This is a genomic window from Streptomyces sp. NPDC111656, from assembly GCF_055656965.1.
The window spans coordinates 54,876-509,098 of sequence record NZ_JBVKCA010000005.1; the positions used below are offsets into that span (position 1 = coordinate 54,876).

Here is a 454,223-nt window from a genome sequence, read left to right on the forward strand (position 1 = left end):
GCCGAGGCGGCCGAACCCCTCGGCCTGACGGTCACGGAGGTCGACCTCAAGGTGACGGAGCTGGGGGACGTCTCCGCGCCGCCGACCGCCGTACGCCCCGCCGCCCCGCCTCCGGCCGCCGTACCGACGACCCCCGACGAGGCCCGGGCGGCCATCGCCGCCCTTTCCGTGCCGGGGGTACTCCACCTGACGGACGTCCTGGGCCGTCCGGTGCACATCGAGAACGTCCCCGGCAAGGATCCCGCCCTCGCCCGCCGCCACGTCCGCGTCGAACTGGCGGTCGCGGCAACGGAGCGAACGGTGGACGTGGCAAGAGCCGTCAGAGCGGCGGTCGCGGACGCCTTGCCGGACACCCCGTCAGTGACGGCCCTGGTGACGTCCGTCGAGTAGAGCGCCCCAGGGGCACGGGGAACCGCGCGACCAGCCCCCCACCGCCCCGGCAGCCGAAAGACGACCTCACTCCCCCAAGCCGGCGAGGTCCCGCAGCCGCCGGGCCTGAGCCGCGCGCTCGGCGACCCGCTGCTCCTCGTATGTGCGCTCCTGCGCCCCTCGCAGCAACGCCTTGGTCTCGACGACCGCGTCCCGAGGCGCGGCCAGCACCGCACCGGCGAGGTCCCGCACGGCATCCTCGAGCTGGTCGACGGGCACCGCGAGATTGGCGAGCCCCGTGCGCTCGGCCTCCTCGGCCGACACGAAGCGACCCGTGGCGCAGATCTCCAGCGCACGGGCGTATCCGACCAGGCTCACCAGCGGATGCGTTCCCGTCAGGTCGGGAACGAGCCCGAGGCTGGTCTCGCGCATGGCGAACTGCACGTCGTCCGCGACGACGCGCAGGTCACAGGCGAGCGCCAGCTGGAAACCCGCACCGATGGCGTGCCCCTGCACGGCGGCGATGGACACGACGTCGCTGCGCCGCCACCAGGTGAACGCCTCCTGGTACTCGGCGATGGTCGCGTCGAGCTCGGCGTCGGCCCCGCGCGCGAGGTCGATGAACGACGGCTCGCCGTCGAACCCCTCGGGCGTGAACGCCTTCCGGTCGAGCCCGGCCGAGAACGACTGGCCCTCGGCACGCAACACGACCACACGGACAGTGCCCGGCAGCGACCGCCCGGCCTCCGTCAACGCCCGCCACAGAGCAGGACTTTGGGCGTTGCGCTTGGCCGGATTGGTCAGCGTCACCGTGGCGATCGCGTCGTCGACGGTGAGCCGTACGCCGTCCTTGTCGAGTACGGGGTCAAGATCGTTGTCGAGCGAAGCCATGGGCTGCCTCCGATGGGTGCGGTCGGATCAGACGCGTACCTCGTGAAGGACACGAGGACACACCTAAGTGACTGCACAGTAACCACCCGGTCGATCACCCGACCGACCGGGTGGCCACCACCGAAGCCGATGGGGACGCCCGGCCTCAGGCCGAGGCGGCCTTCTTGCCCCGCGTCGCTCCGCCACGCCCTCGCAGCGTGACACCCGACTCGCTGAGCATCCGGTGCACGAAGCCATACGAACGGCCGGTTTCTTCGGCCAGCGCTCGAATGCTCGCACCGGAGTCGTACTTCTTCTTCAGGTCTGCCGCGAGCTTGTCGCGCGCGGCGCCGGTTACCCGGCTGCCCTTCTTCAGAGTCTCGGCCACCCGTGCCTCCTCGTGGGAAGTGCGCTCTGGACTTCTCATGATCACCCCTCAAGGGCTTCATGGCCACCCATTCGGCAAGGTCCGTGAGACACGGTTTTGACGACAGGAGCCCGTCCTCACAACTGGAATCACAGGGTCCGCACTGCTCTGTCCGTACGACCGAACGGGTTCTTCCGTGAAATGCCAGGTCAGCGACGCAAGACGGCCGAGCCCTTGGGAACAAAGGACTCGGCCGCGAAATGAATGTAGGACACACCTCGGTACGAGGAGATCTCACACAGATGATGGATCACGGATCGGCCGAATGATCCATACGCAGTGGATCAGTCATTCGATCACGTCGTGCTGACGGCGGCCCCGGGGCGGTCCGGGAGGCCGTACGAGGGCTCAGGCGAGGGCGACAAGGTCCGCGTAGTCGGAGCCCCACAGGTCCTCGACGCCGTCCGGCAGCAGAATGATCCGCTCGGGCTGGAGCGCCTCGACGGCGCCCTCGTCGTGGGTGACGAGGACGACGGCGCCCTTGTAGGTGCGCAGCGCGCCGAGGATCTCCTCGCGGCTGGCCGGGTCCAGGTTGTTCGTCGGCTCGTCGAGGAGGAGGACGTTCGCCGAGGAGACCACGAGGGTCGCGAGCGCGAGCCGGGTCTTCTCGCCACCGGAGAGAACGCCGGCCGGCTTGTCGACGTCGTCGCCGGAGAACAGGAACGAGCCGAGCGTCTTGCGGACCTCGACCAGATCCAGGTCGGGGGCGGCGGAACGCATGTTCTCCAGGACCGTGCGCTCGGGGTCGAGGGTCTCGTGCTCCTGCGCGTAGTACCCGAGCTTGAGGCCGTGGCCCTCTATGACCTCGCCGGTGTCGGGCTGCTCGGCGCCGCCGAGCAGCTTCAGCAGGGTCGTCTTGCCGGCGCCGTTGAGGCCCAGGATGACCACGCGCGAGCCCTTGTCGATGGCCAGGTCGACATCGGTGAAGATCTCCAGCGAGCCGTACGACTTCGACAGGCCCTCGGCCATCAGCGGGGTCTTGCCGCAGGGCGCGGGCTCCGGGAAGCGCAGCTTGGCGACCTTGTCGGAGACGCGGACCGCCTCGAGGCCGGCCAGCAGCTTGTCGGCGCGCTTGGCCATGTTCTGCGCGGCCACCGTCTTGGTGGCCTTGGCGCGCATCTTGTCCGCCTGCGAGTTCAGCGCGGCGGCCTTCTTCTCGGCGTTCTGCCGCTCGCGCTTGCGGCGCTTCTCGTCGGCCTCGCGCTGCTGCTGGTAGAGCTTCCAGCCCATGTTGTAGACATCGATCTGGGCGCGGTTGGCGTCCAGGTAGAAGACCTTGTTGACGACCGTCTCGACGAGGTCGACGTCGTGGGAGATCACGATGAAGCCGCCGCGGTAGGTCTTCAGATAGTCGCGCAGCCAGACGATCGAGTCGGCGTCGAGGTGGTTGGTCGGCTCGTCGAGCAGAAGCGTGTCGGCGTCCGAGAACAGAATGCGGGCCAGCTCGACACGGCGGCGCTGACCGCCGGAGAGCGTGTGCAGGGGCTGGCCGAGCACACGGTCGGGCAGGTTGAGCGCGGCGGCGATGGTGGCGGCCTCGGCCTCGGCGGAGTACCCGCCCTTGGTGAGGAACTCGGTCTCCTGGCGCTCGTACTGCCGCATGGCCTTCTCGCGGGTGGCGCCCGAGCCGTTGGCGATGCGCTGTTCGTTCTCCCGCATCTTGCGGATCAGGGTGTCCAGGCCGCGCGCGGAGAGGATGCGGTCGGTGGCGAGGACGTCGAGGTCACCGGTCCGGGGGTCCTGGGGCAGATAGCCGACCTCGCCGGAGCGGGCGACGGTGCCGGAGGCCGGGATGCCCTCGCCGGCCAGGACCTTCGTCAGGGTCGTCTTGCCCGCGCCGTTGCGGCCGACCAGGCCGATGCGGTCGCCCTTGGTGATGCGGAAGGTGGCGGACTCGATGAGGATGCGGGCGCCGGCGCGCAGCTCGATACCGGAGGCGGAGATCACGGACAGACTCCAGGGCAGGGTGGTTGGCGGGGTGGACGGCTGAGGACGTTCCCGCCGTCTAATGCGCGAGGAGAATGGCCATGGGCCCCAGTCTAACGGGGCCGTGCAACCACTTTCCCTGGGTGAACGTGTTCCGCACTGTGACGCTCGCCCTGCCACACGTCGCCCAGCGGTGTGCGGTGCGGGGTGACTCTGCCCAGGTCGTCGACGGCGACGAGCTCGGTGGTCCAGCTGTCGCCGGGGGCGCAGGGCTGCGCGATCAGGAGCGCCTCGCCGTGACGCAGCGCACGTTCGGGGGCGAAGGAGCAGCCGTACCGGGCGGGCAGCGTCCAGCGCAGGTCGCCGTCGGCGATGCGGTAGGCGGCGACGCGCCGCGGGGTGATGACGGCGAGCATGCGGGTGCCCAGGGGCCGCAGCACCCCGCGCGCCCCGTGGTCCGCGAGCCACCCGGCGGCCCCGGGAAGGGCCCGGTGCCAGCGCACGGCGCTGCCGTCGCCGCGCGCGGTGTCGGTGACCAGTCCGTCGTCCCACAGCGCGATCGCGTCCCCGCGCGCGGGGAGCACGGCCACCGGACGGCGGCCCTCGCGCGCGTAGGTCCAGCGGGGGTGGCCGGTCGTCCCGTCGTAGGCCTCGACGGCCGCCTTCGTGGCGCGCAGCGGGGGCTGTCGTGTCCCGTGCCCGTGCGCCACGCGCGTGTGGGCGATGAGACGGTCCCCGTAGGGCGCGGGACGCGCTTCGTGGGCCGCGGTGAGCAGCAGGGCGACGGCGACGGGGAGCAGGGTGCGGGCGGCGCGGCCGCAGGCGGCGGGGAGACGGAGCCGGGGGGCCGGGGGGTCCGTGGTCGCCGGGGCGGACTGTTCCGCCTCCGCCGCCTCGACCGGCACAGCCATCACCTCGCCCCCATCGGCACCACGCGCCGCCTCTAGGACCTGTCCGGCCGTCCAGGCGCACGGATCAGGCGCAGAGCGTAGGCGTGGGCGGTGGGAACACCCGTCGGGACACGGCGGGCGGCGGGGGCGTGTCGCCCGTTCGGCCCTCCGCCCGGCGCCGGACCCGTGCGGGCGTACGAGGATGGCGCCACGGAGCGACGTACGCCGAGGTGCGAAGCCGTACGCAGAGGGTGGTGTGCCCATGCAGTTCGACGACGACGCCGACCTGGACACCTCCGACGTGCAGGATGTGCGCGGCAGTCGGATCCCTGGGGGCAGGGCGACCGTCGGGGGTGGCATCGCGGGTCTGATCGCCCTGATCCTCGGACTGTTCTTCGGCGTCGGGCCCGATCAGCTCGGGCTGTCCTCCGGCAACGACCAGCCCGCGGTGACCACTTCCTCGCTCGACCAGATCAAGCAGACCTGCCGGAAGGGGCGGGACGCGAACGCCAGGGAGGACTGCCGGATGGTGGCGGTGGTCAACAGCGTGCAGGACTTCTGGGCGCAGGAGTTCGCGCGGCGCGGCGGTACGTACACGCGCTCGCCGACCGTCTTCTTCAGCGGGCGGGTGAACACCGCGTGCGGCACCGCGACCTCGGCGGTCGGGCCCTTCTACTGTCCCGGTGACCGCAAGGTCTATCTGGACCTGGGCTTCTTCGACGACCTGCGGACCAAGTTCGGCTCCAGCGGCGGGCCGTTCGCGCAGGCGTACGTGGTGGCGCACGAGTACGGGCACCACGTGCAGGACCTGATGGGGACGCTGGGCAGGGCCCAGAGCGGTGTCACGGGCGCGAACAGCAACTCGGTGAAGGTGGAGCTGCAGGCGGACTGCTACGCCGGGGTGTGGGCGCACCACGCGACGACGACGAAGGATCCGTCGACGGGCAGGCCGTTGATCAAGAACCTCACTCCGGCCGACATCCGGGACGGACTGGACGCGGCGGCCGCCGTCGGCGACGACCGGATCCAGCGGGAGTTCCAGGGCCGGGTGACCCCGGAGACGTGGACGCACGGCTCGTCCGCGCAGCGGCAGCAGTGGTTCTACCAGGGCTATCGCACCGGCGACATGGCGCAGTGCAACACCTTCCGCTGAGAGTTCGGACGGGGCGAAGAGAAGTCCGCGGATGCGGCGTGTTCCGGGCGGCGTCGGCTCTCCGGGGCGTTGTCAGTGGCCGGTGCAAGACTGGGCAGCGGGTGATATTCCGGCCCAGCAGGACGAGTTCCGGTGGGAGTGATCGGCATGGCAGGTACGGACGGCGGGCGCCCGAGCATCTACCCGACGCTGCTGTACGCGGACGCGAAGGCGGCGATCAGGCAGCTGACGGAGGCCTTCGGCTTCTCGGAGGCCTCGGTGTACGAGAGTGAGGACGGCACGGTGATGCACGCCGAGTTGGTCCAGGGCAACGGCGCGGTGATGCTCGGCTCCAAGGGCCGCGGTGGCGTCTTCGACGGCGCGATGAAGGACGCGGGCCCCGCGGGGGTGTACGTGGTCGTGGACGACGTCGACGCGCACCACCAGCGCGCCGTGGACCACGGCGCGGAGATCCTTATGCCCCCGACCGACCAGGACTACGGCTCGCGGGACTACCTGGCCCGGGACGCCGAGGGCAACATCTGGAGCTTCGGCACGTACGCCCCGGAGATACGGGGCTGACCCCGGAGGTGCGGGGTGCGGGGGTGCGGGGTGCGGGGTGCGGGGCTGATCCGCCGGACAGGGCCTAGCTGCCTCCGGTGTGGACCTGGAAGGCGGCGCGGCGTACGGCCTTGGCGAGGGCCGGGTCCGGGTGGGCGGCGGCGAGCGCGACCAGGACCTGGACGGTGCGGGGATGCCCGACGGCGCGCACCTCGTCGAGGAGCGTGGGCACGGTGGGCTGTACCGCGGATTCCAGATGGCGCACGAGAAGCGGCGCCTCACCGTGGTCGGCGACGGCGGCGGCGGTGTCGACCCAGAGCCAGGTGGACTCTTCGCGGGTGAGGACCTCGTGGGCGTCCTCCGGGTCGTGGCCGTCGTGCTCGGCGAGCCACAGCAGGGCGTAGGGGCGCAGCCAGGACTCGTCGGCCACGGCGCGTACGTCGGGCTCGGCGGGGGCGCCGACCACGCGCAGCGCCTCGAAGGCGAGGCCGCGGGTGAGGGCGTCCTCGCCGCGGGCGGCTTCGAGGAGTTCGGTGACGGCGCCGCCGACGGGGCGCGCGGCGAGCCAGGCGCGGTACTCGGCGCGGGCCGCGTTCGGGCGCAGCTGGGCGCAGCCGCGGAGCATGTCCGAGGCGGGCTGCTCGATGTTCCCGGCGGGGCTCTGCGCGGCGACGCAGATCTGCTCCAGCTTGACCCAGACCGCCCAGCTGCCGAGCGGGGTGAGCGTGGCCTGCCCGTCGGCGCAGGTGAGCGCGCCGACGGAGGCGAGCGCGTGCAGGGCCCAGTCGAGGAGGGGCTCGAGGGGGGTGTCCGCGATCTCGGCGGCCTCCGGGACGGGCTCCGGCTGGGGGCCGTAGGGGATCTCGCAGCGCTCGGTGCGCAGTTCGGTGACGCGCTGTTCGAGCAGGTCGAGGAGCTGCTCCATGGGGACGGGCCCGGCGGAGAGCTGGAGGAAGGAGAGCACTTGGGGCATCGCGGAGACGACCTCGGCGACGGCGGACGCCTCGCGGTCGGCCGGCTCGGGGTGGGCGAGCGACCAGGCGTCGAAGAGGGCGACCCAGCCGCGCAGGACGGCGCTGTCGTCGCGGTTCCAGGCGCGCAGTCGCCAGCCGGGGCGGGCGATGTCGCCGTGCACCTCGACGAGGCCGGCGAGGCGTGCGGTGTCCCAGTCCGCGCGGACCTGAGCCGGGGTCAGACCCAACTCCTCGGCGGCCCGTTCCGCGGTCGCGTCGGCGAGGGTGCCCTTGCCGTCGGGGGTCGCGCCGTCGCTCCCGGGGCCGAGCGAGGCGTCGGCCCAGCGGGCGACACGGGCCGCGGCGGCGAGGCCGGTCCGGGCCATGCGGGCCAGTTCCGCGGGGGGCGGGGTGCCCTCGGGGGGCCGGGGTGCGGGTCGGCGCGAGCTGCGCTGGGTCACCGCTCGGGGGGCGGAAGCCAGGGGGCGCGAGCGGACGAGTCGGAGCCTGGAGTCGCGCGGGTTACGGGACGTCACGGGTGCAGTCTTCCGGTTGACGGTCCGAAAACCCAAACGGAATGTCACAGCAGGCGACAGGGGTGGCCAATGGACGGGGTTCCGAGGGGGCTCGACACGTGTGAGCGAAGCCTTGCACGAGTTGACCGGGGCCCAACCGGAAGCCTTGGAGGACGGCTCCACCAGGGGGCTGTGCGGGGTGGCTCCGCCGGGGCGTGCGGGCCATGGTGGTGCGGGCGGGAGCGGTCTGGGTGGGGTCTCCGCGCGGAGGCGTCGTAGGGAGGGGTGGCTACATGAGAGGGGTGAGGAAGCGGCGTAGGGCCTCCTCGTAGTGGGGGGCGGCGTTCCACATGGCGCCGTGGGAGGCGTTCGGGACCGTGTGCAGGGTGACCAGGTCCGGGCGGCGCTCGGCGAGGCGGCGCGAGGGGCCCCAGGGGGCGATGGTGTCGTCCGGGCCGTGCACGATCAGGGTCGGGACCTTGAGCTGGCCGGGGTCGGCGGCCTCCTGGATGCGGTCGCCGTGCAGGCCGGTGCGGCCCTGCGCGGCACGGACCGCGAGGGGCAGCAGGGCGCTGGGCGTGTGGCGGGCCGAGGCGAGGGCGCGCAGCGTGGCTCCCCAGTCGAGGACGGGCGAGTCCAGGATCAGCCCGGAGATCCGCTCGCGCAGGGCGGAGTGCGCCGCGGTGCGCAGGGCCATGGTGGCGCCGATGGACCAGCCGTACAGGACGACCTGGTCGGCGCCGTAGCGCACGGCGTAGCGCACGGCGGCGTCCAGGTCGCGCCACTCGGTCTCGCCCAGGTGGCTGAGGCCGTCCGGGGAGCGGGGTGCGCCGAGGTCGCCGCGGTAGGCGAGGTCGAGCACGGGCAGCTGGTTGCGGTGCAGGAACTCCATCACGTTCATGGGGTGCTCGCGGGTGGTGCCGAGCCCGTGCGTCGTGATCACCCAGGTGTCGCGGGTGCCGGGCACGAACCAGGCGGGCAGCGGGCCGAGCTCGCCGGGGACGTCCACGTCGGCGTGGTCGAGGCCGAGGGCGCTGCTGGGGTTGCCGATGTACAGGTTCGGGGTGAGCCATGCCTTGTCACCGGGCTCCAGGGTGCCGTGGGTGACGCGTTCGAGGCGGCGTACGACCGTGTCGGCGGTGTGGTGTACGTCGTCCAGGACGGGACCGACGACCGCATGGGAGCCGTCGCCCGTGAGGCCGTACCGTCCCGGGCGCAGGGAGGCCAGGTCGCGGGTGAGCGTGATCCGGCCCGCGGCCGTGGAGTGCACGGTGAGCCGAGGCTCGGTGGGCAGCGGCCTGCCGGGCGGCGCCTTCAGAGCGGCGTCGCTGGCGAACCGGCCCGCCGCCACGGAGGCTGCGCCCGCGGCCAGGGCTACGGAGACGGCCGCAGCCGTCGCTTTGACAGTACGCACGGGTTCAGTCTCCCGGCGCGGCCCCCGGTCGGCCAGCCGGAGCGGGCGGTGGACTCCCGCCTTGGGGTGCGCGGGCTCGTTCTCAGGCGCTGCGCGCGCACCGGCACCGCCGGGTCGGTACAACCCGCACCGCCAGGTCCGGTGCCACCGGACCGCCAGGTCGGTACGCCGCGCCGCCAGGTCGGTACGCCGCGCCGCCAGGTCGGTACGCCGCGCCGGATCAGCGGGGCCCGGGCCCGCCGCCCTGCCCGTAGCGCCCCAGCCGTTCCCCCGCCTCGTCCACCTGTTCCGGCGAGAGCAGCGTCGGGGACAGGCCGGGCACGGACGACGCCAGGAGCCAGACGCGGGACATCCATTCCAGTTGGGCGGTGCGGTCGAACGCCTGGGACAGCGAGGCTCCGTAGGCGATGGTGCCGTGGTTCTGGAGGAGGCAGGCCGTGCGGCCGGTGAGGGCCCGGAGCATGTTCTCGGCCAACTCAGGGGTGCCGTAGGTCGCATAGGGGGCAACTCGGACCGGTCCGCCGAGGGCGCCCGCCATGTAGTGGATCAGGGGGAGTTCGGAGACGAGGGTCGATACGGCCGTCGCGTGCGCGGCGTGGGTGTGGACGACGGCCCGCGCGTCGGTGGCGCGGTGGATCGCGAGGTGCATCGGCAGTTCGCTCGTCGCGGCGAGCGAACCGAGCACCTGCCGGCCCTCGAGGTCCACACCGACGGCGTCTTCGGGCCTCAGCCGGTCGTAGGGCACTCCGGTCGGTGTGACCAGGACCATGTCGCCGACCCGGACGGAGACGTTGCCCGACGTACCGACGACCAGACCGTCGGCCACCGTCCGGCGGGCCGTCGCGACGAGCTCGCCCCACGCGGCCGCGACCTCCCGCTCGCGCGTGCCCGGCGCGCTCTCTCCCACGTCCCGCACTTCCCGTGCGTCCCGCCGCTGCTCAGCCATGTGGCGATCCTGCCAGGCAGGGACGTCAACCCATGGTCGGTGAGGGCACTTTAGGGCGGAAGGCAAGCGTCCGTAAGGGGACATAGCGGCACATATCTCCCCCTCGGGGTGATTGGCTGGCGCTCGACGGGCTTTCAACGATCTTCCAATAGCCTCTGGGGGATTTGTCACGCACGTCGCCATTCCGGGGGGACATATGGCCCGTGACCACAAACCACTTCTTCGCCGCGCCCGCGTCCTCGCGGCGACGGCCGCCGTGGCGGCGCTCACCGCCGCGGGGACCGTCGTCGCCGGGACCCCGGTCGCCGCGGCGGCCAAACCCAGAGGCCACGACGTCTCCTCGCACCAGAAGAACGTCGACTGGCAGAGCGCGAAGGCGAAGGGCGCCCGGTTCGTCTACGTGAAGGCGACCGAGTCCCACACGTACCGCAATCCGTACTTCGGCCGGCAGTACGACGGAGCGCGCGACGCGGGGATCCTCCGCGGCGCCTACCACTTCGCGGTGCCGGACAAGTCGTCCGGCGCCACCCAGGCCGCGTACTTCGTGCGCAACGGCGGCGCCTGGCGCGCGGACGGCCGGACGCTGCCGCCCGCGCTCGACATGGAGTACAACCCCTACGACAAGAAGCACAAGTGCTACGGCCTGAGCAAGGCCAGGATCGTGAGCTGGATCCGGGCGTTCAGCGACGAACTCGAACGGGAGACCGGCCGCCGTCCCGTCATCTACACGACCACCCACTGGTGGAACACCTGCACCGGCGGCAGCGACGCCTTCGCCACGAACCACGCCCTCTGGCTGGCCCGCTACGACTCCGCGGACACGGGCGCGTTGCCGGCCGGCTGGTCGACGTGGACGTTCTGGCAGTACGACAACAGCGGCACGCTCCCGGGTGACCAGAATCTCTTCAACGGATCCATGGCCCGGCTCAGGCAGTTCGCCGCGGGCTAGAAGCCCTCGAACACTGCCCCGGCGGAACCCGAAATTCCGCCTCCGTTCGAACATCTGGTGAAAAGTCAGGCCGCCCCTCCCGCACACTGGTCATTACAAACGGAGGGGCGGTCCACCGTTCGAGACACTCCAGCGCCCGCCCCAGTTCACTTTCCGTTCACTCAGGTTGCCTACGGTCCACCTGCCACTGACGTCAAACAGAAGCCTGGGTAAATGGAACACATCACGCTCCTCCTCGGAATCGTGATCGTCACCGCTCTCGTGTTCGATTTCACGAACGGTTTCCACGACACTGCCAACGCGATGGCGACCACCATCTCGACCGGCGCTCTGAAGCCCAAGACGGCGGTGGCCATGTCCGCCGTGCTGAACCTCGTCGGCGCGTTCCTCTCCGTCGAGGTCGCCAAGACGATCTCCGGCGGGATCATCAACGAAGAGGGCATACGCGTCCAAGTGATCTTCGCGGCGCTCGTCGGCGCCATCCTCTGGAATCTGCTGACCTGGCTTCTGGGTCTGCCCTCCAGTTCCTCCCACGCACTGTTCGGCGGTCTGATCGGCGCCGCGGTCATGTCGGCCGGCTGGTCGTCGGTGAACGGCTCGACCGTCGTCACCAAGGTGCTCATCCCCGCGGTCGCCGCGCCCATCGTGGCCGGACTCGCCGCGATGCTGGCCACCCGGCTGACCTACCGGATCGGCAACCGCGCCGACGAGAAGGCGACCGCCAAGGGCTACCGCGCCGGCCAGATCGCCTCCGCCGGCCTGGTCTCCCTGGCGCACGGCACGAACGACGCCCAGAAGACGATGGGCATCATCACCCTCGCCCTGGTCACCGGCGGCGTCATCGCCCCGGGCTCGAACCCCCCGCTGTGGGTCATCGTCTCGGCCGGTACGGCCATCGCGCTCGGCACCTACCTGGGCGGCTGGCGCATCATCCGCACCATGGGCAAGGGCCTCACGGACCTCGCGCCGCCGCAGGGCTTCGCCGCCCAGACCAGCGCCGCGACGGCCATCCTGGCCTCCTCGCACATCGGCTTCTCCCTCTCCACCACCCAGGTCTGCTCCGGCGCCGTGATGGGCTCGGGCCTCGGCCGCAAGGGCGGCGTGGTCCGCTGGTCGACCGCGACCCGGATGTTCGTCGCCTGGGGCCTGACCCTGCCGGCCGCCGGTCTGGCCGGTGCCTCCGCCGAGTTCCTCACCAAGCAGGGCACTTGGGGCATCGTCCTCACCGGCGCGCTGCTCGTCGCCGGGGCCGGCACCATCTGGAAGCTCTCCCGCCGCCAGCCGGTCACCGTCGACAACGTCAACGACGTCCACGACGCCGACGCCGAGCCCGCGGGCGTCGTCACCACCGCGATCGCCGCCGTCACCCCGCCGCCCGCGGGCCCCGTCACCGGCGACCTGTCCGGCGACCTGAAGACCACCATCCCGTCCCCGGACGCGGAGCCCACCCGCCCGGCCACGGTGTAAGGACAGAACAGCATGCACATCGACTGGGCAGCCCTCGGCTCCGTCTTCGGAGTCAGCCTCGTGACCACCGTCGGCCTCGTCGGCCTCTTCACCCTCGGCATCGTCGGCCTCTCCAAGCGCGAGTCCGCGTCCGCCCAGGGCGGCTCCGCGACCCTCGCGGTCACCGGCGCGTACGTCTGCTTCGCGGCGTGCGCCGCGGCGGTGGCGTACGGCATCTTCCTGATCGTCGGCAAGTAACCCAAAACGGGCAGCACTTCGCGTGGGGTGCGGGACGGATCACCGTCCCGCACCCCACCTGTATGTGGGCCTTCGCACACTCTCCCCGCGCAGGTCAACGGCAAGTTGACGGGTCTTCCAACCCGTGGTGGACTGCCGGAGCCAAGTACGGCGACAGAAGAGGAAGCCGGTGTGAATCCGGCGCGGTCCCGCCACTGTGACCGGGGAAGGAACTCCCCGGGAGCCAGGAACTCTCCCCGCCGGTCTCGTCGAACCAGGGCGCGGACACCCTGAGTGAGGACATAACGCCATGCGCGGCTGCCCAAGTGCCCTGCGAGCGACGGTTCCACCCGACCTGACGGTCGGCTGACCCCGTGCGTGCCGATCGCGTCTTCGCGTACGGCGCCGCCGCCGGCCTCCTCGGTGACCTGCTGCTCGGCGATCCCCGCCGGGGGCATCCGGTCGCCGCGTTCGGGCGGAGCGCGGCAGCCGTGGAGCGGGTGCTGTGGCGGGACCACCGCGGGTGGGGCGCGCTGCACACCGCCGTGTGCGTGGGAGGTGCCGCCGGACTCGCCGCCGTCGCTTCCCGTGCCGTACGCCCCTCACGTGCCGCGTCCCTCGCGCTGACGGCCGCCGCCACCTGGGCCGTCGTCGGGGGCACCACGCTCGGGCGGGAGGCCCGGGCGATCGGTGACGCCCTCGCGGACGGGGAGATCGAGACGGCCCGGGAGCGGCTGCCGCATCTGTGCGGGCGGGATCCCCAGGCCCTCGGCGCCGACGGCATCGCGCGCGCCGTCGTCGAGTCCGTCGCCGAGAACACCTCCGACGCCGTGGTGGGCGCCCTGGTGTGGGGTGCCGTGGGCGGAGCCCCGGGGCTCGTGGGCTTTCGGGCCGTCAACACCCTTGACGCCATGGTCGGTCACAGGTCGCCCAGGTACCGGCGGTACGGATGGGCCTCGGCCCGGCTCGACGACGTCGCCGGATGGCCGGGGGCTCGTCTCACCGCCGTGCTCGCCGCCCTCGCGGGTGACAGTCCACGAGGGGCCCTGCGAGCCTGGCGCGCCGACGCCGTCAAGCATCCGAGCCCCAACGCCGGGCCCGTGGAAGCCTCGTTCGCGGGGGCGCTCGGGGTGCGCCTGGGCGGCACCCTCTCCTACGGCGGGCGCGTCGAGCACCGGCCCGAACTCAACGGCGCCGGACGCGCCGTGCACGTCGACGACATCGAGCGGGCCGTACGGCTGTCACGGCGTGTCGGCTGGCTCGCCCTCGGCGTGAGCGCCGGCGGACGGCTGCTCGTACAGAGGCTTCTCAGGAAGGGGCGTACGTCATGAGCGGCGGGCTGCTCGTCGCCGGGACCACCTCCGACGCGGGCAAGAGCGTCGTGACCGCCGGGATCTGCCGGTGGCTGGTGCGCCACGGCGTCAAGGTCGCGCCCTTCAAGGCGCAGAACATGTCCCTGAACTCGTTCGTGACGCGCGAGGGCGCCGAGATCGGGCGCGCGCAGGCCATGCAGGCGCAGGCCGCCCGGGTGGAGCCGACCGCGCTCATGAACCCCGTGCTGCTCAAGCCGGGCAGCGACCGGAGCAGTCAGGTCGTCCTCATGGGAAAGCCCGTGGGCGAGATGACCGCCCGTGGCTACCACGGCGGGCGGCAGGAAGCCCTCCTCACCACGGTGCTGGACTGTCTCGCCGAGTTGCGGGGCACGTATGACGCGGTGATCTGTGAGGGGGCCGGCAGTCCTGCCGAGATCAATCTGCGGCGGACCGACATCGTGAACATGGGGATCGCGCGCAATGCGCGGCTGCCCGTGCTCGTCGTCGGCGACATCGACCGCGGGGGTGTGTTCGCCTCGTTCTTCGGGACGGTCGCGCTGCTGTCGCGGGAGGACCAGGAGTTCGTCGCCGGGTTCCTCGTCAACAAGTTCAGGGGGGACGTCTCCCTGCTGGAGCCGGGGCTCGACATGCTCCACGGCCTCACCGGGCGGCGTACGTACGGCGTCCTGCCCTTCCGACACGGCCTCGGCATCGACGAGGAGGACGGGCTGCGGGTGTCGTTGCGGGGAGCGGTCCGGGAGTCCCGAGTGACCTCCCCCGTCGGCGAGGACGTGCTGCGCGTCGCCGTCTGCGCGATCCCGCTGATGTCCAACTTCACGGACGTGGACGCGCTGGCCGCCGAGCCGGGTGTCGTCGTGCGGTTCGTGGACCGGGCCGAGGAGCTGGCCGACGCCGACCTCGTCGTCGTCCCCGGGACCCGGGGGACGGTGAAGGCGCTGGAGTGGCTGCGTGAGCGCGGACTCGCGGACGCCCTCCTGCGCAGAGCCGCCGAGGGGCGGCCCGTGCTGGGCATCTGCGGCGGTTTCCAGGTCCTCGGCGAGCACATCGAGGACGAGGTCGAGTCGCGCGCCGGTCGGGTCGAGGGGCTCGGACTCCTGCCGGTCCGGGTGCGGTTCGCACGCGAGAAGACCCTGACCCGGCCCGTCGGGGAGGCGCTCGGCGAGCACGTCGAGGGCTACGAGATCCATCACGGCGTCGCCGATGTGACGGGCGGTGAGCCCTTCTTGGACGGCTGCCGGGTCGGCGCCGTCTGGGGCACGCACTGGCACGGCTCGCTGGAGTCGGACGGCTTCCGGCGCGCCTTCCTGCGCGAGGTGGCGGCCGCCGCGGGCCGTCGTTTCGTGCCGGCCGCCGACACGTCGTTCGCGGCGCTGCGCGAGGAACAGCTCGACCGGCTCGGCGATCTGATCGAGGAACACGCGGACACGGACGCGCTGTTGCGGCTCATCGAGTCGGGCGCGCCGCAAGGACTGCCTTTCATTCCACCGGGAGCGCCCGCATGAGCACAGTGTTGTTGTTGTCGACCGCCGACACCGATCTGCTGGCGGCGCGTGCCTCCGGCGCCCCGTACCGGATCGGCAACCCCACCCGGGTGGATGTCGAGGGCGAACTGCCGTCCCTCGTCGAGGGTGCGGACATCGCCGTCGTACGACTCCTGGGCGGCAAGCGTGCCTGGGAGGAGGGCCTGCGGAAGCTGAAGGCCTCGGGCATCCCCACCGTGCTGCTCGGCGGGGAGTCCGTACCCGACGCCGAACTGATGGCGGAGTCGTCGGTGCCCGCCGGTGTCGTCGCCGAGGCGCTGCGCTACCTGGTCGAGGGCGGCCCGGACAACCTCACCGAGCTGGCCCGGTTCCTGTCCGACACCGTGCTGCTGACGGGTGAGGGCTTCGAGGAGCCGCGGAAGATGCCGGAGTACGGCGTCCACGGCGAGCGCGCGTCTCTCGAGGGCCGCCCGACCGTCGGCGTGCTCTTCTACCGGGCCCACCAGCTGTCCGGCAACACCGCGTTCGTGGACACGCTGTGCGACGCGATCGAGGCGCGCGGCGCCAACGCGCTCGCCGTGTACTGCGGTTCGCTGCGCGGCGCGGACGCGGGCCTGTACGAGATCCTCGGCACGGCGGACACGCTGGTCGCCACCGTGCTCGCGGCGGGCGGCACACACGCCTCGGAGGCGTCCGCGGGCGGCGACGAGGAGGCCTGGGACATCGGCGCGCTCGCCGACCTGAACGTGCCCGTGCTGCAAGGGCTCTGCCTGACCTCGTCCAGGAGTGCCTGGGACGCGTCGGACGCCGCCCTCTCCCCCATGGACGCGGCGATGCAGGTCGCGATCCCCGAGTTCGACGGCCGTCTGATCACCGTCCCCTTCTCCTTCAAGGAGCAGGGGCCCGACGAGGTGCCGGTCTACGTCGCCGACCCCGAGCGGGCCGCCCGCGTCGCCGGAATCGCCGTACGGCACGCCCGGCTGAAGCACAAGCCGAACGCCGACAAGAAGCTCGCGCTCGTCTTCACCGCCTATCCGACCAAGCACTCCCGCGTCGGCAACGCGGTCGGCCTCGACACGCCCGCCTCGGCGGTACGGGTGCTCGACGCGCTGCGGGACGCCGGGTACGTCGTCGAGGGACACCCCGACAACGGCGACGAGTTGATCCACCGGCTCATCAACGCCGGTGGCCACGACGTCGAGTGGCTCACGGAGGAGCAGCTGGCCGCCGCGCCCGCACGGGTGCCGCTGGCCGACTACCGGGCCTGGTTCGACAAGCTGGACCCGGAACTCAAGCGAGGCATGCTGGACGCGTGGGGCGAGCCGCCCGGTTCCCTCTACGTCGACGGCGACGACATCGTGCTCGCGTCCCTGCAGTTCGGGAACGTCGTCGTGATGATCCAGCCGCCGCGCGGCTTCGGCGAGAACCCGATCGCGATCTACCACGACCCGGACATGCCGCCGTCGCACCACTACATGGCGGCCTACCGCTGGCTCGAGAACAGCTTCGGCGCGGACGCCGTCGTGCACATGGGCAAGCACGGCACGATGGAGTGGCTGCCGGGCAAGGGCCTCGGGCTCAGCGGCGGCTGCGCGCCGGACGCCGTCCTCGGTGAACTCCCGCTCATCTACCCCTTCATCGTCAACGACCCCGGCGAGGGCACCCAGGCCAAGCGGCGCGGCCACGCCACGGTCGTCGATCACCTCGTACCGCCGATGGCCCGCGCCGACACCTACGGCGACCTGGCCAAGCTGGAGCAGCTCCTCGACGAGTACGCGCTCGTGTCCGACCTGGACCCGACGAAGGCCCCGGCCGTCCGCGCGCAGATCTGGACGCTGGTCAAGGCGGCCGAACTCCACCACGACCTGCATGTGGAGGACCAGCCGGACGACGCGGCGTTCGACGAGTTCGTCATGCACATCGACGGCTATCTGTGCGAGATCAAGGACGTGCAGATCCGCGACGGTCTGCACATCCTCGGCGGCGGCCCGGAGGCCGAGCCGCGCGTCAACCTCGTGCTGGCCGTGCTGCGTGCCTCCCAGGTGTGGGGCGGCACCGCGAACGCGCTGCCGGGGCTGCGGGCCTGCCTCGCCGAGTACTTCGGCCTGGTCGAGAAGGAACTGCTCGCCGAGCCGGGCGCGCCGGTGAAGGTGCCGGTCGAGCTGACGGACCTCGTCGAGGGCCCGGCGCGGACCGGAGCCGATGCCATCGACCTGCTGGAGCAGCTGTGCCGCCGGATGGCGGAGGGCATGGAGGAGCGCGGCTGGGTGACGTCCGAGAGCACCGCTCTCGTACGGGAAGTGCTGGGCGTCGAACTCCCCGACGCCGTCGCGGTGCTGGAGTTCGCCTGCCGTGAGGTCGTGCCGCGCCTGGCCCGGACGACGGACGAGATCACCCACATCCTGCGCGCCCTGGACGGCGGTTACGTCCCCGCGGGCCCGTCGGGCTCACCGACCCGCGGGCTGGTGAACGTCCTGCCGACCGGCCGCAACTTCTACTCCGTCGACCCCAAGGCGATCCCGTCCAGGCTTAGTTGGGAGGTCGGGCAGTCGCTCGCCGACTCCCTGGTGCAGCGGTACCTGCAGGACACGGGCGAGTACCCGAAGTCCGTCGGTCTGACGGTCTGGGGCACGTCCGCGATGCGCACCCAGGGCGACGACATCGCCGAGATCCTCGCGCTGCTCGGCTGCCGCCCGGTCTGGGACGACGCCTCGCGCCGCGTGACCGGTTTCGACGTGGTGGGCCTGGAGGAGCTGGGCCGGCCGCGCATCGACGTCACGGTCCGCATCTCCGGCTTCTTCCGGGACGCGTTCCCGCACGTCGTGGGCCTGATCGACGACGCGGTGCGCGCGGTGGCCGAGCTGGACGAGCCCGCCGACCGCAACTACGTGCGCGCGCACGCCGACGAGGACACCGCCGAGCACGGCGACCGGCGCCGGGCCACCTCCCGCATCTTCGGCTCCAAGCCGGGCGCGTACGGCGCCGGTCTCCTCCCCCTGATCGACGCCCGCAACTGGCGCTCCGACGCCGACCTCGCCGAGGTGTACGCGGTGTGGGGCGGCTACGCGTACGGGCGCGGGCTCGACGGGCGGGCGGCGCGCGGGGACATGGAGATCGCGTTCCGGCGCATCGCCGTCGCCGCGAAGAACGTCGACACCCGTGAGCACGACCTCGTCGACGCCGACGACTACTTCCAGTACCACGGCGGCATGGTCGCGATGGTCCGCCACCTGACGGGCGCGAGCCCGGAGGCGTACGTCGGCGACTCGGCCGTACCCGACCAGGTGAAGACCCGCACGCTGGGCGAGGAGACCCACCGCGTCTTCCGCGCCCGGGTCGTCAACCCGCGCTGGATGGCCGCCATGCGACGGCACGGCTACAAGGGCGCCTTCGAAATGGCGGCGACCGTCGACTACCTCTTCGGCTACGACGCCACGGCCGGGGTCGTGGACGACTGGATGTACGAGAAGCTCAGCGCGGAGTACGTCTTCGACGCGGAGAACCGGGACTTCATGAAGAAGTCCAACCCGTGGGCGCTGCGCGGCATCACGGAACGGCTCCTCGAGGCCGCCGACCGGGGGCTGTGGGCCGAGCCGGACGCGGACACGCTGGAGCGGCTGCGTGCCACCTATCTGGAGCTCGAAGGCGACTTGGAGGGCGACGACCAGTGAGTACCCCGTTCCCGTTCACGGCCGTGGTCGGCCAGGACGACCTGCGGCTCGCGCTGCTGCTGAACGCCGTGTCGCCCGCCGTGGGCGGTGTGCTCGTCCGCGGTGAGAAGGGCACGGCCAAGTCCACGGCCGTTCGTGCCCTGTCGGCGCTCATGCCGGGGGTGGATGTCGTCGCCGGGTGCCGGTTCTCGTGCGATCCGGCCGGGCCCGACCCGGCCTGTCCCGACGGTCCGCACGAGCCGGGCGCCTTCGAGACCCGGCCGGCCCGCATGGTCGAGCTGCCCGTCGGCGCGTCCGAGGACCGGCTCGTGGGCGCGCTCGACATCGAGCGGGCGCTCGCGGAGGGCGTGAAGGCCTTCGAGCCGGGGCTGCTGGCCGACGCGCACCGCGGGATCCTGTACGTCGACGAGGTCAACCTCCTCCACGACCACCTGGTCGACCTGCTGCTGGACGCCGCCGCCATGGGCGCCTCGTACGTCGAGCGCGAGGGTGTCTCCGTACGGCACGCGGCACGCTTCCTGCTCGTGGGGACCATGAACCCCGAAGAGGGCGAGCTGCGGCCGCAGTTGCTCGACCGGTTCGGGCTGACCGTCGAGGTGGCCGCCTCCCGGGAGCCCGATCAGCGGGTCGAGGTCGTGCGTCGCAGGCTCGCCTACGACGACGACCCGACGGGCTTCGCGGCGCGCTGGGCCGACGAGGAGTCCGCCGTACGGGCCCGGATCGTGGCGGCGCGGCAGCTGCTGCCGTCCGTGCGGCTCGGGGACCCGGCGCTGCGGCAGATCGCGGCGACCTGCGCGGCCTTCGAGGTGGACGGCATGCGGGCCGACATCGTCATGGCACGGACCGCGACCGCGCTCGCCGCGTGGGCGGGACGGACCGAAGTGCTGGCGGAGGACGTACGTCAGGCCGCGCTGCTCGCGCTGCCGCACCGGCGGCGGCGCAACCCCTTCGACGCGCCGGGGCTCGACGAGGACAAGCTCGACGAGACGCTGGAGGAGTTCGGGGGATCGGACGAGGGTTCTTCCGAGGAGGGTCCCTCCGACGACGACCCGGACGGGGACCCGGATCCGGACGGGCCCGGTGGGGGTGGGCAGCCGCCTCAGGACGGGCCGGACGGCGACTCCCCCGCCGGTGACGTCCCGGCGCAGGGCGAGCCCTCGGACGACGGGCGGACGCCGGTCGCACAGGGCGCCGGTGAGCAGTCCCCCGTACGGGCCGCCGAACCCTTTCGCACGAAGGTGCTGAGCGTGCCGGGGCTCGGCGAGGGCGCGGCCGGGCGGCGTTCGCGGGCGCGGACCGAGCACGGGCGGACCACCGGGTCGCGGCGGCCCCGAGGCGCGCTCACCAAGCTGCACCTGGCGGCGACCGTGCAGGCGGCGGCGCCCCACCAGCGGGCGCGGGGGCGGTCGGGGCGCGGTCTCGTCGTACGGCGGGACGATCTGCGCCAGGCCACCCGGGAGGGGCGTGAGGGCAACCTCGTGCTGTTCGTGGTGGACGCCTCCGGGTCGATGGCGGCGCGGCAGCGGATGAGTGCCGTCAAGGGCGCGGTGCTGTCACTGCTGCTCGACGCGTACCAGCGGCGGGACAAGGTGGGGCTCGTGACCTTCCGGGGGTCCTCGGCCGACGTGGCGTTGCCGCCCACCTCGTCCGTGGACGCGGCCGCCGCCCGCCTCGAATCGCTGCCCACGGGCGGGCGGACGCCGCTGGCGGCCGGGCTGCTGCGCGCGCACGACGTGCTGCGGGTCGAGCGGCTGCGGGACGCCGCCCGGCGGCCGTTGGTCGTCGTGGTGACCGACGGGCGGGCCACCGGCGGCCCCGAGCCCGTCGCGATCGCCGAACGGGCGGCGCGGCTGTTCGCGGCCGACCAGGTCGCCTCCGTGGTCGTCGACTGCGAGGCGGGGCCCGTGCGGCTCGGACTCGCGGGGCGACTCGCGGGTGAACTGGGCGGCACGGCGGTGACGTTGGACGAGTTGCGGGCCGACGCGATCGCCGGGCTCGTGCGCGATGTGCAGGGGACTTCGAGGAGGGCCGCGTAATGCCGCAGGGGCAGCCGAGTGTCGTACCGGAGGATGGGCTGACGACGCGTCAGCGCCGCAACCGGCCGCTGGTCGTGGTGCACACGGGGATCGGGAAGGGCAAGTCCACCGCCGCCTTCGGGCTGGCGCTGCGCGCCTGGAACCAGGGGTGGCCCATCGGGGTGTTCCAGTTCGTCAAGTCGGCGAAGTGGAAGGTCGGCGAGGAGAACGCGCTGCGTGTGCTCGGCGCCTGTGGCGAGGGCGGGTCCGTCGACTGGCACAAGATGGGCGAAGGGTGGTCGTGGGTGCAGCGCGACTCCCAGATGGACAACGAGGAGAAGGCCCGCGAGGGCTGGGAGCAGGTCAAGCGGGACCTCGCCGCCGAGACGTACAAGCTGTATGTGCTGGACGAGTTCGCCTACCCCATGCACTGGGGCTGGGTGGACGTCGACGAGGTCGTCGCCGTGCTGCGGGACCGGCCCGGGACCCAGCATGTCGTGATCACCGGGCGCAACGCTCCCGAGAAGCTCGTCGAGTTCGCGGATCTCGTGACGGACATGTCCAAGGTCAAGCATCCGATGGACGCCGGCCAGAAGGGCCAGAGGGGCATCGAGTGGTGATTTCCGTCCCTCGGCTGGTCATCGCCGCGCCCTCGTCCGGGAGCGGCAAGACCACCGTTGCCACGGGGTTGATGGCGGCCTTCGCCTCACGGGGGCTCGCCGTGTCCCCGCACAAGGTGGGGCCCGACTACATCGACCCCGGGTACCACGCGCTCGCCACCGGGCGCGTGGGGCGGAATCTCGACGCGTATCTGTGCGGTACGGAGTTGATCGCGCCGCTGTTCGCGCACGGGGCGCACGGGTGTGATCTCGCGGTCGTCGAAGGCGTGATGGGGCTGTACGACGGGGCCGCCGGGGAGGGTGAGCTCGCGTCCACGGCACAGGTGGCGAAGTTGCTGCGGGCGCCGGTGGTGCTGGTCGTCGACGCGTCGTCGCAGTCCCGGTCCGTGGCCGCGCTGGTGCACGGGTTCGCTTCCTGGGATCCCGAGGTGCGGGTCGCGGGGGTGATCCTCAACAAGGTGGGGTCGTCGCGGCATGAGGAGATGCTGCGGGAGGCTCTGGACGAGTCCGGGGTGCCGGTGCTGGGGTGCCTGCGGCGGGCCGCGCAGGTGGACACGCCCGCTCGGCATCTGGGGCTGGTTCCTGTCGCCGAGCGGCGCTCGGATGCCGTGGACGCCGTGGGGGCGATGGCCGAGCAGGTGCGGCACGGGTGTGATCTGGACGCGCTGTACGCGTTGGCGCGTGGTGCGGGTGAGTTGTCAGGTGCGGCTTGGGACGCGGCTGAGGTGGTCCCTTCTTCACCCCCCCGCCATCGGCCTGAACGGCCTCGTCCTCAAACGCCGGACGGGCTGAAAGATCGCGGGACCGGGCTGCGTGCGGCGCCCCGAATCGCCGTCGCCGGTGGGGCCGCCTTCACCTTCTCCTACGCCGAGCATGCCGAGTTGCTGACCGCCGCGGGAGCGGAAGTCGTCACCTTCGACCCCTTGCGGGACGAACAACTGCCGGACGGTACCGGCGGGTTGGTCATCGGTGGGGGGTTTCCCGAGGTGTACGCGCCCGAGCTGTCCGCCAACGAGCCGTTGCGCAAGGCCGTGGCCGAGCTGGCGTTCGGCGGGGCGCCCGTCGCCGCCGAGTGTGCCGGGCTGCTGTATCTCTCGCGCGAGCTCGACGGGCAGCCCATGTGCGGCGTGCTCGACGTCTCGGCCCGGATGAGCGAGCGGCTCACCCTGGGCTATCGGGACGCCGTGGCCGTGAGTGACAGCGCGCTCGCCGTCGCCGGGACGCGGATGCGGGGGCACGAGTTCCACCGGACCGTCGTCGAGCCGGGCGCCGGGGCGGCTCCCGCCTGGGGGGTGCGCGCCCCTGAGCGGCGCGTCGAAGGTTTCGTACAACAAGGTGTGCACGCGAGTTATCTGCACACGCACTGGGCGTCACAGCCCGGTGTCGCCCGTCGGTTCGTGGAGAGGTGCCGGACGTCATGAGCAGCAAGCTGATCGGAATCGGGGTCGGTCCCGGTGACCCGGAGCTGGTGACCGTCAAGGGCGTCAACGCGCTGCGTGCCGCCGAGGTCGTGGTCGTGCCGGTGATGGCCGCGCCCGATGGCAAGGACGGCGGAGAGCCGGGCCGCGCGGAGGCCACCGTCCTGCACTACGTGCCCGAGGAGAAGGTCCTCCGCGTCGTGTTCGCGCTCAACGAGCGGACCGACCGGGGGCGGCGCGAGGCCGCCTGGGACGCCGCGGGCACGCGGGTCGCGGAGCTGCTCCGGCGGCACGCGTCCGTCGCCTTCGCGACCATCGGCGATCCGAACGTGTACTCGACCTTCACCTATCTCGCGCAGACCATCGGGGAGCTGGTGCCCGGCACGGTCGTCGAGACCGTGCCCGGTATCACCGCCATGCAGGATCTGGCGGCGCGGTCCGGGGCCGTGCTCACGGAAGGGACCGAGCCGCTCACCCTCGTGCCGGTGACCGCCGGGGCCGCCGTGCTCAAGGACGCCCTCAACGGGCCCGGGACCGTCGTCGCGTACAAGTTCGGGCGGCAGGCGCACGAGGTCGCGGAGGCGCTGCGGGTGACGGGGCGGCTCGACGACGCCGTGTGGGGGTCCGCGCTCGGGCTTGAGGGCGAGTCCATCCGGCCCGCCGCCGACCTCGACGGCGAACCGCTGCCCTACCTGTCCACCCTCATCGCGCCCGCCCGACGCGACGGCACACGCGGCGGGAAACTGTGAGCCTCGGAAGATCACCCGCTTCCGGCGAGACCCACCACCAGCCAGATGAACCCCGCGCCCGCGATCGTGCACAGCAGGGTCGAGCGGGCCGGGTGCTCGTGGTGCGCCTCGGGGAGGATCTCGGCGGCGGCCAGGTACAGCAGTACGCCGCCGAAGAGGCCGAGATAGCAGCCGAGCGCTTTCTCCGGGATGGTGAAGAACAGGGTCGAGGCGGCACCGATCACCGGGGCCACCGCGTCCGCGCACAGCATCGTGATCGCCTTGCGGCGCGCGTTCCCGTACAGGCTCGTGATCGTGTACGTGTTGAAGCCGTCCGCGAAGTCGTGGGCGATCACCGCGAGCGCGACCGCAAGCCCCATACCGCCGCCGACCTGGAAGGCGGCGCCGATCGCGACGCCGTCCATGGCGCTGTGCCCGACCATCGCCGCGGCGGCCGTCAGGCCCACCTCGGGCGCGCGTCCGTCGTGCTCCTCGCCGCCGTGCGCGGCCTGCCGGGCGGCCAGCAGACGTTCCACCAAATGGGCCAACAGGAACCCGGCGACGAACAGCAGCAGGGCCGCCGGTACGCCGAACACCTCCTCACCCGCCGCGCTCAGCGCCTCCGGGAGCAGATCCAGGCCGACCACGCCGAGCATCAGCCCGCCCGCCAGGCCCAGCACCAGGTGGCGGCGGTCGGTGACCCGCTGTGCCGTCCAGCCGCCGGCCAGCGTCATCAGGAACGCGCCGAGCGCGACGAAGACCGCCATGAGCCCTTCGTATCCGATCGCACCCCGTTCGCGCACATCCAGCGACCACCTCGCGCCCACTGACGCGCCCACCGACTTCTCGCAGCACCCGATTCATCCGTAGGAGAGGACCGATTCCCATGGCCGATGCCCCCACCGGCAAGGTGACCATCGTCGGGGCAGGGCCCGGCGCCGCCGACCTGCTGACGTTCCGCGCCGCGCGCGCCATCGCCGAGGCCGACGTCGTGATCTGGGCGGCCAGCCTGGTGCAGGCCGAGGTCCTCGAGCACGCGCGCGAGGGGGCGGAGATCCTGGACTCGGCGACGATGTCCCTGGAGGACGTCGTGGCCGTGTACGAGCGGGCGGCGGCCGACGGGCTGAAGGTGGCCCGCATCCACTCCGGCGACCCGGCCCTGTGGGGCGGTACGCAGGAGCAGCTGGACCGGTGTGCGGACATCGGCGTCGAGACCGAGATCATTCCCGGCGTCTCCTCCTTCTCCGCCGTGGCCGCGCTCGCCCAGCGCGAGCTGACGATCCCCGAGGTCGCGCAGTCCGTGATCCTCACCCGGCTCGGCGGCGGCAAGACGCCCATGCCGCCCGGCGAGGAGGTGCGGGAGTTCGCGCGGCACGGCACGACCATGGCGCTGTTCCTGTCGGCCGCCCGCAGCGGACAGCTCGTACGAGAGCTGCTGGAGGGCGGCTATCCGACGTCCACGCCGGTCGTCGTCGCCTACCAGGCGACCTGGCCGGAGGAACTGATCGTGAAGTGCACCATCGAGACGCTGGAGGAGACCGTCAAGGAGCACAAACTCTGGAAGCACACCCTCTTCCTGGTCGGCCCCGCCCTCGACGCGAGCGGCACCCGCTCGCACCTCTACCACCCCGGTCACTTCCACGGCTTCCGCAGGGCCGATCCGCAGGCGCGCGCGGAGCTGCGCGCGGCCCGCAAGGGCAGTCCCTCGTGATCACCGTCTTCGGTACGGGGACGGGGGCACCCCTTTCCACGGACGCCTCGGACGCGCTGGCCGAGGCCGGGCTCGTCGTGGGCGCCCGCCGCCATCTGGCGGCCGCGCGGCTGCCGGACGCGGTGGAACGGATCGTCCTCGGGCCGCTCGCGCCCGCCCTCGACGCGATCGAGGGATGCCTGGAAAAGGAGCGGCACGTCGTCGTGCTCGCCTCCGGTGACCCCGGGTTCTTCGGGATCGTGCGGGCGCTGGCCGAGCGGTTCGGGGCCGAGCGGCTGGACGTGCGGCCCGGTGTCTCGTCCGTCGCGACCGCCTTCGCGCGGCTCGCACTGCCCTGGGACGACGCGGTGGTGGTGAGCGCCCACGGGCGCGCGCTGCGCACGGCCGTCCAGGTCTGCCGCTCCCACCCGAAGGTGGCGGTGCTGACCGGCCCCGGCTCCGGGCCCGCCGAACTGGGCGCCGCCCTCGCCCACCACTGCGCCGGGCGCGTCCTCGTCGTGGCGAGCGCCCTCGGCGACCCCGCACACGAGCGTGTCGAGCGGGTCACCCCGGCACAGGCCGCGGGCCGTGACTGGGGTACGGCGGTGAGTGTCGTCCTGTGCCTCGACGAGCCGCGGGCCCTCGCCCCCGTGCGGACGGTCGCCGGTCCCGCGGCCGGACCCGACCGGTGGGCCCTGGACGAGCGCGAGTTCGCCCACCGCGACTCGATGATCAGCAAGTTCGAGGTGCGGGCGCTGGCGCTGGCCCGGCTCGGGCCGCGCCTGGGCGAGCTGGTCTGGGACGTCGGCGCGGGCTCCGGGTCCGTCGCCGTCGAGTGCGCGCGGTTCGGGGCCGCCGTCACCGCGATCGAGACGACACCGGACGGCTGCGACCGGATCCTCGCCAACGCCGAGGCGCACGGCGTCGACGTCCGGGTGGTGCACGGGGCGGCGCCGACCGTGCTGTCCGACCTGGACGATCCGGACGCCGTGTTCATCGGCGGCGGGGGGCGCGAGCTGCCCGCCATCGTGACCGTCTGCGCACGGCGGGCCCGGCGGGCCGTCGTCGTCGCCATGGCCGCGCTCGACCGGGTGCCGGCGGCCCGGGAGGCGCTCACCGCCGCCGGGTTCGACTGCGACGGCGTACTGCTGCAGTCCTCCCGGCTCGCGCCGCTGCCGGGGAACGTCACCCGGCTCGCGGCCACCAACCCCGTTTTTCTGCTGTGGGGCGTCCGGCCTCCGGCGCGTACCGAAGGAGTCCTCCAGTGATCGGCCTGATTTCCGCCACGGCGGCGGGCGCGGCGGCCCGTGACCGGCTGGCCGCGGCCTGGCCCACCCGTACGCGGGTGTACGACGGGTCCGTCGGAGCCGAGTCCGTCGGGGACGCCGTGCGGCGGGCCTTCGCGGAGTGCGACCAGTTGGTGTGCTTCCTCGCCACGGGCGCGGTGGTGCGGCTGATCGCGCCGCTGCTGGGCGACAAGACGTCCGACCCGGGGGTCGTGTGCGTGGACGAGGGCGGCCGGTACGCCGTGTCGCTCGTCGGCGGTCACGGCGGCGGCGCCAATGAACTCGCCCGCGAGGTGGGCGAGTTGCTCGGGGCCGAGCCGGTGGTGACGACGGCGACGGACGCGGTCGGAATGCCGGGACTCGACACGCTCGGCTTCCCCGTGGAGGGGGAGGTCGCCGCGGTCACCCGGGCGCTGCTCGACGGCGAACCCGTCGCCCTGCGCGCCGACTTGGCGTGGCCGTTGCCGCCCCTGCCGGTCGCGACGGAGGGCGCCTACGGCATTCGGGTCACCGACCGGGCCGTGGCGCCCGGCGAGCGCGAGGTGCTGCTGCGTCCGCCCTCCCTCGTGGTGGGGGTCGGGGCGTCCAAGGGCGCTCCGGTGGCGGAGATCCTCGGCCTCGTCGAGGACGTACTCCGTGACGCCGGGCTGTCCGCGAAGTCCGTCGCGGAGCTGGCCACGGTCGACGCCAAGGCCGAGGAGCCCGGCATCGTCGAGGCCGCCGGACGGCTCGGCGTGCCCGTGGTGACGTACACCGCCGAGGAGTTGGCGGCGGTGGACGTGCCGAACCCCTCGGACGCACCGCTCACCGCTGTCGGCACCCCGTCCGTGGCGGAGGCCGCCGCCCTCGTGGGCGGCGGTGAACTCCTCGTACCCAAGCGGAAGTCGACGCGTGCGGACGGGCGGCCCGCGATGGCCACCTGTGCCGTCGTGCGCCGCGTGGCGCGCGGGCGGCTCGCGGTGGTCGGGCTCGGGCCCGGCGCCCGTGACCTGCTCACGCCGCGGGCGAAGGAGGAGCTGCGGCGGGCGTCCGTGCTCGTCGGGCTCGACCAGTACGTCGACCAGATCCGCGATCTGCTGCGGCCCGGCACCCGGATCCTGGAGTCCGGGCTCGGCGCCGAGGAGGAGCGGGCGCGCACCGCGGTCGCCGAGGCACGGCGCGGGCAGGCCGTCGCGCTGATCGGCAGCGGGGACGCGGGCGTGTACGCGATGGCGTCACCGGCGCTGGCCGAGGCGTCCGACGACATCGACGTGGTGGGGGTGCCGGGCGTGACCGCGGCGCTCGCGGCCGGGGCGATCCTGGGCGCGCCGCTGGGCCACGACCACGTGTCGATCAGCCTCTCCGACCTGCACACGCCGTGGGAGGTCATCGAGCGCCGGGTGCGGGCCGCCGCGGCGGCGGACATCGTCGTGACCTTCTACAACCCGCGAAGCCGGGGCCGCGACTGGCAGCTCCCGAAGGCGCTCGCGATCCTCGCCGAGCACCGGGAGCCGACGACGCCGGTCGGGGTCGTCCGCAACGCCTCCCGGCCGGACGAGTCGAGCCGGGTGACGTCGCTGGGGTCCCTGGATCCGGCGATCGTCGACATGATGACCGTCGTGACCGTGGGCAACACGGCGACGCGGGAGGTCGCGGGGCGCATGGTGACGCCCCGCGGCTACCGCTGGCAGGAGGACCCCAAATGAGCCTAGTGAGCCAGGTGTTCCCGGAGAACCGGGTCGTGCACCCCATCGAGCAGGAGTCCTTCCGGCGGCTGCGTGCCCGTCTGGACACCTCGCACTTCCCGCCGCTGACGCGGGCGGTCGTGGAGCGGGTCATCCACTCCGCGGCCGACCTCGACTACGCGGACGACCTCGTCACCGGCGAGGGCGCCCTGGCGAAGGCGCACGCGGCGCTGCACGCCGGGGCGCCGGTCGTGGTGGACGTGGAGATGGTCGCGGCGGGCATCACGCGCCGCGACACCGTCTGCCGCCTCAAGGACGCCAAGTCCGGCCCGGGGCTGACCCGTTCGGCCCACGCGATCCGGCTCGCGTACGAGGACGTCGGGCCCGGCGCGCTCTGGGTGATCGGCTGTGCGCCGACCGCCCTGGAGGAGCTGCTGACCCTCGACGCCGACCCGGCGCTCGTCATCGGTCTGCCCGTCGGCTTCGTCGGCGCTGCCGAGTCCAAGGCCGCGCTGCGCGACAGCGGACTGCCCGCCGTCAGCAACGTGTCCGAGAAGGGCGGCTCGGCGGTCGCCGCCGCCGCGCTCAACGCCCTGCTGTACCACCCCGCAACCAAGGAGTTCTCGTGACCACCCCGCCCCCCGCCCTGCTCATCGCCGGACACGGCACCCGGGACGCGGCCGGAGCCGAGGCCTTCCGCGATTTCGTACGGCAGTTGGGGCACCGTCACCCCGAACTGCCCGTCGCCGGAGGGTTCATCGAACTGTCGCCGCCGCCGCTGGGTGACGCCGTGACCGAACTGGTCGAGCAGGGGGTACGCCGGTTCGCCGCCGTGCCGCTCATGCTGGTGTCCGCCGGGCACGCCAAGGGGGACATCCCGGCGGCGCTGGCCCGCGAGAAGGAGCGGCACCCCGGGATCTCGTACACCTACGGGCGTCCGCTGGGCCCGCACCCGTCGCTGCTCGCGGTGCTCGAGCGGCGGCTGGACGAGGCGCTCGGCGGCACGGTCCGTACGCCGGAGGACCGGTCCGACGTCACCGTGCTGCTCGTCGGGCGCGGCTCCACCGACCCGGACGCCAACGCCGAGGTGCACAAGGCGGCGCGGCTGCTGTGGGAGGGGCGCGGGTACGCGGGCGTCGAGACGGCGTTCGTGTCGCTGGCGGCGCCGGACGTCCCGTCGGGCCTGGACCGCTGTGTGAAACTGGGCGCGCGCAGGATCGTCGTACTCCCCTACTTCCTCTTCACGGGCATCCTCCCGGACCGGGTGCGGCAGCAGACCGAGGGCTGGGCGGCCGCGCACCCGGACGTCGAGGTGCGGTCGGCCGCGGTCATCGGCCCCGAGCCGGAGCTGCTCGACCTGGTCATGGAGCGGTACCGGGAGGCCGTCAAGGGCGACCTGCGGATGAACTGCGACTCCTGCGTCTACCGCATCGCGCTGCCCGGCTTCGAGGACAAGGTGGGCCTCCCCCAGCAGCCGCACTTCCACCCGGACGACGACGGGCACCACCACGACGGACATCACCACGGGCACCACCACGGCGGGCACGCGCATGCGCACTGAGGGCGCGTACGGGGGCGACGCGCACGATCTGCGGCACCACGGGGACGCCGAGGTGCGGGACGATGGCTCGGCACTCACCGATCTCGCCGTGAACGTCCGTGCGGACACGCCTCCGGCGTGGTTGCGCGAGCACGTCGCCGCGTCGCTGAACGGCCTCGCGGCCTACCCGGACGGGCGGGCCGCGCGCGCCGCGGTGGCGGCGCGGCACGGGGTGCCGGTGGAGCGGGTGCTCCTGACGGCGGGCGCGGCGGAGGCGTTCGTACTTCTGGCCCGTGCCCTGAAGGTTCGTCAGCCGGTCGTGGTCCACCCGCAGTTCACGGAACCGGAGGCGGCGCTGCGGGACGCCGGCCACACGGTCGACCGGGTGCTGTTGCGTGAGTCGGACGGCTTTCGGCTGGACCCCGCGGCCGTGCCCGAGGACGCGGACCTCGTCGTGATCGGCAACCCGACCAATCCGACGTCCGTGCTGCACCCGGCGGCCTCGATCGCCGCGCTCGCGCGGCCCGGGCGGACGTTGGTGGTCGACGAGGCGTTCATGGACGCGGTGCCGGGTGAGCGGGAGGCGCTGGCCGGGCGGACGGACATCCCCGGGCTTGTCGTGCTGCGCAGCCTCACGAAGACGTGGGGGCTGGCGGGGTTGCGGATCGGGTACGTCCTGGCCGCGCCCGACACGGTCCGCGAGCTGGCCCGTGCGCAGCCGCTCTGGCCCGTCTCCACGCCCGCCCTCGCGGCGGCCGAGGTGTGCGTGTCGCCGCGGGCGCTCGCCGAGGCCGCCCACGCGGCTCGGCGGATCGCCTCCGACCGGGCCCATCTCGTCGCGGGGCTCCGGGAGTTCGAGCCCGACGGGTTGCGGGTCGTCGAACCCGCCGAGGGTCCGTTCGTGCTGATTCGGTTGCCTCGGGCGGTGGTGGTGCGGCGTCAGTTGCGGGGGCTGGGGTTCGCGGTGCGGCGTGGGGACACGTTTCCGGGGCTGGGGGACGACTGGCTCCGCCTGGCCGTACGCGACCGGGCCACCGTCAATGGATTCCTCCAAGCGTTGGATCGGGCGATGGTGGTCGCTGGGCGATGAGGGACGGGTGTGGCAAGGACCTCTCTCGCCCCCGCCGCCCCTACCCGCCCCATCCTCAACCTGGGGGCTCCGCCCCCAGACCCCCGGGTGGGTTCTTCGACTGCGGGTGGTGGGGGCTGGTCGCGCAGTTCCCCGCGCCCCTGAAGGCGCGCTGCGCGCATCTTCAGCCCGTCCGGCGTTTGAGGACGAGGCCGTTCAGGCCGATCGGGGGTTTGGGGGCGGAGCCCCCAAGTAGGGATGGGACGGGTAGGGGCGGCGGGGGCGAGAACAGGTCGGGGTCAGGAGCGGCGACGGCGCCCCAGGGCGACGGCCGCCCCGCCCGCCGCCAGGAGCACGACCGCCGCACCCACCACGAACGGAGTGGTCGACGTGCCGCCGGTCTCCGCGAGGCCCGACTCCGCCGGTGCCCCCTGGGGCTTGATGTCAGGGGCGGAAACTGAGGCAGGGGCAGAGACAGGCGCCGCAGCCGGGGTCTCGCAGGTGACGGACCCCAAGGTCAGGGTGCCTTCCACATCCGCCACGTTCAGCTTCAACGGGTTGACGGAGACCTTGAGTTCGAGCGCGGACGCGGCCGCCGTACGGGACGTGGTCCGCGTCCTGGAGAAGTCGATCCGGACCTCACCGACCCCCGGCACCTTCACCTCCGTCGGGCCGCCCACCGTCAACGTCACCTTCTTGCCGAGGACGGTCACCCCGCCCAGGAGGGTGGCGGAAGCCACGGGTTTGCGACCCGCCTCACAGGTCGCCTTCGAGGTCACCTGCCCTACCTCGATGAGGGACAGCAATGGCAGCCCGGGGACATGGATCCGCGCATGGGTGAGGTTCGTGGACGCCTCGGCCCCCGACGCGGACACCGTCGCCTTCGCGGAGGCGACATCCGCCCGCAACACACTGAACGGCTGCCCACCGTCGACCCCGTCCAGCCTCGCCGTCAGCGCGGTCCGCTCGGCGCTCTGCGGCGCCCGCACCTCGTTGAGGGAGACCGCGAGCGGGACGTTCACGGTCTTGTTGAGCAGGGACACGTCGAGCCCGGTGCGCAGCACGACGGCGCTCGCGCGACCATGGTCGGCGTCGGCGCTCGCGTGCGCGGAACCCGCACCGGCCAGCGCCACCGGGCCGGCGGCGAGGACCGTGGCAGCCGCGGTGGCGGTGAGACGGCGTGCGGGCATGCGGAAGTTGGTGTTGGCGTTCACGGGTGGGACCCCCAGGAGAGAACCGCTTGGGACCCGGCAAGAATTACGCACCGAGAGTGAACAGTCAGCAACCCGACGTGACTTCACTCCAACGTGGGGTTTCCGGGAGTTCGTTCGAATCTCCCGACATCGCTGGGCACGGATGTTCCCCGCCGTCACCCACTCAACAGCCCCGTCCCGAACACGCCGGTCGACGCTCCGGAGCGCGCACGGTGGTGCGTAACGAGGCGCCCGGCGAAAGCGTAACGCTCCGTCAACCGGACGATCTCTCCCCTGCTAGGCCCTGTCGTCACATTCCCGTCTGCCCCGCGACGCCATGCATGCGCCCCCAAGTTCGCGGCTTCGCTCGAGCAGGGGGGACCCCCATGACGCCGCGGGGCCCGCCCTCCGGGCGGACGACGGGAATGTGACGACAGGACCTAGCCCACGACCCGCCCGTCGAGCACCACCCGGCGCGGAGCCGCCAGCACCCGTACGTCCGCGCGCGGATCCCCCTCGTACACCACGAGGTCGGCGGGCGCGCCCTCGTCGAGTCCCGGCCGCCCGAGCCACCGCCGGGCGCCCCAGGTCGTCGCGGACAGCGCCTCGACCGGCGGGATGCCCGCGGTGACGAGTTCGGCGACCTCGCCGGCCACCAGTCCGTGGGCCAGCGAACCGCCCGCGTCGGTGCCGACGTAGACCGGGACTCCGGCGTCGTAGGCGGCGCGCACGGTGTCGTAGCGGCGTTCGTGCAGTGCCCGCATGTGCGCCGACCAGCGCGGGAACTTCGTCTCCCCCCCGGCGGCGAGCTGCGGGAAGGTGGCGATGTTGACGAGCGTGGGGACGATCGCGACCCCTCGGGAGGCGAAGAGGGGGATCGTCTCCTCGGTCAGGCCGGTCGCGTGCTCGACGCAGTCGATGCCTGCCTCGACCAGGTCCCTGAGCGAGTCCTCCGCGAAGCAGTGGGCGGTCACCCGTGCGCCGAGGCGGTGCGCCTCGGCGATCGCCGCCGCGGCGGCCTCACGCGGCCAGCAGGCGCCGAGGTCGCCTGTCTCGCGGTCGATCCAGTCGCCGACCAGTTTCACCCAGCCGTCGCCGCGCCGGGCCTCCTGGGCGACGTACGCGACCAGGTCCTCCGGTTCGATCTCGTGCGCGTAGTTGCGGATGTAGCGGCGGGTGCGGGCGATGTGCCGGCCCGCGCGGATGATCTTCGGGAGGTCCGCGCGGTCGTCGATCCAGCGGGTGTCGGAGGGCGAGCCCGCGTCCCGGATGAGCAGGGTGCCGGCCTCGCGGTCGGTGAGCGCCTGCTTCTCGGAGACGTCGTCGGGGACGGGCCCGTGGGCGTCGAGGCCGACGTGGCAGTGCGCGTCGACGAGACCGGGGAGAGCCCAGCCCTCGACGGTACGGATGTCACGGGCGCCGGGTCGCTCGTACGAGATCCGGCCGCCTACGACCCACAGTTCGTCCCGGACGTCGTCGGGCCCGACGAGCACCCGCCCCTTCACGTGCAGCACCGCGCGATCGCTCATGCACCGCACCTTAATTCGTGCCGCACGGCGAGGTGCTACAGCCCCTTTTCCCTCTCCTCCACGTCCTCCTCGACCTCCGCCATCGCCGGGTCAAGGAGCCGGGACAGGAAGTGGCGGGTGCGCTCGTGGCTCGGGTTGCCGATGACCTGCGCAGGGGCGCCGTCCTCGACGATCACGCCGCCGTCCATGAAGACGACCCGGTCGGCGACCTCGCGCGCGAAACTCATCTCGTGGGTGACGACCATCATCGTCATGCCCTCGTGGGCGAGCCTGCGCATGACGGCGAGCACGTCGCCGACGAGCTCCGGGTCGAGCGCCGAGGTCGGCTCGTCGAAGAGCATCACCTCGGGCCCCATGGCGAGCGCGCGGGCGATCGCGACGCGCTGCTGCTGGCCGCCGGAGAGGGAGGAGGGGTAGGCGTCCGCCTTCTCGGACAGGCCCACCCGCTCCAGGTTCTCGGCGGCGACCTTGGCCGCCTCCTCCTTGTCCCGCTTCAGCACCCGGCGCTGCGGGAGCGTGAGGTTCTCGGTCACCGACAGGTGCGGGAAGAGGTTGAACTGCTGGAAGACCATGCCGATCCGGCGGCGTACGGCGTCGATGTCGACGTCGGGGTGCGTGACCTCGGTACCGCCGACGAAGACCTGCCCCTTGGTGGGTTCCTCCAGGAGGTTCACGCAGCGGAGCAGGGTGGACTTGCCGGAGCCGGAGGGGCCGATGACGCAGACGACCTCGCCCTGTCCGATCCTCAGGTCGATACCGCGCAGGACGTCGTTGTCGCCGAAGGACTTGTGGAGGTCCCGGACGTCGATCTCGGGAGTGCCGGTGCTGGAACTACTGCTGTTGCTGGTGCTGGTCACTTGGTGGCCTCCCCGGCCTTGGCCTCCAGGCGGCGTACGACGAATCCGAGCGGCACGGTGACGAGCAGGTAGCACAGGCCCGCGACCAGGATCGGTGTGGAGTTGGCGGTCTGGCTCGCCAGGTCGCGCCCGAACTTGGTGAGTTCGCGTTCCTCCAGGGTGACCCCGAGGAACAGCACCAGCGAGGAGTCCTTGAAGAGGAGGACGAGCTCGTTGGTGAGCGGCGGGATCACGATGCGGAACGCCTGCGGGATGATGATCGAGACCATGGCCCGCGCGTGCGAGAAGCCCAGCGAGCGGGCCGCCTCCATCTGCCCCTTGGGCACCGCCTGGATGCCCGCGCGGATCGTCTCGGCCATGTACGCGGCCGAGACCAGGCCGAGCGCGAGCGCCACCTTGCCGTACGTACCGCCGGGGATCTCCGTGCCCGGGAACGCCAAGGGCACGGCGACACCCACGAAGACGAAGATCAGCAGGGCGGGCAGGCCGCGGAAGATCTCGATGTAGATACCGGCGAGCCAGCGGTAGGGGCCCACCGGGGACAGCCGCATCAGGGCGATGACCAGGCCGAGCACGAGACCGACGACGAAGCCGGACATCGTGTAGAGCACGGTGTTCTTCAGCGCCAGTGTGATGACGTCCGGGAACATCTGCTTGACCAGGTCCCACTGCGCGAACTGGTTCTTCAGACGTCCCCAGTCCGCCGCGACCGCGAAGGCGATCACGGCGGCGACGAAGACGACGTACTGCGCGCCGCGCGAGAGGGCGCGCTTCTGGCGCCGGGTCAGGCCGGACTTTCGGGGCTGGAGGGTTGCGTCGGCATCGCTCATGAGGCGGACGGGGAGGCGGTGGCCGCGGACGCCGAGTACGGGCCGATCCACTTCTCGTAGAGCTTCTTGTACGTGCCGTCGGCCTTGGCCTGCTTGATCGTCTTGTTGATCTCGGCGAGAAGCTTGGTGTTGCCCTTCTTGACCGTGAAGCCGTACTGCTCACCGGTGTTGAGGTTGTCGACCACCTTGAAGGCGTCGGCGTTGGCCTTGTCCTTCAGCCAGCCCTGGACGACCGGGTAGTCGATGATGACGGCCTGGACCTGGCCGGTGCGCAGGCCGTTCAGGACCGCGTCGGAGGACTCGAAGGAGACCGAGTCGAAGCCCTGCTTCGCCGCGTACTCCTCGCCCGTGGTCTGCGCCTGGGCGCCGAGCTTCTTGCCCTTGGCCTTGACGTCGGCGAGGGAGTTGACGCCGCTCTTCTTGTCGACCAGGACGGCCTGGGTGGCGTCGAAGTACGGGTCGGAGAAGTCGACGTTCTTCTTGCGTTCCGGGGTGATCGTCATGCCGGCCGCGGCGAGGTCGCACTGGCCGGAGTTGAGGAACGCGCCCGTCTTGAAGTTCTCGAAGGGCGTGTCGACGATGGCCTGCTTCACGCCGAGGTCTCCCGCGACCAGGTCGATCAGCGCGACGTCGAAGCCCTGCACCTTGCCGTTGATCTCCGACTGGAACGGCGGGTACGGAAGGTGGGTGCAGGTCGTGACCTGGCCCGCCTTGACCAGGGGAACGCCCTTGGCACTGCTCTGGCCGCCTCCGCCGCCCGAGGAACAGCCGGCCACGAGCAGCAGCCCGGCCGTGGCGGTGGTGGCGGCCAGAATGCGCGTCCGGCGTCCGAGGACCGAGTTCACGGAGACCTCCTGTGGGGGGAATGAAGGATTCCGATTATAAGGAAAGGTTTGACTCACTCAAATCAATCCGATGCCTGTTGCGCCGTTCGGCCTCGGAAGTCATGCCTCACGGGGCCGTCCGGCCCTACGACCTGGGGGTGTGCGCCCGTACGGCCGAGGATCGCCGCGGACGCGACAAGGACGCCGGATACGCTCGGGGCTGCGCATTGGAACCCGTGAGCGAAGAGAGCACCGCCGTGACCCATCCCTTCCTGGACCTCGCCCCGCTGAGCGCCGCACACTTCGCGGCGATCGAGGACCGCGTGGCGCGGCTGCTCTCCACCGAGCAGGACGTCGTGATCATGCAGGGCGAGGCGCTGCTGCCCCTGGAAGGTGCCATTCGCGCCACGGCCGGGCCCGGCACCACCGCGCTCAACGTGATCACCGGGCCGTACGGACAGACCTTCGGGGACTGGCTGCGGGACTGCGGGGCGACGGTGATCGATCTCGCGGTGCCGTTCCACACGGCGGTGACGGCCGCACAGGTACGTGACGCCTTTGCCGAACATCCGGCGATCGACTTCGTCTCGCTGGTGCACGCGGAGGCGGCGACGGGCAACACGAACCCCGTCGCGGAGATCGGCGAGGTGGTGCGTGCGCACGGCGCGCTGTTCTACCTCGACGCCGTCGCCTCGATCGGCGCGGAGCCGGTGCTGCCGGACGCGTGGGGAGTCGACCTGTGCGTGATCGGGGCGCAGAAGGCGATGGGCGGGCCGGCCGGGGTGTCGGCCGTGTCCGTGAGCGAGCGGGCGTGGGCGCGGATGGCCGCCAATCCCGGGGCGCCGCGTCGGTCCTATCTCTCCCTGCTGGACTGGAAGGAGCGGTGGGTCGACGGCGGGCGCAAGACGCTGCTGCACGCGCCGGCGCAGCTGGAGATGCTGGCGCTGGAGGCGTGTGTCGAGCGGATCGAGGCGGAGGGGCTCGACGCGGTGATGCGCCGCCATGCCCTGGCGGCGGCGGCCACGCGGGCGGGGGCGGTCGCTCTCGGGGGCGAGCTGGAGCCGTATGTGTACGAGGCGGGGGACGCGGCGCCGGTCGCCACGACGTTGCGGGCGCCGTCCGGGGTCGATGCGGGGGTGCTGGTCGCGAAGGCGTTGGCCGCGGATCCGGCGTTGCCGTTGGTCGCGGGTGGGGGTGCGCTGGCGAAGGAGATGATCCGGGTGAACCACTACGGTCCCGATGCGACGCCGGGGGTCGTGCATTCCTGCCTCGCGGCGCTGGGGGCGGCGATGGCCGAGTCCGGCCTCACGACCGACCTGGAAGCGGCACGCCGCGCGACGACGAAGGCGTGGTCCTAGCCCCGAACCTGGGGCTCCGCCCCGGACCTCGGGCGGGTGTGTCGGCTGCGGGCGGGTGGGGGCTGGTCGCGCAGTTCCCCGCGCCCCTAAAAGCCACCACCTCGTCCGGCGCGCGAGGACGAGGCCGATGGGGCGCCGAGGCGGAGCCCCGGCGTGTTCTCCCACGGACTTACCTGGGCCTAATCGTGCATCAATTGACGAGGCGCTCGCCATGCTTATTCTTGCATTAACTCGAAGATGAGCTTCCCGCATTCTCCTGCCCGCTTTCCCGGCCGCTAAACGCAAAGATTTCGCGAACGCCAACCGACGTAATTCGGGCACGTCTCGTGGCCATTACGTGTCTGTGACGCACTCCACAACGCGTCCAATTCCTCCCCTAATTTCCGGGCAAACCGTCCCTTTACACCACCCGCAGCACCCTGTGCTCACGGGCGCGTGATAACACAACGGCGCGTCGTACGTAACCCCGGACGACGATGCAATTTGAGATTTCCATCGGTAAATTCAATCCGCATGACCGCCGCACAAGCAGACCTGCAAGCGGAATTTCTGGAAATGCCGGAGGGCCTTCGGATCGACCGTCCGAAGGTGGCGGACGGAGCCGCGCTCTGGCATATCGCCAAGGACTCCGGAACCCTCGACCTGAACTCCTCGTACAGCTATCTGCTGTGGTGCCGTGACTTCGCCGGCACGTCGGCGGTGGCGCGCGACGCGGACGGCGTGCCCGTCGGCTTCGTCACCGGGTACGTCCGGCCCGAGCACCCGGGCACCCTGCTCGTGTGGCAGGTGGCCGTCGACGCCGCCCACCGCGGACGCGGACTGGCCGCGGCCCTGCTCGACGGGCTGACCGCGCGGGTCGCGGAGCAGCGGACGATCACCGCCGTCGAGACCACGATCACGCCCGGCAACACCGCCTCCGAGCGCCTGTTCACCTCGTACGCGCGACGCCACGGCGCGCGTGTCGAGCACGAAGTGCTGTTCGAGGCCGGTCAGTTCCCCGACGGACCGCACGACCCCGAAGTCCTCTACCGGATCGGTCCGCTCCCCGGCTGACCCCGGACCGGCCCCCGGCCGACCCGGACATCCCCCTGGCTTCCCCCCTGACTTCCTCTCCCCCCCCACGCACCGAGGAGCGATTCGCCGTGAGCATCATCCAGCCCGACCTGAGCGTCTTCGAGACCCTGGAGTCGGAGGTGCGCAGCTACTGCCGCAGCTGGCCCACCGTCTTCGACCGGGCCCGGGGCAGCCGGATGTTCGACGAGGACGGGCACGAGTACCTCGACTTCTTCGCCGGTGCGGGGTCCCTGAACTACGGGCACAACAACCCCGTACTCAAACGGGCCCTCATCGACTACCTGGAGCGCGACGGCGTCACCCACGGTCTCGACATGTCGACGACCGCCAAACGCGCCTTCCTGGAGGCCTTCCAGAACCTCGTCCTACGGCCGCGCGACCTGCCGTACAAGGTCATGTTCCCGGGCCCGACGGGCACCAACGCCGTCGAGTCCGCGCTGAAGCTGGCGCGGAAGGTGAAGGGGCGCGAGGCGATCGTGTCCTTCACCAACGCCTTCCACGGGATGTCGCTGGGCTCGCTGGCCGTGACCGGGAACGCCTTCAAGCGGGCCGGTGCCGGGATTCCGCTCGTGCACGGGACCCCGATGCCGTTCGACAACTACTTCGACGGCCAGGTACCGGACTTCCTCTGGTTCGAGCGGCTGCTCGAGGACCAGGGGTCGGGGCTCAACCAGCCCGCCGCGGTCATCGTCGAGACCGTGCAGGGCGAGGGCGGCATCAACGTCGCCCGGCCCGAGTGGCTGCGCGCTCTCGCCGACCTGTGCCGGCGGCGCGACATGCTGCTCATCGTCGACGACATCCAGATGGGCTGCGGGCGGACGGGAGCGTTCTTCTCCTTCGAGGAGGCGGGGATCGTGCCCGACATCGTGACCGTGTCCAAGTCCATCAGCGGGTACGGGCTGCCCATGTCACTGTGCCTGTTCAAGCCCGAACTGGACATCTGGGAGCCGGGCGAGCACAACGGCACGTTCCGCGGCAACAACCCCGCGTTCGTCACCGCCGCCGCGGCCCTGGAGACGTACTGGTCCGACGGGTCCGCCATGGAGAAGCAGACCCGTGCCCGCGGCGAGCAGATCGAGCAGGCCCTGATCTCCCTCACCGAGGAGAACCTCGCCGACGTGAAGGAGTACCGGGGGCGCGGTCTCGTCTGGGGCCTCGAGTTCAACGAGAAGGAGCGTGCGGGGCGCGTCGCGCAGCGCGCCTTCGAACTCGGGCTGCTCATCGAGACCTCGGGCCCGGAGAGCGAGGTCGTGAAGCTCCTCCCCGCGCTCACCATCACCCCCGACGAGCTCGACGAGGGTCTTCGCACCCTCGCCCGCGCCGTACGCGAAACCGTCTGACAGAAAGGCACGGCACCACCGTGATAGTCCGTTCGTTCAAGGACATCGAAGGCACCGACCGGCATGTGAAGGCCGCGACGGGTACCTGGGAGAGCAAGCGCATCGTCCTCGCCAAGGAGAAGGTCGGCTTCTCCCTCCACGAGACGGTCCTGTACGCGGGTACGGAGACGTCGATGTGGTACGCGAACCACATCGAGGCCGTGCTCTGCGTGGCGGGCGAGGCCGAGCTGACCAACGACGAGACCGGTGAGACGCACTGGATCACGCCGGGCACGATGTACCTGCTCGACGGCCACGAGCGCCACACCATGCGCCCCAAGACCGACTTCCGGTGCGTCTGCGTCTTCAATCCGCCCGTCACCGGACGGGAGGACCACGACGAGAACGGCGTCTACCCGCTGCTCACCGAACCCGAGGAGGTCTGAAGCCCCATGACCACGACCAGCACGACCACCGTCACCGATCTCTACCCCAGCCGCGGCGCCACCGAGGTGTCCGTCCCCCGCCAGGACCCGGTCGTCTGGGGCGCGCCCGGTACGCCGGGGCCGTTCTCCGTGCCCGACCTCCAGGCGTACGAGCGTGACGGCTTCCTCGCCCTCGAGGAGCTGATCGGCGAGGACGACGTCGCCCTCTACCGGGCCGAGTTGGAGCGGCTGGTCACCGATCCGGTGATCCGCGCCGACGAGCGCTCGATCGTCGAGCCCGCCACGCAGGAGATCCGGTCCGTCTTCGAGGTGCACCGGATCAGCGAGGTCTTCGCCGCGCTCGTACGCGACGAGCGGGTCGTCGGGCGGGCCCGGCAGATCCTCGGCTCGGACGTCTACGTCCACCAGTCGCGGATCAACGTCAAGCCGGGCTTCGGGGCCGGCGGGTTCTACTGGCACTCGGACTTCGAGACCTGGCACGCCGAGGACGGGCTTGCGAACATGCGGACCGTGTCCGTGTCGATCGCGCTGACCGAGAACCACGACACCAACGGCGGCCTCATGATCATGCCGGGGTCGCACAAGACGTTCCTCGGCTGTGCCGGGGCCACCCCGCGGGACAACTACAAGAAGTCGCTCCAGATGCAGGACGCGGGCACCCCGTCCGACGAGGCGCTGACCCGCTTCGCCGACCGGCACGGCATCAAGCTCTTCACGGGCCGGGCCGGTTCGGCGACCTGGTTCGACTGCAACTGCATGCACGGCTCCGGGGACAACATCACCCCGTTCCCGCGCAGCAACGTCTTCATCGTGTTCAACAGCGTGGAGAACGCGGCGGTGGAGCCGTTCGCCGCGCCGGTCCGCAGGCCCGAGTTCATCGGCGCCCGTGATTTCTCGCCCGTGAAGTGACCGCGGGCGTGAAGTGACCGCGCGCGTGACGTAGCCACGAGCGTGAAGGAGCCCCCGCCGGGGTCAGCCGGACAGGACGTCCAGCAGTCGGTCGACGTCGGCGGGGGTGTTGTACAGGTGGAAGGCCGCGCGCAGGTTGCCCGCCCGGTCGGAGACCTCCACCCCGGCCTCGCTCAGCTCCTGCTGCCGCCGGCCGAGTCCGGGCACGGACACGATCGGCGAGGCGGGGGCGGACACCGGTGCGTGGCCGAGCCCCTGGAGCCCGGCGCGGAAACGGTCGGCGAGGGCGAGGTCATGGGCGCGTACGTTCGCCACGCCCAGTTCCTCGACGAGCGCGAGCGAGTGCCGGGCGCCCGCGTACGAGAAGAGACTGGGGCTCTCGTCGAACCGCCGCGCCGAGTGGGCGAGTTCCGCCACCGGGCCGTAGCAGCTGTCCCAGGGCGCCTCACCCGCGACCCAGCCGGCGAACACCGGAGTGAGCCCGCCGAGGTCCTCCGGAACGACCAGGAAGGCCACGCCCCGAGGGCAGACGAGCCACTTGAAGGCGACCGAGGAGACGAAGTCGTACGCGTCGGCCTCCATCGGCAGCCAGCCGGCGGCCTGGGAGACATCGACGTACGTACGCGCCCCGTGCTCGCGCGCGGCCCGGGCGATGCCCGCCAGATCGACGATCCGCCCGTCCGCGGACTGCGCGGCGCTGACCGCGACGAGCGCGGTGCCGGGGCGTACGGACTCGGCGATCCGCTCCAGCGGTACGGCGCGCAGCTTGAGGTCGCCACGGACGTGGAAGGGGTTCACGACGGAGCTGAAGTCGTCCTCCGCGGTGAGGACTTCGGCGCCCGGCGGCAGCGAGGCGGCGATCAGTCCGCTGTAGACGGCGACCGAGGCCCCGGCCGCCACCCGGCCCGCGGGGACCCCGGCCAGCCGGGCGAAGGCGGCGCGGGACGCCTCCACGTCGTCGAACATGTCGGACGGCCGTCCGTCGGCGACGGACTCGACCGCGGCGCGCATGGCGTCGACCGTGCGCGCCGGCAGGAGTCCGCAGCTCGCGGTATTCAGATAGGTGTTCTTCGGGGCGAACTCGGCTCGTACGAGGCTCTCGAAGGTCTCCATGGGACCACTGTGCGGCCCCGAGCACCTCTCGTCCATTACGGAGTTCTGCGTGGTTCCGGTAAGGACTGCTTATACGTCCGCCCCGACCTGCGCTTTCACCGCCGGGCCGGACGGGCTCACGGCTGCGGTACGGCGCATCCGTCCGGGCCGCAGGCCTCCGCGTCGGCGGCACCGTCCTGGATCAGCTTCAGCGGCGGGCGCTCGCCCCACGCCTGGGTCAGGGCCTGCGCGAAGACCTCGGCGGGCTGGGCGCCGGAGACGCCGTACTTGCGGTCCAGGACGAAGAACGGCACACCGTTCGCGCCGAGCTCGGCGGCCTCGCGCTCGTCGGCGCGCACCTCGTCGGCGTACGCCTTCGGGTCGGCCAGCACCTCGCGGGACGCGTCGGCGTCGAGCCCGGCGGCGACGGCCAGCTCGACGAGTCGCTCGTCGTCGTTGAAGACGGTCCGCTCCTCGGCGAAGTTCGCCTTGTACAGCAGGCCTATCAGCTCGTCCTGGCGGCCCCGCTCCTTGGCGAAGTGCAGGAGGCGGTGCATGTCGAAGGTGTTGCCGTGGTCGCGGTCCCGGGTGCGGTAGGCCAGGCCCTCGGCGGCTGCCTGCGCGCCCAGGTTCTCCTCGCCGGCCTGCGCCTGTGCCTCGCTCATGCCGTACTTCTTGGTCAGCATCTTGAGCACGGGCTGGATGTCGCCCTTGGCCCGACCGGGGTCCAGCTCGAAGGAGCGGTGCACGACCTCGACCTCGTCACGGTGCGGGAAGGCGTCCAGCGCCTTCTCGAAGCGGGCCTTGCCCACGTAGCACCAGGGACAGGCGATATCCGACCAGATCTCGACGCGCATGTCTTCGGCTCTCTCCAGGTCGTACGAATACGGGCCCCTCCGGGGGCAGGAGTACGTGAACGTTCAAACGGCCGAGTTCATTCCCCGGTGACGGCGTAGCGCAGGAAGAGGTGGTGATCGTCTTCGGCGGGCGGGTTCTCCGGGTCCGGGACCCAGCCCTGGTGGGCGTAGAAGGCCTGGGCGCGGGCGTTGTCGACGTGCACGTCGAGGGTGGCCGTGTGCTTGCCGTCGGCCCGCCACTGTTCGAGGCAGGCCGTGTGCAGTGCCGTGCCGATGCCTTCGCGCCAGCGGTCGGGGGCGACGTGGAACTGGAAGAGCGTCACGGTGTCGGCGGGGGCGCCCTCCGCGGTACGGAAGGAGGCGATGCCCACGAGGCGCCCGTCGCGCACCGCGCACAGGACGTGGCCGTCGGGGCGCTCGATGGCACCGCGCCAGCGTTCGAGCCAGTCGAGGCCGTCTTCCGGCAGGCCGTCCGGGTAGTAGGACGCGCGGGCGCGGACGTGGAGGTCGGCGATGGTGGCGGCCTCGCTGGGCAACGCGGTTCTGATGACGAGGGGGCCCGTGGTGCGGGGTGTGCTGATCATGCAGCGGAGGACGTGCGGGAGGGGGGCCACGGTTCCCGCTGCGCGGCCGACCCCCCACCCACGGTCAGCTGCCGTCTCTCAGGTCCTTGGGCCAGTTCGGGCGGAACTCGATGCCGTCGTACGTCACCACGCACCCCTCCCCCATCGGCGACTGCGTCATGAAGCCGACGAGCGCGGCGGACGTCTCCTTCTCCTCACCCAGGGTGAAGAGCCGGATGAAGGTCCAGCGCTTGCCGTCGCGGGAGGCGTGGAAGGCGAAGGCCCGACCCGTGCGGCTGATCCGCAACCAGACGGAACTGCCGTCCACGGTGAAGGAGTTGGCGTCGTCGGAGTGCCCCCGGGTGACCACCGTGCAGACGGTGGGCACGTCCGGGGAGTACTCCAGGCAGAGCTTCGCCCAGGCCCGCTCCCCCACATGGACGTAGAGCACCCCCGCGTCGAAGGCCGCGCCGAAGCCGACCGTGACGCGGGCGATCAGCTGGAAGTCCCCCTCCGGCGCCCCGAGGAGGCGGGGCGCGTCGGAGGCGGGGTCCAGTGCCTCGTCGGTGGGCGGTACGAAACGGTCCTGGCGGGGGCCGGCCCAGCCGGTGAGGATCCCGTCCTCGTGCGACCAGTGCCCATCAGGCCCGTAGGTGCGGAGGGGAAAGGGAAGTTCGGGGAGTTCGACGTCCATTCACCCATCCTCTCAGGCCAAGTACCGCGCCCCCGAAGGGGCGCGGGGAACTGCGCGATCAACCACAGCGAACCCGCAGCCCGCGAACAACCACAACCCCGACGGCGCCACCCGCGGAGCGCTACCGCTCCAGGTGACCGTCGTAGCGTCGAGGCAGCCCCAGCGGGTTGTCGTCCCGCAGCTCCGGCGGCAGCAACGCCTCCGGCGCGTTCTGGTACGCCACCGGCCGCAGCCAGCGCTCGATCGCCGTACCGCCGACCGACGTCGAGGTCGACGTCGTCGCCGGGTAGGGACCGCCGTGGTGCTGGGCGGGGGCGACGGCGACACCGGTGGGCCAGCCGTTGACCAGGACGCGCCCGGCGAGCGGCGTCAGCTCGGCGAGGATCTCCGCGCCGCGGCCCTCGCCCGCCGCCTCCTCCGTCGACAACTGCACGGTCGCGGTGAGGTTGCCCGGAAGGCGGGAGAGGACCGCGCTGGCCTCGGACTCGTCCTCGTAGCGGGCGACGACCGTGAGCGGGCCGAAGCACTCCTCCAGGAGCAGGTCGTGCTCGCCCTCGGTGGCGAGCTTCTGCGCGGGCACGGTCAGGAAGCCGGGGCTCACGGTGTGCTCGCCGCCCGAGCCCGGGGTCACCGGGGTCTCGACGCCGGGGAGCCCGGCGCGCTCGGCGACACCCGCGATGAAGTTGTCGCGCATGCGGTGGTCCAGGAGGACGCCCGCGTCGGTGTCGCTGACGGCGTCGGTCAGGGACTTCACCAGGCGGTCGCCCGCCGCGCCCGCGGGCGCCAGGACCAGGCCCGGCTTCACGCAGAACTGGCCGACGCCCAGCGTCATCGAGCCCGCGAGCCCGGTGCCGATCTCCTCGGCGCGCTCGGCCGCCGCGGCCTCGGTGATCACGACGGGGTTGAGGGAGCCCAGCTCGCCGTGGAAGGGGATCGGCGCGGGACGCGCGGCCGCCGCGTCGAACAGGGCCCGGCCGCCGCGCACGGAGCCGGTGAACCCGGCCGCCGAGACCAGCGGGTGCTTGACGAGTTCGACGCCCGCCTCGAAGCCGTGCACGAGGCCGACGACACCGCGCGGGATGTCGTGCCGGGCGGCGGCCCGGCGCAGTACGGCCGCGACCAGCTCGGAGAGCGCCGGGTGGTCGGGGTGAGCCTTGACCACGACCGGGCAGCCGGCCGCCAGCGCGCTCGCGGTGTCGCCGCCGGCGACGGAGAAGGCGAAGGGGAAGTTGGAGGCGGAGTAGACGGCGACGACACCCAGCGGCACCTTGTAGCGGCGCAGGTCCGGGATCGGCGGGGTCGCCGTGCCGTCGGGGTGGTTGATGACGACGTCGAGGAAGGCGCCCTCGTCGACGATGCCGCCGAAGGCCCGCAGCTGGTAGCAGGTGCGGGCGAGTTCGCCGGTGAGCCGGACCGGGCCGAGCGCGGTCTCCGCGTCGGCGGCCTCGACGAGCTGTTCCCTGGCCGCTTCGAGCAGGTCGGCGGCGGTCCTCAGGAAGGCCGCGCGCACGGTGCGGTCGACGAGGGCTCCCCGGGCGGCGTGCGCGGCGCGGACGGCCTCGTCGACCTCCTGGGCCGTGGCCTCCACCGCAACCTGCTCGCGCTGCTTCCCGGTACGGGGGTCGACACTCCAGACTGGTGCTGCTGCCACCGCGGGTCCCTCCAGATGTAATGCCGCAGTTCTTGTCTCACCCACCAGCGGTGTTCGATATACTGAACGCTGTCTCTGATGGTGAATATGATGCGGAGACTATTTCCCGTCGAACGAGGGGGTCAAGGGCGATGTCGGCAGGCGAGACAGGCGGCGGAGCGCAGGTCAAGTCCGCGGTACGGACCGTGGAATTGCTCGAGTACTTCGCGGGCCGGCCCGGTATGCACTCCCTGGCCGCGGTCCAGGAGGCCGTCGGTTATCCGAAATCCAGCCTCTACATGCTGCTGCGCACCCTCGTGGAGCTCGGCTGGGTCGAGACGGACGCGACGGGCACGCGGTACGGCATCGGCGTACGGGCGCTGCTGGTCGGCACCTCGTACATCGACGGCGACGAGGTGGTCGCCGCGGCCCGCCCGACCCTGGACCGGCTCTCCGACGACACCACGGAGACCATCCACCTGGCGCGCCTGGACGGCACGAACGTCGTGTACCTGGCCACCCGCCAGTCGCAGCACTACCTGCGCCCCTTCACCCGGGTGGGCCGCCGGCTCCCCGCGCACTCGACCTCGCTCGGCAAGGCGCTGCTCGCCACCCACACCGACGAGCAGGTCCGCAAGATGCTGCCCGAGACGCTCCCCGCGCTGACCGAACACACGATCACCGACCGGGAGAAGCTCATCGAGGAGCTGCACCAGGTCCGGGAGCAGGGCTTCGCCGTGGACCGTGAGGAGAACACGCTGGGGCTGCGCTGCTTCGGCGTCGCGATCCCCTACCGCACCCCCGCCCGGGACGCGATCAGCTGCTCGGTCCCGGTGGCCCGGCTCACCCCCGCGCACGAGCAGATGGTCAAGGACGCCCTGTTCGACGCCCGCGACCGGCTGACGCTCGCCACTCGGAGGCTCTGAACCATGGAGATCGCACTCCGCCCGGTCCACGACAGCGATCTGCCGGTCTTCTACCGGCAGATGAACGACCCCGAGTCCCTCCGGATGGCCGCGTTCACCCCCAGGGACCCGGCCGACCGTGACGCCTTCGACGCCCACTGGAAGCGTGTCCGCGCCTCGTCCGCCGTACTGCGCACGATCCTCGCGGACGGCGATGTCGTGGGCAGCGCCGCGGTGTACGGGGAGCCCGGCGAACGCGAGGTCACCTACTGGATCGACCGGGCGTACTGGGGCCGGGGCATCGCGACGGCCGCGCTGCGGGACCTGCTGGCCGAGGTGCCCGAACGCCCGCTGCACGCGCGGGCGGCGGCCGACAACGCCGGGTCGCGGCGGGTCCTGGAGAAGTGCGGGTTCCGCGTCACCGCGAACGACCGGGGGTACGCGCACGCGCGCGGCGAGGACACGGACGAGGTCGTGCTCACCCTGAAGGGCTGAGCCGGACTTCATGTGAGCCCGACTTCATGAACAGCGCATGAGAAATACGGGCGGAAGGGAACGATTCACTCCCTTCCGCTCGTCCTTCTGAGCGGGATGAACAAGACGATCAGGCGTGCCGCCGTCTTCACTCTGCTGCTCGTGCTCTCCCTGCTGATCAGGGCGACCTGGGTGCAGTTCTACGACGGCAAGGCACTCGCGGACAACAAGAGCAACCGACGGAACGCGATCGAGCAGTACGCGAACCCGCTCGGGAACATCATCGTGGCCGGCCGGGCGATCACCGGCTCCGCGCAGACGAAGGGCAGCGATCTCAAGTACAAGCGGACGTACACGGACGGCAGCCTGTACGCGGCGGTCACGGGCTACAGCTCCCAGGTGTTCGGGGCGACCCAGCTGGAGGGCGTCTACAAGGGACTGCTCGACGGTACGGACAACCAGCTGAAGAACCCCCTCGACACGGTCACCAACAAGCGCGCCAACCCTGGTGACGTGATCACGACCATCGACCCGGACGTGCAGAAGGCGGCGTACGCGGCGCTCGGCAGCAAGAAGGGCGGGGCCGTCGCGATTGACTCGACGAACGGCAAGATCCTCGCGGTCGTCTCCACTCCGTCGTACGACCCCACACAGCTCACCACCGGTGACTCCGCCGCCTGGACGAAGCTGACGAAGGACGCGGACAAGCCGATGACCAACCGGGCGCTGCGCCAGCCGCTGCCCCCGGGGTCGACGTTCAAGCTGGTGGTCGCGGCGGCGGCGCTGGAGGACGGGCTGTACAAGAACGTGGACACCCGCACGGACAGCCCGAACCCGTACACGCTGCCGAACACGAAGACCGACCTGTCGAACGAGAGCGCCTCCGCGCCCTGCAAGGACGCCTCGATCCGGGTGGCGCTCCAGTACTCGTGCAACAACGTCTTCGCGAAGATGGCCGTCGACCTCGGGCAGGACAAGGTCAAGGCGATGGCGGAGAAGTTCGGCTTCAACGACAGCTCGCAGGACGTGCCGGTGCGGGCGTACCCGAGCGTCTATCCCTCGGACATGGACGAGTCGTCCACGGCGCTGACCGGCATCGGCCAGTTCGACGTCACCGCGACCCCGCTGCAGATGGCCATGGTGTCGGCCGCCATCGCCAACGGCGGCAAGCTGGTCTCGCCGCACATGGTGTCGCAGACCAGTGACGCGAGCGGCAATGTGGTGAAGGACTACGACGACAGCACCGAGACCAGGGAGATCGTCAGCTCGACCACCGCCGAGCAGCTCCAGTCCGCGATGCAGACGGTCGTCACCGAGGGCACGGGCACGAACGCGAAGATCTCCGGCGCGACCGTGGGCGGCAAGACGGGTACGGCCCAGCACGGCGAGAAGAACAGCAAGACGCCGTACGCCTGGTTCACGTCGTACGCGAAGTCCGACGCGAACGGCAAGGAGGTCGCCGTGGCGGTCATCGTCGAGCAGTCCGACGCGGCGAGGTCCGAGGTCAGCGGCAACGGCCTGGCGGCGCCCGTGGCCAAGGCCATGATGCGGGCGGCGCTGAAGAACTGACGCGCCGCGCACGACGGAGGGCCGCCCCGCACCCCTGGGGGCGGCCCTTCCTTCGTACGGTCACTTCACACCCGTACGGGTCACTTCACGCCGAACAGCTGCCTCACCGGATCGATCGCGAAGTACACCAGGAACAGCGCCGACACGGCCCACAGCAGCCAGTGGACCTCGCGGATCTTGCCGAGCACCGCCTTGATCACGACGTAGGCGACGAAGCCGGCCCCGATGCCGTTGGTGATCGAGTAGGTGAACGGCATCGCCGCGATGGTCAGGAACGCGGGGATCGCGATCTCGTAGCTGTCCCATTCGATGTGCTTGACCTGCGTCATCATCAAGAAGCCGACCGCGATCAGAGCGGGGGCCGCCGCCTGGAGCGGGACGATGGTGAGCAGCGGGGTGAGGAACAGGGCGAGGGCGAACATGCCGCCGGTGATCAGGTTCGAGAAGCCGGTGCGCGAGCCCTCGCCGACGCCGGCCGCGGACTCGATGTAGGCGGTGTTGGAGGAGGCGGAGGCCGCGCCGCCCGCGACGGCCGCGGCGCCGTCGATGAACAGCACCCGGCCGATGCCGGGCACCTTGCCCTCCTCGTCGAGAAGTCCGGCCTCGGCGCTGATGCCGACGATCGTGCCCATGGCGTCGAAGAAGTCCGACAGGATCAGGGTGAAGATCAGCAGGACGACGGTCAGGGCGCCGGTCTCGCCGAAGCCGCCGAACAGACTGAAGTGTCCGACGAGACCGAAGTCCGGGGTGGCCACCACGTCGGAGGGGATCTTCGGCGTGGTCAGGCCCCAACTCTTGACGTCGGCGGCCGAGTTGATGATCACGGCGACCACGGTCATCGTCACGATGCTGATCAGGATGGCGCCCTTGACCTTGCGTGCCATCAGTCCGATGGTGAGCAGCACGCCGAGACAGAAGACCAGCACGGGCCAGCCGGTCAGCGAACCGGTCGCGCCCAACTGCACCGGCACGGTGGTGTTCGCGACGTCCGGGATGCGGCTGACGAAACCGGCGTCCACGAAGCCGATGAAGGCGATGAAGAGTCCGATGCCCACACCGATGGCGTGCTTCAGCGGTTGCGGGATGGCGTTCATGACGGCTTCACGCAGTCCGGTGAGGACCAGTACGCAGATGATCACGCCTTCGATGACCACCAGGCCCATCGCGTCGGGCCAGCTCATCAGCGGGGCGATCTGGAAGGCGACGACGGCGTTCAGGCCGAGGCCCGCGGCGATCGCGAGGGGCAGATTGCCGCCCACGCCCATGATGACGGTCATCACCGCGGCCACCAGGGCGGTGGCCGTGACGAGTTGGCCGCTGTCGAGCTGGTGGCCGAACTTGTCCTTGGCGCTGCCGAGGATGATCGGGTTCAGGACAAGGATGTAGGCCATGGTGAAGAACGTGGCGAATCCGCCGCGTATCTCCTGGCCGAAGGTGGAGCCCCGTTCGGAGATTCTGAAGAACCGGTCGACGCTGTTCGCCGCTGGTGGCGCGGCACTTGGCCGGTCGGCCACCTGCTGGGTTTCGGACATGGCTGATACTCCTTGTGGCCTGCGTGCCGGGTGGGCGGATGCTGGCTGGATTGTTCCCGCGTTGAACCGCTTTCAGGTTTTCGCCGTGTTACGGAATCGAGTTCGGCCCGCCATACGCTGTTCGAAGCCCTGTACGCATCGCTGGTACGCTCACGCATCTCGCCCCACAGGGGCACCATTCCTTCACGGGTGGCGCACGGGGGCCGTATACGCACGCACCCGCACCGGTTGCTCACAAGCCGCAGCAAGGAGAGGTAGCCGTGGGCACTGTCGTCGACGACGCAGCCTCCGTGGAGTTCCACGCCTTCTTCGAGCGGCACCACGCCGAACTCGCCCGCTTCGCCCATCTGTTGACCGGCGAGGCGGACGCCGCCGACGATCTGGCGGCCGACGCGCTGCTCGCGCTGTGGCACCGCTGGGACCGGGTGCGCGCGGCCGACCACCCGGTGGCGTACGCCCGCGGTGTCGTCGCGAACCTGGCCCGCACCCGGATCCGCAGCGCGGTGCGCGAGCGCAGACGGATCACACTGTTCTGGTCGCAGCGCGAGGACAAGACCGAGAACCCCGACATAGCGGGGAAGATCGACGTCCAGGAGGCGCTGCGCCGACTGCCGTTCCGTAAGCGCGCATGTGTCGTGCTTCGGCACGCTTTCGACCTCTCGGAGAAGGACACGGCGCTCGCCCTCGGTGTTTCCGTGGGTACGGTTAAGTCCCAGACGTCGAAGGGCATGGCCGAACTGAAGCGGCTCCTCGGCACCGAAGAGGCCCCGATGCGGGTGCACGCAGGTGTGCTGCCCACGGGTGGAGCCGGAGGAAGGGCCCGATGAGGAAGGCGCAGGACGTGCACGACGAGCTGCGCGCCAGGCTGCACGAGGCGGCCGAGGCGCACGAGCCCGACCGCGCGCGCATCCTGGCCCGGGTCGAGCGCGGGATGTCCGGCGCCGCCGAGCGTCGTCCCCGGCGCGCGGCGCGTCCGCCGGTGCTCGGCTGGGGACGGATCGTCGGGGCCACGGCCGCGGTGGCGGGCGTCCTCGCGGTCGGTGGTTACTGGGTGGCCGCGGCGGTGCAGGAGAACCACCCGCCGCAGCAGACGGTCGCGGTCTCGCCGACCCCGGTCGCCTCCCCGGACGCGACGAGCCGCGCGCCCGTCGTGCCGCACCCCTCGCACACCTCGGGTGCCTCGAAGCCGTCCGGGAAGGCGAGCGCCTCCCCCTCGGCCGCGCGCTCCTCGCCCGCCGCGCCCAAGGCACCCGCCGCGGGCAACCAGGACGGCTCGCTGTGGTCCGACGGCTCGGTCGATCCGCACAGCAACGACTTCTGGGCGCAGAGCAATGTGACCCTGAAGAACGCCGACAAACTCACCTCGCTCACCGTCGAGTTGAAGATCAAGCAGACCGGCGGGGTCGGCGACGCGGGCTCCTGGCGCTCGGCACCCGAGAGCGACTTCACGACGACGGTCACCGAGAAGGACGGCTTCCTCGTCTACACCTGGGTGCTCAAGGACGGCCACACCCTCGCGGCCGGCCAGTGGGTCTTCGCGGGCCAGTACAACCACACCCGCGGCGGCCGGGACGCCAAGGACGACCGCTACTCGGCGGACGCGAGGAGCGCGGACAGGTCGCTGTCGGTGGCGGGCGACTTCGCCGCCGCGAGCGGCACCGACGGCGACTCGTAGAAAATCCCCTCGAAAAAACCTGCGGACGGCGGCAACCCTTTCCTCACCTGCGGCGACCAGGAGACGAACACGTCCCCTCCCGCAAGGAAATCCGCTTCATGACTGCACGAGTTGAACAGCGCGTCCGGCACCGTCGCCGCCTCACCGGGCGGCGGTCCGTGATCGGTGGGGTCGCCGCACTCGGCATCACCGGGGCCGCGCTCGTCACGACGTCGATGCTGAGCACCGCGGGCGCGAGCTCCGTCTGGCCGACGGCCAAGGGCAGCAAGGCCGTCTCGAAGACGATCTCGGTCTCGGGCACCTACGACGGCAAGCTGACGAAGTTCTTCGGCAGTGGTTCCCTCGGCACCTCCGACCAGTCGGAGAGCCAGGGCCCGATCTTCGAGCTCAAGGACGGCGCGGTCCTCAAGAACGTCATCATCGGCACCCCGGCGGCCGACGGCGTGCACTGCCTGGGCAGCTGCACGCTGCAGAACGTGTGGTGGCTGGACGTCGGCGAGGACGCGGCCACCTTCAAGGGCAAGGCGTCGTCCGCGAAGTACAACGTGATCGGCGGTGGCGCGCGGCAGGCCTCCGACAAGGTGTTCCAGTTCAACGGCGCCGGCAAGCTCTCCATCACCGGCTTCCACGTGGAGAACTTCGGCAAGCTGGCGCGCTCGTGCGGCAACTGCAAGACGCAAGTCAAGCGCACGATCGTGCTCAGCGACATCGACGCGACCGCCCCGGGCAAGGCGCTGGTCGGCATCAACTCCAACTTCGGCGACACGGCGACCCTGTCGAAGATCCGTGTCACCGGCGACACCAAGAAGAAGCTCAAGACCTGCGTGCGTTTCAAGGGCAACAGCAGCGGCAAGGAGCCCACCGAACTCGGCACCGGCGCGGATGGAACCTTCTGCAGGTTCACGTCATCTGACATCACGTACAAGTAAGGGATCTGCTGGCCTGAGCCCCCCTCGGAGCCAGTCAGAGGAACGCCCCCGCCGGTGACGACCGGCGGGGGCGTTCACTTTCCCTCGTACGTCAGTACGCGGGTACGTCAGTTCATGGTCGAGCCGATGGTCGTCGAGCCCGTCGTCAGGAACGTGGTCGCCGGCAGCGAGCCGCTCGACGAACGCGCCCCGTAGGCCGTGGTCGCGTCCGTCGACCTGAAGGACGGTGTCGAGGTGCCGCTGTCCCAGTTGTTGGCCGCGGAGACCGTGGCGGAACCGAGCTTGTCCAGGCCGCCCTTGTTGCCCACCGCGAGGTTCCTGGCGAGCCGCGCCTTGCCCGTCGCGAAGAAGAAGCCCGCGTCGGTGTTGGCGTAGGCGGTGTTGCGGTTGAGCACGATGGCCCCGGTGTTGGAGTTCTCGGTGAAGCCGTTGCCCGCGTTGTCCCAGGCGGCGTCGTTGTTCACGACGTGGGCGACCGAGGCCCCGCCGCCGCCGAGCTTGAAACCGTTGCCGTTGCCCTCGAAGGCGGAGTCGTTCCAGCGGTTCTTGCCGTTCCCGTACGACCACGAGTGCTCGATGGTGATCGGCGAGGAGAACTGCCAGAGGTCGAGGCCGTCGTCCGCGTTGTTGTAGAGGCGCGCGCCGGTGACCTTGTTGCCGGTGCCGGAGCCGAACTTGATGGCGATGCCGTCGGCGTTCTGCCCGTGGTTCGCGGCGTCGTAGTTGCCGTAACTGTCCAGGTTCTGCACGAGGTTGTCGGTCGTGCCGTCGCCGCGCAGCGTGAAGCCCGAGTCGCCGTTGTTCGCGGTGACGAGGTTCTTGAAGACGCCGCCGACGGAGGAGGTGGCGACGAAGCCCTGGGCGGGCGAGTTCTGCCAGGTGATGTTCTGGACGGTCCAGTAGTCGCCGTAGATCCCCGCCAGCCAGGAACCGGCGGCCAGCTTGGAACCGTCGATCTTCACCTTCTCGCTGCCGTAGGCGGTGAGCGTGATCCGCGTGGAACCGGTGCCGTTCGCCGTCGACTTCAGCGTGGCCGTCGGGTAGTACGTGCCGCCACGCACCTGGATGGTCGTACCCGCGGCGGCATCGGCGACGGCCGTCTGGAGCTGCGCGGTGGTGGAGACGGTGACCGTGGTGGTGGCGGCCTGCGCCGAGCCGTTGTTCGCGAGGCCGAGGTAGACGCCACCCGCCCCCGCGGCGACGGCCACCGCCGCGGCGATCGAGAGCGTACGGGTCCTGCGGTGGCGTCCGGTGCTCAGAAGCACGGAGCGTTCCTTTCCTAGGGGGACGGGAGACGAAGCGGGCCGGAGGGGCCGCCCCGGCCCGCTTCTGCTCCCTGGTCGCCGCGGTGGCGGGAAACGTTGCCGAGGGCTCGCGAAAAAGGTCGAAACTTTCGCTGGCTGTCGTGCCGCTTTCATCAATTGACGCGCTGTCCCCCGCTGGCAACACTCCGAGAGCGTTTCCCCCACAGAATCCACCAGACTCCGACAGGATGTGTCATGCGACGCCGCACCGCCCGCGCGCTCCTGATCCCCGTCCTCGCGCTCCTCCTGGGCCTGCTGGCCGCCCCACCGAGCCCCGCGTCACCGTCACCTTCGGGAGCACCGCACGTGAACGAACCGAAGTACGCCGGGTATCTCTTCGCCTACTTCACCGGCGAGGGCACGGCCGACGGCGAGCAGATCCGCTACGCCCTGAGCCGCGGCAACGACCCGTTGCACTGGCGGGAGTTGAACGCCGGCAATCCCGTCCTGACCTCCACCATCGGCGAGAAGGGGCTGCGCGACCCGTTCGTGATCCGCTCCCCCAAGGGCGACAAGTTCTTCCTCATCGCCACCGACCTGAAGATGTACCAGAACTCCAGCGGCAGCTGGGACTACGTGCAGCGGCACGGCAGCAGGTCCATCATGATCTGGGAGTCCACCGACCTGGTGCACTGGACCGACCAGCGCCTGGTGAAGGTGGCCCCCGACAACGCGGGCAACACCTGGGCGCCGGAGGCCTATTGGGACGACTCGCTCGGTGAGTACGTCGTCTTCTGGGCGTCCAAGCTGTACGCCGACGACGACCCGGACCACACCGGATCGACGTACAACAAGATGCTGTACGCCACCACGAAGGACTTCCGCACCTTCAGCGAGCCGAAGGTCTGGGACGACCCGGGCTACTCGGTGATCGACTCGACGGTCATCAAGAACAAGGGCAGCTACTACCGCTACACCAAGGACGAGCGCGATCCCAGCTCCTCCAGCCCCTGCTCGAAGTTCATCACCGGCGAGAAGTCGACGTCGCTGACGGACACCGCGTACGACTTCGTCTCGGACTGCATCGGCAGCGGCTCGATCGACCGCGGCGAGGGCCCGACGGTCTTCAAGTCCAACACCGAGAACAAGTGGTACCTGTTCATCGACGAGTACGGCAGCCGCGGTTACGTCCCCTTCGAGACGACCGACCTCGACTCGGGCAAATGGACGATGTCGACGAACTACCAGCTGCCCGCGAGCCCCCGGCACGGCACGGTGATGCCGGTGACGCGGGCGGAGTACGACCGGCTGCTGGCCGCCTACCCGGTGACCGGCACGTCGGTCGTGGACGCGACCGCGAAGGGCCTCAGCGGGTATGCGATCGTCACCGAGTCGGCCTCGAAGGTCGTCCTGCCCATGAAGCCGGACACGGACCTCAGGCACCTGGCCCCGGCCCTCGCGGTCGGCGCGGGCGCGAAGGTCAGCCCGGCCTCGGGCACACCCCGGGACTTCCGCACCCCGCGCACCTACACCGTGACGGCCCCGGACGGGACGAGCCGGACCTGGACGGTCGAGGCGGTACCCACCCGCAGCCCGGTCCTCCCCGGCCTCAACGCCGACCCGGACGTCCATTACCTGGACGGCCAGTACTGGATCTATCCGACGACGGACGGCTACGCGGGCTGGAGCGGGACGAGCTTCAAGGCGTACTCGTCGAAGGACCTGGTCCACTGGAAGGACCACGGTGTGATCCTGGACCTCGGATCCGATGTGTCCTGGGCGGACAAGAACGCCTGGGCCCCGGCGATCGCCGAACGCGACGGCAAGTACTACTTCTACTTCTGTGCGGAGCAGCAGATCGGCGTGGCGGTGGCCGACTCCCCGGCCGGTCCCTTCAAGGACGCGCTGGGCAAGCCCCTGGTGGCCAAGGGCCTGTTGACGGGCCAGATGATCGACCCGGCGGTGTTCACGGACGACGACGGCCAGTCGTATCTGTACTGGGGCAACGGCCACGGATACATGGTGCCGCTGAACGCCGACATGGTGTCGTTCGACGCCTCGCAGGTGCGGGACATCACGCAGCCCGACTTCCGTGAGGGATCCTTCGTCGTCAAGCGGCACGGCACGTACTACTTCATGTGGTCCGAGGACGACACCCGAAGCGAGAACTACCACGTCGCCTACGCCACCGGACCGTCCCCGCTCGGTCCGTGGACCAAGCGGGGCACGATCCTGTCCAAGCGCCCGGAGTACGGCATCAAGGGCACCGGACACCACTCCGTGGTGAACGTTCCCGGCACCGACGACTGGTACATCGTCTACCACCGGTTCGCCCTGAACGGCCCCGGGAAGGCGGGCGGGGACGGCACGCACCGGGAGACCACCATCGACCGCATGGAGTTCGCGGCCGACGGAACGATCGAGCCGGTGGTGCCGACCCTGGAGTCGATCCGCCCCGTACGGACCGAGTCCTGAGTACTAGCTGACGAAGTACGTCGGGTTCGGGAGCTTGAACGTCTTGTCGGCGTAGCCTCCGTCGAGGTCGGAGTACTGGTCACCGAAGTTGGCGACGATGTCGTACCCGAGGGACTCGATGTGCTTACGGGTGCCGGACTTGTACTGCACGGTGGTGCAGTTCCAGGCGGCGGCCGTGGCACAGGCGCTCAGATAGGCCGGCGGGTTGGCCGCGTCCTTGAGGAACATGTGGGCGGCGTCGAGGTTGATGTCGGCGCCGACCTTCTTCAGGTTCGTGACCGCGTCGACGCGCTGCGACTCCTTCAGGCCCGAGTTGTAGAAGACCTCGACGCCCCTGGACTTGGCGTACGCGACGAGTTCGGGGGTGCCGAAGACGGCCGGACGGTCGGCCTGGGCCACGTACGCGGCCCAGGAGGCCGAGTTGTACGTGTAGTTGGTCTTCTTCTCGTAGTCGAGGGAGAGCAGCAGCGTGTCGTCGATGTCGAAGACGACCGCGGGCTTCTCGCCCCGGTGCTTCGCCTTGTGCGCAGCCCTGTCGATGTAGCGCTTGGCGTCCGACTCCAGTCGCGACAGGTCCTTGGCGTACCGGCTGTCCTTGGACGCCTGGTACACGCCGTTGCTGTCGAGCGTGGCGCCGTAGTAGGTGTCGATGTCCTTGACCAGGAGCCCGATGTTGTAGGGCTCGTGGGTCGAGTTGGCCGTCGACTGGCCGGCCGTGGCGACGCCCGTGCCGTAGAGGGCTCCGCCGGCGACGGCACAAGCGGCCGCGATGGCTGCCGCTCTGAGGGACTTCCGCATGGATTCTCCGGATCTGGGTGATGGGTGACCAGGTCATTCCGCACCAGGTCAGGGACTGTCTACGCGCATCACGCGCGCCACGCGGGAGGCTTTATCGGATCGAGACCTCACCCGTGGGCGGCGTCCCCCTGGATGCATTGCCCGCAGGTGGCGTCCGCTTGACCTTCCCTTGAACCGGTTCTCCTAGGGTCGGAACGCACATGCGAACGATGCGTCAGACGGGGAGAGCCGCATGGGTGATGGCAACGGCGACGGCATGGTCCTGCACATCCACACCGCCGATCTGAAGCGCGCGGCGCCGGACTTCCACGAAGGGGCCAAGAACCTCAGCAAGGCACTCACCACCCTCGTCACCACCCTGGACAGCCTGGGAAAACCCTGGGGCGACGACAAACAGGGCAAGGAGTTCGGGGACGCCTACTCACCGCAGCAGAAGAAGATAGAGAGCGCGGCGGGCACCCTCGTCCTCGGCCTGGTGAGCATCCACGAGGCCATGAACGACCTGGCGGACGGCACCGTCGACAACGACCAGCTGATCGCGGGAATGTTCACCGAGGTGAAGACCGGCGGGACCGACAAGGCGGGGAGCGACGGTTCCGGTGAGCGTTGAGGACGAGGCCAAGAAAATCCTGCTGAAGCTCGGCCTGTGGTGGCCGGACGCCAACTCCGGTTCGCTGCGGGCCGCGGCGACCGCCTGGCGCACCTTCGCCGACGCGGTCGACGACGTACGGGGACCGGTGCACACGAGTGCGTCCTCCCTCATCCACCACAACACCGGCGAGTCGATCGACGCGTTCGAGAAGTTCTGGAACCGCTACGCCAAGGGCAAGGACGCCGGCTGGCTCAGCGACCTGTCGGAGTCCTCCCGGGGGATGGCGAAGGCCCTGGACAAGTTCGCGGACGCCATCGACGACGCCATCAACAAACTCTGGACGCAGATCGGCATCGACGCCGCCGTGATCGCGGGCGGGGTGGCGCTGGCCTTCTTCACGGCGGGCCTCGCCTCCGGAGCCGCCGTCGCGGCGGCCGACGCCATCATCGAGTTCGGCGCCACCATGGGCATCGCGGTCTCCACCACCGTCGCGGAGATAGCGGCGGGCACCCTGGTCGCGGCGGCCTTCGGCGGTATCGAGTCGGTCACCGTCGATCTCGCCGTGGCCCAGCCCCTGAAGATGGTCACCGGTCTGCAGCAGGGCTTCAGCCTGGACGAGGTCAACCAGGCCGCCAAGGACGGCATGATCTTCGGCGGCGCGCTGGGCGCGGGCGGCGGCGTACTGAAGGCGGGCATGGAGGGCGCGTTCAGCGACACCACCCCTCTCCTGCTGCGCCCGCCGTCCCTCCGCCCCGACCTGGTCGAGCTCGGACCCGCCGCGCGCAACGCGGAGCGCACGCCGTGCGTCGGCGAGCCGATCGACGTGGCGACGGGCGCCATGCTGATGTCCCAGACCGACCTGACACTGCCGGCCTCCCTCCCCCTCCTCTTCCAGCGCACCCACCTCTCCTCCTACCGGGGCGGGGTCTGTTTCGGCCCGACCTGGATCTCCACCCTCGACGAGTGCGTGCAGATCGACGGCGAAGGGGTCGTCTTCGCGGCGGCGGACGGCATGCGGCTCGTCTATCCCGTGCCGGAGCCGGATGTGCCGACCCTCCCTCTGAAGGGCGCGCGCTGGCCACTGCGCTGGGACGGCAAGCCCGACGGCGTCATGACCATCACCGACCCCGCCACCGGAGTCGTCCGCACCTTCAGCACCCCCTTCTCCTCGGGCTCCTTCGGCGTCTTCCATCTGCCCCTGGACTCCTGGAGCGACCGAAACGGCGCTCGCATCGACGTCGAGCGCGACGACGAGGGCATCCCGTTCGGCATCCGCCACTCCGGCGGCTACTACCTGGCCGTCGACACCCAGGGCCCCCGCGTCACCGCCCTGCGCCTGCTCGACGAACCGCCCTCCCGCTACGGCCCCGACGGCCCGGTGGGCGAGGGCACGCTCGTCGTGCGGTACGGCTACGACCCGTCCGGCAACCTCACCGAGGTCATCAACTCCAGCGGTGAGCCGCTCCGGTTCACCTACGACGACCAGGGCCGGATGACGCGCTGGACCGACCGCAACGGAACCTGGTTCTCCTACGTCCACGACGAACGCGGCCGCGTCGTCCGCACCGAGGGCGTCGAGGGCATCCTGTCGGGCACCCTGACGTACGACGAGGCGGCGGCCACGACGACGTACACCGATTCACTCGGCCGCGTCTCCACGCACCGCTACAACGCGGCGGGGCTGGTCGAGGAAGAAGTCGACCCCCTCGGCCACATCACCCGCACCCAGTGGGACGACCGGGGCGAGAAGCCGCTGGCGGTCACGGATCCACTGGGGCGTACCACGCGCTATGCCTACGACGAGTCAGGGAAGCTCGCCGAACTCACGCTCCCCGACGGATCGGTGACAAGAGCCGCACACGACGCGGCAGGGCGTCCTACACAGGTCGAAGAGGCCGGCGGAGCAATCTGGCGGCACACGCACGACGATCGCGGCAACCTGCTCACCACCGTCGATCCACTGGGGGCACAGACCAGCTGCGTCTATGACGCGTCGGGCCATCTGACGGCCGTCACGGACGCCCTCGGCCACACACGGGGCGTCATACCCAACGCGGCCGGGCTGCCGGTCGCCCTGGTCGATGAGCTCGGGCACACGACATCGGTGCGCCGAGACGTCTTCGGCCGCGTCGTGGAGGTCACCGACCCGCTCGGCCACACCACCCGCACCGGCTGGACGGTCGAGGGCAAACCCGAGTGGCGCGAGTACCCGGACGGCACGCGTGAGACCTGGAGCTGGGACGGTGAAGGCAATCTCCTCTCCCACACCGATCCGGCGGGCAACACCACCCTGCACACCGCCGCCGCTTTCGACGTTCCCGCGTCCCGGACAGACCCCGACGGCGCTACCTACACGTTCGGCCACGACACCGAGCTGCGCCTGACCACCGTCACCAACCCGCAGGGGCTGACGTGGTCGTATGCCTATGACGCGGTGGGCCGGCTCGTATCGGAAACCGACTTCAACGGCCGCACTCTCGCTTACACGTACGACGCGGTGGGCGGCCTGCTCGCGCGCACCAACGGCGCGAACGAGACGCTGTACCTCACCCGGGACGCACTGGGCAGAGTCGCCGAGCAGCGTGACGCACAGACCGACGGCGTCACCCGGTACGTGTACGGACCCGGGGGGCTGCTGGCACGTGCGACCGACTCGGACGCGGACGTCGCCATCGAGCGGGACGTGCTCGGACGCGTGCTCATCGAAAGCGTGAACGGCCGTGCAACCAGCTATGCCTACGATGCCGTAGGACGCCGCGTCCAGCGTCTGACGGCCTCCGGCCTCGCCTCGGAGTGGACCTACGATCCGGTCGGCCGTCCGCTCCAGCTCGGCTCGGACGCGGGCTCACTGGCCTTCTCCTACGACGCGGCAGGGCGTGAGACGCAGCGACGCGTCGGTGAAGACGTGACGCTCGACCAGTCCTGGGACTCGACGGGCCGTCTCACGGCCCAGTCCCTGACATCAGGCACGACCACCGAGGCCGCCCGCCTCCTGCAACACCGCAGCTACGCCTACCGGGCCGACGGCTATGTCACCGAGATCCGCGAACTGGCCTCGGGCACCTCTCGCTTCGAACTGGACGGCAAAGGCCGGGCCACCGGCGTACGGGCACACGGCTGGACCGAGACCTATGCCTACGACACGGCAGGCAACCTCGTCCATGCCGTCGCCCCGGCCCATCAGGCAGTCGGCGAGCGCGAGTTCGAAGGCACACTCGTCCGCCGCGCAGGCCGCACGACATACCGGCACGACGCGCAGGGCCGTCTGATCCGCAGGACCCGCAAACTCCTCGACGGCCGGACCCGTTCATGGACCTACACCTGGGACGCGCGGGACCGGATGACCGAAGCGGTCACGCCCGGCGGCGAGGTGTGGCGCTACACGTACGACCCGCTCGGGCGCCGCATCTCCAAGTACCGTGTGGAGGCCGACGGTTCGCCGGAGGACCGCACGGACTTCACCTGGGACGGCACGCGCCTCGCCGAACAGACCGGCCCCCTCGGCAGGGTCACCACCTGGGAGTACGCTCCTGGCAGCCACCGTCCCCTCACTCAGACGGACCACCGGCCGCGAACCCGTACCCCGGGTGCTTCCTTCCTCGCCCAACTGGCTGACGATACGACAGCCGACCGCACCACTCGCTTCCACGCCGTCGTCACGGGCCCGGTCGGCACGCCGGCGGAACTGGTCACGCCCGACGGCCAAGTGGTCTGGCAGCGACGCACCACACTATGGGGTACGGACCTTCCCGCCCCGACGGACGAGACACCGCCGGTGGAGTGCCCGCTCCGCTTCCCCGGGCAGTACGAGGACGCCGAGAGCGGCCTCCACTACAACTGCTTCCGCTCCTACGATCCGGAGACGGCCCGGTACGTCAGCCCCGATCCACTGGGGCTTGAACCGGCGGACAACCATCACGGTTATGTACACGCGCCCCTCACCTGGGAAGATCCGCTGGGGCTGTCGCCGTGCAACTACAGCACCGACGATCTCTACAAAGAAGCCACCACCATCAAGAAGGGGCAGCTCTCCCCAGCCGGGCGCGCATTGCAGAAACACGGCGATCCCAGTCCGGGGAACCTCGCCAAACGCGGACAGGCGCACGTTGATCTATACAATTTCGGCAAGGTCACCAACAGTGAGCGGACACAGATTGCCGATGAAATGATTCAGGACATCCTCACCGACCCGACGGTGGTGGAGAAAGTAAACACCTCAGCATCCGCCCAATACGGGGGCATTACCCGGGACTTCAAGGTACCCGGCGGCTGGGGCGCTCGGTGGAGCTGGCGAAACGGCCAGCTCACGTTCGAAGGATTCCTGTGATGGCCGAGACGGAAAACGACGGATTGCAGTATCGGCCGGAAATCTTCAACGTCGACGGAGCGCTGCGCGACGTATGCGTCCTCGATGCGACGCCGGAGAACTGGCAGGGGATGATCGAAGGGCTCGCGCGCGTCCCCTGGCCCGCCGTTTTCACCTGGACGCTCTCCGATTCGACCGACAGCGCGACACCCAGCGCTCGTGAGGTGTGGTCGCGGCTCGAAAACGACCCGGAGGAATCCGTCAGCCTCGCCGTCCAGGTGGGAGGCGTCTGGTTCACTTGCTACTTCTTCGACATCGACGAGATCGAATTCACCTTCGACCCCGCCGATGTCGTCGATGCGGAGTCCTTCTCAGCGGTGCGTGAATTCGTTTGCTGGCTGGGGGATTCGACGGGACGGCAGGTGATTGTCACCATGGAGGGGAACGACCACGGTTCCATGCCCCGATTGCTTCACTATTCGCCGCGTCGACCGGCGTGAGCGGCCCATGACCGGTCGAAGTCCGGCAGGGAAGATGCGAAATTATTTCTTTGAAGGGGTCCGAAACATTGGCTGATGGGTTCAAGCTCGCCGCGGGGTCGCACGGCCCCTCGCCGGTCGTCCTCGCCGTGTTCCTGCTGGGTGGCCTGGTCGCCCTCTGGTGCGGAGTGAGTTGGGCGTTCGACGCGCGGGGGATCACCACCCGGCGCTCCGAGCGGATACGCCGTAAGAATGAGGAGAGCTGGGCGGCGATGGGGCGCCTGGGTGGGTCGCCCACCCTTTTCGCGACCCCGGGCTATCTCCGGTTCCTGGGTGCGCTGATGGCGTTCGCCGGTGTGATCCTGTGCGTGGTGGCGTACGCCCTGTGGCACTTGGGCTGAGTGGGCGCCGACGTACGTACGGGAAGCGGTCGGCCGTGCCGCCTCCCGCACGGAGCGCCTGCTGAGGACTAGTTCATCGTGGCGCCGATCGTCGTGCTCCCCGTCGTCAGGAACGTCGTCGCGGGCAGCGAGCCGTCGGACTTGCGGGCGTTGTACGTCGTCGACGCGTCCGTGGAGACGAAGGACGGGGTGGAGACGCCCGAGTCCCAGTTGTTGCCGGCGGACGTGACCGAGGACCCCTTGGAGACCGCCGCGCTGCCGTTGCTCACCGCCAGGTTCTTGCCGAGCTTCGCGGAGCTGGTCGCGAAGTAGTAGCCGTACTTGCCGTTGGCGTACGTGGTGGTGCGGTTGATGACGATCGCGCCGGTGTTGGAGTTCTCGGTGAAGCCGTTGCCCGCGTCGTCCCAGGCGGCGGAGTTGTTGACGACGTGCGCGACGACCTCGCCGTCGCCGCCCAGCTTGTAGCCGTTGCCGTCGCCCGCGAAGGCCGAGTCGCCCCAACGGTTCTTGCCGTTGCCGAAGGACCAGGTGTGCTCGACGGTGACGGGCGACGAGAAGGACCAGAAGTCGATGCCGTCGTCCGAGTTGTTGTACAGGCGGGCGCCGGTGATCAGATTGCCGGTGCCGGAGCCGAACTTCACGGCGACGCCGTCCGCGTTCTCGCCATGGGTGGCGGCGTCGTAGTTGCCGTACGAGTCGATGTTCTTGACCGTGTTGTTGACGGTGCCGTCACCCGTGAGCGTGAAGCCGGAGTCACCGCCGTTGATGGTCTTGATGTCGTTCCAGTTCGTGCCGGTGCAGGACTGGCAGACGACCGCGCTGTCCGGGGAGTTCTGGAAGGTGAGGTGGGAGACGTTCCAGTAGTCGGCGGTCAGCTTGAAGATCCAGTCGCCGGCGGGCAGCGACGAGCCGTCGATCTTCACCGTCTCCGAGCCGTACGCCTGGAGGGTGACAGGGCTCGACGAGGTGCCGTTGGCCGTCGACTGGAGGGTGGCCGTCGGGTAGTACGTGCCGGCGCGCACCTGGATGACGGTGCCGGCGGTGGCGTTCTTGATGGCGCTGGTGAGGTCGGCCGTGGTGCTGACGACGACGGTCGCCGCCTGGGCCTGGGTGGGCAGGACGGCGAGTCCGGCGCCGAGCGCCAAGGTGGCGCCGAGGGCGAGAGCGGTTCGACGAGACATGGAGTGCGGTCCTTTCGTCGATACGGTGGGGGACTGCTTCGGTGCTTTCTCCGGGGCGCCCTTCGGGGACATCACGGGCACCAGTCGCCCAGATACGCCGCACGCGTGTGCGACACGGCTTCCGTGTCCGTGAGCTGGGGACGGTTCTCCGGCACGGTGATCTCCGCGCCGGGACCGGTGTTGCGGTACTCGCGAAAGCGCATGGACTGCCAGGGGTAGGCCTCGCGCATGTCGACGTAGGGCGCCACCGCGTCGATGCCGGGGCCGAGTTCCGTCTCCCGTACGACCAGGGACGGCCACGCCGTCGTCTCGTACGACGGCACCCACGGCCGCGCGATCTTGTACGCACCGTCCTGCGCACCCGAGGTGACCCGGCCGCGCAGGGCCAGGAAACCGTGCGGGTTGGCGCGGGCCGTGGAGGGCGCGAAGACCATCCCCTCGGGCTTGAAGGCGACGTCGCGGTCGAGGGTGTGGAAGTGGCAGCGTTCGAAGACGGCGGTGGCCCGCCCGAAGACGAAGTCGACGTCGCCCTCGATGTAGCACTCGCGGTAGTACTGGCGGTCGAAGGCGGTCAGGGCCGTCGTATCCGCGAACAGGGTGTCCTGGTGTGCCAGCAGGCGGACATGGGTGAAGGACGAGCGGTCCCCGGTGACGTACGCCGCCACCGCCTGCGTCCCGGTGATGTCCGGGTGGTCGGCGCGCAGCCAGTCGTTGGCGAGCGTCAGCCCGTGCACGGTGAGCCCGGGCGCCGCCGAGGTGAAGGTGGCGGAGCCCGCGGTGCCGTACGTTCCGGAGCCGTCCGGCTTCTGCGTGCCGCCCGCGCGGTCGAAGACGATGACGGCGTCGCGCGGGTCGCGGGTGGCGCCGAGCAGCGTCAGGCCGGCCTTGTCGGCGGGGATGTTCACGACCTCGCGGTACGTGCCCGGGTGCACGACGATCGTCCAGCCGGCGCCCGTCACCGCGTCGACGGCGGCCTGGACGGAGTCACCGGGGCGCACGTGCAGCGCGCGGCGCCCGCCCGCGAAGGCGGGAGTCGCGCCGAGGACGCCGAGCGCACCGGCCGTGGCGAGAAAGGCGCGTCGGCGCATCTCAGCACCCCTTCCACGGTGTCCAGTCGCCGAGATACGCCTCCCGGGTCGCCGACTCGGCCTCCCCGGGGCTCAGTTGGGGACGGTTCTCCGGGACGCTGATGACCGCGCCTGGCCCCGTGTTCCGGTACTCGGCGAAGCGCTGGCTCTGCCACGGGTAGGCGTCCGCCATGTTGGTGTAGGGCGCGACCGCGTCGATCCCGGCGGCGAGGCGGGTGTCGCGGACGGTCAGCATGGGCCGGGCGGTGGTGTCCGAGCCGGGCACCCAGGGGCGGGCGAGCTTGTAGTACGCGTCCGGGGCCGCGCTGCTGACACGGCCGTGGGTGACCAGGTAGCCGCGCGGGTTGGCGAGCGCGGTGGAGGGGGCGAAGACGAAGCCGTACGGGGCGGTCGCCAGGTCCGTGCGGCTCAGGGTGCGGAAGTGGCAGCGCTCGAAGACGGCGGTCGCCCGGCCGAAGACGAAGTCCACGTCACCTTCGACGTAACAGTCGCGGTAGTACTGGCGGGCGAAGGTGCCGAGCGCGATCGAGTCGGCGTACAGCGTGTCCTGGTGGCCCAGGAACCGGCACCCCACGAAGGCCGAGCGGTCGCCCTGCACCTTGACGGCGACCGCCTGGGTGCCGGTGATCTCGGGGTGGTCGGCGCGCAGGAAGTCGTTGGCGAAGGTGATCGAACGGGCGGTGAACCCGTCGGCCTGCACGGTGGTGGTGGCCGACCCGGTGGTCCCGTAGGTGCCGCCGCCGGGCTTCGGGGTGCCGTTGGCGTTGTCGTACACGACGACGACGTCACGCGGGTCCCCGGAGGCGCCGATCCAGGTCATCTCCGTACGGTCGACACCGACGGCGACCGTCTCGCGGTACGCGCCCGGCGCGACGACCAGCGTGTATCCGGCCCCGCTCACCGCGCTGACGGCGGCCTGGACGGTGGTGTGGTCGCCGAGGCCGCCGGGGTGGACGTACAGGGTCCGCTCGGTGAGCCGGGCGGACGGCGAACCGTAGCGCCCGAAGGGGGAGCGCCCCTGGGCCCGCGCGGGGGCCGCGAGACCGAGCGCCAGAGCGGCTCCGGCACCGGCGGCGAGGAAGGTTCTGCGACTGGGGGTGGTGCGGGAGAGCATGACGATGCTCCTTCGCTGTGCGGCGGCTCAAGAGCCCCGCGGGCTCCGCGGGGAAAGGGGCCGGAGCGGCGCGCCCTGGGTGATGGGCGGGTGCGGAGCCGCTCCGGCCTGACCAGGAGACGGGTCGCTGGTGGGTCGGTCGGGCGTGGGTCCGGCGAAGGTCCGACGTGGGTCAGCAGCTCTTTCCGGCGCCCGCGCCGCGGTCGACGATCCGGGGCACCGCCCGCGGCGGGTCGACCTCGGTGCGCAGGGTCGGCGTCCATCCGGCCCCGGACTGCAGCGTCTCCGCCGGGATCTCCGCGTTGTGCACGGCGATCAGGTCGGTGGCCGCCCCGTTGACGTAGTTGTCCGCGGCGGTGAGCGGCGCCTCCTTCCACTTCTTCAGGACGGTCGCCGCGCTGACCCCGGCGGGCAGCGTGAACGCGTTGTGCTCGGCGACGAGTTGGGACTCCATGCCGATGCCGTAGCTGTAGGAGTAGCCGTCGCCCGCGACGAAGTGGTTGTTGTACGAGTCGACCTGGCCGAAGCGGACGCGCGGCGCGCGCTCGACGAGGTTCGAGAACAGATTGTGGTGGAAGGTGACCTTGAGGTGGCCCCGGTCGACCGCCGCGGTGGACGCGCTGTCGCTGTTGCCGATGAGGATCGTCTTGTCGTGGTCGGCGAAGACGTTCCAGGAGGCCGTCACGTAGTCCGCGCCCTTGACGATGTCCAGCTCGCCGTCGTGCTGCTCGAAGATCCGGCCGAAGTACGTGGGCAGCGTGCTGTCGGGGTGGTCCCCGTCGGTGAAGGTGTTGTGGTCCAGCCAGACGTGCGTGGAGCCGTACACCACCGCGCCGTCGTACTCGGAGTTCCAGTTGCCGACGGAGGTGTCGGTCGGGTCCCACTGCGGGAAGCAGTCGAGCGGGCTCTCGAAGGTGAGGTTGCGGACGATGACGTTGTCCACGGCCTTGATCTGGAGGCTGGCGCCCTTGAACCCCGCGCCCTTGCCGAGACCGACGAGGGTGGTGTTGGCGGGGATCTCCGCCTTGATGGCGGTGTCCTGGTTGGCGGCGGAGGCACGGCGCAGGCCTTCGGGGCTGTCGTCCGGCTCGGCGTCCAGGTTGGTGCCGTATCCCCAGTTCTCCGGCGAGTACTTCTGCAGATAGGCGTCGAAGTCGTAGCCCGGCGCGGCGAAGGAGTCGCAGCCCTCGGCGTTGGCGTCGATCGTGCCCTTCACCCGGATGATCTTCGGGGCGGTGCCGCCGCTCTTCAGCGCGGCCTTGAACTCGGCCCAGGTGGTGACGGTGTACACGTGCGCGGCGTCGGCCGCCGCGCCGCCGGAGGTCCCCATGCCCTCGGAGCCCCAGCCGTCACCGGCGGCGAGGGTCCCTCGGCCGACGTCGCCCGTCCGGGTCTGGGCCTGGGCGGTGGTGCCGGTGACGGCGAGGGCCAGGGCGGTGCAACCGACCAGCAGGGCCGTCGTCGCCGGGCCTGTCATGGCATGAGCATGCCATCTCTGTGTGTTCACTGTGCTGCTCTCCTTCTGGCGGAGGTTCTGTGGAAGGGGGTTACGCGGTCGCGGCCGGCCAGGTGATCCAGGACTCGGGTACTTCCTCGTCCAGCCGGCGCACGTCCCGGTGTGCCAGCACCCGGCGGTGCAGCAGCTCGGCCGCGACGAGACGGGCCACGGCGATCGCACCCGGCGGGTTGAAGTGGGTGTTGTCCTGCTCGGTCGCGGTCCAGTTGAAGTACTTCTTGGTCTCCTCGACACCGAGCCGCTGCCACAGGGCGATCGACAGGGCCTGGATGTCGAGCAGCGCCACGCGCTCCTCCTCGGCGAGGGCGCGCATCGCCGCCGGGTAGTCGCCGTGGGTCGGTACGGCGTTGCCGTCCGCGTCGAACTTTCTGCGCTCCACGGAGGTGGCGAGCACCGGCCGCGCGCCACGGGCCCGCGCCCCGTCGACGTACTGCCGCAGGTAGTCCTGGTACGTCGTCCAGGGTTCGGTGTAGCGCGTCGGGTCGGCGCTCTTCTCGTCGTTGTGCCCGAACTGGACGAGCAGGAAGTCGCCGGGCCGGATCGCCTCGAGAACGACCTCGAGCCGTCCCTCGTCGACGAAACTCTTCGAACTCCGCCCGTTCACGGCGTGGTTGGCGACTTCCAGCTGCTCCCGCAGAAAGAACGGAAGCGCCATGCCCCAGCCGGTCTCCGGCGCGGCGTCGACGTACTTCTGAGCAGCGGTGGAGTCACCCGCGACATAGAGGGTGCGGCAACGCTGGGCGGCCTGTGCGGTACCGGTTGCCACGAGGGCGCCGGGAACGACGGCAAGAGCCGCCGAGGTGACCTGTCTACGCGTAAGGGACACGAACGTGTGCCTTTCAGCAGGGGGAGGGGCCCGCACCCCTGTCTTTGGGGGCGCGGGGAACTGCGCGACCAGCCACAACGGCCCCGCAGCCAGAAACCGACCGGACCACCCGAGTTGTCAGTGATTCGCCTTCCAGTCCGCCTGCGCCTTGTTCAACTGATCGGCCAGCGTGTCCAGGAACTGCTTCGCGCTCATCTTCCCGAGCAACAGCTTCTGGAAGTTCGGCTCGTTGTCGGACTTGGAGATCGTGTTCCAGTCCGGCAGGTAGTACGGCAGCTGCACGATCTTGGTGCCGGCCCCGTTCAGCGCCTCGGCGGCCAGCTTGGTGGGCTCTGCCTTCTGGATCCACGCGTCCTTCGCGGCGTCGGTGTTCGCCGGGACCTGTCCCGCCGACTCGTTGAACTTGGAGTTCTCCGCCGCCGAGAGGGCGAACTCGATGAACTTCCAGGCGGCCGACTTGTTCTTGCTGGACTTGAACAGGCTCATCCCGTCGACCGGGTTGGACACCTGCACGCGTGTGCCGTCGTCCTGCGTCGGGTTCGGGATGCCGCGGAACTTCTCCGCGCCCAGCGCCTTCACGTGGTCCTGGTAGGAGCCGAGGTTGTGGCTGAGCATGCCGATGGTGCCGCTGTCCCACTGGGCGACCATCTTGGTGAAGTCGTTGTTGACGTCGGCGGACGGGGTGTCCTTCTTGTACAGGGCGATGTACTTCTCGAGGGCGGCGACGTTCTTCGGGTCGTTGACGGTGGTCTTGTCGCCGTTCCAGAACGAGGTGATGCCGGTCTGGCCGTACACCGCGTCGAGGGCCGGCGCGATGGCGCCCTCGCCGCCCCGGATGGTGAAGCCGAACTTGTTCTTGCCCTCGTCGGTGAGCTTGTCGGCGGCGTCGTAGAACTTCGACCAGGTGGTCGGGGCGTCCACTCCCGCCGCCTTGAACAGGTCCGTCCGGTACCACAGCGTGCCGTTGTTGGCGGAGGTCGGCACCTGGTACAGGGCGTCACCGCCGCCCGCGGACCGGCTGACGTCGAGCAGGTTCTGGCTCAGCTTGCCGTTCAGTGAGCTCCCCTTGAGCCGGCTGTCCAGCGGCTCAAGCGCTCCCTGGACGGCGACCTCGGCGAGCATCGCGGTACCCACACCGCCGACGTCGGGCAGGCCGCCGCCCTGGATGGCGGTGTCGTACTTCGACTGGGCGCTCGCCGCCGGGATGCCGACGTACTTGACCTTGATGTCCGGGTACTTCTTCTCGAAGTCCGCGATGATCTGCTTCCAGATGTCGGTGCGGACACCGCCGTTGTTGTCCCAGAAGGTGATCTCGCCCTTGCCCGAGCCCTCGGTGCCCTTGTCGCCCGCCGCTCCGCTGCCGTTGTCGCCGCAGGCGGTGGCGGTGAGCGCGAGCACGGAGCCCAGGGCGACGACCGTCGCGGCACGCCCGGTTCTGTGGATGTTGATCTTCATTGATCGGCTCTCTTCTTCTGGATCCAACGGGGTGGTGGGGTCTTGTCAGCGGAAGGAACTGGTGATGCGGAACTGCGTGAACGAGGCCGCGCCGGCGTGTCCCCCGCCGACGGGCGCGAGTGCGAAAAGTCCGAGCAGGGCGCCGACCCAGCGCCAGGGGGTGGCGGCGAAGACCTGGCCGGAGGGCTGCCGGCCACCCCCGACGTCGTACGAGAACCGGCAGCGCGCCCCCGCCCCGCTCTCGATCCACAGCCGGGCCCGCCCCTCGGGCGCCTCTCGCGGATGTGCGGCGTCGCGCTCCCTCTCGGCAACCGATTCGGCGAACCGGTGTACGAGCCGTACCGACCCGTCCGCCTCCCGCTGGAGCCCGATCCAGCTGAAGGCGTCCCCGAGCACCGCGAGTCCCGCCCGCGCCCCCGGCTCCTCGCTGTCGAGGCGCAGCTCCACCTCGACGGTGGCGGGGGTGCCGGGTAACCGCTGGGTGAGGACGTTCGGCAGTCCGCGCAGGTCGTGCGCGTCCACCGTCCGTACGCAGCTCAGCCGCAGTCCGTCCGCCGAGTGCTGGGTGGCCCAGCCGTCATGGGGGTTGGCTGTCCACTGCCACTGCCGTCCGAACCGGCCGCCGGGGAAGTCGTCGTCCGTGGCGGGCGCGGAGGGCGGCTGCGGCGGCAGTCGCGGCTTCCGGTGTACGGCGACGGGGACACCCTTGTCACCGAGCACCGGCCAGCTGTCGTCGCCCCAGCGCATCGGCTGGAGGTGGACGACCCGCCCGTAGGGCCCGCGTTGCTGGAAGTGTGCGAACCAGTCCTCGCCGGCCCCCGTGCGCACCCAGCCGCCCTGGTGGGGGCCGTTGACCTCGGTGTCCCCCTGTTCCAGCACCACCCGCTCCTCGTAGGGGCCGAAGAAGCCGCGCGAGCGGAAGGCGCCCTGCCAGCCGGTCTCCACTCCCCCGGCGGGTGCGAAGATCCAGAACCAGCCGTCGTGCCGGTAGGCCTTGGGCCCTTCGAGGGTGAACCAGCCCGGGATCCGGTCCGCGTCGATGATCACCTTGCCCTCGTCGAGCAGTCCGGTGCCGTCGGGGCGCATACGGTGGCCGGTGAGCCGGTTCTTCACGCCCGCGCGGGACTTGGCCCAGGCGTGCACGAGATACGCCTCGCCGGTCTCCTCGTCCCACAGCGGGCAGGCGTCGATGAGTCCCTTGCCCTCCTTGACCAGGTGCGGCCGGGTCCAGGGACCGCGGATCTCCGGGGCGTTGACCTGGAAGATGCCGTGGTCGGGGTCGCCCCAGAAGATCCAGAAGCGGTCGTCGTGGTGCCGCAGGGACGGCGCCCACACCCCGCAGTCGTGCCTGGGCTTCCTGAAATCCCTCGCGGGCTCGAGGAGTTGGAGGGCGTGTCCGACGAGCGTCCAGTTGACCAGGTCGCGGGAGTGCAGGAGCGGCAGGCCGGGCACGCGACCGAAGCTGGAGGCGGTGAGGTAGAAGTCGTCGCCCACGCACACAAGGTCGGGGTCGGACCAGTCGGCGTCGAGGACGGGGTTGCGATAGGTGCCGTCGCCGAGGTCGGCGGAGGTCAGCGCCATCAGGGGCTCACCGCCTTGCGTACCAGCGCCGCGGCCTCGCTTCTGCCGAGGGTGCCGTCCGCGACGACGGTGACGACCCGGCGTACGACGGTCTCCCCGGGCGGGATCGGCAGCCGTTCGGTGTGCGCGAGGGAGGAGCCGACGCCCGGGTACTCGGCGGTGCGCACGAACCACGGGTCGCGGCGGGTCGCCGCGGTGGCCCCGGCGAAGACGAGGGTCCAGCCCGCGCCCACGAGGGCGAGCCAGTCGGCGGGGGCCCCGTGGACCGCCTCCTCGCCCTCGGCGTCGGCGGTGAACACGCGCGGCGCCCGTGCTTCCTTGCGGGCCCGCCAGAAGAAGCCGCCGTAGGCCGCTCCGGGGCGCCCGTTGGTGGCCGGGCTGCCGATCGAGAGGGGGTGCGTGGTCGTGTTGGTGAGGGAGAAGGTGAAGTCCAACGCCCAGGCGGAGTCGGTGAGTTCGGTGACGGCGACCGTGCGGCGCTCGCGCAGCAGCTCGCCGCCCGCGGCCACCCAGCGCAGCTCCGCCACGAAGCCGTCGGGGTCGCGCAGCTGGAAACCGGAGTGCCGCTGGGCGCCGTGGTTGGCCAGCTCGGTGGGTCCCTGGTCGCGGACGTAGGTGCGGCCGCCCCAGAAGTTGTGCCCCTCGACGTCGGGAACGGCGACACCGACGCCGAGGTGGTGGGTGTGGTCGGCGGGGCTGAGTTCGGTGACGGCCGTGCCCGCCAGGGTGGTGACCGGGTGGAGGTAGGGGCGCGGCGAGAAGCGGGGCGCGAGTTCGGGCCGGGTGACGTACCGGCCGACCGGGCGGCCCGCGACTCGCAGGACGAGCGAGTCGGTGCTCTGCGCGTGGTTCATGGGGTGCTCACCTCGCTTCCCACCTTGTTCGCGGCCTCGTTGGCGGCCTTGTTCGCGGCCTCGTCGACGGCCTTGTTCGCGGCCTCATTCACGGCCTTGTTCGGGACGTCGCTTCGAACGTCGTTCGGGACCTGGTGCGGCCGGGCCCAGGGGGCGCCGAGCTCGGAGTAGAGGGCGAGGGTGTCGGCGGCGGCCGCGACGAGTCCTTCGATGCCGGGCACGACCCGGCGGCCTTCCTCGGGGAGCAGCTCCCAGGCGTCGGCGGGCAGCGCGAGCGGGTCCGGCGCCTGCCGGATCGCCTCCACCACCTTCATGAAGGCACCCGTCGCGTCCGGCGCGACCAGCAGTTCGGCGCCCTCCGTCAGATGCGCGACCAGGTTCTCCAGCAGGTCCGTACGGCCGTACTCGATCTCCTCGGGGCCGTGCCCCGACCGCTGCACCAACACGCGGTCCTGCTTGTACCAGAAGGTGATCCGGCCGCTGCCGCCGTGCACCAGGACGTACGGTTCGTCGGGCCGCTCGGCACAGAGCGTGGCGGCGACGGTGACCCGGCCCCGCGGGGTGGTGATCCGTACGCAGGACGTGTCGTCCGACTCGATGTCGTTGGCGTGCAGCAGCTCGGTCTCGATCGCGGTGACGTCCTCGGCGCGGGTGGACCCGTTGAGCGCGAGGGCGGTGGCGACGGCGTGCGCGAGGGGGTTGGTGAGCGCCCCGTCGATCACGTCCACACCGTTCAGACGGCGCTTGCCCGCCCACGGCGCCCGCCGGTAGTACGCCTCGTCGCGTGCCCAGGCGCCCGCCCCGCCGATCCCGGCCACCTGGCCGATCACACCCTGCGCGATCAGCTTCCGGATCGCGGGCACGGCCTGCGAGCCGAGCGACTGGAAGCCGATCTGGCAGACGACCCCGGCCGCGGCGACCCCGTCGGCCATCCGGCGGAACTCCGCGTACGACGGCGCGGGCGGCTTCTCCAGGAGCAGGTGTACGCCCTTGCCCGCGGCGATCAGCGCGAGGTCGGTGTGAGTGGGGATGGGGGTGCAGATCACGGCGATCGCGGCGCCGGTGGAGTCGAGGAGGGCGCCGAAGTCGGCCGACTGCTCGACGGTCCGCCCGTTCAGTTCCTCCGCACTGAGCGGGGTCAGCTCGCAGATGCCCGCCAGCCGTACGAGCCCCATGTCCTGGAGCCGGCGGATGTTCTCCAGGTGCCAACGGCCGTGGCCGCGCGCACCCGCGAGAACGACGGGCAGCGGCAGTTTTCCGGTGGGCGTGCTCGACGGGAATTCCTCGGCGGGCCTCATCCCTTCACCGCCCCTGCGCTGAAGCCGGTGATCAGCCACTTCTGGATGAAGGCGAAGACGATGACGACGGGGACGGCCGCGATGATGCCGCCCGCGGCGAGCGCGCCCAGGTCGACGCTGTCGGAGCTCATCAGCGTGTTGAGGCCGACGGGGATGGTCTGCTTGCTCTGGTCGCTGAGGAACATCAGGGCGAACAGGAAGTGGTTCCAAGCGTGCACGAAGGCGAAGGAGCCGACGGCGATCAGCCCGGGCCGCAGCAGGGGCAGGACGACGATCCGGAAGGCGGTGAAGCGGTCGCAGCCGTCGACCCAGGCGGCCTCTTCGAGCGAGTACGGGACGTTCCTGATGAACCCGCTGATGAGGATCATCGACAGCGGCAGCTGGAAGACCGTCTCGGCGATGATGACGCTGCCCAGCGAGTTGATCATCTGGAGCTTGGCGAAGATCTGGAAGAGCGGGACCAGGAGCAGCGCGCCCGGCACGAACTGGGAGCAGAGCAGCGCCAGCATGAAGCCGCGCTTGATCCTGAAGTCGAAGCGGGCCAGGGCGTAGCCGCCGGCGAGGGCGACGAGGGTCGTCATCACCAGGGTGGCGACGGCGATGAGCACGCTGTTCTGGAAGTAGGTCCCGAAGCTGCGGTCGTTCCACACCTTGTCGAAGTGGTCGAAGGTCATGGGCCACGGCACGAGCGAGGTCGAACCGGCCGGGCGGAGCGCGAAGAGCAGGATCCAGTAGAAGGGGATCAGGGTGAAGAGGAGGTAGAGGGAGAGCGGGAGGTAGATGTGCCATCGTGGGACCTCGTCCCAGGCGCGGCGCTTCTTTCCCGGGCGCTGCCGGGGCTCCTCGGCGGGCGGGGCGGGCGCCGCGGGGGCGCTGATCGTGGCGTCCTTGGTGATCACTTGTCCCCGCCTCCGAACTTGCTCAGTCGCAGATAGACGACCGAACAGAACAGCAGAATCACGAACGCGACCGTGGTGAGGGCGGACGCGTAGCCGAAGTTGTGGGCGTCGACGCTGGTGTTGGCGATGTAGAGCGGGAGGGTCGTCGTCTCGCCCGCGGGACCACCGCCCGTCAGCGTGTAGAGCAGGTCGACGTTGTTGAACTCCCACACCGCGCGCAGCAGCGTGGACAGGATGATGGCGTCCTTCAGGTGCGGCAGCGTGATGTGCAGGAACTGCTTGAAGCGGCTGGCGCCGTCGACCTCGGCGGCCTCGTACAGGTCCTTGGAGACGGACTGGAGGTCGGCGAGGATCAGGATCGCGAAGAAGGGGACACCGCGCCACAGGTCGGCGACCACGGCCGCCGGGAAGACGGTGGAGGTGTCCGACAGCCAGCTGGTGCCGTACTGGCCGATGCCCGCGTCGGCCAGGTAACGGGTGATGCCGGTCTGGGAGTTGTAGAGCAGCACCCAGATCGCGGAGGTCAGCACGCCGGAGACGGCCCAGGGCGAGAAGACCAGTGCGCGGCCGACGGCCCGTCCCACGAAGGTCTGGTTGACGATCAGCGCGAGCGCGAGCCCGAAGAGCAGTTGCAGGCCGACCTCGACGAAGACCCACTTGGCGCTGAAGGTGAGTGTGTCCCAGAACTGGGGGTCGCTGGTGAACGCGTGGGTGAAGTTGTCGAAGCCCGCGAAGCCGTTGCGCCACGGTTTGGTGGGGTTGTAGTTCTGCAGGCTGTAGTAGAAGACGCTGATGACCGGGTAGGCGATGAAGCCCAGCATCAGCAGGCCCGCCGGGGCGATCAGCAGATACGGGAGCTTGCGGGGCGTCGCCGAGCCACGGCGCCGCCGGGGTGGCGCGGGCTGTTTCGCCACGACTGCGGCTTGGGCCATGACTGTTCTCCGTTCTGGCGGGTGCCGTGGAACGCTTGCCGTACGGACAGGAAGCGCTTGCTACGTACACATGGGTGAAGCGCTTGCCGTCCACCGTTCGAGATGTCGATCAGATGCTGTTCGGATGTTGGTCGTTGGCGCTCGGGGGAGAGTGGCCCTCGCGGGCACGCTCAGCCCGCGTACGGGTCCGGCACCTTCCCCGGCCGGGCCAGGAACGCGAAGTCGCAGCCGGTGTCCGCCTGGGTGATCTGCTCGTTGTAGAGCGCCCCGTACCCGCGCTCGTACCGTTCGGGCGGCGCCGTCCACTCCGCCCTGCGCCGCTCCAACTCCTCGTCGTCCACGTTGAGCTGGAGCGACCGTGCCTCGACGTCGAGGGTGATCGTGTCCCCGGTGCGTACCAGGGCGAGGGGGCCGCCGATGTGCGACTCGGGCGCCACGTGCAGCACACAGGCGCCGTAACTCGTGCCGCTCATCCGGGCGTCGGAGATCCGTAGCATGTCCCGTACACCCTGCTTCAGCAGGTGGTCGGGGATGGGCAGCATGCCGTACTCCGGCATGCCGGGACCGCCCTTGGGCCCGGAGCCCCGCAGCACCAGCACGCTGTCGGCCGTGATGCCGAGCGACGGGTCGTTGATGGTCCGCTGCATGGTCCTGTAGTCGTCGAAGACGACCGCGGGACCGGTGTGCTTGAGCAGCTGCGGCTCGGCGGCGATGTGCTTGATGACGGCGCCGTCGGGGCAGAGGTTGCCGCGCAGTACGGCGACTCCGCCCTCGGCCGCGACCGGGTTGTGCCGGGTGCGGATGACGTCGTCGTCGTGTACCTGGGCGCCGGCCAGCTGCTCGCGCAGGCTGTCGTACGACACCGTCGGCCGGTCCAGGTGCAGCAGATCGGTGATCCGCGACAGGAACCCGGGCAGACCGCCGGCGAAATGGAAGTCCTCCATGAGGTACTTCTGGCCGCCGGGCCGGACGTTCGCGAGCACCGGCACGGTCCGCGCGATCCGGTCGAAGTCGTCGAGCGTGAGGGTGACGCCCGCGCGGCCCGCCATGGCGATCAGATGGATCACGGCGTTGGTGGAGCCGCCGAGCCCGAGGACGGTCGTCACCGCGTCCTCGAACGCGTCCGCGGTGAGGATGTCGGACAGCTTCCGGTCCTGGCGGACGAGTTCGACGATCCTCAGGCCCGCCGCGGCCGCCATCCGGTCGTGCCCGGAGTCGACGGCGGGGATGCTGGACGCGCCGGGCACGGTCACCCCGAGCGCCTCGGCGGCGGCCGTCAGCGTGGACGCCGTACCCATGGTCATGCAGTGCCCCGGGGACCGCGCGAGCCCGCTCTCCAGCTCGGTCATCTCGCAGTCGCCGATGAGTCCGGCGCGCTTGTCGTCCCAGTACTTCCACATGTCGGTGCCGGAACCGAGGACCTCGCCCCGCCAGTGACCGGGCAGCATGGGCCCGGCGGGCACGAAGACGGCCGGCAGGTCGACGGACGCGGCGCCCATGAGCAGGGCGGGCGTGGACTTGTCGCAACCGCCCATCAGCACCGCGCCGTCGACGGGATACGAGCGCAGCAGTTCCTCGGTCTCCATCGCCAGCAGGTTGCGGTAGAGCATCGGGGTCGGCTTCTGGAAGGTCTCACTGAGGGTGGAGACCGGGAATTCGAGCGGGAAACCCCCGGCCTGCCACACTCCCCGCTTCACGGCCTGCGCGCGGTCGCGCAGATGGACGTGACAGGGGTTGATGTCGGACCAGGTGTTCAGGATCGCGATGACCGGCTTGCCGAGGTGCTCCTCGGGCAGGTAGCCGAGCTGGCGGGTGCGGGCCCGGTGGCTGAAGGAGCGCAGACCCGACGAGACGCCGCTGCCGTACCACTGATGGCTCCGGAGCTCCTCGGGGCGCTTCGGCTCTTTTCTTCCCTGGCTCATATGGACCACCCCGCGGCGATGGCGGCGACTTCCGCGCGCTCGGACTCGGGCAGTTCCCTGCTCGGCGGGCGGACCTCGCGGCGGCACAGGCCGAGCGAGGCGAGGGCCTCCTTGACCACGGTGACGTTGTTGGCGGAGGTGTTCGCCGCGCGCAGTTCCTCGAAGCGGCGGATCTGCTCCCAGACCTTCATGGCGGCCGGGTAGTCACCGGCTCGAAGGGCTTCGATCATGTTCAGGGAGACGGCCGGGGCGACGTTCACGAGGCCCGAGGTGAAGCCCGTGGCACCGGCCGAGAAGTAGGACGGGGCGTACGGTTCGGCGAGACCCGCGACCCACACGAACCGGTCGAGCCCCGCGTCCCGGGCGAAGGCGGCGAAGCGGGCCGCGTCCGGGACGGCGTACTTCACGCCGATCACGTTCGGGCAGACGTCGGCGAGGTCGGCGAGCCGGGCGCCGGGCAGCACCGGGTTGCGGATGTAGGGCACGACGCCCAGCTCCGGCACGGCCTCGGCGATGGCCCGGTGGTAGTCGACCCAGCCGCCCTCCGAGACGTAGGGGTGCACGGGCTGATGGACCATCACCATCTGCGCCCCGAGCTCCCGGGCCTGCCGGGCGGAGGCGACGGCGGTCGGCACGTCGTGTCCGACGCCGACCAGGACGGCGGCGCGATCGCCGGCCTCGTCGATCGTCAACTCGGTGACTAGGTTCCGCTCTTCGGGGGTCAGGGCGTAGAACTCACCGGTGTTGCCGTTCGGTGTGAGGGTGCGGATGCCGCCGTCGAGCAGCCGACGCAGCAGGGCCCGGTGGGTGTCGCCGTCGATCGTCCCGTCCTCCGTGAAGGGGGTCACGGGGATCGCCACGACCTCGGCGAGCGCCGCCCGCTGGGTCTCGTACGTCGCTGTCATTCCTGTCCAACCTCTTCCTGGGTCTCGGGGAAGGCCCGTCGCACGAACGACTCGATGTGGGCGTGCAGCGCGCGGGCCGCGCCGTCGGCGTCACCGTCCAGCGCGAGGCGCAGGATCTCCCGGTGCTCGCTGGCCTCGCGCTCCCAGGACGGGTCGGCGGCCCAGGCGACCGCCGACACGAGAGCGGCCTGGTCACGCACTTCGTCGAGCATCCGGCCGAGCAGCGGGTTTCCGCAGGAGACGTACAGGGCGCGGTGGAACTCCCGGTTGGAGAGCGAGCGTTCGGCGGTGTCGGAGGCTTCGTCGGCGCGGGTCAGCGCGTCGCGCGCGGCGTCGAGCGACGCCTGGCGCCGTACGGTCCGTCGCAGCGCCTCCGGCTCCAGCAGCAGCCGCACGTCGTACACCTCGCGCGCCATGTCCGCGTCCACCATGCGTACCGTGACGCCCTTGTACTGGTTCATCACGACGAGTCCGGTACCGGCCAGGGTCTTGAGCGCCTCGCGCACGGGGGTCTTCGACACCCCGAACTGCGCGGCGAGCTCGGTCTCGACCAGGGCCTGTCCCGGGGTCAACTGCCCGGTGAGGATGCGGTGTTTGATCCCCTCCAGCACGAATTGCGTGCGGGACGGGATCGGAATGGGCACAGAGGTCATGCGCGCCTCTCGGATCTGTATCTGATCTCGTGTATCGCGTCTCATATATGACGTACGAAGTACGACGCGTTGAAGGTAGGAGCGCAGCCGTGTTTCGTCAACGCTTCAGACAAAAGAACTTGGAGTGACCAAGGAGGTCCGGGACGCCGGACGATCCCTGCGCGATGTTCGCCTTCGCGATGCAGCGTCCCGTGAGCACTCGACATGAGGGCCGTACGCCTCGATGTCGCACTCGATCAGATCACACACAGCCCCTCCGGAGTCCGTATGCTTCTGCAACTCGGCCGGGCTACGGCTTCCAGCCGGGGTCGCGGCCGCGGCGGCGAGGAAGCCGTACGCAGCCCGCAGCGCGACCTCGTCGGGCTCGTACTCCTGGCCGGTGGCCCGGGCCAGGTCCCAGCCGTGCACGACCAGTTCGTCGGCGGCCACGGCCCCGGCGACCGCACCCGACAGCGTCACCCCGCCCGCACAGGTCTCGGTCCACGCGGCCGGGTCGCGCCAGGCCTCGGCGAGCTCGTCGAGCACCTTCGGCAGGGTCTCGCGCCGGTCGGGCCCGATGTCCGGCACCTCAAAGGGCCTGCGGCCCGAGGTCGAAGAGATAGGTCAGGTGCCCGATCCCGGACCGCCCTCCTTAGCACCACGATCACCTGCCATGACATGGACGGTGACGCGTGTTCTGGGCGACCGCAACGCGGGGTTGTACCTTGCCGGAGTGGTGGTCTCGGGCTTCGGCTCGTCGGCGATGTGGCTGGTGTCGGGCATCTGGGTCAAGGACCTGACGGGCTCGAACGGTCTGGCGGCCCTGTGCGTGTTCGCCCTCTGGGCCCCCACGCTCGTCGGCCCCGTCCTCGGCGTGCTCGCGGACCGCGTCCGCCGCCGGCCGCTCCTGATCGCCATGAACCTGGCCCTGGCCGCGCTCCTGCCGACGCTGTTCGCCGTGACCACCCGGGACCGCCTGTGGATCCTCTTCACGGTGCTTTTGCTCTACGGGGCGGCGGGCGTCGTCCATGACGCGGCGGAGTCGGCGCTCATGGCCATGGCCGTCGACAGGCACCTCCTCGGCGACTTCAACGGCCTGCGCATGACGGCGGGCGAGGGCATGAAGCTGCTGGCTCCGCCGGCCGGGGCGGGCCTGTACGCGGCGTACGGCGGTGCGAGGGTGGCCGTCCTGGACGCCGTGGCATTCGCCCTCGCGGCCGGGCTGTACGCGCTGCTGCGGGTCCGCGAGGCCCCGCCGGTCCCGGATCCCTCGGCCTGGCGGGCCCGGACCGCCGCGGGCATCCGCCACCTCCGGCATCACCCGGAACTCCGGCCACTGATCCTGGGCGCGGCCACGACCATGCTCTTCGCGGGCCTCAACGGCGCCACGGTCTACGCCGTCGCCGAGGGTCTTGGCCACTCCCCCGCGTACGTCGGCCTCCTCTACGTAGCCCAGGGCGTCGGCTCGGTGCTGATCGGCCTGGTCTCGGGTCCCCTGCTGCGCCGACTGGGCGAGCGCCGCTTCGCCGCGTACGGCATCGCCCTCACAGCGGTCGCGGTCGCGCTGCGCGCGGTCCCGTCCGACGCGGTGGCCCTGGTCTGCGGCGCGGCGATCGGCTTCGGCCTCCCCTGCGTCCTGATCGCCGCGTACACCGCCGTCCAGCGCGAGACTCCGGCCCCGCTCCTCGGGCGCATCTCCGCCACCGCGAACACCCTGATGTACGCCCCGAACGCGCTCGGGCTGGCCGTCGGCGCGGGCCTGATCGAACTGGTCGACTACCGGCCCCTGCTCCTGGCCCTCGGGCTGACCCGCCTCCTGACGCTGCCCCCACTCCTCGAACGCCGGACGACCCGAGGCTCATAGGGCCCCGGGATCCGGACTCAGGCCGACCCCGTCAACACCGTCCGCACGGCATCCAGATCCCCGTCCGAGGCCAACCCCGCGTGATACAGCCGCAGTTCGCTCGCGCCCGCCGCAGCCGCCCGGGCCGCGTCGTCCGCCAAGGTGCCCGGGCTGCCTCCCATCCCCGACACGACCGTGAAGTTGGCGGCCAGTACGGCCGCGTCCCGCCCCTGTTCCGCGAACGGCGTCAGCGGGCCCACCCCACCCGTGCACGGCACCACCACCCCGTCCGCCACGGACAGGATGTGCCCGGGATCGACCCCGGCGTTCGCCCCGCAGTGGTACGACACGGGATCGGCGTGCAGCAACACCTGGAAGCCGGCCGGCGCGGCCGCCCGCACCGCCGCGACCACCGTCTCCTGGAGCGAACGGGCCACGCCCTCACGCCACGCGCGCGTGGCGGCCGCCGTCTCACCCCCGAGCAGCTTCTCGACCAACGGCCAGCCGCCCTCCGACGGCGCCTCCCCCCGCCACACCGGCTCCAGCGCCTCCCGGACGGCCGACGCCAGATCGTCCGCGTCGAGCCCGCATCCCCCGTACCCCGCCCGGCAGGCCGCGCAGAAGCAGAGCGACATCAGGTACTGGCCGGTGTCCCCGAGTCCCACCCCGCCGATCTTGTCGTGCGCGTGCAGATGCGCAAGGCCGTACCAGCCGAGCGATTCCAGCTCCGTCCCCCGTGCCCCGGGCCGCACCGCCGCCTCCACCGCGAGGTCGACGAGGTACGCCCGTGTGCCGGCCTGCGCGATGCACGGCGCCCACGCATAGCGGTCCCCGTAGGCGTTGACGACGGAGGTGGACGGATGCTCGGCACCCATGCGGGAGTTGTGCGCGAGGACCACCCAGGTGTGGACGTCGAGGCCGGCCTCCGCGAGCGCGCCGGCCGCCTCCCCGAAGGCGTCCCCGGGCGCCCACTCCCCGGCGGCGTACGGCCGCAGCGCGCGGCCCTCCCACCGTGCGTCGTCGACGGGGTACAGGACGGCGGCGTGCGTGGCCGTCACGATCCGGTGCCGGGGGTGGCGCGGGGTCAGCGCGCGCGTGGAGTGGTACGCGGAGGCGAGCGTCGCCTGCCGCACCCCGAGCCCGGCGATCCGCTCGGCCGCCCCCGGGTCCCCGACGACGTCCCACGGATAGACGAAAGCGGACGCCTTCACTCGCCCTCCCCCGGCCGTCCTTCTCCCTCAGGTCCCTCGAGCGCTCCCTCGGGCCCCTCGGTCGGCTGCAGCAGCGCGTACCCCCGCTCGATCAGCTGCGCGAGCTGCTTCACATGGTCCTCGGTCGGCTCGTGCAGCGGCGGCCGTACCTCGCCCACGTCCAGCCCCCGCAGCCGCACCCCCGCCTTGACCAGGGAGACCGCGTATCCGCGGCCCTGGGCCCGCAGGTCGACGAAGGGGCGGTAGAAGCCGTCCAGCAGCCGGTTCGCCGTCTCGTCGTCGCCCGTGTTGAACGCCGCGTGGAACGCCAGGGCGATCTCGGGTGCGAAGCAGAAGACCGCCGACGAGTACAGCGTGATGCCGATGCCCCGGTACGCCAGCCCCGTCAGCTCGGCGGTCGGCAGCCCGTTGAAGTACAGGAAGTCACCGGGGACCTCGCTGCGCACCGCGCTCACGATCCGCTGCATCAGGTCGAGGTCGCCCACCCCGTCCTTGAAGCCGATGATCCCTTCGGTGCGGGCGAGGTCGACCACGGTCTCGGGCGTGAACACGGCGTTGTCGCGCTGGTAGACCACGATGTCCAGCGAGGTGGCGGCGGCGAGTTCCCGGTAGTGCCGCAGGAGCCCCTCCTGCCCCGCCACCACCAGATACGGCGGCATCGCGAGCAGCCCGTCGGCCCCGGCCTCCTCGGCGAGGCGTGCGAACCGTACGGCCAGCGCGGTCCCGTACCCGGCGCCCGCGACGACCGGAACCCGCCCGGCCGTCTCCTCCACCGCCGCCCGCACGCAGTCCTGGAACTCCTCGGGCGTGAGCGCGTGGAACTCCCCGGTGCCGCAGCAGGCGAAGACGGCGGCGGCACCGGCCTCGACGCCGCGCCGCACGTGCGCGCGGTAGGTGTCGAGATCGAGGGCACCGTCGGGGCCGTACGCCGTGACGGGGAAGAACAGCGGCCCGCTGGGGACGCTGAGCCGAGCGGCAAGGGGGGCTGACGTCACGGACTCTCCCTGGGGCAGGTGCTCACGCACACGACAGCGGGTGCATGTTTCTGATCCATGTCCATATTTCTGAACGCCACCACGCTAAAGCGCCACCTTGGGGCCGGTCAAGCGCGCAAACCCGCGACACAGCAGCGGATTCGCCACCTCCGCGCGACACTTGACGCGGCAGGTCGGGGCTCCTTAGCGTGTCCATGGATGTGAATGCCGTACACGAATACGGCCACTCACGTGGCCGTGAGGAGAAACCCGCATGCCCGCTCCCCGCACCGTTCTGCTCACCGGCGCCGCCGGCGGACTCGGCACCCTGATGCGGGGGGTTTTGCCGGACTACGGCTACGAGCTGCGTCTCCTCGACCTGCTGCCCGTCGAGGGCGAGCCGGACGCGCTCACCGCGGACCTCGCGGACAAGGCCGCCCTGCGCGAGGCCGTGCGGGGCGTCGACGCGATCATCCACCTCGCGGGGATCTCCCTGGAAGCCTCCTTCGACAAGATCCTCAAGGCGAACATCGAGGGGACGTACAACCTGTACGAGGCGGCCCGCGAAGAGGGCGTACGACGCATCGTCTTCGCCTCCTCCAACCACGCCGTCGGCTTCACCCCGCGCCCCCGGGGCGAGGCCCCCTTCGACGACAGCGCCCTGATCCCGATCGACACCCCGCACCGCCCGGACACCTTCTACGGGCTCTCCAAGTCCTTCGGCGAGGACCTGGCGCAGTTCTACTGGGACAAGCACGGTCTGGAGACGGTCTCGGTCCGCATCGGCTCCTGCTTCGCGGAGCCCACCAGCGTGCGCATGCTCTCCGTCTGGATGAGCCCCGAGGACGGCGCCCGCCTCTTCCACGCGGCGCTCACCGCCGAGGACGTACGGCACACGGTCGTCTACGGCTCCTCGGCCAACACCCGGCTGTGGTGGGACCTCTCGACGGCCCGGGCGCTGGGCTACGAGCCGCGCGACGACTCCGAGCCGTACGCCGAGAAGCTCATCGCCGAACAGGGCGAGCTCGACCCGGCCAACCCGGACCACACCCACCTGGGTGGCCACTTCACGACGCATCCGCCGATCTGGCCGTACTGACGACCGGACGACGGCCGTAGCGACGACCGGGCGGCCGGAAGACGACCGTGCGGCGAGGGCGCGAGAGGGTGGGCGGGCACCGAACGGGCCCGCCCACCGCCATGTTCGGGCACCAACCCTGCCCGATCCCACCCCGCCCACCGCTGCGCCCCAGGTCCGGCACGGGCGCCCGCCCCGCCAAACGGTCACAGCCGGGCACCATCGGTCACGCAACAGGCCTGGTCAGTGCCGCGCACCCGCTGTAGAACTTCCCCCAAGGCCCACACCGGGCCCGAACGGGCAGTACGCACAGGACGCAGGGAGCAGGTGTCGGCCATGACCGCGGAAGAACGTCAGCGGGAGATCGTCAGGGCCGCCCGCCGTACCGGCGCGGTCGACGTCACCGCGCTCGCCGCCGAACTGGGCGTCGCCAAGGAGACCGTGCGGCGCGACCTGCGCGCCCTGGAGGACCACGGCCTGGTCCGCCGCACCCACGGCGGCGCCTACCCCGTGGAGAGCGCCGGATTCGAGACGACGCTCGCCTTCCGCGCCACCAGCCACGTACCCGAGAAGCGCCGGATCGCGAGCGCCGCGGCCGAGCTGCTCGGGGACGCCGAGACCGTGTTCATCGACGAGGGGTTCACCCCGCAGCTCATCGCCGAGGCACTCCCCAAGGACCGGCCACTGACCGTGGTCACCGCCTCCCTGGCCACGGCGGGCGCGCTCGCCGAGGCCGACCACACCAGCGTCCTGCTGCTCGGCGGCCGGGTCCGCCCCGGCACGCTCGCGACCGTGGACCACTGGACGACGAAGATGCTCGCCGGCTTCGTCATCGACCTGGCGTACATCGGCGCCAACGGCATCTCCCGCGAACACGGCCTCACCACCCCCGACCCGGCGGTCAGCGAGGTCAAGGCCCAGGCGATCAGGGCCTCCCGGCGCACGGTCTTCGCGGGCGTGCACACCAAGTTCGGGGCGGTCAGCTTCTGCCGCTTCGCGGAGATCACCGCCCTGGAAGCGATCGTCACGAGCACGCTGCTTCCGACGTCGGAAGCACACCGGTACTCCTTGCAAGGCCCCCAGGTCATCCGAGTCTGAAAACCCAACTCACCCACTACAAGGGCATAGTCACACCCAAGAACGCCCTTTATCTCCCTATACGTCCAGGAGCGATCCATGCGAACCCAGAGCCGACGGAGGCCGCGCGCACTAGCCGCGGTCGCCGCAGGGACGCTGCTCGCCCCGCTGCTCTCCGGCTGTTGGGTCGGAGCGGGCGGGTCGGGGTCGGGCGGCGACTCCATCAACGTCCTGATGGTCAACAACCCGCAGATGGTGGAGCTGCAGAAGCTCACCAAGGCGCACTTCACCAAGGAGAGCGGCATCAAGGTGAACTTCACCGTGCTGCCGGAGAACGACGTCCGCGACAAGATCAGCCAGGACTTCGCCAACCAGGCCGGCCAGTACGACGTCGCCACTCTCTCCAACTACGAGATACCGATCTACGCCCGCAACGGCTGGCTGCACGACATGGACTCCTACGTCCGCCAGGACAGCGGCTACGACGAGCAGGACATCCTCGCCCCCATGCGGCAGTCCCTGACGGCCGCCGACGGCAAGCTCTACGGGCAGCCGTTCTACGGCGAGTCGTCCTTCCTGATGTACCGCAAGGACGTCTTCGCCCAGAAGGGCCTGACGATGCCCGACCACCCCACCTGGGAGCAGGTGGGACAGCTCGCGGCGGAGGCCGACGGCGCCCAGTCCGGCATGAAGGGCATCTGTCTGCGCGGCCTGCCCGGCTGGGGCGAGGTCATGGCGCCCCTCACCACCGTCGTGAACACCTTCGGCGGCACCTGGTTCGACAAGGACTGGAAGGCCCGTCTCGACTCACCCGAGTTCGAGAAGGCGACGAAGTTCTACGTGGACCTCGTACGGGGGCACGGCGAGTCCGGCGCCGCCCAGTCCGGCTTCGCCGAGTGCCTCAACAACATGACCCAGGGCAAGACCGCCATGTGGTACGACGCCACCTCCGCGGCGGGCTCCCTCGAGGCGTCCGACTCCCCGGTCAAGGGCAAGATCGGCTACGTACCCGCGCCCGTCGAGAAGACCAAGTCCTCCGGCTGGCTCTACACCTGGGCCTGGGGGCTGCAGAAGGCCTCCCACAACTCCGACAAGGCCTGGAAGTTCATCTCCTGGGCCTCGAGCAAGCAGTACGAGCAGCTGGTCGGGGACACGATCGGCTGGTCCAACGTGCCGGCGGGCAAGCGCGCCTCCACCTACACGAACTCCGCGTACACCAAGGAGGCCGCCGCCTTCCAGGAGATGACCCGCGAAGCCATCGAGGGCGCCCGGCCGCGCGACCCGGGCGTGCAGCCGCGCCCCGCGCCCGGCATCCAGTTCGTCGGCATCCCCGAGTTCACCGACCTCGGCACCAAGGTCTCGCAGGAGATCAGCGCGGCCATCGCCGGACGCCAGTCCGTCGACTCGGCCCTGAAGAAGTCCCAGAAACTCGCCGAGAAGATCTCCAAGGAGTACGAGGGACGATGACCGCCACGACAACGGCCCCCGTGGCCGCCACTCCCGTACGCACCCTGGGAAAGCCGTCCAACCGGCTGCGCGCCTGGGCCACCCGCGCCCCGCTGCTCCCCGCCCTGATCTTCATGGTCGCCGTGACCCAGCTCCCCTTCGTGGCCACGCTGGTGATCTCCTTCTTCGACTGGAACGCGCTCTACCCCAAGGCCCGCCACTTCACCGGCCTCTCCAACTACTCGGACGTCCTGACCGACCCCGACCTGCGCCACTCCGTCTGGACGACGATCCTCCTGACGGCGGCCGTGGTCGTCGCCAGCCTGGTCATCGGCCTGGGTCTGGCCCTGCTCCTGGACCGCAAGTTCCGCGGCCGGGGCATCGTCAGAACGCTCCTCATCGCCCCCTTCCTCGTGGTCCCGGTGGCCGCGGCCCTGCTCTGGAAGCACGTGCTCTACAACCCGGAGTACGGGCTGCTCAACGGACTGCTGCACTACGTGGGCGGGCCCCAGCCGGACTGGATCTCGGGCACCCCGCTGCTGGCGGTCGAGGCCTCCCTGGTCTGGCAGTGGACGCCGTTCATGATGCTGATCCTGCTGGCCGGCCTGCAGAGCCGCGACCACCAGCAGGTCGAGGCCGCCCGGGTGGACGGCGCGAGCGACTGGCAGGTCTTCCGCCACCTCACCCTCCCCCACCTGCGCCGCTACCTCGAACTGGGCGCGCTGCTGGGCTCGATCTACATCGTCCAGAACTTCGACGCGGTCTTCACTCTCACGTCCGGCGGCCTGGGGACGGCGAACCTCCCCTACACCGTCTACCAGAGCTTCTACCAGGCCCACGAGAACGGCCTCGCCTCCGCCGCGGGCGTCCTGGTCGTCATCGGTTCGATCATCATCGCGACCTTCGCGCTGCGCGTGGTCTCGTCCCTGTTCCGCGAGGAGGTGTCCCGCGCATGAGCGCCACCACGATCCGCGTACGACCCAGGCGTGCCCGGGGAACGGGCCTGGGCCTGCTGGCCTGGCTGCTCGGTGTGATGTTCTTCCTGCCCATCGCGTGGATGGCCCTGACGTCGTTCCACTCGGAGTCGGACGCGGCGACCAACCCGCCGTCCTTCGGCGCCGCCCTCACCCTCGACGGCTACCGGGACTTCTTCGGCACGGGCGGCGGCGCGAGCCCCTGGCCCGCGCTGCTCAACTCGACGGTGGCCTCGGTGGTCTCCACCCTCTGCGTCCTCCTGCTGGCCTTCCCGGCGGCGTACGCACTCTCCATCCGCCCGGTGAAGAAGTGGACGGACGTCCTGTTCTTCTTCCTCTCCACCAAGATGCTGCCGGTGGTGGCGGGCCTCCTCCCGATCTACCTCTTCGCGAAGAACACCGGAATGCTGGACAACATCTGGCTCCTGGTCATCCTCTACACCTCCATGAACCTGCCGATCGCGGTGTGGATGATGCAGTCGTTCCTCGCCGAGGTACCGGTGGCGGTGATCGAGGCGGCCCAGATCGACGGCGCGAAACTGCCGACGATCCTGGCCCGAGTCGTCGCCCCCATAGCCCTCCCCGGCATCGCGGCCACGGCCCTGATCTGCTTCATCTTCAGCTGGAACGAACTGCTGTTCGCCCGCGTGCTGACCGGTGTGGTCGCCGAGACGGCCCCCGTCTTCCTGACCGGCTTCATCACCAGCCAGGGTCTGTTCCTGGCCAAGGTGTGCGCCGCGTCGCTCGTCATCTCCCTGCCGGTGCTCGCCGCGGGGTTCGCCGCCCAGGACAAACTGGTCCAGGGCCTGTCCTTGGGAGCCGTCAAATGAAGGCCGCCGTCATCGAGTCCGTGGGCCGCGCCGTCGTCACCGAGGTCCCGGACCCGACGCCGGGCCCCCGCGAGGTCGTCGTCGAGGTCGCCGCCTGCGGCCTGTGCGGCACGGACCTGCACATCCTCCAGGGCGAGTTCGCGCCGAAGCTGCCGATCGTGCCCGGGCACGAGTTCGCGGGCGAGGTGGTCGGGGTCGGCGCCCAGGTCACGGAGATCTCGATCGGCGACCGCGTGGCGGTGGACCCCTCCCTCTACTGCCACGAGTGCCGCTACTGCCGCACGGGCCACAACAATCTCTGCGAACGCTGGGCCGCGATCGGCGTCACCACGGCGGGCGGGGCCGCGCAGTACGCGGTGGCCCCGGTGGCGAACTGCGTGAAGCTGCCCGAGCACGTACGCACCCAGGACGCGGCGTTGGTGGAGCCGCTGTCGTGCGCGGTGCGCGGCTACGACGTCCTGCGGTCACGCCTGGGAGCCCATGTCCTGATCTACGGCTCCGGGACGATGGGCCTGATGATGCTGGAGCTGGCCAAGCGGACCGGCGCGGCGAGCGTGGACGTGGTGGACCTGAACGCGGCCCGACTGGAGACGGCACGCACGCTCGGTGTCTCGGGGTCGGCGGCGAACGCGGACGAGCTGGACCGGCCGCAGGGCTGGGACGTCGTCGTCGACGCGACCGGCAACGCGGCGGCCATCCAGGACGGCCTGGACCGGGTGGCCAAGGCGGGCACGTTCCTCCAGTTCGGGGTCGCCGACTACGCCACCCGCGTGACGATCGACCCGTACCGCATCTACAACCAGGAGATCACCATCACCGGCTCGATGGCGGTGCTGCACAGCTTCGAGCGGGCGGCGGAGCTGTTCGCGAACGGCGTGCTCGACCCGGAGATCTTCATCAGCGACCGGATCGAGCTGGAGCGTTATCCGCAGGCGCTGGAGCAGTTCGCGGCCGGGGTGGGCAGGAAGATCGTGGTGGTTCCGTAGTCCGCGGGAGGGGTTTCGAGCCGGGGATTTCAAGGCTGGGCCAATTGGCCCATTGGTAAGGGAACGGCAAAATGGTCTCGCTCGTTCACGAGGCATGACAGCTATGACCCCCGGCTCGAACATCCCTCTCTCCGCCGCGCGCGTGACGGTGGACGTCGCCGCCCCCGTGCGGCTCGACGTATCGGGCCTGCTGCTCACCGCCGACGGCAAGGTGCGCTCCGACGACGACTTCATCTTCTACAACCAGCCGACGGGCCCGGGCGTGACGTACCGCTCGGGCGGCGGTGCGGCTCCCGACGCGATCACCGTCGACACCGGCGCCGTCCCGCCGGGCATCGAGAAGATCGTGGTCACCGCGAGCCCGGACGCCGCGGGCCAGACCTTCCAGGGCATCGAACCGACGGCCACGATCCGCAACGCGGACGACAACAGCGTCCTGGGCTCGTTCACGCCCCCGCAGCTCGGCACCGAGACGGCACTGGTGGTCGTGGAGATCTATCTCCGCAACGGCGCCTGGAAGGCCCGCGCGGTCGGCCAGGGGTACGCGAACGGCCTCGCGGGCATCGCCACGGACTTCGGCGTCTCGGTGGAGGAACCCGCCCCGGCGCCGGCCCCTGTCGCCGCGCCCGCCCCGCCGGTGCAGGCCCCGGTGGCGCCGGTGGCCCCGCCGGTCGCGGTGACTCCCGCACCGCCCGCCGCACCCCCGGCCCCGCCCGCCGCACCGCCGATCGGCGCCGGAAAGATCAACCTCGACAAGGGCCGCGTCAGCCTCCAGAAGAACCAGACCGTCTCCCTGGTCAAGGGCGGCCGCCCGCTGCTCTCCCAGGTCAAGATGGGCCTCGGCTGGGAGCCGGCGTACCGCGGCAAGGACATCGACCTGGACGCCTCGGTCATCGCGTACGGCCCCCAGCGCAACCACATCGACAGCTGCTACTTCGGCAAGCTGTCCATCATCAACGGCGCGATCAAGCACTCCGGCGACAACCTCACGGGCGAGGGCGGCGGTGACGACGAGGTGATCGTGGTCGACCTCGGCCGCCTCCCCCAGGACGTCACCGGCCTGGTCTTCACGGTCAACTCCTTCTCCGGCCAGAAGTTCACCGAGGTCGCCAAGGCGTACTGCCGCCTGCTGGACGCCGCCACCGGCGAGGAGCTGGTCCGCTTCGACCTCACCAGCGCCGAGGCCCAGACCGGCGTGATGATGGCCAAGATGATCAAGCAGTTCTCCGGCGAGTGGGAGATGACGGCGATGGGCGACTTCGTGAAGTCCCGCACGGTCCGCGGCATGGTGAAGCCCGCGGCCCAGTCCCTCTGACCCGCGGCCGCCCACCCTCCGAAGGGGCCGTGGCGGTACGTCGCAAGCCCGTCGCTCACGTTCGGATCGAGCAGCGGCTCCCTTGCCCGGCCCACGTCTGATCCAGCGGCGACGGGCTCGACGTACCGGCACGGCCCCGCCCCACCACAGCCGGACGGCGCACCACCAGCAGACAACACACCGCCGGACAGCACCCCGCCGCTACGGCCGCAGCCCGTCCGTCAGCAGGGACAGATACCGGCGGATCTGCTTGCCCTGGCCGTTCGCCAGCTCCGAGGCCGTGGCAACCCCGTGGGCCAACCGCAGTACCTCGATCGGCTCGATGTCCTGACGGAGGGTCCCCTCCCGCTGCGCCGCCTCGACCAGCCGCTGCGCCGCCCCCTTCATGGAAGTGCCGCAGGCCGTGAGCGCGGCCCTGCTGCCGTCCGTGACGGCCGAGCCCAGCAGCGCCTTCATTCCGCGCACCTGGATCGTGCCGACGCACAGCTCGTAGAGCCATTCCGCCAGCGCCTCACCCGGGGGCAGCTCCTTCGCGATCTCGTCGGCCCGCGCTCCGAGCGCCTCGATCCGGTCGACGTACGCCGCCTCCAGCAGCGCCTGCCGCGTCGGGAAGTGCCGGTACAGCGTGCCGGACCCGACGCCCGCCCGCTTGGCGATGTCGTCGAGCGACGCCCCTTCCCCGTGCTCGGCGAACGCCTCGGCCGCCACCTTCAGCAACCGCTCGTAGTTGCGCCGAGCGTCCGCGCGCATGGGCTTGACCTGCGTCATTCAGATACTCCTTGCGAACCGGGGACCCCCTCCGTATCTTAGCGAGGGTTAAACGGAGACAGTCCCCGCTTATCTCGCGGGCAGTCCGTGCTGCCCGTGTGCACCTTCGTCCGGGGACGCCAGACCGGGAGAACACCGTGTCCACCTCGTCTACCCCGTCCGCACCGCCCACCACCACCGACGCTCTCTCCGCACCACCCCAACCCGCCAGGCTCGGCGCGGTCCTGTTCGTCATCGTTACCGCCTACCTGATGGTCGGCGTGGACTCCACCGTCGTCAATGTCGCACTGCCCGACCTCCAGAAGGACCTCCACTTCAGCCCGACCGGACTGTCCTGGGTGCTCAACGCGTACACCCTCACCTTCGGCGGCCTGCTCCTGCTCGGCGGCCGGGTCGGCGACATCGCGGGCCGCCGCCGCACCCTGACCATCGGCGTCCTTCTCTTCGCCGGATCCTCCCTGCTCGGCGGTCTCGCCACCGAAAGCGCCTGGCTGCTCACCGCCCGCGCCCTCCAGGGCGTCGGCGCCGCCCTCACCGCGCCCAGCACCCTCGCGCTGATCACCACGAACTTCCCCGACGGCCCGCGCCGCCACCACGCCCTGGGCATCTACGCGTCGATGGCGGGCATCGGCGCCTCCATCGGCCTCGTCCTCGGTGGCATGCTCACCTCCTGGGCGTCCTGGCGCTGGGCCCTGCTGATCAACGTACCGATCGGCATCGCGGTCGCCGTCGCCCTGCCCCGCTTCGTCACCGAGACCCCGCGCCACGCGGGCCGGTTCGACGCGGCGGGGGCACTCGCCGGCACGGCCGGGACGACCTCGCTGGTGTACGCGTTCATCCGGGTCTCGGAGGAGGGCTGGACCGACACCCAGGCGCTGCTGGGCTTCAGTTCGGCGGCGGCGCTGCTGGTCGGCTTCACACTGATCGAGTCACGCGCGGACCAGCCGATCATGCCGCTGCGCCTGTTCGCGAGCCGCAACCGCGCGGGCGGCTACGCGGGCGTACTGCTGCTGCCCGCGGGCATGTTCGGCGCGTTCTACTTCCTCACCCTGATCTGCCAGCAGGTCCTGGGGTACAGCCCGCTCCGCGCGGGGTTCGCCTTCCTGCCCATGACCCTGGCGATGTTCACGGTCGTACGCTTCGTGCCCCGGCTGCTCGCGCGGCTCGGCGCCAAGCCGGTGCTGCTCACCGGCATGGCCCTGCTCGTCGTCGCGGGCGCGTGGCTGTGGCGGCTGCGACCCGACGACGGCTACCTCACCGGCCTGTTCGGCCCGCTGGTACTGATGGGCGTCGGCGTCGGCCTGAGTTTCATGCCGCTCAACGCGACGATCCTCGCGGGCATCGAGCCACGGGAGGCCGGCGCCGCCTCCGGCCTGCTGCAGACCCTGCAGTGGCTCGGCGGCACCCTCGGCCTCTCCATCCTGGTCACGGTCTTCGGCACGGCGGCCCGGCACGCGCACGGCTCCCCGTCCGACATCCTCACCGAGGGTGCGGCCCGCGCGTTCGGCATCGGCTCGCTGATCGCGCTGACCGCCCTGCTGGTGTCGGCGTTCGTGATCACCGACACCAGGCCGAAGCACACCAACTGAAGAAACCCACCACCTAGAACAGCGCGCTGTACGCGTTCAGCGCCGGCTGTCCGCCCAGATGGGCATAGAGCACCGTGGACTCCCGCCCGATCTCCCCCCGCGCCACCAGATCCACCATCCCGGCCATCGACTTGCCCTCGTAGACGGGGTCGGTGACCATCCCCTCGGTGCGGGCCGCGAGCCGCATCGCCTCCAGCGTGGCCTCGTCCGGAATCCCGTATGTGCCCGCGTGGTACCGCTCGTCCAGCTCGACGTCCGCCTCCGTCAACTCCTTCCGTACGCCGATGAGCTGCCCGGTACCGTGGGCGATCCGCGCGATCTGCTCCCGGGTGCGGGCGGGTGCCGCCGACGCGTCGATCCCGAGCACGCGCCGCGGCCGCCCGCCCGCCTCCTCCAGGGCCGCGAACCCGGCGACCATGCCCGCCTGGGTCGACCCGGTCACCGAGCAGACCACGACGGTGTCGAAGAAGACGCCCAACTCCGCCTCCTGCTCGGCCACTTCATAGGCCCACCCGGCGAACCCCAGGCCTCCCAGCGGATGGTCCGACGCCCCCGCCGGAATGGCGTACGGCTTGCCGCCGCCCTCCTCGACCTCCCGCAGCGCCTGCTCCCAGCTCTCCTTGAAACCGATCCCGAACCCGGCCCGCACGAGCCGTACGTCGGCCCCGGCGAGGCGGCTGATGAGGATGTTGCCGACCTTGTCGTACACGGAGTCGGGCCACTCCACCCAACTCTCCTGCACGAGCACGCACTTGAGCCCCGCGCGGGCGGCGACGGCCGCGACCTGGCGGGTGTGGTTGGACTGCACGCCACCGATCGAGACAAGGGTGTCGCAGCCCTGGGCGAGCGCATCGGCGACGAGGTACTCCAGCTTGCGGGTCTTGTTCCCTCCGTAGGCGACACCGGAGTTGCAGTCCTCCCGCTTGGCCCACAAAGAGGCACCGCCGAGGTGCTTCGTCAGGCGCTCCAGCGGATGCACGGGCGAGGGCCCGAAGAGCAGGGGGTAACGCTCGTACGAGGAAAGGGACATGGGTCCTCCCGCATCAGGGTTCGACATCGGCCAGGTCTTCGAGAGCGCCCCAGATCTCCGCGGTGACGCGGACGGCGGCGGCCACGTCCCGTTCGGCGCAGGCGTCGATCAGCTCGTCGTGCAGGCCCGCCGAACGGCAGTTGCCGCCCTCACCGAAGCGGCGCCGTTCCAGACGGCGGATCAGCGGGGTGTAGCGGGCGACGGTGGCGGCGGCGGCACGGTTGCCGCTCACCCGCACCAGCACGTCGTGCAACTCGTCGTCGGCCGTCAGAGCAGCGTCCACGTCACCGGCGCGCACAGCGTCCGCGAAGCGCACGTTGGCCTCGCGCATCACCTCGATGTGCGGCGCTTCCAGCCGGGGGACCGCCGTGCGCGCGATCAGCTCGTGCATGGCGCCGACCACGGCCGCGGCGTCCCGCACATCGGCGGTGACCAGGGGGGTCACCCGCGTGTAGCTCTGCGGCTTGGACTCCAGCAGCCCCTCGTCGACCAGCCGGGAGAAGGCCTCGCGCACCGGCGCCCGCGACAGCCCGAGCAGCTCGGCGAGCCCGGCGTCGCGCACCACCGCGCCCGGTGCGAGCTCACCGGCCACGATGGCGTCCCGAATCGCTTCGTACGCGCGGTCCCTCAGCAGGGTCCGACGCACGGGTCGTATCGCCTCCATGAACTGAAATGTTAGATATCAGTTCCTGTTCCGCACAAGAGTGCGGCCCGTACCGAAGTACGGGCCGCACTCACGCGCGATCGGTCATCCGGCCCACGGCCAGTCGGCGTCGCGCGCCGACTCCAGCAGGGGAACCATCCGGAAAGCAGCGTCCGAGAGGCCCCCGAAGGTGTGCCGGTCGGCCTTCCCGGAGGGGCCGTGGCCCGCCCGGTAGCCCTCCAGGTTCCAGGTGTAGACCGGGACGTGCGCCGGGACCTGCTCGGTCGGGTCGCCGTAGTGGCTGTAGGCGGCCTGCTCGTCGGTGACGATGAGCACCCGGTCGTGCGTCCTGTAGTGCGCGCGCACCGCCTCGCTCGTGTTGGTGCCGCCGAGGTCACCGAAGCGCTCCAGCACCTTCAGCACCGACTCGCCCTTCTTGAACGTCACCCGGTTGCTGCTCGTGCCGAACTCGACGAGATCCGCGTCCGCCGCCCGCAGCGCGAGCGCCGTGCCGAAGATCGCCGCCGCGTCGGCCCGGTTGAGCTCCGAGCGCTCCGACAGCCGCGAGTAGAACATCGAGCCGGACCGGTCGACGAGCACGAGCGTGCGTCCGGGCAGCGCGGGCACGTTCGCCAGCGAGTGGCCGAGCGCCTGCTCCAGCGGGTACGCCCAGCGCAGCGAGGGCGCGTGCTGGTACGCGGCGAGGTAGCGGAAGGGGAACTGCCGCGAGCGCGCCACCTCCGCCGGGTCACTGATCCTGGCGGCGACCTGAGCCGCCACCTCGTCGCTCACTCCCGCCTCGTCGAAGTTGCGCAGGTTGCGTACGAGCGCCATCGCGCCCATGGACGGGATGACGGCCTCCCAGGCCACCTTGTCCATCGGGCCCTGGAGCCAGCCGGCCAGCGCCTCCCACGTCATCCCCGCCTCCGCGAGGCGCCGCGCACCGTGCGCGCCGGTCACGACCTTGCGCCGCTTGGCGGGCCGCAGCGCCATCAGGTCGCGGTGGGCCACCACGGCGGGCAGCGACTTGGGCACCACGGCCGTGTCCGGGTGGTGACGCCGGTCGAGGGCGTACTGGAACAGGTCGCCCTGCCACGGCTTCGCCGGATCGGGCGCAGCGTGCACCAGGTTGAGGATGTCGCCGAAGCGGTAGCCCTTGGCCGCCGTGTCGTACTTCAGCAGCGACTTCTCGCCGTAGAGCCGGCGTACGGCGTCGGCGATGCCCCGCTTGACGGGCTTGGGCACGTTGCGGCCGTACCGGGAGGTCCAGTAGGCGAGCAGCTCGCCGGGCTCGTCCGGGCGGCGCAGCACGGAGGCGATGACCTGGCGGTTGGCCGGGCCGTCGGTGACGCCCGCGTCGAGGCGTGCCTTCACGTACTCGGCGGCGCCCACGAGCGAGGCCGTCCGCAGGTTGCCCTCGCCGCGCAGCCAGCCCAGCAGGGCGGCCGTCCACGAGGGGTCGGCGACGGCGAGCTCACGCACGAGCGCGGCGAACCGGTCGTCGCGGGCATCTCCGGTCTCGTAGAAGGTGTTCTGCGAGACGAAGTTGGCGATGGCCAACAGGAAGAGCTCGGAGCGCGCGTCGCGCTCCTGGCCGCGGCCACCCTGGTGGGTGCGCAGCACGCGGCCGGTGGACGTCACGCGAGAGGTCGGCTGTGCCTTCGCCGCACGGGTGTTGAAGCGTGCCATGGTGAATTCCCCCGAATTCATGAGTATTTCGGAGGAAGGCACAGCAAATGGAGGGTGTCCGAGATCAGGAGTCGGCGACGGTTCCTATTCACCCGGCGCGTCTACCAGTTCCGCCACATCGACCCGGAGTCGATGACGGGATTCGAACCCGCAACATACCGTGTCCCGAAGTATCCGCTGCCTGCGCACCGGGCACCCACCATGAGCTGCGCCTCCCGAGGTCAAGTCGGCGGCGGCGTGGATTCTTTGAAAGAGAAGTAGCCGCAGCCTGCGCACCGGGAGGTGCATGAAGTTGTGGTGTCCAGAGTTCAAGGCCGGCGGAACCGACGTAGGTGCTCTAACCCCTGAGCTACACCGGCGCGTTGTACCGGTGGCGGGACTCGAACCCGCGGCCGCCCCATTATCAGTGGAAGTAGGTCCTGCCTTCGCACCTGGACGTGCACCACTTTAGGAGGGCGGCCGCGGTTCGAGCCATTGAATTAACTACCCGCGCTTCTGCCGCTTCCAGGGCCCTGTGATGGCGAGCATGATGCCCGGGTCCTGGATGTTGGCGAAGAGGGTCCTGCCGTCGGGTGAGAAGGTGACGCCGGTGAACTCGCTGTAGGCCGGCTCGGTCTCGGTCCCGATGTTCAGTTCGTTGCGGGCGATCGGGTAGGTACGGCCGCTGTCGGTGGCACCGAAGAGGTGCTGGACGCCCTCGCCGTCCTCGGCGATGACGAGGCCGCCGTAGGGGGAGACGGTGATGTTGTCGGGGCCGTCGAAGGCGCCGTCCTTGGACGGGTCGGGGTTCACGCCGAGCAGGACCTTGAGGGTCAGGGTGCGGCGCTTGGGGTCGTAGAACCAGACGGCGCCGTCGTGCTGGACGGGGCTCTCCTCGCGGGCGTACGAGGAGACGATGTACGTGCCGCCGTCGGCCCACCACATGCCTTCGAGCTTGCGGGCGCGGGTGACCTGGCCGTCGGTGAACTGCTTGCGGACGGAGACGGTCTTCGCGTCACGGTCCGGGACGTCGACCCAGTCCACGCCGTACACCGTGCCGATCTTGGTGGCGCGGGAGAGGTCGTCGATGAACCGGCCGCCGGAGTCGAAGCACTTGAAGGCCTGGAGGGCGCCGGCGTCGGCGGCGAGGGTGGCGAGCTGTCCGTGGCCGTGCTCGAAGCCCTGCGGGGGCGTCCAGCGGTAGAGGAGGCCGTTGGGGCCCGAGGCGTCCTCGGTGAGGTAGAGGCGGCCGCGCTTGGGGTCGACGACGACGGCCTCGTGGGCGTACCGGCCGAGAGCCTTGATCGGCTTGGGGTTCCGGTTGCGGCGGCGGTCGGCGGGGTCGACCTCGAAGACGTAGCCGTGGTCCTTGGTCATGCCGTTCTGGCCGGCCTTGTCCTCGGTCTCCTCGCAGGTGAGCCAGGTGCCCCAAGGGGTGTTGCCGCCCGCGCAGTTGGTGGAGGTGCCCGCGACGCCGACCCACTCGGCGACCTTGTCGTGGCGCACCTCGACGACCGTGCAGCCGCCGGACGCGGCCGGGTCGTAGACCAGGCCCTCGGTGAGCGGCACGGGGTACTTCCAGTTGGCGCGGGGGCCCTTGAGCTCGTGGTTGTTGACGAGGAGGGTGGCGCCGCGCGGCCCGTCGAAGGTGGAGGTGCCGTCGTGGTTGGACGGCGTGGACTCACCCGAGTCCAGCTTGGTACGGCCGCTGTAGGTGATGACGCGGTAGGAGAACCCGGCGGGCAGCGCGAGCAGGCCCTTCGGGTCCGGGACCAGCGGTCCGTAGCCGACTCCGCCGTGCCGGTCCGTCGGCTTGCCGTCCTCCCCCACGCTCTCGGTGTCGGTGGACGCGAGGGCGTGCGGAGCGGTGGCGAGGGCGCCGACACTGCCGGCCAGGACGATACCGGCGCCGGTCAGCGCGGATCGACCGGCGAAGTCCCTGCGGGTGAGCGACATGGGTGTCTCCCGTGACGGTGAAGGATGACCGTGGAGGGTGGCCGAGGGCATTGCGGCCACACGGTCCCGCCCACGCCTGAACGCCGGTTGAACACCGGGCGACTTCACCGCACTCGGTTCCATGAATCCGTAAGGACCCGGCCACAGGGACCAAAAGTCCTCCGGACGGGGGACCGGGGAGAGCCCTCCGGAGCCGGGAACGAGCGCCGCTCCCGGGGCCGGGGGACGGGGGAAGCCCCCGGGGCCGGGGAACGGGCGCTCCTCCCAGGGCCGAGGAACGAGCGACACCCCACCGGAGCCGAGGAAGAGGCGAAGCCCCCCGCAGGCCAGAGACCCGCGCCCCTCCGAGGCTGGAGAACGGGCGAAGCCCACCAGGTCGAGGAACGGGTGAAGCCCTACCGGGGCCGAGGAACGAGCGCCCCCCCTCGGAGCCGGAGAACGGGCGAAGCCCACCGGGGCCGAGGAACGAGCGCCCCGTCAGAGCCGAGGAACGAGCGCCCGCTCGGGGCCGGGAGCACGGGAAGCCCCTCGACCGGTCCCGGCCCGCTCAACCCCCTTGTTGTGAACGTGCCTTGAAGGCGGCCTTGCGGGCCTCCTTGGCGACCTTCTTGTCGGGGTGGAGGCGGCCCATCGCCTCCAGGACGTCCGGGGTGGCCGGATGGTCGACACGCCAGGCCGCGGCGAAGAAACCGCCGTGCTGCTGGGCGAGGCCCTCGACCAGTCCCTGCAGCTCGGCGGAGTTGCCCTCGGCGGCGAGCTGCGCGGCGATCGTGTCGATGGTGAGCCAGAAGATCATCGCCTCGGACGGCGGGGGCACGTCGGCAGCGCCGTGTTCGGAGAGCCACACCCGGGCGAGTCCGCCCAGTTCGGCGTCGTCGAGGACCTCGCGCAGCGCGGGCTCGGCCTCCAGGCCGACCAGCGAGAGCGCCTGCTGACAGTGCAGCCGGCGCAGCGGCGCCCCGGCGTCGCCACCGCGCGCCGCGGCGAGCAACTCCCGTGCGGCGGCCAGGGGTTCACGCCGAGCGAGCCACTGCTCGGTCTCGGCCCGGGCGGCGGTCGGCGGGAAGTCCGCGGTGCCGTCCAGCAGCGCGTCCGCGCCCTTGTCCGCCAGGTCGCCCACCGCGGGGGCGGAGAGGCCGGACTCCAGCAGCCGCGCCCGCAGCCCGTACAGGCCGAGCGGTGTCAGCCGTACCATTCCGTACCGCGACACGTCGGCCTCGTCGGCGGCGGCCGAGGACTCCTCGTCGGTGTCCGCCATCAGTGTCTCGTCGACCGGCTGGAAGTCGACGAGGCCGACGGGTTCGAGCAGCCGGAACTGGTCGTCGAGCCGCATCATCGCGTCCGACACCTGCTCCAGTACGTCGTTGGTCGGCTCCCCCATGTCGTCGGGCACGATCATGGACGCGGCGAGAGCCGGCAGCGGCACCGGGCTTTCGCCGGCCCCGCCCTCGCTCACGGTCAGCAGGTACAGATTGCCGAGCACTCCGTCCAGGAACTCGGCCTCGGCCTCGGGGTCCCAGTCCAGCGAGGAGAAGTCGATCTCCCCGCCGCCGTCCATCGCGTCGACGAGGTCGTCGAGGTCGGGCACGCTCGCGTCGGCCAGTACGGTCTCCAGGGCGGTGCGCCACACCCCGAGGACGTCCCGCGGCGCTCCGGAGGTGAGCAGCGCGAGGTCCGCGCCCGCGGCGACCGTGCCCTCCTCCTCGTCCACGATCTCGACGAGCCCCGTGTCGACGGCCACCCGCCAGGCCTCACTGGCCGTCGCCGCCGCGTCGTCGCCGGTGAGCCCGAGCGCGTCGGCCGCCCCGGGAAGCTGTTCCTCGACGAGTTCGCCCCCGGCGCCGACCCGCGTGTCCGGGCCGGCCCAGCGGGCCAGCCGTGCGGCGCGGGAGAGCAGCGGTGTGGCGAGCGCGTCCCGCGCCAGTTCCGCTTCGGAAGTCAGCCGCACCGGCGGCAAGGGGGAGCTCTCTGACATCGGCTGGGTTCTCCTCCGAACAATCAGGACCCGAACAGCGGGATCGAACGGCCCGAACGAGCGGAACCGGGCGACCCGACCGGCGGGACCGACCAAGCATGACAAGCAGGAAACGCAGTACAAGCATGGCGAGCGGAACAAGCGTGACATCCACCGGGGTCCGGCAGCGCACCCACCGGGCCCGGCAGCGCACCCCCGGATCCGGCGGCACACCACACCCACCGGGGCCCGGCAACGCATCACCCGACCCAGGCAGGACACCCACCGGAGCCCGGCAACGCGCATCCGCCCGACCCGGCAGAACGCCCACCAGAGCCCCGCTGGACGCCCACCGAGTCCATAAGGACATCGCCCCGCAGGACATCCGGCGCGCCCTCGCACCGCCCCCGGACCCGAGGGTCCGGACGCCACGCCGGAAAGCCGCGTCGACGGCTCAGCCTAGACGGATTTCCACCCATGCCGCCCGGTTCATGTCCCTGTCAGGAGTTGTACATCACTCCATCCTTGACAACTCCCCTTCCCACACACGAGATTGACGCGCGTAGAAGTTCAGAGGGGCACCTGTCTCACCAGCTTCTACGCGCGTCACCGACCCGCACACAGGTCGCGCTACCCCTACACGTTCCACCCTCGTCCCGGCGCTCATGTACGTCCCCGGAGGGATTCCCTTGCCGAGCAAGAGAACCGCGCGCATCGGCGCGCTGACCGTAGCCGCGGTCTGTTCCACCGTCTCCGCCGTGGTGCTGACCGCACCCGCCCACGCGGACACCGTCCACATCCACGACATCCAGGGCACCACCCGGACGTCCCCCTACGCGGGCCAGAAGGTCACGGACGTGGCGGGCATCGTCACGGCCCTGCGGACCTACGGCTCGTCCCGGGGTTTCTGGATCCAGGACCCGACCCCGGACACCGACCCGGCCACCAGTGAGGGCGTCTTCGTCTTCACCAGCTCCACCCCGAAGGTCGCCGTCGGCGACTCGGTCACCGTCACGGGCACCGTCTCGGAGTACGTGCCCGGCGGCGCCTCCTCCGGCAACCAGTCGCTGACGGAGATCACCAAGCCGACGATCACGGTGCTGTCGTCCGGCAACGCGGTCCCCGCGCCCACGGTCGTCAACAGCCGTTCCGTGCCGGCCGCCTACACCCCCGCCGGTGACACGGCCGCGAGCGGTTCGATCAACGCGCTCACCCTGCAGCCGACGAAGTACGCCCTGGACTACTACGAGTCCCTCGAGGGCATGAACGTCCAGGTCGCCGACACCCGCGTGGTCACCGCCACCGACCCGTACAGCGAGCTGTGGGTCACGGTGAAGCCGCACGAGAACGTCACCCGCCGCGGCGGCACGATCTACGGCGCGTACACCTCGCAGAACAGCGGACGCCTGCAGATCCAGTCCCTCGGTTCGACCGCCGACTTCCCCGTCGCGAACGTCGGCGACAAGCTCGCCGGCACCACCGCGGGCCCGCTCGACTACAACCAGTTCGGCGGCTACACGCTCGTCGCGAGCCAGTTGGGCACCCTGGAGAAGGGCGACCTGAAGCGCGAGACGACCCGCAAGCAGTCGCGCGGCGAGCTGGCCGTGGCGACGTACAACGTCGAGAACCTGGACCCGGGCGACGGCACGTTCGCCGCCCACGCGGCCGCGATCGTGAACAACCTGCAGTCGCCCGACATCGTGTCCCTGGAGGAGATCCAGGACAACAACGGCGCGACGGACGACGGCACGGTCGCCGCCGACCAGACGGTCACCAAGCTGATCGACGCGATCGTCGCGGCGGGCGGCCCGAAGTACGACTGGCGTTCCATAGACCCGGTCAACGACAAGGACGGCGGCGAGCCCGGCGGCAACATCCGCCAGGTCTTCCTGTTCAACCCGGAGCGGGTCTCCTTCACGGACCGCGCGGGCGGCGACTCGACGACCGCCGTCGGTGTCACCAAGGTGCACGGCAAGGCCCAGCTGACGGCCTCCCCCGGCCGGATCGACCCGGCCAACACGGCCTGGACGTCCAGCCGCAAGCCGCTGGCCGGTGAGTTCGTCTTCCGTGGCAAGACGGTCTTCGTGATCGCCAACCACCTCAACTCCAAGGGCGGTGACCAGGGGCTGACCGCGCAGTACCAGCCCCCGGCCCGCAGCTCGGAGACCCAGCGTCATCTGCAGGCGACGGCGGTGAACTCCTTCGTCAACGAGATCCTCAAGGCGCAGAAGAACGCCGACGTGCTCGCCCTCGGCGACATGAACGACTTCGAGTTCTCGGACACCACCAAGATCCTCGAGGGTGACGGCGAGCTCTGGTCGGCGATCAAGTCGCTGCCGAAGAGCGAGCGTTACACGTACGACTACCAGGGCAACCAGCAGGTCCTGGACCAGATCCTGGTCAGCCCGTCGATTCGCAAGGGCTGCGACTTCGACTACGACAGCGTGCACGTCAACTCGGAGTTCTCCGACCAGATCAGCGACCACGACCCGCAGGTACTGCGGTTCCGGCCGTAGGCCTGTAGGGGCTGTGGATGAGGCCACAGCCCCGAGAAGGGAAGAGCCCGGCCCCGTCGTCCGGGGGGCCGGGCTCTTCCCTTCCCTTGCCCGATGTCAGGCGGCGAACGTCTCGTTCAGCCAGCCCTTCCAGGCGGTCTCGTTGCGCTTGGCGTCGGCGCCGGACGCGAAGTCGTGGACGCTCATGCCGACGGGGGCACCCCAGTGGTTGCGCCCGAAGAAGCGGATGAGGGCGTCGTCGGTGCGCAGCCCGATGAAGTACGGGTTGCGGTAGTCGACCACGGCCTCGAGGAGCTGCCCCTCGGGTCCCCGGGCCTGCACCCGCGCGCCCTCGGCCGTGTCGTCCGCGAGGCCGAGCGCCCGCCCGACGGCGGCGAAGGCGTCGGACGCCGTGGACGCGCCGGGCCCGTCGAAGGTGGCGAAGGCGACCGGGCGACCCGCGAAGTGCGTCACGTACTGGCGCAGGGTGTGCAGATAGAAGTCCGTGTGCTTGCTCGCGCCGTCGTACTGGTTGTCCCAGTCCTCGACGAAGATTCCGCTGTGCACGTACCGCACCCAGGACCGGCGGCCGTCGTCACGCGACTCGATGGTCTCGTCGATCTGGTTGAGGGTCTGCTGGGAGATGCCCTCGACGTCCTCGACCAGGCTGGTGAGGCGGTGCGGCGGGTCCCAGTTGGTGAGCGTGGAGCCGAAGGGCCCGGTCCCGCCCTGGCGCGGCTCGAACTCCATCGGCCACAGCCAGCCGCCGGTACCGGTGGTGATCGCCTCCCACATCTGCTCCGGGGTGGCGTCGACCTCGAACTCGCGGGCGATCTCGAATTCCTTGGACATGGTGATGGTTCTCCTGTGGTTCAGTCCTGGCCGGGCGGGGTCGAGTCCACCGCGAGGGCGGCCTCCGGCGTCGCGGCGGCCCCCGCCTCGACGGTGACTTCCGGGGTGACGGTGCCTTCCGGCTTGGCGATGGCCTCCGGCTTGGCGGTGACCTCCGGCTTGGCGATGGCTTCCGGCTTGGCGATGACTTCCGGCTTGAGCGTCGGGTGGACGGCGACGACGATCCGGTGGTCGCGCCCGCCCTCCGCGTTCCCGTCGTGGTACTTGCGGATGAGCGCGCCGACCCCTTGCGTCAACTCCTCGATGAACGCGGCGCGGTCGGCGGCGGAGGCGAAGGTCACCTCACCGTCGAGCGCGTAGGTGGCGAGCCGCTTGCGGGCCTTCGCCGCGCCGGTGATCAGTGCCCCCACGTCCCGGACCAGCCGGGCACCGACGGCGAGCAGCCAGCGGGCCGAGAGCTGGTCCCGAAAGCGGTCGGGGTCGGGCTGCACGGCGGCGAGGGCGAGCGGCGAGATGACGTACGACGATGCCGTCGCGCGCATCAGCCGCTCGGTGACATTGCCCTTGCGGCGCTCGCCCGCGAGCTCGACCAGGCCGTGCCGCTCCAGCGCCTTCAGGTGATAGTTCACCTTCTGCCGCGGCAGTCCGACCTTTCCGGCCAGCATGGCGGCCGACGCGGGCCCGGCGGCCAGCTCGGCCAGCAGCCGGGCCCGTATGGGGTCAAGCGAGACGGCGGCTGCCTCGGCGTCCTCGATCACGGTCACGTCCAACATGACCCCACCGTCTCACCGAACACTTTTTTTGTCCAGACGGGTCAAGTTGTCGGGGAATCGGAGGAGGGGACTCAGCCCTGGGGCCCACCCCGGTCGAGACGTGCCAGCTGGGCCTGGAACCAGTCCAGCCGGGCCTGCAACAGTGCCGCCTCGGCCACGAGTTCGGACACCCCGAGCCCGGCGGGCAGATCTCCGACCGCGGCCCCGCTCCCGGCGCGGACCCGCAGCCCGTCACCGGCCAGCCGCGCGAACCCCGCCAACGACAGGGACGTACGACCGCGTACGCAGCCCGCGCAGGCCGCCGCGAGGGCGCGCCAGCCGGAGCGCCCCCAGCCCGCGTCCGCGAGCGCGGCGGCCACCGCGCCGCAGGCGCAGGGACCGACCGTCGCGCTCCGCACCCGCTGGCGGGCGTAGCGGAACCCCTGTTCGAAGCGGATGTAGGCGCCGAGGACGGAGATCTCCAGGAGAACGGCCGCCCGGTGCTCGGCGGTGCAGAGCATGGCCTCGGCCGTGGCCGAGTCGTGCACGCAGTGGAAGCCGCAGTCGCAGCGGCGGTGCGGCGCCCGGTGCCGCAGCCCGTAGACGCAGCGCGCCTCGTCCAGCACTCCGTACGGCACCGCGCCGCCCAGTGAGACGCCGGTGAACCCGGCCCGGGTGCCGTCCTGGGACAGCACCGGGTGGGCGATCTTGTATCCGGTCGGCGGCTCCGTCGGGCGTTCCTCGGGGAGCCGCAGCCTCATCGGGCGACCGGGACCTCTTCGGGCACGGACGCCTCCAGCTCCTCGATCTTCTCGGGGAGTTCCTCGGGAAGTTGGAGATTGTCTTCGTCCGCGCGAGTCCGCTCCTGCGCGACTCCGGTGGCGAGTGCCTTGCCCAGCCTCATGACGCCTCCCGCGATCTGCCGTCGACTTCCGTCCCCGCCATGGTGACCCATGAGGGGCCGGGTTGGCACCAGGGCCTCGCGAAAGCGGCTACCTGGTAGCAATGCTTCCCTTTATCTCGTAGAAGAATTAAGTGGAGCTTCACAGTGGAGCTGCCGAGACTAGCTCGTATGACGACCTCAGCCCCCTCCGCCTCTACCTCTTCCCCCACTCCTCCCTTCGGCCGTGCGCTCTGCGCGATGGTCACGCCCTTCACCGAGGCGGGCGCGCTCGACCTCGACGGGGCGGGGCGGCTCGCCGACCGGCTGGTCCACGCGGGCTGCGACGGCCTGGTCCTGTCCGGCACCACGGGCGAGTCGCCGACCACGACCGACGCCGAGAAGTCCGCGCTCGTACGCGCCGTGCGCGAGGCGGTCGGCGACCGGGCCGTGATCGTCGCGGGCGTCGGCACCGCCGACACAAGGCACACCGTCGAACTGGCCCTGGCGGCCGAAAAGGCGGGCGCGGACGGCCTGTTGGTCGTGACGCCGTACTACAGCAGGCCTCCGCAGGACGCCGTCGAGGCCCACTTCCGCGAGATCGCCGACGCCACCGGACTGCCGCTCACGCTGTACGACATTCCCGGCCGCACCGGCACCCGCATCGAGCCCGATACCCTGATCCGGCTCGCCGAGCACCCCCGGATCGTCGCCGTCAAGGACTGCGCGTACGACCTCCTCGGCACCCAGAAGGTGCTGGCCCGCACGGAGTTGGCGTACTACGCGGGCTGCGACGAGCAGGTGCTCGCGCTGCGGGCGGTCGGCGGGACCGGATACATCAGCACGGTGGCGAACGCCGCCCCGGGCGCCTTCCGCGCGATCCTCGACGCGTTCGAGGCGGGGGACACGGCGGAGGCGGCCCGTCGGCAACAACGCGCCGTCCCGCTCATCGAGTTGATGATGTCGTCGGGCCTGCCCGGCACGGTCACGGCCAAGGCCCTGCTCGGCCGGCTCGGCCTGCCCGCGGGTCCGGTCCGCCCGCCGCTGCGGCCCGCCGGCCGCGAGGTGACCGACGGACTGCTGGCGGCGTACGAGGAGTTGGCGGCCGCCTGAAGTACGACCGTCTTCAACAGCATGGACGACCGATTCGCCACGAACTCCCGGAAGCTCTTCCGCGCTTCGGCATCCATGATCAATTCCACAGCGGACGAGCAAGAGAAAAGGCAAGGAGGTGATGACCCACTCCTTGCCACTCTCAACTTATAGCGCACCGGGGGGCTTGCGGCAAGGCCCCCGTCGTGCCGCAGAATCTCCGGCCGAGGCCGGAATCTGCGGAAACGGGGAGTCGCGAAGTGCGTGTGCTGTTGTCGGCGTGGGGATCGCGCGGGGGCGTCGAACCGCTGGCGGGACTCGCGGTGGGGTCGCGGGAACTCGGCGCGGAGGTGCGGGTGTGCGCGCCGCCGGACGAGGAGTTCGTGACGCTGCCGGCGACCGGCCTGACGCCGGCCGGCGCGCGCTCCTTGCCCGCAGCTGGGCCGACCTGGTCCCGATCGACGACGTCGATGACTGTTTCGTCGGCGAGATCAACCAGCAGGTGTTGTTCGGCCGGGTGGCCGCCGTCGTGCACCACGGTGGCGCGGGCACCACGACGACGGCCGCCCGGGTCGCCGAGTTGGGCATCGGCGCGGCCCACGACGGTCCGACTCCGACCGTCGCGTCCCTGTCGGCCGCGCTCGGGACGGCCCTGGCCCCCGGGACTCGCGCCCGAGCGAGGGCCGTGGCCGCCACGATCCGCACCGACGGGGCGACGGTGGCCGCGAAGCTTCTCCTCGACATGATCGACATGACTGGCATGGCTGGCATGACCGGCATGACCGGCCGGGAGAAGCCGCGCATGTCCGCATGAGTCACACGGGACCGTCCCCATCAGGACCCCGCACACGAGAACCCGCACACGCCGGTCCGGACGCCTTGCCGCGCGCAAGGGTCACGAGCGACCTCACCTTCGCAGCATTCGGAGCCAACGACGTGAACCCCCTGACCACCAGCGCGTTCGACCTTCCCGACCGTCTCTCCGCCAAGGCCGACCCGACACTGATCGCCGGCGACGAGCAGCACTTCGCGGCCCTCGCGGAGTGCCTGGAGCAGTCGATCGCCGAGCTGACCGAACGCCTCGACGCCGCGCGCAGGGCGCCCGGCGCGCTCGGCCAACAGGCGATGGACCGGGACATCGAGATCCACCGGCTGACCGCTCGCCTGCGCGCGCTGCGCCGCTTCGGTCTGGACCTGTGCCTGGGGCACATGGTCGGCGCGGACGGCCCCGAGCCCGTGTACGTCGGACGACTCGGCCTGACGGACAGCACGGGTCGTCGGCTGCTGCTCGACTGGCGCTCCCCCGCCGCCGAGCCGTTCTTCGGAGCCACCCACGCCAACCCGATGGGGCTGGCGAGCCGCCGCAGGTATCGCTGGACCCGCGGCCGGATCGGCGACTACTGGGACGAGGTGTTCACGTCGGACGGGTTCGCCGGGCACGCCGCGCTCGACGACCAGTCCGCCTTCATCGCCGGCCTGGGCGGCGACCGGTCGGGGCGGATGCGCGACGTGCTCGGCACCATCCAGGCCGACCAGGACGCCATCATCCGCGCGGGATCACGCGGCGCTCTCGTCGTCGACGGCGGCCCGGGTACGGGCAAGACGGTCGTCGCGCTGCACCGCTCCGCCTACCTCCTCCACTCAGACCCGCGCCTCGGTCACCGCCGGGGCGGCGTGCTGTTCGTCGGTCCGCACCGGCCCTACCTGGCCTACGTCGCCGACGTCCTGCCCAGCCTCGGAGAGGAGGGCGTGCAGACGTGCGTCCTGCGAGACCTCGTCGCCGAGGGGGCCGCGGCGACGACCGAGGCCGACCCGGACGTGGCCGCCCTGAAGTCGTCCGCGAACCTGGTGAAGGCGATCGAGGCGGCCGTCAGGTTCTACGAGGAGCCGCCCGCCAAGGGGATGACGGTCACGACCCACTGGTCCGACATCTGGCTGAGCGCCGATGACTGGGCCATGGCGTTCGAAGCGGCGGAACCCGGTACTCCGCACAACGAGGCCCGCGACCAGGTCTGGGAGGAGCTGCTCACCATCCTGGTGGACAAGCACGACGACGCCTCGGCGCATGACGACGACGTCTCGGCCGACCTGCTCCGCACGTCGCTGCAGCGCAGCAGGGAGCTGCTGCTGGCCTTCAACCGCGCCTGGCCGCTGCTCGAAGCGGCCGACCTCGTCTCGGATCTGTGGTCGGTACCCGCCTACCTGCGCAAGTGCGCACCCTGGCTCGGCCCCGACGAGGTCCAAAAGCTGCAGCGCGAGGACGCCCAGGCCTGGACGGTGTCCGACCTGCCGCTCCTGGACGCGGCACGGCAGCGGCTCGGCGACCCGGAGGCGGCGCGACGCAGGCGTCGCAACGAAGCGGCCGTGGCCGCCGAACGCGCGCGCAGGGCCGACGTCATCGACAGCCTGCTGCAGAACGTCGTGATCGACGAGAGCGAGGGCGCGCTGGGCATGCTGCACGGACAGGACCTGCGGGACACCCTGGTCGACGAGAGCGCGCTGCCCGGCACCGAACCGGACCTGCTGGCGGGCCCGTTCGCGCACATCGTCGTGGACGAGGCCCAGGAGCTGACCGACGCGGAGTGGCAGATGCTGCTGTTGCGGTGCCCGTCCCGGAGCTTCACCATCGTCGGGGACCGCGCCCAGGCCAGGCACGGGTTCACGGAGTCATGGCGGGAACGGCTCGAGCGGATCGGGCTCGACCGGATCGAGTCGGCCTCCTTGAGCATCAACTACCGGACGCCGGAGGAAATCATGGCGGAGGCCGAGCCGGTCATCCGGGCCGTGCTCCCGGACGCCAATGTGCCGACCTCCATCCGCGGCGGCAGCGTTCCCGTCGTCCACGGATCCGCCGCGGATCTGGGCTCGATCCTCGACACCTGGCTCGCCACGCACGCCGACGGGATCGCCTGCGTCATCGGCGATCCCTCGTTCCGGACGACGTCCCGCATCCGTTCGCTGACCCCGGAGCTGTCGAAGGGGCTCGAGTTCGACCTGGTCGTCCTCATCGACCCGGAGGCGTTCGGCGAGGGCATCGAAGGAGCGGTCGACCGCTATGTCGCGATGACCCGAGCGACCCGGCAACTCGTCATCCTCACGAGCTGACGATGCGTAGGTTGCTTCGACACCGACGGTCGACAGGGCGCGCCGGCCGAGCTCGAGGGCTACTCGGCGGGCAGGGTCTCCCGCATCGCCCTTGCGGTGGCGGCCGGGTCGTAGCCCTCGGGGACGCCTTCGACCAGAATGATCTCGCCCTCGATGTGCCGCGACCGCAGCGGCGCGATCTCCTGGTACGCGGGTGAGTCCCACCAGGCCCGCGCTTCGGCGACCCCCGGGAACCCGATCACGACGACGTGCCCGGGCCAACGGCCCTCCTTCACCTCGTGCTGCGCGGCGTGCACGAGAAAGCGTCCGCCGTACGGCTCGAAGGTGGTGGGTATGCGTTCCATGTACTCGGCGATCTCCGGGTGCGGAGCGGCCTCTTGCAGGTGGGCGATGGCGTAGGCGGGCATGGTGTCCTTCCGGTCGGTCGAACTCCGTACGCTGGAAGCCTGGCATGCGGACGCACCCCGGTCGATGACCTGAGAGGTAAGCGGACCCCGCCCGCAGCGCGGAAGGGAACGCGGGCGTCGGCGTATTCCCACGGCTACCCGGGTCCGGTTGCGCGCTCTTGCGAACTGGTGCGGCGCAGCCGATAGGCTCGGCCCATGACGTCACATCAGGCGGATGCCGCGTAGGTCCCCGCGCGAGCTGCGGGCCACCGTGCCCGACGGGCGAAGCGATGGTGTCGCGAGCACGCTGCTCATCGGCGCGTGTCCTGGGCCGCCGGCGTGTGCCGCCGTGCACACGTGCCTCTTCGTCGACGGCCTCGACCTGATCGCGCGCAGCGACAGCAGAATGGCCGGCCTCGATCCGAGGCGACTGCTCCGTCCGGGCGGACCGCTCTGTCCGACGGATACGCCGTGCAACGTGCATGTGGCAGCCCAGGAGCAGCCCGAGCCGGGGCCGGACAGGCTGACCGTCCGGGTCCGGCTCCGGGGCGAGACGGTCGTCTGGTCCGACCTGATGTACCCGGGCCTCGATGGCACGGTGATCGAGGAGGCTCACTTCCGCCTGGAGCAGTACCTGGGCGAGATCGAGCGCGCATACGCGGCGTTGAAGGATCAGCTGGTGAGCCGCTCCGGCACTGCTGAGATCAAGCCGGCACAGACATGAAGCCGCCGCGGACCGTGCCCAAGGACAGCAGGACGGACCAGTCGAGTATGTCGGGCAACCGGTCCAAAGACAGGACCACGGCTCCACCGGCCCGCTCGGCGTCCTCGCACCAGTCGGCCATGTCGCCGGATGCCCCGGCGTCGTCGGCCCCGCCGACCACCGGCGCGGCAAGAGCGGGGACGACGAGCCCGTGGTCCCCGGGTCCGTCCACGACACACAGAGTGAGTCGGGGGACGATGCCCCAACCCTCGCACCGGGGCACCGCCCCGTCGGGCGCGGCCAAGAGGGGTAGGGCGTCGTGGACAGGCGCGTCGGCCAGCAGGAGCACGGGCGTGGCGCCACGGACGAAGAGAGTGTTCTCGGGATTCAGCAGCATCGGAACACTCTCGCAGCGTGGGGAGTAGGCGTGGCGGACGGATGTCTGGAGTGGCAGCGAGCGCCCTCCCGGCCGTCCTGGGGCCGTGGAAGGGCGCTCGATGGTCACCTACGTCGACAGCCGCCGACAGCCTCCGACAGCTCGGCGGCTGGTCAGGGCGTTCGTCGAGGAGGCGGCCGCGGGTCACGGCCACCCGTGATCAGTTGTGGCTGTGCAGAATCTCGTTCAGGCCGCCCCACACCGCGTTGTTCGGCCGCGCCTCGACGGTTCCGGTCACCGAGTTGCGGCGGAAGAGGATGTTCGACGCACCGGACAGCTCGCGTGCCTTGACGATCTGCCCGTCGGGCATGGTCACGCGGGTGCCCGCGGTGACGTACAGCCCCGCCTCGACCACGCACTCGTCGCCGAGGGCGATACCGACGCCCGCCTCGGCGCCGATCAGGCAGCGCTCGCCGATGGTGATGCGGACGTTGCCACCGCCGGACAGGGTGCCCATGGTGGAGGCGCCGCCGCCGATGTCGGAGCCGTCGCCGACCACGACGCCGGCCGAGATGCGGCCCTCGACCATCGACGTGCCGAGCGTGCCCGCGTTGAAGTTCACGAAGCCCTCGTGCATGACGGTGGTGCCCTCGGCGAGGTGCGCGCCGAGCCGGACGCGGTCGGCGTCGGCGATCCGGACGCCCTTGGGGGCGACGTAGTCCGTCATGCGCGGGAACTTGTCGATGGACGTCACCTGGAGGTGCAGGCCCTCGGCGCGGGCGTTGAGGCGCACCTTCTCGACGTCGTCCACGGCGACCGGGCCGATCGAGGTCCAGGCGACGTTGGCGAGGTGACCGAAGATGCCGTCGAGGCTCTGGCCGTGCGGCTTCACGAGGCGGTGCGAGAGCAGGTGCAGACGCAGGTAGGTGTCGTGCGCGTCGATCGGCTTCTCGTCCAGTGAGGCGATGACCGTGCGGACCGCGACCACTTCGACGCCCCGGCGGGCGTCGGTCCCGATGGCTTTGGCGGCGCCTTCGCCGAGCAGCTCGACGGCACGCTCGGCGGACAGCCGCTCGGTGCCGGCCGGGCCGGGTTCGGCGGACAGCTCGGGCGCGGGGAACCAGGTGTCGAGGACGGTGCCGTCGGCCGTGAGGGTGGCGAGGCCGGCGGCGACGGCGCCGGTGGTGCGAGTAGCAGTCGTGTCGGTCATGGGTGAAACCTAACGCGGCCCGGGGCGCGCGAGCGAACCGGTCCACCCGCCATCTCACGTGCCGGGCGCCCCGTACGCCCCTGTGCGGGACGCACGGCAGGACCCCGCCCCCGCACCCCGCGCGTCCCCTCGCGCCGAGCCCTCCCCCTCAGCCGATCACCCGCCCCAACACCTCCCGCGCGTACCCCTCGTCGTACGAGGCCCCCGTCAGCAGCACCTGCAGACAGATCCCGTCCACCAGCGCCACCAGCGCCCTCGCGGTGACGGGGTCGGTACGGCGGGCGAGGGGTTCGGCGAGGTCCTGGACCCATTCGGCGGCGACGGGCCGCAGGGCGGGGCGGCGCAGCGCCGCGAGGTAGAGCTCGTACTCCAGCTCCACCCCCGTACGGTCGCCCGCGAGCCACTCCCCCATCAGTCCGGCGAGTTCGCCGGCGAGGTCGGCCCCGGGGTCCTCCAGCGCGCCGCGCGCGGCGATCACCTTGGCGAAGCCCTCGTTCGCCTGGCGCAGCGCGGCGACCATGAGCTCGTCGAGGGTCTTGAAGTGGTACGTGGTGGAGCCGAGCGGCACATCGGCCTCGGCGGCGACGGTGCGATGGCTCAGTCCGGCGAGTCCCTTGGCGCCCACGACCCGGATCGCCGCGTCGATGATCCGCTGCCGCCGCTCGGGGTCGTAGCGGCGCGCCGCCATCAGTGGGCCCCGCCGAGGTTCAGCACCACGACACCGCCGATGATCAGCAGTATCCCGGCGACCTTGGTGAAGCTGAGTGCCTCGCCGAGGAACACCATGCCGATCGCGGCGATGACGGCGGTGCCGGCGCCGGCCCAGATCGCGTAGGCCGTGCCGACCTGGACGGTCTTGAGGCACTGCGCGAGCAGCACGAAGGCGATGACGTATCCGAGGACGGTCACCAGCGAGGGCCAGAGCCTGCTGAAGCCCTCGCTGTACTTCATGGCGGTCGTGGCGGCCACCTCGGAGGCGATGGCTCCGGCGAGCAGTGCGTATCCCATGTGTACGAGTGTACGCATCGATGCGTACGCGCGTACACAAGGAGCGCGAGCCCCTCGCCACAGCTCACCCCACAGCCGGCCGGCAGGCCACCGGCCCCGGTTCGCGCACCCGCGCCAGGAGGTCGAGCGTCCGCCGCTTGGCGTGGGCGGCCCGGCGCAGTACCTCCACCCGCCGGTAGCGCAGCAGTTCGGCGGGGTCGGGGCGGACGGCTCCGGCGAGTTCATAGCCGTACGAGGTCAGCCGTTCGCCCAATACGGCCTCGCTCAGCCGTATTTGATCGGGCGTCAGTCTGGTGGTCCAGGTGCCCGCCCGGGAGGTGTCCAGTGCGCCGTGGGTGCGCCGGTGCCAGGTCTTGCGGGCGGGTACGGCCAGGCCGGCGACGCGGTGCGGCTCGGTCATCCCGGGGGCGTACTCCTCTCCCAGAAACCCGCACACGCCCCGGAGTTGACCCGCGGGATCGGCCACGAGGTCCTCGAAGCGAAGTGGGTACCAGCTGTCCGGGCCCAGTTCGCGCGCGTACTTGCGGGTGGTGTCCACGACCTGTGCCCAGGTGGCCACGGCCTCATGGAATCCCCGGTGCCACCAGGGCATCCGGAGCAGCGAGGCGACGCAGTCCCGGCCGTCCCGTACGAGGTGGACGAACTGCGCGTCGGGGAACAGTCGCAGGATCTCCGCCACGTGCAGGGCGTACGCGGGCCGCTTGTCGCCCCAGCGCACCTTGCCGTGCTCCTCGGCGTACGCCCGGAGCGCGATCCCGAGCGCCGAACCGAGGGTCGGCGGCCCGTCGGTGATCCGCTCGGCCACGCGACCGGCGTCCAGCCCGAGCTCGTGGAAGCGGGTCTCCTTGCGGCCGGTGATCCAGCGCGCGAGCCCGGCCCGGTTGTCGCGCTCCGCCAGATCGCCGAACGCCAGCCGTCCTTCGTAGGCGGGGAGCACGAAGCGTGTTTCGGGCGGCAGGGCGATCCGTGGATGCGCGTGCAGCATCAGTTGGAGAAGCGTGGTTCCCGAGCGGGGGCAGCCGAGGACGAACACCGGGCGCGTGGGGGCGGGTTGCACAGAAGCGGACACGACCTCACGCTGTCGCGCCCCGATGAGCCCGGACTTGGATCACACTGAGAATGCAATGTGAAGCCACCACGCCCATGAAATCCCATGAACCCCCATGAATCCCCGTGGGGCCACCAGGATCAGCGGGGAAACGGCTGCTCAGAAGTCACCAAGTCCACTACTGTTTCACCAGTCGCGCACCGGGTCTCCACGGCTACCGCCGTTCCGTGTGCCTGCGCCCCCTCTTGTGCTGAGACCAGTAGACGAATCCGCGTGCGCCTTGGGCGACGCTGGAGGAACGCGCATGCCAGAAACAACGCCAGAGCCCGAACTCGAGCCCGGACCCGACCAGGCCGTGCCCACTTCGGAGGAACCCGCCTGGCGCCCCACCCCCCAAGGCACTCCCTATCCCGCGGAACTGCCTCCCTTCGTCGAGCCGCCGGTGCCCTGGGAGTCCGGGGAGTTCCCGGACGAGGGACGGCTGCCCGGAACCCGACGGCTGTGGATGGCCGGCGGACTCGCGGTGGCGGTGCTCATCGCCACCGCGACCGCCATCGCCGTACTGGACAGCAACACTGACGCCGCGTCGAAGAACCGGGCGAACCACACCGCCTCCGACACCGACGTCCCGTTCATACCCGGCTTCTCCGCCTCGGCCGACGGCAGCACCACGGCCCCGGCAGGCAAGAACGCCCTGTCCTCCCCGCGGCACTCCGACTCCACCTCCACCGCGTCGGACTCGGCCTCGCCAGGGCCCTCGGAACAGGGGTCCGACGACAAGCCGGTCACCGGCACCCCCGAGCCGTCGAAGACCGCCTCGTCCAGCAAGCCTCCCGAGTCCAAGCCCGTCTCCTCGCGGAAGTCGGTCCAGTCGGTCAACTACCCGAACCGCTACTGGCATCTGAGCAACGGCTTCGTACGGCTCGACCCGGTGGATTCGGGCAGTTCGGGCTCGACCAAGCGGGACGCCAGCTTCAAGGTGGTGGCGGGACTCGGCAACGCCAACTGCTACTCCTTCGCCACCGCCGACGGCGCCTATCTGCGCCACCGCAACTTCTCTCTGCGCGCCGACCGCAACGACGGCTCCGACCTCTTCCGGAAGGACGCCACCTTCTGCCCCCGGACGTCCCCGTACACGGGCGCCGTCATGCTGGAGTCGATCAACTACCCGGGCCGCTATCTGCGCCACCGCAACTTCCAGCTCCGCCTGGACAGAGACGACAACAGTCGGCTCTTCCGCTCGGACTCGGCGTTCCGTGTGGTGGACGGCTGGTCCTGAGCGCAGGAACACCTGTGGCCCCCGGCGAACTGCCGGGGGCCACAGACGTGTGCGCAGGTGTGCGCGGACTCAGACGTTGAACCCGAGCGCCCGAAGCTGCTCACGCCCGTCGTCCGTGATCTTGTCCGGGCCCCACGGCGGCATCCAGACCCAGTTGATGCGCAGTTCGTTGACGATGCCGTCCGTGGCGGACTTGGCCTGGTCCTCGATGACGTCGGTGAGCGGGCAGGCCGCGGACGTCAGGGTCATGTCGATCGTCGCGATGTTCGCGTCGTCGATGTGGATGCCGTAGATCAGGCCGAGGTTGACGACGTCGATGCCCAGTTCGGGGTCGACGACGTCGTACAGCGCCTCACGGACTTCTTCCTCCGAGGCCGGCTTCATCGTCAGGGTCTCGTTCTCGCTCATGCCGTCTTCCTCTCGGCGCTCTCGCCCAGAGCCTGGGCCGTCGCGTCCTTCCACGCCATCCAGCTCAGGAGGGCGCACTTGACCCGGGCCGGGTACTTGGAGACACCGGCGAACGCGACCGCGTCCTCCAGCACCTCCTCCATCGCGTCGTCGGGCTCGATCCTGCCCTTGGACTGCATCAGCTCCAGGAAGGTCTCCTGGATCTTCTGACCCTCGGACACGTCCTTGCCGACGAGGAGCTCGTTCAGCACGGACGCCGAGGCCTGGCTGATGGAGCAGCCCTGCCCCTCGTACGAGATGTCCGCGATCTGCTCGCCGTCGTACTTCACCCGCAGCGTGATCTCGTCGCCGCACGTCGGGTTGACGTGGTGCACCTCGGCATCGCCATCCCGCAAGCCTCGCCCATGGGGGTGCTTGTAGTGGTCCAGGATGACTTCCTGGTACATCGAATCAAGCTTCACGTCTCAGCCAGCCCCTCAGCCGAAGAAGTTCCGGACGTGCTCCAGGCCGTCCACCAGCGCGTCGATCTCGGCCGGCGTGGAGTACAGATAGAACGACGCTCGCGTGGTCGCAGGAATTCCGTACCTCAGGCAGACCGGGCGTGCGCAGTGGTGTCCGACCCGGACCGCGATGCCCTGCTCGTCCAGGACCTGGCCCACGTCGTGCGGGTGGATGTCACCCAGGGTGAACGAGATCGCGGCGCCGCGGTCCTCGGCCGTGGTCGGGCCGATGATCCGCAGGTCGGGGACCTCGCCGAGCCGCTTCACCGCGTACTCGGTGAGCGCGTGCTCGTGGGCGAGGATCTTGTCCATGCCGATCGCGTTCAGGTAGTCGATCGCCGCGCCGAGACCGACCGCCTGCGCGATCGGCGGGGTGCCCGCCTCGAACTTGTGCGGCGCCGGGGCGTACGTCGACGAGTGCATCGACACCGTCTCGATCATCTCGCCGCCGCCGAGGAACGGGGGCAGGTCCTCCAGGAGCTCCTGGCGGCCCCACAGCACGCCGATGCCCGTCGGGCCGCACATCTTGTGGCCGGTGAAGGCCACGAAGTCGGCCTGGAGGGCCTGGACGTCCAGCGGCATGTGCGGCGCGGCCTGCGACGCGTCGATGCAGACCAGCGCGCCGACCTCCTGGGCGCGGCGCACTATCGCCTCGACCGGGTTCACGGTGCCCAGGATGTTCGACACCAGCACGAAGGAGACGATCTTCGTCTTCTCGGTGATGATCTCGTTGATGTTCGACAGGTCGAGGCGGCCGTCGTCGGTGAGACCGAACCACTTCAGCTTCGCGCCCGTGCGCTGCGCCAGCAGCTGCCACGGCACGATGTTGGAGTGGTGCTCCATCTCGGTGATGACGATCTCGGTCTCGTGGTCGACCCGGTAGGGCTCGTCGGCCCAGCCGAGCATGTTGGCCACGAGGTTGAGCGACTCGGAGGCGTTCTTGGTGAAGATCACCTCGTCGCGGCTCGGCGCGTTGATGAACGCGGCGACCTTGTCGCGCGCGCCCTCGTACAGCGCCGTGGCCTCCTCGGCGAGCACATGCACACCGCGGTGGACGTTGGCGTTGTAGCGCTCGTAGTACTCACTCAGGGCGTCCAGCACCTGGCGCGGCTTCTGCGAGGTCGCCGCGTTGTCCAGGTACACGAGCTTCCTGCCGTCGTGGACCTGACGGTCCAGGATGGGGAAGTCCTTGCGGATCGCCTCGGTGTCGAGGAGGCCCGGCAGCTGTGTCACGCGGATGCGCCACCCTTCATGTCGACTTCATGCTTCGCATAAGCCTCGTAGCCCTCGTTCTCCAGCTTGTCGGCGAGCTCGGCGCCGCCGGACTCGACGATGCGGCCGCCGGAGAAGACGTGGACGAAGTCGGGCTTGATGTAGCGCAGGATGCGCGTGTAGTGCGTGATCAGCAGGGTGCCGACCTCACCGGTCTCGCGGACGCGGTTGACACCCTCGGAGACGACGCGCAGGGCGTCGACGTCCAGGCCGGAGTCGGTCTCGTCGAGGATCGCGATCTTCGGCTTGAGCAGCTCCAGCTGGAGGATCTCGTGGCGCTTCTTCTCACCGCCGGAGAAGCCCTCGTTCACGTTGCGCTCGGCGAAGGAGGGGTCCATGGAGAGGCGCTCCATGGTCTCCTTGACCTCCTTCACCCAGGTGCGCAGCTTGGGGGCCTCGCCGCGGACGGCCGTGGCGGAGGTGCGCAGGAAGTTGGAGACCGAGACACCGGGGATCTCGACCGGGTACTGCATCGCCAGGAACAGGCCCGCGCGGGCGCGCTCGTCGACGGACATCTCCAGGACGTCCTCGCCGTCGAGGGTGACGGTGCCGCTGGTGATCGTGTACTTCGGGTGGCCCGCGAGGGAGTAGGCGAGGGTCGACTTGCCGGAGCCGTTGGGGCCCATGATGGCGTGCGTCTCGCCCTGCTTCACGGTCAGGTCGACGCCCTTGAGGATCTCCTTCGTGGCGTTGTCGGCCTCGACGGTGACGTGCAGGTCGTGGATTTCAAGCGTTGCCATGGGTTCCTCAGGACTCCTGGGTGAGGGAGACGAGTACGTCGTCCCCTTCGATCTTTACGGGATATACGGGGACGGGGCGCGTCGCGGGAAGGCCGGACGGCTTGCCGGTGCGCAGGTCGAACGCGGAGCCGTGCAGCCAGCACTCGATCTGGCAGTCCTCCACCTCGCCCTCGGAGAGCGAGACGTTCGCGTGCGAGCAGATGTCGTTGATCGCGAACACCTCCCCCTCGGTCTTCACGACCGAGACCGGCGTGCCGTCGAGTTCCACCCGCTTCGGGGTGTCCTCCTCCAGCTCGCTCAGCCCACAGGCGCGTACGAACGTCGACGAGGCAGTCATCAGACCGACGCCTCCAGCTCCTCGTCGATCTTCACGAGGAGCCGCTCTTCGATGTCGTCGACACCGATCTGCTGCACGAGCTCGGCGAAGAAGCCGCGGACCACCAGTCGGCGGGCCTCGTCGGCGGGGATGCCGCGGGCCATCAGGTAGAAGAGCTGCTCGTCGTCGAAGCGGCCGGTCGCGGAGGCGTGTCCGGCGCCGACGATCTCGCCGGTCTCGATCTCCAGGTTCGGCACGGAGTCGACGCGGGCGCCGTCGGTCAGAACCAGGTTGCGGTTCATCTCGTACGTGTCCGTGCCCTCGGCCTTGGCCTCGATGAGGACGTCACCGATCCACACCGCGTGCGCGCCGTCGCCCTGGAGCGCGCCCTTGTAGGCGACGTTCGACTTGCAGTGCGGGGTGTTGTGGTCGACCAGCAGACGGTGCTCCTGGTGCTGGCCCGCGTCCGTGAAGTACAGACCGAACAGCTCGGCCTCACCGCCGGTGCCGGCGTAGGCCACGCGCGGGTGCAGGCGCACGAGGTCGCCGCCGAAGGTGACCACGAAGGACTTGAACGTGGCGTCCCGGCCGATCAGCGCGTTGTGCTGGCCCACGTGCACGGCCTTGTCGTCCCAGTCCTGGACGGAGACGACGGTGAGCTTGGCGCCGTCGCCCAGGATGTAGTCGACGTTGGCGGCGAGCACGGCGTCACCGGTGTGGTCGATGACGACGACGGCCTCGGCGAAGGCTCCGAGCTCCACGACCTGGTGGCCGTAGGCGACCCCGCCCTCGCCGTGCACCGCGACGCGGATGGGCTCGGTGAGCACCGTCTCCTTGGGGACGGTGATCACGCCGGCCTTCTCGAACGCGGAGTACGCCTGGGCGGCGACACGGTCGACCGGGGTGCCCGCCCGGCCGAGGCGCGCGTCGTCACGGCCGACGGTCTCCACGACGACGCCCGCGGGCGCCTCCACGTCGACCTTCAGGCCGTCGCCGGTCGCGGCCGCGGTCCCGTCGTGCAGCCCGCGCAGGCGCTCCAGCGGGGTGAACCGCCACTCCTCCTCGCGGCCGTGGGGGACCGGGAAGTCCGCCACGTCGAAGGACGGGGGCGCGCTCATGCGCGTGGCGACGGTCGACTCGGCGGCCACCGCGATCTGTCCGGCGGTGGTGGAACCCACCGGGATGTTCTGAGCCTCAGCCATGGCTGTCGGTCTGCTCTCTTTCCTGCGTCGGTTGAGATCCTCGGGCCCGCCGGGAAGGGCGGGCCACCAGCTGTTTTCCGGGCGGCGGGTCTTAGCCGACCGCGCCTTCCATCTGCAGCTCGATCAGCCGGTTGAGTTCAAGCGCGTACTCCATGGGCAGCTCCTTGGCGATCGGCTCGACGAAGCCGCGCACGATCATCGCCATCGCCTCGAACTCCGTCAGACCGCGGCTCATCAGGTAGAAGAGCTGGTCCTCGGAGACCTTGGAGACGGTCGCCTCGTGACCCATGGACACGTCGTCCTCGCGGACGTCGACGTACGGGTAGGTGTCGGAGCGGGAGATGGTGTCGACGAGCAGCGCGTCGCACAGCACGTTCGACTTCGAGCCGTGGGCGCCCTCGCCGATCTCGACCAGACCGCGGTAGGACGTACGACCGCCACCGCGCGCCACGGACTTCGACACGATGTTCGACGACGTGTTCGGCGCCATGTGGACCATCTTGGAGCCCGCGTCCTGGTGCTGGCCCTCGCCCGCGAAGGCGATGGAGAGGGTCTCACCCTTGGCGTGCTCGCCCATCAGATAGACGGCCGGGTACTTCATGGTGACCTTGGAGCCGATGTTGCCGTCGATCCACTCCATGGTCGCGCCCTCGTACGCCACGGCGCGCTTGGTGACCAGGTTGTAGACGTTGTTCGACCAGTTCTGGATGGTCGTGTAGCGGCAGCGGGCGCCCTTCTTCACGATGATCTCGACCACCGCGGAGTGCAGGGAGTCCGACTTGTAGATCGGCGCCGTACAACCCTCGACGTAGTGGACGTAGGCGTCCTCGTCGACGATGATCAGCGTCCGCTCGAACTGGCCCATGTTCTCCGTGTTGATACGGAAGTAGGCCTGGAGCGGGATCTCGACGTGCACGCCCTTCGGCACGTAGATGAAGGAGCCACCGGACCACACGGCGGTGTTCAGCGACGCGAACTTGTTGTCGCCGACCGGGATGACGGTGCCGAAGTACTCCTTGAAGAGCTCCGGGTGCTCCTTGAGTGCGGTGTCGGTGTCGAGGAAGATGACGCCCTGCTCCTCCAGGTCCTCGCGGATCTGGTGGTAGACGACCTCGGACTCGTACTGGGCCGCGACACCGGCGACGAGGCGCTGCTTCTCCGCCTCCGGGATGCCGAGCTTGTCGTACGTGTTCTTGATGTCCTCGGGCAGGTCCTCCCAGGACTCCGCCTGCTTCTCCGTGGAACGCACGAAGTACTTGATGTTGTCGAAGTCGATCCCGGACAGGTCCGAGCCCCAGTTGGGCATGGGCTTCTTCTCGAAGAGGCGCAGGCCCTTGAGGCGGAGCTTGGTCATCCACTCCGGCTCGCTCTTCTTCGCGGAGATGTCGCGGACGACGTCGTCGTTGATACCGCGCTTGGCAGAGGCACCGGCCACGTCGGAGTCGGCCCAGCCGTATTCGTACGTACCCAGACCCTCGAGCTCAGGGTGGGCAGTCTCCTCGATGGGGAGCGTCATGCGGGGTTCCTCCCGGCGGTACTTGCAGATGCGTTATGGGTGGATTCGGAAATCTTGGGGATGAACGTGGTGCACACACCGTCGCCGTGGGCGATGGTGGCCAGCCGCTGAACATGGGTGCCGAGCAGCTGGGAGAAGATCTCGGTCTCCGCCTCGCACAGCTGCGGGAACTGCTCGGCGACATGAGCGACCGGGCAGTGGTGCTGGCAGAGCTGCTCGCCGACCGGTGCGCTACGCGCTGCAGCAGCGTACCCGTCCGCACTCAAGGCCTTGGCCAACGCTTCGGTGCGCTGCTCCGGCGCGGCGGCCTCGACGGCCCTGCGGTACGCCTCGGCCTGGGCGGCCATCCGGGCGCGGGCGAACGCGACGACCGCCTCGTCCCCGCCCTCGCGCGCCGCGATCCAGCGCATCGCGTCCGCGGCGAGCTTGTCGTAGGACTGGTCGAAGGCGTCCCGGCCGCAGTCGGTCAGGGCGAACACCTTGGCGGGGCGGCCGCGCGTACGCGCTCCGTAGACCCGCTGCTCCCGTGCTTCCACGACGTCGTCGGCGACCAGCGCGTCGAGATGACGGCGCACGGCGGCCTGGGTCAGGCCCAGCCGCCCCGCGAGGTCGGCCACGGTCGACGGGCCGTGGTCCAGGATGGACCGCGCGACACGGTTGCGCGTCGAACGCTCACCGGTCGCGAGTTCCTCCTGAGGGGCCCCCGTGGGGGTCTCCCGAGCCTCGCCAACGTTTTTCACAACGCCATTGTTGCGTAATTCCCTGGAGCCTGACAAGCCGCGCCCCCGGAGGCGGGCGGTGCGCTACATCACTTAGGTATACCTAAGGTGACCTGCGGAAACGATCTTTGATCGATCAATTGACTGGCTTCGGGACCGGCTCTCCGCAAGACTCGGGAAGCATGTCGACACCCCCTCCGACCGGCCCACTCGTCACACGCGACACCCTCGCCGCGCAGCTTCTGGAGCTGGGCGTCCAGCCCGGAGAAACGCTTCTCGCGCACTCCTCCCTGAGGTCCCTCGGCTGGGTCAACGGCGGTGCCGTCGCCGTCGTCCAGGGACTGCTCGACGCCCTCGGTCCCGACGGCACTCTGGTGGTCCCCACCCAGTCCGGGGACCTCTCCGACCCGGCGCTGTGGAGCAATCCGCCCGTACCCGAGGAGTGGTGGTCGCCCATTCGGGCGACGATGCCTGCCTACGACCCCCTCGTGACGCCCAGCCGCGGGGTCGGCGTGATCCCGGAGACCGTCCGCACCTGGCCCGGCGCCCTGCGCAGCGCCCATCCCCAGACCTCTTTCGCGGCCCTCGGCCCCCGCGCGGCGCAGATCGTCGAGGGGCACGCCCCCGACTGCCGGCTCGGCGAGCGCAGCCCGCTGGCCCGCCTGGAGACCCTCGACGCCCGGGTGCTCCTGCTCGGCGCGGGCTACGACACGTGCACCAGCTTCCACCTCGCCGAATACCGCATACCGTCCCCGCTCGTCGAGGTGGGACGCCCGGTGCGATCCCCGCAGGGGGCGACCCGGTGGGAGGTCGTCACGGAGGTCTCCGTCGACTCCGACCGCTTCGACGAACTGGGCTCCGACTTCGAACGGGACCGCCCCGTCGTACGGGGACGGGTGGGCGCGGCCGACGTACGCCTGTTCCCGGTGGCCGACGCGGTGGCGTACGCGGAGCGCTGGCTGGCACTGCACCGCCCCCGCGACGAATGGGTCGTACCCAGGACCGCCTCCTGAACCCCGCCCGACCGATCACCCGACCGGCTCCCTAGACTTGCGCCTCATGCGAAGCGAGCCCGTGGTCCAGGTCCAGGCCCTGGTGAAGCGGTACGGCGACAAGACCGCGGTGGACGGCCTCGACCTGGTGGCCGAGGCGGGCATCACCGCCGTACTGGGCCCCAACGGTGCGGGCAAGACGACCACGGTCGAGACCTGCGAGGGGTACCGGAAGCCGGATTCCGGCACGGTACGCGTCCTGGGCCTCGACCCGGTGAGACAGTCCGGGGAACTCCACTCCCGTATCGGCGTGATGCTCCAGTCCGGCGGGGTCTACTCCGGTGCCCGCGCCGACGAGATGCTCCGCCATGTGGCGAAGCTCCACGCCCACCCCCTGGACGTGGACGCGCTCATCGAACGGCTCGGCCTGGACAGTTGCGGCCGCACGACCTACCGGCGGCTCTCGGGCGGCCAGCAGCAGCGCCTGGCGCTCGCGATGGCCGTGGTCGGCCGCCCCGAACTGGTCTTCCTCGACGAGCCGACCGCGGGCCTCGACCCGCAGGCCCGCCGCGCCACCTGGGACCTCGTGCGCGATCTGCGCGCCGACGGCGCCTCGGTCATCCTCACCACGCACTACATGGACGAGGCCGAACAACTCGCCGACGACGTCGCGATCATCGACGCGGGCAGGGTCATCGCACAGGGCTCCCCCGAGCAACTGTGCCGCGGCGGCGCCGAGAACACCCTGCGCTTCACCGGCCGTCCGGGGCTCGACGTCGGCTCCCTGCTGAAGGCCCTGCCGGCCGACTGCACGGCCGCCGAGCTGACGCCCGGCTCGTACCGGGTGGGCGGCAAGATCGACCCGCAGCTGCTGGCCACCGTCACGTCCTGGTGCGCGCAGCACGGGGTGATGCCGGAGAAGATCTCCGTCGAACGCCACACCCTGGAAGACGTGTTCTTGGAGCTCACCGGCAAGGAGTTGCGCTCATGAGTGAGGCTCGACTGCATCTCGGCCGGGGGTCCGGGGGTTGTCCCCCGGGAAGACACAGCCTGGAACTGACCGGCAAGGAGCTGCGTTCGTGACCACCGCCGGTACCTACACCCCGAGGCCGGGGGCGGCCCCGCTGCCCCGGATGATCGGCGCGCAGGCCGCGCTCGAGACGAAGATGCTGCTCCGCAACGGTGAGCAGCTCCTTCTCACGGTGATCATCCCGACACTCCTGCTGGTCCTGTTCAGCTCGGTCGACATCATCGACACCGGCAAGGGCAAGTCGGTCGACTTCCTGGCCCCCGGCATCCTGGCACTCGCCGTGATGTCGACCGCGTTCACCGGGCAGGCCATCGCCACCGGCTTCGAGCGTCGCTACGGGGTCCTGAAGCGGCTCGCCGCCTCCCCGCTGCCCCGCTGGGGCCTGATGACCGCGAAGACGGCGTCCGTGCTGGTCACGGAGATCCTCCAGGTCGTCCTGCTGACGGCGATCGCCTTCTCACTCGGCTGGTCGCCGCACGGCAACCCGCTGTCCGTCCTGCTCCTGCTGATCCTCGGCACGGCCGCCTTCTCGGGCCTGGGCCTGCTGATGGCCGGCACGCTCAAGGCGGAGGCGACGCTCGCCGCCGCGAACCTGGTCTTCCTGCTGCTCCTCGTGGGCGGCGGTGTGATCGTCCCGATGGACAAGTTCCCGGCGGGCGCCCAGGACGTGCTCGGTCTGCTGCCCGTCTCGGCGCTCTCGGACGGGCTGCGGGACGTGCTCCAGCACGGGGCGGGCCTGCCGTGGGGCGACCTCGGGATCCTGGCCGTGTGGGCGGTCGTGGGCCTGGGAGCGGCGGGCAAGTTCTTCCGCTGGGAGTGACTGCGGGTGTGGGCGCATCCGGGTGCGCGGGCCTCCGAGACGGGCCGAGGTGGCGATTTGCGTAGGTGCGGGGGCCTCGTGAAGGCGTGCACAAGCGGACGCCTACGATGGGGCGCGTGCCAAACGTGACCCGAGCCGACGCCGTAGCCTTCGCGCGCAACCCGCTCGCCCTCATCGCCGAACGCTGGACCCCGACCTCCCGGACGGTGCGACGAGCGGCCCTCGCCGCGCTCGTCATGTCGGTGGTCATCGTGGTCACCGGCGGCGCCGTACGGCTGACCGGTTCGGGCCTCGGCTGCCCGACCTGGCCCAAGTGCACCGACGACTCGCTCACCACGACGAGCGCGATGGGCTTCCACGGAGTCATCGAGTTCACCAACCGCATGCTGACCTACGTGCTGTGCGCGGCGGTCGGCTGGGCGATCATCGCCGCGCGCTCCGAGAAGCCCTGGCGGCGCGACCTCACCCGGCTCGGCTGGGCGCAGTTCTGGATCGTCATGAGCAACGCGATCCTCGGCGGCATCGTCGTCCTGGTCGGCCTCAACCCCTACACGGTCGCCGCGCACTTCCTGCTCTCCACGGCGCTCATCACGGTGGCCACGGTGATGTGGCAGCGCACCCGCGAGGGCTCGGCCGAGCCGCGCCCGCTGGTCGGCAAGGCGGTGCAGCAGCTCGTGTGGTGCCTGGTCGCCGCCGCCATCCTGCTGATCGCGGTGGGCACGGTGGTCACCGGCGCGGGTCCGCACGCGGGCGACTCCAGCGAGGTCGAACGCATGGCCGTCAACTGGGAGACCGTCGCCAAGCTGCACGCCGTGCTGGCCTGGATCGTGGTCACGTTGACTTTCGCCCTGTGGTTCGTCCTCAAGGCCGTAGACGCCCCCAAGGGGCCGCTCGACCGCACCCGCGAGCTGTTCCTGATCCTGCTCGGCCAGGGCGTCATCGGCTACGTCCAGTACTTCACGGACCTCCCCGAGGCCCTGGTCGGCCTCCACATGTTCGGCTCCTGCCTGGTGTGGATCGGCGTCCTGCGGGTCCTGCTGTCGCTGCGCGAACGCCCGGAGGCCGCGGCACAACTGCCGGGGCCTGCCGAGGAATCGGCGCTCACGCGCGCGTAGGCCGTTCGTAGGGGGTCCGGCACCGGTTCACTCCACCCCGTACACCCGCCGCGCGTTCCCCGCCGCGATCAGGCCCGCCACCCGCTGCGCGTCCACGAGCGACCAGGCGCCCTCGGCGACCCAGGTGCCCAGCACCCGGGCCAGCGCCTCACGGAACAGGCGGGCGCCGACGACGTGCAGTTCGGGCAGGCCGTGCGCCCCGCTGGAGAACAGGAGCTTGCCGAAGGGGGCCAGCTCCAGGATCTCGGAGAGGACGGCCGCCGCCCGGGCTCCCGTACGCACCAGCGCGGCACCCAGGTCGGCGTAGACGTGCGGGAAGACCCCGGCGAGGTGCGCCGCGTGACGGTGGTACGGGTAGCCGTGCAGGAGGATGAGATCCGTGCCGAGCCCGGCCGTGGCACGGGCGAAGTCGGTGAGCAGGACGGGGTCGGTGCGGTCGATGCGCAGACCGGGTTCGCCCAGGCCGGCGTGGAGTTGGAGAGGCAGCCCCGAGGCGACCGCGATCCACAGTACGTGGCGCAGCAGGACCGGGTCGCTCAGCGCCCCGCCCACCCGGCGGCCCGCGAGCCAGCGGCCCGCCGCGCCCCGCACCTCTCCCGGTCCTGGCGGCTCGGGCGCGAGCGCCAGACCGTGCCGTCCCCCCGCGACCGACGTGAAGGCGACGGCGTTCGCGGCGGCTCCGTGGACGGACTCGGCGAGATTGGCGAGGAAGGACTCGACGGTGCCCGAGGTGTCCGCGACCTGTTCCGCCAACAGCTCCAGGCGGACGATCTCATGGGCGTGGGCCGCGCCGGTCGAGGCCATCTCGCCCGGTCCCGTCAGGTCTCCGGGCAGCCCCGTGTCGACGAGATACGTCGTGATGCCGCTGCCGCGCAGGAGTCTGCGCCCCGACTCCAGGACGCCGAGTTCGCGGCGCCGGGCCAGATAGCGGGCGGGCGGACAGTGCGGTTCCAGGCCGAGCAGGGGCGGGCACCAGCGGCGTACCGCGAAGCCGGTCTGGGTGTCGAAGAAGGTGGTGCCGGGGGCCGGGGGGCCCTCGGTTCTGGCGAGGTGGGCCTCGAAGGTGCCGAGACCCAGCTCCGTCCTCAGTACGCCGTGGCAGTACTGGTCCACCAGGGATGGCGTTTCGATCATCCGGACTCCCCGCGACTGGACCGTTGCGTTCTTCAGGTCCTAACGGGTGAGGCGGGCGTCAGGTGTTGGTGAAGCGCAAGGCGTACCAACAGCTGACGGATGACAGCCGACAGATGACAACTGCCGAGTGACAGCCGACGGAAATCAGATGACGGATATCAACTGCCAGGTATCAGATGACAGGTATCAAATGACAGATTTCAACTGCCAGGTGACAGATATCAGATGATGTCAGCCGCTACTTCGGCGCCCCGAGCTGGATCCCCGCCATCCTCTTCCACTCGTACGGCCCCGTCTTGACCTTCGCCGCGAACTCACCGTCGAACGTCTCGTGAACAGTGATCCCGGCCTTCTTCACGGCCTCTTCGGCCATCGTGAAGGTCGGCGCCACCACGTCCCCCCAGGCACCGTCCGCGCCGACGAGGACGATCCGGGCTCCGCGCTGCCCGATGTACTCGACGTGCCCCTCGGTCCCGCCGTGCTCCTTGGCGAAGGCGTTGATCCGCTGGGCGAGCTTGGCCGCCTTGCGCTCGGCCTTGACGTCCTGGGCGGCGCCGGTGGTCTCGTCAACCTGCTGCGTGTCTGCCATGGTCAGGATGCTACCGACGGGTAGATCAAACGGCGACGGGCGGGGTACGTGGCTTAGCCCACGTACCCCGCCCGTGAAGATTCGCCGGACGGCTCCTAGCGCAGGAAGGGGTCCACCGCGACCGCCACGAACAGGAGCGACACATAGGTGATGGACCAGTGGAACAGCCGCATCTCCTTGAGCTTCCCGCCGCTCACCTCGGCCTTGGCGCGGTTCTGCAGACCATGCGCCTCCCACAGCCAGAACCCGCCCGCGCCGAGCGCGACCAGGGTGTAGAACCAGCCCGTGTAGCCGAGCGGGGTGAGCAGCAGCGAGACCGCGACCATCACCCAGCTGTAGATGACGATCTGGCGGGCGACCACCTTGTTGGAGGCGACGACCGGGAGCATCGGCACGCCCACGCGCGCGTAGTCCTCCTTCACCTTCATGGACAGCGGCCAGTAGTGCGGCGGCGTCCAGAAGAACATGACGAGGAAGAGGATGACCGGCGCCCACGACATGGAGTCGGTGACGGACGACCAGCCGATGAGGACCGGGAGGCAGCCGGCGATGCCGCCCCAGACGATGTTCTGGGAGGTGCGCCGCTTGAGGATCATCGTGTAAACGACGACGTAGAAAAGGAGCGCTCCGAGTGACAGCCAGGCGGACAGCCAGTTGACGGTCAGCCCGAACAGCAGGGTCGAGACGACCGCCAGCGTGATCCCGAAGGCCAGACACTCACGCGGGCTGACCATGCCGGTGACCAGTGGACGCTGCGAGGTGCGCTCCATCAGAGCGTCGATGTCGCGGTCGATGTACATGTTCAGCGCGTTGGCGCCGCCCGCCGACAGAAAACCGCCGAGACAGGTGAGCAGGACCAGCTTGAGATCGGGTACACCCTGCTGGGCCAGGAACATCACCGGAACGGTGGTGATCAGCAGCAGTTCGATGATTCGCGGCTTGGTCAGCGCCACGAACGCCTTCACACGGGCCCCGAACGGCCGGTGGCTTGGGCTGCTGCTCGTCCCGAGCACCCCCGCTGGACGGGATTCGACGGCCGTCACGCACACCCCTGACAGAGACATCCCAGCAAGCCTCCGGGTGTGAACTCCCCGTAAAGGCTCGCGCGTACCACGCCACTGTAGACGTTGCCTATACCTCGGCCTTCGCGGGGGTGGGGTCGTGTTGGGGGCGGCCGTACCAGGGCGGGAAGAGGGCGTGCGCGACGGGCGCGAGGGAGCTCGATTGAGCACTCTTACGAGCGGCTCCGTATTCAGTTGCCGAACACGGAACGGACCAGTCGGGAGGCGGATCCCGGAGAGTCCCGGCAGTCTGGAATGACTCGAAAAAACGCACGTACCTACGGGGGTAGGCTCGACAACGGCCGGTGGGCGCCCAGTGCACCGGCATTCGACATGCGTGACATGTGGAGAGGAGCCCTGACCCAGGGTGAGCACCAAGCCGACCACCACAGACCTCGAGTGGACCGAGTTGGACCAGCGGGCCGTCGACACCGCCCGCGTCCTGGCCGCCGATGCCGTACAGAAGGTCGGAAACGGCCATCCCGGTACGGCCATGAGTCTGGCGCCTGCCGCGTACACCCTCTTTCAGAAGGTGATGCGGCACGACCCGGCGGATCCCGACTGGACCGGACGTGACCGCTTCGTGCTGTCCGCGGGCCACTCGTCACTGACCCTCTACACGCAGCTCTACCTGGCCGGGTTCGGCCTGGAGCTGGACGATCTGGAGTCCTTCCGTACGTGGGGCTCCCGCACCCCGGGCCACCCGGAGTACGGGCACACCCCGGGCGTGGAGACCACGACCGGCCCGCTCGGGCAGGGTGTCGCCAACGCCGTGGGCATGGCGATGGCCGCCCGCTACGAGCGCGGTCTGTTCGACCCGGACACGGCGCAGGGCGAGTCCCCCTTCGACCACTTCATCTACGCGATCGCCGGTGACGGCTGCCTCCAGGAGGGCATCTCGCACGAGGCGTCCTCCCTGGCCGGGCACCAGAAGCTCGGCAACCTCGTTCTGCTGTGGGACGACAACCACATCTCGATCGAGGGCGACACCGAGACGGCGGTCTCCGAGGACACCGTCAAGCGGTACGAGGCGTACGGCTGGCACGTGCAGCGCGTCGCGCCGAAGCCGGACGGCGACATCGACCCGCACGCCATCTACAACGCGATCGAGGCCGCGAAGAAGGTGACGGACAAGCCGTCGTTCATCGCGATGCGCTCGATCATCGCCTGGCCCGCTCCGCACGCGCAGAACACCGAGGCCGCGCACGGCTCGGCGCTCGGCGAGGACGAGGTCGCGGCCACCAAGCGCGTCCTCGGCTTCGACCCGGAGAAGTCCTTCGAGGTCGCGGACGAGGTCCTCGCGCACACCCGCCAGGCTCTCGACCGCGGCCGCGAGGCGAAGGCCGAGTGGGAGAAGGGCTTCCAGGAGTGGCGCACCGCTCAGCCCGAGCGTGCCGCCGAGTTCGACCGGATCGCCGCGTGCGAGCTGCCGGCCGGCTGGGAGGAGAAGCTCCCGGCGTTCGAGGCGGGCAAGGGTGTCGCCACCCGTGCCGCGTCCGGCAAGGTGCTGCAGGCGCTCGGTGCGGTCATCCCCGAGCTGTGGGGCGGCTCCGCCGACCTCGCGGGCTCGAACAACACGACGATCGACCCGAACTCCTCGTTCCTGCCGGCCGACAACCCGCTGCCGGGCGCGAAGCCGTACGGCCGCACGATCCACTTCGGCATCCGCGAGCACTCCATGGCCGCGGAGATGAACGGCATCACGCTGCACGGCAACACCCGCGTCTACGGCGGCACCTTCCTGGTGTTCTCCGACTACATGCGCAACGCCGTGCGTCTGTCCGCGCTGATGCACCTGCCGGTGACGTACGTGTGGACGCACGACTCCATCGGTCTCGGTGAGGACGGCCCGACCCACCAGCCGGTCGAGCACCTGGCCTCGCTGCGCGCCATCCCCGGCCTCAACGTCGTCCGTCCCGCGGACGCCAACGAGACCGCGATCGCCTGGCGCGAGATCCTGGGGCGCTACACGAAGGTCTTCGGCAAGGGCGCTCCGCACGGCCTCGCGCTGACCCGTCAGGGCGTGCCGACGTACGAGGCCGACGAGAACACGGTCAAGGGCGGTTACGTCCGCTTCGAAGCCGAAGGGCCCGGCGGGCAGAGCGCTGAGCCGGAGGTCATCCTCATCGCCACCGGTTCCGAGGTGCACGTGGCGGTGGAGGCGCGCGAGCAGCTCCAGGCCGCGGGCGTCCCGACGCGGGTCGTGTCCATGCCGTGCGTGGAGTGGTTCGAGGAGCAGGACCAGGGGTACCGGGACAGCGTCCTGCCGCCGTCGGTGAAGGCGCGCGTCTCGATCGAGGCCGGTATCGGTCTGACCTGGCACCGGTTCGTCGGGGACGCGGGACGCATTGTTTCGCTGGAGCACTTCGGTGCTTCGGCCGACGGCAAGGTCCTCTTCCGCGAATTCGGCTTCACTGCCGAGAACGTCGCCGACGTCGCCCGGGAATCGATCGCCGCAGCCCAGCGCTGACGCTGAAATACGACACGTAGGAGATGCAATTTCCATGACAGACGCACTCAAGCGCCTCTCCGAGGAAGGCGTCGCGATCTGGCTGGACGACCTGTCGCGCAAGCGGATCACGTCCGGCAATCTCGCCGAACTGATCGACCAGCAGCACGTCGTGGGCGTCACCACCAACCCGTCGATCTTCCAGAAGGCGATCAGCAGCGGCGACGGCTACGAGCAGCAGCTCGCCGAACTCGCCGCCCGCAAGGTCACCGTCGACGAGGCCATCCGCATGATCACGACGGCGGACGTCCGTGACGCCGCCGACATCCTGCGCCCGGTCTTCGACGCGACGCAGGGCCAGGACGGCCGGGTCTCCATCGAGGTCGACCCGCGCCTGGCCCACAACACCACCGCGACCATCGCCGAGGCCAAGCAGCTGGCCTGGCTGGTGGACCGCCCGAACACGCTCATCAAGATCCCGGCGACCAAGGCGGGCCTGCCCGCGATCACCGAGGTCATCGGCAGGGGCATCAGCGTCAACGTCACGCTGATCTTCTCGCTGGAGCGCTACCGCGAGGTCATGGACGCCTACCTGGCGGGTCTGGAGAAGGCGAAGGCCGCGGGCCTGGACCTCTCCAAGATCCACTCGGTGGCGTCCTTCTTCGTGTCCCGCGTGGACACCGAGATCGACAAGCGGCTCGACGCCCTGGACACGCCCGAGGCCAAGACCGCCCGCGGCAAGGCGGCTCTCGCCAACGCCCGGCTCGCCTACCAGGCGTACGAGGAGGTCTTCTCCTCCGACCGCTGGGCCGCCCTCGACAAGGCGCAGGCCAACAAGCAGCGCCCGCTGTGGGCGTCGACCGGCGTCAAGGACCCGGCGTACAAGGACACCCTGTACGTCGACGATCTGGTGGCGCCGAACACGGTGAACACCATGCCGGAGGCCACCCTGCAGGCCACCGAGGACCACGGCGACATCACCGGCAACACCATCGCCGGCACGTACGAGCAGTCCCGCGCCGAGCTCGACGCGGTCGAGAAGCTCGGGATCTCGTACGACGACGTGGTCCAGCTCCTGGAGGACGAGGGCGTCGAGAAGTTCGCGGCGTCCTGGAACGACCTGCTCAAGTCCACAGAGGCAGAGCTCAAGCGCCTCGCCCCTTCGGAGGGCTGAAACCTTGTCAAGCAGCAACCCGCTGCGTGACCCCGCAGACCGACGGCTCCCGCGTATCGCGGGGCCGTCGGGCCTGGTCATCTTCGGCGTCACGGGCGATTTGTCACGTAAAAAGCTGATGCCCGCCGTGTACGACCTCGCCAACCGCGGGCTGCTGCCGCCGGGCTTCTCGCTCGTCGGCTTCGCCCGCCGCGAGTGGAAGAACGAGGACTTCGCCCAGGTGGTACACGACGCCGTCAAGGAACACGCCCGTACGGAGTTCCGCGAGGAGGTCTGGCAGCAGCTCATCCAGGGGATGCGCTTCGTCCAGGGCACCTTCGACGACGACGACTCGTTCGAGCGGCTGCGCGCCACGATCGACGAGCTGGACAAGGCGCAGGGCACGGGCGGCAACTTCGCCTTCTACCTCTCCGTGCCGCCGTCCGCCTTCCCGGTGGTCATCCAGCAGTTGAAGAAGCACCACCTGGCCGACCAGTCGAACGGCTCCTGGCGGCGGGCGGTCATCGAGAAGCCCTTCGGCCACGACCTGAAGTCGGCCGAGGAACTCAACGCGATCGTGCACGAGGTCTTCTCCTCGGACCAGGTCTTCCGCATCGACCACTACCTGGGCAAGGAGACCGTTCAGAACATCCTGGCGCTCCGCTTCGCCAACACGATGTTCGAGCCGATCTGGAACCGGTCCTTCGTCGACCACGTGCAGATCACCATGGCGGAGGACATCGGGATCGGCGGCCGGGCCGGCTACTACGACGGCATCGGCGCCGCGCGGGACGTCATCCAGAACCACCTCCTGCAGCTGATGGCCCTGACCGCCATGGAGGAGCCCTCCTCGTTCGACGCGGACGCCCTCGCCGCCGAGAAGACCAAGGTCCTCGGCGCGGTCCGGATCCCCCGGGACCTGGGCCGCGACACCGTCCGCGGGCAGTACGCGGCCGGCTGGCAGGGCGGCGAGAAGGCCGTCGGCTACCTCCAGGAAGACGGTATCGACCCCAAGTCGAAGACCGACACCTACGCCGCGATCAAGGTGGAGGTCGACAACCGCCGCTGGGCGGGCGTCCCCTTCTATCTGCGCACCGGCAAGCGGCTCGGCCGCCGCGTCACCGAGATCGCGGTCGTCTTCCAGCGCGCCCCGCACTCCCCGTTCGACCACACGGCGACGGAGGAGCTGGGCCAGAACGCGATCGTCTTCCGCGTCCAGCCCGACGAGGGCGTCACGGTCCGCTTCGGCTCCAAGGTGCCCGGCACCTCCATGGAGATCCGGGACGTCTCGATGGACTTCGCCTACGGCGAGTCGTTCACCGAGTCCAGCCCGGAGGCGTACGAGCGACTGATCCTCGACGTCCTGCTCGGCGACTCGAACCTCTTCCCGCGTACGGAGGAGGTCGAGCTGTCCTGGAAGATCCTCGACCCGATCGAGCAGTACTGGGACAAGCACGGCAAGCCCGCGCAGTACCCCTCGGGCACGTGGGGCCCCGTCGAGGCCGACGAAATGCTCGAGCGAGACGGACGGAGCTGGCGTCGCCCATGAAGATAGACCTCACGGACACCACGGCCAGCAAGATCAACAAGGCGCTGGTGCAGGGCCGCCGCGCCATCGGCACCCCCGCCGTCGGCATGGTGCTCACCCTCGTCATCGTCACCGACGAGGAGAACGCCTACGACGCCCTGAAGGCCGCCAACGAGGCGTCCCGCGAACACCCCTCGCGCACCCTCGTGGTCATCAAGCGCGTCTCCCGCTCGCCCCGCGACCGCACGAAGTCCCGCATCGACGCCGAGGTGCGGGTCGGCGCGGACGCCGGCACCGGCGAGACGGTCGTGCTGAGGCTGTACGGCGAGGTCGCCGACCACGCCGACTCGGTCGTCCTGCCGCTGCTGCTGCCGGACGCGCCGGTCGTCGTCTGGTGGCCGGTGGGCGCGCCGCTCGACCCGGCCAACGACCCGCTCGGAAAGCTGGCCCAGCGCCGCGTCACCGACACCTACGCGGCCGAGGCGCCCGTACGCGAGCTCAACGCGCGTGCCGACGCCTACACCCCCGGGGACACCGACCTCTCCTGGACCCGCATCACGCCCTGGCGCTCGATGCTGGCCGCCGCCCTCGACCAGGTCATCTGTGACGTGAACGCGGTCGAGGTGGAGGGCGAGGAGTTCAACCCGAGCGTGGAGCTGCTCGCCATGTGGCTCGCGGACCGGCTGGACGTCCCCGTCAAGCGGTCCAAGTCCTCCGGCCCCGGCCTGACCGGCGTCCGCATGGAAACGAGCTGCGGCCCGATCGCCCTGGACCGCGCCGACGGCACCCTGGCGACCCTCTCCATCGAGGGCCAGCCCGACCGTGCGGTGGCGCTCAAGCGCCGCGACACCTCGGAGCTGATCGCGGAGGAGCTGCGCCGGCTCGACCCGGACGACACCTACGCGTCGGCGCTGCGGTACGGAGTGGACCGGCTGAACGGGGCGACGGCGGAGGCCGTCGAGGAGGAGGCGGCCACGGCGAAGGCGACCGCCAAGACCGCCGCCGCCAAGGCACCCGCGAAGAAGGCCCCCGCGAAGGTCCCTGCGAAGAAGGCGGCCTCCGAGTGAACACTCCGCAGCTCGTCGTGCACCGCGACAAGGAGCTGATGGCCCAGGCCGCCGCGGCCCGGCTGATCACCAAGGTCGTGGACGCGCAGGCCTCGCGCGGCTACGCCTCGGTGGTCCTCACCGGCGGGCGCAACGGCAACGGGCTCCTCGCGGCGCTCGCGGCCGCGCCCGCCCGGGACGCCATCGACTGGGCCCGTATCGACCTGTGGTGGGGTGACGAGCGGTTCCTGCCCGAGGGCGATCCGGACCGCAACGACACCCAGGCCCGTGCGGCACTGCTGGACTCGGTGCCGGTGGACCCCGCGCGGGTGCATGCGATGCCCGCGTCCGACGGTCCGTACGGTACCGACGTGGACGCGGCGGCGGAGGCGTACGCGGCCGAGCTCGCGAAGGCCGCGGGTCCCGAGAACCACGGTTCCGTTCCCTCGTTCGACGTCCTGATGCTGGGCGTCGGCCCGGACACCCACGTGGCCTCGCTCTTCCCGGAGCTGCCCGCGGTCCGTGAGACGGAGCGGACGGTGGTGGGCGTGCACGGCGCCCCCAAGCCCCCGCCGACCCGGGTCACGCTCACCCTGCCCGCGATCCGTTCCGCCCGTGAGGTCTGGTTGCTGGCGGCCGGCGAGGACAAGGCGCAGGCCGCAGCGATCGCCCTCTCGGGCGCGGGCGAGGTGCAGGCCCCGGCGGCCGGCGCCCACGGGCGCTCGCGCACCCTGTGGCTCCTGGACGCGGCGGCGGCCTCCCAGCTGCCGCGCTCGCTGTACCCGCCGGCTTCGGCCTGAGCCGTACCCGGGGCTCCGCCCCGGACCCCGTTCGCGCGGTTCCCCGCGCCCCTGAAAAGGGGCGCGGGGAACCGCGCGGTCTTTTGGCCCCTCACTTCACCGACCCGGCCATCACCCCTTGCACAAAGTGCCGCTGGAACGCGAAGAACACCATCACCGGAACGATCAACGACAGAAACGCCCCCGGCGCCAGCACATCGATGTTGCTGCCGAACTGTCTTATCTGGGACTGGAGTTCGACCGTCAACGGCTGCGAGGAACTGTCGGCGAACAGCAGGGCGACCAGCATGTCGTTCCACACCCACAGGAACTGGAAGATGGCCAGGCTCGCGAGGGCCGGACGTCCGACCGGCAGCACCAGCTGGGTGAAGATGCGCCACTCGCCGCCTCCGTCCATCCGGGCGGCCTCCAGCATCTCCTTCGGCATCTCCGCGAAGTAGTTGCGCAGCAGGAAGATGGCGAACGGCAGCCCGTAGGAGACGTGGAAGAGCACGACACCGGGAATCGTGCCGAACAGCCCCAGCGCGCCGAAGAGTTTGGCGACCGGCAGCAGCCCGATCTGGACCGGCACCACCAACAACGCCACCACGACAAGGAAGATCGTGTCCCGGAAGGGGAACTCCAGCCAGGCGAAGGCGTATCCGGCGAGCGCCGCGATCACCACGACGAGGACGGTGGCCGGCACGGAGATCAGCACGGTGTTCCAGAACGCCCGCGTCATTCCCGCATTGCCCAGGAGGGCGGAGTAGTTGTCGAAGGAGAGCTGACCGGGTCTGGTCAGCACCGTCCACCAGCCTCCCTCGGCGGTGTCCTGCGCCGAGCGCATCGAGGAGAGGAAGAGCCCTGCGAGCGGGGTGACCCAGACCAGGCCGACGATCACCAGGAACGCCTGCACCAGGCCGTTGCCGAGCCCCCGCCTGAGCGCGTTCATCGTTGACTCCTTCGGAAGCGGCGGACGTTGAAGACCATGGCGGGGACGACCAGGAGCAGGAGGAGCACACCGAGTGCGCTGCCCAGGCCCTGGTTGTTGCCGCCGCCGAAGGACACCAGCCACATCTGGGTGGCGAGCACGGTGGCGTCCTCCTGCACGGGACCGGGCGCGATGATGTAGACGAGGTCGAAGACCTTCATCACGTTGATCACGAGCGTGACGAAGACCACGGTGAGCACGGGTGCCAGCAGCGGCACGGTGATCCGGCGGAAGATCTGCCACTCGTTGGCGCCGTCCATCCGGGCCGCCTCCAGCGCGTCGCGCGGCAGGGCGGCGAGTCCCGCGCCGATCAGCACCATGGCGAAGCCGGTCCAGATCCAGAGATAGGCGCCGATGATGGCGGGGGTGACCAGCGCCGGACCGAGCCAGGACACGCCCTCGTACGGCGGGCTGAAGTTCGACGCGGGCAGCCGCACGGTGTACGAGCCGGGGTCCAGCCCCAAGAAGCGGAAGGAGCCGTCGGCCGCGGTGGTCGTGCTCGCGACCGTCTTCCCGTCGCGCGCCGCCTCGACCTTCATCTCGGGCAGTCCGCTCTCCCCGCGGTCGACCCGGCCCTGTTTCCCTCCCCCGCCGGGTGTGAAGTCCAGGTAGACGACACCGCGCAGCTCGTCCCGGTCCGCCTTCTGCCCTGCGGCCGTGTAGGCGGGCTTCGCCTCCTTCGGCAGGTCCTTGGGCAGGACGCCGACGAGGCCGAGGCCGACCGTGTGGCCGGGCGAGGCGGAGGCGGTCGTACGGTACGAACCGTCGGCGCCCTTGGTGAGGCCTCGGCCGTCGCGGGCGCGGGCGGTCGGATAGGACGAGGTTCCCTCGAACGCGTCGTGGACGCCGACCACGGCGGCGTTCAGGACACCCTTGTCGGGGTCCTCGTCGTACGCGAGCCGGAAGATGATGCCGGCGGCCAGGAAGGAGACCGCCATGGGCATGAACAGCAGCAGCTTGAACGCGGTGGCCCAGCGGATCTTCTCGACCAGGACGGCGAGCACCAGTCCGAGCCCGGTGAGCAGCGTCGGCGCGACGACGACCCAGATCGCGCTGTTGCGTACGGCCTTGAGCGTGGCCGGGTCGCGGAACATCTCGGTGTAGTTGTCGCCGCCCACGAACCGGCTGCCGGAGGCGTCGAAGAAGCTGCGCCCCACGGAGAAGACCACGGGGTAGACGACCAGCGCGCCGAGCAGGAGCAGGGCGGGGAGGACGAAGACGAGGGCGATGATCCGGCCGCGGCGCCTGGCGCGCCGTCTGTGGTCGGCCATGCCGACGGCCGGAGGGCTCGCCTCTTTCACGAGGGTGGCGGTCATGGCGATCAGCCCTGGTACGCCTTGGCCGCGGCCTTCTCCAGTTCGGCCGCGGTCGCCTTCGGGTCCGAGGGGTCACGGAGGAAGTCCTGGAGGATCTTCCACTCGCCGGCACCCTTGGTGCCGCCGAACGCGGCGGGGGCCTGGTCGGACATGTCGAAGCGGACCGAATCCCCGGCGGCGACCAGGGACTTGGCGGTCTCGCGGGCGATGTCGTCGCTGTAGGAGGCGAGGTCGAGCTTCTTGTTCGGGGAGAGGAAGCCGCCCGCCCCGGCCCAGACGGCGGCCGCTTCGGGGGTCGCCAGGTACTCCAGGAACGTCATGGCGGCCTTCTGGTTCTTGCCGTCCTTGAGGACCACGGCCGCGTCGCCACCACTGACCACCGGCGCCTTGCCGCCGTCGACCGCGGGGAAGGGGAAGAAGTTCGCGTCCTGGCCGATCTTCTTGCCGAACTGGTCCTTGGCGACCCCGGCGACGAAGTCGCCCTCGTAGACCATGCCCGCCTCGGGCTTGGGTCCGAAGACCTTCTCGACGGAGCCGGGGAAGTCCGTGTTCAGGGCCCCCTTCTGGCCGCCGGCCATCAGTTGCCTGTCCTTGAAGAGCTTGCCGAGGGTGGTGAGCGCCTCGACCACGGTCGAGTCGGTCCACTTCAGCTGGTGGGCGGCCAGGGCGTCGTACTTCTCCGGTCCCGCCTGGGAGAGGTAGATGTTCTCGAACCAGTCGGTGAGCGTCCAGCCGTCCTGTCCGGCGACGGAGAAGGCGGCGAGGCCCGAGTCGGAGACGGTGTGTCCGGCCTTCAGCATGGCGTCGTACGTGGTCGGCGGCTTGACACCCGCCTGGTCGAGCGCGTCGGGGCTGTACCAGACGGTCGACTTGTGGGCGGCCTTGAAGTACAGGCCGTAAAGGGTGTCGCCGACGCTGCCGTACTTCTTCCAGACGCTCGCGTAATTGGTGTCGACGGACTGTTCGGTGGTCTTGGAGAGCGGCTTGAGCCAGCCCTCCTTCGCGAACTGCTGGAGGACGCCGACCTGCGGGACCATCACCACGTCGGGGGCGTTGCCGCCCTCGATCTTGCTGCCGACGACCGTGGAGACGTTGTCGCCGGTGGAGACGAACTGGGTCTTGGCGCCCGTCTTCTCGGTGAAGGCGTCCAGGACCTTCTGGAAGTTCTTCTGCTCGCTGCCGGACCAGACACCGGCCACGGTGATCGTCTGACCGCTGAGCGACTTACCGCCGCCTCCGGCGGCTACGGGCCCGCCTCCACAGGCGGTGGCGCCGAGGGCCAGGGCGAGGGCGGTGCAGCTCGCGAGCAGGGTCGTACGTCGTCGCATCATCGTTGATGTCCCTTTCAGGGCAGGGGAATGGACGGAAACCGGAGGAGGGGGAGGAGGGGAAGGTCAGGGATTCGTGCAGTCGCTGATCCACCAGGCGGCCGTGGAGCCGGGCAGCACGCCGGCCGGACAGGGGCCGCTGGACAGCAAGGGGGTGCCGGAGACCGGCGCGGGCGTGGGGGCCGTACCGAAGTTGACGGCGCACACCAGGCCGTCGTCGCGGACGAAGGCGAGGACGCCGGGCGGCGCCTGAAGCCAGCGCAGCGCGCCCTCGCCCAACTGCGGGAGTCCCGCGCGCAGTTGGAGCCCGTCGCGGTAGAGGTGCCAGAAGGAGCGGGTGTCGGCGAGCGCGCGGTCGGTGGCGTACTCGGCGAAGTAGGCGGGCTGCGGCAGCCACGGCTTGGCGCTCTCGGCGCCCGAGGTGAAGCCGAACGGCGAGGCGTGCCCGGACCAGGGCAGCGGCACCCGGCAGCCGTCGCGGATACGTGCGCGGCTTCCCGTACGACGGAAGATCGGGTCGGTCAGCACGTCGTCGGGCAGGTCGACGACCTCGGGCAGTCCGAGCTCCTCGCCCTGGTAGATGTACGCGGCTCCGGGCAGCGCCAGCATCAGCAGTGCGGCGGCGCGGGCGCGGGCCGTACCGAGGCCGCTGCCCTCGGTGCCGAGCTCGCCGTAGCGGGTGACGGTGCGGACCTGGTCGTGGTTGTTGAGGACCCAGGTGACCGTCGATCCGGTGCCGGCTATGTCCTGCATGGCCTCGGAGATGACCTTGCGGAAGGCGTCGGCGTTCCAGGGCGCGCTGAGCAGGTCGAAGAAGAAGGCCTGGTGGAGCTCGTCCGGGCGTACGTACTGGGCGTGCTCGCGGGCCGTCGGTACCGAGACCTCGCCGACCAGCAGCCGGTCGCGGCCGTCGCGCCCGGTGTACTCCTCGCAGACGGACCGCCAGTGGCGCCACACGTCGTGCACCTCGGGCCGGTTCCAGGCGAGCGGGTTGACCGAGTCGCGGGTGCGGGCGTCGGCCTCCGGGTCGGGCGAGTCCGGCAGGTCGGGGTGCTTGAAGAGGCCGGCGGCGACGTCGATGCGGAAGCCGTCGACGCCCCGGTCGAGCCAGAACCGCAGCACGTGGTCGAAGTGCGCGCCGACCTCGAGGTTGCGCCAGTTCAGGTCGGGCTGCTCGGACGTGAACATGTGCAGGTACCACTGGCCGGGGTTGCCGTCCGCCTCGGTGACGCGGGACCAGGCGGGTCCGCCGAACATGGCGTGCCAGTTGTTGGGCGGCTCGGCGCCGTCCGGACCGCGTCCGTCGGCGAAGTGGAAGCGGGCGCGTGCCGCGCTGCCCGGCGCCGCCGCGAGCGCGGCACGGAACCACGGGTGCTCACCGGAGCAGTGGTTGGGGACGATGTCCAGGAGCACCTTGACGCCGAGGCGTCGGGCGTCGGTCATCAGCAGGTCGAACTCGGCGAGGTCGCCGAAGAGCGGGTCCACGTCGCAGTAGTCGGCGACGTCGTAGCCGTGGTCGTGCTGCGGCGAGGGGTAGAAGGGGCTCAGCCAGATGCCGTCGACACCGAGCTTCTTGAGGTACGGCATGCCCGCGCGAACCCCGGCGAGATCGCCGATGCCGTCACCGGTGCTGTCCAGGAAGCTGCGGACGTACACCTGGTAGATCACTGCGTCGCGCCACCAGCGGTGCGTGTGGAGGGTCACCCGTTGGACCTGTCTGTGCGTGCCTACGTTATGCATGCATGTTAGGTAGGCGTGTCGTATGGGTGTCAACGAGTAGGCAGCATCGACCCGACACCGACCGGGAGTTTGGACAGTTATATGCAGACTTTTCGGGCACAAAACCCGGAGATGGGATGCTCCCGTTACCTAACAAGTAACTAGCAGGATGCCCACAGGGCACCGCCGGGGTGCTACCGGGGCGAGATGGCCGCCAGCTCGCGCGCCAGCCGCCGTACCGCAGCGGACGGCGTCTCGTGCCCCGTCATCGCGTCGTGGACCACGGCCTGCACGACCAGGCTGACCTGGTCGTAGCGCGGGCTCTTGGGGCGTGGGGCGGCCGCGAGGACGCTGGCGCGCAGCGTGGGCAGATAGGGGAACTCCCGGATCAGCTCCGGGTCCTGGTACAGCGCCGCCCGTACGGGCGGCAGCGCACCCTTGGTGAGGACCTGGCGCTGCGCCCGCTCGGTCGTGAGGTACGCGATCAGGCGCGCGGCCGAATCGGGGTGCCGCGCATGTGTGTTGACGGCCAGGTTGGAGCCGCCCAGCACGCTCGTGCCCGGTCCGTCGGGTCCGGGCAGGGGGACCGCGCCGACCTTCCCGGCGACCGCCGAACCCTTGCCGGAAGCACCGACGTAGGCGTAGGGCCAGTTGCGCAGAAAGAGGAGGTGGCCGTCCTGGAAGGCCTGTTTGGACTCCTCTTCCTTGTACGTCAGCGCCTTCTTCGGAATCCAGCCGTCGCGCACGCCGTCGGCGAGGAACCCGATGCCCTCGCGGGCCGCCTCGGAGTTCACGGTGACGCGCTCGCCCTCGTCGCCGAGGATCGTGCCGCCCGCGGAGTAGACCGCCTCCGCCGCGTTCACGGTGAGACCCTCGTAGGGCAGGAACTGGCCGGCGTAGCCGTCGAGTCCGTACTTCGGGGCGACGGTCCTCGCCTGTCGCTCCAGCTCGGCCCAGGTCCGCGGCGGCGCGACGCCCTCTTCGGCGAGGACGTCCTTTCGGTACAGGAGGAGTCCCGCGTTGGTCACGTACGGGACCGCGTACAGCCTTCCGTCGTACGTCGCCGTGTCCACGACCGGCGGCAGGAAGCTGTGGAGCGGGAAGCGGTCGCGGTCCAGCGGAGATATCCAGCCCGCGGCGGCGAACTCCGAGGTCCAGGCGACGTCGATGTTGAGGACGTCGAAGCGGCTTCTGCCACCGCCGCGCAGGTCGGTCGTCATCTGCGCGTGCGTCTCGTCGGCGGAGTCCGGGAGTTCGACGAGGGTGACCTTCTCGCCGGGGTGGGTACGGTTCCACCCTTCGAGCAGTGGCCCCAGATAGCCGGTGAGGTCCCCCGCGGTCGCCAGCGTGAGCGGGCCGCGACCGGCGCCGCGCGCCCCGTCGGCGGGGGTGCCGGAGGCGACGTAACCGGTCAGGACCACCGCTGCGACCAGGAGGCCCCTACCGGCGGCACGTATCCACCGCATAGGTTCCTCCCTGTACACCGGCGTCGGGCACCTTCGCCCGGCGTCAGTGGCCATGTATACCTGTTAGGTATGGGCGATACTAGGGCCTGCAACACATTGGCCTCCGGCCGCATCGACCGGGCAACGGCCTGACATCGGTATGACATCGGTCTGCGGCACATGACAAGGATGCGGGGAGGAGAGCACGGGTGCGGCTGCCCCTCCTGGCCCTGCTGGCGCGAGGCCCGGCCCACGGGTACGAGCTCAAGCAGGACCTTGAGCAACTGCTGGGCTCCGCGTACCCTCAGCCCAACGTCGGCCAGATCTACGTCACGCTCGGCCGCCTCGAGAAGGCGGGACTGATCGAGGGCGAGGAAGTCGAGCAGTCGAGCCGGCCCAACAAGAAGATCTACCACCTCACCGACACCGGGCGCGAGACGCTGCATGCCTGGTACGAGGAGACGGCGGACGAGCCTCGGGTACGGGACGAGTTCTTCATGAAACTCGCGCTCGCCCCCACGACCGGCCTGGCCGACCAGATCGCCCTGATCAACCGGCAGCGGCGGCAGTATCTGAACACCATGCGCAACCTGTCGAAGCTCGCCGCGGCCGAGGACCGGGACAACCGCATCTCCCAGCTGCTGATCGAGGGCGCCATGCTGCACCTGCAGGCCGATCTGGACTGGCTGGAGCGCTGCCAGGAGGAACTGGAGGAGCTGGAATGAGCCACACCGCTCCTGTGCCGCGCGCCGAGGGCCAGGCTCCCTTGCTGCGCGCCGAGGGCCTGGTCAAGACCCACCACGGCGAGGGCGCCCCGGCGTATGCCGTACGTGGAGTGGATCTTGCCGTGCGGCAGGGCGAGTTCGTGGCCGTCACCGGCCCGTCCGGCGCCGGCAAGTCGACGCTGCTGCACCTCCTCGGCGGCCTCCAGCGGCCCGACTCCGGCAGCATCTGGCTGGACGCCGAATGCACGGACGCGTACAGCGAGGCGCGCTGGGCGGTGGAGCGGCGACGGCGCATCGGCATCGTCTTCCAGTTCTTCAACCTGGTCTCCAACCTGTCGGTCGCCGACAACGTGGAGCTGCCCGCGCTGCTCGCCGGGGTCTCCCCCAAGCAGGCGCGCGCCGAGCGCGAGCGGCTGCTGTCCGAGCTGGGCCTGGCGGGCAAGGGACGCAGCATGCCGGGTGAGCTGTCCGGCGGCGAACAGCAGCGCGTCGCCCTGGCCCGGGCGCTGGTCAACCATCCGTCCCTGCTGCTGGCCGACGAACCCGCGGGCAGCCTGGACAGCAAGGGCACCCGCGAGGTGATGCGGCTGCTGTCCGGCTTCCACCAGCGCGGTCAGACCATCGTGCTCGTCACCCACGACGCCCGGCTCGCCAGCGCCGCGGACCGCGTGATCAGCTTCTTCGACGGCCGCATCGCCGACGACGCGGAACTCGACGGCACGCCGTCACGCGGCGCCGGGATATCCGGCGTGCTGGAACTGAGGGACTGAGCGGCGTGCGGGCCACTCTGCGCTGGGCGCATGCCGATCTGCGCACGCATCGGGGCGAGGCGCTGTTCATCGTGCTCGCCACCGCGGGAATCGTCGCCTCGCTGCTGCTCGCCGCGGCGCTCTTCGGATACGCGACGAACCCCTGGCAGCGCGTCTTCACGCAGTCGCACGGCGCGCATGTGTGGATCCACACCGGCGCGTCCGCCGACGCCGGGCGGCTCGCGCGGCTGGACGGCGTCGAGTCCGTGGCGGGCCCGTACCGCACCGCGTCCGCCACCGTCGAGTCACGCGGCACCCGTGCCTCCGTCGAGCTGCGCGGCGCCGTCGAGCCGCCCGCCACCGGTCGGCCGCTGCTCGTCTCCGGTCACTGGCTCGACCACGCCCGGCCCGACGGAGTCGTCCTGGAGGAAAGCCTCGCCCGTACGCTGTGGGCCGAGCCCGGGGACACCCTCACCGTGCCCGGCACCGCACGCACCCTGACCGTCCTGGGCGTGACCGACAGTGCCGAGCCCCGCTACCGCCCCGGCGAGCGGTCGGGGGTCGTCTGGGCGCTGCCCTCCGCGGTGCGGGGCGCGGACGGACGTACGGGCCAGGTCATCGGTCTGCGCCTGACCGATCCCGGCGACACGGACTACGCCGTGCAGCGCGCGGTGACGACGCTCGGCTCCGGCGCGGTCACCCAGGTGTCGAACTGGCAGCAGGCCCGCGCCGAGGCCCAGGGCGACAACCGGCTGCTGGGACAGGTGCTCGGCCTGTTCGGCCTCGGCGCGCTGCTGGCCGCCGGGCTCGCCGTGTACGGCGCGATCGGCACCCGGATCCGCGGCCACCTGCGGGACATCTCGGTGCTGAAGGCGATCGGGTTCACGCCCGGCCAGGTGGTGCGCATCTTCCTGATCCAGCACGTGGTGTACGCGTCGCTGGGCGCCCTGGGCGCCGCCACGCTCACCCAGGCGCTGGGGAGCCGGATCCCCGGTCGCCTCGGCGACGCCTTGGGCGTCTGGCAGGGACTGCCCGGACACACCGCGGCCCTCCTGGCGGTACCGGTGGCCGCGGTGCTCTTCATCGGCGCGACGACCGGGATCGCCGCGTGGCGGGCGGGCCGGGTGCCCCCCGTGCCGGTGCTGCGGGCCGCGGCACCGCCGGCCGGCCGCCTGTCGGGCGTGGCCCGCCGGGCGCTCGGACTGCGACTGCCCCCCGCGCTCGTGCTGGGCTGGCACCAGGCGTTCCCGCGACGGCCGCGCTCGCTGGCCACGGTCGCCCGGCTCGCCCTGCCACTGCTGCTGATCGTGGTCGCGCTGAGCGCCTGGACCACCATCGACCGCTTCCACAGCGAACCCGAGCGGATCGGCCTCGCGGCCGCGCTCACGGCACACCCGGACGAGAGCCTCGGCGATCCGGCAGCCCGCGCCCTGCTCGCCCGGAACGCACAGGTCACCGCCGTGCACCCGGGCGCCGAGGTGGCCGCTCTGGTTCCGGGCCAGACGGCGACGATCGCACTGCGCGGGCTCGGTACGCACCGGGACCCGTACCCGTTCTCGCTGGCCGAGGGCCGCCCGGCCCGCGGGCCCGACGAGGCGGTGGCCGGTCAGGGGCTGCTCGACCTGCTGGACGTGCGCGTCGGGGACTGGGTGCGGATGACCGTCGGCGCGCGCCCGCAGATCCTGCACATCGTCGGCCGCAGCATCGAGCCGGAGAACGGCGGCCGCGTCATCTCCACCTCGCTCGACACCCTGCGCGAGAACGACCCGGAGCTCCGCCCGACCCTCTACCAGCTCGAGTTGCGCCCCGGCGCCGACCCGGGCAAGGTCGCCGCCGAGCTGACCGCGGCCGGGCACGGGCACCTGGACGTGCACGCCGCGACCAACCCGGCCGACGGCCTCTCGCCGCTGCGCGGCGTCGTCGTCGGGCTGATCGCCGTACTGGCCCTCATCGGGCTCATCGAGCTGCTGACCGCGGTCGGCGGCACCGTGCGCGAGGGCGAACGGGATCTGCTGGCGCTCAAGGCCATCGGGCTGTCCCCGCGGCAGATCACGGCGGTCACCGTCACGGCCACCGCCTGCACCGCGCTGGCAGCGGTCCTCGCGGGTACGGCGCTGGGGCTGCCTCTGGCACACTGGCTGATCGACGTGCAGGGGAAGTCGAGTGGGATCGGCGCCGGTATCGCCCGGGGGCCGTCCCCCCTCCTGCTGTCGTTGTTCGGTCTGGCCGCGGTCCTCGGTGCCGCCGCCCTCGCCGCGCTCCCCGCGGGCCGCGCCGCCCGACGACGCCTCGCGGACACCCTGAGCGCGGTGGCCTGAGCCCGGGACCCGAACGCGGTCAGAACCCGTGCGGGTTCTGCTGGTTGTAGTTCTGCTGGTTGTAGGGGTTCTGCGGTCCTTGGTTGTACGGGCTCTGCGGTCCTTGGTTGTACGGGTTCTGCTGCCCCGGCGCATAGGTGTTGCCCTGGTTGTACGTGTACGCCGGACCCGGCCCGTACGGGTTGCCCTGCGGCGGGAGGTACCCGTACGGCGGGGCGGGCGGAGCCGACGGGACAGGCGGAGGCAGTGTGGCCGGGTGTGCCCCGAGCCGTATCCCGTGCCGCCTGCGCAACCGGTACATCTCCAGCGCGGCAATCGCCGTGACCGTCAACGGCGCCCCCAGAATGAAGACGACCCCCATCCCGAGACTGAGCCCGTGCAGATCCCCCGTGGCGAGGTCCGGAAGGGCCATCAGCCACGTCGTCACGGTGGCGAGCAACGGCGGCAGACATCGGTGGACCGCGGCCGTGCCGAAGAAGTTGCCGGACACCTTCACCGCACCCGAGCCGACGAACCAGGTCAGCCAGATCGCCACCAGCCCCAGCACCAGGGCGAACCCTCCGACCCCGGCGGCAAGCCACCACATCAGCACCGTCAGGACGATGGACCCGACGAAGGCCAGCAGCAGCTTGAACGAGTTGCCGAGCGGCACCCGCAGCTGCCGGACCGTCCCGGTGCGCCGCCAGACGAGGAGCATCGCCCCGACGGTCAACGGCGTGATGAACAGCAGCACGACGGACGCCGTCAGCATGTTCTGCAGCATCTCCGTGAAGGCGAACCCGCCTTGCACGAAGGTGTAGACACCGACCGCCGCGACCGCCCCTGCGATGACCCGTACCCGCTTGAGCCGCTCCACCCCCGGATCGACCGCCTCCGGGATCCACGCCGGATGGAACACCACCTCCGCGACCCGCTTCGGCTTCAGGAACGACCTCGCCGTCAGCCTGCCGCCCGTCCAACTCCCTCGCGTACCAGTCAACTTCCGCTCCCCCGAGCCTTCATCCGCTTGATCGCCCGGGAGTCTACGGGAAGCGGGCGGACTCCCACCGCCCGCTTTCCGTGACCCACGCGCGACCGCGCCTACCGGCCGCGCAGCTCTCGGTACTTCGCGACGAGCGCCTTCGTCGACTCGTCCAGGCCCGGCACGTCCGCACCCTCGGTCAGCGCGGGTTCGACCCGCTTGGCGAGGACCTTGCCGAGTTCGACACCCCACTGGTCGAAGGAGTCGATGTTCCAGACCGCGCCCTGGACGAACACCTTGTGTTCGTAGAGGGCGACCAACTGGCCGAGCACCGAGGGCGACAGCTTCCTCGCGAGGATGGTCGTCGTCGGGTGATTGCCCTTGAACGTCTTGTGCGGGACCAGTTCCTCGGCCACGCCCTCGGCGCGCACCTCGTCCGGCGTCTTGCCGAAGGCGAGGGCCTGGGTCTGCGCGAAGAAGTTCGCCATCAGCAGGTCGTGCTGGGCGACCAGGCCCGGCAGCAGATCGGCGACCGGCTCGGCGAAACCGATGAAGTCCGCCGGGATCAGCTTCGTGCCCTGGTGGATGAGCTGGTAATAGGCGTGCTGCCCGTTGGTGCCGGGCGTCCCCCACACGACCGGGCCGGTCTCCCACTCCACGTCCTGCCCGTCGCGCTCCACGGACTTGCCGTTGGACTCCATGTCCAGCTGCTGCAGATACGCCGTGAACTTGGACAGGTAGTGCGAGTACGGCAGCACCGCGTGCGACTGAGCGTTGTGGAAGTTGCCGTACCAGATGCCCAACAGGCCCATCAGCAGCGGCACATTGGTCTCGGCGGGCGCGGTGCGGAAGTGCTCGTCGACGAGGTGGAACCCGTCGAGCATCTCCCGGAAGCGGTCCGGCCCGATCGCGATCATCAGGGACAGACCGATCGCGGAGTCGTACGAGTACCGGCCGCCGACCCAGTCCCAGAACTCGAACATGTTGGCCGTGTCGATACCGAAGTCGGCGACCTTCTCGGCGTTGGTCGACAGCGCCACGAAGTGCTTGGCCACGGCCTCCTGATCGGCCTTCAGCTCGGTCAGCAGCCAGTTGCGCGCGGAGGTCGCGTTGGTGATCGTCTCGATGGTGGTGAACGTCTTCGAGGCGATGATGAACAGCGTCTCGGCCGGGTCGAGGTCGCGGACGGCCTCGTGCAGGTCGGCGCCGTCCACGTTCGACACGAAGCGGACCGTGAGGTCGCGGTCGGTGAAGGAGCGCAGCACCTCGTACGCCATCGCCGGACCGAGGTCGGAGCCGCCGATGCCGATGTTCACGACGTTCTTGATGCGCTTGCCGGTGTGACCGGTCCACTCACCCGAACGGACCCGCTCGGCGAAGTCGGCCATCTTGTCGAGCACGGCGTGCACGGCCGGGACGACGTTCTCCCCGTCGACCTCGATCACCGCGTCGCGCGGGGCGCGCAGCGCCACGTGGAGCACGGCCCGGTTCTCGGTGACGTTGATCTTCTCGCCGCGGAACATGGCGTCCCGCAGCCCGAAGACGTCGGTCGCCGCTGCCAGCTCGCGCAGCAGCCGCAGCGTCTCGTCGGTGACCAGGTGCTTGGAGTAGTCGACGTGCAGATCGCCGACCTGGAGGGTGTACCCGGTTCCGCGCCCGGGGTCGGTTGCGAACAGGTCCCGCAGATGGGTCTCCGCGAGCTCCTCGCGGTGCTTGGCCAGAGCGGTCCACTCGGGCGTCTGGTTGAGCCTGGCACGGCTGTCTGCGTTCATCTCTGGCTTCCGCCTTCTTTCCTGCGTGTGCTGCTGCTTGCCTCGCCCCACTGCCGGTCCCAACCTAATTGATCAGGGCTTGACGTGAGCTGTCGTAGCGCCGTCGTCCGGCTCAACAACAGATACGTCCCGCAGATGCGCGGGTATCAGCGAGGTGACGGCGAGCCCGAAGAGGACGGCCGCGAACAGCGCGGGTCCGTTCAGTCCGTAGGCACCCGCCACGGCGCCGCCGAGCAGGGCGCCGACCGGGGCACCGGAGGTGGAGGCGGTGCGGAACGCGGAGCTGACGCGGCCCACCATGGCCGCCGGGCTGCGTTGCTGCATCAGCGTGACCTGGTTGACGTTCCACACCATGCCCATCAGTCCGAGCAGTGCCATGCCCGCGAGGAGTGCACCCAGGTGGCGGACGGTGCCGAGGAGTACCAGGGCCGCCGTCTGGACGCATCCGCACAGGAGCAGGCTCCGTACCCGCCCGATCCGGCGCGCGATCCACTGGGCCGGCACTCCCCCGGCCAGGGATCCGGCCGAGTAGGCCGTCATCGCGGCCGCGAAGCCCGCGTTTCCCGCGTGCAGCCAGCCGGTCACGTGCAGGACCAGTGTGGCGATCAGGGCGCCCATGCCGATGTTGCACAGCAGGGTGGCCGTGCAGACCGCGCGCAGCACCCTGTCGTGCCACAGGGTGCGCACTCCTTCGGCCACCTCCGCCCGCAGGGTGCTCCCGGCGGGCCGGGGCTCCCGCTCGGGCGCCCGGATCCGCAGGGAGGCCACGAGGGCCGCGGCCAGCAGATAGGTGACCGCGTCGGCCGCGAACGGCGCGGCGGCCCCGAGGGTGAGCAGCAGCGGCACGAAGGGGCCGGCCAGGAAGCCGCCGGCGAGCTGCTGGCCGGTCATCAGCCTGGCATTGGCGCTGCCCAGGGTCTCCTTGCCCACCAGGGAGGGCAGCAGGGCCGTGGACGCGTTGTCGAACAGCGTCTGGAGGGTGGTCAGGGCGAAGGCGAGCGCGATCAGCAGACCGATCGTGGCGTGGCCGAGCCCGACGGCGAGGGCGAAGCAGGCCACCAGCCCGCCGCGTACGGTGTCGACGGCCCACATCGCCCGCCGCTGGTCCACCCGGTCCGCGACCGCGCCGCCCAGCAGCCCGAAGAGGAGCCAGGGGAGGTAGCCGCAGGCCGTGACGGAGGCGATGACGAGCGGATCGTCCGTGAGCCGCACGGCGAGCAGCGGCAGCGCGGCGGTGCGCAGGGCGTCCCCGAAGCGCGAGACCACCGCCGCGCTCCACAGCCGCCCGAATCCCCCGCGCCACGCGGGTGCCCGCACCTCCGCCGCCTCGACCGTCGCCACAACGCCCCCTCTGGTTCCGCCACTTCAAGAACCGTAGAGGGCACCACTGACAATCGGCTCGCGACGGCGCCGCGGACGCTCCGTGACCGGGTCGGCACGGTGGCGCACCCCGGCGGCGCGCCCGCGCGCGACCCGGCGTACGAAACACGTCCGGCCAGGCACCTCGGTGCCCGGCCGGTTCTCAACTCCTAGATTTCGCCCCGCAGTTTGGCGAGCGCCTCGGCGAGGATGGCCTCGCCGTCCGCGTCGCTGCGCCGCTCCCGTACGTACGCGAGGTGCGTCTTGTACGGCTCGGTGCGCGGCGGGTCCGGCGGGTTGTCCTGGTCCTGTCCGGCGGGAAAGCCGCAGCGCGGGCAGTCCCAGGTGTCGGGAACCTGCGCGTCGCTGGCGAAGCTGGGCACCGTCTCGTGCCCGTTGGAGCACCAGAAGGAGATGCGCAGCCGCGGCGCGGACTCGCCGCGCTCGGCCTCGCCCATCGGCCCCGCCCCGACCCGGCTTCCTCGGATCGCGTTGCCACTTGCCACGGTTGTAACTCCCTGCGTGATGGTGCCGCGAAGCGAGTCGGCGTGACGCTTCGCTGCGAGCGCCTCAGTCTACGTAAGGCCCAACGCGCGTCCAGTGATTGGAGTTACACCCCGGCCCCTAGACGCAAGCCCCATGATAGGCCGCGCCTGGGGGCGCGTACCGGACATGGGGCCTTACGTGCGGATTGTGCTTGCGTAATGTGCAGTTGTGCTGCTGTACCGATGCCGGTCGGTGATCAGTTGTTGACCTTCATCAGGATGCCGAGCACGACAATGGACGCGAACCAGAGCAGACCGACCACCACGGTGATGCGGTCGAGGTTGCGCTCGGCGACCGAGGAGCCACCGACGGACGACTGCATGCCGCCACCGAACATGTCGGAGAGACCGCCGCCCTTCCCCTTGTGCATCAGCACCAGCAGCATCAGCAGCAGGCTGAAGACGATCAGGGCGATCGAGAACCCCAAAACCACGGCTGGACCAACTTCCTCGGAACTGAATGGACGACGGGGGCCGAAGCCTACTGGGTGAGCACCTCAAGCCCACTCCGAAGGCCACGACCCCCGCAAGGGTACGACGAATCGCCGCTAGCGCATACTTACTGGTCGCGGAAGCGGACGATCTTGACGAACTCGTCGGCGTCCAGAGAGGCACCGCCGACCAGGGCGCCGTCGATGTCGGGCTTCGCCATGATCTCCGCGACATTGCCGGACTTCACAGAGCCGCCGTACTGGATGCGGACCTGGTCGGCCACTTCCTGGGAGTACAGCTCGGCCAGCCGGGCGCGGATCGCCGCGCAGACCTCCTGGGCGTCGTCGGAGCCGCAGACCTTGCCGGTACCGATGGCCCAGACCGGCTCGTACGCGATCACGATCGACTCGGCCTGCTCGGCCGGGACGTCCTTGAGACCCCCGTCGACCTGGGAGAGCGTGTGCGCGACGTGGTTGCCCGCCTCGCGGACGGCCAGCTCCTCGCCGACGCACAGGATCGGGGTCAGGCCGTGCTTGAAGGCGGCCTTGATCTTGGCGTTGACGATCTCGTCGGTCTCGTTGTGGTACTGCCGGCGCTCGGAGTGGCCGATCGCCACGTACGTGCACTTCAGCTTGGACAGCATCGGGCCCGAGATCTCGCCGGTGTAGGCACCGGAGTCCTGCGCCGAGAGGTCCTGGGCGCCGTACTTGATCTTGAGCTTGTCGCCGTCGACCAGGGTCTGCACGGAGCGCAGGTCGGTGAAGGGCGGCAGGACGGCGACCTCACAGGCCTCGTAGTCCTTGTCGGCCAGGGCGAAGGCGAGCTTCTGGACGTGCGCGATGGCCTCGAGGTGGTTGAGGTTCATCTTCCAGTTGCCCGCCATCAGCGGCATACGGGTCGTCATGCGGGGTCAGTCCTCCAGTGCGGCGAGGCCGGGGAGCGTCTTGCCCTCGAGGTATTCGAGGGAGGCGCCGCCACCGGTCGAGATGTGACCGAAAGCCTTCTCGTCGAAGCCCAGGATGCGGACGGCCGCGGCGGAGTCGCCACCGCCGACGACCGTGAAGGCCTGGGAGTCGACGAGGGCCTGGGCGACCGCCTTGGTGCCCTCGGCGTAGTCGGGGTGCTCGAAGACGCCCATCGGACCGTTCCAGAAGACGGTGGCCGCGTCGGCGAGCTTCGAGGCGTACAGCTTGCGGGTCTCCGGACCGATGTCCAGGCCCTCCTGGTCGGCCGGGATGGCGTCCGCGGCGACGGTGGTGGGGTTGGCGGGGGCCTTGGTCTTCAGGTCCGGGAACTCCGGCGCGACCAGGACGTCGACGGGGAGGACCAGCTCGACGCCGTTCTTCTCCGCGCGGTCCATGTACTCCTTGACGGCCGGAACCTGGTCCTCCTGAAGGAGGGAGATGCCGACCTCGTACCCCTTGGCCTTGAGGAAGGTGTACGCCATGCCACCGCCGATGAGCAGACGGTCGGCCTTGCCGAGCAGCTGGTCGATGACGGCGAGCTTGTCGGAGACCTTGGCGCCGCCGAGCGCGACGACGTAGGGGCGCTTGACGTCCTCGGTGAGCTTCTTCAGGACGTTGACCTCGGTGGCGATGAGGTAACCCGCGTAGTGCGGAAGGCGCGCCGGGAGGTCGTACACGGAGGCGTGCTTGCGGTGCACGGCACCGAAACCGTCGCCTACGTAGACGTCGCCCAGGGCGGCGAGCTGGTCGGCGAACTCGCCGCGCTCGGTGTCGTCCTTGGACGTCTCGCCCGGGTTGAAGCGCAGGTTCTCGATCACGGCGACCTGGCCGGGCTGGAGGCCGTTCACGGCGTCGTGGGCGGCGGGGCCGACGGTGTCCTGGGCGAACGCCACGGGGGCGCCGAGCAGTTCACCGAGACGCTCGGCGGGCTGCAGCAGGGAGAACGCCGGGTCCGGGGCGCCCTTGGGGCGGCCCAGGTGCGAGGCGACGACCACCTTGGCGCCCGCTTCGGCGAGGGCCTTGATGGTGGGCAGGACGGCGCGGATACGGCCGTCGTCGGTGATGAGGCCGTCGGCGAGCGGCACGTTGAGGTCGGCGCGGACGAAGACCCGCTTGCCGTCCACGCCTTCGGCGAGAAGTTCGTCGATCGTCTTCATAAAGGGACTCCTAGGAGGGCTCTGTTGTCCGGGAGGGCTGATCGATCCGTGCACAGAGCAGGGCTCGGACAACGCGGCTGTGCGCTGCCCGAGCCCTGCTCTCACATCAGAGGTGCCTGCTCCGGGACTTAGAGCTGGCCGCCGACGAAGACCGTGAGGTCGACGAGGCGGTTGGAGTAGCCCCACTCGTTGTCGTACCAGCCGAGGATCTTCACCGAGTTGCCCTCCTGGACCATCGTCAGGGAGGAGTCGAAGGTGCAGGAGGCCGGGTCGCCGACGATGTCCGAGGAGACGATCGGGTCCTCGGTGTAGGCCAGGTAGCCCTTGAGGTCGCCGTCGTCGGAGGCCTTCTTGAACGCGGCGTTGACCTCGTCCTTGGTGACCTCGCGCTGCAGGGTCACCACCAGGTCGGTGGCCGAGCCGGTCGGGACCGGGACGCGCATCGCGATGCCGTCGAGCTTGCCCTTGAGCTGCGGGAGGACCAGAGCGGTGGCCTTGGCGGCACCCGTCGTGGTCGGGATGATGTTCTCGGCGGCGGCGCGGGCGCGACGCAGGTCCGAGTGCGGGAAGTCCAGGATGCGCTGGTCGTTCGTGTACGCGTGGACCGTCGTCATCAGGCCCTTGACGATGCCGAAGTTCTCGTCGAGCACCTTGGCCATCGGCGCCACACAGTTGGTGGTGCAGGAGGCGTTGGAGATGATGTTGTGCTGCGCCGGGTCGTACTGGTCCTGGTTGACGCCCATCACGATGGTGATGTCCTCGTCCTTGGCCGGAGCCGAGATCAGGACCTTCTTGGCGCCGCCGGCGATGTGCTTCTCGGCGTCGGCCTTCTTGGTGAAGATGCCGGTCGACTCGATGACGATGTCGACGCCCAGCTCGCCCCACGGGATGTCGGCGGGGTTGCGCTCGGAGAGCACCTTGATGGTGTGGCCGTCGACCGTGATCGTGTCGGCGGTGTGCGACACCTCGGCCTTGAGGCGGCCCAGGATGGTGTCGTACTTCAGCAGGTGAGCGGTGGTCGCGGTGTCACCCAGGTCGTTGACAGCCACGATCTCGATGTCAGCACCCTGCTCCAGCAGCGCGCGGAAGTAGTTACGACCGATGCGGCCAAAGCCGTTGATGCCTACGCGGATCGTCACGAACCGATCTCCTCGTTAGGTACGCCGACTCAGTGCCGGCGAGTTGTATGGGATGTCCCCGACCGCCTACGACCCTACCTCCCCGGGGCGTCTGCGGTGACATCGAGATACCCCATACACGGCAGGGCGTTCCGTACCCACCAGTAGGGGTACGGAACACCCTCGGTGTTGACGAGATAGTCACACAGGGTTAGCTGTTCAGCGCCCCGAGCGCCTTCTTGATGAGGGCCGCGCGGTCGGCCGCCGCGGTGACGTGCTCCAGGCCGAAGCCCAGCAGCACCGTGTCGTCGGTGGTGATGCCGCCGTACGTCTTGAACAACTCTCCGTAGCGCGCCCAGTCCTTGAGCACGGCGGGGCTGCCCGGGGGCGGTCCCGAGGCGCTCCAGGGTCCGAGGGAGATCTCGAAGCCCTCGGTGTCGGTGGCCGCCCCGCCGACGACGAGGGAGGCGTTGTCCGCGAGGACGCCGTGACCACCGGTGTTCGGGTCGGTGATGTAGGTCAGCGACACCTCGACCGACTTGCCGGCGTACCCGCTGAGGTCGAAGTTGACCTGCTGCCAGCCGCTGGAGGCGCCGGTGAAGCTGTTCCACGCCCCGCTGGTACCGGTGTTGGCGCAGCCGGCGGAGCTCACGGTCAGGTAGTGCTTGAGGAAGGGGTGCTCCCTGACCAGGAATCCGGCCTCGCACTCCGCGGGGACCGTGTTGCTGGTGGCCCCGCCCGCCTCGGGGAGCGTCGTCCAGTCGTCCGCCCCGGTCGTGTGGACTTCGAGCACCGCGTGGTCGTATCCGGGCTCGGTGTCCCACAGGAGCTGGGAACGCAGCGTCGGCTTGTCGGCTGCTCCGACACCGGTGAGGTCGATGGTGCGAGTGAGGCGCTTGTAGGCGTCGTCGGTGTGCACCGCGGCCGCCATGTAGGAGCCCGCGTAGGGCCCGTACGGGTTGACGGTCCCGGCGAACTGCCCTGCTCCCGCGCTCGACCCGAACTGCGGGTACTGCGCGGCGGGCAGCGAGTCCGAGGTGACGCCATAGGTCCCCGCCACGTTCAGCGAGTTGCCGGGCGCGTCGCCGAGTGCCGCCGTGAAGCCGGCCAACTTCCCGGAGCCCGTGTAGCCGGTGGCCCCCGGAGTCGACGTACGGGAGTAGGCGCCCAGGTAGTACTGGCTGAAGTCGTTCGAGAAGGTGCCACCGCCGAGGTCGACGCTGCCGCCGGCCAGCTCACCCGCCTCGATCAGCTTGCCGCCCTCGTTGAGGAAGGCGCGCAGCTGGAGCTGCGTGGCGTTGCCCGGCCGTACGCCGCCCGTGTAGTGGACGACCGTCTTGAAGTGGTCGAGCACGCCGAGCGCGTCGGGTGCGCCCAGGGTCGCCACGTCCCAGACGAGGGGCTTCTTGCCGTTGGCCTTCAGGGCGTCGACGTAGGCCTGGGACTGTGTGGCGGTCGCGCCCTCCTCGGCGACGACCAGCGTGTCGGCACCGGGCCGCTGGGCCACGGTGTACGTGAAGTGCGTGCTGGACGTCTTCTTGCCGCTCTTGGTCTCACCGGTGAACCACACCTCGACCTTGTCGCCGGGGTCGCCGTCCTTCACCTTGGCGCGGTACTCGTCGAAGTAGAGGTTGTCCGTGCCGCCGTAGGTCTCGCCGCCCTTCCAGGCCTTGAGTGCCATGTCCAGCGTACGGCCGCCGTTGACGCGGTACTTGAGCTCCTTGTCGCGTACGGACTTGCGGACGACGACGGAGACCTCTTGGTCGGCGCCGCGGGAGTACGACGTCGTGAAGGGGGCCGGGGTGAAGTCGGGGGCGTCGAGGCCCACCGAGGACGACGGCTGGTCGGGGTGGGCCGCGGTCTCGGCGACGGAGAGCGCGAACGGGACGTTCTTCTCGAACTCCTGCTCGATCAGCTTCTCGTCGTCCGGGAAGGTGAAGACCGAGGCGCAGTCGGCCGCGTTCCAGGCGTCGTTCGGGTCGATGTCCGAGGCGGTCTCACAGGTCGACATCTCGGGGGTGAACATCGCCATGCCGTTGACGTTGCCCGCGTGGCCGTCCGCCTCGCCGTTGGTCGTGTAGAGCTCCGAGGAGACCTGGGGGTGGTAGCCCGGGATCGCGGAGTGCTCGGGGGTTCCGGCGAGCGCCTTGTAGAGCACGTCGTCCGGGGTGGGCGTCGCCACCTGCCAGCCCACTCCGTAGAGGAGCAGTTGGGCGGCGGAGTGGTAGTTGATGCCGTACGTGAAGTCGATCCGCTTCTCGAAGGCGTCGAGCGCCTTGGTCTCGGGCTCGGAGCCGGGGCTCGCGCCGCGGTAGGTCTCGTTGGTGGGGTTGGGTGACGAACCCTCGTCGTCGTAGCCCCACTTGTAGGCGAAGTTGCGGTTGAGGTCGACGCCGTCACCGGTGGAGATGACCCCGTCGCCGTTGACGTCCCGCAGGTTCTTGCGCCACTGACGGGCGTCGGCGTCCTTGAACGTGTAGTCGTAGCCGTCGGGGTTGGCCGACAGCACGAACCACAGTTCGGTGGAGTCGACGATCTTCTTGATGCGTTTGTCCGTGGAGTAGTTGTCCAAGTAGTAGTGCATCAGACGCCGTGTCATCTCGGGCGTGATCCACTCGCGCGCGTGCTGGTTGGACATGTACAGCACGGACGGCTTGGAGCCGTCCTTGGACTTCTTCGCGCCCTTGGTCAGTTTGAGCGCGAGGATGTCCTGGCCGTTGACCGTCTTGCCGATGGAGACGACCTTGGCGAGGTCGGGGTGGGCGGCGCCGGTCTTGACGATCTCCTCCTGGAGATTGCCCTTGCCGCTGTACGGGCGGAACACGCCCTGGGCCGCGTTCTCCACCCGCGCCTCGGCCTTGGCCGTCAGGTCGTGCTCGGTGAGGGCGACGCCCTGCTTCTGCAGCTTCTTGGCCTGCTGGTCGGTGACGTAGACCTCGACCGCGCTCTTGCCGTTCTTCCACGTCGCGTCGCCGAGTTCGTGGCCGTCCTGCCCGGCCGCGAGCAGCAGGGGTACCTGCTGCTTCGTGATCTCCGCGCGGAACACCTTCACGGCGTTCGCGTCGGGCTTGGGTGAACCGCCGTTCTGCGCCTGGGCGATGGGCGCCATGCCCGCACCGCCCAGCAGGAGCGCGCCCGTAGCGAGGATCGCTCTCGCTCTTCGTCTCATGAGCCCCCCTTGCGTGAGTCCGCCACAGCAGCGAACAGATGCCAGGCTCATGACACTTCATGGTCAAGTCAAGGGTGCCTCACAGGAACGCAAACGCCGGTGCCGACGTCCCAAGTGGACATCGGCACCGGCATGTTGGGCTTCCGGCGATCGGTCGGAGCAGTCAGCCCGCGAGGTTGTCCGCCATCTCCTCGGTGAGGTTCGACTCCGTCCCGGGGATGCCGAGATCCTGGGCCCGCTTGTCGGCCATCGCGAGCAGCCGCCGGATACGGCCGGCGACGGCGTCCTTGGTCAGCGGCGGGTCGGCGAGCGCGCCCAGCTCCTCCAGGGAGGCCTGCTTGTGCTCCATGCGCAGCCGTCCGGCGGCCGCGAGGTGCTCCGGCACCTCGTCCGCGAGGATCTCCAGGGCGCGCTGCACGCGGGCCCCGGCGGCGACGGCGGCACGGGCCGAGCGGCGCAGGTTGGCGTCGTCGAAGTTGGCGAGCCGGTTGGCCGTGGCGCGGACCTCGCGACGCATCCGCCGCTCCTCCCAGGCCAGCACCGACTCGTGCGCTCCGAGACGGGTGAGCAGCGCGCCGATCGCGTCTCCGTCACGGACGACCACGCGGTCCACGCCGCGCACCTCGCGGGCCTTCGCGGCGATCGAAAGCCGACGGGCGGCACCGACGAGCGCGAGCGCCGCCTCCGGACCCGGGCAGGTCACCTCCAGGGAGGAGGAGCGACCCGGCTCGGTGAGCGAGCCGTGCGCCAGGAACGCTCCGCGCCAGGCCGCCTCGGCGTCGCAGGTGGCCCCCGAGACCACCTGCGGCGGGAGGCCCCGGATCGGGCGCCCACGACCGTCCACGAGCCCCGTCTGGCGGGCCAGCTGGTCGCCGCCCGCGACGACGCGCACGACATACCGGGAGCCGCGGCGCAGACCGCCGGGCGCCATCACGATCAGTTCGGAGCTGTGGCCGAAGATCTCCAGAATGTCCCGCTTCAGCCGGCGCGCCGCCATCGCGGTGTCCAGCTCCGCCTCGATCACAATCCGGCCGCTCACCAGGTGGAGGCCGCCGGCGAACCGCAGAATGGCGGAGACCTCCGCCTTTCTGCAGCAGGTCCGGGTGACGGGGAGCCGGGAAATTTCATCCTTCACCGCTGCCGTCATCGCCATGGGCCGATCCTTCCATGCATCCGAAAAATACGGTCGTACGCGGCGGCCAACAGCTCCGGGTCGTGCCGCGGAGATCCGTCGGTCCGGGCCACCGGCGCCAGCTCGACCGCGGCGCCGAACCGCTGGGCGGCGTCGGCGAGTGAGTCGCGATCGGGCACGGCGGCCTCGTCGGCCAGCACCACGTCCAGGGCGAGTTTAGGGGCGTGTCGTCCCAAAACCTCCAAATGACGCTGCGGGGAGAAGCCCTCGGTTTCTCCGGGCTGCGGGGCGAGGTTCAGGGAGAGTACCCGGCGCGCCTTCGTCTCGGTGAGCGCATCGAGGAGCTCGGGCACGAGAAGGTGCGGAATCACCGAGGAGAACCAGGAGCCGGGGCCGAGGACCACCCAGTCGGCGTCGAGGACCGCCGCCACGGCCTCGGGGACGGCGGGCGGGTCGGCGGGGACGACGTGCACGGACTGCACCTCGCCGGGAGTGAGGGCCACGGTCGCCTGTCCCCGTACGGTCTCCACGTCCTCGGGCCGCTCCGGGTCGTGCCCCTTGACCAGGGCCTGGAGCTCCAGGGGTACGGCGGACATGGGCAGCACCCGGCCGTGCGCGCCGAGCAGCCTTCCGACCAGGTCCAGGGCCTGGACATGGTCGCCGAGCTGTTCCCACAGGGCGACGATCAGCAGATTGCCGACCGCGTGCTCGTGCAGATCGCCCTGGGACTGGAAACGGTGCTGGATGACGCGGGCCCAGGTCTGGCCCCAGTCGTCGTCGCCGCACAGCGCGGCCAGGGCCTTACGCAGGTCGCCGGGCGGCAGCACGCCCAGCTCGTCGCGCAGACGCCCGCTGGAACCGCCGTCGTCGGCCACGGTGACGACGGCGGTGAGGTCGCCGGTGATCCGGCGCAGCGCGGCGAGCGAGGCGGACAGCCCCATGCCGCCGCCGAGGGCGACGACCTTGGGCTGGGCACCCCGGCGGCGCGGCTTCGCGCCGCGCGCCTCGGCGGGCCTGTCGCCGCGCCCCTCGGAGGCGACCCGGCGCAGCCTGCTCAGCCGCAGTGCGGCACGTCCGGTCACTCGCGCCCCATGTCCCGGTGGACGACCACGGTCTCCACGCCCTGCGAGGCGAGGCGGGCGGCGAGCTTCTCGGAGGTGGCGACCGAGCGGTGTTTGCCGCCGGTGCAGCCGACCGCGATGGTCACATAGCGCTTGCCCTCGCGGCGGTAGCCGGCGGCGATGAGCTGGAGCAGCTCGGTGTAGCGGTCGAGGAACTCCTTGGCGCCGGGCTGGTTGAAGACGTACGCCGACACCTCCTCGTTCAGGCCGGTGAAGGGGCGCAGCTCCGGGACCCAGTGCGGGTTGGGCAGGAAGCGCATGTCCACGACCAGGTCGGCGTCGACCGGAAGGCCGTACTTGAAGCCGAAGGACATGACGGTGGCCCGCAGCTCGGGCTCCTCCTCGCCGGCGAACTGGGCGTCCATCTTGGCGCGCAGCTCGTGCACGTTCAGGCTGGAGGTGTCGATGACCAGGTCGGCGTCGCCGCGCAGCTCGCGCAGCAGCTCGCGCTCGGCGTCGATGCCGTCGACGATGCGGCCGTCGCCCTGGAGGGGGTGCGGACGGCGCACGGACTCGAAGCGGCGTACCAGGGCCTCGTCGGAGGACTCCAGGAAGACGATCCGCCGGGTGACGTTCTTCGCCTCCAGGTCGGCGAGGGACTCGCGGAGGTTGTCGAAGAAGCGGCGGCCTCGTACGTCGACGACGACCGCGATCCTCGCCACGTTGCCCTGGGAGCGGGCGCCGAGCTCCACCATGGTGGGGATCAGCGCGGGCGGCAGGTTGTCGACGACGAACCAGCCGAGGTCCTCCAGACACTTGGCGGCCGTCGACCGGCCCGCCCCGGACATCCCGGAGATGATCACCAGCTCGGGGATGGCGGCTTCGGGCACCGCGGGCGTCTCCATCGTCGTACCCCCCTGGGTCTCGTCGGCGGCCTGTGGTGCGGCCGTCTGCCCGGTCTGTGGTCCGGCCGGTTGTTCGGCCGGTTGTTCGGCCGGTTGTTCGGTCTGTGCTGGGATCTCTTGTCGTTCGTTGTCGCTCATGTCTCCTGCCCCCGTCGCTCGTGTGAGGCGCCCGCGGACACGGGCTCCTCCGGGGAGCCCGTGGTCGTACCGGACGCCCCGACTTCCTCGTCTTCCATGATCTCTCCAGTCGCCGTGTTCACGGCGGGTGCGGCCGGAGCCGCCTGGGCGAGGGCCACGGCGACCGCCTCGGCCGTCTTGCGGCCTATGCCGGGGACCTCGCAGATCTGGTCGATGGTCGCGGATCGCAGCTTTTTCACCGAGCCGAAGTGCTTGATCAGCGCCTGTTTGCGGGTCTCGCCGAGGCCCGGCACCTCGTCCAGTGGGCTCGCCTTGAAGCGCTTGGCCCGCTTGGTGCGCTGGTAGGTGATGGCGAAGCGGTGGGCCTCGTCACGGACCCGCTGGAGCAGGTACAGGCCCTCGCTGGTGCGGGGCAGGACCACCGGGTCGTCCTCGTGCGGCAGCCAGACCTCCTCCAAGCGCTTGGCGAGACCGCAGACGGCGATGTCGTCGATGCCCAGTTCGTCGAGGGCCCTCTTGGCCGCCGCGACCTGCGGCTGGCCACCATCGACGACGACGAGCTGCGGAGGGTAGGCGAAGCGCTTGGGGCGGCCGTCCTCCTCGGTGAAGGCGTTCCCCACGAAGGCGTTCCCCTCGCTGTCACCCTCCAGGGCGGCGTTCCCCAGGGGAGCGCTTTCGGTGGAGGTCCCGTCGGCGGAGGCCCCGTCGCGGGAGGTCCCCTCGCTGGAAGCGTTCTCGCCGTTCGTCCACTCGCCCGTCCGCTCCTTCTCGGCGAGATAGCGCCTGAAGCGGCGGGTGATCACCTCGTGCATGGAGCGGACGTCGTCCTGGCCCTCGAAGCCCTTGATCTGGAAGCGCCGGTACTCGCTCTTGCGCTGCAGCCCGTCCTCGAAGACGACCATGGAGGCGACCACGTCGTCCCCCTGGAGGTGCGAGATGTCGTAGCACTCGATCCGGAGCGGGGCACTGTCCAGGTCGAGGGCTCCGGCGATCTCCTCCAGGGCGCGCGAGCGGGTGGTCAGGTCGGAGGCGCGCTTGGTCTTGTGCAGGCCGAGAGCCTGGAGCGCGTTGCGCTGCACGGTCTCCATGAGCGCCTTCTTGTCGCCGCGCTGCGGGATGCGGAGGGAGACGTTCGACCCGCGGCGCTCGGTCAGCCACTCCTGGACGGGCTCCACGGGGTCGGGCAGTGCCGGAACGAGCACCTCCTTGGGGACGGAGTCGCCCGTCTCCTCTCCGTAGAGCTGCTGCAGCGCGTGTTCGACCAGGTCACCGGTGGTGACGGCCTCCACCTTGTCGGTGACCCAGCCGCGCTGGCCGCGCACCCGGCCGCCGCGCACATGGAAGATCTGCACGGCGGCTTCCAGCTCGTCCTCGGCGACGGCCATCAGGTCGGCGTCGGTCGCGTCGGCGAGCACGACCGCGTTCTTCTCCATGGCCTTCTTCAGGGCCTCGATGTCGTCGCGCAGACGGGCCGCCCGCTCGTACTCCATCTCCTCGGCCGCGTCCGTCATCTGCTGCTCGAGGCGGCGGATGTACGTCCCCGTACGGCCGGCCATGAAGTCGCAGAACTCCTCGGCCAGCTCACGGTGTTCCTCGTCGGAGACCCGCCCGACGCAGGGGGCGGAGCACTTGCCGATGTAACCGAGGAGGCAGGGGCGGCCGGTGCGGGCGGCGTTCTTGAAGACGCCCGCCGAACAGGTGCGGACCGGGAAGACACGCAGCAGCAGGTCGACGGTGTCACGGATCGCCCACGCGTGCCCGTACGGACCGAAATAGCGCACGCCCTTGCGCTTGTGGCCGCGCATCACCTGCACACGCGGGAACTCCTCGTTCATCGTCACCGCGAGGTAGGGGTAGCTCTTGTCGTCGCGGTACTTGACGTTGAACCGGGGGTCGTACTCCTTGATCCAGGAGTACTCCAGCTGCAGCGCCTCCACCTCCGTGGACACCACCGTCCACTCCACGGACGCGGCCGTGGTGACCATGGTGCGGGTGCGGGGGTGCAGGCCCGCCAGGTCCTGGAAGTAGCTGGCCAGGCGCTGGCGCAGGCTTTTCGCCTTTCCGACGTAGATCACCCGGCGGTGCTCGTCGCGGAATTTGTACACCCCGGGAGAGTCCGGGATCTGTCCCGGCTTGGGGCGGTAGCTGGAGGGGTCGGCCATGTCACACACCCTACTGGCGAGGGCTGACACCGCGACGACCTCCCGGCCCGCCTGTGGACTCGGCCGCCGGGACCGCGATCGCAGATCGGCCAGAGGGCGGTACGGCAGGTTGAGTAGGTTGCGTATCAGGTGTTGTCGGGGCTTGGTCAACACGCTTCAATGCGTGGGAACTCGGGGTCGTGGACGGCGACAGGCGCGTGTGAACAAGCCCCGCGCGCCGGCCGGGCGCTCCCGAGGACCTACATCCAACGGTCTGACCAGCCGTTGTGAACATTCACAGAAAGGCCCCTGCATGCGGTACGGCACACAGCACGCGGACGTCGCCATTGCCGAACTGGAGACGGCCCTGGCGGGAGGCCCCTTCCATGTCGCACTGCGCGCCGCGATCGCCGCACGCGGCCTGCCCCTGCAGCGCGTACAGCACCATCTGTCTCGGTACGGGGTCAAAGTCGGGGTCACGAGCCTGAGTTACTGGCAGCAGGGCGCCCGGCGCCCACAGCGCCCCGAATCGCTGCGCGCCGTACGCGCCCTGGAGGAGATACTCCAGCTCCCGGACGAGTCGCTGATCCGGCTGCTGGCCAAGGCCGACCAGCGCTGCGACCCCCAGCGCCCCACCGGCCGCTCGTACCGCTCCCTGGTGGAGGCCTCCGGCGTCCTGGAGCGACTCCTGGCCGAGCTGGAGTCACCGCTCGACGGCGGGCTGCACACTCTCGGCCACCACGAACTCGTCCGGATAGGCACGCACCGCGAGCTGCTCGCGCGTGAATCCCACCACATCGTGCGGGCCTACAAGGACGGTGTGGACCGCTATGTGGCCGTCCACCACGGTGACCCCGGCTGCGCCCCGGAGCGCACGGCGGTCCGAGCACTGGAAAACTGCCGCACGGGACGGGTGCGCTGGCACCACGACACCGGAGTGATGGTCGCCGAGCTGCTCTTCGACACGCGGCTGCGCGCAGGAGATACGTTCCTCTTCCGCTACGGCTTCGAGGACGGCACGGCCGGCGCGTCCAGCGAGTACGTACGCGGGTTCGGCTTCGCGGGCGGGCAGTACGCCCTCCAGGTGCGGTTCGCCGAGGATGCGCTGCCCGTGCGCTGCCACCGGTTCACCCAGCACTCGGCGGCGGCACCACGCAGCGGCCGCCAGGAGCTCGCCCTCAGCGGGCGCCATCGCTCGGTGCATCTCGTCGAGCCGCGGGTGCGGTCGGGCATCGTGGGCATCGGCTGGGACTGGGAGTGACCCCGACCGGCCGGGAACGCGGCGTCACCGCACTCCCGGTCAGGGACCCGCGACGATCCTGCCGCCCTTGGCCTGCACGGACAGCTCCTTCAGCGGCACGGTGGCCGGGGCCTGCAGCACCTGGCCCGTCGCCGCGTCGAACTCGCTGCCGTGGCACGGGCAGATCAGCGTCGTGCCCTGAAGCTTGTTGATGGCGCACCCGGCGTGCGTGCAGATCGTGCTGAACGCCTTCAGAGAGCCGTTCTCGGCGCGGCTGACCACGACGTTCTCTTCCCGGTACAGCTTGGCGCCGCCCTTGGCGACCTCGCTCTCCGCGCCCAGCTCGACCGGCGCGGTCGGCGCCGCCGGCGTCCCGCCCCCGCTGCCGCCGGAGCAGGCGCTGAGGGCGATCCCGGCGACCGGGGCGAGCGCCGCTCCTCGCAGGACGGTACGGCGGGCAGGCATGGCGTCTCCACAGGTCGGGGCCGGGTGTGTGTCGACGATACCGGTAGGGATCATTCCGCCCGGAGGGGGTCCTCATAGATGCGGCCCCGAAGGTGCCCTCAAAAGTGCGGGTGACAGGACGTAAACGTTTACGCAAGCGTTTACGTCCACCGTCGAATGCGATACGTTCCCGCCGGAGCAGGCCGAGAGTTCGGGGAGGGCCCCAGGGGGACGCCCGGGAGAGGCGAGGCAGGGCGATGGCAACGATGGTCGACGTGGCGGCGCACGCGGGAGTGTCCGTGGCGACCGTCTCCCATGTGCTCAACGACACGCGCCCCGTGCTGCCCCACACCCGCCAGGCCGTCCTGGACGCCATCGACGCGCTCGGCTACACGCCCAACACCCTGGCCCGTTCGCTGGTCACCGCACGCACCCGGTCCATCGGCCTCGCGGTGTCGGCGATCAGCAACCCGTACTTCACGGAGATCCTCCAGGGCGTCGAAGCGGGCGCCCTGGAGCACGGGTACGGGCTGCTCCTCGCCGACCCGCACGACGATCCCCGGCACGAGCGGAAGGTCGTCCAGCTGCTGCACGAGCGACGCGTCGACGGTCTGATCGTCGCGCCCTCCGCCGATCCGGACGCGCTCCTGCGCTACCTCGGGCAGCACAACGTGCCGACCGTCTTCCTGGACCGCCTGGTCGAGGCCCCGGCCGACCACCCCTTCCGCTTCGACTTCCGCTTCGACCAGGTCTGCACCGAGAACGCCGAGCCGATGGCACGGCTGGTCGGGCATCTCGCCGAACGGGGTCACCGGCGCATCGGGCTCGTCGCGGGCCTGCCCGGGCTCAGCACCACGAACGAGCGGATCTCCGGCTACCGCCACGGCCTCGCGGGCGCCGGGCTCCCCTACGACGAACGGCTCGTGACGCACGGCGACTCCGAGGCGACGGCCGCCGAACGTGCCACCGACGCGCTGCTGTCCCTGGCGGCGCCCCCGACCGCGCTGGTCACCGGAAACAACGCGATGACCATCGGGGCCCTGCGCGCCCTGCGCGCACGCGGTCTGTCCGTGCCGGACGACCTGGCGCTGTGCTGCTTCGACGACTTCGCCTGGGCGGATCTGTTCGCGCCACGGCTGACCGCGATCTCCCAGCCCAGCAAGGAGATCGGCGCGCAGGCCGTCCGGCTGCTCCTGGAACGGCTCGCCTCGCCGGACCACCCGGCCCGCACCGTGCGCCTCCCCTGCGCCTTCGTCCACCGCACCTCGTGCGGCTGCGCCGAGCCCCCCGGGACACCGGGGGCCTCCCCCGCCGACCCGAGTCAGAAGAGTCCCGCGAAAGGATCCCTGTCGTGATCGTCGTCGCCGGTGAGGCCCTGATCGACCTGGTACCGCAGGGCGCGGGCGCGCTCGTCGGCCTGCGGCCCGCACGCGGCGGCGGCCCCTACAACACGGCGGTGGCGCTGGGCCGCCTCGGCTCCCCCACCGCCTTCTGCTCCCGAGTCTCGCACGACGCCTTCGGCGAGGCGCTCCTCGGCGGGCTGCGCGAGGCGGGCGTCGACGTGTCCTCGGTGCAGCGCGGGACGGAGCCGACGACCCTCGCGGTCGCCTCCATCGACGCGGACGGCTCGGCGGCGTACTCCTTCTACGTCGAGGGCACGGCCGACCGCCTGTTCGCCGCGCCGGAGTGTCTCCCGGACGCCACCCGGGCGGTGTCCTTCGGGACCTGCTCGCTGGTCCTGGAGCCGGGCGCGAGCGCCTACGAGGAGCTCATGCGGGCCGCCGCCGCGCGCGGCGTGTTCACCACGCTCGACCCGAACATCCGAGCCGTGCTCATCCCCGACGCGGACGCCTATCGGGCCCGCTTCAAGAGCTGGCTGCCGTCGGTGTCGCTCCTCAAGCTCTCCGAGGAGGACGCGCTGTGGCTGGGCGGCACCCCGCGCGAGTGGCTGGCCTCCGGTCCCGCGGCCGTCGTGATCACCCAGGGCGGCGACGGCCTGACGGTGTTCACCCAGGACGGATCCGTCCACTCCGTGCCCGGTGAGCCGGTCGAGGTCGTGGACACCATCGGCGCCGGAGACACGGTGAACGCGGCCCTGCTGCACGGCCTGGCCGCGCGGGACGCGCTGTCCCGGGCGGCACTGGCCGAGCTGGGCCCCGAGGGCTGGAGCGAGCTGCTGCGGTTCGCGGCCCGCGCGGCGGCGATCACCTGCTCCCGAGCGGGCGCGGAGCCGCCGTTCGCCGCGGAACTCGACGCCCCCTGAGGCAGCCGGATCCGCTGAGACCGATGTGGTCCAAGGGCGGCTGAATGTGCAACAGGCGGTGCCCCATGGGGAGTTCCCATGGGGCACCGTGTTTTTCGTGATGTGTCGGGCCTGGCCCGTGCTGCCTGCCGGATCAGGCCTTGCGTGCCCGCGTGGTCTTCTTCGCGGGGGTCGCCTTCTTCGTTGCCGTCGTGCTGGTGGCCGCGGCGGCCTTCTTCGTGGCCGTGTTGTTCACGGCCTTCGTGGTCGTCTTCCTGGCCGTCGACTTGGCCGCGACCGCCTTCTTGGCCGTCGCCTTGCGGGGAGCCGGTACGGAGGCGGCGTCGCTGATCCGGTCCGCGCCCAGGACCTCGCGCAGGAACTTGCCGGTGTGGCTGGCCGGAACCCCGGCGACCTGCTCGGGCGTGCCCTCGGCGACCACGAGACCACCGCCGTTACCGCCCTCCGGGCCCATGTCGACGACCCAGTCGGCGGTCTTGATGACATCGAGGTTGTGCTCGATGACGATGACCGTGTTGCCCTTGTCGACCAGACCGGAGAGCACCGTGATCAGCTTGCTGATGTCCTCGAAGTGCAGACCGGTGGTCGGCTCGTCCAGCACGTACACCGTGCGGCCCGTGGAACGCTTCTGCAGCTCGCTGGCGAGCTTGACGCGCTGGGCCTCGCCGCCGGACAGCGTCGGCGCGGACTGACCGAGCCGGACGTAGCCGAGACCGACGTCGTTGAGCGTGCGCAGGTGGCGGGCGATCGCGGGGACGGCCTCGAAGAAGCCGAGGGCCTCCTCGATCGGCATGTCGAGGACCTCGGAGATGGACTTGCCCTTGTAGTGGACCTCCAGGGTCTCCCGGTTGTAGCGCGCCCCGTGGCAGACCTCGCAGGGGACGTACACGTCCGGCAGGAAGTTCATCTCGATCTTGATGGTGCCGTCGCCCGAGCAGTTCTCGCAGCGGCCGCCCTTGACGTTGAAGGAGAAGCGGCCGGGCATGTAGCCCCGCACCTTCGCCTCGGTCGTCTCGGCGAACAGCTTGCGGACGTGGTCGAAGACTCCGGTGTACGTGGCCGGGTTCGACCGCGGGGTGCGGCCGATGGGCGACTGGTCGACGTGCACGACCTTGTCGACGAGGTCGTCGCCGTCCACACGCGTGTGCCGCCCTGGAACGCTCCGGGCGCCGTTGAGCTCGCGCGCCAGGTGTGTGTACAGGATGTCGTTGACCAGCGTCGACTTGCCGGAACCGGAGACACCGGTGACCGCCGTGAGCACGCCCAGCGGGAAGGACACGTCGATGTCCTGGAGGTTGTTCTCACGGGCGCCGTGCACGGTGAGCCTGCGGCCCGGGTCGGCGGGGCGGCGGATGTCCGGAAGCGGGATCTCCCTCTTGCCCGACAGGTACTGGCCGGTCATCGACTCGGGGTTGGCGAGCAGCTCCTTCAAGGGGCCGCTGTGCACGACCTTGCCGCCGTGCTCACCCGCGCCGGGGCCGATGTCGACGACCCAGTCGGCGACCTTGATGGTGTCCTCGTCGTGCTCGACGACGATGAGCGTGTTGCCCATGTCGCGCAGCCGGACCAGGGTCTCGATCAGCCGGTGGTTGTCGCGCTGGTGCAGGCCGATGGACGGCTCGTCGAGGACGTACAGGACGCCGACGAGGCCGGAGCCGATCTGGGTGGCCAGGCGGATGCGCTGGGCCTCGCCGCCGGAGAGCGTGCCGGCCGCGCGGTTGAGCGACAGGTAGTCGAGGCCGACGTCGACCAGGAAGCGCAGCCGTTCGTTGACCTCCTTCAGGACGCGCTCGGCGATCTTCTTGTCGCGCGCGTCGAGCTTCAGCTTGCCCAGGAAGTCCGCGCAGTCACTGATCGACATCGCGGAGACCTCCGCGATCGACTTCTCCATGACGGTGACGGCGAGGATGAGCGGCTTGAGGCGGGTGCCCTCACAGGTGGGGCAGGGCACCTCGCGCATATAGCCCTCGAAGCGCTCGCGGCTGGCGTCGCTCTCGGACTCGCTGTGCCGCCGCTTGATGAAGGGGACGGCCCCTTCGAAGGGGGTGGTGTAGACACGCTCGCGCCCGTACCGGTTGCGGTAGCGCACCTCGATCTGCGTCTTGTGGCCGTAGAGCAGGGCCTTCTTGGCGCGCTGCGGGAGACCGGCGAAGGGGATGTCGGTCCGGAATCCCAACGCGTCGGCGAGGGCTCCGACGAGCCGCCCGAAGTAGTCCTTGGTGTGCCCGTGCGACCAGGGGTGGATGGCGCCCTCGTCGAGGGACTTGTCCTCGTCCGGGACGATCAGCTCGGGGTCGACCTCCATGCGCGTACCGATACCGGTGCACTCGGGGCAGGCGCCGAAGGGCGAGTTGAAGGAGAAGGAGCGGGGCTCCAGCTCCTCGAACGACAGGTCGTCGTACGGGCAGTACAGGTGCTCCGAGTACATGCGCTCGCGCTCGGGGTCGTCCTCGGGGAGGTCGACGAAGTCGAGCACGACCATGCCGCCGGAGAGCCCGAGGGCGGTCTCCACGGAGTCGGTGAGGCGGCGCTTGGCGGAGTCCTTCACCGTGAGGCGGTCGACGACCACCTCGATGGTGTGCTTCTCCTGCTTCTTCAGCGTGGGCGGCTCGGTGAGCTGGATCGTCTGGCCGTCGACCCTGGCCCGGCTGTACCCCTTGGTCTGGAGATCGGCGAAGAGGTCGACGAACTCGCCCTTGCGCTCGCGCACCAGCGGCGAAAGGACCTGGAAGCGGCTTCCCTCGGGCAGCTCCAGAACCCTGTCGACGATGGCCTGCGGCGACTGGCGCGTGATGGGGCGACCGCACTCGGGACAGTGCGGCTTGCCGATGCGCGCGAAGAGCAGACGCAGGTAGTCGTAGACCTCGGTGATGGTGCCGACCGTCGAGCGCGGGTTGCGCGAGGTCGACTTCTGATCGATGGAGACCGCCGGGGAGAGGCCTTCGATGAAGTCCACGTCCGGCTTGTCCATCTGGCCGAGGAACTGCCGGGCGTACGAGGACAGTGACTCCACGTAACGCCGCTGCCCCTCGGCGAAGATCGTGTCGAAGGCCAGCGAGGACTTGCCCGACCCCGACAGGCCCGTGAAGACGATGAGCGAGTCGCGCGGGAGGTCGAGCGAGACATTCTTCAGATTGTGCTCGCGCGCTCCACGGACGATGAGACGGTCGGCCACGCCGGTCCGCACCTTTCTTGAGAGAAGTGACAGGGGCCGAGGCCCCCGTCTTTCCCAGACTAGGGGGAGCCACTGACAGCGCCGGTTGCTTTCCCTGGTTCACAACAATCCCGGGCCATCCAGCATGCCCGACGCCGCACTCGAGGGTATAGCACGTGCATTCGATTTGCGGGTGTGGCCGACCACCTTCACCCGAACGTGTGGCGGGGCTAGGGTCGGCCGCATGATGGATCATGTGCGCGACCTGGCGTCTGTACGTGACGCGACGGAACGACTGCTCAACGCAGCCACCAAAATGGACAACGCTTCCGCGGCCGAGCCGTCACGGTTGCCCGGCTGGAGCCGCGGCCATGTGCTCGCCCACCTCTCCCGTAACGCGGACGCGCTCGTGAACGTCCTCGACGGGCGCCCCATGTACGTCTCCGGGGAAGCCCGGGACGCCGACATCGAGCGGGACGCGCCGCGCCCTCTGGACGGACAGCTCGCGGACCTGCGGGAGAGCGCGGCCCGGTTCCAGGACACGGGGGCGGCGCCCGCGGACTGGTCGCGCACGGTGGAGCTGCGCAACGGGGTCACGGACTCCGCGGCCCGGGTACCGTTCCGGCGCTGGGGCGAGGTCGAGCTGCATCACGTGGATCTGGGGATCGGGTACGAGCTCGAAGATCTCCCGGAGGAGTTCGTGGAACGGGAGATCGAGTTCCTCGCCGATCGGTTCACGGGGCACTCCCAGGTGTCCTCCACACGGATCACCGACGGCACGCGCGCGTGGAGCACGGGACGCGATGCCGAGGGCGGACCCGAGGTCACCGTGACCGGTCCCGCACCGGCGCTGCTCGGCTGGCTCTGCGGACGGCGCGACGGTTCGGGGCTGAGCGTCGATGGCGGGCCACTCCCCGCGCTCCCCCCGCTATAGGCTGCCGTCATGACGTACAGCGGAGCGGTGAAGGTCGGCGGACCTGCCGATGTGCACGAGCTGCAGAACCTGATGATCTCCAAGGTCGCGGTCGGCCCGATGGACAACAACGCCTATCTGCTGCGCTGCCGGGCCACCGACGAGCAGCTGCTGATCGACGCGGCCAACGACGCCGGCACCCTGCTCACGCTGATCGGTGACGACGGCATCGCGTCCGTCGTCACCACACATCAGCACGGCGACCACTGGCAGGCGCTCGCGGAGGTCGTGGTGGCCACCGGCGCCCGCACCTACGCGGGCCGGGACGACGCCGAGGGCATCCCCGTGCCGACCGACGTCCTCGTGGGCGACGGCGACACGATCCGGGTAGGGCGCGTGGAGCTCACCGCGCGCCACCTCGTGGGACACACGCCGGGCTCGATCGCCCTCGTCTACGACGACCCGCACGGGCACCCGCACGTGTTCACCGGGGACTGTCTCTTCCCCGGCGGCGTGGGCAACACCCGCAAGGACCCGAAGGCGTTCGCCAGCCTCATCCACGACGTCGAGACGAAGATCTTCGACGCACTGCCGGACGAGACCTGGGTCTACCCGGGGCACGGCAACGACACGACGCTGGGCGCCGAGCGGCCGCACCTTCCGGAGTGGCACGCACGCGGCTGGTGACTCCGGGTCGTGTGACGAACGAAGCCCGACCGGTCCGGGTCGTATGACGAACCCCGACCGGTCCGGGCCCTCTCACTGACCCAGACCGGGGGCGTGAAGTCCGCGAACACGCGCCCCGTGTGAATGGAGCGCACGCGCCGGTGCCCCGCGCGCGCTCCCGGCGTGTGCGGTGGTGCAGTCCACTGGAAGCAGCCCCGCTCAGGTCGACGGCTCCTGACGCGAAACGGGCCGCCGGCCCATTGATCCCCGCCCTCGGCCGGCGGCCCCGGCGAAGCCGTCGGCAGTCCGATCCGCGGCTCTTCTCATCGAGCGTTCACGGGACCGCAACACACGTTCCCACTATGCGGACATTTACGGTTGTGACCTCGACAAACGGCCTGCCTCGCTGTCACTCTCCCGCCATGCATCTCGCCCAACGCACCCTGCGCCGCGCCGCGTCCGCCACCACCGTCGCCCTGCTCGCCGTCGCCGTGGGCTGTGCCCCGCAGCCGGAGGACAAAGCCTCCGCCAAGGCCTCCGGGACAACCGGGGAAGCCTGCGCGAAGGGCGCGTTGGGCACCCGGACGTCCGGCAAGCTGACCATCGCGACCGACGAGCCCGCGTACGAGCCGTGGTTCAAGGACGACAAGCCCGCGAACGGCAAGGGCTTCGAGTCCGCGGTCACGTACGCCGTGGCCAAGCAGCTCGGCTACGACAAGAGCGACGTCGTCTGGCAGACCGTCCCCTTCAACAAGGCCTTCGCGCCCGGTGTGAAGACCTTCGACTTCGACATCAACCAGGTGTCGATCAGCGCCGAGCGCAAGAAGGCGGTGGACTTCTCGTCCGGCTACTACGACGTCCGCCAGGCCGTCATCGCGCTCAAGGGCTCCAAGGCAGCGAAGGCGAAGAGCATCGCGGACCTCAAGGGCCTCAAGCTGGGCGCCCAGGTCGGCACCACCAGCCTGAACTACATCGACGACGTGGTGAAGCCGACCCAGCAGCCGGCCGCGTACGCGAAGAACGACCAGGCCAAGTCCGCGCTGAAGAACGGTCAGGTCGACGCCATCGTGGTCGACCTGCCGACCGCGTTCTACATCACGGCGGCCGAGGTGACCGACGCCAAGATCGTCGGGCAGTTCGAGAACACCGGGGGCACGCCCGAACAGTTCGGACTCGTCCTCGACAAGGGCAGCGCCCTGACCCCGTGCGTGACGAAGGCCGTGGACGCCCTGCGCCAGGACGGCACGCTCGCCTCGATCGAGAAGCAGTGGCTGTCCGAAGCCGTCGACGCTCCGGTGCTCAAGTGACCGTCACCAAGGAGGAGTCGGAAGGGGAGCCGGGAGGAGAGCCGGGAGCGGGCTCCGGTGAGGGCGGCATGTCCGAGGCGTACGTCCCGTCGCAGCGGCGGATCGAACGGGAGCGCCACAAGCGCGCCCGCGCCCGCCGCGCGACGGTGATCGCCGCGCTCTCCACCCTGGTCACCGGCGTCGTGCTGTACCTCGTCGTCGTCAACGCGCCCGGCTGGTCGCGCACCAAGGAGACGTTCTTCAACGGGCGGTACGCGCGCGAGGCGTTCCCCAAGGTCCTGGAAGGGCTGTGGCTGAACGTACGGCTGCTCCTGATATGCGGCGCCGCGGTCCTCGTCCTGGGCATGCTGATCGCCATCGCCCGCACCCTGCGCGGCCCGGTGTTCTTCCCCGTACGGGCCCTGGCCGCCGCGTACACGGACTTCTTCCGTGGCCTCCCGCTCATCATCAACCTGATGATCGTGGTCCTGGGCGTCCCCGCGCTGCGGCTGCAGGGCGTCACCGTGGACCCGGTCCTCCTGGGCGGTACGGCGCTGACGCTGACGTACTCGGCGTACGTCGCCGAGGTGTTCCGCGCCGGCATCGAGTCCATCCACCCCTCGCAGCGCGCCGCGGCCCGCTCGCTCGGGCTCACCAACCGGCAGGCCCTGCGCTACGTCGTCCTCCCCCAGGCGGTACGCCGCCAGGTGCCGCCGCTCCTCAACGACCTGGTGTCCCTCCAGAAGGACACCGGGCTCGTGTCGATCGGCGGCGCGGTCGACGCGGTGCGGGCCGCCGACATCATCGTGGGCCGCAGCCTCAACTACACGCCGTACATCGTCGCGGGACTGGTCTTCGTCGCGCTGACCATTCCGATGACCCGCTTCACGGACTGGATCACGGCCCGGATGGACCGTCAGCGGGCCCAGGGAGGGACCATATGACCGGCACACCGGTGCTGCGGATGGAATCCGTCCGCAAGACCTTCGGCGACTCCGTCGTACTGCGGGACGTCGACCTGGAGGTCGCCCCGCACACGGTGACCGCGCTGATCGGCGCCTCCGGCTCCGGCAAGTCGACCCTGCTGCGCTGTGCGAACCTCCTCGAGGAGATCGACGACGGCGCGATCTGGCTGGACGACGAGGAGATCACCGACCCTAGGGCCGACCACGACGCCGTACGCCGTCGGATCGGCGTGGTCTTCCAGGCGTACAACCTCTTCCCGCACATGACCGTGCTGGAGAACATCACGCTCGCCCCGCGCCGCGTGCACGGCGTGGGCCGCGCGGAGGCCGAGGCACACGCGCGTGAGCTGCTCGACCGGCTCGGCCTCGGCGCGAAGGCGGGCGAGTACCCCGACCGGCTGAGCGGCGGGCAGCAACAACGGGCTGCGATCGTCCGCGCGTTGGCCGTACGTCCCCGGCTGCTGCTCCTCGACGAGATCACCGCCGCCCTCGACCCGGAGCTCGTGGGTGAGGTCCTGTCCGTCGTCCGGGACCTGAAGGACGAGGGCATGACCATGGTGCTGGCCACGCACGAGATGGGCTTCGCCCGCGAGGTCGCCGACCAGGTGTGCTTCCTGGACGGCGGTGTGGTCCTCGAACGCGGCACGGCCGAGGAGCTCTTCGGGAGCCCGCGACAGGAGCGCACCCAGCGGTTCCTGCGCCGGATCGTGGAGGCGGGGCGGCTCTGAGTCAGGCTTGCGCCTGCCCCGTCCCCGCCAGCGCCGCCACCCGCTCCACCGCGAACGCGTACCCCTGCACCCCGCACCCCGCGATGACCCCGTCGGCCCGCTGCGAGACGTACGAGTGGTGCCGGAACGCCTCGCGCTGGTGGATGTTGGAGATGTGGACCTCCACCACCGGAAGGCCGTCACAGGCGTTGAGCGCGTCCAGGATCGCGACGGAGGTGTGCGAGTACGCGGCCGGGTTGATCACGATCCCGGCGTGGTTCAGGCGCGCCTCGTGGATCCAGTCCACCAGCTCGCCCTCGTGGTTGGACTGACGGAAGTCCACCGTGCCGCCGTGCGCGGCGGCCGCCTTGGCACACAGGGCCGCCACGTCCGCGAGCGTGTCCGAGCCGTAGATCTCCGGCTGACGCTGCCCGAGAAGGTTCAGATTGGGCCCGTTGAGGATCATGATCGGGGCGTTGGCGAGGGTGCGGGGCACGGTTCCTCCGGTCCTTCCAGATCTGCCGGCCCATTGCGGACCGCTGCTCGGACCCGGTCTATCACGCCACGGCGCGGTGGTGACGGGCCGTCCAATCCGCGATGAGACCCACCGTTCCATGGGAAGGCCCGCTCCGAGCAGTACGAGATCGGTCCGCTCCGGCGCATCGCGATCTGCCTCCGACGCACACCATGCTCCCGCGCGCCCCCGTAACCGTCCGTCACCGTGGGTAGTTGACGCGGCATGCACGACGTACACACCGTAAGGGCGCCCTCCATGCTCCGGCTCGCGGCCGCCTCGCTCGCCGGAACGGCCATCGAGTTCTACGACTTCTTCGTCTACGGGACCGCGGCCGCCCTGGTCCTGGGACCGTTGTTCTTCCCGACCTTCTCACCATTGGCGGGAACGCTGGCGGCCTTCGCGACGTTCGGCGTCGGGTTCGTCGCCCGCCCGCTCGGCTCGATGCTGTTCGGGCACATCGGGGACCGGCGCGGACGGCGGCCGGTGCTCGTCGCCTCGCTGTTGCTGACCGGCGCCGCGACCGTCGCGGTCGGGTGCGTGCCGACGTACGACTCGATCGGTACGGCCGCTCCCGTACTCCTTCTGGTGCTGCGTTTCCTTCAGGGGCTCGGGCTCGGCGGGGAGTGGGGCGGCGCGGTGCTGCTGACCGCGGAGCACGCGCCGGCCGAGCGGCGCGCGCTGTGGTCGAGCTTTCCGCAGATCGGCCCCTCCGTGGGGTTCGTGCTGGCCAACGGCGTGATGCTGATGCTGTCGACAACGCTGTCCGACGCGCAGTTCGCGGCATGGGGGTGGCGGGTGCCGTTCTGGGCGGCGGGCCTGCTCGCCGCCGCGGGGCTGTGGCTGCGCAGTTCGCTCGCGGAGAGCCCCAGCTTCCTCGAAATGGAGGACCACGCGCGTGTGCCGCTCGCCGAGGTGGTGCGCGACCACTGGCGGCTCGTCCTGCTGACGGCCGGTGGACTCGCGGTCGGCTACGCCGTGTTCTACGCGGTGACGACCTGGGCGCTCGCGTACGGCGTCGAGCGGCTCGGGGTGAGCCGTACCGTCATGCTGTCCTGCATCATGGCGGCCGTGGTGGTGCAGGGCTCCCTCACGCCCGTGGTGGCCCTTCTCGGCGACCGCTACGGACGGCGGCCGCTGTGTCTGGCGGGGTGTACGGCCTCGGCATTGTGGATGTTCCCGATGATCGGGCTGCTGTCGACCGGTGAACCCCTGTTGATGTTCCTGGGCTTCCTGGTGGCGCTGCTCGCGTTCATCACGACGTTCGCCGTGATCTCCGCGTATCTGCCGGAGTTGTACGAGCCTCGGGTGCGCTGCACGGGGGCGGCGGTGGGCTACAACCTGGGCGGGGTCCTGGGCGGCGCGCTCACGCCCATCGTGGCGACGGCGGTGGCCGAGGGAGAGCGGGTGCCCTGGGGCGTGGCGGCGTATCTGACGGGGATCGCTCTGCTCAGCCTCGGGTGTTTCGCACTGCTGCCGGAGACCCGGCCGGTGCCCCGGATGGCCGTCGCACCGGCCACGGAGTGAGCGTCGGCTCCACCGGCTCGGCGTCGCCTCCACCGGCTCGGTGTCGGCTAGGGAGTGACCGCCAGCTCCAAGTACGCCGCGAACACCACCAGATGGACGCCTCCCTGGAGCGGGGTCGCGCGTCCGGGGACGACCGTCAGAGAGCTCACGACCACCGTGAGCGCGAGCAGCACCATATGGGTGGAACTGAGGCCGAGTACGAGCGGCCCGGAGAGCCAGACGGACGCCAGGGCGACCGCGGGAATCGTCAGACCGATGCTGGCCATCGCGGAGCCGAGGGCGAGGTTCAGACTGGTCTGCACCCGGTCGCGGCGGGCCGACCGGACCGCGGCGATGGTCTCCGGCAGCAGGACGAGCAGCGCGATGATCACACCGACCACGGACTGCGGCATACCGGCCGCCTCGACGCCGGACTCGATGGTGGGCGACACGCCCTTGGCGAGGCCGACCACTCCGACGAGGGCCAGGGCGAGCAGGCCCAGGCTGATGCCGGCGGCACGGGCGGACGGGGCGTCCGCGTGTTCGTCCACGTCGATCACCTCGCCCAGACGGGTGATCGGGAGGAAGTAGTCGCGGTGCCGCACGGTCTGGGTCGTCACGAACAGGCCGTACAGGACGAGTGAGGCGAGCGCGGCGAAGGTGAGCTGGGCCGTGGAGAACTCCGGGCCCGGCTTGCTGGTGGTGAAGGTCGGAAAGACCAGGCTGAGCGTGGCCAGCGTCGCGACGGTCGCCAGGGCGGCGCCGGTGCCCTCCGCGTTGAAGACGGCGAGCCCGTGACGCAGGGAGGCGACGAGCAGGCACAGTCCCACGATGCCGTTGCACGTGATCATCACGGCCGCGAACACGGTGTCACGTGCGAGCGTCGAGCTCTTCGGGCCGCCGTCCGCCATCAGGGTGACGATGAGCGCCACTTCGATGATCGTGACCGCGATGGCCAGGACGAGGGACCCGAAGGGTTCGCCGACCCGATGCGCGATCACCTCGGCATGGTGGACCGCGGCCAGCACCGCCCCGGCCAGGACCAGGGTCACCAGTGCGACGATCGCGCCGGGCAGGTCGCGTCCCCAGGTGAAGGCCAGCAGGACCACCCCGACCACGGGCACGACGGCCGTCCACTGCGTCAGGACTGACCGGAGCCGAACGATCATGCAGCGATCGTCGCAGGCGCGGACGGGCCCCGCATTCCGATGGTCGCCCGAGCCAACACCTGGCGGGGTGCGCGGCCCTGCACCGCGCACCCCGCCACGAGGCGGCTGTTGCCGCCTCCGACGTGATCAGACGTCGATGCTGTTCGTCGGGGACTTCTCCGACGCCGGGGTCCCCGAAGCGCCTTCGGACGCTTCCAGCGCCGCCTGCTTCTTGGAGGCGACCAGGCTGGTGATCGTCGTGACGACCAGGACCACGCAGATCACCCCGAGCGAGACCGGGATGGAGATCTCGGGAACGTGGACGCCGGACTCGTGCAGTGCGTGCAGCACCAGCTTGACGCCGATGAAGCCGAGGATCACGGACAGGCCGTAGCTGAGGTGGACCAGCTTCCTGAGCAGGCCGCCGATGAGGAAGTACAGCTGGCGCAGACCCATCAGCGCGAACGCGTTGGCCGTGAAGACGATGTACGGGTCCTGGGTCAGGCCGAAGATCGCGGGGATCGAGTCGAGCGCGAAGAGTACGTCCGTGCTGCCGATCGCGAGCATCACGACCAGCATCGGCGTCATGACGCGCTTGCCGTTCTGCTGGATCCACAGCTTCGTGCCGTGATACCGGTCGGCGACACCGAAGCGCTTCTCGGCGGCCTTGAGCAGCTTGTTCTCCTCGAACTCCTCCTCCGGCTCGTCGGCCCGCGCCTCCTGGATCAGCTTCCAGGCCGTGTAGATGAGGAACGCGCCGAATATGTAGAAGACCCAGGCGAAGTTGGAGATGATCGCGGCGCCCGCGGCGATGAAGATCGTGCGCAGGACGAGCGCTATGAGGACGCCGACGAGAAGTACCCGCTGCTGATACTGCGTCGGCACGGCGAACTTCGCCATGATCAGGACGAAGACGAAGAGGTTGTCGACGCTCAGCGACTTCTCGGTGATGTAGCCGGCGAAGAACTCGCCGGCGGGCTGGCCGCCGGAGAAGACGAGCAGTCCCAGGCCGAACAGTCCGGCCAGAGCGATCCAGACGATCGTCCAGATTCCGGCTTCCTTGATCGATACGTCGTGCGGCTTGCGACCGATGAAGAAGTCGACGGCGATGAGGGCGGCTAGGCCCACGATCGTGAGGACCCAAAGGGTCACGGAAACATCCACTGCGCGCCTCCGGCAGTCGTAACGGCAAATACCAGCGTCGTCGCTGCCGGAGGTCTCTTCCACCTGCGACCGAGGGGACGCGTGATGCGTCCGCGGTCCACGGGCCGACGCCCCGGGATCTGGTCGGATCCGTATTGACGGGAACGCCGCTACTGGTAGGGAGTACTCCCCTCCGTGTGGAAAACAGTACCCGAAACACCAAGGAAAGGTAAAGCGATTAGTAAAAGAAAGACCAAGCTCCCTGGTCAGAGAGCTTTACCGATGCTTGGCAAAGTCCTCTGCGAGTCAGCGGTTCCATGAGCGGCGGGCCGCCGCCACCTGGGAGAGCACCTGTTGGAGCACCTGGCTGCCCGGCGGGACGAGCGCGGGTTCGTACGTCCAGGCGTGTCCCACCCACGGGTCGGCGAGATGGTCGTCGGGCACCGGGGTGAGTCGCAACAGCGAACGCCAGAGAGGATCGAGCAGCGGCCCGTAGGCGGCGGCGTCCTCCCGGTCCGCGACCATCATCAGATGGACGCCGACGGCCGGTCCCTCGTCCGCGAGATAGCGCAACTGCGTCACGGCGCGGTCGTCGAAGCCGTGCGGGAAGTCGTTGACGATCAGCAGTTGTTCAGCGGTGTCGAGGTCTGGCGGCAGCGAGTCGGCCACACCGCCACGGACCGCCATCTGCACCAGGTCGACACGCTGGGTGAGCCGGGCCAGCACCTCGCCCACTCCCGCGGCCCCGGCGGCGGGCGGAGCGTCGAGGACTCCGGAACGCACCAGCGGCGCGAGACACGAGGCTCCCGAACCGGCCGGGTCGATCACATGCACCGTGAACTCCCCGGCGGGATAGACGGCGAGCAGCCGGGCGGCGTGCGCCACCGCCGTGTCCATGGCGAGTCGGCGCAGCTCGTCGGAGTCGGCGAGCGGGTCGTCGAGGCCGGCCCGTCCGCTGTCGATCCACAGGCCGCGTTCGAGCGGAAGCCGGACCAGCATCGGGATGCTCAGGTCCTCGCTCTCGGGCAGCCGGAGGTCGCCGAGGCGCAGGGCCATGGGGATCTCCATGGGCACCCGGTAACCGTGCCAGACCGGGTTGTCCCAGGATGCGTACGCCGCGGGCAGCGCGGGCTCGACCACCTCGGCCTCGGCCGCGAGCTGGGCGAGGTCCCGGTCGAGCGCGGCGCGGGCCTGGTCGACCAAGCCGGCGCGCTTGGCCTGGGCGGCCTCACGCGCGGCGTCGCCCTGCCCGCCGATCCGGCTGCGCGGGTCGGACAGGACCTTGTCGAGCTCCTGCTCCAGGCGCGATTCGGCGAAGTCGACGGCGCTGCGATACGCGGCCGTGGTGCGCGCCAGGTCCTCGAACATGCCCCACACCTGGTTGTAGAGCCGCTCCTCCATGGACCAGCCGGTCGCGTCACCGGCGACGGGCTGCGCGGGCTGCCCCGGCGCGGCCGGTGGTGCGGTCGGCGCGGGCGGGGGCGGCGCGGCGGCCTGTCTGCCGGGGTGGCTGTAGTTGACCGGGCCGCCCGTGGGGGCGGACGGCTGGGTGACGGCGGAGGGGTCGGGCTGCGCGGGGCCTCCGGGGTAGCCCGTCTGCGGCACCGTGGCTCCCTGCGGACCCGGCGCGTCGTACGGGGACTGCGGCGGTACGGTCCCGGAGGCGCCCTGCGGTGCCGCGTACGGCTGGTCCGGTCCCGGCGCCGAGGCGGCCGCCTGTCGTGAGCGGTCCGTGTCCGCCGTACGCGGCGGGGGTGCCGACACCGAGCGGGCCAGTCCCTGGGCCACCGCTTCGTTGATGCTGCCCGCGAGTTGCCGGGCCTCGGACAGGCCCTGGTCGGTGAGGAGTTCGGCGAGGCCGCCCGCGTATCCCTGGCCGACCGCGCGTACCTTCCAGACGTCCTGTCTGCGGTAGAGCTCCAGGGCGACGACGGCCGACTCCGTGTCCAGGCCGGTGATGGTGTAGCTGGCGACCTCGGAGCCGTCGAGGCCGGTGACGGCGACGAAGGGGGCGGCGACGGCCCCGAACCGGACAGGGCCACCGACACCGGTCGGCAGCGCGAGCAGCACGCTGACGCGGTGCACGGTCCCCGGCAGGGCGTCCAGGTCGAACGCGAGGCGGTGGTCGGCCGCCGCCTGCTTGGAGACCTCGAGTCCGGGCAGGGTCGCCGCGCCCGGGTGAGCCACCCATTCGACGCCCCGGACCCTGCCCTGCTCGTCGCTCAGCGTGGCCCCGGCCACGATCGGCCGACCGGCCGATACGCGGACCTCAAGACGGGCCTGGGAGAGCGGGTGGTTCTGCCCCCGGACCAGCTCGGCCGTCATCGCCTTGTCCCCCCGTGTCGCTTCGTGTGCCGGGCGCCGCGCTGCCTACAGGTGCGGCAGGATCGCGGGCATCAGGTCCTGGAACGTACGGCCGTTGGCCGGTGTGCCCAGGGCCGTCATCTGCCAGCCAGGGCCCGCGCGGTGCACCTTCGCCATGATCTGCGCCGTGTACTGGCCGCCGCCCGCGAGCGTGTAGCGGGCGAGCTCCTGGCCGTTGGTCTCGTCGACCAGACGGCAGAACGCGTTCTGCACTTCCTGGAACGTCTGGCCCGTGAAGGAGTTCACGGTGAAGATGATCTGGTCGATGTGGACCGGGATGCGCTGGAGGTCGACGAGGATCGCCTCGTCGTCGCCGCCCTGGCCCACGCCACCGACCAGGTTGTCACCGGTGTGCCGCACGGATCCGTCGTCGCTGACGAGGTGACGGAAGAACACCACGTCGACGGGCTGCTTGTCCGCGAACAGCACGGCGGACGCGTCGAGGTCGATCTCCCGGGTGCGCGAGCCGAACAGGCCGCGCCGGGGAGCCGCCTGCCAGCCGAGCCCCATGCGCACCGCGGTCAGGGTGCCCCCGTCGTTCTTCTGCAGACTGATGGCCTGACCCTTGGTCATGTTGACCGTCACGCGCTGTTCCCCTCTCGAGCTGTCCCCTGTTGCCGCGGAGTCCGCGGATGTCCAGCACCCTACGCAGCGCCGACGACGGTGCCGAACCCTGGGGCGCGCTTTGTGTCGGTGTTGCAACACAGCGCGCATCCGCCGAGGTCCGGCACGGTGGGCGGCGGCCTCAGGCGAGGCCCGCCTCCTTCATCTGGCGCAGCTCCTTCTTCATCTCCGACACCTCGTCGCGCAGCCGTGCCGCGATCTCGAACTGGAGGTCGGCCGCGGCGGCCCGCATCCGCTCCGTCATCTCCTCGATCTGCTCGGTGAGTTCGGCCGCGGGGCGGTCGGTCGGCACCGTCTCCTTGGCCTTGCCCTTGGCGGACTTGGCCGCCTTGCCGCCGAGCGAGGGCACGGGGGCCTTGGCTCCCTTGCCGTCCTTGCCCTTGCGGTATCCGGAGCCGAGCAACTGCTCCGTGTCGATGTCCTCGCGGGCGATCTGGGCCACGATGTCGTTGATCTTCTTGCGGAGGGGCTGCGGGTCGATGCCCCTCTCCTCGTTGTAGGCGACCTGCTTCTCCCGGCGGCGGTTGGTCTCGTCGATGGCCTTCTCCATCGCCGGGGTGATCCGGTCGGCGTACATGTGGACCTGGCCGGAGACATTGCGCGCCGCGCGGCCGATGGTCTGGATCAGCGAGGTGCCCGAGCGCAGGAAGCCCTCCTTGTCGGCGTCGAGGATCGACACCAGGGAGACCTCGGGCAGGTCGAGGCCCTCGCGCAGCAGGTTGATGCCGACCAGGACGTCGAACTCGCCCGAGCGCAGCTCGCGCAGCAGCTCGACACGGCGCAGGGTGTCGACGTCGCTGTGCAGATAGCGCACCTGGATACCGAGCTCCAGGAAGTAGTCGGTGAGGTCCTCGGCCATCTTCTTGGTGAGCGTGGTGACCAGGACGCGTTCGTCCTTCTCGGTGCGCTTACGGATCTCGTGCACCAAGTCGTCGATCTGGCCCTCGGTGGGCTTGACGACGACCTCGGGGTCGATGAGGCCGGTGGGGCGGATGATCTGCTCGACGAAGCCGTCACCGCGCGAGAGTTCGTACTTCCCCGGGGTCGCCGACAGATAGACGGTCTGCCCGATGCGCTGCTGGAACTCCTCCCATTTCAAGGGACGGTTGTCCAGCGCGGAGGGCAGCCGGAAGCCGTGGTCCACGAGGGTGCGCTTGCGGGAGGCGTCGCCCTCGTACATGGCACCGATCTGCGGGACCGTGACGTGCGACTCGTCGAGGACGAGCAGGAAGTCGTCCGGGAAGTAGTCGATCAGCGTGTTCGGTGCGGAGCCGGGCTCGCGGCCGTCGAAGTGCATCGAGTAGTTCTCGACGCCGGAGCAGGAGCCGATCTGGCGGAGCATCTCCAGGTCGTACGTCGTACGCATGCGCAGGCGCTGGGCCTCCAGGAGCTTGCCCTGCTTCTCCAGCTCGGCGAGGCGCTCCCCCAGTTCCTTCTCGATGTCGTTGACCGCGCGCTCCATGCGCTCGGGGCCGGCCACGTAGTGGGACGCCGGGAAGACGTAGACCTGGTTGTCGTCGCTGATGACCTCGCCGGTGAGCGGGTGCAACGTGGAGAGTGCCTCGATCTCGTCGCCGAACATCTCGATGCGGACGGCGAGCTCCTCGTAGACCGGGAAGATCTCGATGGTGTCGCCGCGGACCCGGAAGGTGCCGCGGGCGAACGCCACGTCGTTGCGCGTGTACTGGATGTCGACGAAGCGGCGCAGCAGGTCGTCGCGGTCGATCTCGTCGCCGACCTTGAGGCTGACCATCCGGTCGACGTACTCCTGCGGCGTGCCGAGGCCGTAGATGCAGGAGACCGAGGCGACCACCACGACGTCGCGGCGGGTGAGCAGCGAGTTGGTCGCGGAGTGGCGCAGGCGCTCGACCTCCTCGTTGATCGAGGAGTCCTTCTCGATGTAGGTGTCCGACTGCGGGACGTAGGCCTCGGGCTGGTAGTAGTCGTAGTACGAGACGAAGTACTCGACCGCGTTGTTCGGCAGCAGCTCGCGGAACTCGTTGGCCAGCTGGGCGGCCAGCGTCTTGTTCGGTGCCATGACGAGCGTGGGGCGCTGGAGCTTCTCGATCATCCACGCGGTGGTGGCGGACTTGCCGGTGCCGGTCGCGCCCAGCAGGACGACATCCTTCTCACCCGCGCGGATGCGCTTTTCCAGGTCGGCGATGGCCGCCGGCTGGTCACCGCTCGGCTGGTAGGGGCTGACGACCTCGAAGGGCGCCACCGAACGTTCGATCTTTGATACGGGCCGCATGGGTTCCACCGTACGACCCCGCACTGACAACGGGTCCGGATCACCGGTTCTGGGGGGTGCGTGAGCTGCGGTGGCCGCGCTCCCGGCCGGCGCGCGGCAGGGGGCGGCGGCCCACGTACTGGACCGTGGAGTGGGCCGGGACGCCGGGCCGGTGATCCGTGGACCTCCAGTCGGGCTTGCCCATGACCATCAGCGGGTCGAACATCACGACGACGCCCGCCAGACACAGGAAGACCAGCGGGCCGATCATCATGGGCGCGAGCAGTGCGGCGGCCGAGTCGCCCCCGGGACTGTTGGACGTGCCGTGGAGATGGACGCTGAGGGCGGCCATGCCCGTGTAGTGCATACCGCTGACGGCCAGCCCCATGACAAGGCTGGCGCCCACGCTCCAGAGGAATCCCCGGACCTGCCCCGCCGCCCACAGAGCGGTGGTGGCGGCGACGACGGCTATGACCACCGAGGCGGAGACGGTGAGGGTGTTGTACTCGAGGTTCCCGTTGAGGCGCATGCCGGCCATGCCCAGATAGTGCATCGAGGCGACTCCCAGACCGGTGATGGTGCCCCCGGTGAAGAGCGCCGTTCCGGTGGCGCCCCGGTAACCCACGATGAAGATCCCGATGCCGACCATCACGATGGCCACGCCCAGGCTCGCGAAGGTCGTCGGCCTGTCGTAGTGGACCGGGATCTCCTTCACGGTGAACCCCATCATGGCTACGAAATGCATGGTCCATATGCCCGAGGCGATCGCCACCGAGCCGAGCGCGAGCCAGCCGGCCCGCCAGGAGTGGGCCACGAGCATCGATCTGGTGGTGCAGCGCAGGCCGAGCGCTCCGCCCAGGCAGGCCATGAGGTACGCCACCAGCGGTGTGACGAGTCCGTAACTGAAGCCGTCGACCGTGCCCTGCATGCGCGGCTGCCCTTCCCGCCCTTTTACGCCAGAAATTCCCGGAAATGCCCCCACCCTCGGGACCGAAAAAACGGCCAGGGTCGAGGCAGAGAGTATGACCCTCACCTGAATGGTCGAACGATTTTCCGGCAAAGAATCACGACCTCGCCGCACCTGTGTGATGCCAGTGAGCGGACTTGGTCAACTCCATTCAATCCGTGTCCATCCCGTACCCCTCTGTCGTTGACTCTCTGCTGTCACTCTTGATCTGTCTGTGATCGCTCGACGTGAGGAGTTCGTATGCACGCGCGCGTTGCCGCCGCCACGACCGCCGCGTTCATCGGGGGAACCGTGCTGATACTGCCCACCTCCCACGCACAGGCCGGCTCCCTGCGCAAAGCTCCGTTGATCGTCTCGCACCGCGGAGCGTCCGCCTACGCGCCCGAGAACACCCTCGCCTCCATCGACAAGGCGGCCGCGATGGGCTTCGGCTGGGTCGAGAACGACGTCCAGCGCACCAAGGACGGCGAGCTCGTCGTGCTCCACGACGCAAGCCTGGCGCGCACGACCGACGTCAAGAAGATCTATCCGCACCGGGCTCCCTGGAAGGTCAAGGACTTCACCGCGGCGGAGATCGCGCGCCTGGACGCGGGGAGCTGGTTCGGTCCCCGGTACGCGGGCATCCGTGTGCCGACGCTGAAGCAGTACATGAACCGCGTCTCGCACAACCACCAGAAGCTCGTGCTGGAGATCAAGAACCCCGAGCTCTATCCGGGTATCGAGCGGCAGACCCTCAAGGTCCTGAGCAACGAAGGCTGGCTGGATCCGGACCATCTCAGGAACCGGCTGGTCGTCCAGAGTTTCAGCGAGCAGAGCGTGCGGACGGTCCATGAACTGCGCCCCGGGATCACGACGGCGTTCCTGGGCAAGCCGTCGGTCGCGCGCCTCCACGAGTACGCGCGGTTCGCCGATCTGATCAACCCGGACCACGCCTCCCTCTCGGCCGGCTATGTCTCCGCGGTCCACTCGTTCGTCGGACCGCACAGGCGGCCGATGGAGGTCTTCACCTGGACCATCGACGACGCGAACACCGCACGGCGCCTGGCGGGCTACGGCGTGGACGGCGTGATCACGAACAAGCCCGACGTGATCCGGAGCGCTCTGCAACAGACCTGATCGGTTCTCGGCGGGTCTCTCGCCCGTGGTGCGGACGCCGGGCGGCGTCCGTGCCGCGGGCGTTGTCAGTGGCGGATCGTACGGTGGATCGCATGAACAGCGATGGGCAGGACGAACAGCGGGTGGTGTGGGCCGTCGTCGGCACGGACATCGGTCCACTGCTGCTGGCGGCGACACCGGACGGCCTGGTGAACGTGGTCTTCCACGCCACGGACGCGGTGCGCGACAAGGCGCTCGAGCGGCTCGCCGCGCGTCTGGGCACCCAGCCGGTCGAGGCACCCGGGTCACCGCTCCTGGCCGAGTCGATACGCCAGGTCACGGCGTACTTCGCGGGCGAACGGCGGGACTTCGAGCTGCCGTTGGACTGGTCGCTGATCTCCGGGTTCAACCGTCAGGTGCTGCGCGAGCTGGCCGCGGGAGTTCCGTACGGCGGGGTCGTGGGCTATGGCGACCTGGCCCGCCGGGTCGGCCAGCCGGGCGCGGCGCAGGCCGTGGGCGTGGCCATGGGCTCGAACCCGCTGCCGGTCGTCGTGCCGTGTCACCGGGTGGTGGAGAGCGACGGCGGCATCGGGGGGTTCGGGGGCGGCCTGGAGACCAAGCGGAAGCTGCTGGCGCTGGAAGGGGTGCTGCCGGAGCCGTTGTTCTGACGGGCGGTGCCGGCGGCCGGCGGCTGGCGGCTGGCGGCTGGCGGCTGGCGGCTGGCGGCTGGCGGCTGGCGGCTGTGTACGGTGTCTGCCGTGCCCGGCGCGGGCTGCTGTTACCGCCCGTGCCTGCGGAGCCGACAGCGCTCATCGCTCGCGACAACCCTTGTTCATGTGGGGGCGCGGGCTGGAGACTGCGCCGGTGACCCGAGCCGATTCCAGCGCGTCCAAGTGTCCGTCGTGACCTCCGTCGAGCGGCAGCTCGCCGTGCCCGTGGACGCCGCGGAGATACCGGCGTTGCGGCGCCGCATCACCGCCGTACTCATCGCCGGTCAGATCCTCGGCGGGCTAGGCGTCGCCACCGGCATCGCACTCGCCACCGTGCTGGCCAAGCAGGTCAGCGGCACCGAGTCGCTCTCCGGGCTCGCGCCCACCGCGACGGTCACCGGGACGGCGGTGCTCTCGGTGCCGCTGGCCGCGCTGATGACCGCGCGGGGACGCCGCCCGGGCCTGGTGCTGGCCTACCTCATCGGGGCGTCGGGAGCGGGCGTCGTCGTGGTCGCCGCGTGTGTGGGGAGTTTTCCGCTGCTGCTGCTCGGCATGGCGGGCTTCGGCGCGGCCTCGTCGGCGAACCTCCAGGCGCGGTTCGCGGCCGCCGATCTGGCCGAGCCGCAGCGGCGTGCCCGGGCCATCTCGAACGTGGTGTGGGCGACCACGATCGGAGCGGTGCTGGGGCCCAACATCGCCGCGCCCGCCGGACGCAGCGTCTCCGGGCTCGGGATACCCGAGGCGGCGGGGCCGTTCCTCTGGGCGGCCGGGGTCTTCCTCCTGTCCGCACTGCTGGTGGCCGTACTGCTGCGGCCCGATCCCCTGCTGACCGCCCGGGCGCTGGCACCCGTCGAGGAGCAGTCGGCCCAGGCGCGTTCCATCCGCGCCGGCTTCGCCGCGGTCGCCGCCTCGCCGCGGGCCAGGCTGGCGCTCGTGACAGTGGCCGTCTCGCACACCGCGATGGTCTCGATCATGTCGATGACCCCCGTCGACCTCGGACACCACGGGGCGAGCATCGATCTGATCGGGCTGGTGATCAGTGGCCACATCGCGGGCATGTACGCGTTCTCGCCCCTCATGGGGCGGCTCTCGGACCGGCTAGGGCGGCTCTCGGGGATCGGGCTCGCCGTGGGCCTGCTGGCCTGCGCGGCGCTCCTCGCGGGCACGGCGGGCGGCAGCCACGGACAGATCGCCGCGGGGCTCTTCGTCCTGGGCCTTGGCTGGTCGTCCGGGCTCGTGTCCGGCTCGGCGCTCCTGACGGACTCGGTGCCCCAGGCCGCGCGGGCCGCCGCCCAGGGGGTGTCCGACCTGACCATGAACACGGCGGCCGGCCTCGGTGGGGCGACCGCCGGGCTCGTCGTCGCACAGGCGAGCTATGGGTGGCTGAACCTCCTCGCCGCGTGCCTGCTGGTGCCGCTGGGCGGGCTGGCGCTGTTCACGCGGCGCCGAGGCCGAAGCCGCCGGTGAGCGCCGAAGTGCCTCAGAGGCTGGTCAGAGGCTGATGTGGTACGCCTTGCGGAGCGTCTCGTGCACGGTCCACGTCGTACGGTCGCCCTCGCGCAGCACGGCCGCGTGGCCCGGGCCCACCTCGATCACGTCACCGCCCTCGACCTCGATCGTGGCGCGGCCACTGACGACGACGAAGAGTTCGTTGGCCTCGGTGTCCGTCACCACGCCGGGCGTGATCTGCCAGATGCCGCGCAGTTGCTTGCCGTCGGCCGACTCCCACAACACCTTGCCGCTCACCACCGGATCACCGGAGACGATCTGAGCCGGGTCAAGGGGCTCCGGTTCCAGCTCGGCGTCGGGGATGTGTACGGCGAAGGACGGGGTGGCCTGTGTGTTCGCGGTCATGAGCGGTCACCTTAAGGGCATGCGAGAAAGACTCACGCGGAGGGTGGTCCGAAGGCCCGGAACCTAGTCGTAGTGGCGTGCCTCGAACACGTTTCCGTCCGGGTCCTGGAAGTAGAAGCTGCGCTTGGCCATGCCACGGGCGCCGAAGGAGTCGTACGAGAAGCCCGAGAGGGGGACGGACCGTTCCTCCAGACGTGTGTGCAGCGCGTCGAAATCGGCTTCCTGGAGGGACAGGCATACGTGGTTGACCGGGTGCCCCGCGCTGTCCGCGGCGCCCGGGATCATGTTCATGTACGCGGCCATGGGGCGGGCCATGAGGTCGAGAATGGTCTCTTCGTTGAGGCGCACGGAGGGAAACGGCGCCTTCCCCTCCGCGTATTCGGCGACCCTCACGGGTTCCAGGCCGACCGTCTTCTCGTAGAAGTCGGCCGAGGCGACCGGATCGCGCACCCACAGGACGACATGGTCAAGACGTGCCGAGTTGTCCGTCATGCCCCCAGGCTGGTGCCGTACGCCGCAGGTCGCAAGGGTTTGACCGGGCGCGCCGCCCGCCAGAGATGAGGTAAGGCGACAGACAGGAGGCAGGCACGTGATCGTGGTGTCCGAAGAGGTGCGGGAGGCGCTCGACGCGCGCCGGCCGGTGGTGGCCCTGGAGTCGACGATCATCGCGCACGGACTGCCCCGTCCGCGCAATCTGCAGGTCGCGCTGGAGCTGGAGGACGTCGTACGGCAGGAGGGCGCCGTACCGGCGACGATCGCCGTGCTGGACGGGCGGCCCCATGTCGGACTGGACAAGGAGCAGCTGGAGCGGGTCGCCAACGAGGACGGGATCCGCAAGCTGGGGCACCGCGATCTGCCGCTCGCGGTGGCGGCGGGCGCGAGCGGCGCGACGACCGTGTCCGCGACGGCGCTGCTGGCCGCTCTCGCGGGCGTCCGCGTGTTCGCGACGGGCGGCCTCGGCGGGGTGCACCGGGAATGGACGGTGACGCAGGACGAGTCGGCGGACCTGGGCCTGCTGGCGCGGACCCGGATCACGGTGGTGTGCGCGGGCGTCAAGTCGATCCTGGACGTGCCGGCGACGCTGCAGCGCCTGGAGACACTGGGCGTCGCGGTGGCCGGGTACGGCACCGGTCGCTTCCCCGGCTTCTATCTGTCCGACTCGGGACATCCCGTGGACTGGACGCTGGACTCCCCCGGACAGGTGGCGGACGTCATGCGCGCCCAGGAAGCGCTGGACGGCCCGGAATCGGCGCTCATCGTGGCGAACCCGGTCCCCGAGGAGGAGCAGCTCGATCCCGCGCTCCACGCGCGCGTGCTCGCCGAGGCGTTGCGGGCGTGCGAGGCAGCGGGCGTGAGCGGGCAGGCCGTGACGCCGTTCCTGCTCGACCATCTGGTGCGGCACACCGACGGCGCGTCGCTGAGCGCCAATCTGGCGGCGGTGCGCGGCAACGTACGACTCGCGGGACGGATCGCGGCGGCCTGGGCCGGGGCGTGAACGGGACGGATCGCGACGGCGGACCGGCCCGGGGCGCGGACCGGGCGGACCCAGACGGTGCCGGGCGGGACGTGGGCCCGGCGACGGGGGCGCTGCTCGTCGTCGGTGACGTGGTCACGGACATCGTCGCCCGGCACCATGGGCCGCTCGCGGCGGGCACCGACACGGCCGCCGCGATCGGGACCCTACCGGGCGGGGCCGGCGCCAATGTCGCGTGCTGGGCCGCGCATTGGGGCTGCGCCGAGGTGCGGCTGCTGGGTCGGGTGGGGGCGGATGCCGCCGCTTGGCACGAGCGCGAGTTGGTGGCCTGCGGCGTACGCCCGCTCCTCGTCGTCGATCCGCAGGCGCCGACGGGGACGGTGATCTGCCTGGTGGACCAGGGCGCCTCGGCCGAGCGGACGTTCCTCACCGACAGCGGGGCCTCCCTGCGGCTCGACCCCGACGATTGGTCGCCCGCGCTGCTCGACGGTGTCGCGCGGCTGCATCTGTCGGGCTATCTGTTCTTCTCCGAGCCGAGCCGGGCGCTGGTGTCGGTGGCTCTGGAGTCGGCACGCGCGCGTGGGGTACCGGTCAGCCTGGACCCCGCGTCGGCGGGGTTCCTCACGGAACTGGGCGCGGACCGTTTCCTCGCGCTCGCCGAGGGCGTCGACCTGCTGCTGCCCAGTCGCGACGAGGCGTTCCTGCTGACGGGACTGCCCGATCCGGCGGACGCGGCGGCCAAGTTGAGCCGCCACGTCCCGCTGGTCGTCGCGAAGCAGGGCCCCGACGGGGCCTTGGTGGCCCGCTCGGGCGCCGTACGGGCCCACGTCCCTGCGGTGCCCGCGGACCCTCGCGACACGACGGGCGCCGGCGACGCGTTCACCGGGGCGTTCCTCGCCGCCCTTCTCGCGGGCGCCGAGCCCGAGGCGGCGGCGGTGGAAGGGTGCAGGGCGGGGGCGATGGCGGTGGAGCGGGTCGGGGGCAGGCCCGACGGGGCGCGGGTCCGGTAGTGGCGCTACTTGCGTCCCCAGGCCGAGATCATCGGCGCGGTCGCCAGGTCCATCGATCCGGAGGCCACGTTGGCCAGGTGACGGTCGATGTCCTCGTTGGTGGCGATTCCCGCGGCGACGAGCTGGCCGCGGATCTGACGGACCGTCGCGGACTCGAGGCCGGCGCAGGCGGTCGAGGTGACGGGGAAGTACGCGTCGGCCTCCACCTCGCGCAGTCCCGCTTCGCGCAGCAGGCGAGGGAGTTTGCGGCCGTAGGAGAGGTCGGCGCCGCGCTCGGCGAGCAGCTTGCGGAAGCCGTGCCTCAGCCGGTTCGCGAGCTGTTGCTCGGGGCCGTGCTCATCGGGGCAGAGCAGCGGTTGCAGCGCGGGGTCGGCGTCCTCGACGAGGAGCCGCCCGCCGGGCCGCAGCGCCTTGACCATCGACCGCAACGCCCGCTCCCGGTCCGGCACATGGACCAGCACGAGCCGTGCGTGCACGAGGTCGAAGCCCTCCCCCGGCGGTTCCTCGGCGCCCACGTCGTGCACCTGGATCTCGATCGGCGGGCGGGCCGCGGAGGCCGCCCACGACGTGTCGATGTCGGTCGCGACGACCCGCCCGGTCGGGCCGACCTTCTTGGCGAGCCAGGACACCACGGACGTGCCACCCGCGCCGACCTCCCAGCAGCGCCAGCCGGACCCGATGCCGAAGCGCTCGATGTGTCGGAAGGTGGTGGGGTCGAAGAGAGTGGCGAAGGCGTCGAAGCGCTGCCCCGCCTCGGTCTGCCGGTTGTCGAGGAGATAGCCGTCGGTTTGCGTCATACAGCGATCATCCCAGTTGACCCGCTTGTCCGGAATCGCCGACGCTCCCGTTCTCCCCATCCGTGCGTGACCGCGGGCACCGCACGCCTCTGACGCTCGGACAGCAACCCTGCCGGTCCGGTCCGATGTCGCCCGGCACCACCGAAACGAAGCGGAACATTCCGTTCCCACAGGCTTTCCCGGCGAGCGAAGGGGACTGGCAGACTTGCACGCCAGGGCGCGAAGTGCGGCGCGGGGAGATCCACGCAAGGAGTTCCGGATGTCCATGGCAGGGAATCTGCGGAAGGTCACGAGCCTCGGCAAGGTCGGTGGGCTCCGTAAGGTGGCGCGGCTGGCCCGGCGGCGCACCCGTGTCGACCTGAGTCACCACGCCCGGTCCCCGCTGGGCACGGCGGTGGTGAACTGCGTGGCGTATCAGGACGGCGCCAGGGTCCCGGGGGGACGCGATCTCGTCGAGACCGTGGAGCGGATCCGCAAGAGCGACGAGGGTTTCGTCTGGCTCGGACTGCACGAGCCCACGGACCAGGAGTTCGCCGGCATAGCCGATCTCTTCGACCTGCACCCGCTGGCCGTCGAGGACGCGGTGGAGGCCCATCAGCGGCCGAAGCTGGAGCGGTACGGCGACACACTCTTCGCGGTGTTCAAAACGGTCTGCTACGTCGAGCACAAGGAGCTGACGGCGACCAGCGAGGTGGTGAACACCGGCGAGATCATGGTCTTCGTCGGGTCCGACTTCGTCATCACCGTGCGGCACGGACGGCACGGATCGCTGGGGCCCCTGCGCGAGGAGCTGGAGGCGGACGCCGGTCAGCTCGCCAAGGGCCCGGCCGCGGTGCTGCACGCGATCGCGGACCACGTGGTCGACGACTACGTGCATGTCACGGACTCGGTCCAGGAGGACATCGACCAGGTCGAGGCCGATGTGTTCGCCGAGAACGGCGCGCGGGCGGACGCGGGCCGCATCTACCAGCTCAAGCGCGAACTCCTGGAACTGAAGCGGGCGGTGGTGCCACTCGCCCGCCCCGTCCAGGAGCTCGCCACCCGGCCGATACGGGTGATCGCCCCGGAGATACAGGCGTACTTCCGGGACGTGTCCGACCATCTGCTGCGGGTCACCGAGCAGATCGCCGCCTTCGACGAACTGCTCAACTCGATCCTGCAGGCGCACCTCGCGCAGGTGACGGTGGCGCAGAACGAGGACATGCGGAAGATCACGGCATGGGCGGCGGTCATCGCCGTGCCGACGATGGTCTGCGGGCTCTACGGCATGAACTTCGACCACATGCCGGAACTGCACTGGCGGTTCGGCTACCCCATAGTCATCGGCGTGATCACCCTCGCCTGCCTCGTCCTGTACCGGGGGTTCCGGCGCAACGGCTGGCTGTGAGAGTGGTGAGCCGCTCCTCGCCCGGCACGGCCGGCCGGGCGGGAGTGCGCGCTCATGACCCTCCCGGTCGGGAGAGTCCGCGCGGTCAGCGCATCGCGCTCCTCGAGTAGACGCTCTCGACCCACGCGGCGAGCTGTTCGTCCGTCAGATGCTGGGCCAGGTCGGCCTCGCTGATCATGCCGACGAGTCGTTTGTTCTCGATCACGGGAAGTCGGCGGATCTGGTGCCCCTTCATCTCCTGGAGCACCTCGCCGACATCGGCGCCCGAATCGATCCAGCGCGGGGTGCCCTGGGCCATCTCGCCCGCGGTGACCTGGGCCGGGTCGTGGCCCATGGCCACACAACCGACGACGATGTCGCGGTCGGTGAGGATGCCGCAGAGCCGTTCGTTCTCGTCACTGATGGGCAGCGCGCCCACGTTGAGCTCACGCATCAGCTGGGCTGCGCGGTCCAGGGTCTCGTGAGCGGGGATCCACTGGGCACCACGGTGCATGATGTCTCCGGCGGTGGTCATGAAGTACCTCCCGGTGCCGGACGGCCGGCGCGGCGCGGAACACACCGCTAGTCCCGGCGCCCTACATTCTCGCCGTGTCCCCAGGCACGCGCACCCGGAAGTCCGGGATGGGCTCTCGTGGCCGCCGCTCAGCCGTTCCAGGCGGGGTGGCGTGGATCGTCGGCGCGGACCAGGACGTCGGCCGTGGCGCCCGGGGCCACTTCCGTCTCGTAGCGCTCGAAGGCGGGCAGGGTCCAGTGCTCGGGTTCCGGGGTGCGGCGGCGAAGGGCGCCCGGGGAAAGGAGGACGTGCACGCCCAGGTCGAAGGGGAACCAGTGCCGAAGCAGGAAGGGGCCGTGGAGCAACAGCACCCCGCCGGGCGGGAGCTGGACATAGGGGCTGCGGGTGGCGCGGTCGGTGGCCGGGTCCCAGAGGTCGGGCAGGACGCGGCCGTCGCCGCCGGGGTCGAGCGGCCCGAAGACCTCGCGCCACAGGGCGCCGGTGTCGACCCAGCCGTTGTAGTACGCCTCGGCGTCCTCGTGACCGTATTCGAGCCGGAGTGACGCGGGGCGCAGGAAGCCCTCCGTGCCGACGACGAGCGAGGACCGGCCGCGGATGCGCAGCGCCTCACTGACGCGGTGGGCGAGGTCACCGGGATGGGCGGCGGGGGCTCCGTCGAAGGCGATCCGCGGCCACGGACCGCCGTCGTCCGGTTTCAGGTCGAGCAGGCGCTCGGCGAGGAGGTCGCCGAGCCGTTCCCAGGTGATCGCTTCGAGTCGCACAGGCCCATGATGCCGCGATCACGCGTCGCTCTCGTGGGCGCGGCGGGCGGCGAGGGCGGAAAGCGAGGGCGGCCGGAGGTTGCGCTCGGCTCCGGGCGTGGACCGCGACCGAGGAGGGATGCGTCAAGGCGGGCGGGAGGAGCCGTGTCGAGAAAGAGGGCCACGGGCCGGAGGCGGCCGCGTCGGCCAAGGGGCGGGGGCCGAGAACAAGGCGGGGATCGAGGAGGGCGCGGGGGTCGAATAGGGGCGGTATCGAGAAGGGGGCCACATCGCGTAGGGAGCCGCCCCGGCCAGGGGAATGAACGACGTATGGCACCGATCGCAACTCCCCCGCCCCGTGGCGGACTTCTCGTCATCCAGCCGCTCAAGAAGCGCCGCTGTGTCGAGTGCAAGAGCGGGCCGTTGGCGCTGCTTGTGCTGGAGGAGGGGGAGTCACGCTGTCTGGACTGCGCGGACCTGGGACACCTGGTGTTCCTGCCGCGGGGCGACACCGCGCTGACGCGCCGGTCGCGGGAGGGCAGCGCGCTGTCGGCGGTGGTGGTGCGCTTCAACCGGCGGCGGAGCCGGTACGAGCGGCAGGGCGTCCTCGTCGAGGAGGCTGCGCTCGCCCGGGCCGAGGAGCGGTGCCTGGCGGACGCGGAGGCGCGACGGCGGCGCCGGGCACGGGACGCGCGGCGGCGGGAGGCGGAGGATCTGCGGTTCACGGAGGCGTTCGCGCGGGAGATACGCGGGCTGTTTCCCGGCTGCCCTGCCGGCCGGGCGCACGCGATCGCCGCGCACGCCTCGGTGCGCGGGAGCGGGCGGGTGGGGCGCAGTGCCGCGGGCCGTGCGCTGTCCGAGGCCGCCGTGACGGCTGCGGTCCGTGCCGCCGTACGGCACACGGACACTCCGTACGACCAGTTGCTGATGAGTGGCGTGCCGCGGCACGAGGCGCGTCGGCGGATCGCGGCCACGGTGGAGGCGCGGCTTGAGGAGTGGCTGGAGGGGTGGCAGGACGAGCTCGCGTCGCGCGCGTGACGGCGTGTACCCGGCGACGGCGTGCCGCCCGCGAAGGCGCGCCACCCGGCGAAGACGTGCCACCCGGTGCTGGACGCTCGCGCATGCCTCCGCGCCCCTCGGCCATGGTCACTCTGGCAGTAAGGGATTTCACTTGTGGTGACGGTAGGGGCCGTGCAGGATCTCAGAATCTCAGGATCTTGGACTTCGGCTTCGGCTTCGGCTTCGGCTTCGGCCTCGGCTTCGGCCTCGGGGAGCTACGCGGGGGTTGTCATGATCGATGGACCGTATTTCGTGCTGACCGTGCTGGGGGTGCTCGGCTGCGGGCTGGTGGCCGGGGTGTTCTGCGGGTTCTCGACGTTCGTGATGCGGGGGCTCGCCAAGTTGCCGCCCGCGCAGGGCGTGGCGGCGATGAACGCGATCAACGTGGCGGCGGTGCGCCCGGCGTTCATGCTCGTGTTCGTCGGGTCGGCGGGGCTGTGTGCCGTGCTCGCCGTGGTCACCTTCGTGCTGCTGCCCGACGAGGGGACGGTGGAGCTGTTGCTGGGCAGCGCGCTGTATCTGTTCGGGACGTTCGGGGTGACGGTCGTCGCGAACGTCCCGCGCAACGACGCGCTGCTGAAGCTGGCCCCGGGTACGCCGGAGGCCGCCGTGTACTGGCGTTCGTATGTGCGCGAGTGGACGATGTGGAACCACGTTCGCGCGGTCGCGTCGGCCGCCGCGGCGGTCTCGTACACGCTGGCCCTCACCTGAGGCCGGCGCCGCCCGCGACCGGCCCCTCAGCTGAGCGGCACGGTACTCGGAGGCGACGTATCGTGGCGGGAAAGGAGTGCCGCCCAGGGCCGTGGGCCGAAGGCGTTCGATGGTCGCGCGGCCCCGTACCGGTACGCGTACGTGAGGGAGACGGCCATGGCCGATCCCAAGGGATTCATGACCACTCCGCGCGAGGAGTATCCCCGTCGGCCCGTCGAGGAACGGGTGCGGGACTGGAACGAGGTGTACGTCCCCGGTGCGCTGCTGCCGATCATCAGCAGGCAGGCCGACCGCTGTATGGACTGCGGCATCCCGTTCTGCCACGACGCCTGCCCGCTGGGCAATCTGATTCCCGAGTGGAACGACCTAGTCTCGCGCGAGGACTGGCGGGCGGCGAGCGACCGGTTGCACGCGACGAACAACTTTCCCGAGTTCACCGGCCGGCTGTGCCCCGCGCCCTGCGAGGCGGGCTGTGTTCTCGCGATCAACCAGCCCGCGGTGACCATCAAGAACGTCGAGGTCGCCATCGCCGACCGCGCCTGGGCGGACGGTTTCACGCAACCGCGTCCACCGGACCGGCTCTCGGGCCGTACGGTCGCGGTGATCGGGTCGGGGCCCGCCGGGCTCGCCGCGGCGCAGCAGCTGACCCGGGCCGGGCACACCGTCGCCGTGTACGAGCGGGCCGACCGGATCGGTGGGTTGCTGCGGTACGGGATCCCCGCGTTCAAGATGGAGAAGCGGCATCTGGACCGGCGGCTGGAGCAGATGCGGGCGGAGGGCACGAAGTTCCGGACCTCCACGGCGATCGGCCGGGACCTCGGGGCGGCCGAGCTGAGGGCGCGCTACGACGCCGTCGTGCTCGCGGTGGGTGCCACGGCCTGGCGCGAACTGGACGTTCCTGGGCGAGAGTTGGCCGGCATCCATCAGGCGATGGAGTATCTGCCGTTGGCCGACCGGGTGTGCGAGGGGGATCTGGAGGTCTCACCCTTGTCCGCGGCCGGGAAGCACGTCGTCATCGTCGGCGGCGGTGACACGGGCGCCGACTGTCTGGGGACCGCCGTGCGGGAGGGCGCCGCGTCCGTGACCCAGCTCGACATCTATCCGCAGCCGGAGGCCGAGCGCGACGAGGACGTCGAGCCGTGGCCGACGTACCCGAAGATCTACCGGCTCTCGGCCGCGCACGAGGAGGCCCGCGACCTGGAGACGGCGCCCGCCGCGGACGCGGACGCGCGCCTCTTCGCGGCGTCCACGCTCCACTTCACCGGGGACGCGGACGGGCATGTGCGCTCCCTGCACCTGGTCGAGGTCGACGAGCGGCGCCGCCCGGTCCCGGGCTCCGGGCGGACCCTCCCCGCCGACCTCGTGCTGCTCGCTCTCGGCTTCTCGGGGCCCGACCGGCACGACGGGCTGATCGACCAGCTCGGCCTGGTCCTCGACGCGCGCGGCACGATCACCCGCGACACCGACTTCGCGACCAACGTCCCCAAGGTGTACGTCGCCGGGGACGCGGCCCGCGGGCAGTCGCTCATCGTGTGGGCCATCGCCGAGGGGCGGGCGGTGGCGGCCGCCGTGGACCGCGCGCTGGCCGGGACCTCGCAGCTGCCGGCGCCGATCGGACCGTACGACCGCCCCATGACCGCGTAGGGCTCCGCCGGTCGGTGCGGGAGCCCCCCCGGGCGTGCGGTGCCGTGCGGGTCAGCGGCGTTCGTCCGTGCCCGCCACCTTCGCCGTGGCCAGCGCGACCCGGTTCCAGGTGTTGATCGTGAGGATGAGGGCCAGGACGTGGGCCAGTTCCTGGTCGTCGAAGTGGGCGGCTGCCTCCGCGTAGACGTCGTCGGGCACGCCCGCGTCGGCGACGCGTGTGACCGCCTCCGTGAGGGCGAGGGCCGCGCGCTCCCTCTCGGTGAAGAAGTGCCGGGCCTCGCGCCACACCGGGACCATGTGCAGACGGTCCTCGCTCTCGCCGGCCTTGCGGGCGTCGTTGGTGTGCATGTGGAGGCAGTACGCGCAGTGGTTGAGGTGCGAGGCGCGGATCTGGATCAGTTCGACGAGGGCCGGGTCGAGCCCGTCGCGGGCCGCCGCGTCGAAACCGACGAGGGAGCGGAAGACCTTCGGGGCGGACTTCGCGAAGTCGAGGCGAGCGGAAACGGTGTTCGTCGTGTGCGTGTTCGTCGTCATGACCATGAATCTACGGACTGGAAAGACCGGCTGTAGGGTGCATTTCCATGGCGGAATCATGGGTCAATTCTGCGGAGCGGATCGGCGCCGACCTGCATCTGGAGCTGTCCGGGCCGGGCGGACGGCGGGCCGCGCTGATCCGGGCGCTGCGCGAGGCCGTACGCGAGGGCCGGCTCGCCCCGGGCACCCGGCTGCCGCCGTACCGCTCGCTCGCCGCCGACCTGGGCGTGGCCCGCAACACGGTCGCCGACGCGTACGCCGAACTCGTCGCCGAGGGCTGGCTGACCGCCCGGCAGGGGTCGGGCACCCGCGTCGCCGAGCGCGCCGAACCGCTGGGGGCCCCGGAGCGCGTACCGAAAAAGGCACCACCACGCGCGCGTGGACCCCGACACGATCTACGGCAGGGGACCCCTGACGCCTCGTCGTTCCCGCGTGCCGCCTGGCTCGCCTCGTACCGGCGGGCGCTCCAGCAGGCGCCCAACGCGGCCTTCGGGCCCGGCGATCCCGCGGGCCGTCCGGAACTGCGCGAGGCTCTCGCCGAGTACCTGGCACGCGCGCGTGGCGTGCGCACCGAGCCGGGGCGGATCGTGATCTGCTCGGGCTTCGCGCACGCCCTGCGGCTGCTCTTCCCGGGCGTGTTGCGCGGGCCGCTGGCGGTCGAGTCGTACGGACTCGGCTTCCACCGCGAGCTGCTGGCCGCTGCGTCGGTTCGGACCGTGCCACTGCCACTGGACGAGGACGGCGCCCAGGTGGGCGAGTTGGGCCGGGAGCGAGCGGTCCTGCTCACGCCCGCGCACCAGTTCCCGACCGGTGGCCCGCTGCACCCGGAGCGGCGGACCGCCGTCGTCGACTGGGCACGCGCGCGTGGCGGTGTGATTCTGGAGGACGACTACGACGGCGAGTTCCGCTACGACCGCAAGCCCGTCGGCGCCGTGCAGGGACTGGACCCCGAACGGGTCGTCCACATCGGCTCGGTGAGCAAGAGTCTGTCGCCCGCGCTGCGGCTCGGCTGGATGGTCCTTCCGCGCCGGTACGTCGACGCCGTGCTCGCCGTCAAGGGCGAACGGGAGGCGTGGGCGAGCGTCCTGGAGCAGCTGACGCTCGCGGACTTCCTCGCCTCCGGGTCGTACGACCGTCATGTCCGCCGGATGCGGCAGCGGTACCGCGGGCGGCGTGACCGGCTCGTCGCGGCCCTCGCGGAGCGGGCGCCGCACATCGAGGTGACGGGGATCGCGGCCGGGCTGCACGCGGTGCTGCGGCTGCCGCCCGGGACCGAGCGGTCTGCCGTCAAGGCCGCGACCTGGCAGGGTGTCGCGCTCGACGGGCTCGCCGAATTCCGGCATCCGGAGGCGGCGATGTCCGCGCCGGACGGGCTGGTGGTGGGTTACGCGACGCCCTCGGACCATGCGTACGGGGCGGCGTTGGAGGCGTTGTGCGGGGCGCTGCCGCCGGGTCCTTGAACACCTCTTGGCCGACGCCCCGCCAGGTAAAGCGATGTTTCTTGCCGTGGTCCTACGGGTGTTTTCGAGGTCCTACGGACTCGGTCTCGATCTCGGTCTTCTACCGCTGCACATAATCAATTCAGCACCAATTTATTCAGCACCAATTTCAAGAGAGTTCAGGAAAGAAGGAAGTCGGCCACCCCTTCCTTGGCGCCTTGGATGAACGCGGTCATCTCGCCGGGTGTGTAGATCAGCGCGGGCCCGTCCGGGTCCGCCGACTGGCGGACCGCGATACGCCCGTCCGCGAGCTTCATCGCCTCCAGACAGTTGCCGCCGTTGCCGCCGCTCCACGGCTTGTGCCAGCCCTCGCTGCCCAGTTCACGGGCGGGCATCCCGTTGTAGATCTGCTCGTTGCAGATCCGCTCATTGCGTATCCGCTGCTTGATGTTGTCCATTCACCACTCCTTGCGGAAATCCCGGAGGATCTCCTTCGTGCGATGTGCCGTGGCGGCCTGAGCCGCCATGCGGTCCATGACCTCGAGGTGGGTCGCCACCTCGGAACGCTCGTCCAGATAGACGGCGCCGGTCAGGTACTCGCTGTAGACCATGTCCGGGAGTTCCGGCATGGCAAAGCGAAAGAGCACGAAGGGCCCGTACGTGCCGGGGTGCGGCCCCGTGTTGAACGGGACGACCTGGAGCGTTACGTTGGGCAGCTTCGTGGCCTCGATCAGCTTGTCGATCTGGGCGCGCATCACCTCGGGACCACCGACGGGCCGACGCAGGGCCGTCTCGTCCATCACGGCCCAGATCCGGGGTGCGCCGTCACGGGTGAGCAGATTCTGGCGTTGCATGCGCAGCGCCACATGGCGCTCGATGTCCTCGGGTCTGGTCTGGCCGATGGCGCCCGACTTCATGACCCCGCGGGCGTACTCCTCGGTCTGCAGGATTCCGGGCACGAAGTGGGGTTCGTACGAGCGGATGAGGGTGGCCGCGCCCTCCAGGCTGACGTACATCGAGAACCAGCCCGGCAGGATGTCGTGGAAGCGCTGCCACCAGCCGGGCCGGTTGGCCTCCTCGGCCAGTTGGACGAAGGCCTCGGCCTCCTCGTCCGACACCCCGTACGACTTCAGCAGGAGCTGGAGGTACGGGATCTTGAGGGCGACTTCGGCCATCTCCATCCGGCGGACCGTGGCGGGCGCGACCCGCAGGACGCGCGCCGCCTCCTCACGCTTGAGACCCGCGCGTTCTCGCAGGTCCAGCAGGCGCCGGCCGAGGACGACCTGGCCGACCGTCGGCGCGGACCGCGGTTCACTCACGTCCCACCTCCACTGAGTCCCGAACGGGCGCCGTTCCGACGGTCGGATGCCGTGGTGAACGGTCGGGCGCCGCTCTGAACGCTTCTGAACAGGTACTGCGTCCTGACAGACCGGACGGCGCCGTTCGGGGTCCTCTTCGTCTTCATCGACGTCTTCGACGATCCCAACTGGCGCCGCTCGGCGTGCTGTTGCCAGCAGTGTGCCACGGCACTTCTCAGAGTCACACGGCACTCTGCAATTTTCAGAGTGGCACTTGCCAAGTGTTCACGGCGGGGAGATAGTGGCAAGCGTGATTCCGTCCGCGCCCTTAGGAACAGACGCCGCCGAGGACCGCTCCGGTCTGCGTGCCACCGCAGGGGTGCGCCCCGGCGCCGCCGCCGCGCGCCGGTTCCGCTTCGAGCTGGCCGCACACCCGGGTTCCGTGGCTCACGCCCGGCACCTGACGCGCGCCCGGCTCTCCGGCTGGGCCGTGTCCGACGACACCTGTGACACGGCGGTCCTGGTCGTCTCCGAGTTGGTCACCAACGCCATCGTGCACAGCGCGAGCGCGCGTGTGGTGTGCGAACTGCACGACGGAGACGACCTGGTGCGGATAGCCGTACGTGACGAGGGATGCGCTCCTGACGAGCCGCACCCCTCACCGCAGCGTCCCGAGGAGGAACACGGCAGGGGGCTGCTGCTCGTCGCGGCCGTGTGCCGGTCCTGGGGCGCCCAGGACACCGCGCCGGGGCTGCTGGTCTGGGCGGATCTCCCGCGTTCCCCGGCGGCCGACGCCACGGGTGCCGGGGCGGCCCGCTCCGACCTCGGATGGGGCGCGAGGAAGCCACCGGCCGACGGCCGGGGCACCGGCACGGAAGGGTCCTGGGGAACGGAAGCATCCGCGACAACGGAAGCCTCGTGGCGGTCCGAGGCATCCTGGCGGAGGGAGTCCTCCTGGGGCAAGCGGACCGTGGGGATCCCCCCGATCGAGCGAAGCCGGGATCGGGGCAGGCTGTGACGAGTACGTCGGCCACAGGACCCGGTGCTCAGGTCCTGAGCCTGGACACGCTGGTCCGCCTGAAGCGCGAGCAGACGGTGTCCAGGACGCTGCGACGTCTCCCCGTGCCCGAGGGCATGACGGTACCGCTGGGCTGCGACGCGGTCGCGGTGCCCGCCCGGTTCGGGCCCCTTTTGATGACCCGGCTGCCCCGGGTGGGCTGTGTGTACGCCGACGGGGCGCACTGGTGGTGGCTCGTGCCCTCCGAGTCCGATGTGGCCCTGGACTGGCCCGCGCCCGCCCACTACGCCGCCGGGGCGGTCGTACCGGACACCCCGCACGCCCCCGGCCTCATCCACAAGCCGGCCGGCACGCTTCCGTACACCCCGCCGATCCCCCTCTATCTGGCCCTGTGCCGCGTCACCGGTACGACACCCGTCTGGTCGCGTCCGATCAGCGCGTGATCCTCCCGTCAGGGGGGCTGGCGGGTGTGTCCGAAGTGCGCCGGTCGCCACCCGTACTCCGCCATCACCGCGAGTGGAGTGCCGTGTTCCTGGGGAGGGCACCGTTCATCCGTTCCCGGGGAGGCCGATGGTGGGGATATCCACAGGGAAAGCGCGCAAGAAGAAACGCGACGACGACAAACCGGCGCCGTCCCCTTCCGAACACCTGCTCTTCGGCGGCCCCTTGCGCTACGACATGGGCTGGTCGCAACACTCCGACGCGTTCCTCGAGTTGAACTTCCGCGCGATGGTGACGCGGCTGCCGTCCCTGCTCGCGTCCAGTTTCCGGCTCGCCTGGACCGCGGACCGCCGCGCCGCCCGGATCGTGGTGTCCGCCGAACTGGCCCGGGGCGCGGCGCAGGCGGTGAGCCTGCTGGCCGTCAACATCGTGCTGGGCCGGCTGATGACGAGCGGCTCCGTCGGGGACCGGCTGCACGGCGCGGTCCCGGCGCTGGTCACGGTCGCCGCCGTCATGCTGCTCGGCGCGCTGCTGCGGGCGGCCTCGACGTATGCCACCGGGCGCCTGGAGCCCAAGGTGGAACGCGTCGCCACCGAGCTGTACCTGGAGCGGGCGGCGGCCGTCGAACTGTCCGCGATCGAGGACGACGCCTTCCACAAGCTGCTGGACACCGCGCAGTACGGTGCTTCCTCGGCCCGCCGCATGATCGCGATCGCCACCCGCGTGGTGAACGCGATGATCTCGCTCATCGCGGCCGCGGGTGTGCTGACCGTGCTGCATCCGGCCCTGCTGCCGCTGCTCGTGACGATGACCCTGCCGAGTGCCTGGAGCTCCCTGACGATCGCCCGGCGCCGCTACGAGTCCTTCCACACCTGGGTGCAGCACGCCCGTGCCGGGCACCTGATCAGCAGTCTGCTCACCGAGCCCGCCGCGGCCCCGGAGATCCGCGTGCACGGCGTCGGCCCGTTCCTGCTGCGTCACTTCCGCTCGATGTCGGAGACCGCCGAGGCGGAACAGGCCCGCCTGGCCCGTCTGTCCGCCCGCACCGGCCTGGTCGCGGCGGGCTGGACGGGCATCGCCACCGTGGCGACGTACGCGACGCTCGGCGGGCTGCTGCTCGTCGGTGCGATGGCACTCTCCGTCGCCGGTACGGCCGTGATCGCGATCCGTACCGGCTCCGCGAGCCTGGACACGCTCGTCCTGGAGGTCAACTCCCTCCATGAGGAAGCCCTGTTCGTGGGCGATCTGCAGCGCCTGTACGTGGAGGCGGCCGAGCGCGCGATCCCGGTGGGCGGCGAGCCGCTCCCCGAGGATCCGAGCGAGATCCGCTTCGAGAACGTCACGTTCACCTATCCGGGCGCCTCGACCCGGCCGGCGCTCGCGGACGTCACCCTGCGTCTGCCGCTCGGCAAGATCGTGGCGCTCGTCGGTGAGAACGGCTCGGGCAAGACGACCCTGGTGAAGCTGCTCGCGGGCCTGTACGCGCCCGAGCGGGGCCGGATCCTGTGGGACGGCGTCGACGCGGCGACGGCGGACCGGCAGCAACTCGCCGAACGTATCGCGATGGTGGCGCAGGACTTCAAACGCTGGCCGTTCACGGCCCGCGTCAACGTGGCGGTCGGCCGCGCCTCCGCGCCGCTGACGGACGAGCGTGTCACCTCGTCGGTGGCGGAGGCCGGGGCCGAGGACGTGGTCGCCGACCTGCCTCGCGGCCTGGACACGCTGCTCGCCCGCGGGTTCAGCGGTGGGCACGAGCTGTCGGGCGGGCAGTGGCAGCGGCTGGGCATCGCACGGGCCGCGTACCGCCGTGGCCGCATCCTGATCGTGGACGAGCCGACCGCGGCGCTCGACGCCCGGGCCGAGCTGGAGGTCTTCGACAAGATCAGGGCCCTGGCGGGCAGTGGCCAGACGGTCGTCCTCATCACCCACCGGCTGGCCTCGGTCCGCCACGCCGATCTGGTGCATGTCCTCGAACAGGGCCGCCTGGTGGAGTCCGGCAGTCCGGACGAACTGCTGGCGAAGGGCGGTGTCTACGCCGAGCTGTACTCCTTGCAGGCCGAGCAGTTCACGTCGAAGGTGCAGACGAAGATTCCTACCGATGCGCCCACGAAAGTGCCTGCTCCGAAAGTGCCCGCTCCAAAGGTGGGCTGACCTCGGCCGGCCTCACTCGACGAGTTCCCCGGCACGCACGATCACCAGGAACGCGTCCGAGGCGAGGTCCATGACGACCTCGGCGGCCTGCCCCTGCAGGCGGCACGCCTGCGCGAACTCCTCGGCGGGCCACGAACCGCGCGGCCCACCGGCGGGAAAGCGCTCCAGCACCATTCGCCCGTTCACCCTGCACCTCCATGTAGCGCCGTACTCATGACGCGTACTCATAGAGTTAAACGCCAAAGGCGGGGTGAAGGGCTCGGTCAGTGACGGTACTGAGACATAGTCAACACTCGTTCACTACTCTGCTGTGAGGGAACTCTCGGCCTGTGGGCGTTTCCCTTCGTGAGTTTTCCTTTCTCGTACTTTCCTGTCATTCCTCGTACTCGTCGTGGTACCGGATCCGCTCGCTGCCCGCCGGCGCCCCCAGTGCCGAGGCGCGTCCCCGGGGCACCTCCCACTCCTCCTGCCTGCCGAGTGCCGTGAGATCCAGCAGGGTCGTCGTCGAGCCGAGCCCGTCGAGGCCGCGCTCGTACGTCGAGTAGGTGTGGAAGACCCGGTCGCGGTCCCTCAGGAAGCAGCTCACGCCCGGCCGCTCGTAGGGCTCGTCGTCGACCTCGACGGACACCCTGAAGTCGTCGTTGAAGTCGCTGTCGTACGACGAGTACCAGGGCACCGTCCAGCCCATACGGGCCTTGAAGGGCAGGATCTTCGGGTACGGCGCCCGGGACACGGCGGCGAACTCCGTGTCCCGGGCCCGCAGATGGGCGAGGTGGCCGATCTGGTCGAGGAAGGCCGAGCAGCTGCGGCAGCCCGCGTCCCACTCCGGCGCGAACATGAAGTGGTAGACGACGAGTTGGTGGCGCCCCTCGAAGAGGTCGAGCAGGGCCGCCTTGCCGTCACCGCCCTCGAACACGTACTCCTTGTCGATCTCGACCATCGGCAGACCGCGCCGTTCCGCGTTGAGCGCGTCCCGCGCGCGGGTCGCCGCCTTCTCCTTGACCAGTAGTTCCGCGCGCGCGGCGCGCCATTCCTCGCTCGAGACGATCTCCGGAAGCGTCATGTGCTCCTCCTACGAAACGGTGCCTTCGCAGTGGTGACCGGGCGCGGGAGCGGAACTCATCGGCGGAGCGGAGAATTTCTGGATTCAGTACGTCACCGGGAGCGCGAGCAGGCCGCGGGCGCGCAGGGAGGGCCGCCACCGCAGCTCGGCGGGGTCGGTGTCCAGCGCGAGGTCCGGAAGGCGTTCCAGGAGTGCGGTGACGGCGATCTCCGTCTCCAGGCGGGCCAGCGGCGCGCCCACGCAGTAGTGGATACCCCGGCCGAGGGCGAGATGGCCGGAGGCGTCCCGGCCGAGGTCGAGCCGCTCGGGGTCCGGGAAGCGGGCCGGGTCCCGGTTGGCCGCGGCCAGGGACAGCAGGACGGTCTCGCCCGCGGGCACGGTGACCGCGCCGATCGTCACGTCCTCCACCGGGAAGCGCCGGATGGCGAGCAGCGCGGGCCCTTCGTGGCGCGCGAACTCCTCGACCGCGTTCGGGAATCGCTCCGGGTTCGCGCGCAGGGCGGCCAGCTGGTCGGGGTGGGTGAGCAGTCCCAGGATGGCGTTGCCGATGAGCTGCACGGTGTTCTCGTAGCCCGCGAAGAGGATGAGGAAGGCGAGCGACATCAGCTCGTCCTCGGTGAGCCGGTCGCCCTCGTCGCGCACCGCGATCAGGTCGGAGAGCAGGTCGTCCGCCGGCTTCTTCCGTTTGTCCGCGAGGAGTTGGGTGAGGAACCCGAGCATGGCCGCGACCGCTTCCTTGGCGGCCCCGGGGCGCGTCGGGTCCGGCGCGACGAGCACGTCGGTCCAGGCCCGGAAGTCCCGGCGGTGCTCCCCCGGAATGCCCAGCAGGTCGCAGATGACGGTGATGGGCAGGGGCGCGGCGTACGCGGTCATCAGGTCGGCGCTGCCGTGCGGTCCGAGCGCGTCGAGGAGCCGGTCGGCGGTTTCCCGTACGGGTGTGCGCAGTTGCTCGATGCGGCGTGATGTGAAGGCGCGGACCACCAGGCGCCGGATGCGGGTGTGGTCGGGCGCCTCCATGTTCAGGAGGTTGGCGTCGAGGGCGGGCGGCAGCGACAGCCCCTGGTAACTACCGGGCAGCGCGTGCTTCTTGTCCATCGAGAGCAGCGGGTTCGCGAGCGCCTCACGGACGTCCTCGTAGCGGGTGACGAGCCAGGCGGGGTTGCCGTCGGTACCGGCGACGCGGTGCACGGGCGCGGTGTCGCGCAGGCGGTCGTAGACGGCGTACGGGTGGTCGATGAGGCCTTCTGCGGGGTCCATGCCCTCCAGCCTAGGCAGCGTGGATCAGGTGTCGTACTCCTGAATCCGCCTCCCGTGGCCCCGGTCGACGAGCGCGGGCAACCGCTGCCCCAACTCGGCGACGGTGGCGGGCAGATCGAGTGTCATCAGCTCGCGGTCGCGCATCAGGACACGCCCGTCGACGATCGTCGTCGTCACGTCCCCGGCGCGGGCGCTGTGGACGAGGGTGGCGGCGAGATCGTGCACGGGCTGGGTGTGCGGGCCGCTGAGGTCGACGAGGACGATGTCGGCGCGCCGCCCCGGTGCGAGGCTGCCGATCCGCTCGCCCAGGCCGACGGCCCGCGCGCTCTGGAGGGTCGCGTGGTGCAGGGCTTGACGGGAGGTCAGCCATCGTGGGTCGCCCTCGGTGGACTTCTGCACGAGTGAGGTGAGCGCCATCGACTCCCACACGTCCAGGGAGTTGTTCGACGCGGCTCCGTCCGTGGCGAGTCCGACGGGGACGCCGATCTCGCGCAGGGCCCGTACCGGGGTCGGGCCCCAGGCGAACTTGAGATAGCCGCGGGGTGCGGTCGCGACGGCCACGGGTCCGCTCGCGCCCGCCAGCACCGGCAGGTCGCGGTCGACGATGCCGGTGCCGTGCGCGATGAGCAGGCCGGGTGCGTTGTCGAGGAGCCCGGCGCGCTGGAGGATCTCGATGGGCGTCCGGCCGTACCGGGCGAGGCTGGTGTCGGTCTGGCCGCGGCTCTCGGCCGCGTGCAGGTGCACGGGAAGGCCGTGCTCGCGGGCGAGGGCGGCGGTCGCGGCGAGATCGGCGTCGTCCACGGTGTACGGGGCGTGCGGGGCGAGGGCGGTGGTGATGCGGCCGCCCGCACCGCCGCGCTGCCGCAGCGCGAACTCCAGAGACCTCTCGCGGCCTTCGGCGCCCTGCGAGGAGAAGTAGGCCTCGCCGAGGTGCGCGCGCAGGCCGCTCTCGGCCACCACGGCGGCGACCGCGTCCATCGAGAAGTAGTGGTCGGCGAAGCAGGTGACGCCCCCGCGGATCATCTCGGCGCAGGCGAGCCTCGCCCCCAACTCCACGTCCTTCGCCGTGAGGTTGGACTCGATGGGCCAGATGAAGTCGTTGAACCACTCCTCGGCGGGCAGGTCCTCGGCGATCCCGCGCAGGGCGACCATCGGGGTGTGCGTATGGCAGTTGATCAGGCCGGGCATCGCCACCTGGCCGCGCGCGTCGATGCGCAGGGCGGCGTCCGGAAGGCGCGCCTCGCGCGTGACCGCCTCGATGACCCCACCCCGTACGACGATCGAGGCGTCCTCGACGAACGCGATCTCCTCGTGCTCGTCGTGCACGAGCGCGGTGCACCCGGTGATGAGGAGGTCGGCGGGGCCGGCCGCGGAGGGGGTGATGGCGGACGGGGCCGGGACGGACGGCGTCATGGCGTCACCGTACGACGGGTCGGGCTCCCGGTGCTCAGCCCGCGAGCGGAACGGGGAGCGCCTGCCCCTCCTTCACCAACAGCCCCACGCGTTCCCGCCCCTCGGCCAGTTCGTCGAGGAGTGCGGTGATGCGTTCGGTGTGCTGGGGGGTGAGCCGTCCGGTGTCGTCGAGCTGTACGGCGCACGCGGTCGTGGTGTCGACGAGGCGTTCGAGGGTGGCCGCGACCTCGTCCGTTCCCTCGGCGTGCCGGGCCAGCGCGGGGAGTTCGGCGGCGGCGAGGTCGATCGAGACGCGGGCCTCGGCGAGCGCGCGGTAGGCCTCACGGCGCAGGGTCCAGCGGCCGGCCCGGTCGTCGGTCGTGCCGTCGTCCAGCACGTGGGCCAGGTAGACGTGCGCGGCCTCGGCGGCGTGGGTGAGACGGGCCCGTACCCCTCCCCCGCGCTGCCCGAGCGCCGGCAGATGCCCGACGAGCAGCACGATCGCGCAGGCCAGCAGCGTTTCGCCGATCCGGCTCCAGGAGGCCCCCGGCTCCCCGCCCACCATGACGAGGCAGAGCACGAGCACGGTGACGACGGCGGTCTGCGCCGCGAAGTGCCGGGTGGCGACGGGGATCAGGGCGCCGCACAGCGCCACCAGGGCGACCAGCCCGGCGGGGCGCGGGAGGAGCGCCGCGAACCCGGCGAAGAGGACGGCGCCGAGCACGGTCCCCGCCGCCCGGCAGATCACGCGTGAGGCGAGCGGTCCGAGGTCGGGCTTGACCAGGAAGACGGCGGTCGCCGGGAGCCAGTACCAGTGGGAGTGGCTGCCGTACCAGCGGGCGTGGTGCAGGGCCTGTGCCACGGCCACACTGGCGCCGAAGCAGAGGGCGACCCGGAGCCCGTACTCGCGTCCTGCGGAACCGAGGACCGTGCGGGCGAGGGACGTGGCGGTACGGCGCCGCGTGTGCAGCGCGGTGTCGTCGCCACCCCTGTCGAAGGCGTCGGCCGCGTGCAGGAGTGCGTCGTCGAGGGCGCGCAGGGCCGGGGCGGAGCGGCTGGGCGCGGGCAGCGACCCTGTGCGCGTGCTGGTCCGTACGGCGACGGCGAGTCGTCGCGGCCCTTCGACGGCCCGTGCGGGCACCGCCTCGCCCGCCCAGGCGAGCGCGGTGGCGGCCTCGGCGAGCGGGAGCGCGGCGGCGTACTGCGCGTGCAGCCGCCGCTCGGCCGCGGAACTGGCGTACGACCGCAGCCGGGGCCCGCCTAGCGCGTCCTGAGCGTGGTCGAGCGCGGCGGTGAGGGCGACCCGGCGACCGGGCGCGTCCGGCCCCCCGACCGCTTCGAGCAGCGCGGCGACGGCGTCGTACACACCCCCGACGGCATCCCGCTCCCCGTCGAAGCGGTAGTCGCCGGCGGTGGCCCCGGGTGTGGGCAGCGCGAGCCGCAGCACGAGCAGCCATCCGGCCCCGCCGACGAAGAAGAGCGCACGCTGCCAGCCGGGCTCGGGCAGCGGCATCCCGGCCCCGATGGCGGCGGCGACGAGCAGCTGTGTACCCGCTCCGCTCGCGACGGGTCCGACGGCGCTGACCGCGCCGGCGAGCAGCCCGAGCACGGTGAGGAGAAGGGTGAGCGTCACCGCGCCGACGTGCTGTCCCGCGTACGACCCCACGAGCAGCCCACCGGCTCCCGCGAGCGCCGGCACGCCGAGCCGCCTGACCGCGGCCCTACGGCTGCCCGGCCGGTCGTTGATCCCGGCGAACATGGCCCCGAGGGCGGCGACGACACCGACGGACGTACGCCCGCTCAGCACCGCCACGAGCAGCGGCGGTCCGGCGGCCAGGGCGCCCCGCGCGACCGCGCTCCAGGGCACGGGGCCGCGCTGTGCGCGCAGGGCGTGGGCGAGCCAGGGCGGTACGGCGGCGCTGAGGCGGGACACGGGACTCCTGTCGGGCGAGGGCGGGGGCGCCTTCGGGCGACGTCGGCCGGGCGGTGTACTGCCTACGGTAGAACGCGTTGCTGGAGGAAATGGAACGCGTGTATTTCCGGAAGGTGACGCATCGCAGGGATGCCGCGTTCTTTATGAACGCAACTGCCGGTCGGCCGGGGACGAACCGGGAACGAGCCGGGGATGAAATGGAGCGGGTCCGAGGGCGTAGCCGGCCCCCGGACCCTTGTGATGCCACCCATGTCACACGCCGGCACGCTTGAGAACCCAGGTCAGTCGTTATGTCGCCGCGTCCTGCCTTTGGACCACCACGCATCGAGCTGCGCGGACTGGACTTGAACCAGCATTTCGGCGTGCCGGGGCCTGGGCCCGGTCGATCCGGCGATCGGCGGCGAATGCTGAGTCTGGAGCAAGAGTCTGAGATTGATCACGGTCTGCCTCTGCCGAGTTGGGCTACCGCGGCGCGTGGGCACTCCGTGGAGTGCCGTGTGGTGCCGCGGGGAGGACTCGAACCTCCACTGGAACCGTGCATTCACGACAAGCTTCAGGTTCAGCTTGCGCTCCTCGCGCACCCCGGCCGTGGTGCGTTGTGGCCGGGGAGTTTCAGAGGCTACCCGAACAGGTAGCCGAACACGGAGTCCCCGACGCGCTGGTCGACGATGTCCACGCCGTTCGCCTCTTCCCGGGCGAACTTGACGGCTTGCTGCAACTTCTCGACCCGGTCGAGCAGTTCGTTCACGCGTCGCGCGGGCAGGGCGCCGGAGAACTTCACGGTCGTCCAGTACCCGACGGGAATGTCCTCGTAGTACACCTCGACCTGGGCGGGATGCTTCTCGGTGGCCTCGGCCTTGACGTGGTTGCGCGGCACCTTCTTGGTCCGCAGCGTCCTGACGGGCTCGGTCTTCCACGCGTCCGTCGACGGGTCCTGGACCCACGACTCGGAGGCGTCGAGAACGGGCAGCTTCCGCACAAAGGTGTTGAGATCGGTGAGCTGCTTCTCAAGGAAGAGCAGATACGACACGGGCACGTCGGCGACGAGGACCCGCCCGTCCACCTTCACATCCGCCCGGGCCGTGCAGTTCGCCCAGTCCTTGGTGGCGGTCACGTCGAACAGCCGGGTGAGCGTCCCCGCGGTCTCCCGCAACACGTCCTCGGCCTGCACCTGCACCCGCGTCGACTCGGGCGGCAGCTGCTCGCCCTCCTCGTCCTTCGGCTGATAGGTCCGCGAGATGCCGGCCAGCAATGCGGGTTTCTGCAGCCCGTGATGAGCGGCCGTCAGGTCCTGATGGGACTTGGACTTGATGCCCTTCTCCACTGCGATGATCTGATTGAGTTTCGCCACGTCGGTGACGGTAGCAGTGGCGACGGGGGCTTTTCGAAGGGTTATTCGACACCGGATTCCCGCGCACGGGCGACCCCGGCGTCCTGGACCTCCTCGGCCCGGGCGAGCTCGGCGTCCAAGGCCTCCTCGGCCCGGATGACCGCCGCGTCCAAGACCGCCTCCGCCCGCCCGAGCATGTGCACCAGCCCTTCCGGCTCGTTCACCCCGCCGCGCACGATCTCGTCGATCCCTCTCAACCCGGCCCGCTCCAGCAGCCGCTTCTCGTTCGTCACCCACTCCCCGCGCGCCGCCAGCACCGCGTGACCGGTCTGCAGGGCGGCGGTCGCCAGCGCTCCCACGACCTCCGTGAGACGACCGGCGGGTGCGTGGTTGGCCTTGGCGTAGGCGAGGGTGGCACGGGCGGTGCCGTGCCAGTGGGCGGAAGCGGAGGTGCGGAGTTTCGCCGGATAGGCCGCGGGGCGGGGCAGATCGCCGCGCAGGACACGGTTGACGGCGAGCTCGGCGACGAGGAGGTAGCTGGGGATTCCGGCGAGATGGAAGAGAAGCGGCTCCACATGGAACCGTCCCTGCTCCGCACTAGCCAACTCCCGTTCCACCACGTCGAGATCCCGGTAATGGACGTCGACACGACGGCCTTCGACGGTCAGCCAGGCACCGCCGTTGAACACGCCCCCGCCCCAGCCACCGATCTCCGAGACCTCACCCTGCCAGCCGACGGCCCGCAGGTCGTCGGGGTCGAAGGCGCCCCGGTAGTAGATCGCCAGGTCCCAGTCACTGTCGGGGCCATGGGTGCCTTGCGCGCGGGAGCCACCGAGGGCGACGGCCCGGACGGCGGGGAGGGCGGCCAGGCGGGCGGTGACGTGGGCGAGGAACTTCTCGTCGTCGATGTGCGGCGGCCGGGTCGGTGTGGGCATGAGGAGAGGATGCGGTCGGGTGACGGGGCTGTCGAGCCAATATCCGCCGGGAGGCCGGCCCGTCCCCTCGCGGGGGCAGGGCCTTCGGCTGGGGACGAGTCGGGGCTAAATCGCATGCGACCGCCCTCCGTCCGCCCACACCATAGGAAGGTTGCCCGCCCAGTCGAGGATTCCTGGAGTTCCCGTGCCCGCTCGCGTCACCGTCCCCGGTCTCTTCCCGCCTCCCGGCTACGCTCACGTGTCGGTCGTCGAGGCGGGTGCGCGGCTCGCCTTTCTCGCCGGGGCCGTGCCGCTGGACGCGGCGGGGAAGATCGTCGGTGTGGGGGATCCCGTGCGGCAGGCCGAGCAGGTGATCGCCAATCTCGGTGAGCAACTCCGTGCGGTGGGCAGTGACTTCGCGCATGTGGTGGCGACCGATGTGTATGTCGTCAGCGGTGAGCCGAGGGTGCTGTCCGACGTGTGGGGTGTCGTCGAGGCGTCCGGGCTCAGCACGGGACCCCACTCGTCGACGCTGCTCGGCGTGGCCTGCCTCGGGTACACGGGGCAGTTGGTGGAGATCACGGCGACGGCGGTCGTGCCCGAGGCCGGGTCCGAGGCCGAGTCCGAGGCCGAGCCCGAGTCCAAGGTCGAGTCCGAGGTCGAGGCCATGTTCACCCTCAGCCTGCACCCCACACCCTCCGCTTCGGCAGCGGTCGCGCGTAGCTGCCCACCCGGCTCGTCCTGAGGCCCAGGGAGACCAGGGACTCCGCGAGTTTGACCGCGGCGGCGACGCCGTCGACGACCGGGAGGCCCAGTTTCTCCCCGACCGCCCGTTGCAGGCCCGTCATGCCGGCACAGCCGAGGACGAGGACCTCGGCGCCGGCCTCCCGTGCCCGCTCCGCCGCGGTCACGAACGCCTCCTGCGTGCGCTGGACGTCGCCGAGGTCGAGAACGCCGAGGCCGGTGCCGACGACCGCGGCGCAGTTCTGGGCGACTCCGGCGGCGTACAGGCTGTCCTCGATCTGGCCGCGTGAGCGCTCCAGGGTGGTGACGACTCCGTAGCGGCGGCCGAGCAGGCAGGCGAGGTGGGCGGCGGCCTCGGTGATGTCGACGACGGGCACGTCAACGAGTTCGCGCGCGCCCTCGCGTCCGTGTTCGCCGAAGCCCGCCATGACCACGGCGTCGCGGGGACCCTCGTACGTGCGCAGGGTGTCGAGGACGGCCGCGGCGGAGAGGTAGCTGTCGAGCCAGCCCTCGGCGGACTCGGGTCCCCAGGCGGGGGTGAGGCCGGTCACGGTGGTGCCCGGGCCTGCGGCGGCCCGGGCACCTCGCACGATCTCCTCGGTCATCTCCTGCGTGGTGTTGCAGTTGGTGACGACGATGTGCACGCCGCTCAGACCTCCACGGGCTCGGTGACGGCGGTCTCGTCGGCGGCGCGCTCGGTGCGGCAGAGGGTCATGTACAGGCCCGCGGCCAGCGCGGTTCCGATGAACCAGGAGTACGGGGCCACGTCGCTGAACGCCTTCACCAGGGCCAGTACCGCGGCGACCGCCGCCGAGGGCAGGAACGCCCACAGAGCCTTGGGATTGACGCCCTTGCGGTAGTAGTACGGCGATCCGGGCCGGGCGTCGAAGAGTTGGCCGACGTCGATCCTGCCGCGCTTCACCCAGTAGTAGTCGATCATGATGATGCCGAACAGCGGGCCCAGGAAGGCGCCGAGGCCGCCGAGGAAGTAGTTGACGACCGTGGGGTTGGAGAAGAGGTTCCAGGGGGTCACGACCAGTGCGGCGACCGTGCTGATCATGCCGCCGATCTTGAAGGTGATCTTCTGCGGCCAGACGTTCGCCAGGTCGTACGCGGGTGAGACGAAGTTGGCGACGATGTTGACGCCCATGGTGGCGATGGCGAAGGTCAGGGCGCCGAGGACCAGGACCCAGGTGTTGCCGACCTTGGCGACCAGCAGCGCGGGGTCGGTGATGGCCTCGCCGAACGCCTCGATGGAACCGGCCGTGACGATGACGGACACGATGACGAAGGCCGTGGAGTTGATCGGCAGGCCCCAGAAGTTGCCGCGCCTGACCGTCTTGTAGCTGGGGGCGAAGCGCGAGAAGTCGCAGAAGTTGAGCATCAGCGTGCCATAGGTGGCCAGGATCAGGCCGACCGCGCCGAACCACTGGCGCCACTGTTCGCCCACGGAGACCGGGTGCGGGGTCGAGGTGAGCGAGATGCTCCAGCCGGCCTTGGCGAGGACCCAGACGGCCAGCGCGATCATGACGAGCCAGATGGCCGGGCCGCAGAAGTCCTGGAACTTGCGGACCGACTCCATGCCCTGGCTGATGATCATCGCCTGGATCAGCCAGAGGGAGACGAAGGACGTCCAGCCGAGCGCGTCCAGGCCGAGGAAGGAGTGGTGGGTCCACGATTCCAGGCCGGGCCAGGCGGCGAGCAGCATGACGTTCACGGCGACGGAGGCCAGGTAGGTCTGGATCCCGTACCACATGATGGCGATGACGGCCCTGATCAGCGCCGGGATGTTGGCGCCCCAGACGCCGAAGCTGATGCGGCTGACGACGGGGAAGGGCACGCCGGTGCGCTGGCCGATGCGGCCCATCAGGTTCATGCCGGCGTAGATGATCACGAAGCCGACGAGCAGCGAGGTGAAGATCTGCCAGACGTTCATGCCGAGGACCAGCAGGCCCGCGGCGAAGGTGTAGTTGCCGAGGTTGTGGACGTCGGACATCCACATGGCGAAGAGGTCGAAGACCTTCCAGTTGCGCTTCTCCGCGGGTGCGAGGTCTTCGTTGGTGAGCCGGGGGTCGGGGACGAACGCTGGGGTGCCGGTGACTTCGGCACGGTCGGCGAGGGACACGGGGCCTCCATGGGCGAGGGGACGGAGGACGGCGGTTCGCGTGGGGGGCGGCGGCTGTGGCGCGTACGGGACGGCCCTGCGGAACGTGTTTGGTATACCAAACTGCCGCCATGGTCTCGCCGTCAAGCGTTCTGACCGATGTCCGAGCGGTTACGGCTCCGTAAATCACCCCCGGAGTCGGCGAAGATGGCCCCATGACGAAGATCGAACCCCTGGGCGCGGAACGGGAACCCCTGGGCGCGGTCCGCGAACGCGTTCTGGCCGCACTGCGGCAGGAGATCATCGCGGGGCGGCTGCGCCCCGGGGACCGTCTCGTCGAACGCGAGCTGGCGGAGCGGTTCGGGGTCTCACGGGTTCCCGTGCGCGAGGCGATCCGCGCGCTCGTGGCGGAGGGGTTCGTGCACTTCGAGACACCGCGCCGCACGGTCGTACGCCGGCTCACCCCGACGGACGTGGCCGAACTCTTCGAGCTGCGCGAAGCACTGGAGGTCTACGCGGCCGGGCTCGCGGCGGCACGGGCGACACCGCGGGACCTCGCTGAGCTGGCGGACCTGCTGGACCGTGCGGCGACGGCGACCCGCGCCGACGACGCGGAGGCGATCACCGACATCAACACCCGCTTCCACGACCGCATCCTCGCCATGGCGGGCAACAGCCTGCTGATCTCCGTCATGGAGCCGGTCGACGGCCGACTGCGCTGGCTCACCCGCCAGAACGAGGAGTGGCCCCAACTCCTCACCGAACACCATGAGTTGTACGAGTCCATCGCCTCCGGCGACCCGGAGCGCGCCCGCGCGCACGCCCTCGCCCACGTGCAGGCCAACTACCGGTCGACGGTGCGGCATCTCTTCGGCGAAACAGAGGCTCCCCAAGCCTGAAGTGGGCTAGGGCAGGGCGTACTTGTCCGTCGCCGCCACCAACGCGTCCACCACACCCCTCGCCCCCATGGTGTGCCCCACGTCGTCGACGACGATCAACTCGCTGTCGGGCCAGCCGTGGTGGAGCCGCCACACCGTGCCCAGCAGGTTCCCGAAGTCGAGACTTCCCTGGACGAGGGTGCCGGGGATGCCCTTCAGCAGGGGCGCGTCGCGGATCACGACGCCTTCGTCGTTGCCTTCCCCCAGGAAGTGGTCGTTGCCGAAGTAATGGGTGACGGTCCGCGCGAAAGCCATGCGGAACTCCGGGTCCTCATAGCGCTTCTCCGACCGCGGCGGCGCGGGAACGATCGCCGTCTCCCAGTCCGTCCAGGCCCGCGCCGCCCGCGCCCGCACCTCGAGGTCGGGCGACTCGAGCAGCCGGTTGTACGCGGCGGCGAGGTTCCCGCCCCGCTCCCCCTCGGGCAGTTCGGCGAGGAACCGCTCGAAGGCCTCGGGGAAGAACCGTCCAAGTCCCCTGGTCAGCAGGGCCACTTCGGCGTTCGCGCCGGTGCCCACCGCGGTCAGCACCAGCTCGGAGACGACGTCCGGGTGCGTCTGCGCGTACCGCAGCCCCAGCACCGACCCCCACGACACGCCCCACACCAGCCACCGCCGGATGCCCAAGTGCCGTCGCAGCAGCTCCAGGTCGCCGATCACATGCGCCGTCGTGTTGACGGCCATGTCCGTCCCGTACGCGGCGGCGTGCGGCGTGGAGCGTCCGCAGCCGCGCTGGTCGAGCAGCACGATCCGGTACTTGGCGGGGTCGCAGTAGCGCCGGAACCAAGGACCGCAGCCGGACCCCGGACCGCCGTGCAGCATGACGGCCGGCTTGCCGTCGGGGTTTCCGCAGACCTCCCAGTACACGCGGTTGCCGTCGCCGACGTCGAGCATGCCGTGGTCGTACGGTTCGATCTCCGGATACAGGCCCATCGGGCGAGGTTAACCGTCGTACGGTCGCGTCGTCAGCCCCGCCGCCCCCGCCGCCGTACGCAGCACGTCCCGCAGCATGGCGGGCGTCAGCCGTCCGGTGAACGTGTTCCGCTGGCTGACGTGGAAGCACCCGAACAGCTCGACGGATCCCGCCGCCGGCCCGTCCTGCGCCCCCAGCGAAACCCTCGCCCCGTGCGCGAACACCGGCCTGGGCCGGGGCACCGTCCATCCCGCCGCGGCGAAGGCGGGCAACGCGGCCTGCCAGCCGAAGGCTCCCAGCACGACCACCGACCGGAGCGTGGGCCGCAGCAGCTCCAACTCCCGTACGAGCCAGGGGCGGCAGGTGTCCCGTTCGCCGGGTGTCGGCTTGTTGGCGGGCGGCGCGCAGTGCACGGGCGAGGTGACGCGTACGCCGTACAGCTCCAGTCCGTCGTCCGCGCTCACCGAGGTCCCGCGCGAGGCGAGCCCCACGTCGTGCAGCGCCGCGTAGAGCACGTCCCCGGAGCGGTCCCCGGTGAACATCCGTCCGGTCCGGTTCCCGCCGTGGGCGGCGGGTGCGAGTCCGACGATGAGCAGCGAGGCGTCGGCCGGTCCGTAGCCGGGAACGGGGCGCCCCCAGTACGTCTGGTCGGCGAAGGCGGCGCGTCTCGTGCGGGCGACCTCCTCGCGCCACGCGACCAGCCTCGGACACGCCCGGCACCCGGCGATCCGGGCGTCCAGATCAGTCAGTGCGTCCAGGTCACCCAGTGCGCCCGGGCCGTCCAGGTCGCCGACGATGCCGGGATCGCTCCTGCCGGCCGGGCTGCTGTCCATGCCCCCACCGTACGACCGGGCGCCCGGCGATCGTCCTTGTTTCCTCCTGCGAGGCACGCCGGGCCAGGACTCTTCTAGAGTCGAGGCATGGCTTCTGAGGGTGCGGACGTCGAGCGGAACGACGAGCAGGTCGACGAGCAGGTCGACGAGGAGAAGGCGGTGGCCGCCGCCGAGGCCGCCCGTCCGGCGGGCGGCGAGAGCGTGCGGGTCGACAGCTGGATCTGGTCCGTACGTCTGGTCAAGACCCGCTCGGCGGGCGCGACCGCGTGCCGGGGCGGACACGTCCGGGTGAACGGGGAACGCGTCAAGCCCGCGTACGCCGTGCGCGTCGGCGACGAGGTGCGCCTGCGGCAGGGGATCCGCGAACGGGTCGTCGTCGTGAAGCGGGTGATCCGCAAGCGGGTCGGCGCGCCCGTCGCCGCCGAGTGCTACGTCGACAACAGCCCGCCGCCCCCGCCGCGCGAGGCGATCGCCCCGGCCGGCGTCCGCGACCGCGGAGCGGGCCGCCCGACCAAGCGCGACCGCCGCGAGATGGAACGCCTCCGGGGCCTCAGCGGCCCCGACTCGCCCTGACCCGACGTCGTACGACCGTCATGCGACGTACTGCGCCGCCACCAGGTCATACCCGTCGCCGCACCCACCGCACCAGCTCGGTGGTGCGGTCCCTCCTGGCCCACGCGATCAACGCGAGCGGCAGGATCAGGATGAGCGGGGTCGCCACGTACGGCCCGTGGACGACGGTGACGTTCACGACGAAGGCCCCCACCATCAGCGCGCCGAGCGCCACCGCCGCCACCGAGGACAGCAGCGGGACCAGCAGGGCGAGGCCTCCGGCGAGTTCGAGCGCGCCGATGAGGTACATCCCCGTGCTGCCCCAGCCGAGCTTGTCGAACGCCTCGGCGGCCGACGGGTGGGCGATCAGCTTGGGCAGCGCGCTCGCGAACGCGTAGAAGAGACCGAGCACGATCTGCAGTGCGCCCAGGGAGATCCGGGCACCGCGGCCACGGGTCTTCAGCGAAGAGGCGGAGGTGGAGGTGGAGGTGGAGGTGGAGGCGAGCGTGGTGACGGGGACGGTGGTCTCGGACATGAGGGTCTCCTGTGCGAAGCGGTACGCGTTGCTGTCGCGGGGGTAGACCGGGGCCGCGTCCGGAACTCATCGCCGTGGGCCGCAGACGGCTACAGCGCGAACCAGCCGTGCCCGACGTACCAGTGCCCGCCCGCGCGCAGATGGTCCCCCACCGCACGCTCCACCGCGCTCCGGCGCGGCAGCGCACGCGTGGGCAGCTCCGGATCGCCGAAGACGAAGCCGACCGGCACCCCGTCGTCCGGGGTCGTCTCCTGGTACGCGATCCGGAAGCGTTCCTGGAAGCGGATGATGTTCGAGTCCGCCGGGAGATACCGCCCGAGCTGTGGATCGAGCAGCCAGGAGTGGCACACGGCGACTTCATGGCGCTCGTCGGGATAGTGCCGGGCGAAGAACTCCCGTGCCAGCGCGAGCGACCGCTCGCAGGCGGCGGGTGACAGCGGCCCGTGGAAGTCGGGTATGTGCAGGCTCAGGCACGCGTCGCCGGGGCCGGCGTCGAGGCCCGCCGCCGCGACGGCCCGCCCCGTGCGCCGGCCGAGCCGCGAGCGCTGGAACTGCAGCCGGCCCAGCTGGAACAGCTCACCGTGGAAGTGCAGGGCGATCCACCAGGGGAACAGCAGCCCCGGCGTCCCGAGCCGTCTGTGGTGCACGGACACCTGCCGGCCGAGGTCGGCCAGGGTGCGCCGGGACACGTCGTCGGGGATGCCGCGCCCCCGGTGGTAGGCCCGGACGTACGGGAGCGCCGCGATGAAGACGTACAGGTGGAAGCAGCGCCCGAGCGGCCCCGCCGACTCGGGGAACGCGGGCGGCTCCCAGCCCTTCCCGATCTCCCCCATGTCCCGTACGAAGCGGCCGACGCACCGGGCGAGGAGCGTCATCGCCTCCGGGTCGGCCGCCAGCCGGCCGCGCAGCGCGACGAGTTCGTTGATGTGCTCATGGGCCACGGTCAGGTCGAGCAGGAGGTCCGGCAGCTCGTCCTCGTCCGGGAGCACCGCCTCCAGCCGGGGAGCCCCCTCGCTCTCCAGGTCCCTCAGCCACTCGGCGAGTCTCGCGTCCGCCCGCAGCGCCTCCAGCAGCACCCGCGCCTCCCGTCGGTCCGGCCGCCGCTCGCTCTCCGCGGCCCTTGGTCAACGTGCACGACGAAGAGTACGTTTCCAGTAGGAGCGATGGTCACGGATCAGCGTCACGGAGTAGTGATCCGTATGCGTACAGGCAGTGAACCGACGACGGCGCGCAGCGCCCTGCGCATGCGCTTTTGGCTGAGTGTCTGGGGCCTGGTCTGGACGATCTTCGGTACGGCCGCGTTCGCGCTGGTCGGACGCCCCGGCTGGGCGGCCGCGTGCGGGGTGCTGTGGCTGATCGTCACCGCCGACATGACCATGATCCTGCGCCACATCCATCAGGGGCCGCACTACCAGCCGGGCCGCGACATCCCGCCGTACCGGCCTCCGGAGCACCGTCACCCGTAGCGGATCGGCGACGGCCACGGCCACGGCGGGTCACGACTAACGACTCACGGCTCACGAGTCGAAGCGCGCCGCTTCCAGGTACTGGGGCTTCGGGTCGAGCGCCGCCGCCAGCCGGAAGTGCCGCTTCGCCTGGTCGGGGCGGAGCTGGCGCTCATAGGTGCGGGCAAGCGCGAAGTGCGCGAACGCGTTGTCCGGCTCGCGCTCCAGGACGATCGTGAACTCCAGCTCGGCGGGCCGCAGTTGCGCGGCGGCGAAGAAGGCACGCGCGCGCAGCAGCCGGGCGGCGGTGTTCTCCGGGTGCGCGGCGATCACTGGATCGAGCAGCTTCACCGCGCCCCGCGGGTCCCGCGCGGCGAGCAGTTGCTCAGCGGCACGAAAGTCGATGACATGCGTCTCCGGAGTACGTCCGGTCGATCCGCTGGTCTCGGGCACGGCAGAGTCCTTCCCTCGCTGAACGGGTTCAACGCCCCCGTCGAGGACGGCTATTCCTTGCGGGCGTACGCCCGGCGGACGAGATCCGCCCAAACCTCTCGTACGCGCGCCTCCAGCTCCTCCAGGGGGACGTCGTTGTCGATGACGACGTCCGCGATCCCCAGCCGCTGCTCGCGGGTGGCCTGGGCGGCCATGCGGGCGCGGGCGTCCGCCTCGGTCATGCCGCGCAGCCGCACGAGACGGTCGAGCTGGGTCTCGGGGCTGGCGTCGACGACGACCACGAGGTCGTACAGCGGCCTGAGGGCGTTCTCGGCGAGCAGCGGGACGTCGTGGATCACGACGTCATCCTCGGCCGCGGCACTTTCCAGCTCGCGGGAGCGGGCGCCCACCAGGGGGTGCACGATCGAGTTCAGGACGGCGAGCTTCTCCGGGTCGGCGAAGACGATCGAGCCCAGTTTGGGGCGGTCCAGACCGCCGCCGGGTGCGAGCACGTCCTGCCCGAAGGCGTCGACGACGGCCGCGAGCCCGGGGGTTCCGGGTGCGACGACCTCCCGCGCGATCAGATCCGCGTCGATCAGCACCGCGCCGAGCCGCACGAGCAGCCTCGACACCTCGCTCTTGCCGGCACCGATACCGCCGGTCAGGCCAACCTTCAGCATGACCGAGAGCTTAGGGCCTGCCGGTGACGAGCCCCCCACGGCCCCCAAAAGGGCCTGTGGTAAGCACGAAGGGGTATGCGCGTAGGCACGAAGGGGCCTGCGCCTGGGCACCAAGGGGCCTACCTGCACCCCCGCCCACAGCGTCGCCCCCTACGGCGTCACCCCGCCCTACGCGTCACCCTCGCGCTCCGCCAGGAAGCGCTCGAACTCCAACCCGATCTCGTCCGCCGACGGGATGTCCACCGGTTCCGCGAGCATGTTGCCCCGCGTCTCGGCGCCCGCGGCGGCGTCGTACTGGTGCTCGAGGCCCTGGACGAGGGCCACGAGCTCCTCGTCGCCCTCCTGGATCTGCCGGTCGATCTCCGTCTGGGTGCGGTGCGCCTCGGTGCGCAGGGAGTGCGCTATGGCGGGGAGCACCAGGCCCGTGGCGCCCGTGATGGCCTCCAGGACGGTCAGCGCCGCGTCCGGGTACGGGGAGCGGGCGATGTAGTGCGGGACGTGCGCGGCGACGCCCAGGACGTCGTGTCCGGCCTCCATGAGGCGGTACTCGACGAGGGATTCGGCGCTGCCGGGGACCTGCGCCTCGTCGAAGGGGCTGCGGTGGCCCGGCACCAGGTCGGTGCGGTTGCCGTGCGGGGTGAGGCCCACGGGGCGGGTGTGCGGGACGCCCATGGGAATGCCGTGGAAGTTCACCGACAGCCGGACGCCGAGTCGCTCCACGATCTGCTGAACGGCGGCGGCGAAGCGCTCCCACTCGACGTCCGGCTCGGGTCCCGACAGCAGCAGGAAGGGCGCGCCAGTGGCGTCCTGGACGAGCCGCACGTCGAGCGTGGGCTCCTCGTACTCCGTCCAGCGGTCGCGCTTGAACGTCAGCAGCGGGCGGCGCGCCCGGTAGTCCACGAGCCGGTCGTGGTCGAAGCGGGCCACGACCTGGTGGGGCAGCGAGTCGAGCACACGGTCGACGATCTGGTCGCCCGTTTCACCCGCGTCGATGTATCCGTCGAAGTGGTAGAGCATGACCAGACCGGCCGACTCCTGGGCGAGTGCCATGTCCACCACGGCCAGGCCCTTCGGCTCCCATGCGTACAAACCCTGCGGATCAAGCACTGTGACCGCTCCTCCTCGTGTTCGTACTTCACAACGTGGTGAGGATCGCGAGCATTCCCCGGACCGCACCTTTTACGGCTCGGTTCGCCTCCGGGGCGCGCAGACGCGCCCCTTCGGCTCACCCGCCGGGTTCGTCGCCCCGCATGCCTAGGCCGACAGCACGCGTGTGTGCAGCGCGGTGACCGCCTTGCGGGCGGAGGTGAACGCGCCGTGCTGCCAGGCGTCGGTGTAGCTGAGCCAGTCGCCCGCGAAGTAGACGCGCCCCGTGGGCTCGTTCAGCGGTTTGTAGCGGACGTCGTCGGGGCCGCCGGGGGTGTTGTGCCAGGCGGCCTCCAGATGCGGTGTCTGGCGCCAGTGGTGCGAGAAGGAGGAGGCGAGTTCGGTGCGGTACTTCTCGCCGTAGATCTTCACCCCGGCCGCCACGGCGCGCCTCTCGCGCTCCTTGGGGGCGAGCTCGGCGTACGAGTCGGCGTCGCCGTCGTAGTTGTAGTAGCCGATCATCACGCCGCGCGCGCCGTGGAAGCCGTACGAGGGGTGCCAGATGTGCGTGACGTCCTGATCGGTCTCGGTGATGCCGCCGTAGATGTGGTGATCGAGCTCCCACCAGCGGGAACGGTACTCGAGCCCGATCTTCGCCGCCGACGAGGGAGTGATCGCCTCCAGAGCGCTCTGCACACCGGAGCCGAGGTTGTGCGGGATCCCGGCGAGGATGTTGGGCGGGAGGGCGCCCACGCAGTAGTCGGCGTCGATCACCTTCGTACGGCCCGACTGGGTGTAAGTGACCGAAACGCCGCTCCCCTTGTCGGTGATTTTGGAGACCACGGCCCCGGTACGGATGCTGTGCTCGCCTATCGCCCTGGTGAGCGCGCGCGGTATCTGATCCATGCCGCCCACCGGCTGGAACATCAGCATCGCCTGGTCGAAGCCGAACTCGAAGGAGAAGTAGCGGCCGACACCGGACGCGAGGACGTCGGAGGCCGACGGGACGTCGCCGAGGAGCACTCCGGAGGTACCCGCGGCGGCCGGGACGGTCGTGTATCCGCGGCGCTCGCCGCCCTCGTACGTCAGCGTGTCGCCCAGTTCGCCCCAGTCCTTGAGGAACTCGACGAGCCTCTCCCGGTCGGTGGCGGTCAGTTCCTTGTCCAGGGCTCCCTTGTCGGTGGCCTTGGCGAGCAACTCGGAGACGTAGCCGTACACGTCGGCCTTCGCCGTGCGGTATCGCACGGGCTTCTTCATCCCAGTGGACTCGTTGAAGAGGTAGGCGTCCGCGTTGACGTTGGTGAACACCTCGATGGGGACGCCGAGTTCGCGGCAGTAGTCGAGGGTGATCATCCACTGGGGGATGCGGGCGGGGCCGCAGTTCATGTACTGGCCGTCGCTGAAGCGGGCCGTCTGTGTGTTGCCGTGGAGGTCGGTGGTGGTATCGCCGCCGCGGATCGTGAAGTTGCGGCCGCCGGTGCGGCCTCCGGCCTCCAGGACCGTACAGTCGTAGCCCGCCTTGCCGAGTTCGTACGCGCAGGCCAGGCCCGCGATGCCGCCGCCGACTACGACCACCTTGGCGGCGCCGCGGCCGGTGAGGGTGAAGTCGCCCGGCCGCGGGGCGCGGAAGGGCTGTTCGCGCTGGGCGGCTTCGGCCGTGGGCGCGAGGCCGAGGGCGCCCATGGTGGCGAGCATGGTGCCCGCGCCGCCCGTGAGTCCCACGTTGCGCAGGAAGGAACGCCGACTCGTGCCAGGACCGCTCTGAGGTTGTGCCATGACGGGAGCTCCCCTTTCGATCTTGAACGACCGGGGAAGCCTCCCAATGGCGGGTTACGGCCCGTCAGTTACTCGTGTATCCCGCACGTTTCTGCAACCGCACACGTGCGGCCCGCTGGACGACCGGGGGACGAAGAGGGGACGAAGGGGGAGCAAACGCACTGAGGGCCCGCACCCCGAAGGGTGCGGGCCCGCAGTCACGTGCTACTGGCTAGCGGTGAGCTTTCAGCTCTGGCCGCCGGCGAGCTTCTCGCGGAGCGCAGCCAGGGCCTCGTCCGACGCCAGGGCGCCGGAGGTGTCGTCCGACTCCGAGGAGTACGAACCACCGCCACCGGAGGCAGCCGGAGCCGCACCCGTGGAGGTGGCACCCTCGGCCTCGGCCTGAGCGTCGGCCTCGCGGGACTTGATGACCTGAGCCTGGTGCTGCTCGAAGCGCGTCTGCGCCTCGGCGTACTGCGTCTCCCACACCTCACGCTGGGACTCGAAGCCCTCGAGCCAGTCGTTGGTCTCGGGGTCGAAGCCCTCGGGGTAGATGTAGTTGCCCTGGTCGTCGTAGGACGCGGCCATGCCGTACAGGGTCGGGTCGAACTCGACCGACGCCGGGTCGGCACCGAAGGCCTCGTTGGCCTGCTTCAGCGAGAGGCTGATGCGACGGCGCTCGAGGTCGATGTCGATGACCTTGACGAAGATCTCGTCGTTGACCTGGACGACCTGCTCCGGGATCTCCACGTGGCGCTCGGCCAGCTCGGAGATGTGGACCAGACCCTCGATGCCCTCGTCCACGCGGACGAACGCACCGAACGGAACGAGCTTGGTGACCTTACCCGGGACGACCTGACCGATCTGGTGCGTACGGGCGAACTGCTGCCACGGGTCTTCCTGCGTCGCCTTGAGCGACAGGGAGACGCGCTCGCGGTCCATGTCGACGTCGAGGACCTCGACGGTGACTTCCTGGCCGACCTCGACAACCTCGGAGGGGTGGTCGATGTGCTTCCAGGAGAGCTCGGAGACGTGCACGAGACCGTCGACGCCACCCAGGTCCACGAAGGCACCGAAGTTGACGATCGAGGAGACGACGCCGGAGCGGACCTGACCCTTCTGGAGGGTGGTGAGGAACGTCTGGCGGACCTCGGACTGGGTCTGCTCGAGCCAGGCACGGCGGGACAGGACCACGTTGTTGCGGTTCTTGTCCAGCTCGATGATCTTGGCCTCGAGCTCCTTGCCCACGTACGGCTGGAGGTCGCGGACGCGGCGCATCTCGACGAGGGAGGCCGGCAGGAAGCCACGGAGGCCGATGTCGAGGATGAGACCACCCTTGACGACCTCGATGACGGTACCGGTGACGATGCCGTCTTCTTCCTTGATCTTCTCGATCGTGCCCCAGGCACGCTCGTACTGAGCGCGCTTCTTGGACAGGATCAGGCGGCCTTCCTTGTCCTCCTTCTGGAGAACCAGGGCCTCGATCTCGTCGCCGACGGCGACGACCTCGTTCGGGTCGACGTCGTGCTTGATCGAGAGCTCGCGGCTCGGGATCACGCCTTCGGTCTTGTAACCGATGTCGAGCAGGACCTCGTCCCGGTCGACCTTCACGATGACGCCGTCGACGATGTCGCCGTCGTTGAAGTACTTGATCGTCTCGTCGATCGCGGCGAGGAAGGCTTCCTCGTTACCGATGTCGTTGACCGCTACCTGCGGCGTGGTAGAGGTGGTCTCGGTGCTGCTCGTCATGTGGGAAAGGGCTCCGGTACGGACAGTGAGTCGTAGGTACTGCTTACGCCGGGAGCCCGTTTCGCCCTGTAGAAGCCGGACAGCCAACGAAGCGCCGAACCCGGATACCCGGTGGCGCCTCGAAAACCGAGGGGACATACATACAGATGCGAGCGCAGCCTGCTACGTCTGAGGCGCGCAGGCCCGCAGCGCAACTTGTAGCATACGGGGGCAGCCGGGCAGGGTCAATGCGCGAAGGCGCACACCCGGGGCGGATCGCCGCATTCCCGGCACAAAACCTGTCTCACGAGGCCACGCGGGCCATAGGCAGCCCCTGCCGTGGCACTCCCGAGACCGGTTGGAGCCGCACACTAATACGAGGGAGCCGATCATCCAAGAGCCCCAGATCCACGAACCGGAACACTCCGAGGTCCGGGAGCCCGAACCCGCCGAGCCGGAGGCGACCCGGCGCGACGCGGGCGTCACGGAGAGCTCCCGCGCCAACCGCGGCTGGTGGGACCGCAACGCGGACGACTACCAGACAGAACACGGCACGTTCCTCGGGGACGACCGTTTCGTATGGGGCCCCGAGGGCCTCGACGAGGTTGAGGCTGAGCTGCTCGGCCCGCCGGAGGACCTCAAGGGCAAGGACATCCTGGAGATCGGGGCCGGCGCGGCCCAGTGCTCGCGCTGGCTGGCCGCCCAGGGGGCCCGTCCGGTCGCCCTGGACCTCTCCCACCGCCAGCTCCAGCACGCGCTGCGCATAGGCGGCGGGGTGCCCCTCGTGGAGGCCGACGCGGGCGCGCTGCCCTTCGCGGACGGCTCCTTCGACCTCGCGTGCTCGGCGTACGGCGCGTTGCCGTTCGTCGCCGACCCGGTGCGCGTCCTGAAGGAGGTCCACCGGGTGCTGCGCCCCGGCGGCCGCTTCGTCTTCTCCGTGACGCACCCGATCCGCTGGGCCTTCCCGGACGAGCCCGGCCCCGAGGGCCTGTCCGTCTCGTCCTCCTACTTCGACCGCACTCCCTACGTCGAGCAGGACGAGGAGGGCCACGCGGTGTACGTCGAGCACCACAGGACGGTCGGCGACCGGGTACGGGACGTGGTGGCGGGGGGCTTCCGGCTGCTCGACCTGGTCGAGCCGCAGTGGCCCGCCTGGAACACCCAGGAGTGGGGCGGCTGGTCCCCGCTGCGCGGAAACCTGATCCCCGGTACGGCGATCTTCGTGTGCGTACGAGACTGAACGGGTGATCCGTTACGACGCCCTGGACGCGCTGCCCGTACGCGGCGCCCTGCCCGCCCTGGACGACACCCTGGAGGACGGCGGCAGCGCCGTGCTCGTGGCGCCGCCCGGGACCGGCAAGACGACCCTCGTGCCGCTGGCGCTCGCCGGACTCCTCGGCGGCCCGGGTGACGGGCGGCCGGCGCGTCGGGTCGTGGTCGCCGAGCCGCGGCGGATCGCCGCCCGGGCCGCGGCGCGGCGGATGGCGTGGCTGCTCGGCGAGAAGGTCGGGGAGAGCGTCGGGTTCACCGTGCGCGGGGAGCGGGTCGTGGGGCCACACGCGCGTGTGGAGGTCGTCACGACGGGTGTCCTCCTCCAACGGCTCCAGCGGGACCAGGAGCTCGCGGGCGTCGACGTGGTGGTGCTCGACGAGTGCCACGAACGTCATCTGGACGCCGACACGGTCGCCGCGTTCCTCCTGGACGTACGGGCCGCGCTCCGTCCCGAGCTGCGGCTCGTGGCGGCGTCGGCGACCACGGACGCGGCGGGGTGGGCACGGCTGCTCGGCGACGCGCCCGTCGTCGCGGCGCAGGGCGTCTCGTATCCGGTGGAGGTGGAGTGGGCGCCTCCGGTACGTCCGGTACGGCCGCCGCACGGCATGCGTGTCGACCCGGCGCTGCTGACGCATGTCGCGTCGGTGGTGCGGCGGGCACTGACGGAGTGCGAGGGGGACGTCCTCTGCTTCCTCCCCGGGGTCGGGGAGATCGCGCGGGTGGCGGGCGGGCTGGGGGATCTGGGCGGCCGGATCGACGTGCTGCAGGTGCACGGGCGGGCGCCCGCCGCCGTGCAGGACGCGGTGCTGTCACCGGGCACCGGGGACCGGCGCCGGGTGGTCCTGGCGACCTCCGTGGCGGAGTCGTCCCTGACGGTTCCGGGGGTACGGGTGGTCGTCGACTCCGGGCTGGCGCGGGAGCCGCGGGTGGACCACGCGCGCGGGCTGAGCGCGCTGACGACGGTACGGGCCTCGCAGGCGGCCGGACGGCAGCGGGCGGGGCGGGCCGGGCGTGAGGCGCCGGGGCGGGTGTACCGCTGCTGGACGGAGGCCGAGGACGCCCGTCTGCCGCGATTTCCCGCCCCGGAGATCAAGGTGGCCGACCTGACGGCGTTCGCCCTGCAGGCGGCCTGCTGGGGCGACCCCGGGGCGACGGGGCTGGCGCTCCTGGACCCGCCGCCGGGTGGGGCGATGGCGGCGGCGCGGTCCGTCCTGTCGGCGGTGGGTGCCGTGGACGCGGCCGGTCGGGCCACGGAACGGGGGGTGCGCATGTCCCGGCTGGGCCTGCACCCCCGGCTCGCCCGGGCGCTGCTGGACGCGGCCCCCGTGGTGGGCGCCGACCGCGCCGCCGAAGTGGTCGCCCTCCTGAGCGAGGAGCCGCCCCGCGAGTACGGCGACGACCTGGCCGCGGCCTGGAGACTGGCCCGACGCGGCGGCGACCCCTACGCGTCCCGCTGGCGCACCGAATCCCGGCGCCTGCGCTCCGCTTCGACGGGACTTTCCCACTCACCCGCCCAGGACGGCGCCCGCGGTGAGGGGCTCGAAGGTGGTCCGTGGCCGGCCGGCGGCGGCGACGATCGCGTGGTCGCGCTGGTGGCCGCCCTGACGTTCCCCGAGCGGCTCGCGCAGGCGCAGGGCGGCTCCTACCTCATGCTGAACGGCACCCGTGCCGACATCGGCGACGGCTCGGCTCTGCGCGGCGCGCCCTGGCTGGCGGTCGCCGTGGCCGATCGGCCCGTCGGGGCCGGGCACGCGCGTGTGCGGCTCGCCGCCGTCGTCGACGACGAGACGGCGCGGCGGGCCGCGTCGCCCCTGCACACCGAGGGGGACGAGGTCCACTGGGCCGACGGCGACGTCGTCGCGCGGCGGGTCGAGCGGCTCGGGGCCGTGGAGCTGGCGGTGCGTCCGCTGAAGAAGGCCGACCCCGGGCTCGTACGGGAGGCGTTGCTCGAAGGGCTGCGGGAGGACGGGTTCGGGCTGTTGCGGTGGTCCCCGGACGCCGAGGGGCTGCGGCACCGGCTCGGGTTTCTGCGGCTGCACCTGGGCGACCCCTGGCCCGACGTGTCCGACGACGCGCTCCACGCGCGCGTGGACGAGTGGCTGGAGCCGGAGCTCGGCCGTGCCCGGCGGCGGGCCGATCTGGCGCGGATCGACGCCGGGCAGGCGCTGAACCGGCTGCTGCCCTGGGCCACGGGGGACGCGGCCCGGCTGGAGGAGCTCGCGCCCGAACGGATCGAGGTGCCCAGTGGGTCCAGGATCCGGATCGACTACGCCAGCCCCGAGCAGCCGGTGCTCGCCGTCAAACTGCAGGAGATGTTCGGGCTGCACGAGTCACCGGCCGTCGCCGGGGTGCCCGTGCTCGTCCATCTGCTCTCGCCCGCCGGGCGCCCCGCCGCCGTCACCGCCGACCTCGCCTCCTTCTGGAAGGACGGGTACAAGGCGGTGCGGGCGGAGCTGCGGGGCCGCTACCCCAAGCATCCGTGGCCCGAGGACCCGGCCACCGCCGAGCCGACCCGGCACACGAACGCGCGGCTCAGGCGTTGACCGGCTCCGGTTCCGCCGCCTCCGTGGGGGCCGGGTCGCCCGGGCGGCGGCTGCGCGCCTCCAGGTAGAGGGAGAGGGACAGCAGAGCCGCGCCCAGGATCAGGAAGCCCCACGGCAGATACGACGTCAGCAGCAGGATCAGGGTGCGGTTGGACTTGACCAGGGCGACGGTGTGCTTGATGTAGTCCTCGCGCATCTTCACGTGTCCGGCGAAGGCGGTCACCTTGTCGCGGTCCCCGAGGAGGGTGCCGCCCCGCAGCTCCTCCTTGTGGATCTCCTCGCCGTAGACCGGCGCCCCGGTGACCGGTTCCACCCAGAACTTGCGGACCGTCGTGTACCAGCGTGTCGTGCCCGTCTTGGCGACCGACTCCGCAGTGATGCCCTGGACCGGCATGACCTGGGGGAACTTGACCTTCGTCCAGGGGATGGTCTGCTCGAAGTAGTACACCTTGACGCCGCGGAAGGTCTGGGTGCCCTTGTAGTGGATGGGGGCCGAGGTGCGGGTCTGCGCGTCGAAGTACTCGTAGTCCCGCTTCTCCGTGTGGAAGGGCCACTTGAACTCGATGCCCTCGCGTGTGACCGGGTCGCCGTCGACGGACTCCCCGGTGGCGTGGACGGGGTCCTGGCTGTGCGCGTCGAAGATGTAGCGCTCGGGGAGCTTGGAGACCATCTTCCCGTCGGGGCCCTGCACATAGGAGAGGCTGTCCCAGACGACGACGTCGCGGCCCGCCGTCCTCTCGATGCGGTCGGAGGCCTCGACGTTGCCCTTCAGGGTCTGCACGATGGTGACCTTGGGGACCTTCTTGGCCTGCATGGTGCCGTAGTCGAGCAGGGTCGCGTCCTTCGCCTCCAGGACCATGTCCTGGTACTGGTTGGCGGGGATCTTCGCCAGCCGCGGGAAGGCGTACCAGCGCAGCAGCGGGGACAGCGCCGCGAAGAACACGGCGAAGGCGAGCAGGATCAGGCTGGCCTTGCGACGCATCTCGGCGTCCCTCCCTGAGAGTTGCGGATGCCCTGAGTGCTACGGGTGCGCGGGCACGGTCGTCAGCAGCGGCTTGGGCGAGGTCTTGCCTGCCGGTGAGCCCATGGCCGTGATCGTGAGCACCAGGGCGAACGCCACGGCGAGACCGGTCGCGGCGGCGATGAGGGCGCGCATGCGGGGCCTCCCGGGGGACGGCGGATCGAGAACTGATACCTCGTCAGATCCGGCACCGTAGCAACGGCGGCGCGAGATGAGAACACATTGCGCACACCAACGAGGGCGCCCCTCCGCCTGTCGGCGGAGGGGCGCCCTCGACGCGCGTACGGCCTACGAGGCGGCCGCGGCGACCTTCAGCTCGACCGTCAGCACCGCGCCGCCCGTGGTGTTGACGCGGAGCAGGAACGTGCCGGTCGCGTCGTCCGCGTACAGCTTGGGGAGCTTGAGCACACCGTCGGCGTCCGTCGTGAGGTCCGTGAGGGTGCGGATCGTCTTGCCGTCCGCGTCCTTGAAGTACGGGCCCTTGTCGTTCTCGGTCGGGTCGTCCGCCGACTTGATGAGCGTCGCGGTGGCCGCGACCTTGCCCGCGACGGCACCCTTGTAGGTGGCCTTCAGCTCGACCTGGTCGGCGAACTCGCCGCCCGGCACGCAGGTCAGCACGGTGTCGCCGGTGCGGGTGAGGGTGTCGGCCTGGCGCGGGGTGACGGTGGCCGTGTAGTCGAGGCCGCCCAGCACACGGCCCACGACGGTGGCGCGGACGGTGAAGTCGCCGGCCTTCTCCCCCGCCACGAGTGCGGGCGCGGTGGCCGTGCCCGCGCTGCCGGTGACGACCGTGGCGACACTCTCGCCGCCGGTGAAGGTGGCGTCCGTGTCACCGATGATCGTGAACCGCACCCGGACCTTCGCCACGCCCTTGCTCGCCTTGGACTCGGCCCGCACGGCGACCTTGGCGCCGAAGGCGCTGCCCGCCGTCGCCGTGAGCTTCCCGGTGTCCGCGTCCTCCAGATGGTCCACCGTCTGGGTGGGCGTGGGAGGCGTCGGGCTCGGCGCGGGCGAAGTCGGCGCGGGCGGCTTCGGGGTGGGGCTCGTCGAGCCGCCACCGCCCGGCTTGGGGGTACTCGGTGCGCTCGGCGTCGCGGGCGTGGACGGGCTGGGGCTCGCCCCGGGGTCGCTGTTGCTGCTGTGCGAGGGCAGGGTGCCCGTGCCGTCCGGGACCTCGTGGGTGCCCTTGCGGTAGTACTCCAGCCACGACAGAACCGTGTTGAGGTACTCCGTCGAGTTGTTGTAGTTCAGGATCGCGGCGTTCATCTGCGACTGCACGGACAGGTCCCGGTCGAACCGGCACAGGTAGTGGCCGGCCGCGAGCGCCGCGTCGTAGACGTTGTTGGGGTCCTTCTTGCCGTCGCCGTTGCCGTCGCGGCCCGCCCACTCCCAGGTGGAGGGGATGAACTGCATGGGGCCCACGGCCCGGTCGTAGGCAGGATCGCCGTCGTACGCGCCGTTGTCGGTGTCGGCTATCAGCGCGAAGCCGTTGCCGTCGAGCTTGGGGCCGAGGATCGGCGAGTACGTCGTGCCGCTCGCGTCGACCCGGCCGCCGCGGGCCTGGCCGGACTCGACCTTGCCGATGGCGGCGAGGAGCTGCCAGGGCAGGTTGCAGCCCGGCTTGGAGGCGCGCAGCTCGGCCTCGGCCTTCTTGTAGGCGTCGAGGACGGTCGCGGGTATGCCGGCCTCGGCCTCGCCCACGGAGACGGTCGTGCCGGTGGTCGGACTCGCCGACGGGCTCGGGTTGGGGCTCTTCAGCGGCGGAAGGTCGGTGTAGTACGGCGAGTCGCCGGTCGCGCCGCCGCCTTCGCCACCGGTGCTCGCGTCCCCCGACGGCTGGGCGGCACCGGCGGACTGTCTGCCGAGGTCGTCGGTGGTCACTCCGGGTGCCTGGGAAGCGGACAGGGCCGCGACCGCGACCGCGGCCACGGCGGTGGTCGTCGCTCCCTTGCGCAGTCTGCCGAAATGCGCCGCCATTTGAGTGAACCCCTCCCGTGGACGACCGTCCGCGCACCGCGCGTTCGCTGGCTCAGTGACCCAGGCGACCCTACGACAACTTCCGTCGCCCAGGCACCCGTTCGTGCCCGATTTTCACCGGTTGGCCATGTGGGATTGTCCAAGACAACACGCACCGCGGGGTGGAGCCCGCGGACATTTTCATACGTCCCTCATACTGAGCGTCGGAGATCACCGGGGCCGACATATCAGACCAACGTCTGCCACAGGGGGACGCTTTGCCCTTCACCCTCAGCCACGCGGCGGCCGTACTGCCCGCCCTGCGCGGCGACGGAGGCGGCCGCGGCCGCCTCGCGCCCGCGGCACTCGTGGCCGGTTCGTTCGCCCCCGACATGACCTACTACGCGGCGAGCGCGGTCCCCGGAGCGATGGAGTTCGGCGACTTCACGCACTCGTTCACCGGTGTCCTCACCTTCGACGTACTCGTCGCCTGCGCGTTGGTGGGTGCCTGGCTGGTACTGCGCGAACCCTTGGTGGCGCTGTTGCCACGGGCCCGTCAGGGCCGCCCCGCGGCTCTGCTGCGCTGCGGGACACCGCGCGGGCCGGTGCGCTCCTCGACCGCACTGTGGTGGTACGCCTCCGCGGTGCTCGGCGCGCTGACACACGTCGTGTGGGACGCGTTCACGCACCACGACCGGTGGGGGGTCCGGCTGGTCCCCGTCCTGTCGCGGAACGCCGACGGCACGCCGGTGTTCACCTACGCGCAGTACGGCAGTTCGCTGGTGGGGGCCGTCGTGATCGTGGCCTTCGTGAGTGTCGCGCTGCGCCGGGCGCCCTCGGCCGAACCGGTGGGGGTGCCGGTGCTTTCGCGTTCCGACCGGTGGCTGGCCGCCGCCGTCATCGGCGGCTGCGGGCTGATGGGCGCCGTGCAGCGGGCGTCACGCTGGTGGGCCTACTGGGGCACCCGCGCGAAGCCCTGGGAGTTGATCCCGGCGCTCTGCTTCGGCGCGGGCGCGGGTCTCGTGCTCGGGCTCGCGCTGTACGCCGTCGGGGTCAGGGTGTGGCGCCCCGCTCCGGCTCGTCCCAGCCCGGCACCGGTCCGCGCGGCGCCGAACCGTCCGACACCTCGCTGATCCCGTTCGCCGGAGTGAAGTCCTGGACGGCGCCCCGCCTACGGTTGAGGCCGCGGTGGACGGCCTGGGCGATGCGCTCGATGGTGCGGACCCCGTACGCCTTCGTCGGGTTGTCGTGCGACAGGACGACGATGCGGTACGTGCGGTCGGAGCCGGTGAACACGCCGACGCTGTGGACGCGCCAGCCGTGGGTGGACCGGGGCAGCCAGCCGTTCTTGATGTGCGCCTGCAGGCCGCGCGGCATGCCGGCGGGGACGCCCCAGCGCTGGTCGCCGCGGACCTGGCTGAGCAGTTTCAGGCCGTAGGCGCGGCTCTTCAGGAAGGAACTGGCACCTGTGAGCACGCCCAGCAGCCGCATCTGGTCGGCGGCCGTGGTGCGGGTCAGGCCCCAGTAGCCGGCCGGGCCGAGCTCGGTGCGGCGCGTTCCGACACGGTCCAGGAAACGGCCGAGGCAGGTGCGGCCCAGGTCGCTCCACAGATGCTGGGCCGCGGTGTTGTCCGAGATGGTGATCATGGGGCGTACGTTGGCGAGCTCCCAGTTCGTGAGGGTGCGGCCCAGCTCGTCCGCGCGGTGCAGCGTGGCCTCCATGATCGTGAGCTTGGCGACGCTCGCCGAGTCGTACTGACGCTCGCTCGCGAGGGCGCAGGTCAGGTCGCCGTTGTCGTCGCGCACCGCCACGGCGACGGTGCCCTGGCGTGACGACAGCGCCTTCCTGATGTCGCGGGACATCCGGGCGGCGAGCTCAGGGTTGCGGGTGGAACGGCAGGCCGCGGGCACCTGGGCGGTGCTCGCGCTCGCGGCCACCGCGGATACTGGCGCGAGCAGCGCCGAGACGACGGCTGTGGCCATGGCCGTGCGACGGTTGAGCATGCTTATACCCATGCCCGCATCCTTGCGGTCCCTTAGCACGGGGGGCGTCTTTGCGAGGGCCACGCGAGTGACGGTTCCCTCCGGGGGCTGAGCGGACACCCCCTCCCCTGCGCCTCCGGCCCCCGAAAAGGGCTCATGCCCTACGGGCAACCAACGGAAGGACACCACCTTCCGGGCAGCACGCAGGGGCCGGCGCCGACTTTCCCTACGGGCGGCTCGCACGGCGAGGCGGGGGCGACTTCCCCTGCGGCGGCTCGCACGACGGGCTGAGGCTGACTTTCCCCGCGTGCGGCTCGCGCTGCAGAGCGGGGGGCCACTTTCCCTGCGGGCGGCCGGCGAAGCGGAGCGCGGGACAACTCTCCCCGCGGGCGGCTAGGCCCTGTCGTCACATTCCCGTCTGCCCCGCGACGCCATGCACGCGCCCCCAAGTTCTCGGCTTCGCTCGAACAGGGAGGGACCCCCTTCGCCGCACCGGGCACAGACCCAAGTACATCCACGGCACGCCGAGAGCACGCACCTGACGCCGCGGGGCCCGCCCTCCGGGCGGACGACGGGAATATGACGACAGGACCTAGTGCAGCGGAGCGCGGGACGGATTGCGCCGCGAGCGGCCGCGAGGGGGGGTGCCCTGTGGGCGGAGGCTTCCCCGAGCGGGGTGGGGCATCTGCCCACACCGGCGCGCCAGCTGCCCGCAGGGCACCCGACGCAGGGAGCGGGCGGAGCCACGACCAGCGCCACCCGGGACCGAACCGGCCCGGCGCCGGGGCCGAGACCCGCGGCCGGAGCCCGGGACCCGGACCGGGGACCGGGACCCGAGGCTGGAATCGCCGCCGGGGCCGGAACCGGGATCGAAGCCGGGGCCGGGACCCTGGGCCGGAACCGGGATCGAAGCCGGGGCCGGGACCCTGGACCGGGACCCGGCCCGAGACCGGGGACCTGGGCCGGGACCCGAAACCGGGGCCTAGACCGGAATCGCAGCCGGGGCCGGCGCCCAGGGCGCGAGGCCGACGCCGGAACCGGGACCCGAGACCGGGGCCCTGGGCCGAGACCGGGCTCAAGGCCGGGACCCGACGCCGGGACCCTGGGCCGGGACCGACGCCGGGACCCCGGGCCAGGGGCCGGGGCCCGAGACCGGGGTCAAAGCCGGGACCCCACGCCGGGGCCGTACGTCGGGGCCCTGGGCCGGGGTTTCAGGGGTTCGTTCGCCGGGGGCTAGTGCGCTGCGGATTCCCAGTCGGGGCCCACGCCGACGGAGACGTCGAGGGGCGCCCGGAGATGAACGGCGGACGCCATCTCGCGGCGGACGAGTTCCTCGGTCCTCGCCCGCTCTCCGGGAGCGATCTCCAGGACGATTTCGTCGTGGACCTGGAGGAGCATGCGGGACTTGAGCCCGGCCTCGCGCAGCGCCCGGTCCACGTTCAACATCGCGATCTTCACGATGTCCGCGGCCGTGCCCTGGATCGGAGCGTTGAGCGCCATGCGCTCGGCGGCCTCGCGACGCTGCCGGTTGTCGCTGTTGAGGTCGGGCAGATAGCGGCGGCGCCCGAAGAGCGTCGCCGTGTAACCCGTGGCGCGGGCCTCGTCGACCGCCCGGCGCAGATAGTCCCGCACGCCTCCGAAACGCTCGAAGTACGTGTCCATCAACGCACGCGCCTCACCCGCGTCGATGTTCAGCTGCTGGGAGAGACCGAACGCCGACAGCCCGTAGGCGAGGCCGTACGACATCGCCTTGATCTTGCGGCGCATCTCCGCGTCGACGGCCGAACGCTCGACCGAGAACACCTGCGACGCCACCGTCGTGTGCAGGTCCTCGCCCGACGTGAACGCCTCCAACAGGCCCTCGTCCTCGGACAGATGGGCCATCACGCGCAGTTCGATCTGGCTGTAGTCGGCCGTCATGAGGGACTCGAAGCCCTCGCCGACCACGAAGCCGCGGCGGATCGCGCGGCCCTCCTCCGTACGGACCGGGATGTTCTGCAGGTTCGGGTCCACCGACGAGAGCCGGCCCGTCGCGGCCACCGTCTGGTTGAACGTGGTGTGGATACGGCCGTCCGCGGCGATCGTCTTGATCAGGCCCTCGACCGTCACCCGCAGCCTGGCCTGCTCACGGTGGCGCAGCATGATGACCGGCAGCTCGTGGTCGGTCTGCGTGGCCAGCCAGGCCAGCGCGTCCGCGTCCGTCGTGTAACCGGTCTTCGTCTTCTTCGTCTTGGGCAGGTCCAGCTCGCCGAAGAAGACCTCCTGGAGCTGCTTGGGCGAGCCGAGGTTGAACTCGTGCCCGACGGAGGCGTGGGCCTCCTTCACCGCCTGCTGCACGGCGCCGGCGAACATCTGCTCCATGGCTTCCAGGTGCGCCCGGTCCGCCGCGATGCCGTGCCGCTCCAGCCGGGCCAGCAGCGCCGACGTGGGCAGCTCCATGTCGCGCAGCAGCTCGGCCGCGCCGACCTCCGCCAGCTTCTCGCCGAACGCCTCGCCCAGGTCGAGGATCGTGCGGGCCTGCACCATCAGCGCCTCGGCCTCGGCCTGGTCGTCCGCGCCGAAGGCCAGCTGACCGTCGGCCGCCGCGGCGGGCCCCAGCTCCCGGCCCAGGTACTCCAGGGACAGCGCGTCCAGCGCGAAGGAGCGGCGGCCCGGCTTCACCAGATACGCGGCGAGCGCGGTGTCCATGGACACGCCCTCGATCGTCCACCCGTGCTCGGCGAAGACCCGCATCGCACCCTTGGCGTTGTGCAGCACCTTGAGCTTCTTGGGATCGGCGAGCCACTTCGCGAACGCGTTCTCGTCGGCCTCGTCCAGCCGCGAGGGGTCGAACCACGCCGCCGCCCCGCCCGCCCGTCGCCCGCCACCGCCCTCGTTCGGAAGCCCTTCGGGCTGCACCTCTGGTTTTGCGGCCAGCGCGACCTCGGCCACCGACCCCGAACCCAGCGCCCACGTGTCGACGGTGGCCAGACCCAGGACCGCCTTGCCGTCGTGCTCGGCGAGCCACGGCTTCAGCTCGCCCGCACCCAGGACCGCCCCGTCCAGCTCGACCCCCTCGACGACCGGAGCGGCCGCCTCGGCCTCCTCCGTCCCGGGGTCGACGGCGAAGAGCCGCTCACGCAGGGAGGGGTTGCGGATCTCCAGGGTGTCCAGGACCATCACGACCGCCGTACGGTCGTACGCCGCGCGCTCCAGGTCGGTGACCGTCTTCGGGAGCTCGACGTCCTTCACCATCTCCGTGAGACGGCGGTTGAGCTTCACCGCCTCCAGGTGGTCGCGGAGGTTCTGCCCCGCCTTGCCCTTGACCTCGTCGACGCGCTCGACGAGGTCCGCGAACGAACCGAACTGGTTGATCCACTTCGCGGCCGTCTTCTCGCCGACGCCGGGGATGCCCGGCAGGTTGTCCGACGGGTCGCCGCGCAGCGCCGCGAAGTCGGGGTACTGCGCCGGCGTCAACCCGTACTTCTCGACGACCTTCTCCGGAGTGAAGCGGGTCAGCTCGGAGACGCCCTTCGTCGGGTACAGCACCGTCGTGTGCTCGGACACCAGCTGGAAGGAGTCGCGGTCACCGGTGACGATCAGCACCTCGAAGCCCTCGGCCTCGGCCTGCGTGGCGAGCGTCGCGATGATGTCGTCTGCCTCGAAGCCGTCGACCGCGAACCGCTGCGCGTGCATCGCGTCCAGCAGCTCGCCGATCAGCTCGACCTGTCCCTTGAACTCGTCCGGGGTCTTCGAACGGTTCGCCTTGTACTCCGTGAACTCCTCGGAGCGCCACGTCTTGCGCGAGACGTCGAACGCCACCGCGAAATGCGTGGGCGCCTCGTCGCGCAGCGTGTTCGCCAGCATCGACGCGAAACCATAGATCGCGTTCGTCGGCTGACCCGTCGCGGTCGTGAAATTCTCCGCGGGCAGCGCGAAGAACGCGCGGTACGCCAGCGAGTGCCCATCCATGAGCATCAGCCGCGGACGGCCCGTACCTGCGGTTTTCTCGGTCTTCTTCGATGCTGTTTCTGCCACGCCCCCGATCCTCGCACGCCCCACTGACAGTGCGGACCTCCCGGGACCGGCCGCCCTCGTTGTGACCGGCGCGTGCGAGGATCGCCGACGTACTTCATACGTGCATGCGAAGGGGTCCCGTGATGGCCAGCAAGCCGCCCAAGAGCGATCCGATCCAGGACGCGCCGCAGGTCGCCGAGCCGAAGCGCGCCGCGGCCGGGCTGCCCGCCATCGGGCACACCCTGCGCATCGCCCAGCAGCAGATGGGGGTGAGGCGCACCGCGCTGACCCTGCTGCGCGTCAATCAGAAGGACGGCTTCGACTGCCCGGGCTGCGCCTGGCCCGAGCCGGCGCACCGGCACACGGCGGAGTTCTGCGAGAACGGCGCGAAGGCGGTCGCCGAGGAGGCCACCCTGCGCCGGGTCACCCCGGACTTCTTCGCCGCGCACCCGGTCTCCGACCTGCACGGCCGCAGCGGCTACTGGCTCGGCCAGCAGGGCCGCCTCACCCACCCCATGTACCTGCCCGAGGGCGCAGACCACTACGAGCCGGTCTCCTGGGAGCGCGCCTTCGACATCGTCGCCGAGGAGCTCGCCGCCCTCGGCTCCCCCGACGAGGCCCTCTTCTACACCTCGGGGCGCACGAGCAACGAGGCCGCGTTCCTCTACCAGCTCTTCGCCCGCGAGCTCGGCACGAACAACCTGCCGGACTGTTCGAACATGTGCCACGAGTCCTCGGGCTCCGCGCTCTCCGAGACCATCGGCATCGGCAAGGGCAGCGTCCTGCTCGAGGACCTCTACAAGGCGGACCTGATCATCGTCGCCGGGCAGAACCCCGGCACCAACCACCCACGCATGCTCTCCGCCCTGGAGAAGGCCAAGGCCAACGGTGCGAAGATCATCAGTGTCAACCCGCTGCCCGAAGCGGGCCTGGGGCGCTTCAAGAACCCGCAGACACCCCAGGGCATGCTCAAGGGCGCCGCCCTCACCGACCTGTTCCTGCAGATCCGCCTCGGCGGCGACCAGGCCCTCTTCCGCCTCCTGAACAAGCTCGTCCTGGAGACCGAGGGCGCGGTCGACGAGGACTTCATCGCCGAACACACCCACGGCTACGAGGAGTTCGCGGCCACCGCCCGCGCCGCCGACTGGGACGAGACCCTCACCGCCACCGGCCTCACCCGCGAGGAGATCGACGAGACCCTCCGCCTCGTCCTGACCTCCCAACGCACCATCGTCTGCTGGGCCATGGGCCTCACCCAGCACAAGCACTCCGTGCCCACGATCCGCGAAGTGGTCAACTTCCTGCTGCTGCGCGGCAACATCGGCCGCCCCGGCGCGGGCGTCTGCCCGGTCCGCGGCCACTCGAACGTGCAGGGCGACCGCACCATGGGCATCTTCGAGCGCCCCGCCCCGGCCTTCCTGGACGCCCTGGAGAGGGAGTTCGGCTTCGCCCCGCCCCGCGAGCACGGCTACGACGTCGTACGGGCCATCCGCGCCCTGCGCGACGGCGACGCGAAGGTCTTCTTCGCCATGGGCGGCAACTTCGTCTCCGCCTCCCCCGACACCGACGTCACCGAGGCCGCCATGCGCCGCGCCCGCCTCACGGTGCACGTCTCGACCAAGCTCAACCGCTCCCACGTCGTCACCGGCGCCCGCGCCCTGATCCTGCCCACCCTCGGACGGACCGAGCGCGACCTCCAGGACAGCGGCGAACAGTTCGTGACCGTCGAGGACTCCATGGGCATGGTCCACGCCTCACGCGGCCGTCTGGCGCCCGCGAGCGAGCACCTCCTGTCCGAGCCGGCCATCGTCTGCCGCCTCGCCCGCCGCGTACTCGGCGAGGCCTCCCGCACCCCCTGGGAGGAGTTCGAGAAGGACTACGCCACGGTCCGCGACCGCATCGCGCGCGTGATCCCCGGCTTCGACGACTTCAACGCACGCATCGCCGACCCTGCCGGCTTCACCCTCCCCCACGCCCCCCGCGACGAACGCCGCTTCCCCACCGCCACCGGCAAGGCCAACTTCACCGCCGCGCCCGTCGAGTACCCGAAGCTCCCCGAAGGCCGCCTCCTCCTCCAGACCCTGCGCTCGCACGACCAGTACAACACCACCATCTACGGCCTCGACGACCGCTACAGGGGCATAAAGAACGGCCGCCGAGTGGTCCTCGTCAACCCCGAGGACGCCCGCGCGCTGAACGTCGCCGACGGCTCGTACGTCGACCTCGTCAGCGAGTGGCGGGACGGCATGGAGCGGCGCGCCGCCGGCTTCCGCGTCGTGCACTACCCGACCGCCCGCGGCTGCGCCGCCGCGTACTACCCGGAGACCAACGTCCTCGTCCCGCTCGACGCCACCGCGGACACCAGTAACACCCCGGCCAGCAAGTCCGTCGTGGTCCGTCTGGAACAATCGGCCACCGACTGAGCGTTTGCTCAGCCAGTCAGCCAGAGAGATCGACGACGATCGGAGCCGGCCCCCATGGGCGAGCAGAGTCACGTGAAGTTCCCGCAAGAGGTCATCGACGAGTACGCCGCACTCGGCGTCGACCTGCCCGCCCTCTTCTCGGCAGGCCACCTCGGCACCCGCATGGGCGTACAGATCATCGAGGCCTCCGCGGACCGGGTCGTCGGCACCATGCCGGTGGAGGGCAACACCCAGCCGTACGGCCTCCTGCACGGCGGCGCCTCAGCCGTCCTCGCGGAGACCCTCGGCTCGGTCGGCTCCATGCTCCACGGCGGCAGCTCCAAGATCGCCGTCGGCGTCGACCTGAACTGCACCCACCACCGCGGCGCCCGCTCCGGCCTCGTCACCGGCGTGGCGACCCCCGTACACCGCGGGCGCACGACAGCGACGTACGAGATCGTCATCACCGACGAGAACGACAAGCGCGTCTGCACCGCCCGCCTCACCTGCCTCCTGCGCGACGTCACCCCCACCGACGCCGCCCGCGTACGCGAGGCCTGACCCCACCCCCACTCACCGACAGTCGGGTATGACGGCCAAGGGGGCAGGAAGACAACTGCCCCCTACTCACCGGCAGTCGGGGACGGCGGGCAGGGGACGGGGCGGAGGTGTCCGCCCGCAGCGGCCGGCGCGTCAACACCGCCCCTTCCGGGACCGACCGATTCCGCGCCTGACCGAGGACGGATACCTCCACCCCGGCCCCGACCCCCACACACCCCTTCCGCACGCCCCCGCACGCCTCGCCCGCCGCAACCGCACTCCAATACGCCGGAGTTATCGGGAATCAGCGGCAACTCACCACTCTTTCAGGCGACTTAACACGCCTTCACGAGACTGCACGCCCGGACCGCACCCGATGCGCCCAATACCGTGTACGCCGACCGAACTCCGAGTTCCCTTTTCTCGACGTAACGCTGCGTAACACGCACGCAATACGGCATCGGAGTTCCCTCTTCGACGGCCCGCACTCCCGCGGCCTCTCCCGGCGACTCCACGCGACCTGCGACGGCGCCCGACCGCGACCTTCCCTCACGCGCAACCGGAAGTGCGGATTCTCAACATGTGGAACGAGAAGAAATTCCGCCAAATCGGCCGAGAATACCCGTCCCTGAAGCCCATCAACCGGCACGTCATAACAAGAAAGTCACAAGCCAGCCCACGGCGATGCCCGGGCCCACAGACAGGCTTAGAGTCACGGCCAGTCACCGCGCCGCCGGGCGCGTCTGCAGCACGGCTCGGTATCACCCAGTACGGCCCGGCGAGACACACGGCAGCTCAGCAGGGCTGCTGCGCCAGGGAGAGGATTCAACGTGCGACAGCGTTCTTTGGTCATACTCACCTCCGTGCTCACCACCGGAGCACTCACGCTGACCGCCTGCGGTTCGCGTGACGACAGCGGGGACAAGAGCAGCAGCAGCAAGACCGAGATCATCATCGGCGTTGACGCTCCGCTGACCGGTCAGAACTCCGCAACCGGACTCGGCATCCAGGGCGGCGTGCAGATCGCCGTCGACGACGCCAACAAGAACAACACCGTCCCCGGCGTGACCTTCAAGGTCCAGGCGCTCGACGACAAGGCGATCCCGGCCAGCGGCCAGCAGAACGCCACCGCCCTCGTCAACAACGAGAAGGTCCTCGGCGTCGTCGGCCCGCTGAACTCCGGTGTGGCCACGCAGATGCAGCAGGTCTTCGCGGCCGCCAACCTGGTCGAGGTCTCGCCCTCCAACACGGCGCCCGAGCTCACCCAGGGCAAGAACTGGCAGACCTCGAAGTCGCGCCCGTTCAAGACGTACTTCCGCACGGCCACCACCGACGCCCTCCAGGGCGGCTTCGCGGCCGAGTACGCGTCCAGCACGCTCAAGAAGAAGAACGTCTTCGTCGTCGACGACAAGCAGACCTACGGCGCGGGCCTGGCCAAGCTGTTCAAGGCCGGCTTCACCAAGAGCGGCGGCAAGGTCGCCGGCGAGGACCACGTCAACACCGGCGACACCGACTTCTCCGCCCTCGTCACCAAGATCAAGAAGTCCAAGGCCGACCTGGTCTACTACGGCGGCCAGTACGACGAGTCGGAGAAGCTCACCAAGCAGCTCAAGGACGGCGGAGTCAAGGTCCCGCTGTTCGGTGGTGACGGCATGTTCAGCGACACCTACATCTCGACCGCCGGCAAGACCTCCGAGGGCGACCTGGTCACCTCGGTCGGCCAGCCCGTCGACTCCCTGCCCTCCGCCGCGGACTTCATCAAGAAGTACAAGGCCTCCGGCCTCAAGGGCGACTACGGCACGTACGGCGGCTACTCCTACGACGCCGCGACCGCCATCATCAAGGCGATCGCCAACGTCGTGAAGGACGGCAAGATCCCCGACGGCGCCCGCGCCAAGATCGTGGACGAGGTCCAGAAGACGAAGTTCGAGGGCATCGCCGGCCCCGTCTCCTTCGACGAGTACGGCGACACCACCAACAAGCAGCTCACCGTCTACCAGGTCGTCAGCGGCAAGTGGAAGGCCGTCAAGAGCGGCACGTTCAACGGCTGATCCGATCCGATCCCAGCTGATTTCAGCCAACTCCGGCTGAAGCCGGCCAAGTCCGGCTGATCCCAGCCAACTCCAGCTGATCCCAGCTGATTCGAGATCCGCCGCTAGCTACACCCCAGGGCCGCGCGGCCTAGACCACACGTCACCGCGCGGCCCGCCCCATATCCCCCCGTTCACTCTCCCCACCCACATGGAGGCCATGCGGTGAACACCCTGCCGCAGCAGCTGGCCAACGGGCTGTTCCTCGGCTCGATGTACGGGCTGATCGCCATCGGCTACACGATGGTGTACGGCATCGTCCAGCTCATCAACTTCGCCCACGGCGAGATCTTCATGACCGGAGGCTTCGGCGCACTCACGGTCTACCTCTACGTCCTGCCCGACGGCACATCCATGTGGATAGCCCTCCCAGCGATGCTCATCGGCGGCGGACTCGTCGCCGTCCTCATCGCCGTCGGGGCGGAACGGTTCGCCTACCGACCACTGCGCGGCGCGCCACGCCTGGCACCCCTCATCACCGCCATCGGCCTCTCCCTCGCGCTCCAGCAGGCGGTCTTCAACTGGTACCCGAACGCCAAGACCGACCGCAACTTCCCCCAGATCGAAGCCGGTCCCTGGCACATCGGGTCCATCAGCATCAGCAGCGGCTCGCTCTTCGTCATCGTCGCCGCCCCGCTCTGTATGGCGGCCCTCGCACTCTTCGTCAGCATGTCCCGCACCGGCCGCGCCATGCAGGCCACCGCCCAAGACCCTGACACCGCCCAGCTCATGGGCATCGACACGAACAAGATCATCGTGATCGCCTTCGCCATCGGCGGCTTCTTCGCCGCCGTCGCCGCCGTCTCCTACGGCCTGCGCTACGGCTCGATCCAGTACAACATGGGCTTCCAGATGGGCCTCAAGGCCTTCACCGCCGCGGTCCTCGGCGGCATCGGCAACATCTACGGCGCCATGATCGGCGGCCTCGTCCTCGGCCTCGCCGAGACCATGGCCACCTCCTACATCGACGGCATCCCCGGTATGCAGCAGCTCGGCGGCGGCGGCTGGTCCTCCGTCTGGGCCTTCGTCCTCCTCATCCTCGTACTGCTGTTCAGGCCACAGGGCCTGGTCGGCGAACGCGTCGCGGACAGGGCGTGACCACCATGGCAACCACCGAGAACACCGCAGAGAACACCGCCGAGGTCACCGAGACCGCACGCGGCCTGATCGCACTCCCCCAGACCGCCGCACGCGCCCTCATCGCCGTCGGCGCCGTCGCCACCATCGCCAGCACCTTCATGTCGTGGACCTACACGGCCGACTTCCCCGGGGACCTCACCTACTACGGCTCCCCGGCCGGCCTCCAGATCCTCGACCTCGTCGCCGGCGCGATCACCCTGCTCTTCGCGCTCACCCTCTTCGACGTCCGCGGCCTGCGCTGGCTCAACCCGGCAGGCGCCACCGCGCCCGTCGTCCTCGCCGCCGCCTCCGCGTTCGCCGTCAGCTGGTTCAGCGCCATCGCCATCGCCGTCGACCTCAAGGGCCTCGTCGCCCTCGACCCCGGCGCCTACGTGACCGCCATCGGCTCCCTGATCGCCCTCGTCGGCACCCTCGCCCTCCCGAGCCCCGGCGACACCTTCAAGGACTGGGTCAGCAAGCCCGACCACATCCCCGCGGCCCAGAAGCTCCCCGGCTGGGCCGAGCGCCTCGTCATCACCGCCGCCACCGCCGTCGCCCTGATCGTCTTCACCTACGGCATCGGCGTCGACCCCGAGGCCAGCGAGACCTTCATCGGCTACCTGCTGCTCGTCGTCCTCGGCACCTGGGCACTCCAAGCCGCCGGACTCTTCGACCGCTTCGCCACGCTCAACGCCCGCCACAAGGGATTCGCCACCTCCATGGCGTTCCTCGCCGCGGCGGTCTTCCCCTTCGTCGAGAACAACGAGCACAACGCCAACCTCGGCGTGAACATCCTCGTCGTCGCCACCGTCGCCCTCGGCCTCAACATCGTCGTCGGCCTCACCGGACTCCTCGACCTCGGATACGTCGCCTTCCTCGGCGTCGGCGCCTACGCCGCGGCCCTCGTCTCCGGCTCCGAGTTCTCCCGCTTCGCCGGCGTCCAGTTCCCCTTCTGGGCCGCCATGCTCACCGGCATGGCCGCGTCGCTCGTCTTCGGCGTCCTCATCGGCGCCCCCACCCTGCGACTGCGCGGCGACTACCTCGCCATCGTCACCCTCGGCTTCGGAGAGATCTTCCGTATCACCGTCAACAACCTCGACGGCTCCTCCGGACCCAACATCACCAACGGCCCCAACGGCATCTCGATGATCCCGGACCTCGACATCTTCGGGTTCAACCTCGGGAACTCGCACGACATCGGCTCGATCACCCTCGGCCGCTTCGCGAACTACTTCCTGCTGATGCTGATCATCACCGGCATCGTCGTGATCGTCTTCAACCGCGCCGCCGACTCCCGTATCGGCCGCTCCTGGATCGCCATCCGCGAGGACGAGACCGCCGCGACCGCCATGGGCATCAACGGCTTCCGCGTCAAGCTCATCGCCTTCGCCCTCGGCGCCTCCCTCGCCGGCCTCGCCGGCACGGTCAGCGCCCACGTCGGCTACAGCGTCAACCCGGCCCCGTACCAGTTCGCCGGCTCCGTACCGCCCAACTCCGCCTTCCTGCTGGCCGCGGTCGTCCTCGGCGGCATGGGCACGGTCAACGGCCCCATCCTCGGCGCCACCCTGCTCTACCTCCTCCCCGAGAAGCTCGGCTTCCTGAAGGAGTACCAGCTCTTCGCCTTCGGCATCGCGCTCGTGATCCTCATGCGCTTCCGCCCCGAAGGCATCATCGCCAACCGCCGCCGCCAGCTCGAATTCCACGAGTCCGACGACAGCATCGACATACCCGAACAGGGCCTGCCCGACTCCACCGTCGGCGTCACCAAGGCAGGGGCGTGACCCACATGACCACCACCACGGCCACCAGCCCCGTACTCGAGGCCAGCGGCGTCACCATGCGCTTCGGCGGCCTCACCGCCGTACGCAGCGTCGACCTCACCGTCAACTCGGGCGAGATCGTCGGCCTCATCGGCCCCAACGGCGCCGGCAAGACGACCTTCTTCAACTGCCTCACCGGCCTGTACGTGCCGACCGAGGGCAAGGTCTCCTACAAGGGCACCGTCCTCCCGCCCAAGCCCCACCTCGTCACCAGCGCCGGCATCGCCCGCACCTTCCAGAACATCCGGCTCTTCGCCAACATGACCGTCCTGGAGAACGTGCTCGTCGGCCGCCACACCAGGACCAAGGAAGGCCTCTGGTCGGCCCTCCTGCGCGGCCCCGGCTTCCGCAAGGCAGAAGCCACCTCCCGCGAACGCGCCATGGAACTGCTGGAGTTCATCGGCCTCGACCACAAAGCCGACCACCTCTCCCGCAACCTCCCCTACGGCGAACAGCGCAAGCTCGAAATCGCCCGCGCCATGGCGAGCGAACCGGGACTGCTGCTCCTGGACGAGCCCACGGCCGGCATGAACCCCCAGGAGACACGCGCGACCGAAGACCTCGTCTTCGCCATCCGCGACAGGGGCATCGCCGTCCTCGTCATCGAGCACGACATGCGCTTCATCTTCAACCTGTCCGACCGCGTCGCCTGCCTCGTCCAGGGCGAGAAGCTCGTCGAGGGCACCTCCGAGGTCGTCCAGGGCGACGAACGCGTCATCGCCGCCTACCTCGGCACCCCCTTCGAGGGCGCCCCCGGCGCGGAGGAACTCGCCGAGGTCGAAGCCGCCGAGGCGGCGGAGGCCACGGACACTCCCGAGCCCGCGGAAGCCTCCGACTCTCCCGAGGCCGACGAGACTCCCGAGGCCACCGAGACTCCTGAGGCCGCAGAGAGCGACGCCGCCGCGGAGGGCACCACCAGCAAGGAAGGAAACGCCCAGTGACCGCACTGCTCGAGGTCGAAGACCTCAAGGTCGCCTACGGCAAGATCGAAGCCGTCAAGGGCATCTCCTTCTCCGTCGAAGCCGGCCAGATCGTCACCCTCATCGGCACCAACGGCGCCGGCAAGACGACCACCCTGCGCACCCTCTCCGGGCTCCTCAAGCCCACCGCGGGCCGCATCACCTTCGACGGCAAACCCCTCAGCAACATCCCCGCCCACAAGATCGTCTCCCTGGGCCTCGCCCACTCCCCCGAGGGACGCCACATCTTCCCCCGGCTGACGATCACCGAGAACCTCCAGCTCGGCGCGTTCCTGCGCACCGACAAGGCGGGCATCGAGAAGGACATCCAGCGCGCCTACGACCTCTTCCCCATCCTGGGTGAACGCCGCAAGCAGGCCGCGGGAACCCTCTCCGGCGGCGAGCAGCAGATGCTGGCCATGGGCCGCGCGCTCATGTCCCAGCCCAAGCTGCTCATGCTCGACGAACCCTCCATGGGCCTCTCGCCGATCATGATGCAGAAGATCATGGCCACCATCGCCGAACTCAAGGCCGACGGTACGACCATCCTCCTCGTCGAGCAGAACGCCCAGGCGGCGCTCTCCCTCGCCGATCAGGGACACGTCATGGAGGTCGGCAACATCGTCCTCTCCGGCACCGGACAGGACCTGCTGCACGACGAGTCGGTACGCAAGGCCTACCTGGGCGAGGACTGAGACCAGGCTCCGGCCGTACGACCGTACAGCCGCTGTACGAAGAGGCCCGCGGCCCCCAGTCGGGGGCACGGGCCTCTTCGTCACTCACCGATACCGCTCACCGATACCGCTCGCCGGGGAATCAGCCGACGAAATTCTCGATCGGCCTGGAGAAGTCGGCACCGAGTTGCGACATCGCGTGACCGAACTCCTTCTCACTGATCGCCTCACGGAGCGTGACCAGCACGGCACGGACGCCGCTGTCGGCCTCGTCGGGCTTGAGCACGTTGCGCTGGGCCACACGCCGCACGAGCTCGTCGTAGTCGAACCGCTCGATCTCCGCGGTGGCACCCCGCCGAACGGACTCCGCCAGACCCTCCGGGAGCTCCAGCGCCAGGTTCCGCGCCTCGCCCGAGCTCAGCCGATGGGCGAGCGTCTCGAGCGTGGCACGCGTGAGATCGGCCGACTCCTGCCGAGTCAGACCCGTACGTTCCGACACCGCTTGGACGAACGCCTTCTCTTCCACGCGCTGTCTCCTTTGCTGCCTTGCCGATCCGAAGGCCACGCGGCCCCGAAACCAGCCTGACACGCGGTCGCCGGGCTCGCGCGGGCACCAGCGCGCGGGCCTGCCGGCTAACCCTTGGAGGACTTCTTCTCCTCGGCGTCCGCGATGACCGCCTCGGCGACCTGCTGCATGGACATACGGCGGTCCATGGAGGTCTTCTGGATCCACCGGAACGCGGCGGGCTCCGTCAGCCCGTACTGCGTCTGCAGCACGGACTTGGCCCGGTCCACCAGCTTCCGCGTCTCCAGACGCTGGCTGAGATCCGCGACCTCCTGCTCCAGCTGCTTCAGCTCCGTGAACCGCGAGACGGCCATCTCGATCGCGGGTACGACGTCGCTCTTGCTGAAGGGCTTCACGAGGTACGCCATCGCGCCGGCGTCACGGGCCCGCTCGACGAGGTCGCGCTGCGAGAACGCGGTGAGCATCAGCACGGGGGCGATGCTCTCCTCGGCGATCTTCTCGGCCGCCGAGATCCCGTCCAGCTTGGGCATCTTGACGTCGAGGATCACGAGGTCGGGCCGGTGCTCACGGGCCAGCTCGACGGCCTGCTCCCCGTCCCCCGCCTCGCCCACGACGGCGTAGCCCTCTTCCTCGAGCATCTCTTTGAGGTCGAGGCGGATCAGCGCCTCGTCCTCGGCGATGACGACACGGGTCGTCAGCGGAGGCACGTGCGACTTGTCGTCGTCGGCGACGGGCTGGGGCGACTCGGGGGCGGTCACGGGGGCTCCTCGTTCAGGGGCGGGTACTGCTCCCAAGAGCCTACCCAGCTGCGGTATGGTGGACGGGCAGCGGGTCGGGGTAAACCTTCGATTCAGCGGGCCCCGGTAGCCCAATTGGCAGCAGGCAATGGATTCAAAACCCATACAGTGTCGGTTCGAGTCCGACTCGGGGCACTTTTCCTTGGATTCCAAGGTCGTCACAGAAAAGCGGATGTTCCCGTTCTCGTGAACATCCGCTTTTTGCTGCGCAGGGTCGCGATCACTCGCACAAAGTAGCCACATGTACGACATGGGCACACGCGAGCGAGCTCTGGCTCTGGTCACCCAAGGACGCAGCCTGAACTCGGTGAGCAAGGAGACCGGGGTATCCAGGTCAGCGATCCGCTGCTGGCAATCGCGCATCGACCCGCTACCGCGCATGCGGCGCACACCATGCTCAAGATGCGGCCCAGCGACTGAGCCACCCTCCAACACGGAGGCCTACAGCTACCTCTTGGGGCTCTACCTCGGTGACGGCTGCATCAGCCCCGGCATGCGAGCGGGCTACGTTCTCCGCATCGCATGCGCCCACACTTGGCCAGGCCTCATCGAAGCTTGCGCTGCCGCCGTCGAAGCCATTAACCCCAGCAAGAAGTCGAACCGGGTCCAAGCAGTCGGGTACGTCTCGGTCGTCGGATACAGCCGGCACTGGCCCTGCCTCTTCCCCCAGCACGGCCCCGGCAAGAAGCACGAACGCCCGATCGCCCTCGAACACTGGCAACAGGAAATCGTCGACGCTCATCCCTGGGAATTCATCCGCGGGCTCATCCACTCCGACGGCTGCCGGATCACCAACTGGACCGAGAAGGTCATCGCCGGCGAGCGCAAGCGCTACGAATACCCCCGGTACTTCTTCACCAACGTCTCCGACGACATCCGGCAGCTCTACACCGACACACTCGACAAACTCGGCATCCAGTGGACCCACTGCACCCGCAACGGAAACCCGTTCAACATCTCCGTCGCCCGCAAAGCCTCCGTCGCTCTCATGGACGCCCACGTCGGTCCCAAGTACTGACAGCCGGGCCTACTTGGGGCTGTCGTCCTCTCCGATGTGGTGGACGCGTACGAGGTTCGTGGTGCCCGAGACGCCGGGCGGGGAGCCGGCGGTGATGACGACGATGTCGCCCTTTTCGCAGTGGCCGTACTTCAGGAGGAGTTCGTCCACCTGGTCGACCATCGCGTCGGTGGACCCGACATGCGGTCCCAGGAACGTTTCTACGCCCCAGGTCAGGTTCAACTGGGAGCGGGTGGCCGGGTCGGGGGTGAAGGCCAGCAGGGGGATCGGGGAGCGGTAGCGGGACAGGCGGCGGACCGTGTCGCCGGACTGGGTGAAGGCGACGAGGAACTTGGCGCCGAGGAAGTCGCCCATCTCCGCTGCCGCGCGGGCGACCGCACCGCCCTGGGTGCGGGGCTTGTTGCGGTCGGTCAGGGGCGGCAGGCCCTTGGCGAGGATGTCCTCCTCGGCGGCCTCGACGATGCGGGACATCGTCCGGACGGTTTCCACGGGGTACTTGCCGACGCTCGTCTCGCCGGAGAGCATCACGGCGTCCGTGCCGTCGATGACGGCGTTGGCGACGTCGGACGCCTCGGCTCGCGTGGGGCGGGAGTTGTCGATCATCGAGTCGAGCATCTGGGTGGCGACGATGACCGGCTTGGCGTTGCGCTTGGCCAGCTTGATGGCGCGCTTCTGGACGATCGGGACCTGTTCGAGGGGCATTTCGACGCCCAGGTCTCCGCGGGCGACCATGATGCCGTCGAAGGCGGCGACGATGTCGTCGATCGCGTCGACCGCCTGGGGCTTCTCGACCTTGGCGATGACGGGGAGGCGCCGGCCTTCCTCGTCCATGATGCGGTGGACGTCGTCGATGTCGCGGCCGCTGCGGACGAAGGAGAGGGCGATGACGTCGAAGCCGGTGCGCAGGGCCCAGCGGAGGTCCGCTTCGTCCTTGTCGGAGAGGGCGGGGACGGAGACGGCGACGCCGGGAAGGTTGAGGCCCTTGTGGTCGGAGACCATGCCTCCTTCGACGACGGTGGTGTGGACGCGAGGGCCGTCGACGGCGGTGACTTCGAGGCAGACCTTGCCGTCGTCGACGAGGATGCGTTCGCCGGGGGTGACGTCGGCCGCGAGGCCCGAGTACGTCGTGCCACAGGTGAGGCGGTCGCCCTCGGCGCCTTCTTCGACGGTGATGGTGAAGGTGTCTCCGCGTTCAAGGAGTACGGGGCCTTCGGTGAAACGGCCGAGTCGGATCTTCGGGCCTTGAAGGTCGGCGAGCAGTCCGACGCTGCGGCCGGTCTCGTCGGAGGCCTTTCGCACGCGCTGGCAGCGCTCCTCGTGTTCGGCGTAGGTGCCGTGGCTGAGGTTGAAGCGGGCTACGTCCATTCCGGCGTCGACCAGGGCTTTGAGCTGGTCGTACGAGTCGGTGGCGGGGCCCAATGTACAGACGATTTTTGCTCGGCGCATGGTTTGAGCCTAGGCCTTACCGGTCGGTAGAGAATTGGTCCAGCATGACTACTCAACAACCTTTACGTGAAGCCTTATTGACAACAGTTGAATTGTGCGCCGGGGTGCTCTGATGAGCGGCTTGGCCGCTTTGCACACCCCGGCCGCATGGATCCAGTACTGCATATTTCCACTGCATATATCTATAGCGAAATGGGGAACCTGCCGAACCCGCGCTTTACAGCTCCGGCGGGGCCATCGTGAATCGGGCGTTGACCTGGGCGTAGACGTGTTGGCGCTCGGGTTCGAGGTCGAGGGGGGCGGCTTCTTCGGGGGCGTTGCCGGCGAAGGACATGGAGCGCATGGCGCGGCCGGGGGCCGCCGGGTACGGCTGGGCGTTCTCGGCACCGATGTCGGCGAGTTCGACGAGGGCGGCGAGGGTGGTGCCGAGGGCTTCGGCGTATTCGCGAGCCCGTTGGACGGCTTCGCGGACCGCCTGCTGTCGGGCTTGACGGTGGGAGGGCGAGTCGGGGCGCAGGGCCCACCAGGGGCCGTCGACCCGGGTGAGGTCGAGGTCCGCGAGGCGTGTCGTCAGCTCGCCGAGTGCGGTGAAGTCGGTGAGTTCGGCGGTGAGGTGGACGCGGCCGTGGTAGGCGCGGACGCGTTCGCCGCGGCCGTGTTTCGTGAGTTCCGGGCTGATGGAGAAGGCGCCGGTTTCGAGGCGTTCGACGGCGTCTCCGTAGGACTTCACGAGGTCCATGGCCGTCGCGTTGCGGCGGGTGAGGTCGGCGAGGGCCTCGCGCCGGTCGGTGCCGCGGGCGCTGACGGTGATGCCGATGCGGGCGATCTCGGGGTCGACTTCGAGGTGGGCTTCGCCGCGGACGGCGATGCGGGGTGATTCGGGGGTTCCGTAGGGGACTGCGGGTCGGGGTTCCTCTGCGGTGGGGGCCATACGCCCCACTCTGTCACCGGAAGGGTGGGCGTGGTGCCCGGTGGTCACCAGATGGAAACCTCCCGGACCTGTTCTGGAGTGTCATGTGTAGGTCAGAATCTACGCGCGTCGTTGACCCATTCCCAAGGAGCCATAGACATGCCGTTGAACCGCCGGAAGTTCCTGAAGAAGTCCGCCGTGACGGGCGCGGGGGTGGCGTTGACCGGTGCGGTCGCGGCTCCGTCCGCGCAGGCGGCGACCTCGGCGGCGGCAGGGGGTGGGAAGAAGCCTGTGAAGCGGCACTCCCTCACCGTCATGGGCACGACGGACCTGCACGGACATGTCTTCAACTGGGACTACTTCAAGGACGCGGAATACAAGGACACGGCGGGCAACGCGCAGGGTCTGGCGCGGATCTCGACGCTGGTGAACGAGATCCGCAAGGAGAAGGGGCGTTGCAACACCCTCCTTCTGGACGCGGGCGACACGATCCAGGGCACCCCGCTGACGTACTACTTCGCGAAGGTGGACCCGATCACCGCCAAGGGCGGTCCGGTGCACCCGATGGCGCAGGCGATGAACGCGATCGGCTATGACGCGGTGGCGCTGGGCAACCACGAGTTCAACTACGGCATCGAGACGCTGCGGAAGTTCGAGTCGCAGTGCCGCTTCCCGCTGCTGGGTGCGAACGCGCTGGACGCGAAGACGCTGAAGCCGGCTTTCCCGCCGTACTTCATGAAGACGTTCCACGTGCCGGGTGCCCCCTCGGTGAAGGTGGCGGTGCTCGGTCTGACGAACCCGGGTATCGCGATCTGGGACAAGGCGTACGTCCAGGGGAAGTTGACGTTCCCGGGTCTGGAGGAGCAGGCCGCGAAGTGGGTGCCGAAGCTGCGGTCGATGGGTGCGGACGTGGTCGTGGTGTCGGCGCACTCCGGTTCGTCCGGCACGTCCTCCTACGGTGACCAGCTGCCGTACGTCGAGAACTCGGCGGCGCTCGTCGCCCAGCAGGTGCCGGGGATCGACGCGATTCTCGTCGGGCACGCGCACGTGGAGATCCCGGAGCTGAAGGTCACCAACACCAAGACCGGCAGGACCGTGGTGCTGTCGGAGCCGCTGGCGTATGCGGAGCGGCTGTCGGTGTTCGACTTCGAGCTGGTCCTCGAGAAGGGGAAGTGGCAGGTCGAGTCGGTGGCGGCCACGGTCCGCAACTCGAACTCGGTCGCCGACGACCCGAAGATCACCCGGCTGCTGAAGGACGAGCACGACCTGGTGGTGGCGTACGTCAACCAGGTGGTCGGCACGGCCACGGACACGCTGACGACGGTCGAGGCGCGTTACAAGGACGCCCCGATCATCGACCTGATCACCAAGGTGCAGGAGGACGTGGTCAAGGCGGCGCTGGTGGGCACGGAGTACGCGTCGCTGCCCGTGATCGCGCAGGCCTCGCCGTTCTCGCGCACCTCCGAGATCCCGGCCGGCAAGGTGACGATTCGGGATCTGTCGAGCCTGTACGTGTACGACAACACGCTGGTCGCGAAGGTGCTGACGGGGGCGCAGGTGCGGGCGTACCTGGAGTACTCGGCGAACTACTTCGTGCGGACGCCGGCCGGTGCGGTGATCGACACGGAGAAGCTGACCAACGCGAACAACCGTCCGGACTACAACTACGACTATGTGTCGGGGCTCCGGTACGACATCGACATCGCGCAGGCGGAGGGTTCGCGGATCAAGAACCTGACGTACAACGGTGCGGCGCTGGACGACGCGCAGCAGTTCGTGTTCGCGGTGAACAACTACCGGGCGAACGGTGGTGGCGCCTTCCCGCATGTGGCGTCCGCGAAGGAGGTCTGGTCGGAGTCGACGGAGATCCGTACGCGGATCGCCGAGTGGGTGACCGCGAAGGGTGTGCTCGACCCGAAGGAGTTCGCTTCGGTGGACTGGAAGCTCACGCGGGACGGCACGCCGGTGTTCTAGCCCGCCTGTCGCGGCACGCTTGTCCTGTGGACCCCGGGCGCATGTCCGGGGTCTTCTTCTTACCGTCCGTCGACGAGCGGGGTGAGGGTCTGGGCGGTGTGACGGGCGGGCGGGACCTGGGAGTGGGGTTCGAGTCCGAAGGTGGTGAAGGCCGTACGGCGCGGCAGCGGATAGGGGTCCTTGCCCGTCAGCGAGTTGAGGATGGTGGCGCTGCGCCAGGCGGCGAGGCCGAGGTCGGGGGCGCCGACGCCGTGGGTGTGGAGTTCGGCGTTCTGGACGTAGACGCGGCCGGTGACGGAGGGCTCGAGGGTCAGGCGGAACTGGTCGTCGATGCGGGGGCGTTCGGCGCTGTCGCGGTGCAGGTAGGGGTCGAGTCCGGCGAGGATCTGGCCGAGGGGGCGTTCGCGGTAGCCGGTGGCGAGGACCACGGCGTCGGTGACGAGTCGGGTGCGGGCGCCCTGCTGGCCGTGTTCGAGGTGGAGTTCGACCTTGGTGGTGGCGACGCGGCCCGCGGTGCGGACGGTGACGGCGGGGGTGAGGACGGCGTCGGGCCAGCCGCCGTGGAGGGTGCGGCGGTAGAGCTCGTCGTGGATGGCGGCGATGGTGTCGGCGTCGATGCCCTTGTGGAGTTGCCATTGGGCGGCGACGAGCCGGTCGCGTACGGGCTCGGTGAGGGCGTGGAAGTAGCGGGTGTAGTCGGGGGTGAAGTGTTCGAGGCCGAGCTTGGAGTACTCCATCGGTGCGAAGGCCTCGGTGCGGGCGAGCCAGTGGATCTTCTCGCGGCCGGCGGGCCGGTTGCGCAGGAGGTCGAGGAAGACCTCGGCGCCCGACTGCCCCGCGCCGATGACGGTGATGTGTTCGGCGGTGAGGAAGTGTTCGCGGTGGGCGAGGTAGTCCGCGGCGTGGATGACGGGGACGCCGGGGGTATCGACGAGGGGTTTGAGGGGCTCGGGGATGTGGGGTGCGGTGCCGACGCCGAGGACGATGTTGCGGGTGTAGGTACGGCCGAGGGCCTCGGCTTCTCCCTCGCTGTCGAGCTGGGTGAAGTCGACTTCGAACAGGGTGCGTTCGGGGTTCCAGCGGACGGCGTCGACCTGGTGGCCGAAGTGGAGTCCGGGGAGGCGGCCGGCGACCCAGCGACAGTAGGCGTCGTACTCGGCGCGCTGCATGTGGAAGCGCTCGGCGAAGTAGAAGGGGAAGAGGCGGTCGCGGTCCTTGAGGTAGTTGAGGAAGGACCAGGGGCTGGCGGGGTCGGCGAGGGTGACCAGGTCGGCGAGGAAGGGGACTTGGAGGGTGGCGCCGTCGATGAGCAGGCCCGGGTGCCAGTCGAAGCCGGGGCGCTGTTCGTAGAAGACGCTGTCGAGTTCGGGGAGGGGGTGGGCGAGGGCGGCGAGGGAGAGGTTGAACGGGCCGATGCCGATGCCCACGAGGTCGCGGGGCGCGTCGGGCTCGTGGCGTGGGGGGAGGGGCGTCGGGCTCATCGGGGTGTGTGTCCTTCCACCAGTTTCAGGAGCGCGGTCAGGTCACTCGGCCGGGTGTGGGGGTTGAGGAGGGTGGCTTTGAGCCAGAGCCGGTCGTCGAGCAGGGCTCGGCCGAGGACGGCGCGTCCTTCGTGGAGCAGGGTGCGGCGTACGGCGGCGACGGCTTCGTCGGAGGCCTCGGCGGGGCGGAACAGGACGGTGCTGAGGGTGGGCGGGTCGTAGAGCTCGAAGCCGGGGTGTGCTTCGACGAGGTCCGCCAGCTCGACGGCGCGGGCGCAGACCTGGTCGACGAGCGCGCCGAGTCCCGCTCGCCCCAGGGTTTTGAGGGTGACGGCGACTTTGAGGATGTCGGGGCGTCGGCTGGTGCGCAGGGAGCGGCCGAGGAGGTCGGGGAGGCCCGCTTCGGTGTCGTCGTCGGCGTTGAGGTAGTCGGCGCGGTGGCTCAGGGCGTCGAGGTCGTGGGGGTCCTTGACGCCGAGGAGGCCTGCGGCGACGGGCTGCCAGCCGAGTTTGTGCAGGTCGAGGGTGACGGTGTGGGCGCGGTCGAGTCCGTCGAGTTTGCCGCGGTGGTGGTCGCTGAAGAGGAGGCCTCCGCCGTAGGCGGCGTCGATGTGGAGGCGGGTGCCGTGGGCTTCGCAGAGGTCGGCGATGTCGGGCAGGGGGTCGATGAGTCCGGCGTCGGTGGTGCCTGCGGTGGCGGCCACGAGGAGGGGGCCGCGGAGGCCTTGGAGTTCGGTGAGGGCTTCGTCGAGGGCGGCGAGGTCCATGGTGCCGGCGGGGGCGGGGACGACGACGGGGTCGGGCAGGCCGAGGAGCCAGGCGGCGCGGGGCAGGGAGTGGTGGGCGTTGGCGCCGTGGATGAGCCGCACACCGGCGTGTGCCTCCCGGGCGAGGAGGAGGGCGAGTTGGTTGGACTCGGTGCCGCCGGTGGTGACCAGGGCGTCGCCGGCGCCGATCTCCTGGGCCAGGGCCCGGGTGACGAGTGCCTCCAGTTCCGAGGCGGCCGGGGCCTGGTCCCAGGAGTCCATGGAGGGGTTGAGGGCGGAGGCGGCGAGGTCGGCGGCGGTGGCGACGGCGAGGGGTGGGCAGTGCAGGTGGGCGGCGCACAGGGGGTCGGCGGGGTCGGCCGCGCCCTCGGCGAGAGCCCGTACGACGACGCGTAGGGCGTCTTCGGTTCCCTGCTCGGGCAGTACGTCGCCGACCGCGTCCCGTACGCGCCGGGCCACGCTCTCCGGTCCGCCGGCGGGCAGCGGTCCCCCGCGTGCCTCGCCGCCCTCGCGCAGTGCGTCGAGGACGGTGTCGAGCAGCGGCCGCAGCGCGCCGGGACCTTCGGGGCCTGAGGCGAGGGGCGGCGTGCTCATGGGTGTCCTCCGGTGGGCGCGCGGCAGGGAGTACCAGCCTCTACGGGGATGGGCCTGCGCGCCCTGAAAGGTCAACGATCCGACCCGAATGGGGGTACTGGTGGACGGAGGAAATGTGAGTGGGGGGTGAAGCTGCTAGACACCACGCCGGAACCGGAGCCACCTTTCCTCGCCCCCAGACCCCCGCATCGCCCTGAACGGCCTCGTCCTCAAACGCCGGACGGGCTGAAAACGAGGGCGAGCCGGGGCTTTTAGGGGCGCGGGGAACTGCGCGCCAAGCCCCCACCGGCCCGCAGCCAAACGAATCGGGCGGGCGGGGGGACGCGGGGCGAAGCCCGCGTCCCAGGGGCGCGGGGAACTGCGCGAGCAACCCCCACCGGCCCGCAGCCGGGCCACTGCGGACAGGCGGGGGATCGGGGCGAAGCCCCGCCTCAGGGCCCCCGCCCACCCGCGGACAGGGTGTGGTTATGCGGTTCGTACGTTCAAGGCTCGTGTCAGGTCGTCGAGTTGGTCGACGAGTTTGCGGCGGAGGGCGGGGATGGGGTCGGCGTCACGAAGGCACGCTTCGCCGAGGGCGAGGGTTTCGGGGGTGACGGCGTGGACGGGGAACGCGTAGCGCCCGGCGGCCCCGGCGATGGCGGGGCCGCGACGCGCGGAGAGGGCGACGGCGTCGGCCCAGTAGCGCTCGACGTACTCCCGGACGAGGTGGGTCTGTTCGGGCTGCCAGAAGCCCTGGGCGGTGGCGATGAAGAGGTAGTTGGAGAGGCGGTCGGAGGTGAACATCTCCTCCCAGGCGCGGCGCTTGGCCTCGGGGTCGGGCAGCGCGGCGCGGCAGCGTGCGGCGCCTTCCTGGCCGGTGGCGCTGGGGTCCTGGACGAGTTCGGCCTCGATGACGGCGTCGTCGATGGCGCCGAGGACGGCGAGCCGGCCGAGGACGCGCCAGCGCAGTTCGGGGTCGAGTTCGGGTCCGCCGGGGACGGTGCCTTCGGAGAACCAGGCGCTGATGGTGTCGGGGTGGGCTGCGACGTCGATGTAGTGGCGCACGGCGGTGAGGCGCAGGCCGGGGTGGGAGCCGTCCTCGGTGCGGCGGATGAGGTCGCGGCAGAGGTCGGTGAGCGTGGCGAGGGCGGTGGGGCGGTCCTCGGCGGGGAGGTAGCGGTCGGCGACCTGGGCGGCGGCGAACGACAGGACGCCCTGGACGAGGGCGAGGTCGCTCTCGTGCGGAAGGTGGGCGCGGGCGGCGTCGATGTAGGCCATGGCGGGCAGTTCGCCGTCGCGGACGGCGTCGCGCAGGGCGTTCCAGACGACCGCGCGGGTGAGGGGTTCGGGCAGTCCGGCGAGGGCGGTGCGCACGGTCTGGAAGGACTCGGGGTCGAAGCGGACCTTGGCGTAGGAGAGGTCGCCGTCGTTGAGGAGGAGCAGGGCGGGGCGCTTGCCGATCACGGTCGGCTCGCTCCCCGGGACGTCGGCTTCGAGGCGGTCGCGCAGGGTGAGGCGGCCTTCGTCGCCGAGGTCGTTGTCGTAGAGGCCCACGGCGATGCGGTGCGGGCGGCTGCCGTGGTGCTCGACGGTGAGGGTGTGGGTGCCGTCGGGTCCGGCGGTGAGGGTGGGGGTGAGGGTGTCGACGCCGGTGGTGCGCAGCCAGGAGTCGGCCCAGGCGTGGACGTCGCGTTCGGTGGCGGAGGCGAGGTTGTCGATGAAGTCGGCGAGGGTGGCGTTGGCGAACTTGTGGCGGGCGAAGTGGGTGTTGATGCCGGCCAGGAAGTCCTTCTCGCCGAGCCAGGTGACGAGTTGACGCAGGGCGGAGGCGCCCTTGGCGTAGGAGATGCCGTCGAAGTTGAGCATGGCGGACGCGGTGTCGGGGACGGCGTCCGGGTCGGGGGCGACGGGGTGGGTGGAGGGGCGCTGGTCGGCGTCGTAGCCCCAGGGTTTGCGGGTGACGCCGAAGTCGGTCCAGGTGTCGGTGAAGCGGGTGGCTTCGGTGACGGTCTGGTAGCCCATGTACTCGGCGAAGGACTCGTTCAGCCAGATGTCGTCCCACCAGCGCAGGGTGACGAGGTCGCCGAACCACATGTGGGCCATTTCGTGGGCGATGACCATGGCGCGGTTCTGGCGTTCGGTGTCGGTGACGGCGGAGCGGTAGACGAACTCCTCGCGGAAGGTGACGAGGCCGGGGTTCTCCATGGCTCCGGCGTTGAACTCGGGGACGAACGCCTGGTCGTAGGAGTCGAAGGGGTAGGGCTCGTCGAACTTCTCGTGGTAGCGCTCGAAGCAGGCGCGGGTGATGTCGAGGATCTCGTCGGCGTCGGCGTCGAGGTGGGGGGCGAGCGAGCGGCGGCAGTGGATGCCGAAGGGCAGGCCGCGGTGTTCGGTGCGCACGGAGTGCCAGGGGCCGGCGGCGACGGCGACGAGGTAGGTGGAGATCAGCGGGGTGGGGGCGACCTGCCAGCGGCCCTCTCCCAGGTGTTCGGTGACGCCGTTGGCGAGGACGGTCCAGCCTTCGGGGGCGGTCACGGAGAGCTCGAAGACGGCCTTCAGGTCGGGCTGGTCGAAGGCGGCGAAGACGCGCTGGACGTCTTCCATGAACAGCTGGGTGTAGAGGTAGGTCTCGCCGTCGGTGGGGTCGGTGAAGCGGTGCATGCCCTCGCCGGTGCGGGAGTAGCGCATCGTCGCGTCGACGCGCAGTTCGTGCTCGCCCGCGGTGAGGCCCTTGAGGGGCAGTCGGTTCTCGTCGAGGGTCTCGGGGTCGAGGGGCTGTCCGTCGAGGGTGACGGAGCGCAGTTCGGCGGGCTTCAGCTCGACGAAGGTGTCCGCGTCGGCGCGGGCGGTGAACCGGATGACGGTCAGGGAGTCGAAGGTCTCGTCCCCGTGGGTCACGTCGAGTGCGATCCCGTAGTGGTGGACGTCGAGGAGCTGGGCACGGGTCTGCGCTTCGTCGCGCGTCAGTACGGACATGGGGGACATGCTGCCTGATGGCTCGGACAGGACACAGGGCCTGCCCGGTATGCGGCGTTTGTTTGGCGCGGTCACGGCGTGATCGGCGTGCTCAGGCGGTGCGGTCCTGCTCCCGTACGTCCCGTACATCCCGTGCGCCGGTGTGGCCGTCGCGTTGCAGGGGGACGCGGGTGTCGGGGTGGCTGCGGCCCGGGGCGGGCGGTGAGGCGCGTTCCTCGGTCCGGGCGCGTAACTCGCGCACCTCAGCCTCCAGGGCCCGGCGGCGCTGGTGGGTGTCGTACAGGTAGCGGACCTTGGTGCGCAGGGTCCAGGGGTCGACGGGTTTCATGACGAGGTCGGCGACGCCGAGGGCGAACGCGGTGGCGGACAGTTCGGTGTCCGGTCCGAAGCCGGTGAGCAGGATGACCGGGATGTGCTGGGTCTGTTCCACGCGGCGCATGTAGCGCACGACGTCGAGGCCGCTGACGCCGGGCATGCGCACGTCGAGGAGGAGCAGTCCGACCTGGCCGCGCAGCACTTCCTTGAGGGCGTCGTCGCCGCTGGTCGCGCGGGTCACGAGGTGGCCCAGCGGGGCGAGGGCGCTTTCGAGCGCGTACAGCGTGTCCTCGTGGTCGTCGACGATGAGGATCTTGGCATCCGACGGCATGGCCCGACGTCCCCTCGATCGGCCACATGCCGGGCCGGTACGGGCGGGGGCGGGTGCCACGGGTGGCGGTTGCCCTGGGGCCCGTACGGACGGTCGGCCGGCATGTGCCATTGGCCTGACACCTGACAGGCAGTGCTCACGCAGGATGCACGCTGGGGGCGCCCGGTGTCACTCCCCCGTGGCCGCCGCGCCCCGCCCGGCGCCGTCCGCGATGCTCTCGTGGTGGCGGATGACCTCGGCGATGATGAAATTCAGCAACTTTTCCGCGAAGGCCGGATCCAGCTTGGCGCTCTCGGCCAGGCGGCGCAGCCGGGCGATCTGGTGGGCCTCGCGGGACGGGTCGGCGGGCGGCAGCTGGTGGGCGGCCTTGAGGTGGCCGACCTGTTGGGTGCATTTGAAGCGTTCGGCGAGCATGTGGACGACGGCGGCGTCGATGTTGTCGATGCTGTCGCGCAGCCGGGCGAGTTCCGCGCGCACGGCGGGGTCGACCTCGCCGCCCGCCCCGTCGTTCGTGTTGCTGGTGTTGCTGGTGGTCATGAGGAGCAACTTTACGTGGCGTGCGGGGGCTCGATCATGGGCGGATCGTCGGGGTCGGGTATGCGGTCGCTCCGGCCGCCGGGGAGGGTGCGGCCCTGCTGTTCGCGGAAGCGGACGGGGGCCATGCCGACACGGCGGGTGAACAGGCGGGAGAAGTAGGCGGGGTCGTCGTAGCCGACGCGTCGGGCGACCGCGGCGACGGGCAGTTCGGTGGCGGCGAGGAGTTCCTTGGCGCGGCCCAGGCGGATGCCGAGGAGGTAGTCCTTGGGGCTGCGGCCGGCTCCGCGGCGGACGGCGGCGCGCAGTTCGGCGGGGGTCATGCCGTGCCGCGCCGCGTGCTCGGCGACGGACAGTGGCTGGAACGCGTCACGGGCGAGGGCATGCAGGACGGGGTCGCCGTCCGGGGCGAGGTCGGCGCGGGCGCGGCGCAGGACGACGAGGAGTTCGTGGACGGCGGCGCCGGTCTCGACTTCGAGGAGGGGGTTGCCGCGGCGGGCGGCGCGGGCGATGCGGCCGACGGTGGCACGGGCGCCGGTGGCGTCGGAGAGCGGCACGACGGGGCGGTCGGGTTCGATGTAGCCGAGTTCGGTGTACGTGGCGGTGGCGGGCCCGGTGAAGTCGACGAAGCACTCGTCCCAGCTGGGGTCGGGCCCGTAGTGGTGGTGTACGCCGGGGGTGAGCCAGAGCAGGGCGGGCGCGGTGACGGTGTGGTGGTGTCCGTCGGGGCCCCGGAACCAGCCGCCGCCCGCGCTGACGACGACGGCCACGTGGTGGTCGAGGATGCGGGGCCCGACGGTGGGCAGTTCGCCGTGCTGCAGGCCTACGCCGAGGCAGGCGAGGCCGAGCCGGTGGTGGACGGGGGCGGGGGAGAAATAGCGCATCCAGGTGTGGTGCATCCGCGCGCCTCCCCTCCTCCGCGCCCGTGCCGCCGACGTCACTTCCTTCGCGCCCTCGCCGCCGGCGTCACTCTTTGGTCCAACCAGAGCTGATCTTTGTCCATGGACGCGGCCGCCGCCAGAGGTGAGGGTGGGCGCATGAGCGAGTTCACGGTGGGGGACACGGATTTTCTGCTGGACGGGCGCCCGGTGCGGCTGCTGTCCGGCGCGTTGCACTACTTCCGGGTGCACGAGGAGCAGTGGGGGCATCGGCTGGGGATGCTGCGGGCGATGGGGCTCAACTGTGTGGAGACGTACGTCCCGTGGAATCTGCACGAGCCGCGCCCGGGCGAGTACCGCGACGTCCAGGCGCTGGGCCGGTTCCTGGACGCCGTGCGGGAGGCGGGCCTGTGGGCGATCGTGCGCCCCGGCCCGTACATCTGCGCGGAGTGGGAGAACGGGGGGCTGCCGCACTGGCTGACGGGGAGGCCGCGGACCAGGGACGAGGAGTACATGGGGCACGTGGAGCACTGGTTCCACCAGGTGCTGCACGAGATCGTGCCGCGGCAGATCGACCGCGGCGGGCCGGTGCTGATGGTGCAGGTCGAGAACGAGTACGGAAGTTACGGCTCCGACCAGGTGTATCTGCGGCGCCTGGCGGACGTGCTGCGCGCCAAGGGTGTGAGCGTTCCGCTGGTCACCTCGGACGGTCCCGAGGACCACATGCTCACCGGCGGTTCGATTCCCGGTGTCCTCGCGACCGTCAACTTCGGCTCCCGCGCACGCGAGGCCTTCGAGGTGCTGCGCCGGCACCGACCCGAGGGGCCGCTGATGTGCATGGAGTTCTGGTGCGGCTGGTTCGACCACTGGGGCGGCGAGCATGTCGTACGGGATGCGGGGGACGCGGCACAGGCGCTGCGCGAGATCCTGGAGTGCGGGGCTTCGGTCAACCTGTACATGGCGCACGGGGGTACCAACTTCGCGGGGTGGGCGGGGGCGAACCGGGGCGGGGGCGCGTTGCACGAGGGTCCCTTGGAGCCCGACGTCACCTCCTACGACTACGACGCGCCCATCGACGAACTCGGGCGTCCCACCGAGAAGTTCTGGCGCTTCAGGGAGGTCCTGGGCGCGTACGCGGACGGGCCGCTGCCGGAGCTGCCGCCCGTGCCCGCGCCGCTCGGTGCGGGCGCGGCCGTGGACCTTCGGGAGTGGGCCGCCCTGGACGCCGTACTGGAGACACTGGGTGGCCGGGACGCCGAGTACCCCGTCCCGCCCACCTTCGAGGAACTGGACGTCGACCGGGGCCTGGTGAAGTACGAGGTGACCGTCCCCGGTCCGCGGGGGCCGTACCCCCTCCTGCTGCGCGGGCTGCGGGACCTGGCGGTGGTGTACGTGGATGGTGTGGCGGCCGGTGTGCTCACCGAGGACGATCCGGGGGTCAAGGAGCCTGTCGCGGGGCACGCGCGCGTGGAGGCGTGGGTGGAGTCGCTGGGGAGGGTCAACTACGGTCCGCGTTCGGGTGAGCCGAAGGGCATCACCGGGGGGATGTTGCACGAGCGGCAGTATCTGCACGGGGTGCGGGCGCGGGGGCTGCGTCTTGACGCGTTCGACGCCGGGGGCGTGGGGCGGGTGCCGTTCGGGGGGTTGCCCGCGGAGGGCGGGCGCGGGCTGTACCGGGGCGCCGTGGAGGTGCGTGGCGTCGGGGACGCCTTCCTGGAACTTCCGGGCTGGACGCGGGGGTTCGTGTGGGTCAACGGGTTCTGTCTCGGGCGGTACTGGGCGGTGGGGCCGCAGCGGTCGTTGTACGTTCCCGGGCCGGTGCTGCGTGAGGGTGCCAACGAGGTGTGGGTCCTGGAGCTCCAGGAGACGTCGCCCACCGCGCCGGTCCTGAGGCGCCCTGACGCGGCTGCGTCCTTGCCGGGCCGATGAGCCTCGACCGTCATCCCTGGGGGCTGCCGCCCCCAGACCCCCGCATCGGCCTGAACGGCCTCGTCCTCAAACGCCGGACGGGCTGAATGATGCGGGCCGGGGCGAGTGGGATACGGCCTTCGGCCACGGCCACGGCCACGAACGCCGGACAGGCCGAAAGAAACAAACCAGGGCGGGTGGAGTACGGCCTTCGGCCACGGCCTCGGGCGCTGGACGGGCTGAATGGCGCGGGCTAGGTGGGTGGGGCAGGGCCCGCGCCCCTCGAACCCCGGACGACCGAGGCTTTTAGGGGCGCGGGGAACTGCGCGATCAGCCCCCACCGGCCGACAGCCGAAGAACCCCCGGCGGGCGGGGGATCCGGGGCGCAGCCCCGGCCCCAGGGGCGCGGGGAACGGCGCGACCAGCCTCCCCCCGGCCGACAGCCGAAGAACTTCCGGCGGCCGGGGGATACGGGGCGCAGCCCCACCCAAGGGGCGCGGGGAACTGCGCGATCAGCCCCCACCCACCCGCACCCGAACGACTACAACCGGACGGGGAATCGGGGCGCAGCCCCGTCCGAGGGGCGCGGGGAACGGTTCGATCAGGCGCCGCCCACCCGCACCCGAGGAACTCACCCGGCATCGAAGGGGCGCAGCCCTACAGGGTGGACGCCGCTCTGGCTATGTCGGCGGCGAAGGTCGAGACCTCGGAGTACACCCCGGGATACCCCGGCTCCGCACAGCCCTGCCCCCAACTGACGATCCCGACCTGGACGAACGCCCCCGAGTCGTCCTTGCGGAACATCGGTCCACCGGAGTCACCCTGGCACGTGTCGACCCCACCCTGCTGCACGAACCCGGCACAGATCTCGTCACCGGGCACGAGATCGCTGCCGTACGCCTGCTGACAGGTGGCGTCGCTGACGAAGGGGACGGTGGCCTTGAGGAGGTAGCGCTGCTGGGCGCCGCCCTCGCGCGCGGCGCCCCACCCGGCGATGGTGAAGTTGCCGTTGTTGTACGCGGTGGTGGTGGCGATCTTCAGCGTGGGCTGGTTGACGGGCGAGGCGAGCTTGATCAGCGCCCAGTCCTTGCCCTTGCCGTTGTAGCCGGGCGCCTGGAGCACCTTGGTCGACTTGACCTTGATCGCGCTGCTGCTCTGCAAGTCGACGACGCCGGCGGTGGCGGTGATGGAGGTGTTGTTGCCGGAGCCGCTCACACAGTGCGCGGCGGTGAGGACGATCTGCTGGGTGTAGAGCGCACCGCCGCAGCCCATGGAGAGCCGGACCATGAACGGGAACTCTCCCTGCGCCGCGCGGGTGCCGCCGACGACGGGCGTGGGCGCGGCCTGCGCGGAGACGGGCTGGAGCGAGACGGTGGCGAGGGTGACGGCGCCGAGGGCGAGGACTCTCTTGACGCCCGTGAACTTCTTCGAAGACTTCAACGTGCTTCCTCTCGTGGGGGGTTGGAAGCCCGACGGGGTCACACCGAGGCCGCACGACACGACAGTCGCCGCACACGCCGAGTGACATGCACCCGCCAAGCCTTTGCGAATTATTTAGACACCGGAGCGCTCCGACAAGGACCCCATTTCGGCCAGCCGCGCCCCGCCACCCACCGCGGCGGCGCTTAGAGTGGAATGCAGGAGGCCCGGCGTCTTCAGGGGGTACGGACGTGGCGAACGGCGGACCCGTCGAGCACGGCTTCCCGCATCTGGACACGGTGCGGGCATCGATCACCGCGCTCTACAAGCGGCTCTCGTACGACACCATCCACACCTTCGCGACCAGCGTGGTCCCCGCCGACGTGGCCTTCGGCGACATCGACGACCTGCATCTGGGCGCGCAGCGCGTGGCCCGCGAGATGGTGCACCACTACCACCTCCCGGACGCCCGGCTGATCATCGGCTTCCGCGAGATGACCCAGGCGGCCAACGTCGAACTCACGGCGGGCCCCGAGTACTTCGTCGAACTGAACGACCGCTTCCGCTCCCACCGCCGGGACATCGGCGCGGCCCTCGCCCACGAGGTGATGCACGTCTATCTGCACCGCCTCGACCTCTACTTCCCCGGCACGCGCGACAACGAGATCCTCACGGACACCGCGGCGACCTACCTCGGCGCGGGCTGGCTGCTTCTCGACGCCTACCGGGAGGACGCCGACTCCTCACAGAAACTCGGCTACCTCACCCCGGAGGAGTTCGGCTACGTCCTCGCCAAACGCGCCCTGGTCTTCGACGAGGACCCCTCGATCTGGTTCACCAGTCCGCAGGCGTACACGGCGTACACCCAGGGCATGGCGCAGGCCCGCCGTGACGAGCAGCAGCCCCCGCTGACCGCGGCCGGCTGGGCGGGCCGCCGCCGCTACGCGAAGGACCGGCGGCACGCCCAGGACCAGCACACACCGGGCCCGCACCCGGGTGTCCCCTACGTGTTCAGCCCCGACAGCCGCGGGCCCCTGCGCGTCTCCTTCCCCTGCCCGACCTGTCACCAGCGGATCCGCGTGCCGGTCCGGGGCCGGGTACGGGCGCGCTGCACGCTGTGCAGGACGGTGCTGGAGTGCGACACGTAGGACATGCGACGCACGTGGGTGTGCGTGGGGGGAGGTGAGACACAACACCCCCAAAGACTTTGCCTCTCGCGTCCTTCGCGAGCGAGGGTCGAAGGATGAGCACGAACGACCCCGCGGCACACCTCTTCACGGCTGTGCACGAGGGTGACGAGGACGCGGTGGTACGGCTGCTGCGCTCCGGTGTGAGCCCGGACGCGGTGGACGAGGACGGTCAGACGGCGCTGTATCTCGCGGCGGTGAGCGACCGGCCCGGCGTCGTACGACTGCTGCTGGTGGCCGGCGCCGCGCCCGACCGGCTCAGCCAGGGCACGGACGCGCCGCTGTGCGGCGCGGCGTGCGGTGGGCACACGGAGGTCGTACGCGCCCTGCTGGCGGCCGGGGCCGCGCCGGACACGGTGGAGGAGTTCGGGTTCACGGCGCTGACGTGGGCGGTGCGGCTGGGGCGGGTCGCGGTGGTGAGGGAGCTCCTCGTGGCGGGCGCGGACCCCGACCGCCCGGGCCCGACCGGTGAGCCCCCGCTCGTCGCGGCCGCCCGCCGTGGCTCGCCCGGCTGTGTACGCGCCCTCCTGCGGCACGGAGCGCGGGCGCGGTCGGCGGCGCTCGCCGAGGCCCACCGCCGGCTCACCGTCGATGTGGAGGCCGAGGTGCGCGCGGGCCTGGAAGAGACCTGGGGCCCGGGCCACCCCTCCGTCACCCACCGCTACCCGCAGGACGGCGGCGTCACCGTGGAGGTCCAACTCCTCGACCCGGCCGGGAATCCCGTCGCGAGCAACGACCAGCAGACGGGCCACGCCGCGATAGCGACCCTCCTCGAATCCGCCCTCGGCATCACCGCGCCCGCCGCCGAACTGGCCGCCCGCGCCCTGCGTCCCGCCGACCCCGACAACGACGACTGGACCGAGGCGGCGACGGCGCTGGGCCTGCGCGGCGACGAGGAGACGTTCCGGGCGGCGGTCGAGTGGTGCGCCGCCCCCGCCCCCCTCCGCCAGGCCTTCGGCGCGGACGTACTGGGCCGCCTGGGCAACCCCCACGGCCTGCCGATCCTGCGCGTCCTCACCGGCGCGACCGACCCCGTGATCCGCGACCGGGCGGCGAGCGCGCTGGCGCGGCTGGACTCCCCCGGCCCGTCCGGTCCTTGAACCACGCGCCCTCAGGGATAGGTCCTCAGGGATCGTCCTCACGGGTGGAGGCCCCCTACCCCGCCCCGTACACCGCCCCCGGAACCTCCGCCTCCGCCAGGAGCTTCAGGGCCGTGTCGCCGGCCTCGGACGGGGTCCGGCGGGCGCCCTTGTCCGCGGTGGGGCCCGGCCGCCAGCCCTCCATGACGGTGATGCGGCCGCCCTCGGTCTCGAAGACGCGGCCGGTGACTCCGGTGCTCGCGCTCGCGCCGAGCCAGACGACGAGGGGGGAGACGTTCTCGGGGGCCATCGCGTCGAAGGAGTCGGCGTCGGGGGCCGCCATGGTGTCCGCGAAGGTGCGTTCGGTCATCCGGGTGCGGGCCGCGGGGGCGATCGCGTTGACCTGGACGCCGTAGCGGCCCAGTTCGGCCGCGGCGACCAGGGTCAGGCCGATGATCCCGGCCTTGGCGGCGCTGTAGTTGCCCTGCCCGACCGAACCCAACAGACCCGCCCCGCTGCTGGTGTTGACGACCCTGGCCCGGGGCGTGCGGCCGCTCTTCGCCTCCGCCCGCCAGTGCGCCGCCGCGTGCTTCAGCGGCAGGAAGTGGCCCTTGAGATGGACGCGCAGCACGGCGTCCCAGTCGTCCTCGTCGAGATTGACGAGCATTCGGTCGCGCAGGAACCCCGCGTTGTTGACGAGGGTGTCCAGGCGTCCGTAGGTCTCCAGCGCGGTGCGTACGAGGGAGGCGGCCCCGTCGGTGGTGGCGATGTCGCCGCCGTGGGCCATCGCCTGTCCGCCCGCCGCCCGGATCTCCGCCACGACCCGCGCGGCCGGGCTGTCCGGGCCGGGCGTGCCGTCGAGGCCCACTCCGAGGTCGTTCACGACGACCCGCGCGCCCTCGGCGGCGTACGCGAGCGCGTGCGCGCGGCCGAGTCCGCGCCCGGCGCCCGTGACGATCACGACCCGCCCCTCGCACAGCAGCGGTCCACTCATCTCAGTCCTCCTTGCCCGACGTGTCGAATGTGCCGGACGTGCCGGACGTGCCGGACGTGCCGGACGTGCCGGACGTGCCGGACGTGCCGGACGTGCCGGTCTTGTTGGCGGTCGCCGCGTCCAGGAAGGCGGGCCGCTCGCCGCCGCCGTGGACGAGCAGCGAGGCCCCGCTGATGTACCTCGCCGCGTCCGAGGCGAGGAAGACCGCGGCCCCGCCGATGTCGGACGGGTCGGCGAGGCGGCCCAGCGGGACGGTGCTTGAGACGGCCGCGATGCCGTCCTCGCCGCCGTAGTGCAGATGGGAGAGCTCGGTGCGGACCATGCCGACGACGAGGGTGTTGACCCGGACGTCGGGAGCCCACTCGACGGCCATCGAACGGGCCAGGTTCGCAAGGCCCGCCTTGGCCGCCCCGTACGCCGCCGACCCGGGCGAGGGCCGCGCCCCGCTCACGCTGCCGATCATCACGATCGATCCCCGGGCCCGCCTGAGGTGTTCGTACGCGGCGAGCGAGGCGGTCAGCGGCACGACGAGGTTCAACTCGATCACGCGGGCGTGGCGCCCGGCGTCCGCCTCCGTCAGTGGCCGGTAGGGCGCGCCGCCCGCGTTGTTCACCAGCACGTCGAGCCGGGGCAGCGCGGCGAAGAAGGCGTGCACGGCGGCCGGGTCGCGGAGGTCCACGGACACGAACTCCGTGCCCTCCAGCGGTACGTCGGGGGGCCTGCGGGCACAGACCAGCACGTCCGCGCCCGCCTCGACGAACGCCCGGGCGATCCCGGCCCCCACCCCACGGGTGCCGCCCGTGACGACGACGGTCCTGCCCCCGAGATCCAGGTTGTCCACAGGGCCTCCCGCCCGGATGCATTCACTGCTAGCTTCGAGAGTGCGCCTAACAAACGTTTGGTGGAATGGTCCTGAGGTGGAAAGGTAGCTGATGCGTCCATGGGTGTCTCCACCTCGTCCCCGGAAAAGGGGATTTCCGTCGTCACGGTCGACTTCCCGCCGGTGAACGCGCTGCCGGTGCGCGGTTGGTTCGACCTGGCCGGCGCCCTGCGCGCGGCGGGCCGCGACCCCGGCGTCCGGTGCGTCGTGCTGACGGCCGAGGGGCGCGGTTTCAACGCGGGCGTGGACATCAAGGAGATGCAGCGCGAGACCAGGGACAGCGGGGGCCATCGCGCGCTGATAGGGGCGAACCGCGGCTGTTTCGAGGCCTTCGCCGCGGTCTACGAGTGCGAGGTCCCCGTCGTCGCTGCGGTGCACGGCTTCTGTCTGGGCGGCGGGATCGGGCTGGTGGGGAACGCGGACGCGATCGTGGCGAGCGAGGACGCCACGTTCGGCCTGCCCGAGCTGGACCGCGGCGCCCTCGGCGCGGCCACGCATCTGGCCCGCCTGGTCCCGGGCCACCTGGTGCGCGCGCTGTACTACACCTCGCGCACGGCGACCGCCGCCGAGCTGCACGCTCACGGCTCGGTGTGGCGGGTCGTGCCGCGCGGGGAACTCCTGGGCGCGGCGCTGGAGCTGGCGCGCGAGATAGCCGCCAAGGACGGCGAGCTGATCCGGCTCGCGAAGGCCGCGCTCAACGGCATCGACCCCGTGGACGTGCGCCGCAGCTACCGATTCGAGCAGGGCTTCACCTTCGAGGCGAACCTCGGCGGGGTCGCCGACCGTGTCCGCGACACCTTCGGAAAGGAGGGGGTCGACAGGTGAGCGACAAGACGATGACCACCGACGAGGTGGTCTCCCGGCTCCACAGCGGGATGACTCTCGGCATCGGCGGCTGGGGCTCGCGCCGCAAGCCGATGGCCCTGGTCAGAGCACTGCTCCGCACCAAGCTCACCGATCTCACGGTGGTGTCGTACGGCGGCCCGGACGTCGGCCTGCTCGCCGCCGCGGGCCGGATCCGCAGGCTCGTCACCGCCTTCACCACCCTCGACTCGATCCCGCTCGAACCGCACTACCGGGCGGCGCGCGAGCGCGGGGCCTTCGAGCTGATGGAGGTCGACGAGGCGATGTTCATGTGGGGCCTGCACGCCGCCGCGAACCGCCTGCCCTTCCTCCCCGTCCGGGCCGGGCTCGGCTCGGACGTGATGCGGGTCAACCCCACGCTGCGCACGGTCACTTCGCCGTACGCCGATGCCTCCTCGGGGGTACGGGAGGAGCTCGTCGCCATGCCCGCCCTGCGCCTGGACGCGGCCCTGGTCCACATGAACCGCGCCGACCGCCTGGGCAACGGTCAGTATCTGGGCCCGGACCCGTACTTCGACGACCTGTTCTGCGAGGCCGCCGACGCCGCGTACGTCTCGTGCGAGCGCGTGGTCGACACGGCGGAGCTCACCAAGGAGGCCGCCCCGCAGACCCTGCTGCTCAAGCGGTCGAGCGTGACGGGCGTCGTCGAGACTCCGAACGGCGCGCACTTCACCTCCTGCGCCCCCGACCACGGACGCGACGAGCCCTTCCAGAAGCTGTACGCCACCACGCCGTACGCCGAGTTCGCCGCGCGCTTCCTGGCCGGCGACGAACAGGCCTACCAGTCCGCCGTACGGGCCTGGCACAAGGAGCAGCGATGAGTCCCGCGGCCACCCCCGCCCCCGGTGCCCCCGCAGCCGTGGTCACCCGCGCCGAGTACTGCGTGATCGCCTGCGCCGAGGCCTGGCGGGACAACGGCGAGGTGCTCGCCAGCCCCATGGGCCCCATTCCCTCCATCGGCGCCCGTCTCGCCAAGCGCACCTTCTCCCCCGATCTGCTGCTGACCGACGGCGAGGCGATGCTCGTCGGCCTCGACGGCACCCCGGAGGGCTGGCTGCCGTACCGGCAGCACCTGACCATGGTCACCGGCGGACGAAGGCACGTGATGATGGGCGCGAGTCAGCTCGACCGCTTCGGCAACCAGAACATCTCCTGCATCGGTGACTGGTCCAGGCCCACGCGCCAGCTGCTCGGCGTGCGCGGCGCGCCGGTCAACACCCTGAACAACCCGACCAGTTACTGGGTCCCCAGGCACTCGCCGCGCGTCTTCGTCGAGCGGGTCGACATGGTGTGCGGGGTGGGGTACGACCGTGCCGCCGCCGCGGGCCCGAGCGCCACCCGTTTTCATCGCATCCCGCGCGTGGTGAGCGACCTCGGTGTCTTCGACTTCGCCACGCCCGACCACTCGATGCGGCTCGCCTCACTGCACCCGGGCGTCACCGTGGAACAGGTGCGGGAGGCGACGGGCTTCGGGCTGTCGGTCCCCGACGAGGTGCCCCGCACCCGCGAACCGAGTCCCGAGGAGCTGAGACTGATCCGCGAGGTCATCGATCCGGGCGGCGCCCGGGATCGAGAGGTCAGGAGCTGATGGAGACCGCGCTCACCCGCCTCGTCGGTGTCCGTCACCCCGTCGTGCAGACCGGTATGGGCTGGGTCGCGGGCCCCCGCCTGGTGTCGGCGGCGGCGAACGCGGGGGCGCTGGGCATCCTGGCCTCCGCGACGATGACCCTCGACCATCTGAGAGAGGCCATACGCGAGGTCAGGTCCCGTACGGACGCGCCGTTCGGGGTGAATCTGCGCGCCGACGCCGGGGACGCGGGCGAGCGGGTACGGATCATCGTCGACGAAGGGGTGAGGGTCGCGTCGTTCGCCCTCGCGCCGTCCCGCGAGCTGATCGCCGAGCTGAAGGAGGCGGGCGTGGTCGTCGTCCCCTCCGTCGGGGCGCGCCGGCACGCCGAGAAGGTGGCCGCCTGGGGCGCGGACGCGGTGATCGTGCAGGGCGGCGAGGGCGGCGGCCACACCGGCGAGGTCGCGACGACGGTGCTGCTGCCGCAGGTGGTGGACGCGGTGGACATCCCGGTGGTCGCGGCGGGCGGTTTCCACGACGGGCGGGGGCTGGTCGCGGCGCTGGCGTACGGGGCGGCGGGCATCGCCATGGGCACCCGTTTCCTGCTCACCTCGGACTCGACCGTTCCGGCCGCGGTGAAGGCGAAGTACCTGGCGGCGACGGTCAGGGACGTCACGGTCACGACGGCCGTGGACGGCCTCCCCCATCGCATGCTGCGTACGGACTTCGTCGACTCCTTGGAGAGGTCCGGCCGTGCGAGGGCCCTCGCGCAGGCCGTCCGCCGGGCCGCGGGCTTCCGGCGGATCTCCGGGCTGTCCTGGTCGCGGATGATCCGCGACGGTCTCGCCATGAAGCACGGCAAGGAGCTGACCTGGAGCCAGGTACTGCTCGCCGCGAACACACCGATGCTCCTGAAGTCGTCGATGGTGGACGGGCGCACGGACCTGGGGGTGATGGCCTCGGGACAGGTCGCGGGGGTGATCGAGGACCTGCCGTCGTGCGAGGAGCTGGTCGACCGGGTGATGGCGGAAGCCCGGGAAACCCTCGACGCCCTTGCGGTCATGGGTGCTTCAATGCCCCGGTGACTCAGACCATAAGAGAGCCGTGGGGCCTCAGTGTGTTCGGTGCGGGAAGCGTGCGGGCGGAACCTCAGCTGGTGCGGGTGAAGTTGGCGGTCGACGTGCTGGAGCCGTCGCCCGACAAGGCGTTCCAGGAGGCGGGCTCGGCGGTGTCCCGGCTGCGCGAGACGCTGCGCGGACACGGGATACCGGACGCGTCGGTCTCCGGATCCAAGCTGTCGCTCCAATCCGAGTACGACGGCTACGGAACCGGCCGGAAGTTCCTCGGTTACCGCTGCCAGGCCTCGTACGTCATCGAGATCGAGACGATCGACGACCTGCAGCGGCTCATCGTCGACGCGGTCGACGCGGGCGCCAACCGGGTCGACGACGTCGTCTTCGACGTACGCGACAAGCCCGCGCTGCGCGACGAGGCCCGGCGCCGGGCCGTGGACGCGGCCCGGCGGAAGGCGGAGGTGTACGCGGAGGCGGCGGGCGTCCCGCTGGGTACGGTGCTGCACATCCAGGACGTGGACGCCGAGTCGTGGGAGATGCGCAGTCACCGGGGACACGGCGGTGGCGGCGGAAGCTCGGAAGGCGACCTGGCCCCCGGCATGGTCGAGGTCCACGCGGGCGTACTGCTGGGCTTCTCGCTCGGCCGCTGACGCCCGCCCCGGGCCTCAGAGCCTTTCGATGATCGTCACGTTCGCCTGGCCGCCGCCCTCGCACATCGGCACCATCCCCAACGGCCCCCTCGCACTGCTCGGCCCCGAGGGGCCTCACAGGCTTCGGCGGCCTGCGCCGGACTCCGTCCGCCGGAGTCGGGCGGTCCCCTGTGTGTCAGAGCCTTTCGACGATCGTCACGTTCGCCTGCCCGCCGCCCTCGCACATCGTCTGGAGGCCGAACCGGCCGCCGGTGCGCTCCAGTTCGTGCAGGAGCGTCGTCATCAGCTTCACGCCCGTCGCCCCCAACGGATGCCCCAGAGCGATGGCGCCGCCGTTGACGTTGACCTTCTCCGGGTCGGCGCCGGTCTCCTTGAGCCAGGCGAGGACGACCGGGGCGAAGGCTTCGTTGATCTCGACGAGGTCGATGGCGTCGAGGGACATGCCGGTCTTCTTCAGGGCGTACGCGGTGGCCGGGATGGGCGCGGACAGCATGCGGATGGGGTCCTCGCCGCGCACGGAGAGGTGGTGGACGCGGGCGCGCGGGGTCAGCCCGTGCTCCCGTACCGCCCGCTCGGAGGCGAGCAGCATCGCGGCGGCGCCGTCGGAGACCTGGGAGGAGCAGGCGGCGGTGATGGTGCCGCCCTCGACGACCGGCTTGAGGCCCGCCATCTTCTCCAGTGAGGTGTCCCGGCGCGGGCCCTCGTCGGCGGTGACCTCGCCGTAGGCCACGGTCTCGCGGGCGAAGCGGCCCTCGTCGATGGCGCGGATCGCCCGCCGGTGCGAGCGGAGGGCGAACTCCTCCTGGTCGCTGCGGCTGATGCCCCACTTGGCGGCGATCATCTCGGCGCCGGCGAACTGGTTGACGGGCAGGTCGCCGTAGCGCGCCCGCCAGCCCTCGCTGCCCGCGAAGGGGCCTTCGGTGAGGCCGAGGGGGTCGGCGGCCTGGCGGGAGGCGAAGGCGATGGGGATCTGGCTCATGTTCTGCACTCCGCCCGCGACCACCAGGTCCTGGGTGCCGGACAGGACGCCCTGGGCGGCGAAGTGCACGGCCTGCTGGGAGGAACCGCACTGCCGGTCGACGGTGACGCCTGGCACCTCCTCGGGGAGCCCGGCCGCCAGCCAGCAGGTGCGGGCGATGTCCCCGGCCTGCGGCCCCACGGTGTCCAGACAGCCGAAGACGACGTCCTCGACGGCGGCCGGGTCCACTCCGGAGCGCTCGACCAGCGCCTTGAGGACATGCGCGCCGAGGTCGGCCGGGTGGACACCGCTCAGGCCTCCCCCGCGCCGCCCGACGGGCGTACGGACCGCTTCGACGATGTAGGCCTCGGCCATGACAACTCCCTCGCAGACATGGGGTATCGCAGACATGGGCTATGCGCGTACGGAGATGCCGTCCAGCACCATCGACAGGTACTGCCGGGCGATCTCCTCGGGGCTGTGCTGTCCGCCGGGCCGGTACCAGGACGCGGCGACCCACACGGTGTCGCGCACGAAGCGGTAGGTGAGCCGGATGTCGAGGTCGGCCCGGAAGACCTCGGCGGCCACGCCGCGCTCCAGCGTGCTCAGCCACGCCTTCTCGAAGTTGCGCTGCGACTCGGCGAGGAAGGCGAAGCGCTGCTGGGCGGCGAGGTGCCGGGACTCCTTCTGGTAGATGGCGACGGCGGCACGGTGCCGGTCGATCTCCCGGAACGACTCCGTGACCAGGGCCTCCAGGGTCTGGCGCGGGCCGAGTTCGGCGTCCAGGACGGCGTCGTAGCCCTCCCAGAGCTCGTCGAGGAAGGTCCGCAGGATCTCCTCCAGCATCGATTCCTTGGAGTCGAAGTGGTAGTAGAGGCTGCCCGCGAGCATTCCGGCCTCGTCCGCGATCTTGCGTACGGTGGTGGCGTTGTAGCCCTGCTCGGCGAAGACCTCCGCGGCGGTGTCGAGGAGTTCGCGGCGCCGCTCGGGGGTGGCGGTCACCTGGGGCTTCTTCTTGGTAGGCACGGTTCCATTGTGGTCCCAGGGGTGCCGGCCGACGGCGCCCTACGCATGTTGGCTGCTGACGGAGACGACTTCGCCGGTCAGGTACGAGGAGTAGCCGGACGCCAGGAACACCATCACGTTGGCCACCTCCCAGGGCTGCGCGTAGCGGCCGAAGGCCTCGCGGCCCGTCAGTTCCTCCAGCAGCTCGGGCGTGGTCACCTTCACCAGGTGCGGGTGCATGGCGAGACTCGGTGACACCGCGTTGACACGCACCCCGTACTCGGCGGCCTCGACGGCCGCGCACCGGGTGAGCGCCATGACGCCCGCCTTGGCGGCGGCGTAGTGCGCCTGACCGGCCTGGGCGCGCCAGCCGACGACGGAGGCGTTGTTGACGACGACTCCGCCGCCGCCCTGGTCCCTGAAACGGCGCAGGGCGGCCCGGGTGCACCGGAACGTGCCGTTCAGTGTCACGTCCAGCACCCTCGACCACTGCTCGTCGGTCATGTCGACGAGGGCACAAGTGCCGCCGAGGCCCGCGTTGTTGACGACGATGTCCAGGCCGTCGTGGAGCTCTCCCACCAGCGCGAAGAGGGCTTCCACCTGCTGCTCGTCCGTCACGTCGCACGGCAGCGAGGCGACGCTCGCCGCGCCGAACTCCGCGGCGAGGGCCTCTTCGCTCTCCTTGAGGCGGCGCACATGGGCGTCACTGATGACCACCCGCGCCCCCTCCTCCAGGAACCTGCGCGCCGTCGCCCCGCCGATGCCCGCGCCCGCGGCGGCGGTGATGACGGCGGTGCGCCCGGTCAGCAGCCCGTGCCCGCTGACGTACGCCGGACTCTCGACGTCGCTCATACCTCCACGCTAACCTACCAAACACTTGTTAGGGAAGGTGCTGCCGATGGATCTGACCCTCTCCCCCACCGACGAGGCCTTCCGCGCCGAGGCCCGGACCTGGCTCGCCGCCCATGTGCCACGGACGCCCCTCCCGTCCCTGGAGACCGAGGAGGGCTTCGCGGCGCACCGGGTGTGGGAGGCCGAACTCGCCGCGGACCGCTGGTCGGTGGTGTCGTGGCCGGAGGTGTACGGCGGCCGGGGCGCGGACATCGTGCGCTGGCTGGTGTTCGAGGAGGAGTACCACGCGGCGGGCGCGCCGGGCCGGGTCGGCCAGAACGGCATCAACCTCCTGGCGCCCACCCTCTTCGATCACGGCACGGAGCGACAGCGCGCCCGGATCCTGCCCTCCATGGCCGGCGGGGAGGTCGTCTGGGCGCAGGCGTGGTCCGAGCCGGAGGCGGGTTCCGACCTGGCCTCGCTCACCTCGCGCGCGGTGCGTACGGTCGGGGGCTGGCTGCTGAGCGGGCAGAAGACCTGGTCGTCGCGGGCCGCCTTCGCCGACCGCGCGTTCGGCCTCTTCCGCAGTGAGCCGGGCACACCAAGGCCTCATCAGGGCCTGACCTATCTGATGTTCGACCTGCGCGCGCCCGGGGTCACCGTGCGCCCCATCGGCCGCCTGGACGGCAGACCGGCCTTCGCCGAGGTCTTCCTCGACGAGGTCTTCGTCCCGGACGAGGACGTGATCGGCGAGCCGGGCGGGGGCTGGCGGGTCGCCATGTCGACGGCGGGCAACGAGCGAGGACTGACGCTGCGTTCACCGGGCCGCTTCCTCGCCGCCGCGGACCGGCTGGTGGACCTGTGGCGCAGCCGCGCCGACCCCTCGGACACGGCGCTGCGCGACCGGGTGGCCGACGCGGTGATCGGCGCCCGCGCCTACCAGCTCTTCGCCTACGCGGGCGCCTCCCGCTTCCTCGACGGCGGGACGATCGGACCCGAGGCCAGCCTGAACAAGGTCTTCTGGTCCGAGTACGACATCGCGCTGCACGAGACGGCCCTCGACCTCCTCGGCCCGGACGGCGAGTCGGCGGACACGGACTGGTCCGAGGGGTACGTCTTCTCGCTCGCCGGTCCGATCTACGCCGGCACCAACGAGATCCAGCGCGACATCATCGCCGAGCGCCTGCTCGGCCTCCCGAAGGGCCGCCGCTGATGCGCTTCCTCCTCGACCCGCAGCAGCGGGCGTTCGCCGACTCGCTGGACGCGATGCTGACGGCCGCGGACACCCCGTCGGTCGTACGGGACTGGAGCCGCGGCGACCACGGCGGCGGCCGCGCGCTGTGGTCCCGTATCGCCAAGGTGGGCGTGTTCGCGCTCGCGGTGCCGGAGGCGTACGAGGGGATGGGCCCGCATCCGGTGGAACTGGCCGTGGGTTTCGTCGAGTTGGGACGGCACGCGGTGCCCGGTCCGCTGGTGGAGACGGTCGCGGCGGCCGCGCTGCTGGCCGAGCTGACGGACCCCGTGCCCGCCGGGCGGCTGCTCCCGTCGCTGGCCTCGGGCGAGGCGTCGGCGACGCTGGCCCTCGACGGGGCGTACGCGCTGGACGGCGACGCGGCGACCACGCGCCTCGCCCTGGCGGCCGACGGACTGCGTCTGGCCCCCGGCCACGGCCCGGTGCGCGCCTCCCTGGACCCCGCCCGCCGCCTCACACCCCTCGCACCGGGCGGTGAACTGCTCGCCGCCGCCCCTCCCGTCGGTCATGCCCTCGTCTGGGCCCGGCTCGCCACCGCCGCCCAGGCGCTCGGCATCGGGCTCGCGCTCCTCGACCGGACCGTCGCGTACGTCGGGCAGCGCACCCAGTTCGGCGTCCCCGTCGGCTCGTTCCAGGCGGTGAAGCATCGCCTCGCCGACGCGAAGATCGCTCTGGAGTTCGCGCGCCCGCTGGTGTTCGGCGCGGCCCTGACGATGGCGCCCGCCGACGTGGCCGCGGCCAAGGTCACGGCCTGCGAGGCCGCGTACGCCACCGCGCGCACGGCGCTCCAGTTGCACGGCGCGATCGGCTACACCGCGGAGTACGACCTGTCCCTGTGGCTGGCCAAGGCCCGTGCCCTGCGTACCGCGTGGGGCACCCCGACCGAGTGCCGGGCCGAGGTGCTCAGTGGTGGTGCTCGCCGCTGGTGAGCTCCCGGTACTCCTCCGGCGTCGGCTTCGGGATCTGGGTGTCGGGCCCGTACAAGGCGCGGGCGAGCCGGGCGCGCAGCCTGCGGCCGGGGCCGACCCGGCGGGCGACGCCGCCCGCGTCCACGAGCGGTCCCACCTCGTACGGCGGGGGCTGCTCGTGCTGGGTGAGTGTGAACCGCTGTGCCGGTGTGAGCGGTTCGTGCACCTCGACGTACTCGCCGTGCGGAAGCATCCGGATGACCCCGGACTCCCTTCCGTGCAGCACCTTGTCGCGGTCCCGTCGCTGCAGGCCCATGCAGATCCGGCGCGTGACGACGAAGGCGAGGGCCGGGGCCAGGAAGAAGGAGACCCGTACGAACCAGGTGATGGCGTTGATGGAGAGGTGGAAGTGGGTGGCCCACAGGTCATTGCCCCCGCCGACCAGGAGCACTCCGTACAGCGTCAGCCAGGCGACACCGAGCCCGGTGCGGGTGGGGACGTTGCGCGGCCGGTCCAGGATGTGGTGTTCCCGTCTGTCCCCGGTGATCCACGCCTCGATGAACGGGTAGACGGCGATGGCGGTCATGATCAGCGGGAACAGGGAGAAGGGGATGAACACACCCAGTTGGAGGGTGTGGCCCCAGGCGTTGATCTCCCATCCCGGCATCACCCGGATGAGCCCCTCGGAGAAGCCGAGGTACCAGTCGGGCTGCGCGCCGGTCGTCACCAGGTCCGGCCGGTAGGGGCCGAAGGCCCAGACGGGGTTGATGGTCGCGATCGCCCCCATCAGCGACAGCACCCCGAAGACGAGGAAGAAGAACCCGCCCGCCTTGGCCATGTACACCGGCATGAACGGCATCCCGACGACGGACTTCTGGTCGCGTCCGGGCCCCGGGTACTGCGTGTGCTTGTGGTAGAAGACCAGGATCAGATGGGCGACCACCAGGCCCAGCATGATGCCCGGCAGCAGGAGGACGTGGATCGGGAAGAAGCGCGGAATGATGTCGTGGCCCGGGAACTCGCCTCCGAAGAGGAAGAAGGAGAGGTACGTTCCCACGATCGGGACCGACAGGATCGCGCCCTGGGCGAAGCGGACGCCGGTACCGGAGAGCAGGTCGTCGGGGAGCGAGTAGCCGGTCAGGCCGGTGATCAGGCCGAGCATCAGCAGGGTCCAGCCGAACAGCCAGTTGACCTCGCGGGGCTTGCGGAACGCGCCGGTGAAGAAGACGCGCATCATGTGCACGAGCATGCCGGCGAGGAAGACGATCGCCGCCCAGTGGTGGATCTGTCGGACCAGGAGTCCGCCGCGCACCTCGAAGCTGATGTGGAGGGTGGACTCGTAGGCGCGGGTCATGAGGATGCCGTTGAGTGGTTCGTACGGGCCGTGGTAGACGACCTCGGAGGCGCTCGGCTCGAAGAAGAGCGTGAGGTAGACGCCGGTCAGGATCAGGATCAGGAAGCTGTAGAGGCAGACCTCGCCGAGCATGAAGGACCAGTGGTCCGGGAAGACCTTGCGCAGGTTGGCCTTGGCCAGCGCGTAGAGGCCGAGCCGTCCGTCGGCCCAGTCCGCGAGGCGCTCACCCCCCGGCGTCTCGCTCCTTCGCCCCGTACGTGAAGTCCCTTGCCCCCGACCGGAGTTGATCTCTCCCGCGTCCATGGGCCACCCCCTCGGCCCACCAGAGTGGCACGACACCTCCCCGAAGCCAACGGCGCGTCACCCCCCTCCGTCTCTCGCCCCCGCCGCCCCTACCCGTCCCATCCCGACTTGGGGGCTCCGCCCCCAAACCCCCCATCGGCCTGAACGGCCTCGTCCTCAAACGCCGGACGGGCTGAAGATGTGAACCGGCGCCGACAAGAGCGCCCCATCAGGGGCGCGGGGAACTGCGCGATCAGCCCCCACCCACCCGCAGGTTGAGAGCCACCCGGGGGTCTGGGGGCGGAGCCCCTGGGATGGGACGGGTAGGGGCGGCGGGGGCGAGGAACCGGGCGGGGCTCAGGATCTCGGGGTGAGGGTGAGAACGGCGGTGTGCCCCGTCGCTCGGAGGGTCGCTTCCTCGTCCGTCAGGAGCACGGCGTCGTGACGCCCGAGGGTCACCCCGGCCGCCTCGGCCGTGCCGTCGAGGGCGACGATCAGGACGGCAGGGCCCGCCGGGAGGGCGAGGGATCGACGGGGGGCGGCGACCGTGACGGTGGGGGTCGCGACGGCGCCCCGGTGCCACATGACGTTGAGGTTGACGACCGGCCCCCCGAGGAGACGGCAGTCGGTCGGCAGGTCACCGGGGAAGCGCTGCGGGACGAACCGCGTGTCCACCCGACGGTGTTCACCGCCGACGGTCAGGTCCATCCCCTCCCCCTCGACCATGGTGAGGATCCGGTCCACGTCGGCGAACGCCGAGAACGGCCCGTCGGAGCCGACGTCGGCCAGGCTCACCCGCCACTCGAAGTCCCCCATGTCCGCACCTTCAGGACGCGCGGCGACCTCGCGCGTCACCCCGCCACCGTTCTTCCAGGGCACGGCGACCCGCCCGGCGGCCGACAGGACACGCACGGTCACCGGACGATCCCCCGCTCGCGCGCGGCCGTCAGCCACTGGGGAAAGTCGCCCACGATCCGGTCGTACAGCTCGGCGTCGGAGACCTTCCGAGGCTGCGAACCGGCGTGGAAGAAACCGGCGTTGTCGACGACCCGCCGCTGCGGCACCGGCAGCTCGTCGAGTTTGCGCAGGAACTCGAACTGCTTGCTGCCGGGGTCACCGAACCCTATGAACTGCCAGAACAGCGGAAGCTTCGCCGCCTTGCACAAGTACCTTTCGGCGGCAAGCTTGTTGATGGGGCCGCCGTCGGTCTGGAAGACGACCAGGGCGGGGGCCTCGGAGCCGCTGTCGAGGTAGTGGTCGATGACCGCGTCCATGGCCAGGTGGTAACTGGTCTTCCCCATGTGACCGAGCCCGGCCACGATCTTCTCCACCCGGCCCTGGTGGTTGTCGAGCGCGATGTCCGTGACCGCGTCGATGTCCGTGGAGAAGAAGACGACCGGGACGGTTCCGTCGTCGTCGAGGTGCGCCGACAGGCCGAGCACCCGGTCCGCCAGCGCCTGCACACTGCCGTCCTTGTAGTACGGCTTCATCGACCCGGAGTAGTCGACGACCAGGTACACCGCGGCCCGCTGTCCGCTCAGCCCGTGCTTGGTGAGGGAGACACCGGCGCTCTTGTACAGACCGACCAGCGCGGGCGCGGTCTCCTCCACCTTGGTGAGGCTGATTCCGGCCATGCGGGGCTCCCATCGCGCGAGGGTTGCGGAAACGCCGAGATTACGGCACCGACAGCCCCCGCCGTCCCCCTCCCACATGGGCGTTCGCTATTTTGTTCGCCGCCGACCCCACCGGCTCATCGTCCCCCTGATCTCCGTACCCGCGAGGAGCCGGTCGTGGAATCCGAGTCCACAGAGTCCCCCGAATCCAGCAGATCCACCGAACCCACCGTCACCACCTGCTATCGCCATCCCAAGGTGGAGTCCCATGTGCGCTGCACACGGTGCGACCGCTACATCTGCCCGGACTGCATGCGCGAGGCGGCCGTCGGTCACCAGTGCGTGGAGTGCGTGAAGGAGGGCGCCCGCTCCGTCCGCCAGGCCCGCACGGCGTTCGGCGGCCGTATCTCGACCGTGCCCGTGGTGACGTACCTCCTGATCGCGCTCAACGTGCTGGCCTATGTGGGCGAGGTGGTGCGCCCGGCGATCGTGGACCGGTTCGAGATGCTCGGCGCCGGGCTGACGGGGCCCGACGGCGGGCACTACGTCTGGCAGGCCCAGTACCCCTACGACTTCCACCCGGAGGGCGTGGTCGACGGGGAGTGGTACCGGATGCTGACCGGTGCGTTCCTCCATCTGCCGCCCACCGAGGGCACGTTCGGGATTCTGCACATCGTGATGAACATGGTCTCGCTGTGGAACCTGGGCCGGGTGGTGGAGGCCCAGCTCGGCCGGATCCGCTTCGTCACGCTCTATCTGCTCTCGGCCCTCGGCGGCTCGGTCCTCGTGCTGGTGATCGCGCCGTACACGCCCACGCTCGGTGCGTCGGGTGCCATCTTCGGGCTGGGGGCCGCGTACTACGTCATGGCCCGCCGGCTGGGCGCCGACATGAGCGCCGTCAACCGTTTCATGGCGGGCCTGCTGCTGTGGCTGCTCATCTCGGCGGGACTCACCTCCTGGCAGGGCCACCTCGGCGGACTGCTGGCGGGCGGGGTGGTCACTCTCGCCTACGCGTACGCGCCCCGGGACCGCCGCCGGGCGCTCCTCCAAGCGGCCGCGTGCGCCGCGCTGTTGGCGCTGCTGGTGATCACGGCCGTCGGCAAGGTGTCCGAGCTGACGAGCGGAGCGGCCTGAGCGCTCCCTAGGCTGAGCCCATGAAACGTGCTCGGCTCCTCCTGCTCGCGGTCCTCCCCCTGGTCGCGGCGGCGGTCTGCTTCCTCGCCCCGGGACTCACGGACGCGAGCGGGGCCGCCGGGCGCGCGCGGGCCCGCCAGGACGCCGAGCGCACGACGGGCGCGGGCCTCGCCGCCCCGGACAAGAAGGAGTTGGCGCAAAAACTCGTGGCGAGCGCGGAGAACTCCACGCTCGACTGGCGCAGCGCGTATGCCTACATCGAGGACATCGGCGACGGCCAGGGGTACACGGCGGGCCTCATCGGCTTCTGCACCGGCACCCACGATCTGCTCGTCCTGGTCGAGGGCTACACGAAGGACCACCCGGGCAACGGCCTCGCCCGCTACCTCCCCGCGCTGCGCAAGGTCGACGGGACGGACTCGCACGAGGGGCTCGACCCGGGCTTCGTGGCGGCCTGGCGCAAGGAGGCCTCGGTGGCCGCCTTCCGCAGGGCACAGGACGCCGAGCGGGACCGCGTCTACTTCGACCCCGCGGTGCGCCGCGCCAAGCTCGACGGCCTCGGCACGCTGGGCCAGTTCATCTACTACGACGCCATGGTCATGCACGGGCCCGGCACCGGCGCGGGCGGCTTCTACGACCTGCGCACCCGTGCCATGGCCCAGGCCGACACCCCGGCCGAGGGCGGCTCGGAGAAGGCCTACCTGGACATCTTCCTCGACGTGCGTCGCGCGGCGATGAGGACCGAGAGCGCCCACCGCGACACGACCCGCGTCGACACGGCCCAGCGGGTGTTCCTGTACGACGGGAACCTGGACCTGCGCACGCCGCTGGAGTGGAAGGTGTACGGGGAGACGTACAAGGTGCCGTAGCCCCTCCCCACGCAGCCGAGGCGCCGCCCCTCCACCCCATTGGGTCGGGCGCCGTCAGTGCTCGACGACCTCGCCGTCGCTCAGTTCCAGTACGCGGTCGGCCAGGCCCAGGAGTTGGGGGTCGTGCGTGGCGACCAGGGCCGTGACGCCCTCACTGGCGACCACCGCCCGCAGCAGCTCCATCACCGCCAGGCCGGTCTGCGCGTCCAGCTGTCCGGTCGGCTCGTCGGCGAGCAGCAGGGCCGGGTGGTTGGCGAGGGCGCGGGCGATCGACACCCGCTGCTGCTGCCCGCCGGAGAGCTCCGCCGGGCGCTGGGCCCCGTGGTCGGCGAGCCCCACGAGGGCGAGCAGCAGGGCCACGCGCTCCTCACGTGCGCGAGGGTCGGCCCTGCGCAGCCGCAGCGGCACTCCCACGTTCTCGGCCGCGGTGAGGATGGGGATGAGTCCGAAGGACTGGAAGATGTAGCCGATCCGGTCGCGGCGCAGTTCCAGCAGCTCGTTCTCGCCGAGCGCGGACAGGTCGGTGCCGTCGATGACGACGCGGCCGCGGTCCGGGCGGTCGAGGCCGCCGATCAGATGGAGCAGGGTCGTCTTGCCGGAGCCCGACCGGCCCTTGAGGGCGACGAGTTCACCGCGCCGCAGCTCGAAGGAGGCGCCGCGCAGCGCGTGCACGGCCACGGTGCCCGTGCCGTACGAGTGGTGCAGGTTCTCCACCCGCACCATCGGTTCGTCGGCGGATTCGCCCACGAGGGCGGCACCGGACCGCGTGCCGGTGTTCTCCGTCATCGACGCACCCCCTACGGAATGGAACTCATGTACCCAGAACGGGAACCCCATGATATTCATGTCGGGTCGGCGAGGGGGTGGCTCGGCAATCGGGTGGGGGACGAGTGACGGGCTTCTTGTTGCTGCGCGTTCGGGCGCATCGGGTGCTGCTCGGCGCCGCCCTGCTCGCGGTGCTGCTGACCACCGCGGTGCTCGCCGCCCTCGCCGCGTTCTCCGCCTCGGTCGGGGACGCGGCGCTCCGACAGAACCTGAGCGGCCCGGCCGCGACCTCCGCCTCGCTCGTCATCAGCGCCGACGTGCCCCGCGGCCGGGAGGAGGCGGCCCAGGGCGCTGCGGTCCGCGGCGCGCGCCGGACCTTCGCCGGGCTTCCGGTGACCGTACGGACGTTGCGCGGCTCGGGGCCGTACGCGCTGCCCCGTTCCCTCCAGGGCACCGATGGCCGCGCGGGGCAACCGGACCTCACCCGCTTCGCCGCCCTCGACCGGTCGCGGATCAGGCTGGTCGCGGGCACACTGCCCGGACCGGCCCCGGCGGCGCGCACCGCACCCGTGCCCGTCGCGCTGCCCGAAGTCGCCGCCGACCGGCTGAAGGTGCGGCCCGGCGCGCGGATCGCCCTGACCGACCGGCTGGGCGGCGCGCCCCTGACGGTCCGGATCACCGGCGTGTACCGGGCCGCCGACAGCGCGGATCCGTACTGGCAGCTGGACACCCTCGGCGGTCACGGGGTGCGCACCGTCGACTTCACCACCTACGGCCCGCTGCTCGCCGACCCGTCCGTCCTCGCCTCCCGCACCTCCGCGGGCACCACCGGGTGGGTGGCGACGGCCGACTACCGGGGCCTGACCACCGACGGCATCGACGCACTGCGCGAGGCCGCGGCGCAGGAGCCCGAAGCACTGGGCAGGAACCCGGCGTTCGGAGCCGGCGCGACCGTGCGGACGGCGCTGCCCGCCGTGCTCGACAGGACCGGGCGCGCGCTGCTCGTCTCCCGGTCCACGTTGATGATCGTCTCCGTCCAGCTGGTGCTGCTCGCCGGGTACGCGCTGCTGCTGGTGGCCCGGCTGCTCGACACCGAGCGGGCGGGCGAGACCGATCTGCTGAAGGCGCGGGGTGCCTCGCGCCGCCGGATCACGGGCCTCGCCGCACTGGAGGCGCTGCTGCTTGCCGTACCGGCGGCGGTGGGTGCCGCGCTGGTGTCCGGCCCGCTGGTGCGGCTGCTCGCCCGGTGGTCGTCCCTCGACCGGACCGGGGTGCGGCTCGGGGACGCTCCGGTGCTCCGGGTGTGGCTGGTCGCGGCCGGGGTCGCGGTGTGCTGCGCGGCGGCGGTCGTGGCGCCCGCGCTGGCCGCGACGGCGGGTGCGCCGCGGCTGCGGCGCGTGCGGGCCGCGGCGGGCGCGGCGCCGGTGCGGGCCGGGGCCGACGTGGGGCTGCTGTTGATCGCGGCGGTGGCGTACTGGCAACTCGACCGGCAGACCGGCTCGTCCGGTGGCGGCGCGCTCAGCCGTGACCGGGCGGGCGATCTGGGCATCGATCCGCTGCTGGTCGCGGCGCCCGCACTGGCCCTGCTGGCCGGCACGGTGCTGACGCTGCGGCTGCTGCCGCTGGGGGCGCGGCTCGCGGAGCGGCGGGCCGCGAGCGGGCGGGGCCTGTCGGCGGCGCTGGCGGGCTGGCAGTTCAGCCGGCGTCCGCTGCGTGGAGCGGGGCCGGTGCTGCTGCTGGTCCTGGCCGTGACGACCGGGATGCTGGCGATCGGGCAGAGCGCGTCGTGGCAGCGGTCGCAGGACGACCAGGCGGACTTCGGGACGGGTACTTCCGTACGGGTGCTGGACGGCAGGCCGGGCAGCCCCGGCCAGACCGGTCTGTACGCCGCGCTGCCCGGGGTACGGGACGCCGCTCCCGCCTACCGCGCCACCACGGACCTCTCCGGCGGCCGCAGGGCGACGGTGCTCGCTCTGGACACGGCGCACGCCGGGGAGGGGATGCTGATGCGCGGCGACCTCGCCGACGAGCCCGTGGAGCGGTTGCTGCGGGGTCTCGCGCCTCGGGAGAAGGCGGCCGGACCCTCGGTGTCGCTGCCCGACGGCACCCGGCGGCTCGCGCTCGACCTGCGGATCACCGACGAGACGGCGGCAACGGGCGGGACGACGGCCGCGGGTGAAGGGGCGAAGGCCGCGGGTGCTGGGGCGAAGGCCGCGGGTGCTGGGGCGAAGGCGGAGCGCTCTCCCTCCGGACTCGCGCCCCTGGTCACCGTCGTCGTCGAGGACGGCTACGGCATCGCGTACCGGCTGAGCGCCGGGAAGCTGCCCGTCGACGGCCGGGTCCACCGGGTCACCCTCGACCTGGACGTGTCGGCTTCGGGCGCCCGCGCCACGCCGGCCGGTCCGCTGCGGCTGACCGGGCTGCAGCTCGACGGCGCGGTTCCCGCGGGCGAGCCCGAGCAGCACCGGCTCACCGTCGTACGGATGCTGTCCACGGGCCCCGACGGAACGGCCCGCGCGGTCGCGGTGCCCGCCGGGGTGCGCTGGCGGGGCAGCAGGACCGAGACGGCGGACGGAGCGGCGCTCCCGTCGACGGCCCTGCGTCCGGCCGCGTCGAGGACGGCGCCGCTGACGGTCTCGTACGGGACGGGCAACGCGCCCGGGAGCGACGAATGGGCCTCCGGTCCGCCGGAGTTCACCGTCCGCCTCGACACCGCGCGGGCCGCGCCCCCGGCCCGGATCGCGGCCGTCGCCACCCGGGCCTTTCTGCGCGCGGCCGGGACCGAGCCGGGCGAGAGCATCGACGTGACGCTGGACGGGGAGCGGCTGCGGGTGACGATCGTGCGGTCGGTGAGCGAGCTGCCGACGACCGGAACGGGCACGTCCTGGGCCGGGGCCACCGCGGACGCGGCGGGAGCATCGGACGGAGCGGCGGACGAGGGCGGGGCGGAAACGGCGGACGGGGGCGCGCTGTTGCTGGATCTGCGCGCCGTGAACGCCGTGTTCGCACAGCGCGCACGCGCTCCGCTCGCACCCGCCGAATGGTGGCTGAGCACCGCACCCGGCGAGGCCGCGCAGGTCGCGGCCGCGCTGCGGGCGCGCCCCGACATCGAGCCGGACCAGGTGCTCGTACGGGACGAGGCCGCGGACCGGCTGCTGGGCGACCCGCTCGGCGCCGGGCCGCGCGCGGCGCTGCTGGCGGTGGCGGTGGCCGCGGCGGCCCTCGCCGCGGGCGGCTTCGCGGTGGGCACCGCGGGCTCACGGCGCGAGCGGTCCGCGGAGTTCGCCGTGCTCAGAGCCCTGGGCGCGGGCCGTAGGGAACTGGCCCGGCTGGTCGCCGTGGAGCAGGGCCTGCTGATCGGGGCCGGTCTGCTCGCCGGTCTCGGCCTCGGCACCGTCCTGACCCGCGCGGTCGTCCCGCTGATCGTGCTGACGCCGGGGGCCGCGCGACCGGTCCCCCGCGTCCTCGTCGAACTCCCGGTGTCCCAGGTGGCGCTGCTCCTCGTGGGCGTCGCGGCGCTGCCCCTGCTGATCAGCGCCGCGACGGCCGTCCGGCGCGCCGACCCGGCGGTCGCGCTCCGCCACCAGGGGGACAGCTGAGATGGCCTGGTGGAGGCAGCGCACGGAGCGCGGTGTGGCGCCCTGGGTGCGTACGCGGCTGCGGACCGCCCCCGGGGCGGCCGTCGCGTTCGGAGTGCTCGTGCTGGTCACGGCGTTCCTCGCGGCGGCGCTGCCGCGGGCCCTTGACGCCTACGAGACGAAAGGGCTGCGGCAGGAGATCGCCGGGGCGCCGCCGGCCGCCACCTCGGTGGAACTGAGCGCACCGCAGCCGGGGTTGGAGATCGCGCAGGCCACCCGGGAGAAGGCGGTACGGCCCCCGGCACTCGCGGTCGTCCGACGCGCGGCGCTGGCCGGGCTGCCCGCGCCGCTGCGGGCGGACACCACGGAGTCGGCCTACGGGGTGCGGACCTCCAAGAGCCTCGTCGGACTGAACTCCTGGCTTCCGGTGATCGACGCGCCGCCCCGTTTCACCCTGGTCGCGCAGTCGGAACTCGCCACCCACTCCACCGTGCGCGGCGGACGGCTCCCCACCGCCGCCGGGGAGGTGACGGCGGACACCAGGAAGGTCGAGGCCGCCGTGACCGAGGCGACCGCCCGGACGCTGCGGCTGCGCGTCGGTTCCGTCATCGATGTGGACGGCTTCGGGGGCGCGCCGCTGGCCGTGCGGATCACCGGGATCGTGGAGCCCCGGCATCCGCAGGGCGGTTACTGGTCCGCGCAGCCGGTCCTGCGCACCCCGGGCGTGGCCGCGGACGCCCCGGTCCCGCCACAGTTCTACTGGGACGCGGGCCTCCTGCTGGCACCCGGCGCCGCCCCGGTGCTCCTCGGCAGCCAGGGACAGCCGGAGCTGTACTGGCGGTTCGCCCCCGCCACCGGACGGCTCACCGCACAGGACGTCCCGGGGCTCGTCTCCCGGATCGCCTCCCTCGAGGGCGGGCCCGAGCTGCTGCGGATGCGCGCGGTGGCCGGGAGCACCGCGGCCGTCGCCACCGATCTGGAGACGGTCGTCGGCTCCTACACGACGACCCGCGCAGCGATCACGCCCGTCGTGGCGGTCGGGGCGTTCGGGATCGGCGCGGTCGCCGCCGTCGTCCTGGTGATGGCCGGCGGGCTGGTCGCCGTCCGCCGGGCCTCCGAACTCGCCCTGCTGCGTGCGCGGGGCGGCTCGCTGCGCGGGATCGCCGGACGGCTCCTCGCCGAGACCGCGGTCGTGGCGGTGCCCGCGGCCGCCGCAGGTCTGCTGCTCGCCGTGCTCACCGTCGACGAGGCCCGGCTGCTGCCCGCCGTGCTCGGGGCGTCCGCCGTCGCTCTCCTCGCCTGTGCCGTACTGCCGGTGCGGGCGGTCGTGGCGCACCGCAGACCGCGGGCGCACGCGGAGCGCGACGATCTCGCCCACGCCAGGCCCGGCAGGCGCCGCACGGTCGCCGAACTCACCGTGCTGGTGCTGGCCGTCGGCTCGGTCGTGGCGCTGCGGCGGCGCGGCGCGTCCAGCTCGGGCGACCTTCTGGTGAGCGCCGCTCCGGTCCTGGTCGGGCTGATCGCGGCGCTGGTGCTCGTACGGCTGTATCCGCTGCCGCTGCGGTGGGCCGCCCGCCCGGCCGCGCGAGGGCGCGGGGTGGTCGGGTTCCTGTCGCTGGCCCGTGCGGGCCGCTCCTCGACGGTGGGCGTCGCGCTGCCGCTGCTGGCCCTGCTGCTGGCCCTGACGACGGCGGCGTTCGGGGGTTCCGTGCTCGCCGGGGTGTCCGACGCCCGGGACCGGGCCGCGCTGCTGGCGACCGGCGCGGACGCGCGGATCGCGGGGCCGGGCGAGGCGACGCCGCTCCCGGCGGCCGTGGCAGGGGCGGTAGCGAAGGTAGCGGGCGTACGTGCGGTGACGGCCGTGCGGATCGAGCGCACGGCGGAGCTCACCTCCGGCGGGGCAGGGGCGAAGGAGGGCCTGACGCTGATCGGGGTCGAGCCGGCGTCGTACGCCCGGCTGGCCCGGCAGACCGGCCTCGGGGCATTCCCCGCGGATGTGTTGAAGCCGAAGGGGACCAAGGGTGCGGGGACGGGGCGTGTGCTGAACGCCGTCGCCTCCCCCGGTCTCGCGGAGCGCCTGGGCCGCGCACCCCGTCGGATCACGTCCCTCGCCGGTGACATCACCGTCCGGATCGCCGCCGTACGCTCCCGCACCCCCGCCGCGCCCGGCGCCGACTTCCTGCTGGTCGACGCCGCGGGCCTCACGCACTCCGAGCCGACGACGCTGCTGGCGACCGGTGCCGCACTCGACGCACCGGCCCTGCGGACGGCCGTGCGGGGCGCCGGGAAGGGCCTCACCGTGACGTCGCGCGGCGAGGAACGGGCGGCGCTCTCCGACGCGCCGTTGCAGGCGGGCGCCGAGCGGATCTACACCACGGCCGCCCTGGCCGGTGCGGGGTACGCCGTACTCGCCCTGCTGCTCTCCCTCCTTCAGTCCGCGCCGGAGCGGGCCGCGCTGCTGGCCCGGCTGCGCACCATGGGCCTCACGCCCCGCCAGGGCCGTCGGCTGCTCAGCCTGGACGCGCTGCCCCAGGCGCTGCTCGCGGCCTCGGGCGGGATGCTCGCCGGCTGGGCCACGGTCCGGCTGCTCGCTCCCGGCATCGACCTGGAACGTCTCGCGCTGGCCACCGCGGCGAGCCGAGTGCCGGTGGTCGGCGCGTCGCTGCGTACCGACGGGTGGTCGCTGCTCCTGCCCGCGGCGGGCACGGTGCTGCTGGCGTGGGCGGTGGCCGTCGCGCAGGCCTGGTGGGCGGGGCGCCGTACGTCGATCACCGAACTCAGGACAGGAGGCATGCGATGACCGGTACCACGACCTCGCGGACGAGCCTGGCGGAGCTGGAGCATCGGGCGGCGGCGCGCCGCGACCGGCCCGCGTACGGACGGGACGCCCTGATCGCCTGCGACCGGCTGGTCCGCATCTTCTCCGGCCGGTCGGCCGGGGGCGACTCCTCTGGGCGCGGGGGCTCCGCCGGGGTGGAGGTGCAGGCGCTCCAGGGGCTCGATCTGCTGGTCCAGGAGGGCGAGTTGACGGCGCTGGTCGGCGCCTCCGGCAGCGGCAAGTCGACCCTGATGAACATCCTCGCCGGCCTCGACGTGCCCACCGCGGGCGCCGCGCGGGTCGCGGGCCGCGACCTGCTCACGATGAACGCGAAGGACCGGCTGCGCTACCGCCGTGAGGTGGTCGGTTTCGTCTGGCAGCAGACGGCCCGCAATCTCCTGCCCTATCTGACGGCGGCCCAGAACGTGGCGCTGCCCATGCAGTTGAAGGGCGGCCGGGGCCGCGGGAAGCGGCGGGCCGAGCGGGCGGAGGAACTGCTCGCGATGCTCGGCGTCGCCGACTGCCACGGCCGCCGTCCGTCGCAGATGTCCGGCGGGCAGCAGCAGCGGGTCGCGATCGCCGTGGCCCTCGCCAACTCGCCGTCCGTGCTGCTCGCCGACGAGCCGACCGGCGAACTCGACTCGGCGACCGGCGCGGAGGTCTTCGCGGCGTTCCGCCGGGCCAACGAGGAGCTGGGCACGACGATCGTGATCGTCACGCACGACCAGGCGGTCGCCGGAGAGGTCCGCCGCGCGGTCGCGATCCGTGACGGCCGTACCTCGACGGAGGTGCTGCGCCGCACGGAGGTCGACGCGGAGGGCCAGGAGTCCCTGGTGGCACGGGAGTTCGCGACGCTGGACCGGGCCGGCCGGCTCCAGCTGCCCGCCGACTACACCGCGGCCCTCGGGATGGAGGACCGGGTGATGCTGGAACTGGAGCAGGACCACATCGGGGTCTGGCCGGACGACACCGGGCGCCCGGCCGACTGATACCGCCACAACGACACACCAGCCGCCCGACCTGCTGAGAACGCACCACGGCGCCCACCACAGTCCGGTCGGGGACAAGGCAGGCGCCGCGTTCAGTTCCGTACGCCGTTGTACGGGACGTTTGTTGGGGTGGAGCGTCAGACCATCAGCGAGCGGTCCGTCGGGCGGATCGGGGCCGGCAGGTCGCTGGCCCCGGTCAGGAAGCGGTCGACCCCGCGGGCGGCCGAGCGGCCCTCCGCGATGGCCCAGACGATCAGCGACTGGCCGCGGCCGGCGTCACCGGCGACGTACACGCCGGGCACGTTGGTCGCGAACTCGGCGTCGCGGGCGATGTTGCCGCGCGCGTCGAGCTCCAGGCCGAACTGCGAGACCACGCCGTTCTCGACGTCGGTGCCGGTGAAGCCCATGGCCAGCGTGACCAGCTGGGCGGGGATCTTGCGCTCCGTGCCCGGCTTCTGGTTCAGCTTGCCGTCGACGAACTCGACCTCGGTGAGGTGCAGCCACTGGACGTTGCCGTCCTCGTCGCCCTCGAAGTGGGTGGTGGAGACCGAGTAGACGCGGTCGCCGCCCTCCTCGTGCGCGGAGGTGACCTTGTAGAGCATCGGGAACGTCGGCCAGGGCTGGCCCGGGTTCCGCTCCTCGCCCGGTCGCGGCATGATCTCCAGCTGCGTGACCGAGGCCGCGCCCTGGCGGTGGGCGGTGCCCACGCAGTCCGCGCCGGTGTCGCCGCCGCCGATGACCACGACGTGCTTGCCCTCGGCCGTGATCGGGGGCGCCACGTAGTCGCCCTCCTGCACCTTGTTGGCCAGCGGCAGGTACTCCATGGCCTGGTGGATGCCCTTGAGCTCGCGGCCGGGGACCGGGAGGTCACGCGCGGTCGTCGCACCGGCGGCGATGACCACGGCGTCGTACCGCTTGCGCAGGTCCGTCGCCTTGAGGTCGCGGCCGATCTCGATGCCGGTGCGGAAGCGGGTGCCCTCCGCGCGCATCTGCTCGATGCGGCGGTTGATGTGCCGCTTCTCCATCTTGAACTCGGGGATGCCGTAGCGCAGCAGGCCGCCGACGCGGTCGGCACGCTCGTACACGGCGACCGTGTGGCCCGCCCGGGTGAGCTGCTGGGCGGCGGCCAGACCGGCCGGGCCCGAGCCGATGACGGCGACGGTCTTGCCCGACAGGCGCTCGGGGATCTGCGGGGCGACGTCGCCCGTGTCCCACGCCTTGTCGATGATCGAGACCTCGACGTTCTTGATGGTCACGGCGGGCTGGTTGATGCCGAGCACACACGCCGACTCGCAGGGAGCGGGGCACAGGCGGCCCGTGAACTCCGGGAAGTTGTTCGTGGCGTGCAGACGCTCGGACGCGGCCCCCCAGTCCTCGCGGTAGGCGTAGTCGTTCCACTCGGGGATCAGGTTCCCCAGCGGACAGCCGTTGTGGCAGAACGGGATCCCGCAGTCCATGCAACGGCTGGCCTGCTTGGAGATGATCGGGAGCAGCGAGCCCGGAACGTAGACCTCGTTCCAGTCCTTGACGCGCTCCGCGACGGGGCGGGTCCTGGCGACCTCGCGGCCGTGGTTCAAAAAGCCCTTGGGATCAGCCATTGGTCGCCGCCTCCATCATCTTCTCGGTGATCTCGGACTCGGGGAGTCCGGCTCGCTCGGCGGCGTCCTTGGCGGCGAGCACTGCCTTGTACGTGCTGGGGATGATCTTGCTGAAGCGGGACGCGCCCCCGTCGATGCTGTCCCACTCGGCCAGAAGCTTCTCGGCGACGGTCGAGCCGGTCTCCTCCTGGTGGCGGCGCACCACATCGTGCAGCCACCGCTTGTCGGTCTCGTCGAGGGCCTCGACGGCGCCCACGTTGCCGACGTTGACGTTGTCGCGGTTCAGGTCGACGACGTACGCGATGCCGCCGGACATGCCGGCCGCGAAGTTGCGGCCCGTCTCGCCGAGGACGACCGCGTGACCGCCGGTCATGTACTCGCAGCCGTGGTCGCCCACGCCCTCGGAGACCACCGTCGCGCCGGAGTTGCGGACGCAGAAGCGCTCGCCGGTGCGGCCGCGCAGGAACAGCTCGCCGCCCGTCGCGCCGTACGCGATGGTGTTGCCCGCGATGGTCGAGTACTCGGCGAGGTGGTCGGCGCCCCGGTCGGGACGGACGATCACCCGGCCGCCGGAGAGGCCCTTGCCGACGTAGTCGTTGGCGTCGCCCTCCAGGCGCAGCGTGACACCGCGCGGCAGGAAGGCGCCGAAGGACTGGCCCGCGGAGCCGGTGAAGGTGATGTCGATGGTGTCGTCGGGCAGGCCCCCGCCGCCGAACTTCTTCGTCACCTCGTGGCCGAGCATGGTGCCGACCGTGCGGTTGATGTTGCGGATCGCGACCTGGGCGCGCACGGGCTGGGCGTCGGCCTGGGTGTTCGCGGCCAGCGCGTCGGCGGCGAGCTTGATCAGCTCGTTGTCGAGCGCCTTCTCCAGACCGTGGTCCTGGGCGATGGCCTGGTGGCGCACCGCGCCCTCGGGCAGCTCGGGCACGTGGAAGAGCGGGGACAGGTCCAGGCCCTGCGCCTTCCAGTGGGTGATCGCCCGCTCCACGTCGAGGTTCTCGGCGTGGCCGACGGCCTCCTCGATGGTGCGGAAGCCCAGCTCGGCGAGAATCTCGCGGACCTCTTCGGCGATGAACTTGAAGAAGTTCACGACGTACTCGGCCTTGCCTGCGAAGCGGTCGCGCAGCACCGGGTTCTGGGTCGCGATGCCGACCGGGCAGGTGTCCAGGTGGCAGACGCGCATCATGACGCAGCCGGAGACGACGAGCGGCGCGGTCGCGAAACCGAACTCCTCGGCGCCGAGCAGCGCGGCGATGACGACGTCGCGGCCGGTCTTCAGCTGGCCGTCGGTCTGCACGACGATACGGTCGCGCAGGCCGTTGAGCAGCAGCGTCTGCTGGGTCTCGGCGAGGCCGAGTTCCCAGGGGCCGCCCGCGTGCTTCAGGGAGGTGAGCGGGGAGGCGCCCGTACCGCCGTCGTGGCCGGAGATGAGCACCACGTCCGCGTGCGCCTTGGAGACACCCGCGGCGACCGTGCCGACACCGACCTCGGAGACCAGCTTGACGTGAATCCGCGCCTGCGGGTTCGCGTTCTTGAGGTCGTGGATCAGCTGGGCCAGGTCCTCGATGGAGTAGATGTCGTGGTGCGGGGGCGGGGAGATCAGGCCCACGCCCGGGGTGCTGTGCCGGGTCTTGGCGACCCAGGGGTAGACCTTGTGGCCGGGCAGCTGGCCGCCCTCGCCGGGCTTGGCACCCTGCGCCATCTTGATCTGGATGTCGTCGGCGTTGACCAGGTACTCCGACGTGACGCCGAAGCGGCCGGAGGCGACCTGCTTGATCGACGAGCGGCGCGCCGGGTCGTAGAGCCGGTCCGCGTCCTCGCCGCCCTCGCCGGTGTTGGACTTGCCGCCCAGCTGGTTCATGGCGATGGCGAGGGTCTCGTGCGCCTCCTTGGAGATGGAGCCGTACGACATGGCGCCGGTGGAGAAGCGCTTGACGATCTCGCTCACCGGCTCGACCTCGTCGATCGAGATCGGCTGCCGGTCGGACGTGAAGCCGAACAGGCCACGGAGCGTCATCAGGCGCTCGGACTGCTCGTTCACCCGGTCGGTGTACTTCTTGAAGATGTCGTAGCTGCCGGAGCGCGTCGAGTGCTGGAGGCGGAAGACCGTCTCCGGGTCGAACAGGTGCGGCTCGCCCTCGCGGCGCCACTGGTACTCGCCGCCTATGTCGAGGGCCCGGTGCGCCGGGGCGATGCCGGAGGCGGGGTAGGCCTTGGCGTGCCGCGCCGCGACCTCCTTGGCGATGACGTCGAGACCGGCGCCGCCGATCTTGGTGGCGGTGCCGTTGAAGTACTTCTCGACGAAGGCCCGGTCGAGGCCGACGGCCTCGAAGACCTGGGCGCCGCGGTAGGAGGCGACGGTGGAGATGCCCATCTTGGACATGACCTTGAGGACGCCCTTGCCGAGCGCGTAGATCAGGTTGCGGATGGCCTGCTCGGCCTCGATGCCGGTCAGGAAGGTGTCGGCGCGGACCAGGTCCTCGACCGACTCCATCGCCAGGTAGGGGTTGACCGCGGCGGCGCCGAAGCCGATGAGGAGGGCCACGTGGTGGACCTCGCGGACGTCGCCCGCCTCGACCAGCAGGCCCACCTGGGTGCGCTGCTTGGTGCGGATGAGGTGGTGATGGACGGCCGCGGTGAGCAGCAGCGAGGGGATCGGCGCGTGCTCGGCGTCGGAGTGGCGGTCCGACAGGACGATCAGACGGGCGCCGTTCTCGATGGCGGCGTCGGCCTCCGCGCAGATCTCCTCGATCCGCGCGGCGAGGGAGTCGCCGCCACCGCTGACCCGGTAGAGACCGGACAGGGTCGCGGCCTTCATGCCCGGCATGTCGCCGTCGGCGTTGATGTGGATGAGCTTGGCCAGCTCGTCGTTGTCGATCACCGGGAAGGGCAGGGTGACGCTACGACAGGACGCGGCCGTGGGCTCCAGCAGGTTGCCCTGCGGGCCCAGCGAGGAGCGCAGCGAGGTGACGAGCTCCTCGCGGATCGCGTCCAGCGGCGGGTTGGTGACCTGCGCGAACAGCTGGGTGAAGTAGTCGAAGAGCAGACGCGGGCGCGCGGACAGGGCCGCGATCGGGGAGTCCGTGCCCATGGAGCCCAGCGGCTCACCGCCGGTGTTGGCCATCGGCGCGAGGATGATGCGCAGCTCTTCCTCGGTGTAGCCGAAGGTCTGCTGGCGGCGGGTGACCGAGGCGTGGGTGTGCACGATGTGCTCGCGCTCGGGGAGGTCGGAGAGCTCGATCTCGCCGGCTTCCAGCCACTCCGCGTACGGCTTGTCGGCGACGAGGGCGGCCTTGATCTCGTCGTCCTCGATGATGCGGTGCTCGGCGGTGTCGACGAGGAACATCTTGCCGGGCTGGAGGCGGCCCTTGCGGACGACCTTCGCGGGGTCGATGTCGAGGACGCCGACCTCGGAGCCGAGGACGACGAGACCCTCGTCGGTGACCCAGTAGCGGCCGGGACGCAGACCGTTGCGGTCGAGGACCGCGCCGACCTGGGTGCCGTCGGTGAAGGTGACACAGGCCGGGCCGTCCCAGGGCTCCATCATCGTGGAGTGGAACTGGTAGAAGGCGCGGCGGGCCGGGTCCATGGAGTCGTGGTTCTCCCACGCCTCCGGGATCATCATCAGCACGGAGTGCGGGAGCGAGCGGCCGCCGAGGTGGAGGAGCTCGAGCACCTCGTCGAAGGAGGCGGAGTCGGACGCGTCGGGCGTACAGATCGGGAAGACCCGCTCCAGGCCCTTGTCTCCGCCGTGTCCATGGTCGGCAGAGCCGAACGCGTCGGAGACCAGCTGGGACTCGCGGGCCTGCATCCAGTTGCGGTTGCCCTTGACCGTGTTGATCTCGCCGTTGTGCGCGACGAAGCGGTACGGGTGGGCGAGCGGCCAACTCGGGAAGGTGTTGGTGGAGAACCGGGAGTGCACGAGCGCGATCGCGGAGGCGAAGCGGCGGTCGGACAGGTCCGGGAAGAAGGGCTCCAGCTGGCCGGTGGTCAGCATGCCCTTGTAGACGATGGTGCGCGCGGAGAGCGACGGGAAGTAGACGCCGGCCTCGCGCTCGGCGCGCTTGCGCAGCACGAACGCCTTGCGGTCCAGCTCGATGCCGGTCGAGACGCCGTCCGTGACGAAGATCTGGCGGAAGGCGGGCATCGTGGAGCGGGCGGTGGCGCCGAGCAGTTCGGGGGCGACCGGGACCTCGCGCCAGCCGAGGACGGTCAGGTCCTCGTCGGCGGCGATCGTCTCGATCTGTGAGACGACATCCTCGATGCCGTCCTCGGGCAGGAAGGCGATGCCGACCGCGTACGCGCCGGCCGCGGGCAGCTCGAATCCGGCCACCTCACGCAGGAACGCGTCGGGGACCTGGGACAGGATGCCCGCGCCGTCGCCCGAGTCGGGCTCGGCGCCGGTGGCACCCCGGTGCTCCAGGTTGCGCAGCACGGTGAGCGCCTGCTCGACCAGCGCGTAGCTCGCCTCACCGGTGAGGGTGGCCACGAAGCCGACACCACAGGCGTCGTGCTCGTTGCGGGGGTCGTACATACCCTGCGCAGCAGGGCGAGCATCCATGAAGGACCAGTTCTGGCCATTCGTGGAGTGCTGGGACGGCTGGCGCGGCGTACGCATCGGCTCTCCCGTCGTCGTCGTGGCATATGCATGTGCCGAGGGACGACGTTGGCCCTCTGCTGGGGGTGCAAAATTTCGTGCAGGTTACATGATGGAATGGTTCTCGAGAACCGGATACTCCGTTCCAACATGCGGACACCGCTGGGTGGCGTGGGGGTCCCGCGCACGACGGTGGAGTCAAGGGGACCTAAGCGGACAGATCAGTGTCCGCGGGTCCGAAGGTACGGCGGGCAACGTCACCCACCGCACTGCAGCGGCGCAGGCCTCATTGCCCGCAGCGCTTACGGCTCATTCCCAGTGGTTAAGCGATCGAAACCAGGGAGTAACGGCTACTTATGCATTCCCTTGCATAGGTGCGCAAGACATCATCCTACGGCGGTACCGAACAGGCTGCCCAGGACGTATGTCACACCGGCCGCAGCGCCCCCGAGCGCGAGCTGCCGGATTCCGCTGTACCACCAGGTTCGAGCCGTCACCCGGGCCACGATCGCGCCGCACGCGAAGAGCCCGATCAGCGCGAGCAGCAGCGCGGGCCACAGGACGGTCGCGCCGAGCAGATACGGCAGTACGGGGAGCAGGGCGCCCAGGGCGAAGGAGCCGAAGCTCGACACGGCGGCGACGGCCGGGGAGGGCAGGTCGCCGGGGTCGATGCCGAGCTCTTCGCGGGCGTGTATCTCCAGGGCCTGTTCGGGGTCGCGCGAGAGCTGCCTGGCCACTTCGCGGGCGAGCGCGGATTCGACGCCGCGCGACTCGTACAGCGCGGCGAGCTCGCGCTCCTCGTCCTGCGGATGCTTTCTCAACTCGCGCCGCTCGACGTCGAGTTCGGCCTGGACGAGTTCACGCTGCGAGGCGACGGAGGTGTACTCGCCCGCGGCCATGGAGAAGGCACCGGCGGCCAGGCCCGCGAGCCCGGTGATGACGATCGTCTGATGGGAGACGGACCCCCCGGCGACCCCGGTCATCAGGGCGAGGTTGGACACGAGACCGTCCATCGCGCCGAACACGGCCGGGCGCAGCCATCCGCCGTTCACGTCCCGGTGGGTGTGGTTGTCGCGGTGCGCCTCGTGCAGCGTCGCTTCGGTCTCGATGATGGACATACCGGTCCCCCAGGATCCGTCGATTGGACTGTTTCTACTTTTCGACAACCATGAAACTACGCCTGGAATTTCTTCGCCGCCAGCAAGGAAAGGCTGGGCTAACCTGCGGCTTTACCCTCAAGCGCTCATCCGTGAAGGATCATGCCCAGATGTCGACCGGGTGAATGAGGAGCCGCGGACGGCTCTCCCCGCCCCCTCCCGTGGGACACATCCCCAAAGGGCTCTGCGCCCTGAGAGGAGAGGCACCGTATGGCTTCCATCGCCTGCATTCCCTCCGTCCCGGCACCCGGGGACTCGGCCGCTCTGCGCGAGCGGGCCCGCGGCGCGCTGCTCGGCCTCGCCGTCGGGGACGCGCTGGGCGCGCCCGCCGAGAACATGAGGCCGTCGCAGATCCGCGCGAAGTGGGGACGGATCACGGGGTACGTCGCCGAGCACCCGGCCGGGACGGACGACACGGAGTACGCGATCTTCTCGGGGCTGCTGCTGGCCCGGCACGGTTCGGCGCTCACCGTGACGCATGTCGAGGCGGCCTGGCACCAGTGGATCGCCGACCGCGACGAGGGGCCGTTCCGGGGCGCCGGCTTCAGCGAGCGCGGCACCCTGGAGAACCTGCGCCGGGGACTCGCGGCCCCCATCTCCGCCCAGCACCGGCACGCCTGGAGCGACGGTCTGGCGATGCGTGCGGCCCCCTTCGGCGTCTTCGCGGCGGGCCGCCCGGCGGAGGCGGCCCGGCTGGTGGCGATCGACGGCTCGGTGAGCCACGAGGGCGAGGGCATCTACGGCGGCCAGGCGGTCGCGGCGGGGGTCGCGGCGGCGATGGCGGGCGCGGCCACGATCGCGGTGGTCGCCTCCGCGCTCGCCGTGATCCCGGACGACTCCTGGACGGCCCGCTCCCTGCGCCGGGCGGTGGCCGTCGCCCACCGCGGGGAACGGGCGGTCCGCTCGGCGGTCGTCATCGGCGGCTACCCCTGGACGGACCTGGCCCCGGAGGCCGTCGCCCTCGCCTTCGGCGCGTACGCCGCCGCCGACGGCGACTTCACCGAGTCCGTCCTCACCGCCGTCAACATGGGCCGCGACGCCGACACCACGGCCGCGGTGGCGGGTGCGCTGGCCGGGGCGACCCGGGGCGCCGCCGCGATCCCGGCGGACTGGGCGGCGGCGATCGGCCCGGCACGCGGCAGCTGCCTGCCCTCCATGGCGGGCCACCACGTACTGGACGTGGCGGAACTGCTCACCGCGGGGGACGACGGGAAGTGGGGGACCGGGAGCACGGCACCTCCACCCCCCGACCCGTACGCCCTCACCAGCGATTACATCCTTGCCTACGACGCCTACGACGATGACGAGGTGCAGCCATGAGACCCGGCCTGGTGGGCGACGAACCCGGTACGGGATCGGCCTCGGCACCGGAAGCCGGGGGATCGGTCTCGATCTGCGACATCGAGGGCTCACCCACGACGACCGACACCGAGGGCTCACCCACAACGACCGACACCGGAGACTCCCCCTCGACGACCGACACCGAGGGCTCACCCACAACGACCGACACCGGAGACTCCTCCTCGACGACCGACAACGAGGGCTCACCCTCGCCGGACGCGACCCCCCGTACCGAGCCGGGCGCCGCCCCCGCACCCGCTCCGCGCCCCCGCCGGATCGAGGGCCTCCTGCTCGGACTGGCCGCGGGCGACGCCGCAGGCTGGCCCGCCGGCCGGCACCGCGCGGCCCGGATGCCCGAGTGGACCCGGCGGCTGACCCGCGAGCTGGACACCTTCGCGGAACAGAACGCGACGACGACCCTGCCCGTGCCCATCGCGCTGAACCAGCCGCCGGAACCCCTGCGGCTCGGCCCGTCGGACGACGCGGAATGGGCGGCGTTCGCGGCCGAGGCCGTGCTGCGCGCCGGGGACCGCAGCGCGCTCGGCGACCTGAGCCGGGAACGCCGGATGCGGGCGTCCATCGACCTGTCCTGGAACGCCGTCGCCAGCGAGGTCGCCGCGGCCGCCGAGCGCGCCCCCGAGGTCGAGTCCGCGCTGCTCCCCCTCCGCGCCCGGATCTCCGTACGGGCGGGCCTCGGCAACCTCGCCACCGGGCTGCGCCCGCCCGCCACCGGCCACGACAACCCGCACTACTTCGACGACGCGGCCTGCGTACGGGCCTGTGTGCTCGCCGTGGCGCACCCGGGCGACCCCCGACTCGCCGCGGAACTCGCCGAGTTCGACGCCCGCTACACCCAGGACGGCGACGGGGTGCACGGCGCCCGCGCGATGGCCGCGGCCCTCGCGCTCGCCCTCGCCGGGGCCGACGTCGACGCCTGCGCGGACGCCGCCCTCGCCGAGCTCCCCGAGTCGACGGAGATCGGCCGCAACGCGCGGCACGCACTGCGGCTCGCCCGCGCCAGCGAGGACACCTTCGCCCTGGTCCCCCTCCTGGAACACCAGATCGTCGACCACGTCTACAGCTACGGCATCGCGGCGGCGGAGACCGTGCCGGTCGCCCTCGCCCTGGCCACCGCCGCACGCGGCCGGATCGCGGAGGCGGTGCCCGCCGCCGCCTGTCTGTCCCGGGTCGCGGACTCGGCCCCGGCCCTCGCGGGCGCGCTCACCGGCGCGCTGGGCGGCGGCGCCGCGATCCCGGCCTCCTGGCGTGACGCCTGCCGCATCCTGTCCGGCTGCGCGCTGCCCCGGCTCACGGGCACGGACCTGATCGGACTCGCCGACCTCCTGGAAGCGACGGAACTGGCCACCCCAGAGGGATGATTCGGGCATGACGCCCAAAGGAGAAGGATCGGGAACCCTCGACGAACGCATCACCGGAGCCCTCGTCGGAGCCGCCGTCGGCGACGCGCTCGGCGGCCCCGTCGAGGGCTACACCCCCGAGCAGATCGTCGAGCGGCACGGCGGCCGGATCCACGGCATCGTCGGCCCCTGGAACGGCGACGCCTGGCGCACCGCCCGCCCCATCGCCCCGTACCACAAGGGCGACGGACACGTCACCGACGACACCCTGATGACCCATGCGCTGGTACGCGTGTACGCCACCGTCCGCGACCACCTCGACGCGTACGCCGTCGCCGAGCACCTGGTCCCCGACCTCATGACGGGCCCGCGCTGGATCCCGGAACTGGAGGCCGAGGCCATCCCCCTCCAGCGGATCTTCCTCGCGGAGAAGTGGCTGGTGGCCCGCCTCCACTACGGCCATGTGGACCCCCGGGAGGCCGGCACAGGCAACATCGTCAACTGCGGCGCCGCGATGTACATGGCGCCGGTCGGCCTGGTCAACGCGGCCGACCCGGCGGGCGCGTACGCCGAGGCGCTCGACGTCGCGGGCGCCCACCAGTCGTCGTACGGGCGGGAGGCGGCGGGCGTCTTCGCGGCGGGGGTCGCCGCGGCGTGCGCGCCCGGGGCGAGCCCGGACTCGATCGTCGCGGCCTGCCTATCCCTGGCGAAGGACGGCACCCGGTCGGCCATCGAGGCGGTCTGCGAAGTCGCCGCACGCCACACGGACTTCGAGTCGGCGCTGATCCCGCTCCGCGAGGCGGTGGCCCCCTACGACACGGTCGGCCCCGACTACCGCTCCCCCTCCCTCGCCGCCCGCCGCCCCTCCCGCCTCCACGCGATCGAGGAACTCCCCGTCGCCCTGGGCATGTTGGTGGTGTCCGGGGGCGACTACCGGCACGCGGTCCTCGGCTCGGTGAACTACGGCCGCGACTGCGACTCCATCGCCACCATGTCCGGCGCCCTCGCCGGTGCCCTCGGCTCCGAGATCCCCCACGACTGGGCCAAGACGGTCGCCGAGTCCAGCCGCCTGGACCTGCACGCCCCGGCGACCGCCCTGACCGGGGTGACCCGCGAGATCTTCGCCCGTGACGTGGGCCGTCGTCGCGCCCACGAGTCCGCGTTCGCCCAGCTGACGGGGAACCCATGATGCTCCGACTGACCTGGGTCCAACCCGAGGACCTGCTCGGCCACGAGCTCGCCCTGGCGTACCAGGACGGCCGCGCACCGGAGGCGATCGCCGCCCGCTGGCACGCGGCGGGCGGCCCGCAGGCCCCACCGCGCGCGGGCACGTCCCCGACTCCGGCCTCGCGGTACCTGCGCGCGCTGGCGGGCGACCTCCTGGACGAACTGGCGGAGCTGCCCGGCGGGTTGGCGGATGCGGAACCGACGGACCTGGGGCAGATCAGGGCCCACTGCCCGGACTGGCCCGCCCGGCCCGTGCCCGCCCCCGCCCCCACCCAGACCCGTCTGGAGGCCGCGTGGCTCGGTAGAGCGGTCGGTTGTCTGCTCGGCAAACCGGTGGAGAAGCTCCCCCTCGAAGGGATCCGCGACCTGGCCCGGGCCGGCGGAAACTGGCCCCTGCGCACCTGGTTCACCGCCCGGGGCGTACCCGACGACCTCCTCCGGACCCACCCCTGGAACAGACGCTCCGCCCCCACCTCCCTCGCCGAGAACATCGACGGCATGCCCGAGGACGACGACCTCAACTACCCCCTCCTGAACCTCCTGTTGCTCCAGCGGTACGGCAGGGACTTCACGACCGCCGACGTGGCCCGCCTCTGGCTGGACGAACTCCCCGCCGGCCGCACGTTCACCGCCGAACGCGTCGCATACCGCAACCTCCTCACCGGCATCGAACCCCCGCACACGGCCCACCACCGCAACCCCTTCCGCGAATGGATCGGCGCCCTGATCCGCGCCGACGTCCACGGCTGGACCAACCCGGGCGATCCCGCCGCCGCCGCGGAAGCGGCCCACCGGGACGCCACCCTCACCCACACCGCGAACGGCGTGTACGCCGCGATGTTCACGGCGGCCACCATCGCCGAGGCGGCCACCGGCCACGGCGACATCCACACCTGCCTGCGCACCGGCCTCACCGTCGTACCCCCCGCCTCCCGGCTGGCCGAGGCGATCCGCCACGCCGTCCACCTCGCCCGCACCACCGAGGACTTCGACACGGTCGTCGACGCACTGCACACCGCCCACCGCGCCTACCACTGGGTCCACGCCCTCCCCAACACCGCCCTGATCGCCGCCGCCCTCACCCACGCGAACGGCGACTTCTCCGGCTCCATCTGTCGCGCGGTGTCCGGTGGCTGGGACACCGACTCCAACGGCGCGACGGCGGGCAGCGTCGCGGGCCTGCTCACCGGCGCCCCCGCCGCGCTCCCCGACCGCTGGACCACCCCCCTCAAGAACCGCCTCGCCACCTCCGTCGCCGACTTCGACGGCATCGGCTTCGACACCCTCGCCCAGCTGACCCACCAGCTCACGCACCGGGAGACCCGTCACCCATGACCCAAATCGCCGTGCCCGGCAGCACGAACATGGACCTCGTCGCGTACGTCGCGAAGGCCCGGGCGGTGGCCGCGGCCCCGTCGGTGCGGCGCGTCGGCGCCTCGGCCTCGATGCCGTACCGCTCCGAGATCGACGCCCACGCCGCCTCGAACACCCGGCACAGCGCATGAGCGGGCATACGGGCACGGAGGCGGGGACGGATCGCGGTCCGCTCACCGGGCTGCGCGTCCTCGACCTCGCCACCCTGTTCGCCGGACCGCTCGCCGCCACCATGCTCGGCGACTTCGGCGCGGAGGTCGTCAAGGTCGAGCACCCGACCAAGCCCGACCCGTCCCGGGGCCACGGCCCGTCGAAGGACGGCATCGGCCTGTGGTGGAAACTCCTCGGCCGCAACAAGCGCACCATCACCCTCGACCTGTCCAGGCCCGGCGGCCGCGCCACCCTCCTGCGCCTCGCCGCTACCGCCGACGTGATCATCGAGAACTTCCGGCCCGGCACCCTGGAGAAGTGGGACCTGGGCTGGGCGGAGCTGTCGGCCGCCAACCCCCGCCTCGTCCTCGCCCGCGTGACCGCCTTCGGCCAGTTCGGCCCGTACGCGCACCGCCCCGGCTTCGGCACCCTCGCCGAGGCGATGAGCGGCTTCGCGGCGATCACCGGCGACCCGGACTCCCCGCCGACCCTCCCGCCCTTCGGCCTGGCCGACTCGATCGCGGGCCTGGCGACGGCGTACGCGGTCATGGCCGCGCTCCGCGCCCGCGACGCCTCGGACCTCGGCCAGGTGGTCGACATGGCGATCATCGAGCCGATCCTCACCGTGCTCGGCCCACAGCCGGTCTGGTACGACCAGTTGGGTTACGTCCAGCCCCGCACCGGCAACCGCTCCGCGAACAACGCGCCCCGCAACACCTACCGCACGGCGGACGGCTCCTGGGTCGCCGTCTCGACCTCCGCCCAGTCGATCGCCGAGCGGCTGATGCGGCTGGTCGGACGCCCGGAGCTGATCGAGGAACCGTGGTTCGCGACGGGCGCCGACCGGGCCCGCCACGCGGACGTCCTGGACGAGGCGGTGGGCACCTGGATCGCCCGCCACCGCCGCGCCGAGGTCCTGGACGCCTTCGAGAAGGCGGAGGCGGCGGTGGCCCCGATCCAGGACGTACGGGATGTGATGGAGGACCCGCAGTACGCGGCCCTGGACACGATCACCACCGTCGTCGACCCCGAACTCGGCCCCCTGCGCATGCAGAACGTGCTCTTCCGGCTCTCCACCACCCCCGGCGCGATCCGCTGGACGGGCCGCCCCCACGGCGCCGACACGGACGCCGTCCTCACCGAACTCGGCCTGTCCGAGGCCGAGATCACCGCCCTCAGATCGGAAGGCGCCCTATGAGGATCCCGGCCCTCCCGCTCACTTGGCTCTACGCCCCCGGAGACCACCCGGAGGTGGTGGCCAAGGCCCTCGTCTCCGGCGCGGACGTCGTCCTGATCGACCTGGAGGACGCGGTCGCGCCGCACCGCAAGAAGTACGCCCGCGCCGCCACCGCCGAGTTGCTCTCGGACCCTCCCCCGGTCCCGGTCCACGTCCGCGTCAACGCGCTGGACGGTCCCCTCGCCGAGGCCGACCTGAAGAAGCTCGCCCCGCTCCCCGGCCTCTCCGGCCTCCGGCTTCCCAAGGTGACCTCCCCGGCCGATGTCGTCCGGGTCGCGGAACACTCGGCCCCCTCCGAGGGAGGCGCGATCCCCCTGTACGCCCTCCTGGAAACCGCCCTCGGCGTCGAACACGCCTTCACCATCGCCGCGGCCCACCCGGCGGTGCGCGGCATCGGACTGGGGGAGGCGGATCTACGGGCCGACCTGGGCGTTCGGGAGGACGCGGGCCTGGACTGGGCGCGCGCCCGGATCGTGGTCGCCGCCCGGGCCGCCGGCCTCGCACCGCCCACGCAGTCGATCTACCCGGACATCCGGGACCTCGAAGGCCTCGCCGCCTCCTGCGCCCACGGGCGCACCCTGGGCTTCCTCGGCCGTGCGGCCATCCATCCCCGCCAGCTCCCGGTGATCGAACACGCCTATCTCCCGACCCCGGCCGAGGTCGAGACCGCCGAGCTCATCGTCAAGGCCGCCGCCGCCGAGCCGGGCGCCCAGGCCCTGCCCGACGGCCGCTTCGTGGACGCGGCGGTCGTGGCCTGCGCCCGCCGCACGCTGGCGCTGTCCCGCCGGAAATGAGCGAAGGGGGGCGCCGCGTCCTCGGACGCGCCGCCCCCCTTCGACGTACCGGAGGAACTCAGACCTTCTTGGCCGACTCGGCCTCGCCCCGCGCCGCCTCCACGGACTCCTCGGGCTCCACGAGCTCCTCGGATTCCGCGGGCTCCACGGACTCCGTGGACTGGGCGGGTTCGTCGGACTCGGTGTCCGTCTTCGCGTCGGGCTTCTTGCCGTCGAGCTTCTTGCCGTCGGACTTCTTGCCGGTCGTCTCGGCGGCCTCGTCGTCAGCCTTGTCGTCGGTCTTCTTGTCGAGGGCGACGGCATCCCCGTCGGGGGTGTCCCCGTCCGGCTCGACGACCTCCTCGCGTCCCGGCCGCAGCCGCGCCGACACCACGATGTAGATCACCGCGAGGAAGAAGACCACCATCGCGGTCCAGTCGTTGAGACGCAGACCCAGGATGTGGTGGGCGTCGTCGACGCGCATGTACTCGATCCAGCCGCGGCCGACGCAGTACGCGGCGACGTACAGCGCGAACGCCCGCCCGTGGCCCAACGTGAAGCGGCGGTCCGCCCAGATGACGAGGAAGCCGACGCCGATGCACCACAGGGACTCGTACAGGAACGTCGGGTGGTAGTACCCCGGCACGCGTCCGTCCGTGGAGGACGTGATGTGCAGCGCCCACGGCACGTCCGTCGCCTTGCCGTACAGCTCCTGGTTGAACCAGTTGCCCCAGCGCCCGATGGCCTGGGCGAAGACGATGCCGGGGGCGAGGGCGTCGGCCCAGGCGGGGAGCGGGATGCCGCGTCGGCGGCAGCCGATCCACGCGCCCACCGCACCGAGCGCGATCGCGCCCCAGATGCCGAGGCCGCCCTGCCACACCTTGAAGGCGTCCACCCAGTCACGGCCGTCGCTGAAGTACAGCTCGTAGTCCGTGATCACGTGATAGAGCCGGCCACCGACGAGACCGAACGGGACGGCCCAGACCGCGATGTCGGCCACCGTGCCGGGCCGCCCACCCCGGGCGATCCAGCGTTTGTTGCCGAGCCAGACGGCTACGAAGACGCCGATGATGATGCAGAACGCGTAGCCGCGCAGGGGGATGGGGCCGAGGTGCACCACACCGTGCGACGGGCTGGGAATGTAGGCGATATCCATGGCAGGGTCGACGCTACCCTGCCGGACCGGACCCACGGCAAGCAGCCCGGCTACGGGTCCATAACAGGGACCCCGACACAGGCCCTGACACGGGCCGTGACAAGGATCGTGACAGAAGCCACAGCTCGGGTCAGGACGTGAGCAACGACATGAGTCGCCCCCGGCCCGTGTCCGGGACGGGGGCGCGGGGCCGAGGCGGGGCTCAGGCCTTGTTCTCCGCCTCCACCATCTGCTTGAGCTTCGCGGGGGTCATCGTCTGGTCCTCGTAGATGTTCTTGCCGCCCAGCAGCACGGTCGGCGTGCCCCGGAATCCGCTGCTCTGGAAGGCCGCGTTCGACTTCACGACCCAGCTGTTGTGCGTGCCGTCCTTGACGCACTTCTGGAAGGCGGGGGTGTCCAGGCCGTCGACCTTGCCCGCCACCTCGATGAGCTTGCTGTCGCTGGAGAAGTCGTCGGTGGTCTCGCTGGGCTGGTTCTCGTACAGCACGTCGTGGTACGCCGTGAACTTTCCGGCGTCCTGGGCGCAGGCCGCGGCGTTGGCCGCGTGCCGGGAGCCGCTGCCTCCCCTGCCGTCGTCGATGAGGGTGACCAGGTGGTACTCGACCCTGAGCTTTCCGGCGTCCACCAGCTCGTGGATCGTCGGGCGGTACACCGTCTCGAAGGCCTGGCAGGCCGGGCAGCGGAAGTCCTCCCAGACCGTGAGGGTCGACTTGGCGCCGTCCTTGCCGACGGGGATCGCGAGGCCGTCCTTGCCGGTCGCACCCGAGGGCGACACGGCCGGGCCCGACGCGGCGCTCTTCTTGTCCTTGCCCGAGTTGGCGGCCAGGACGCCCACCACCGCGGCAAGGGCCAGGACACACACCACCGACGCGCCCACGATCAGCGCTCGGCGGCGCTTGTCCGCGGACTTCTGCTTCTCTCGCTCGACCGCCATCCGCTCGCGGGCGGTGCGCTTTCCGTCACGGTTCTTCTCGCTCACAACCGGCAGAACGAACCGGGGAGGCGCAGCGCGCCTCCCCGGTCCCAGGTCCACCCGTTCGAGTGAGCGGATTGTCCGTTACGTACGCAACAGGACGCGTACGCGACGAAAGGCGTCTCAGGCCGTGCCGCGCACGCCCTTCGCCAGATCACCCGCGAGGGCGCGGACCGCGTCGAGGCCCGCGGCCTCGTCCGGCGCGTCCAGCATCCGCTTGACGAAGGCCGAGCCGACGATCACACCGTCGGCGAAGCCGGCCACCTCGGCCGCCTGGGTGGCGTTGGAGACACCGAGGCCGACGCAGACCGGCAGCTCGGTGGTGGCCTTGGTGCGCCGCACCAGGTCCTGGGCCTGGGCGCCCACGGACTCCCGCGTGCCCGTGACGCCCATCAGCGAGGCCGCGTACACGAAGCCGCTGCCCGCCGCGGTGATCTCGGCGAGCCGGGCGTCCTTGCTGCTGGGCGCGACGACGAAGACGGTCGCGAGGCCGTGCTTCTGCGCGTGCTCCTTCCACAGCGCCGACTCCTGGACGGGCAGGTCGGGCAGGATGCAGCCCGCGCCGCCCGCCTCCGCCAGTTCGGCGGTGAAGCGCTCGACGCCGTAGCGGTCGATGGGGTTCCAGTACGTCATGACGAGCACCGGCTTCCCGGTGGCCCCGTGCGCCTCACGGACCGTGCGCATGACGTCGGCGATCTTGACGCCGCCCTTGAGGGCGATGTCGTCGGCGGTCTGGATGACGGGACCGTCGAGGACGGGGTCGCTGTGCGGCAGACCGACCTCGACGATGTCCGCGCCGCCCTCGAAGACGGCCTTGACGGCCGCGATCCCGCCGTCGACCGTCGGGAACCCGGCCGGCAGGTACGCGATGAGCGCGGAGCGCCCCTCCGCCTTCGCGGCGGCGAGGGTGTCGCTCAACAGCTGGATGTTGCCGCTCACTTGGCGTCCCCCTCGATCTCGGCGGTGTCACTGTCGGCGTCCGGTTCGACGACGGCGTCGGCGGCGGTGTCGTACAGGCCGAAGTAGCGGGCGGCCGTGTCCATGTCCTTGTCGCCGCGCCCGGACAGGTTGACGATGATCAGCCCGTCCTTGCCCAGCTCCTTGCCGACCTCCAGGGCCCCGGCGAGCGCGTGGGCGCTCTCGATCGCCGGGATGATGCCCTCGGTGCGGGAGAGCAGGCGCAGGGCCTGCATGGCCGCGTCGTCGGTGACCGCGCGGTACTCGCCGCGGCCGCTGTCCTTGAGGTAGGAGTGCTCGGGTCCGATGCCCGGGTAGTCGAGGCCCGCCGAGATGGAGTAGGGCTCGGTGATCTGCCCTTCCTCGTCCTGCAGGACGTACGACCGCGACCCGTGCAGGATGCCGGGTTCACCGGCGGTCAGGGTCGCGGCGTGCTCCCCGGTCTCCACGCCGTGCCCGGCGGGCTCGCAGCCGATGAGGCGTACGTCCGCGTCCGGGATGAAGGCGTGGAAGAGGCCGATGGCGTTGGAGCCGCCGCCGACACAGGCGATGGCCGCGTCGGGGAGCCGTCCGGCACGCTCCAGGATCTGCCGCCGGGCCTCGACACCGATGACACGGTGGAAGTCGCGGACCATGGCGGGGAAGGGGTGCGGCCCCGCGACGGTCCCGAAGAGGTAGTGCGTGTGGTCGACGTTGGCGACCCAGTCCCGGAAGGCCTCGTTGATGGCGTCTTTGAGGGTGCGGGAGCCGGATTTCACGGCGATGACCTCGGCGCCGAGCATGCGCATGCGGGCCACGTTGAGCGCCTGCCGCCGGGTGTCGATCTCACCCATGTAGATCGTGCACTCGAGGCCGAAGAGCGCGCAGGCGGTGGCGGTGGCCACGCCGTGCTGACCGGCGCCGGTCTCGGCGATGACGCGGGTCTTGCCCATCCGCTTGGTGAGGAGAGCCTGACCGAGCACGTTGTTGATCTTGTGGGACCCGGTGTGGTTGAGGTCCTCGCGCTTGAGGAAGACGCGCGCGCCACCGGCGTGTTCGGCGAAGCGGGACACCTCGGTGAGTGAGCTCGGGCGCCCGGTGTAGTGGACGAGCAGGTCGTCGAGCTCGCGGGCGAACTCGGGGTCCGCCTTCGCCTTGTCGTACTCGACGGCGACCTCGTCCACGGCGGCGACCAGCGCCTCCGGGATGAACTTGCCGCCGAACGCGCCGAAGTACCCCTCGGCGGTGGGAATTTGACCCTCGGGGTCGGGAATGAAGAACTCGCTGGGCATGCGGATACCTCGCAGGGGCGACAGCCCCGGTTACGGGTCGGACAGGGGTCACGTCGATCGCGCACGCACAGGTCGCCCGGACGACACCGTTCACTTCCCGCCCGAACGAGCCGGGGCATACGGAAAGGGTCGGCCGGAAGCCCCCGGCCGAGCCGGGGAGCCGTCAGCTCACCGCGGGGTGCGGCGGGCCCGGAACGGCGCCTGATACGTGTGCGCCGGCGGGCCATCGCATGCCGTTGACCTGGCCCGGTTCGTCGCCGATGACATACCGCACGCGGCGCCCGTGGACGCGGCGGGCCGGTGCCCGGCAGCCGCGCGGCCGACAGCCGCGGGCGAGGCGGGCGTAGGGATCGCGCGCCCCGGCGGCAGCCGCTCGCACGCACGCCACTCCCCCGTCGGGGCGTGGGCCCGGACGGGTGACGGCGGTGGCGTGGGGCGCGCTGTGCACCGGGGTGTCAGCTCCGTCCGTGGCGCAACGCGGGGTGGGCCCCGGCCGCGACGAGGTCGGCGACCGCCGTCTTCGGGTCACGGCCGGTGACGAGGGACTCGCCCACCAGGACCGCGTCGGCGCCGGCGTTGGCGTACGCGATGAGGTCGTGCGGCCCGCGGACGCCGGACTCGGCGACCTTCACGAGGCCGGACGGGATCTCGGGAGCGACCCGCTCGAAGGTGGTGCGGTCCACCTTGAGGGTCTTGAGGTTGCGCGCGTTGACGCCGATGACCTTCGCCCCGGCGTCCACCGCCCGCTCGACCTCGTCCTCGTCGTGCACCTCGACGAGCGGCGTGAGCCCGATGGACTCGGCGCGCTCGATGAGGGACTCCAGGGCGGCCTGGTCGAGGGCGGCGACGATCAGCAGCGCGAGGTCGGCGCCGTACGCGCGGGCCTCCCACAGCTGGTACGACGTGACGATGAAGTCCTTGCGGAGCACGGGGATGTCGACCCGGGCGCGGACGGCCTCCAGGTCGGCCAGCGAGCCGCCGAAGCGGCGCTGCTCGGTCAGGACCGAGATGACGGCCGCGCCGCCCGCCTCGTAGTCCGCGGCCAGGGCCGCGGGGTCGGCGATCGCGGCGAGCGCGCCCTTGGACGGGCTGGAGCGCTTGACCTCACAGATGACCTTGACGCCGTCGCCACGCAGGGCGGCCAAGCCGTCCTTGGCCGCGGGAGCCTTCGCCGCGCGCTCCTTGAGCTCGTCGAGGCTGACGCGCGCCTGCCGCTCCGCGAGGTCGGCACGGACTCCGTCGATGATCTCGTCGAGCACACTCACGCGAGCGGCCCCCTTCCCTGACGGTGAACGGTTGAGCCTGTCGACCCCGGGCCGTCGTCCCGACGGCCGTGATGGGTCACACTCCCGATGGTATCCGGAGGAAGGGCTAGGCTTCACATCCGGTTGACGCCGGTCCCACTACCTGGACGTTTGCCATTTGATCAAGGGTGCAGCCAGCCGCCGAAGGGCAGGTTCCGGACAACGGTGAAGACCAGGAGCAACACGCCCACGCTCCACAGGTGCACGGGCCCCAGGTCGATCCGCAGCGGCCGTCCGCGGGCCGAGCGGACCGCCCAGACGATCCACACCACCGCGAAGACGAAGTAGCCCGTGAAGGCGAGCGCGTTGTCCGTGAGCGCCGCCGCGAAGTCCCCGTGCACGAAGGCGTGCGCGCCGCGCAGACCGCCGCAGCCGGGGCAGTACAGGCCCGTGTAGCGCAGCAGCAGGCAGACGGGGTAGTGCCCGGGCTGGTTGGGGTCCACGGCCCCGACGTACGCGAAGGCGCCGGCGACGGCCGCGAGCGTCGCCGCGGGGACGGCGAGCCGCCGCGGCACGACCCATTCGGCAGGTCGGGGCCGCGTCACCCTCCGGGTCTCGGCGTTCACCCGTCGCATTCTGCCCGTCCCGGGCGTGGCGCGCTCGTCGCGGGCGCGGCGCGCCCGGGGCGGACGCGCGAGAGGCGGTCCCGGCGGAAGTGCCGGGACCGCCTCTCGAGAAGCCCTCGGGGGGGTCAGCTCTCGGCGCCGACGGCCTCGCGGACCGGGTGCACGACGGCCGGGGCCGCGGTCCTCTTCGGCTGGCCGAGGCCCGCCGCGCGCATGGCCATGCCGACGACTCCGCCGAGGACGACGATGACCATGCCGGCCCAGAAGCCCAGCGGGTTGGCCATCACCATGAAGGCACCCGCGACGCAGAAACCGATGAAGGCGATGATGACACCGGTCCAGGCGGCCGGGGTGTGACCGTGGCTGCTGCCCGCCATGACTTGCTCCTCGTTGCTGATTACGTGTGTGAGTCGGACGCTCATCGTCCATTCTCCCGTACGCACGCCTGCGACGGGAGCGCGGGGTGGCGACTGCCACGTCACATTCTGCACGTCACGACCAATGTCCCGGGCCGTAGGGCCCAGGCCGGTCTGCCCGATTGCGGCCCTGGGTCCCGGCCGATCCGGGTCCTAGGTCCTGTCGTCGAACTCCCGTCGTCCGCCCGAAGGGCGGGCCCTGCGGCGTCATGGGGGTCCCCCTGCTCGAGCGGAGTCGAGAGCTTGGGGGAGCGTGCTCTCGGCGTGCCGGGCGGAAGTCCTCGTACTGGATGCACTTGGGCTTTCGCCCGGTGCGGCGAAGGGGGTCCCTCCCTGTTCGAGCGAAGCCGAGAACTTGGGGGCGCGTGCATGGCGTCGCGAGGCAGACGGGAGTCAGACGACAGGGCCTAGGTCCCGGCAGGGTCCGGTCCCGTCGGGTCCTCGCCCCGGTCGAGCGCCTTCCAGATGTCCTCGGGCCGGTCCGGGTCGACCGGCTTGGCCTTGCGCGGCCGGGGCGTCCCGTCGCGCTCGTAGCGGCCGGACATCGCGGGCCACAGCCGTCCGTAGCGCAGCGCGAGCAGCCCCGCGAGGAGGATGAGCGCGCCGCCCGCCGCTGCCGCGTAGGGCCAGGCGGTGTGGCTGAGGGCGCTCGCGGTGGCGGCGGTGTCGCCGGAGGCGGCCGCTGCCTTCTCGTCGAGGGCGGAGCTGTCGCTCGCGCCGAGCACCGCCGCCACGACCGTGCCCGCGCCGGAGAGCGCGAGCAGGGCGGAGACGAGGAAGCGCCCGGAGCTGCGGACGGCGAAGACGGCGACGAGTGCGGCGAGGCCCACTATGGCGAGCGCCGCGGGCACGCCCGTGACGTCGCTGCCCTTGGCGGTCAGCGGGAAGGCGCCGCCGGCCACCGTCGCGGTGCCCTCCGACCAGCTCTGCCGGGTGGAGAGCAGCGCCACGGCCGCGCCGAGGGCGCCGCTGAGCAGGGCGACGGCGAGGCTGCGGCGGCCGGACCGGGCGGGTCCCGCGGCTTCGGATCGGGGGGGAGGTACAGCTGTCACGTAGTCCACTATCGCTTGAACCCCGGGCGAACCGTCACCCGGGGTTCACGTGACCCTCGTCCTATCGCCCGAACTCGTACGGCAGAGCCCGGATTCCGCCTCCTGCTAGCCGCCGAGCCGGTTGGCGGTGTGCACCGCGCGCAGGACCGCGGCGGCCTTGTTGCGGCACTCGTCGTCCTCGGCGACGGGGTCAGAGTCGGCGACGATGCCGGCGCCCGCCTGGACGTACGCGGTGCCGTCGCGCAGCAGGGCCGTACGGATGGCAATGGCGGTGTCGGAGTCGCCGGCGAAGTCGAGGTAGCCGACGCAGCCGCCGTACAGGCCCCGCCGGGACGGTTCGAGCTCGTCGATGATCTGCATCGCGCGCGGCTTGGGGGCGCCGGAGAGGGTGCCGGCCGGGAAGCAGGCGGTGAGCACGTCGAAGGCCGTACGGCCCGCCGCGACGCGTCCGGTCACGGTGGACACGATGTGCATCACGTGCGAGTAGCGCTCGATGGACATGAAGTCGACGACCTCGACGGAGCCGGGCTCGCAGACCCGCCCCAGGTCGTTGCGTCCCAGGTCGACGAGCATCAGGTGCTCGGCGCGCTCCTTGGGGTCGGCGATCAGCTCGTCGGCGAGGGCCTGGTCCTCCTGGACGGTGGCGCCGCGCGGCCGGGTGCCCGCGATGGGGTGCACCATCGCCTGCCCGTCCTCGACCTTGACCAGGGCCTCGGGAGACGAGCCGACGACGTCGAAGCCGTCGAAGCGGAAGAGGTACATGTACGGGGAGGGATTGGTCGCCCTCAGTACGCGATAGACGTCCAACGCGCTTGCCGTGCACGGCGTTTCGAAGCGCTGGGAGGGGACGACCTGGAAGGCCTCGCCCGCCCGGATGCGCTCCTTGATGTCCTCGACGGCGTCCTGGAAGTCCGGGCCGCCCCACAGGGCGGTGTACTCGGGCAGCTCCGAGGGCGGGAGCGCGGCGGGCGGTTGGGAGACCGCGCGGGAGAGGTCGGCCTCCATGGCGTCGAGGCGGGCGACCGCGTCCGCGTAGGCCTCGTCGACGCCCGTGTCGAGGTCGTTGTGGTTGATCGCGTTGGCGATCAGCTGGACCGAGCCGTCCCAGTGGTCCATGACGGCGAGGTCGCTGGTGAGCAGCATGGTCAGCTCGGGGAGCTTCAGATCGTCCCGCTCGCCGGGGCCGATCTTCTCCAGGCGGCGCACGATGTCGTAGCCGAGGTAGCCGACCATGCCGCCGGTGAACGGGGGCAGGCCCTCTCCGTGCGGGGTGTGCAGGGCCTCGATGGTGGCGCGCAGGGCGGCCAGCGGGTCCCCGTCGACGGGGACGCCGACGGGCGGGGTGCCGAGCCAGTGGGCCTGCCCGTCGCGCTCGGTCAGGGTGGCCTGGCTGCGGACGCCGATGAAGGAGTACCTGGACCAGGATCGGCCGTTCTCGGCGGATTCCAGGAGGAAGGTGCCGGGGCGCTCGGCGGCCAGCTTGCGGTAGAGCGCGACCGGCGTGTCGCCGTCGGCGAGGAGCTTGCGGCTGACGGGGATGACACGGCGGTCGGTGGCCAGCTTGCGGAACGTCTCGAGGTCCATGGCGGCTGACCTTACTGATCCAGTGACGGTACGCCGGAATCGGCGCCCGGGGTGTCCACGGGGGCCGCCTCCTTGAGGAGCACGTCCTCGTCGAAGCAGGTGCGGGCGCCCGTGTGGCAGGCGGCGCCCACCTGGTCGACCTGGACCAGGATCGTGTCGGCGTCGCAGTCCAGGGCCACGGACTTCACCCACTGGAAGTGGCCGGAGGTGTCGCCCTTCACCCAGTACTCCCGGCGGCTGCGCGACCAGTACGTGCAGCGGCCCGTGGTGAGCGTGCGGTGCAGCGCCTCGTCGTCCATCCAGCCGAGCATCAGCACCTCACCGGTGTCGTACTGCTGGGCGATGGCGGGGACGAGTCCGTCGGCGCTGCGCTTGAGACGCGCGGCGATCTCGGGATCCAGGCCGCTGGGGCTGCTGAGCGGGGGCGTGCTGGTCATGCCGACCATTGTGCCGCGCCCGTGGGACGCGCTCGCCGGTTGTCCACAGGCCGGACCGTGCGCCCCCTGAACGCCGACGTCCACTGGGCGGGCTCCTGGGGCGGTCGTAGGCTTGCTGGCATGTCGACCCATGCCAAGCGTGAACGACTTCTCCTCGCCGACCTGTTGGAGGCCGAGGGACCGGATGCCCCAACCCTGTGCGAGGGCTGGAACACCCGTGATCTCGCCGCGCACGTGGTGGTGCGCGAGCGCCGCGCGGACGCCGCGGGCGGGCTGCTGCTCAAACAGCTCGCGCCGCGTCTGGAGCGGGTGCAGGCGGAGTTCGCCGAGAAGCCGTACGAGGAGCTGATCCAGCTGATCCGTACGGGGCCGCCACGCTTCTCGCCCTTCGCGCTGAAGCAGATCGACGAGGCGTCGAACACGGTCGAGTTCTACGTCCACACCGAGGACGTGCGGCGGGCCCAGCCGGACTGGACGCCGCGCCCGCTGGACCCGGTCTTCCAGGACGCCCTGTGGTCCCGCCTGGAGCGCACCGCCCGCCTCGCCGGCCGTGGCGCCCCGACCGGTCTGGTGCTGCGCCGCCCGGACGGCCAGACGGCGGTCGCCCACCGGGGCACCCCGGTCGTGACGGTGACCGGCGAGCCCTCGGAGCTGCTGATGTTCGCCCTCGGCCGGCAGAAGACGGCGGACGTGGAGCTGGAGGGCGACAAGGACGCGATCGCGAAACTGAGCGAGACGAAGCAGCTCGGGCTCTGAGGGCGCTGCTCAGCGGGGCAGTTCGGCGCGGCGCAGGTCGCGGACGCACAGCGCGAGGACCCCGCCGAGGCCGCAGACCGCGGCGCTGGCCACGAAGACCGGTCCGGTGCCCCACCAGCCGATCGCGGCGGCGGCCACCGGCATGCTCAGCGGGGCGAGACCGAGGCTGGCGAGGCCCGCGACGGCGGTGACGCGGCCCAGGTAGGCGGGGTCCGCGTGAGTCTGCAGCAAGGCGCCGCACAAGGCACCGCTGAGCCCCGCGAGCAGCCCCACGAGCAGGGCGACGCCGACAGCGGCGGCGACACTCGGTGCGTAGGCGAGCGCGCCGATCGCGACCGAGCCCCCCAGGATCGCCACCCCGGCCAGACGTCCCGCGTGCGGCAGGTGTCCGCGCACGGTCAGCAACAGCGCGGCGGCTCCCGCACCGGTCCCGAACCCGGCGACCACCCAGCCCATCCCGGCGGCGCCCCAGCCGCGCTGGTCGGTCAGCAGGGTCAGGCCCACGTTGAGCGGCCCGACGAAGCCGAAGTCACCGAGGGCGATGGCAGCGATGAGCGGGGCGAGGACGCGGTGTCGCCCGATGTAGCCGAGGCCGTCACGGAGGTCCCGCCACGCGGTGCGCTCCGCAGTTTTGTCGTCGGCGGGCAGTTCCCTCATCCGTACGGAGATCAGCAGCGGCACGGACACGGCGATCAGCAGGCCCGCCAGGCCGAACGCCGTCGCCGAGCCGCCCAGCGCCACGGCGAGGCCGCCGAGCGGCGCCCCGACGACATTGGCGAAGCGGATCGCGAGGCCCCGCATGCCCTGGACGCGGGCGAGCTGCCCGTGGCCGGTGACGCGGGCCGGGAGTGCGCCCACGGCGGGCATGAAGACGGCGTCGACGGTGCCGAAGACGACGGCGAGCAGTGCCAGCAGCCACAGCCCGGGGCTGGCCGCGAACAGCAGTGCGGCCACCGCGAGGACGGCCGCGCAGCGCACGGCGTCGCTGCCGATGACGACCTTCCGCGGCCCGAACCGGTCGGCGACCACTCCTCCGCCCAGCATCAGCAGGGCCCGCGGCACGGCGCTCACGGCCATCACGAGCCCGGCCTGCGAGGGCGTTCCGGCCTGGACGGCGGCCCAGGACAGCGCGAGGTAGTAGACGTTGTCGCCGATCATCGACGAGGTGTAGGCGCCGAGCCAGCGCAGCACGTTGCCGTCGCGGTGGGCCGGACGGTCGGTGTTTGCGCGGGCGGAGCCTATGACGGTCGCGGTCACTGACGTACGTCCTCTCAGGGGCGGAACGGGAAGCCGTACACATGCAGCGCCACGTTCTCGCGGCCCTCTGTGGCACCGGCCGCCTCGTCGGCGCGGCCCTTCTCGTCGTACTTCTTGATGAGAGCGATCAGCTCCGCGCCGAGCTCCGACAGTTCTGTCGCCGTCAGTCGCAGCAGGGACTCGCTGTCCGGAGCGGCGGTGTTCCACTCCGGGGCCCAGGCGGGACGCTCGTCGAGGTAGCGCCGGTACATGTCGCTGCGCTGCTCGTGGAAGAGCCGGGTGGCCGCCAGATGCGCGGCCCTCTTCTCGGGCGCGTCCCGGAAGTCCTCGTCGTGGATGCTCACGCCCTCCGAGGCGGGCTGCCACCAGCGCTCGCGGCCGTCCTCGCTGCGGGGCTCGGCCTCCTCGATCAGCCCGTACTCGGCGAGCTTGCGCAGGTGGTAGCTGACCAGCGAGGGAGCCTCGTCCACCTGCTCGGCCAGCTGGGACGCGGTCGCGGTCCTGGCCACGTACAGGGCCCGGTACAGCTTCATCCGCAGCGGATGGGCTATCGCCTTGAGCGTGCCCATGTCCGCGATGCGGCGGAGGTTCTCCTTTTCTGCCATGAGTTCACCGTAAATACGAAAGAAAAATTGCACAACAGATTTTGCGCAACTTATCTTTCGCATCTGTCCACAAGCGAGCCCCGGCCACCCGGTGACCGGGGCTCAGCGCACGGTGTGCACGGCCGACGTCCGATGTCAGCGCACGGGGCGCCCCGCCCCCCGCAGCGCCTCCTTCACCTGGCCGATCCGCAGATCCCCGAAGTGGAAGACGGACGCGGCGAGCACCGCGTCGGCGCCCGCGGCGACGGCGGGCGGGAAGTCGGCGAGCCGGCCCGCGCCCCCGCTGGCGATGAGCGGCACGGTGACGTGCTGACGGACGGCCTCGATCATCTCGATGTCGTAGCCGTCCTTCGTGCCGTCCGCGTCCATCGAGTTGAGCAGGATCTCGCCCGCGCCCAGCTCGGCGGCCTGGTGGGCCCACTCGACCGCGTCGATGCCGGTGCCCTTGCGCCCGCCGTGGGTGGTGACCTCGAAGGTCCCCCCGGGAGTGCGCCTGGCGTCCACCGACAGCACCAGCACCTGCCGTCCGAACCGCTCCGCGATCTCCCGGATGAGCTCGGGCCGGGCGATCGCGGCCGTGTTGACCCCGACCTTGTCGGCGCCCGCCCGCAGCAGCTTGTCGACGTCCTCGGCGGTGCGTACGCCGCCGCCGACGGTGAGCGGGATGAAGACCTGCTCGGCCGTGCGGCGCACCACGTCGTAGGTGGTCTCGCGGTTGCCCGAGGACGCGGTGATGTCCAGGAACGTCAGCTCGTCGGCGCCCTCGGCGTCGTACACCTTGGCCATCTCGACGGGGTCGCCCGCGTCACGGAGGTTCTGGAAGTTGACGCCCTTGACGACCCGGCCGTTGTCCACGTCCAGGCAGGGGATGACTCGTACGGCCAGGGTCATGCTGCGGACACTCCGTCTTCTCCGCCGGAGCGGAACGCCTCCACCTCGACCTCGACGACCAGTCGCGAGTCCACGAAGCCGGAGACGATGATCATGGACGCGGCGGGACGCACGGTGTCGAACAGCTCCTTGTGGGCGCGTCCGACCTCCTCCACGTCCCGGGCGTGGGTGATGTACATGCGCGTACGGACGACGTCGTCACGGCCGAGGCCGAGCTGCTGCAACGCGGCGAACGCGGCGTTGAAGGAGTTGACCGCCTGTTCGTACGGGTCGCCGTCGACGATCGCTCCGTCGATCACGGAAGTGCAGCCGGCGACCAGCACCAGGCCGTTCGGCAGCTCCACCGCGCGGGAGTAGCCGAAGGCGTCCTCCCAGGGCGCGCCGGTCGTGACACGTCGTACGTCGCTCACTTGGCTACCGCCTCCAGGGCCTCTTCCAGGGTGAACGCCTTGGCGTAGAGGGCCTTGCCGACGATGGAGCCCTCGACGCCCAGCGGCACGAGCTCGGCGATGGCGCGCAGGTCGTCCAGGGAGGAGACCCCGCCCGACGCGACCACCGGGCGGTCCGTCGCGGCGCACACATTGCGCAGCAGCTCCAGGTTCGGGCCCTGCAGCGTGCCGTCCTTGGCGATGTCCGTGACGACATAGCGCGCGCAGCCCTCGGCGTTGAGGCGCTCCAGCGTCTCGTAGAGGTCGCCGCCGTCGCGGGTCCAGCCGCGGCCGCGCAGCGTCGTGCCGCGTACGTCGAGACCGACCGCGATCTTGTCGCCGTGCTCGGCGATGACCTTGGCGACCCACTCGGGGGTCTCCAGGGCGGCGGTGCCGAGGTTGACCCGGGTGCAGCCGGTGGCGAGGGCCGCGGCGAGCGTGTCGTCGTCGCGGATGCCGCCGGACAGCTCGACCTTGATGTCCATGGCGCCGGCGACCTCGGCGATCAGCTTGCGGTTGTCGCCGGTACCGAACGCGGCGTCCAGGTCGACGAGGTGCAGCCACTCGGCGCCCGAGCTCTGCCAGGCGAGGGCGGCCTCGAGGGGGGAGCCGTAAGAAGTTTCCGTCCCCGACTCGCCGTGCACGAGCCGGACGGCCTGGCCGTCGCGGACGTCGACGGCGGGGAGGAGTTCGAGCTTGCTCACAGTGTTCCGATCCAGTTGGTGAGGAGCTGGGCTCCGGCGTCGCCGGACTTCTCGGGGTGGAACTGCGTGGCCCACAGGGGGCCGTTCTCGACGGCCGCCACGAAGGGCTTGCCGTGCGTCGACCAGGTCACCAGGGGGGCGCGCAGCGCCGGGTTGCCGACTTCCAGGGACCAGTCGTGGACGGCGTAGGAGTGCACGAAGTAGAAGCGCGCCTCGGCGTCGAGCCCCGAGAAGAGCCGGGAGCCTGCCGGGGCCTCGACCGTGTTCCAGCCCATGTGGGGCACGATGTCGGCCTGGAGCGGCTCGACCGTGCCGGGCCACTCGTCGAGGCCCTCGGTCTCCACGCCGTGCTCGATGCCGCGCGCGAAGAGGATCTGCATACCGACGCAGATGCCCATCACCGGGCGGCCACCGGACAGCCTGCGGCCGATGATCCAGTCGCCGCGGGCGTCCTTGAGGCCCTTCATGCAGGCGGCGAAGGCGCCGACGCCGGGCACCAGCAGCCCGTCCGCGTTCATGGCCTTGTCGAAGTCACGCGTGATCTCGACCTCGGCGCCCGCGCGCGCGAGGGCACGCTCGGCGGAACGCACGTTCCCGAAGCCGTAATCGAAGACGACGACCTTCTTGGGAGCGGTCAATTCCACACCTCCAGCCTCATGACGCCCGCGATCAGACACATCGCGGCGCCGAAGGAGAGCAGCACGATGAGACTCGCGGGCATCTTCTGCTTGACGAAGGAGTAGACACCGCCCAGGAGGAAGAGCCCGACGACGATGAGGATGGTGTTGAGACCTGTCATGGCTTTACAGCGCGCCCTTCGTGGAGGGGAGGATGCCGGCGGCGCGCGGGTCGCGCTCGGAGGCGTATCGCAGCGCCCGGGCGAGCGCCTTGAACTGGCACTCCACGATGTGGTGCGCGTTGCGCCCGTAGGGCACGTGCACGTGCAGTGCGATCTGGGCCTGGGCGACGAAGGACTCCAGGATGTGCCGGGTCATCGTCGTGTCGTACTCGCCGATCATCGGCGCCATGTTCTCGGGCTCGGTGTGCACGAGGTACGGGCGGCCCGACAGGTCGACGGTCACCTGGGCGAGGGACTCGTCCAGCGGGACCGTGCAGTTGCCGAAGCGGTAGATGCCCACCTTGTCGCCGAGTGCCTGCTTGAAGGCGGCGCCGAGCGCGAGGGCGGTGTCCTCGATGGTGTGGTGCGAGTCGATGTGCAGGTCTCCCTCGGTCTTCACGGTCAGGTCGAACAGACCGTGCCGGCCGAGCTGGTCGAGCATGTGGTCGTAGAAGCCGACGCCCGTCGACACCTCGACCTTGCCGGACCCGTCGAGATCGATCTCGACGAGGACCGACGTCTCCTTGGTCGTGCGCTCCACTCTTCCGACGCGGTTCATGCGCTCTGCTCCTTCTTCAACTCACGGACCGCGTCCAGGAACGCGTCGTTTTCGGCCGGGGTGCCGGCGGAGACCCGCAGCCATCCCGGTACGCCGTTGTCCCGGACCAGGACGCCCCGGTCGAGGATCTTCTGCCAGGCCTCGTGGGAGCCACCCTCGCCGTCGAATCGCCCGAACTGGACGAAGTTCGCGTCGGACTCGGTCACCTCGTACCCGATCGCACGCAGTTCGGCGACCAGGCGGTCCCGCTCGGCCTTCAGCTGCTCGACGTACCCGAGCAGCGTGTCGGTGTGCTCCAGGGCGGCCAGGGCGGTGGCCTGCGCGACGGCAGACAGGTGGTAGGGCAGCCGTACGAGCTGGACCGCGTCGACGACCGCGGGGTGCGCGGCGAGGTAGCCGAGGCGCAGTCCGGCCGCGCCGAACGCCTTCGACATCGTCCGCGACACGACGAGATTCGGCCGGCCTTCGATCAGCGGCAGCAGCGAGTCGCCGTGGCTGAACTCGATGTACGCCTCGTCGACCACGACCATGGACGGCCTGGCGGCCTGCGCGGCCTCGTACAGCGCGAGGACCGTCTCGCGCGGCACCGCGTTGCCCGTGGGGTTGTTGGGGGTGGTGATGAAGACGACGTCCGGGCGGCTCTCGGCGATGGCCCGCTCGGCGGCGGCCCGGTCGATCGTGAAGTCCTCGCCGCGGGGACCCGAGATCCAGGCCGTGCCGGTGCCGCGCGCGATGAGCGCGTGCATCGAGTACGAGGGCTCGAAGCCGATCGCCGTACGGCCGGGGCCGCCGAAGGTCTGCAGCAGCTGCTGGATGACCTCGTTCGAGCCGTTGGCCGCCCAGACGTTCTCGACGTCGACCCGGTGCCCGCCGGTCCTCGTCAGGTACTTGGCCAGCTCCGTACGGAGCTCCACCGCGTCGCGGTCGGGGTAGCGGTTGAGGTTGCGGGCGGCCTCGCGGACCCGCTCGGCGATCCGCTCGACGAGCGGTTCGGGCAGCGGGTACGGGTTCTCGTTGGTGTTCAGCCGTACGGGCACGTCGAGTTGGGGCGCGCCGTAGGGGGACTTGCCGCGCAGCTCGTCCCGTACGGGAAGATCGTCGATACCGGTCACTTGCTCTCTGGAACCTTCCACCCGAAACGGGCCTTGATCGCCGCCCCGTGGGCCGGCAGGTCCTCCGCCTCCGCGAGCGTCACCACGTGGTGCGCCACCTCGGCGAGGGCGTCGCGCGTGTAGTCCACGATGTGGATCCCGCGCAGGAAGGACTGGACGCTCAGCCCCGAGGAGTGGCAGGCGCAGCCGCCGGTGGGCAGCACGTGGTTGGATCCCGCGCAGTAGTCGCCCAGCGACACCGGCGCCCAGGCGCCGACGAAGATCGCGCCCGCGTTCTTCACCCGGTCGGCGACGGCGGCAGCGTCCGCCGTCTGGATCTCCAGGTGCTCGGCGCCGTACGCGTCGACGACCCGCAGGCCCTCGTCCACGCCGTCGACGAGGACGATCGCGGACTGCCTGCCGCTGAGCGCGGGGACGATCCGGTCCTCGATGTGCTTGGTGGCCGCGACCTGCGGCTCCAGCTCCTTCTCGACCGCTTCCGCCAGCTCGACGGAGTCCGTGACGAGGACGGCGGCGGCGAGCGGGTCGTGCTCGGCCTGGCTGATCAGGTCGGAGGCCACGTGCACCGGGTCGGCGGTCTCGTCCGCGAGGATCGCGATCTCGGTGGGACCGGCCTCGGTGTCGATGCCGATCTTGCCCGTGAAGTAGCGCTTGGCGGCGGCGACCCAGATGTTGCCGGGACCGGTGACCATGTTGGCGGGCGGGCAGGACTCGGTGCCGTGCGCGAACATCGCGACGGCCTGGGCGCCGCCGACCGCGTACACCTCGTCGATGCCGAGGAGGGCGCAGGCGGCGAGGATCGTGGGGTGCGGGAGCCCCCCGAACTCCTTTTGCGGCGGGGAGGCGAGCGCCATGGAGGCGACTCCGGCCTCCTGCGCCGGAACCGCGTTCATGATCACGGATGAGGGGTAGACCGAGCGTCCACCGGGCGCGTACAGGCCGACGCGTTCGACCGGCACCCACTTCTCGGTGACCGAGCCGCCCGGCACGACCTGGGTGGTGTGCGCGGCGCGGCGCTGCTCGCGGTGGACCAGGCGGGCGCGGCGGATGGACTCCTCCAGAGCCGCGCGCACGGCCGGGTCGAGCTGTTCCAGGGCCTCGGCGAGGGCCCGGGCCGGAACCCGTACGGATTCGAGCCGCACCCCGTCGAATTTCTCCGCGTAGTCGATCAGCGCCGCGTCGCCACGATGATGCACGGCCTCGCAGATCGGACGCACCTTCTCCAGGGCGGCCGATACGTCGAAGTCGGCTCGGGGCAGCAGGTCGCGCAGGGCGGAGCCCTCGGGGAGGGCGTCGCCGCGCAGATCGATTCGGGCCATACGAAGAGATTGCAGCACGGTCCCAATTCTCTCAGACGGCGATGAGGCGCCGGACGCCCGTATCAATGGCTGATACAAGCCGTCCCAGGCTTCCCCTGGAGATCTCCGTCACCAATAGCGTTCGGCCCGTCACACAGCGGGCATGAACGGCTGTACGAAACCCGCGAGTAGCTGGGGAGGGAGGGACGTGACGTGACCGAGGGTGCCGGCGTCCGCGGTGGGGACCTGCCGGACGAGTTGACCGCCGCCGAGGCCGGGATGTGGCAGGCCTTCCGCAACGGCAGCGTGTACGACCTGCGCAGCGGGGACATCACCGTGGACGATCCGCACGGCGGCCATCCCTGGGGGCCCGAGCGCAGTGTCCGGGCCCGGATCGTGGCATGGCTGCTGCTCGACGGGCCGCCCGCCCTCCAGGGCCGGGTCGCCTCCCTGAAGCTGACCGGCGTGCAGATCACGGACGTCCTCGACCTCGCGGGCGGCACGGTGGTGCCGTACGTCGAGCTGAAGGGCTGCCGGTTCGAGAAGGAGATCCTGCTGCCGGAGGCGCACTTCACGACCGTACGTCTGGTCAACTGCTCGGTGCCGCGCCTGGAGGCGGCCCGGGTGCACACCGAGGGCGATCTGCATCTGCCCCGCTGCCGCTTCCACAACGGGGTGCGGCTGACCGACGCGCACATCGGTACGGATCTGCTGCTCAACCAGGCCGTGGTCTACCGGGACCGGCGCGGCCGCTCGCTCACCGGCGACGGCATGACCGTGGGGCAGGACCTGCAGGCCGAGATGCTGGAGTCGCACGGCGAGCTGAGCCTGCGCGGCGCCACCGTCGGTGTCTCGCTCAGCCTGCGCGGCAGCAAGTTGAACAACCCGTACTCCCGGCTCGCCCTGAACGCTCCCCAGCTGACCGTCAACCGCACGCTCTACATGACCCCGGCGGGCCTCGGCAATCCCCTGCTGACCAGCGGCACCACCCCGGCGCGCGGGACGCTGGTGCAGCGCTTCGAGTGCCAGGGCGGGATCCGCCTCGACGACGGACGGTTCGGGGACGCCCTCGACTTCGAGCGGGCCCGTTTCAGCTTCGACGACGACCAGGAGCTGTCCCTGCTGCGGGTGCAGACGCCCGAGCTGCGCTTCCTCGGGGAGCATCCCGAGCGGGGCAAGGTGGTCCTGTCGGGCGCGCGGATCGTCAATCTCGTCGACCGGGCGGACAGCTGGCCGGGCCCGGGCAACCTCCACATGGGCGGCTTCAGCTACGAGAACCTCGTACCGCAGGGCGGCTTCCCGCTGACCCGGCGCCTGGAGTGGGTGGCGGCGGCGACCGCGGAGTACAGCCCGGAGCCGTACGAGCGGCTGGCCACCGTGCTGCGCGACTCCGGCGAGGACGAGGACGCGCGCGAGGTGCTGCTCGCCAAGCAGCGCCGCCGCCGCGAGACCCTGCCGCTCGCGGCCAAGCTGTGGGGGTACGCGCAGGACTGGACGGTCGCCTACGGGTACCGGCCCGGCCGGGCCGCCCTGTGGATGGCGGTGCTGTGGGCGATGTCCTCGATCGCCTTCTCGCACGCGACCCACACCCCGGTCAATGGCGGGCATCCGCCGTGGAACGCCGCGCTGTTCGCCCTCGACCTGCTGCTGCCGGTGATCGACCTCGGCCAGGTGGACGTCTGGCAGCTGCGTGGCGCCTGGCAGTGGCTGGCCGCGGTGGTGATCCTCCTGGGCTGGATCCTGGCGACGACGGTGGCGGCGGGGGCGACGCGGCTGCTGCGCCGCAGCTGAGGGGCCTGGTGGGGGGACTGATGGGGCAGCATCCGGCCATCCTGTTGACAGGTGTTCAATAGTAGAACAACAGTCACTTTTTACTCACCCTTGACCATCTGACATACAACCAAACGAGGGTTACGAAAGTGTCACCGCGCACCCTCTGGTACAGCTCCGACCTGCGGCTTTCAATGGTCGACACCATGGCACTGCTGCGCGCGTTCATCCGTACGGCCCGGATGGTCAAGAACACTTCGCGCCTCGCCGCCGGACTGCCCGCCGACGACGAGGTACTGCTGGACGCCCCGGACGAACGGCTCGCCCCGGCCCTCGTCGCGGCGGCCCGCGGTGAGTACGACATCGCGGCCAAACTGCTCGCCGCCACCCGCGAGGCCGCCGAGTGGGAGAACCGCGACCGGTACGCCAGGCGCCTCGCCGCCTTCGCCCGCACCCGCGACGAATGGCTCCAGTCCTGGCAGAGCGAGTCCCCGCACGACCCGGACGCGCTCCTGGTCAAGGCCGAGCTCGCGGTGCGCCGCTGGTGGGATTCGCCCGCCCGCGCCGAGCTGCTGCGTGAGGTCGGCCCGCTGATCGCCGCCGCCGCCGAGGGCGACCCGCGCGACCCGGTGCCCTGGCGGATCGCGCTCGACCACGCCCGTGGCACCAACGCCGGGCACACCGAGTTCGAGAAGCTGTGGACCGAGGCCGTACGCCGCTCCCCGCACCACTACGGCTGCCATGTGGCCGCCCTGAAGTACCTGTCGGCCGCCTGGTACGGCTCGCACCGCGAGTGCTTCGACTTCGCCGAGCGGGCCGCGCAGGACGCGCTGCCCGGCTCACTCGTACAGGCGCTTCCGGTGCGCGCGGCCTTCGCCTATCTGACCGAGGGCGGCCGGGCCGTGATCCCGCGTGAGCGGCTCGACGAGGCCGCCGACCTCGCGATCGCGGTCTCGGCGTCATACGCGCCCGCCGACCCGTGGCCCGCGGAGGTGCGCAACCTCCTCACCTACGTCCTGATCAGGCTGGAGCGCTGGCAGGACGCCCTGGACCAGCTCCGTCTGATCGGCCCGTACGCGACCTCGTTCCCCTGGGACCGGGTCTCCGACGACCCGCTGGGCCAGTTCCTGGAACTGCGCGACGGAGTCCGCCTGGAGGTCGCCTCGACCATCCCCCTCCATCCACGGAGTGAGCACGGCGGACGTGCTCCCTCCGGCGACCATTAGGCTTTCGCGTCGTGACCACCGTTCGGCTCCCGCTCTTCCCCCTGAACTCCGTACTGTTCCCGGGGCTCGTGCTTCCCCTGAACATTTTCGAGGAGCGCTATCGCGCCATGATGGGCGAACTGCTGAAGACGCCCGAGGACGAACCGCGCCGGTTCGCCGTCGTCGCCATCCGCGACGGCCACGAGGTCGCGCACACCGCACCCGGCATGCCGGACCAGACGGCGCTGCCGCAACGCGGTCCCACGGCCGGGTTCGGCGACGACCCGCTCAAGGCCTTCCACGAGATGGGCTGCGTCGCGGACGCGGCCACCATCCGGGAGCGCGCCGACGGCAGTTTCGAGGTACTGGCCACCGGCACCACACGAGTACGGCTCCTGTCGGTGGACGCCTCCGGCCCGTTCCTGACGGCCGAACTGGAGGAACTTCCGGAGGAACCCGGCGAGGAGGCGGGCGCGCTCGCCGAGGGCGTCCTGCGGGCCTTCCGGCAGTACCAGAAGCGGCTGGCGGGCGCCCGCGAGCGCTCCCTGTCCACCGGCGCGGACCTGCCGGACGACCCGGCGGTGGTCTCCTACCTGGTGGCGGCCGCCGTGATGCTCGACATCCCGGCCAAGCAGAAGCTGCTCCAGGCCCCCGACACGGCCACCCGCCTCCACGAAGAGCTGAAACTCCTGCGCGCCGAGACCGCCATCATCCGTAATCTGCCGTCGTTGCCGGCGGCGGAACTGACGCGCAACCCGACAAGTCTCAACTGAAGGCCTCGACACCTTGGCGAAGAAGTCGAAGAAGCAGCAGCAGTCCGGGGGAACGCCCGCGACGGTGGCCCTGACGGCGGCGGGCGTCGCGTACACGGTCCACGCCTACGAGCACGACCCCGCGCACCCCTCCTACGGCGAGGAGGCCGCCGAGGCGATGGGCGTCTCCCCCGACCGCGTCTTCAAGACCCTGGTCGCGGACGTGGACGGCTCCCTCGTGGTCGCCGTGGTCCCCGTCGCGGGCTCCCTGGACCTGAAGGCGCTGGCCACGGCGGTGGGCGGCAAGCGCGCCGCCATGGCCGACCCGGCGGCCGCGGAGCGCACCACGGGCTATGTCCGCGGCGGCATCTCCCCCCTGGGCCAGCGCAAGAGACTCCGTACGGTCCTGGACGCCTCGGCCCACCACCACGCCACGATCTGCGTCTCGGCCGGCCGCCGGGGGCTCGAGGTGGAGCTCGCCCCCGACGACCTGGCGCACCTCACGGAAGCGGTGTCCGCGCCGGTCGCCCGTGCGTGACCCCTCGACGGATGCGTCGTCCTGCGTTAAGCACGAGAGGCATGTCGAAACGAACCCGCAAACGCAAGTGGCGCACGAAGAAGGGCCGCTCGAACCACGGCCACCGACCTCCATGACCTATGCGCCCGGCCCCCTGGGGTATGTCCGTCGACTGACGGCCGGCGGGGGCTGAGCGCGCAGTTCCCCGCGCCCCTGGGGCGGGGCTCCGCCCCGCATCTCCGGCCCGTCCGCCGTCTGAGGACGAGGCCGGGGAGCCCGATGCCCCACCCACCCCGGCCGGGCCACTTCTCTCAGCCCGTCCGGCGTTTGAGGACGAGGCCGTTCAGGCCGACAGGGGGGTCTGGGGGCGCAGCCCCCAGCAGGGGTGAGGGGCAGAGCCCCTGGGATGGGACGGGTAGGGGCGGCGGGGGCGAGGAAAAGCCGCTCGTGCCCCCCGGTTCAGACCGTCGGAGGCTGCGGCGGGGTCGGAGCCCCGTACGGGCTCGCGTAGGGATCCGGGTCCCGGGGACCGAACAACGCGGTCAGGCCGAGATGAACCACCAGCCCCGCCAGGGACCACGCCAGCAACGCCCCCTTCGCCCCGAGCTTCAACGGCGCGGAGAACGTCACCCCCTTGCCCACAGCCTTGGCATGGGCGACCACGTTCTGCGTCGGCCCGAGCCAGATCCCGATCCGCCAGGCGAGCAGCGACCCGAGCAGACCCCCCACCGCCAGCGCGACGACGAGCGGCACACCCCCACGCCGTCGCACCAGAAACACCACCACCGCACTGACCGCACCGAACGCCAGCGCGAGCAGCGTAAATGTCCCGTCGACCCCGACGGCCTGCTCACCCTCGGTGTCCTTCAGATACACCGCGCTGTCGTCCGCGATCAGCGGCACATGCGGCGCCAGCCACCACCACAGCACACCGAGCAGCACACCCGCGAGCGCCACCGCCACCGTGACGACGGCGGCCTCCAGCACTTCGGTCTTCATCCCGGGCCCGTCCGGTTCGTACCCGACGGTCCCCGAGACGCCCCCGGCGGGCGGAGCCTGCCAGGCGTGGGCGTCGTCGGAGGGCGGTTGATGCGGCGGCGGAGGCGGAGTCAGCGGTGCGGTCACACTCACATCGTGCCAGGCCCGGCTGTCAGCCGCGTCACCGGACGGCCGCCCGGCGGTACGCCCAGGTCGCCACCGCCAGCGAGGCCACCCCCACGCCCGCGCAGACGGCGAGGTCACCGACGACGAAGGCCCAGTCGGGGTGCGCCCCGAAGCTCCGCGCGAAGGCCTCGACGCCGTAGGTGGAGGGCAGCAGATCCCGGGCGTACTGCACCACCGTAGGCAGCCGGTCCGCCGGCAGCACCCCGAGCAATAGCGCCGCCGACATCCCCAACTGCCCGAGCAGCGTGGCGAGTTCGGGCCGAGGCGCAAGCAGTCCGAGCGCCGCCCCGAGCCCGGCGAGCGCGGCGCCCGCGAGCGGGATCACCGCGACGAGCACCCACAGATGCGCCATCGGCAGCCCGAAGAGGACACAGCCGACGACGGCGGTGACCACGGTCCCGGGCACGGTGAAGGAGGCGTACGCGCCCGCGGCACCGAGCACGACCGCGGCCGGCGGCACCGGCAGGGTCGCGTAGTGGTCGAGCCCGCCGCCGGCCCGCAACTGTCCGAAGTACTGCGCCAGCAGGTTGAGCCCGACGAAGGCGACGACCAGGACCGACGCCCCGGCCACGATGGACCGGGCCTCGCCCCCGCCGTCCACCACGCCACGCATCATGACCATGATGCCGACGGACTGGACCGTGGCCACGAACAGCAGCGGAATCCGCGCCACGCGCGCGCGGGAGAGCTGGGCCCGGTACATGGCGGCGAGGGAGGGCCACAGCCGCGCCCGCGGCCCGAGTTCGACGGCGTCAACGGCGTCCTCGGCCACGGACAGCGCACTGCCCTGCAGCACCTCAGCGGGTACGACACTCACGTCGAGCTGCTCCTCTTCACTCCGGCAGCCGTCCTGTCCCTGTTTCCGACGCCCATTGCCACGTCGATTCCCACGCCGCTTGCCACACCCACGACGCCCCTCCCCGTCCGTACAGACTCCCCTGTCCGTACAGACTCCCCTACGGATTCCAGACCCCGCGCGCTCACGCCTTCACCAACCCCTGCGCATTGCCGCCGAGCGCGAGGTACACGTCCTCCAGGCTCGGCGTGGCCAGTGTGAAGTCGTCGAGCGCGGCGAACGCGGCGCCTCCGGTGACCGTGGCGACGGCCGCGCGGGCCTCCTCCGGGGCGAGCCGCAGGGTCCAGCGGCGGCCCGACTCGACCGCCCGGGCGCGCAGCGCGGCGACCTCGGGCACGTCCAGCGGGGCGCTCTCGCGCCAGACGAGTTCGACCCGCACCTCGCCCGCGACCCGCTCCTTCAGCCCGGCCGGCGTGTCGCAGGCGATGACGCGGCCCCGGTCGAGGACGGCGACCCGGTCGAGGACGGTCTCGGCCTCGATGACGTTGTGGGTGACCAGCAGCACGGTGGCGCCGTGCTCGGCCCGGCGCCGGTCGACGGCGGACCACACGGCCCGCCGGGCCACGGGGTCCATGCCGGTGGTCGGCTCGTCGAGGACGAGCAGCGGCCGCTGCCCGACCAGCGCGGCGGCGAAGCAGGCCAGCCGCCGCTGTCCGCCGGACAGCTTCTTCAGAGGGCGGGAGGCGATCGGGGTGAGGCCCAGCTCGTCGAGCACGGCATCCCGCTCCGCCCGCGCCTCGCGCAGTTCGAGCCCGCGCAGCCGCCCGGTCGTCTCCGCGGCCAGCGACACGGTCAGCTCGTCGAGGGCGGTGGACTCCTGCCCGAGGTAGGCGAGGATGCGCGCCGCCCGCTCGGGGTGACGCACGATGTCGTGCCCGAGGATCTCGACGCTGCCGCTGTCGGGGCGCATGAGCCCGGTCAGCTGGCGTACGAGGGTGGACTTCCCGGCGCCGTTCGGCCCGAGCAGGCCGAAGATCTCGCCGCGCCTGATGTCCAGCCGTACCCCGTCGGTGGCGCGCACCTCGGGCGTACCGGGGCTGCCACGGCGTCCGCGGACGGCCGGGTAGGTCTTGGTCAGCGCGCGCACCGAGCACACGACATCGCCCCTGTGCCCGTTCCGGACTGCCTGTGCCGTGCGCGTACTCACGAGGGACGAGCCTACGGGGTCCGATGCCCCGTTATGCGCCCGGGGCCCTCGCCTCAGCCGGTCCACGAGCCGTCCTGGACCGGGTCTCAATGGTCCGGCGCGCCGGAGAAGCGCCCCCACCCACCCGCACCCGAGCAGGGCACCCGGGGGCCGACCGCTCCCCGAGCTCACTCCCCGGCAGGGGCATGCTCCGCCGCCGTACGCACATCGATCTCCCGCCAGAACCCGGCCCTGATCGCGTACCGGTCGTGCTCATCGATCTGGTCGTCCTTGTGGGCGAGCAGTCCGAAGCGCGCCGCGTAACGCAGCAGCTCGCCGTCCACGCGGTGCGGTACCCGCGGGTACATCGTGGACAGCTTCTGCAGATGGCTCGGGTCGGTGAGCCGCTCCATCCAGCGGCGCGCGAAGACCTGCCCCACCTCGTACGGATCGCCGCCGACCGTGGTGATGTCCTCCTCGCGGTCGGCCCAGCGCTGCTCGGCGGAGGTGAGCTGGGCGAGCGTGGGCAGCGCGGCGGCCTCCGTGGACTCCGTGGCGCCCCCGGGGCGCTCGATCCACCCCTTGTCGGAGGACCACCGCAGCGTCGCGCTCGCGGGGTGCTGGGGGGCCTGGACGCCCGGTGCGCGCAGTGCGGCGAGGTCCTTCGGCGTGGGCACGCCCTTGGGGGCGGGAACCCGCTCCTCGGACCCGTTCTGCGACTCGGCGGCGGGGCTGTGCTCCGCGGTCTCGGAGGGCCGCTCGGCCGCACCGGCGAGTGACGCGTCGGGCAGCGGCGCGGAGAGGATCGCGGCGATCTCGGGGCGCGGCACGGGCTGCGGCGCGCAGATCCCGCCGAGGTCCTTGGCCCGTACGGCCTTGGTGATCCACGCCCGGTCCAGCACCCGGCGCTCGTCGGCCTCGGCGACCAGGTCCTCGGACTGGTTGTAGTCGCCGTCCGCGGCCTGCACGGCCCACAGGTGTACGGCGACGCCGTGCTCCTTGGCGGCCATCATGCCCGGCAGCAGGTCCCCGTCGCCGGTCACCAGGACCACGTCGGAGCAGGCGCGGTTGCGGGCCAGCTCGGTCAGCTCGGCATGCATGGCGGCGTCGACGCCCTTCTGCGCCCACCGCCCGTCGCTGCGGGTCAGCGCGCCGAGGCGCACCGTGACCCGTGGCATCACGCGCAGCCGGCGGTGCTCCGGTTGCGGTACGCGGTCGGGTGCGCCGTCGAACCAGTAGATGCGCAGCAGGGGCCGCTCCGTGTCGGACTCGGCGCGCTCGCGCAGGCCCTGGATGAGGGCAGCGTGATCGACGGTGATCCGGGATCGCGAAGGCTCCCCGGCGAGGAGACTGGCAGCAGCCCCGAGCAGATACCCGGCGTCCACCAGGACGATGCAGCGGTCCACGCGGTCCACCCTCTTTCCGGTTCCGGGAGGTTTGCTTCGGGCTTCCTTCGAGTCTGCCCGACGGCGCGGAGGTTAACGGCCCGAACTCGATCTTCGGCGTGGCGAATCGGGGGATAACGCTCCGACAGGGCTTATTACGCACGGTAATTCTCCGAAATGCACTGCTTGTCAGGCTATGTGAATGTGAATCTGGATCCGGCCCTGACCCCTAGGGCCCCACAGGAGGCAATCACCATGGCCAAGAACAAGAACCGCAAGCAGGGCGGCCAGCAGGACCGCTCCTCGCAGGCCGAGCGTGCGCAGGAGCAGGCGCAGCGGTCCTCGACGGAGGCTCACACGCCGATGTCGCAGGCGCAGGGCAGCCCCGCGGACGTCGCCCGCAAGCACCAGAAGCGCTTCGGCCACAACTGAGGCCACGCGTAAGGGCTGTTGAAGCCCAGGCACACACCGAGGGGCGCATCCGGCAACGGATACGCCCCTCGCGTACATCATCTGATCCTGTCGGCTGATCCCGTCAGCCCGCGAGGCAGGACGGGCCCAGCAGCACCTTCAAGTCACCGAACAGCGCCGGATCCGGCTTCACCCGGTGCCGGTCGAGCCGCAGCACGGTGGTCTTGCGCGGGCCCTGGAGCCTGATGCGCACCTCGCTCTCGCCCTTGTGGTGGCTGAGGATCTCGCCGAGGCGGCTCACCATCGGCGGGGTGACCTTCAGCGCCGGGATCGTGAGGATCACGGGTGCGTTGGTGCCCGCGTTCGACAGGTCGGGGACCTGAAGCTCCATCGCGACCAGCCGCGGCACGTCCTCGCGCTTGTCGAGGCGGCCCTTGACGAAGACGACCGCGTCCTCGACGAGTTGGGTCGACACCAGCTGGTACGTCGCCGGGAAGAACATGCACTCGATGGAACCGGCCAGGTCCTCCACCGTGGCGATCGCCCAGGCGTTGCCCTGCTTGGTCATCTTGCGCTGGAGGCCCGAGATGATGCCGCCGATGGTGACGACCGCGCCGTCCGCGTGCTCGCCTCCGGTGAGCTGGGAGATGCCCGCGTCGGCCTTGTCGGACAGCACGTGCTCCAGGCCGAAGAGCGGGTGGTCGGAGACGTACAGACCGAGCATCTCCCGCTCCTGGGCGAGCAGATAGGCCTTGTCCCATTCGTCGGTGGTGAACTCCACGTCGAGTCCGAAGCCGGGCTCGCTGGTGTCCTCGTCACCCATGCCCCCGAAGAGGTCGAACTGGCCCTCGGCCTCCTTGCGCTTGACCTGCACCACGTTGTCGATCATCGGCTCGAACTGCGCGGTGAGGCCCTTGCGGGTGTGCCCCATGGTGTCGAACGCGCCCGCCTTGATCAGCGACTCCGTGGTGCGCTTGTTGCAGGCGACGGCCTCGACCTTGTCGAGGTAGTCCGGGAAGGAGGCGTACTTCCCCTTGGCCTTGCGGCTCTTGATGATCGACTCGACGACGTTCGTGCCGACGTTGCGGACGGCGGAGAGGCCGAAGAGGATCACGTCGTCGCCCTGCGCGGCGAAGTTCTGCTCCGACTCGTTGACGTTGGGCGGCAGCACCTTGATGCCCATGCGCCGGCACTCGTTCAGATAGATCGCGGACTTGTCCTTGTCGTCCTTGACCGAGGTGAGCAGACCCGCCATGTACTCGGCCGGGTAGTTCGCCTTCAGGTAGGCGGTCCAGTACGAGACCAGTCCGTACGCGGCCGAGTGCGCCTTGTTGAAGGCGTAGCCGGCGAAGGGCACCAGCACGTCCCACAGGCCCTGGATCGCCTCGTCGCTGTAGCCGTTCTTCTTGGCGCCGGCCTGGAAGATGGTGAAGTTCTTCGCCAGCTCGTCGGGCTTCTTCTTACCCATGACCCGGCGGAGGATGTCGGCCTCGCCGAGCGAGTACCCGGCGATGATCTGGGCGGCCTTCTGCACCTGCTCCTGGTACACGATCAGGCCGTAGGTGACCGCCAGGACCTCTTCGAGGGGCTCTTCGAGCTCCTTGTGGATCGGCGTGATCTCCTGCAGCTTGTTCTTGCGGAGCGCGTAGTTCGTGTGCGAGTCCATGCCCATCGGGCCGGGACGGTAGAGCGCCGAGACGGCGGAGATGTCTTCGAAGTTGTCGGGCTTCATCAGGCGCAGCAGCGAGCGCATGGGGCCGCCGTCGAACTGGAAGACGCCGAGGGTCTCGCCGCGCTGGAGCAGTTCGAAGGTCTTCGGATCGTCGAGCGGGAGGGCCAGCAGGTCGAGGTCGACGCCCTTGTTGGACTTCACCATCTTGACGGCGTCGTCCATGATCGTCAGGTTGCGCAGGCCGAGGAAGTCCATCTTCAGCAGGCCGAGCGACTCGCACTGCGGGTAGTCCCACTGCGTGATGGTCACGCCGTCGGTGTGCCGCACCCAGACCGGGGCGTGGTCGACGATGGGCTCGCTGGACATGATGACGCCGGCGGCGTGCACGCCCATCTGCCGGACCAGGCCCTCGACGCCCTTGGCGGTGTCGATGACCTTCTTCACGTCCGGCTCGTTCTCGTACATCGCGCGGATCTCGCCGGCCTCGCTGTAGCGCGGGTGCGAGGAGTCGGTGATGCCGCTGAGGTCGATGCCCTTGCCGAGGACGTCGGCGGGCATCGCCTTGGTGAGGCGGTCGCCCATGGCGTACGGGTAGCCCAGGACGCGCGCGGAGTCCTTGATGGCGTTCTTCGCCTTGATCTTGCCGTAGGTGCCGATCATGGCGACCTTGTCGGCGCCGTACTTCTCGGTCACGTACCTGATCACTTCGACGCGCCTGCGCTCGTCGAAGTCGATGTCGACGTCGGGCATGGAGACGCGCTCGGGGTTCAGGAACCGCTCGAAGATCAGACCGTGCGGGATCGGGTCGAGGTCGGTGATGCCCATGGCGTACGCGACGATCGAACCGGCCGCCGAGCCACGGCCCGGGCCCACGGCGATGCCCTGCTTCTTGGCCCACATGATGAAGTCGGCGACGACGAGGAAGTACCCCGGGAACCCCATCTGGATGATGACGTCCATCTCGTACTCGACCTGCTTCTGGCGGTCCTCGGGGACGCCGCCCGGGAAGCGGCGCTCCATGCCGAGGCGCACCTCCTCCTTGAACCAGGTGACCTCGGTGAACCCCTCGGGGATGTCGAATTTCGGCATGAGGTTCTTCGCCTCGAACATGCCGGTCGTGTCGATCTGCTCAGCGACCAGGAGGGTGTTGCGGCACCCCTCCTGCCAGGCGTCCGAGGAGTCCACGGCGTACATCTCGTCCGTCGACTTCAGGTAGTAGCCGGTGCCGTCGAAGCGGAAGCGGTCCGGGTCGGAGAGGTTCTTGCCGGTCTGGATGCACAGCAGGGCGTCGTGGGCGGTCGCCTCGTGCGCGTACGTGTAGTGCGAGTCGTTCGTCACCAGGGGCGGGATGCCGAGCTTCTTGCCGATCTCCAGGAGTCCGTCACGGACCCGGCGCTCGATCTCGATGCCGTGGTCCATCAGCTCCAGGAAGTAGCGGTCCTTGCCGAAGATGTCCTGGTACTCGGCGGCCGCCTTCAAGGCCTCTTCCTCCTGGCCGAGGCGCAGCCGGGTCTGCAGCTCGCCCGAGGGGCAGCCGGTGGAGGCGATGAGCCCCTCGGACCACTGGGAGATGGTCTCCTTGTCCATCCGGGGCCACTTCTGGAGCCAGCCCTCGGCGTACGCGTCCGAGGAGAGCTTGAAGAGGTTGTGCAGGCCGGTCCGGTTCGCCGCCCAGATCGTCTTGTGCGTGTAACCACCCGAACCGGACACGTCGTCGCGCTTCTGGTGCGGCTGGCCCCACTGGATCTTGCGCTTGTTGCGCCGGGACTCGGGGGCGACGTACGCCTCGATGCCGATGATCGGTGTGACGCCCGCCTTCTTCGCCGTATGGAAGAAGTCGTAGGCCCCGTGAAGGTTGCCATGGTCACTCATGGCGATGTGCGTCATGCCCATCTCATTGCAGGCGTTGAACATGTCCTTGAGCCGCGCGGCACCGTCCAGCAGCGAGTACTGGGTATGGACGTGCAGGTGCGTGAACGGCGGCTTTGACACGGCTTCGGCCTCCAAGAAGAACAATCGTCGACAGGCTGCGGACAGTCTGGGGGGACAGCGTCGAAGTCTATGACGCGCCACTGACACTGGAGACGAACACTGGGCGCGAAGCGCCTCAATGAGGGGCGGTGGTCGGGTGACGGGCGGGCCGATCACCCGTACCTTCATCCGGGGCGCGGGGCACGCGCGCGTACCGTTCGTCCCCGGTGCGCGGGCACTCCCGCGTACCTTCGTCCGTTGGGAGAGGACGGAAGCAACCGTCCCGGCGGACGGACACGTCCTTCCCCCATGTCAAGCACCACCTGCACCAGGAGGCACCCAGCGATGTCGGTCCCGCAGCTCAGCGCCGAGCAACGCGGCGAGCAGATCCTCGCCGTCTTCGACACCGCCTTCGGCGAGCTCCTGGCCGCCGACCCGGCCGCGTTCCGCGTCAAGTTCCGCAAGATGGCGGCCTCCGCCTTCGCGTTCTACCGGGGCACGGCGGGCCTCTTCTACCACGACCTCACCGCGGAGATCGGGTTCGGGCCGAGGCGCGGCGGACCGTACCTGGACGAGCGCACCTCCCGCGTGTGGATCCACGGCGACCTGCACGCCGAGAACTTCGGCACGTACATGGACGCCAACGGCCGCCTGATCTTCAACGTGAACGACTTCGACGAGGCGTACGTCGGCCCCTTCACCTGGGACCTCAAGCGATTCGCCGCCTCCGTGGCCCTCATCGGGTACGCGAAGGCGCTCAGTGACGACCAGATCACCGAGCTGGTCAAGGTGTACGCGGCCGCCTACCGCGAGCGCATCCACGCCCTGGCCACCGGCGCCAAGAGCGACGAGGTGCCGCCCTTCACCCTGGACACGGCCGAGGGCCCGCTCCTGGACGCGCTGCGTGACGCCCGCTCGCTGACCCGCTTCGGGCTGCTCGACTCGATGACCGAGATCCGCGACTTCGAGCGCCGCTTCGCGCCCGGCGGCGGCTCCATCGAGCTCGACGCGGCCACCCGCTACAAGGTGCTCGCGGCCTTCGACGGGTACCTGGAGACGCTCCCCGAGTCCTCCCTGACCCGCCCTGACTCCTACCGGGTGAAGGACGTCGTCGGCCGCCGCGGCATCGGCATCGGCTCCGCCGGGCTGCCTTCGTACAACATCCTTCTGGAGGGCAACAGCGACGCCCTGGAGAACGATGTCGTGATCTACATCAAGCAGGCCCAGACCCCGGCCGTCTCCCGGCACATCACGGACTCCTCGATCCGCGAGTACTTCCAGCACGAGGGCCACCGCACGGTGATCTCCCAGCGCGCCCTGCAGGCGCACGCCGACCCGTGGCTGGGCTGGACCGAGCTGGACGGCGCCGGCCAGCTGGTCGCCGAGGTCTCGCCGTACGCGGTGGACCTGGACTGGGGCGACATCGACGACCCGGAGGAGATCGCCTCGGTCGTCGCCGACCTCGGCCGGGCCACCGCCACCATGCACGCCGCGGCCGACGACGAGAGCGGCCACTCGGAGCTGGTCCCGTTCTCCACCGAGCGGGCCATCGACGCGGCGATCGCCGCCGACGAGGACGGCTTCTCGGGCCTCCTGGTGGACTTCGCGCACAGCTACGGCGCACGCGCGCGTGCCGACCACCAGATCTTCGTCGACCTGTTCCGCAACGGCCGGATCCCGGGCCTGTAGGCACCCCGGACGACGGACCCACAACGCTCCCGTAACACATAGGAACCCTTTAGGGGGCCCTTACGGGAGCACGTGGGACACTCGGCTCCGCTATGGACATATCCGGGACCCAGCTCAGAGCCGTGCGCGCGGCACTGTTCACGGCTGTCGTCGTGACGCTCTCCGCCGCGTCGCACGTACTGCTGTCCCGGGTCCCGCTGCCGCTGGGCACCATGGCGGCGATCTCCGCGGCCGTCTTCGTCATCGCGTACGCGCTGGCGGGCCGCGAGCGCGGCTTCGGCCGGATCGCCGCCCTGCTCATCCCGCTGGAGCTGACCGCCGACACCGTGTTCACCACGGGCCAGCACGTCTGTTACGGCAGGGCGGGCGGCCCCGTCGCGGGCCCGCTGCGCTCGGTCGGCTTCGACGTGCTGTGCGGCGGCGGCAGCGTGGGCACCCCGCTGGCCCATGTGACCGGCAGCAGCGGCGACCGTGCCGCCGCCCTGCTCGCGCAGACCGACCCGGCCGCCGCCTGGCTGCTGCTCGCCGCCCATGTCAGCGTCGGGCTGCTCGCGGCCGCCTGGCTGCGCCGCGGCGACCGCGCCCTGGACCAGCTGCTGCGCGCGGTGGCCGCGGCCACCTTCCGGCCCCTGCTGATCGCGGTCGCCGCGGTGACCGTACGGCTCGCCCCGGTACGCCGGCTGCCGCGCCCCGCGCGCCGGAGCGCGGGCGCCCGCACCCGCCTGTTCGTGCACTCCCTGGGACGGCGTGGACCGCCGCTCTCGGCCGCTTTCGCCTGAGCCCTCGCTTCTGCGCGACAGCCCTTGAGCACCAGCGGTCCCCCATACGTATTCCGCGTACGACGTGTGCGCGTCCCCCTTGGAGATCACCAACATGAGCAAGCGAAACAGCCAGGCGTCGAAGACGGCGGCCCGGGAGAAGCTGCGCCTCGAGCGCGAGCGCCAGGCCAAACGCGACAAGGTCAAGCGCCAGGCCATCGTGGCCGGCTCCATCGTCGCCGTCCTCGCGATAGCCGGCGGCGTCGGCTACGCGGTCGTGCAGAACAACAAGCCGAGCTACTGGGCGGGCCTGAAGGACGCCAAGGTCGTCGCCCCGGCCAACACCACCGGCACCAAGGGCACCACCGTCGTCATCGGCAAGAGCACCGCCAAGAAGACCCTCAAGGTCTACGAGGACCCGCGCTGCCCGGTCTGCGCCCAGTTCGAGCAGACCGTCGGCTCGACCGTGAAGAAGGACATCGACGACGGCAAGTTCAAGTTCCAGTACATCGGCGCCACGTTCATCGACGACAAGGACAACGGCCAGGGCTCCAAGAACGCGCTGAGCGCCCTGGGCGCCGCGCTGAACGTCAGCTCCGAGGCGTTCCTCGAGTACAAGACCGCGCTGTACTCGACGAAGTGGCACCCGGACGAGACGACCGACAAGTTCAAGGACGACGCCTACCTCCTCAAGGTCGCCGACACCGTTCCCGCGCTGAAGGGCAACACCGCGTTCCAGAACGCGGTGAAGAAGGGCACCTACGACGCCTGGGCGATGGCCATGTCGAAGACCTTCGACGACAACAAGGAGGGCGTGACCGGCACCCCGGGCTTCGTCATGGACGGCAAGCAGCTCAACGGCGGCACCCCGCTCCTGACGGTGGCCGACTTCGACAAGGTGGTGGACGCGGCCCTCAAGGGCTGACGCCGACGGCCTCCGCGTGAAGAGCGGGCGAACTTTCGAGGTTCGCCCGCTTTCGCGCGTACCGATCAGTAACCTGTTCGGTCGTGACCAGTCGATACAGATCATCCGAGGCGTTCCAGGGCCTCAACTCTCCCTCGCCGCGCCGCCGTACGGTCGTCAAGGCCGCGGCGGCGACCGCTGTCCTCGCCGGCCCGCTCGCCGCCGCCCTGCCGGCCCGCGCCGCCACGGACGCCCCCGCCTTCCTGCACGGCGTCGCCTCCGGCGACCCACTCCCGGACGGCATCCTGCTGTGGACCCGGGTGACGCCCACCCCCGCGGCGATACCCGGCTCCGGCGTCGGCCCCGACACCGAAGTCAGCTGGACCGTCGCCAAGGACAAGGCGTTCACCACGATCGTCTCCAAGGGCTCCCTCACCGCGACGGCCGCGTCCGACCACACCGTGAAGGCGGACATCCGCGGCCTGGAACCGGCCACGGACTACTGGTTCCGCTTCTCCGCGGGCGGCACCGACTCGCCCGTCGCCCGCACCCGCACCGCCCCGGCCGCCAACGCCGCCGTGGCGGGCCTGCGCTTCGGCGTCGTCACCTGCGCCAACTGGGAGGCGGGCTACTTCTCGTCGTACCGCCATCTCGCGGCCCGGAACGACCTGGATGCCTGGCTGCATCTCGGTGACTACATCTACGAGTACAAGTCCGGCGAGTACGCGGCGCGCGGCACTGTCGTGCGGCCGCACTCCCCCGCGAACGAGATCATCACCCTCGCCGACTACCGCACCCGGCACGGCAAGTACAAGACCGACCCGGACCTTCAGGCCCTGCACCACAAGGCGCCGGTCGTGGCGATCTGGGACGACCACGAGTTCGCCGACAACGCCTGGTCGGGCGGCGCGGTCAACCACACCGAGGGCGCCGAGGGCACCTGGACGGCACGTCAGGCCGCCGCGAAGCAGGCCTACTTCGAGTGGATGCCGGTACGCCCGGCGATCGAGGGCACCACCTACCGCCGGCTGCGCTTCGGCAAGCTCGCCGACCTCTCCCTGCTCGACCTGCGGTCCTTCCGTTCCCAGCAGGCGTCCACGGCCAGCGGCACGGTCGACGACCCCGACCGTACGATCACGGGCCGGGCCCAACTCGACTGGCTGAAGGCCGGGCTGAAGGCGTCCGACACCACCTGGCGGCTGGTCGGCAACTCCGTGATGATCGCGCCGTTCGTCATCGGCTCGCTCACCGCCGACCTGCTCAAGCCGCTCGCCAAGCTGCTGGACCTGCCGCAGGACGGCATCGGCGTCAACACCGACCAGTGGGACGGCTACACCGACGACCGCCGTGAACTCCTCGCCCATCTGCGCTCGAACGCGATCGGCAACACGGTGTTCCTCACCGGCGACATCCACATGTCCTGGGCCAACGACGTGCCGGTGGACGCCGGGACGTACCCGCTGTCCGCGTCGGCCGCCACCGAGTTCGTGATCACCTCGGTGACCTCGGACAACCTCGACGACATCGTGAAGGTCCCCGAGGGCACGGTCTCCGCGATCGCCGCCCCGCTCATCCAGATCGCCAACCGGCACGTCCACTGGGTCGACACCGACCGCCACGGATACGGCGTCCTGGACATCACCGCCGCCCGCGCGCAGATGGACTACTACGTCCTGTCCGACCGTACGAACGCCAACGCGACCTCGTCCTGGGCTCGTTCGTACCGCACGCGCACCGGCACCCAGAAGGTCGAGCGCACCTACGACCCCGTATAGAAAACAATTCCGGGCGTGGGGAAGATCTTGATAGCGTCGGGCGCGTTATCTGATCGTCATATCGACGGTCCGTCAGTTCGCTCACGATTGGAGTCACATGGCCACCCCCCAAAGTGTCCTGACGAAGACCGCAGTGCTCGGCGCCGCCCTGGCCCTCGCCGGACTCACCGCCACATCCGCCGAGGCGCAGGAAGCCACGGCGGCAGCGGCACCGGCGTTCGTCAACCTGACCACGGCGGAAAGCTCTCCCATATACGCCCAGCCCACTTCCTCGTCGACGAGGTACCACACGGAGCCGCGGGGCACGACCCTGCGGATCCAGTGCTCGACCACCAAGACCCCCTCGGGGAACCGTTGGTTCAGGATCTACGACTCCCAGCCGACGGCCTGGGTGTGGTCCGGTCACTTCCCGTCGCAGGTGCACCCGCCCAAGGAGTGCTTCCCGGGCTAGGGTCTGCGACGTTCCACAACGCCGGTAGTCGCAGTTGACCGAGGTTGAACAGGCAGGCCCGGGTCATCCAACAGATGACCCGGGCCCGTCTGTTGGAGGCCTGTCGCCCCGGTGCGGCGGAGCGCTACAGCGAGTCGAGGAAGCCGAGCGCCACCCGCCAGGTGGCCTCGGCGGCCTCCTCGTCGTAGTCGGGCAGGTCGGGGTCGGTGTAAAGGTGACCGGCACCCGCGTACCGGTAGATCTCCACGTCCGCCCCCGCCCGCTGCATCTGCAGGTACCAGGCGCTCAGCCAGTCGTCCGTCTCGAACGGGTCCGGCTCCGCGACGTGCAGCTGGACCGGCAGCTCGTCCACCGACGCGCTCTCGGCGATGTCCGACGTGCCGTGCAGGAGCAGCAGCCCAAGGGCCTTCTCGTCGCCGATCGCCAGGGTCTGCGCGATGGAGGCACCGAGCGAGAACCCCGCGTACACCAGGCCGCGCTCGGAGTAGGGAGCGGCGGCCAGGACGGCGCGTCTGAGCAGCTCCTCCTTGCCGATCCCGTCGTTGAAGGCCATGCCCTCCTCCACGGTCTCGAAGGTGCGGCCCTCGAAGAGGTCCGGCGTCCACACCTCGTGCCCCGCGGCACGCAGCCGGTCGGCCGCCGCGCGCACCGCGGGCCGGGGCCCGTAGGTCGAGTGAAAGAGCATGATGTTCATGCGCCCCATGGTGCCAGCCAGGACTGACAGCGCCGGATCGTGGCCCGTGGACCAGGGCGACATGTTCAGGGCGGCCCCAAGCCGGTTACGGTCTCAGGCATGGAGAACGTACTGCGTCCCCTGATCGTCGTCGGTGGCTCGGTCGTGCTCACGCTGCTCATCGGATGGGCCGTGGACCGCGTACTGCGCAAGGCCGACACCCGACACGAAGAGACCTCCCTGTGGGGCCTGCTGCGCCGCGCACGGGTCCCCTTCCAGCTCGTGCTGTTCGCCGCCCTGCTACGCGGCTCGTACGACCAGGCGAAGCTGCTCGTGGAACACCGGGTCGGCGTCGGCCGCACCCTGACCCTGATCCTCATCGGGTCCGCCGCGTGGCTCGTGATCCGCATCGCGACGGCGATCGTCGAGACCTCCTACACCCGCTATGCGAACGCCCACCGCGACCCGGCGCGGGTCCGCCGGGTGCGCACGCAAGTGACGCTGATCCAACGGGTGGTGTCCGCGATCGTCGCCGTGGTGGCCGTCGCCTCGATGCTGCTCACCTTCCCCGCGATGCGTGCGGCCGGTGCCTCGCTGCTGGCTTCGGCCGGCATCCTCGGCATCGTCGCCGGTGTCGCCGCCCAGTCCACGCTGGCGAATCTCTTCGCCGGGCTGCAGATCGCCTTCGGCGACATGGTGCGCCTCGGTGACACGGTCGTGGTGGACGGCGAGTGGGGCACCGTCGAGGAGATCACCCTGACGTTCCTGACGGTACGCACGTGGGACGAGCGCCGGATCACGATGCCGGTCTCGTACTTCACGTCCAAGCCCTTCGAGAACTGGTCCCGCGGCACCCCCCAGATGACCGGCATCGTCTTCTTCCACGTCGATCACTCGGCACCCGTCGAGGCGATGCGCGAGCAGCTCCGCGACATCCTGCGCGAGTGCCCGGCCTGGGACGGCCGCGACTACGGCCTCGCCGTCACCGACTCCACCCCCAACACCATGCAGGTGCGCGCCCTGGTGACCGCGAAGGACGCGGACGACATCTGGACGGTACGGGTCACGGTGCGCGAGCGCATGATCCGCTGGCTCACCGACGTACACCCCTACGCCCTCCCCCGCGTCAACACGGCCGAGGCGATCCTGCCCCTGAGCTGGCCCAACGGCCGCTCCCACCACCCGGACCACGACGACACCGACGGCGCGATATCCGCCCCCACGACCCCCTACACCCCCGACCCCCCACGAACGGGCCCAGGCCGAAGCTGACCACCGAGGCCCCCCACCCCGCACCGCCCGCAGGCCGCGCAGAGTATCCGTATGTCTCTATGTCTCCCTCCCCCGCAGCCGCCGACGGCGCATCACCCCCACAAGCGACGGTCACTTGTCAGCGGGCTGGAAACGGGCGATGCGCGGGCGGGAGAACGCCCTCAACGCAAACTGCGTACGTCCAGGTGCCGCAGCACCCGGTCCACGATCTCCGGATCCGCCCCCGGCTCACTCCGCGCCGACAACACCTCATGCCGCGCCGCGCTCAACATCTCCCCCTGAATCCGCCGCAACCGCTTCACCCGTCGAGCCCGCTGCTCATGCGCCTCCCTCCGCTCCTCGTCCCCCAGATCCGGACTGATCCGCGCCCCGATGTCGAAGGCCCGCCGAATCAGCTGCTCGGACAACTCCTCCGGCAGCTCCTCCACCTCCTCGATCTCCTTGAGCCTCCGCTTCGCCGCCTTCGCCGCCCGAACCGCCAGCTCCTTCTCGAACGCCTTCTCGACATCCTCATCGGCCCGCACCCCGAGCCTGCGCACCAGCCACGGCAGTGTGAGCCCCTGGAGCACCAGCGTGGCCATGATCACCCCGAACGCGATGAAGATGATCTCGTCCCGGTCGGGAAACGGCGAGCCGTCGTCCATCTTCAGCGGAATGGCCAGCGCGAGGGCCACGGACGCGACTCCCCGCATCCCCGACCACCACATGATCACGGTCTCCCGCCACGAGGTCGGAATCTCCTCGTCGTAGTCCCGTTTCGCATGCAGCCGTTTCGTCAGCCACGTCGCCGGCATCAGATACACCAGCCGTACGAACACCACGACGGCGACGATCGCGGCGGCCCAGCCCAGCATCTCGCCCCACCGCCCCGACGCCGTCCTGATCGCGTTGTGCAGCTCGAGCCCGATCAGCCCGAACGCGACCCCGGTGACCAGCGTGTCCACCACGTCCCAGAACGTGTACCCGGCGAGCCGCGTCATGACGTCGTCGGCATCAGTGGCGTACTCCGCGAGGAACAGCGCGGTGGTGAGCACGGCGAGCACTCCCGACCCGTGCAGCTCCTCCGCCAGGACGTACGACGCGAAGGGCACCAGCAGCGTCATCCCGATCTGCAGCGTGGCGTCGCCGAGCAGCGACATCAGCTTGTTCGCCGCCCACCCCAGCGCCAGCCCGATGGCGACCGCGACCACGGCGGACAGCACGAGATCGAGCCCGGCCCGCCACGGCGAGAAGGTGCCGCTCACGGCGGCGGCGATCGCGACGTGGTAGAGCACGATGGCCGTCACGTCGTTGAAGAGCCCCTCGCCCTCCAGGATCGACACCAGTCGGCGGGGCAGGCCGAGTTGCCCCGCGACGGCCGTCGCGGCGACCGGGTCGGGCGGCGCCACCAGCGCCCCCAGGGCGACCGCGGCGGCGATCGGCAGCCCCGGCACGATGGCGCCGGCGACGAAGGCCACGGCCGCCGTGGTGACGAATACCAGCGCCACGGCGAGCAGGAAGATCGGCCGTTTGTTGGCGGTGAACTGTCTCCACGAGGTGCGTCGCACCGAGGCGTACAGCAGCGGAGGCAGCAGCAGGGGAAGGATCAGGTCCGGCGGGACGTCCACGTTGGGCACGAAGTCCAGCACGGCCAGCACGATCCCGAAGAGCGTCATCAGGACGGGCGCCGGCAGCCCGAACCGGTCCCCCACCGGGACGCTCACCACGGCCCCGAGCAGCAGCACGAACAACAGGGCCAACTGATCCACGGTCAGCGCTCCGGCACGGTCTAGGCGATCAAGGAAGAGCCAGACCTCAAGCGTGCCACGCGCCTACGACAATGCCCTCCCGGCAACCCGCGTGCGACGAACCCCGTCTCACAGAGCCTTGCGCATCGCCCGGTGGTCGATCCCGGCGTCGAGGAACTCCTCGCCGTACGCCACGTACCCGAGCCGCTCGTAGAACCCCATCGCCTGTGTCTGCGCGTGCAGGTCCACCGCGGCGAGCCCACGCGCGCGTGCCGCGTCCTCGATGGCCCGTACGAGGGCCACGCCGACGCCGAGCCCGCGCGCCGCCTTCGTCACGGCGAGCCGGCCGAGCGAGCCGACCGTCAGGTCGCCGTCGGTCTTCGCGGCGGCCTGCGGGCCGTACAGGAGCCGCCCGGTGCCCAGCGGCACCCCGTCCTCGCGGATCGCCAGCACATGCAGGGCGTCTGCGTCGTACGCGTCGTACTCGATGTCCTCCGGGACGCCCTGTTCGCCGACGAAGACCTCCTTGCGCACCGCGAAGCACGCCTCACGGTCCGCGGCGTCCTCGGCCACCCGCACCACGTAGGAGCCGCTCCGCGCCCCGTCCGAGCCGCTCACGCGTAGCTCTCCTCACGCACCTTGTCGAGCGCCTTCTGCAGGTCCTCGGGGTAGTCGCTCTCGAACTCCGCCCACTGCCCGTCCCCGGGGTGCTCGAAGCCGAGCCGCACCGCGTGCAGCCACTGCCGGGTCAGACCGAGCCGCTTGGCGATCGTCGGGTCCGCGCCGTAGGTCAGGTCCCCCACGCACGGGTGGCGGTGGGCCGCCATGTGGACACGGATCTGATGGGTGCGGCCGGTCTCCAGCTTGATGTCGAGCAGGCTGGCCGCCCGGAAGGCCTCGATCAGGTCGTAGTGCGTGACGGACGGCTTGCCCTCGGCCGTCACCGCCCACTTGTAGTCGTGGTTCGGGTGCCGGCCGATGGGTGCGTCGATGGTGCCGCTCATCGGGTCGGGGTGCCCCTGGACCAGCGCGTTGTACCGCTTGTCGACCGTGCGTTCCTTGAACTGCCGCTTCAGTGAGGTGTACGCGCGCTCCGACTTGGCCACGACCATCAGCCCGGAGGTGCCGACGTCCAGCCGGTGCACGATGCCCTGCCGCTCGGCGGCACCCGAGGTCGAGATCCGGTACCCGGCCGCCGCGAGGCCGCCGATCACCGTCGGACCGCTCCAGCCGGGGCTCGGGTGCGCGGCCACACCGACCGGCTTGATGATCACGACGATGTCGTCGTCGTCGTGCACGATCTCCATGCCCTCGACGGGCTCGGCGACGATCTGCACGGGAGCGGGAGCCTGCGGCATCTCCACTTCCAGCCAGGCGCCGCCGTGCACCCGCTCGGACTTTCCGACCACCGAGCCGTCGACCGTGACCTTCCCCGCCGCGGCAAGCTCGGCGGCCTTCGTGCGGGAGAAGCCGAACATACGGGAGATGGCGGCGTCGACGCGCTCGCCCTCCAGGCCGTCGGGCACGGGCAGGTTGCGGATCTCGGGAATGGTGCTCACCCGTCGAGTATGCCGGACGGGTCGGACACCGCCGGACCATCGCCCGAACAGCAGTGCCCGTGGACCTGCCCCCAGACGTCCTTCGGACGTCCCGTACGCACTCCGTGCGGGACGATCAGCCCTGATGGACCGATCAGTCCTTGTGAACCGATCAGTCCTTGTGGACCGTGCCGTCCGGGTCGAGCCCGCGGAAGGACAGCAGCACGATCAGGATGCCGCCGCAGACGATCGCCGAGTCGGCCAGGTTGAAGACCGCGAAGTGCTTGGGCGCGATGAAGTCCACGACCGCGCCCTCGAAGATCCCGGGCGAGCGGAAGATCCGGTCGGTCAGGTTGCCGAGCGCACCGCCCAGCAGCAGACCGAGCGCGATCGCCCAGGGCAGGCTGTAGAGCTTGCGCGCGAGCCGCGCGATCACCACGATCACGGCCGCGGCGATCACCGTGAAGATGATCGTGAACGCCTCGCCGACGCCGAAGGCCGCTCCCGCGTTGCGGATCGCCTCGAACCTCAGCCAGTCCCCGATGATCCGGATCGGCGCGTGGTGCTCCAGTTTCGCGACCACGATCAGCTTGCTGACCAGGTCGAGGACGTACGCCAGGGCGGCGACCGTGAACAGGACGGCGATCCTGCGCCTGCCCCTGGGCTCCTCGGCCGGGGCCCCGGCCTCTTCCACGCCGGACTGCTCCGGCTCGCCGCCCCCCGCTCCTGGGGTATCCGGCGTACCGATGATGCGCTCCGCCTCTGCCACGTGAGTGAGTCCCTCGACCTAGGTGCCTGACTGAGGACGAGGGTACGGCACACCCACCGGCGCCCACGTGCTCAGGAACCCTCCCGCGCGAATCAGGAGCGGCGTTCCTGCTTCTGCTTGCACTCGACGCACAGGGTGGCTCGCGGGAAGGCCTGCATCCGCGCCTTGCCGATGGGATTGCCGCAGTTCTCGCAGAGCCCGTAGGTGCCCGCGTCGAGCCGCTCCAGCGCTCGCTCGGTCTGCTCCAGCATCTCGCGCGCGTTGGCCGCCAGGGCCATCTCGTGCTCGCGTGTGATGTTCTTCGTGCCGGTGTCCGCCTGATCGTCACCCGCGCCGTCGCCGGAGTCGCGCATCAGGCCCGCGATCGCCTCTTCGGACGACGAGATCTCGGTGCTCAGCCGCAGCGCCTCGGACTGGAGTTCGGCGCGCGCCTCCGCGACCTCCTCCGGGGTCCAGGGGTCCTCACCGGGGCGCACCGCGAGCTCGCCGGGCTCCACCGCGGCGATCCGCGCCTTGGGGACAGCGGTGGGGCTCTGCGCCGCCGTGGCCGTGCCAGGAGTCTTCTTCGCAACCACCGTCGTGGCTCCCGTCGTCTTCGCGGCCTTGGCCGCGCCTTCGGCCGCGGAAGCGACCGACTTCTTCGCCGTACTGGTGCTTTTCCTTGCCGTGCCGCTGCTCTTCCTGGCGACGCCCTTCCCGTCGGCCTTCTTGGCCACCGCCTTCCGGGCGACCGCTTCCTTGGCCACGGATTTCTTCGCGACCGCCTTCTTGGCGACCGCTTTCTTGGTAGCTCCCTTCGTAGCGGCTGGTTTCCCGGTGGCCGCCGCCTTCTTGCCGACAGCGGCTTTCGTGGCCGTCTTGGTGGGCGGCTTCGTGGCGGTGTGCGTGGCGGTCTTCGTAGCGGCGTTCACCGGATTGGCCGCGTGCGCCACAGGCGCCACCGACGCGCTCTTCTTCCCGCCCACGTCCTTGGCCGCCGGACCCGTGGATCTGCCGGACGCCGACTGCTGTACGGCGGTCTTCTTCGCCACCATGGCCGCGGCCCCTTCACATATTGTGATTTTGCGCGCAAATCGTGCTGGGACGATAAATCGACTTCTGGTCCACGGCAACCGGGCGCACCAACGTTTCGTCCGCCCCGCGGGTCCCTCGCGAGGAACCTGCATGCGTTGTGCCCAGCTCCCCGCCGGGTAATCCGCCAGGTCCGACGTCCCAGGATCCGGACGCCCGTGCCTCGCCGTTCGGGTCACCGCGAGGCCGCGGCACCGCTCGGGGCGGCCCCGGCGGCGTGCCCCGGAAAACCGGTCGGCCGCTGTCCGCGCGGCGCCGTACACTGGGCGCAGCGAGAAGCGTGGATGGGGACGAGTAGCGGCGTACGCAGCCAGGAGCGACCCGGGGACGGTGGAAGCCCGGGGGCGAGCGCGACGCGAAGATCACCCCGGAGCCGCCGGAAGAAAGCCGCAGCGAGCGAGCAGCGGCCGGTAGAACCGGCATCGCGACCCCAATGAGGGGGCTCACTGGTGCACAGCACGCACCCGGGAGCCAAGGAGGGTGGTACCGCGGGAGCGCGCCGCGCACGGCGTCCGCAGCATCCAGGAGATGGCTGCTCAGGCTCTCGTCCCTCCGGACGGAAGGCAGAAAGTCCGCCGGAGGAAGCTCGCTGATGACAACGCCGACGTACCGCCAGGTGCCCGCCCAGGTCGACCTGCCCGCCCTCGAGCACGCCGTGCTCGACTTCTGGCGCGAGCAGAAGATCTTCGCCAAGAGCCTTGAGCAGTCCGAGGGCCACCCTGAGTGGGTGTTCTACGAGGGCCCGCCCACCGCGAACGGCATGCCGGGCGCCCACCACATCGAGGCGCGCGTCTTCAAGGACGTCTTCCCGCGCTTTCGCACCATGCGCGGCTATCACGTGGCCCGCAAGGCCGGCTGGGACTGCCACGGCCTCCCGGTCGAGCTCGCGGTGGAGAAGGAGCTCGGCTTCACGGGCAAGCAGGACATCGAGGCGTACGGCATCGCCGCGTTCAACGCCAAGTGCCGCGAGTCCGTGACCCGTCACACCGACGCGTTCACCGAGCTCACGAACCGCATGGGCTACTGGGTCGACCTGGACGACGCGTACCGCACGATGGACCCCGAGTACGTGGAGTCCGTGTGGTGGTCGCTCAAGGAGATCTTCAACAAGGGTCTGCTGGTCCAGGACTACCGCGTGGCCCCGTGGTGCCCGCGCGACGAGACAGGTCTGTCGGACCACGAGCTGGCGCAGGGCTACGAGACGGTCGTCGACCCGTCCGTGTACGTCCGTTTCCCGCTCACCTCCGGTCCGCTGGCCGGCCAGGCCTCGCTCCTGGTGTGGACGACGACCCCGTGGACGCTGGTCTCCAACACCGCGGTCGCCGCGCACCCCGAGGTCACCTACGTCGTCGCGACGAAGGGCCCATCTGGCGACGAGAAGCTCGTCGTCGCCGCGCCGCTCGTCGAGAAGGCGCTCGGCGAGGGCTGGGAGACCACCGGTGAGACCTTCACCGGCGCCGAGATGGAGCGCTGGACCTATCAACGTCCGTTCGAGCTCGTCGAGTTCCCCACGGACGTGGAGACCCACTACGTGGTCAACGCCGAGTACGTGACGACCGAGGACGGCACGGGTCTGGTCCACCAGTCCCCCGCCTTCGGTGAGGACGACCTCAAGGTCTGCCGGGCGTACGGACTGCCGGTGGTGAACCCCGTCCGCCCGAACGGCACCTTCGAGGAGAGCGTCCCGCTCGTCGGCGGTGTCTTCTTCAAGAAGGCGGACGAAAAGCTCACCGAGGATCTCCAGCAGCGCGGTCTGCTCTTCAAGCACATCCCCTACGAGCACAGCTACCCGCACTGTTGGCGCTGCCACACCGCGCTCCTCTACTACGCGCAGCCGTCCTGGTACATCCGCACCACCGCCATCAAGGACCGCCTCCTCCAGGAGAACGAGAAGACCAACTGGTTCCCGGACTCGGTCAAGCACGGCCGCTTCGGCGACTGGCTGAACAACAACGTCGACTGGGCGCTGTCCCGCAGCCGCTACTGGGGCACCCCGCTCCCGCTGTGGCGCTGCGAGGAGGGCCATCTCACCTGTGTCGGCTCCCGCGCCGAGCTCTCCGAGCTGACGGGCACCGACCAGTCGAACCTGGACCCGCACCGCCCGTTCATCGACGAGGTCACCTTCGCGTGCCCGCAGGACGGCTGCGGACGGACGGCGACCCGCGTGCCGGAGGTCATCGACGCCTGGTACGACTCGGGTTCGATGCCGTTCGCGCAGTGGGGCTACCCGTACAAGAACAAGGAGCTCTTCGAGAGCCGCTACCCGGCGCAGTTCATCTCCGAGGCCATCGACCAGACCCGCGGCTGGTTCTACACCCTCATGGCGGTCGGCACCCTCGTCTTCGACAAGTCGTCGTACGAGAACGTCGTGTGCCTGGGCCACATCCTCGCCGAGGACGGCCGCAAGATGTCCAAGCACCTGGGCAACATCCTGCAGCCGATCCCGCTGATGGATCAGCACGGCGCGGACGCGGTGCGCTGGTTCATGGCGGCCGGCGGCTCCCCCTGGGCGGCCCGCCGCGTCGGTCACGGCACCATCCAGGAGGTGGTGCGCAAGACGCTCCTCACCTACTGGAACACGGTCGCCTTCCAGGCCCTGTACGCCCGCACCTCCGACTGGGCCCCCTCCGAGGCCGACCCGGCCCCGGCCGACCGTCCGGTCCTCGACCGCTGGCTGCTGTCCGAGCTGCACGCGCTCACCGACCAGGTCACCCAGGCACTGGAGGCGTACGACACGCAGCGTGCCGGAAAGCTCCTCTCCGCGTTCGTCGACGACCTCTCGAACTGGTACGTGCGCCGCTCCCGCCGCCGCTTCTGGCAGGGCGACAAGGCCGCGCTGCGCACCCTGCACGAGGTCGTGGAGACCATCACGCGGCTGATGGCCCCGCTGACCCCGTTCATCACCGAGCGGGTCTGGCAGGACCTGATCGTCCCCGTGACGCCGGGCGCCCCCGAGTCCGTACACCTGTCCTCGTGGCCGGAGGCGGACCTGTCCGCCATCGACCCGGAGCTGTCGCGGCAGATGGTCCTCGTGAGGCGTCTCGTGGAGCTGGGCCGCGCCACGCGCGCGGAGTCGGGCGTCAAGACGCGCCAGCCGCTGTCCCGCGCGCTGGTCGGGGCGATCGGCTTCGAGTCCCTCGAGGGGGAGCTGCACGCGCAGATCACCGATGAGCTGAACGTCACTTCCCTCGCCTCCCTCTCCGAGGTGGGCGGCTCACTGGTCGACACCACGGCCAAGGCGAACTTCCGCGCGCTCGGCAAGCGCTTCGGCAAGGGCGTCCAGGCGGTCGCCAAGGTGATCGCCGAGACGGACGCGGCGGCCCTCTCCCTCGCCCTGCGCGAGGGCACCGCCTCGGTGGAGGTCGACGGCGAAACGGTGCCGCTGGCCGCGGACGAGGTCATCATCACGGAGACCCCGCGCGAGGGGTGGTCGGTGGCGTCCGACTCGGGTGCCACGGTCGCTCTGGACCTGGAGATCACCGAGGAGCTGCGGCAGGCGGGCCTCGCCCGTGACGCGATCCGGCTGATCCAGGAGGCCCGCAAGAACAGCGGCCTCGACGTGGCCGACCGGATCGCTCTGCGCTGGACGTCCACCGACCCGGCCGTCATCGCTGCCCTGAACGAGCACGCCACGCTGATCGCCGACGAGGTCCTCGCCACCGACTTCGCCCAGGGCGAGGCCGACGACACCTACGGCGCCCCGTTCACCGACGAGGGCCTGTCCCTCACCTTCCACCTCCACAAGGCGTAGCCCGGGCCGACGACGGGGCCGTTCCTCGCCCGCAGACCCCCGAGTGGGTTCGTCGGCTGCGGGTGGGTGGGGGCCGATCGCGCAGTTCCCCGCGCCCCTGGGCCGTGGGGCTGCGCCCCCGGCCCCCAGATCGGCCTGAGCGGCCTCGCCCCCAAACGCCGGACAGGCTGAAGGCTCTTAGGGGCGCGGGGAACTGCGCGAGCAACCCCCACCGGCCCGCGGCCGAGCAGATCCGGGTGGGTGGGGATCCGGGGCGAAGCCCCGGCCTCAGGGGCGCGGGGAACTGCGCGCCCAGCCCCCACCCACCCGCAGCCGAAGAACGAAGGCCGGGGCCCACCAAAGATCTTGGTGGGCCCCGGCCTTCGGCGTTGCGTACCCCGTACAGATGCCCCAAGGAACCGCACGCCCGCCCGAAACTTCCCCGCCCGAACCAGCACGGCAAAAGGGCGGAGCCCCGGAAAAATCCGGGGCTCCGCCCTGAACGCTGCCGACGCCTAAGGCGTACTCAAGGCCGTCAGTTGTCGTCCTCGTCGATGAGGAACCCACGCATCGGCGAGGGGGCCTGCTGCATCGGCGACGGCCCCTGGGGCCGTACCGGAGCCATCGGCTGGGTCATGGCCGGCGACATCTGCTGCTGCCCGCCGTAGGAGGGTGCCGCCGGTGCCGGAGCACCGCCCATGCCCTGACCGCCGTACGACGGCGCACTCGCGCCGGCCGGAGCCATCGAGGGCGCGGAGGGCGACGGCAGGGAGGCCGTGGCCGGAGTGCGCGGCGGGGCGAGCGAGTCGTCCGCCTGCGTCTCCAGCTGGCGCAGCTGCGACTCCAGGTAGGACTTCAGACGCGTACGGTACTCGCGCTCGAAGCCACGCAGGTCCTCGACCTTGCGCTCCAGCGTGGCGCGGGCGGACTCCAGGGAGCCCATCGCGACGCGGTGCTTCTCCTGCGCGTCCCGCTCCAGCGCGTCGGCCTTGGCACGGGCGTCACGCTCAAGACCCTCGGCACGGCTGCGGGCCTCGCCGACGATCTTGTTGGCCTCGGAGCGGGCCTCGGCGATCGCCTGGTCGGCGGTCTGCTGAGCCAGCGAGAGGACACGCGCGGCGCTGTCGCCACCGGGGCCCTGCTGCGGCATCTGCGGGCCGTGACCGCCCATGGGTCCACCCATGGGGCCGCCCATCGGGCCACCCATCTGCTGCTGCATCTGGGGCTGCATCTGGCCCGGCATCTGCTGCTGCATCTGCTGACCGGGGCCCTGGCCCATCGGACCCTGACCCATCGGACCCTGACCCATGGGGCCCTGGCCCATCGGACCCTGACCCATCGGACCCTGACCCATGGGGCCCTGGCCCATCGGACCCTGGCCCATCGGACCCTGGCCCATGGGGCCCTGGCCCTGCTGGCCGCCCTGGGCACTGGGGCCCGCGGGCAGCTGCGGCGCACCGCTCGGCAGCTGGGGCGGCCCACCCATGGGGCCACCCATCTGCTGCTGCGGCGGGCCCGATATGCCGGCGGGTACGGGAGCGCCGGGACCTCGCATGCCCTGCGGCGGGCCCTGCTGGTCCTGCTGCTCGGGCGGCTTGCGCATGCCCTGCTGCTGGTTCTGCGCAGCCGCGCGCGTGGCCGCCGCCAGTTTGGCGCGCAGATCCTCGTTCTCGCGGAGCAGTCGCGTCAGTTCGGCTTCAACCTCGTCGAGGAAGGCATCGACCTCGTCCTCGTCATAGCCTTCTCGGAGGCGGACGGTCGTGAACTGCTTGTTCCGCACGTCCTCGGGGGTCAACGGCATCTCTTCACCTCAACGTAGTCGTCGGCATTCGGCAAGACCGTATCGTTCACAGCCGGCTCACGACGGAGATCAGGATGTAGACGATGATCATCAGTACGAAGAAGGACAGGTCGAGCGCCACGCCCCCGAGACGCAGCGGCGGAATGAACCGCCGCAGAAGCTTGAGCGGTGGATCGGTGACAGTGTAGGTGGCCTCGAGAACGACCACCATCGCCTTGCCGGGTTGCCATGAGCGGGCGAACTGGAAGACGTAGTCCATGACCAACCGGAAAATCAACACGACGAGGAAACACGTCAGCGCGATGTAGAGAACCTGCCCGACCACGCTCATGATCCGTGCTTCCCTCTCCCCTGTTTCCGTACCTTGATCCGGTCATGCGTCTCAGCTCTGGTTGAAGAACCCGCCCTCTGCGATGCGGGCCTTGTCCTCCGCCGTGACATCGACGTTAGCAGGCGACAACAGGAACACCTTCTGCGTCACCCGCTCGATGCTGCCGTGGAGACCAAACACCAAACCGGCCGCAAAGTCGACAAGTCGCTTCGCATCTGTGTCATCCATCTCAGTCAGATTCATGATCACCGGGGTGCCCTCACGGAAGTGTTCCCCGATGGTACGGGCCTCGTTGTAGGTCCGCGGGTGAAGCGTGGTGATCCGGTACGGCTCTCGTTCCGACACGACCTTGGGCATGATCACCGGTGCGTTCTTCTCCAGGCTTGCGCGTTCTTGTGTGATGGATGCCACGGGCGCGATCCGCGCCGGACGGCTGGATTCCGCAGTGAGCGAAGCGGAATGCGGCACCGGATCGCGAGGCGCCGGAGGCTGCACCATTCGTACCGATTCATCCCGTTGGGACTGATGTGCCTGATGCGACTGGTGGGGCGGCTCGTGCCGCCGCCGGTCACGCTCGGGCTCCGGGTCGAGCTCGGGCTCGAACTCGTCATCGGGGTCGAAACCCCTGCCGTCGTACCCATCGTCCTCCACGAGGCCGAGGTAGACCGCCATCTTGCGCATCGCGCCGGCCATGCTCTGAGTCCTCCGCTCTGTGGTGGATCGGCTGACGAATTGCCAAGTGCCCGCGATCCACGAGGTCGTTATGTCCGCCAGTGGCGGTAATGACCATATTTTCTGCTGTGGTCCGACTTCTTGGCGACGTTACCCGAGCCCGGGTCGGACTCCGAGTACCGCCGTACCGACGCGTACATGTGTCGCTCCGGCCGCCACGGCCTGCTCGAGGTCCGCACTCATCCCTGCAGACACCATGTTCGCAGCCGGATGCGTGCGGCGCATAGCAGTCGACAAATCCATCAGCCGCTCGAACGCCGCTTGTTGGCGCCCGACGTACACCCCGGTGAGCGGTGCGACGGTCATCAGTCCGTCGAGCCGGAGCCCGGGCGCCCCGGCGACGAGGTCGGCCAACTCTTCGATTCCGCCGACCCCGACACCTCCCCGCTCACCCCGGCCACTCTCCTGCGCGTCCAGTGCGACCTGGATGAGGCAGCCCACCTCGCGCTCCACCCGCACCGCCTCCTTCGACAGGGCCGTGACAAGTCGGGCACGGTCCACGGACTGCACCACATCCGCGTAACCGACCACAGAACGCACCTTGTTGGTCTGCAACTGACCGACAAAATGCCACGAGAGGGGCAGATCCGAGCAAGCCGCGGCCTTGGGCGCCGCGTCCTGGTCCCGGTTCTCGGCGACGTTGCGCACACCGAGTTCCGACAGGAGCCGCACGTCGCCGGCGGGGTAGGTCTTGGTGACCACGATCAGGGTCACCTCTTCACGCTTGCGCCCGGCGGCCACACAGGCCGCCGTGATGCGCTCTTCCACTTTCGCCAGATTTGCGGCGAGTTGAGCCTTACGTTCCGTCATGCCCCATCAGTCCAGCCAGACATAGCCCGCGAGCCGCCCGGTCGTGCGGTCCCGTCGATACGAGAAGTGGTCGTCCGACTCCAGCGTGCACACCGGCGACTGCGCCCGGTCGCACACCCCGAGCCGTTCCAGCTGCGCGTGCACTCCGGCGGTCACATCGACCGCGGGAGTGCCCCAGCTGGTCTCGGCGTACGCCGCCGGCTCAATGGCGGCGACTTCGGCGCGCATCTCGTCCGGCACTTCGTAGCACCGGCCGCAGACCGCGGGTCCGGTGCGGGCGACGATCCGCTCGGGCTCGGCGCCGAGGTCCACCATGGCCCGTACGGCGGCGGGGACGACCCCGGCGACCATGCCGGGCCGTCCCGCGTGGGCGGCGGCCGCGATCCCGGCGACCGGGTCTGCCAACAGGACCGGCGTGCAGTCGGCGGTGAGGACGGCGAGGGCGAGCCCGCGCCGCGCGGTCACGATCGCGTCGACGGACGGGATCTCCGCGGAGAGCCACGGTCCGTCGACCACCGCCACGTCCGGCCCGTGCACCTGGTTCATCCAGACGACCAGGGACGGATCCAGCCCAAGGGACTTGGCGGCCAGTTCACGATTGGTCCGTACGGCGTCCGGGTCGTCGCCGACCGCTCCGCCGAGGTTGAGCGCCTCGTACGGAACGGCGCTCACCCCGCCCCACCGGTCGGTGAAGGCGAAGTGCGCGCCGCTCACGGTGCTCGTTTCGGAGCGATGTCCTATCACTTCAGGAAGTCCGGCACGTCCAGCTCCTCGGCCGCGCTGTCCGAGTAGGCGCGGGACGGCGGGACCGGCGGAGCGACCTGGACGTCGTTGACCGGCTCCGGGGTGGGCGCCGGGGCCTCCTTCGGCGTGACGCTGCCGAGCGAGCCGAAGGACGGCCGGCTCTCGGCGGCCCGTACCGGCGTGGGCTCCTCGCGCTGCTTGGCGGAGGTGGAGCCGAGGATGTTGTCCCGCTTGGCCGGCGGCTGGCCGCCGTCGAAGCCGGCGGCGATCACGGTGACCCGCACCTCGTCACCGAGCGCGTCGTCGATGACCGCGCCGAAGATGATGTTGGCCTCGGGGTGTGCGGCCTCGCTGACCAGCTGGGCGGCCTCGTTGATCTCGAACAGGCCGAGGTCGGAGCCGCCGGAGATGGAGAGCAGGACGCCGCGCGCGCCGTCGATGGAGGCTTCCAGGAGCGGCGAGGAGATCGCCATCTCGGCCGCCGCCACGGCGCGGTCGTCGCCGCGGGCCGAGCCGATACCCATGAGCGCGGAACCCGCCTCGGACATCACGGACTTGACGTCGGCGAAGTCGAGGTTGATCAGACCGGGCGTGGTGATGAGATCGGTGATGCCCTGAACACCGGACAGCAGGACCTGGTCCGCCGACTTGAAGGCGTCGAGGACGGAGACCTGGCGGTCCGAGATGGACAGCAGCCGGTCGTTCGGGATGACGATGAGGGTGTCGACCTCTTCGCGGAGTTCCGCGATGCCGTCCTCGGCCTGGTTGGCGCGACGCCGTCCTTCGAAGGTGAAGGGGCGGGTGACCACGCCGATGGTCAGGGCGCCGAGCGAGCGGGCGATGTTGGCCACGACGGGCGCGCCGCCGGTGCCGGTGCCGCCGCCTTCACCGGCCGTGACGAAGACCATGTCGGCCCCCTTGAGGACCTCCTCGATCTCCTCGCGGTGGTCCTCGGCCGCCTTGCGGCCGACGGCCGGGTTGGCTCCGGCGCCGAGTCCGCGCGTGAGTTCGCGGCCGACGTCGAGCTTGACGTCGGCGTCGCTCATCAACAGAGCTTGCGCGTCCGTGTTGATGGCGATGAACTCGACGCCCTTGAGACCGACCTCGATCATCCGGTTGATGGCATTGACACCACCGCCGCCGACACCGATGACTTTGATGACTGCGAGGTAGTTCTGCGGTGCTGCCACGTCGAAGGCCTCTCGCCTCGAGTTACGTGTCGTCGCCTCGCACGCTCGCGATCCGACGACTGATGCCGAATGGGACGGTCCGAACGCCGACCCGAACCCTAACGCTGAAGTTTAGGGTTACCAGTGTGTCTGTTCCTTGGACTCTTCCGAACAGGACACTAAGTCGACAAGTGGCGCACGTTCAACGAACACGCCGAACCTCCCGTTTTTCTTTTCACCCTATGTGATCAGGCGTAGCGCTGCCCAACCAGGGTGCTGGCCTGCGCAAATGTGCGTCAACTCCCCGATGACGCAGGGGCGATGGGGGCACTCACATCGAAGTGCCGGGCCCCTGGAGCTGCTTTCATGAGAGCGGTGAGCGTCCCGGCCTTCGCGCGGCCCTTCTCGCCGCTCCCCCACTCGACGCTGCGTCCGCCGCTCAACTCCAGCGAGATCGAGTCGTACGAACGGACCTTGACGACCCGGGTGTCGCGACGGACAGCGGCCGGAATGTCCCCGGCCACCCCCACGGCCTCGCGCACCAGCCGGTCGACCGGGAAGCGGCGCAGAACGGCTGCCCTGGACTTCGCAGGCACCGCCAATTCCAGTGCGGGCACGCCCCTCGGGGCGGCCGAAACCGTCGCGAAACGCACACCCTTGGCGTCCACTTCGATGTACTTGCCGCCGTTTCCGGTGTTTTTGAGAATGAGCACCGGGGTGCGCTCGACCACTTTCAGCCCGATTCCGTGCGGCCAGGAACGGACGACATCAACCGAGTCAATTCGGGGCAATTTCCGGCGCAGTCGCGCCTCAATGGCGTCGGTATCGATGGAAATCAGCGGCGATCCGACCGCCACGTCGGCCGCGTCGCGCACTTGCCGGTCCGTCAGGACCCGCACCCCGGACACCGACACCTTCTCGGCCCGCAGCCACGGCGAGCCGTAGAGCAGCCAGAGTGCGGCCGCCGTCACCAACACCACCGCGACCAAAAGGACGATGAGCATACGAAGGCGACGCAACCGCCTGAGGCGGGGCGAGCCGGACTCCAACTTCTGCCGTTCACCGCGCTCGGCGGTCGTCGGTCCGGCCACGCTCCCTGCCTTCCCTCATGCGGTCCTAGCGGTGGCGAGAGGCGATCGCCTCGTACACCATGCCGACGAGCAGGTCGTCGGCGTCCCGGCGGCCGAACTCGCTGGCGGCGCGGGACATCTCGTACAGCCGGTGCGGGTCGGCCAGCACGGGCAGCACGTTCTGCTGAACCCACGCGGGTGTCAGCTCCGCGTCGTCGACAAGGAGACCGCCACCGGCCTTGACCACCGGCTGGGCGTTCAGCCGCTGTTCGCCGTTGCCGATGGGCAGCGGGACGTAGGCGGCGGGCAGCCCGACGGCGGAGAGTTCGGCGACGGTCATCGCGCCCGCACGGCAGAGCATCATGTCGGCCGCGGCGTACGCGAGGTCCATCCGGTCCACGTACGGTACCGGGATGTACGGGGGCATCCCCGGCATCTGGTGGACCTGCGGCAGTTCGTTCTTCGGGCCGACCGCGTGCAGGATCTGGATACCGGCCTGCTGGAGGTAGGGAGCCGCCTGCTGGACGACCTCGTTGAGGCGCCGTGCGCCCTGCGAGCCGCCGGAAACCAGCAAGGTCGGCAGCGAGGGGTCGAGACCGAACGCGGCGCGCGCCTCGGGGCGTACGGCGGCCCGGTCGAGGGTGGCGATCGAGCGGCGCAGCGGGATGCCGATGTAGCGGGCGCCGCGCAGCTTGTTGTCCGGGGTCGAGACGGCGACCTGCGCCGCGTACCGGGAACCGATCTTGTTGGCGAGGCCCGGCCGTGCGTTGGCCTCGTGGATCACGATCGGCACGCCGAGGCGCTTGGCCGCGAGGTAGGCGGGCAGCGCCACATAGCCACCGAAGCCGACGACCGCGTCCGCCTTGGTGCGCTCCAGGACCTGCTCGGCCGCCTTGATCGTGCCGCGCAGCCGTCCCGGGACGGTGATCAGCTCGGGTGTGGGCTTGCGGGGCAGCGGAACGGCGGGGATCAGCGCGAGTTCGTAACCCCGCTCCGGTACGAGCCGGGTCTCAAGTCCGCGTTCCGTGCCCAGGGCCGTGATCCCCACGGTCGGGTCCTGCCTGCGCAGGGCGTCCGCGAGGGCGAGCGCGGGCTCGATGTGGCCGGCGGTCCCCCCGCCGGCGAGTACGACATGCACCGAAATTCACCGCTCTCCGGACGAACGCGCCGCCGAGGCACGCCGTCGCATCGTGTTCCATCTCCGAGGCCCCGCGGCCCCCGCGGAGCCTCTCACCGCAGCACGCTTTCTACCAAAGCGGGGTTGCCGCATCGCAAGCGCCGCCCGCGCAGCGGGCTCGTCGCGTGCGAAGGCGATCAGCAGCCCGATGGCGAACATGGTCGGCAGCAGGGCGGACCCTCCGTAGGAGAACAGCGGTAGCGGGACTCCGGCGATCGGCAGCAGACCGAGCACCGCACCGATGTTGATCACGGCCTGGGCCGTGATCCAGGTGGTCACGCCTCCCGCGGCATACCTCACGAAGGGGTCCTCCGTGCGTCCGGCCACGCGGATACCCGCATAGCCTAGAGCCGCGAAGAGGGCGAGCACCGACAGCGTCCCCGCGAGGCCCAGTTCCTCCCCGGTGATGGCGAAGATGAAGTCGGTGTGCGCTTCCGGGAGTTGTCCCCATTTTTCCACACTGGCGCCGAGGCCGGAACCGAACAGTCCGCCGGAGGCCAGCGCGTAGATGCCGTGCACGGCCTGCCAGCAGGTGTCGTTCGGGCCGGGTTCGGTGGCGCCGATGCAGGCGAGCCGGGACATCCGGTTGGGGCTCGTCTTGATCAGGATGAAACCGATGGTCACGGCGACCGCCAGCACGCCGCCGAACAGCCGCGTGGGCGCCCCGGCCAGCCACAGCAGTCCGAAGAGGATGGCGGTGAGGATGATCGCCGTGCCCATGTCGCCGCCGAGCATGATCAGCCCGAGCAGCAGGAAGGTGCCCGGGACGAGCGGCACCAGCATGTGCTTCCACTGCGCCAGCATGCCCTTGTCCTGTTTGCGGGCGAGCAGGTCGGCGCCCCACAGCACGAGCGCGAGCTTGCCGAACTCGCTGGGCTGGATCTGGAACGAGCCGCCGAGGGAGATCCAGTTCTGGTTGCCGTTGACCGCCATCCCTATCCCCGGGACCTGCACGAGGATCATCAGGAAGACCGCGCCGGCCAGGATGGGATACGCCAGCGCCCGGTGGAGCTTCACCGGCATCCGCATGGCGATCAGGAGCAGCACGGTGCCGATGGAGGCGGCGAGGAACTGTTTGCGGAAGAAAAACGATCCAGGCAGCGACAGCTGCAGCGCCGTGATCATCGAGGCCGAGTAGACCATCACGAGGCCCAGCACGGTGATCAACAGGCTACTGCCGAAGATCAGATAGTACGCGGTGAGCGGACGGTCCCAGGCCTTGCGGGCGCGCAGGACGAGCAGGCGCAGGGAGTTGTCGCGCGGGGGACGGGGGCGTCCGGCGGGGCGCCGTGGGGCACGCTGGACGGGGGGACGGCCAGTACGGCTACTGGCCATCACCGGCTCCGTCCGCCATGCCCCGGGAGGGCGTCCCACAGGGCGATGGGGGTCCCCACCATGGCGTCACGCGTCCCTCCCAAGGGTCCCGGGCGCGCCCGGACCGTCCGAGACCCGCCGTCAGGCGCTCGCGCCGAGTTCGCGGACCGCCTCCGCGAACGCGTCCCCGCGCTTGTTGTAGTTGGCGAACATGTCCATGGAGGCACAGGCCGGCGCCAGCAACACCGTGTCGCCCTCGCGGGCGAGCCCCCGCGCCTCCCGAACCGCCGCGAGCATCGCCCCAGTGTCGGTCCGGTCGAGGTCGACGACGGGTACTTCCGGGGCGTGTCGCACAAGGGCTTCACGGATCAGAGCCCGATCCGCGCCGATGAGCACGACGCCCCGAAGTCGCTTGGCCGACTTGGCGACCAGCTCGTCGAAGGCCGCGCCCTTGGCGAGCCCGCCCGCGATCCACACGATCGACTCGTAGGCCGCCAAAGAGGCCTCCGCGGCATGCGTGTTGGTCGCCTTGGAGTCGTCGACGTACGCCACGCCGTCCACGTCGGTGACGTGCGCGATGCGGTGGGCGTCCGGTGTGAAGGCCCGCAGCCCGTCCCGTACGGCCGCGGCGGGCACCCCGAAGGCGCGTGCCAGGGCCGCCGCCGCAAGGGCGTTGGCGATGTTGTGCGGGGCGGGCGGGTTGACGTCGGAGACCTCGGCGAGTTCCTGGGCGTTCTTCTGCCGGTTCTCGACGAAGGCGCGGTCGACCAGGATGCCTTCCACGACGCCCAGTTGGGACGGTCCGGGGGTGCCGAGGGTGAAGCCGACCGCCCGGCAGCCCTCCTCGACATCCGCCTCGCGCACCAGGTCCTCGGTGGCCTTGTCGGCGAGGTTGTAGACGCAGGCGACCCGATTGCCTTCGTAGATACGGCCCTTGTCGGCGGCGTACGCCTCCATGGAGCCGTGCCAGTCGAGGTGATCCGGTGCCAGGTTCAGCACGGCGGCCGAGTGCGCGCGCAGCGACGGCGCCCAGTGCAGCTGATAGCTCGACAGCTCCACCGCCAGGACGTCGTACCGCTCCTCGCCGAGGACCGCGTCGAGGAGCGAAACCCCGATGTTGCCGACGGCGGCCGTGCGCAGCCCGGCCGCCGTCAGGATCGAGGCGAGCATCTGCACGGTCGTGGTCTTGCCGTTGGTGCCGGTGACGGCCAGCCAGGGGGCCGCGTCGGGACCTCGCAGCCGCCAGGCCAGTTCGACGTCGCCCCAGACCGGGACGTCCGCCGCGGCGGCCGCGGCGAACAGCGGCTTGTCCGGCTTCCAGCCGGGCGCGGTGACGATGAGCTCGGTGCCCTCGGGCAGGGTGGCACCGTCACCGAGGCGCACGGTGATGCCGAGCGCCTCCAGCTCCGCGGCCTGCGCCCGGGAGCGCTCGTCGTCGCCGTCGTTGACGACCGTGACGACGGCACCGAGTCCGTGCAGCACCTTGGCCGCCGGGATGCCGGAGACGCCGAGCCCGGCGACGGTGACGTGCTTGCCCTGCCAGTCGGTCACTTCTTGGCTGCCCATCCTGCGTAGAAGAGGCCCAGACCCACAATGACGCACATGCCCTGGATGATCCAGAAGCGGACCACGACAAGGACTTCGGACCACCCCTTTAGTTCGAAGTGGTGCTGGAGTGGTGCCATGCGGAAGACGCGCCTGCCGGTGAGCCGGAAGGAGCCGACCTGGATGACGACCGACATGGTGATCAGGACGAAGAGGCCGCCCAGGAGCGCGACCAGCAGCTCCGTGCGGGAGCAGATCGCGAGGCCGGCGAGCGCGCCGCCGAGGGCCAGCGAGCCGGTGTCACCCATGAAGATCTTGGCGGGCGAGGTGTTCCACCACAGGAAGCCGAAGCAGGCTCCCATCAGGGCGGAGGCGACGACCGCGAGGTCGAGTGGATCTCGTACCTCGTAGCAGGCGGCCGGGTTGGTCAGGGTCTGCGCGTTGGCGCAGGACTCCTGGAACTGCCAGACGCCGATGAAGGTGTACGCGCCGAAGACCATGGTCGCGGCGCCGGTGGCGAGACCGTCCAGACCGTCGGTCAGGTTCACGCCGTTCGACATGGCGAGAATCATGAACAGGGCCCAGACCACGAAGAGCACCGGGCCGATGGTCCAGCCGAAGTCCTCCACGAAGGAGAGCCTGGTGGAGGCCGGGGTGTTGCCGTGGTTGTCCGCGAACTGCAGCGCGAGGACCGCGAAGGAGATGCCGACGATCAGCTGACCGGCCATCTTCGCCTTGGCCCGCAGACCGAGCGAACGCCGCTTGACGATCTTGATGTAGTCGTCCAGGAAGCCGACCAGGCCCATGCCGGCCATCAGGCCGAGCACCAGCAGACCCGAGAAGGTCGGCGGCTTGCCCGTGATCACCTTGGACAGGAAGTACGCGATGATCGTCGCCAGGATGAAGGCGATACCACCCATGGTCGGAGTACCGCGCTTGCTGTGGTGCTCCTTCGGACCGTCGTCGCGGATGTACTGCCCGTAGCCCTTGCGGGCCAGCAGCTTGATCAGCAGCGGGGTCCCGATCAGGGTCAGGAACAGACCAATGACTCCTGCGAACAGGATCTGGTTCATCATCGGGCCGCGACCTCACCCTCGGCACCGCCGTCGAGCAGCGCCTGCGCCACCCGTTCGAGCCCGACCGACCGGGACGCCTTCACGAGCACGACGTCCCCCGGGCGCAACTCGCTGCGCAACAGGTCGACAGCCGCCTGTGCGTCGGACACGTGCACCGACTCCTCACCCCACGAACCCTCGTTATATGCGCCCAGTTGGAGCCAGGAAGCTTCCCTGCCACCGACCGCGACGAGCTTGCTGACGTTGAGTCGGACGGCGAGCCGCCCGACCGCGTCGTGCTCGGCGAGCGCCTCGTCCCCGAGCTCGGCCATCTGACCGAGCACCGCCCACGTGCGACCCCCTTGTGCCTGTGAGGCTTTGCCCATTGCCGCGAGCGCGCGCAGGGCGGCTCGCATGGACTCGGGGTTCGCGTTGTAGGCGTCGTTGACGACCGTCACGCCGTCCGGGCGCTCGGTGACCTCCATCCGCCAGCGGGAGAGGGAGCCCGCCTCGGAGAGCGCGAGGGCGATCTCGTCTGCGGACATGCCCAGCTCATGGGCGACGGCGGCCGCGGCGAGCGCGTTCGACACGTGATGCTCACCGTACAGGCGCATGGTCACATCGCTGCACCCGGAGGGTGTGTGAAGCCTGAATGCGGGCTGTCCAGCGTCCGTGAGACGGACGTTCTCGGCACGTACGTCCGCTTCGCCGGACTCTCCGAAGAGGATCACGCGCGCTTTCGTCCGGGACGCCATGGCGCGTACGAGGGGGTCGTCGGCGTTGAGGACGGCGACACCGCCCGCTTCCGACGGCGGAAGGCTCTCGACGAGCTCGCCCTTCGCCTGTGCAATCTGTTCGCGGCCGCCGAACTCACCGATGTGGGCGGTCCCGACGTTCAGGACGAGGCCGATCCTCGGTGGCGTGAGGTCCGTGAGGTAGCTGATGTGGCCGATGCCGCGGGCGCCCATCTCCAGGACGAGGAACCTGGTCTCCTCGGTGGCGCTCAGCGCGGTCAGCGGCAGCCCGATCTCGTTGTTGAGCGAGCCGGGCGTGAAAACGGTCGGCGCCTTGCTCCGCAGGACCTGGGCGATCAGGTCCTTGGTGCTGGTCTTGCCCGCGGAGCCGGTGAGGGCCACGAGGGTCGCGCCGAGGCGTTCGACGACGTGACGCGCGAGGGCGCCCAGGGCCGCCTGCACGTCCGCGACGACGATCGCGGGCACGCCGACGGGCCGGGAGGCCAGTACGGCGACCGCGCCCGCCGCGACGACGGCCTCGGCGAAGTCGTGGCCGTCCACGCGCTCGCCGGCGAAGGCGACGAAGAGGCTGCCTGGCTCCACTTCACGGGAGTCTCTGACGACCGGTCCGGTGACCTGTACCGCCGGATCCGGTATGTCGTACGTCTGCCCGCCGACGACTGCTGCGATCTCGGCGAGGGAGAGGGCGATCACAAGTTCATCCCTGGGTCTTCTGGATAGCTTCGCGAAGCACCTGGCGGTCGTCGAAGGGACGCACCACCCCGGCGATGTCCTGGCCCTGCTCGTGGCCCTTGCCCGCGACCAGCACGGTGTCGCCGGGCCGCGCCCGGGCGACGGCGGCGGCGATGGCGGCGGCCCGGTCCTCGAAGACCTGGACCTCGCCACGCTCGTGCGCCGGCACCTCTGCGGCGCCCGCGAGCATCATCGCGAGGATCGCGAGGGGGTCCTCCGAGCGGGGATTGTCCGATGTCAGTACGGCGGTGTCGGCGAGCCGCGCCGCGGCGGCGCCCATCGGCATCCGCTTGGTCTTGTCACGGTCACCGCCGCAGCCGAGCACGATGTGCAGCCTGCCCTCGGTGACCTTGCGCAGCGCACGCAGGACGGATTCGACGGCGTCCGTCTTGTGGGCGTAGTCGACGACCGCGAGGTAGGGCTGGCCCGCGTCCACGCGCTCCAGGCGGCCCGGCACGCCCGGGACGGCGGCGATGCCGTCGGCGGCGGTCTGCGGGTCGATCCCGGCGACGGCGAGGGCGACGATCGCGGCGAGGGTGTTCGCCACGTTGAAGGGGCCCGCGAGCGGCGACTTGGCGGTGATCCGCTCGCCCTTGGGGCCGACCGCGACGAACGCCGAGTCCATCGGGCCGACCTCGACCTCCTCGGCGTGCCAGTCGGCGTCCGGGTGTCCTTCGGCGGAGAAGGTGACGACGGGGACGGTGGCCTCCTCGGCCAGCCTGCGCCCGTACTCGTCGTCGAGGTTGACGACGCCGAGTTTGCTGCGTTGCGGTGTGAACAGCTGCGCCTTGGCCCGGAAGTAGTCCTCCATGTCGGAGTGGAACTCCATGTGTTCCGGGCTGAGGTTGTTGAAGACGGCGATGTCGAAGACACAGCCGTCGACCCGCCCGAGGACCAGCGCGTGGCTGGAGACCTCCATCGCGACCGCGTCGACGCCGCGCTCGCGCATCACCGCGAACAGTGCCTGGAGGTCGGTTGCTTCGGGGGTGGTGCGCTCCGACTTGATGCGCTCCTCGCCGATGCGCATCTCCACGGTGCCGATCAGGCCGGTGGAGCGGAGCGTCTTCAGCCCGCCCTCGACGAGATAGGCCGTGGTGGTCTTGCCGGAGGTGCCGGTGATGCCGATCTGGAGCAGATCGCGTCCCGGGTGGCCGTAGATGGTGGCCGCGAGCTCTCCCATCAGGCCGCGCGGGTCGTCGACGACGAGGACCGGCAGCCCGGTGGCGGCGGCGCGCTCGGCGCCGGTCGGGTCGGTCAGCACGGCGACGGCGCCGAGACCGGCCGCCTGCGTCACGAAGTCGGCGCCGTGCAGGCGGGCGCCCGGCAGCGCGGCGTAGAGGTCTCCGGGGCGCACCGCGCGGGAGTCATGGGTGATGCCCGTGACTCCCGCATTCGACGCCGGGGCGGTGACACCCAGCTGATCGGCGAGCTCCGCGAGGGGTGTGGCGGGGTTCTCGACCGGTCGCGGCGGCCCCGGATATGTCACAGGAACGCCCTTCTGGGTGGTTTGGGACTGATCAGCGTGTGGCACGGCGGTGAGCGTACCGGGCGCACCCCCGCCGGAGCGAAGCGAGGGGCGTGGCGAGCCGTGGTTCCCGGAATCCGGGGTGATCGTTGTCACGAGCTGGTTCCTGGTCCGTTGTGCGTGCGGTCTTGTCCGGGTCCCGGCCGGCCTCTGATCAAGTCCTGATCAGGGGATATGGCCGGAATCGATCACGGCGTGAAGGTCACGGGCAGATTGGCGGCCCCCGCTCCGGTGGGCGGGACCTGGAGGGTCTTGAGCGCGAACTCCATGACCTGCTTGTAGATGGGTCCGCAGATCTGGCCGCCGAAGTAGCTGCCCTTGGTGGCGTTCTGGATCGCGCAGTAGACGGTGACCCGGGGCTTGTCGGCGGGGGCGAATCCGGCGAACGACGAGGTGTAGCCGTGGTACTTGCCGGTGGCCGGATCCACGCGGTTGGCCGTACCCGTCTTGCCCGCGACCCGGTAGCCGGGGATGCGCGCCTTGGCGCCGGTGCCCTGCTCGTCGTCCACGACCGACTCCAGCATCTGGGCGAGGGTCCCCGCCGTCTTCTCGCTCACGACCCTCGTCTTCTTGGGCTGGGCGGCCGGGGTGAACCGGCCGTCGGGCCCCTTCGTGCCGCGCACCAGCGTCGGCTCGACGCGTACACCGCCGTTGGCGATCGTCGAGTAGACGGAGGCAGCCTGCATCGCGTTGATCGACATGCCCTGGCCGAAAGGAATCGTGTACTGCTGGGAGGTCGACCACTTGTCGGCGGGCGCGAGGATGCCCTTCGTCTCGCCGGGGAAGCCGAGCCCGGTGTAGCTGCCGATGCCGAACTTGCGCAGATACGAATCGAGGACGTGGTTCGCCTCCTTCTGCGTCTTGCCGAGCTGGCCGGTCGCCAGGATGGTGCCGATGTTGCTGGACTTGGCGAGCACGCCGTTGAGCGTCAGGTTCCAGGTCGCGTGGTCGATGTCGTCCTGGAAGAGGCGGTCGCCGCGGTGCAGCCGGTTGGGCACGACCACGTGCGTCTCGGGTGTTGCGGCGTTCTCCTCCAGTACGGCCGCCATCGACATGACCTTGGCGGTGGAGCCGGGTTCGTACGCGTCCTGGAGGGCCGCGTTGCCCAGGGCCGCCGCGTTGGCCTGGGTGAGGTCGTTGGGGTCGAAGCCGGGCGAGTTCGCCATGGCGAGGATCTCACCGCTGCGGGCGTCCTGCACGATCACGTACCCGCGGTCCGCCTTGGACGCCTTCACCTGCTGGGTGATGGCGTTCTGCGCGGCCCACTGGATGTCGCGGTTGATGGTCAGCTCGACGTCGGAGCCCGCCACGGCGGGGGTCTCCGTCGCCCCCACGGTCGGCACCTGACGGCCGCCGGACTGGGCGTAGCGGATCTTGCCGTCCTTGCCGGCGAGTTCCTTGTTCAGCTTCTGCTCGACTCCGCCGCCGCCCTTGCCGTCGGCGTTGACCCAGCCCAGTATCCCGGCGGCGAGATCGCCGTTCGGATACACGCGCTTGCTGGCCGGGACCGCCACGACGCCCGCGAGGAAGTTGACGGTGCTCTTGTCGGTCTCCGCCTTGACCGCGAGCGTGCTCCTCAGGTCCTTGATCTGCTTCCAGACCTGAGGGGTCTGGCGGTGCGCGAGCAGGGTGTATCGGGTGTTCTTCGTACGGAGCTTCTTGGCGACGGTGTCCACCTCCTGGCCGAGGATCGGCGCGAGCAGTGCCGCGGCCTGCTCGGGCGCGTCCGTCACCTTCGTCGTGTCCTGCGTGAACATCGTGGGGTCGGCCGTGATGTCGTACGCGTCCACGCTCGTCGCGAGCTCCACGCCGTTGCGGTCCGTGATCCCGCCACGGGTGGCGGCCAGGGTGCGGCCGACATACCGGTTCTGCTCGGCCTTCGCGACGTAGGCGTTGGCGTCCACGGCCTGCACCTGGAGCAGGCGTACGACAAAGGCGATCATCACCAGTGTCAGGGCGAGGCTGACCATGCGCAGCCGGGGACGGGGGCTGCCCAGCCGCAGGACCTGTGGGCCGCCGGGCCGGGGCGCGCCCGGGCGGCGTGCGGGGCGGGCGCCGGGGCCCGGACGCCGCTGGCCCCCGGGGCGTACGGGCCTGGCGGGGCCGGGCACACGACGGCGCGGCGGTTCCCTGTCGGACACTTCCGTCACCTGCCGGGGGTCGAGGAGGGCTGCGCGGACGGGGTGGGGGCGGGGGTCTTCGGGGTCGGGATCCGCGGGGTCGAGGTCTGCGGAGCCGGGGTATGCGGAGCCGGGGTCTGCGGGGTGGCGACGCCTGGGGAGGGAACGGCGGCCGCCGGGGCGCTGGTGGCCGGGGCCGTGGTCTGCGTGAGGGCGAGGACCTCGGGCGGACGGACCACCGGGGTGCGCGCGGAGGACTGCTGGGCGGCCGTTCCGGGGACGCCCTTGACGCTGCCGTCCGGGTTGAGGAAGGCCGGGTCGCCGCCGGGCACCATGCCCAGCTCGCGGGCGCGGCGCTGGAGGGCGTCGGGCGCGGAGTAGGTGTCCACGTCCCGCTGCAGCGCCTGCTCCTCGTCGGTGAGGCTCTTGGTGTCCCTTTGCAGGTCGTCCAGGTGGAACGAGCCCTCACTCAGGGCGGAGTTCAGCACGAGGAGGCCGATCAGGCCGCCGCCGAGCAGGAGCACGACGAGCAGGACGAAGGGGGTGCGGGCGGCATGGCCCCCGCCGGCGGGGAGAAGCCGGGCGAGCCGGGCGGCCCGCCCCCTGAGTTCGGGTTTCCTACTCACTCGATCTCCCCCTCCTGGTGCCTCACTCGGCGTCCTCGCGGATGCGCTGGGCGCCGCGCAGTCGTGCGGGAGCCGCTCGCCGGTTCTCGGCGACCTCTTCCTCGGTGGGAAGTTCGGCACCGCGGGTGAGCAGCTTGAGCCGGGGCTGGTAGCGCTCGGGCACGACCGGCAGACCGGGCGGCGCGGTGGTGGCGGCACCGGCCGCGAACACCTGCTTGACCAGCCGGTCCTCCAGCGAGTGGTACGACAGAACGGCGATCCGGCCGCCGACGGCGAGCGCCTTCACGGCCGCGGGAATCGCCCGCTCCAGGACGCTGAGCTCCCCGTTGACCTCGATGCGCAGCGCCTGGAAGGTGCGCTTGGCGGGGTTGCCGCCGGTGCGCTTGGCGGCCTGCGGCAGGGAGTCGCGGATCAGCTCGACGAGCCGTGCGCTGTTGCTGAAGGGTTCCTTCTCGCGTTCGCGCACGACTGCGGAGACGATCCGCTTGGCCTGCTTCTCCTCGCCGTACGCGCGCAGGATCCGCACCAGTTCGCCCGGCGGGTAGGTGTTGAGCACCTCGGCCGCGCTGATGCCGGTCGTCTGGTCCATCCGCATGTCGAGCGGGGCGTCCTGGGCGTAGGCGAAGCCGCGGTCGGCCTCGTCGAGTTGCATGGAGGAGACGCCCAGGTCGAACAGGACGCCCTGGACGCGGGGGATGCCGAGGCGGTCGAGCACCTCGGGCAGTTCGTCGTAGACCGCGTGCACGAGGGTGGCACGGTCGCCGAAGGGGGCGAGCCGCTCTCCGGAGAGGCGCAGTGCCTCCTTGTCGCGGTCGAGGGCGACGAGACGGGCCTCGGGGAACCGGGTCAGCAGCGCCTCGCTGTGGCCGCCGAGTCCCAGGGTGCAGTCGACGACCACGGCGCCGGGCTCGGTGAGGGCCGGGGCCAACATGTCCAGGCACCGCTGGAGCATCACCGGGACGTGTCGACTCTGTCCCTCCCGTCGCCCACCACCACCCTTATCCGAATGCGCTTCGCGCCCCATTGAATCTGGGCCCTCTCAGGTCCGGCGCGGCCGTACGCACCGCCGGGTCCCCACCCGCTCGAGAAGGGGAGGCCTGCTGGCGCCGGGTGAGTGGCGTCAGCCGACCGGGAGCGGGAGGAGGCCGAGCCGTACGTACGCGCCGCGCACGCGGGGGGAGACGCCGGAAAAACGCCGGGTCTCCAGGGGAAAGCAGTCCAGCAGGGAGAGCCTCGCCTCCCGCTTCGCGTCACTTTAGTCCACGGTGTCTCGCGGTCAATCAACCGGCATGCGCGTCGCGGACCGCTCCTCCACGAACCCCCGATCGAAGCTGCGAATCAGCAAAAATCACCTATCCAGGTGATCTCTAAACACCCATGTGGGTTACCTCACAACAAGACACGATGACGTTCTTTGTCCCTTCTCACAGCAGGACTACTTCATACCTGACCAGTAACGTCATACCTATGACGACTTCTGCATCCGTACCCACAGAGCCCGAAGACGCCATAACCACGAGCGGCGGCGTGACCGACCGTCTCGTCGAGGCGAACCAGCAGTACGCCGGCGCGTTCACCGATCCCGGGATGGACGCACGCCCCGTGCTGCACGTCGCGGTGGTCGCATGCATGGACGCCCGGCTCGACCTGCACGCCGCGCTCGGCCTGGAGCTGGGTGACTGTCACACCATCCGCAACGCGGGCGGCGTCGTCACCGACGACGTGATCCGCTCCCTCACCATCAGCCAGCGGGCGCTCGGCACCCGCAGCGTCGTTCTCATCCACCACACCGGCTGCGGCCTGGAGTCCCTCACCGAGGACTTCCGGCACGACCTGGAGATGGAGGTCGGCCAGCGCCCCGCCTGGGCGGTCGAAGCCTTCCGGGACGTCGAACAGGACGTACGGCAGTCGATGCAGCGCGTGCGCACCTCACCGTTCCTCCTGCACACGAACGACGTGCGCGGCTTCGTCTTCGACGTGACGACGGGTCTGCTGCGCGAGATCGACCCCGCCTGAACACTCCCACCGGGCCCCTCGTAAAACTTCGTGGGGCCCTCGTGGGACCCTCACTTCACGAAAAAGCCCCGACTCACCGACGCCCGAAGAGTCGCAAGACCTGACATATCGCAGCCAGTTATCCACAGGCGAGTGACACGAACCGGTAACGGCAACAAGAATGCGGTTGTGGCGTCACGCGGAACTTCTCGCGCGTGGTGTCCGTGTTTCGGGGTGGGCCGGTCCGCACAGGGCGTCGGCCCGAGAACGGGCCGAGGAGGGCCGGGTGACGACCTATGACGATCGAGCGAGCCTTACAGATCTGACCGCCACTGTGGAGCGTGTCCGCAGTTCGGTGGAAGGAGTGATCGAAGGCAAGCCTGAGGTCGTACGGCTTTCGCTGACCGTGCTGCTCGCCGAGGGACATCTTCTGATCGAGGATGTCCCCGGCGTCGGCAAGACCATGCTGGCCAAGGCATTGGCACGGTCCATCGACTGCTCGGTGCGGCGAATCCAGTTCACGCCCGACCTGCTGCCCTCGGACATCACGGGTGTGTCCATCTGGGACCAGCAGCGCAGGGACTTCGAGTTCAAACCAGGTGCGATCTTCGCGCAGATCGTGATCGGCGACGAGATCAACCGCGCCTCCCCCAAGACGCAGTCCGCGCTCCTGGAGTCGATGGAGGAGCGCCAGGTCACCATCGACGGGCAGACCTACGAACTGCCCAGCCCCTTCATGGTGGTGGCCACGCAGAACCCGGTCGAGATGGAGGGCACCTACCCGCTGCCGGAAGCCCAGCGCGACCGCTTCATGGCCCGCGTCTCCATCGGCTACCCCAGCGCGGAGGCCGAGCTCCAGATGCTGGACGTCCACGGCGGGGTCTCCCCGCTGGACGACCTCCAGCCGGTGGCGCACGCGCACGAGATCGTGAAGCTGATCGACGCGGTCCGCACGGTCCACGTCGCGGAGACGGTCCGGCGGTACGCGGTGGATCTGGTCGCCGCCACGCGCACCCACCCCGACCTCAGACTCGGCGCCTCGCCGCGTGCCACGCTGCATCTGCTGCGCGCGGCGAAGGCCTCCGCGGCGCTCAGCGGCCGGGAGTACGCGCTGCCGGACGACATCCAGGCACTCGCCGTGGCGGTCCTGGCCCACCGTCTGCTCCCCACGGCCCAGGCGCAGTTGAACCGTCGCACGGCCGAGCAGGTCGTCCAGGAGATCCTTCAGCAGACCGCCGTTCCCGCGACACCCCAGCAGCAGCCGGGCTTCACGATGGGCCGCGGCGCGCCCGCGTACGGCCAGCAGCCGCCCCGGAGGCTGTGATGACGCCCGGGGGGACCGGTGACGCCGAGGAGGACAAGGGCGGGCTGCGCACCGCGCTCACCGGTCTCACCACCCGTGGACGCTCCTTCCTGGCCGCCGGCATCGCGGCCGCGATCTGCGCGTACGTCCTGGGGCAGAGCGATCTGCTCCGGGTCGGCCTGCTTCTCGCGGTCCTGCCGCTGGTCTGCGCGACCGTGCTGTACCGCACGCGCTACCGGGTCGCGGGCAGCCGCAGGCTCTCCCCCGGGCGGGTGCCGGCCGGTTCCGAGGCCCGCGTCCATCTGCGGATGGACAACGTCTCACGGCTGCCCACCGGCCTGCTGATGCTCCAGGACCGGGTGCCGTACGTGCTCGGCCCGCGACCCCGGTTCGTCCTGGACCGGGTGGAGGCGGGCGGGCGGCGCGAGGTGTCCTACCGGGTCCGCTCCGACCTGCGCGGCCGCTATCCGCTGGGTCCGCTGCAACTGCGTCTGACGGACCCGTTCGGGATGTGCGAACTGACCCGCTCCTTCTCGACGTACGACACCCTGACGGTCATCCCGCGCGTGGAACCGCTGCCACCGGTGCGGCTGACCGGTGAGGCGAAGGGGTACGGCGACGGGCGGCAGCGCTCGTTGGCGCTGGCCGGCGAGGACGACATCATCCCGCGCGGCTACCGCTACGGCGACGACCTGCGCCGGGTGCACTGGCGCCTGACCGCGCGCTACGGCGAACTGATGGTCCGTCGTGAGGAACAGCCGCAGCGCTCCCGCTGCACGGTGCTGCTGGACACCCGGGGCATCGCCTACGAGGGCGCCGGCCCGGACTCCGCCTTCGAGTGGGCGGTGTCGGGCACGGCGTCGACGCTGGTGCACATGCTCGAGCGGGGCTTCTCGGTGCGGCTGCTGACGGACGACGGCAACTCGGTGCCCGGCGAGGGCGCCGACGGCTTCGCGGGCGCGAGCCAGGAGTCGGCGGACGCGGCCGGACTGATGATGGACACGCTCGCGGTCATCGACCACTCGGACGGCGCCGGGCTCTCCCGGGCCTACGACGTCCTGCGTGGGGGCAACGAAGGGCTGCTGATCGCCTTTCTCGGCGACCTCGACGAGGAGCAGGCGACGGTGCTCGCCAAGATGCGCCAGCGCAGCGGCGGGGCCCTCGCCTTCCTGCTGGACAGCGAGACCTGGGTGCGGGAACCGACCGACGTCCCCGGCCCGTTGGACAGGAGCGAGGATCGACTGCGCATGCTGCGCGAGGCGGGCTGGACCGCCGTGACGGTGCCACGGGGGGCGGAACTCGCCGACCTGTGGCGGCAGGCGGACCGGCAGCGCACGGGTACCGCCTCGACGGGGAGTACGGCAGGGGGTGGACGATCATGAGCGGGCGGGCTCGGCTGACGTTGTATTCGGCGGCGGCCACACTGATGGCGGCGTGCGCGCTGCTGCCGCTGGTCAAGCCGGCGACATGGTTCCTCCAGGCGGTGTTCCTGCTGGCCCTGCAGTCCGGTGTGGGCGCGCTGACCCGGCGGGTTCCGCTGGCCCGGCCGCTGACGGTGGCGGCGCAGGCGCTGGTGACGCTGATGCTGCTGACGCTGGTCTTCGCCCAGCAGCAGGCGCTCCTCGGCTTCGTCCCGGGACCGGAGGCGTTCCGGCATCTCGGCGATCTGCTCCAGGCGGGCACGGACGACGTCGGGCGGTACGCGATTCCGGCGCCGCTGTCCGACGGCATCCGCCTGATGCTGATCGGCGGTGTCCTGGTGATCGGGCTCGCGGTGGACACGCTCGCGGTGACGTTCCGCAGCGCGGCCCCCGCCGGGCTCCCCCTGCTCGCCCTGTACTCGGTCGCAGCGGGACTGTCGGGCGGCGGCTGGGCCTGGCTGTGGTTCCTGCTCGCGGCCACGGGCTATCTGATGCTGCTCCTGGCGGAGGGCCGCGACCGGCTCTCCCAGTGGGGCCGGGTCTTCGGCGGCGCGCCCCGCTCACAGGGACTGGACGCCTCCTCGGACACGGTCGCACCGGTCCGCACGGGGAGGCGCATCGGCGTGGTCGCGCTGGGCGTCGCCCTGGCGGTGCCGCTCGCCCTGCCCGCCCTCGACGGCGGTCTGCTGGGCGGCGCGGGGGCAGGGGTCGGCTCGGGTTCCGGGGGCGGCACGATCTCCGCGGTGAACCCGCTGGTCTCGCTCCGCGACAGCCTGAACGTGGACGAGGACCGCCAGGTCATGTCCTACCGCACCAACACCGAAGACACCCAGGACATGTATCTGCGGATCGTGTCCCTGGACGACTTCGACGGCACGGCGTGGAAGCCGGCCCAGCGACACATCCAGGACGTGCCGGACACGTTCCCGACGCCGATCGGCCTCGGGGCCGATGTCCAGCGCAGCGAGATCCAGACCCGTATCTCGGCGGCCGACTGGTACGCGCAGGACTGGCTGCCCATGCCGTACCCGGTCAGCAAGGTGAACATCAGCGGCAGTTGGCGGTACGAGCCGGTCGGGCGCACGCTCGTCGGTGACCACGGTCAGAACACACGCGGCGTGCAGTACCAGGTGACGAGCCTGATCGTGCAGCCGACCGCGGAGCAGCTGGCGAACGCGCCGGAGCCGTCGAAGGCCCTGAAACGCGAGTTCACCAAGGTGCCCTCGTCGCTGCCCGCGGTGGTGGCCGACACGGCGCGCAAGGTCACCGCGGGCTCGTCGAACCACTACGAGCAGGCGGTCAAACTCCAGGACTACTTCGCGGTGAACGGCGGGTTCACCTACAACACCCAGGTGCAGGTGGGCAGCGGCTCGGCCGCGATCGCGCGCTTCCTGAAGGACAAGCAGGGCTTCTGCGTCCACTTCTCCTTCGCGATGGCCTCGATGGCCCGCACGCTGGGGATTCCGGCCCGGGTCGCGGTGGGCTTCACGCCCGGCTCCCCGCAGTCCGACGGTTCGATGTCGGTGGGGCTGCGGGACGCGCACGCCTGGCCCGAGCTGTACTTCGAAGGGGTGGGCTGGACCCGCTTCGAGCCGACCCCGAACCGGGGCTCGGTGCCGGAGTACACCCAGACGGACACGCCCGGGTCGGACTCGTCGGCGGTGCCGAAGCCGTCCACGTCGACGTCCGCGGCGCCGTCCACCGCTCCCTCGGCCAACGGCAACTGCCTGGCCGAGCAGAAGAAGCTGGAGGCGTGCCCGAGCCAGTCCGCGCTGGCCACGGTGGGCTCGAAGGACGACGGCACTCGGTGGCTCCGGGACCTGGGGTACACACTGGCCGGACTCCTGCTGCTGGTCGTACCGCTGCTGCCGATGCTGTGGCGGATGCGGCTCCGGTCCGTGCGGCTGGGTGCGCACGGCCGCGGTGCGGCGGACGCGCCCGCGTACACGCTGGCGACGTGGCTGGAGGTGACCGATACGGCGTGGGACTACGGAATCGTGCCGGACGAGTCCCAGACACCACGGAAGGCCGCGGCGCGGATCGTGCGACTCGGGCTCCTCGAAGCCGAGGCGTCGGAGGCGGTGCACCGGCTGGCCGCGGCGGTCGAGCAGGTGCTGTACGCCCCGCACCCCCGGCTGACGGCGGGGCTCGCGGAGGACGCCCGTCGTGTCACGGACGCCCTCGGCGCCCGGGCGAGCCGCACCGCCCGCCTGCGCGCCCTGCTCGCGCCCCGCTCAGCCGTCCGGGTGGCCTGGGCGGCGTCGGCCTACTGGACTGCTCTGTCGGCCCGGCTGGCGGCGCGCAGAGAGTCCCTGCTGCGACGTCCTTCGGGGCAGAACAGCTGACGTCGCGTTGAACCATGTGGCCCGTGTCCCCGGCCGGGACACGGGCCACATGTGGTGGGTGCCCGACCGGGACGGAGGCCGCCGGTGGCGACCCGCCGGTACCGGCCGACGTCCCACGGGCGAAGGTTCGGTTCTCGTCGGCGTCACGCATGCTCTTCACGCCGGCGCGGGCAGGACGCCCTGTCGGGATACGACTGAGGGGGTGTCCCCACCCGGCCCGGGTGGGGACACCCCCTCACGCGTTGTCTTCGACTGCGGGCGCCCGCAGGGCTACTGCCCCCGCGGGGGCTACTGACCCTGCTCGTCTCGGCGTCGCTGCCAGCGTTGTTCGATACGGTCCATCATGGAGCGGCGCTGTCGGCCCTGGTGGCGCGTGGTGGGTGCGCCGGGCGCGGCCGGCTGCTCACCCGGCTTGGGAGCCTTGCGCCAACCGGTGACGGCGAGCACCGCACAGCCCAGCATGACGAGAAAACCCACCACGCTGACCCAGATCTGCTTCGAGACCATTCCGGCCATGAGGAGCGCGATACCCACCAGAAAGCCCGCGACCGCCTGGTAGACCCGTCGCCGGGTGTACGTACGCAGCCCGCTTCCCTCAAGCGCTGTCGCGAACTTGGGATCTTCGGCGTACAGCGCTCGCTCCATCTGCTCGAGCATTCGCTGCTCGTGCTCCGAGAGCGGCACGGCGTCCTCCTCATCGTGCAGTCGCCGGGGCGACCGGGGGTCCCCTTCAGGATAGGCAGGGAATCGCCCCCGTGAAACCCGCCCCTCTGCGCCAATTCGCCAACCGGAACCCGCCATGGCACCCCGATTCACTGAGGCGTGCATTCCCCAGCAACCGGCCCGTCATGCCGGACGGTCTCCCTCGATCATACGGCGCCGAGCGCCCGATCGGGTGGCCTGTGGCGTACTCCATCTGCCGCCCCGCCCCTGATCAGGGGCGCAACATGAGAGGCGGCTCACCCCTCGTCGGCCTCCTGCGCCTCACCGAGCACATGAAGCTGCGTGGCCACGGAGTGGAACGCCGGGAGTTCGGCGGCCGCCGCCTCGAGCTTCAGGAGGGCCTCCACGGCACCCGGCTCGGTGTCCACGAGGACGCCGGGGACCAGGTCCGCGAAGACCCGTACGCCGTGCACGGCGCCGACGCGCAGACCCGCGCCCTCGACGAGCGCGGTGAGCTGGTCGGCGGTGAATCGGTGGGGCACGGGATCGCCCTCGCCCCAGCGTCCGTCCGGGTCGTCGAGCGCCTGCTTGGCCTCCTTGAAGTGGCCGGCGAGGGCACGGGCGAGCACGGCGCCGCCCAGGCCCGCCGCGAGGAGGCTGAGAACGCCCTCGGGGCGCAGCGCGTCCACCACGTTGCGCACGCCGTCGGCGGGGTCGTCCACGTACTCCAGGACCCCGTGGCACAGCACGACGTCGTAGCCACCGCGCTCGACGACGTCGAAGAGGCCGTGGGCGTCGCCCTGGACACCCTTGACACGGTCGGCGACCCCGGCCTCGGCGGCCCGGCGCTCCAGCGCGAACAGCGCGTTCGGGCTGGGGTCGACGACGGTGACACGGTGGCCGAGGCGGGCCACGGGCACCGCGAAGTTGCCGCTGCCGCCTCCGGTGTCGAGGACGTCCAGGGACTCCCGCCCGGTGGCCTTGACCCGGCGGTCGAGAGCGTCCTTGAGGACCTCCCAGACCACGGCGGTACGGAGAGAAGCGCGAGGGCGCGTCGGGTCCGGCACGGCAGTTGACTCCTCGGAGCGGCACCGCCTCTTGCGCGGCGGAGCGATCGGGGGGCCTCCCGACAGGAGGCTTCAGGCGCCTCCACCCTATTGCCTCCGCCGTCGTACCTGACCCTCCGTCTCACCCGGTGGATCACGCGTCGGATGAGGCGTCGGATCAGGCATCGGATCGCGCGGCGGATCACGGAGTCAGCTCGCGTCCGGGACCTCCCTGTCCGCCCTGTGCCCCCCGCCCTGCCCGTCTCCGTCCCCCTCCTCCTCTCCGTGGCGACGGGGCTGGGGCAGTACGGGTTGCAGCACCAGCATCCGCTCGACGAGGCGCAGGAACATCGCCACGTCGCGTATCAGGTCGTCGGCGTCGCGGGTGCCGGCCGCGCCCCGGATACCCGCCTCGGCGCGGGCGCGCCGGTCGGCTCCGGAGGCGAACAGGGCGCTCCACTCGGTGAGTTCGGGCGCGATCTCGGGGAGCACTTCCCAGGCGCTCCGGATGCGGGCGCGGCGTCGGGGTGTGGGCTCCGGGCGGCCCCGTGCGGCGAGAACCGCGGCGGCGGTGCGCAGGGCCGCCAAGTGCGCCGTCGCGTAGCGCTCATTGGGGGTTTCCAGGGCGGTCGCCTCGTCGAGGCCGGCGCGGGCCTGGGCGAGCAGGTCGAGGGCGGCGGGCGGGGCCGTGGCCCGGCGGAGCACGGGGTGTACGTCGCCCGCCGGGCCGGTCAGTGAGGGGGCAGGGCCGGTGGCGCGGCGCCGGTGGGCGGCTGCTGCGGAAGAGGTGGCCATGACGAACCTCCTGTCGTCTGTGTGACGGCACTGTGGCCGTATGTGCCCATCGTGAGGTATGCCACTGACAATCCGTTCTGACCTGGGCCTTTGCTTCGATCGAAGGTTCGGGTTAGTTTTTGCACTGACCAGTCAGTTCAAAAATGTTCAGGGGATGGGGACGCTGTGGACGGTCCGCGCGGACTCGGTGTCGCGGCCAGGGACTTCGGACTCGAGGGCCCTCGCGGTTGGGCGTTCCGCGGGGTCGGTGTCGATGCGGGGCCCGGCTCGCTGATCGCGGTCGCGGGGCCGTCCGGCTCGGGCCGTACGTGCCTGCTGCTCGCGCTCACGGGCCGGATGCGGTCCACCGAGGGGACGGCCACCGTGGGCGGGGCCACGCTGCCGCGGCAGATGGCCGCGGTGCGTCGCGCGAGCGCGCTGGCCCATGTCCCGGGTGTCACCGACCTGGACCCCGCCCTGACCGTCGGGGAGCACCTGCTCGAACGGGCGCTGCTGCAGCGGCGGTTCGGTGCGTCCCTGAAGGACTCCCTGCGCGGGCCGCTGCGTCCGCGAGCCGAGCGGGCGGCCGAGGGGAAGCTGCGGATCGACTCCGCGCTGGCCGCCGCCGGGCTGGACCGGGAGGCCCTGCCCAAGGGCTCCCGGACCGCCGTACGCGACCTGGAGCGGCTCGAAGCCCTGCGGCTGTCCGTCGCGTTGGCCCTCGTCGGCCGCCCGGGGCTGCTCGGCGTCGACGACACCGACCTCAAGTTGTCGGATGCCGAACGGGCCGAGGTCTGGGCCCTGCTGAAGTCGATCGCCCAGTCGGGCACCACGGTCGTGGCGGTGTGCGGCGAGGCTCCCGACGGAGCCGTCCGCGTGTCCACCCGCCCGACCGACCACACCAGCGACACCGACGACAAGGAGACGGCCGATGCGCTCGCCGAGACTGGCCGTTCTTGAGCTCAGGCGCTTCGGCCGGGGCAAACTCCCGCGCGCCGCGCTGGCCGCGCTCCTGTTGCTGCCGCTGCTGTACGGCGCCCTCTACCTGTGGTCGTTCTGGGACCCGTACGGCCGGCTGGACCGCATTCCCGTGGCGCTCGTGAACGACGACAAGGGGGCGAGCGTCGCGGGCAAGAAGCTCTCGGCGGGCGAGGACATCACCAAGGGGTTGCGCGACAGCGACACCTTCGAGTGGCACGAGGTGAGCGCGGCCGAGGCCCGCCGGGGTGTCGAGGACGGCACGTACTACCTGTCGCTGACCATGCCGTCCGACTTCAGCCGGAGGATCGCCTCCAGCTCCGGGGAAGCTCCGGAGACGGGCGCCCTCCAGGTGCGTACGAACGACGCGAACAACTACATCGTCGGGCAGATCTCACGGACGGTGTTCGGCGAGGTGCGCACGGCGGCGTCCACGAAGGCCTCCCGGTCGTTCCTGGACAAGATCTTCATCTCGTTCTCGGACATCCACGGGGCGACCGAGAAGGCCGCCAAGGGGGCCGACAAACTCAGCGGTGGCATCACCCGGGCCCGGAAGGGCTCCGAGGACCTCGCCGACGGCCTGAAGGACGCCAAGGAGGGCAGCGGCAAGCTCTCCGGGGGCCTTCGGAAACTCGACAAGGGCGCCGGCGACCTGGCGGACGGCTCGCGGCAGGTCGCCGACGGCACGGGGGTGCTGGCCGACAAGGTCAACGGGATCGCGGACAAGGTGGGCCCCTTCCTGAAGGACAACGAGAAGTCGATCGGCGACACGGCCCGGCTCGTCGCCGACTCCGCCGCGGGAATCCGCCACAACCTCGACACGCTGGTGAAGACGGCCCCGGCCGCCGCCAAGGGCGCCCATACGGCGTCCGACGCGCTGAGCGCCGTCTACAGGGCACGCTGCGAGACCCTGCCGTTGCCCGACGCCGCGTGCCCCGACCTGAAGAAGGCCCGGCAGGCGGCCGTGGACGTGGCCGAGGTCGCCGACGACGTGAACACCCTCATCGGCGACCAGAACGGCGATCTCGACCGGCTCGACGAGAACCTGGCCACCCTGCAGAAGCAGGCCCAGGCCCTCGCCGACCGCTCGCCGCACCTCTCCGAAGACCTCACCGACGCCGTCTCCAAGGTCAACAAGCTGAACGAGGGTGCCGAGAAGGTCGCCGCGGGGGCCAAGAAACTGCGCACGGGGCTCGGCACGGCCAAAACCGGCGCGGCGGACCTCGACACAGGGGTCGGCAAGCTGAAGACGGGCGCGGGCGCCCTCGACGAGGGCATGTACAAGCTCGTCGGCGGCTCGGGGCAGCTCGCCGGCGGGCTGCACGACGGCGCCGGGCAGATCCCCGACTACGACCGGCAGGACCGCGACCTGCGCACCCAGGTCATGGCCGACCCGGTGAAGCTCGCCTCCAAGGACCTGCACAAGGCGCCCAACTACGGCACCGGCTTCGCCCCGTACTTCATCCCGCTGTCCCTGTGGGTGGGCGCGATGGTGGCGTACATGCTGATCCAGCCGCTGAACCGGCGCGCGCTCGCGGTGGGTGCCTCGGCCTGGCGCATCGCGCTGGCGGGCTGGCTGCCGGTGGCCGCCCTGGGCGTGCTCCAGACGGTGGCCCTGATGTCCGTGCTGCACTGGGCGATCGGCCTGGAGATGGTGCGGGCGGCCGGGACGGTCGGCTTCCTGTGCCTGGTGACGGCGTGCTTCGCGGCGCTCGTGCAGTGGCTGAACGCACGCTTCGGAGCGGCGGGCCGGATTCTCGTACTCGCCCTCCTGATGCTCCAGCTGACCTCGGCGGGCGGCACGTACCCCGTCCAGACCAGTCCGGGCTTCTTCAGCGCGATCCACCCCTTCTTGCCGATGAGTTACGTCGTCGAGGCCCTCCGCCGGCTCATCACGGGCGGCGGTCTCGGACCGGTCTGGCAGGCGTGCGCCGTCCTCACGGCGTTCACCGCGGGCGCGCTCGCGCTCACCGCCCTGTCGGCACACCGCAAGCAGGTGTGGACCCTCGACCGTCTGCACCCCGAGCTGAGCCTGTGACAATCAGGGCCATGGAAAGCAGCAGCACCACGGCAGGTGGCGGCCGTCGCGAGGCGACCCGGCAGAAGCTCTACGAGGCGGCGGTCACCCTCATCGCGGAACAGGGGTTCTCCGCCACCACCGTGGACGAGATCGCCGAGCGGGCCGGGGTCGCGAAAGGCACGGTCTACTACAACTTCGCGAGCAAGTCCGTCCTCTTCGAGGAGTTGCTGCGGCACGGCGTGGGACTCCTCACCGCCTCGCTGCGGGAGGCCGCGGAGCGCACCGAGCGGGACGGCGGCACCAAGGTCGACGCACTGGACGCGATGATCAGGGCCGGGCTCGCCTTCATCAACCGCTACCCGGCCTTCACCCAGCTCTACGTGGCCGAGCTGTGGCGCACCAACCGGGCCTGGCAGTCCACGCTCATGGTGGTCCGGCAGGAGGCGGTCGCGGTCGTCGAGGGCGTGCTGCGCGACGGGGTGGCCAACGGCGAGCTCAGCGACGAGATCGACGTTCCGCTGACGGCCGCCGCGCTGGTCGGGATGGTCCTGGTGGCCGCCCTGGACTGGCAGGCCTTCCAGCCGGAGCGTTCCCTGGACGACGTCCACGCGGCGCTGTCGCGGCTGCTCCAGGGCCGTGTGAGCGGCAACCGGTGAGCTGACAGGGCTCGGTACGGGAACGGGGAACGGCGAAGCGCCGGTCCGAGGTGGCCGCGTCCCCCGCGGGCCACTTCGAACCGGCGCTTCGCCGTACTCCCCCGTACTCCCCGTTGGGCCCCCGTTCGGTCGTCCCCCGGGTTCCCCCGTGCCTCGCTCCCGCCGACGGAGTCGGCGGAAGGAGCGGCCAAGGGCGCGAGGACCGTTCCGCCGCCCCGTGTCGGCGGTACCGGAGCCGCGCCCCTTTCCGTGCCTCCACTCTCTCTTTCGCGCAGGTCGGGCCCCATCCGCGCGCGTACTCATCTCACTCACTAGGTACGGATACTCAGTCGTACGCACTCATGCCCAGGACGCACCGTCGTCAACTGGTTACGATCGCGTCCGTGTCCGTACTCCCCCTGGTCTTCACCAGCGGCTGGGCCAGTGGCATCAACGCGTACGCGGTGGTGCTGCTCCTCGGCATCTTCGGAGCGACCGGTCTGAGCGACGACGTCCCGGAGTCCCTTCAGCGTCCTGAGATCCTGATCACAGCGGGCGTTCTCTTCCTGTGCGAGGCGGTCGCCGACAAGATCCCGTACGTGGACTCGGTGTGGGACTCGGTGCACACCGTGATCCGCCCGGCGGCGGGGGCGTGGGTCGGGGCCCTGCTCGCCGGGCAGAGCGGATCGCTCTCCGATCTGGCGGCGGGCGCGATCGGCGGTTCGACGGCATTGGCGAGCCACACGGTCAAGGCCGGGACGCGGATGGCGATCAACACCTCGCCGGAGCCGTTCAGCAACTTCGTCATGAGCACCGCCGAGGATCTCGGGGTCGCCGGGATCCTGACCTTCGCGATGTTCCACCCCGAGGCCGCGGCGATCATCGCGGGCGTGCTGCTGCTCGCGGGGCTGCTGGCGCTCTTCTTCCTGATCTCACGGATCCGCCGGTTCCTGCGCCGCAGGGCCCAGCGCCGGGAGGAGAAACGCCTGGCCGCACGGGTGGGACAGCCACCCGACTGAGACCGCGGGCCGGGTTGTCAGTGGCGGCCGATAAAGTCGCTGGCATGGGACGGATTGCGGTGATCGGCGCCGGGATGGGCGCGATGGCGGCCGCCGCCCGGCTGGCCGTCGCGGGCCACCGGGTGGTGGTGTACGAGCGCGCGGCGACGTACGGCGGGGCGGTGCGCCGCTTCGAGCGCGACGGCTTCACGTTCGACACGGGCCCGGGACTGCTCCCCCTGCCCGCGGTCTACCGCGATCTGTTCGTCAAGACGGGCAAGGAGCCTCTGGAGACGTGTGTCGAGCTGGTCCAGGTGGACCCGTCCTCGCGCCATGTCTTCGCCGAGGGCACGGAGGTCGGCCTGCCGAACGCCTCGCGCGCGGGCGTCGTCACCGCCCTCGACGAGGCCCTCGGGGCGGGCGCGGGCGCACGGTGGGGCGACTTCCTGGTGCGGGCACGCGAGGCCTGGGACCGCACCCGCAGGCCGCTCTTGGAGGAGCCGCTGTGGCCGAACTGGTCGGTGCTCGCCGAGCGCGAGCCCTACCCCTCGGTGCCGCACAAGAAGCTGCTGCGCACCCGCCGCGCCACGACCCTCGCCGAGGTCGGCGCCTGGGAGTTGCGCGACCCGCGCCTCACGGCCCTGCTGGAGAGCCACGCCCTCGCCCACGGGCTCGATCCGCGCGTCACCCCGGCGAGCGCGGCCGTACTGCCGTACATGGAGCACGCCTTCGGCACCTGGTATGTGCGCGGCGGCCTACGGGAGTTGGCGCGCGCGGTGTACGAGCGGTGTGTGACCCGCAGGGTGGAGTTCCGCTTCGAAACTCCGGTCGCGCGGATCGTCGAGAAGGACGGCCGGGCGACGGGTGTGGAGCTGGCCGACGGCGAGGTCGCGGACGCCGACTTCGTGGTCGCCGGTGTCGCGCCCGGAGCGCTCGACGCCCTGGTCCCCGGGACGGCGCTACGGGGCGGTGACGAGGTCGCGCCGCAGCGCGGGGCGCCGAGCAGACTGACCGTGCTGCTGGCGCTGCGCGGAGGGCGCCCCGAGGGGGTGGCACACCGGACGGTGGTGCACGCGGCGGACCGCACGGAGGAGTTGGACCGGATCTTCGGTGAGCGTCCGGGGTTCTCCTCCTCGCCCACCGTGACGGTGTCGCGCCCGGACGACCCCGCCCTCGCACCGGACGCGGCGCACGAGGCGGTCACGCTGAGCGTCACGGTCCCCTCGGGCCTGTCTGTGTCCGAGGCGGACGTGGAGGGGGTGCTCGGTGTCGCCGAGCGCGCGATACCGGGCCTGCGCGAGCGTCTGCTGTGGCACGAGGCCCGCACTCCTGCCGACTTCGCGGAAGAGACGGGCGCGGACGGCGGCGCCGTCCCCGCACCGGCGCTCGCCGCGGCGGACGGACGACTGCTGCACGCGTCGAACTCCACCCGTATGCCGGGGCTGTTCGTGGTCGGCGGCTGGGCCCACCCGGGCGGCGGCCTCCCGCACGCGGGCATGTCGGGCGCCCTGGTGTCCGGACTGATCGTGGAGGGACCGCAGTTCCGGGGCTCTCAGTGAGCGCACCGGCGCGCCGAAGGCCGCCCGAAGGGGGCGGCCTTCAGTACCGGTACTGCTCGTCGTACCCGGCGCCGTTGGCGTTGCCGTTGCCCTGGTACGGGTAGGGCTGCTCCGGCGGGAGTTCGCCGCCGTAGGGGTCGTCGGTGTTGCGCTGCTGCGGGACCCAGACGCCGCCGGCCGGGGTCTCGCCGCCGTAGCCGCCGGTGGCGTACTGGTCCTGGCCGTAGCCCTGCTGCTGCTGCGTGTACTGCTGGTCGCCGCCGCCGTAGGTCGTGTCGTACGAGGCGCCGCCGTAGGTCTGCGTGCCGGTGTACGGGTCGGAGTAGCCCGCGTACTGCTGCTGGCCGTTGTCGTAGCCGTACTGCTGCTGCTGGTCGTACCCGGTCGAGTAGCCGTCGTACGCGTAGGGCTGCTGGCCCTGGGACTGGGCCGCGGCGGCGTAGGACTGGTCGGTGGCGGCCGCGTAGGCGGTGTCGCTGTAGACGCCGTAGGAGCCGGTGTCGTCGGGCAGGGGCTGGGGCTCGTACACGGCGGTGGCCTCGGCGGCCGTCAGGTCGCCGGAGCCGGGCGGCATGAACCGGTCGGAGTGCGCGGGCGAGAACACGTCGTCCTCGCGGGTGAAGTCGTCGCCCTGGGGATACGCCGCGCCTCGGGCCGGTCCTTCGGCCCTGACCTCGGCTCCCTCGGCCGTTTCGAGGTCGGAGACCTCCAGCGCCGGGTCCTGGTGGTCCTCACCGCGGCGTCGCTTGCTCTTGCCGAAGCCCTTGCCGGCGCCACTGTCGGCGCCCTGCCGGTTGCCCACGGCCCAGCCCTCCGCGAAACCACGGCGGAACGACAGGGTGACGTACGTCTGGCCGACCGCGAAGGCCGCGGCGCCGAGCCCGATGACGATCACGGAAGGGATCAGCACGCCGAAGACGACACCGAGGAAGCCCACGAACGCGAGCAGGCGCCAGCGCAACCGCGCCTTGTACTGCAGCAGGACCTCGCCGAGCAGCCACAGCGCGACGATGCCGAACGCGATATAGAGGACCGTCCAGCCCATGTACGCCCCTCTCCCAGTGGCCGCTACGCAGTGTGTCGTACGTGGGTGCGACCGGTCTAGGCCTGCTGCGGGTGGTGCAGGCCTAGATTCTCGTAGATTTCCAGCGTCGCCGTGGAGTTGTTGAGCGTGATGAAGTGAAGTCCGGGGACTCCCTCGTCCAGCAGCCTCGCGCAGAACTCCGTCGCGAACTCGATCCCAATGGAGCGTACAGCCGCCGGATCGTCTTTGGCTGTGAGGATCCGCTCTTTCAGGACGTCCGGGAATGAAGCGTTGCTGAGCTTCGGAAGTCGTTCCAGCATCTTCACACTTGTCACCGGCATGACCTCCGGGATGACCGGTGTCGTACAGCCGGCCGCCACCACCCGGTCACGCAGGCGCAGATACGACTCGGGCTGGAAGAACATCTGGGTGATCGCGTAGTCGGCGCCGGCCCGGCACTTGTCGACGAAGTGCGCGACGTCCACGTCCCAGTCCGCGGAGCGGGGGTGCATCTCGGGGAAGGCGGCGACGCCGACACAGAAGTCGCCGGACTCCTTGATGAGACGGACGAGTTCGGCGGCGTAGGTCAGGCCCCGGGGGTGCGGGACCCACTCGCCCATCGGGTCTCCGGGCGGGTCGCCGCGGACCGCGAGCATGTTCCGGATGCCGGCGTCGGCGTACTGGCCGATGATGTTGCGCAGTTCCGCGATGGAGTGGTTGACCGCGGTGAGGTGGGCGACCGGGGTGAGCGTCGTGTCGGCGACGATCTGCTCGGTCTCCTTGACCGTGCCCGCGCGGGTGGAGCCACCGGCACCGTAGGTGACGGAGACGAAGTCGGGGGCGACGGCCTCGACGCGGCGCAGCGCGTTCCACAGGTTCCGCTCACCCTTGGGGGTCTTCGGCGCGGAGAACTCGAACGAGTACGTCGCCTTGCCGGTGGCGAGCATGTCGCGCACGGTGCGTGCGCGATCAGTCCTGGTGGAGGCAGATCCGAGGGCCATACCCGCAGGTTAGTCAGGGGGCGGCGGTCTCCCAACCGAACCGGCGTCAATTGTCTGTTTTGTCGACTTCTTGTCCACCCCTCGGACACCTGCTGGGACAACCGGTCCGATTGTTGATCGGACCATCGACGCGTCGGGGCACGGCCTGTGCCTGACGCGGCCGCCGCTCAGGCCTGACGCAGCCGCTTCGCGAATTCCGCCGCCGCCGCGCCGGGATCCGCCGCCTCGGTGATCGCCCGTACGACGACGACACGGCGGGCGCCCGCCTCCAGGACCTCGTCGAGGTTGCCGAGGTCGATGCCGCCGATGGCGAACCAGGGGCGGTCGGTGGCGAGGGAGGCCGTGTGACGGACCAGGCCGAGGCCCGGGGCGTGGCGGCCGGGCTTGGTGGGGGTGGGCCAGCAGGGGCCGGTGCAGAAGTAGTCCACGCCGTCCTGGACGGCGGCTGCCGCGGCCTCGGACTCGGCGTGCGTGGAGCGGCCGATCAGGACCTCGTCGCCGAGGATCGCGCGGGCGGCGGGGACCGGGAGGTCGCCCTGGCCCAGGTGGAGTACGTCGGCGCGGATGGCGTGGGCGACGTCCGCCCGGTCGTTGACCGCGAGGAGCTTGCCGTGGCGGGCGCAGGCGTCCGCGAAGACCTGGAGGTGCTCCAGTTCCTCGGCTGCCTCCATGCCCTTGTCGCGCAGCTGCACGATGTCGACACCGCCGGTCAGGACCGCGTCCAGGAAGTCGGCGAGGTCGCCCTGGCGCTTACGGGCGTCCGTGCAGAGGTAGACGCGGGCGTCGGCGAGGCGGGTGCGGGCGGCGTTCTCGGGCATGCGTGTGTCCCCCGTGGTGCGGGTGCGTACGGATGTCGTACGCACCCTACGGACGTGGTGCGGTGCGTACGGACCGCGGCGGCCGGGGTGGTCCGGGGCCGACCGTGGTCCGTACGCCGGACGGTCGTTCGAATCAGACGGCGAGCGCCTGGGCGCGGCGCTTCACCTCCGTGCCGCGATTCTCGCTCAGAGCCTGCGCGGGGGTGCCGGGCAGGCTCGGGTCGGGGGTGAAGAGCCACTCGAGCATCTCTTCGTCGGAGAAGCCGTCGTCCCGCAGGAGCGTCAAGGTGCCGGTCAGGCCCTTGACGACCTTCTGCTCGTTCCCGTCGATGAAGGCGGCGGGGACGTGCAGCGCGCGGTTCTCACCACGGCGTACGGCGATCAGCTGGCCCTCCTTGACCAACTGCCGGACGCGGGTCACCTCGACGCCGAGCTGTTCGGCGATGTCGGGGAGGGTGAGCCAGGCGGGGACGAGAGCATCGATCTTTGCGTCAATCTCGGTCACGGGACAAGCCTGCCATCCCGGACTGACACTCGGTACCCGGGCGCCCCCCGGACCGCCGCCGTCCGGGCGACGGAAACCGGGCGGTCATGCCGTGGCGTCCTTCAGGGGGCGGGACGGGTCGGCCAGGACGTCCGGGTTCATGGGCATGCCCGCCTCGATCAGGCGGCGACCCTGGGCCAGGTCACGGGGACGCCCCACGGCCAGCAGGGCGACGAGGCGGCTCTCGCGGAGCCAGCACACCGTCCAGGCCGCGCCCGACGGGTCGCCCCGCCAGATGGTCGTATCGGCGGGGGCGTGATGGCCGACGTACTGGACGAAGCGGCCGAACTGCTCGGACCAGAAGTACGGGATCGGGTCGTACGCCGCCGGGGCCTCGCCGATGATGTTCGCCGCGACCGTGCGCGGCGCCTGGAGGGCGTTGTCCCAGTGGTGAACGAGGAGGCGCTCCTCGTAGCGGCCCGACGGGAAGGAGGCGCAGTCGCCGACCGCGTAGATGTCCGGCACGGAGGTGCGCAGGTGGTTGTCGGCGACCACTTCGCGGTGGGCGCCGAGCTCGACGCCGGAGCCGGCCAGCCAGGCGGTGGCGGGGCGCGCGCCGATGCCGACGACCACGGCGCCCGCCGACACCCGCGTGCCGTCGTCGAGGACCACCGCGCCGGGCTCGACGCGCTCCACGCGCGCGTGGGTGCGCAGCGACGCGCCGCTGTCCGCGTACCAGGCGGTCATCGGCGCGGCCACCTCCGCGGGCAGCGCGCCGGCCAGCGGCCGGTCGGCGGCCTCGACCACCGTGACCGCGCACCCGGCCTCACGTGCCGCCGTCGCGAACTCCGCACCGATCCAGCCCGCCCCGACGACCACGATGTCGTGCTGCTGGGCGAGCACGGGGCGCAGCCGCTCGGCGTCGTCCAGGGTCCGCAGCAGATGGACGCCGGGGACGCCCTCCGAGCCCGGCAGCTGGATCGGTTCCGCGCCGGTCGCGAGGACCAGGACGTCGTAGGGCACCGGTCCTGCCTCGGTGTCCAGCTCGTGGTCCGCGGGGCGCAGGCCCAGCGCCTCGCAGCCGAGCCGCAATTCGATGTCCAGCGCCTCGAAGTCGATGTCGAAGGCGGAGCCCTCGGCCTTGCCGAGCAGCACCGCCTTGGACAGGGGTGGCCGGTCGTACGGCTGGTGCGGCTCGGCGCCGATCAGCGTCACATCCCCGGCGAATCCCTGTTCCCGCAGGGCGACCGCCGTCTGTACGCCGGCCATGCCGGCGCCCACGATGACGACCCGCCGTGCCATACGCCCCTGTGCCCGCGTCTGCTCGCTCACCTGATCACCATAGACAACTGACAATCTGTCAGTCAGGGGACGTGCGCAGTGACCTGTTCCACAACGCTCGTACCGCTCCCGTCCTGGGACTCCCACGCCCAGGTCTCCTCCAGGCGCAACCGTCCGTCGGGCAGCTCCACGACCACGGACACGCAGTGGCCCGACGAGGTGCTGCCGTCGTGTTTCAGCTGCACGTACCGGAAGTCGAGGCGGTCGCCCTCCCGCGTCCCCACGAGGTGACCGCGCACGACGTCCCCGCCCGCGTACTCGGCCCAGATCTCGCCGTCCTTCTCGTGGTAAGTGAACCGGGTGCGCGTGCCGACCTGCCCGGGGGCCTGGTCGGCGACCGGGGCGAGGACCAGGCCGTCGAGCGTACGGGCCATGGACGGAGGCTCCCTTACTGAGACATACGACAGCGGGCTAGGGTGGCCAACGTGCTGCATCTCCCGGGGGCGACCCCCAGACCCCCAGCACAAAAGATTACTCGCGGGAGCCCGGACGCACCGGGCTGAGAGGGAGGCTGGCGGCCTCCGACCGTACGAACCTGATCCGGGTCATGCCGGCGAAGGGAGGGGCTGGACACCCATGTCGCCTACGCGTACACCTGCACGTTCCTCGGATGCGTCGGCATCGGACGCACGTGCGTCAGACGTCCTCGTCATCGGGGGCGGGATCATCGGTCTGGTGACCGCCTGGCGGGCCGCGCAGCGCGGGTTCACCGTCGCGGTCGTGGACCCCGAGCCGGGCGGCGGGGCGGCGCGGGTGGCCGCCGGAATGCTCGCCGCCGTCACCGAGCTGCACTACGGCGAGCAGACCCTGCTGGGCCTGAACCTCGCCTCCGCGCGCCGCTATCCCGACTTCGCCGCCGAACTCACCGAGGCGAGCGGCCAGGACCTCGGCTACCGCCGGTGCGGCACGCTGGCCGTCGCGCTGGACGCCGACGACCGGGCTCACCTGCGCGAACTGCACGCCTTGCAACACCGCTCGGGGCTCGAATCGGAGTGGCTCAGCGGCCGGGAGTGCCGCCGTCTGGAGCCCATGCTCGCGCCGGGCGTGCGCGGCGGGCTGCGGGTCGACGGCGACCACCAGATCGACCCGCGCCGGCTCGCGAAGGCCCTGGTCACGGCGTGCGAGCGGGCCGGAGTGGAGTTCCACCGGACGTGGGCGGAGCGCTTGACCGTCGTACGGGACCGGGCCGCCGGGGTCGTCACGACGGGCGGTGAACAGCTGGCGGCGGGGCAGGTGGTGCTCGCCGCCGGGAGCCTCAGCGGGAAGCTCCCGGGCGTGCCCGCAGACGTACTGCCGCCCGTACGGCCCGTGAAGGGTCAGGTGCTGCGGCTGACCGTGCCGAAGCGGTACGCGCCGTTCCTGAGCCGGACCGTGCGGGCCGTGGTCCGCGGCAGCCAGGTCTATCTGGTGCCGCGGGAGAACGGTGAGCTCGTCGTGGGCGCCACCAGCGAGGAGCTGGGCTGGGACACCACGGTGACCGCGGGCGGGGTCTACGAGCTGCTGCGCGACGCCCACGAGCTGGTGCCCGGGATCACCGAGCTGCCGCTCACCGAGACGCGCGCGGGCCTGCGGCCCGGGTCGCCCGACAACGCGCCGCTGCTCGGCCCGACCGCGCTCGACGGGCTGCTGCTGGCCACCGGGCACTACCGCAACGGCGTCCTGCTCACGCCCGTCACCGGGGACGCCATGGCGCACGTCCTGACCACCGGCGAGCTCCCGGAAGTGGCCCGCCCCTTCGCCCCCGGGCGCTTCAGCACCGCACTCACGGAGCAGACCGTATGAACATCTTCGTCAACGGAGAGCGACGGCTCGTCGCCGCCGACACGGCCCTCGACACGCTCGTCGCCACCCTCACCGTCGCGCCCTCCGGCGTCGCCGCCGCGCTCAACGAAACGGTCGTCCCGCGCACGCGGTGGTCGTCCACGGCCCTCTCCGAGGGAGACCGCGTCGAAGTCCTCACCGCAGTCCAAGGAGGCTGAACCATGGCCGACGATCCGTTTGTCCTCGGAGGTACGTCCTTCTCGTCCCGGCTGATCATGGGTACGGGGGGTGCGCCCAGCCTCGACGTCCTGGAGCGGTCGCTCGTGGCGTCCGGCACGGAGCTGACGACGGTCGCGATGCGGCGGGTGAATCCCGCGGCGCACGGCTCGGTGCTGTCCGTGCTCGACAAGCTGGGCATCCGGGTGCTGCCGAACACGGCGGGGTGTTTCACCGCGGGCGAGGCCGTGCTGACCGCGCGGCTCGCGCGGGAGGCGCTCGGTACGGAGCTGATCAAGCTGGAGGTCATCGCCGACGAGCGGACCCTGCTGCCGGATCCGATCGAGTTGCTGGACGCCGCCGAGACGCTGGTCGACGACGGGTTCACCGTGCTGCCGTACACCAACGACGATCCTGTGCTCGCGCGGAAGCTGGAGGACGTGGGGTGCGCGGCGGTCATGCCGCTCGGGTCGCCCATCGGGTCCGGTCTCGGCATCCGCAACCCGCACAACTTCCAGCTGATCGTGGAGCACGCGCGTGTGCCGGTGATTTTGGACGCGGGGGCCGGTACGGCGTCGGATGCGGCGTTCGCGATGGAGCTGGGGTGTGCGGGCGTCATGCTGGCGTCGGCCGTGACCCGGGCGCAGGAGCCGGTGCTGATGGCCGAGGGCATGAAGCACGCGGTGGAAGCCGGGCGGCTCGCCTGGCGTGCGGGGCGGATTCCTCGGCGGCACTTCGCCTCCGCGTCGTCTCCTGCCGAGGGGCTGGCGCGGTTGGATCCTGAGCGGCCTGCTTTCTAGGCACCCGGCGCTGGTGTGTTTTTTCTCCCGCCCGCGCACCGCCCGTTTCCGGTCGGCTGGAAAGTGTGCGTCGCCTGTGGGGGTGGGGCGCCGTTGGCGGGTGGGCGGTGGCGGGGCAGGCTGCCTTACATTCGCTGTGCATGGCATGTGGACCGCATCGATCAAGCGTGCGAGATCCGTCACAGGTCGGCTGCAGTCCCGCTCCGGAATTGGCCGGAAGGGTGGGGGTGACAGTGGCGGCTCGTAGACTCGCCTGCGTGGATACGACCCTTCAGGACCCGCTTGTCGGGCAAGTGCTCGACGGCCGCTACCGCGTCGACGCACGGATCGCGGTCGGCGGGATGGCCACGGTCTACCGGGCCCTGGACACCCGCCTCGACCGCGTGCTCGCGCTCAAGGTGATGCACCCGACGCTGGCCGCCGACGGCTCGTTCGTCGAACGGTTCATCCGGGAGGCCAAGTCGGTGGCCCGGCTCGCGCACCCCAACGTGGTGCAGGTCTTCGACCAGGGCGCGGACGGGTCGTACGTCTATCTGGCCATGGAGTACGTCGCCGGCTGCACCCTGCGTGACGTGCTGCGGGAGCGCGGGGCGCTGCAACCGCGGGCCGCCCTGGACGTCCTGGAGCCGGTGCTCGCCGCGCTCGGCGCCGCGCACCGCGCCGGGTTCGTGCACCGCGACATGAAGCCGGAAAACGTCCTGATAGGGGACGACGGCCGGGTCAAGGTGGCCGACTTCGGCCTCGTCCGGGCCGTGGACACCGTCACGAACACGACAGGGGCCGTCCTCGGCACCGTGTCGTACCTCGCCCCCGAGCAGATCGAGCACGGCACCGCGGACACCCGCGTCGACGTCTACGCCTGCGGGGTCGTCCTCTACGAGATGCTCACCGGCGGCAAGCCGCACTCCGGGGACTCCCCCGCCCAGGTGCTCTACCAGCACCTGCACGCGGATGTGCCGCCGCCCTCGGCCGCCGTGCCCTCGATGCCCTACGCCCTCGACGAGCTGGTCGCCGCGGCGACCGCCCGCAATCCCGAGGTGCGCCCGCACGACGCGGTGGCGCTGCTCGGCCAGGTCCTCCAGGCGCGGGCCGGTCTCACCGCCGAGCAGCTCGACGCCATACCCCCGCAGGCGCTCGCCGTGGGCCACGACAACGCGGGCGACCGTACGAGCGTGATCCCGCGCTCGCTCTCCGTGCCCCGCCTGCTGCCGGTGAACGAGGGTTACGAGGACGGCGGCGCCGGCGGCGACGCCGGCGACCCGGTGAACCGGACCAGTCGGTTCGAGCAGACCAGCCGGTTCGAGTCCGGACCGCCCGCTCCCCCGCGGCGCGGCTCACGGCCACGGCGCGGAATGCTCGCGGTCATCGCCGCGGTCGTGCTGGTGCTCGGGCTCGGCGCGGGCGTCTGGTACATCAATTCCGGCCAGTTCACCAAGGTCCCGCTGCTGCTGTCGAAGACCGAGGCGCAGGCCAAGACGCGGATCGAGCAGGCCGGTCTCGACGTCGGGCAGGTCAAGCACGCCTACAGCGACACCGTGAAGCGCGGCACCGTCATCAGCAGCGACCCGGCGCCCGGCGCCCGCATCCGGGACAACGACTCCGTGACGCTGACCATCTCCAACGGCCCGGAGACGGTGAAGGTGCCCGACCTGACGGGACTCGCGCTGTTCAAGGCGCGAGAGGTCCTGAAGGGGAACGGGCTCGCCGCGGGCATGGTCACCCGGGAGTTCAACCAGGACGTTCTCAAGGGCTTCGTGATCAGTTCGGATCCGGGCGCGGGCACGGAGCGGCACGCCGGTTCGGCCATCGCGCTCACCGTCAGCAAGGGCAGTCCGGTGGAGGTCGCGGACGTCACGGGCGCGTCCGTCGCGGACGCCACCTCGGAGCTGGAGCAGGCGGGCCTGAAGGTGAAGATCGCCACCCAGCGGGTCAACTCGGAGTTCGACCAGGGTCAGATCGCCCAGCAGTCACCGAAGGCGGGCAGCCAGCTCGCCGACGGCGACACCGTCACGCTGACCGTCTCCAAGGGCCCCGAGATGGTCTCGGTGCCGGACGTGGTGGGCGACAGCGTGGACGACGCGAAGAAGACGCTGGAGGACGCCGGGTTCCAGGTCGACGAGGACCGCGGGCTGCTCGGGCTCTTCGGGGACCACGTCAAGAGCCAGTCGGTGGAGGGCGGCAAGACCGCGCCCAAGGGGTCGACGATCTCCATCGTGATCCGCTGAGACCACGGCAGCGCTGAGGCCTCGGCCATGCCGGGGCCACGGCAGTGAGGTCCGCCGACGGGCCGTCCGGGAGCGCGTGACACCCTGAAGGACGTGACCAGCAAGCAGCTCCGCAACCCCGTCGGCGGCCATGTCCCCGTGGCCGGCGGCCTCAGCTCCGTCGGCCTGACCTACGCACGCGAGATGGGTGCCGAGACCGTCCAGGTCTTCGTCGCCAACCCGCGCGGCTGGGCGACGCCCGTCGGCAGTCCCCGCCAGGACGAGGAGTTCCGGGCGGCCTGTGCCGCCGAGTCGATACCCGCGTACGTCCACGCCCCCTATCTGATCAACTTCGGCTCGCACACCGAGGCGACGGTCGAGAAGTCCGTGGAATCGCTGCGGCACTCGCTGCGGCGAGGCCGGGAGATCGGGGCGCTCGGCGTGGTCGTGCACACGGGGAGTGCCACCGGGGGCCGGGAGCGGTCCGTCGCCCTGCGGCAGGTACGTGAGCATCTGCTGCCCCTGTTGGACGAACTGACGCACGACGACGACCCGTATCTGCTCCTGGAGTCGACCGCGGGTCAGGGCGCTTCGCTCTGCTCGCGCACCTGGGACTTCGGGCCGTACTTCGAGGCGCTGGACGCCCATCCGAAGCTGGGCGTGTGCCTCGACACCTGCCACATCTACGCGGCGGGGCACGACCTGACCGGGCCGAGCGGCATGCACCAGACGCTCGACCTGCTGGTGGACACGGTCGGCGCGGGCCGGCTCAAGCTGATCCACGCCAACGACTCCAAGGACGTGGTCGGCGCCCACAAGGACCGCCACGAGAACATCGGCTCCGGTCACATCGGCGAGGACCCGTTCCGCGCGCTGATGACCCACCCCGCCACCGAGGGCGTACCCCTGATCCTCGAGACGCCGGGCGGGAAGGAGGGGCACGCGGCGGACGTGGAGCGCCTGAAGAAACTCAGGGACGGCTGACCCGGCCCGCCCCACAAGGCGGGCCGGGTCAGAGCTCGGGGCCGTCCCCGGGCTCCTCCTGGTAGGAGTAGCGCTGTTCGCGCCAGGGGTCGCCGATGTTGTGGTAGCCGCGCTCCTCCCAGAAGCCGCGGCGATCGGCCGTCATGTACTCGACGCCGCGCACCCACTTGGGGCCCTTCCAGGCGTAGAGGTGGGGGACGACGAGACGGAGCGGGAAGCCGTGCTCGGCGGTGAGGAGTTCGCCGTCCTTGTGGGTGGCGAAGATCGTGCGCTCGGAGGCGAAGTCGTCGAGGCGCAGATTCGAGCTGAAGCCGTACTCCGCCCAGACCATGACATGGGTGACGGTGGGCGCGGGCGGGGCGATCTCCAGGATCGTGCGCGCCGGGATACCGCCCCATTCGGCCCCGATCATGCTGAACTTCGTGACGCAGTGCAGATCTGCCACGACCGAGGTGTACGGCAGGGCCGTGAACTCCTCGTGGGTCCAGCAGTGCTTCTCACCGTCGGCGGTGGCGCCGAAGACCCTGAACTCCCAGCGTTCGGGACGGAACTTGGGTACGGGACCGTAGTGCGTGACCGGCCAGCCGCGCTGCAGTCGCTGCCCCGGCGGAAGCTCCGACTGTGCCGCTTCTCCCGTTCCACGTCCCACCGGCTGACCCATGCCTCCATCCTGACAGACCCAGGACAGTGCACATGACCAGCCCAGCACGGAATCGGGCAACTCGTACTAAGCATGCACTTACTGGACGACCCGGGACGCCGGTGCAAGGATGCGGCGCAACCTGCCCAGTCCCCCGCGTGGAAGGAGCCTCTGCGATGCAGGGCGACCCCGAGGTCATCGAATTCCTCAACGAGCAGCTGACCGGTGAGCTGACCGCGATCAACCAGTACTTCCTGCACGCGAAGATGCAGGAGAACTTCGGCTGGACGAAGCTCGCGAAGTACACGCGCCACGAGTCCTTCGACGAGATGAAGCACGCGGAGGTGCTCACCGACCGCATCCTCTTCCTGGAGGGCCTGCCGAACTACCAGCGGCTCTTCCACGTCCGGGTGGGGCAGACCGTCACCGAGATGTTCCAGGCCGACCGGCAGGTGGAGGTCGAGGCGATCGACCGCCTCAAGCGCGGGATCGAGGTGATGCGCAACAAGGGCGACATCACGTCCGCGAACATCTTCGAGTCGATCCTCGAGGACGAGGAGCACCACATCGACTACCTGGACACCCAGCTGGAGCTGGTGGAGAAGCTCGGCGAGGCGCTCTACATCGCCCAGGTGATCGAGCAGCCGGAGAGCTAAGCGGCTTCGGCTTCTTCCGGGCCCCGTGCCGTCGACAGCTCGGCCAGTACCGGCTTGCCCTGTTCGGCCAGCTCACGGCGGGGGCAGGCGCCACGGCCGAGGATCGCCTGGATGCTGCGGACGCAGGAGCCGCAGTCCGTGCCCGCCTTGGAGGCGGAGGCTATCTGGCGTGGCGTGCAGGCGCCGTTCTCCGCGTGCTGCTTGACCTGCTGTTCGGTGACCCCGAAGCAGCTGCATACGTACACGCGGTTCACCTCCCGGCGGGTTTGATGTCTGGTGCCGTCCCGTTAATCGGTGAGGCTAACCTAACCTTACCCATCGCTCAGGAACCGCAAAAGTGGGAGGGGGCGCGGATCGTATGTGATCCGCGCCCCACTTCACTCAGGTGTAACAGGCGAACCCGTCACTGATCCCTGTACATCTCCGCGACCAGGAAGGCCAGGTCGAGGGACTGGCTGCGGTTCAGACGCGGGTCGCAGGCCGTCTCGTAGCGCTGGTGGAGGTCGTCGACGAAGATCTCGTCGCCGCCGCCCACGCACTCGGTGACGTCGTCACCGGTGAGCTCGACGTGGATGCCGCCCGGGTGCGTGCCCAGACCCTTGTGGACCTCGAAGAAGCCCTTGACCTCGTCGAGCACGTCGTCGAAGCGGCGGGTCTTGTGACCGGAGGCCGCCTCGAAGGTGTTGCCGTGCATCGGGTCGGTCACCCAGGCCACCACCGCGCCCGAGGCCGTGACCTTCTCGACCAGCTCGGGGAGCTTGTCGCGGACCTTGTCGGCGCCCATCCGCACGATGAAGGTCAGCCGGCCGGGCTCGCGGTCCGGGTCGAGGCGGTCGATGTACTGGAGCGCCTCCTCGGCCGTCGTCGTCGGCCCGAGCTTGATGCCGATCGGGTTGCGGATCCGCGAGGCGAACTCGATGTGCGCGCCGTCCAGCTGCCGGGTGCGCTCACCGATCCACACCATGTGGCCCGAGACGTCGTACAGCTGGCCCGTACGCGAGTCGACCCTGGTCAGCGCCGCCTCGTAGTCGAGGAGCAGCGCCTCGTGGGAGGCGTAGAACTCGACGGTCTTGAACTCCTCCGGGTCGGTCCCGCAGGCCCGCATGAAGTTCATCGCGTTGTCGATCTCCCGCGCCAGCTGCTCGTAGCGCTGCCCGGACGGGGAGGACTTCACGAAGTCCTGGTTCCAGGCGTGCACCTGGCGCAGGTCGGCGTAGCCGCCGGTGGTGAAGGCGCGCACCAGGTTGAGCGTGGAGGCGGAGGCGTTGTACATCCTCTTCAGACGCTCGGGGTCCGGGATGCGGGCCTTCTCGTCGAAGTCGAAGCCGTTGACCGAGTCACCGCGGTACGTCGGCAGGGTCACGCCGTCGCGGGTCTCGGTTCCCTTGGAGCGCGGCTTGGAGTACTGGCCGGCGATGCGGCCGACCTTCACGACCGGCACCGAGGCGGCGTACGTGAGCACGGCGCCCATCTGAAGCAGGGTCTTGAGCTTGTTGCGGATGTGGTCGGCCGACACCGCGTCGAAGGCCTCGGCGCAGTCGCCACCCTGGAGAAGGAACGCCTCTCCCTTGGCGACGGACGCCATCCGGGCGCGCAGCTGGTCGCACTCGCCCGCGAAGACGAGCGGCGGATACGACTCGAGGTCCGCGATCACATCGCGCAGAGCCTCGGCATCGGGGTACTCGGGCTGCTGCGCCGCGGGCAGGTCTCGCCAGGTGTTGCCAGCGCTTGCGCTGGGCTTAGCGTTCACGGTCACCCTGACAACATTACGGGGTCGTGTCGGGCGTCCATCCCCATGCCCATCAATTGAGACGAACCGCGCTCGATCGGGACGCGCTCCGGGCGGCCGCACGGCAGGTCCCCGCGGCCGCCCGGAGGGGGCGGGAAGGTGACGACAGGGCCTAGTCCACGTCGAGCCGGTCGCGGTCGATGGAGATCGTCACGCCGCCGTGCGTCTCGGTCGTGTCGCCCAGGTACTGGTGGATGCGCTGGTGGTCGGCCCACAGGTTCGCGGGGATCGTCGAGTCGGTGGTCGTCGACTTGCCGTTCCAGCGGGCGAAGTGGAGCACGTCGGGCAGGGTGACGCGGCTCTTGTTGGCGACCAGGTCGGTGACCAGGGACGAGGTGTTGCCGTAGACGCCGGAGCGGTAGCCCAGTGCGTGCAGTCGTTTGGTGTAGGCGTCGAGGTACGACAGCACCCGGCTGGTGACGGTGGAGCCGGGGGTGTAGTTCTCCAGGTCGTCGTAGATCACCGCGCCCTTGGGGAAGCCCAGCGTGGCGGCCTGCTCGACGGCGTCGTCGGCGGCCTCGGTGCCCTGCGGCACGGGGTCGGTGATCGCCTCGCAGCCGCCTTTGCAGCTGCCCCCGTCGGAGGTGGGCTGGCGGCCGACGTACAGCGGGAAGAACCGCCAGCCGTTCGCGTACTGCGTCCGCAGCCAGCCGGCGGTGAGTCTGCTCTGGGCGCAGGCACGGTTGACCCCGCCGATGTAGACGCCGATGGCCCCGTAGTCGGAGTCGTCCCGCCAGGCGTCCATCGCCGTCTGGCCCGGCGCGGTGCAGGCGTCGAAGCCCTCGCCGCGGAAGGACGTCGCGTCGGCGGGCAGCGGCGCCGCGGCGGGCGCCCCCGCGGTCGGCCCGGTCCCCTCGGCTGCGACGGACAGACCGGCGCCGCGCAGGATGTCCTGGATCCTCGTACGGTCCGCCTCGTACGCGGCGGTCACCGCGATCCGGTCGGCGGTGACCCGGATCATGCGGGCCGTGCGGTTCTCGGTGGCGGTGCGGCCCTTGACCGCGGACGGCTGGACCAGGAACGCCTCGGTACGTCCCCTCGCCCCCGCCGGACACCGTTGCTGGTCGCCGGGCGTGCCGACGTACACGGCGTGCCGGTCGAAGCGGACACAGACGTCCGGATGTTTCTCCAGGTCCACGATCGGCCAGGAGGCGGGGACGGTGAACTCGTGGCCGCGGTAGGTGACCTTGACGGTGTCGTCGGTCCCGGCGGCGCGTGCGGTGCCGAGCGGGCCGGCGGCGAGGGCCGCGGCGGCGGCGCACAAGGTGAGCGTTCGGACGCCGCCTCGGCGGGGCCGGGGTGAACGGGCTGCGTACATGGTTCTCTCCTCGGTCGGGCTTCCTGGGCCATGCCATCCATGGCCGGTGACCGAGCGGTAGGAACGCAGGGCGCGGACGGTTCACGCTGTTGCCCGCCCCCTGACGTCGGGTAAGGTGCGGCGCATGTTCGCGCACTCGACCCAGAACTGGTGGTGGACCGCTCATCCGGCGGCCCACTGACTGCGCGTACGCAAGACTTCGCGAAGGCCGCCCGAGGGGCGGCCTTCGGTGTTTGCGGACACGGGCCGTTCCTCTCCGAGTTTTCGGGAATCCGAGAATCCGAGAATCCGAGAGAAGGAACAGGACCGATGCACCTGCTCGACCTGCTGGACGATCCCCGTCCGTTCGCCCTGCTGCGGCGCCGCACCCCCGGTCACGATCACGACACCGTCGAGCTGCTGCTCGGACCGGTCAGCACCTGCGACCGCCTCGCCGACCTCCCGGACGAGGGACTCGCGCTCGTTCCCTTCCGTCAGATCAGGGAGCGCGGCTTCGACGTCCGCGACGACGGCACGCCGCTCGCGGTACTGACCCCCGAGGAGACGCACGTCCTGCCGCTGGAGCGGGCGCTGGCGGAGCTGCCGACGCACGAGGTGCGTGTCACGGGCGGGGGCTTCGACGTCGCCGACGAGGAGTACGCGGGGATCGTCGGGCGCGTGCTGGAGGAGGAGATCGGGCGCGGCGAGGGCGCGAACTTCGTGATCCGGCGTACGTACGAGGGCGCGATCGCGGGGTTCGGGCGGGCCGACGCGCTGGCCCTGTTCCGGCGGCTGCTGGTCGGTGAGCGGGGCGCGTACTGGACGTTCGTCGTGCACACCGGAAATGAGCAAGGGCCCGAAGGGCCTTCCTTGGAAGGGCGGGGGCGGGAGACGGGTGGGCGCACGCTCGTGGGCGCGAGCCCCGAGGTGCACGTGCGGATGTCGGGCGGGACCGTCGTGATGAACCCGATCAGCGGCACGTACCGCTATCCGGCCGAGGGGCCCTGCGCGGACGACCTGCTCGGCTTCCTCGCCGACGGCAAGGAGATCGAGGAGCTCTCGATGGTCGTCGACGAGGAGCTCAAGATGATGTGCACGGTCGGTGACAGGGGCGGCGTGGTGATCGGTCCGCGGCTCAAGGAGATGGCCCACCTCGCGCACACCGAGTACGAGCTGCGGGGCCGGTCCTCGCTGGATGTGCGCGAGGTCCTGAAGGAGACCATGTTCGCGGCGACCGTCACGGGGTCGCCGGTGCAGAACGCGTGCCGGGTGATCGAGCGGCACGAGGTCGGCGGGCGGGGCTACTACGCGGGTGCGCTGGCCCTCATCGGCCGCGACGCGGGCGGTGCCCAGACCCTCGACTCGCCCATCCTCATCCGGACCGCCGACATCGACGCGGACGGGCGGCTGCGGGTGCCGGTCGGCGCCACCCTCGTCCGGGGATCGGATCCGGCGGGCGAGGTCGCCGAGACGCACGCGAAGGCCGCGGGGGTGCTGGCGGCTCTGGGAGTCGTGGAGGCCGGGGCCCGCGTGGAAGGTGTACGGCCGAGGCTGGCCGACGATCCGCGGGTGCGGGCGGCGCTGGACGGGCGGCGGGCCTCGCTCGCGCCGTTCTGGCTGCGGATGCAGGAGCAGGCGCGTGAGCTGGAGGGCCATGCGCTGGTCGTGGACGCCGAGGACACCTTCACGGCGATGCTCGCGCATGTGCTGCGGTCCTCGGGGCTCGAGGTGACCGTGCGGCGCTACGACGAGCCGGGGCTGCGGGAGGCGGTGCGGGCGCACGAGGGGCCGTTGGTCCTGGGCCCCGGCCCGGGCGACCCCCTGGACCTGGACGATCCCAAGATGCGGTTCCTGCGGGAGCTCACCGCCGAGGTGATCGGGGGGCACGGGCACGGCGTGCTCGGCGTCTGTCTCGGGCACGAGTTGATCGCGACGGAGCTGGGCCTGGAGATCGTACGCAAGGAGGTCCCGTACCAGGGCGCGCAGACGGAGATCGATCTCTTCGGGCGGGCCGAGACCGTCGGTTTCTACAACAGCTTCGTGGCGCACTGCGACGAGGAGACGGCGGCCGAGCTGTCGGCCCACGGCATCGAGGTCAGCCGCACCGAGGGCGGTGAGGTGCACGCGCTGCGCGGGCCCGGGTTCGCGGGTGTGCAGTTCCACCCGGAGTCGGTGCTGACGCTGAACGGGACGGCCGTCGTGCGGGAGCTGGTCGGTCGGCTGCGGGGCGCCGGCACGCTGTCGGAGCGGCGGCCCTGCGGGTAGTCGTGGCAGCCGTGGTCGAGGACGCCGGCCGCACGGGTGTCGGGAGGCCCGTGCGGCCGACGGGATCGCGGGGAGGGAAAACGTCAGCCGAAGAAGACCCCGACCTCCTCGTACAGCTTCGGGTCGACCGTCTTCAGCTTGGCCGTGGCATCCGCGATCGGGACCCGGACGATGTCCGTGCCGCGCAGGGCGACCATCTTGCCGAAGTCGCCGTCACGGACGGCCTCGATGGCGTGCAGTCCGAAGCGGGTGGCGAGCCAGCGGTCGAAGGCACTGGGGGTGCCGCCGCGCTGGATGTGCCCGAGGACCGTGGTGCGGGCCTCCTTGCCGGTGCGCTTCTCGATCTCCTTGGCCAGCCACTCACCGACCCCGGAGAGGCGTACATGGCCGAAGGAGTCGAGGGACTCGTCCTTCAGGACCATCTGGCCGTCCTTGGGCATCGCGCCCTCGGCGACGACCACGATCGGCGCGTACGAGGCCTTGAACCGCGAGGTCACATAGGCGCACACCTGGTCGACGTCGAAGCGCTGTTCGGGGATGAGGATGACGTTGGCGCCGCCGGCCAGGCCCGAGTGGATGGCGATCCAGCCCGCGTGACGGCCCATCACCTCGCAGACGAGGACGCGCATGTGCGACTCGGCGGTGGTGTGCAGGCGGTCGATCGCCTCGGTGGCGATGCCGACGGCGGTGTCGAAGCCGAAGGTGTAGTCGGTGGCGGACAGGTCGTTGTCGATGGTCTTCGGTACGCCGACGACGGGCACGCCGTACTCGTCGGTGAGACGCGCGGCGACGCCGAGCGTGTCCTCGCCGCCGATCGCGATGAGCGCCTCGACGTCCTGCTTGGCGAGGTTCTCCTTGATGCGGCGGATGCCGTTCTCCTGCTTGAGCGGGTTCGTCCGCGAGGAGCCGAGGATGGTGCCACCGCGCGGCAGGATGCCGCGCACGGCGGGGATGTCCAGCCGGACGGTGTCGTTCTCGAGAGGTCCGCGCCAGCCGTCCCGGAAGCCGACGAAGTCGTATCCGTACTCCTGCACGCCCTTGCGGACGATGCCCCGGATGACGGCGTTGAGTCCGGGGCAGTCGCCGCCTCCGGTCAGTACTCCGACCCGCATGGAAAAGTCCCTTCGCCGCGATTGCCTGAGGGGACTCACGCTAATAGTGATCCAGGTCACTTCGGCATGGGGCGGAAGGGCAATTCCGGTGAATTGTGCGGTTGTTGATCACTCGCCTTCACTCGATGGTGGGTCAACCAGGGTTTACGCCGCCCACTCGTCGGGGTCTACGCCTCGTCGAGACCGCGCTCTATGGCATAGCGCACCAGCTCGACCCGGTTGTGGAGTTGGAGCTTGCCCAGGGTGTTCTGCACATGGTTCTGCACCGTGCGGTGGGAGATGACCAGGCGCTCGGCGATCTGCTTGTAGCTCAGGCCCTTGGCGACCAGGCGCAGCACCTCGGTCTCGCGGTCGGTGAGCTGCGGGGCCTTGGGCTCGTCGGCGCCCGCGGCGGGGACGGGCTCGGAGGCCAGCCGGCGGTACTCGCCGAGGACCAGGCCCGCGAGGCCTGGCGTGAACACCGGGTCGCCGACAGCCGTACGGCGCACCGCGTCGATCAGCTCCTCCGTGGACGCCGACTTCAGCAGATAGCCGGTGGCGCCGGACTTCACCGCCTCCAGGACGTCCGCGTGCTCGCCGCTGGCCGACAGGACGAGGACGCGCAGCGCCGGGTTGCTGCCGACCAGTTCCTTGCAGACCTGGACGCCGGGCTTGGCGGGCAGGTTCAGGTCGAGCACCAGGACGTCGGGCGCGGCGGCCCGGGCACGGCGCACCGCCTGCTCGCCGTCGCCCGCGGTGGCGACCACGGCGAAACCGGACGCGTCCAGGTCGCGGGCGACCGCGTCGCGCCACATGGGGTGGTCGTCCACCACCATGACCTTGATCGGGCCCTGCCCCACCACGTCGGTGACCTCCGTCATCGCTGCTCCGCCTTCCCCCGTGAAACCCTGGAAACCTTCGGTACCTTCAGCTCGACCTCCGTGCCCTGGCCTGGCACCGAGATCAGTTCGGCCGCGCCGCCGAGGTCGCGCAGCCGGCCCCGGATCGACAGGGCCACACCGAGCCGTCCCTCCCCCTCGGCCTGTGCGAGCCGCCCCGCCGGGATGCCCGGGCCCTCGTCGCGTACGGTCACGATCACCTCGTCCGGCTCGTCCTCGACGAGGATCCAGGCCCGGGCGTCCTCGCCGACGTGCTGACGGACATTGTCCAGGGCCGCACCGACAGCGGCGGCCAACTCCCGGGCGGCGGCCGGGGGGAGAGCAACCGGGGCGCCCGGTTCGGAGAAGGTCACGCGCGCGCTCGCGTACGGGGCGAGCAGTGCGCGCAGGTCGACAGGGCCCCGGGAGTCCTGGTCGTCGTCCGGTTCCTCGACGGCCCGTACGACCGCGCCGAGCGCGGCGTCCTCGGACACCCGCGAGACGGGCACCAGGCCGCCCGAGACCAGGGTGCGCAGCGCGACCTCCTGCTCGCCGGCCATCCGGCCCAGCTCCGCGGCCTCGCCGCCGAGCGCGGAGGCCCGTCGCTGCACCATGGCGAGGACCTGCAGGACGCCGTCGTGGATGTCACGGGCGAGGCGCTCGCGCTCGCGGGTCGCGGCCTCGATCTCCAGTGCGCGGGCGAGGGTGAGCTCGGAGGCGCGGGCGACCTCGACGACGTATCCGATGGCGATGGAGGCGACCCAGACGAGGATCACGTTGTGGACCGTGTCGCGGGTGGGGGCGCCGCGCTCGACGAGGTTGGCGGCCGCAACCAGCGTCGAGGCGAAGGCCGCCCAGCGCCAGCCGCCCTTGATGGCGAAGGCCAGGACGGAGCCCGCGGTCCATATCGACGGGAGTGTGGGGGCGCCGGTCACCACGCGGTAGTGGGCGTCCGCGACGGGCGTGAGCATGATGCCGGTGAGCGCGATGGTCAGGTCGACGGCGAGGAAGCGCTTGGTGCAGCTCGCCGCGTTCGCCACTCTGGGCAGGGTGGCGAGCGTCCAGACGAACAGGACCGCGTAGTACCCGATGGCCACCCAGGGGTGGGCGAACTTGCGGAACGCGGTGGCGAAGAGCCCGATCGCGTACAGCATCGTCAGCACGCGGTAGGCGGTGAGCGCACGCCACAGCGGCTGCTCGACCGACATCCTCATGACTCTCTCGCGCTTGGCCATGTCCCCCACCCCCACCGTCCCCCGACGCAAGCGTCTAGGTGCCGGCTCGTCCTTCCTCGGTTTCGGCTTCGGCCGCCTTCGCGGCTTCCTTCAGCGCCTGTTCGGCTTCCTTGAGCGCCTGTTTCTCGGCCTTCGCGGCGTCCGCGATCTGCCGCTTGGCGGCCGTCGCGTAGATGTCGACGTACTCCTGGCCGGAGAGCTTCATGATCTCGTACATGACCTCGTCGGTCACCGCGCGCAGCACGAAGCGGTCGTGCTCCATGCCGTTGTAGCGGCTGAAGTCGAGCGGCTTGCCGATGCGGATGCCCGGGCGCATCAGCTTGGGCATCACCTTGCCCGGCGGCTGGATCTTCTCGGTGTCGATCATGGCGACCGGGATGACCGGGGCGCCGGTGGCGAGCGCCACGCGCGCGAGGCCGCCCGGCTTGCCGCGGTACAGCCGCCCGTCGGGCGAGCGCGTGCCCTCCGGGTAGATGCCGAACAGCTCACCGCGCTCGATGACGTCGATGCCGCTCTTGACGGCCGCCTCGCCCGCGCCGCGCGCGCCGGAGCGGTCCACCGGGAGCTGGCCGACGCCCTTGAAGAAGGCGGCGGTCATCCGGCCCTTGACGCCGGGCGTCGTGAAGTACTCGGCCTTCGCGATGAAGGTCACCTTGCGGTCGAGGACCGCGGGCAGGAAGAACGAGTCCGAGAACGACAGATGATTGCTTGCCAGGATGGCGGGGCCCTCGGCGGGAATGTTCTCGAGGCCTTCCACCCAGGGCCTGAAGGCAAGCTTCAGCGGCCCTCCGATGGAAAACTTCATGGCGCCGTAGATCAACCGAATGCCTCCTGTGTCGTCGGTCAGACCTTATCCCGGAGCACTGTCAAAGGCTCCGACGACCCTGGTCGGTGTCAGTGCCGTCGCGTACGGTGAAGTACGCCTCGCATTCCGCCCGTCTTCCGCCCGTCTTCCGCCCGTCTGATGAACAGGAGACCGAAGTGCCGGTCCTTCCTGGAGCCGAGCCGTTCCGCCACGAGGGCGGAGAGGTCGGTGTCCTTCTCTGTCACGGCTTCACCGGTTCCCCGCAGTCGCTGCGCCCCTGGGCGAAGTATCTCGCCGAGCGCGGTCTGACCGTCGCGCTGCCCCTGCTGCCCGGGCACGGCACGCGCTGGGAGGACATGCAGCTCACGGGCTGGCAGGACTGGTACGCGGAGGTGGACCGCGAGCTGCGTGCGCTGCGGGAGCGCTGCGCCCAGGTGTTCGTCTTCGGCCTGTCCATGGGGGCCGCGCTGACCCTGCGGCTCGCCGCGAAGCACGGGGACGAGGTGAGCGGCATCGTCGTCGTCAATCCGGCGAACAAGGTGCACGGGGCGGCGGCCCACGCCCTCCCGGTGCTCCGCCACCTCGTCCGGACGGTGAGCGGCATCACCAGCGACATCGCCAAGGAGGGCGTCTCGGAGGTGGGCTACGACCGGGTGCCCCTGCACGCCGCCCACTCCATGCGGAACTTCTACCGGATCGTCGACGGTGAACTGCCCCAGGTCACCCAGCCGATGCTGCTGCTGCACAGCCCTCAGGACCATGTGGTGCCGCCCGTCGACTCGGCCCGGATCCTGAGCCGGGTGTCGTCCACCGACGTGACGGAGATCCTGCTGGAACAGAGCTACCACGTGGCGACGTTGGACCATGACGCGGACCGGATCTTCGAGGAGAGCTACGCGTTCATCGCCCGGCTCGCGCCCAGTGTCGGCAAGCGGTCCGACACGGGTCAGGTGGGTCAGCAGGAAGGGACGGCCACTGGTGGCTGAGCACGACGCGGAGCGCGGCGAGCCCGACGAGAAGGGCGTACCCGTCGGCGAGCCTCTCGGTGACGAGCAGGGGGTGCCGTTCGACGAGGACGCCGCGTGGCAGGCGATCGTGGCGGGGTACGGCGAGGAACCGCCGGATCCGCCCGGCGCGAAGCCGTTCAAGTCGATCGAGGACCTGGCGCTCCTCGACCCGGTGACGAACGACGCCCCGGGCGGCGGGGACGCACCCGAGAGGCCCGAGAAGGGCAAGAAGAACGGGACCGGCGGGACCGTCGGGACGAGCGAGAAGGACGGGGCCGGCGACGAGGCCGGGGAGGCGCCCGCTGCGGCGAAGCCCCTCGGCGGCTCCGTCTCCTTCGCGCCCGGCGTCGGCGGTCCGCGCGACTACCAGGCGCCCGAGCCCTCCGAGGACGACTTCGACGGGGACGACGAGGGCCACTTCGTCCCCCCGGAGCCGCCCCCGCTGCCCACCGCGGACACCACGGCCAAGTTCGCCTGGCTCGCCGTCGTCGGTGGCCCGATCGTGCTCCTGCTGACCATCCTGCTCGGCTGGGACATGACGTGGTGGCTCGCCACGGTCGGCATCGGCGGCTTCCTGGGCGGCTTCGCCACCCTCGTGGCGCGCATGAAGCCCGATGACGAGGACGAGGACGATCCCGGGCGGGGCGCGGTGGTCTGACGCGGCCGGTTACGCGGCGGGCACTCTGAGGGCGGCCAGCACGGGCAGATGGTCCGTGGCCGCCCTCAGGTCTGCCTCCGTGACCCCGGGGTGGCCGTACGGGACCCCGCAGCCGAGGACCTCGATGCCGCCGGTGGCGAAGATCGCGTCGATGCGCTGGTGGGGGTCGGTGGGCGTCGAGGTGTACTCCGTGCCCCAGGGTGCGGTGGCCCAGCAGTCCTGGAGGTCGGCGGCGAGGCGGGTGAAGGTGGGACCGTCGGGGCGTTCGTTCAGGTCGCCGCCGGCGAGGGCGTGCGGGGTGCCGAGGGCGGCGAGGCGGTCGAGGAGCAGGCCGCTCTGCGTGTACCGCTCGTCCTTCTGGAGCGAGAGGTGGCAGCTCACCACGCCGAGCCGGGCGGCGCCGAAGCGGACGACGGCGGTGGCGAGGCCGCGGCGGTGCAGGCCGGGGGTGAGGGGCAGCAGGACGTCCTCGGTGCGTTCGACGGTGGCCCGCATCGAGCAGAGGAGCGCGGGGCCCGCGGCGGTCGCGCCGCCGGACAGGATCGTCTGGCCGGACGCGGCCGCGAGCCGGGCCAGCTTCTTGCGCCAGCGGAAGAAGCGGGGGGCTTCCTGGACGAGGACCAGGTCGGGGGCGCAGGCGTGGATGACGTGGGCGAGGGCGGTGGTGTCGTCGCGCATCGAGCGGATGTTGTAGCTGAGGACGCGGATGACGGCGGAGCCGTCGGATTCGGTGTGGGAGCGGGGCAGCGGGGTCGTCGCCATGTGGATCAACATACGTGGATGCGCCGCTGGGCGGAGACGGAACGCTGCGGGTGGTTTTCGTCGGCTGCGAGCCGGTGGGGGCTGGTCGCGCCCACGCGGCGGAGCCGCAAGATGTCACAGCCCCGCGCCCCTGCCGAAAGGAGCGCGGTACGACCTCGCCCGCCGTACCCCTGAAGGGCGCGGCGGGCGAGGTGTGTGTACTGCGTGATCAAGTCGGTTACATGATCGGGTCGGGCTCCCTGGCCAGGTCCGCCGCGCCCACCAGGCCCGCCTCGTTGCCGAGCTGGGCGGCGATCACCTCGGCCACCGGGCGCCAGTTGCCGCCGACGAGCCAGCGCTTGTACGACTTACGGATGGGGTCGAGGACCAGCTCGCCCTCGTCCGAGAGGCCGCCGCCGACGATGAAGGCGGAGGGGTCGAAGAGCGAGGCCAGGTCGGCGAGGCCGGCGCCGGCCCAGCGGGCCAGCTCGCGGTAGGAGTCCACCGCCACCGGGTCGCCCTGGCGTGCGGCCACCGAGATGTGCTTGCCCTCGATGCCGTCGGGGGTGCCGTTGCCCAGCGCGAGCAGGATCTCCGCGTTCTCGGGGGTGGCGTTGGCCCGCTGCTTGGCGTAGCGGACGAGGGCGCGCCCGGAGGCGTACTGCTCCCAGCAGCCCTGCGAGCCGCAGCCGCACAGCAGACCGTCCGGCACCATGCGGATGTGGCCGAACTCGGCCGCCACGCCGAAGTGCCCGCGGCGCAGCTTGTTGCCGATGATGATGCCGCCGCCCAGGCCCGTGCCCAGGGTGATGCAGATGACGTTCCGGTGGCCCTTGCCCGCGCCGAACTTGTACTCGCCCCACGCCGCCGCGTTCGCGTCGTTCTCGACGACGACGGGCAGCCCCACGCGCGCCTCGACCTCGGTCTTGAGCGGCTCCTGCCGCCAGTCGATGTTGGGCGCGAAGTACACGGTCGAGCGCTGGCGGTTCACGTATCCGGCGGCACCGATGCCCACGCCGACGATGTCGTGACCTGCGCGCGCGCCCTCCACCGCGGCGGCGATGGCGTCCACGATGGCCTGCGGCGTGGTGGGGGTCGGCACCTTGTGCGTCGAGAGGATGTTGCCTTCCTCGTCGACCACACCGGCCGCGATCTTCGTGCCGCCGATATCGACGCCGATGGTGAGTCCCATGAATCCCTCAGTTTCGGTCGAGCCCCGCTACGGCCAACCGTACCCGAGCAGCCTTTAGTCCAAGTCAATCCGCTCCCCCGGACCGGTCCCCTCGTCGCGGGGGCCACGCTCCCGGGTGGTCCAGCGTCGTTCCTGTGCCTCGACGGCCGAGCGGTAGGCGGCGAGCAGCTCGCTGCCCGCGGCCGCGAGGTGATCGAAGACATCGGGGTTGCGCTCTATGACCGGTTCGACGGCGGCCTTGGCCTGCTGGACGACCTGGTTGACCATCTGCTGGGCGGTGCCGGAGGCGACCACGCCGAACAGCGGCGAGTTCAGTCCGGACAGCTTGTCGGCGACCGTGTCGACCAGCTTGCGCAGTTCCTCTGCGGCCGAGCCGGGCGGCGGACCGTACTGGGCGCGCCGGCGGGCCTTCTCCGCCGCGAGGTCCTCGGCGCACGCCTTCGCCCATGCGTCGGCGTCGCTCGCGCGCGCTTCGTCGTTCGCCTCCTGAGCGGCGTCGGACGTGGGGCGCTCTTCGCTCATGGCGGACTCCTGCCTATGGTTCTTCCTTTCGACGGTACCCGAACGGGGGTACGCCGTTCACCGTGTCCGGGGCCACAGGTCCGGGTCCGGCGCGAAACGCACCCTGAGTTCCCCCTCGCGCAGGGCGGCGCCGGCCACGGTGCAGCGGCGCAGCGCGGACGGCAGCGGCACGATCCTGCGGAACTGGCCCACGGTGACGACGAGTTCGTCGCCCCGGCGGATCAGGTCCAGTTCCTCGCGTATCGCGCCGGGCAGCGGGATGTGCCATACGAGGACGCCGTCGTCGGCGCGGTGGTCGAGAACGGGCCACTCGACCGGGGTCGGCGCCCGGTTGACGCCGGGCACGGGGAGCGCGCCGAGGTCGTCGGTGCCGCGCGGGTCGCGGCCGAGGTGCGGGACCTCGTGGACGGTGTACGTCTCCTGCCACTCGTCCAGCGCCTTGCGCTGTTGGGCGGCGAGGGCGCCCAGCCAGGCGTCCGCGCTGGCGGCGGGCAGTACCCGGCTCGCGACCAGCGCGTCGACGCGCAGCCCGTGCAGGGCGAGAGCGGTGGTGGCGGCGTGCACGGCGTCGGTGCCGGCCGGACCCGGCTCGGCGACCAGCCGTACGGTCGTGGCGCGGTCCTCGACGACCGCCGCGACGGCGGCCAGCTCGATGTCCCAGCGTGCCGCCGTCTCGTACAGCCACTCGGCGGGCATCGGGACGCCCGCGAGGCGGCCGAGGACGGGGCGCAGGGCGCGGGCCGCCTGACGCTCCGGCGGGAGCAGTCGGCGCAGATAGCGGCGCAGCTCCTCCGGGAGGGCGAGGAGGGCGAGTGCCTGTGGGGTCGGCGGGAGGTCCACGACCAGTAGGTCGTACGTCTGCGAGGTCGCCGCGTCGCGCAGGGCGCGCAGCAGGGCGAGTTCCTCGGCGCCGGGCAGGGGGGTGAGTTCCTCGGCGTCCAGGCGGGCGGCGCCGAGCAGGTCCAGGGCGGTGGTCGCGCGGTCCTGGAAGGCGGTGAGGTCCTCACGGAAGCGGGCGTTGGCGTCGGGGCGCCAGGTCGTGAGGTGGGGCGCGGTGTCGGTGGGTTCCGCGCCGGTGGGTACGCCGAGGACGGCGCCGAGGGTGTCGGTGCGGTCGGCGGTGAGCAGGAGGGTGCGGGTGCCCTCGCGGGCGGCCTTCAGCGCGGTGGCGGCCGCGACCGTCGTACGGCCCGTGCCGCCCTGGCCTGTGATCAGGATGGTGCGCATTGCATGAACGCTACCTGCGTCGAGCGCCCCCGCCGCCCCTGCCCTCCCCCAAGCTCTCGGCTTCGCTCGAGCAGGGGGGACCCCCCATCCTCAACCTGGGGGCTCCGCCCCCAGACCCCCGGGCAGGTGTGTCACCTGCGGGTGAGTGGGGGCTGGTCGCGCAGTTCCCCGCGCCCCTGAGGGGCGGGGGGAAGGGTTGTAGGCCCCCGTCGCGGCCCGCGGAGCGGGATCAGCCCGCCTCGCCCGACTCCACGCGCTTCTTCAGACCTGCCAGCGCCCGGTCGATGATGACCTTCTCGGCCTTGCGCTTGATCATGCCCAGCATGGGGATCTTGACGTCGACCGTGAGCCGGTAGGTGACCTCGGTGGCGCCGGCGCCCGCGGGCTTGAGGATGTACGAGCCGTCCAGGGAGCGGAGCATCTGGGACTTGACCAGGGTCCAGGAGACCTCGTGGTCGCCGGTCCAGGTGTATCCCAGGGTCTGGTCGTCCTTGATCGCACCGGCGTCCATGACGAGGCGTACCTGCTCGGCGCGGCCCTGCCCGTCCGTGGCGAGTACCTCCGCCTCCTTCACCTCTCCCGTCCAGTCCGGGTAGCGGGCGAAGTCGGCGATGACCCCCATGACATCAGCCGGTGCCGCCTCGATCGTGATGCTCGAGCTGGTGTGTTCCGCCATCGCGGTGGCTCCTCCAGATGCGGTCCGGTGAGGGAGGGTGGTACGCACGTGTGTGCAGCGTGAAGGCTACCGCGCGCCCGCCGAACCATCGCCACCCCACCTGGTGTTCACCACTCCATGACCCACGGGCGGCCCGACGACGCGAAGTGGCCGACGTTCACGCACTCGGTCGTCCCGATCCGCATCCGGCGCGCGAGCGGCTGGTGGACATGGCCGAAGAGGGAGTAACGGGGACGGCTGCGACGGATCGCGTCGAGGAGGGCACGGGAGCCGCGCTCGAAGCGGCGCGCCACCGTGTCGTAGACCAGCTCCGGTACGTCCGGCGGGATGTGCGTGCACAGCACGTCGACCTCGCCGACCGCCTCGATCTTCGCCGCGTACTCCTCGTCGTCGATCTCGTAGGGCGTCCGCATGGGGCTGCGCAGCCCCCCGCCGACGAAGCCGAAGACCCGGCCGCCGATCTCCACCCGCTCACCGTCGAGGACCGTCGTGCCGGGTCCGGCGTACTCCGCCCACAACGGGGGCATGTCGACATTGCCGTAGGTGGCGTACGTCGGTGTCGGGAACGCGGCGAACAGCTCGGCGTACTGCTTGCGGACCGCCTTCTCGATGGCCACGGAATGATCCATTCCGATCTCGTCCCACAGCCGCCGCCCGAACTCCCGCGCCTCGGCGAAGCGGCGGGCGGTGCGCAGCTCGACGATCCGGTCGGCGTTCTCGGTGCCGAAGAGGTCGGGGAAGATGCCGCGCGCGTGGTCGGCGTAGTCGAGGAAGAGCACCAGGTCACCGAGGCACACCAGGGCGTCCGCGCCGTCGCCGGCCCGGGCCAGGTCGCGCGCGTTGCCGTGCACGTCACTGACCACATGAATGCGCGTTCTGCGGTTACCGCCTGGTGTGGGTGCCATGACGATCAAGCGTAGGCGTGTGGGGCAAACGTGAATAGAGGCGGTCGGACCTGCGGTTACTGGCACGGCAAGAAGAGCGTGGACTACTGTGCGCGAAGGAACGCCATCCGGTGCGACGCGCCAACCTGTGTGACGCAGGGAACATCTCGGTAAGCCCCCTATCGAAAAAGCCGTACCGGTGGGTAACGTCCGGGCAGTCCAGTCGTACTCAGGATTTCAACAATGATGTTCCTGGGTACCTGCCCGAGCCTTGGACCGCTCCGTCGCATCACACACCGTCGTGGCGTCGGCGCCCTATGAGGAGCAGCAGTCTTGCGCGAGTTCAGCCTTCCGGCTTTGTACGAGGTCCCTGCGGACGGAAATCTGACCGACATCGTCCGCAGAAACGCCGCGCAGCATCCCGACGTCGCCGTCATCGCCCGCAAGGTGGGCGGCACGTGGACGGACGTCACCGCCACCACCTTCCTCGCCGAGGTGCGGTCCGCGGCCAAGGGCCTGATCGCCTCCGGCGTACAGCCCGGCGACCGGGTCGCCCTGATGTCCCGTACCCGCTACGAGTGGACACTGCTCGACTTCGCGATCTGGAGCGCGGGCGCGATCACCGTGCCGGTGTACGAGACCAGCTCGGCCGAGCAGGTGCAGTGGATACTCGGCGACTCGGGCGCGAGCGCCTGCATCGTCGAGCTGGACACGCACGCGGCCTCCGTGGAGTCGGTGCGCGACCGGCTGCCCGCCCTCAAGCACGTCTGGCAGATCGAGGCCGGCGGGGTGGAGGAACTGGGGCGCGCGGGCCAGGACGTCAGCGACGCCACCGTCGAGGAGCGCAGCTCGCTCGCCAAGGCGGACGACCCGGCGACCATCGTCTACACGAGCGGTACGACCGGCCGCCCCAAGGGCTGTGTCCTCACCCACCGCGCCTTCTTCGCGGAGTGCGGCAACATCGTGGAGCGGCTGCGCCCCCTGTTCCGTACGGGCGAGTGTTCCGTCCTCCTCTTCCTGCCGCTCGCGCACGTCTTCGGCCGGCTGGTGCAGGTCGCGCCGATGATGGCGCCGATCAAGCTGGGCTGCGTCCCGGACATCAAGCACCTCACCGACGAGCTGGCCGCGTTCCGGCCGACGCTGATCCTCGGTGTGCCGCGTGTCTTCGAGAAGGTCTACAACTCGGCGCGCGCCAAGGCGCAGGCGGACGGCAAGGGCAAGATCTTCGACAAGGCGGCGGACACGGCGATCGCCTACAGCCGCGCCCTGGACACCCCCTCCGGCCCGTCGCTCGGCCTGAAGATCAAGTACAAGACGTTCGACAAGCTCGTCTACAGCAAGCTGCGCGCGGTGCTGGGCGGTCGCGGGGAGTACGCGATCTCCGGCGGCGCCCCGCTCGGCGAGCGTCTGGGCCACTTCTTCCGCGGCATCGGCTTCACGGTCCTGGAGGGCTACGGCCTCACGGAGTCCTGCGCGGCCACCGCATTCAACCCCTGGGACCGTACGAAGATCGGTACGGTCGGCCAGCCGCTGCCCGGCTCCGTGATCCGGATCGCCGACGACGGCGAGGTGCTGCTGCACGGCGAGCACCTGTTCAAGGAGTACTGGAACAACGAGGCCGCGACCGCCGAGGCGCTCGCGGACGGCTGGTTCCACACGGGTGACATCGGCACCCTCGACGAGGACGGCTACCTCCGTATCACCGGCCGCAAGAAGGAGATCCTCGTCACCGCGGGCGGCAAGAACGTCGCCCCGGCCGTGATCGAGGACCGCATCCGCGCGCACGCGCTGGTCGCGGAGTGCATGGTGGTCGGCGACGGGCGCCCGTTCATCGGCGCGCTGGTCACCGTCGACGAGGAGTTCCTGGGCCGCTGGGCCGAGGAGCACGGCAAGCCGGCGGGTTCCACCGCGGCGTCGCTGCGCGAGGACCCGGATCTGATCGCTGCGATCCAGGACGCGGTCGACGACGGCAACGCCGCGGTGTCGAAGGCGGAATCGGTGCGGAAGTTCCGCATTCTGTCCTCCCAGTTCTCGGAGGAGTCGGGCCACCTCACGCCGTCCCTGAAGCTCAAGCGCAACGTGGTGGCGAAGGACTACGCGGACGAGATCGAGGCCATCTACCGGGGCTGACGGCCCGATCGAGCGGTTCTCATGGCGCGGTGTCCTCGGCGAGGATCCGCGCCATTCCGCGTTCCGCGAGCGCGGTGATCGTGACGAACGGGTTCACCCCGATCGAGCCCGGCACGAGCGAGCCGTCGGTGACGTACAGGTGCGGGTACCCCTTGACCCGGCCGTAGTTGTCCGTGGCCTTGCCCAGCACGCAGCCGCCCAGCGGGTGGTAGCAGAAGTCGTCGGCGAAGGTCTTGTTGTTGCCGAAGAGGTCGTAGCGGTAGATCGTCGCGTTGGCCGAGTTGATCCGGTCGAAGAGCTTCTTGGCCATGCTCACGGAGACCGCGCTCTGGGCGGCGGTCCAGCCGAGCTTGGCGGAGTCCGTCGCCGCGTCGTACGTGAAGGACGCGCGCTGCGGGTTCTTGGTGATCGCGAGGTAGAGACTGATCCAGGTCTCCAACCCGGTGGGTATCGGGGCGATTTCGGCGAAGACGGGGTTGGCGGTGTTGGCCCAGTCGTCGATGCCCATGACCGGCATCGTCGACTGGTTCGCCCCGACCGTGTCCCAGATGTGGTTGGCGCGGCCCGTCATCACGTTGCCGTTCGTGCCCCAGCCGGTGCCGACGCTCGCGTCCAGGGCCGGCAGCGTGCCCGTCTCCCGGGCCCGGACGAGGAGTTCGGTGGTGCCCAGGCTGCCGCCGCCCAGGAAGAGGTACGTGCAGCTGTACTGCTTGGTCTCCACGACCGCGCCGGTGGTGTCGATCCGGTCGGCGGTCAGGGTGTACGTGCCGTCCGTGGCCCTGCTGATCGCCCGGACCTTCTCCAGGGTGTGGATGGTGACGTTGCCGGTGCCGAGCGCGGCCGCGAGGTAGGTCTTGTCGAGGCTTTTCTTGCCGTAGTTGTTGCCGTAGATGACCTCGGCGGCGAGCGCGGACTTGGTGGCGGTGCCGGCCGCCTCGCGCTGCATGTAGGCGAAGTCGTAGACGTTCGGGACGAAGGTCGTCTTCAGGCCGGCGTTGGCGGCGGCCTTACGGGAGGTGCGGGTGAACTGGTACCACTCCGTGGACTCGAACCAGGTGGGGTCGACCGTGTTGACGCCGAGCATGGTGCGGGCGCGCGGGAAGTAGGTGTTGTACATCTCGGTGGCGTCGACCGTGGGGAACTGCTCGGAGAAGTAGGACTGGAGGGGCGTGACGGCCATTCCGCCGTTGACCAGCGAGCCGCCGCCGACGCCTCGGCCGACGTAGACCGACATGTTGTCGTAGTGGACCCGGTCCAGGACTCCCGGGTAGAGGCCGATGTCCTTGTTGACGACGTCCAGCCACAGGAAGGTGGCGAGCGGGGCCTCGGTGCGGGTGCGGAACCACATCGAGCGCTCGTCGGGGGCGGCGGTGGAACAGAAGACCTTGCCGTCGGAGCCGGCGGTGTTCCAGAGCTTGCCCATCTCTATGACGAGGGTGCGGATGCCGGCCTGGCCGAGGCGGAGGGCGGCCACGGCGGCGCCGTAGCCCGATCCGATGACGATGGCGGGCGCGGTGTCGACTGCGGCGGGCTCCGCCGCGTGGGCGGACTGGAGGCCCACACGGGTGAGGCCGGCGGCGGCGGCCGTCTGGAGGGCGACCATGCCCAGGATCTGGCGTCTCGTCAGGTGACGGTTTGTCAGCTGACGGTTACTCATCTGATGATGAGTCAGTTTTTCTGTCATGTGCGCAGCATCGGCGGATTATTTGCTTCCGCCTAGGCTTTTTGCCGGGATTTCAGAGGGCGTCGCGGTGAGTGGGGAGAGCGCGGGGTGTTTGTGACCGGACGCGCACCTAGAGCAACTCCTTCAGGCTCTCCGCCAGCAGGTCCCAGCGCCATTTCTGCTCCACCCACTCCCGTCCCCGTTCGCCCATGTGGCGGCGGAGTTCGGGGTCGGCGAGGAGGGTGATGATGCGGTCGGCGGAGTCGTCCGGGCAGTCACCTCGGACGACCCAGCCCGTTTCGCCGTCGAGGACCGCGTCGGGGGCGCCCCCCGAGTCGCCCGCGACGACCGGCAGGCCCGTCGCGGAGGCCTCCAGGTAGACGATGCCCAGGCCCTCGACGTCGAGGCCGCCCCGTCGGGTGCGGCAGGGCATCGCGAAGACGTCGCCCGCGCCGTAGTGGGCCGGCAGCTCCGACCAGGGAACCGCGCCGGTGAAGCGGACCGCGGCGGCGACCCCGGTGTCGTACGCCAGCTTGCGCAGGTCCTGCTCGTACGGCCCGCCGCCGACGATCAGCAGCACCGCCTCCGGCTCCTTGGCGAGGATGCGGGGCATGGCGAGGATCAGCGTGTCCTGGCCCTTGCGCGGGACCAGCCGGGAGACACAGACCACCACCGGGCGGTCGGTGAGGCCGAGGCGGGCGCGGACCGCGTCGCCGCCCGAGCCGGGGTGGAAGGTCTTCTCGTCGACCCCCGGAGGCAGCTGGACCATGCGGGAGGCGGCCTCGGGCGTCAGCGCGGACGCGATGCGCGAGCGCGTGTACTCGCCGAGGTAGGTGATCGTGTCCGTGGACTCGCCGATACGGCGCAGCAGCTGCCGTGCGGCGGGCAGCTGGGCCCAGCCCGCCTCGTGACCGTGCGTGGTGGCCACCAGGCGCTCGGCGCCCGCCCTGCGCAGCGCGGGCGCCATCAGGCCGAGCGGGGCCGCCGCCCCGAACCACACCGACGCACAGCCGTGCTCGCGCAGCAGCCCGACGGCGCGCCGGGTGGCGCCCGGCGTGGGCAGCAGCATCGTCGTACGGTCCCGGACGACGGTGAAGGGCTGCTCGGCGTCGAAGGCGGCCGTCGCCTCGACGCCCTCCCGGCTCCGCTTCCACGTGGATGCGTAGACTACGAGCCTCTCGGGGTCCAGTCGTAGCGCCATGTTGTGCAGGAACGCCTGGATGCCGCCGGGGCGGGGCGGGAAGTCGTTGGTCACGATCAGGGTCTTGTGCATCGCGTTCGACACTACCGAAACCTTCGAATCCCCACGCGAGCGGTCCACAGCGGCGAAGCTGTATTCCACCGGTGGTCACAGCTCCGTACGGCCGCACTTCACGGGCCTCGCACAGCCCCGCACGTCATCATGTTTCCGCACCACCGCACCACCGCACGACCGCACGACCGCACCAGCGCAAAGACAGCCGACGAACGAGGGCCAGGTGAGCATGAAGGGCACACGGGGGGAAGGGGTTCCGTACGCGTTGCTGGGAACCTGGGGCCTGACCAGGCTTCTGCTTCTGCTCTTCGTCTCCAAGGTGTTCGTCTTCCCGGGACCGGACGTCACGAGTGACGTCTCGGTGATCTACCAGGGCTGGTACGAGATCCTGCGCACCGGCACCTTCCCGCTCGACGACGTGACCTGGCAGTACCCGCCGGCCGCCGCGCTCGCGATCCTCTCCCCCGGGCTGCTGCCCTTCCTCGACTACGCGCACGCCTTCTTCCTGCTGGCCTTCGTCGCCGACCTGGTGGTGTACGCGCTGCTCCACTACGCCGGCCGGCGCCCCGGCAAGACGCTGCGCGGCGCCTGGGTGTGGGTGATCGGCGTCCCGCTGCTCGGACCGACCGTCTACGCCCGCTACGACGTGATGGTGACGGCCGTGGCGGTCGCGGCGCTGCTCGCGGGAGCCCGCCATCCGCGGGTGATGGGCGTTCTCGTGGGCTTCGGGGCGCTGGTGAAGGTTTGGCCCGCGCTCCTGCTCCTGGGGGCCGTGAAGCGGCGCGCGTGGGCCGCGGCGGCGGTGACCGCGGGCGGGATCGCGGTGCTGTTCGGGCTGTCGATGCCCGGCGCCTTCTCCTTCCTGACCTTCCAGCGCGACCGGGGCACCGAGGTGGAGTCGCTGGGCTCCCTCGTCTTCCATGTGGGCCGGCACTTCGGCTGGGACGGTCAGGTGCTGCTCAACTACGGCTCGGTGGAGTTCCTCGGCCCGTACGTCGACGTGGTGAGCAGGCTGGCCCTGGCGCTCACCGCGATCGCCTTCGCGTGGCTGCTGCTGTGGCGGCTGCGCGCCCAGCGCTTCTCGCCGCACACGCTCGCCGACGCCGCGTTCGTGGCGGTGCTGATGTTCACGGCCACCAGCCGGGTCATCAGCCCGCAGTACATGGTGTGGCTGGTCGGGATCGGCGCGGTCTGCCTGTGCTTCCGGGGCAGTCGGATGACCCTGCCGGTCGGGCTGGTGCTGGCCGCGTGCTTCGTGACCGTCCTGGAGTTCCCGATCTGGTTCTCGCACATCGTGGGCAGCGACCGGCTGGGCATCACCCTGCTCTTCCTGCGCAACGGCCTGCTGGTGATCGCGGCCCTGCTCGCCGCGCTCGAACTGTGGTGGAGCACGGTGTCCGACCCGGCCCCGACCCTGCCCGCTCAGGCCACCCGCAGCAAGGAGCGCCTGAGCTCCCCCTGACGGCGGCGGGCGCGGGCGAGAAGCAGTCCGACGGCCGTGCACTGCACCGCCATGGACAGCGCCAGCGCCAGGCAGATCCCGGGCAGCCCGAGCCCCGACAGGGCGTACGCCAGAGGCAGCTGGACCGCGGCGCCGAGCAGTGTCACCCGCAGCAACAACGGGGCTCCCCCGCTCCCCTCGAAGACCCCGCCCAGCGCGATGAAGCAGGCCATCAGCAGCAGGTAGGGGCCGACGCAGCGCAGGAACAGCACGCCGGCGTGGGCGACCGCGTCCCCGGCTCCGAAGGCCCGCATGATCCAGGGGGCGAACGCGCCGAGCAAGACGGCCGCCACCAGGCCCACCGCCCCGGAGACGATCACCGCCTGCCGCCCGATCGCGCCCCGCTCGTCCCGGCCGGTGCCCCGGCTGTGCGCGGTCTGGATCGAGGCGGCCTGCCGCACCGCGTAGAAGGCCATGGTCGCGACGTACATGACCTTGTACGCGAGGGAGTACGCGGCCACGGCCGGCACCCCGAGCCGGGCCACGATCGCGACCAGGGCCAGCGCCCCGCCCTGGCGCACGGTGAAGTCGGCGGACATGGGCAGCCCGGTCCGCAGGGTGCGGCGCAGCGCGGGGCCGGTGGGCTCGGCGGGGCGGACGGCCGCGGCCTCGCGCAGCGACGCGTTGCGGCGCAGGGCCCGCAGGCCGACGGCGAGGGCCACGCAGCGGCACAGGACCGTGGAGGCGGCGGCGCCCCGGACGCCGTACGCGTGGATGAGCAGCGGGTCCAGGCCGAGAATCAGCCCGTTGGCCAGCAGGGCGAGGCGCATCGGGGTGCGGGTGTCACCGGCGCCCTTCAGGATGCCGTCGACGAGGTTCTGCGCGAAGAAGACGGCCATGCCCGGCAGGGAGATCCCGAAGTAGGCGACCGCCAGGGCGAGGGCGCGCCCGTCGCCGCCCAGGACCAGCCGGGCCAGCGGCTCGCGCAGCAGGTATCCGCCCACGGCGACCACGGGCGTCACGACCTCGCACAGGGCCCCTCCGCCGCGTACGGCCGCCCGGAGCGCGCCCGGATCCCGGGCCCCTCTGGCGTGGGCGACGAGGACGGTCGTACCGGAGGCGAAGACCAGGGCGACACCGAGGAGCACGTTCTCGGTGTTGGTCGCGACGGCGACGGCGGCCACGGCGGGACCGCCGAGCCGGGAGACCCAGACGGTGTTGATGATCCCGGCGGCGACGGAGGCGAGCAGGGAGAGGTACACGGGGTGGGCGAGCGATATGAGCTGCTTCCGGTTGGCGTTCACCGATGGGTCCCTCGATTCCCTTGGATTCCCTTGTTTCCTTGGTCCCTCTTGATTACCTCTTATCGAGCTACCTCGTTTAGAGGTAGCTCGATAAGAGGTACCATGGGCGCCCGGCACCCGCAAGCAAGGAGCGCCCCGCATGCTGGAGCTGTCGATCCTCGGATTCCTGTTCGAAGAGCCCTTGCACGGCTATGAGTTGAAGGAGCGCATCAAGGCGCTCAGCGGCCATGTCCGCCCGGTCAGCGACGGCGCGCTCTACCCGGCGATCACCCGCCTGGTGGCCGCAGGACAGCTGGACCAGCACACGGAGCCCGGCAGCGGCGCCGCCCCGCGTCGCATCCTGTCGCTCACCGAGAAGGGCCGTGCGGACCTCCTGGATCGGCTGCGCCACCCCAAGCAGGCCGAGATCACCGACCACGTCCGCTTCAACACCCTGCTGGCGTTCCTGCGCCACCTCCCGGACCCGCGGGAGCAGGCCGCGGTCCTGCGCCGCCGCCAGGAGTTCCTGCTGACGCCCGCGAGCTTCTTCTACCGGGACGGCGAGCCCGTACGGGCGGAGGAGGCCGGCGACCTGTTCCGGCAGGGGATGCTGCGGGTGGCGCGGGCGACGGGCGAGGCGGAGCGGGAGTGGCTCGCCGAGGCCATCGCCCGACTGGACACGGCGACGGACTGATACAGCCGAGCTGCTTCAGCCGAGCTGCGCCTTCAGGTACGCCTGCCACTGCTGCGTGAACTTCTCCGGCGTCGTGTGCAGTACGTCCCGCAGCGCGCCCTCGACGGCCCCCGGCCGCTTCTTGTGGTCACCGACGGCCCGGTAGAACTCGTTCAGCCGGACCTCGCCCCAGTGGTCGGCGATCAGCCTGCAGGCCATCCAGCCGCCCTCGTACGCCCGCGCCAGCCGCGCCGCGTCCCCGGCGAACCCGAAATCCTTGTCGTCCGGCAGCGCGGCCGGTACGTGCCCGTCCAGCACCGCCCGCTCCAACTCCGGCGCCGCCTGCGTCGCCGTACGGCCGCTGCCGCGGTAGCCGACCCAGTCCGCGAAGCCCTCGGAGAGCCACAGGGGTGTGGCGGCGGTGGTGTGGGCGCGGGTGGCCACGTGCGTCGTCTCGTGGGTGAGCACGACCTGCTTCCCGAAGTCGCCGAGGAGGCCGTACGCATCGGGGTTGACGATGATCCGGTCCGCGGGCGCCCTGGCCGTCCCTCCCGCCTCTCCCGTGGTGACCGCCGCGATCCCCCGGTACCCGGACGCGGGCGCCCCGAGCAGCCCCGCCATGCCCTCCAGCGACTTCGGTACGAGGACGACGACGTGCCCCGTCCAGTCCGCGCCCCAGGCGTCCGTCACGGCGGGCACGGCGCGGTCCGCGAGCCCGGCGTACGCCCGCAGCCGCTCACCGGACTGCCCGACCCCCAGGACGAGGCTGTGCGCGCCCCGTACCACCGTCACCGCCCCCTGCTCCCACAGCTGCTGACTGGCCCGCTCGGCGGGTACGTCGGAGGCGACCCGCCAGGTCCCGCCGTCGCGGACCAGGCGCAGGGTGCGGGCCGCGGTGACGGGGGCCCTGTCGTAGCCCTCGATGCGGTAGCGCAGCTCGGCGCCCGCGGTGGCGCGGTCGCCGGAGCGGTGCAGGTCCGTCAGGCGGTACGACCAGGCGGCCAGCGGGACCGCGCGCAGCCGGGCGAACTCCGCGGTCGGGCCGGACGGTTCCTCCGTGGCCCGGTACGCCGACTCGTTCCGGTCCAGGACCGCGGCCGCCCGCCGGTCGAGGACCCGCTGCACATCGGCGGACGCGGTGTCCGGGGACGGCCTGCCGCCGCAGCCCACCAGCACGGCGAGCAGCAGCACCAGGGAGCACCCCGCCCGCGACGCACGCCTTCGACCAGCCACGTTCCCGATCGTACGGCGCCCGGGTCGTACGGCGCCCGGGTGCGGGGGTCAGACGCGCGTCACGGACGAGATGGGCATCATGCCCACCGGGTCGTAGCGCACCGGCGCGCCCGGGTAGGGCGCGTGGATCACCTGACCGTTGCCCACGTACATCGCGACATGACTCGCGTCGGAACGGTAGGTGACGAGGTCGCCGGGCTGCGCCTGGGAGAGCGACACCTGCCGTCCGGCGTAGCGCTGTTCCTGGGAGGTGCGCGGCAGACCGATGCCCGCCTGCCGGTACGACCACTGCATGAGGCCCGAACAGTCGAATCCGCCGGGCCCGTTGGCGCCCCACATGTAGGGGCGGCCGAGTGCGGAGCGGGCCGCGGCGAGGGCGGCGGCGGCGCGCCCCGAGGCGGGCGTGACACTGCCGAGTTCGGGCAGGTCGGAGCGTCCGGAGCGGGAGGCCCGGCCGTAGGCGGCGCGCTCGGCGGACGGCAGCGAGTTGAGCAGTATGCGGGCCTTGGCGAGTTTCCGCTCGACGGTCCGCTTGTGCCGGGCGGCGGCCATGGTGCTCTTCTCCAGCTCGGCGAGTTCGGCGGTCGCCTCCTCGCGCTCCTGGGCGAGGTCGCGCATGGCGAGCTGGAGGTCCTTGAGTTCGCCCGCCTGGTGGGCGTTGATCCGGTCGAGCGCGGCGGCCTTGTCGAGGTACTCGGCGGGGCTGTCGGAGAAGAGCAGCGCCAGGGAGGGGTCGAGGCCGCCCGCGCGGTACTGGGCCCCGGCGAGCGAACCGAGCGCGTCCCGCATGGCGTTGATGCGGTCCTGCTGCCGGGCGATGCGGTCCTGTGCCGTGCTCACCTCTTTGCGCAGGACTCCCGCGCTCTCGTCGGCCTTGTTGAACGCCTCGGTTGCCTTCTCCGCCTGGGTGTACAGGCGGTCCACCTCGGCCCGGGTGTCGTCCTTCGGTGCTGCGGCGGCCGGTACGGCCCCGAGGGCGGCGGCCGCGACGGACATCACGGTCACGGCGATGCCGGCGATGCCCGCGGCGCTGACGCCCCGGTCGAACCCGGACGGTGGACGGCGGCGATGGGACCCCACGAGTAGCCGCTCTCCCTTCCGCTGACGGTCCCCCGGAGTTGGGGGAAACGCGCCAGACAGTAGCCGTGCGACCACGCACCGACCAAAGACCTCCAGGGCCGCACAACGCGGCGCCCCGCCGGAGACGCAGGTCACCGACGGGGCGTGGGGTCAGCGGGAGTTACCGCGATTCGCCCGTTCGGGCGGCATGTCGAGGGGCCTCGAAAGGATCTCGGAGGGTTCGGGGAGCCGGATCAGACCCGGACGCCGAACTGGAACGCCCCGCCGATGGTGCTCATCGACTCGTAGCGCACGACGGTTCCGGTGCGCGGGGCGTGCAGCACCTGGCCGTTGCCCGCGTAGAGGCCGACGTGGTGCAGGTCGCCGAAGAAGAAGACCAGGTCGCCGACCTGCAGATCGCTCTGCGAGTAGATGCGGGTGCCGATGGTCGCCTGCGACTCCGAGGTGCGCGGGATGGAGACACCGGCCTGGGCGTACGACCACGAGGTGAAGCCCGAGCAGTCGAAGGAGCCGGGGCCGGTGGCGCCGTAGACGTACGGCGTGCCGATCTTGCTCTGTCCGGCGGAGAACGCGGCACCGGCGCGCCCGGACGCGGGCGTACCGGGGTCGCCGAGAACGGTGCGCTCGCTGGCGCGGGTGGCGCGGGACTGCTGCGCGTCCAGAGCCGCCTTCTCCTTGGCCGTCAGGGAGTTGAGGAGCTTCTGCGCCGCGGCGAGCTTGGTCTGGACCGTCTTCTTCTGCTTGGCCAGTTCCGTACGGGTGTCGGCGAGGTCCTTGAGCTTCGCAGAGGCTTCCTGCCGCTGCTGGGCGAGCGAACGCTGCTTCTCCTGGACCTTCTTCAGCGCCTCGACCTGCTGACTGCTCAGCTGGTCCATCGCGGACGCCTTGTCCAGGTAGTCGTCCGGGTCCGAGGAGAGGAACAGCGCCACGGAGGGGTCGATGCCGCCGGTGCGGTACTGGGCGCTGGCCATCGAACCGAGCCCGTCGCGCAAGGCGTTGAGCTCGTCCTGGCCGCGGGCCACGTTGTCCTGCAGGGTGCTGATTTCCTTCTCCAGCTTGTCCTGCTTCTCCTTGGCCCCGTCGAGCTTCTCGGTGGCCTGCTCGGTCTCCTCGTAAAGCTTGTCGACCTTGCTCTTGACCTCGTCCTTGCTCGGCTTCTCGCTGGGCGCGGCGTTGGCGGCGTTGGCGCTGAGGACAACGGCAGCGGCTGCGGCGGTGGTGAGCACGGTCACACGGGTGCGGCTCGGCTGCTTGGGTCGACGGTGGGACGCCACGAAGGCGAGCTCCTTCTTCCTCCAGCCGCCTGCCGAGACGCCGACGGGCGGTGTCCCCCCACCGTCACTCCCAATGAGTGATCACCCGAGTGGAGGTTCGAGCCCAGACCCTAGTGACCTTCCTGTGATCAGTTCAAATCCAAACCTGAAAATTCTTAGTCGCCCAGCGCATTCTTTACACTCAACTCACCTGCAGTGATGTGGGGCTGACGCTACGTTGCGTGAAAGTTTCGCCAATTCGGGCACAACGCCCGGATGTTATGGATGGGACGTACGAGCCCTTTGGGGCGTACGACGCAGATCGCCGACGACTGTTTCAGCCGCGCGAAAAGCGCTTGAGAAGCACCACGGAGGCCACCGGGCGAGCGCCGGCCTTGGCGATCCCGTCGGCCACCTCACGGTCGGTGGAGACCACGATGACGGGCCGCCCGGGCGGCTCGGCGCGCACCAGCTGGCGGATCAACTCGTCCGCCGTGACCCCCGCCTTGGAGAACAGCACCCGCACCCCGCGCGGCGGCGCGAGCAGCACGGGCGCCGCCAGCTCGGCCCCGTCGAAGACACAGGTCACCTCGGCCCCGGTCTGCGCGGCGAGCTGCGAGAGCTGCCCCAGCAGCCTGAGCCGCTGCTTCTCCAGCGGCATCTGCGGATAGCCGGTCTTGGTGACGTTGTAGCCGTCGACGACCAGATGCGCCTGCGGCAGCGCGAGCAGCTGGTCGAGGATCGCGGGATCATTTTCGGACAGCGCACGGGCCGCGATGTCCTTGGGCGTCATGCGCCCCGGTTCGACCGCGTCCACGGTCTCCGCCGGCCGTACGGACACGGGCGGCAGCGCGAGCTCCCGGCGCAGCCCCTGGGCCGCCTCCAGCACGGTGTCGAGCAACAGGCGTACGCGCATGTCCTCGACGCTGCGTCCCTCGCGCGCCGCCTTGCGGGTGGCCTCCAGGGCCGCCTCGGCCTCCGAGAGCCGCGCCTTGAGCCGCCGGGTCTCGCTCTCGGCGGCGGACACCTGGGCCTGCCCGTCCGCCCGCGCGGCGTCCATCTCACCCTGCAGCTTGCGCAGCGCGGCCTCGCCCCGCTTGACGTCGCTGAGGGCGCCGCGCAACTTGCGGTGAAGCGATTCCGCTTCCCTCTTCGCGGACTCCAACTCCGTGCGCAACCGCTCGGTTTCGGCCTTGGTCTGACCACGTGCCTGCGCGAGCTCCTCGCGCAGCCGCTCCAGCTCCGCCCGGCTCTCCTCGTCCGCGCGCTCGGCGTCCGCCCGCAGGGCCTCCTCACCCGCGGCCGTCACCAGCTTCACCCAGCCCGTGGGGCGCAGCACATAGGCCGCGGCCGCCACGTCCAGCGGATCCGCGGCCGGCGGCGGCGCGCCCGAGTCGAGGGCACCGACGAGCTCGGGCTGCGCCTCTCTGAGCTTTTCGGCGATACGCTGCCGGAACAGCGGATCGGTCTCCAGCGCGGCGGCCATGGCGTTGCCGGCGAACTTCGCGCGCCGATTGGGTGTGAACCGCGCATACTGCCGCAATTGGGCGGGCAGTTCGGCGACGGTCAACCCGCCGAAGCCGTCCGACACGATCTGTACGACCCGTCGGCGCACCCCGTCGGGCAGCGGACGGTCGAGCACCTCAGCGGCGCCGTCGTCCGGCTCCCCGCCTGTGGTCTCCACCATCCGTCACCCCAATGTCTGTGCGGGGCCCGCTCCCTCAGGAGCCGGCACCCGGCCTGTCCACCAGTTCCACCTGGTCCACCGCGTTGCACCACCGGCAGCGCACCGACTCGATGGTCTCACTGACCACCTTGCGCTCCTCGACGTTCGGCTCACCGGCCAGGTCGAGGTGCACATACTCGACGACCTTGGACGAGCGGGTCACGTCGAATCGCGTGAGGTTGCCGCAGAGTGTGCAGCGCCAGCGAGTCTCGGCGGTCGGGAGGGGAACCGTCATGTGGCAGTCGCTTTCCTTCTAGTGTCCGTCCGGCACCGGTCTCCGGCGCGTGTGGCTCGTTACCCTACGGCCTGGCGGGTACTCGACGCTCGGCCGTCCATGGCGGCGAGGCACTCTGTGCGCATCGGTCCGGTTACGTCATGCTCTGTTCCATGATCAGCACCTGGGGTACGGCGGTCGGCAGGACGATGCGCGGTCAGTCCGCGCCGGTGACGTACGGGCTGATCTTCCTGTGCTGCCTGATCTTCCTGATCGGTCCCGCCTCGGGACTCAATCCGTCGTTCGGCACCGGGGACGCGCTGGTGGTCGCCCAGCGGGCCTACTTCCGGCGCTGGGGCGTGATCCCCGCCGAGCTCTTCGACGGGACCCCGGGCGCCTGGCTCACCCCGGCCACGGCCCTGTTCATCCACGGCAGCTGGCTCCACCTCCTGGGCAACATGCTCTTCTTCTACGTCTTCGGAGCGATGACCGAGGAACGCATGGGCCACGTCCAGTTCGCTGTCTTCTACGTGGTCTGCGGCTACCTCGCTCTGCTGGGTTACGCGATCGCCAACTCCGGCTCCGAGCAGACCCTGGTCGGCGCCTCGGGGGCGATCTCCGCGGTCCTCGGAGCGTTCCTGTACCTGTTCCCCAGGGCCCGGGTGACCAGTCTCTTCCCGTTCCTCTTCTTCCTGCCGCTGCGCTTCCCCGCCTGGGTCGTGCTGCCCTTCTGGGTGACCCTGCAATGGCTGGCGGCGGGCCGCAGCCCCTCGGGCCCCGGGGTCGCCTATCTGGCCCACCTGGTGGGCTTCTCGCTGGGGTTCGTCTACGCGTGGGTGCGGTTCGGGCGGCCGACTAGAGTGAAAACCCCAGCAGCAGCCCCCGAGGGAGAAAACCAGCCGTGATCACCGCGATCGTGCTCATCAAGACCAGCGTGGACCGGATCCCCGAGATCGCCGAGTCGATCGCCGCGCTGGACAGTGTCAGCGAGGTCTTCTCCGTCACCGGTACGTACGACCTGATCGCCATGGTCCGGGTGAAGGCCCACGACGACCTGGCGGACGTCATCCCCGGCAAGATCAGCAAGATCCCCGGCGTCGAGGGGACGGACACCCACGTCGCGTTCCGCACGTACTCCCAGCACGACCTGGAGGCGGCGTTCGCCATCGGCCTCGACAGCTAGGCACAGCCGCGCGGACCCTTTGGGGATGTGGGGGCGGAGCCCCCACGCGCCCCCACGCACCCCGAGCCGATCTCAGACCGCCGGAACGCAGCGGCCGTCCTCCGTGCGGTAGTTCCACTTCGCCCCGTCCCGCACCAGTTCCTTGACCGCGCGCACGAACCGCTCCACATGCTCGTCGGGCGTACCGGCCCCGAAGCTGACGCGGATCGCGTTGAGGGACTTCTCCCCGGGCGCGGCCTCGGGCGCCCCGCACTCCCCCTGCGTCTGCGGATCGCTGCCGAGCAGCGTCCGCAGCAACGGGTGGGCACAGAAGAGACCGTCCCGCACCCCGATCCCGTACTCGGCGGACAGCGCGGCCGCGAAGTGCGAGCTGTTCCAGCCCTCGACGACGAACGAGATGACGCCGACGCGCGGGGCGTCGTCGCCGAAGAGCGACAGGACGCGGACCTCGGGCACCTCGGCCAGACCGGCGCGGACGGCCCCGATCAGCTGCTCCTCGCGGGCGACGAGCGTGTCGAAACCGGCCTCGGTCAGCGCCTTGCAGGCGGAGGCGATGGAGTAGGCGCCGATCACGTTCGGCGAACCGGCCTCGTGCCGGGCCGCACTCCCGTGCCACTCCACGTCCACACCGCCGTCCACCCGCCGCGTGACCTTGCGGCTGGCGCCGCCGCCCGCGAGATACGGCTCGGCCTCGCGCAGCCAGTCGGCGCGGCCCGCGAGCACTCCGGAGCCGAACGGCGCGTACAGCTTGTGCCCGGAGAAGGCGACCCAGTCGACGTCGAGGTCCCGCACCGACACCGGGTGGTGCGGGGCGAGCTGGGCGGCGTCCAGGACGATCCGGGCACCGTGCGCGTGGGCGGCGGCGGCCAGCTCGCGCACCGGCCACAGCTCGCCGGTGACGTTCGAGGCGCCGGTGACGCAGACCAGAGCCGGGCCGTGGCCCCCTTCGGTGGACGCCGTGCGGGCGGCGAGGGCCCGCTCCAGGGCCGTGACGGCCTCCTGCGGGGTGCGGGGCGCGTTGAGGTAGGTGACGTGGGCGTCCTTCCACGGCAGCAGCGAGGCGTGGTGTTCCGTCTCGAAGACGAACACCTGGCAGTCGGCCGGAAGCGTGGCGGCGAGCAGGTTGAGGGAGTCGGTGGTGGAGCGGGTGAAGACGACCTGGTCGTCGCCCCGGCAGTCGAGGAACTCCGCGACGGTCCTGCGGGCGTTCTCGAAGAGGTCGGTGGACAGCTGGGAGAGGTACCCGGCGCCGCGGTGCACGCTGCCGTAGTACGGGGCGTACGCGGCGACGTCGTCCCACACCCGCTGGAGGGCGGGGGCGCTGGCGGCGTAGTCGAGCGCGGCGTAGGTGACCTCACCGCCGGTCACGAGCGGGACGGTGACGTCTCGGCCCAGAACGGGCAAAGGGGCACAAAGGGTCTGGTCGGCGGCAGCGGTGGAGACAGACATGGCGAGCTCCTGTGAGAGGCAGGCGGAATCGCTGCGCGGGCCGGGTGCACGGGGGTATCGCTGTGCACCCGCGCGGCTCGGCGCAGGGAGAAAAGGCAAAAGGGGTGTGCGGAGGCGGGGCTCTACGCCCTATCGCATTCGCTTGCTCACAGAAGGCTCCCTCGAACGACCAGGACCCCTGGGATTCTCGAGGGGTCCGCGCTTGCCGTAGACCTCGCTGCCTACGGCCTGGTCTTCACCCGGGGCACCCCGCCACGGACGGAGGGTTGCCGGACAGCCGGCCGGGGCCTGATGGCTGTCGCTCATGACCTGATACGGCATCCTGCCACAAGATCTTCCCCCCGCAACCCCGCTGTCCGCATACCGGGACGTCGAGCGGGAGCGGCACCCGGACCCCCAAAAAAGATCGCGCAGTTCCCCGCGCCCCTTTTGGGGGCGCGGGGAACCGCGCGGGCAACCCCCACCGGCCCGCGGACGAACAACCCGACTACGACTGGCTCGCAGCCACCCAGCGTTCCAGCGTCCGCTTCGCCGCCCCCGAGTCGATCGCCTGCGCCGCCTTCGCCATCCCGGCGCGGAGCTGGTCCGCGAGCGGCGCGTCGGTCGGGGACAGGGCGACGAGGGCCGCCGCGGAGTTCAGCAGCACAGCGTCCCGTACGGGCCCCGTCTCGCCGCCCAGCAGGCGACGGGCGACGTCCGCGTTGTAGGACGCGTCGGCGCCGCGCAGGGCCTCCACGGGGACGAGTTCGAGGCCGACGTCACGTGGGTCGAAGCGCTCCTCGGTGACCTTGCCGTCGCGGACGACCCAGACCCGGGACGTCGCGGTGGTGGTCAGCTCGTCCAGGCCGTCGTCGCCGCGGAAGACGAGCGAGGAGTTGCCGCGCTCGGCGAACACGCCCGCCACGATCGGCGCCATGCGCAGGTCCGCGACTCCGACGGCCTGCGCCTTCACCCGCGCCGGGTTCGTCAGCGGACCCAGCACGTTGAACGTGGTCCGGATCCCCAACTGCCCCCGCGCCGCGGCGACATGACGCAGCGCCGGGTGGAACTTCACCGCGAAGCAGAAGGTGATCCCGGCCTCCTCCGCGACCTCGGCCACCCGCTTCGTCGTCAGGTCCAGATTGACGCCGAGCTTCTCCAGGACGTCCGAGGCACCGGACGCGGAGGAAGCGGCCCGGTTGCCGTGCTTGACGACCTTGGCGCCGGTCCCGGCCACGACGATCGACGACATCGTGGAGATGTTCACCGTCTTCGCGCCGTCACCGCCCGTACCGACGATGTCGACGGTGTCCCCCGGCACCTCGATCACATTGGCGTGCTCGTACATCGTCCGGACCAGACCGGAGATCTCCTCGACCGTCTCACCCTTGGCCCGCAGCGCCACCGCGAACCCGGCGATCTGCGCGTCCGTCGCCTCGCCACTCATGATCCGGTCCATCGCCCAGGCCGTGTCGTCCGCGCTCTGGTCGCGGCCCTCGAGCAGGCCGTTCAGCACCACGGGCCAGGAACGGCCCGCCGCGGTGTTGCCTCCAGCGGGGTTCACAGCGCTCATAAGCCGCTCCTGGGTCCGTCGTCCCGGCAAAGGGACTCCTTGTGTAGATGGGAACACCCTATCCAGGCCCGGAGACGGCAAAGAGCCCCCGTCCAGGCAATGGACGGAGGCTCTCGCCGTGGCGATCAGTGAAGACCGGTCAACCGGTCGGAAGATCAGTGGTGGCCGTGGCCGCTCGTGATCTCCTTGTACTCCTCGACCGTGGGCTTGGGGATCTGGCTGTCCTCCCCGTAGAAGCCCTCGCTGAGCTTGGAACGCAGGCGCTCCGTGCCCTTCACCTTGCGCTCGACACCGTTCTCGTCGACCGTCGCGCCGATCTCGGCGGGCTGGTACTGCTCGTGCGCGGTGAGCGTGTGCAGGGCGTCCTGACTGAGCGGCTCGTGCACCTCGATGAACTCACCGTGAGGCAGGCGCTTGATGATGCCCGACTCGCGGCCGTGCAGCACCTTGTCCTTGTCGCGGCGCTGGAGGCCGAGGCAGACCCGCTTGGTGATGACGAACACGATGACCGGCACGACGAAGAAGCCGATGCGCACGAACCAGGTGATCGAGTTGATCGACAGGTGGAAGTGCGTGGCCCAGATGTCGTTGCCACCACCGACGAGCAGGACGAAGTACCAGCTGATCCAGGCGGCACCGAACGCGGTCCGGGTCGGGACGTTGCGCGGGCGGTCCAGGATGTGGTGCTCACGCTTGTCGCCGGTGACCCAGGACTCGATGAACGGGTAGACCGCGATCGCGACCAGGACCAGCGGGAAGATCACCAGCGGGATGAACACGCCCAGCACGAGCGTGTGACCCCAGACGTTGATCTCCCAGCCCGGCATGACACGGATCAGGCCCTCGGAGAAGCCCATGTACCAGTCGGGCTGGGCGCCCGTGGACACCATGTCCGGACGGTAGGGGCCCATGGTCCAGATCGGGTTGATCGAGGCGATCGCCGAGATGGCCGCGATGACACCGAAGACCAGGAAGAAGAAGCCTCCGGCCTTGGCCATGTAGACCGGCAGCAGCGGCATGCCGACGACGTTGTTGTTCGTCTTTCCGGGGCCCGCGAACTGCGTGTGCTTGTGGTAGAAGACCAGGATCAGGTGGCCGACCACCAGGCCGAGCATGATGCCCGGCAGCAGCAGGATGTGGACCGAGTAGAACCGCGCGACGAAGTCGCCGCCCGGGAACTGGCCGCCGAAGAGGAAGAACGCCAGGTACGTGCCGACGATCGGCACGGACAGGACCGCGCCCTCCATGAAGCGGACACCGGTGCCGGAGAGCAGGTCGTCCGGGAGCGAGTAACCGGTGAAGCCGGTGAACATGCCCAGGACGAACAGCAGGAAGCCGAACAGCCAGTTGACCTCACGCGGCTTGCGGAACGCACCCGTGAAGAACACGCGCATCATGTGCACGAACATGCCGGCGAGGAAGACCAGCGCCGCCCAGTGGTGGATCTGCCGGACCAGCAGACCACCGCGCACCTCGAAGGAGATGTGCATGGTCGAGTTGAACGCCTCGGACATCAGCTGTCCCTGCAGGGGGACGTAGCTGCCGTGGTACGTGACCTCGTTCATCGACGGGTGGAAGAACAGCGTCAGGTACACACCCGTGAGGATGATGATGATGAAGCTGTAGAGGCAGATCTCACCCAACATGAACGACCAGTGGTCGGGGAAGATCTTGCGCATGTTGGACTTGGCCAGGGAGTAGATCCCGAGCCGTCCATCGGCCCAGTCGGCTACTTTCTCGCCGGCCGGGGCCTTCTCGCGCGAGGGGCGCGAGTCGGAGGTGGTGGTAGTGCTCATCCGCGCTCCCAGAAGGCAGGACCGACGGGCTCTTCGAAGTCGCCGAGCGCTTCGAGGTAGCCCTGTTCGTTCACACCGATGCGCAGCTGCGGCAGGGCGTGACCGGCCGGGCCGAAGATCACTCGGGCACCGTCGGAGAGGTCGAAGGTGGACTGGTGGCAGGGGCAGAGCACGTGGTGCGTCTGCTGCTCGTACAGGGAGATCGGGCAACCGACGTGGGTGCAGATCTTCGAGTACGCCACGATGCCCTCGTGCGACCAGGCGAGCTCACGCTTGTCCTTGATGTTCTCCGGCTGGAGCCGGACGATCATCAGGGCCGCCTTGGCGATCTGGAGCTGGAAGTCCTCGTCGTGCTCCTCCAGGCCCTCGGGCTTGGCGAAGGTGAGCGAGCCGACGGCGACGTCGGAGGCGCGCAGCGGCTCGTTCGTGTTCATGTTGACGAGCAGCTTGCCCTTGGACCAGAGCGTGTGGCGCAGCTTGGTGCCGGGCAGCGGGCCCAGGTCGCGCAGCAGCATGACGCCGGAGAGCGGGAACAGGGCCAGCGCGCCGAACATCGTGTTGCGGATCAGCTTGCGGCGGCCGAGCGCGGACTCCTTGGCGCCCTGCTTGAAGTCGGCCAGGACCTTGGCCTTGACCTCGGGCTCCGCCTCGATCGGGTGACGCTGGTCGGCGATCTCCACGTCGGACATCAGGGTGCGGGCCCAGTGGACCGCTCCCGCGCCGATCGCGAACAGCGCCACACCGAGGGTCATCCCCAGCGCGAAGTTCAGCGCGCCGATGTGCCCGAGCGGGAAGACGAAGATCGACTTGTCCCTCGGGATCGCCACGTACGAGGCGATGAAGCCGACGGTGGCCAGCATCGACAACGTGAACAGCATGGCGACGACACGCTCGGACCGCTGGGCGGCCCGCTCGTCGATGTCCTGGATGCGGGGCTCGTGGGGCGGCAGGCCCGGGTCCGCGAACGGGTTGGTCTCGTCCGCGAGGGCTACCGCGCCATGACCGTGCTCGTCGACCTGCTCAGCGGGCAGGTTCTCTTCTGGAATGTCTTGGCTACTCATGACTTCTTGGCCTTTGCGGTCCGAGCGGCGACCCAGACGGCGACGGCGACCAGGGCGCCAAGACCGAAGATCCAGCCGAAGAGGCCTTCACTGACCGGCCCGAGGCCGCCCAGCTCCAGGCCGCCGGGGCTCTCGGTGTCGTCACCGTTGACCGCGTCGAGGTACGCGATGATGTCCTTCTTGTTCTTCTCCGACAGCGTGGTGTCGGGGAAGGAGGGCATGTTCTGCGGGCCGGTCTGCATGGCCTCGTAGATGTGCTTGGGGTCGACACCCTCAAGGCTCGGCGCGAACTTGCCGTGCGTCAGCGCGCCGCCCTTGCCGGTGAAGTTGTGGCACTGCGCGCAGTTCGTACGGAAGAGCTCGCCGCCCTTGGCGATGTCCGCGCCCTCGGGGCTGACCTGGCTCTTCGTAGGCACCGTGGGACCAGCGCCCAGCGAGGCGATGTACGCCGCGAGCTGGTCGATCTCGGCCTGCGAGTAGATGACCTTCTTCTTCGGGATCTGAGCGCCCGGCTGCTGGGCCGGCATACGGCCGGTGCCGACCTGGAAGTCGACCGCCGCGGCGCCCACACCCACCAGGCTCGGCCCGTCGGAGGACCCCTGACCGCCGGTTCCGTGGCAGCTGGCGCAGCCCACGGAGTAGAGCTTCTTGCCCTCGTCGATGGCAAGGGACTGGGCGGTCGTATCGGCCTGCGCCTTGCTCGCGGGTGCGAACGCGGCGTACAGCCCCCCGGTGGCCGCCAGCGCGAGGAGTAGGACGACGACCGCCGCCAGCGGATGGCGTCGTCGTGCGGAGAGCTTTTTCACGGATTACCCCGGTGTCAGGATCTTCTGCGTCGATGCTTCTGGGAATGGATCGGTTCGTCGCGTGCGATCGGTTCGCCGCGGACGCCGCCCGGTTACTTGATCATGTAGATCGTGGCGAAGAGGCCGATCCAGACGACATCGACGAAGTGCCAGTAGTAGGACACGACGATGGCTGCGGTTGCCTGCTCGTGAGTGAACCTCTTGGCCGCGTAGGTGCGACCGAGGACAAACAGGAAGGCGATGAGTCCACCCGTCACGTGCATGCCGTGGAAACCGGTGGTCAGGTAGAACACCGAGCCGTACGGGTCGGAGGAGAGCGAGAGCCCGTCCTTCTTGACCAGCTCGGTGTACTCGAAGATCTGACCGCCGATGAAGATCGCACCCATCACGAACGTGACGGTGAACCACATCCGGAGCTTCTTCACGTCCCCGCGCTCGGCGGCGAACACGCCGAGCTGGCAGGTCAGGGAGGAGAGCACCAGGATCGTGGTGTTCGTGGCCGAGAACGGGAAGTTGAGATGGCTCGCCATCTCCTTCCAGTGATCCGGTCCGGTCACCGATCGCAGGGTGAAGTACATCGCGAAGAGGGCCGCGAAGAACATCAGCTCGGAACTCAGCCAGATGATGGTTCCGACGCTGGTGAGGTTCGGTCGATTGACCGACGGGTGCGCGTGCCCGGTTTCTACTGTCGTTGCTGTCGCCACGACCGACATTATGTCGGTCGCTTATCCCGCCCTCACGCCCGGGGGTGCCGTTCGGGGTGTTGATGGGGTGTGTCCAGCCCGTATGGCCCATCGAAGCCCTGTCCGAACCGGTGTTGACGGGGTGTTCGAGGGGGTAGCATCCGCGCCATCGGTACCAGGAGTTCCCGAGCAATGCCGTGCTTCTTAGATGCGTGGAGGAACAATGCAGCCGACCGCCACGGTGCTGGTCTACAGCGACGACTCCAACACCCGGGAGCAGGTGCGACTGGCGACCGGCCGCAGACCGGCCCCCGATGTCCCCCAGGTCGAGTTCATCGAGTGCGCCACGCCCGCCGCCGTCCTGACGGAGCTGGACAAGGGCGGGATCGACGTCTGTGTGCTGGACGGCGAGGCGGTTCCGATGGGCGGCATGGGTGTCTGCCGGCAGATCAAGGACGAGATCTTCAACTGCCCGCCGGTGCTGGTGCTCATCGGGCGGCCCCAGGACGCCTGGCTGGCCACGTGGAGCCGTGCGGACGCGGCGGTGACCCTTCCGGTGGATCCGGTCGAGTTCGCCTCCGCGTTGGCCTCGCTGCTGCGTCGTAAGGCTTTGCAGGGCGCCTGAGAGCGCGGAGCCGCGGAAGAACACGGCCCCGCGCCCCTTCCGGGGCGCGGGACGGGTCGATCTCAAACGCTCTCCGGCCGCAGCCTCGCGCGGTCCGTCAGCTTCGGACCCTCCGGGGTGCCCGCTGTCAGGGCGCTGCCGTTGCGCCAGTCCTTCCAGGCGACGTTCCAGTCGCCGAAGCCGTTGTTGAACGGGGTCATCGCGTCGCCGTTGGAGTTCTGGACCTTCACGATGTCGCCCGGTCGGACGTTCTTGAAGAACCACTCGGCGTTGCTGGTGCTCATCCCGGTACAACCGTGGCTGACGTTGGCGGACCCCTGCTCCCCCACCGACCAGGGCGCGGCGTGCACGTACTCGCCGCTCCAGGTGACCCGGGTAGCCCAGTAGACGGGCAGGTCGTAGGAGTCCGCGCTGCCCTCGGCGATGCCGACGGTGGTACCGCGCATGCGTACGTAGGGCTCCTTGCTCAGTACGACCTTGACGCCGTTGCGGGTCTCGTAGCCCGGCTTGCCGGTGGTGACGGGGATCTGGTTGATCACCTTGTCGTTCTTGTAGATCGTCATGGAGTGCGTGGCGGCGTCCGTGACGGCGACGAAGCGGTCCCCGGTGGTGAGTGTCAGGGGCTTCGCGTCGCCGCCCCAGAGCCGGTCGGCGACCTTGATGCCCTTGAGGTTGCTGTGGGCCTGGATGGTGGCGTGGATGGGCCAGTACTCCTTGGGGCGGTAGTGCAGCGTCTTGTCGTCCACCCAGTGCCAGGCGCCCTCCGTGGCGGGCACGGAGTCGACCTTCAGGGCGCCCTCGACGATCGCGCGAGCGGCCTTGTCCTTGACCGGGGCACTGAGTTCGGCGGTGATGGGCTGACCGACGCCGTACTCGCCCGAGGCGGGCCCCAGAGTCACACCCAGGGGCTTGTTCGTGGTGGGCGCGGTGGTCTCGAAGTCGACGATCTGGCGTCCGGGGGCGCCGTCCTCGTCCTCCGTGCTCACGTGCACCGTGTAGTGGGCGCCCGCGGCCAGTGGTGAGGTGCTGTGCCATCGGGAGCCGTCGGCGGCGAGTTCGCCCGCCACATAGCGCCCCGACGCGTCGACGGCCGTCACATCGGTGATGCGCTCGTCGTCGCCCTTGGAGGTGATTTCCAGGGGCTTGTCCGGGTCGACCTTGCGGCTGTCGCCGACCACGTCGGTGAAGGAGAGCTGACCCGCCGCGTCGTACGGCCGGGCGGAGAGCGGGTGGCCGCTTCCGCCGCAGGCAGCGGCGGCCGCGCCGAGGGCGACCACCAGCGTGGTGCGGCTGACGACCGTGCGGATTCGCGGTGCGTGATTCATGGACTCACGCTATGAACACCCGTCAACCATGGCGCGGCGAGTGAGCCGTGCGGGGGATGCGACGTGCGGCAAAAGAGGAAGCCCGGACTCTCCGTCAGGAGAATCCGGGCTTCCGGGGTGTCCAGCGATCGCTACGGGACCGCGCGCGTGCTACTGGGTGCGGTTCTCACCGTGGTAGTACTCGAAGACCCAGCCCCACAGGCCGATCAGGATGAGCGGGAACCCGAAGTACAGCAGCCACCAGCCGAAGACGACGGCCATGAAGGCGAGCGCGCCGCCGATACCGAGCGCGAGCGGCTGCCAGCTGTGCGGGCTGAAGAAGCCCACCTCGCCGGCCTCGTCCGCGACATCGGCCTCGTCGTTGTCCTGCGCCAGCTGGTCGACCCGCCGGGCCGTGAAGGCCAGGTAGTAGCCGATCATCACGCTCAGGCCGAACGCCAGGAAGAGCGCCGTGGTGCCGGCCGGCTCCTTCGACCACACGCCATAGACGATGGCGATGACGAGGATGAAGGCAGCCAGCCAGAGGAACATCTTGCCTTGGACCTTCACTTGCCGGCCTCCTTGCCACCAGCGAGGGCCTTCTCACCGTGACCGGCGTTCTCGAGCTGGTCGAGAGCGGCGATCTCCGGGTGGTGCAGGTCGAAGGCCGGGGATTCGGAACGGATCCGCGGCAACGTGAGGAAGTTGTGGCGCGGCGGCGGGCAGGACGTGGCCCACTCCAGCGAGCGGCCGTAGCCCCACGGGTCGTCGACCTCGACCTTCTTGCCGTACTTGGCGGTCTTCCACACGTTGTAGAAGAACGGCAGGATCGACAGGCCGAGCAGGAACGAGCTGATCGTCGAGATCGTGTTCAGCGCGGTGAAGCCGTCGGCGGCGAGGTAGTCCGCGTAGCGACGCGGCATGCCCTCGACACCCAGCCAGTGCTGCACCAGGAACGTGCCGTGGAAGCCCACGAACAGCGTCCAGAAGGTGATCTTTCCGAGGCGCTCGTCGAGCATCTTGCCGGTGAACTTCGGCCACCAGAAGTGGAACCCGGAGAACATCGCGAACACGACCGTACCGAAGATCACGTAGTGGAAGTGCGCCACCACGAAGTACGAGTCCGAGACGTGGAAGTCCATCGGCGGCGAGGCCAGGATGACACCGGTCAGACCACCGAAGGTGAAGGTGATCAGGAAGCCGACCGCCCAGAGCATCGGGGTCTCGAAACTCAGGGACCCCTTCCACATCGTTCCGATCCAGTTGAAGAACTTCACGCCTGTCGGTACGGCGATGAGGAACGTCATGAAGGAGAAGAACGGGAGCAGTACGCCACCGGTGACGTACATGTGGTGCGCCCACACGGTCACGGACAGACCGGCGATGGAGATCGTCGCGGCGATCAGGCCCATGTAGCCGAACATCGGCTTGCGGGAGAACACCGGGATGACTTCGGAGATGATGCCGAAGAATGGTAGAGCGATGATGTACACCTCTGGATGGCCGAAGAACCAGAAGAGGTGTTGCCATAGCAAGGCTCCGCCATTGGCGGCGTCAAACACATGCGCACCGAATTTTCGGTCCGCCTCCAGCGCGAACAGCGCCGCCGCGAGCACGGGGAAGGCCAGCAGCACCAGCACCGCGGTGAGCAGCACGTTCCACACGAAGATCGGCATGCGGAACATCGTCATGCCGGGAGCGCGCATGCAGATGATGGTCGTGATGAAGTTGACCGCACCGAGGATCGTGCCGAAGCCGGAGAAGGCCAGACCCATGATCCACATGTCGGCGCCGACACCCGGCGAGCGGACCGCGTCCGACAGCGGGCTGTAGGCGAACCAGCCGAAGTCGGCCGCGCCCTGCGGGGTGAGGAAGCCACCGACCGCGATGAGCGAGCCGAACAGGTAGAGCCAGTAGGCGAACATGTTCAGCCGCGGGAACGCCACGTCGGGCGCGCCGATCTGCAGCGGCATGATCCAGTTCGTGAAACCGGCGAACAGCGGCGTCGCGAACATCAGCAGCATGATCGTGCCGTGCATCGTGAACGCCTGGTTGAACTGCTCGTTCGACATGATCTGCGTGCCGGGGCGCGCCAGTTCGGCGCGCATCAGCAGCGCCATGACGCCACCGATGCAGAAGAACGCGAACGACGTGACGAGGTAGAGCGTGCCGATCGTCTTGTGGTCAGTGGTGGTGAGCCACTTGATCACGACGTTGCCCGGCTGCTTGCGGCGCACCGGCAGCTCGTTCGCGTACGAGTCTTCGGCTGCCCCGGCACCCTGAGGTTCGTTGAGGATGCTCACAGGTTGTTCGTCTCCCGGTTCTTCTCGTGGCCCGTCTGCTCAATGCCGGCCGGGACGTAACCGGTCTGTCCCTCTGCCGCGAGCTGCTTGAGGTGGGCCTCGTAGCGCTCGGGGGAGACGACCTTCACGTTGAAGAGCATCCGGGAGTGGTCGACGCCGCACAGCTCGGCGCACTTGCCCAGGAAGGTGCCCTCCTTGTTGGGGGTCACCTGGAAGGAGTTGGTGTGGCCCGGGATGACGTCCATCTTCATCAGGAACGGCACCACCCAGAAGGAGTGGATGACGTCACGCGAAGTGAGGACGAAGCGGACCGTCTTGCCCTTGGGCAGCCAGAGGGTCGGACCGGGGTTGCCCGTCTGCGGGTTCCGCTCACCCGGCGTACCGACCTCGTAGACGCCGCCGGCGTTCGCCGGGAAGTCCTTCTTGAACCGGTCCGGAATGGCGGCCAGGTTCGGGTCGATCTTGGCGTTGCCGGTGACACCGGGAACGTCCTCGATGTAGTTGAAGCCCCAGCTCCACTGATAGCCGACCACGTTGACCGTGACGTCGGGCTTCGGCTTGAGGCTGAGGAGCTTCGTCTCGTCGCGGGCGGTGAAGTAGAACAGCACCGAGACGATGATGAGCGGGACCACCGTGTACAGCGCCTCGATGGGCATGTTGTACCGGGTCTGCGGAGGAACTTCGACCTTGGTGCGACTGCGCCGGTGGAAGAACACACTCCACAGGATCAGGCCCCACACCAGCACGCCAACGGCGAGCGCGGCCGCCCAGGACCCCTGCCACAGGGAGAGGATCCGCGGACCCTCTTCTGTGGTCGGGGTGGGCATACCAAGGCGGGGGAAGTCCTTGTATGTGCAACCGGTGGCGGTCGCCAGGACCAGGCCCGCAGTCAGTGCCTGCAGCAGCTTCCGCCGCATCGGGCGCCGCGGCGAGCGGTCGGAGCCGTTGGGACTCACGTAGCGCCTTCCCGAGAGTCTCGCCCGCGCGGTTGGCTGCGGCCTTCTCGCTGGTCGGTCGCCGCCCTGCGTCGGGCAGGGGTTTGGATGTTTATGCGGACCAAACCCTACTGGACGCTATTTGGGGTCGCGCGGGGAGGGTGCCCAACGCGCCGCTGGGTCAGCCGAAGGGGGTGGGTTGCCCTGCTCCGGGCTACTTCTGACGGAGGTTTGGGGCGCCCAGGAGCTCGGGACGGGGGGACATCACGGCGGGCTGCGGGCTCATTGTGGCTTGTCGCGCCCCGCGGCGGAGCCGCAGATGTCACAGCCTCGCGCCCCCTTGGGGCGCTGGTGTGAGCGGGGCTTTAGCGTTGGGGTGTGGCCTACTTCGATGCTGCTTCCGCTGCTCCACTTCATCCCGTCGCCCGGCAGGCCCTGCAGGCCTCGCTCGACGAGGGGTGGGCCGATCCCGCGCGGCTCTACCGGGAGGGACGGCGGGCCCGACTGTTGCTCGACGCGGCCCGCGAGGCGGCGGCCGAGGCGGTGGGGTGCCGTCCCGACGAACTGACCTTCACCTCGTCCGGCACCCGGGCGGTGCACTCCGGGATCGAGGGTGCGTTGGCGGGCCGCCGGCGCGTCGGAAGCCACCTGATCGTGTCAGCCGTCGAACACTCGTCGGTACTCCATTCGGCAGAGGTCCACGAGGCGGCGGGCGGCTCGGTGACGACGGTGCCCGTCGACCGCGCGGGCACCGTCTCCCCTTCTTCCTACGCCGCCGCCCTGCGCCCCGACACCGCGCTCGCGTGCCTGCAGTCCGCCAACCACGAGGTGGGCACGGAGCAGCCGGTGCGGGAGGTCGCGGAGGCATGCCGGGCGGCGGGGGTGCCGCTGTTGGTGGACGCGGCGCAGTCACTGCCCTGGCGCCGGGTGGAGGGCGACTGGTCCCTGCTGACGGCAAGTGCCCACAAATGGGGCGGCCCTTCGGGGGTCGGACTGCTCGTCGTGCGCAAGGGGGTGCGGTTCGCTCCCCAAGGGCCCCTGGACGAGCGGGAGTCGGGGCGGGCGGCGGGCTTCGAGAACATCCCGGCCGTCGTGGCCGCGGCGGCGTCGCTGCGCGCGGTACGGGCGGAGGCGGTCGCGGAGGCCACGCGCCTGCGGGAACTGACGGAGCGGATCCGCGTACGGGTGCCCGAACTGGTCCCGGACGTCGAGGTGGTCGGGGACGCGGTTCACCGTCTCCCGGGGATCGTCACCTTCTCCTGCCTGTACGTCGACGGGGAGACGCTCCTGCACGAACTGGACCGGGCGGGTTTCTCCGTCTCCTCCGGCTCCTCCTGTACGAGCAGCACGCTGACCCCGAGCCATGTCCTGAAGGCGATGGGCGTCCTGAGCGAGGGCAACGTCCGGGTCTCGCTGCCACCGGGTACGCCGTCCGAGGACGTCGACCGGTTCCTGTCGGTGCTGCCGGACGCGGTCGCGGACGTACGCGAGAAACTCGGCGCCCCGACGGCGTCGGCGCCGCCCTCCCCGTCCCCCGCCGACTCCGACACGCTCGTGGTGGACTCCCTCGGCAAGCTCTGCCCCATCCCGGTCATCGAACTGGCCAAGGTCATCGGGGACGTGCCGGTGGGCGGCACGGTTCGCGTCCTCTCGGACGACGAGGCCGCCCGGCTGGACATCCCGGCGTGGTGCGAGATGCGGGGGCAGGAGTACGTCGGGGAGGAACCGGCGGACCACGGCTTCGCCTATGTGGTCCGCCGGGTGTCCTAGACGGTCGTCCGGAGGAGTGCCCTGATCAGTTCAGGTGGGCCCTGACCTCGGCGATCAGGCCAGGTGGGCCCTGACCTCGATGGCCGCGTCGTCGCCGTACGCCTTGGTGAAGCGGTCCATGAAGTGGGCGCGGCGGAGCTGGTACTCCTGGGTGCCGACCGTCTCGATGACCAGCGTCGCGAGCATGCAGCCGACCTGGGCGGCGCGCTCCAGGGAGACTCCCCAGGCGAGGCCGGAGAGGAAACCGGCGCGGAACGCGTCGCCGACGCCCGTCGGGTCCGCCTTGCGCTCCTCGTCCGGGCAGCCGACCTCGATCGGGTCCTCACCGGCCCGCTCGATGCGCACGCCCCGCGCGCCGAGGGTCGTCACACGGTGACCGACCTTCGACAGGATCTCCTCGTCGCTCCAGCCGGTCTTGGACTCGATGAGCCCCTTCTCGTACTCGTTGGAGAAGAGGTAGGTCGCCCCGTCCAGCAGTATCCGGATCTCGTCGCCGTTCATACGGGCGATCTGCTGCGAGAAGTCGGCGGCGAAGGCGATCGTGCGGGAACGGCACTCCTCCGTGTGGCGGAGCATCGCCTCCGGGTCGTCGGCGCCGATCAGGACGAGGTCGAGGCCGCCGACCCGGTCCGCGACCGCCTTGAGCTCGATCAGCCGGGCCTCGCTCATCGCGCCCGTGTAGAAGGAGCCGATCTGGTTGTGGTCGGAGTCCGTGGTGCACACGAAGCGCGCGGTGTGCAGCACCTCGGAGATCCGGACCGAGTCGGTGTCGACGCCGTGGCGGTCGAGCCACGCCCGGTACTCGTCGAAGTCGGAGCCCGCGGCCCCGACCAGGATCGGCCGGGTGCCCAGCTGTCCCATGCCGAAGGCGATGTTCGCGCCGACGCCACCCCGGCGTACGTCGAGGTTGTCGACCAGGAAGGACAGGGAGACCGTGTGCAGCTGGTCCGCGACGAACTGGTCGGCGAAACGGCCGGGGAAGGTCATGAGGTGGTCAGTGGCGATGGAGCCGGTGACTGCGATACGCACGGCGAGGACACGCTCCTGCGACGGAGGGGGATTGACAGTTCACGCTACCCGGTCGACACGTGCACACTGAAGCGGTCAAAACTACCCGATAGTAGGTCTTTCTTCGTAACACTCGGCGTGCATACGGTTCCGTCATGACGAACCGCAAGGTCCACGGCTCCGCTCCGCACGACCTCGAAGGCGATCTGGCGTCGCTGCGCGGCGACGGCGCCGTGGCCCGGGACTGGGCGGCACCGGACCCGATCATCTCCCGTGCCGACCTTCCCGTGTCTCCGTCGCGCATCCACGGGGTGACCGTGCCGTCCGCGTCCGCCCGTCTGCTGGACGCGATGTCCGACTACGGCGACTGACAGGGCCCGAAAGGTCCTCGAAAAGGGCGGCTCCGAAACGGCGCCCGCAGGGAACCGTGCGCTCCCCCGCTGCGTCCCATCGCTGTCCCCCGTAAAGGGGATGCGGTGTACGACCAGAAGGAGCGATGCGGTGAGCACCGAGCGACCCGAGACCGAAGCGCCCGAGCCCCCCGAGGACGGCGGCGAGCCGGCGAAGTCGCGCCGCCGCCATTCCCCGGCGGCCGTCGCCTCCGTCGCGGCCGCGGTGCTGCTCGTCGGCGGCGGCGGGGCCTATTTCGCCGCGACCGCGTCCGGCGGCGGGAGCGACCGCGACCGCTCCGCGAGCCCCGGCGCCGACGGCACTCCCCCGCCACTGGCCCTCGACGGCTACACCGAGGGCGGTACCGGTGGCACGGGCGGTTCGGGCGATATCGCGCCCGGTGAGCCCAACCCCTACGGCGCGACCTACCACGCGGACGGCACGCTGCCCGCCGGCCCGGACTCCGCGCCCGTCTACGCGGCGAAGGGCGAGGTCACAGCGGCCGAGGTGGACCGTCTCGCGAAGGCCCTGGACATCGCCGGCACCCCGAAGCTCAGCGGCGAGACCTGGAAGGTCGGCCAGGACAAGGACGGCTCGGGACCCAGCCTCCAGGTGAACCAGCGGGCCCCCGGGACCTGGACGTTCAACCGGTACGCGCCCGGCACCGACAACTGCAAGGGCGCCGTGTGCACGAGCGACCCCGGCTCCCCGAGCAGCCACGCGGTGACCGAGGCCGCCGCGAAGAAGGCCGCCGTGCCCGTGCTGAAGGCGCTGGGCCAGGACGACGCCAAGCTGGACGCGAGCGAGCTCATGGGCGCCGTCCGGGTGGTGAACGCGGACCCGAAGGTCGGAGGCCTGCCCACGTACGGCTGGACGACCGGCGTCCAGGTCGGCCCGGACGGCCAGGTGGTGGGCGGCAACGGACAGTTGAAGACGCCGGTCAAGGGAGACACGTATCCCGTGATCAGCGCGAGCAAGGCCCTGGATCTGATGAACGGCCCGGCCTCTCTCGCGACGCCGGGCGACGGGCGCATGGGACCCGGCGGCTGCGCCAGCGCCGTACCGCTGAAGGACCGTGACGAGACGCCGTGCCGCGCGTCGACGGCGGCGCCGAAACGGGAGTCGGTGGCCGTCGAGAAGGCCGTCTTCGGGCTGGCCTCGCACTTCGTGTCCGGGCACCAGACGCTGGTGCCGTCCTGGCTGTTCGAGGTACGGCCGACGGGCACGGACTCCGCCTTCACGGTGACGCATCCGGCGGTCGACCCGAAGTACCTGGCCTCGCCGAAGCCGACCGCCACCCCCAGCCCGCGGCCGACCGCGGCGCCGACGTCCCGTGACGTCAAGGTGCAGGGCTACACGGCCGACGGCAAGGACCTGACCGTGAGCTTCACGGGCGGGGTGTGCGCGGACTACTCCGTCTCCGCGAGCGAGAGCACGGACAAGGTGACCGTCAAGGTGACCGAGGCACCGTGGCAGGGCAAGATCTGCATCCTCATCGCCAAGGTGTACGAGAAGACGGTGCACCTCGACCAGCCGCTCGGCGACCGGAAGGTCGTCGGGTCGGACGGCACACCGATCCCGGAGGGCAAGGTGGCCGGCGCCGCGGTGAAGTCGCCTCAGCCTCAGGCACGGTAGCCACGGGAGCGGGCTGGGTGGCTCCGCGTAGGGCCCCGGATGCGCGAAGGCGGCGTCCCTGTCGGAGGGGGACGCCGCCTTCGTACGCGTTGTTCAGCAGTCGGCCGGGGCTCAGCTGAAGGAGTCGCCGCAGGCGCAGGAGCCCGTCGCGTTCGGGTTGTCGATCGTGAAGCCCTGCTTCTCGATGGTGTCCACGAAGTCGATGGACGCGCCGCCCAGGTACGGAGCGCTCATGCGGTCGGTCACGACCTTGACGCCACCGAAGTCCTTGACGACATCGCCGTCGAGGGAGCGCTCGTCGAAGAAGAGCTGGTAGCGCAGACCGGAGCAGCCGCCGGGCTGAACGGCGACGCGCAGCGCCAGATCGTCGCGGCCTTCCTGGTCGAGCAGGGCCTTGACCTTGCCCGCGGCGGAGTCGGACAGCATGATGCCGTCGCTCACGGTGGTCTTCTCGTCCGATACGGACATCTGCTTCTCTCCCGGGTTGTACGGAGACTGCTTGCCGACGATTGCAACCGCCGGGGCCGCGGATTCATTCCGGGCCGAGAGTCTGCCTTTCCGTGGGCTTTCCGTTCTCGCCTCCCATGCTCGCACACGCGCCGGAGAGCGGACAGCGGCCTGTGGACAACCTCCGGGATTCACGTCACATCGACACTATGGCCGTCGTCAACATGACGTGAAGCGGTTATGATAGATAGCGTCATTTCGACGAAAAGGCTAGTCCGAATGTCCCGCTGGATCGCCCCGTGATCCAAGCGAGCCGCAGAACAGAAAGGGTGCGTGTCGTGACCACCGCCCAGACCCAGGAGCTCGACGTACAGCCGACGCCCCTCGCCCTGCTGCTGCTCGGCCGTGAGGCCGACCCGAGGAGCGAGCGCGGCGTGGAGTGTCCCGGAGACCTGCCCTCGCCGTCCGACCCGGACCTCGTGGAGCGGGCCCGTGCGGCCAAGGAGAAACTCGGGGACAAGGTCTTCGTGCTCGGCCACCACTACCAGCGCGACGAGGTCATCCAGTTCGCCGACGTCACGGGCGACTCCTTCAAGCTGGCCCGCGACGCCGCAGCGCGCCCGGAGGCCGAGTACATCGTCTTCTGCGGTGTGCACTTCATGGCGGAATCCGCGGACATCCTGACGTCCGACGACCAGAAGGTGGTCCTCCCCGACCTCGCCGCCGGCTGCTCCATGGCCGACATGGCGACGGCCGAGCAGGTCGCCGAGTGCTGGGACGTGCTGACCGAGGCCGGGATAGCCGAGCAGGTCGTGCCCGTCTCGTACATGAACTCGTCCGCCGACATCAAGGCGTTCACCGGCAAGCACGGCGGCACGATCTGCACCTCCTCCAACGCCCAGCGAGCCCTGGAGTGGGCGTTCGAGCAGGGTGAGAAGGTCCTCTTCCTCCCCGACCAGCACCTCGGCCGCAACACCGCCGTCCGCGACATGGGGATGAGCCTGGAGGACTGCGTCCTCTACAACCCCCACAAGCCCAACGGCGGCCTCACCGCGGAGCAGTTGCGCGACGCCAAGATGATCCTGTGGCGCGGCCACTGCTCGGTCCACGGCCGCTTCTCGCTGGACTCGGTGAACGACGTCCGCGAGCGCATCCCCGGCGTGAACGTCCTCGTCCACCCCGAGTGCAAGCACGAGGTCGTGTCGGCGGCGGACTACGTCGGCTCCACGGAGTACATCATCAAGGCCCTGGAGGCCGCCCCGGCCGGCTCCAAGTGGGCGATCGGCACGGAGCTGAACCTGGTCCGCCGCCTGGCGAACCGTTTCGCGGCCGAGGACAAGGAGATCGTCTTCCTCGACAAGACGGTCTGCTTCTGCTCCACCATGAACCGCATCGACCTCCCCCACCTGGTGTGGACCCTGGAGTCCCTCGCCGAGGGCAACCTGGTCAACCGCATCGAGGTGGACAAGGAGACGGAGGCGTTCGCGAAGCTGGCGCTGGAGCGGATGCTGGCACTGCCGTAGGCAACGATGCCGGCGCTGCCGCAACGCGGAGACCGTTCCGCCCTCGGGCGTACCAGGATCACTCCGCCCTCGGGCGTACCAGGCCCGACTCGTAGGCGATGACGACGAGTTGGGCCCGGTCGCGGGCGCCGAGCTTGGCCATGGCCCGGTTGACGTGCGTCTTCACGGTGAGCGGACTGACCTCCAGCCGCTCGGCGATCTCGTCGTTGGAGTGGCCTCCCGCGACCTGGACGAGCACCTCGCGCTCGCGCCCGGTGAGCGCCTCGAGCCGCTCGGCCCGGGCAGAGCCCGGGCCCTCGTCCGAACCGTCTCCCTGGGCGAGGAACTTGGCGATCAGCCCCTTGGTGGCCGCCGGGGACAGCAGTGCCTCGCCGCCCGCCGCGATCCGGATGGCGTTCAGCAGCTCCTCCGGCTCCGCGCCCTTGCCGAGGAAACCGGAGGCGCCGGCCCGCAGCGACTGCACCACGTACTCGTCGACCTCGAAGGTCGTCAGCATGACCACCCGTACGTGCGCGAGTCCCGGGTCGGCGCTGATCAGCCGGGTGGCGGCGAGGCCGTCGGTGCCCGGCATCCGGATGTCCATCAACACCACGTCGGCGCGGACCTCCCGGGTGAGCCGCAGCGCCTCCGCGCCGTCGGACGCCTCCCCGACCACCTCCATGTCGGGCTCGGAGTCGACGAGGACACGGAACGCGCTGCGCAGCAGCGCCTGGTCGTCGGCGAGCAGGACACGGATGGTCATGCGGAGTCCCCCAGGGCGGGCGCGGTGCGGTTCTTGACCGGAAGGATCGCATGGACCCGGAAGCCGCCTCCGTAGCGGGGACCGGTCGTGCAGGTGCCGCCGAGCGCGGTGACCCGCTCGCGCATCCCGAGCAGCCCGTGCCCGCCGCCCTCCTCCGGGCCGTCGTCCTGCCCGGGTCCGTTGTCGAGGACGGTCACTTCCACGTTCGGTCCCACGCGGACGACGCTGATCTCGGCCTTCGCCTCAGGGCCCGCGTGTTTCTGCACATTGGTGAGGGCCTCCTGGATGACGCGGTACGCGGCCAGGTCGACGGCGGCGGGGAGGGTGGTGCCGTGGTCGGCGCGGGCTACCTCGACGGGCAGTCCGGCGTTGCGGAAGGTGTCGGCGAGTTCGTCGAGGCGGGCGAGGCCCGGGGCGGGTTCCGTGGGGGCCTCGGGGTCGCCGGACTGGCGCAGCAGGCCGACGGTGGCGCGCAGTTCGTTGAGGGCCGAGCGGCTGGCCTCGCGGACGTGCGCGAGGGCTTCCTTGGCCTGGTCGGGGCGCTTGTCCATCACATGGGCCGCGACTCCGGCCTGCACGTTGACGAGGGCGATGTGGTGGGCGACGACGTCGTGCAGGTCGCGGGCGATGCGCAGCCGCTCCTCGGCGACGCGGCGACGGGCCTCCTCGTCGCGGGTGCGCTCGGCGCG

Annotated in this window: 400 protein-coding genes, 1 tRNA gene, 3 pseudogenes and 3 riboswitches (2 of these 407 cut by a window edge); of the genes and pseudogenes, 165 read left to right on the top strand and 239 right to left on the bottom strand. The window is 70.7% G+C overall.

Translation table 11 applies throughout. The annotated features are described in order from the left end of the window. Positions 1-390, top strand: partial view of a nucleopolyhedrovirus P10 family protein gene (locus ACZ7M3_RS16515; RefSeq protein ID WP_472063970.1) — the 3' portion only. Its footprint begins 339 nt before the window's first position; 390 of the gene's 729 nt are visible here — the last part of the coding sequence; the start codon falls outside the window, past its left edge; the stop codon is at positions 388-390. 66 nt (positions 391-456) lie between these two features. Here the strand turns inward: ACZ7M3_RS16515 and ACZ7M3_RS16520 are convergent, their stop codons facing one another. The 4 genes from ACZ7M3_RS16520 to ACZ7M3_RS16535 all read right to left on the bottom strand — a co-directional run bounded on the left by ACZ7M3_RS16520 (position 457) and on the right by ACZ7M3_RS16535 (position 4,503). Beyond that, positions 457-1,260, bottom strand: coding sequence for an enoyl-CoA hydratase/isomerase family protein (locus ACZ7M3_RS16520; RefSeq protein WP_355304050.1), 804 nt, complete (start codon positions 1,258-1,260; stop codon positions 457-459). 145 nt (positions 1,261-1,405) lie between these two features. Beyond that, entirely contained in the window at positions 1,406-1,627 is a 222-nt protein-coding gene (locus ACZ7M3_RS16525; protein WP_006123601.1) for a helix-turn-helix domain-containing protein, read from the bottom strand. A gap of 387 nt (positions 1,628-2,014) precedes the next feature. After that, positions 2,015-3,613 (bottom strand): ABC-F family ATP-binding cassette domain-containing protein, encoded by a 1,599-nt coding sequence (locus tag ACZ7M3_RS16530; protein ID WP_067364496.1) that lies wholly within the window; start codon positions 3,611-3,613, stop codon positions 2,015-2,017. Positions 3,614-3,705: 92 nt separating this feature from the next. Further along, positions 3,706-4,503: a PQQ-binding-like beta-propeller repeat protein gene (locus tag ACZ7M3_RS16535; RefSeq protein ID WP_472063972.1), complete on the bottom strand. Its 798-nt coding sequence runs from the start codon at positions 4,501-4,503 to the stop codon at positions 3,706-3,708. A gap of 241 nt (positions 4,504-4,744) precedes the next feature. Here ACZ7M3_RS16535 and ypfJ point away from each other — a divergent pair, with 241 nt between their 5' ends. Together ypfJ and ACZ7M3_RS16545 are read left to right on the top strand one after the other, a co-directional pair. Further along, entirely contained in the window at positions 4,745-5,635 is an 891-nt protein-coding gene (gene ypfJ, locus ACZ7M3_RS16540; RefSeq protein ID WP_190170364.1) for a KPN_02809 family neutral zinc metallopeptidase, read from the top strand. A 147-nt stretch (positions 5,636-5,782) separates the two neighbouring features. Continuing rightward, positions 5,783-6,196 (top strand): VOC family protein, encoded by a 414-nt coding sequence (locus ACZ7M3_RS16545; protein ID WP_067364865.1) that lies wholly within the window; start codon positions 5,783-5,785, stop codon positions 6,194-6,196. A gap of 64 nt (positions 6,197-6,260) precedes the next feature. On the opposite strand, the gene ACZ7M3_RS16550 is transcribed toward ACZ7M3_RS16545, so the two are convergent. From ACZ7M3_RS16550 to ACZ7M3_RS16560, 3 genes are all read right to left on the bottom strand, one after another. Next, entirely contained in the window at positions 6,261-7,664 is a 1,404-nt protein-coding gene (locus ACZ7M3_RS16550) for a hypothetical protein (RefSeq protein ID WP_472063974.1), read from the bottom strand. 268 nt (positions 7,665-7,932) lie between these two features. Next, a complete protein-coding gene (locus tag ACZ7M3_RS16555; RefSeq protein WP_472063976.1) occupies positions 7,933-9,057 on the bottom strand; it encodes an alpha/beta hydrolase family protein in 1,125 nt (374 codons plus the stop codon). A 220-nt stretch (positions 9,058-9,277) separates the two neighbouring features. Continuing rightward, positions 9,278-10,003, bottom strand: a complete 726-nt coding sequence (locus ACZ7M3_RS16560) for a class II aldolase/adducin family protein (protein ID WP_472063978.1) — start codon at positions 10,001-10,003, stop codon at positions 9,278-9,280. A 196-nt stretch (positions 10,004-10,199) separates the two neighbouring features. Here ACZ7M3_RS16560 and ACZ7M3_RS16565 point away from each other — a divergent pair, with 196 nt between their 5' ends. The 10 genes from ACZ7M3_RS16565 (at position 10,200) to cobI (ending at position 23,923) form a co-directional block, all read left to right on the top strand. Next, complete coding sequence (locus ACZ7M3_RS16565) at positions 10,200-10,952, top strand: lysozyme (protein ID WP_472063980.1); 753 nt, start codon at positions 10,200-10,202, stop codon at positions 10,950-10,952. A gap of 213 nt (positions 10,953-11,165) precedes the next feature. After that, entirely contained in the window at positions 11,166-12,419 is a 1,254-nt protein-coding gene (locus ACZ7M3_RS16570) for an inorganic phosphate transporter (protein ID WP_472063982.1), read from the top strand. A 12-nt stretch (positions 12,420-12,431) separates the two neighbouring features. Next, positions 12,432-12,656, top strand: coding sequence for a hypothetical protein (locus ACZ7M3_RS16575; protein ID WP_054232266.1), 225 nt, complete (start codon positions 12,432-12,434; stop codon positions 12,654-12,656). 111 nt (positions 12,657-12,767) lie between these two features. Continuing rightward, a riboswitch (cobalamin riboswitch) is annotated at positions 12,768-12,908 on the top strand. Positions 12,909-13,009: 101 nt separating this feature from the next. Then, positions 13,010-13,966 carry a cobalamin biosynthesis protein gene (locus ACZ7M3_RS16580; protein WP_472063984.1) on the top strand — a complete coding sequence of 319 codons (957 nt, stop codon included), beginning with the start codon at positions 13,010-13,012 and terminating at the stop codon, positions 13,964-13,966. Next, positions 13,963-15,471 (top strand): cobyric acid synthase, encoded by a 1,509-nt coding sequence (locus tag ACZ7M3_RS16585; protein WP_472063986.1) that lies wholly within the window; start codon positions 13,963-13,965, stop codon positions 15,469-15,471. Before ACZ7M3_RS16580 ends, ACZ7M3_RS16585 begins: the two co-directional genes overlap by 4 nt. Beyond that, on the top strand, positions 15,468-19,121 hold the full coding sequence (gene cobN / locus ACZ7M3_RS16590; protein WP_355304032.1) for a cobaltochelatase subunit CobN: 3,654 nt from the start codon (positions 15,468-15,470) through the stop codon (positions 19,119-19,121). Before ACZ7M3_RS16585 ends, cobN begins: the two co-directional genes overlap by 4 nt. Then, positions 19,118-21,157, top strand: coding sequence for a putative cobaltochelatase (locus tag ACZ7M3_RS16595; protein ID WP_472063988.1), 2,040 nt, complete (start codon positions 19,118-19,120; stop codon positions 21,155-21,157). Before cobN ends, ACZ7M3_RS16595 begins: the two co-directional genes overlap by 4 nt. Continuing rightward, positions 21,157-21,756, top strand: a complete 600-nt coding sequence (cobO, locus tag ACZ7M3_RS16600) for a cob(I)yrinic acid a,c-diamide adenosyltransferase (protein ID WP_099940688.1) — start codon at positions 21,157-21,159, stop codon at positions 21,754-21,756. Before ACZ7M3_RS16595 ends, cobO begins: the two co-directional genes overlap by 1 nt. Further along, on the top strand, positions 21,750-23,177 hold the full coding sequence (locus ACZ7M3_RS16605; RefSeq protein ID WP_472063990.1) for a cobyrinate a,c-diamide synthase: 1,428 nt from the start codon (positions 21,750-21,752) through the stop codon (positions 23,175-23,177). The genes cobO and ACZ7M3_RS16605 overlap by 7 nt, the downstream gene beginning before the upstream one ends. Then, a complete protein-coding gene (gene cobI / locus ACZ7M3_RS16610) occupies positions 23,174-23,923 on the top strand; it encodes a precorrin-2 C(20)-methyltransferase (RefSeq protein WP_472063992.1) in 750 nt (249 codons plus the stop codon). The genes ACZ7M3_RS16605 and cobI overlap by 4 nt, the downstream gene beginning before the upstream one ends. A gap of 11 nt (positions 23,924-23,934) precedes the next feature. Here cobI and ACZ7M3_RS16615 read toward each other — a convergent pair whose 3' ends face one another. Next, a complete protein-coding gene (locus ACZ7M3_RS16615) occupies positions 23,935-24,669 on the bottom strand; it encodes a ZIP family metal transporter (protein ID WP_261686055.1) in 735 nt (244 codons plus the stop codon). A gap of 119 nt (positions 24,670-24,788) precedes the next feature. Between ACZ7M3_RS16615 and cobM the strand changes: the two genes are divergently transcribed. Genes cobM through cobC form a run of 6 tightly spaced genes read left to right on the top strand, consistent with a single transcriptional unit; the run spans position 24,789 to position 31,172 of the window. Continuing rightward, positions 24,789-25,613: a precorrin-4 C(11)-methyltransferase gene (gene cobM / locus ACZ7M3_RS16620; RefSeq protein ID WP_351540329.1), complete on the top strand. Its 825-nt coding sequence runs from the start codon at positions 24,789-24,791 to the stop codon at positions 25,611-25,613. Then, on the top strand, positions 25,610-26,860 hold the full coding sequence (cbiE, locus tag ACZ7M3_RS16625) for a precorrin-6y C5,15-methyltransferase (decarboxylating) subunit CbiE (protein ID WP_472063994.1): 1,251 nt from the start codon (positions 25,610-25,612) through the stop codon (positions 26,858-26,860). Before cobM ends, cbiE begins: the two co-directional genes overlap by 4 nt. After that, positions 26,857-28,563 (top strand): precorrin-3B C(17)-methyltransferase, encoded by a 1,707-nt coding sequence (gene cobJ, locus ACZ7M3_RS16630; RefSeq protein WP_472063996.1) that lies wholly within the window; start codon positions 26,857-26,859, stop codon positions 28,561-28,563. Before cbiE ends, cobJ begins: the two co-directional genes overlap by 4 nt. Continuing rightward, the gene (locus tag ACZ7M3_RS16635) at positions 28,560-29,171 is read left to right on the top strand and encodes a precorrin-8X methylmutase (protein ID WP_472063998.1); all 612 of its coding nucleotides are present in this window, start codon (positions 28,560-28,562) and stop codon (positions 29,169-29,171) included. Before cobJ ends, ACZ7M3_RS16635 begins: the two co-directional genes overlap by 4 nt. Next, positions 29,168-30,103 carry a sirohydrochlorin chelatase gene (locus ACZ7M3_RS16640; RefSeq protein ID WP_472064000.1) on the top strand — a complete coding sequence of 312 codons (936 nt, stop codon included), beginning with the start codon at positions 29,168-29,170 and terminating at the stop codon, positions 30,101-30,103. Before ACZ7M3_RS16635 ends, ACZ7M3_RS16640 begins: the two co-directional genes overlap by 4 nt. Continuing rightward, on the top strand, positions 30,093-31,172 hold the full coding sequence (gene cobC / locus ACZ7M3_RS16645; protein WP_472064002.1) for an Rv2231c family pyridoxal phosphate-dependent protein CobC: 1,080 nt from the start codon (positions 30,093-30,095) through the stop codon (positions 31,170-31,172). The genes ACZ7M3_RS16640 and cobC overlap by 11 nt, the downstream gene beginning before the upstream one ends. Before the next feature lie 278 nt (positions 31,173-31,450). On the opposite strand, the gene ACZ7M3_RS16650 is transcribed toward cobC, so the two are convergent. The 5 genes from ACZ7M3_RS16650 to ACZ7M3_RS16670 all read right to left on the bottom strand — a co-directional run bounded on the left by ACZ7M3_RS16650 (position 31,451) and on the right by ACZ7M3_RS16670 (position 36,405). Then, complete coding sequence (locus ACZ7M3_RS16650; RefSeq protein ID WP_472064004.1) at positions 31,451-32,365, bottom strand: SCO1860 family LAETG-anchored protein; 915 nt, start codon at positions 32,363-32,365, stop codon at positions 31,451-31,453. A 419-nt stretch (positions 32,366-32,784) separates the two neighbouring features. After that, entirely contained in the window at positions 32,785-33,873 is a 1,089-nt protein-coding gene (locus ACZ7M3_RS16655) for an amidohydrolase family protein (RefSeq protein ID WP_452981552.1), read from the bottom strand. Positions 33,874-33,908: 35 nt separating this feature from the next. Beyond that, on the bottom strand, positions 33,909-34,730 hold the full coding sequence (locus ACZ7M3_RS16660; RefSeq protein ID WP_472064006.1) for an amino acid ABC transporter ATP-binding protein: 822 nt from the start codon (positions 34,728-34,730) through the stop codon (positions 33,909-33,911). After that, the gene (locus ACZ7M3_RS16665; RefSeq protein ID WP_067364855.1) at positions 34,727-35,560 is read right to left on the bottom strand and encodes an amino acid ABC transporter permease; all 834 of its coding nucleotides are present in this window, start codon (positions 35,558-35,560) and stop codon (positions 34,727-34,729) included. The genes ACZ7M3_RS16660 and ACZ7M3_RS16665 overlap by 4 nt, the downstream gene beginning before the upstream one ends. Continuing rightward, complete coding sequence (locus tag ACZ7M3_RS16670; RefSeq protein WP_472064008.1) at positions 35,557-36,405, bottom strand: transporter substrate-binding domain-containing protein; 849 nt, start codon at positions 36,403-36,405, stop codon at positions 35,557-35,559. The genes ACZ7M3_RS16665 and ACZ7M3_RS16670 overlap by 4 nt, the downstream gene beginning before the upstream one ends. A gap of 236 nt (positions 36,406-36,641) precedes the next feature. Between ACZ7M3_RS16670 and ACZ7M3_RS16675 the strand changes: the two genes are divergently transcribed. The 5 genes from ACZ7M3_RS16675 to thpD all read left to right on the top strand — a co-directional run bounded on the left by ACZ7M3_RS16675 (position 36,642) and on the right by thpD (position 41,490). Further along, positions 36,642-37,742, top strand: a complete 1,101-nt coding sequence (locus ACZ7M3_RS16675; RefSeq protein WP_472064568.1) for a pyridoxal-phosphate-dependent aminotransferase family protein — start codon at positions 36,642-36,644, stop codon at positions 37,740-37,742. A 513-nt stretch (positions 37,743-38,255) separates the two neighbouring features. After that, positions 38,256-38,795: a diaminobutyrate acetyltransferase gene (gene ectA, locus ACZ7M3_RS16680; protein WP_388154943.1), complete on the top strand. Its 540-nt coding sequence runs from the start codon at positions 38,256-38,258 to the stop codon at positions 38,793-38,795. A gap of 89 nt (positions 38,796-38,884) precedes the next feature. Next, positions 38,885-40,156: a diaminobutyrate--2-oxoglutarate transaminase gene (gene ectB, locus ACZ7M3_RS16685; RefSeq protein ID WP_472064010.1), complete on the top strand. Its 1,272-nt coding sequence runs from the start codon at positions 38,885-38,887 to the stop codon at positions 40,154-40,156. 20 nt (positions 40,157-40,176) lie between these two features. Continuing rightward, on the top strand, positions 40,177-40,581 hold the full coding sequence (locus tag ACZ7M3_RS16690; protein WP_054232284.1) for an ectoine synthase: 405 nt from the start codon (positions 40,177-40,179) through the stop codon (positions 40,579-40,581). Between the two features lie 6 nt (positions 40,582-40,587). Then, positions 40,588-41,490 (top strand): ectoine hydroxylase, encoded by a 903-nt coding sequence (gene thpD, locus ACZ7M3_RS16695; RefSeq protein WP_472064012.1) that lies wholly within the window; start codon positions 40,588-40,590, stop codon positions 41,488-41,490. 63 nt (positions 41,491-41,553) lie between these two features. Here the strand turns inward: thpD and ACZ7M3_RS16700 are convergent, their stop codons facing one another. The 5 genes from ACZ7M3_RS16700 to ACZ7M3_RS16720 all read right to left on the bottom strand — a co-directional run bounded on the left by ACZ7M3_RS16700 (position 41,554) and on the right by ACZ7M3_RS16720 (position 46,347). Further along, positions 41,554-42,603, bottom strand: coding sequence for an aminotransferase class V-fold PLP-dependent enzyme (locus ACZ7M3_RS16700; RefSeq protein ID WP_472064014.1), 1,050 nt, complete (start codon positions 42,601-42,603; stop codon positions 41,554-41,556). A gap of 116 nt (positions 42,604-42,719) precedes the next feature. Further along, entirely contained in the window at positions 42,720-43,439 is a 720-nt protein-coding gene (locus ACZ7M3_RS16705; protein ID WP_054232287.1) for a DsbA family oxidoreductase, read from the bottom strand. A 77-nt stretch (positions 43,440-43,516) separates the two neighbouring features. After that, positions 43,517-44,023 (bottom strand): GNAT family N-acetyltransferase, encoded by a 507-nt coding sequence (locus ACZ7M3_RS16710; protein WP_472064016.1) that lies wholly within the window; start codon positions 44,021-44,023, stop codon positions 43,517-43,519. Positions 44,024-44,087: 64 nt separating this feature from the next. Further along, on the bottom strand, positions 44,088-44,696 hold the full coding sequence (locus ACZ7M3_RS16715; protein ID WP_054232288.1) for a DUF1349 domain-containing protein: 609 nt from the start codon (positions 44,694-44,696) through the stop codon (positions 44,088-44,090). Positions 44,697-44,817: 121 nt separating this feature from the next. Continuing rightward, positions 44,818-46,347 (bottom strand): aldehyde dehydrogenase (NADP(+)), encoded by a 1,530-nt coding sequence (locus ACZ7M3_RS16720; protein ID WP_472064018.1) that lies wholly within the window; start codon positions 46,345-46,347, stop codon positions 44,818-44,820. Positions 46,348-46,478: 131 nt separating this feature from the next. Between ACZ7M3_RS16720 and ACZ7M3_RS16725 the strand changes: the two genes are divergently transcribed. From ACZ7M3_RS16725 to ACZ7M3_RS16735, 3 genes are all read left to right on the top strand, one after another. Next, positions 46,479-47,252, top strand: coding sequence for an IclR family transcriptional regulator (locus tag ACZ7M3_RS16725; RefSeq protein ID WP_028803360.1), 774 nt, complete (start codon positions 46,479-46,481; stop codon positions 47,250-47,252). Positions 47,253-47,255: 3 nt separating this feature from the next. Then, on the top strand, positions 47,256-47,726 hold the full coding sequence (locus ACZ7M3_RS16730) for a GNAT family N-acetyltransferase (protein WP_261686067.1): 471 nt from the start codon (positions 47,256-47,258) through the stop codon (positions 47,724-47,726). A gap of 96 nt (positions 47,727-47,822) precedes the next feature. Beyond that, entirely contained in the window at positions 47,823-49,274 is a 1,452-nt protein-coding gene (locus ACZ7M3_RS16735; protein ID WP_472064020.1) for a peptidoglycan D,D-transpeptidase FtsI family protein, read from the top strand. A gap of 80 nt (positions 49,275-49,354) precedes the next feature. Here ACZ7M3_RS16735 and ACZ7M3_RS16740 read toward each other — a convergent pair whose 3' ends face one another. Then, complete coding sequence (locus tag ACZ7M3_RS16740) at positions 49,355-50,806, bottom strand: NCS2 family permease (protein WP_472064022.1); 1,452 nt, start codon at positions 50,804-50,806, stop codon at positions 49,355-49,357. Positions 50,807-51,066: 260 nt separating this feature from the next. On the opposite strand from ACZ7M3_RS16740, the gene ACZ7M3_RS16745 reads away from it, so the two are divergent. The 3 genes from ACZ7M3_RS16745 (at position 51,067) to ACZ7M3_RS16755 (ending at position 53,410) form a co-directional block, all read left to right on the top strand. Beyond that, positions 51,067-51,633: a SigE family RNA polymerase sigma factor gene (locus ACZ7M3_RS16745; RefSeq protein ID WP_472064024.1), complete on the top strand. Its 567-nt coding sequence runs from the start codon at positions 51,067-51,069 to the stop codon at positions 51,631-51,633. Then, positions 51,630-52,481, top strand: coding sequence for a hypothetical protein (locus ACZ7M3_RS16750; protein ID WP_472064026.1), 852 nt, complete (start codon positions 51,630-51,632; stop codon positions 52,479-52,481). Before ACZ7M3_RS16745 ends, ACZ7M3_RS16750 begins: the two co-directional genes overlap by 4 nt. Positions 52,482-52,579: 98 nt before the next feature. Next, complete coding sequence (locus tag ACZ7M3_RS16755; RefSeq protein ID WP_472064028.1) at positions 52,580-53,410, top strand: pectate lyase; 831 nt, start codon at positions 52,580-52,582, stop codon at positions 53,408-53,410. 107 nt (positions 53,411-53,517) lie between these two features. Here ACZ7M3_RS16755 and ACZ7M3_RS16760 read toward each other — a convergent pair whose 3' ends face one another. Next, on the bottom strand, positions 53,518-54,675 hold the full coding sequence (locus tag ACZ7M3_RS16760; protein ID WP_351302842.1) for a right-handed parallel beta-helix repeat-containing protein: 1,158 nt from the start codon (positions 54,673-54,675) through the stop codon (positions 53,518-53,520). 234 nt (positions 54,676-54,909) lie between these two features. Between ACZ7M3_RS16760 and ACZ7M3_RS16765 the strand changes: the two genes are divergently transcribed. Then, entirely contained in the window at positions 54,910-57,129 is a 2,220-nt protein-coding gene (locus ACZ7M3_RS16765; protein WP_472064030.1) for a glycoside hydrolase family 43 protein, read from the top strand. Positions 57,130-57,132: 3 nt separating this feature from the next. Here ACZ7M3_RS16765 and ACZ7M3_RS16770 read toward each other — a convergent pair whose 3' ends face one another. Beyond that, the gene (locus ACZ7M3_RS16770) at positions 57,133-57,927 is read right to left on the bottom strand and encodes an HAD family acid phosphatase (RefSeq protein WP_472064032.1); all 795 of its coding nucleotides are present in this window, start codon (positions 57,925-57,927) and stop codon (positions 57,133-57,135) included. Positions 57,928-58,159: 232 nt separating this feature from the next. Here ACZ7M3_RS16770 and ACZ7M3_RS16775 point away from each other — a divergent pair, with 232 nt between their 5' ends. The 4 genes from ACZ7M3_RS16775 (at position 58,160) to ACZ7M3_RS16790 (ending at position 63,705) form a co-directional block, all read left to right on the top strand. After that, positions 58,160-58,537: a hypothetical protein gene (locus ACZ7M3_RS16775; protein ID WP_144315292.1), complete on the top strand. Its 378-nt coding sequence runs from the start codon at positions 58,160-58,162 to the stop codon at positions 58,535-58,537. Beyond that, on the top strand, positions 58,527-62,846 hold the full coding sequence (locus ACZ7M3_RS16780; RefSeq protein WP_472064034.1) for a DUF6531 domain-containing protein: 4,320 nt from the start codon (positions 58,527-58,529) through the stop codon (positions 62,844-62,846). Before ACZ7M3_RS16775 ends, ACZ7M3_RS16780 begins: the two co-directional genes overlap by 11 nt. Next, positions 62,846-63,325: a hypothetical protein gene (locus tag ACZ7M3_RS16785; RefSeq protein ID WP_472064036.1), complete on the top strand. Its 480-nt coding sequence runs from the start codon at positions 62,846-62,848 to the stop codon at positions 63,323-63,325. The genes ACZ7M3_RS16780 and ACZ7M3_RS16785 overlap by 1 nt, the downstream gene beginning before the upstream one ends. 68 nt (positions 63,326-63,393) lie before the next feature. Continuing rightward, on the top strand, positions 63,394-63,705 hold the full coding sequence (locus ACZ7M3_RS16790; protein WP_472064038.1) for a hypothetical protein: 312 nt from the start codon (positions 63,394-63,396) through the stop codon (positions 63,703-63,705). Between the two features lie 68 nt (positions 63,706-63,773). On the opposite strand, the gene ACZ7M3_RS16795 is transcribed toward ACZ7M3_RS16790, so the two are convergent. The 15 genes and pseudogenes from ACZ7M3_RS16795 to ACZ7M3_RS16865 all read right to left on the bottom strand — a co-directional run. Next, positions 63,774-64,886 (bottom strand): right-handed parallel beta-helix repeat-containing protein, encoded by a 1,113-nt coding sequence (locus ACZ7M3_RS16795; protein ID WP_472064040.1) that lies wholly within the window; start codon positions 64,884-64,886, stop codon positions 63,774-63,776. Positions 64,887-64,957: 71 nt separating this feature from the next. Then, a complete protein-coding gene (locus tag ACZ7M3_RS16800) occupies positions 64,958-65,974 on the bottom strand; it encodes a pectinesterase family protein (RefSeq protein ID WP_472064042.1) in 1,017 nt (338 codons plus the stop codon). Position 65,975: 1 nt separating this feature from the next. Next, entirely contained in the window at positions 65,976-67,088 is a 1,113-nt protein-coding gene (locus ACZ7M3_RS16805; protein ID WP_472064044.1) for a pectinesterase family protein, read from the bottom strand. Between the two features lie 172 nt (positions 67,089-67,260). Beyond that, positions 67,261-68,595 (bottom strand): pectate lyase family protein, encoded by a 1,335-nt coding sequence (locus ACZ7M3_RS16810; RefSeq protein ID WP_472064046.1) that lies wholly within the window; start codon positions 68,593-68,595, stop codon positions 67,261-67,263. 40 nt (positions 68,596-68,635) lie between these two features. Next, a complete protein-coding gene (locus tag ACZ7M3_RS16815) occupies positions 68,636-69,430 on the bottom strand; it encodes a rhamnogalacturonan acetylesterase (protein ID WP_472064048.1) in 795 nt (264 codons plus the stop codon). Positions 69,431-69,547: 117 nt separating this feature from the next. Further along, positions 69,548-70,885, bottom strand: coding sequence for an ABC transporter substrate-binding protein (locus ACZ7M3_RS16820; protein WP_472064050.1), 1,338 nt, complete (start codon positions 70,883-70,885; stop codon positions 69,548-69,550). A gap of 45 nt (positions 70,886-70,930) precedes the next feature. After that, positions 70,931-72,466, bottom strand: a complete 1,536-nt coding sequence (locus ACZ7M3_RS16825; protein ID WP_472064052.1) for a glycoside hydrolase family 43 protein — start codon at positions 72,464-72,466, stop codon at positions 70,931-70,933. Continuing rightward, positions 72,466-73,320 (bottom strand): DUF6807 domain-containing protein, encoded by an 855-nt coding sequence (locus tag ACZ7M3_RS16830; RefSeq protein WP_472064054.1) that lies wholly within the window; start codon positions 73,318-73,320, stop codon positions 72,466-72,468. The genes ACZ7M3_RS16825 and ACZ7M3_RS16830 overlap by 1 nt, the downstream gene beginning before the upstream one ends. Further along, complete coding sequence (locus ACZ7M3_RS16835) at positions 73,317-74,618, bottom strand: Gfo/Idh/MocA family protein (RefSeq protein WP_472064056.1); 1,302 nt, start codon at positions 74,616-74,618, stop codon at positions 73,317-73,319. Before ACZ7M3_RS16835 ends, ACZ7M3_RS16830 begins: the two co-directional genes overlap by 4 nt. Then, the gene (locus tag ACZ7M3_RS16840; protein ID WP_075026189.1) at positions 74,615-75,517 is read right to left on the bottom strand and encodes a carbohydrate ABC transporter permease; all 903 of its coding nucleotides are present in this window, start codon (positions 75,515-75,517) and stop codon (positions 74,615-74,617) included. Before ACZ7M3_RS16840 ends, ACZ7M3_RS16835 begins: the two co-directional genes overlap by 4 nt. Beyond that, positions 75,514-76,449, bottom strand: coding sequence for a carbohydrate ABC transporter permease (locus ACZ7M3_RS16845; protein WP_075026190.1), 936 nt, complete (start codon positions 76,447-76,449; stop codon positions 75,514-75,516). The genes ACZ7M3_RS16840 and ACZ7M3_RS16845 overlap by 4 nt, the downstream gene beginning before the upstream one ends. Positions 76,450-76,619: 170 nt before the next feature. Continuing rightward, the gene (gene araD, locus ACZ7M3_RS16850; protein ID WP_472064058.1) at positions 76,620-78,371 is read right to left on the bottom strand and encodes an L-arabinonate dehydratase; all 1,752 of its coding nucleotides are present in this window, start codon (positions 78,369-78,371) and stop codon (positions 76,620-76,622) included. Then, positions 78,368-79,276 carry a dihydrodipicolinate synthase family protein gene (locus tag ACZ7M3_RS16855; RefSeq protein ID WP_472064060.1) on the bottom strand — a complete coding sequence of 303 codons (909 nt, stop codon included), beginning with the start codon at positions 79,274-79,276 and terminating at the stop codon, positions 78,368-78,370. Before ACZ7M3_RS16855 ends, araD begins: the two co-directional genes overlap by 4 nt. Then, the gene (locus ACZ7M3_RS16860) at positions 79,273-79,929 is read right to left on the bottom strand and encodes a GntR family transcriptional regulator (RefSeq protein ID WP_472064062.1); all 657 of its coding nucleotides are present in this window, start codon (positions 79,927-79,929) and stop codon (positions 79,273-79,275) included. The genes ACZ7M3_RS16855 and ACZ7M3_RS16860 overlap by 4 nt, the downstream gene beginning before the upstream one ends. Before the next feature lie 303 nt (positions 79,930-80,232). After that, positions 80,233-80,496 (bottom strand): annotated as a pseudogene (locus ACZ7M3_RS16865) (maleylpyruvate isomerase N-terminal domain-containing protein); the annotation flags it as partial. A gap of 85 nt (positions 80,497-80,581) precedes the next feature. Between ACZ7M3_RS16865 and ACZ7M3_RS16870 the strand changes: the two are divergent. Next, positions 80,582-81,772 carry an MFS transporter gene (locus ACZ7M3_RS16870; RefSeq protein WP_472064064.1) on the top strand — a complete coding sequence of 397 codons (1,191 nt, stop codon included), beginning with the start codon at positions 80,582-80,584 and terminating at the stop codon, positions 81,770-81,772. 17 nt (positions 81,773-81,789) lie between these two features. Here the strand turns inward: ACZ7M3_RS16870 and ACZ7M3_RS16875 are convergent, their stop codons facing one another. Then, positions 81,790-82,962, bottom strand: a complete 1,173-nt coding sequence (locus ACZ7M3_RS16875) for a hypothetical protein (RefSeq protein WP_472064066.1) — start codon at positions 82,960-82,962, stop codon at positions 81,790-81,792. After that, positions 82,959-83,957 carry a 5-dehydro-4-deoxyglucarate dehydratase gene (locus tag ACZ7M3_RS16880; RefSeq protein ID WP_472064068.1) on the bottom strand — a complete coding sequence of 333 codons (999 nt, stop codon included), beginning with the start codon at positions 83,955-83,957 and terminating at the stop codon, positions 82,959-82,961. The genes ACZ7M3_RS16875 and ACZ7M3_RS16880 overlap by 4 nt, the downstream gene beginning before the upstream one ends. Positions 83,958-84,210: 253 nt before the next feature. Here ACZ7M3_RS16880 and ACZ7M3_RS16885 point away from each other — a divergent pair, with 253 nt between their 5' ends. From ACZ7M3_RS16885 to ACZ7M3_RS16915, 7 genes are all read left to right on the top strand, one after another. Then, positions 84,211-85,035: an NAD-dependent epimerase/dehydratase family protein gene (locus tag ACZ7M3_RS16885; protein WP_472064070.1), complete on the top strand. Its 825-nt coding sequence runs from the start codon at positions 84,211-84,213 to the stop codon at positions 85,033-85,035. A gap of 315 nt (positions 85,036-85,350) precedes the next feature. After that, entirely contained in the window at positions 85,351-86,112 is a 762-nt protein-coding gene (locus ACZ7M3_RS16890; RefSeq protein WP_060902183.1) for a DeoR/GlpR family DNA-binding transcription regulator, read from the top strand. Between the two features lie 78 nt (positions 86,113-86,190). Further along, positions 86,191-87,558 (top strand): ABC transporter substrate-binding protein, encoded by a 1,368-nt coding sequence (locus ACZ7M3_RS16895; RefSeq protein WP_472064072.1) that lies wholly within the window; start codon positions 86,191-86,193, stop codon positions 87,556-87,558. Continuing rightward, positions 87,555-88,493: a carbohydrate ABC transporter permease gene (locus tag ACZ7M3_RS16900; RefSeq protein WP_382116168.1), complete on the top strand. Its 939-nt coding sequence runs from the start codon at positions 87,555-87,557 to the stop codon at positions 88,491-88,493. The genes ACZ7M3_RS16895 and ACZ7M3_RS16900 overlap by 4 nt, the downstream gene beginning before the upstream one ends. Then, complete coding sequence (locus tag ACZ7M3_RS16905) at positions 88,490-89,341, top strand: carbohydrate ABC transporter permease (RefSeq protein WP_472064074.1); 852 nt, start codon at positions 88,490-88,492, stop codon at positions 89,339-89,341. The genes ACZ7M3_RS16900 and ACZ7M3_RS16905 overlap by 4 nt, the downstream gene beginning before the upstream one ends. Then, on the top strand, positions 89,338-90,327 hold the full coding sequence (locus ACZ7M3_RS16910) for a zinc-dependent alcohol dehydrogenase family protein (protein WP_351302921.1): 990 nt from the start codon (positions 89,338-89,340) through the stop codon (positions 90,325-90,327). The genes ACZ7M3_RS16905 and ACZ7M3_RS16910 overlap by 4 nt, the downstream gene beginning before the upstream one ends. 103 nt (positions 90,328-90,430) lie before the next feature. Next, positions 90,431-91,642: a TerD family protein gene (locus ACZ7M3_RS16915; protein ID WP_388531808.1), complete on the top strand. Its 1,212-nt coding sequence runs from the start codon at positions 90,431-90,433 to the stop codon at positions 91,640-91,642. A gap of 201 nt (positions 91,643-91,843) precedes the next feature. Here the strand turns inward: ACZ7M3_RS16915 and ACZ7M3_RS16920 are convergent, their stop codons facing one another. After that, positions 91,844-92,410, bottom strand: a complete 567-nt coding sequence (locus ACZ7M3_RS16920; protein ID WP_075026204.1) for a TetR/AcrR family transcriptional regulator — start codon at positions 92,408-92,410, stop codon at positions 91,844-91,846. Positions 92,411-92,547: 137 nt separating this feature from the next. Between ACZ7M3_RS16920 and ACZ7M3_RS16925 the strand changes: the two genes are divergently transcribed. After that, positions 92,548-93,999 (top strand): MFS transporter, encoded by a 1,452-nt coding sequence (locus ACZ7M3_RS16925; RefSeq protein ID WP_472064076.1) that lies wholly within the window; start codon positions 92,548-92,550, stop codon positions 93,997-93,999. 13 nt (positions 94,000-94,012) lie between these two features. On the opposite strand, the gene ACZ7M3_RS16930 is transcribed toward ACZ7M3_RS16925, so the two are convergent. From ACZ7M3_RS16930 to ACZ7M3_RS16950, 5 genes are all read right to left on the bottom strand, one after another. Further along, on the bottom strand, positions 94,013-95,029 hold the full coding sequence (locus tag ACZ7M3_RS16930) for a 1-aminocyclopropane-1-carboxylate deaminase (protein ID WP_472064078.1): 1,017 nt from the start codon (positions 95,027-95,029) through the stop codon (positions 94,013-94,015). A gap of 13 nt (positions 95,030-95,042) precedes the next feature. Next, complete coding sequence (locus ACZ7M3_RS16935) at positions 95,043-95,693, bottom strand: GntR family transcriptional regulator (protein WP_472064080.1); 651 nt, start codon at positions 95,691-95,693, stop codon at positions 95,043-95,045. A gap of 84 nt (positions 95,694-95,777) precedes the next feature. Continuing rightward, positions 95,778-97,361, bottom strand: a complete 1,584-nt coding sequence (locus ACZ7M3_RS16940; protein ID WP_472064082.1) for a TROVE domain-containing protein — start codon at positions 97,359-97,361, stop codon at positions 95,778-95,780. 483 nt (positions 97,362-97,844) lie between these two features. Next, a complete protein-coding gene (locus tag ACZ7M3_RS16945) occupies positions 97,845-99,296 on the bottom strand; it encodes an alkaline phosphatase PhoX (RefSeq protein WP_472064084.1) in 1,452 nt (483 codons plus the stop codon). Between the two features lie 547 nt (positions 99,297-99,843). Next, complete coding sequence (locus tag ACZ7M3_RS16950; protein WP_472064086.1) at positions 99,844-101,271, bottom strand: hypothetical protein; 1,428 nt, start codon at positions 101,269-101,271, stop codon at positions 99,844-99,846. A gap of 668 nt (positions 101,272-101,939) precedes the next feature. On the opposite strand from ACZ7M3_RS16950, the gene ACZ7M3_RS16955 reads away from it, so the two are divergent. Further along, positions 101,940-103,766, top strand: coding sequence for an endonuclease/exonuclease/phosphatase family protein (locus ACZ7M3_RS16955; RefSeq protein WP_472064088.1), 1,827 nt, complete (start codon positions 101,940-101,942; stop codon positions 103,764-103,766). A 96-nt stretch (positions 103,767-103,862) separates the two neighbouring features. On the opposite strand, the gene ACZ7M3_RS16960 is transcribed toward ACZ7M3_RS16955, so the two are convergent. The 4 genes from ACZ7M3_RS16960 to ACZ7M3_RS16975 form a co-directional block, all read right to left on the bottom strand. Next, positions 103,863-104,597, bottom strand: coding sequence for an SRPBCC family protein (locus ACZ7M3_RS16960; protein WP_472064090.1), 735 nt, complete (start codon positions 104,595-104,597; stop codon positions 103,863-103,865). Between the two features lie 20 nt (positions 104,598-104,617). Then, positions 104,618-105,370: an ArsR/SmtB family transcription factor gene (locus ACZ7M3_RS16965; protein WP_472064092.1), complete on the bottom strand. Its 753-nt coding sequence runs from the start codon at positions 105,368-105,370 to the stop codon at positions 104,618-104,620. 71 nt (positions 105,371-105,441) lie between these two features. Next, the gene (locus ACZ7M3_RS16970; protein WP_472064094.1) at positions 105,442-106,110 is read right to left on the bottom strand and encodes a hypothetical protein; all 669 of its coding nucleotides are present in this window, start codon (positions 106,108-106,110) and stop codon (positions 105,442-105,444) included. Continuing rightward, on the bottom strand, positions 106,107-106,253 hold the full coding sequence (locus tag ACZ7M3_RS16975) for a hypothetical protein (RefSeq protein WP_165854120.1): 147 nt from the start codon (positions 106,251-106,253) through the stop codon (positions 106,107-106,109). Before ACZ7M3_RS16975 ends, ACZ7M3_RS16970 begins: the two co-directional genes overlap by 4 nt. A gap of 168 nt (positions 106,254-106,421) precedes the next feature. Here ACZ7M3_RS16975 and dapA point away from each other — a divergent pair, with 168 nt between their 5' ends. The 3 genes and pseudogenes from dapA (at position 106,422) to helR (ending at position 110,426) form a co-directional block, all read left to right on the top strand. Beyond that, positions 106,422-107,342, top strand: a complete 921-nt coding sequence (gene dapA / locus ACZ7M3_RS16980; protein WP_472064096.1) for a 4-hydroxy-tetrahydrodipicolinate synthase — start codon at positions 106,422-106,424, stop codon at positions 107,340-107,342. A 391-nt stretch (positions 107,343-107,733) separates the two neighbouring features. Beyond that, positions 107,734-108,135: pseudogene (locus tag ACZ7M3_RS16985) on the top strand (glycosyltransferase); the annotation flags it as partial. A 122-nt stretch (positions 108,136-108,257) separates the two neighbouring features. Beyond that, on the top strand, positions 108,258-110,426 hold the full coding sequence (gene helR / locus ACZ7M3_RS16990) for an RNA polymerase recycling motor ATPase HelR (protein WP_472064098.1): 2,169 nt from the start codon (positions 108,258-108,260) through the stop codon (positions 110,424-110,426). Between the two features lie 59 nt (positions 110,427-110,485). Here the strand turns inward: helR and ACZ7M3_RS16995 are convergent, their stop codons facing one another. Beyond that, positions 110,486-110,833 carry a DUF1330 domain-containing protein gene (locus tag ACZ7M3_RS16995; RefSeq protein WP_472064100.1) on the bottom strand — a complete coding sequence of 116 codons (348 nt, stop codon included), beginning with the start codon at positions 110,831-110,833 and terminating at the stop codon, positions 110,486-110,488. Positions 110,834-111,047: 214 nt separating this feature from the next. On the opposite strand from ACZ7M3_RS16995, the gene ACZ7M3_RS17000 reads away from it, so the two are divergent. Continuing rightward, the gene (locus ACZ7M3_RS17000; protein WP_472064102.1) at positions 111,048-111,536 is read left to right on the top strand and encodes a hypothetical protein; all 489 of its coding nucleotides are present in this window, start codon (positions 111,048-111,050) and stop codon (positions 111,534-111,536) included. On the opposite strand, the gene ACZ7M3_RS17005 is transcribed toward ACZ7M3_RS17000, so the two are convergent. The 5 genes from ACZ7M3_RS17005 to ACZ7M3_RS17025 all read right to left on the bottom strand — a co-directional run bounded on the left by ACZ7M3_RS17005 (position 111,517) and on the right by ACZ7M3_RS17025 (position 115,178). Continuing rightward, on the bottom strand, positions 111,517-111,912 hold the full coding sequence (locus tag ACZ7M3_RS17005) for a hypothetical protein (protein ID WP_472064104.1): 396 nt from the start codon (positions 111,910-111,912) through the stop codon (positions 111,517-111,519). The two genes, ACZ7M3_RS17000 and ACZ7M3_RS17005, sit on opposite strands and share 20 nt — an antisense overlap. 199 nt (positions 111,913-112,111) lie before the next feature. After that, complete coding sequence (gene dapD / locus ACZ7M3_RS17010; protein ID WP_452963423.1) at positions 112,112-113,101, bottom strand: 2,3,4,5-tetrahydropyridine-2,6-dicarboxylate N-succinyltransferase; 990 nt, start codon at positions 113,099-113,101, stop codon at positions 112,112-112,114. 148 nt (positions 113,102-113,249) lie between these two features. Continuing rightward, complete coding sequence (locus ACZ7M3_RS17015) at positions 113,250-113,789, bottom strand: TetR/AcrR family transcriptional regulator (RefSeq protein WP_067364252.1); 540 nt, start codon at positions 113,787-113,789, stop codon at positions 113,250-113,252. Next, positions 113,789-114,109: a DMT family transporter gene (locus ACZ7M3_RS17020; RefSeq protein WP_060902166.1), complete on the bottom strand. Its 321-nt coding sequence runs from the start codon at positions 114,107-114,109 to the stop codon at positions 113,789-113,791. The genes ACZ7M3_RS17015 and ACZ7M3_RS17020 overlap by 1 nt, the downstream gene beginning before the upstream one ends. Before the next feature lie 64 nt (positions 114,110-114,173). Beyond that, positions 114,174-115,178 (bottom strand): sulfotransferase family protein, encoded by a 1,005-nt coding sequence (locus ACZ7M3_RS17025; RefSeq protein WP_472064107.1) that lies wholly within the window; start codon positions 115,176-115,178, stop codon positions 114,174-114,176. A gap of 283 nt (positions 115,179-115,461) precedes the next feature. Between ACZ7M3_RS17025 and ACZ7M3_RS17030 the strand changes: the two genes are divergently transcribed. Continuing rightward, positions 115,462-116,436 carry an AbfB domain-containing protein gene (locus ACZ7M3_RS17030; RefSeq protein WP_472064109.1) on the top strand — a complete coding sequence of 325 codons (975 nt, stop codon included), beginning with the start codon at positions 115,462-115,464 and terminating at the stop codon, positions 116,434-116,436. 69 nt (positions 116,437-116,505) lie between these two features. Here the strand turns inward: ACZ7M3_RS17030 and ACZ7M3_RS17035 are convergent, their stop codons facing one another. The 8 genes from ACZ7M3_RS17035 to ACZ7M3_RS17070 all read right to left on the bottom strand — a co-directional run bounded on the left by ACZ7M3_RS17035 (position 116,506) and on the right by ACZ7M3_RS17070 (position 123,130). Beyond that, a complete protein-coding gene (locus ACZ7M3_RS17035; RefSeq protein ID WP_054235892.1) occupies positions 116,506-116,844 on the bottom strand; it encodes a metal-sulfur cluster assembly factor in 339 nt (112 codons plus the stop codon). After that, on the bottom strand, positions 116,841-117,305 hold the full coding sequence (sufU, locus tag ACZ7M3_RS17040; protein WP_266415309.1) for a Fe-S cluster assembly sulfur transfer protein SufU: 465 nt from the start codon (positions 117,303-117,305) through the stop codon (positions 116,841-116,843). Before sufU ends, ACZ7M3_RS17035 begins: the two co-directional genes overlap by 4 nt. A gap of 15 nt (positions 117,306-117,320) precedes the next feature. Then, positions 117,321-118,577, bottom strand: coding sequence for a cysteine desulfurase (locus ACZ7M3_RS17045; RefSeq protein WP_054235894.1), 1,257 nt, complete (start codon positions 118,575-118,577; stop codon positions 117,321-117,323). Next, positions 118,574-119,356 (bottom strand): Fe-S cluster assembly ATPase SufC, encoded by a 783-nt coding sequence (sufC, locus tag ACZ7M3_RS17050; protein WP_450433430.1) that lies wholly within the window; start codon positions 119,354-119,356, stop codon positions 118,574-118,576. Before sufC ends, ACZ7M3_RS17045 begins: the two co-directional genes overlap by 4 nt. 7 nt (positions 119,357-119,363) lie before the next feature. Beyond that, positions 119,364-119,693 (bottom strand): bifunctional 3-phenylpropionate/cinnamic acid dioxygenase ferredoxin subunit, encoded by a 330-nt coding sequence (locus ACZ7M3_RS17055; protein ID WP_054235896.1) that lies wholly within the window; start codon positions 119,691-119,693, stop codon positions 119,364-119,366. Then, entirely contained in the window at positions 119,693-120,874 is a 1,182-nt protein-coding gene (gene sufD / locus ACZ7M3_RS17060; RefSeq protein ID WP_472064113.1) for a Fe-S cluster assembly protein SufD, read from the bottom strand. Before sufD ends, ACZ7M3_RS17055 begins: the two co-directional genes overlap by 1 nt. Before the next feature lie 91 nt (positions 120,875-120,965). After that, positions 120,966-122,390 carry a Fe-S cluster assembly protein SufB gene (gene sufB, locus ACZ7M3_RS17065; protein WP_067364231.1) on the bottom strand — a complete coding sequence of 475 codons (1,425 nt, stop codon included), beginning with the start codon at positions 122,388-122,390 and terminating at the stop codon, positions 120,966-120,968. After that, the gene (locus ACZ7M3_RS17070; RefSeq protein ID WP_097226267.1) at positions 122,387-123,130 is read right to left on the bottom strand and encodes a helix-turn-helix transcriptional regulator; all 744 of its coding nucleotides are present in this window, start codon (positions 123,128-123,130) and stop codon (positions 122,387-122,389) included. The genes sufB and ACZ7M3_RS17070 overlap by 4 nt, the downstream gene beginning before the upstream one ends. Positions 123,131-123,291: 161 nt before the next feature. Between ACZ7M3_RS17070 and ACZ7M3_RS17075 the strand changes: the two genes are divergently transcribed. The 4 genes from ACZ7M3_RS17075 (at position 123,292) to ACZ7M3_RS17090 (ending at position 127,066) form a co-directional block, all read left to right on the top strand. Next, positions 123,292-124,122, top strand: a complete 831-nt coding sequence (locus tag ACZ7M3_RS17075) for an AAC(3) family N-acetyltransferase (protein ID WP_472064116.1) — start codon at positions 123,292-123,294, stop codon at positions 124,120-124,122. Positions 124,123-124,168: 46 nt separating this feature from the next. Beyond that, positions 124,169-125,092: an ABC transporter ATP-binding protein gene (locus ACZ7M3_RS17080; protein WP_261686114.1), complete on the top strand. Its 924-nt coding sequence runs from the start codon at positions 124,169-124,171 to the stop codon at positions 125,090-125,092. A gap of 142 nt (positions 125,093-125,234) precedes the next feature. Beyond that, the gene (locus ACZ7M3_RS17085) at positions 125,235-125,951 is read left to right on the top strand and encodes an ABC transporter permease (RefSeq protein ID WP_229889007.1); all 717 of its coding nucleotides are present in this window, start codon (positions 125,235-125,237) and stop codon (positions 125,949-125,951) included. 107 nt (positions 125,952-126,058) lie between these two features. Continuing rightward, positions 126,059-127,066 (top strand): COX15/CtaA family protein, encoded by a 1,008-nt coding sequence (locus ACZ7M3_RS17090; RefSeq protein WP_351302994.1) that lies wholly within the window; start codon positions 126,059-126,061, stop codon positions 127,064-127,066. 27 nt (positions 127,067-127,093) lie between these two features. On the opposite strand, the gene ACZ7M3_RS17095 is transcribed toward ACZ7M3_RS17090, so the two are convergent. The 3 genes from ACZ7M3_RS17095 to ACZ7M3_RS17105 form a co-directional block, all read right to left on the bottom strand. Further along, the gene (locus tag ACZ7M3_RS17095) at positions 127,094-128,200 is read right to left on the bottom strand and encodes an amidohydrolase family protein (protein WP_097226265.1); all 1,107 of its coding nucleotides are present in this window, start codon (positions 128,198-128,200) and stop codon (positions 127,094-127,096) included. Positions 128,201-128,438: 238 nt separating this feature from the next. After that, positions 128,439-128,789: a hypothetical protein gene (locus ACZ7M3_RS17100; RefSeq protein ID WP_095855304.1), complete on the bottom strand. Its 351-nt coding sequence runs from the start codon at positions 128,787-128,789 to the stop codon at positions 128,439-128,441. A gap of 95 nt (positions 128,790-128,884) precedes the next feature. Further along, on the bottom strand, positions 128,885-129,838 hold the full coding sequence (locus tag ACZ7M3_RS17105) for a heme o synthase (protein WP_472064570.1): 954 nt from the start codon (positions 129,836-129,838) through the stop codon (positions 128,885-128,887). A gap of 379 nt (positions 129,839-130,217) precedes the next feature. On the opposite strand from ACZ7M3_RS17105, the gene tkt reads away from it, so the two are divergent. The 5 genes from tkt to pgl are packed head-to-tail and all read left to right on the top strand — an operon-like array spanning position 130,218 to position 136,826. After that, positions 130,218-132,320 (top strand): transketolase, encoded by a 2,103-nt coding sequence (gene tkt / locus ACZ7M3_RS17110; protein ID WP_472064120.1) that lies wholly within the window; start codon positions 130,218-130,220, stop codon positions 132,318-132,320. Positions 132,321-132,354: 34 nt separating this feature from the next. Further along, entirely contained in the window at positions 132,355-133,473 is a 1,119-nt protein-coding gene (gene tal, locus ACZ7M3_RS17115) for a transaldolase (protein ID WP_472064122.1), read from the top strand. A 4-nt stretch (positions 133,474-133,477) separates the two neighbouring features. Then, the gene (gene zwf / locus ACZ7M3_RS17120) at positions 133,478-135,001 is read left to right on the top strand and encodes a glucose-6-phosphate dehydrogenase (protein ID WP_054235908.1); all 1,524 of its coding nucleotides are present in this window, start codon (positions 133,478-133,480) and stop codon (positions 134,999-135,001) included. Then, on the top strand, positions 134,998-136,047 hold the full coding sequence (opcA, locus tag ACZ7M3_RS17125) for a glucose-6-phosphate dehydrogenase assembly protein OpcA (RefSeq protein WP_472064124.1): 1,050 nt from the start codon (positions 134,998-135,000) through the stop codon (positions 136,045-136,047). Before zwf ends, opcA begins: the two co-directional genes overlap by 4 nt. Further along, positions 136,044-136,826: a 6-phosphogluconolactonase gene (pgl, locus tag ACZ7M3_RS17130; protein ID WP_351303011.1), complete on the top strand. Its 783-nt coding sequence runs from the start codon at positions 136,044-136,046 to the stop codon at positions 136,824-136,826. The genes opcA and pgl overlap by 4 nt, the downstream gene beginning before the upstream one ends. A gap of 91 nt (positions 136,827-136,917) precedes the next feature. Here pgl and ACZ7M3_RS17135 read toward each other — a convergent pair whose 3' ends face one another. The 5 genes from ACZ7M3_RS17135 to ACZ7M3_RS17155 form a co-directional block, all read right to left on the bottom strand. Then, positions 136,918-137,757, bottom strand: a complete 840-nt coding sequence (locus ACZ7M3_RS17135) for a carbohydrate ABC transporter permease (protein ID WP_472064127.1) — start codon at positions 137,755-137,757, stop codon at positions 136,918-136,920. Continuing rightward, on the bottom strand, positions 137,754-139,112 hold the full coding sequence (locus ACZ7M3_RS17140; RefSeq protein ID WP_472064129.1) for an ABC transporter permease: 1,359 nt from the start codon (positions 139,110-139,112) through the stop codon (positions 137,754-137,756). The genes ACZ7M3_RS17135 and ACZ7M3_RS17140 overlap by 4 nt, the downstream gene beginning before the upstream one ends. A gap of 5 nt (positions 139,113-139,117) precedes the next feature. Then, entirely contained in the window at positions 139,118-140,443 is a 1,326-nt protein-coding gene (locus tag ACZ7M3_RS17145) for an ABC transporter substrate-binding protein (protein ID WP_472064131.1), read from the bottom strand. Between the two features lie 63 nt (positions 140,444-140,506). Next, positions 140,507-142,180: a glycoside hydrolase family 13 protein gene (locus tag ACZ7M3_RS17150; protein WP_472064133.1), complete on the bottom strand. Its 1,674-nt coding sequence runs from the start codon at positions 142,178-142,180 to the stop codon at positions 140,507-140,509. A 173-nt stretch (positions 142,181-142,353) separates the two neighbouring features. Continuing rightward, entirely contained in the window at positions 142,354-143,625 is a 1,272-nt protein-coding gene (locus tag ACZ7M3_RS17155; RefSeq protein ID WP_472064135.1) for an ABC transporter substrate-binding protein, read from the bottom strand. 188 nt (positions 143,626-143,813) lie between these two features. On the opposite strand from ACZ7M3_RS17155, the gene ACZ7M3_RS17160 reads away from it, so the two are divergent. Genes ACZ7M3_RS17160 through ACZ7M3_RS17170 form a run of 3 tightly spaced genes read left to right on the top strand, consistent with a single transcriptional unit; the run spans position 143,814 to position 147,396 of the window. Continuing rightward, positions 143,814-144,329: a PadR family transcriptional regulator gene (locus tag ACZ7M3_RS17160; RefSeq protein WP_472064137.1), complete on the top strand. Its 516-nt coding sequence runs from the start codon at positions 143,814-143,816 to the stop codon at positions 144,327-144,329. After that, complete coding sequence (locus tag ACZ7M3_RS17165) at positions 144,326-145,099, top strand: ABC transporter ATP-binding protein (protein WP_472064139.1); 774 nt, start codon at positions 144,326-144,328, stop codon at positions 145,097-145,099. Before ACZ7M3_RS17160 ends, ACZ7M3_RS17165 begins: the two co-directional genes overlap by 4 nt. Positions 145,100-145,104: 5 nt before the next feature. Next, complete coding sequence (locus ACZ7M3_RS17170; RefSeq protein WP_472064141.1) at positions 145,105-147,396, top strand: ABC transporter permease; 2,292 nt, start codon at positions 145,105-145,107, stop codon at positions 147,394-147,396. A 19-nt stretch (positions 147,397-147,415) separates the two neighbouring features. Here ACZ7M3_RS17170 and ACZ7M3_RS17175 read toward each other — a convergent pair whose 3' ends face one another. The 13 genes from ACZ7M3_RS17175 to uvrC all read right to left on the bottom strand — a co-directional run bounded on the left by ACZ7M3_RS17175 (position 147,416) and on the right by uvrC (position 164,272). Continuing rightward, positions 147,416-148,375 carry a hypothetical protein gene (locus tag ACZ7M3_RS17175; protein WP_472064143.1) on the bottom strand — a complete coding sequence of 320 codons (960 nt, stop codon included), beginning with the start codon at positions 148,373-148,375 and terminating at the stop codon, positions 147,416-147,418. A gap of 101 nt (positions 148,376-148,476) precedes the next feature. Further along, entirely contained in the window at positions 148,477-150,129 is a 1,653-nt protein-coding gene (gene pgi, locus ACZ7M3_RS17180; protein WP_351303036.1) for a glucose-6-phosphate isomerase, read from the bottom strand. Between the two features lie 72 nt (positions 150,130-150,201). Then, entirely contained in the window at positions 150,202-151,470 is a 1,269-nt protein-coding gene (locus tag ACZ7M3_RS17185; RefSeq protein WP_472064145.1) for an MFS transporter, read from the bottom strand. Between the two features lie 188 nt (positions 151,471-151,658). Beyond that, the gene (locus tag ACZ7M3_RS17190; RefSeq protein ID WP_095855286.1) at positions 151,659-151,994 is read right to left on the bottom strand and encodes an RNA polymerase-binding protein RbpA; all 336 of its coding nucleotides are present in this window, start codon (positions 151,992-151,994) and stop codon (positions 151,659-151,661) included. 236 nt (positions 151,995-152,230) lie between these two features. Beyond that, complete coding sequence (secG, locus tag ACZ7M3_RS17195; protein ID WP_031143845.1) at positions 152,231-152,467, bottom strand: preprotein translocase subunit SecG; 237 nt, start codon at positions 152,465-152,467, stop codon at positions 152,231-152,233. 125 nt (positions 152,468-152,592) lie between these two features. Next, positions 152,593-153,369: a triose-phosphate isomerase gene (gene tpiA, locus ACZ7M3_RS17200; RefSeq protein WP_095855285.1), complete on the bottom strand. Its 777-nt coding sequence runs from the start codon at positions 153,367-153,369 to the stop codon at positions 152,593-152,595. A 6-nt stretch (positions 153,370-153,375) separates the two neighbouring features. Continuing rightward, entirely contained in the window at positions 153,376-154,587 is a 1,212-nt protein-coding gene (locus ACZ7M3_RS17205; RefSeq protein WP_472064148.1) for a phosphoglycerate kinase, read from the bottom strand. A 128-nt stretch (positions 154,588-154,715) separates the two neighbouring features. Beyond that, on the bottom strand, positions 154,716-155,726 hold the full coding sequence (gap, locus tag ACZ7M3_RS17210) for a type I glyceraldehyde-3-phosphate dehydrogenase (RefSeq protein WP_351303047.1): 1,011 nt from the start codon (positions 155,724-155,726) through the stop codon (positions 154,716-154,718). Positions 155,727-155,916: 190 nt separating this feature from the next. Further along, positions 155,917-158,874 (bottom strand): M14 family metallopeptidase, encoded by a 2,958-nt coding sequence (locus tag ACZ7M3_RS17215; protein WP_472064150.1) that lies wholly within the window; start codon positions 158,872-158,874, stop codon positions 155,917-155,919. Positions 158,875-159,037: 163 nt separating this feature from the next. After that, positions 159,038-160,027: a DNA-binding protein WhiA gene (whiA, locus tag ACZ7M3_RS17220; protein WP_010987695.1), complete on the bottom strand. Its 990-nt coding sequence runs from the start codon at positions 160,025-160,027 to the stop codon at positions 159,038-159,040. Next, positions 160,018-161,088, bottom strand: a complete 1,071-nt coding sequence (locus ACZ7M3_RS17225; protein WP_355303873.1) for a gluconeogenesis factor YvcK family protein — start codon at positions 161,086-161,088, stop codon at positions 160,018-160,020. Before ACZ7M3_RS17225 ends, whiA begins: the two co-directional genes overlap by 10 nt. Next, entirely contained in the window at positions 161,085-162,110 is a 1,026-nt protein-coding gene (rapZ, locus tag ACZ7M3_RS17230) for an RNase adapter RapZ (protein ID WP_472064153.1), read from the bottom strand. Before rapZ ends, ACZ7M3_RS17225 begins: the two co-directional genes overlap by 4 nt. Further along, positions 162,107-164,272, bottom strand: a complete 2,166-nt coding sequence (uvrC, locus tag ACZ7M3_RS17235; protein ID WP_472064155.1) for an excinuclease ABC subunit UvrC — start codon at positions 164,270-164,272, stop codon at positions 162,107-162,109. Before uvrC ends, rapZ begins: the two co-directional genes overlap by 4 nt. Positions 164,273-164,564: 292 nt before the next feature. Between uvrC and ACZ7M3_RS17240 the strand changes: the two genes are divergently transcribed. Continuing rightward, a complete protein-coding gene (locus ACZ7M3_RS17240; protein WP_095855279.1) occupies positions 164,565-165,512 on the top strand; it encodes a hypothetical protein in 948 nt (315 codons plus the stop codon). Between the two features lie 39 nt (positions 165,513-165,551). On the opposite strand, the gene ACZ7M3_RS17245 is transcribed toward ACZ7M3_RS17240, so the two are convergent. After that, positions 165,552-165,956 carry a Rieske (2Fe-2S) protein gene (locus tag ACZ7M3_RS17245; protein WP_388525259.1) on the bottom strand — a complete coding sequence of 135 codons (405 nt, stop codon included), beginning with the start codon at positions 165,954-165,956 and terminating at the stop codon, positions 165,552-165,554. Between the two features lie 236 nt (positions 165,957-166,192). Between ACZ7M3_RS17245 and ACZ7M3_RS17250 the strand changes: the two genes are divergently transcribed. Together ACZ7M3_RS17250 and ACZ7M3_RS17255 are read left to right on the top strand one after the other, a co-directional pair. Next, positions 166,193-167,290 carry a LacI family DNA-binding transcriptional regulator gene (locus tag ACZ7M3_RS17250; protein WP_472064158.1) on the top strand — a complete coding sequence of 366 codons (1,098 nt, stop codon included), beginning with the start codon at positions 166,193-166,195 and terminating at the stop codon, positions 167,288-167,290. Beyond that, positions 167,287-168,198, top strand: coding sequence for a carbohydrate kinase family protein (locus tag ACZ7M3_RS17255; protein ID WP_472064160.1), 912 nt, complete (start codon positions 167,287-167,289; stop codon positions 168,196-168,198). The genes ACZ7M3_RS17250 and ACZ7M3_RS17255 overlap by 4 nt, the downstream gene beginning before the upstream one ends. Before the next feature lie 133 nt (positions 168,199-168,331). Here the strand turns inward: ACZ7M3_RS17255 and uvrA are convergent, their stop codons facing one another. Beyond that, on the bottom strand, positions 168,332-171,373 hold the full coding sequence (gene uvrA, locus ACZ7M3_RS17260) for an excinuclease ABC subunit UvrA (RefSeq protein ID WP_261686138.1): 3,042 nt from the start codon (positions 171,371-171,373) through the stop codon (positions 168,332-168,334). Between the two features lie 223 nt (positions 171,374-171,596). On the opposite strand from uvrA, the gene ACZ7M3_RS17265 reads away from it, so the two are divergent. The 5 genes from ACZ7M3_RS17265 (at position 171,597) to ACZ7M3_RS17285 (ending at position 175,910) form a co-directional block, all read left to right on the top strand. After that, complete coding sequence (locus tag ACZ7M3_RS17265) at positions 171,597-172,286, top strand: maleylpyruvate isomerase family mycothiol-dependent enzyme (RefSeq protein WP_355303857.1); 690 nt, start codon at positions 171,597-171,599, stop codon at positions 172,284-172,286. Positions 172,287-172,295: 9 nt separating this feature from the next. Then, a complete protein-coding gene (locus ACZ7M3_RS17270) occupies positions 172,296-172,952 on the top strand; it encodes an MBL fold metallo-hydrolase (protein ID WP_075026258.1) in 657 nt (218 codons plus the stop codon). A gap of 401 nt (positions 172,953-173,353) precedes the next feature. After that, a complete protein-coding gene (locus tag ACZ7M3_RS17275) occupies positions 173,354-174,238 on the top strand; it encodes an ABC transporter substrate-binding protein (RefSeq protein ID WP_472064163.1) in 885 nt (294 codons plus the stop codon). Further along, the gene (locus ACZ7M3_RS17280; RefSeq protein WP_472064164.1) at positions 174,235-175,161 is read left to right on the top strand and encodes an amino acid ABC transporter permease; all 927 of its coding nucleotides are present in this window, start codon (positions 174,235-174,237) and stop codon (positions 175,159-175,161) included. Before ACZ7M3_RS17275 ends, ACZ7M3_RS17280 begins: the two co-directional genes overlap by 4 nt. Further along, positions 175,158-175,910: an amino acid ABC transporter ATP-binding protein gene (locus ACZ7M3_RS17285; RefSeq protein ID WP_067364105.1), complete on the top strand. Its 753-nt coding sequence runs from the start codon at positions 175,158-175,160 to the stop codon at positions 175,908-175,910. The genes ACZ7M3_RS17280 and ACZ7M3_RS17285 overlap by 4 nt, the downstream gene beginning before the upstream one ends. A gap of 1 nt (position 175,911) precedes the next feature. Here the strand turns inward: ACZ7M3_RS17285 and aroQ are convergent, their stop codons facing one another. Next, positions 175,912-176,385 (bottom strand): type II 3-dehydroquinate dehydratase, encoded by a 474-nt coding sequence (gene aroQ / locus ACZ7M3_RS17290; protein WP_054235938.1) that lies wholly within the window; start codon positions 176,383-176,385, stop codon positions 175,912-175,914. A gap of 243 nt (positions 176,386-176,628) precedes the next feature. Between aroQ and ACZ7M3_RS17295 the strand changes: the two genes are divergently transcribed. Next, positions 176,629-177,930 carry an MFS transporter gene (locus tag ACZ7M3_RS17295; protein ID WP_351303087.1) on the top strand — a complete coding sequence of 434 codons (1,302 nt, stop codon included), beginning with the start codon at positions 176,629-176,631 and terminating at the stop codon, positions 177,928-177,930. 47 nt (positions 177,931-177,977) lie between these two features. Here the strand turns inward: ACZ7M3_RS17295 and ACZ7M3_RS17300 are convergent, their stop codons facing one another. The 6 genes from ACZ7M3_RS17300 to ACZ7M3_RS17325 all read right to left on the bottom strand — a co-directional run bounded on the left by ACZ7M3_RS17300 (position 177,978) and on the right by ACZ7M3_RS17325 (position 186,346). Continuing rightward, positions 177,978-179,078 carry a calcium:cation antiporter gene (locus tag ACZ7M3_RS17300; RefSeq protein WP_472064166.1) on the bottom strand — a complete coding sequence of 367 codons (1,101 nt, stop codon included), beginning with the start codon at positions 179,076-179,078 and terminating at the stop codon, positions 177,978-177,980. A 126-nt stretch (positions 179,079-179,204) separates the two neighbouring features. Beyond that, positions 179,205-180,221, bottom strand: coding sequence for a TerC family protein (locus ACZ7M3_RS17305; RefSeq protein WP_472064168.1), 1,017 nt, complete (start codon positions 180,219-180,221; stop codon positions 179,205-179,207). A gap of 285 nt (positions 180,222-180,506) precedes the next feature. Beyond that, positions 180,507-182,525 carry a TerD family protein gene (locus tag ACZ7M3_RS17310; protein ID WP_472064169.1) on the bottom strand — a complete coding sequence of 673 codons (2,019 nt, stop codon included), beginning with the start codon at positions 182,523-182,525 and terminating at the stop codon, positions 180,507-180,509. 45 nt (positions 182,526-182,570) lie between these two features. Then, positions 182,571-183,149: a TerD family protein gene (locus ACZ7M3_RS17315; RefSeq protein ID WP_067364093.1), complete on the bottom strand. Its 579-nt coding sequence runs from the start codon at positions 183,147-183,149 to the stop codon at positions 182,571-182,573. Between the two features lie 160 nt (positions 183,150-183,309). Then, complete coding sequence (gene uvrB / locus ACZ7M3_RS17320) at positions 183,310-185,439, bottom strand: excinuclease ABC subunit UvrB (RefSeq protein ID WP_388117020.1); 2,130 nt, start codon at positions 185,437-185,439, stop codon at positions 183,310-183,312. 40 nt (positions 185,440-185,479) lie between these two features. After that, entirely contained in the window at positions 185,480-186,346 is an 867-nt protein-coding gene (locus ACZ7M3_RS17325; RefSeq protein ID WP_472064171.1) for an MHYT domain-containing protein, read from the bottom strand. 279 nt (positions 186,347-186,625) lie between these two features. On the opposite strand from ACZ7M3_RS17325, the gene ACZ7M3_RS17330 reads away from it, so the two are divergent. The 3 genes from ACZ7M3_RS17330 to ACZ7M3_RS17340 all read left to right on the top strand — a co-directional run bounded on the left by ACZ7M3_RS17330 (position 186,626) and on the right by ACZ7M3_RS17340 (position 189,657). Next, entirely contained in the window at positions 186,626-187,501 is an 876-nt protein-coding gene (locus ACZ7M3_RS17330; RefSeq protein WP_351303106.1) for a glycerophosphodiester phosphodiesterase, read from the top strand. A 92-nt stretch (positions 187,502-187,593) separates the two neighbouring features. Next, positions 187,594-188,148 (top strand): methylated-DNA--[protein]-cysteine S-methyltransferase, encoded by a 555-nt coding sequence (locus tag ACZ7M3_RS17335; protein WP_054235945.1) that lies wholly within the window; start codon positions 187,594-187,596, stop codon positions 188,146-188,148. A gap of 234 nt (positions 188,149-188,382) precedes the next feature. Next, on the top strand, positions 188,383-189,657 hold the full coding sequence (locus ACZ7M3_RS17340; RefSeq protein WP_121418538.1) for an MFS transporter: 1,275 nt from the start codon (positions 188,383-188,385) through the stop codon (positions 189,655-189,657). A 24-nt stretch (positions 189,658-189,681) separates the two neighbouring features. Here the strand turns inward: ACZ7M3_RS17340 and ACZ7M3_RS17345 are convergent, their stop codons facing one another. Then, positions 189,682-190,044: a cupin domain-containing protein gene (locus ACZ7M3_RS17345; RefSeq protein ID WP_472064172.1), complete on the bottom strand. Its 363-nt coding sequence runs from the start codon at positions 190,042-190,044 to the stop codon at positions 189,682-189,684. A gap of 63 nt (positions 190,045-190,107) precedes the next feature. After that, positions 190,108-190,536, bottom strand: a complete 429-nt coding sequence (locus ACZ7M3_RS17350; RefSeq protein ID WP_472064174.1) for a VOC family protein — start codon at positions 190,534-190,536, stop codon at positions 190,108-190,110. Between the two features lie 97 nt (positions 190,537-190,633). Here ACZ7M3_RS17350 and ACZ7M3_RS17355 point away from each other — a divergent pair, with 97 nt between their 5' ends. Together ACZ7M3_RS17355 and ACZ7M3_RS17360 are read left to right on the top strand one after the other, a co-directional pair. Then, complete coding sequence (locus ACZ7M3_RS17355) at positions 190,634-191,539, top strand: pseudouridine-5'-phosphate glycosidase (protein ID WP_472064176.1); 906 nt, start codon at positions 190,634-190,636, stop codon at positions 191,537-191,539. 71 nt (positions 191,540-191,610) lie between these two features. Then, positions 191,611-192,528, top strand: a complete 918-nt coding sequence (locus ACZ7M3_RS17360; protein ID WP_472064572.1) for a carbohydrate kinase family protein — start codon at positions 191,611-191,613, stop codon at positions 192,526-192,528. A gap of 5 nt (positions 192,529-192,533) precedes the next feature. Here ACZ7M3_RS17360 and ACZ7M3_RS17365 read toward each other — a convergent pair whose 3' ends face one another. Then, positions 192,534-193,325, bottom strand: coding sequence for a class I SAM-dependent methyltransferase (locus ACZ7M3_RS17365; RefSeq protein ID WP_472064178.1), 792 nt, complete (start codon positions 193,323-193,325; stop codon positions 192,534-192,536). 259 nt (positions 193,326-193,584) lie between these two features. Between ACZ7M3_RS17365 and corA the strand changes: the two genes are divergently transcribed. Further along, positions 193,585-194,712: a magnesium/cobalt transporter CorA gene (gene corA, locus ACZ7M3_RS17370; protein ID WP_472064180.1), complete on the top strand. Its 1,128-nt coding sequence runs from the start codon at positions 193,585-193,587 to the stop codon at positions 194,710-194,712. 85 nt (positions 194,713-194,797) lie between these two features. Here corA and ACZ7M3_RS17375 read toward each other — a convergent pair whose 3' ends face one another. Further along, a complete protein-coding gene (locus tag ACZ7M3_RS17375; RefSeq protein ID WP_388117034.1) occupies positions 194,798-195,226 on the bottom strand; it encodes a CBS domain-containing protein in 429 nt (142 codons plus the stop codon). Between the two features lie 128 nt (positions 195,227-195,354). Then, positions 195,355-195,987: a nucleoside/nucleotide kinase family protein gene (locus tag ACZ7M3_RS17380; protein ID WP_472064182.1), complete on the bottom strand. Its 633-nt coding sequence runs from the start codon at positions 195,985-195,987 to the stop codon at positions 195,355-195,357. A 309-nt stretch (positions 195,988-196,296) separates the two neighbouring features. Here ACZ7M3_RS17380 and ACZ7M3_RS17385 point away from each other — a divergent pair, with 309 nt between their 5' ends. From ACZ7M3_RS17385 to ACZ7M3_RS17395, 3 genes are all read left to right on the top strand, one after another. Beyond that, entirely contained in the window at positions 196,297-197,004 is a 708-nt protein-coding gene (locus ACZ7M3_RS17385; protein ID WP_472064184.1) for a DUF2293 domain-containing protein, read from the top strand. A gap of 252 nt (positions 197,005-197,256) precedes the next feature. Next, entirely contained in the window at positions 197,257-197,736 is a 480-nt protein-coding gene (locus ACZ7M3_RS17390) for an anthrone oxygenase family protein (RefSeq protein WP_472064186.1), read from the top strand. A gap of 156 nt (positions 197,737-197,892) precedes the next feature. After that, positions 197,893-199,380: a glutamate synthase subunit beta gene (locus tag ACZ7M3_RS17395; RefSeq protein ID WP_388393198.1), complete on the top strand. Its 1,488-nt coding sequence runs from the start codon at positions 197,893-197,895 to the stop codon at positions 199,378-199,380. A gap of 51 nt (positions 199,381-199,431) precedes the next feature. On the opposite strand, the gene ACZ7M3_RS17400 is transcribed toward ACZ7M3_RS17395, so the two are convergent. Further along, a complete protein-coding gene (locus ACZ7M3_RS17400; protein WP_434097739.1) occupies positions 199,432-199,914 on the bottom strand; it encodes a carboxymuconolactone decarboxylase family protein in 483 nt (160 codons plus the stop codon). Positions 199,915-199,961: 47 nt separating this feature from the next. On the opposite strand from ACZ7M3_RS17400, the gene pdxR reads away from it, so the two are divergent. Next, positions 199,962-201,374, top strand: a complete 1,413-nt coding sequence (gene pdxR, locus ACZ7M3_RS17405; RefSeq protein WP_472064188.1) for a MocR-like pyridoxine biosynthesis transcription factor PdxR — start codon at positions 199,962-199,964, stop codon at positions 201,372-201,374. Between the two features lie 158 nt (positions 201,375-201,532). Here pdxR and ACZ7M3_RS17410 read toward each other — a convergent pair whose 3' ends face one another. Both ACZ7M3_RS17410 and ACZ7M3_RS17415 read right to left on the bottom strand, forming a co-directional pair. After that, positions 201,533-201,811 carry a DUF397 domain-containing protein gene (locus ACZ7M3_RS17410; RefSeq protein ID WP_472064189.1) on the bottom strand — a complete coding sequence of 93 codons (279 nt, stop codon included), beginning with the start codon at positions 201,809-201,811 and terminating at the stop codon, positions 201,533-201,535. Beyond that, the gene (locus ACZ7M3_RS17415; RefSeq protein WP_472064191.1) at positions 201,812-202,672 is read right to left on the bottom strand and encodes a helix-turn-helix domain-containing protein; all 861 of its coding nucleotides are present in this window, start codon (positions 202,670-202,672) and stop codon (positions 201,812-201,814) included. A 289-nt stretch (positions 202,673-202,961) separates the two neighbouring features. Between ACZ7M3_RS17415 and ACZ7M3_RS17420 the strand changes: the two genes are divergently transcribed. The 3 genes from ACZ7M3_RS17420 to ACZ7M3_RS17430 all read left to right on the top strand — a co-directional run bounded on the left by ACZ7M3_RS17420 (position 202,962) and on the right by ACZ7M3_RS17430 (position 206,261). Then, complete coding sequence (locus ACZ7M3_RS17420; RefSeq protein WP_472064193.1) at positions 202,962-203,669, top strand: ATP-binding protein; 708 nt, start codon at positions 202,962-202,964, stop codon at positions 203,667-203,669. Continuing rightward, positions 203,666-204,112 (top strand): hypothetical protein, encoded by a 447-nt coding sequence (locus ACZ7M3_RS17425; protein ID WP_095855252.1) that lies wholly within the window; start codon positions 203,666-203,668, stop codon positions 204,110-204,112. The genes ACZ7M3_RS17420 and ACZ7M3_RS17425 overlap by 4 nt, the downstream gene beginning before the upstream one ends. Before the next feature lie 127 nt (positions 204,113-204,239). Continuing rightward, positions 204,240-206,261 carry an ABC transporter ATP-binding protein gene (locus ACZ7M3_RS17430; RefSeq protein WP_472064194.1) on the top strand — a complete coding sequence of 674 codons (2,022 nt, stop codon included), beginning with the start codon at positions 204,240-204,242 and terminating at the stop codon, positions 206,259-206,261. Positions 206,262-206,273: 12 nt separating this feature from the next. Here ACZ7M3_RS17430 and ACZ7M3_RS17435 read toward each other — a convergent pair whose 3' ends face one another. The 7 genes from ACZ7M3_RS17435 to ACZ7M3_RS17465 form a co-directional block, all read right to left on the bottom strand. Then, a complete protein-coding gene (locus ACZ7M3_RS17435; protein WP_095855250.1) occupies positions 206,274-206,447 on the bottom strand; it encodes a hypothetical protein in 174 nt (57 codons plus the stop codon). A 187-nt stretch (positions 206,448-206,634) separates the two neighbouring features. Beyond that, a complete protein-coding gene (locus tag ACZ7M3_RS17440) occupies positions 206,635-207,324 on the bottom strand; it encodes a DUF899 domain-containing protein (protein WP_472064196.1) in 690 nt (229 codons plus the stop codon). Between the two features lie 84 nt (positions 207,325-207,408). Then, entirely contained in the window at positions 207,409-208,581 is a 1,173-nt protein-coding gene (locus ACZ7M3_RS17445) for a cytochrome P450 family protein (RefSeq protein WP_472064198.1), read from the bottom strand. 24 nt (positions 208,582-208,605) lie between these two features. Next, positions 208,606-209,994 carry an amidohydrolase gene (locus tag ACZ7M3_RS17450; protein ID WP_472064200.1) on the bottom strand — a complete coding sequence of 463 codons (1,389 nt, stop codon included), beginning with the start codon at positions 209,992-209,994 and terminating at the stop codon, positions 208,606-208,608. A 34-nt stretch (positions 209,995-210,028) separates the two neighbouring features. Then, complete coding sequence (locus ACZ7M3_RS17455; RefSeq protein ID WP_472064201.1) at positions 210,029-211,906, bottom strand: FUSC family protein; 1,878 nt, start codon at positions 211,904-211,906, stop codon at positions 210,029-210,031. A gap of 619 nt (positions 211,907-212,525) precedes the next feature. Then, the gene (locus ACZ7M3_RS17460; RefSeq protein WP_472064203.1) at positions 212,526-213,257 is read right to left on the bottom strand and encodes a DUF7873 family protein; all 732 of its coding nucleotides are present in this window, start codon (positions 213,255-213,257) and stop codon (positions 212,526-212,528) included. Between the two features lie 41 nt (positions 213,258-213,298). Continuing rightward, the gene (locus ACZ7M3_RS17465) at positions 213,299-214,171 is read right to left on the bottom strand and encodes a nucleotidyltransferase domain-containing protein (protein ID WP_472064205.1); all 873 of its coding nucleotides are present in this window, start codon (positions 214,169-214,171) and stop codon (positions 213,299-213,301) included. 184 nt (positions 214,172-214,355) lie between these two features. Here ACZ7M3_RS17465 and ACZ7M3_RS17470 point away from each other — a divergent pair. After that, positions 214,356-214,754 (top strand): annotated as a pseudogene (locus ACZ7M3_RS17470) (RidA family protein); the annotation flags it as partial. A 73-nt stretch (positions 214,755-214,827) separates the two neighbouring features. Here the strand turns inward: ACZ7M3_RS17470 and ACZ7M3_RS17475 are convergent. Then, positions 214,828-215,538 carry an aspartate/glutamate racemase family protein gene (locus tag ACZ7M3_RS17475; RefSeq protein ID WP_472064207.1) on the bottom strand — a complete coding sequence of 237 codons (711 nt, stop codon included), beginning with the start codon at positions 215,536-215,538 and terminating at the stop codon, positions 214,828-214,830. A gap of 5 nt (positions 215,539-215,543) precedes the next feature. Next, positions 215,544-217,019, bottom strand: coding sequence for an NCS1 family nucleobase:cation symporter-1 (locus ACZ7M3_RS17480; RefSeq protein WP_472064209.1), 1,476 nt, complete (start codon positions 217,017-217,019; stop codon positions 215,544-215,546). 194 nt (positions 217,020-217,213) lie between these two features. Here ACZ7M3_RS17480 and ACZ7M3_RS17485 point away from each other — a divergent pair, with 194 nt between their 5' ends. Further along, positions 217,214-217,897 carry a GntR family transcriptional regulator gene (locus ACZ7M3_RS17485; protein ID WP_472064211.1) on the top strand — a complete coding sequence of 228 codons (684 nt, stop codon included), beginning with the start codon at positions 217,214-217,216 and terminating at the stop codon, positions 217,895-217,897. Between the two features lie 6 nt (positions 217,898-217,903). Here ACZ7M3_RS17485 and pip read toward each other — a convergent pair whose 3' ends face one another. After that, positions 217,904-218,866: a prolyl aminopeptidase gene (gene pip / locus ACZ7M3_RS17490; protein WP_472064213.1), complete on the bottom strand. Its 963-nt coding sequence runs from the start codon at positions 218,864-218,866 to the stop codon at positions 217,904-217,906. A 9-nt stretch (positions 218,867-218,875) separates the two neighbouring features. Continuing rightward, on the bottom strand, positions 218,876-219,679 hold the full coding sequence (locus ACZ7M3_RS17495; protein ID WP_472064215.1) for a uracil-DNA glycosylase: 804 nt from the start codon (positions 219,677-219,679) through the stop codon (positions 218,876-218,878). Between the two features lie 87 nt (positions 219,680-219,766). Here ACZ7M3_RS17495 and ACZ7M3_RS17500 point away from each other — a divergent pair, with 87 nt between their 5' ends. Then, positions 219,767-220,252: an RNA-binding S4 domain-containing protein gene (locus ACZ7M3_RS17500; RefSeq protein WP_472064217.1), complete on the top strand. Its 486-nt coding sequence runs from the start codon at positions 219,767-219,769 to the stop codon at positions 220,250-220,252. A gap of 46 nt (positions 220,253-220,298) precedes the next feature. On the opposite strand, the gene ACZ7M3_RS17505 is transcribed toward ACZ7M3_RS17500, so the two are convergent. After that, positions 220,299-220,766 (bottom strand): DoxX family protein, encoded by a 468-nt coding sequence (locus tag ACZ7M3_RS17505; RefSeq protein WP_472064219.1) that lies wholly within the window; start codon positions 220,764-220,766, stop codon positions 220,299-220,301. 89 nt (positions 220,767-220,855) lie between these two features. Then, a complete protein-coding gene (locus tag ACZ7M3_RS17510; protein ID WP_452967033.1) occupies positions 220,856-221,842 on the bottom strand; it encodes an acyltransferase domain-containing protein in 987 nt (328 codons plus the stop codon). 123 nt (positions 221,843-221,965) lie between these two features. On the opposite strand from ACZ7M3_RS17510, the gene ACZ7M3_RS17515 reads away from it, so the two are divergent. Next, complete coding sequence (locus tag ACZ7M3_RS17515; protein WP_179436611.1) at positions 221,966-222,232, top strand: DUF6343 family protein; 267 nt, start codon at positions 221,966-221,968, stop codon at positions 222,230-222,232. 51 nt (positions 222,233-222,283) lie between these two features. On the opposite strand, the gene ACZ7M3_RS17520 is transcribed toward ACZ7M3_RS17515, so the two are convergent. From ACZ7M3_RS17520 to rpsA, 5 genes are all read right to left on the bottom strand, one after another. After that, entirely contained in the window at positions 222,284-222,664 is a 381-nt protein-coding gene (locus tag ACZ7M3_RS17520; protein ID WP_054235974.1) for a tetratricopeptide repeat protein, read from the bottom strand. A gap of 50 nt (positions 222,665-222,714) precedes the next feature. Then, the gene (gene coaE, locus ACZ7M3_RS17525; protein WP_472064221.1) at positions 222,715-223,323 is read right to left on the bottom strand and encodes a dephospho-CoA kinase; all 609 of its coding nucleotides are present in this window, start codon (positions 223,321-223,323) and stop codon (positions 222,715-222,717) included. A 168-nt stretch (positions 223,324-223,491) separates the two neighbouring features. Continuing rightward, positions 223,492-224,430 (bottom strand): PAC2 family protein, encoded by a 939-nt coding sequence (locus tag ACZ7M3_RS17530; protein WP_351303196.1) that lies wholly within the window; start codon positions 224,428-224,430, stop codon positions 223,492-223,494. Between the two features lie 147 nt (positions 224,431-224,577). Beyond that, positions 224,578-226,104, bottom strand: coding sequence for a flavin monoamine oxidase family protein (locus tag ACZ7M3_RS17535; RefSeq protein ID WP_472064574.1), 1,527 nt, complete (start codon positions 226,102-226,104; stop codon positions 224,578-224,580). A gap of 306 nt (positions 226,105-226,410) precedes the next feature. Continuing rightward, the gene (gene rpsA, locus ACZ7M3_RS17540) at positions 226,411-227,913 is read right to left on the bottom strand and encodes a 30S ribosomal protein S1 (RefSeq protein WP_472064223.1); all 1,503 of its coding nucleotides are present in this window, start codon (positions 227,911-227,913) and stop codon (positions 226,411-226,413) included. 337 nt (positions 227,914-228,250) lie between these two features. Here rpsA and ACZ7M3_RS17545 point away from each other — a divergent pair, with 337 nt between their 5' ends. Together ACZ7M3_RS17545 and hrpB are read left to right on the top strand one after the other, a co-directional pair. Next, positions 228,251-229,132, top strand: a complete 882-nt coding sequence (locus tag ACZ7M3_RS17545) for a class I SAM-dependent methyltransferase (protein ID WP_472064225.1) — start codon at positions 228,251-228,253, stop codon at positions 229,130-229,132. A gap of 4 nt (positions 229,133-229,136) precedes the next feature. Then, a complete protein-coding gene (gene hrpB / locus ACZ7M3_RS17550; RefSeq protein ID WP_472064227.1) occupies positions 229,137-231,707 on the top strand; it encodes an ATP-dependent helicase HrpB in 2,571 nt (856 codons plus the stop codon). Here the strand turns inward: hrpB and pgfA are convergent. The 3 genes from pgfA to ACZ7M3_RS17565 all read right to left on the bottom strand — a co-directional run bounded on the left by pgfA (position 231,697) and on the right by ACZ7M3_RS17565 (position 234,705). Then, positions 231,697-232,689: a cell envelope lipid trafficking protein PgfA gene (pgfA, locus tag ACZ7M3_RS17555; protein WP_095855235.1), complete on the bottom strand. Its 993-nt coding sequence runs from the start codon at positions 232,687-232,689 to the stop codon at positions 231,697-231,699. The two genes, hrpB and pgfA, sit on opposite strands and share 11 nt — an antisense overlap. 39 nt (positions 232,690-232,728) lie before the next feature. Further along, the gene (locus ACZ7M3_RS17560) at positions 232,729-232,863 is read right to left on the bottom strand and encodes an SPW_0924 family protein (protein WP_107096558.1); all 135 of its coding nucleotides are present in this window, start codon (positions 232,861-232,863) and stop codon (positions 232,729-232,731) included. 153 nt (positions 232,864-233,016) lie between these two features. Next, positions 233,017-234,705 (bottom strand): lytic transglycosylase domain-containing protein, encoded by a 1,689-nt coding sequence (locus tag ACZ7M3_RS17565; RefSeq protein WP_472064229.1) that lies wholly within the window; start codon positions 234,703-234,705, stop codon positions 233,017-233,019. A gap of 257 nt (positions 234,706-234,962) precedes the next feature. On the opposite strand from ACZ7M3_RS17565, the gene ACZ7M3_RS17570 reads away from it, so the two are divergent. Then, on the top strand, positions 234,963-235,817 hold the full coding sequence (locus ACZ7M3_RS17570) for a DUF4184 family protein (RefSeq protein ID WP_472064231.1): 855 nt from the start codon (positions 234,963-234,965) through the stop codon (positions 235,815-235,817). Here ACZ7M3_RS17570 and ACZ7M3_RS17575 read toward each other — a convergent pair. Both ACZ7M3_RS17575 and polA read right to left on the bottom strand, forming a co-directional pair. After that, positions 235,738-236,700 (bottom strand): serine hydrolase, encoded by a 963-nt coding sequence (locus ACZ7M3_RS17575; protein WP_472064233.1) that lies wholly within the window; start codon positions 236,698-236,700, stop codon positions 235,738-235,740. The genes ACZ7M3_RS17570 and ACZ7M3_RS17575 overlap by 80 nt on opposite strands. A gap of 1,200 nt (positions 236,701-237,900) precedes the next feature. Then, positions 237,901-240,684, bottom strand: a complete 2,784-nt coding sequence (gene polA, locus ACZ7M3_RS17580) for a DNA polymerase I (RefSeq protein WP_472064234.1) — start codon at positions 240,682-240,684, stop codon at positions 237,901-237,903. Between the two features lie 122 nt (positions 240,685-240,806). Here polA and ACZ7M3_RS17585 point away from each other — a divergent pair, with 122 nt between their 5' ends. The 7 genes from ACZ7M3_RS17585 to ACZ7M3_RS17615 all read left to right on the top strand — a co-directional run bounded on the left by ACZ7M3_RS17585 (position 240,807) and on the right by ACZ7M3_RS17615 (position 250,288). Beyond that, a complete protein-coding gene (locus ACZ7M3_RS17585) occupies positions 240,807-243,086 on the top strand; it encodes an FdhF/YdeP family oxidoreductase (RefSeq protein ID WP_472064236.1) in 2,280 nt (759 codons plus the stop codon). A gap of 54 nt (positions 243,087-243,140) precedes the next feature. After that, positions 243,141-243,626: a PaaI family thioesterase gene (locus ACZ7M3_RS17590; RefSeq protein ID WP_472064238.1), complete on the top strand. Its 486-nt coding sequence runs from the start codon at positions 243,141-243,143 to the stop codon at positions 243,624-243,626. 809 nt (positions 243,627-244,435) lie between these two features. Next, entirely contained in the window at positions 244,436-245,656 is a 1,221-nt protein-coding gene (locus ACZ7M3_RS17595) for a branched-chain amino acid ABC transporter substrate-binding protein (RefSeq protein WP_472064240.1), read from the top strand. Positions 245,657-245,860: 204 nt separating this feature from the next. Next, positions 245,861-246,793, top strand: a complete 933-nt coding sequence (locus tag ACZ7M3_RS17600; protein WP_067363979.1) for a branched-chain amino acid ABC transporter permease — start codon at positions 245,861-245,863, stop codon at positions 246,791-246,793. 5 nt (positions 246,794-246,798) lie between these two features. Continuing rightward, positions 246,799-248,595, top strand: a complete 1,797-nt coding sequence (locus ACZ7M3_RS17605; protein ID WP_095858155.1) for a branched-chain amino acid ABC transporter permease — start codon at positions 246,799-246,801, stop codon at positions 248,593-248,595. Next, positions 248,592-249,575 (top strand): ABC transporter ATP-binding protein, encoded by a 984-nt coding sequence (locus ACZ7M3_RS17610; protein WP_472064242.1) that lies wholly within the window; start codon positions 248,592-248,594, stop codon positions 249,573-249,575. Before ACZ7M3_RS17605 ends, ACZ7M3_RS17610 begins: the two co-directional genes overlap by 4 nt. Beyond that, the gene (locus ACZ7M3_RS17615; protein ID WP_067363973.1) at positions 249,572-250,288 is read left to right on the top strand and encodes an ABC transporter ATP-binding protein; all 717 of its coding nucleotides are present in this window, start codon (positions 249,572-249,574) and stop codon (positions 250,286-250,288) included. The genes ACZ7M3_RS17610 and ACZ7M3_RS17615 overlap by 4 nt, the downstream gene beginning before the upstream one ends. Positions 250,289-250,409: 121 nt before the next feature. On the opposite strand, the gene ACZ7M3_RS17620 is transcribed toward ACZ7M3_RS17615, so the two are convergent. Beyond that, positions 250,410-250,793 (bottom strand): DUF2267 domain-containing protein, encoded by a 384-nt coding sequence (locus tag ACZ7M3_RS17620; RefSeq protein ID WP_067363970.1) that lies wholly within the window; start codon positions 250,791-250,793, stop codon positions 250,410-250,412. Between the two features lie 107 nt (positions 250,794-250,900). Next, positions 250,901-251,551, bottom strand: coding sequence for an ANTAR domain-containing response regulator (locus ACZ7M3_RS17625; protein WP_261686185.1), 651 nt, complete (start codon positions 251,549-251,551; stop codon positions 250,901-250,903). A gap of 99 nt (positions 251,552-251,650) precedes the next feature. Here ACZ7M3_RS17625 and ACZ7M3_RS17630 point away from each other — a divergent pair. Both ACZ7M3_RS17630 and ACZ7M3_RS17635 read left to right on the top strand, forming a co-directional pair. Then, positions 251,651-251,725, top strand: a tRNA-Leu gene (locus ACZ7M3_RS17630). A gap of 106 nt (positions 251,726-251,831) precedes the next feature. Next, positions 251,832-252,608, top strand: a complete 777-nt coding sequence (locus ACZ7M3_RS17635) for a transcriptional regulator (RefSeq protein WP_472064245.1) — start codon at positions 251,832-251,834, stop codon at positions 252,606-252,608. Between the two features lie 9 nt (positions 252,609-252,617). Here ACZ7M3_RS17635 and pyk read toward each other — a convergent pair whose 3' ends face one another. Together pyk and ACZ7M3_RS17645 are read right to left on the bottom strand one after the other, a co-directional pair. Further along, complete coding sequence (pyk, locus tag ACZ7M3_RS17640; RefSeq protein ID WP_472064247.1) at positions 252,618-254,054, bottom strand: pyruvate kinase; 1,437 nt, start codon at positions 254,052-254,054, stop codon at positions 252,618-252,620. Between the two features lie 217 nt (positions 254,055-254,271). Next, complete coding sequence (locus ACZ7M3_RS17645; protein ID WP_355303765.1) at positions 254,272-254,985, bottom strand: SIMPL domain-containing protein; 714 nt, start codon at positions 254,983-254,985, stop codon at positions 254,272-254,274. A 138-nt stretch (positions 254,986-255,123) separates the two neighbouring features. Between ACZ7M3_RS17645 and ACZ7M3_RS17650 the strand changes: the two genes are divergently transcribed. Then, a complete protein-coding gene (locus tag ACZ7M3_RS17650) occupies positions 255,124-256,938 on the top strand; it encodes a 5'-nucleotidase C-terminal domain-containing protein (RefSeq protein ID WP_452966991.1) in 1,815 nt (604 codons plus the stop codon). A gap of 59 nt (positions 256,939-256,997) precedes the next feature. Here ACZ7M3_RS17650 and ACZ7M3_RS17655 read toward each other — a convergent pair whose 3' ends face one another. From ACZ7M3_RS17655 to ACZ7M3_RS17680, 6 genes are all read right to left on the bottom strand, one after another. Beyond that, a complete protein-coding gene (locus ACZ7M3_RS17655) occupies positions 256,998-258,419 on the bottom strand; it encodes a lysine N(6)-hydroxylase/L-ornithine N(5)-oxygenase family protein (protein WP_472064249.1) in 1,422 nt (473 codons plus the stop codon). Then, positions 258,416-259,780, bottom strand: a complete 1,365-nt coding sequence (locus ACZ7M3_RS17660) for a pyridoxal phosphate-dependent decarboxylase family protein (RefSeq protein ID WP_472064251.1) — start codon at positions 259,778-259,780, stop codon at positions 258,416-258,418. Before ACZ7M3_RS17660 ends, ACZ7M3_RS17655 begins: the two co-directional genes overlap by 4 nt. A 465-nt stretch (positions 259,781-260,245) precedes the next feature. Continuing rightward, entirely contained in the window at positions 260,246-262,744 is a 2,499-nt protein-coding gene (gene pepN / locus ACZ7M3_RS17665; protein WP_472064253.1) for an aminopeptidase N, read from the bottom strand. A gap of 82 nt (positions 262,745-262,826) precedes the next feature. Further along, a complete protein-coding gene (locus ACZ7M3_RS17670; protein WP_472064255.1) occupies positions 262,827-263,381 on the bottom strand; it encodes a response regulator in 555 nt (184 codons plus the stop codon). A 168-nt stretch (positions 263,382-263,549) separates the two neighbouring features. Further along, positions 263,550-263,918 carry a chorismate mutase gene (locus ACZ7M3_RS17675; protein WP_095858152.1) on the bottom strand — a complete coding sequence of 123 codons (369 nt, stop codon included), beginning with the start codon at positions 263,916-263,918 and terminating at the stop codon, positions 263,550-263,552. Between the two features lie 11 nt (positions 263,919-263,929). Next, positions 263,930-264,814 (bottom strand): helix-turn-helix transcriptional regulator, encoded by an 885-nt coding sequence (locus ACZ7M3_RS17680; RefSeq protein WP_472064257.1) that lies wholly within the window; start codon positions 264,812-264,814, stop codon positions 263,930-263,932. A 138-nt stretch (positions 264,815-264,952) separates the two neighbouring features. Between ACZ7M3_RS17680 and ACZ7M3_RS17685 the strand changes: the two genes are divergently transcribed. Beyond that, the gene (locus ACZ7M3_RS17685; RefSeq protein WP_472064259.1) at positions 264,953-266,722 is read left to right on the top strand and encodes a glycoside hydrolase family 35 protein; all 1,770 of its coding nucleotides are present in this window, start codon (positions 264,953-264,955) and stop codon (positions 266,720-266,722) included. A gap of 636 nt (positions 266,723-267,358) precedes the next feature. On the opposite strand, the gene ACZ7M3_RS17690 is transcribed toward ACZ7M3_RS17685, so the two are convergent. Further along, the gene (locus ACZ7M3_RS17690) at positions 267,359-268,141 is read right to left on the bottom strand and encodes a S1 family peptidase (protein ID WP_472064261.1); all 783 of its coding nucleotides are present in this window, start codon (positions 268,139-268,141) and stop codon (positions 267,359-267,361) included. Between the two features lie 230 nt (positions 268,142-268,371). Between ACZ7M3_RS17690 and ACZ7M3_RS17695 the strand changes: the two genes are divergently transcribed. Beyond that, entirely contained in the window at positions 268,372-269,268 is an 897-nt protein-coding gene (locus tag ACZ7M3_RS17695; protein ID WP_472064263.1) for a hypothetical protein, read from the top strand. Positions 269,269-269,363: 95 nt separating this feature from the next. Continuing rightward, on the top strand, positions 269,364-270,407 hold the full coding sequence (locus tag ACZ7M3_RS17700; RefSeq protein ID WP_472064265.1) for an ankyrin repeat domain-containing protein: 1,044 nt from the start codon (positions 269,364-269,366) through the stop codon (positions 270,405-270,407). Between the two features lie 55 nt (positions 270,408-270,462). Here ACZ7M3_RS17700 and ACZ7M3_RS17705 read toward each other — a convergent pair whose 3' ends face one another. Beyond that, the gene (locus tag ACZ7M3_RS17705; protein WP_472064267.1) at positions 270,463-271,380 is read right to left on the bottom strand and encodes an SDR family oxidoreductase; all 918 of its coding nucleotides are present in this window, start codon (positions 271,378-271,380) and stop codon (positions 270,463-270,465) included. Between the two features lies 1 nt (position 271,381). Then, positions 271,382-272,212: an SDR family oxidoreductase gene (locus tag ACZ7M3_RS17710; protein ID WP_472064576.1), complete on the bottom strand. Its 831-nt coding sequence runs from the start codon at positions 272,210-272,212 to the stop codon at positions 271,382-271,384. A gap of 108 nt (positions 272,213-272,320) precedes the next feature. Here ACZ7M3_RS17710 and ACZ7M3_RS17715 point away from each other — a divergent pair, with 108 nt between their 5' ends. Genes ACZ7M3_RS17715 through ACZ7M3_RS17735 form a run of 5 tightly spaced genes read left to right on the top strand, consistent with a single transcriptional unit; the run spans position 272,321 to position 276,414 of the window. Further along, on the top strand, positions 272,321-273,085 hold the full coding sequence (locus tag ACZ7M3_RS17715; protein ID WP_168490542.1) for an enoyl-CoA hydratase family protein: 765 nt from the start codon (positions 272,321-272,323) through the stop codon (positions 273,083-273,085). Continuing rightward, positions 273,082-273,945: a CoA transferase subunit A gene (locus tag ACZ7M3_RS17720; RefSeq protein WP_472064269.1), complete on the top strand. Its 864-nt coding sequence runs from the start codon at positions 273,082-273,084 to the stop codon at positions 273,943-273,945. Before ACZ7M3_RS17715 ends, ACZ7M3_RS17720 begins: the two co-directional genes overlap by 4 nt. Next, positions 273,942-274,712 carry a CoA-transferase subunit beta gene (locus ACZ7M3_RS17725; protein ID WP_472064271.1) on the top strand — a complete coding sequence of 257 codons (771 nt, stop codon included), beginning with the start codon at positions 273,942-273,944 and terminating at the stop codon, positions 274,710-274,712. The genes ACZ7M3_RS17720 and ACZ7M3_RS17725 overlap by 4 nt, the downstream gene beginning before the upstream one ends. Continuing rightward, entirely contained in the window at positions 274,712-275,776 is a 1,065-nt protein-coding gene (locus ACZ7M3_RS17730; protein WP_472064273.1) for an NAD(P)H-dependent flavin oxidoreductase, read from the top strand. The genes ACZ7M3_RS17725 and ACZ7M3_RS17730 overlap by 1 nt, the downstream gene beginning before the upstream one ends. After that, positions 275,773-276,414, top strand: coding sequence for an SIMPL domain-containing protein (locus ACZ7M3_RS17735; protein ID WP_095855212.1), 642 nt, complete (start codon positions 275,773-275,775; stop codon positions 276,412-276,414). Before ACZ7M3_RS17730 ends, ACZ7M3_RS17735 begins: the two co-directional genes overlap by 4 nt. 175 nt (positions 276,415-276,589) lie before the next feature. Here the strand turns inward: ACZ7M3_RS17735 and ACZ7M3_RS17740 are convergent, their stop codons facing one another. The 3 genes from ACZ7M3_RS17740 to ACZ7M3_RS17750 are packed head-to-tail and all read right to left on the bottom strand — an operon-like array spanning position 276,590 to position 279,229. Next, entirely contained in the window at positions 276,590-277,747 is a 1,158-nt protein-coding gene (locus ACZ7M3_RS17740) for an acetyl-CoA C-acetyltransferase (RefSeq protein ID WP_472064275.1), read from the bottom strand. A gap of 39 nt (positions 277,748-277,786) precedes the next feature. After that, positions 277,787-278,398 carry a TetR/AcrR family transcriptional regulator gene (locus ACZ7M3_RS17745; RefSeq protein ID WP_261686201.1) on the bottom strand — a complete coding sequence of 204 codons (612 nt, stop codon included), beginning with the start codon at positions 278,396-278,398 and terminating at the stop codon, positions 277,787-277,789. A 39-nt stretch (positions 278,399-278,437) separates the two neighbouring features. Beyond that, on the bottom strand, positions 278,438-279,229 hold the full coding sequence (locus ACZ7M3_RS17750) for an SDR family oxidoreductase (protein ID WP_472064277.1): 792 nt from the start codon (positions 279,227-279,229) through the stop codon (positions 278,438-278,440). 46 nt (positions 279,230-279,275) lie between these two features. Between ACZ7M3_RS17750 and ACZ7M3_RS17755 the strand changes: the two genes are divergently transcribed. Further along, positions 279,276-280,421 carry an acyl-CoA dehydrogenase family protein gene (locus tag ACZ7M3_RS17755; protein WP_472064279.1) on the top strand — a complete coding sequence of 382 codons (1,146 nt, stop codon included), beginning with the start codon at positions 279,276-279,278 and terminating at the stop codon, positions 280,419-280,421. Next, on the top strand, positions 280,421-281,389 hold the full coding sequence (locus ACZ7M3_RS17760; protein WP_472064281.1) for an acyl-CoA dehydrogenase family protein: 969 nt from the start codon (positions 280,421-280,423) through the stop codon (positions 281,387-281,389). The genes ACZ7M3_RS17755 and ACZ7M3_RS17760 overlap by 1 nt, the downstream gene beginning before the upstream one ends. Here ACZ7M3_RS17760 and qcrB (ACZ7M3_RS17765) read toward each other — a convergent pair. The 3 genes from qcrB (ACZ7M3_RS17765) to ACZ7M3_RS17775 all read right to left on the bottom strand — a co-directional run bounded on the left by qcrB (ACZ7M3_RS17765) (position 281,364) and on the right by ACZ7M3_RS17775 (position 284,638). Continuing rightward, on the bottom strand, positions 281,364-283,025 hold the full coding sequence (gene qcrB, locus ACZ7M3_RS17765) for a cytochrome bc1 complex cytochrome b subunit (RefSeq protein ID WP_472064282.1): 1,662 nt from the start codon (positions 283,023-283,025) through the stop codon (positions 281,364-281,366). The genes ACZ7M3_RS17760 and qcrB (ACZ7M3_RS17765) overlap by 26 nt on opposite strands. 336 nt (positions 283,026-283,361) lie before the next feature. Then, positions 283,362-283,922 (bottom strand): HutD/Ves family protein, encoded by a 561-nt coding sequence (locus ACZ7M3_RS17770; RefSeq protein ID WP_472064283.1) that lies wholly within the window; start codon positions 283,920-283,922, stop codon positions 283,362-283,364. Next, the gene (locus tag ACZ7M3_RS17775) at positions 283,919-284,638 is read right to left on the bottom strand and encodes a vWA domain-containing protein (protein ID WP_472064285.1); all 720 of its coding nucleotides are present in this window, start codon (positions 284,636-284,638) and stop codon (positions 283,919-283,921) included. The genes ACZ7M3_RS17770 and ACZ7M3_RS17775 overlap by 4 nt, the downstream gene beginning before the upstream one ends. 156 nt (positions 284,639-284,794) lie before the next feature. On the opposite strand from ACZ7M3_RS17775, the gene ACZ7M3_RS17780 reads away from it, so the two are divergent. Beyond that, positions 284,795-285,751: a rhomboid family intramembrane serine protease gene (locus tag ACZ7M3_RS17780; RefSeq protein ID WP_472064287.1), complete on the top strand. Its 957-nt coding sequence runs from the start codon at positions 284,795-284,797 to the stop codon at positions 285,749-285,751. 20 nt (positions 285,752-285,771) lie between these two features. Further along, the gene (locus tag ACZ7M3_RS17785; protein ID WP_472064289.1) at positions 285,772-286,620 is read left to right on the top strand and encodes a chitosanase; all 849 of its coding nucleotides are present in this window, start codon (positions 285,772-285,774) and stop codon (positions 286,618-286,620) included. Between the two features lie 54 nt (positions 286,621-286,674). Here the strand turns inward: ACZ7M3_RS17785 and ACZ7M3_RS17790 are convergent, their stop codons facing one another. Beyond that, a complete protein-coding gene (locus tag ACZ7M3_RS17790) occupies positions 286,675-287,406 on the bottom strand; it encodes an ABC transporter ATP-binding protein (protein ID WP_388525039.1) in 732 nt (243 codons plus the stop codon). Between the two features lie 104 nt (positions 287,407-287,510). Between ACZ7M3_RS17790 and ACZ7M3_RS17795 the strand changes: the two genes are divergently transcribed. The 3 genes from ACZ7M3_RS17795 to ACZ7M3_RS17805 are packed head-to-tail and all read left to right on the top strand — an operon-like array spanning position 287,511 to position 294,770. Continuing rightward, positions 287,511-290,984, top strand: a complete 3,474-nt coding sequence (locus tag ACZ7M3_RS17795) for an FtsX-like permease family protein (RefSeq protein ID WP_472064291.1) — start codon at positions 287,511-287,513, stop codon at positions 290,982-290,984. 1 nt (position 290,985) lies between these two features. Then, the gene (locus ACZ7M3_RS17800; protein ID WP_472064293.1) at positions 290,986-293,763 is read left to right on the top strand and encodes an ABC transporter permease; all 2,778 of its coding nucleotides are present in this window, start codon (positions 290,986-290,988) and stop codon (positions 293,761-293,763) included. Continuing rightward, on the top strand, positions 293,760-294,770 hold the full coding sequence (locus ACZ7M3_RS17805) for an ABC transporter ATP-binding protein (protein ID WP_472064295.1): 1,011 nt from the start codon (positions 293,760-293,762) through the stop codon (positions 294,768-294,770). The genes ACZ7M3_RS17800 and ACZ7M3_RS17805 overlap by 4 nt, the downstream gene beginning before the upstream one ends. Before the next feature lie 137 nt (positions 294,771-294,907). On the opposite strand, the gene ACZ7M3_RS17810 is transcribed toward ACZ7M3_RS17805, so the two are convergent. The 3 genes from ACZ7M3_RS17810 to ACZ7M3_RS17820 form a co-directional block, all read right to left on the bottom strand. Beyond that, on the bottom strand, positions 294,908-296,368 hold the full coding sequence (locus tag ACZ7M3_RS17810; RefSeq protein ID WP_450431768.1) for a glutamate synthase subunit beta: 1,461 nt from the start codon (positions 296,366-296,368) through the stop codon (positions 294,908-294,910). Beyond that, positions 296,361-300,986: a glutamate synthase large subunit gene (gene gltB / locus ACZ7M3_RS17815; RefSeq protein WP_472064297.1), complete on the bottom strand. Its 4,626-nt coding sequence runs from the start codon at positions 300,984-300,986 to the stop codon at positions 296,361-296,363. Before gltB ends, ACZ7M3_RS17810 begins: the two co-directional genes overlap by 8 nt. 365 nt (positions 300,987-301,351) lie before the next feature. Then, entirely contained in the window at positions 301,352-302,083 is a 732-nt protein-coding gene (locus tag ACZ7M3_RS17820; RefSeq protein WP_472064299.1) for a VIT1/CCC1 transporter family protein, read from the bottom strand. 249 nt (positions 302,084-302,332) lie between these two features. Between ACZ7M3_RS17820 and ACZ7M3_RS17825 the strand changes: the two genes are divergently transcribed. Genes ACZ7M3_RS17825 through ACZ7M3_RS17855 form a run of 7 tightly spaced genes read left to right on the top strand, consistent with a single transcriptional unit; the run spans position 302,333 to position 309,603 of the window. Beyond that, positions 302,333-303,442: an ADP-ribosylglycohydrolase family protein gene (locus tag ACZ7M3_RS17825; protein ID WP_472064301.1), complete on the top strand. Its 1,110-nt coding sequence runs from the start codon at positions 302,333-302,335 to the stop codon at positions 303,440-303,442. After that, complete coding sequence (locus tag ACZ7M3_RS17830; protein ID WP_472064303.1) at positions 303,439-304,842, top strand: ADP-ribosylglycohydrolase family protein; 1,404 nt, start codon at positions 303,439-303,441, stop codon at positions 304,840-304,842. The genes ACZ7M3_RS17825 and ACZ7M3_RS17830 overlap by 4 nt, the downstream gene beginning before the upstream one ends. A 7-nt stretch (positions 304,843-304,849) precedes the next feature. Next, on the top strand, positions 304,850-306,010 hold the full coding sequence (locus ACZ7M3_RS17835; protein WP_472064305.1) for an ADP-ribosylglycohydrolase family protein: 1,161 nt from the start codon (positions 304,850-304,852) through the stop codon (positions 306,008-306,010). After that, positions 306,010-307,383: an ADP-ribosylglycohydrolase family protein gene (locus tag ACZ7M3_RS17840; protein WP_472064578.1), complete on the top strand. Its 1,374-nt coding sequence runs from the start codon at positions 306,010-306,012 to the stop codon at positions 307,381-307,383. The genes ACZ7M3_RS17835 and ACZ7M3_RS17840 overlap by 1 nt, the downstream gene beginning before the upstream one ends. Beyond that, complete coding sequence (locus ACZ7M3_RS17845; protein WP_472064307.1) at positions 307,380-307,553, top strand: hypothetical protein; 174 nt, start codon at positions 307,380-307,382, stop codon at positions 307,551-307,553. Before ACZ7M3_RS17840 ends, ACZ7M3_RS17845 begins: the two co-directional genes overlap by 4 nt. Further along, positions 307,550-308,770 carry a CaiB/BaiF CoA transferase family protein gene (locus ACZ7M3_RS17850; protein ID WP_472064309.1) on the top strand — a complete coding sequence of 407 codons (1,221 nt, stop codon included), beginning with the start codon at positions 307,550-307,552 and terminating at the stop codon, positions 308,768-308,770. The genes ACZ7M3_RS17845 and ACZ7M3_RS17850 overlap by 4 nt, the downstream gene beginning before the upstream one ends. Then, complete coding sequence (locus ACZ7M3_RS17855; protein ID WP_472064311.1) at positions 308,767-309,603, top strand: HpcH/HpaI aldolase/citrate lyase family protein; 837 nt, start codon at positions 308,767-308,769, stop codon at positions 309,601-309,603. The genes ACZ7M3_RS17850 and ACZ7M3_RS17855 overlap by 4 nt, the downstream gene beginning before the upstream one ends. Before the next feature lie 58 nt (positions 309,604-309,661). On the opposite strand, the gene lgt is transcribed toward ACZ7M3_RS17855, so the two are convergent. The 11 genes from lgt to hisI all read right to left on the bottom strand — a co-directional run bounded on the left by lgt (position 309,662) and on the right by hisI (position 319,298). Then, entirely contained in the window at positions 309,662-310,738 is a 1,077-nt protein-coding gene (lgt, locus tag ACZ7M3_RS17860) for a prolipoprotein diacylglyceryl transferase (protein WP_472064313.1), read from the bottom strand. 202 nt (positions 310,739-310,940) lie between these two features. After that, positions 310,941-311,717, bottom strand: coding sequence for a DsbA family protein (locus tag ACZ7M3_RS17865; RefSeq protein ID WP_472064315.1), 777 nt, complete (start codon positions 311,715-311,717; stop codon positions 310,941-310,943). A gap of 117 nt (positions 311,718-311,834) precedes the next feature. Further along, the gene (gene trpA / locus ACZ7M3_RS17870; protein ID WP_472064317.1) at positions 311,835-312,650 is read right to left on the bottom strand and encodes a tryptophan synthase subunit alpha; all 816 of its coding nucleotides are present in this window, start codon (positions 312,648-312,650) and stop codon (positions 311,835-311,837) included. Then, positions 312,647-313,939: a tryptophan synthase subunit beta gene (gene trpB, locus ACZ7M3_RS17875; protein WP_472064319.1), complete on the bottom strand. Its 1,293-nt coding sequence runs from the start codon at positions 313,937-313,939 to the stop codon at positions 312,647-312,649. Before trpB ends, trpA begins: the two co-directional genes overlap by 4 nt. 163 nt (positions 313,940-314,102) lie before the next feature. After that, on the bottom strand, positions 314,103-314,387 hold the full coding sequence (gene trpM / locus ACZ7M3_RS17880) for a tryptophan biosynthesis modulator TrpM (protein ID WP_388524997.1): 285 nt from the start codon (positions 314,385-314,387) through the stop codon (positions 314,103-314,105). A 7-nt stretch (positions 314,388-314,394) separates the two neighbouring features. Further along, the gene (gene trpC, locus ACZ7M3_RS17885; protein ID WP_067363834.1) at positions 314,395-315,204 is read right to left on the bottom strand and encodes an indole-3-glycerol phosphate synthase TrpC; all 810 of its coding nucleotides are present in this window, start codon (positions 315,202-315,204) and stop codon (positions 314,395-314,397) included. A 161-nt stretch (positions 315,205-315,365) separates the two neighbouring features. Further along, positions 315,366-315,818, bottom strand: coding sequence for a DUF2752 domain-containing protein (locus tag ACZ7M3_RS17890; protein WP_472064322.1), 453 nt, complete (start codon positions 315,816-315,818; stop codon positions 315,366-315,368). A 116-nt stretch (positions 315,819-315,934) separates the two neighbouring features. Next, entirely contained in the window at positions 315,935-316,186 is a 252-nt protein-coding gene (locus ACZ7M3_RS17895; RefSeq protein ID WP_472064324.1) for an HGxxPAAW family protein, read from the bottom strand. A gap of 446 nt (positions 316,187-316,632) precedes the next feature. Next, complete coding sequence (locus tag ACZ7M3_RS17900) at positions 316,633-317,286, bottom strand: TIGR02234 family membrane protein (RefSeq protein WP_351315051.1); 654 nt, start codon at positions 317,284-317,286, stop codon at positions 316,633-316,635. Between the two features lie 96 nt (positions 317,287-317,382). Then, the gene (locus ACZ7M3_RS17905; RefSeq protein ID WP_472064326.1) at positions 317,383-318,861 is read right to left on the bottom strand and encodes an anthranilate synthase component I; all 1,479 of its coding nucleotides are present in this window, start codon (positions 318,859-318,861) and stop codon (positions 317,383-317,385) included. Between the two features lie 11 nt (positions 318,862-318,872). Next, positions 318,873-319,298 carry a phosphoribosyl-AMP cyclohydrolase gene (hisI, locus tag ACZ7M3_RS17910; protein WP_472064328.1) on the bottom strand — a complete coding sequence of 142 codons (426 nt, stop codon included), beginning with the start codon at positions 319,296-319,298 and terminating at the stop codon, positions 318,873-318,875. Between the two features lie 120 nt (positions 319,299-319,418). Here hisI and ACZ7M3_RS17915 point away from each other — a divergent pair, with 120 nt between their 5' ends. Then, positions 319,419-320,054, top strand: a complete 636-nt coding sequence (locus ACZ7M3_RS17915; RefSeq protein WP_060902101.1) for a TIGR03085 family metal-binding protein — start codon at positions 319,419-319,421, stop codon at positions 320,052-320,054. A 9-nt stretch (positions 320,055-320,063) separates the two neighbouring features. Here ACZ7M3_RS17915 and ACZ7M3_RS17920 read toward each other — a convergent pair whose 3' ends face one another. The 10 genes from ACZ7M3_RS17920 to hisD form a co-directional block, all read right to left on the bottom strand. After that, positions 320,064-321,311 (bottom strand): MFS transporter, encoded by a 1,248-nt coding sequence (locus ACZ7M3_RS17920; RefSeq protein ID WP_472064331.1) that lies wholly within the window; start codon positions 321,309-321,311, stop codon positions 320,064-320,066. A gap of 14 nt (positions 321,312-321,325) precedes the next feature. After that, positions 321,326-321,916 carry an ArsR/SmtB family transcription factor gene (locus ACZ7M3_RS17925; RefSeq protein ID WP_099940880.1) on the bottom strand — a complete coding sequence of 197 codons (591 nt, stop codon included), beginning with the start codon at positions 321,914-321,916 and terminating at the stop codon, positions 321,326-321,328. Positions 321,917-322,051: 135 nt separating this feature from the next. Further along, the gene (gene hisF, locus ACZ7M3_RS17930) at positions 322,052-322,807 is read right to left on the bottom strand and encodes an imidazole glycerol phosphate synthase subunit HisF (RefSeq protein WP_355309441.1); all 756 of its coding nucleotides are present in this window, start codon (positions 322,805-322,807) and stop codon (positions 322,052-322,054) included. Further along, positions 322,804-323,217 (bottom strand): RidA family protein, encoded by a 414-nt coding sequence (locus ACZ7M3_RS17935; protein WP_067363809.1) that lies wholly within the window; start codon positions 323,215-323,217, stop codon positions 322,804-322,806. The genes hisF and ACZ7M3_RS17935 overlap by 4 nt, the downstream gene beginning before the upstream one ends. Then, entirely contained in the window at positions 323,214-323,939 is a 726-nt protein-coding gene (gene priA / locus ACZ7M3_RS17940; RefSeq protein WP_067363806.1) for a bifunctional 1-(5-phosphoribosyl)-5-((5-phosphoribosylamino)methylideneamino)imidazole-4-carboxamide isomerase/phosphoribosylanthranilate isomerase PriA, read from the bottom strand. Before priA ends, ACZ7M3_RS17935 begins: the two co-directional genes overlap by 4 nt. Further along, a complete protein-coding gene (gene hisH / locus ACZ7M3_RS17945; RefSeq protein WP_180293960.1) occupies positions 323,936-324,583 on the bottom strand; it encodes an imidazole glycerol phosphate synthase subunit HisH in 648 nt (215 codons plus the stop codon). Before hisH ends, priA begins: the two co-directional genes overlap by 4 nt. Continuing rightward, positions 324,574-324,738 carry a hypothetical protein gene (locus ACZ7M3_RS17950; RefSeq protein WP_165854115.1) on the bottom strand — a complete coding sequence of 55 codons (165 nt, stop codon included), beginning with the start codon at positions 324,736-324,738 and terminating at the stop codon, positions 324,574-324,576. Before ACZ7M3_RS17950 ends, hisH begins: the two co-directional genes overlap by 10 nt. 4 nt (positions 324,739-324,742) lie before the next feature. Next, a complete protein-coding gene (hisB, locus tag ACZ7M3_RS17955) occupies positions 324,743-325,336 on the bottom strand; it encodes an imidazoleglycerol-phosphate dehydratase HisB (protein WP_472064335.1) in 594 nt (197 codons plus the stop codon). Continuing rightward, positions 325,333-326,448 (bottom strand): histidinol-phosphate transaminase, encoded by a 1,116-nt coding sequence (locus ACZ7M3_RS17960; protein ID WP_355309443.1) that lies wholly within the window; start codon positions 326,446-326,448, stop codon positions 325,333-325,335. The genes hisB and ACZ7M3_RS17960 overlap by 4 nt, the downstream gene beginning before the upstream one ends. Beyond that, positions 326,445-327,767: a histidinol dehydrogenase gene (hisD, locus tag ACZ7M3_RS17965; protein WP_472064337.1), complete on the bottom strand. Its 1,323-nt coding sequence runs from the start codon at positions 327,765-327,767 to the stop codon at positions 326,445-326,447. The genes ACZ7M3_RS17960 and hisD overlap by 4 nt, the downstream gene beginning before the upstream one ends. Before the next feature lie 192 nt (positions 327,768-327,959). Here hisD and ACZ7M3_RS17970 point away from each other — a divergent pair, with 192 nt between their 5' ends. From ACZ7M3_RS17970 to ybaK, 4 genes are all read left to right on the top strand, one after another. Continuing rightward, positions 327,960-329,537, top strand: coding sequence for an oxidoreductase (locus ACZ7M3_RS17970; protein ID WP_472064339.1), 1,578 nt, complete (start codon positions 327,960-327,962; stop codon positions 329,535-329,537). A gap of 185 nt (positions 329,538-329,722) precedes the next feature. After that, on the top strand, positions 329,723-330,742 hold the full coding sequence (locus ACZ7M3_RS17975; protein WP_472064580.1) for a hypothetical protein: 1,020 nt from the start codon (positions 329,723-329,725) through the stop codon (positions 330,740-330,742). Between the two features lie 11 nt (positions 330,743-330,753). After that, the gene (locus ACZ7M3_RS17980; protein WP_472064341.1) at positions 330,754-331,494 is read left to right on the top strand and encodes an LON peptidase substrate-binding domain-containing protein; all 741 of its coding nucleotides are present in this window, start codon (positions 330,754-330,756) and stop codon (positions 331,492-331,494) included. 13 nt (positions 331,495-331,507) lie between these two features. Beyond that, on the top strand, positions 331,508-332,011 hold the full coding sequence (gene ybaK, locus ACZ7M3_RS17985; RefSeq protein WP_054231469.1) for a Cys-tRNA(Pro) deacylase: 504 nt from the start codon (positions 331,508-331,510) through the stop codon (positions 332,009-332,011). Between the two features lie 438 nt (positions 332,012-332,449). Here the strand turns inward: ybaK and ACZ7M3_RS17990 are convergent, their stop codons facing one another. The 4 genes from ACZ7M3_RS17990 to ACZ7M3_RS18005 form a co-directional block, all read right to left on the bottom strand. Then, positions 332,450-333,115, bottom strand: a complete 666-nt coding sequence (locus ACZ7M3_RS17990) for an AAA family ATPase (protein ID WP_472064344.1) — start codon at positions 333,113-333,115, stop codon at positions 332,450-332,452. A gap of 34 nt (positions 333,116-333,149) precedes the next feature. After that, the gene (locus ACZ7M3_RS17995; RefSeq protein ID WP_472064346.1) at positions 333,150-333,971 is read right to left on the bottom strand and encodes an ABC transporter permease; all 822 of its coding nucleotides are present in this window, start codon (positions 333,969-333,971) and stop codon (positions 333,150-333,152) included. A 163-nt stretch (positions 333,972-334,134) separates the two neighbouring features. Further along, a complete protein-coding gene (locus ACZ7M3_RS18000) occupies positions 334,135-335,157 on the bottom strand; it encodes an ABC transporter ATP-binding protein (RefSeq protein ID WP_177323972.1) in 1,023 nt (340 codons plus the stop codon). 167 nt (positions 335,158-335,324) lie between these two features. Further along, positions 335,325-336,542: an NYN domain-containing protein gene (locus ACZ7M3_RS18005; protein ID WP_472064348.1), complete on the bottom strand. Its 1,218-nt coding sequence runs from the start codon at positions 336,540-336,542 to the stop codon at positions 335,325-335,327. A gap of 234 nt (positions 336,543-336,776) precedes the next feature. Between ACZ7M3_RS18005 and ACZ7M3_RS18010 the strand changes: the two genes are divergently transcribed. Then, positions 336,777-336,953 (top strand): hypothetical protein, encoded by a 177-nt coding sequence (locus tag ACZ7M3_RS18010; RefSeq protein WP_167552113.1) that lies wholly within the window; start codon positions 336,777-336,779, stop codon positions 336,951-336,953. Between the two features lie 103 nt (positions 336,954-337,056). Here the strand turns inward: ACZ7M3_RS18010 and dnaE are convergent, their stop codons facing one another. Beyond that, positions 337,057-340,596: a DNA polymerase III subunit alpha gene (gene dnaE / locus ACZ7M3_RS18015; protein WP_472064351.1), complete on the bottom strand. Its 3,540-nt coding sequence runs from the start codon at positions 340,594-340,596 to the stop codon at positions 337,057-337,059. A gap of 324 nt (positions 340,597-340,920) precedes the next feature. Between dnaE and ACZ7M3_RS18020 the strand changes: the two genes are divergently transcribed. The 5 genes from ACZ7M3_RS18020 to ACZ7M3_RS18040 all read left to right on the top strand — a co-directional run bounded on the left by ACZ7M3_RS18020 (position 340,921) and on the right by ACZ7M3_RS18040 (position 346,152). Then, a complete protein-coding gene (locus ACZ7M3_RS18020; RefSeq protein ID WP_097226195.1) occupies positions 340,921-342,264 on the top strand; it encodes a DUF2252 domain-containing protein in 1,344 nt (447 codons plus the stop codon). A 92-nt stretch (positions 342,265-342,356) separates the two neighbouring features. Continuing rightward, positions 342,357-343,043, top strand: a complete 687-nt coding sequence (locus ACZ7M3_RS18025) for a hypothetical protein (protein ID WP_472064353.1) — start codon at positions 342,357-342,359, stop codon at positions 343,041-343,043. Between the two features lie 94 nt (positions 343,044-343,137). Continuing rightward, a complete protein-coding gene (locus ACZ7M3_RS18030; protein ID WP_472064356.1) occupies positions 343,138-343,947 on the top strand; it encodes a thioredoxin domain-containing protein in 810 nt (269 codons plus the stop codon). Between the two features lie 83 nt (positions 343,948-344,030). Further along, on the top strand, positions 344,031-345,701 hold the full coding sequence (locus ACZ7M3_RS18035; RefSeq protein WP_452962584.1) for an alkaline phosphatase D family protein: 1,671 nt from the start codon (positions 344,031-344,033) through the stop codon (positions 345,699-345,701). A 97-nt stretch (positions 345,702-345,798) separates the two neighbouring features. Further along, positions 345,799-346,152 (top strand): hypothetical protein, encoded by a 354-nt coding sequence (locus ACZ7M3_RS18040; RefSeq protein ID WP_472064358.1) that lies wholly within the window; start codon positions 345,799-345,801, stop codon positions 346,150-346,152. Positions 346,153-346,276: 124 nt separating this feature from the next. Here the strand turns inward: ACZ7M3_RS18040 and ACZ7M3_RS18045 are convergent, their stop codons facing one another. After that, the gene (locus ACZ7M3_RS18045; protein ID WP_472064360.1) at positions 346,277-346,846 is read right to left on the bottom strand and encodes a dienelactone hydrolase family protein; all 570 of its coding nucleotides are present in this window, start codon (positions 346,844-346,846) and stop codon (positions 346,277-346,279) included. A 99-nt stretch (positions 346,847-346,945) separates the two neighbouring features. Here ACZ7M3_RS18045 and ACZ7M3_RS18050 point away from each other — a divergent pair, with 99 nt between their 5' ends. After that, on the top strand, positions 346,946-348,097 hold the full coding sequence (locus ACZ7M3_RS18050; protein ID WP_393015692.1) for a mechanosensitive ion channel family protein: 1,152 nt from the start codon (positions 346,946-346,948) through the stop codon (positions 348,095-348,097). A 161-nt stretch (positions 348,098-348,258) separates the two neighbouring features. Here ACZ7M3_RS18050 and ACZ7M3_RS18055 read toward each other — a convergent pair whose 3' ends face one another. The 5 genes from ACZ7M3_RS18055 to ACZ7M3_RS18075 form a co-directional block, all read right to left on the bottom strand. Further along, positions 348,259-349,845 (bottom strand): Na+/H+ antiporter, encoded by a 1,587-nt coding sequence (locus tag ACZ7M3_RS18055; protein WP_472064362.1) that lies wholly within the window; start codon positions 349,843-349,845, stop codon positions 348,259-348,261. Positions 349,846-349,953: 108 nt separating this feature from the next. Beyond that, a complete protein-coding gene (locus ACZ7M3_RS18060) occupies positions 349,954-350,442 on the bottom strand; it encodes a GNAT family N-acetyltransferase (protein ID WP_472064364.1) in 489 nt (162 codons plus the stop codon). Beyond that, positions 350,439-351,383 carry an RluA family pseudouridine synthase gene (locus tag ACZ7M3_RS18065; protein WP_097226191.1) on the bottom strand — a complete coding sequence of 315 codons (945 nt, stop codon included), beginning with the start codon at positions 351,381-351,383 and terminating at the stop codon, positions 350,439-350,441. The genes ACZ7M3_RS18060 and ACZ7M3_RS18065 overlap by 4 nt, the downstream gene beginning before the upstream one ends. A gap of 151 nt (positions 351,384-351,534) precedes the next feature. Next, a complete protein-coding gene (gene lspA / locus ACZ7M3_RS18070; protein ID WP_472064367.1) occupies positions 351,535-352,131 on the bottom strand; it encodes a signal peptidase II in 597 nt (198 codons plus the stop codon). A 92-nt stretch (positions 352,132-352,223) separates the two neighbouring features. After that, entirely contained in the window at positions 352,224-353,165 is a 942-nt protein-coding gene (locus tag ACZ7M3_RS18075; protein WP_472064369.1) for a TraR/DksA family transcriptional regulator, read from the bottom strand. A 629-nt stretch (positions 353,166-353,794) separates the two neighbouring features. Here ACZ7M3_RS18075 and ileS point away from each other — a divergent pair. Continuing rightward, on the top strand, positions 353,795-356,953 hold the full coding sequence (gene ileS, locus ACZ7M3_RS18080) for an isoleucine--tRNA ligase (protein WP_472064371.1): 3,159 nt from the start codon (positions 353,795-353,797) through the stop codon (positions 356,951-356,953). A 514-nt stretch (positions 356,954-357,467) separates the two neighbouring features. Here the strand turns inward: ileS and ACZ7M3_RS18085 are convergent. The 16 genes from ACZ7M3_RS18085 to rsmH form a co-directional block, all read right to left on the bottom strand. After that, complete coding sequence (locus tag ACZ7M3_RS18085) at positions 357,468-358,733, bottom strand: DivIVA domain-containing protein (protein ID WP_355618019.1); 1,266 nt, start codon at positions 358,731-358,733, stop codon at positions 357,468-357,470. Positions 358,734-358,779: 46 nt separating this feature from the next. Then, on the bottom strand, positions 358,780-359,064 hold the full coding sequence (locus ACZ7M3_RS18090; RefSeq protein WP_054231484.1) for a YggT family protein: 285 nt from the start codon (positions 359,062-359,064) through the stop codon (positions 358,780-358,782). Between the two features lie 51 nt (positions 359,065-359,115). Next, positions 359,116-359,757 carry a cell division protein SepF gene (locus tag ACZ7M3_RS18095; RefSeq protein WP_054231485.1) on the bottom strand — a complete coding sequence of 214 codons (642 nt, stop codon included), beginning with the start codon at positions 359,755-359,757 and terminating at the stop codon, positions 359,116-359,118. A gap of 129 nt (positions 359,758-359,886) precedes the next feature. Continuing rightward, positions 359,887-360,606 (bottom strand): YggS family pyridoxal phosphate-dependent enzyme, encoded by a 720-nt coding sequence (locus ACZ7M3_RS18100; RefSeq protein WP_472064374.1) that lies wholly within the window; start codon positions 360,604-360,606, stop codon positions 359,887-359,889. A gap of 6 nt (positions 360,607-360,612) precedes the next feature. Then, positions 360,613-361,320 carry a peptidoglycan editing factor PgeF gene (pgeF, locus tag ACZ7M3_RS18105; protein ID WP_472064376.1) on the bottom strand — a complete coding sequence of 236 codons (708 nt, stop codon included), beginning with the start codon at positions 361,318-361,320 and terminating at the stop codon, positions 360,613-360,615. A gap of 26 nt (positions 361,321-361,346) precedes the next feature. Further along, complete coding sequence (gene ftsZ, locus ACZ7M3_RS18110; protein ID WP_472064378.1) at positions 361,347-362,540, bottom strand: cell division protein FtsZ; 1,194 nt, start codon at positions 362,538-362,540, stop codon at positions 361,347-361,349. A 275-nt stretch (positions 362,541-362,815) separates the two neighbouring features. Beyond that, entirely contained in the window at positions 362,816-363,610 is a 795-nt protein-coding gene (locus ACZ7M3_RS18115; RefSeq protein ID WP_472064380.1) for a cell division protein FtsQ/DivIB, read from the bottom strand. A 25-nt stretch (positions 363,611-363,635) separates the two neighbouring features. Then, positions 363,636-364,727 carry an undecaprenyldiphospho-muramoylpentapeptide beta-N-acetylglucosaminyltransferase gene (murG, locus tag ACZ7M3_RS18120; RefSeq protein ID WP_054231490.1) on the bottom strand — a complete coding sequence of 364 codons (1,092 nt, stop codon included), beginning with the start codon at positions 364,725-364,727 and terminating at the stop codon, positions 363,636-363,638. Positions 364,728-364,733: 6 nt separating this feature from the next. After that, a complete protein-coding gene (gene ftsW / locus ACZ7M3_RS18125; protein ID WP_472064382.1) occupies positions 364,734-366,101 on the bottom strand; it encodes a putative lipid II flippase FtsW in 1,368 nt (455 codons plus the stop codon). Between the two features lie 120 nt (positions 366,102-366,221). Next, the gene (gene murD, locus ACZ7M3_RS18130; RefSeq protein ID WP_472064384.1) at positions 366,222-367,646 is read right to left on the bottom strand and encodes a UDP-N-acetylmuramoyl-L-alanine--D-glutamate ligase; all 1,425 of its coding nucleotides are present in this window, start codon (positions 367,644-367,646) and stop codon (positions 366,222-366,224) included. Beyond that, on the bottom strand, positions 367,628-368,698 hold the full coding sequence (gene mraY, locus ACZ7M3_RS18135) for a phospho-N-acetylmuramoyl-pentapeptide-transferase (RefSeq protein WP_177323990.1): 1,071 nt from the start codon (positions 368,696-368,698) through the stop codon (positions 367,628-367,630). Before mraY ends, murD begins: the two co-directional genes overlap by 19 nt. Next, positions 368,698-370,128 carry a UDP-N-acetylmuramoyl-tripeptide--D-alanyl-D-alanine ligase gene (locus tag ACZ7M3_RS18140; protein WP_351312913.1) on the bottom strand — a complete coding sequence of 477 codons (1,431 nt, stop codon included), beginning with the start codon at positions 370,126-370,128 and terminating at the stop codon, positions 368,698-368,700. Before ACZ7M3_RS18140 ends, mraY begins: the two co-directional genes overlap by 1 nt. Before the next feature lie 4 nt (positions 370,129-370,132). Continuing rightward, complete coding sequence (locus ACZ7M3_RS18145) at positions 370,133-371,788, bottom strand: UDP-N-acetylmuramoyl-L-alanyl-D-glutamate--2,6-diaminopimelate ligase (protein WP_472064386.1); 1,656 nt, start codon at positions 371,786-371,788, stop codon at positions 370,133-370,135. A gap of 92 nt (positions 371,789-371,880) precedes the next feature. Then, on the bottom strand, positions 371,881-373,833 hold the full coding sequence (locus ACZ7M3_RS18150) for a peptidoglycan D,D-transpeptidase FtsI family protein (RefSeq protein ID WP_472064388.1): 1,953 nt from the start codon (positions 373,831-373,833) through the stop codon (positions 371,881-371,883). 5 nt (positions 373,834-373,838) lie between these two features. Further along, positions 373,839-374,438 (bottom strand): cell division protein FtsL, encoded by a 600-nt coding sequence (ftsL, locus tag ACZ7M3_RS18155; RefSeq protein ID WP_472064390.1) that lies wholly within the window; start codon positions 374,436-374,438, stop codon positions 373,839-373,841. Between the two features lie 22 nt (positions 374,439-374,460). Beyond that, complete coding sequence (gene rsmH, locus ACZ7M3_RS18160; protein WP_352046595.1) at positions 374,461-375,462, bottom strand: 16S rRNA (cytosine(1402)-N(4))-methyltransferase RsmH; 1,002 nt, start codon at positions 375,460-375,462, stop codon at positions 374,461-374,463. Positions 375,463-375,905: 443 nt separating this feature from the next. On the opposite strand from rsmH, the gene ACZ7M3_RS18165 reads away from it, so the two are divergent. From ACZ7M3_RS18165 to ACZ7M3_RS18180, 4 genes are all read left to right on the top strand, one after another. After that, positions 375,906-376,454 (top strand): beta-class carbonic anhydrase, encoded by a 549-nt coding sequence (locus ACZ7M3_RS18165; RefSeq protein WP_351312904.1) that lies wholly within the window; start codon positions 375,906-375,908, stop codon positions 376,452-376,454. A gap of 265 nt (positions 376,455-376,719) precedes the next feature. Then, entirely contained in the window at positions 376,720-377,757 is a 1,038-nt protein-coding gene (locus ACZ7M3_RS18170) for an AAA family ATPase (RefSeq protein ID WP_472064393.1), read from the top strand. Further along, positions 377,757-379,118 (top strand): DUF58 domain-containing protein, encoded by a 1,362-nt coding sequence (locus tag ACZ7M3_RS18175; protein WP_472064395.1) that lies wholly within the window; start codon positions 377,757-377,759, stop codon positions 379,116-379,118. Before ACZ7M3_RS18170 ends, ACZ7M3_RS18175 begins: the two co-directional genes overlap by 1 nt. Next, positions 379,115-381,502 carry a transglutaminase TgpA family protein gene (locus ACZ7M3_RS18180; RefSeq protein ID WP_472064397.1) on the top strand — a complete coding sequence of 796 codons (2,388 nt, stop codon included), beginning with the start codon at positions 379,115-379,117 and terminating at the stop codon, positions 381,500-381,502. Before ACZ7M3_RS18175 ends, ACZ7M3_RS18180 begins: the two co-directional genes overlap by 4 nt. Before the next feature lie 288 nt (positions 381,503-381,790). Here the strand turns inward: ACZ7M3_RS18180 and ACZ7M3_RS18185 are convergent, their stop codons facing one another. From ACZ7M3_RS18185 to ACZ7M3_RS18195, 3 genes are all read right to left on the bottom strand, one after another. Continuing rightward, entirely contained in the window at positions 381,791-382,186 is a 396-nt protein-coding gene (locus ACZ7M3_RS18185; RefSeq protein ID WP_472064399.1) for a DUF3040 domain-containing protein, read from the bottom strand. A gap of 275 nt (positions 382,187-382,461) precedes the next feature. Next, entirely contained in the window at positions 382,462-383,232 is a 771-nt protein-coding gene (locus ACZ7M3_RS18190) for a methyltransferase (RefSeq protein ID WP_097226186.1), read from the bottom strand. Positions 383,233-383,421: 189 nt separating this feature from the next. Further along, positions 383,422-384,006 (bottom strand): SAV_6107 family HEPN domain-containing protein, encoded by a 585-nt coding sequence (locus tag ACZ7M3_RS18195; protein ID WP_472064401.1) that lies wholly within the window; start codon positions 384,004-384,006, stop codon positions 383,422-383,424. Positions 384,007-384,171: 165 nt separating this feature from the next. Between ACZ7M3_RS18195 and ACZ7M3_RS18200 the strand changes: the two genes are divergently transcribed. The 5 genes from ACZ7M3_RS18200 (at position 384,172) to ACZ7M3_RS18220 (ending at position 390,175) form a co-directional block, all read left to right on the top strand. Then, a complete protein-coding gene (locus ACZ7M3_RS18200) occupies positions 384,172-384,945 on the top strand; it encodes an ATP-binding cassette domain-containing protein (RefSeq protein ID WP_472064403.1) in 774 nt (257 codons plus the stop codon). Next, entirely contained in the window at positions 384,917-387,001 is a 2,085-nt protein-coding gene (locus ACZ7M3_RS18205; protein ID WP_472064405.1) for a YhgE/Pip family protein, read from the top strand. The genes ACZ7M3_RS18200 and ACZ7M3_RS18205 overlap by 29 nt, the downstream gene beginning before the upstream one ends. An 11-nt stretch (positions 387,002-387,012) precedes the next feature. After that, positions 387,013-387,639, top strand: coding sequence for a TetR/AcrR family transcriptional regulator (locus tag ACZ7M3_RS18210; protein ID WP_351312888.1), 627 nt, complete (start codon positions 387,013-387,015; stop codon positions 387,637-387,639). A gap of 383 nt (positions 387,640-388,022) precedes the next feature. After that, positions 388,023-388,637: a DUF4126 domain-containing protein gene (locus ACZ7M3_RS18215; protein WP_095855143.1), complete on the top strand. Its 615-nt coding sequence runs from the start codon at positions 388,023-388,025 to the stop codon at positions 388,635-388,637. Between the two features lie 44 nt (positions 388,638-388,681). Then, the gene (locus ACZ7M3_RS18220) at positions 388,682-390,175 is read left to right on the top strand and encodes a phytoene desaturase family protein (protein ID WP_472064408.1); all 1,494 of its coding nucleotides are present in this window, start codon (positions 388,682-388,684) and stop codon (positions 390,173-390,175) included. Between the two features lie 40 nt (positions 390,176-390,215). On the opposite strand, the gene ACZ7M3_RS18225 is transcribed toward ACZ7M3_RS18220, so the two are convergent. The 6 genes from ACZ7M3_RS18225 to ACZ7M3_RS18250 all read right to left on the bottom strand — a co-directional run bounded on the left by ACZ7M3_RS18225 (position 390,216) and on the right by ACZ7M3_RS18250 (position 395,217). Further along, positions 390,216-391,220 carry an SCO2102 family sporulation regulator gene (locus tag ACZ7M3_RS18225; RefSeq protein ID WP_472064410.1) on the bottom strand — a complete coding sequence of 335 codons (1,005 nt, stop codon included), beginning with the start codon at positions 391,218-391,220 and terminating at the stop codon, positions 390,216-390,218. 56 nt (positions 391,221-391,276) lie between these two features. Continuing rightward, positions 391,277-392,200 (bottom strand): methylenetetrahydrofolate reductase [NAD(P)H], encoded by a 924-nt coding sequence (gene metF / locus ACZ7M3_RS18230; protein ID WP_075026407.1) that lies wholly within the window; start codon positions 392,198-392,200, stop codon positions 391,277-391,279. Positions 392,201-392,367: 167 nt separating this feature from the next. Then, on the bottom strand, positions 392,368-393,018 hold the full coding sequence (thiE, locus tag ACZ7M3_RS18235) for a thiamine phosphate synthase (protein WP_095855139.1): 651 nt from the start codon (positions 393,016-393,018) through the stop codon (positions 392,368-392,370). A 133-nt stretch (positions 393,019-393,151) separates the two neighbouring features. After that, on the bottom strand, positions 393,152-393,523 hold the full coding sequence (locus ACZ7M3_RS18240) for an Rv2175c family DNA-binding protein (protein ID WP_054231512.1): 372 nt from the start codon (positions 393,521-393,523) through the stop codon (positions 393,152-393,154). An 84-nt stretch (positions 393,524-393,607) separates the two neighbouring features. Then, on the bottom strand, positions 393,608-394,834 hold the full coding sequence (locus ACZ7M3_RS18245) for an NAD(P)/FAD-dependent oxidoreductase (protein WP_472064413.1): 1,227 nt from the start codon (positions 394,832-394,834) through the stop codon (positions 393,608-393,610). Positions 394,835-394,866: 32 nt separating this feature from the next. Further along, complete coding sequence (locus ACZ7M3_RS18250) at positions 394,867-395,217, bottom strand: avidin-fold protein (protein WP_143601391.1); 351 nt, start codon at positions 395,215-395,217, stop codon at positions 394,867-394,869. 93 nt (positions 395,218-395,310) lie between these two features. Beyond that, a riboswitch (TPP riboswitch) is annotated at positions 395,311-395,422 on the top strand. Between ACZ7M3_RS18250 and thiO the strand changes: the two genes are divergently transcribed. From thiO to ACZ7M3_RS18275, 5 genes are all read left to right on the top strand, one after another. Next, positions 395,420-396,625 (top strand): glycine oxidase ThiO, encoded by a 1,206-nt coding sequence (thiO, locus tag ACZ7M3_RS18255; RefSeq protein WP_355309478.1) that lies wholly within the window; start codon positions 395,420-395,422, stop codon positions 396,623-396,625. (Overlaps the previous riboswitch by 3 nt.) Then, positions 396,622-396,822 carry a sulfur carrier protein ThiS gene (gene thiS / locus ACZ7M3_RS18260; RefSeq protein ID WP_060902061.1) on the top strand — a complete coding sequence of 67 codons (201 nt, stop codon included), beginning with the start codon at positions 396,622-396,624 and terminating at the stop codon, positions 396,820-396,822. The genes thiO and thiS overlap by 4 nt, the downstream gene beginning before the upstream one ends. Before the next feature lie 3 nt (positions 396,823-396,825). Further along, positions 396,826-397,620, top strand: a complete 795-nt coding sequence (locus ACZ7M3_RS18265) for a thiazole synthase (RefSeq protein WP_095855136.1) — start codon at positions 396,826-396,828, stop codon at positions 397,618-397,620. A gap of 257 nt (positions 397,621-397,877) precedes the next feature. Then, positions 397,878-399,845, top strand: a complete 1,968-nt coding sequence (gene pknB, locus ACZ7M3_RS18270; protein WP_472064417.1) for a Stk1 family PASTA domain-containing Ser/Thr kinase — start codon at positions 397,878-397,880, stop codon at positions 399,843-399,845. A 93-nt stretch (positions 399,846-399,938) separates the two neighbouring features. Continuing rightward, the gene (locus ACZ7M3_RS18275) at positions 399,939-400,808 is read left to right on the top strand and encodes a deoxyribonuclease IV (RefSeq protein WP_472064419.1); all 870 of its coding nucleotides are present in this window, start codon (positions 399,939-399,941) and stop codon (positions 400,806-400,808) included. Positions 400,809-400,836: 28 nt separating this feature from the next. Here ACZ7M3_RS18275 and ACZ7M3_RS18280 read toward each other — a convergent pair whose 3' ends face one another. Then, the gene (locus ACZ7M3_RS18280; RefSeq protein ID WP_351312869.1) at positions 400,837-401,469 is read right to left on the bottom strand and encodes a sulfite oxidase-like oxidoreductase; all 633 of its coding nucleotides are present in this window, start codon (positions 401,467-401,469) and stop codon (positions 400,837-400,839) included. A 155-nt stretch (positions 401,470-401,624) separates the two neighbouring features. On the opposite strand from ACZ7M3_RS18280, the gene bfr reads away from it, so the two are divergent. Beyond that, the gene (gene bfr / locus ACZ7M3_RS18285; protein WP_054231521.1) at positions 401,625-402,104 is read left to right on the top strand and encodes a bacterioferritin; all 480 of its coding nucleotides are present in this window, start codon (positions 401,625-401,627) and stop codon (positions 402,102-402,104) included. On the opposite strand, the gene ACZ7M3_RS18290 is transcribed toward bfr, so the two are convergent. From ACZ7M3_RS18290 to ACZ7M3_RS18300, 3 genes are all read right to left on the bottom strand, one after another. Then, positions 402,101-402,358, bottom strand: coding sequence for a (2Fe-2S)-binding protein (locus tag ACZ7M3_RS18290; protein ID WP_452976627.1), 258 nt, complete (start codon positions 402,356-402,358; stop codon positions 402,101-402,103). The two genes, bfr and ACZ7M3_RS18290, sit on opposite strands and share 4 nt — an antisense overlap. A 149-nt stretch (positions 402,359-402,507) precedes the next feature. Next, complete coding sequence (locus ACZ7M3_RS18295) at positions 402,508-403,860, bottom strand: class II 3-deoxy-7-phosphoheptulonate synthase (RefSeq protein ID WP_054231523.1); 1,353 nt, start codon at positions 403,858-403,860, stop codon at positions 402,508-402,510. 145 nt (positions 403,861-404,005) lie between these two features. After that, positions 404,006-405,211, bottom strand: a complete 1,206-nt coding sequence (locus ACZ7M3_RS18300; protein ID WP_472064423.1) for a glycoside hydrolase domain-containing protein — start codon at positions 405,209-405,211, stop codon at positions 404,006-404,008. A 124-nt stretch (positions 405,212-405,335) separates the two neighbouring features. Here ACZ7M3_RS18300 and ACZ7M3_RS18305 point away from each other — a divergent pair, with 124 nt between their 5' ends. Next, positions 405,336-405,392 carry a trp operon leader peptide gene (locus tag ACZ7M3_RS18305; RefSeq protein WP_071528813.1) on the top strand — a complete coding sequence of 19 codons (57 nt, stop codon included), beginning with the start codon at positions 405,336-405,338 and terminating at the stop codon, positions 405,390-405,392. 128 nt (positions 405,393-405,520) lie between these two features. Beyond that, positions 405,521-407,455 (top strand): anthranilate synthase family protein, encoded by a 1,935-nt coding sequence (locus ACZ7M3_RS18310; RefSeq protein WP_472064425.1) that lies wholly within the window; start codon positions 405,521-405,523, stop codon positions 407,453-407,455. A gap of 83 nt (positions 407,456-407,538) precedes the next feature. On the opposite strand, the gene ACZ7M3_RS18315 is transcribed toward ACZ7M3_RS18310, so the two are convergent. From ACZ7M3_RS18315 to ACZ7M3_RS18330, 4 genes are all read right to left on the bottom strand, one after another. Then, complete coding sequence (locus tag ACZ7M3_RS18315; protein ID WP_095855129.1) at positions 407,539-408,567, bottom strand: 6-phosphofructokinase; 1,029 nt, start codon at positions 408,565-408,567, stop codon at positions 407,539-407,541. Between the two features lie 167 nt (positions 408,568-408,734). Further along, entirely contained in the window at positions 408,735-409,382 is a 648-nt protein-coding gene (locus ACZ7M3_RS18320; protein ID WP_095858139.1) for a response regulator, read from the bottom strand. 41 nt (positions 409,383-409,423) lie between these two features. Then, positions 409,424-410,659 (bottom strand): MacS family sensor histidine kinase, encoded by a 1,236-nt coding sequence (gene macS / locus ACZ7M3_RS18325; protein WP_472064427.1) that lies wholly within the window; start codon positions 410,657-410,659, stop codon positions 409,424-409,426. A 34-nt stretch (positions 410,660-410,693) separates the two neighbouring features. Next, positions 410,694-411,464, bottom strand: coding sequence for a lysophospholipid acyltransferase family protein (locus ACZ7M3_RS18330; protein WP_095858137.1), 771 nt, complete (start codon positions 411,462-411,464; stop codon positions 410,694-410,696). A 176-nt stretch (positions 411,465-411,640) separates the two neighbouring features. Here ACZ7M3_RS18330 and ACZ7M3_RS18335 point away from each other — a divergent pair, with 176 nt between their 5' ends. Together ACZ7M3_RS18335 and ACZ7M3_RS18340 are read left to right on the top strand one after the other, a co-directional pair. After that, on the top strand, positions 411,641-412,450 hold the full coding sequence (locus ACZ7M3_RS18335) for an alpha/beta hydrolase (RefSeq protein ID WP_472064429.1): 810 nt from the start codon (positions 411,641-411,643) through the stop codon (positions 412,448-412,450). Beyond that, positions 412,443-413,129 carry a hypothetical protein gene (locus tag ACZ7M3_RS18340; protein ID WP_351312855.1) on the top strand — a complete coding sequence of 229 codons (687 nt, stop codon included), beginning with the start codon at positions 412,443-412,445 and terminating at the stop codon, positions 413,127-413,129. The genes ACZ7M3_RS18335 and ACZ7M3_RS18340 overlap by 8 nt, the downstream gene beginning before the upstream one ends. Before the next feature lie 9 nt (positions 413,130-413,138). On the opposite strand, the gene ACZ7M3_RS18345 is transcribed toward ACZ7M3_RS18340, so the two are convergent. The 6 genes from ACZ7M3_RS18345 to ACZ7M3_RS18370 form a co-directional block, all read right to left on the bottom strand. After that, positions 413,139-413,891, bottom strand: coding sequence for an endonuclease/exonuclease/phosphatase family protein (locus ACZ7M3_RS18345; RefSeq protein ID WP_472064431.1), 753 nt, complete (start codon positions 413,889-413,891; stop codon positions 413,139-413,141). A gap of 217 nt (positions 413,892-414,108) precedes the next feature. Next, the gene (locus ACZ7M3_RS18350) at positions 414,109-415,062 is read right to left on the bottom strand and encodes an ROK family glucokinase (protein ID WP_472064433.1); all 954 of its coding nucleotides are present in this window, start codon (positions 415,060-415,062) and stop codon (positions 414,109-414,111) included. Positions 415,063-415,116: 54 nt separating this feature from the next. Further along, positions 415,117-415,584, bottom strand: coding sequence for a DUF5304 domain-containing protein (locus tag ACZ7M3_RS18355; protein ID WP_351312850.1), 468 nt, complete (start codon positions 415,582-415,584; stop codon positions 415,117-415,119). Between the two features lie 57 nt (positions 415,585-415,641). Further along, positions 415,642-416,811, bottom strand: a complete 1,170-nt coding sequence (locus tag ACZ7M3_RS18360) for an ArsA family ATPase (RefSeq protein ID WP_472064436.1) — start codon at positions 416,809-416,811, stop codon at positions 415,642-415,644. Between the two features lie 229 nt (positions 416,812-417,040). After that, positions 417,041-417,487, bottom strand: a complete 447-nt coding sequence (locus tag ACZ7M3_RS18365; protein ID WP_351312846.1) for an SRPBCC family protein — start codon at positions 417,485-417,487, stop codon at positions 417,041-417,043. A 107-nt stretch (positions 417,488-417,594) separates the two neighbouring features. After that, positions 417,595-418,392 (bottom strand): metallophosphoesterase family protein, encoded by a 798-nt coding sequence (locus tag ACZ7M3_RS18370; RefSeq protein ID WP_472064438.1) that lies wholly within the window; start codon positions 418,390-418,392, stop codon positions 417,595-417,597. A gap of 312 nt (positions 418,393-418,704) precedes the next feature. Between ACZ7M3_RS18370 and ACZ7M3_RS18375 the strand changes: the two genes are divergently transcribed. Beyond that, entirely contained in the window at positions 418,705-420,501 is a 1,797-nt protein-coding gene (locus tag ACZ7M3_RS18375; protein ID WP_472064440.1) for an AMP-dependent synthetase/ligase, read from the top strand. Between the two features lie 19 nt (positions 420,502-420,520). Here the strand turns inward: ACZ7M3_RS18375 and ACZ7M3_RS18380 are convergent, their stop codons facing one another. Both ACZ7M3_RS18380 and ACZ7M3_RS18385 read right to left on the bottom strand, forming a co-directional pair. Beyond that, a complete protein-coding gene (locus tag ACZ7M3_RS18380) occupies positions 420,521-422,158 on the bottom strand; it encodes a GMC oxidoreductase (RefSeq protein WP_472064442.1) in 1,638 nt (545 codons plus the stop codon). Positions 422,159-422,294: 136 nt separating this feature from the next. Then, positions 422,295-423,437, bottom strand: coding sequence for a glycosyltransferase family 4 protein (locus tag ACZ7M3_RS18385; protein WP_472064444.1), 1,143 nt, complete (start codon positions 423,435-423,437; stop codon positions 422,295-422,297). A 211-nt stretch (positions 423,438-423,648) separates the two neighbouring features. Here ACZ7M3_RS18385 and ACZ7M3_RS18390 point away from each other — a divergent pair, with 211 nt between their 5' ends. Next, positions 423,649-424,881 (top strand): glycosyltransferase 87 family protein, encoded by a 1,233-nt coding sequence (locus tag ACZ7M3_RS18390; protein WP_472064446.1) that lies wholly within the window; start codon positions 423,649-423,651, stop codon positions 424,879-424,881. Here the strand turns inward: ACZ7M3_RS18390 and ACZ7M3_RS18395 are convergent. Further along, a complete protein-coding gene (locus ACZ7M3_RS18395) occupies positions 424,842-426,164 on the bottom strand; it encodes an MATE family efflux transporter (RefSeq protein ID WP_472064448.1) in 1,323 nt (440 codons plus the stop codon). The two genes, ACZ7M3_RS18390 and ACZ7M3_RS18395, sit on opposite strands and share 40 nt — an antisense overlap. Before the next feature lie 139 nt (positions 426,165-426,303). Here ACZ7M3_RS18395 and ACZ7M3_RS18400 point away from each other — a divergent pair, with 139 nt between their 5' ends. Further along, complete coding sequence (locus tag ACZ7M3_RS18400) at positions 426,304-426,837, top strand: PadR family transcriptional regulator (RefSeq protein WP_472064450.1); 534 nt, start codon at positions 426,304-426,306, stop codon at positions 426,835-426,837. A 15-nt stretch (positions 426,838-426,852) separates the two neighbouring features. Here the strand turns inward: ACZ7M3_RS18400 and ACZ7M3_RS18405 are convergent, their stop codons facing one another. The 5 genes from ACZ7M3_RS18405 to ACZ7M3_RS18425 all read right to left on the bottom strand — a co-directional run bounded on the left by ACZ7M3_RS18405 (position 426,853) and on the right by ACZ7M3_RS18425 (position 432,343). After that, positions 426,853-428,049, bottom strand: a complete 1,197-nt coding sequence (locus ACZ7M3_RS18405) for a hypothetical protein (protein WP_472064452.1) — start codon at positions 428,047-428,049, stop codon at positions 426,853-426,855. Between the two features lie 48 nt (positions 428,050-428,097). After that, positions 428,098-429,129 carry a C40 family peptidase gene (locus tag ACZ7M3_RS18410; RefSeq protein WP_472064454.1) on the bottom strand — a complete coding sequence of 344 codons (1,032 nt, stop codon included), beginning with the start codon at positions 429,127-429,129 and terminating at the stop codon, positions 428,098-428,100. 233 nt (positions 429,130-429,362) lie between these two features. After that, complete coding sequence (locus tag ACZ7M3_RS18415) at positions 429,363-430,403, bottom strand: C40 family peptidase (protein WP_452975684.1); 1,041 nt, start codon at positions 430,401-430,403, stop codon at positions 429,363-429,365. 316 nt (positions 430,404-430,719) lie between these two features. Further along, positions 430,720-432,069, bottom strand: coding sequence for an NYN domain-containing protein (locus ACZ7M3_RS18420; RefSeq protein ID WP_472064456.1), 1,350 nt, complete (start codon positions 432,067-432,069; stop codon positions 430,720-430,722). A gap of 34 nt (positions 432,070-432,103) precedes the next feature. Next, positions 432,104-432,343 carry a hypothetical protein gene (locus ACZ7M3_RS18425; protein ID WP_054231545.1) on the bottom strand — a complete coding sequence of 80 codons (240 nt, stop codon included), beginning with the start codon at positions 432,341-432,343 and terminating at the stop codon, positions 432,104-432,106. 152 nt (positions 432,344-432,495) lie between these two features. Between ACZ7M3_RS18425 and ACZ7M3_RS18430 the strand changes: the two genes are divergently transcribed. Together ACZ7M3_RS18430 and ACZ7M3_RS18435 are read left to right on the top strand one after the other, a co-directional pair. Then, positions 432,496-433,227, top strand: a complete 732-nt coding sequence (locus ACZ7M3_RS18430; RefSeq protein WP_120987272.1) for a rhomboid family intramembrane serine protease — start codon at positions 432,496-432,498, stop codon at positions 433,225-433,227. After that, complete coding sequence (locus ACZ7M3_RS18435; protein WP_054231546.1) at positions 433,224-433,505, top strand: Lrp/AsnC family transcriptional regulator; 282 nt, start codon at positions 433,224-433,226, stop codon at positions 433,503-433,505. The genes ACZ7M3_RS18430 and ACZ7M3_RS18435 overlap by 4 nt, the downstream gene beginning before the upstream one ends. Positions 433,506-433,577: 72 nt before the next feature. Here the strand turns inward: ACZ7M3_RS18435 and ACZ7M3_RS18440 are convergent, their stop codons facing one another. The 6 genes from ACZ7M3_RS18440 to ctaE all read right to left on the bottom strand — a co-directional run bounded on the left by ACZ7M3_RS18440 (position 433,578) and on the right by ctaE (position 440,882). Beyond that, entirely contained in the window at positions 433,578-434,954 is a 1,377-nt protein-coding gene (locus tag ACZ7M3_RS18440; RefSeq protein ID WP_472064458.1) for an aminotransferase class V-fold PLP-dependent enzyme, read from the bottom strand. A 193-nt stretch (positions 434,955-435,147) separates the two neighbouring features. Beyond that, a riboswitch (SAM riboswitch) is annotated at positions 435,148-435,264 on the bottom strand. A gap of 177 nt (positions 435,265-435,441) precedes the next feature. Beyond that, positions 435,442-436,506 carry an anthranilate phosphoribosyltransferase gene (gene trpD / locus ACZ7M3_RS18445; RefSeq protein ID WP_355308458.1) on the bottom strand — a complete coding sequence of 355 codons (1,065 nt, stop codon included), beginning with the start codon at positions 436,504-436,506 and terminating at the stop codon, positions 435,442-435,444. A gap of 155 nt (positions 436,507-436,661) precedes the next feature. Further along, the gene (gene qcrB / locus ACZ7M3_RS18450) at positions 436,662-438,302 is read right to left on the bottom strand and encodes a cytochrome bc1 complex cytochrome b subunit (protein ID WP_355308459.1); all 1,641 of its coding nucleotides are present in this window, start codon (positions 438,300-438,302) and stop codon (positions 436,662-436,664) included. Next, the gene (gene qcrA, locus ACZ7M3_RS18455; protein WP_351313153.1) at positions 438,299-439,363 is read right to left on the bottom strand and encodes a cytochrome bc1 complex Rieske iron-sulfur subunit; all 1,065 of its coding nucleotides are present in this window, start codon (positions 439,361-439,363) and stop codon (positions 438,299-438,301) included. The genes qcrB (ACZ7M3_RS18450) and qcrA overlap by 4 nt, the downstream gene beginning before the upstream one ends. Further along, on the bottom strand, positions 439,360-440,169 hold the full coding sequence (gene qcrC, locus ACZ7M3_RS18460) for a cytochrome bc1 complex diheme cytochrome c subunit (protein WP_351313151.1): 810 nt from the start codon (positions 440,167-440,169) through the stop codon (positions 439,360-439,362). The genes qcrA and qcrC overlap by 4 nt, the downstream gene beginning before the upstream one ends. Before the next feature lie 92 nt (positions 440,170-440,261). Beyond that, positions 440,262-440,882: an aa3-type cytochrome oxidase subunit III gene (gene ctaE / locus ACZ7M3_RS18465; protein WP_355434626.1), complete on the bottom strand. Its 621-nt coding sequence runs from the start codon at positions 440,880-440,882 to the stop codon at positions 440,262-440,264. 193 nt (positions 440,883-441,075) lie between these two features. On the opposite strand from ctaE, the gene ACZ7M3_RS18470 reads away from it, so the two are divergent. After that, the gene (locus ACZ7M3_RS18470; protein WP_355308460.1) at positions 441,076-441,477 is read left to right on the top strand and encodes a response regulator; all 402 of its coding nucleotides are present in this window, start codon (positions 441,076-441,078) and stop codon (positions 441,475-441,477) included. Between the two features lie 62 nt (positions 441,478-441,539). On the opposite strand, the gene ACZ7M3_RS18475 is transcribed toward ACZ7M3_RS18470, so the two are convergent. The 4 genes from ACZ7M3_RS18475 to ctaC all read right to left on the bottom strand — a co-directional run bounded on the left by ACZ7M3_RS18475 (position 441,540) and on the right by ctaC (position 446,040). Further along, entirely contained in the window at positions 441,540-442,802 is a 1,263-nt protein-coding gene (locus tag ACZ7M3_RS18475) for a L,D-transpeptidase (protein ID WP_472064461.1), read from the bottom strand. Between the two features lie 150 nt (positions 442,803-442,952). Then, positions 442,953-443,351 (bottom strand): cytochrome c oxidase subunit 4, encoded by a 399-nt coding sequence (locus ACZ7M3_RS18480; protein WP_095855107.1) that lies wholly within the window; start codon positions 443,349-443,351, stop codon positions 442,953-442,955. After that, the gene (gene ctaD / locus ACZ7M3_RS18485) at positions 443,348-445,084 is read right to left on the bottom strand and encodes an aa3-type cytochrome oxidase subunit I (RefSeq protein ID WP_351536184.1); all 1,737 of its coding nucleotides are present in this window, start codon (positions 445,082-445,084) and stop codon (positions 443,348-443,350) included. Before ctaD ends, ACZ7M3_RS18480 begins: the two co-directional genes overlap by 4 nt. Next, entirely contained in the window at positions 445,081-446,040 is a 960-nt protein-coding gene (gene ctaC / locus ACZ7M3_RS18490) for an aa3-type cytochrome oxidase subunit II (RefSeq protein WP_355308462.1), read from the bottom strand. The genes ctaD and ctaC overlap by 4 nt, the downstream gene beginning before the upstream one ends. Positions 446,041-446,397: 357 nt before the next feature. On the opposite strand from ctaC, the gene ACZ7M3_RS18495 reads away from it, so the two are divergent. After that, on the top strand, positions 446,398-447,789 hold the full coding sequence (locus ACZ7M3_RS18495; RefSeq protein WP_472064463.1) for an aminotransferase class V-fold PLP-dependent enzyme: 1,392 nt from the start codon (positions 446,398-446,400) through the stop codon (positions 447,787-447,789). 54 nt (positions 447,790-447,843) lie between these two features. On the opposite strand, the gene ACZ7M3_RS18500 is transcribed toward ACZ7M3_RS18495, so the two are convergent. Then, positions 447,844-448,818: a carbohydrate kinase family protein gene (locus ACZ7M3_RS18500; protein ID WP_095855104.1), complete on the bottom strand. Its 975-nt coding sequence runs from the start codon at positions 448,816-448,818 to the stop codon at positions 447,844-447,846. A gap of 134 nt (positions 448,819-448,952) precedes the next feature. Here ACZ7M3_RS18500 and ACZ7M3_RS18505 point away from each other — a divergent pair, with 134 nt between their 5' ends. Together ACZ7M3_RS18505 and ACZ7M3_RS18510 are read left to right on the top strand one after the other, a co-directional pair. Further along, a complete protein-coding gene (locus ACZ7M3_RS18505) occupies positions 448,953-449,168 on the top strand; it encodes a hypothetical protein (RefSeq protein WP_472064465.1) in 216 nt (71 codons plus the stop codon). A gap of 100 nt (positions 449,169-449,268) precedes the next feature. Continuing rightward, positions 449,269-450,822 carry a hypothetical protein gene (locus ACZ7M3_RS18510; protein ID WP_472064466.1) on the top strand — a complete coding sequence of 518 codons (1,554 nt, stop codon included), beginning with the start codon at positions 449,269-449,271 and terminating at the stop codon, positions 450,820-450,822. Between the two features lie 111 nt (positions 450,823-450,933). On the opposite strand, the gene ACZ7M3_RS18515 is transcribed toward ACZ7M3_RS18510, so the two are convergent. Continuing rightward, positions 450,934-451,290 (bottom strand): HesB/IscA family protein, encoded by a 357-nt coding sequence (locus ACZ7M3_RS18515; protein ID WP_067363548.1) that lies wholly within the window; start codon positions 451,288-451,290, stop codon positions 450,934-450,936. Between the two features lie 317 nt (positions 451,291-451,607). Between ACZ7M3_RS18515 and nadA the strand changes: the two genes are divergently transcribed. After that, positions 451,608-452,792: a quinolinate synthase NadA gene (gene nadA / locus ACZ7M3_RS18520; protein ID WP_067364751.1), complete on the top strand. Its 1,185-nt coding sequence runs from the start codon at positions 451,608-451,610 to the stop codon at positions 452,790-452,792. 58 nt (positions 452,793-452,850) lie between these two features. Here the strand turns inward: nadA and ACZ7M3_RS18525 are convergent, their stop codons facing one another. Further along, positions 452,851-453,534: a response regulator transcription factor gene (locus ACZ7M3_RS18525; RefSeq protein WP_351313136.1), complete on the bottom strand. Its 684-nt coding sequence runs from the start codon at positions 453,532-453,534 to the stop codon at positions 452,851-452,853. Further along, on the bottom strand, positions 453,531-454,223 hold the 3' portion of the coding sequence (locus tag ACZ7M3_RS18530) for a sensor histidine kinase (RefSeq protein WP_472064468.1). Its footprint extends 531 nt past the window's final position; only the last 693 of its 1,224 coding nucleotides appear in the window; its start codon lies beyond the right edge, outside the window — the gene reads right to left on this strand; the stop codon is at positions 453,531-453,533. Before ACZ7M3_RS18530 ends, ACZ7M3_RS18525 begins: the two co-directional genes overlap by 4 nt.

What these genes read in the sequence shown, in the direction of transcription:
- ACZ7M3_RS18030 (WP_472064356.1), top strand. Translation starts at nt 343,138, where the DNA reads ATGAGCAAGCGAAACAGCCAGGCGTCGAAGACGGCGGCCCGGGAGAAG.
- ACZ7M3_RS18025 (WP_472064353.1), top strand. Translation starts at nt 342,357, where the DNA reads ATGGACATATCCGGGACCCAGCTCAGAGCCGTGCGCGCGGCACTGTTC.
- ACZ7M3_RS17295 (WP_351303087.1), top strand. Translation starts at nt 176,629, where the DNA reads ATGCACGACGTACACACCGTAAGGGCGCCCTCCATGCTCCGGCTCGCG.
- ACZ7M3_RS17840 (WP_472064578.1), top strand. Translation starts at nt 306,010, where the DNA reads ATGCTCCGACTGACCTGGGTCCAACCCGAGGACCTGCTCGGCCACGAG.
- ACZ7M3_RS16860 (WP_472064062.1), bottom strand. Translation starts at nt 79,929, where the DNA reads ATGACCTCTGTGCCCATTCCGATCCCGTCCCGCACGCAATTCGTGCTG.
- ftsW (WP_472064382.1), bottom strand. Translation starts at nt 366,101, where the DNA reads ATGGCCAGTAGCCGTACTGGCCGTCCCCCCGTCCAGCGTGCCCCACGG.
- ACZ7M3_RS17820 (WP_472064299.1), bottom strand. Translation starts at nt 302,083, where the DNA reads ATGTCCATCATCGAGACCGAAGCGACGCTGCACGAGGCGCACCGCGAC.
- ACZ7M3_RS17400 (WP_434097739.1), bottom strand. Translation starts at nt 199,914, where the DNA reads ATGACGACGAACACGCACACGACGAACACCGTTTCCGCTCGCCTCGAC.
- ACZ7M3_RS17310 (WP_472064169.1), bottom strand. Translation starts at nt 182,525, where the DNA reads ATGACGGCCGAGCTGGTCCGGGGGCAGAACCACCCGCTCTCCCAGGCC.
- gltB (WP_472064297.1), bottom strand. Translation starts at nt 300,986, where the DNA reads ATGCGTACGCCGCGCCAGCCGTCCCAGCACTCCACGAATGGCCAGAAC.
- ACZ7M3_RS17755 (WP_472064279.1), top strand. Translation starts at nt 279,276, where the DNA reads ATGGATCTGACCCTCTCCCCCACCGACGAGGCCTTCCGCGCCGAGGCC.
- cobC (WP_472064002.1), top strand. Translation starts at nt 30,093, where the DNA reads ATGCGCACTGAGGGCGCGTACGGGGGCGACGCGCACGATCTGCGGCAC.
- ACZ7M3_RS16585 (WP_472063986.1), top strand. Translation starts at nt 13,963, where the DNA reads ATGAGCGGCGGGCTGCTCGTCGCCGGGACCACCTCCGACGCGGGCAAG.
- ACZ7M3_RS17830 (WP_472064303.1), top strand. Translation starts at nt 303,439, where the DNA reads ATGAGACCCGGCCTGGTGGGCGACGAACCCGGTACGGGATCGGCCTCG.
- ACZ7M3_RS16820 (WP_472064050.1), bottom strand. Translation starts at nt 70,885, where the DNA reads ATGAAGATCAACATCCACAGAACCGGGCGTGCCGCGACGGTCGTCGCC.
- ACZ7M3_RS18400 (WP_472064450.1), top strand. Translation starts at nt 426,304, where the DNA reads ATGCTGGAGCTGTCGATCCTCGGATTCCTGTTCGAAGAGCCCTTGCAC.
- ACZ7M3_RS16885 (WP_472064070.1), top strand. Translation starts at nt 84,211, where the DNA reads ATGCCCGCTCCCCGCACCGTTCTGCTCACCGGCGCCGCCGGCGGACTC.
- ACZ7M3_RS16535 (WP_472063972.1), bottom strand. Translation starts at nt 4,503, where the DNA reads ATGGCTGTGCCGGTCGAGGCGGCGGAGGCGGAACAGTCCGCCCCGGCG.
- ACZ7M3_RS16950 (WP_472064086.1), bottom strand. Translation starts at nt 101,271, where the DNA reads ATGTCAGAGAGCTCCCCCTTGCCGCCGGTGCGGCTGACTTCCGAAGCG.
- ACZ7M3_RS18280 (WP_351312869.1), bottom strand. Translation starts at nt 401,469, where the DNA reads ATGGGTCAGCCGGTGGGACGTGGAACGGGAGAAGCGGCACAGTCGGAG.
- rsmH (WP_352046595.1), bottom strand. Translation starts at nt 375,462, where the DNA reads ATGGGGCGCGAAGCGCATTCGGATAAGGGTGGTGGTGGGCGACGGGAG.
- thiS (WP_060902061.1), top strand. Translation starts at nt 396,622, where the DNA reads ATGAACATCTTCGTCAACGGAGAGCGACGGCTCGTCGCCGCCGACACG.
- macS (WP_472064427.1), bottom strand. Translation starts at nt 410,659, where the DNA reads ATGGCCAAGCGCGAGAGAGTCATGAGGATGTCGGTCGAGCAGCCGCTG.
- ACZ7M3_RS18040 (WP_472064358.1), top strand. Translation starts at nt 345,799, where the DNA reads ATGGCCACCCCCCAAAGTGTCCTGACGAAGACCGCAGTGCTCGGCGCC.
- ACZ7M3_RS17450 (WP_472064200.1), bottom strand. Translation starts at nt 209,994, where the DNA reads ATGACGCCGTCCGTCCCGGCCCCGTCCGCCATCACCCCCTCCGCGGCC.
- ACZ7M3_RS17440 (WP_472064196.1), bottom strand. Translation starts at nt 207,324, where the DNA reads ATGACGCTTCCGGAGATCGTCTCGAGCGAGGAATGGCGCGCCGCGCGC.
- ACZ7M3_RS17430 (WP_472064194.1), top strand. Translation starts at nt 204,240, where the DNA reads ATGGTGGGGATATCCACAGGGAAAGCGCGCAAGAAGAAACGCGACGAC.
- ACZ7M3_RS16855 (WP_472064060.1), bottom strand. Translation starts at nt 79,276, where the DNA reads ATGACAGCGACGTACGAGACCCAGCGGGCGGCGCTCGCCGAGGTCGTG.
- ACZ7M3_RS17245 (WP_388525259.1), bottom strand. Translation starts at nt 165,956, where the DNA reads ATGCCTGCCCGCCGTACCGTCCTGCGAGGAGCGGCGCTCGCCCCGGTC.
- ACZ7M3_RS17265 (WP_355303857.1), top strand. Translation starts at nt 171,597, where the DNA reads ATGATGGATCATGTGCGCGACCTGGCGTCTGTACGTGACGCGACGGAA.
- ACZ7M3_RS18525 (WP_351313136.1), bottom strand. Translation starts at nt 453,534, where the DNA reads ATGACCATCCGTGTCCTGCTCGCCGACGACCAGGCGCTGCTGCGCAGC.
- ACZ7M3_RS16715 (WP_054232288.1), bottom strand. Translation starts at nt 44,696, where the DNA reads ATGGACGTCGAACTCCCCGAACTTCCCTTTCCCCTCCGCACCTACGGG.
- ACZ7M3_RS17205 (WP_472064148.1), bottom strand. Translation starts at nt 154,587, where the DNA reads ATGAAGACGATCGACGAACTTCTCGCCGAAGGCGTGGACGGCAAGCGG.
- ACZ7M3_RS17325 (WP_472064171.1), bottom strand. Translation starts at nt 186,346, where the DNA reads ATGCAGGGCACGGTCGACGGCTTCAGTTACGGACTCGTCACACCGCTG.
- ACZ7M3_RS18515 (WP_067363548.1), bottom strand. Translation starts at nt 451,290, where the DNA reads ATGTCCGTATCGGACGAGAAGACCACCGTGAGCGACGGCATCATGCTG.
- ACZ7M3_RS17560 (WP_107096558.1), bottom strand. Translation starts at nt 232,863, where the DNA reads ATGCGCGCCCTCATCGCCGCCGCGACCGGTCTCGCCGTGGCGTTCGCC.
- ACZ7M3_RS17000 (WP_472064102.1), top strand. Translation starts at nt 111,048, where the DNA reads ATGCCGCGTAGGTCCCCGCGCGAGCTGCGGGCCACCGTGCCCGACGGG.
- ACZ7M3_RS16970 (WP_472064094.1), bottom strand. Translation starts at nt 106,110, where the DNA reads ATGAGGCTGCGGCTCCCCGAGGAACGCCCGACGGAGCCGCCGACCGGA.
- qcrB (WP_355308459.1), bottom strand. Translation starts at nt 438,302, where the DNA reads ATGAGCACTACCACCACCTCCGACTCGCGCCCCTCGCGCGAGAAGGCC.
- ACZ7M3_RS16965 (WP_472064092.1), bottom strand. Translation starts at nt 105,370, where the DNA reads ATGTTGGACGTGACCGTGATCGAGGACGCCGAGGCAGCCGCCGTCTCG.
- ACZ7M3_RS17395 (WP_388393198.1), top strand. Translation starts at nt 197,893, where the DNA reads ATGGCCGATCCCAAGGGATTCATGACCACTCCGCGCGAGGAGTATCCC.
- ACZ7M3_RS17140 (WP_472064129.1), bottom strand. Translation starts at nt 139,112, where the DNA reads ATGACCGCCACCCTCGTGAAAGAGGCGAGCCCTCCGGCCGTCGGCATG.
- ACZ7M3_RS17215 (WP_472064150.1), bottom strand. Translation starts at nt 158,874, where the DNA reads ATGAGACGAAGAGCGAGAGCGATCCTCGCTACGGGCGCGCTCCTGCTG.
- ACZ7M3_RS18355 (WP_351312850.1), bottom strand. Translation starts at nt 415,584, where the DNA reads ATGAGCGAAGAGCGCCCCACGTCCGACGCCGCTCAGGAGGCGAACGAC.
- ACZ7M3_RS17775 (WP_472064285.1), bottom strand. Translation starts at nt 284,638, where the DNA reads ATGGCCGGAATCAGCCTCACCAAGGTGGAGGAGACCGCGCCCGCGCTG.
- ACZ7M3_RS17285 (WP_067364105.1), top strand. Translation starts at nt 175,158, where the DNA reads ATGACCGGCACACCGGTGCTGCGGATGGAATCCGTCCGCAAGACCTTC.
- ACZ7M3_RS16565 (WP_472063980.1), top strand. Translation starts at nt 10,200, where the DNA reads ATGGCCCGTGACCACAAACCACTTCTTCGCCGCGCCCGCGTCCTCGCG.
- ACZ7M3_RS17730 (WP_472064273.1), top strand. Translation starts at nt 274,712, where the DNA reads ATGGAGACCGCGCTCACCCGCCTCGTCGGTGTCCGTCACCCCGTCGTG.
- ACZ7M3_RS18365 (WP_351312846.1), bottom strand. Translation starts at nt 417,487, where the DNA reads ATGGCGGAACACACCAGCTCGAGCATCACGATCGAGGCGGCACCGGCT.
- ACZ7M3_RS18330 (WP_095858137.1), bottom strand. Translation starts at nt 411,464, where the DNA reads ATGAAGTTTTCCATCGGAGGGCCGCTGAAGCTTGCCTTCAGGCCCTGG.
- trpB (WP_472064319.1), bottom strand. Translation starts at nt 313,939, where the DNA reads ATGCCCAGCGAGTTCTTCATTCCCGACCCCGAGGGTCAAATTCCCACC.
- ACZ7M3_RS17030 (WP_472064109.1), top strand. Translation starts at nt 115,462, where the DNA reads ATGCCAGAAACAACGCCAGAGCCCGAACTCGAGCCCGGACCCGACCAG.
- ACZ7M3_RS17330 (WP_351303106.1), top strand. Translation starts at nt 186,626, where the DNA reads ATGCACGCGCGCGTTGCCGCCGCCACGACCGCCGCGTTCATCGGGGGA.
- ACZ7M3_RS16735 (WP_472064020.1), top strand. Translation starts at nt 47,823, where the DNA reads ATGAACAAGACGATCAGGCGTGCCGCCGTCTTCACTCTGCTGCTCGTG.
- ACZ7M3_RS17975 (WP_472064580.1), top strand. Translation starts at nt 329,723, where the DNA reads ATGGCACTGCTGCGCGCGTTCATCCGTACGGCCCGGATGGTCAAGAAC.
- ACZ7M3_RS18300 (WP_472064423.1), bottom strand. Translation starts at nt 405,211, where the DNA reads ATGTACGCAGCCCGTTCACCCCGGCCCCGCCGAGGCGGCGTCCGAACG.
- ACZ7M3_RS16805 (WP_472064044.1), bottom strand. Translation starts at nt 67,088, where the DNA reads ATGCTCTCCCGCACCACCCCCAGTCGCAGAACCTTCCTCGCCGCCGGT.
- ACZ7M3_RS17090 (WP_351302994.1), top strand. Translation starts at nt 126,059, where the DNA reads ATGGGGCGCGTGCCAAACGTGACCCGAGCCGACGCCGTAGCCTTCGCG.
- ACZ7M3_RS16575 (WP_054232266.1), top strand. Translation starts at nt 12,432, where the DNA reads ATGCACATCGACTGGGCAGCCCTCGGCTCCGTCTTCGGAGTCAGCCTC.
- ACZ7M3_RS16520 (WP_355304050.1), bottom strand. Translation starts at nt 1,260, where the DNA reads ATGGCTTCGCTCGACAACGATCTTGACCCCGTACTCGACAAGGACGGC.
- ACZ7M3_RS17635 (WP_472064245.1), top strand. Translation starts at nt 251,832, where the DNA reads ATGTACGACATGGGCACACGCGAGCGAGCTCTGGCTCTGGTCACCCAA.
- ACZ7M3_RS18210 (WP_351312888.1), top strand. Translation starts at nt 387,013, where the DNA reads ATGGAAAGCAGCAGCACCACGGCAGGTGGCGGCCGTCGCGAGGCGACC.
- ACZ7M3_RS16560 (WP_472063978.1), bottom strand. Translation starts at nt 10,003, where the DNA reads ATGGCTGAGCAGCGGCGGGACGCACGGGAAGTGCGGGACGTGGGAGAG.
- ACZ7M3_RS16975 (WP_165854120.1), bottom strand. Translation starts at nt 106,253, where the DNA reads ATGAGGCTGGGCAAGGCACTCGCCACCGGAGTCGCGCAGGAGCGGACT.
- ACZ7M3_RS18100 (WP_472064374.1), bottom strand. Translation starts at nt 360,606, where the DNA reads ATGACGGAACGTAAGGCTCAACTCGCCGCAAATCTGGCGAAAGTGGAA.
- ACZ7M3_RS16770 (WP_472064032.1), bottom strand. Translation starts at nt 57,927, where the DNA reads ATGCGGAAGTCCCTCAGAGCGGCAGCCATCGCGGCCGCTTGTGCCGTC.
- ACZ7M3_RS17825 (WP_472064301.1), top strand. Translation starts at nt 302,333, where the DNA reads ATGGCTTCCATCGCCTGCATTCCCTCCGTCCCGGCACCCGGGGACTCG.
- pgi (WP_351303036.1), bottom strand. Translation starts at nt 150,129, where the DNA reads ATGAACGCAGACAGCCGTGCCAGGCTCAACCAGACGCCCGAGTGGACC.
- ACZ7M3_RS17835 (WP_472064305.1), top strand. Translation starts at nt 304,850, where the DNA reads ATGACGCCCAAAGGAGAAGGATCGGGAACCCTCGACGAACGCATCACC.
- ACZ7M3_RS18390 (WP_472064446.1), top strand. Translation starts at nt 423,649, where the DNA reads ATGAAGGGCACACGGGGGGAAGGGGTTCCGTACGCGTTGCTGGGAACC.
- ACZ7M3_RS16615 (WP_261686055.1), bottom strand. Translation starts at nt 24,669, where the DNA reads ATGGCGGTCTTCGTCGCGCTCGGCGCGTTCCTGATGACGCTGGCCGGC.
- ACZ7M3_RS17385 (WP_472064184.1), top strand. Translation starts at nt 196,297, where the DNA reads ATGGCACCGATCGCAACTCCCCCGCCCCGTGGCGGACTTCTCGTCATC.
- mraY (WP_177323990.1), bottom strand. Translation starts at nt 368,698, where the DNA reads ATGAACCAGATCCTGTTCGCAGGAGTCATTGGTCTGTTCCTGACCCTG.
- ACZ7M3_RS17675 (WP_095858152.1), bottom strand. Translation starts at nt 263,918, where the DNA reads ATGACCACCAGCAACACCAGCAACACGAACGACGGGGCGGGCGGCGAG.
- ACZ7M3_RS18090 (WP_054231484.1), bottom strand. Translation starts at nt 359,064, where the DNA reads ATGAGCGTGGTCGGGCAGGTTCTCTACATCGCGCTGACGTGTTTCCTC.
- ACZ7M3_RS18385 (WP_472064444.1), bottom strand. Translation starts at nt 423,437, where the DNA reads ATGCACAAGACCCTGATCGTGACCAACGACTTCCCGCCCCGCCCCGGC.
- ACZ7M3_RS17810 (WP_450431768.1), bottom strand. Translation starts at nt 296,368, where the DNA reads ATGGCTGATCCCAAGGGCTTTTTGAACCACGGCCGCGAGGTCGCCAGG.
- whiA (WP_010987695.1), bottom strand. Translation starts at nt 160,027, where the DNA reads ATGGCGATGACGGCAGCGGTGAAGGATGAAATTTCCCGGCTCCCCGTC.
- ACZ7M3_RS17890 (WP_472064322.1), bottom strand. Translation starts at nt 315,818, where the DNA reads ATGCGACGGGTGAACGCCGAGACCCGGAGGGTGACGCGGCCCCGACCT.
- ACZ7M3_RS17445 (WP_472064198.1), bottom strand. Translation starts at nt 208,581, where the DNA reads ATGGACCCCGCAGAAGGCCTCATCGACCACCCGTACGCCGTCTACGAC.
- ACZ7M3_RS16905 (WP_472064074.1), top strand. Translation starts at nt 88,490, where the DNA reads ATGAGCGCCACCACGATCCGCGTACGACCCAGGCGTGCCCGGGGAACG.
- ACZ7M3_RS18315 (WP_095855129.1), bottom strand. Translation starts at nt 408,567, where the DNA reads ATGCGGGTCGGAGTACTGACCGGAGGCGGCGACTGCCCCGGACTCAAC.
- dapD (WP_452963423.1), bottom strand. Translation starts at nt 113,101, where the DNA reads ATGACCGACACGACTGCTACTCGCACCACCGGCGCCGTCGCCGCCGGC.
- ACZ7M3_RS17670 (WP_472064255.1), bottom strand. Translation starts at nt 263,381, where the DNA reads ATGCCGTCGGATGCCAAGATCCTCATCGTCGACGACCACGAGGACACG.
- hisD (WP_472064337.1), bottom strand. Translation starts at nt 327,767, where the DNA reads ATGGCCCGAATCGATCTGCGCGGCGACGCCCTCCCCGAGGGCTCCGCC.
- cobO (WP_099940688.1), top strand. Translation starts at nt 21,157, where the DNA reads ATGCCGCAGGGGCAGCCGAGTGTCGTACCGGAGGATGGGCTGACGACG.
- tal (WP_472064122.1), top strand. Translation starts at nt 132,355, where the DNA reads ATGACAGACGCACTCAAGCGCCTCTCCGAGGAAGGCGTCGCGATCTGG.
- ACZ7M3_RS17270 (WP_075026258.1), top strand. Translation starts at nt 172,296, where the DNA reads ATGACGTACAGCGGAGCGGTGAAGGTCGGCGGACCTGCCGATGTGCAC.
- ACZ7M3_RS17020 (WP_060902166.1), bottom strand. Translation starts at nt 114,109, where the DNA reads ATGGGATACGCACTGCTCGCCGGAGCCATCGCCTCCGAGGTGGCCGCC.
- ACZ7M3_RS17590 (WP_472064238.1), top strand. Translation starts at nt 243,141, where the DNA reads ATGGGCGAGCAGAGTCACGTGAAGTTCCCGCAAGAGGTCATCGACGAG.
- ACZ7M3_RS18430 (WP_120987272.1), top strand. Translation starts at nt 432,496, where the DNA reads ATGATCAGCACCTGGGGTACGGCGGTCGGCAGGACGATGCGCGGTCAG.
- qcrA (WP_351313153.1), bottom strand. Translation starts at nt 439,363, where the DNA reads ATGAGTAGCCAAGACATTCCAGAAGAGAACCTGCCCGCTGAGCAGGTC.
- hisF (WP_355309441.1), bottom strand. Translation starts at nt 322,807, where the DNA reads ATGACCCTGGCCGTACGAGTCATCCCCTGCCTGGACGTGGACAACGGC.
- ACZ7M3_RS16750 (WP_472064026.1), top strand. Translation starts at nt 51,630, where the DNA reads ATGAGGAAGGCGCAGGACGTGCACGACGAGCTGCGCGCCAGGCTGCAC.
- pepN (WP_472064253.1), bottom strand. Translation starts at nt 262,744, where the DNA reads ATGTCCCCCATGTCCGTACTGACGCGCGACGAAGCGCAGACCCGTGCC.
- ACZ7M3_RS18165 (WP_351312904.1), top strand. Translation starts at nt 375,906, where the DNA reads ATGACGACTTCTGCATCCGTACCCACAGAGCCCGAAGACGCCATAACC.
- ACZ7M3_RS16665 (WP_067364855.1), bottom strand. Translation starts at nt 35,560, where the DNA reads ATGAGCGATGCCGACGCAACCCTCCAGCCCCGAAAGTCCGGCCTGACC.
- ACZ7M3_RS16895 (WP_472064072.1), top strand. Translation starts at nt 86,191, where the DNA reads ATGCGAACCCAGAGCCGACGGAGGCCGCGCGCACTAGCCGCGGTCGCC.
- ACZ7M3_RS17725 (WP_472064271.1), top strand. Translation starts at nt 273,942, where the DNA reads ATGAGTCCCGCGGCCACCCCCGCCCCCGGTGCCCCCGCAGCCGTGGTC.
- ACZ7M3_RS17680 (WP_472064257.1), bottom strand. Translation starts at nt 264,814, where the DNA reads ATGCACCACACCTGGATGCGCTATTTCTCCCCCGCCCCCGTCCACCAC.
- ACZ7M3_RS17335 (WP_054235945.1), top strand. Translation starts at nt 187,594, where the DNA reads ATGAACAGCGATGGGCAGGACGAACAGCGGGTGGTGTGGGCCGTCGTC.
- ACZ7M3_RS18010 (WP_167552113.1), top strand. Translation starts at nt 336,777, where the DNA reads ATGGCCAAGAACAAGAACCGCAAGCAGGGCGGCCAGCAGGACCGCTCC.
- thpD (WP_472064012.1), top strand. Translation starts at nt 40,588, where the DNA reads ATGACCACGACCAGCACGACCACCGTCACCGATCTCTACCCCAGCCGC.
- opcA (WP_472064124.1), top strand. Translation starts at nt 134,998, where the DNA reads ATGAAGATAGACCTCACGGACACCACGGCCAGCAAGATCAACAAGGCG.
- ACZ7M3_RS17095 (WP_097226265.1), bottom strand. Translation starts at nt 128,200, where the DNA reads ATGATCGAAACGCCATCCCTGGTGGACCAGTACTGCCACGGCGTACTG.
- rpsA (WP_472064223.1), bottom strand. Translation starts at nt 227,913, where the DNA reads ATGACGAGCAGCACCGAGACCACCTCTACCACGCCGCAGGTAGCGGTC.
- ACZ7M3_RS17585 (WP_472064236.1), top strand. Translation starts at nt 240,807, where the DNA reads ATGGCCAGCAAGCCGCCCAAGAGCGATCCGATCCAGGACGCGCCGCAG.
- ACZ7M3_RS16940 (WP_472064082.1), bottom strand. Translation starts at nt 97,361, where the DNA reads ATGGCACGCTTCAACACCCGTGCGGCGAAGGCACAGCCGACCTCTCGC.
- ACZ7M3_RS16755 (WP_472064028.1), top strand. Translation starts at nt 52,580, where the DNA reads ATGACTGCACGAGTTGAACAGCGCGTCCGGCACCGTCGCCGCCTCACC.
- pip (WP_472064213.1), bottom strand. Translation starts at nt 218,866, where the DNA reads ATGGGCCTGTATCCGGAGATCGAACCGTACGACCACGGCATGCTCGAC.
- ACZ7M3_RS16960 (WP_472064090.1), bottom strand. Translation starts at nt 104,597, where the DNA reads ATGTCCAAGGAATTCGAGATCGCCCGCGAGTTCGAGGTCGACGCCACC.
- lgt (WP_472064313.1), bottom strand. Translation starts at nt 310,738, where the DNA reads ATGGATATCGCCTACATTCCCAGCCCGTCGCACGGTGTGGTGCACCTC.
- ACZ7M3_RS17535 (WP_472064574.1), bottom strand. Translation starts at nt 226,104, where the DNA reads ATGCTCGCCACCATGGGCGCCCTCGGCCTCGCGCCCACGGCCGAAGCC.
- ACZ7M3_RS18420 (WP_472064456.1), bottom strand. Translation starts at nt 432,069, where the DNA reads ATGGTGGAGACCACAGGCGGGGAGCCGGACGACGGCGCCGCTGAGGTG.
- ACZ7M3_RS16900 (WP_382116168.1), top strand. Translation starts at nt 87,555, where the DNA reads ATGACCGCCACGACAACGGCCCCCGTGGCCGCCACTCCCGTACGCACC.
- ACZ7M3_RS17085 (WP_229889007.1), top strand. Translation starts at nt 125,235, where the DNA reads ATGATCGGCGCGCAGGCCGCGCTCGAGACGAAGATGCTGCTCCGCAAC.
- ACZ7M3_RS18225 (WP_472064410.1), bottom strand. Translation starts at nt 391,220, where the DNA reads ATGGGCTGGACGGTCCTCTATATCGCGTTCGGCATCGTCGCGCTGTGG.
- sufB (WP_067364231.1), bottom strand. Translation starts at nt 122,390, where the DNA reads ATGACGCTCCCCATCGAGGAGACTGCCCACCCTGAGCTCGAGGGTCTG.
- ACZ7M3_RS17015 (WP_067364252.1), bottom strand. Translation starts at nt 113,789, where the DNA reads ATGGCGGCGCGCCGCTACGACCCCGAGCGGCGGCAGCGGATCATCGAC.
- ileS (WP_472064371.1), top strand. Translation starts at nt 353,795, where the DNA reads ATGACAACGCCGACGTACCGCCAGGTGCCCGCCCAGGTCGACCTGCCC.
- ACZ7M3_RS16700 (WP_472064014.1), bottom strand. Translation starts at nt 42,603, where the DNA reads ATGGAGACCTTCGAGAGCCTCGTACGAGCCGAGTTCGCCCCGAAGAAC.
- ACZ7M3_RS16765 (WP_472064030.1), top strand. Translation starts at nt 54,910, where the DNA reads ATGCGACGCCGCACCGCCCGCGCGCTCCTGATCCCCGTCCTCGCGCTC.
- ACZ7M3_RS17150 (WP_472064133.1), bottom strand. Translation starts at nt 142,180, where the DNA reads ATGCATAACGTAGGCACGCACAGACAGGTCCAACGGGTGACCCTCCAC.
- ACZ7M3_RS16570 (WP_472063982.1), top strand. Translation starts at nt 11,166, where the DNA reads ATGGAACACATCACGCTCCTCCTCGGAATCGTGATCGTCACCGCTCTC.
- ACZ7M3_RS17750 (WP_472064277.1), bottom strand. Translation starts at nt 279,229, where the DNA reads ATGAGCGACGTCGAGAGTCCGGCGTACGTCAGCGGGCACGGGCTGCTG.
- ACZ7M3_RS17575 (WP_472064233.1), bottom strand. Translation starts at nt 236,700, where the DNA reads ATGGGTATAAGCATGCTCAACCGTCGCACGGCCATGGCCACAGCCGTC.
- ACZ7M3_RS16800 (WP_472064042.1), bottom strand. Translation starts at nt 65,974, where the DNA reads ATGCGCCGACGCGCCTTTCTCGCCACGGCCGGTGCGCTCGGCGTCCTC.
- ACZ7M3_RS18045 (WP_472064360.1), bottom strand. Translation starts at nt 346,846, where the DNA reads ATGAACATCATGCTCTTTCACTCGACCTACGGGCCCCGGCCCGCGGTG.
- ACZ7M3_RS17650 (WP_452966991.1), top strand. Translation starts at nt 255,124, where the DNA reads ATGCCGTTGAACCGCCGGAAGTTCCTGAAGAAGTCCGCCGTGACGGGC.
- ACZ7M3_RS17605 (WP_095858155.1), top strand. Translation starts at nt 246,799, where the DNA reads ATGGCAACCACCGAGAACACCGCAGAGAACACCGCCGAGGTCACCGAG.
- ACZ7M3_RS18380 (WP_472064442.1), bottom strand. Translation starts at nt 422,158, where the DNA reads ATGAGTAACCGTCAGCTGACAAACCGTCACCTGACGAGACGCCAGATC.
- ACZ7M3_RS17895 (WP_472064324.1), bottom strand. Translation starts at nt 316,186, where the DNA reads ATGGCGGGCAGCAGCCACGGTCACACCCCGGCCGCCTGGACCGGTGTC.
- ACZ7M3_RS16775 (WP_144315292.1), top strand. Translation starts at nt 58,160, where the DNA reads ATGGGTGATGGCAACGGCGACGGCATGGTCCTGCACATCCACACCGCC.
- bfr (WP_054231521.1), top strand. Translation starts at nt 401,625, where the DNA reads ATGCAGGGCGACCCCGAGGTCATCGAATTCCTCAACGAGCAGCTGACC.
- rapZ (WP_472064153.1), bottom strand. Translation starts at nt 162,110, where the DNA reads ATGAGCGACAACGAACGACAAGAGATCCCAGCACAGACCGAACAACCG.
- ACZ7M3_RS17300 (WP_472064166.1), bottom strand. Translation starts at nt 179,078, where the DNA reads ATGATCGTTCGGCTCCGGTCAGTCCTGACGCAGTGGACGGCCGTCGTG.
- uvrB (WP_388117020.1), bottom strand. Translation starts at nt 185,439, where the DNA reads ATGCGGCCCGTATCAAAGATCGAACGTTCGGTGGCGCCCTTCGAGGTC.
- ACZ7M3_RS18360 (WP_472064436.1), bottom strand. Translation starts at nt 416,811, where the DNA reads ATGCGCACCATCCTGATCACAGGCCAGGGCGGCACGGGCCGTACGACG.
- ACZ7M3_RS18250 (WP_143601391.1), bottom strand. Translation starts at nt 395,217, where the DNA reads ATGGCCCGTACGCTCGACGGCCTGGTCCTCGCCCCGGTCGCCGACCAG.
- ACZ7M3_RS16845 (WP_075026190.1), bottom strand. Translation starts at nt 76,449, where the DNA reads ATGGCCCAAGCCGCAGTCGTGGCGAAACAGCCCGCGCCACCCCGGCGG.
- ACZ7M3_RS17700 (WP_472064265.1), top strand. Translation starts at nt 269,364, where the DNA reads ATGAGCACGAACGACCCCGCGGCACACCTCTTCACGGCTGTGCACGAG.
- ACZ7M3_RS18350 (WP_472064433.1), bottom strand. Translation starts at nt 415,062, where the DNA reads ATGGGACTCACCATCGGCGTCGATATCGGCGGCACGAAGATCGCGGCC.
- ACZ7M3_RS17390 (WP_472064186.1), top strand. Translation starts at nt 197,257, where the DNA reads ATGATCGATGGACCGTATTTCGTGCTGACCGTGCTGGGGGTGCTCGGC.
- ACZ7M3_RS17100 (WP_095855304.1), bottom strand. Translation starts at nt 128,789, where the DNA reads ATGGCAGACACGCAGCAGGTTGACGAGACCACCGGCGCCGCCCAGGAC.
- ACZ7M3_RS17805 (WP_472064295.1), top strand. Translation starts at nt 293,760, where the DNA reads ATGACCGGTACCACGACCTCGCGGACGAGCCTGGCGGAGCTGGAGCAT.
- ACZ7M3_RS18440 (WP_472064458.1), bottom strand. Translation starts at nt 434,954, where the DNA reads ATGTCTGTCTCCACCGCTGCCGCCGACCAGACCCTTTGTGCCCCTTTG.
- ACZ7M3_RS16740 (WP_472064022.1), bottom strand. Translation starts at nt 50,806, where the DNA reads ATGTCCGAAACCCAGCAGGTGGCCGACCGGCCAAGTGCCGCGCCACCA.
- ACZ7M3_RS17250 (WP_472064158.1), top strand. Translation starts at nt 166,193, where the DNA reads ATGGCAACGATGGTCGACGTGGCGGCGCACGCGGGAGTGTCCGTGGCG.
- uvrC (WP_472064155.1), bottom strand. Translation starts at nt 164,272, where the DNA reads ATGGCCGACCCCTCCAGCTACCGCCCCAAGCCGGGACAGATCCCGGAC.
- ACZ7M3_RS17685 (WP_472064259.1), top strand. Translation starts at nt 264,953, where the DNA reads ATGAGCGAGTTCACGGTGGGGGACACGGATTTTCTGCTGGACGGGCGC.
- ACZ7M3_RS16830 (WP_472064054.1), bottom strand. Translation starts at nt 73,320, where the DNA reads ATGAACCACGCGCAGAGCACCGACTCGCTCGTCCTGCGAGTCGCGGGC.
- ACZ7M3_RS16795 (WP_472064040.1), bottom strand. Translation starts at nt 64,886, where the DNA reads ATGTCTCGTCGAACCGCTCTCGCCCTCGGCGCCACCTTGGCGCTCGGC.
- ACZ7M3_RS17135 (WP_472064127.1), bottom strand. Translation starts at nt 137,757, where the DNA reads ATGAACGCGCTCAGGCGGGGGCTCGGCAACGGCCTGGTGCAGGCGTTC.
- ACZ7M3_RS18195 (WP_472064401.1), bottom strand. Translation starts at nt 384,006, where the DNA reads ATGGCCACCTCTTCCGCAGCAGCCGCCCACCGGCGCCGCGCCACCGGC.
- ACZ7M3_RS17495 (WP_472064215.1), bottom strand. Translation starts at nt 219,679, where the DNA reads ATGGACAGCAGCCCGGCCGGCAGGAGCGATCCCGGCATCGTCGGCGAC.
- ACZ7M3_RS17740 (WP_472064275.1), bottom strand. Translation starts at nt 277,747, where the DNA reads ATGGCCGAGGCCTACATCGTCGAAGCGGTCCGTACGCCCGTCGGGCGG.
- sufC (WP_450433430.1), bottom strand. Translation starts at nt 119,356, where the DNA reads ATGGCAACGCTTGAAATCCACGACCTGCACGTCACCGTCGAGGCCGAC.
- ACZ7M3_RS17275 (WP_472064163.1), top strand. Translation starts at nt 173,354, where the DNA reads ATGCATCTCGCCCAACGCACCCTGCGCCGCGCCGCGTCCGCCACCACC.
- ACZ7M3_RS16870 (WP_472064064.1), top strand. Translation starts at nt 80,582, where the DNA reads ATGACATGGACGGTGACGCGTGTTCTGGGCGACCGCAACGCGGGGTTG.
- ACZ7M3_RS16920 (WP_075026204.1), bottom strand. Translation starts at nt 92,410, where the DNA reads ATGACGCAGGTCAAGCCCATGCGCGCGGACGCTCGGCGCAACTACGAG.
- ACZ7M3_RS18265 (WP_095855136.1), top strand. Translation starts at nt 396,826, where the DNA reads ATGGCCGACGATCCGTTTGTCCTCGGAGGTACGTCCTTCTCGTCCCGG.
- cobM (WP_351540329.1), top strand. Translation starts at nt 24,789, where the DNA reads ATGGCCGATGCCCCCACCGGCAAGGTGACCATCGTCGGGGCAGGGCCC.
- ACZ7M3_RS17375 (WP_388117034.1), bottom strand. Translation starts at nt 195,226, where the DNA reads ATGACCACCGCCGGAGACATCATGCACCGTGGTGCCCAGTGGATCCCC.
- ACZ7M3_RS17905 (WP_472064326.1), bottom strand. Translation starts at nt 318,861, where the DNA reads ATGGACCTCGAGACGTTCCGCAAGCTGGCCACCGACCGCCGTGTCATC.
- ACZ7M3_RS17155 (WP_472064135.1), bottom strand. Translation starts at nt 143,625, where the DNA reads ATGCGGTGGATACGTGCCGCCGGTAGGGGCCTCCTGGTCGCAGCGGTG.
- thiO (WP_355309478.1), top strand. Translation starts at nt 395,420, where the DNA reads ATGTCGCCTACGCGTACACCTGCACGTTCCTCGGATGCGTCGGCATCG.
- ACZ7M3_RS16890 (WP_060902183.1), top strand. Translation starts at nt 85,351, where the DNA reads ATGACCGCGGAAGAACGTCAGCGGGAGATCGTCAGGGCCGCCCGCCGT.
- ACZ7M3_RS17485 (WP_472064211.1), top strand. Translation starts at nt 217,214, where the DNA reads ATGACGAAGATCGAACCCCTGGGCGCGGAACGGGAACCCCTGGGCGCG.
- ACZ7M3_RS16915 (WP_388531808.1), top strand. Translation starts at nt 90,431, where the DNA reads ATGACCCCCGGCTCGAACATCCCTCTCTCCGCCGCGCGCGTGACGGTG.
- sufD (WP_472064113.1), bottom strand. Translation starts at nt 120,874, where the DNA reads ATGGCTGAGGCTCAGAACATCCCGGTGGGTTCCACCACCGCCGGACAG.
- pdxR (WP_472064188.1), top strand. Translation starts at nt 199,962, where the DNA reads ATGGCGGAATCATGGGTCAATTCTGCGGAGCGGATCGGCGCCGACCTG.
- ACZ7M3_RS16725 (WP_028803360.1), top strand. Translation starts at nt 46,479, where the DNA reads ATGTCGGCAGGCGAGACAGGCGGCGGAGCGCAGGTCAAGTCCGCGGTA.
- ACZ7M3_RS16635 (WP_472063998.1), top strand. Translation starts at nt 28,560, where the DNA reads ATGAGCCTAGTGAGCCAGGTGTTCCCGGAGAACCGGGTCGTGCACCCC.
- pyk (WP_472064247.1), bottom strand. Translation starts at nt 254,054, where the DNA reads ATGCGCCGAGCAAAAATCGTCTGTACATTGGGCCCCGCCACCGACTCG.
- murD (WP_472064384.1), bottom strand. Translation starts at nt 367,646, where the DNA reads ATGGGCAGCCAAGAAGTGACCGACTGGCAGGGCAAGCACGTCACCGTC.
- ACZ7M3_RS17660 (WP_472064251.1), bottom strand. Translation starts at nt 259,780, where the DNA reads ATGAGCACGCCGCCCCTCGCCTCAGGCCCCGAAGGTCCCGGCGCGCTG.
- ACZ7M3_RS18220 (WP_472064408.1), top strand. Translation starts at nt 388,682, where the DNA reads ATGGGACGGATTGCGGTGATCGGCGCCGGGATGGGCGCGATGGCGGCC.
- ACZ7M3_RS17505 (WP_472064219.1), bottom strand. Translation starts at nt 220,766, where the DNA reads ATGTCCGAGACCACCGTCCCCGTCACCACGCTCGCCTCCACCTCCACC.
- ACZ7M3_RS18345 (WP_472064431.1), bottom strand. Translation starts at nt 413,891, where the DNA reads ATGGCGACGACCCCGCTGCCCCGCTCCCACACCGAATCCGACGGCTCC.
- ACZ7M3_RS17715 (WP_168490542.1), top strand. Translation starts at nt 272,321, where the DNA reads ATGGGTGTCTCCACCTCGTCCCCGGAAAAGGGGATTTCCGTCGTCACG.
- ACZ7M3_RS17240 (WP_095855279.1), top strand. Translation starts at nt 164,565, where the DNA reads ATGCGGTACGGCACACAGCACGCGGACGTCGCCATTGCCGAACTGGAG.
- ACZ7M3_RS17365 (WP_472064178.1), bottom strand. Translation starts at nt 193,325, where the DNA reads ATGACGCAAACCGACGGCTATCTCCTCGACAACCGGCAGACCGAGGCG.
- ACZ7M3_RS18320 (WP_095858139.1), bottom strand. Translation starts at nt 409,382, where the DNA reads ATGGTGGTGGACGACCACCCCATGTGGCGCGACGCGGTCGCCCGCGAC.
- ACZ7M3_RS17565 (WP_472064229.1), bottom strand. Translation starts at nt 234,705, where the DNA reads ATGGCGGCGCATTTCGGCAGACTGCGCAAGGGAGCGACGACCACCGCC.
- ctaE (WP_355434626.1), bottom strand. Translation starts at nt 440,882, where the DNA reads ATGTCGGTCGTGGCGACAGCAACGACAGTAGAAACCGGGCACGCGCAC.
- dapA (WP_472064096.1), top strand. Translation starts at nt 106,422, where the DNA reads ATGACGACCTCAGCCCCCTCCGCCTCTACCTCTTCCCCCACTCCTCCC.
- ACZ7M3_RS18510 (WP_472064466.1), top strand. Translation starts at nt 449,269, where the DNA reads ATGCGGTGTACGACCAGAAGGAGCGATGCGGTGAGCACCGAGCGACCC.
- ACZ7M3_RS17075 (WP_472064116.1), top strand. Translation starts at nt 123,292, where the DNA reads ATGTCGACACCCCCTCCGACCGGCCCACTCGTCACACGCGACACCCTC.
- ACZ7M3_RS18370 (WP_472064438.1), bottom strand. Translation starts at nt 418,392, where the DNA reads ATGGCACCCACACCAGGCGGTAACCGCAGAACGCGCATTCATGTGGTC.
- ACZ7M3_RS18310 (WP_472064425.1), top strand. Translation starts at nt 405,521, where the DNA reads ATGCACCTGCTCGACCTGCTGGACGATCCCCGTCCGTTCGCCCTGCTG.
- ACZ7M3_RS16910 (WP_351302921.1), top strand. Translation starts at nt 89,338, where the DNA reads ATGAAGGCCGCCGTCATCGAGTCCGTGGGCCGCGCCGTCGTCACCGAG.
- ACZ7M3_RS17145 (WP_472064131.1), bottom strand. Translation starts at nt 140,443, where the DNA reads ATGATGCGACGACGTACGACCCTGCTCGCGAGCTGCACCGCCCTCGCC.
- ACZ7M3_RS17925 (WP_099940880.1), bottom strand. Translation starts at nt 321,916, where the DNA reads ATGGCAGAAAAGGAGAACCTCCGCCGCATCGCGGACATGGGCACGCTC.
- ACZ7M3_RS17950 (WP_165854115.1), bottom strand. Translation starts at nt 324,738, where the DNA reads ATGACAGGTCTCAACACCATCCTCATCGTCGTCGGGCTCTTCCTCCTG.
- ACZ7M3_RS18505 (WP_472064465.1), top strand. Translation starts at nt 448,953, where the DNA reads ATGACGAACCGCAAGGTCCACGGCTCCGCTCCGCACGACCTCGAAGGC.
- araD (WP_472064058.1), bottom strand. Translation starts at nt 78,371, where the DNA reads ATGAGCCAGGGAAGAAAAGAGCCGAAGCGCCCCGAGGAGCTCCGGAGC.
- cobN (WP_355304032.1), top strand. Translation starts at nt 15,468, where the DNA reads ATGAGCACAGTGTTGTTGTTGTCGACCGCCGACACCGATCTGCTGGCG.
- ACZ7M3_RS17515 (WP_179436611.1), top strand. Translation starts at nt 221,966, where the DNA reads ATGCGTACAGGCAGTGAACCGACGACGGCGCGCAGCGCCCTGCGCATG.
- ACZ7M3_RS18470 (WP_355308460.1), top strand. Translation starts at nt 441,076, where the DNA reads ATGCAGCCGACCGCCACGGTGCTGGTCTACAGCGACGACTCCAACACC.
- ACZ7M3_RS17645 (WP_355303765.1), bottom strand. Translation starts at nt 254,985, where the DNA reads ATGGCCCCCACCGCAGAGGAACCCCGACCCGCAGTCCCCTACGGAACC.
- thiE (WP_095855139.1), bottom strand. Translation starts at nt 393,018, where the DNA reads ATGCCCGAGAACGCCGCCCGCACCCGCCTCGCCGACGCCCGCGTCTAC.
- metF (WP_075026407.1), bottom strand. Translation starts at nt 392,200, where the DNA reads ATGGCCCTCGGATCTGCCTCCACCAGGACTGATCGCGCACGCACCGTG.
- ACZ7M3_RS17705 (WP_472064267.1), bottom strand. Translation starts at nt 271,380, where the DNA reads ATGAGTGGACCGCTGCTGTGCGAGGGGCGGGTCGTGATCGTCACGGGC.
- ACZ7M3_RS16655 (WP_452981552.1), bottom strand. Translation starts at nt 33,873, where the DNA reads ATGAGCGATCGCGCGGTGCTGCACGTGAAGGGGCGGGTGCTCGTCGGG.
- ACZ7M3_RS17760 (WP_472064281.1), top strand. Translation starts at nt 280,421, where the DNA reads ATGCGCTTCCTCCTCGACCCGCAGCAGCGGGCGTTCGCCGACTCGCTG.
- ACZ7M3_RS16825 (WP_472064052.1), bottom strand. Translation starts at nt 72,466, where the DNA reads ATGGCGCTGACCTCCGCCGACCTCGGCGACGGCACCTATCGCAACCCC.
- ACZ7M3_RS17465 (WP_472064205.1), bottom strand. Translation starts at nt 214,171, where the DNA reads ATGCCCACACCGACCCGGCCGCCGCACATCGACGACGAGAAGTTCCTC.
- coaE (WP_472064221.1), bottom strand. Translation starts at nt 223,323, where the DNA reads ATGCTGAAGGTTGGCCTGACCGGCGGTATCGGTGCCGGCAAGAGCGAG.
- ACZ7M3_RS16835 (WP_472064056.1), bottom strand. Translation starts at nt 74,618, where the DNA reads ATGAGGCCCGCCGAGGAATTCCCGTCGAGCACGCCCACCGGAAAACTG.
- ACZ7M3_RS17785 (WP_472064289.1), top strand. Translation starts at nt 285,772, where the DNA reads ATGAAACGTGCTCGGCTCCTCCTGCTCGCGGTCCTCCCCCTGGTCGCG.
- ACZ7M3_RS17165 (WP_472064139.1), top strand. Translation starts at nt 144,326, where the DNA reads ATGAGCCACACCGCTCCTGTGCCGCGCGCCGAGGGCCAGGCTCCCTTG.
- ACZ7M3_RS16995 (WP_472064100.1), bottom strand. Translation starts at nt 110,833, where the DNA reads ATGCCCGCCTACGCCATCGCCCACCTGCAAGAGGCCGCTCCGCACCCG.
- ACZ7M3_RS18020 (WP_097226195.1), top strand. Translation starts at nt 340,921, where the DNA reads ATGTCGGTCCCGCAGCTCAGCGCCGAGCAACGCGGCGAGCAGATCCTC.
- ACZ7M3_RS17850 (WP_472064309.1), top strand. Translation starts at nt 307,550, where the DNA reads ATGAGCGGGCATACGGGCACGGAGGCGGGGACGGATCGCGGTCCGCTC.
- ACZ7M3_RS17915 (WP_060902101.1), top strand. Translation starts at nt 319,419, where the DNA reads ATGTCGACCCATGCCAAGCGTGAACGACTTCTCCTCGCCGACCTGTTG.
- ACZ7M3_RS18475 (WP_472064461.1), bottom strand. Translation starts at nt 442,802, where the DNA reads ATGAATCACGCACCGCGAATCCGCACGGTCGTCAGCCGCACCACGCTG.
- ACZ7M3_RS17035 (WP_054235892.1), bottom strand. Translation starts at nt 116,844, where the DNA reads ATGAGCGAGAACGAGACCCTGACGATGAAGCCGGCCTCGGAGGAAGAA.
- ACZ7M3_RS17410 (WP_472064189.1), bottom strand. Translation starts at nt 201,811, where the DNA reads ATGGACAACATCAAGCAGCGGATACGCAATGAGCGGATCTGCAACGAG.
- pgfA (WP_095855235.1), bottom strand. Translation starts at nt 232,689, where the DNA reads ATGCGTCGCAAGGCCAGCCTGATCCTGCTCGCCTTCGCCGTGTTCTTC.
- ACZ7M3_RS18075 (WP_472064369.1), bottom strand. Translation starts at nt 353,165, where the DNA reads ATGGTGGCGAAGAAGACCGCCGTACAGCAGTCGGCGTCCGGCAGATCC.
- ACZ7M3_RS16785 (WP_472064036.1), top strand. Translation starts at nt 62,846, where the DNA reads ATGGCCGAGACGGAAAACGACGGATTGCAGTATCGGCCGGAAATCTTC.
- ACZ7M3_RS16710 (WP_472064016.1), bottom strand. Translation starts at nt 44,023, where the DNA reads ATGATCAGCACACCCCGCACCACGGGCCCCCTCGTCATCAGAACCGCG.
- tpiA (WP_095855285.1), bottom strand. Translation starts at nt 153,369, where the DNA reads ATGACGACCCGTATGCCGCTGATGGCGGGCAACTGGAAGATGAACCTC.
- trpD (WP_355308458.1), bottom strand. Translation starts at nt 436,506, where the DNA reads ATGAGCGCTGTGAACCCCGCTGGAGGCAACACCGCGGCGGGCCGTTCC.
- ACZ7M3_RS17350 (WP_472064174.1), bottom strand. Translation starts at nt 190,536, where the DNA reads ATGACGGACAACTCGGCACGTCTTGACCATGTCGTCCTGTGGGTGCGC.
- cobI (WP_472063992.1), top strand. Translation starts at nt 23,174, where the DNA reads ATGAGCAGCAAGCTGATCGGAATCGGGGTCGGTCCCGGTGACCCGGAG.
- corA (WP_472064180.1), top strand. Translation starts at nt 193,585, where the DNA reads ATGTCCATGGCAGGGAATCTGCGGAAGGTCACGAGCCTCGGCAAGGTC.
- ACZ7M3_RS18095 (WP_054231485.1), bottom strand. Translation starts at nt 359,757, where the DNA reads ATGGCCGGCGCGATGCGCAAGATGGCGGTCTACCTCGGCCTCGTGGAG.
- ACZ7M3_RS16730 (WP_261686067.1), top strand. Translation starts at nt 47,256, where the DNA reads ATGGAGATCGCACTCCGCCCGGTCCACGACAGCGATCTGCCGGTCTTC.
- hisI (WP_472064328.1), bottom strand. Translation starts at nt 319,298, where the DNA reads ATGACCAGCACGCCCCCGCTCAGCAGCCCCAGCGGCCTGGATCCCGAG.
- ACZ7M3_RS17500 (WP_472064217.1), top strand. Translation starts at nt 219,767, where the DNA reads ATGGCTTCTGAGGGTGCGGACGTCGAGCGGAACGACGAGCAGGTCGAC.
- ACZ7M3_RS18205 (WP_472064405.1), top strand. Translation starts at nt 384,917, where the DNA reads ATGCGCTCGCCGAGACTGGCCGTTCTTGAGCTCAGGCGCTTCGGCCGG.
- ACZ7M3_RS16705 (WP_054232287.1), bottom strand. Translation starts at nt 43,439, where the DNA reads ATGCGCGTCGAGATCTGGTCGGATATCGCCTGTCCCTGGTGCTACGTG.
- ACZ7M3_RS17655 (WP_472064249.1), bottom strand. Translation starts at nt 258,419, where the DNA reads ATGAGCCCGACGCCCCTCCCCCCACGCCACGAGCCCGACGCGCCCCGC.
- ACZ7M3_RS17845 (WP_472064307.1), top strand. Translation starts at nt 307,380, where the DNA reads ATGACCCAAATCGCCGTGCCCGGCAGCACGAACATGGACCTCGTCGCG.
- ACZ7M3_RS17790 (WP_388525039.1), bottom strand. Translation starts at nt 287,406, where the DNA reads ATGACGGAGAACACCGGCACGCGGTCCGGTGCCGCCCTCGTGGGCGAA.
- ypfJ (WP_190170364.1), top strand. Translation starts at nt 4,745, where the DNA reads ATGCAGTTCGACGACGACGCCGACCTGGACACCTCCGACGTGCAGGAT.
- ACZ7M3_RS17080 (WP_261686114.1), top strand. Translation starts at nt 124,169, where the DNA reads ATGCGAAGCGAGCCCGTGGTCCAGGTCCAGGCCCTGGTGAAGCGGTAC.
- ACZ7M3_RS17055 (WP_054235896.1), bottom strand. Translation starts at nt 119,693, where the DNA reads ATGACTGCCTCGTCGACGTTCGTACGCGCCTGTGGGCTGAGCGAGCTG.
- ACZ7M3_RS17800 (WP_472064293.1), top strand. Translation starts at nt 290,986, where the DNA reads ATGGCCTGGTGGAGGCAGCGCACGGAGCGCGGTGTGGCGCCCTGGGTG.
- ACZ7M3_RS18425 (WP_054231545.1), bottom strand. Translation starts at nt 432,343, where the DNA reads ATGACGGTTCCCCTCCCGACCGCCGAGACTCGCTGGCGCTGCACACTC.
- hisB (WP_472064335.1), bottom strand. Translation starts at nt 325,336, where the DNA reads ATGAACCGCGTCGGAAGAGTGGAGCGCACGACCAAGGAGACGTCGGTC.
- ACZ7M3_RS18050 (WP_393015692.1), top strand. Translation starts at nt 346,946, where the DNA reads ATGGAGAACGTACTGCGTCCCCTGATCGTCGTCGGTGGCTCGGTCGTG.
- ACZ7M3_RS17855 (WP_472064311.1), top strand. Translation starts at nt 308,767, where the DNA reads ATGAGGATCCCGGCCCTCCCGCTCACTTGGCTCTACGCCCCCGGAGAC.
- ACZ7M3_RS18180 (WP_472064397.1), top strand. Translation starts at nt 379,115, where the DNA reads ATGAGCGGGCGGGCTCGGCTGACGTTGTATTCGGCGGCGGCCACACTG.
- ACZ7M3_RS18175 (WP_472064395.1), top strand. Translation starts at nt 377,757, where the DNA reads ATGACGCCCGGGGGGACCGGTGACGCCGAGGAGGACAAGGGCGGGCTG.
- ACZ7M3_RS17345 (WP_472064172.1), bottom strand. Translation starts at nt 190,044, where the DNA reads ATGACCGCGAACACACAGGCCACCCCGTCCTTCGCCGTACACATCCCC.
- ACZ7M3_RS16545 (WP_067364865.1), top strand. Translation starts at nt 5,783, where the DNA reads ATGGCAGGTACGGACGGCGGGCGCCCGAGCATCTACCCGACGCTGCTG.
- ACZ7M3_RS16935 (WP_472064080.1), bottom strand. Translation starts at nt 95,693, where the DNA reads ATGGAGGCGATACGACCCGTGCGTCGGACCCTGCTGAGGGACCGCGCG.
- ACZ7M3_RS16945 (WP_472064084.1), bottom strand. Translation starts at nt 99,296, where the DNA reads ATGTCGCTCACCCGCAGGGACTTCGCCGGTCGATCCGCGCTGACCGGC.
- qcrB (WP_472064282.1), bottom strand. Translation starts at nt 283,025, where the DNA reads ATGGACGCGGGAGAGATCAACTCCGGTCGGGGGCAAGGGACTTCACGT.
- ectA (WP_388154943.1), top strand. Translation starts at nt 38,256, where the DNA reads ATGACCGCCGCACAAGCAGACCTGCAAGCGGAATTTCTGGAAATGCCG.
- ACZ7M3_RS18085 (WP_355618019.1), bottom strand. Translation starts at nt 358,733, where the DNA reads ATGCCGTTGACCCCCGAGGACGTGCGGAACAAGCAGTTCACGACCGTC.
- ACZ7M3_RS17005 (WP_472064104.1), bottom strand. Translation starts at nt 111,912, where the DNA reads ATGCTGCTGAATCCCGAGAACACTCTCTTCGTCCGTGGCGCCACGCCC.
- ACZ7M3_RS16930 (WP_472064078.1), bottom strand. Translation starts at nt 95,029, where the DNA reads ATGTCCCTTTCCTCGTACGAGCGTTACCCCCTGCTCTTCGGGCCCTCG.